The 461,373-nt window shown below is 42.4% G+C and carries 428 protein-coding genes, 20 tRNA genes, 6 rRNA genes, 3 pseudogenes and 1 riboswitch (2 of these 458 only partly in view); of the genes and pseudogenes, 309 read left to right on the forward strand and 148 right to left on the reverse strand.

What is annotated here, in order from left to right; all coding sequences use genetic code 11:
- Positions 1 to 327, forward strand: the 3' portion of a protein-coding gene (gene pgsA, locus ABJ384_RS01080) for a CDP-diacylglycerol--glycerol-3-phosphate 3-phosphatidyltransferase (protein ID WP_349928382.1). It extends 261 nt beyond the left edge of the window; the window shows 327 of its 588 coding nt (coding positions 262–588); its start codon lies beyond the left edge, outside the window; its stop codon occupies positions 325 to 327.
- Between the two features lie 544 nt (positions 328 to 871).
- On the opposite strand, the gene ABJ384_RS01085 is transcribed toward pgsA, so the two are convergent.
- Both ABJ384_RS01085 and argH read right to left on the reverse strand, forming a co-directional pair.
- Positions 872 to 1,144: an oxidative damage protection protein gene (locus tag ABJ384_RS01085; RefSeq protein ID WP_180042004.1), complete on the reverse strand. Its 273-nt coding sequence runs from the start codon at positions 1,142 to 1,144 to the stop codon at positions 872 to 874.
- An 11-nt stretch (positions 1,145 to 1,155) separates the two neighbouring features.
- Positions 1,156 to 2,586, reverse strand: a complete 1,431-nt coding sequence (gene argH / locus ABJ384_RS01090) for an argininosuccinate lyase (RefSeq protein WP_349928384.1) — start codon at positions 2,584 to 2,586, stop codon at positions 1,156 to 1,158.
- Between argH and ABJ384_RS01095 the strand changes: the two genes are divergently transcribed.
- The 30 genes from ABJ384_RS01095 to ABJ384_RS01240 all read left to right on the forward strand — a co-directional run bounded on the left by ABJ384_RS01095 (position 2,577) and on the right by ABJ384_RS01240 (position 32,705).
- The gene (locus tag ABJ384_RS01095; RefSeq protein ID WP_349928386.1) at positions 2,577 to 3,734 is read left to right on the forward strand and encodes a histidine kinase; all 1,158 of its coding nucleotides are present in this window, start codon (positions 2,577 to 2,579) and stop codon (positions 3,732 to 3,734) included. The genes argH and ABJ384_RS01095 overlap by 10 nt on opposite strands.
- A 53-nt stretch (positions 3,735 to 3,787) precedes the next feature.
- The gene (locus ABJ384_RS01100; RefSeq protein WP_349928388.1) at positions 3,788 to 4,528 is read left to right on the forward strand and encodes a LytTR family DNA-binding domain-containing protein; all 741 of its coding nucleotides are present in this window, start codon (positions 3,788 to 3,790) and stop codon (positions 4,526 to 4,528) included.
- A gap of 107 nt (positions 4,529 to 4,635) precedes the next feature.
- Entirely contained in the window at positions 4,636 to 5,553 is a 918-nt protein-coding gene (gene hemC, locus ABJ384_RS01105; RefSeq protein WP_349928389.1) for a hydroxymethylbilane synthase, read from the forward strand.
- Between the two features lies 1 nt (position 5,554).
- Entirely contained in the window at positions 5,555 to 6,334 is a 780-nt protein-coding gene (locus ABJ384_RS01110; protein WP_349928391.1) for a uroporphyrinogen-III synthase, read from the forward strand.
- Complete coding sequence (locus tag ABJ384_RS01115) at positions 6,331 to 7,173, forward strand: hypothetical protein (RefSeq protein ID WP_349928393.1); 843 nt, start codon at positions 6,331 to 6,333, stop codon at positions 7,171 to 7,173. The genes ABJ384_RS01110 and ABJ384_RS01115 overlap by 4 nt, the downstream gene beginning before the upstream one ends.
- 7 nt (positions 7,174 to 7,180) lie before the next feature.
- The gene (locus ABJ384_RS01120; protein ID WP_349928395.1) at positions 7,181 to 8,374 is read left to right on the forward strand and encodes a heme biosynthesis protein HemY; all 1,194 of its coding nucleotides are present in this window, start codon (positions 7,181 to 7,183) and stop codon (positions 8,372 to 8,374) included.
- Between the two features lie 11 nt (positions 8,375 to 8,385).
- Positions 8,386 to 8,820 (forward strand): thioesterase family protein, encoded by a 435-nt coding sequence (locus tag ABJ384_RS01125; protein ID WP_086196447.1) that lies wholly within the window; start codon positions 8,386 to 8,388, stop codon positions 8,818 to 8,820.
- Between the two features lie 140 nt (positions 8,821 to 8,960).
- Positions 8,961 to 9,287 carry an H-NS histone family protein gene (locus ABJ384_RS01130; protein ID WP_086196446.1) on the forward strand — a complete coding sequence of 109 codons (327 nt, stop codon included), beginning with the start codon at positions 8,961 to 8,963 and terminating at the stop codon, positions 9,285 to 9,287.
- A 184-nt stretch (positions 9,288 to 9,471) separates the two neighbouring features.
- Positions 9,472 to 10,215 (forward strand): type II secretion system protein N, encoded by a 744-nt coding sequence (gspN, locus tag ABJ384_RS01135; RefSeq protein ID WP_300044472.1) that lies wholly within the window; start codon positions 9,472 to 9,474, stop codon positions 10,213 to 10,215.
- Entirely contained in the window at positions 10,215 to 11,057 is an 843-nt protein-coding gene (locus tag ABJ384_RS01140; RefSeq protein ID WP_349928397.1) for a type II secretion system protein N, read from the forward strand. The genes gspN and ABJ384_RS01140 overlap by 1 nt, the downstream gene beginning before the upstream one ends.
- A gap of 43 nt (positions 11,058 to 11,100) precedes the next feature.
- Positions 11,101 to 13,365 carry a type II secretion system secretin GspD gene (gene gspD, locus ABJ384_RS01145; protein ID WP_349928399.1) on the forward strand — a complete coding sequence of 755 codons (2,265 nt, stop codon included), beginning with the start codon at positions 11,101 to 11,103 and terminating at the stop codon, positions 13,363 to 13,365.
- Between the two features lie 69 nt (positions 13,366 to 13,434).
- A complete protein-coding gene (locus ABJ384_RS01150; protein WP_349928401.1) occupies positions 13,435 to 14,118 on the forward strand; it encodes an FHA domain-containing protein in 684 nt (227 codons plus the stop codon).
- A gap of 85 nt (positions 14,119 to 14,203) precedes the next feature.
- Positions 14,204 to 14,875 carry a phosphoglycolate phosphatase gene (locus ABJ384_RS01155; RefSeq protein WP_349929690.1) on the forward strand — a complete coding sequence of 224 codons (672 nt, stop codon included), beginning with the start codon at positions 14,204 to 14,206 and terminating at the stop codon, positions 14,873 to 14,875.
- A gap of 116 nt (positions 14,876 to 14,991) precedes the next feature.
- On the forward strand, positions 14,992 to 16,485 hold the full coding sequence (gene trpE, locus ABJ384_RS01160; RefSeq protein WP_086196441.1) for an anthranilate synthase component I: 1,494 nt from the start codon (positions 14,992 to 14,994) through the stop codon (positions 16,483 to 16,485).
- Between the two features lie 98 nt (positions 16,486 to 16,583).
- Positions 16,584 to 16,659, forward strand: a tRNA-Thr gene (locus tag ABJ384_RS01165).
- Positions 16,660 to 16,714: 55 nt separating this feature from the next.
- Positions 16,715 to 16,798 (forward strand) — tRNA-Tyr (locus tag ABJ384_RS01170).
- A 38-nt stretch (positions 16,799 to 16,836) separates the two neighbouring features.
- Positions 16,837 to 16,912, forward strand: a tRNA-Gly gene (locus tag ABJ384_RS01175).
- Positions 16,913 to 16,927: 15 nt separating this feature from the next.
- A tRNA-Thr gene (locus tag ABJ384_RS01180) sits at positions 16,928 to 17,002 on the forward strand.
- Between the two features lie 147 nt (positions 17,003 to 17,149).
- Positions 17,150 to 18,340: an elongation factor Tu gene (tuf, locus tag ABJ384_RS01185; RefSeq protein ID WP_086196440.1), complete on the forward strand. Its 1,191-nt coding sequence runs from the start codon at positions 17,150 to 17,152 to the stop codon at positions 18,338 to 18,340.
- Between the two features lie 56 nt (positions 18,341 to 18,396).
- Positions 18,397 to 18,472, forward strand: a tRNA-Trp gene (locus ABJ384_RS01190).
- Between the two features lie 74 nt (positions 18,473 to 18,546).
- A complete protein-coding gene (gene secE / locus ABJ384_RS01195) occupies positions 18,547 to 18,987 on the forward strand; it encodes a preprotein translocase subunit SecE (protein ID WP_086197256.1) in 441 nt (146 codons plus the stop codon).
- Between the two features lie 7 nt (positions 18,988 to 18,994).
- Positions 18,995 to 19,528, forward strand: coding sequence for a transcription termination/antitermination protein NusG (nusG, locus tag ABJ384_RS01200; protein WP_086197255.1), 534 nt, complete (start codon positions 18,995 to 18,997; stop codon positions 19,526 to 19,528).
- Positions 19,529 to 19,646: 118 nt separating this feature from the next.
- The gene (gene rplK, locus ABJ384_RS01205) at positions 19,647 to 20,075 is read left to right on the forward strand and encodes a 50S ribosomal protein L11 (protein ID WP_086175350.1); all 429 of its coding nucleotides are present in this window, start codon (positions 19,647 to 19,649) and stop codon (positions 20,073 to 20,075) included.
- A gap of 3 nt (positions 20,076 to 20,078) precedes the next feature.
- On the forward strand, positions 20,079 to 20,774 hold the full coding sequence (gene rplA, locus ABJ384_RS01210; protein WP_349928405.1) for a 50S ribosomal protein L1: 696 nt from the start codon (positions 20,079 to 20,081) through the stop codon (positions 20,772 to 20,774).
- A gap of 308 nt (positions 20,775 to 21,082) precedes the next feature.
- Entirely contained in the window at positions 21,083 to 21,589 is a 507-nt protein-coding gene (gene rplJ, locus ABJ384_RS01215; protein WP_086197253.1) for a 50S ribosomal protein L10, read from the forward strand.
- 48 nt (positions 21,590 to 21,637) lie between these two features.
- Positions 21,638 to 22,006 (forward strand): 50S ribosomal protein L7/L12, encoded by a 369-nt coding sequence (gene rplL / locus ABJ384_RS01220; protein ID WP_086197252.1) that lies wholly within the window; start codon positions 21,638 to 21,640, stop codon positions 22,004 to 22,006.
- Between the two features lie 304 nt (positions 22,007 to 22,310).
- Positions 22,311 to 26,399 (forward strand): DNA-directed RNA polymerase subunit beta, encoded by a 4,089-nt coding sequence (rpoB, locus tag ABJ384_RS01225; RefSeq protein ID WP_086197250.1) that lies wholly within the window; start codon positions 22,311 to 22,313, stop codon positions 26,397 to 26,399.
- Between the two features lie 138 nt (positions 26,400 to 26,537).
- Positions 26,538 to 30,737 (forward strand): DNA-directed RNA polymerase subunit beta', encoded by a 4,200-nt coding sequence (rpoC, locus tag ABJ384_RS01230; protein ID WP_349928408.1) that lies wholly within the window; start codon positions 26,538 to 26,540, stop codon positions 30,735 to 30,737.
- Between the two features lie 91 nt (positions 30,738 to 30,828).
- A complete protein-coding gene (locus ABJ384_RS01235; RefSeq protein WP_349928410.1) occupies positions 30,829 to 31,284 on the forward strand; it encodes a tetratricopeptide repeat protein in 456 nt (151 codons plus the stop codon).
- Between the two features lie 32 nt (positions 31,285 to 31,316).
- Positions 31,317 to 32,705, forward strand: coding sequence for a hypothetical protein (locus tag ABJ384_RS01240; protein WP_349928412.1), 1,389 nt, complete (start codon positions 31,317 to 31,319; stop codon positions 32,703 to 32,705).
- 140 nt (positions 32,706 to 32,845) lie between these two features.
- Here the strand turns inward: ABJ384_RS01240 and ABJ384_RS01245 are convergent, their stop codons facing one another.
- Complete coding sequence (locus tag ABJ384_RS01245) at positions 32,846 to 33,697, reverse strand: alpha/beta hydrolase (protein WP_349928414.1); 852 nt, start codon at positions 33,695 to 33,697, stop codon at positions 32,846 to 32,848.
- Between the two features lie 268 nt (positions 33,698 to 33,965).
- On the opposite strand from ABJ384_RS01245, the gene ABJ384_RS01250 reads away from it, so the two are divergent.
- On the forward strand, positions 33,966 to 34,325 hold the full coding sequence (locus tag ABJ384_RS01250) for a DNA transfer protein p32 (RefSeq protein ID WP_086197247.1): 360 nt from the start codon (positions 33,966 to 33,968) through the stop codon (positions 34,323 to 34,325).
- Between the two features lie 50 nt (positions 34,326 to 34,375).
- Here the strand turns inward: ABJ384_RS01250 and ABJ384_RS01255 are convergent, their stop codons facing one another.
- On the reverse strand, positions 34,376 to 34,861 hold the full coding sequence (locus tag ABJ384_RS01255; RefSeq protein WP_349928416.1) for a DUF4442 domain-containing protein: 486 nt from the start codon (positions 34,859 to 34,861) through the stop codon (positions 34,376 to 34,378).
- A gap of 120 nt (positions 34,862 to 34,981) precedes the next feature.
- Between ABJ384_RS01255 and ABJ384_RS01260 the strand changes: the two genes are divergently transcribed.
- The 5 genes from ABJ384_RS01260 to htpG all read left to right on the forward strand — a co-directional run bounded on the left by ABJ384_RS01260 (position 34,982) and on the right by htpG (position 40,837).
- Positions 34,982 to 35,851 (forward strand): alpha/beta fold hydrolase, encoded by an 870-nt coding sequence (locus ABJ384_RS01260; RefSeq protein WP_349928418.1) that lies wholly within the window; start codon positions 34,982 to 34,984, stop codon positions 35,849 to 35,851.
- A 129-nt stretch (positions 35,852 to 35,980) separates the two neighbouring features.
- Positions 35,981 to 37,393 (forward strand): Na+/H+ antiporter family protein, encoded by a 1,413-nt coding sequence (locus ABJ384_RS01265; protein ID WP_349928420.1) that lies wholly within the window; start codon positions 35,981 to 35,983, stop codon positions 37,391 to 37,393.
- Positions 37,394 to 37,693: 300 nt separating this feature from the next.
- Positions 37,694 to 38,296 (forward strand): OmpW family outer membrane protein, encoded by a 603-nt coding sequence (locus ABJ384_RS01270; protein WP_349928422.1) that lies wholly within the window; start codon positions 37,694 to 37,696, stop codon positions 38,294 to 38,296.
- Positions 38,297 to 38,479: 183 nt separating this feature from the next.
- Positions 38,480 to 38,824, forward strand: a complete 345-nt coding sequence (locus tag ABJ384_RS01275) for a lysozyme inhibitor LprI family protein (RefSeq protein WP_349928424.1) — start codon at positions 38,480 to 38,482, stop codon at positions 38,822 to 38,824.
- Positions 38,825 to 38,917: 93 nt separating this feature from the next.
- Positions 38,918 to 40,837: a molecular chaperone HtpG gene (gene htpG, locus ABJ384_RS01280; RefSeq protein WP_349928426.1), complete on the forward strand. Its 1,920-nt coding sequence runs from the start codon at positions 38,918 to 38,920 to the stop codon at positions 40,835 to 40,837.
- Between the two features lie 97 nt (positions 40,838 to 40,934).
- Here htpG and ABJ384_RS01285 read toward each other — a convergent pair whose 3' ends face one another.
- The 5 genes from ABJ384_RS01285 to ABJ384_RS01305 all read right to left on the reverse strand — a co-directional run bounded on the left by ABJ384_RS01285 (position 40,935) and on the right by ABJ384_RS01305 (position 44,822).
- Entirely contained in the window at positions 40,935 to 42,053 is a 1,119-nt protein-coding gene (locus ABJ384_RS01285) for a hypothetical protein (RefSeq protein WP_349928428.1), read from the reverse strand.
- 85 nt (positions 42,054 to 42,138) lie between these two features.
- A complete protein-coding gene (locus tag ABJ384_RS01290; RefSeq protein WP_349928430.1) occupies positions 42,139 to 43,626 on the reverse strand; it encodes a hypothetical protein in 1,488 nt (495 codons plus the stop codon).
- Between the two features lie 15 nt (positions 43,627 to 43,641).
- The gene (locus ABJ384_RS01295) at positions 43,642 to 43,821 is read right to left on the reverse strand and encodes a hypothetical protein (protein WP_086197238.1); all 180 of its coding nucleotides are present in this window, start codon (positions 43,819 to 43,821) and stop codon (positions 43,642 to 43,644) included.
- Positions 43,822 to 44,178: 357 nt separating this feature from the next.
- Positions 44,179 to 44,364: a hypothetical protein gene (locus ABJ384_RS01300; protein WP_349928432.1), complete on the reverse strand. Its 186-nt coding sequence runs from the start codon at positions 44,362 to 44,364 to the stop codon at positions 44,179 to 44,181.
- Positions 44,365 to 44,606: 242 nt separating this feature from the next.
- Positions 44,607 to 44,822: a hypothetical protein gene (locus ABJ384_RS01305; RefSeq protein WP_180043476.1), complete on the reverse strand. Its 216-nt coding sequence runs from the start codon at positions 44,820 to 44,822 to the stop codon at positions 44,607 to 44,609.
- A gap of 241 nt (positions 44,823 to 45,063) precedes the next feature.
- On the opposite strand from ABJ384_RS01305, the gene ABJ384_RS01310 reads away from it, so the two are divergent.
- Complete coding sequence (locus tag ABJ384_RS01310; protein WP_086197235.1) at positions 45,064 to 45,264, forward strand: dodecin family protein; 201 nt, start codon at positions 45,064 to 45,066, stop codon at positions 45,262 to 45,264.
- 84 nt (positions 45,265 to 45,348) lie between these two features.
- On the opposite strand, the gene ABJ384_RS01315 is transcribed toward ABJ384_RS01310, so the two are convergent.
- Complete coding sequence (locus tag ABJ384_RS01315) at positions 45,349 to 46,050, reverse strand: DsbA family oxidoreductase (protein WP_180043474.1); 702 nt, start codon at positions 46,048 to 46,050, stop codon at positions 45,349 to 45,351.
- A 246-nt stretch (positions 46,051 to 46,296) separates the two neighbouring features.
- Between ABJ384_RS01315 and ABJ384_RS01320 the strand changes: the two genes are divergently transcribed.
- Complete coding sequence (locus ABJ384_RS01320; RefSeq protein WP_349928435.1) at positions 46,297 to 47,556, forward strand: outer membrane protein transport protein; 1,260 nt, start codon at positions 46,297 to 46,299, stop codon at positions 47,554 to 47,556.
- Between the two features lie 218 nt (positions 47,557 to 47,774).
- Entirely contained in the window at positions 47,775 to 48,524 is a 750-nt protein-coding gene (locus tag ABJ384_RS01325; RefSeq protein WP_349928437.1) for a hypothetical protein, read from the forward strand.
- 95 nt (positions 48,525 to 48,619) lie between these two features.
- Here the strand turns inward: ABJ384_RS01325 and ABJ384_RS01330 are convergent, their stop codons facing one another.
- The 3 genes from ABJ384_RS01330 to ompR form a co-directional block, all read right to left on the reverse strand.
- Positions 48,620 to 50,137 carry an acetyl-CoA hydrolase/transferase family protein gene (locus ABJ384_RS01330; RefSeq protein ID WP_349928438.1) on the reverse strand — a complete coding sequence of 506 codons (1,518 nt, stop codon included), beginning with the start codon at positions 50,135 to 50,137 and terminating at the stop codon, positions 48,620 to 48,622.
- Between the two features lie 205 nt (positions 50,138 to 50,342).
- Positions 50,343 to 51,803 carry an ATP-binding protein gene (locus ABJ384_RS01335; RefSeq protein ID WP_349928440.1) on the reverse strand — a complete coding sequence of 487 codons (1,461 nt, stop codon included), beginning with the start codon at positions 51,801 to 51,803 and terminating at the stop codon, positions 50,343 to 50,345.
- A gap of 259 nt (positions 51,804 to 52,062) precedes the next feature.
- Positions 52,063 to 52,827: a two-component system response regulator OmpR gene (gene ompR, locus ABJ384_RS01340; RefSeq protein WP_180082271.1), complete on the reverse strand. Its 765-nt coding sequence runs from the start codon at positions 52,825 to 52,827 to the stop codon at positions 52,063 to 52,065.
- 335 nt (positions 52,828 to 53,162) lie between these two features.
- On the opposite strand from ompR, the gene ABJ384_RS01345 reads away from it, so the two are divergent.
- Positions 53,163 to 55,526, forward strand: coding sequence for a Tex family protein (locus ABJ384_RS01345; RefSeq protein ID WP_349928442.1), 2,364 nt, complete (start codon positions 53,163 to 53,165; stop codon positions 55,524 to 55,526).
- A 63-nt stretch (positions 55,527 to 55,589) separates the two neighbouring features.
- On the forward strand, positions 55,590 to 56,426 hold the full coding sequence (locus ABJ384_RS01350) for an HNH endonuclease (RefSeq protein ID WP_349928444.1): 837 nt from the start codon (positions 55,590 to 55,592) through the stop codon (positions 56,424 to 56,426).
- 36 nt (positions 56,427 to 56,462) lie between these two features.
- Here ABJ384_RS01350 and ABJ384_RS01355 read toward each other — a convergent pair whose 3' ends face one another.
- The 3 genes from ABJ384_RS01355 to ABJ384_RS01365 all read right to left on the reverse strand — a co-directional run bounded on the left by ABJ384_RS01355 (position 56,463) and on the right by ABJ384_RS01365 (position 59,335).
- Positions 56,463 to 56,780: a hypothetical protein gene (locus tag ABJ384_RS01355; protein WP_349928446.1), complete on the reverse strand. Its 318-nt coding sequence runs from the start codon at positions 56,778 to 56,780 to the stop codon at positions 56,463 to 56,465.
- A gap of 79 nt (positions 56,781 to 56,859) precedes the next feature.
- Positions 56,860 to 57,747 (reverse strand): SDR family NAD(P)-dependent oxidoreductase, encoded by an 888-nt coding sequence (locus tag ABJ384_RS01360; RefSeq protein ID WP_349928448.1) that lies wholly within the window; start codon positions 57,745 to 57,747, stop codon positions 56,860 to 56,862.
- Between the two features lie 310 nt (positions 57,748 to 58,057).
- On the reverse strand, positions 58,058 to 59,335 hold the full coding sequence (locus tag ABJ384_RS01365; RefSeq protein WP_349928450.1) for an aminotransferase class I/II-fold pyridoxal phosphate-dependent enzyme: 1,278 nt from the start codon (positions 59,333 to 59,335) through the stop codon (positions 58,058 to 58,060).
- Between the two features lie 324 nt (positions 59,336 to 59,659).
- Between ABJ384_RS01365 and ettA the strand changes: the two genes are divergently transcribed.
- On the forward strand, positions 59,660 to 61,321 hold the full coding sequence (gene ettA / locus ABJ384_RS01370) for an energy-dependent translational throttle protein EttA (RefSeq protein ID WP_086197224.1): 1,662 nt from the start codon (positions 59,660 to 59,662) through the stop codon (positions 61,319 to 61,321).
- A gap of 47 nt (positions 61,322 to 61,368) precedes the next feature.
- On the opposite strand, the gene ABJ384_RS01375 is transcribed toward ettA, so the two are convergent.
- Positions 61,369 to 61,788 carry a sel1 repeat family protein gene (locus tag ABJ384_RS01375; protein ID WP_349928452.1) on the reverse strand — a complete coding sequence of 140 codons (420 nt, stop codon included), beginning with the start codon at positions 61,786 to 61,788 and terminating at the stop codon, positions 61,369 to 61,371.
- Between the two features lie 399 nt (positions 61,789 to 62,187).
- Here ABJ384_RS01375 and ABJ384_RS01380 point away from each other — a divergent pair, with 399 nt between their 5' ends.
- Positions 62,188 to 63,144, forward strand: a complete 957-nt coding sequence (locus ABJ384_RS01380; protein WP_349928454.1) for a cation diffusion facilitator family transporter — start codon at positions 62,188 to 62,190, stop codon at positions 63,142 to 63,144.
- 24 nt (positions 63,145 to 63,168) lie between these two features.
- Here the strand turns inward: ABJ384_RS01380 and ABJ384_RS01385 are convergent, their stop codons facing one another.
- From ABJ384_RS01385 to ABJ384_RS01405, 5 genes are all read right to left on the reverse strand, one after another.
- Entirely contained in the window at positions 63,169 to 63,510 is a 342-nt protein-coding gene (locus tag ABJ384_RS01385; RefSeq protein ID WP_086197221.1) for a hypothetical protein, read from the reverse strand.
- A gap of 166 nt (positions 63,511 to 63,676) precedes the next feature.
- Positions 63,677 to 63,752, reverse strand: a tRNA-Glu gene (locus tag ABJ384_RS01390).
- 30 nt (positions 63,753 to 63,782) lie between these two features.
- Positions 63,783 to 63,858, reverse strand: a tRNA-Ala gene (locus tag ABJ384_RS01395).
- 57 nt (positions 63,859 to 63,915) lie between these two features.
- Positions 63,916 to 65,424 (reverse strand): glutamate--tRNA ligase, encoded by a 1,509-nt coding sequence (gene gltX, locus ABJ384_RS01400; RefSeq protein ID WP_086197220.1) that lies wholly within the window; start codon positions 65,422 to 65,424, stop codon positions 63,916 to 63,918.
- Positions 65,425 to 65,553: 129 nt separating this feature from the next.
- The gene (locus tag ABJ384_RS01405; RefSeq protein WP_349928457.1) at positions 65,554 to 65,856 is read right to left on the reverse strand and encodes a hypothetical protein; all 303 of its coding nucleotides are present in this window, start codon (positions 65,854 to 65,856) and stop codon (positions 65,554 to 65,556) included.
- A 376-nt stretch (positions 65,857 to 66,232) separates the two neighbouring features.
- Between ABJ384_RS01405 and ABJ384_RS01410 the strand changes: the two genes are divergently transcribed.
- From ABJ384_RS01410 to ABJ384_RS01450, 9 genes are all read left to right on the forward strand, one after another.
- Entirely contained in the window at positions 66,233 to 67,234 is a 1,002-nt protein-coding gene (locus ABJ384_RS01410) for a sulfate ABC transporter substrate-binding protein (protein WP_349928458.1), read from the forward strand.
- Positions 67,235 to 67,473: 239 nt separating this feature from the next.
- Positions 67,474 to 68,493: a sulfate ABC transporter substrate-binding protein gene (locus ABJ384_RS01415; RefSeq protein WP_349928460.1), complete on the forward strand. Its 1,020-nt coding sequence runs from the start codon at positions 67,474 to 67,476 to the stop codon at positions 68,491 to 68,493.
- Between the two features lie 311 nt (positions 68,494 to 68,804).
- Positions 68,805 to 69,728: a 16S rRNA (cytosine(1402)-N(4))-methyltransferase RsmH gene (gene rsmH, locus ABJ384_RS01420; protein ID WP_349928462.1), complete on the forward strand. Its 924-nt coding sequence runs from the start codon at positions 68,805 to 68,807 to the stop codon at positions 69,726 to 69,728.
- Entirely contained in the window at positions 69,728 to 70,060 is a 333-nt protein-coding gene (gene ftsL, locus ABJ384_RS01425) for a cell division protein FtsL (RefSeq protein ID WP_086197216.1), read from the forward strand. The genes rsmH and ftsL overlap by 1 nt, the downstream gene beginning before the upstream one ends.
- Before the next feature lie 14 nt (positions 70,061 to 70,074).
- Positions 70,075 to 71,901, forward strand: a complete 1,827-nt coding sequence (ftsI, locus tag ABJ384_RS01430) for a penicillin-binding protein PBP3 (protein WP_349928464.1) — start codon at positions 70,075 to 70,077, stop codon at positions 71,899 to 71,901.
- 10 nt (positions 71,902 to 71,911) lie between these two features.
- Positions 71,912 to 73,408 carry a UDP-N-acetylmuramoyl-L-alanyl-D-glutamate--2,6-diaminopimelate ligase gene (locus ABJ384_RS01435; RefSeq protein ID WP_349928466.1) on the forward strand — a complete coding sequence of 499 codons (1,497 nt, stop codon included), beginning with the start codon at positions 71,912 to 71,914 and terminating at the stop codon, positions 73,406 to 73,408.
- 9 nt (positions 73,409 to 73,417) lie between these two features.
- Complete coding sequence (murF, locus tag ABJ384_RS01440) at positions 73,418 to 74,827, forward strand: UDP-N-acetylmuramoyl-tripeptide--D-alanyl-D-alanine ligase (RefSeq protein ID WP_349928467.1); 1,410 nt, start codon at positions 73,418 to 73,420, stop codon at positions 74,825 to 74,827.
- Complete coding sequence (gene mraY, locus ABJ384_RS01445; protein WP_349928469.1) at positions 74,828 to 75,946, forward strand: phospho-N-acetylmuramoyl-pentapeptide-transferase; 1,119 nt, start codon at positions 74,828 to 74,830, stop codon at positions 75,944 to 75,946.
- A gap of 81 nt (positions 75,947 to 76,027) precedes the next feature.
- Positions 76,028 to 76,831 carry a putative RNA methyltransferase gene (locus tag ABJ384_RS01450; RefSeq protein ID WP_349928471.1) on the forward strand — a complete coding sequence of 268 codons (804 nt, stop codon included), beginning with the start codon at positions 76,028 to 76,030 and terminating at the stop codon, positions 76,829 to 76,831.
- 53 nt (positions 76,832 to 76,884) lie between these two features.
- On the opposite strand, the gene ponA is transcribed toward ABJ384_RS01450, so the two are convergent.
- Positions 76,885 to 79,413, reverse strand: a complete 2,529-nt coding sequence (gene ponA / locus ABJ384_RS01455) for a penicillin-binding protein PBP1a (protein ID WP_349928473.1) — start codon at positions 79,411 to 79,413, stop codon at positions 76,885 to 76,887.
- 165 nt (positions 79,414 to 79,578) lie between these two features.
- On the opposite strand from ponA, the gene ABJ384_RS01460 reads away from it, so the two are divergent.
- The 17 genes from ABJ384_RS01460 (at position 79,579) to ABJ384_RS01540 (ending at position 100,230) form a co-directional block, all read left to right on the forward strand.
- Positions 79,579 to 80,640 (forward strand): pilus assembly protein PilM, encoded by a 1,062-nt coding sequence (locus tag ABJ384_RS01460; protein WP_349928475.1) that lies wholly within the window; start codon positions 79,579 to 79,581, stop codon positions 80,638 to 80,640.
- Positions 80,640 to 81,293 carry a PilN domain-containing protein gene (locus ABJ384_RS01465; protein WP_349928477.1) on the forward strand — a complete coding sequence of 218 codons (654 nt, stop codon included), beginning with the start codon at positions 80,640 to 80,642 and terminating at the stop codon, positions 81,291 to 81,293. Before ABJ384_RS01460 ends, ABJ384_RS01465 begins: the two co-directional genes overlap by 1 nt.
- A complete protein-coding gene (locus tag ABJ384_RS01470; protein ID WP_349928479.1) occupies positions 81,290 to 82,024 on the forward strand; it encodes a type 4a pilus biogenesis protein PilO in 735 nt (244 codons plus the stop codon). The genes ABJ384_RS01465 and ABJ384_RS01470 overlap by 4 nt, the downstream gene beginning before the upstream one ends.
- A 2-nt stretch (positions 82,025 to 82,026) precedes the next feature.
- Entirely contained in the window at positions 82,027 to 82,554 is a 528-nt protein-coding gene (locus tag ABJ384_RS01475; protein ID WP_180043050.1) for a pilus assembly protein PilP, read from the forward strand.
- 17 nt (positions 82,555 to 82,571) lie between these two features.
- Positions 82,572 to 84,743 carry a type IV pilus secretin PilQ family protein gene (locus tag ABJ384_RS01480; protein WP_349928481.1) on the forward strand — a complete coding sequence of 724 codons (2,172 nt, stop codon included), beginning with the start codon at positions 82,572 to 82,574 and terminating at the stop codon, positions 84,741 to 84,743.
- A gap of 36 nt (positions 84,744 to 84,779) precedes the next feature.
- The gene (gene aroK, locus ABJ384_RS01485; protein ID WP_349928483.1) at positions 84,780 to 85,328 is read left to right on the forward strand and encodes a shikimate kinase AroK; all 549 of its coding nucleotides are present in this window, start codon (positions 84,780 to 84,782) and stop codon (positions 85,326 to 85,328) included.
- Between the two features lie 17 nt (positions 85,329 to 85,345).
- Positions 85,346 to 86,431, forward strand: a complete 1,086-nt coding sequence (gene aroB, locus ABJ384_RS01490) for a 3-dehydroquinate synthase (protein WP_349928484.1) — start codon at positions 85,346 to 85,348, stop codon at positions 86,429 to 86,431.
- Positions 86,432 to 86,434: 3 nt separating this feature from the next.
- Positions 86,435 to 87,280 carry a hypothetical protein gene (locus tag ABJ384_RS01495; protein WP_349928485.1) on the forward strand — a complete coding sequence of 282 codons (846 nt, stop codon included), beginning with the start codon at positions 86,435 to 86,437 and terminating at the stop codon, positions 87,278 to 87,280.
- Between the two features lie 451 nt (positions 87,281 to 87,731).
- Positions 87,732 to 92,207 (forward strand): glutamate synthase large subunit, encoded by a 4,476-nt coding sequence (gene gltB, locus ABJ384_RS01500; protein WP_171521998.1) that lies wholly within the window; start codon positions 87,732 to 87,734, stop codon positions 92,205 to 92,207.
- A gap of 73 nt (positions 92,208 to 92,280) precedes the next feature.
- Positions 92,281 to 93,702 carry an FAD-dependent oxidoreductase gene (locus ABJ384_RS01505; protein ID WP_349928487.1) on the forward strand — a complete coding sequence of 474 codons (1,422 nt, stop codon included), beginning with the start codon at positions 92,281 to 92,283 and terminating at the stop codon, positions 93,700 to 93,702.
- 347 nt (positions 93,703 to 94,049) lie between these two features.
- The gene (locus ABJ384_RS01510; protein WP_349928489.1) at positions 94,050 to 94,472 is read left to right on the forward strand and encodes a hypothetical protein; all 423 of its coding nucleotides are present in this window, start codon (positions 94,050 to 94,052) and stop codon (positions 94,470 to 94,472) included.
- 395 nt (positions 94,473 to 94,867) lie between these two features.
- On the forward strand, positions 94,868 to 95,458 hold the full coding sequence (locus ABJ384_RS01515) for a LemA family protein (protein WP_349928491.1): 591 nt from the start codon (positions 94,868 to 94,870) through the stop codon (positions 95,456 to 95,458).
- A gap of 96 nt (positions 95,459 to 95,554) precedes the next feature.
- Positions 95,555 to 96,550 carry a TPM domain-containing protein gene (locus ABJ384_RS01520; protein WP_349929691.1) on the forward strand — a complete coding sequence of 332 codons (996 nt, stop codon included), beginning with the start codon at positions 95,555 to 95,557 and terminating at the stop codon, positions 96,548 to 96,550.
- A complete protein-coding gene (locus ABJ384_RS01525) occupies positions 96,544 to 97,104 on the forward strand; it encodes a TPM domain-containing protein (RefSeq protein WP_349928493.1) in 561 nt (186 codons plus the stop codon). Before ABJ384_RS01520 ends, ABJ384_RS01525 begins: the two co-directional genes overlap by 7 nt.
- Before the next feature lie 207 nt (positions 97,105 to 97,311).
- A complete protein-coding gene (locus ABJ384_RS01530) occupies positions 97,312 to 97,665 on the forward strand; it encodes a prepilin-type N-terminal cleavage/methylation domain-containing protein (protein ID WP_349928495.1) in 354 nt (117 codons plus the stop codon).
- Between the two features lie 57 nt (positions 97,666 to 97,722).
- Complete coding sequence (gene tfpZ, locus ABJ384_RS01535; RefSeq protein WP_349928497.1) at positions 97,723 to 98,442, forward strand: TfpX/TfpZ family type IV pilin accessory protein; 720 nt, start codon at positions 97,723 to 97,725, stop codon at positions 98,440 to 98,442.
- Positions 98,443 to 98,595: 153 nt separating this feature from the next.
- Positions 98,596 to 100,230, forward strand: a complete 1,635-nt coding sequence (locus ABJ384_RS01540) for a Wzy polymerase domain-containing protein (RefSeq protein WP_349928499.1) — start codon at positions 98,596 to 98,598, stop codon at positions 100,228 to 100,230.
- Positions 100,231 to 100,291: 61 nt separating this feature from the next.
- Here ABJ384_RS01540 and bfr (ABJ384_RS01545) read toward each other — a convergent pair whose 3' ends face one another.
- From bfr (ABJ384_RS01545) to gmk, 6 genes are all read right to left on the reverse strand, one after another.
- Positions 100,292 to 100,756, reverse strand: coding sequence for a bacterioferritin (gene bfr / locus ABJ384_RS01545; RefSeq protein ID WP_166168618.1), 465 nt, complete (start codon positions 100,754 to 100,756; stop codon positions 100,292 to 100,294).
- Positions 100,757 to 101,002: 246 nt separating this feature from the next.
- Positions 101,003 to 101,197, reverse strand: coding sequence for a bacterioferritin-associated ferredoxin (locus ABJ384_RS01550; protein WP_166168619.1), 195 nt, complete (start codon positions 101,195 to 101,197; stop codon positions 101,003 to 101,005).
- A gap of 166 nt (positions 101,198 to 101,363) precedes the next feature.
- Positions 101,364 to 101,747 (reverse strand): RidA family protein, encoded by a 384-nt coding sequence (locus ABJ384_RS01555; RefSeq protein ID WP_166168620.1) that lies wholly within the window; start codon positions 101,745 to 101,747, stop codon positions 101,364 to 101,366.
- A 69-nt stretch (positions 101,748 to 101,816) separates the two neighbouring features.
- A complete protein-coding gene (locus ABJ384_RS01560; protein ID WP_349928502.1) occupies positions 101,817 to 103,922 on the reverse strand; it encodes an HD domain-containing protein in 2,106 nt (701 codons plus the stop codon).
- A 218-nt stretch (positions 103,923 to 104,140) separates the two neighbouring features.
- Positions 104,141 to 104,422 carry a DNA-directed RNA polymerase subunit omega gene (gene rpoZ, locus ABJ384_RS01565; RefSeq protein WP_004896248.1) on the reverse strand — a complete coding sequence of 94 codons (282 nt, stop codon included), beginning with the start codon at positions 104,420 to 104,422 and terminating at the stop codon, positions 104,141 to 104,143.
- 76 nt (positions 104,423 to 104,498) lie between these two features.
- Positions 104,499 to 105,122 carry a guanylate kinase gene (gene gmk, locus ABJ384_RS01570; protein ID WP_349928505.1) on the reverse strand — a complete coding sequence of 208 codons (624 nt, stop codon included), beginning with the start codon at positions 105,120 to 105,122 and terminating at the stop codon, positions 104,499 to 104,501.
- 134 nt (positions 105,123 to 105,256) lie between these two features.
- Between gmk and ispH the strand changes: the two genes are divergently transcribed.
- The 12 genes from ispH (at position 105,257) to rplS (ending at position 116,206) form a co-directional block, all read left to right on the forward strand.
- Positions 105,257 to 106,207, forward strand: a complete 951-nt coding sequence (gene ispH / locus ABJ384_RS01575; protein ID WP_349928507.1) for a 4-hydroxy-3-methylbut-2-enyl diphosphate reductase — start codon at positions 105,257 to 105,259, stop codon at positions 106,205 to 106,207.
- 162 nt (positions 106,208 to 106,369) lie between these two features.
- A complete protein-coding gene (locus ABJ384_RS01580) occupies positions 106,370 to 106,852 on the forward strand; it encodes a prepilin-type N-terminal cleavage/methylation domain-containing protein (protein WP_349928509.1) in 483 nt (160 codons plus the stop codon).
- Entirely contained in the window at positions 106,852 to 107,358 is a 507-nt protein-coding gene (pilV, locus tag ABJ384_RS01585) for a type IV pilus modification protein PilV (protein WP_349928511.1), read from the forward strand. The genes ABJ384_RS01580 and pilV overlap by 1 nt, the downstream gene beginning before the upstream one ends.
- A complete protein-coding gene (locus ABJ384_RS01590; RefSeq protein ID WP_349928513.1) occupies positions 107,358 to 108,281 on the forward strand; it encodes a PilW family protein in 924 nt (307 codons plus the stop codon). Before pilV ends, ABJ384_RS01590 begins: the two co-directional genes overlap by 1 nt.
- A complete protein-coding gene (locus ABJ384_RS01595; RefSeq protein ID WP_349928514.1) occupies positions 108,278 to 109,084 on the forward strand; it encodes a hypothetical protein in 807 nt (268 codons plus the stop codon). The genes ABJ384_RS01590 and ABJ384_RS01595 overlap by 4 nt, the downstream gene beginning before the upstream one ends.
- Before the next feature lie 16 nt (positions 109,085 to 109,100).
- Positions 109,101 to 112,961 carry a PilC/PilY family type IV pilus protein gene (locus tag ABJ384_RS01600; protein ID WP_349928516.1) on the forward strand — a complete coding sequence of 1,287 codons (3,861 nt, stop codon included), beginning with the start codon at positions 109,101 to 109,103 and terminating at the stop codon, positions 112,959 to 112,961.
- Between the two features lie 16 nt (positions 112,962 to 112,977).
- Complete coding sequence (locus ABJ384_RS01605) at positions 112,978 to 113,457, forward strand: prepilin-type N-terminal cleavage/methylation domain-containing protein (protein ID WP_349928518.1); 480 nt, start codon at positions 112,978 to 112,980, stop codon at positions 113,455 to 113,457.
- A complete protein-coding gene (locus ABJ384_RS01610; protein ID WP_349928520.1) occupies positions 113,451 to 113,894 on the forward strand; it encodes a type IV pilin protein in 444 nt (147 codons plus the stop codon). Before ABJ384_RS01605 ends, ABJ384_RS01610 begins: the two co-directional genes overlap by 7 nt.
- 144 nt (positions 113,895 to 114,038) lie before the next feature.
- Positions 114,039 to 114,296 (forward strand): 30S ribosomal protein S16, encoded by a 258-nt coding sequence (gene rpsP / locus ABJ384_RS01615; RefSeq protein ID WP_086197177.1) that lies wholly within the window; start codon positions 114,039 to 114,041, stop codon positions 114,294 to 114,296.
- Positions 114,297 to 114,321: 25 nt separating this feature from the next.
- Positions 114,322 to 114,870 carry a ribosome maturation factor RimM gene (rimM, locus tag ABJ384_RS01620; protein WP_166168629.1) on the forward strand — a complete coding sequence of 183 codons (549 nt, stop codon included), beginning with the start codon at positions 114,322 to 114,324 and terminating at the stop codon, positions 114,868 to 114,870.
- 42 nt (positions 114,871 to 114,912) lie between these two features.
- Positions 114,913 to 115,662 carry a tRNA (guanosine(37)-N1)-methyltransferase TrmD gene (gene trmD, locus ABJ384_RS01625; RefSeq protein WP_349928523.1) on the forward strand — a complete coding sequence of 250 codons (750 nt, stop codon included), beginning with the start codon at positions 114,913 to 114,915 and terminating at the stop codon, positions 115,660 to 115,662.
- 169 nt (positions 115,663 to 115,831) lie between these two features.
- Entirely contained in the window at positions 115,832 to 116,206 is a 375-nt protein-coding gene (gene rplS / locus ABJ384_RS01630) for a 50S ribosomal protein L19 (RefSeq protein ID WP_086197174.1), read from the forward strand.
- 67 nt (positions 116,207 to 116,273) lie between these two features.
- Here rplS and ABJ384_RS01635 read toward each other — a convergent pair whose 3' ends face one another.
- The 3 genes from ABJ384_RS01635 to ABJ384_RS01645 form a co-directional block, all read right to left on the reverse strand.
- The gene (locus ABJ384_RS01635) at positions 116,274 to 117,239 is read right to left on the reverse strand and encodes a triacylglycerol lipase (RefSeq protein ID WP_349928525.1); all 966 of its coding nucleotides are present in this window, start codon (positions 117,237 to 117,239) and stop codon (positions 116,274 to 116,276) included.
- A gap of 172 nt (positions 117,240 to 117,411) precedes the next feature.
- Positions 117,412 to 118,395, reverse strand: coding sequence for a triacylglycerol lipase (locus tag ABJ384_RS01640; protein WP_349928527.1), 984 nt, complete (start codon positions 118,393 to 118,395; stop codon positions 117,412 to 117,414).
- A 90-nt stretch (positions 118,396 to 118,485) separates the two neighbouring features.
- Positions 118,486 to 119,517 (reverse strand): lipase secretion chaperone, encoded by a 1,032-nt coding sequence (locus tag ABJ384_RS01645; RefSeq protein WP_349928529.1) that lies wholly within the window; start codon positions 119,515 to 119,517, stop codon positions 118,486 to 118,488.
- Positions 119,518 to 119,666: 149 nt separating this feature from the next.
- On the opposite strand from ABJ384_RS01645, the gene truB reads away from it, so the two are divergent.
- The 3 genes from truB to ABJ384_RS01660 all read left to right on the forward strand — a co-directional run bounded on the left by truB (position 119,667) and on the right by ABJ384_RS01660 (position 121,942).
- A complete protein-coding gene (gene truB / locus ABJ384_RS01650) occupies positions 119,667 to 120,575 on the forward strand; it encodes a tRNA pseudouridine(55) synthase TruB (RefSeq protein ID WP_349928530.1) in 909 nt (302 codons plus the stop codon).
- A 16-nt stretch (positions 120,576 to 120,591) separates the two neighbouring features.
- Positions 120,592 to 121,359, forward strand: a complete 768-nt coding sequence (locus ABJ384_RS01655) for a TSUP family transporter (RefSeq protein WP_349928531.1) — start codon at positions 120,592 to 120,594, stop codon at positions 121,357 to 121,359.
- Between the two features lie 115 nt (positions 121,360 to 121,474).
- Entirely contained in the window at positions 121,475 to 121,942 is a 468-nt protein-coding gene (locus ABJ384_RS01660; protein ID WP_349928533.1) for a hemerythrin domain-containing protein, read from the forward strand.
- Between the two features lie 67 nt (positions 121,943 to 122,009).
- Here ABJ384_RS01660 and ABJ384_RS01665 read toward each other — a convergent pair whose 3' ends face one another.
- Positions 122,010 to 122,876 carry an EamA family transporter gene (locus tag ABJ384_RS01665; RefSeq protein WP_349928535.1) on the reverse strand — a complete coding sequence of 289 codons (867 nt, stop codon included), beginning with the start codon at positions 122,874 to 122,876 and terminating at the stop codon, positions 122,010 to 122,012.
- A gap of 375 nt (positions 122,877 to 123,251) precedes the next feature.
- Positions 123,252 to 124,484 (reverse strand): phosphoglycerate dehydrogenase, encoded by a 1,233-nt coding sequence (gene serA, locus ABJ384_RS01670; RefSeq protein ID WP_086195823.1) that lies wholly within the window; start codon positions 124,482 to 124,484, stop codon positions 123,252 to 123,254.
- Between the two features lie 354 nt (positions 124,485 to 124,838).
- Here serA and ABJ384_RS01675 point away from each other — a divergent pair, with 354 nt between their 5' ends.
- From ABJ384_RS01675 to ABJ384_RS01690, 4 genes are all read left to right on the forward strand, one after another.
- Positions 124,839 to 126,248, forward strand: a complete 1,410-nt coding sequence (locus tag ABJ384_RS01675) for an FAD-binding oxidoreductase (RefSeq protein WP_086195822.1) — start codon at positions 124,839 to 124,841, stop codon at positions 126,246 to 126,248.
- A gap of 112 nt (positions 126,249 to 126,360) precedes the next feature.
- Entirely contained in the window at positions 126,361 to 126,741 is a 381-nt protein-coding gene (locus ABJ384_RS01680; protein ID WP_200223257.1) for a hypothetical protein, read from the forward strand.
- 94 nt (positions 126,742 to 126,835) lie between these two features.
- Positions 126,836 to 128,164, forward strand: coding sequence for an AbiH family protein (locus tag ABJ384_RS01685; RefSeq protein ID WP_349928537.1), 1,329 nt, complete (start codon positions 126,836 to 126,838; stop codon positions 128,162 to 128,164).
- A 247-nt stretch (positions 128,165 to 128,411) separates the two neighbouring features.
- Positions 128,412 to 129,641: an MFS transporter gene (locus ABJ384_RS01690; protein ID WP_349928539.1), complete on the forward strand. Its 1,230-nt coding sequence runs from the start codon at positions 128,412 to 128,414 to the stop codon at positions 129,639 to 129,641.
- Between the two features lie 148 nt (positions 129,642 to 129,789).
- Here the strand turns inward: ABJ384_RS01690 and ABJ384_RS01695 are convergent, their stop codons facing one another.
- The 4 genes from ABJ384_RS01695 to ABJ384_RS01710 form a co-directional block, all read right to left on the reverse strand.
- On the reverse strand, positions 129,790 to 130,095 hold the full coding sequence (locus ABJ384_RS01695; RefSeq protein WP_180044655.1) for a DUF3817 domain-containing protein: 306 nt from the start codon (positions 130,093 to 130,095) through the stop codon (positions 129,790 to 129,792).
- A 297-nt stretch (positions 130,096 to 130,392) separates the two neighbouring features.
- Positions 130,393 to 130,953: a superoxide dismutase family protein gene (gene sodC, locus ABJ384_RS01700; protein WP_180042156.1), complete on the reverse strand. Its 561-nt coding sequence runs from the start codon at positions 130,951 to 130,953 to the stop codon at positions 130,393 to 130,395.
- A 103-nt stretch (positions 130,954 to 131,056) separates the two neighbouring features.
- Positions 131,057 to 132,184: an AI-2E family transporter gene (locus ABJ384_RS01705; RefSeq protein WP_349928541.1), complete on the reverse strand. Its 1,128-nt coding sequence runs from the start codon at positions 132,182 to 132,184 to the stop codon at positions 131,057 to 131,059.
- Between the two features lie 131 nt (positions 132,185 to 132,315).
- Entirely contained in the window at positions 132,316 to 132,960 is a 645-nt protein-coding gene (locus ABJ384_RS01710; protein ID WP_086195815.1) for a ParA family protein, read from the reverse strand.
- A 119-nt stretch (positions 132,961 to 133,079) separates the two neighbouring features.
- On the opposite strand from ABJ384_RS01710, the gene ABJ384_RS01715 reads away from it, so the two are divergent.
- Positions 133,080 to 133,547, forward strand: a complete 468-nt coding sequence (locus ABJ384_RS01715) for a Holliday junction resolvase-like protein (RefSeq protein ID WP_180042154.1) — start codon at positions 133,080 to 133,082, stop codon at positions 133,545 to 133,547.
- A gap of 37 nt (positions 133,548 to 133,584) precedes the next feature.
- On the opposite strand, the gene ABJ384_RS01720 is transcribed toward ABJ384_RS01715, so the two are convergent.
- Positions 133,585 to 134,205, reverse strand: coding sequence for a class I SAM-dependent methyltransferase (locus tag ABJ384_RS01720; protein WP_180042162.1), 621 nt, complete (start codon positions 134,203 to 134,205; stop codon positions 133,585 to 133,587).
- A 173-nt stretch (positions 134,206 to 134,378) separates the two neighbouring features.
- On the opposite strand from ABJ384_RS01720, the gene ABJ384_RS01725 reads away from it, so the two are divergent.
- Positions 134,379 to 134,939 carry a hypothetical protein gene (locus ABJ384_RS01725; RefSeq protein ID WP_180042152.1) on the forward strand — a complete coding sequence of 187 codons (561 nt, stop codon included), beginning with the start codon at positions 134,379 to 134,381 and terminating at the stop codon, positions 134,937 to 134,939.
- 38 nt (positions 134,940 to 134,977) lie between these two features.
- Entirely contained in the window at positions 134,978 to 135,385 is a 408-nt protein-coding gene (locus ABJ384_RS01730; protein ID WP_349928544.1) for a protease inhibitor I42 family protein, read from the forward strand.
- A gap of 143 nt (positions 135,386 to 135,528) precedes the next feature.
- Here ABJ384_RS01730 and ABJ384_RS01735 read toward each other — a convergent pair whose 3' ends face one another.
- Positions 135,529 to 135,861: a HopJ type III effector protein gene (locus ABJ384_RS01735; protein WP_349928546.1), complete on the reverse strand. Its 333-nt coding sequence runs from the start codon at positions 135,859 to 135,861 to the stop codon at positions 135,529 to 135,531.
- A gap of 153 nt (positions 135,862 to 136,014) precedes the next feature.
- Between ABJ384_RS01735 and crcB the strand changes: the two genes are divergently transcribed.
- Positions 136,015 to 136,395: a fluoride efflux transporter CrcB gene (crcB, locus tag ABJ384_RS01740; protein ID WP_166168661.1), complete on the forward strand. Its 381-nt coding sequence runs from the start codon at positions 136,015 to 136,017 to the stop codon at positions 136,393 to 136,395.
- Positions 136,396 to 136,503: 108 nt separating this feature from the next.
- Here crcB and ABJ384_RS01745 read toward each other — a convergent pair whose 3' ends face one another.
- The 4 genes from ABJ384_RS01745 to ABJ384_RS01760 all read right to left on the reverse strand — a co-directional run bounded on the left by ABJ384_RS01745 (position 136,504) and on the right by ABJ384_RS01760 (position 140,242).
- On the reverse strand, positions 136,504 to 136,758 hold the full coding sequence (locus ABJ384_RS01745; RefSeq protein WP_166168663.1) for a type B 50S ribosomal protein L31: 255 nt from the start codon (positions 136,756 to 136,758) through the stop codon (positions 136,504 to 136,506).
- A 107-nt stretch (positions 136,759 to 136,865) separates the two neighbouring features.
- The gene (locus ABJ384_RS01750; RefSeq protein WP_349928547.1) at positions 136,866 to 138,164 is read right to left on the reverse strand and encodes an AarF/ABC1/UbiB kinase family protein; all 1,299 of its coding nucleotides are present in this window, start codon (positions 138,162 to 138,164) and stop codon (positions 136,866 to 136,868) included.
- A gap of 224 nt (positions 138,165 to 138,388) precedes the next feature.
- Positions 138,389 to 139,744: an MATE family efflux transporter gene (locus ABJ384_RS01755; RefSeq protein ID WP_349928548.1), complete on the reverse strand. Its 1,356-nt coding sequence runs from the start codon at positions 139,742 to 139,744 to the stop codon at positions 138,389 to 138,391.
- A gap of 36 nt (positions 139,745 to 139,780) precedes the next feature.
- Positions 139,781 to 140,242, reverse strand: coding sequence for a DMT family transporter (locus ABJ384_RS01760; protein ID WP_300047560.1), 462 nt, complete (start codon positions 140,240 to 140,242; stop codon positions 139,781 to 139,783).
- Between the two features lie 127 nt (positions 140,243 to 140,369).
- Between ABJ384_RS01760 and hemW the strand changes: the two genes are divergently transcribed.
- Complete coding sequence (hemW, locus tag ABJ384_RS01765; RefSeq protein ID WP_349928549.1) at positions 140,370 to 141,524, forward strand: radical SAM family heme chaperone HemW; 1,155 nt, start codon at positions 140,370 to 140,372, stop codon at positions 141,522 to 141,524.
- A gap of 180 nt (positions 141,525 to 141,704) precedes the next feature.
- Here hemW and ABJ384_RS01770 read toward each other — a convergent pair whose 3' ends face one another.
- Together ABJ384_RS01770 and ABJ384_RS01775 are read right to left on the reverse strand one after the other, a co-directional pair.
- The gene (locus ABJ384_RS01770) at positions 141,705 to 141,914 is read right to left on the reverse strand and encodes a cold-shock protein (protein ID WP_086195804.1); all 210 of its coding nucleotides are present in this window, start codon (positions 141,912 to 141,914) and stop codon (positions 141,705 to 141,707) included.
- A 1,027-nt stretch (positions 141,915 to 142,941) separates the two neighbouring features.
- The gene (locus ABJ384_RS01775) at positions 142,942 to 144,765 is read right to left on the reverse strand and encodes an acyl-CoA dehydrogenase C-terminal domain-containing protein (RefSeq protein ID WP_349928550.1); all 1,824 of its coding nucleotides are present in this window, start codon (positions 144,763 to 144,765) and stop codon (positions 142,942 to 142,944) included.
- Positions 144,766 to 144,991: 226 nt separating this feature from the next.
- Here ABJ384_RS01775 and ABJ384_RS01780 point away from each other — a divergent pair, with 226 nt between their 5' ends.
- Positions 144,992 to 147,358: a hypothetical protein gene (locus tag ABJ384_RS01780; protein ID WP_349928552.1), complete on the forward strand. Its 2,367-nt coding sequence runs from the start codon at positions 144,992 to 144,994 to the stop codon at positions 147,356 to 147,358.
- 59 nt (positions 147,359 to 147,417) lie between these two features.
- Here the strand turns inward: ABJ384_RS01780 and aroE are convergent, their stop codons facing one another.
- The 3 genes from aroE to hemF all read right to left on the reverse strand — a co-directional run bounded on the left by aroE (position 147,418) and on the right by hemF (position 149,773).
- Positions 147,418 to 148,206 carry a shikimate dehydrogenase gene (aroE, locus tag ABJ384_RS01785; protein WP_300046095.1) on the reverse strand — a complete coding sequence of 263 codons (789 nt, stop codon included), beginning with the start codon at positions 148,204 to 148,206 and terminating at the stop codon, positions 147,418 to 147,420.
- Positions 148,207 to 148,339: 133 nt separating this feature from the next.
- Complete coding sequence (locus tag ABJ384_RS01790) at positions 148,340 to 148,546, reverse strand: hypothetical protein (RefSeq protein WP_300046093.1); 207 nt, start codon at positions 148,544 to 148,546, stop codon at positions 148,340 to 148,342.
- Positions 148,547 to 148,828: 282 nt separating this feature from the next.
- Positions 148,829 to 149,773 carry an oxygen-dependent coproporphyrinogen oxidase gene (gene hemF / locus ABJ384_RS01795; protein ID WP_349928554.1) on the reverse strand — a complete coding sequence of 315 codons (945 nt, stop codon included), beginning with the start codon at positions 149,771 to 149,773 and terminating at the stop codon, positions 148,829 to 148,831.
- Positions 149,774 to 150,048: 275 nt separating this feature from the next.
- On the opposite strand from hemF, the gene hemN reads away from it, so the two are divergent.
- Positions 150,049 to 151,413, forward strand: coding sequence for an oxygen-independent coproporphyrinogen III oxidase (gene hemN / locus ABJ384_RS01800; RefSeq protein WP_349928556.1), 1,365 nt, complete (start codon positions 150,049 to 150,051; stop codon positions 151,411 to 151,413).
- A gap of 101 nt (positions 151,414 to 151,514) precedes the next feature.
- Here the strand turns inward: hemN and ribA are convergent, their stop codons facing one another.
- Positions 151,515 to 152,117, reverse strand: coding sequence for a GTP cyclohydrolase II (gene ribA, locus ABJ384_RS01805; protein ID WP_349928558.1), 603 nt, complete (start codon positions 152,115 to 152,117; stop codon positions 151,515 to 151,517).
- Between the two features lie 310 nt (positions 152,118 to 152,427).
- On the opposite strand from ribA, the gene dxs reads away from it, so the two are divergent.
- The 8 genes from dxs to ABJ384_RS01845 all read left to right on the forward strand — a co-directional run bounded on the left by dxs (position 152,428) and on the right by ABJ384_RS01845 (position 161,292).
- Positions 152,428 to 154,335: a 1-deoxy-D-xylulose-5-phosphate synthase gene (dxs, locus tag ABJ384_RS01810; protein WP_349928560.1), complete on the forward strand. Its 1,908-nt coding sequence runs from the start codon at positions 152,428 to 152,430 to the stop codon at positions 154,333 to 154,335.
- A 117-nt stretch (positions 154,336 to 154,452) separates the two neighbouring features.
- On the forward strand, positions 154,453 to 155,283 hold the full coding sequence (locus tag ABJ384_RS01815) for an inositol monophosphatase family protein (RefSeq protein WP_166168685.1): 831 nt from the start codon (positions 154,453 to 154,455) through the stop codon (positions 155,281 to 155,283).
- A 540-nt stretch (positions 155,284 to 155,823) separates the two neighbouring features.
- Entirely contained in the window at positions 155,824 to 157,686 is a 1,863-nt protein-coding gene (locus ABJ384_RS01820) for a DEAD/DEAH box helicase (RefSeq protein WP_349928562.1), read from the forward strand.
- Positions 157,687 to 158,074: 388 nt separating this feature from the next.
- Positions 158,075 to 158,893 (forward strand): ABC transporter ATP-binding protein, encoded by an 819-nt coding sequence (locus ABJ384_RS01825; RefSeq protein ID WP_180174661.1) that lies wholly within the window; start codon positions 158,075 to 158,077, stop codon positions 158,891 to 158,893.
- On the forward strand, positions 158,890 to 159,669 hold the full coding sequence (gene mlaE, locus ABJ384_RS01830) for a lipid asymmetry maintenance ABC transporter permease subunit MlaE (RefSeq protein ID WP_166168689.1): 780 nt from the start codon (positions 158,890 to 158,892) through the stop codon (positions 159,667 to 159,669). The genes ABJ384_RS01825 and mlaE overlap by 4 nt, the downstream gene beginning before the upstream one ends.
- A complete protein-coding gene (locus tag ABJ384_RS01835) occupies positions 159,669 to 160,340 on the forward strand; it encodes an outer membrane lipid asymmetry maintenance protein MlaD (RefSeq protein ID WP_349928564.1) in 672 nt (223 codons plus the stop codon). The genes mlaE and ABJ384_RS01835 overlap by 1 nt, the downstream gene beginning before the upstream one ends.
- An 18-nt stretch (positions 160,341 to 160,358) precedes the next feature.
- Entirely contained in the window at positions 160,359 to 160,985 is a 627-nt protein-coding gene (locus ABJ384_RS01840; protein ID WP_180042128.1) for an ABC transporter substrate-binding protein, read from the forward strand.
- A gap of 16 nt (positions 160,986 to 161,001) precedes the next feature.
- The gene (locus ABJ384_RS01845; RefSeq protein WP_086195790.1) at positions 161,002 to 161,292 is read left to right on the forward strand and encodes an STAS domain-containing protein; all 291 of its coding nucleotides are present in this window, start codon (positions 161,002 to 161,004) and stop codon (positions 161,290 to 161,292) included.
- Positions 161,293 to 161,530: 238 nt separating this feature from the next.
- Here ABJ384_RS01845 and ABJ384_RS01850 read toward each other — a convergent pair whose 3' ends face one another.
- On the reverse strand, positions 161,531 to 162,544 hold the full coding sequence (locus ABJ384_RS01850; RefSeq protein WP_086195789.1) for a CorA family divalent cation transporter: 1,014 nt from the start codon (positions 162,542 to 162,544) through the stop codon (positions 161,531 to 161,533).
- A gap of 149 nt (positions 162,545 to 162,693) precedes the next feature.
- On the opposite strand from ABJ384_RS01850, the gene ABJ384_RS01855 reads away from it, so the two are divergent.
- Both ABJ384_RS01855 and ABJ384_RS01860 read left to right on the forward strand, forming a co-directional pair.
- Positions 162,694 to 163,293, forward strand: a complete 600-nt coding sequence (locus ABJ384_RS01855; RefSeq protein ID WP_166168693.1) for a TIGR00730 family Rossman fold protein — start codon at positions 162,694 to 162,696, stop codon at positions 163,291 to 163,293.
- Positions 163,290 to 163,697 (forward strand): NUDIX domain-containing protein, encoded by a 408-nt coding sequence (locus ABJ384_RS01860; RefSeq protein ID WP_349928567.1) that lies wholly within the window; start codon positions 163,290 to 163,292, stop codon positions 163,695 to 163,697. The genes ABJ384_RS01855 and ABJ384_RS01860 overlap by 4 nt, the downstream gene beginning before the upstream one ends.
- An 82-nt stretch (positions 163,698 to 163,779) precedes the next feature.
- On the opposite strand, the gene ABJ384_RS01865 is transcribed toward ABJ384_RS01860, so the two are convergent.
- Together ABJ384_RS01865 and recG are read right to left on the reverse strand one after the other, a co-directional pair.
- Positions 163,780 to 164,412 (reverse strand): phosphoribosyltransferase family protein, encoded by a 633-nt coding sequence (locus tag ABJ384_RS01865; protein WP_349928568.1) that lies wholly within the window; start codon positions 164,410 to 164,412, stop codon positions 163,780 to 163,782.
- A 134-nt stretch (positions 164,413 to 164,546) separates the two neighbouring features.
- Entirely contained in the window at positions 164,547 to 166,592 is a 2,046-nt protein-coding gene (recG, locus tag ABJ384_RS01870) for an ATP-dependent DNA helicase RecG (protein WP_349928570.1), read from the reverse strand.
- A gap of 35 nt (positions 166,593 to 166,627) precedes the next feature.
- On the opposite strand from recG, the gene ABJ384_RS01875 reads away from it, so the two are divergent.
- Positions 166,628 to 167,434 carry an NAD-dependent epimerase/dehydratase family protein gene (locus tag ABJ384_RS01875; protein ID WP_349928572.1) on the forward strand — a complete coding sequence of 269 codons (807 nt, stop codon included), beginning with the start codon at positions 166,628 to 166,630 and terminating at the stop codon, positions 167,432 to 167,434.
- A 171-nt stretch (positions 167,435 to 167,605) separates the two neighbouring features.
- On the opposite strand, the gene plsB is transcribed toward ABJ384_RS01875, so the two are convergent.
- The gene (gene plsB / locus ABJ384_RS01880; RefSeq protein WP_349928574.1) at positions 167,606 to 170,182 is read right to left on the reverse strand and encodes a glycerol-3-phosphate 1-O-acyltransferase PlsB; all 2,577 of its coding nucleotides are present in this window, start codon (positions 170,180 to 170,182) and stop codon (positions 167,606 to 167,608) included.
- Between the two features lie 292 nt (positions 170,183 to 170,474).
- Here plsB and ABJ384_RS01885 point away from each other — a divergent pair, with 292 nt between their 5' ends.
- Together ABJ384_RS01885 and ABJ384_RS01890 are read left to right on the forward strand one after the other, a co-directional pair.
- A complete protein-coding gene (locus ABJ384_RS01885) occupies positions 170,475 to 171,347 on the forward strand; it encodes an acyl-CoA thioesterase II (protein WP_349928576.1) in 873 nt (290 codons plus the stop codon).
- Between the two features lie 391 nt (positions 171,348 to 171,738).
- Entirely contained in the window at positions 171,739 to 172,974 is a 1,236-nt protein-coding gene (locus tag ABJ384_RS01890; protein ID WP_349928578.1) for a dicarboxylate/amino acid:cation symporter, read from the forward strand.
- Here ABJ384_RS01890 and ABJ384_RS01895 read toward each other — a convergent pair.
- From ABJ384_RS01895 to ABJ384_RS01915, 5 genes are all read right to left on the reverse strand, one after another.
- Positions 172,971 to 173,390, reverse strand: a complete 420-nt coding sequence (locus ABJ384_RS01895; RefSeq protein WP_349928580.1) for a VOC family protein — start codon at positions 173,388 to 173,390, stop codon at positions 172,971 to 172,973. The two genes, ABJ384_RS01890 and ABJ384_RS01895, sit on opposite strands and share 4 nt — an antisense overlap.
- 342 nt (positions 173,391 to 173,732) lie before the next feature.
- The gene (yihA, locus tag ABJ384_RS01900) at positions 173,733 to 174,596 is read right to left on the reverse strand and encodes a ribosome biogenesis GTP-binding protein YihA/YsxC (protein WP_349928582.1); all 864 of its coding nucleotides are present in this window, start codon (positions 174,594 to 174,596) and stop codon (positions 173,733 to 173,735) included.
- Between the two features lie 80 nt (positions 174,597 to 174,676).
- A complete protein-coding gene (locus tag ABJ384_RS01905; protein WP_300044402.1) occupies positions 174,677 to 175,120 on the reverse strand; it encodes an Rrf2 family transcriptional regulator in 444 nt (147 codons plus the stop codon).
- Positions 175,121 to 175,213: 93 nt separating this feature from the next.
- The gene (gene hmpA / locus ABJ384_RS01910) at positions 175,214 to 176,422 is read right to left on the reverse strand and encodes an NO-inducible flavohemoprotein (protein ID WP_349928584.1); all 1,209 of its coding nucleotides are present in this window, start codon (positions 176,420 to 176,422) and stop codon (positions 175,214 to 175,216) included.
- 685 nt (positions 176,423 to 177,107) lie between these two features.
- Positions 177,108 to 178,313: a PLP-dependent transferase gene (locus tag ABJ384_RS01915; RefSeq protein ID WP_349928585.1), complete on the reverse strand. Its 1,206-nt coding sequence runs from the start codon at positions 178,311 to 178,313 to the stop codon at positions 177,108 to 177,110.
- Positions 178,314 to 178,472: 159 nt separating this feature from the next.
- On the opposite strand from ABJ384_RS01915, the gene ABJ384_RS01920 reads away from it, so the two are divergent.
- The 30 genes and pseudogenes from ABJ384_RS01920 (at position 178,473) to ABJ384_RS02065 (ending at position 194,733) form a co-directional block, all read left to right on the forward strand.
- Positions 178,473 to 179,210 carry a type 1 glutamine amidotransferase gene (locus tag ABJ384_RS01920; protein ID WP_086195776.1) on the forward strand — a complete coding sequence of 246 codons (738 nt, stop codon included), beginning with the start codon at positions 178,473 to 178,475 and terminating at the stop codon, positions 179,208 to 179,210.
- 270 nt (positions 179,211 to 179,480) lie between these two features.
- Positions 179,481 to 179,792, forward strand: a complete 312-nt coding sequence (gene rpsJ, locus ABJ384_RS01925; RefSeq protein ID WP_000070912.1) for a 30S ribosomal protein S10 — start codon at positions 179,481 to 179,483, stop codon at positions 179,790 to 179,792.
- Between the two features lie 59 nt (positions 179,793 to 179,851).
- The gene (gene rplC / locus ABJ384_RS01930; protein ID WP_086195775.1) at positions 179,852 to 180,490 is read left to right on the forward strand and encodes a 50S ribosomal protein L3; all 639 of its coding nucleotides are present in this window, start codon (positions 179,852 to 179,854) and stop codon (positions 180,488 to 180,490) included.
- Positions 180,491 to 180,501: 11 nt separating this feature from the next.
- A complete protein-coding gene (gene rplD, locus ABJ384_RS01935; RefSeq protein WP_086195774.1) occupies positions 180,502 to 181,104 on the forward strand; it encodes a 50S ribosomal protein L4 in 603 nt (200 codons plus the stop codon).
- Positions 181,101 to 181,421 carry a 50S ribosomal protein L23 gene (rplW, locus tag ABJ384_RS01940; protein ID WP_086195773.1) on the forward strand — a complete coding sequence of 107 codons (321 nt, stop codon included), beginning with the start codon at positions 181,101 to 181,103 and terminating at the stop codon, positions 181,419 to 181,421. The genes rplD and rplW overlap by 4 nt, the downstream gene beginning before the upstream one ends.
- An 11-nt stretch (positions 181,422 to 181,432) precedes the next feature.
- A complete protein-coding gene (gene rplB, locus ABJ384_RS01945) occupies positions 181,433 to 182,257 on the forward strand; it encodes a 50S ribosomal protein L2 (RefSeq protein WP_086195772.1) in 825 nt (274 codons plus the stop codon).
- Between the two features lie 19 nt (positions 182,258 to 182,276).
- Positions 182,277 to 182,552 (forward strand): 30S ribosomal protein S19, encoded by a 276-nt coding sequence (gene rpsS / locus ABJ384_RS01950; protein ID WP_004869548.1) that lies wholly within the window; start codon positions 182,277 to 182,279, stop codon positions 182,550 to 182,552.
- Between the two features lie 9 nt (positions 182,553 to 182,561).
- Positions 182,562 to 182,891 carry a 50S ribosomal protein L22 gene (gene rplV / locus ABJ384_RS01955; protein WP_086195771.1) on the forward strand — a complete coding sequence of 110 codons (330 nt, stop codon included), beginning with the start codon at positions 182,562 to 182,564 and terminating at the stop codon, positions 182,889 to 182,891.
- Between the two features lies 1 nt (position 182,892).
- Positions 182,893 to 183,709 (forward strand): annotated as a pseudogene (gene rpsC / locus ABJ384_RS01960) (30S ribosomal protein S3).
- Complete coding sequence (gene rplP, locus ABJ384_RS01965) at positions 183,649 to 184,062, forward strand: 50S ribosomal protein L16 (RefSeq protein ID WP_067669331.1); 414 nt, start codon at positions 183,649 to 183,651, stop codon at positions 184,060 to 184,062. The pseudogene rpsC and the gene rplP overlap by 61 nt, the downstream one beginning before the upstream one ends.
- The gene (gene rpmC, locus ABJ384_RS01970) at positions 184,062 to 184,259 is read left to right on the forward strand and encodes a 50S ribosomal protein L29 (protein WP_004650482.1); all 198 of its coding nucleotides are present in this window, start codon (positions 184,062 to 184,064) and stop codon (positions 184,257 to 184,259) included. The genes rplP and rpmC overlap by 1 nt, the downstream gene beginning before the upstream one ends.
- Positions 184,256 to 184,513, forward strand: coding sequence for a 30S ribosomal protein S17 (gene rpsQ / locus ABJ384_RS01975; protein WP_086195769.1), 258 nt, complete (start codon positions 184,256 to 184,258; stop codon positions 184,511 to 184,513). Before rpmC ends, rpsQ begins: the two co-directional genes overlap by 4 nt.
- A 91-nt stretch (positions 184,514 to 184,604) precedes the next feature.
- Complete coding sequence (gene rplN / locus ABJ384_RS01980) at positions 184,605 to 184,973, forward strand: 50S ribosomal protein L14 (RefSeq protein ID WP_004657680.1); 369 nt, start codon at positions 184,605 to 184,607, stop codon at positions 184,971 to 184,973.
- A gap of 9 nt (positions 184,974 to 184,982) precedes the next feature.
- Positions 184,983 to 185,300, forward strand: a complete 318-nt coding sequence (rplX, locus tag ABJ384_RS01985) for a 50S ribosomal protein L24 (RefSeq protein ID WP_086195768.1) — start codon at positions 184,983 to 184,985, stop codon at positions 185,298 to 185,300.
- A 16-nt stretch (positions 185,301 to 185,316) separates the two neighbouring features.
- Positions 185,317 to 185,853, forward strand: a complete 537-nt coding sequence (gene rplE / locus ABJ384_RS01990; protein ID WP_086195767.1) for a 50S ribosomal protein L5 — start codon at positions 185,317 to 185,319, stop codon at positions 185,851 to 185,853.
- A 9-nt stretch (positions 185,854 to 185,862) separates the two neighbouring features.
- On the forward strand, positions 185,863 to 186,168 hold the full coding sequence (gene rpsN, locus ABJ384_RS01995) for a 30S ribosomal protein S14 (RefSeq protein WP_086174452.1): 306 nt from the start codon (positions 185,863 to 185,865) through the stop codon (positions 186,166 to 186,168).
- 12 nt (positions 186,169 to 186,180) lie between these two features.
- Positions 186,181 to 186,576, forward strand: coding sequence for a 30S ribosomal protein S8 (rpsH, locus tag ABJ384_RS02000; protein ID WP_086195766.1), 396 nt, complete (start codon positions 186,181 to 186,183; stop codon positions 186,574 to 186,576).
- 13 nt (positions 186,577 to 186,589) lie between these two features.
- On the forward strand, positions 186,590 to 187,123 hold the full coding sequence (gene rplF, locus ABJ384_RS02005; protein ID WP_092820774.1) for a 50S ribosomal protein L6: 534 nt from the start codon (positions 186,590 to 186,592) through the stop codon (positions 187,121 to 187,123).
- Positions 187,124 to 187,137: 14 nt separating this feature from the next.
- Positions 187,138 to 187,488, forward strand: coding sequence for a 50S ribosomal protein L18 (gene rplR / locus ABJ384_RS02010; protein ID WP_086195764.1), 351 nt, complete (start codon positions 187,138 to 187,140; stop codon positions 187,486 to 187,488).
- A gap of 2 nt (positions 187,489 to 187,490) precedes the next feature.
- Positions 187,491 to 187,988 (forward strand): 30S ribosomal protein S5, encoded by a 498-nt coding sequence (gene rpsE / locus ABJ384_RS02015; protein ID WP_086195763.1) that lies wholly within the window; start codon positions 187,491 to 187,493, stop codon positions 187,986 to 187,988.
- A 6-nt stretch (positions 187,989 to 187,994) separates the two neighbouring features.
- Positions 187,995 to 188,171, forward strand: coding sequence for a 50S ribosomal protein L30 (gene rpmD / locus ABJ384_RS02020; RefSeq protein WP_067762901.1), 177 nt, complete (start codon positions 187,995 to 187,997; stop codon positions 188,169 to 188,171).
- A gap of 3 nt (positions 188,172 to 188,174) precedes the next feature.
- Positions 188,175 to 188,615, forward strand: a complete 441-nt coding sequence (gene rplO, locus ABJ384_RS02025) for a 50S ribosomal protein L15 (protein WP_086195762.1) — start codon at positions 188,175 to 188,177, stop codon at positions 188,613 to 188,615.
- Between the two features lie 45 nt (positions 188,616 to 188,660).
- Entirely contained in the window at positions 188,661 to 189,980 is a 1,320-nt protein-coding gene (gene secY, locus ABJ384_RS02030; RefSeq protein WP_171263179.1) for a preprotein translocase subunit SecY, read from the forward strand.
- A gap of 19 nt (positions 189,981 to 189,999) precedes the next feature.
- Positions 190,000 to 190,116 (forward strand): 50S ribosomal protein L36, encoded by a 117-nt coding sequence (gene rpmJ / locus ABJ384_RS02035; RefSeq protein WP_000867907.1) that lies wholly within the window; start codon positions 190,000 to 190,002, stop codon positions 190,114 to 190,116.
- Between the two features lie 106 nt (positions 190,117 to 190,222).
- Positions 190,223 to 190,579 carry a 30S ribosomal protein S13 gene (gene rpsM, locus ABJ384_RS02040; RefSeq protein WP_086174447.1) on the forward strand — a complete coding sequence of 119 codons (357 nt, stop codon included), beginning with the start codon at positions 190,223 to 190,225 and terminating at the stop codon, positions 190,577 to 190,579.
- 19 nt (positions 190,580 to 190,598) lie between these two features.
- Positions 190,599 to 190,985 (forward strand): 30S ribosomal protein S11, encoded by a 387-nt coding sequence (rpsK, locus tag ABJ384_RS02045; RefSeq protein ID WP_001040166.1) that lies wholly within the window; start codon positions 190,599 to 190,601, stop codon positions 190,983 to 190,985.
- A gap of 12 nt (positions 190,986 to 190,997) precedes the next feature.
- Positions 190,998 to 191,624, forward strand: coding sequence for a 30S ribosomal protein S4 (gene rpsD / locus ABJ384_RS02050; protein WP_086195760.1), 627 nt, complete (start codon positions 190,998 to 191,000; stop codon positions 191,622 to 191,624).
- Positions 191,625 to 191,641: 17 nt separating this feature from the next.
- Positions 191,642 to 192,649 (forward strand): DNA-directed RNA polymerase subunit alpha, encoded by a 1,008-nt coding sequence (gene rpoA, locus ABJ384_RS02055; RefSeq protein ID WP_004869497.1) that lies wholly within the window; start codon positions 191,642 to 191,644, stop codon positions 192,647 to 192,649.
- Between the two features lie 18 nt (positions 192,650 to 192,667).
- Complete coding sequence (rplQ, locus tag ABJ384_RS02060; RefSeq protein ID WP_004281488.1) at positions 192,668 to 193,033, forward strand: 50S ribosomal protein L17; 366 nt, start codon at positions 192,668 to 192,670, stop codon at positions 193,031 to 193,033.
- 203 nt (positions 193,034 to 193,236) lie between these two features.
- Complete coding sequence (locus ABJ384_RS02065; RefSeq protein WP_349928595.1) at positions 193,237 to 194,733, forward strand: NAD(P)/FAD-dependent oxidoreductase; 1,497 nt, start codon at positions 193,237 to 193,239, stop codon at positions 194,731 to 194,733.
- A gap of 149 nt (positions 194,734 to 194,882) precedes the next feature.
- Here the strand turns inward: ABJ384_RS02065 and ABJ384_RS02070 are convergent, their stop codons facing one another.
- Positions 194,883 to 196,055: an acyl-CoA dehydrogenase family protein gene (locus tag ABJ384_RS02070; protein ID WP_349928597.1), complete on the reverse strand. Its 1,173-nt coding sequence runs from the start codon at positions 196,053 to 196,055 to the stop codon at positions 194,883 to 194,885.
- Positions 196,056 to 196,244: 189 nt separating this feature from the next.
- On the opposite strand from ABJ384_RS02070, the gene ABJ384_RS02075 reads away from it, so the two are divergent.
- The 5 genes from ABJ384_RS02075 to ABJ384_RS02095 all read left to right on the forward strand — a co-directional run bounded on the left by ABJ384_RS02075 (position 196,245) and on the right by ABJ384_RS02095 (position 201,496).
- Positions 196,245 to 196,502 carry a succinate dehydrogenase assembly factor 2 gene (locus ABJ384_RS02075; RefSeq protein WP_086195757.1) on the forward strand — a complete coding sequence of 86 codons (258 nt, stop codon included), beginning with the start codon at positions 196,245 to 196,247 and terminating at the stop codon, positions 196,500 to 196,502.
- The gene (locus ABJ384_RS02080; RefSeq protein WP_349928599.1) at positions 196,495 to 196,881 is read left to right on the forward strand and encodes a hypothetical protein; all 387 of its coding nucleotides are present in this window, start codon (positions 196,495 to 196,497) and stop codon (positions 196,879 to 196,881) included. Before ABJ384_RS02075 ends, ABJ384_RS02080 begins: the two co-directional genes overlap by 8 nt.
- 516 nt (positions 196,882 to 197,397) lie before the next feature.
- Positions 197,398 to 198,453, forward strand: coding sequence for a hypothetical protein (locus ABJ384_RS02085; RefSeq protein ID WP_349928601.1), 1,056 nt, complete (start codon positions 197,398 to 197,400; stop codon positions 198,451 to 198,453).
- A gap of 90 nt (positions 198,454 to 198,543) precedes the next feature.
- Entirely contained in the window at positions 198,544 to 199,113 is a 570-nt protein-coding gene (gene rrtA / locus ABJ384_RS02090; protein ID WP_349928603.1) for a rhombosortase, read from the forward strand.
- A gap of 184 nt (positions 199,114 to 199,297) precedes the next feature.
- Positions 199,298 to 201,496, forward strand: coding sequence for a TRAP transporter large permease subunit (locus tag ABJ384_RS02095; protein ID WP_349928605.1), 2,199 nt, complete (start codon positions 199,298 to 199,300; stop codon positions 201,494 to 201,496).
- 62 nt (positions 201,497 to 201,558) lie between these two features.
- Here the strand turns inward: ABJ384_RS02095 and ABJ384_RS02100 are convergent, their stop codons facing one another.
- The 5 genes from ABJ384_RS02100 to rnr all read right to left on the reverse strand — a co-directional run bounded on the left by ABJ384_RS02100 (position 201,559) and on the right by rnr (position 207,789).
- Entirely contained in the window at positions 201,559 to 202,431 is an 873-nt protein-coding gene (locus ABJ384_RS02100; RefSeq protein ID WP_349928606.1) for a DMT family transporter, read from the reverse strand.
- A gap of 56 nt (positions 202,432 to 202,487) precedes the next feature.
- Complete coding sequence (locus ABJ384_RS02105) at positions 202,488 to 202,916, reverse strand: hypothetical protein (protein ID WP_349928608.1); 429 nt, start codon at positions 202,914 to 202,916, stop codon at positions 202,488 to 202,490.
- Positions 202,917 to 202,929: 13 nt separating this feature from the next.
- Entirely contained in the window at positions 202,930 to 203,139 is a 210-nt protein-coding gene (locus tag ABJ384_RS02110; RefSeq protein WP_171263178.1) for a YheV family putative zinc ribbon protein, read from the reverse strand.
- A 41-nt stretch (positions 203,140 to 203,180) separates the two neighbouring features.
- Positions 203,181 to 205,220, reverse strand: a complete 2,040-nt coding sequence (locus ABJ384_RS02115) for a M3 family metallopeptidase (protein WP_349928610.1) — start codon at positions 205,218 to 205,220, stop codon at positions 203,181 to 203,183.
- Positions 205,221 to 205,368: 148 nt separating this feature from the next.
- The gene (gene rnr / locus ABJ384_RS02120; RefSeq protein ID WP_349929692.1) at positions 205,369 to 207,789 is read right to left on the reverse strand and encodes a ribonuclease R; all 2,421 of its coding nucleotides are present in this window, start codon (positions 207,787 to 207,789) and stop codon (positions 205,369 to 205,371) included.
- 264 nt (positions 207,790 to 208,053) lie between these two features.
- On the opposite strand from rnr, the gene ABJ384_RS02125 reads away from it, so the two are divergent.
- The 6 genes from ABJ384_RS02125 (at position 208,054) to ABJ384_RS02150 (ending at position 210,377) form a co-directional block, all read left to right on the forward strand.
- Positions 208,054 to 208,145: transfer RNA gene (locus tag ABJ384_RS02125), tRNA-Ser, on the forward strand.
- Between the two features lie 15 nt (positions 208,146 to 208,160).
- Positions 208,161 to 208,237 (forward strand) — tRNA-Arg (locus ABJ384_RS02130).
- Positions 208,238 to 208,294: 57 nt separating this feature from the next.
- A tRNA-Arg gene (locus ABJ384_RS02135) sits at positions 208,295 to 208,371 on the forward strand.
- Positions 208,372 to 208,731: 360 nt separating this feature from the next.
- Positions 208,732 to 208,808: transfer RNA gene (locus ABJ384_RS02140), tRNA-Arg, on the forward strand.
- Between the two features lie 394 nt (positions 208,809 to 209,202).
- Positions 209,203 to 209,700, forward strand: coding sequence for a YcxB family protein (locus ABJ384_RS02145; protein WP_180080449.1), 498 nt, complete (start codon positions 209,203 to 209,205; stop codon positions 209,698 to 209,700).
- A gap of 38 nt (positions 209,701 to 209,738) precedes the next feature.
- Complete coding sequence (locus ABJ384_RS02150) at positions 209,739 to 210,377, forward strand: fumarylacetoacetate hydrolase family protein (protein WP_349928612.1); 639 nt, start codon at positions 209,739 to 209,741, stop codon at positions 210,375 to 210,377.
- 470 nt (positions 210,378 to 210,847) lie between these two features.
- Here the strand turns inward: ABJ384_RS02150 and ABJ384_RS02155 are convergent, their stop codons facing one another.
- Positions 210,848 to 212,095, reverse strand: a complete 1,248-nt coding sequence (locus ABJ384_RS02155; RefSeq protein WP_349928614.1) for a YihY family inner membrane protein — start codon at positions 212,093 to 212,095, stop codon at positions 210,848 to 210,850.
- A 114-nt stretch (positions 212,096 to 212,209) separates the two neighbouring features.
- On the opposite strand from ABJ384_RS02155, the gene wrbA reads away from it, so the two are divergent.
- The gene (gene wrbA / locus ABJ384_RS02160) at positions 212,210 to 212,806 is read left to right on the forward strand and encodes an NAD(P)H:quinone oxidoreductase (protein ID WP_349928616.1); all 597 of its coding nucleotides are present in this window, start codon (positions 212,210 to 212,212) and stop codon (positions 212,804 to 212,806) included.
- Between the two features lie 110 nt (positions 212,807 to 212,916).
- Here wrbA and ABJ384_RS02165 read toward each other — a convergent pair whose 3' ends face one another.
- A complete protein-coding gene (locus tag ABJ384_RS02165; protein WP_086195743.1) occupies positions 212,917 to 213,276 on the reverse strand; it encodes a hypothetical protein in 360 nt (119 codons plus the stop codon).
- Positions 213,277 to 213,666: 390 nt separating this feature from the next.
- On the opposite strand from ABJ384_RS02165, the gene ABJ384_RS02170 reads away from it, so the two are divergent.
- From ABJ384_RS02170 to ABJ384_RS02185, 4 genes are all read left to right on the forward strand, one after another.
- Complete coding sequence (locus ABJ384_RS02170; protein ID WP_349928618.1) at positions 213,667 to 213,867, forward strand: hypothetical protein; 201 nt, start codon at positions 213,667 to 213,669, stop codon at positions 213,865 to 213,867.
- Between the two features lie 484 nt (positions 213,868 to 214,351).
- Entirely contained in the window at positions 214,352 to 214,732 is a 381-nt protein-coding gene (locus tag ABJ384_RS02175; RefSeq protein WP_086195913.1) for a hypothetical protein, read from the forward strand.
- Positions 214,726 to 215,901 (forward strand): CsgG/HfaB family protein, encoded by a 1,176-nt coding sequence (locus ABJ384_RS02180; RefSeq protein ID WP_349928620.1) that lies wholly within the window; start codon positions 214,726 to 214,728, stop codon positions 215,899 to 215,901. The genes ABJ384_RS02175 and ABJ384_RS02180 overlap by 7 nt, the downstream gene beginning before the upstream one ends.
- 86 nt (positions 215,902 to 215,987) lie before the next feature.
- Positions 215,988 to 216,599, forward strand: coding sequence for a hypothetical protein (locus ABJ384_RS02185; RefSeq protein WP_200223215.1), 612 nt, complete (start codon positions 215,988 to 215,990; stop codon positions 216,597 to 216,599).
- A 395-nt stretch (positions 216,600 to 216,994) separates the two neighbouring features.
- Here the strand turns inward: ABJ384_RS02185 and ABJ384_RS02190 are convergent, their stop codons facing one another.
- The 3 genes from ABJ384_RS02190 to ABJ384_RS02200 all read right to left on the reverse strand — a co-directional run bounded on the left by ABJ384_RS02190 (position 216,995) and on the right by ABJ384_RS02200 (position 219,219).
- The gene (locus ABJ384_RS02190) at positions 216,995 to 217,570 is read right to left on the reverse strand and encodes a xanthine phosphoribosyltransferase (RefSeq protein ID WP_086195739.1); all 576 of its coding nucleotides are present in this window, start codon (positions 217,568 to 217,570) and stop codon (positions 216,995 to 216,997) included.
- A 91-nt stretch (positions 217,571 to 217,661) separates the two neighbouring features.
- Positions 217,662 to 218,375, reverse strand: a complete 714-nt coding sequence (locus ABJ384_RS02195) for a DUF3108 domain-containing protein (protein WP_349928623.1) — start codon at positions 218,373 to 218,375, stop codon at positions 217,662 to 217,664.
- A 163-nt stretch (positions 218,376 to 218,538) separates the two neighbouring features.
- On the reverse strand, positions 218,539 to 219,219 hold the full coding sequence (locus ABJ384_RS02200) for a hypothetical protein (protein ID WP_349928625.1): 681 nt from the start codon (positions 219,217 to 219,219) through the stop codon (positions 218,539 to 218,541).
- A 239-nt stretch (positions 219,220 to 219,458) separates the two neighbouring features.
- Between ABJ384_RS02200 and ABJ384_RS02205 the strand changes: the two genes are divergently transcribed.
- Positions 219,459 to 220,337, forward strand: coding sequence for a TonB family protein (locus ABJ384_RS02205; protein ID WP_349928627.1), 879 nt, complete (start codon positions 219,459 to 219,461; stop codon positions 220,335 to 220,337).
- Between the two features lie 57 nt (positions 220,338 to 220,394).
- Here ABJ384_RS02205 and ABJ384_RS02210 read toward each other — a convergent pair whose 3' ends face one another.
- The 4 genes from ABJ384_RS02210 to miaB form a co-directional block, all read right to left on the reverse strand.
- Entirely contained in the window at positions 220,395 to 220,793 is a 399-nt protein-coding gene (locus ABJ384_RS02210) for a hypothetical protein (RefSeq protein WP_180082184.1), read from the reverse strand.
- A 114-nt stretch (positions 220,794 to 220,907) separates the two neighbouring features.
- Positions 220,908 to 221,390, reverse strand: a complete 483-nt coding sequence (gene ybeY / locus ABJ384_RS02215; RefSeq protein WP_180082183.1) for an rRNA maturation RNase YbeY — start codon at positions 221,388 to 221,390, stop codon at positions 220,908 to 220,910.
- A gap of 19 nt (positions 221,391 to 221,409) precedes the next feature.
- Complete coding sequence (locus ABJ384_RS02220; RefSeq protein ID WP_086195734.1) at positions 221,410 to 222,486, reverse strand: PhoH family protein; 1,077 nt, start codon at positions 222,484 to 222,486, stop codon at positions 221,410 to 221,412.
- A 39-nt stretch (positions 222,487 to 222,525) separates the two neighbouring features.
- Positions 222,526 to 223,980 carry a tRNA (N6-isopentenyl adenosine(37)-C2)-methylthiotransferase MiaB gene (gene miaB / locus ABJ384_RS02225; RefSeq protein WP_086195733.1) on the reverse strand — a complete coding sequence of 485 codons (1,455 nt, stop codon included), beginning with the start codon at positions 223,978 to 223,980 and terminating at the stop codon, positions 222,526 to 222,528.
- Between the two features lie 355 nt (positions 223,981 to 224,335).
- On the opposite strand from miaB, the gene ABJ384_RS02230 reads away from it, so the two are divergent.
- The 5 genes from ABJ384_RS02230 (at position 224,336) to ABJ384_RS02250 (ending at position 228,956) form a co-directional block, all read left to right on the forward strand.
- The gene (locus tag ABJ384_RS02230; protein ID WP_349928630.1) at positions 224,336 to 226,309 is read left to right on the forward strand and encodes a transglycosylase SLT domain-containing protein; all 1,974 of its coding nucleotides are present in this window, start codon (positions 224,336 to 224,338) and stop codon (positions 226,307 to 226,309) included.
- Between the two features lie 38 nt (positions 226,310 to 226,347).
- Positions 226,348 to 227,004 carry a ribonuclease I gene (locus ABJ384_RS02235; protein WP_349929693.1) on the forward strand — a complete coding sequence of 219 codons (657 nt, stop codon included), beginning with the start codon at positions 226,348 to 226,350 and terminating at the stop codon, positions 227,002 to 227,004.
- Positions 227,005 to 227,176: 172 nt separating this feature from the next.
- A complete protein-coding gene (locus ABJ384_RS02240) occupies positions 227,177 to 228,163 on the forward strand; it encodes a malate dehydrogenase (RefSeq protein WP_086195731.1) in 987 nt (328 codons plus the stop codon).
- 166 nt (positions 228,164 to 228,329) lie between these two features.
- On the forward strand, positions 228,330 to 228,590 hold the full coding sequence (locus ABJ384_RS02245) for a DUF2789 family protein (RefSeq protein WP_086195730.1): 261 nt from the start codon (positions 228,330 to 228,332) through the stop codon (positions 228,588 to 228,590).
- Positions 228,591 to 228,695: 105 nt separating this feature from the next.
- Positions 228,696 to 228,956 (forward strand): DUF2789 family protein, encoded by a 261-nt coding sequence (locus ABJ384_RS02250; protein ID WP_349928632.1) that lies wholly within the window; start codon positions 228,696 to 228,698, stop codon positions 228,954 to 228,956.
- Positions 228,957 to 229,068: 112 nt separating this feature from the next.
- Here ABJ384_RS02250 and ABJ384_RS02255 read toward each other — a convergent pair whose 3' ends face one another.
- Together ABJ384_RS02255 and ABJ384_RS02260 are read right to left on the reverse strand one after the other, a co-directional pair.
- On the reverse strand, positions 229,069 to 229,596 hold the full coding sequence (locus ABJ384_RS02255; RefSeq protein WP_349928634.1) for a hypothetical protein: 528 nt from the start codon (positions 229,594 to 229,596) through the stop codon (positions 229,069 to 229,071).
- Positions 229,597 to 229,670: 74 nt separating this feature from the next.
- Positions 229,671 to 230,273 carry a 2OG-Fe(II) oxygenase gene (locus ABJ384_RS02260; protein WP_349928636.1) on the reverse strand — a complete coding sequence of 201 codons (603 nt, stop codon included), beginning with the start codon at positions 230,271 to 230,273 and terminating at the stop codon, positions 229,671 to 229,673.
- A 116-nt stretch (positions 230,274 to 230,389) separates the two neighbouring features.
- Between ABJ384_RS02260 and rlmJ the strand changes: the two genes are divergently transcribed.
- From rlmJ to rrf (ABJ384_RS02300), 8 genes are all read left to right on the forward strand, one after another.
- A complete protein-coding gene (gene rlmJ / locus ABJ384_RS02265) occupies positions 230,390 to 231,247 on the forward strand; it encodes a 23S rRNA (adenine(2030)-N(6))-methyltransferase RlmJ (RefSeq protein WP_349928638.1) in 858 nt (285 codons plus the stop codon).
- 45 nt (positions 231,248 to 231,292) lie between these two features.
- Positions 231,293 to 232,120 (forward strand): CDP-diacylglycerol--serine O-phosphatidyltransferase, encoded by an 828-nt coding sequence (pssA, locus tag ABJ384_RS02270; RefSeq protein WP_349928639.1) that lies wholly within the window; start codon positions 231,293 to 231,295, stop codon positions 232,118 to 232,120.
- Between the two features lie 39 nt (positions 232,121 to 232,159).
- Positions 232,160 to 233,233 carry a DUF6670 family protein gene (locus ABJ384_RS02275; RefSeq protein ID WP_349928640.1) on the forward strand — a complete coding sequence of 358 codons (1,074 nt, stop codon included), beginning with the start codon at positions 232,160 to 232,162 and terminating at the stop codon, positions 233,231 to 233,233.
- 440 nt (positions 233,234 to 233,673) lie between these two features.
- Positions 233,674 to 235,211: ribosomal RNA gene (locus tag ABJ384_RS02280) — 16S ribosomal RNA — on the forward strand.
- Positions 235,212 to 235,272: 61 nt separating this feature from the next.
- Positions 235,273 to 235,349 (forward strand) — tRNA-Ile (locus ABJ384_RS02285).
- 48 nt (positions 235,350 to 235,397) lie between these two features.
- Positions 235,398 to 235,473: transfer RNA gene (locus ABJ384_RS02290), tRNA-Ala, on the forward strand.
- A 399-nt stretch (positions 235,474 to 235,872) separates the two neighbouring features.
- A 23S ribosomal RNA gene (locus tag ABJ384_RS02295) occupies positions 235,873 to 238,765 on the forward strand.
- A gap of 177 nt (positions 238,766 to 238,942) precedes the next feature.
- Positions 238,943 to 239,057: ribosomal RNA gene (gene rrf / locus ABJ384_RS02300) — 5S ribosomal RNA — on the forward strand.
- Together the 16S, 23S and 5S rRNA genes with 2 tRNA genes alongside form the textbook arrangement of a ribosomal RNA operon.
- 197 nt (positions 239,058 to 239,254) lie before the next feature.
- Here the strand turns inward: rrf (ABJ384_RS02300) and ABJ384_RS02305 are convergent.
- Positions 239,255 to 240,634 (reverse strand): dihydrolipoyl dehydrogenase, encoded by a 1,380-nt coding sequence (locus tag ABJ384_RS02305; protein WP_086195910.1) that lies wholly within the window; start codon positions 240,632 to 240,634, stop codon positions 239,255 to 239,257.
- A 151-nt stretch (positions 240,635 to 240,785) separates the two neighbouring features.
- Here ABJ384_RS02305 and ABJ384_RS02310 point away from each other — a divergent pair, with 151 nt between their 5' ends.
- The gene (locus ABJ384_RS02310; protein ID WP_086195909.1) at positions 240,786 to 242,993 is read left to right on the forward strand and encodes an Ig-like domain-containing protein; all 2,208 of its coding nucleotides are present in this window, start codon (positions 240,786 to 240,788) and stop codon (positions 242,991 to 242,993) included.
- 599 nt (positions 242,994 to 243,592) lie between these two features.
- Here ABJ384_RS02310 and ABJ384_RS02315 read toward each other — a convergent pair.
- On the reverse strand, positions 243,593 to 243,928 hold the full coding sequence (locus ABJ384_RS02315; RefSeq protein WP_086195908.1) for a TIGR01244 family sulfur transferase: 336 nt from the start codon (positions 243,926 to 243,928) through the stop codon (positions 243,593 to 243,595).
- Positions 243,929 to 244,052: 124 nt separating this feature from the next.
- Here ABJ384_RS02315 and ABJ384_RS02320 point away from each other — a divergent pair, with 124 nt between their 5' ends.
- From ABJ384_RS02320 to ABJ384_RS02330, 3 genes are read left to right on the forward strand one after another with little or no spacing between them, the layout of a single operon-like run.
- Positions 244,053 to 244,949, forward strand: a complete 897-nt coding sequence (locus ABJ384_RS02320; RefSeq protein ID WP_349928643.1) for an alpha/beta fold hydrolase — start codon at positions 244,053 to 244,055, stop codon at positions 244,947 to 244,949.
- Positions 244,950 to 245,387, forward strand: a complete 438-nt coding sequence (gene trxC / locus ABJ384_RS02325) for a thioredoxin TrxC (protein WP_086195906.1) — start codon at positions 244,950 to 244,952, stop codon at positions 245,385 to 245,387.
- Position 245,388: 1 nt separating this feature from the next.
- Positions 245,389 to 245,814: an acyl-CoA thioesterase gene (locus ABJ384_RS02330; protein ID WP_086195905.1), complete on the forward strand. Its 426-nt coding sequence runs from the start codon at positions 245,389 to 245,391 to the stop codon at positions 245,812 to 245,814.
- Positions 245,815 to 245,899: 85 nt separating this feature from the next.
- Here the strand turns inward: ABJ384_RS02330 and ABJ384_RS02335 are convergent, their stop codons facing one another.
- On the reverse strand, positions 245,900 to 246,400 hold the full coding sequence (locus ABJ384_RS02335) for a DUF4442 domain-containing protein (protein WP_349928645.1): 501 nt from the start codon (positions 246,398 to 246,400) through the stop codon (positions 245,900 to 245,902).
- A gap of 32 nt (positions 246,401 to 246,432) precedes the next feature.
- A complete protein-coding gene (locus ABJ384_RS02340) occupies positions 246,433 to 246,921 on the reverse strand; it encodes a YajQ family cyclic di-GMP-binding protein (RefSeq protein WP_349928647.1) in 489 nt (162 codons plus the stop codon).
- A gap of 92 nt (positions 246,922 to 247,013) precedes the next feature.
- On the opposite strand from ABJ384_RS02340, the gene ABJ384_RS02345 reads away from it, so the two are divergent.
- Positions 247,014 to 247,328 carry a rhodanese-like domain-containing protein gene (locus ABJ384_RS02345; RefSeq protein ID WP_349928648.1) on the forward strand — a complete coding sequence of 105 codons (315 nt, stop codon included), beginning with the start codon at positions 247,014 to 247,016 and terminating at the stop codon, positions 247,326 to 247,328.
- A gap of 150 nt (positions 247,329 to 247,478) precedes the next feature.
- Here ABJ384_RS02345 and mnmC read toward each other — a convergent pair whose 3' ends face one another.
- The 4 genes from mnmC to ABJ384_RS02365 are packed head-to-tail and all read right to left on the reverse strand — an operon-like array spanning position 247,479 to position 250,909.
- Positions 247,479 to 249,398: an FAD-dependent 5-carboxymethylaminomethyl-2-thiouridine(34) oxidoreductase MnmC gene (mnmC, locus tag ABJ384_RS02350; RefSeq protein WP_349928649.1), complete on the reverse strand. Its 1,920-nt coding sequence runs from the start codon at positions 249,396 to 249,398 to the stop codon at positions 247,479 to 247,481.
- Between the two features lie 56 nt (positions 249,399 to 249,454).
- Positions 249,455 to 249,961, reverse strand: coding sequence for a hypothetical protein (locus tag ABJ384_RS02355; RefSeq protein ID WP_086195900.1), 507 nt, complete (start codon positions 249,959 to 249,961; stop codon positions 249,455 to 249,457).
- A 4-nt stretch (positions 249,962 to 249,965) separates the two neighbouring features.
- Positions 249,966 to 250,268: a YciI family protein gene (locus ABJ384_RS02360; RefSeq protein ID WP_349928651.1), complete on the reverse strand. Its 303-nt coding sequence runs from the start codon at positions 250,266 to 250,268 to the stop codon at positions 249,966 to 249,968.
- A gap of 26 nt (positions 250,269 to 250,294) precedes the next feature.
- The gene (locus ABJ384_RS02365; protein ID WP_086195898.1) at positions 250,295 to 250,909 is read right to left on the reverse strand and encodes a septation protein IspZ; all 615 of its coding nucleotides are present in this window, start codon (positions 250,907 to 250,909) and stop codon (positions 250,295 to 250,297) included.
- Positions 250,910 to 250,954: 45 nt separating this feature from the next.
- On the opposite strand from ABJ384_RS02365, the gene ABJ384_RS02370 reads away from it, so the two are divergent.
- The gene (locus ABJ384_RS02370; protein WP_349928653.1) at positions 250,955 to 251,806 is read left to right on the forward strand and encodes a PHP domain-containing protein; all 852 of its coding nucleotides are present in this window, start codon (positions 250,955 to 250,957) and stop codon (positions 251,804 to 251,806) included.
- A gap of 95 nt (positions 251,807 to 251,901) precedes the next feature.
- On the opposite strand, the gene ABJ384_RS02375 is transcribed toward ABJ384_RS02370, so the two are convergent.
- On the reverse strand, positions 251,902 to 252,813 hold the full coding sequence (locus ABJ384_RS02375) for a bestrophin family protein (protein ID WP_349928655.1): 912 nt from the start codon (positions 252,811 to 252,813) through the stop codon (positions 251,902 to 251,904).
- 82 nt (positions 252,814 to 252,895) lie between these two features.
- A complete protein-coding gene (gene radC, locus ABJ384_RS02380; RefSeq protein ID WP_349928657.1) occupies positions 252,896 to 253,579 on the reverse strand; it encodes a DNA repair protein RadC in 684 nt (227 codons plus the stop codon).
- A gap of 112 nt (positions 253,580 to 253,691) precedes the next feature.
- Between radC and coaBC the strand changes: the two genes are divergently transcribed.
- The gene (gene coaBC, locus ABJ384_RS02385; RefSeq protein WP_349928659.1) at positions 253,692 to 254,957 is read left to right on the forward strand and encodes a bifunctional phosphopantothenoylcysteine decarboxylase/phosphopantothenate--cysteine ligase CoaBC; all 1,266 of its coding nucleotides are present in this window, start codon (positions 253,692 to 253,694) and stop codon (positions 254,955 to 254,957) included.
- Positions 254,958 to 255,112: 155 nt separating this feature from the next.
- Entirely contained in the window at positions 255,113 to 255,490 is a 378-nt protein-coding gene (locus tag ABJ384_RS02390; protein ID WP_349928661.1) for a cytochrome b562, read from the forward strand.
- A 184-nt stretch (positions 255,491 to 255,674) separates the two neighbouring features.
- On the opposite strand, the gene dusA is transcribed toward ABJ384_RS02390, so the two are convergent.
- Positions 255,675 to 256,688: a tRNA dihydrouridine(20/20a) synthase DusA gene (gene dusA, locus ABJ384_RS02395; protein WP_349929694.1), complete on the reverse strand. Its 1,014-nt coding sequence runs from the start codon at positions 256,686 to 256,688 to the stop codon at positions 255,675 to 255,677.
- Between the two features lie 151 nt (positions 256,689 to 256,839).
- Between dusA and ABJ384_RS02400 the strand changes: the two genes are divergently transcribed.
- Positions 256,840 to 257,988, forward strand: a complete 1,149-nt coding sequence (locus tag ABJ384_RS02400; RefSeq protein ID WP_349928663.1) for a tyrosine-type recombinase/integrase — start codon at positions 256,840 to 256,842, stop codon at positions 257,986 to 257,988.
- Here the strand turns inward: ABJ384_RS02400 and ABJ384_RS02405 are convergent.
- From ABJ384_RS02405 to ABJ384_RS02420, 4 genes are all read right to left on the reverse strand, one after another.
- A complete protein-coding gene (locus tag ABJ384_RS02405) occupies positions 257,972 to 258,244 on the reverse strand; it encodes a pyocin activator PrtN family protein (RefSeq protein ID WP_349928665.1) in 273 nt (90 codons plus the stop codon). The two genes, ABJ384_RS02400 and ABJ384_RS02405, sit on opposite strands and share 17 nt — an antisense overlap.
- A 16-nt stretch (positions 258,245 to 258,260) precedes the next feature.
- Positions 258,261 to 259,214, reverse strand: coding sequence for a hypothetical protein (locus ABJ384_RS02410; RefSeq protein WP_349928667.1), 954 nt, complete (start codon positions 259,212 to 259,214; stop codon positions 258,261 to 258,263).
- Complete coding sequence (locus ABJ384_RS02415; RefSeq protein ID WP_349928668.1) at positions 259,214 to 260,140, reverse strand: inovirus-type Gp2 protein; 927 nt, start codon at positions 260,138 to 260,140, stop codon at positions 259,214 to 259,216. Before ABJ384_RS02415 ends, ABJ384_RS02410 begins: the two co-directional genes overlap by 1 nt.
- A gap of 666 nt (positions 260,141 to 260,806) precedes the next feature.
- Entirely contained in the window at positions 260,807 to 261,958 is a 1,152-nt protein-coding gene (locus ABJ384_RS02420) for a hypothetical protein (protein ID WP_349928670.1), read from the reverse strand.
- 203 nt (positions 261,959 to 262,161) lie between these two features.
- On the opposite strand from ABJ384_RS02420, the gene ABJ384_RS02425 reads away from it, so the two are divergent.
- Entirely contained in the window at positions 262,162 to 263,262 is a 1,101-nt protein-coding gene (locus ABJ384_RS02425) for a PIN domain-containing protein (RefSeq protein ID WP_349928672.1), read from the forward strand.
- Between the two features lies 1 nt (position 263,263).
- Positions 263,264 to 264,223, forward strand: a complete 960-nt coding sequence (locus ABJ384_RS02430) for a bacteriophage abortive infection AbiH family protein (protein WP_349928674.1) — start codon at positions 263,264 to 263,266, stop codon at positions 264,221 to 264,223.
- Positions 264,224 to 264,357: 134 nt separating this feature from the next.
- On the opposite strand, the gene ABJ384_RS02435 is transcribed toward ABJ384_RS02430, so the two are convergent.
- On the reverse strand, positions 264,358 to 264,507 hold the full coding sequence (locus tag ABJ384_RS02435; RefSeq protein ID WP_349928676.1) for a hypothetical protein: 150 nt from the start codon (positions 264,505 to 264,507) through the stop codon (positions 264,358 to 264,360).
- A 695-nt stretch (positions 264,508 to 265,202) separates the two neighbouring features.
- On the opposite strand from ABJ384_RS02435, the gene ABJ384_RS02440 reads away from it, so the two are divergent.
- The 7 genes from ABJ384_RS02440 to ABJ384_RS02470 all read left to right on the forward strand — a co-directional run bounded on the left by ABJ384_RS02440 (position 265,203) and on the right by ABJ384_RS02470 (position 270,219).
- Positions 265,203 to 265,463, forward strand: coding sequence for a hypothetical protein (locus tag ABJ384_RS02440; protein ID WP_349928678.1), 261 nt, complete (start codon positions 265,203 to 265,205; stop codon positions 265,461 to 265,463).
- 18 nt (positions 265,464 to 265,481) lie between these two features.
- A complete protein-coding gene (locus ABJ384_RS02445) occupies positions 265,482 to 266,063 on the forward strand; it encodes a hypothetical protein (RefSeq protein ID WP_349928680.1) in 582 nt (193 codons plus the stop codon).
- A gap of 11 nt (positions 266,064 to 266,074) precedes the next feature.
- Positions 266,075 to 266,455 (forward strand): hypothetical protein, encoded by a 381-nt coding sequence (locus ABJ384_RS02450; RefSeq protein WP_005032681.1) that lies wholly within the window; start codon positions 266,075 to 266,077, stop codon positions 266,453 to 266,455.
- A gap of 119 nt (positions 266,456 to 266,574) precedes the next feature.
- Positions 266,575 to 266,877 (forward strand): hypothetical protein, encoded by a 303-nt coding sequence (locus tag ABJ384_RS02455; RefSeq protein ID WP_349928682.1) that lies wholly within the window; start codon positions 266,575 to 266,577, stop codon positions 266,875 to 266,877.
- Positions 266,878 to 266,968: 91 nt separating this feature from the next.
- The gene (locus tag ABJ384_RS02460) at positions 266,969 to 268,015 is read left to right on the forward strand and encodes a DUF932 domain-containing protein (protein ID WP_349928684.1); all 1,047 of its coding nucleotides are present in this window, start codon (positions 266,969 to 266,971) and stop codon (positions 268,013 to 268,015) included.
- Between the two features lie 142 nt (positions 268,016 to 268,157).
- Positions 268,158 to 269,201 (forward strand): lambda-exonuclease family protein, encoded by a 1,044-nt coding sequence (locus ABJ384_RS02465; protein ID WP_349928686.1) that lies wholly within the window; start codon positions 268,158 to 268,160, stop codon positions 269,199 to 269,201.
- A 121-nt stretch (positions 269,202 to 269,322) separates the two neighbouring features.
- A complete protein-coding gene (locus ABJ384_RS02470) occupies positions 269,323 to 270,219 on the forward strand; it encodes a hydrolase or metal-binding protein (protein ID WP_349928688.1) in 897 nt (298 codons plus the stop codon).
- A 39-nt stretch (positions 270,220 to 270,258) separates the two neighbouring features.
- Here the strand turns inward: ABJ384_RS02470 and ABJ384_RS02475 are convergent, their stop codons facing one another.
- Positions 270,259 to 273,333, reverse strand: coding sequence for an Eco57I restriction-modification methylase domain-containing protein (locus ABJ384_RS02475; protein ID WP_349928690.1), 3,075 nt, complete (start codon positions 273,331 to 273,333; stop codon positions 270,259 to 270,261).
- Between the two features lie 14 nt (positions 273,334 to 273,347).
- A complete protein-coding gene (locus ABJ384_RS02480) occupies positions 273,348 to 275,084 on the reverse strand; it encodes an N-6 DNA methylase (protein ID WP_349928692.1) in 1,737 nt (578 codons plus the stop codon).
- 690 nt (positions 275,085 to 275,774) lie between these two features.
- On the opposite strand from ABJ384_RS02480, the gene ABJ384_RS02485 reads away from it, so the two are divergent.
- Positions 275,775 to 276,419, forward strand: coding sequence for a hypothetical protein (locus tag ABJ384_RS02485; RefSeq protein WP_349928694.1), 645 nt, complete (start codon positions 275,775 to 275,777; stop codon positions 276,417 to 276,419).
- Positions 276,420 to 276,471: 52 nt separating this feature from the next.
- Here the strand turns inward: ABJ384_RS02485 and ABJ384_RS02490 are convergent, their stop codons facing one another.
- A complete protein-coding gene (locus tag ABJ384_RS02490; RefSeq protein WP_349928695.1) occupies positions 276,472 to 277,668 on the reverse strand; it encodes an MFS transporter in 1,197 nt (398 codons plus the stop codon).
- Positions 277,669 to 277,854: 186 nt separating this feature from the next.
- Positions 277,855 to 278,781, reverse strand: coding sequence for a DMT family transporter (locus ABJ384_RS02495; RefSeq protein ID WP_086195871.1), 927 nt, complete (start codon positions 278,779 to 278,781; stop codon positions 277,855 to 277,857).
- 973 nt (positions 278,782 to 279,754) lie between these two features.
- On the opposite strand from ABJ384_RS02495, the gene ABJ384_RS02500 reads away from it, so the two are divergent.
- From ABJ384_RS02500 to ABJ384_RS02520, 5 genes are all read left to right on the forward strand, one after another.
- Positions 279,755 to 280,882: a Re/Si-specific NAD(P)(+) transhydrogenase subunit alpha gene (locus ABJ384_RS02500; RefSeq protein WP_086195870.1), complete on the forward strand. Its 1,128-nt coding sequence runs from the start codon at positions 279,755 to 279,757 to the stop codon at positions 280,880 to 280,882.
- Between the two features lie 11 nt (positions 280,883 to 280,893).
- The gene (locus ABJ384_RS02505; protein WP_086195869.1) at positions 280,894 to 281,214 is read left to right on the forward strand and encodes a proton-translocating transhydrogenase family protein; all 321 of its coding nucleotides are present in this window, start codon (positions 280,894 to 280,896) and stop codon (positions 281,212 to 281,214) included.
- A 3-nt stretch (positions 281,215 to 281,217) separates the two neighbouring features.
- On the forward strand, positions 281,218 to 282,672 hold the full coding sequence (locus tag ABJ384_RS02510) for an NAD(P)(+) transhydrogenase (Re/Si-specific) subunit beta (protein ID WP_349928699.1): 1,455 nt from the start codon (positions 281,218 to 281,220) through the stop codon (positions 282,670 to 282,672).
- Between the two features lie 370 nt (positions 282,673 to 283,042).
- Positions 283,043 to 284,377: an ammonium transporter gene (locus tag ABJ384_RS02515; protein WP_180080734.1), complete on the forward strand. Its 1,335-nt coding sequence runs from the start codon at positions 283,043 to 283,045 to the stop codon at positions 284,375 to 284,377.
- A 19-nt stretch (positions 284,378 to 284,396) separates the two neighbouring features.
- Entirely contained in the window at positions 284,397 to 285,005 is a 609-nt protein-coding gene (locus ABJ384_RS02520) for a hypothetical protein (RefSeq protein WP_180042778.1), read from the forward strand.
- 106 nt (positions 285,006 to 285,111) lie between these two features.
- Here ABJ384_RS02520 and rsfS read toward each other — a convergent pair whose 3' ends face one another.
- The 5 genes from rsfS to ABJ384_RS02545 all read right to left on the reverse strand — a co-directional run bounded on the left by rsfS (position 285,112) and on the right by ABJ384_RS02545 (position 291,052).
- Positions 285,112 to 285,513: a ribosome silencing factor gene (gene rsfS, locus ABJ384_RS02525; protein WP_092820286.1), complete on the reverse strand. Its 402-nt coding sequence runs from the start codon at positions 285,511 to 285,513 to the stop codon at positions 285,112 to 285,114.
- Between the two features lie 77 nt (positions 285,514 to 285,590).
- Positions 285,591 to 286,385 (reverse strand): TIM barrel protein, encoded by a 795-nt coding sequence (locus tag ABJ384_RS02530; RefSeq protein ID WP_180042777.1) that lies wholly within the window; start codon positions 286,383 to 286,385, stop codon positions 285,591 to 285,593.
- Between the two features lie 36 nt (positions 286,386 to 286,421).
- Entirely contained in the window at positions 286,422 to 287,288 is an 867-nt protein-coding gene (locus ABJ384_RS02535; RefSeq protein WP_180080732.1) for an NAD(P)-dependent oxidoreductase, read from the reverse strand.
- A gap of 36 nt (positions 287,289 to 287,324) precedes the next feature.
- Entirely contained in the window at positions 287,325 to 288,113 is a 789-nt protein-coding gene (locus tag ABJ384_RS02540) for a crotonase/enoyl-CoA hydratase family protein (protein ID WP_180080730.1), read from the reverse strand.
- A 128-nt stretch (positions 288,114 to 288,241) separates the two neighbouring features.
- The gene (locus tag ABJ384_RS02545) at positions 288,242 to 291,052 is read right to left on the reverse strand and encodes an ATP-binding protein (RefSeq protein ID WP_349928703.1); all 2,811 of its coding nucleotides are present in this window, start codon (positions 291,050 to 291,052) and stop codon (positions 288,242 to 288,244) included.
- A gap of 153 nt (positions 291,053 to 291,205) precedes the next feature.
- On the opposite strand from ABJ384_RS02545, the gene cysM reads away from it, so the two are divergent.
- From cysM to ABJ384_RS02660, 23 genes are all read left to right on the forward strand, one after another.
- The gene (cysM, locus tag ABJ384_RS02550; RefSeq protein ID WP_086195860.1) at positions 291,206 to 292,126 is read left to right on the forward strand and encodes a cysteine synthase CysM; all 921 of its coding nucleotides are present in this window, start codon (positions 291,206 to 291,208) and stop codon (positions 292,124 to 292,126) included.
- Positions 292,127 to 292,145: 19 nt separating this feature from the next.
- Positions 292,146 to 292,967 (forward strand): 3'-5' exonuclease, encoded by an 822-nt coding sequence (locus ABJ384_RS02555; protein ID WP_180080726.1) that lies wholly within the window; start codon positions 292,146 to 292,148, stop codon positions 292,965 to 292,967.
- Between the two features lie 6 nt (positions 292,968 to 292,973).
- On the forward strand, positions 292,974 to 294,365 hold the full coding sequence (gene rlmD / locus ABJ384_RS02560) for a 23S rRNA (uracil(1939)-C(5))-methyltransferase RlmD (protein WP_349928705.1): 1,392 nt from the start codon (positions 292,974 to 292,976) through the stop codon (positions 294,363 to 294,365).
- A 29-nt stretch (positions 294,366 to 294,394) separates the two neighbouring features.
- The gene (locus ABJ384_RS02565) at positions 294,395 to 296,701 is read left to right on the forward strand and encodes a bifunctional (p)ppGpp synthetase/guanosine-3',5'-bis(diphosphate) 3'-pyrophosphohydrolase (RefSeq protein ID WP_086195857.1); all 2,307 of its coding nucleotides are present in this window, start codon (positions 294,395 to 294,397) and stop codon (positions 296,699 to 296,701) included.
- 233 nt (positions 296,702 to 296,934) lie between these two features.
- Positions 296,935 to 297,573 carry a beta-ketoacyl synthase chain length factor gene (locus ABJ384_RS02570; RefSeq protein WP_349928707.1) on the forward strand — a complete coding sequence of 213 codons (639 nt, stop codon included), beginning with the start codon at positions 296,935 to 296,937 and terminating at the stop codon, positions 297,571 to 297,573.
- Positions 297,567 to 298,367: a lysophospholipid acyltransferase family protein gene (locus ABJ384_RS02575; protein WP_086195855.1), complete on the forward strand. Its 801-nt coding sequence runs from the start codon at positions 297,567 to 297,569 to the stop codon at positions 298,365 to 298,367. The genes ABJ384_RS02570 and ABJ384_RS02575 overlap by 7 nt, the downstream gene beginning before the upstream one ends.
- Complete coding sequence (locus ABJ384_RS02580; RefSeq protein WP_086195854.1) at positions 298,364 to 298,624, forward strand: phosphopantetheine-binding protein; 261 nt, start codon at positions 298,364 to 298,366, stop codon at positions 298,622 to 298,624. The genes ABJ384_RS02575 and ABJ384_RS02580 overlap by 4 nt, the downstream gene beginning before the upstream one ends.
- 9 nt (positions 298,625 to 298,633) lie before the next feature.
- On the forward strand, positions 298,634 to 298,882 hold the full coding sequence (locus tag ABJ384_RS02585; RefSeq protein WP_166171369.1) for an acyl carrier protein: 249 nt from the start codon (positions 298,634 to 298,636) through the stop codon (positions 298,880 to 298,882).
- On the forward strand, positions 298,879 to 299,433 hold the full coding sequence (locus tag ABJ384_RS02590) for a septation protein IspZ (protein ID WP_180174428.1): 555 nt from the start codon (positions 298,879 to 298,881) through the stop codon (positions 299,431 to 299,433). The genes ABJ384_RS02585 and ABJ384_RS02590 overlap by 4 nt, the downstream gene beginning before the upstream one ends.
- A 12-nt stretch (positions 299,434 to 299,445) precedes the next feature.
- Positions 299,446 to 301,116, forward strand: coding sequence for an AMP-binding protein (locus tag ABJ384_RS02595; RefSeq protein WP_349928710.1), 1,671 nt, complete (start codon positions 299,446 to 299,448; stop codon positions 301,114 to 301,116).
- Positions 301,117 to 301,128: 12 nt separating this feature from the next.
- Positions 301,129 to 301,863 (forward strand): glycosyltransferase family 2 protein, encoded by a 735-nt coding sequence (locus tag ABJ384_RS02600; RefSeq protein WP_349928712.1) that lies wholly within the window; start codon positions 301,129 to 301,131, stop codon positions 301,861 to 301,863.
- Positions 301,864 to 301,918: 55 nt separating this feature from the next.
- The gene (locus ABJ384_RS02605) at positions 301,919 to 302,797 is read left to right on the forward strand and encodes an acyltransferase (RefSeq protein ID WP_349929695.1); all 879 of its coding nucleotides are present in this window, start codon (positions 301,919 to 301,921) and stop codon (positions 302,795 to 302,797) included.
- Positions 302,797 to 304,329, forward strand: coding sequence for an aromatic amino acid ammonia-lyase (locus tag ABJ384_RS02610; protein ID WP_349928714.1), 1,533 nt, complete (start codon positions 302,797 to 302,799; stop codon positions 304,327 to 304,329). Before ABJ384_RS02605 ends, ABJ384_RS02610 begins: the two co-directional genes overlap by 1 nt.
- Before the next feature lie 19 nt (positions 304,330 to 304,348).
- Entirely contained in the window at positions 304,349 to 304,768 is a 420-nt protein-coding gene (locus ABJ384_RS02615; RefSeq protein ID WP_086195848.1) for a thioesterase family protein, read from the forward strand.
- Positions 304,769 to 304,774: 6 nt separating this feature from the next.
- Entirely contained in the window at positions 304,775 to 305,422 is a 648-nt protein-coding gene (locus ABJ384_RS02620; RefSeq protein ID WP_086195847.1) for an outer membrane lipoprotein carrier protein LolA, read from the forward strand.
- Positions 305,397 to 307,721: a hypothetical protein gene (locus ABJ384_RS02625; RefSeq protein ID WP_200223167.1), complete on the forward strand. Its 2,325-nt coding sequence runs from the start codon at positions 305,397 to 305,399 to the stop codon at positions 307,719 to 307,721. Before ABJ384_RS02620 ends, ABJ384_RS02625 begins: the two co-directional genes overlap by 26 nt.
- A 19-nt stretch (positions 307,722 to 307,740) precedes the next feature.
- On the forward strand, positions 307,741 to 309,039 hold the full coding sequence (locus ABJ384_RS02630) for an NAD(P)/FAD-dependent oxidoreductase (RefSeq protein WP_349928715.1): 1,299 nt from the start codon (positions 307,741 to 307,743) through the stop codon (positions 309,037 to 309,039).
- 1 nt (position 309,040) lies between these two features.
- Positions 309,041 to 309,604: a DUF3261 domain-containing protein gene (locus tag ABJ384_RS02635; protein WP_086195844.1), complete on the forward strand. Its 564-nt coding sequence runs from the start codon at positions 309,041 to 309,043 to the stop codon at positions 309,602 to 309,604.
- 11 nt (positions 309,605 to 309,615) lie between these two features.
- Entirely contained in the window at positions 309,616 to 310,812 is a 1,197-nt protein-coding gene (locus ABJ384_RS02640; RefSeq protein ID WP_349928717.1) for a beta-ketoacyl-[acyl-carrier-protein] synthase family protein, read from the forward strand.
- Positions 310,809 to 311,246, forward strand: coding sequence for a 3-hydroxylacyl-ACP dehydratase (locus ABJ384_RS02645; RefSeq protein ID WP_180042757.1), 438 nt, complete (start codon positions 310,809 to 310,811; stop codon positions 311,244 to 311,246). Before ABJ384_RS02640 ends, ABJ384_RS02645 begins: the two co-directional genes overlap by 4 nt.
- Positions 311,243 to 311,968: a 3-ketoacyl-ACP reductase FabG2 gene (locus ABJ384_RS02650; RefSeq protein ID WP_180042756.1), complete on the forward strand. Its 726-nt coding sequence runs from the start codon at positions 311,243 to 311,245 to the stop codon at positions 311,966 to 311,968. The genes ABJ384_RS02645 and ABJ384_RS02650 overlap by 4 nt, the downstream gene beginning before the upstream one ends.
- On the forward strand, positions 311,968 to 313,188 hold the full coding sequence (locus ABJ384_RS02655) for a beta-ketoacyl-ACP synthase (protein WP_180042755.1): 1,221 nt from the start codon (positions 311,968 to 311,970) through the stop codon (positions 313,186 to 313,188). The genes ABJ384_RS02650 and ABJ384_RS02655 overlap by 1 nt, the downstream gene beginning before the upstream one ends.
- Before the next feature lie 22 nt (positions 313,189 to 313,210).
- Complete coding sequence (locus ABJ384_RS02660; protein WP_180042754.1) at positions 313,211 to 313,645, forward strand: excinuclease; 435 nt, start codon at positions 313,211 to 313,213, stop codon at positions 313,643 to 313,645.
- A 119-nt stretch (positions 313,646 to 313,764) separates the two neighbouring features.
- On the opposite strand, the gene secF is transcribed toward ABJ384_RS02660, so the two are convergent.
- From secF to queA, 7 genes are all read right to left on the reverse strand, one after another.
- Positions 313,765 to 314,733 (reverse strand): protein translocase subunit SecF, encoded by a 969-nt coding sequence (gene secF / locus ABJ384_RS02665; protein WP_180042753.1) that lies wholly within the window; start codon positions 314,731 to 314,733, stop codon positions 313,765 to 313,767.
- 10 nt (positions 314,734 to 314,743) lie between these two features.
- Complete coding sequence (gene secD, locus ABJ384_RS02670; protein WP_180042752.1) at positions 314,744 to 316,645, reverse strand: protein translocase subunit SecD; 1,902 nt, start codon at positions 316,643 to 316,645, stop codon at positions 314,744 to 314,746.
- A 51-nt stretch (positions 316,646 to 316,696) separates the two neighbouring features.
- Entirely contained in the window at positions 316,697 to 317,026 is a 330-nt protein-coding gene (yajC, locus tag ABJ384_RS02675) for a preprotein translocase subunit YajC (protein ID WP_086195837.1), read from the reverse strand.
- Positions 317,027 to 317,131: 105 nt separating this feature from the next.
- A complete protein-coding gene (tgt, locus tag ABJ384_RS02680) occupies positions 317,132 to 318,262 on the reverse strand; it encodes a tRNA guanosine(34) transglycosylase Tgt (protein WP_180042750.1) in 1,131 nt (376 codons plus the stop codon).
- A 248-nt stretch (positions 318,263 to 318,510) separates the two neighbouring features.
- Complete coding sequence (locus ABJ384_RS02685) at positions 318,511 to 319,077, reverse strand: LemA family protein (RefSeq protein WP_180042749.1); 567 nt, start codon at positions 319,075 to 319,077, stop codon at positions 318,511 to 318,513.
- Positions 319,078 to 319,106: 29 nt separating this feature from the next.
- Positions 319,107 to 320,135: a hypothetical protein gene (locus ABJ384_RS02690; protein WP_180042748.1), complete on the reverse strand. Its 1,029-nt coding sequence runs from the start codon at positions 320,133 to 320,135 to the stop codon at positions 319,107 to 319,109.
- Positions 320,136 to 320,161: 26 nt separating this feature from the next.
- Positions 320,162 to 321,199 (reverse strand): tRNA preQ1(34) S-adenosylmethionine ribosyltransferase-isomerase QueA, encoded by a 1,038-nt coding sequence (gene queA, locus ABJ384_RS02695; protein WP_180042747.1) that lies wholly within the window; start codon positions 321,197 to 321,199, stop codon positions 320,162 to 320,164.
- A gap of 194 nt (positions 321,200 to 321,393) precedes the next feature.
- On the opposite strand from queA, the gene ABJ384_RS02700 reads away from it, so the two are divergent.
- From ABJ384_RS02700 to ABJ384_RS02710, 3 genes are all read left to right on the forward strand, one after another.
- Positions 321,394 to 321,480: transfer RNA gene (locus ABJ384_RS02700), tRNA-Leu, on the forward strand.
- A 171-nt stretch (positions 321,481 to 321,651) separates the two neighbouring features.
- Entirely contained in the window at positions 321,652 to 321,852 is a 201-nt protein-coding gene (locus ABJ384_RS02705) for a hypothetical protein (protein ID WP_349928721.1), read from the forward strand.
- A 24-nt stretch (positions 321,853 to 321,876) separates the two neighbouring features.
- On the forward strand, positions 321,877 to 322,374 hold the full coding sequence (locus ABJ384_RS02710; RefSeq protein ID WP_349928723.1) for a hypothetical protein: 498 nt from the start codon (positions 321,877 to 321,879) through the stop codon (positions 322,372 to 322,374).
- A 107-nt stretch (positions 322,375 to 322,481) separates the two neighbouring features.
- On the opposite strand, the gene ABJ384_RS02715 is transcribed toward ABJ384_RS02710, so the two are convergent.
- On the reverse strand, positions 322,482 to 324,713 hold the full coding sequence (locus ABJ384_RS02715; RefSeq protein WP_349928725.1) for an NADP-dependent isocitrate dehydrogenase: 2,232 nt from the start codon (positions 324,711 to 324,713) through the stop codon (positions 322,482 to 322,484).
- Between the two features lie 1,164 nt (positions 324,714 to 325,877).
- Here ABJ384_RS02715 and ABJ384_RS02720 point away from each other — a divergent pair.
- The 5 genes from ABJ384_RS02720 to ABJ384_RS02740 all read left to right on the forward strand — a co-directional run bounded on the left by ABJ384_RS02720 (position 325,878) and on the right by ABJ384_RS02740 (position 332,722).
- Positions 325,878 to 327,152: a HAMP domain-containing sensor histidine kinase gene (locus tag ABJ384_RS02720; protein WP_349928727.1), complete on the forward strand. Its 1,275-nt coding sequence runs from the start codon at positions 325,878 to 325,880 to the stop codon at positions 327,150 to 327,152.
- Between the two features lie 74 nt (positions 327,153 to 327,226).
- Complete coding sequence (gene glnE, locus ABJ384_RS02725; protein ID WP_349928728.1) at positions 327,227 to 329,986, forward strand: bifunctional [glutamate--ammonia ligase]-adenylyl-L-tyrosine phosphorylase/[glutamate--ammonia-ligase] adenylyltransferase; 2,760 nt, start codon at positions 327,227 to 327,229, stop codon at positions 329,984 to 329,986.
- Positions 329,987 to 330,004: 18 nt separating this feature from the next.
- Positions 330,005 to 330,931, forward strand: coding sequence for a branched-chain amino acid transaminase (locus tag ABJ384_RS02730; RefSeq protein ID WP_166171246.1), 927 nt, complete (start codon positions 330,005 to 330,007; stop codon positions 330,929 to 330,931).
- A gap of 80 nt (positions 330,932 to 331,011) precedes the next feature.
- Positions 331,012 to 331,902, forward strand: a complete 891-nt coding sequence (locus ABJ384_RS02735) for an ELM1/GtrOC1 family putative glycosyltransferase (RefSeq protein WP_349928730.1) — start codon at positions 331,012 to 331,014, stop codon at positions 331,900 to 331,902.
- Between the two features lie 13 nt (positions 331,903 to 331,915).
- Positions 331,916 to 332,722 (forward strand): polysaccharide deacetylase family protein, encoded by an 807-nt coding sequence (locus ABJ384_RS02740; RefSeq protein ID WP_349928732.1) that lies wholly within the window; start codon positions 331,916 to 331,918, stop codon positions 332,720 to 332,722.
- Here the strand turns inward: ABJ384_RS02740 and ABJ384_RS02745 are convergent, their stop codons facing one another.
- Together ABJ384_RS02745 and ABJ384_RS02750 are read right to left on the reverse strand one after the other, a co-directional pair.
- Positions 332,723 to 333,655 (reverse strand): glycosyltransferase family 2 protein, encoded by a 933-nt coding sequence (locus ABJ384_RS02745; RefSeq protein WP_086197537.1) that lies wholly within the window; start codon positions 333,653 to 333,655, stop codon positions 332,723 to 332,725.
- A 1-nt stretch (position 333,656) separates the two neighbouring features.
- The gene (locus ABJ384_RS02750) at positions 333,657 to 334,628 is read right to left on the reverse strand and encodes an ELM1/GtrOC1 family putative glycosyltransferase (RefSeq protein ID WP_086197536.1); all 972 of its coding nucleotides are present in this window, start codon (positions 334,626 to 334,628) and stop codon (positions 333,657 to 333,659) included.
- A gap of 182 nt (positions 334,629 to 334,810) precedes the next feature.
- Here ABJ384_RS02750 and ABJ384_RS02755 point away from each other — a divergent pair, with 182 nt between their 5' ends.
- Genes ABJ384_RS02755 through ABJ384_RS02780 form a run of 6 tightly spaced genes read left to right on the forward strand, consistent with a single transcriptional unit; the run spans position 334,811 to position 340,436 of the window.
- Positions 334,811 to 335,875 (forward strand): glycosyltransferase family 4 protein, encoded by a 1,065-nt coding sequence (locus tag ABJ384_RS02755; RefSeq protein ID WP_086197535.1) that lies wholly within the window; start codon positions 334,811 to 334,813, stop codon positions 335,873 to 335,875.
- 35 nt (positions 335,876 to 335,910) lie between these two features.
- On the forward strand, positions 335,911 to 336,969 hold the full coding sequence (gene rfbB / locus ABJ384_RS02760; RefSeq protein WP_086197534.1) for a dTDP-glucose 4,6-dehydratase: 1,059 nt from the start codon (positions 335,911 to 335,913) through the stop codon (positions 336,967 to 336,969).
- Positions 336,969 to 337,847, forward strand: coding sequence for a glucose-1-phosphate thymidylyltransferase RfbA (rfbA, locus tag ABJ384_RS02765; protein WP_086197533.1), 879 nt, complete (start codon positions 336,969 to 336,971; stop codon positions 337,845 to 337,847). The genes rfbB and rfbA overlap by 1 nt, the downstream gene beginning before the upstream one ends.
- 4 nt (positions 337,848 to 337,851) lie before the next feature.
- Positions 337,852 to 338,949 carry a DegT/DnrJ/EryC1/StrS family aminotransferase gene (locus ABJ384_RS02770; protein ID WP_086197532.1) on the forward strand — a complete coding sequence of 366 codons (1,098 nt, stop codon included), beginning with the start codon at positions 337,852 to 337,854 and terminating at the stop codon, positions 338,947 to 338,949.
- 1 nt (position 338,950) lies between these two features.
- On the forward strand, positions 338,951 to 339,520 hold the full coding sequence (locus ABJ384_RS02775; RefSeq protein WP_086197531.1) for an acyltransferase: 570 nt from the start codon (positions 338,951 to 338,953) through the stop codon (positions 339,518 to 339,520).
- 1 nt (position 339,521) lies between these two features.
- Positions 339,522 to 340,436, forward strand: a complete 915-nt coding sequence (locus tag ABJ384_RS02780) for a glycosyltransferase (protein WP_086197541.1) — start codon at positions 339,522 to 339,524, stop codon at positions 340,434 to 340,436.
- A 209-nt stretch (positions 340,437 to 340,645) separates the two neighbouring features.
- On the opposite strand, the gene ABJ384_RS02785 is transcribed toward ABJ384_RS02780, so the two are convergent.
- The 6 genes from ABJ384_RS02785 to ABJ384_RS02810 form a co-directional block, all read right to left on the reverse strand.
- Positions 340,646 to 341,965 carry a glycosyltransferase gene (locus ABJ384_RS02785; protein ID WP_086197530.1) on the reverse strand — a complete coding sequence of 440 codons (1,320 nt, stop codon included), beginning with the start codon at positions 341,963 to 341,965 and terminating at the stop codon, positions 340,646 to 340,648.
- A gap of 286 nt (positions 341,966 to 342,251) precedes the next feature.
- Positions 342,252 to 343,358, reverse strand: a complete 1,107-nt coding sequence (locus ABJ384_RS02790; protein WP_086197529.1) for a glycosyltransferase — start codon at positions 343,356 to 343,358, stop codon at positions 342,252 to 342,254.
- 231 nt (positions 343,359 to 343,589) lie between these two features.
- On the reverse strand, positions 343,590 to 344,468 hold the full coding sequence (locus ABJ384_RS02795) for a lysophospholipid acyltransferase family protein (RefSeq protein ID WP_086197528.1): 879 nt from the start codon (positions 344,466 to 344,468) through the stop codon (positions 343,590 to 343,592).
- 183 nt (positions 344,469 to 344,651) lie between these two features.
- Positions 344,652 to 344,873, reverse strand: a complete 222-nt coding sequence (locus ABJ384_RS02800; protein WP_086197527.1) for a hypothetical protein — start codon at positions 344,871 to 344,873, stop codon at positions 344,652 to 344,654.
- Positions 344,874 to 344,991: 118 nt separating this feature from the next.
- Complete coding sequence (gene aspS, locus ABJ384_RS02805; protein ID WP_086197526.1) at positions 344,992 to 346,782, reverse strand: aspartate--tRNA ligase; 1,791 nt, start codon at positions 346,780 to 346,782, stop codon at positions 344,992 to 344,994.
- Between the two features lie 162 nt (positions 346,783 to 346,944).
- Positions 346,945 to 347,709: a DUF4184 family protein gene (locus tag ABJ384_RS02810; RefSeq protein ID WP_349928738.1), complete on the reverse strand. Its 765-nt coding sequence runs from the start codon at positions 347,707 to 347,709 to the stop codon at positions 346,945 to 346,947.
- 142 nt (positions 347,710 to 347,851) lie between these two features.
- Between ABJ384_RS02810 and znuD the strand changes: the two genes are divergently transcribed.
- Both znuD and ABJ384_RS02820 read left to right on the forward strand, forming a co-directional pair.
- Complete coding sequence (znuD, locus tag ABJ384_RS02815; protein WP_180042861.1) at positions 347,852 to 349,894, forward strand: zinc piracy TonB-dependent receptor ZnuD; 2,043 nt, start codon at positions 347,852 to 347,854, stop codon at positions 349,892 to 349,894.
- 107 nt (positions 349,895 to 350,001) lie between these two features.
- Positions 350,002 to 351,465, forward strand: a complete 1,464-nt coding sequence (locus ABJ384_RS02820) for a phospholipase D family protein (RefSeq protein WP_349928740.1) — start codon at positions 350,002 to 350,004, stop codon at positions 351,463 to 351,465.
- A 97-nt stretch (positions 351,466 to 351,562) separates the two neighbouring features.
- Here ABJ384_RS02820 and ABJ384_RS02825 read toward each other — a convergent pair whose 3' ends face one another.
- Positions 351,563 to 352,021, reverse strand: a complete 459-nt coding sequence (locus ABJ384_RS02825; protein ID WP_166171279.1) for a hypothetical protein — start codon at positions 352,019 to 352,021, stop codon at positions 351,563 to 351,565.
- A gap of 184 nt (positions 352,022 to 352,205) precedes the next feature.
- Between ABJ384_RS02825 and ABJ384_RS02830 the strand changes: the two genes are divergently transcribed.
- Positions 352,206 to 352,664: an RcnB family protein gene (locus ABJ384_RS02830; protein WP_086197522.1), complete on the forward strand. Its 459-nt coding sequence runs from the start codon at positions 352,206 to 352,208 to the stop codon at positions 352,662 to 352,664.
- A 63-nt stretch (positions 352,665 to 352,727) separates the two neighbouring features.
- Here the strand turns inward: ABJ384_RS02830 and ABJ384_RS02835 are convergent, their stop codons facing one another.
- Complete coding sequence (locus tag ABJ384_RS02835) at positions 352,728 to 353,225, reverse strand: phosphate-starvation-inducible PsiE family protein (protein ID WP_200223139.1); 498 nt, start codon at positions 353,223 to 353,225, stop codon at positions 352,728 to 352,730.
- Between the two features lie 179 nt (positions 353,226 to 353,404).
- Between ABJ384_RS02835 and ABJ384_RS02840 the strand changes: the two genes are divergently transcribed.
- Entirely contained in the window at positions 353,405 to 353,614 is a 210-nt protein-coding gene (locus tag ABJ384_RS02840; protein ID WP_180042865.1) for a hypothetical protein, read from the forward strand.
- Positions 353,615 to 353,683: 69 nt separating this feature from the next.
- Here ABJ384_RS02840 and ABJ384_RS02845 read toward each other — a convergent pair whose 3' ends face one another.
- From ABJ384_RS02845 to ABJ384_RS02855, 3 genes are all read right to left on the reverse strand, one after another.
- Positions 353,684 to 355,465, reverse strand: coding sequence for an acyl-CoA dehydrogenase C-terminal domain-containing protein (locus ABJ384_RS02845; protein ID WP_349928744.1), 1,782 nt, complete (start codon positions 355,463 to 355,465; stop codon positions 353,684 to 353,686).
- A gap of 168 nt (positions 355,466 to 355,633) precedes the next feature.
- Positions 355,634 to 357,436 (reverse strand): acyl-CoA dehydrogenase C-terminal domain-containing protein, encoded by a 1,803-nt coding sequence (locus ABJ384_RS02850; protein ID WP_300046350.1) that lies wholly within the window; start codon positions 357,434 to 357,436, stop codon positions 355,634 to 355,636.
- Between the two features lie 297 nt (positions 357,437 to 357,733).
- On the reverse strand, positions 357,734 to 358,357 hold the full coding sequence (locus ABJ384_RS02855; protein WP_300046352.1) for a hypothetical protein: 624 nt from the start codon (positions 358,355 to 358,357) through the stop codon (positions 357,734 to 357,736).
- A 133-nt stretch (positions 358,358 to 358,490) separates the two neighbouring features.
- On the opposite strand from ABJ384_RS02855, the gene baeS reads away from it, so the two are divergent.
- Positions 358,491 to 360,152, forward strand: coding sequence for a sensor histidine kinase efflux regulator BaeS (gene baeS, locus ABJ384_RS02860; RefSeq protein WP_300046354.1), 1,662 nt, complete (start codon positions 358,491 to 358,493; stop codon positions 360,150 to 360,152).
- Positions 360,153 to 360,165: 13 nt separating this feature from the next.
- Positions 360,166 to 360,852, forward strand: a complete 687-nt coding sequence (locus tag ABJ384_RS02865; RefSeq protein ID WP_086175456.1) for a response regulator — start codon at positions 360,166 to 360,168, stop codon at positions 360,850 to 360,852.
- 55 nt (positions 360,853 to 360,907) lie between these two features.
- Here ABJ384_RS02865 and ABJ384_RS02870 read toward each other — a convergent pair whose 3' ends face one another.
- From ABJ384_RS02870 to ABJ384_RS02895, 6 genes are all read right to left on the reverse strand, one after another.
- Complete coding sequence (locus ABJ384_RS02870) at positions 360,908 to 361,279, reverse strand: MmcQ/YjbR family DNA-binding protein (protein ID WP_180042870.1); 372 nt, start codon at positions 361,277 to 361,279, stop codon at positions 360,908 to 360,910.
- Between the two features lie 94 nt (positions 361,280 to 361,373).
- Entirely contained in the window at positions 361,374 to 362,819 is a 1,446-nt protein-coding gene (locus tag ABJ384_RS02875; protein WP_349928748.1) for a protein adenylyltransferase SelO family protein, read from the reverse strand.
- Between the two features lie 100 nt (positions 362,820 to 362,919).
- Complete coding sequence (locus ABJ384_RS02880; RefSeq protein ID WP_349928750.1) at positions 362,920 to 364,086, reverse strand: acyl-CoA desaturase; 1,167 nt, start codon at positions 364,084 to 364,086, stop codon at positions 362,920 to 362,922.
- Positions 364,087 to 364,367: 281 nt separating this feature from the next.
- On the reverse strand, positions 364,368 to 365,078 hold the full coding sequence (locus tag ABJ384_RS02885) for a glycerophosphodiester phosphodiesterase (RefSeq protein WP_086197512.1): 711 nt from the start codon (positions 365,076 to 365,078) through the stop codon (positions 364,368 to 364,370).
- A gap of 310 nt (positions 365,079 to 365,388) precedes the next feature.
- A complete protein-coding gene (locus ABJ384_RS02890; RefSeq protein WP_086197511.1) occupies positions 365,389 to 365,967 on the reverse strand; it encodes a cob(I)yrinic acid a,c-diamide adenosyltransferase in 579 nt (192 codons plus the stop codon).
- A 102-nt stretch (positions 365,968 to 366,069) separates the two neighbouring features.
- Complete coding sequence (locus tag ABJ384_RS02895) at positions 366,070 to 367,908, reverse strand: TonB-dependent receptor (protein ID WP_086197510.1); 1,839 nt, start codon at positions 367,906 to 367,908, stop codon at positions 366,070 to 366,072.
- A gap of 35 nt (positions 367,909 to 367,943) precedes the next feature.
- Positions 367,944 to 368,154, reverse strand: a riboswitch (cobalamin riboswitch).
- A 156-nt stretch (positions 368,155 to 368,310) separates the two neighbouring features.
- On the opposite strand from ABJ384_RS02895, the gene ABJ384_RS02900 reads away from it, so the two are divergent.
- From ABJ384_RS02900 to ABJ384_RS02915, 4 genes are all read left to right on the forward strand, one after another.
- A complete protein-coding gene (locus ABJ384_RS02900) occupies positions 368,311 to 368,952 on the forward strand; it encodes a phosphoribosylanthranilate isomerase (protein WP_086197509.1) in 642 nt (213 codons plus the stop codon).
- Positions 368,936 to 370,165 (forward strand): tryptophan synthase subunit beta, encoded by a 1,230-nt coding sequence (gene trpB / locus ABJ384_RS02905; RefSeq protein WP_166171307.1) that lies wholly within the window; start codon positions 368,936 to 368,938, stop codon positions 370,163 to 370,165. The genes ABJ384_RS02900 and trpB overlap by 17 nt, the downstream gene beginning before the upstream one ends.
- A gap of 400 nt (positions 370,166 to 370,565) precedes the next feature.
- The gene (locus tag ABJ384_RS02910) at positions 370,566 to 371,084 is read left to right on the forward strand and encodes a DUF1543 domain-containing protein (protein WP_166171309.1); all 519 of its coding nucleotides are present in this window, start codon (positions 370,566 to 370,568) and stop codon (positions 371,082 to 371,084) included.
- Between the two features lie 171 nt (positions 371,085 to 371,255).
- Positions 371,256 to 372,248, forward strand: coding sequence for a DUF2804 domain-containing protein (locus ABJ384_RS02915; RefSeq protein ID WP_166171311.1), 993 nt, complete (start codon positions 371,256 to 371,258; stop codon positions 372,246 to 372,248).
- A 74-nt stretch (positions 372,249 to 372,322) separates the two neighbouring features.
- Here ABJ384_RS02915 and ABJ384_RS02920 read toward each other — a convergent pair whose 3' ends face one another.
- Complete coding sequence (locus ABJ384_RS02920; RefSeq protein ID WP_349928753.1) at positions 372,323 to 373,201, reverse strand: metal-dependent hydrolase; 879 nt, start codon at positions 373,199 to 373,201, stop codon at positions 372,323 to 372,325.
- Between the two features lie 136 nt (positions 373,202 to 373,337).
- On the opposite strand from ABJ384_RS02920, the gene ABJ384_RS02925 reads away from it, so the two are divergent.
- From ABJ384_RS02925 to ABJ384_RS02945, 5 genes are all read left to right on the forward strand, one after another.
- Entirely contained in the window at positions 373,338 to 374,378 is a 1,041-nt protein-coding gene (locus ABJ384_RS02925) for an AraC family transcriptional regulator ligand-binding domain-containing protein (RefSeq protein ID WP_349928755.1), read from the forward strand.
- Positions 374,379 to 374,818: 440 nt separating this feature from the next.
- Positions 374,819 to 375,622: a tryptophan synthase subunit alpha gene (gene trpA, locus ABJ384_RS02930; protein ID WP_086197503.1), complete on the forward strand. Its 804-nt coding sequence runs from the start codon at positions 374,819 to 374,821 to the stop codon at positions 375,620 to 375,622.
- Positions 375,619 to 376,515 (forward strand): acetyl-CoA carboxylase, carboxyltransferase subunit beta, encoded by an 897-nt coding sequence (accD, locus tag ABJ384_RS02935; protein ID WP_349928757.1) that lies wholly within the window; start codon positions 375,619 to 375,621, stop codon positions 376,513 to 376,515. Before trpA ends, accD begins: the two co-directional genes overlap by 4 nt.
- Positions 376,512 to 377,795 carry a bifunctional tetrahydrofolate synthase/dihydrofolate synthase gene (folC, locus tag ABJ384_RS02940; protein ID WP_349928759.1) on the forward strand — a complete coding sequence of 428 codons (1,284 nt, stop codon included), beginning with the start codon at positions 376,512 to 376,514 and terminating at the stop codon, positions 377,793 to 377,795. Before accD ends, folC begins: the two co-directional genes overlap by 4 nt.
- A complete protein-coding gene (locus tag ABJ384_RS02945; protein ID WP_349928761.1) occupies positions 377,786 to 378,820 on the forward strand; it encodes an SPOR domain-containing protein in 1,035 nt (344 codons plus the stop codon). The genes folC and ABJ384_RS02945 overlap by 10 nt, the downstream gene beginning before the upstream one ends.
- A gap of 18 nt (positions 378,821 to 378,838) precedes the next feature.
- Here the strand turns inward: ABJ384_RS02945 and ABJ384_RS02950 are convergent, their stop codons facing one another.
- From ABJ384_RS02950 to ABJ384_RS02960, 3 genes are all read right to left on the reverse strand, one after another.
- Complete coding sequence (locus ABJ384_RS02950) at positions 378,839 to 379,420, reverse strand: dual specificity protein phosphatase family protein (protein WP_349928763.1); 582 nt, start codon at positions 379,418 to 379,420, stop codon at positions 378,839 to 378,841.
- On the reverse strand, positions 379,417 to 380,232 hold the full coding sequence (locus ABJ384_RS02955; RefSeq protein WP_349928765.1) for an MBL fold metallo-hydrolase: 816 nt from the start codon (positions 380,230 to 380,232) through the stop codon (positions 379,417 to 379,419). Before ABJ384_RS02955 ends, ABJ384_RS02950 begins: the two co-directional genes overlap by 4 nt.
- A gap of 428 nt (positions 380,233 to 380,660) precedes the next feature.
- Positions 380,661 to 381,296, reverse strand: coding sequence for a peroxiredoxin (locus ABJ384_RS02960; RefSeq protein ID WP_086197497.1), 636 nt, complete (start codon positions 381,294 to 381,296; stop codon positions 380,661 to 380,663).
- A 338-nt stretch (positions 381,297 to 381,634) separates the two neighbouring features.
- On the opposite strand from ABJ384_RS02960, the gene secA reads away from it, so the two are divergent.
- From secA to hisC, 20 genes are all read left to right on the forward strand, one after another.
- Positions 381,635 to 384,367: a preprotein translocase subunit SecA gene (gene secA / locus ABJ384_RS02965; RefSeq protein WP_349928768.1), complete on the forward strand. Its 2,733-nt coding sequence runs from the start codon at positions 381,635 to 381,637 to the stop codon at positions 384,365 to 384,367.
- Positions 384,368 to 384,549: 182 nt separating this feature from the next.
- Entirely contained in the window at positions 384,550 to 384,870 is a 321-nt protein-coding gene (locus ABJ384_RS02970; protein WP_349928769.1) for a hypothetical protein, read from the forward strand.
- Between the two features lie 157 nt (positions 384,871 to 385,027).
- A complete protein-coding gene (argJ, locus tag ABJ384_RS02975; RefSeq protein ID WP_349928771.1) occupies positions 385,028 to 386,248 on the forward strand; it encodes a bifunctional glutamate N-acetyltransferase/amino-acid acetyltransferase ArgJ in 1,221 nt (406 codons plus the stop codon).
- A 153-nt stretch (positions 386,249 to 386,401) separates the two neighbouring features.
- Positions 386,402 to 387,469 (forward strand): quinolinate synthase NadA, encoded by a 1,068-nt coding sequence (gene nadA, locus ABJ384_RS02980; protein WP_349928772.1) that lies wholly within the window; start codon positions 386,402 to 386,404, stop codon positions 387,467 to 387,469.
- A gap of 152 nt (positions 387,470 to 387,621) precedes the next feature.
- Positions 387,622 to 387,698 (forward strand) — tRNA-Pro (locus tag ABJ384_RS02985).
- Positions 387,699 to 387,742: 44 nt separating this feature from the next.
- Positions 387,743 to 387,819: transfer RNA gene (locus ABJ384_RS02990), tRNA-Arg, on the forward strand.
- 39 nt (positions 387,820 to 387,858) lie between these two features.
- Positions 387,859 to 387,934 (forward strand) — tRNA-His (locus ABJ384_RS02995).
- Between the two features lie 4 nt (positions 387,935 to 387,938).
- A tRNA-Pro gene (locus ABJ384_RS03000) sits at positions 387,939 to 388,015 on the forward strand.
- A 962-nt stretch (positions 388,016 to 388,977) separates the two neighbouring features.
- Positions 388,978 to 390,515 (forward strand): 16S ribosomal RNA (locus tag ABJ384_RS03005).
- A gap of 61 nt (positions 390,516 to 390,576) precedes the next feature.
- Positions 390,577 to 390,653 (forward strand) — tRNA-Ile (locus ABJ384_RS03010).
- A 48-nt stretch (positions 390,654 to 390,701) separates the two neighbouring features.
- A tRNA-Ala gene (locus ABJ384_RS03015) sits at positions 390,702 to 390,777 on the forward strand.
- A 399-nt stretch (positions 390,778 to 391,176) separates the two neighbouring features.
- A 23S ribosomal RNA gene (locus tag ABJ384_RS03020) occupies positions 391,177 to 394,069 on the forward strand.
- Between the two features lie 177 nt (positions 394,070 to 394,246).
- Positions 394,247 to 394,361: ribosomal RNA gene (gene rrf, locus ABJ384_RS03025) — 5S ribosomal RNA — on the forward strand.
- A 331-nt stretch (positions 394,362 to 394,692) separates the two neighbouring features.
- Complete coding sequence (locus tag ABJ384_RS03030) at positions 394,693 to 396,147, forward strand: RNA polymerase factor sigma-54 (protein WP_180042537.1); 1,455 nt, start codon at positions 394,693 to 394,695, stop codon at positions 396,145 to 396,147.
- Between the two features lie 172 nt (positions 396,148 to 396,319).
- Positions 396,320 to 396,652 (forward strand): ribosome-associated translation inhibitor RaiA, encoded by a 333-nt coding sequence (gene raiA / locus ABJ384_RS03035; RefSeq protein WP_086197707.1) that lies wholly within the window; start codon positions 396,320 to 396,322, stop codon positions 396,650 to 396,652.
- 137 nt (positions 396,653 to 396,789) lie between these two features.
- Positions 396,790 to 397,041: a BolA family iron metabolism protein IbaG gene (gene ibaG / locus ABJ384_RS03040; RefSeq protein ID WP_004650949.1), complete on the forward strand. Its 252-nt coding sequence runs from the start codon at positions 396,790 to 396,792 to the stop codon at positions 397,039 to 397,041.
- 6 nt (positions 397,042 to 397,047) lie between these two features.
- Positions 397,048 to 398,304, forward strand: a complete 1,257-nt coding sequence (gene murA, locus ABJ384_RS03045; protein ID WP_166171032.1) for a UDP-N-acetylglucosamine 1-carboxyvinyltransferase — start codon at positions 397,048 to 397,050, stop codon at positions 398,302 to 398,304.
- On the forward strand, positions 398,304 to 398,999 hold the full coding sequence (gene hisG / locus ABJ384_RS03050; RefSeq protein WP_086197705.1) for an ATP phosphoribosyltransferase: 696 nt from the start codon (positions 398,304 to 398,306) through the stop codon (positions 398,997 to 398,999). The genes murA and hisG overlap by 1 nt, the downstream gene beginning before the upstream one ends.
- A gap of 197 nt (positions 399,000 to 399,196) precedes the next feature.
- On the forward strand, positions 399,197 to 400,498 hold the full coding sequence (hisD, locus tag ABJ384_RS03055) for a histidinol dehydrogenase (protein WP_349928773.1): 1,302 nt from the start codon (positions 399,197 to 399,199) through the stop codon (positions 400,496 to 400,498).
- Between the two features lie 217 nt (positions 400,499 to 400,715).
- Positions 400,716 to 401,807 carry a histidinol-phosphate transaminase gene (hisC, locus tag ABJ384_RS03060; protein ID WP_349928774.1) on the forward strand — a complete coding sequence of 364 codons (1,092 nt, stop codon included), beginning with the start codon at positions 400,716 to 400,718 and terminating at the stop codon, positions 401,805 to 401,807.
- Between the two features lie 77 nt (positions 401,808 to 401,884).
- Here hisC and pabB read toward each other — a convergent pair whose 3' ends face one another.
- Positions 401,885 to 403,255 carry an aminodeoxychorismate synthase component I gene (pabB, locus tag ABJ384_RS03065; RefSeq protein WP_349928775.1) on the reverse strand — a complete coding sequence of 457 codons (1,371 nt, stop codon included), beginning with the start codon at positions 403,253 to 403,255 and terminating at the stop codon, positions 401,885 to 401,887.
- A gap of 257 nt (positions 403,256 to 403,512) precedes the next feature.
- Between pabB and ABJ384_RS03070 the strand changes: the two genes are divergently transcribed.
- The 6 genes from ABJ384_RS03070 (at position 403,513) to ABJ384_RS03095 (ending at position 411,660) form a co-directional block, all read left to right on the forward strand.
- Positions 403,513 to 404,481 carry a DUF6160 family protein gene (locus ABJ384_RS03070; protein ID WP_086197701.1) on the forward strand — a complete coding sequence of 323 codons (969 nt, stop codon included), beginning with the start codon at positions 403,513 to 403,515 and terminating at the stop codon, positions 404,479 to 404,481.
- Between the two features lie 197 nt (positions 404,482 to 404,678).
- Complete coding sequence (locus tag ABJ384_RS03075; RefSeq protein ID WP_086197700.1) at positions 404,679 to 405,518, forward strand: C39 family peptidase; 840 nt, start codon at positions 404,679 to 404,681, stop codon at positions 405,516 to 405,518.
- Positions 405,519 to 405,565: 47 nt separating this feature from the next.
- Positions 405,566 to 406,801, forward strand: a complete 1,236-nt coding sequence (locus ABJ384_RS03080; RefSeq protein ID WP_349928776.1) for a hypothetical protein — start codon at positions 405,566 to 405,568, stop codon at positions 406,799 to 406,801.
- A gap of 12 nt (positions 406,802 to 406,813) precedes the next feature.
- Positions 406,814 to 408,478, forward strand: a complete 1,665-nt coding sequence (locus ABJ384_RS03085; protein ID WP_180042531.1) for an outer membrane protein transport protein — start codon at positions 406,814 to 406,816, stop codon at positions 408,476 to 408,478.
- A 32-nt stretch (positions 408,479 to 408,510) separates the two neighbouring features.
- Positions 408,511 to 409,680 carry a putative pilus assembly protein FilE gene (gene filE, locus ABJ384_RS03090; RefSeq protein ID WP_349928777.1) on the forward strand — a complete coding sequence of 390 codons (1,170 nt, stop codon included), beginning with the start codon at positions 408,511 to 408,513 and terminating at the stop codon, positions 409,678 to 409,680.
- 21 nt (positions 409,681 to 409,701) lie between these two features.
- A complete protein-coding gene (locus tag ABJ384_RS03095) occupies positions 409,702 to 411,660 on the forward strand; it encodes a hypothetical protein (RefSeq protein WP_349928778.1) in 1,959 nt (652 codons plus the stop codon).
- 60 nt (positions 411,661 to 411,720) lie between these two features.
- Here the strand turns inward: ABJ384_RS03095 and ABJ384_RS03100 are convergent, their stop codons facing one another.
- Positions 411,721 to 412,269 carry an NUDIX hydrolase gene (locus ABJ384_RS03100; RefSeq protein WP_349929696.1) on the reverse strand — a complete coding sequence of 183 codons (549 nt, stop codon included), beginning with the start codon at positions 412,267 to 412,269 and terminating at the stop codon, positions 411,721 to 411,723.
- A 125-nt stretch (positions 412,270 to 412,394) separates the two neighbouring features.
- On the opposite strand from ABJ384_RS03100, the gene ABJ384_RS03105 reads away from it, so the two are divergent.
- The 14 genes from ABJ384_RS03105 (at position 412,395) to ABJ384_RS03170 (ending at position 425,007) form a co-directional block, all read left to right on the forward strand.
- Entirely contained in the window at positions 412,395 to 413,012 is a 618-nt protein-coding gene (locus tag ABJ384_RS03105) for a CoA pyrophosphatase (RefSeq protein WP_349928780.1), read from the forward strand.
- Positions 413,013 to 413,025: 13 nt separating this feature from the next.
- A complete protein-coding gene (locus tag ABJ384_RS03110; protein ID WP_349928781.1) occupies positions 413,026 to 413,556 on the forward strand; it encodes a gamma carbonic anhydrase family protein in 531 nt (176 codons plus the stop codon).
- Between the two features lie 131 nt (positions 413,557 to 413,687).
- Positions 413,688 to 414,356, forward strand: coding sequence for a tRNA (adenosine(37)-N6)-threonylcarbamoyltransferase complex dimerization subunit type 1 TsaB (gene tsaB / locus ABJ384_RS03115; RefSeq protein WP_349928782.1), 669 nt, complete (start codon positions 413,688 to 413,690; stop codon positions 414,354 to 414,356).
- A gap of 8 nt (positions 414,357 to 414,364) precedes the next feature.
- Complete coding sequence (locus ABJ384_RS03120; protein ID WP_086197691.1) at positions 414,365 to 415,186, forward strand: undecaprenyl-diphosphate phosphatase; 822 nt, start codon at positions 414,365 to 414,367, stop codon at positions 415,184 to 415,186.
- Positions 415,186 to 415,992 (forward strand): class I SAM-dependent methyltransferase, encoded by an 807-nt coding sequence (locus tag ABJ384_RS03125; protein ID WP_349928783.1) that lies wholly within the window; start codon positions 415,186 to 415,188, stop codon positions 415,990 to 415,992. Before ABJ384_RS03120 ends, ABJ384_RS03125 begins: the two co-directional genes overlap by 1 nt.
- Positions 415,993 to 416,115: 123 nt before the next feature.
- Positions 416,116 to 417,528, forward strand: a complete 1,413-nt coding sequence (locus ABJ384_RS03130; protein WP_349928784.1) for a C13 family peptidase — start codon at positions 416,116 to 416,118, stop codon at positions 417,526 to 417,528.
- Between the two features lie 11 nt (positions 417,529 to 417,539).
- Positions 417,540 to 418,376, forward strand: coding sequence for an S-formylglutathione hydrolase (fghA, locus tag ABJ384_RS03135; RefSeq protein WP_349928786.1), 837 nt, complete (start codon positions 417,540 to 417,542; stop codon positions 418,374 to 418,376).
- Positions 418,377 to 418,823: 447 nt separating this feature from the next.
- Complete coding sequence (gene rpe, locus ABJ384_RS03140) at positions 418,824 to 419,510, forward strand: ribulose-phosphate 3-epimerase (RefSeq protein WP_349928787.1); 687 nt, start codon at positions 418,824 to 418,826, stop codon at positions 419,508 to 419,510.
- A gap of 394 nt (positions 419,511 to 419,904) precedes the next feature.
- Complete coding sequence (locus ABJ384_RS03145) at positions 419,905 to 420,360, forward strand: hypothetical protein (RefSeq protein ID WP_349928788.1); 456 nt, start codon at positions 419,905 to 419,907, stop codon at positions 420,358 to 420,360.
- A gap of 44 nt (positions 420,361 to 420,404) precedes the next feature.
- Positions 420,405 to 422,312, forward strand: coding sequence for a copper resistance system multicopper oxidase (locus ABJ384_RS03150; protein ID WP_349928789.1), 1,908 nt, complete (start codon positions 420,405 to 420,407; stop codon positions 422,310 to 422,312).
- Positions 422,299 to 423,213 (forward strand): copper resistance protein B, encoded by a 915-nt coding sequence (locus ABJ384_RS03155; RefSeq protein WP_349928790.1) that lies wholly within the window; start codon positions 422,299 to 422,301, stop codon positions 423,211 to 423,213. The genes ABJ384_RS03150 and ABJ384_RS03155 overlap by 14 nt, the downstream gene beginning before the upstream one ends.
- Positions 423,214 to 423,448: 235 nt before the next feature.
- Entirely contained in the window at positions 423,449 to 423,766 is a 318-nt protein-coding gene (gene sugE / locus ABJ384_RS03160) for a quaternary ammonium compound efflux SMR transporter SugE (RefSeq protein WP_349928791.1), read from the forward strand.
- Between the two features lie 49 nt (positions 423,767 to 423,815).
- The gene (locus ABJ384_RS03165) at positions 423,816 to 424,301 is read left to right on the forward strand and encodes a methylated-DNA--[protein]-cysteine S-methyltransferase (protein WP_349928793.1); all 486 of its coding nucleotides are present in this window, start codon (positions 423,816 to 423,818) and stop codon (positions 424,299 to 424,301) included.
- 46 nt (positions 424,302 to 424,347) lie between these two features.
- Complete coding sequence (locus ABJ384_RS03170; protein WP_349928795.1) at positions 424,348 to 425,007, forward strand: nuclease-related domain-containing protein; 660 nt, start codon at positions 424,348 to 424,350, stop codon at positions 425,005 to 425,007.
- Positions 425,008 to 425,043: 36 nt separating this feature from the next.
- Here the strand turns inward: ABJ384_RS03170 and ABJ384_RS03175 are convergent, their stop codons facing one another.
- The 3 genes and pseudogenes from ABJ384_RS03175 to ABJ384_RS03185 all read right to left on the reverse strand — a co-directional run bounded on the left by ABJ384_RS03175 (position 425,044) and on the right by ABJ384_RS03185 (position 427,931).
- Positions 425,044 to 425,979 carry a tRNA-dihydrouridine synthase gene (locus tag ABJ384_RS03175; protein ID WP_349928797.1) on the reverse strand — a complete coding sequence of 312 codons (936 nt, stop codon included), beginning with the start codon at positions 425,977 to 425,979 and terminating at the stop codon, positions 425,044 to 425,046.
- Positions 425,980 to 426,276: 297 nt separating this feature from the next.
- Positions 426,277 to 427,424 (reverse strand): IS3 family transposase gene (locus tag ABJ384_RS03180; protein ID WP_349928799.1). Its coding sequence is split into 2 segments (ribosomal slippage): positions 426,277 to 427,178 and positions 427,178 to 427,424, totalling 1,149 coding nucleotides; the frame shifts between segments, so codons are not numbered across the junction.
- A 27-nt stretch (positions 427,425 to 427,451) separates the two neighbouring features.
- Positions 427,452 to 427,931, reverse strand: a pseudogene (locus ABJ384_RS03185) (HPP family protein).
- A gap of 93 nt (positions 427,932 to 428,024) precedes the next feature.
- Between ABJ384_RS03185 and ABJ384_RS03190 the strand changes: the two are divergent.
- Positions 428,025 to 428,564, forward strand: coding sequence for a TetR/AcrR family transcriptional regulator (locus ABJ384_RS03190; protein ID WP_166171062.1), 540 nt, complete (start codon positions 428,025 to 428,027; stop codon positions 428,562 to 428,564).
- Positions 428,565 to 428,732: 168 nt separating this feature from the next.
- Here the strand turns inward: ABJ384_RS03190 and ccsA are convergent, their stop codons facing one another.
- Positions 428,733 to 429,539 carry a cytochrome c biogenesis protein CcsA gene (gene ccsA, locus ABJ384_RS03195; RefSeq protein ID WP_349928800.1) on the reverse strand — a complete coding sequence of 269 codons (807 nt, stop codon included), beginning with the start codon at positions 429,537 to 429,539 and terminating at the stop codon, positions 428,733 to 428,735.
- A 138-nt stretch (positions 429,540 to 429,677) separates the two neighbouring features.
- On the opposite strand from ccsA, the gene ffh reads away from it, so the two are divergent.
- Both ffh and ABJ384_RS03205 read left to right on the forward strand, forming a co-directional pair.
- On the forward strand, positions 429,678 to 431,081 hold the full coding sequence (gene ffh / locus ABJ384_RS03200) for a signal recognition particle protein (protein ID WP_349928802.1): 1,404 nt from the start codon (positions 429,678 to 429,680) through the stop codon (positions 431,079 to 431,081).
- A gap of 121 nt (positions 431,082 to 431,202) precedes the next feature.
- Positions 431,203 to 431,340 (forward strand): hypothetical protein, encoded by a 138-nt coding sequence (locus ABJ384_RS03205; protein WP_349928804.1) that lies wholly within the window; start codon positions 431,203 to 431,205, stop codon positions 431,338 to 431,340.
- Positions 431,341 to 431,483: 143 nt separating this feature from the next.
- On the opposite strand, the gene ABJ384_RS03210 is transcribed toward ABJ384_RS03205, so the two are convergent.
- Together ABJ384_RS03210 and ABJ384_RS03215 are read right to left on the reverse strand one after the other, a co-directional pair.
- A complete protein-coding gene (locus tag ABJ384_RS03210) occupies positions 431,484 to 432,221 on the reverse strand; it encodes a type III pantothenate kinase (protein ID WP_349928806.1) in 738 nt (245 codons plus the stop codon).
- A gap of 9 nt (positions 432,222 to 432,230) precedes the next feature.
- On the reverse strand, positions 432,231 to 432,989 hold the full coding sequence (locus ABJ384_RS03215) for a biotin--[acetyl-CoA-carboxylase] ligase (protein ID WP_349928808.1): 759 nt from the start codon (positions 432,987 to 432,989) through the stop codon (positions 432,231 to 432,233).
- A 30-nt stretch (positions 432,990 to 433,019) separates the two neighbouring features.
- Here ABJ384_RS03215 and ABJ384_RS03220 point away from each other — a divergent pair, with 30 nt between their 5' ends.
- The 7 genes from ABJ384_RS03220 (at position 433,020) to bfr (ABJ384_RS03250) (ending at position 443,431) form a co-directional block, all read left to right on the forward strand.
- Complete coding sequence (locus tag ABJ384_RS03220) at positions 433,020 to 433,829, forward strand: sulfite exporter TauE/SafE family protein (RefSeq protein ID WP_349928809.1); 810 nt, start codon at positions 433,020 to 433,022, stop codon at positions 433,827 to 433,829.
- A 348-nt stretch (positions 433,830 to 434,177) separates the two neighbouring features.
- Positions 434,178 to 434,873 carry a GntR family transcriptional regulator gene (locus ABJ384_RS03225; protein WP_349928811.1) on the forward strand — a complete coding sequence of 232 codons (696 nt, stop codon included), beginning with the start codon at positions 434,178 to 434,180 and terminating at the stop codon, positions 434,871 to 434,873.
- 10 nt (positions 434,874 to 434,883) lie between these two features.
- Positions 434,884 to 438,336, forward strand: a complete 3,453-nt coding sequence (gene smc / locus ABJ384_RS03230; RefSeq protein WP_349929697.1) for a chromosome segregation protein SMC — start codon at positions 434,884 to 434,886, stop codon at positions 438,334 to 438,336.
- 1 nt (position 438,337) lies between these two features.
- The gene (locus tag ABJ384_RS03235) at positions 438,338 to 439,288 is read left to right on the forward strand and encodes a cell division protein ZipA C-terminal FtsZ-binding domain-containing protein (protein WP_349928813.1); all 951 of its coding nucleotides are present in this window, start codon (positions 438,338 to 438,340) and stop codon (positions 439,286 to 439,288) included.
- Positions 439,289 to 439,379: 91 nt separating this feature from the next.
- Positions 439,380 to 441,419 (forward strand): NAD-dependent DNA ligase LigA, encoded by a 2,040-nt coding sequence (gene ligA, locus ABJ384_RS03240; RefSeq protein ID WP_349928815.1) that lies wholly within the window; start codon positions 439,380 to 439,382, stop codon positions 441,417 to 441,419.
- Positions 441,420 to 441,588: 169 nt separating this feature from the next.
- On the forward strand, positions 441,589 to 442,563 hold the full coding sequence (rlmF, locus tag ABJ384_RS03245) for a 23S rRNA (adenine(1618)-N(6))-methyltransferase RlmF (RefSeq protein WP_180081999.1): 975 nt from the start codon (positions 441,589 to 441,591) through the stop codon (positions 442,561 to 442,563).
- 403 nt (positions 442,564 to 442,966) lie between these two features.
- Complete coding sequence (bfr, locus tag ABJ384_RS03250; RefSeq protein ID WP_180082000.1) at positions 442,967 to 443,431, forward strand: bacterioferritin; 465 nt, start codon at positions 442,967 to 442,969, stop codon at positions 443,429 to 443,431.
- 83 nt (positions 443,432 to 443,514) lie between these two features.
- Here the strand turns inward: bfr (ABJ384_RS03250) and ABJ384_RS03255 are convergent, their stop codons facing one another.
- Positions 443,515 to 444,084: a peroxiredoxin gene (locus ABJ384_RS03255; RefSeq protein WP_180082002.1), complete on the reverse strand. Its 570-nt coding sequence runs from the start codon at positions 444,082 to 444,084 to the stop codon at positions 443,515 to 443,517.
- 326 nt (positions 444,085 to 444,410) lie between these two features.
- Here ABJ384_RS03255 and ABJ384_RS03260 point away from each other — a divergent pair, with 326 nt between their 5' ends.
- From ABJ384_RS03260 to bioD, 5 genes are all read left to right on the forward strand, one after another.
- Positions 444,411 to 445,142, forward strand: coding sequence for a hydrolase (locus ABJ384_RS03260; protein ID WP_180082003.1), 732 nt, complete (start codon positions 444,411 to 444,413; stop codon positions 445,140 to 445,142).
- 84 nt (positions 445,143 to 445,226) lie between these two features.
- Positions 445,227 to 446,522: an adenosylmethionine--8-amino-7-oxononanoate transaminase gene (gene bioA, locus ABJ384_RS03265; RefSeq protein WP_180082005.1), complete on the forward strand. Its 1,296-nt coding sequence runs from the start codon at positions 445,227 to 445,229 to the stop codon at positions 446,520 to 446,522.
- Positions 446,519 to 447,706: an 8-amino-7-oxononanoate synthase gene (locus ABJ384_RS03270; RefSeq protein WP_180082007.1), complete on the forward strand. Its 1,188-nt coding sequence runs from the start codon at positions 446,519 to 446,521 to the stop codon at positions 447,704 to 447,706. Before bioA ends, ABJ384_RS03270 begins: the two co-directional genes overlap by 4 nt.
- Before the next feature lie 9 nt (positions 447,707 to 447,715).
- Entirely contained in the window at positions 447,716 to 448,486 is a 771-nt protein-coding gene (gene bioC / locus ABJ384_RS03275) for a malonyl-ACP O-methyltransferase BioC (protein WP_180082009.1), read from the forward strand.
- Entirely contained in the window at positions 448,483 to 449,127 is a 645-nt protein-coding gene (gene bioD, locus ABJ384_RS03280; protein ID WP_180082011.1) for a dethiobiotin synthase, read from the forward strand. The genes bioC and bioD overlap by 4 nt, the downstream gene beginning before the upstream one ends.
- 399 nt (positions 449,128 to 449,526) lie before the next feature.
- On the opposite strand, the pseudogene rluB reads toward bioD, so the two are convergent.
- From rluB to ABJ384_RS03295, 3 genes and pseudogenes are all read right to left on the reverse strand, one after another.
- Positions 449,527 to 450,381 (reverse strand): annotated as a pseudogene (gene rluB / locus ABJ384_RS03285) (23S rRNA pseudouridine(2605) synthase RluB); the annotation flags it as partial.
- Between the two features lie 41 nt (positions 450,382 to 450,422).
- On the reverse strand, positions 450,423 to 451,010 hold the full coding sequence (gene scpB / locus ABJ384_RS03290; RefSeq protein ID WP_086196075.1) for an SMC-Scp complex subunit ScpB: 588 nt from the start codon (positions 451,008 to 451,010) through the stop codon (positions 450,423 to 450,425).
- A complete protein-coding gene (locus tag ABJ384_RS03295) occupies positions 451,010 to 451,804 on the reverse strand; it encodes a segregation/condensation protein A (RefSeq protein ID WP_349928820.1) in 795 nt (264 codons plus the stop codon). The genes scpB and ABJ384_RS03295 overlap by 1 nt, the downstream gene beginning before the upstream one ends.
- A 378-nt stretch (positions 451,805 to 452,182) precedes the next feature.
- Between ABJ384_RS03295 and ABJ384_RS03300 the strand changes: the two genes are divergently transcribed.
- Positions 452,183 to 452,899 carry a GNAT family protein gene (locus tag ABJ384_RS03300; protein ID WP_349928821.1) on the forward strand — a complete coding sequence of 239 codons (717 nt, stop codon included), beginning with the start codon at positions 452,183 to 452,185 and terminating at the stop codon, positions 452,897 to 452,899.
- 11 nt (positions 452,900 to 452,910) lie between these two features.
- On the opposite strand, the gene ABJ384_RS03305 is transcribed toward ABJ384_RS03300, so the two are convergent.
- The 3 genes from ABJ384_RS03305 to ABJ384_RS03315 form a co-directional block, all read right to left on the reverse strand.
- Positions 452,911 to 453,198, reverse strand: a complete 288-nt coding sequence (locus tag ABJ384_RS03305) for a hypothetical protein (protein WP_349928823.1) — start codon at positions 453,196 to 453,198, stop codon at positions 452,911 to 452,913.
- Between the two features lie 56 nt (positions 453,199 to 453,254).
- On the reverse strand, positions 453,255 to 453,872 hold the full coding sequence (locus ABJ384_RS03310) for an L-threonylcarbamoyladenylate synthase (protein ID WP_086196072.1): 618 nt from the start codon (positions 453,870 to 453,872) through the stop codon (positions 453,255 to 453,257).
- A gap of 84 nt (positions 453,873 to 453,956) precedes the next feature.
- Complete coding sequence (locus ABJ384_RS03315) at positions 453,957 to 454,619, reverse strand: elongation factor P hydroxylase (RefSeq protein ID WP_349928825.1); 663 nt, start codon at positions 454,617 to 454,619, stop codon at positions 453,957 to 453,959.
- A 97-nt stretch (positions 454,620 to 454,716) separates the two neighbouring features.
- On the opposite strand from ABJ384_RS03315, the gene ABJ384_RS03320 reads away from it, so the two are divergent.
- The 6 genes from ABJ384_RS03320 to lysM all read left to right on the forward strand — a co-directional run bounded on the left by ABJ384_RS03320 (position 454,717) and on the right by lysM (position 458,446).
- A complete protein-coding gene (locus tag ABJ384_RS03320; RefSeq protein ID WP_086196070.1) occupies positions 454,717 to 455,274 on the forward strand; it encodes a DUF177 domain-containing protein in 558 nt (185 codons plus the stop codon).
- A gap of 77 nt (positions 455,275 to 455,351) precedes the next feature.
- A complete protein-coding gene (gene rpmF / locus ABJ384_RS03325) occupies positions 455,352 to 455,534 on the forward strand; it encodes a 50S ribosomal protein L32 (protein ID WP_004279227.1) in 183 nt (60 codons plus the stop codon).
- A gap of 205 nt (positions 455,535 to 455,739) precedes the next feature.
- Positions 455,740 to 456,726 carry an ACP S-malonyltransferase gene (fabD, locus tag ABJ384_RS03330; protein ID WP_349928827.1) on the forward strand — a complete coding sequence of 329 codons (987 nt, stop codon included), beginning with the start codon at positions 455,740 to 455,742 and terminating at the stop codon, positions 456,724 to 456,726.
- Positions 456,723 to 457,457: a 3-oxoacyl-ACP reductase FabG gene (gene fabG, locus ABJ384_RS03335; RefSeq protein ID WP_166171102.1), complete on the forward strand. Its 735-nt coding sequence runs from the start codon at positions 456,723 to 456,725 to the stop codon at positions 457,455 to 457,457. The genes fabD and fabG overlap by 4 nt, the downstream gene beginning before the upstream one ends.
- 83 nt (positions 457,458 to 457,540) lie before the next feature.
- A complete protein-coding gene (gene acpP / locus ABJ384_RS03340; RefSeq protein ID WP_004651013.1) occupies positions 457,541 to 457,777 on the forward strand; it encodes an acyl carrier protein in 237 nt (78 codons plus the stop codon).
- A 186-nt stretch (positions 457,778 to 457,963) separates the two neighbouring features.
- Complete coding sequence (gene lysM, locus ABJ384_RS03345; protein ID WP_349928829.1) at positions 457,964 to 458,446, forward strand: peptidoglycan-binding protein LysM; 483 nt, start codon at positions 457,964 to 457,966, stop codon at positions 458,444 to 458,446.
- A gap of 242 nt (positions 458,447 to 458,688) precedes the next feature.
- Here lysM and ABJ384_RS03350 read toward each other — a convergent pair whose 3' ends face one another.
- Positions 458,689 to 459,084: a hypothetical protein gene (locus ABJ384_RS03350; RefSeq protein ID WP_349928830.1), complete on the reverse strand. Its 396-nt coding sequence runs from the start codon at positions 459,082 to 459,084 to the stop codon at positions 458,689 to 458,691.
- Positions 459,085 to 459,513: 429 nt separating this feature from the next.
- Between ABJ384_RS03350 and rutD the strand changes: the two genes are divergently transcribed.
- Positions 459,514 to 460,326 (forward strand): pyrimidine utilization protein D, encoded by an 813-nt coding sequence (gene rutD, locus ABJ384_RS03355; RefSeq protein WP_349928832.1) that lies wholly within the window; start codon positions 459,514 to 459,516, stop codon positions 460,324 to 460,326.
- Between the two features lie 368 nt (positions 460,327 to 460,694).
- A protein-coding gene (gene rutA, locus ABJ384_RS03360; protein ID WP_349928833.1) for a pyrimidine utilization protein A crosses the window boundary here: on the forward strand, positions 460,695 to 461,373 show its 5' portion. Its footprint extends 437 nt past the window's final position; only the first 679 of its 1,116 coding nucleotides appear in the window; its start codon is at positions 460,695 to 460,697; its stop codon lies beyond the right edge, outside the window.

Genomic DNA, 461,373 nt, shown 5'->3' on the forward strand with positions numbered 1-461,373 from the left:
ATGGTTGCGGCTGCATTGATTGTTCTGGTGCAATGGCAACCCACCATTTCTATGGCTTTTGCTGCCATTGTCATTATTTCACGTGAAATTACGGTTTCTGCCTTACGCGAGTGGATGGCAGAGCTAGGGGCACGTACCAGCGTGGCTGTCTCGACTGTAGGTAAATATAAAACCGCTTTCCAGATGATTGCGATTTCAGTATTTTTACTGAATTGGCAACCATTTGAAATGCTGGCTTATGCATTGCTTTACACTGCTGTAGTGCTGACGTTATGGTCGATGTTTATTTATTTAAAGGCTGCATGGCCCTATTTAAAACAGCCCTAGGTTCAGCTTTAAAAATAAAAAACGTCCTAAAGGGGCGTTTTTTTATTTCTATAAGCCTTTCGGGGAAAGATAAGGATTAAAAATAGCAAATAAAAAAAATCCTAGATTTTGGGGGAAACCTAGGATTGAAATCGGGGATATTTATAGTTGTTATAAGATGTTTAACCATCTACTTGAGACCAAGTATAGGGGAGGACAACTGCCAAATCATGTAGGTTATTGTATTGTAATGTATCGTTTTATTGAGAAATGTAGTTTTGAATTACAGTTATTTCTAAATGTTTAAAAGGTTTATGGAATAAGTAGAATTTTTAAAATTACCAAATAAATAGAAAATGAATGCCTAATTTGGATTTTTCAGAAAAAATAAAAAGGCCCTATAAGAAATGTTTTTGACAATCAAAACTACGCGCTTCGCTTGTCTTGCGTAAAATTCAGATCAGCTTAAAAAAGAAATCCCCAATAAAAGGGGATTCTTTTTAGATTAAAGCCTGCGCGAGCAAAGCTCTTGCCTTGCGGCGTGGCGGAGCAGTGCTCCGCTTAATCACGCCTCAGGCTTTAGGCCCTCAGCTTTTTCCAGTGACTCATCATTGTTAAAGAATTTCTCACGCTGTTCTTCAAGAAATTTTTTCGCGTCCGGTTCAAACACGTTTAGGCGTTTTTCATTAATGAGCGTAGTTTGATGCTTGAGCCATTCTTGCCAGGCTTGTTTGGACACGGTATCAAACAGTTCCTGACCCTTTACCCCCGGGAAGGGGGCAAAGTCTAAACCTTCCATTTCTGTTTGATACTTACGGCAAAAAACTTGTCGAGACATATCCGTTTTCCTTAAGCGTAGAGTTTTTCTAAACGAGCGTAGGCACGTGCAATTGCAGCTTCAACCTGTGCAGGTGCAGTACCACCAATGTGGTTACGCGCATTGACAGAGGCTTCAAGAGTCAAGGCTTTTTTAAACACGTCAGCTTGAATCAGGCCAGAGAACTGTTGCAGCTGTTCAAGTGTCAATTCAGACAGGTCTTTACCTTCCTGAACGCCAAGTGCAACTGCCTTACCGACAATTTCATGCGCATCACGGAACGCCACGCCATTTTTCACCAGGTAATCTGCAAGGTCAGTTGCAGTCGAGAAACCACGTAATGCAGCTTCACGCATGATTTCAACATTTGGAACCAATGCAGGAATCATGTCAGCAAATGCCATCAATGAACCACGAACCGTATCGATTGCGTCAAATAATGGTTCTTTGTCTTCCTGGTTGTCCTTGTTATACGCCAATGGTTGACCTTTCATCAATGTCAACAGGCTCATCAAGTCACCGTATACGCGACCAGTCTTACCACGAATCAACTCAGGCACATCCGGGTTTTTCTTTTGCGGCATGATTGAAGAACCGGTACAGAAACGGTCAGGAATATTGACAAATTTGAACTGTGCAGAGGTCCACAGGATCATTTCTTCAGACATACGCGACAGGTGCATCATAATTAAAGATGCAGCAGCATTGAATTCAATACCGAAGTCACGGTCAGAAACAGCATCCAACGAATTTTCACACACGGCTTCAAAGCCTAAAAGCTGTGCGGTGTATTCACGCTCGATCGGATAGGTGGTACCTGCAAGTGCAGCAGAACCAAGTGGCAAGCGATTCACACGTTTACGGCAGTCAATTAAACGCTCGGAGTCACGTACCAGCATTTCGAACCAGGCCATCAAGTGGTGACCAAAAGTCACAGGCTGAGCGGTTTGCAGATGGGTAAAGCCCGGCATAATGGTATTGGTATTTTTCGCCGCCAGACCCAAAATGCCTTTTTGTAATTTTTGCAATAACTCTAAAATTGCATCAATTTCATCACGTACATATAAACGGATGTCTGTTGCCACCTGATCGTTACGGCTACGACCGGTATGCAATTTTTTACCGGTGATGCCAATACGACTGGTCAAGCGCGACTCGATATTCATGTGCACATCTTCTAGGTCAATGCGCCATTCGAATTCACCTGCTTCAATTTCAGCTTTAATGGTATTTAGGCCGTTAATGATGTCATCGCGTTCCTGTTCGGTTAAAACGCCTACTTTGGCAAGCATGGTTGCATGCGCAATAGAACCTGCAATATCTTGTTTATAAAAGCGTTGGTCAAATTGAACAGATGCTGTAAATTCAGCAACAAATGCGTCAGTAGCTTCAGAGAAACGACCGCCCCACATACCCGAAGTTTGGGCTTGTGACGGATTTGAGGAATTAGAAGATGTGGTCATATCGGCTCAATAAAATAAAAAGCAGTAATTTGAACAAGAGTATAGCAAATTCAGAATCACTTGCCGAAAAACAAAGCGATCCAGCTTCGACCTATACAGATGATCGGAAAAACAATGACGCCTATTTTTTTACGAAAATAGGGCATTGGCAACATCTAATTGAATTATTTATTGCCAGCAATATTTTGGCGGTTATCTTGGCCCTGGCAGAAGCACAATCCTGGACGGCATTAAGCCTGGGTCGCGTATTACAATATATGTTCTTTATTGACTGGGTGTTACTGGCTTTTGTTGCCTTGATTGAGCGCCTGCAGAGCAAAATTCAGCACTTCAGTTTTGGGCAGACCCTGGTTGCGGGCTTTGTTTTGCTGCAGATTATTGTGTTATTGACCACGGTGGTGCTGAACGGTGTTATTTTCTTTGGACAAAATTTTCAATTCCAGCATTTGACGCTACAGGTTTTGTTCGATGGAACGGGATTACATCTCAGTTATGGGGTACTGATTGGAAGCTTTTGTTTTCGCTATTTGTATATGCGAGAACAATGGGCGCGTCAGCAAAACAGTGAATTGAATGCACGTATTCAGGCCATGCAAGCGCGGATTCATCCGCATTTTTTATTTAATAGCTTAAATACGGTGATCAGTCTGATTACCATTGATCCGGATAAAGCGGAACAAATGTTACTGAATTTATCACAGCTATTTCGGGCCAGTTTTAAAGAACTTAAACTGGTCCGCTTAAAAGATGAAATTGAACTGTGCCAGCGTTATCTGGCCATTGAACAGATTCGCTTGGGGGGTCGCTTACAGGTAGAGTGGAAATATGACGATGAAGTTCTATTTTCTCAGATACAAATTCCTTTATTAACTTTACAACCTTTAGTGGAAAATAGTATTTTTCATGGAGTTGAAAAAATTCTAACAAAGAGTACGATAAGCATATTGATCGAAATATTGCAAAATCAAGTCAATATAGTCATTACTAACCCTTATACACAGGATAAAATAAATTTACGACAGGGGCATGGTATTGCAGTTGAAAATGTTAAGCAGCGGCTTGAGGCTTATTATGGGCACTCTGCAACTTTTCAGACATACGCGGGGAAGGGAATATTTACCACAGTTGTGCAATATCGATATAAATAAAAAAATCATGGTTAACCTATAAAAAAAATGATGTTGACTGTGAAGGAGGAGAAATGGACATCCTGATTTGCGATGATGAACCTCTCGCAGTAGAGCGTTTGTCACGTCTAGTTACGCAACTGGGACATCAGGTGGTTGCCACTGCAAGTTATGGGCAGCAAGCAATTGAAATGACTCAATTCTATGAGCCAGATGTAGTACTGTTAGATATTCAAATGCCTGAAATGGACGGCTTGAGCTGTGCTGAATATTTGCGCCAGCTTGATCCTATGCCCGCTATTGTTTTTTGTACGGCTTATGATGAACATGCTTTGGAGGCATTTAAGTCGCATGCAGAAGGCTATTTGCTAAAACCGGTGATGCAGCAGGACTTGCAACAGGTATTAGATCATTTAACAAAACTGACTCAAGCACAAATGAGCAACTTAAAACAAAAAGAAGATATGGACGAACTCAATATAAAACGCCATCAGATTGTGGCGAAAACCTATCGTGGTGTGGAATTGATCCCTGTAGAAAATATTTATTATTTTTTGGCAGATCAAAAATATGTCACGGTACGGCATAAAAATGGCAGTGTACTGATCGATGAAACTTTGAAAGATTTGGAAAACGAATTTGGCGACCAGTTTATTCGAATTCATCGCAATGCTTTGGTTTCAGTACATTTCCTGGATGGTCTTGAAGTGATCAGTTCGGGACAGTATCAAGTGCGTTGCCGTGAACTGGAAGAACGCCTGGCGGTCAGCCGACGTCATCTGCCCAATTTAAGAGAACGCATCCAAAAGATCTAAATCTGTTTTCATAAATTTAGGTGACAAGGAGAATGCAAATTTACTTGCATTTTCCAGTCAGCGCGTTAAGTTTACACTAACGCACTTATTGACTGTTTCTTGTATTTATGAAGATTTTGAAGATTGCAACTCGACAAAGCCCGCTTGCTTTATGGCAGGCGGAACATATTCGTGCCCGTTTGGAAGCATTACATGCGGATCTTAAAGTTGAGTTAGTGACCTTCGTCACCCAAGGTGACAAAATTCTGGATACGCCTTTAGCCAAGATTGGCGGAAAAGGACTCTTTGTTAAAGAATTGGAAGCAGCCCTGCTGGATGGTCGGGCAGACCTGGCGGTGCATTCAATGAAAGATGTGCCGATGGCCTTGCCTGAAGGACTGAGCCTTGCAGTGATCTGTGAGCGTGAAGATCCGTTGGATGCCTTTGTGTCTAATACTTATGCAAGTTTTGATGACTTGCCACAAGGCACCAAAGTGGGTACATCGAGCCTGCGTCGTAAAAGCCAGATTTTAAAAGCCCGTCCCGATTTGGAAATTATCGATTTACGGGGCAATGTGGGGACGCGTTTATCCAAACTGGATGCGGGTCTTTACGATGCCATTATTCTGGCAAGTGCGGGTTTAAAGCGTTTGGGGCTGGCTGAACGTATTCGTCATACGCTGCCAGCGGAAGTGAGCTTGCCGGCAGTTGGACAGGGGGCGCTTGGTCTGGAATGTCGTGCGGCAGATCAGGCTGTGCTGGAGCTTATTTTACCGCTGTTACATCGCGAAACTGATGTGTGTGTACGTGCAGAACGCGCATTTAATGCCTATTTGGAAGGGGGGTGTCAGGTCCCGATTGCAGGGCATGCGACTTTAATTGAAGCTCAATTACACATTGAAGGTCGTGTCGGTAGTGTAGATGGTGCGACTTTATTAAAAGCTAAACTGAGCGGAACACCTGAACAGGCTGTAGAGCTGGGTGAAATGCTAGCGCAAAAATTAGTTGAACAAGGCGCTGGCGATTTATTGAAAGCCCTATATTAATATGCTGTTTATCAATACACGTCCGCAGGACCGTGCAGAAAGTTTGAGTCATGCCTTACGTATGGCTCAAATTGAGGTGTTGGATTTACCTTTATTGCAATTGCTGCCTCGACCTTGGTCAGCTGACTTGTCTGAACTTTATCAGCAATTGTCTGCTGCTCAGGTGATTGTGGTGGTGAGTCCCACGGCCGTGCAAATCGGCATGGATTATTTAAAACAATCATGCATAACGCTGGATCAGCTTAAACATATTCAGTGGATTGCGGTCGGGGATCGCACTGCTCAGGCTCTGGCGCAATATGGTATTTCTGCCGAAGTCCCCAAAGTTGAAACATCGGAAGGAATGTTACAGCTTCCTGTTTTACAAACCCTCGATTTAGGTCAGTGTCTGGCTTTTTGGCGTGGTGAAGGGGGACGGATGTTTATGATGGATCAGTTAAAACAGCAAGGCATGCGAATTCTAAATTTTGTTTTATATGAGCGCCGTTGTCCTGTATTTACTCAGCAAGATTTAGCTAATGTATTATCTTTATTAGAAAAACGAAAACAGTATGCTATGGTGGTCAGTAGCGAAGCGGGTTGGTTAAACTGGATTCAGCTCATGCAACATCAGAAGCACCTTATTGCAAGAGGGCATTATCTGGTTTTAGGGGAGCGCCTGTATCAAGTTGTTTCGAATTATAAAAAAAATCAGGCAACATGTTTTAATATCACGCGACTACCTGATTTAAAAACAGATTCAATTCTGCAGAAGCTTGTTGTTGTGCAAGGGAACACATGAAGAAAATACTCATTTTATTATTTATTTTAAGTCTACTCTGGATTGCTAAATTAAGTTATGACTTATTTAATCTTACTGCACAACAAACAGAATTAAATACCAGTCTGCATCGAATTGAACAGAATAATGCAAATTTAAATGATCAATTGGTCGCTTTACAGCGCAAAGTCATGCTGACAGGAGAGTCTGCACCGGCAAGTTCACAGGCTGCAGAGAATTTAAAAACCATTCAGGCGGCAAGTATTGATCCTGTTGTGGTGATTAAACAGCAACTAGAATTAATTGAATTTATGCTGCAACAACAACAGTTTACCGCAGCTCTGGATAAATTAACCCGTTTGGATCAAAATCTTGAGCAATATGCCCTCGCGGCACCATTGAAGCAAAGTCTGCATCAGGTTATTGCCAAAGATCATCAGCTTATTCAGCATTTTGTCAGTGAGCGGATGGCTCAGCAAATCAAAGTGGATGCGCTCATTCAGAAACTTGATGCTGCGCTGGCCCAAGAGTTACATGCACCCCAATTAAACGCGAGCCAGGCATCGGGTAAATCTTTCTGGCAACGCTGGCTGGTGATCGAACCTGCGAAACAACCTGCTACGGCGCTTATGCAGCGTCCGTTAATTTTAAAAGAAGCGCAGCTCCGACTGCTCATTGCGCAACAAGCCTTAAAACAGGGACAATATTTAGAGTATCAAAAATCCCTGACCGAAATTATTCAGCTATTAAATCAAATCCCCGATGAGAAGTCGCGACAGCTGATTCAGAATATCCAGAAGATCAAAGGATTTACAGTTTTGCCTACGCCTAGTTTAAATACACGTGCATTATTAGGATGATAAATTCATGAAGCAGATTTTACTGGCCTATGCTTTTATCAGCCTCCTTATTATCGCAGGTTTAAGTGTTTTAAGTTATGGGTATGGCGCAGGTTATGTTTATTTATACTGGCGTGAATGGCAAATTCAAACCAATATCTGGATCATGTTTATTATTCTGGCCAGTTTAAGCCTGTTGATCCAATTATTGTGGTTGCTCATTAAACGTTATTTAACCCGGGAACAACGAAAGCTGGAAACAGTTTTTAATTTTAAAAACTTGCACCCTTATGAACAGTTGGCAGTAATTTGGTTATTAGAGGCAGCACAAGATCAACATCAATTTATTCAAAACGTATTTTCTCAATCGGGTTTATTAAAGGGGATTATTGGTTCACGTTTGTATTGGATGCAGCAGCAATATACCCAAGCGCTTGCCATCTTAAACCAAAGTAATGTCATGGCATTTGAATTGGCCGAAATACAGCGTATAGAAATTTATCTGTCGCAAAATGATGGTGAGCAAGCATTAACCCATCTTGAATTCTTAAATCAACATGAGCTTTCACCCTGGTTAAAAGATGTAAAAAGTGCATATGATTTAAGATTAACCAGTTTATGGGGAAAGTTTGCCATTCAGTTTCCCTGGATGTATTTACGCTCGACTAAATATGGACATCTGGGCACAGAAAAAAAACAGGAATGGTTACAGCAATTATTGGTTAATTTTGATCAGGCCAATATCGAAAGTTTGCAAAATTTGCAACAGCGCTATTTAGACTTGCAGGACCAGATTTATAGCCGTGATTATGAGATTAAAGTGTTATGGTTAAAGCTGTTATCACGTATGCCGGAAATGAGCCAGCAGCATGAAGCCTTGGTCTTACATTTACTGGATCAACAGTTTAATCAAGACGTTTTTTATTTATGGTTCCAGCAGCAATTATTAAAGCAAAGTCCAGATTATTTAATGGTTGAGCAACGAATTGACTATTGGGAAAGTAAATATCCTTCTTTACCTGTATTTGCCTTTGCAAAATGGCATGTATATACCGCTACTGCAAGAGCGGCTGAAGCTGACCAATTGCTGGAGTTATACCCAGATAATGTGATGATGAATTATTTAAGAATTAAATCTACTTTAAAAGGTCAGGATGATTTGATTAAGCAGTTAAATTTAATTTTTGAAAATAATGCAAATTTTGTTGAAATAAAAATATAAAGGCAAGGAATATGCTCACTCTGTCCGATTATCCGGTGATTTATGATCAGTCTGTTGCTTGGGGCGATATGGACGCTTTTGGGCATGTAAATAACGTGATGTATTATCGTTATATCGAAAGTGCCCGCATTTTTTATATGGATGTCTTGAATATTTTTGCACAGGACGTTTATACAGTGGTTGCTTCTAACCAATGCAAATATATTAGTCCGCTATTTTATCCAGACCAGCTTAAAATTGGTGTGCGTGTTGAGGAAATTCGTAATAGTGCCTTTCGTATGAGCTATTTATTATGGAGCGAGTCGCAACAAAAAACTGTTGCCGTGGCAGAAGCAGTGATTGTCTGTGTAAATAAGCACAACATGCTTAAAACGGAAATACCGGAAATTATTCGCCATAAAATTACAGAAATTGAGTTAAGCGTAAAACATTTAATTTTAAATTAAGGTTTTTCGAATATAGTGGGCCATAAAATCTGTTTAGCTAATTTTTATTTATTTAAAAAATTCTATTGAATGTTTTAAATAATAAAAATATTATGAGCTAGTTTTAATTAAAAAAATATAAAGCCTTTTTTGGAGTTAATATGATGCCTGACATTAGTAATTTATCTGTTGAAGAGTTAAAGCGTTTACAAGTTGAAGCTGAAGCATTAATTGCTTCTAAAAATGATCAGGCAGTTGAAGATGCCTATCAGCAAATTTTAGACATTGCTGATAACGTTGGTTTAAGCATTGAACAAATTTTAGAGTTTGGTGCAACCAAGCGTAAGAAAAGTACACGCAAATCTGTAGAACCACGTTATCGCAGCAAAAAGAATTCAGCAGATACTTGGACTGGTCGCGGTAAACAACCGCGCTGGTTGGTTGCAGAACTTGAAAGTGGTGCAAAATTAGAAGATTTTCTCATTTGATGGAAATATTCATCAGATAGTCATCTAATCGAATTAAATTAAAAAAACCAGGCTTTTAAGCGTGGTTTTTTTATATCTATTTTTTATCACTTGGAATTGGCGTTGAGAAAAAAGTGTGCATAATGGGGTAGAAATATAATATTCGTGTTAAGGGAAGAATAATTGACATGTGGGTCGTGGTGGGATGATTAAAAAACCCAAATATATCACCTGGTGGATTTTCTCCATCAGTGTCTTTTTAATGTTCATATTACTCCAAATTCCAGCGGCTTGGCTGATTTCAAAATTTTATAAAAACAACCAGATTTTACAAAATGTCAGCGGTAATATTTGGCAGGGGCAAGCAGATTGGCAGAAGGGCAATTTAACCGGGTCGTTGAGTTGGAAAACACGTCCTCTGGATATTTTTTTGCTGCGTTTGGGGGCAAACATAGAGTTACATAGTGGGAATACCCAGCTCGATGCCGTTGTTGGCTATGGTTTTGGCAAAAAAATAATGGTCCATGACTTGAATGGCCAGGTTGCGCCGGAAACGCTGAAACATCTGGTGGAATGGCAGTGGCCGGTCAATGCCATCCAATTGCAAGATATCAATTTTAATTTTAAAAAAGAACAGGGTTTTGCCGGGGCTGAAGGTCAGTTGCAATGGGCGGGCGGCGAGCTGGTTTATAATTATGCCCAGCGTCAGGATCAAATGAATATTCCTTCCTTGAAAGGAAAATTGTCGGATGAAAATAATAAGCTGTTTTTTGATATCCGGGATCAGCGTGATCAGAAGTTGATGGCATTGGAACTGGATCAAAACGTGATGCTCGATCTGCGGTTGACTCAACGTCTGCTGCTGAATATCTCTTCCTATAATGGTAAAGCTGGTTTGGATACCTATGTGGTAAGTTCGCGCCAACCTTTGTTTAAAGGTGGCCTCTAATGAATCAGTGGCTAGAAAAAATTCAACAATTCAACTGGAAGCAGACAGACCGCATTGCTCCCTTATTTTTAGTCCTGCTGATTTTATATTTATGCTGGAAGTTGGCAAACATTTTTTGGCTGCTGGTGGCGCCGCCTCAGGTCATGCAGCTGGACCGTGTGGAGCTGGGTTCACAGCAGCCACAGGTACCCAATATTTCTTCATTTGCCCTGTTTCAGGAAGCAGGTAGAACAACTGCGGCAGAAGACACGGCCAATTTGATTTTGCAAGGTGTGGTGGTCAGTCATCCCAATCAGTTTTCCTCCGCAGTCATTAAAGTCAATGATCAGGCCGATCGCTATCAGGTTGGTGAAAATATTGCCCCGACCTCTTATCAGTTGGCTGAAGTGTACTGGGATCGGGTAGTGTTGCGTCAAAGTAATGGGACTACGCGAGAACTACAATTCAAAGGTATGGAAAATGGTCTGGATCAGAGCATTATTCCGCCTGTGGCAACAAACAGCTTACCGATGAATAATCAGACCACACCGCCTATGCCCAGTCAGGAACAAAATGCTTTAGGGCAGGCGGTACAGAAGATACAGGAAGACCGTGATCAGTATTTAAAAGATATGGGGGTCAATGCGGCAGGTGGGGGTTATGAAGTTACGGCAAGAACGCCAGCGGCATTGCGCAGTAAGCTGGGACTGCAACCGGGCGACCGGATCATGTCTTTAAATGGACAGGCTGTGGGGCAGGGGCAAAGTGATGCCCAGCTGCTGGAACAGGCTCGACGTGAAGGTCAGGTCAAAATAGAAATAAAGCGTGGTGATCAAGTGATGACCATACAACAAAATTTTTAAGTGATGCATCGTCACCTTACAGGATTAGGAAGCACGAAACTTTATGGCTTTATTTAATCATCATCGTCCAGTGTGGGCTTTATTCGCGGCTGCACCCCTGATTGCTATGGTGAGTACCTCTACTCAAGCGCAAACATGGAAAATCAACTTACGAGATGCTGATTTAACTGCATTTATTAATGAAGTAGCTGATATTACCGGGAAGAATTTTGCTGTTGATCCGCGTGTGCGCGGCAATGTCACGGTCATTTCCAATAAGCCTTTAAATAAAGCCGAAGTCTACGATCTGTTTCTGGGCGTATTGAACGTGAATGGTGTGGTCGCCATTCCTTCAGGCAATACCATCAAACTGGTTCCAGATAGCAATGTCAAAAGTTCCGGGGTTCCTTTTGACAGCAAGCACCGTGCGACTGGTGATCAAATTGTCACACGGGTGATCTGGCTGGAAAATACCAACCCGAATGACCTGATTCCTGCCATCCGTCCATTGATGCCGCAATTTGCCCATTTATCGGCAGTGGCTGGAACCAATGCACTGATTGTGTCAGACCGTGCCAGTAACATTTATCAGCTGGAAACCATTATCCGTAATCTGGATGGTACCGGACAAAATGACATTGAAGCGGTGAGCCTGCAATCCAGTCAGGCTGAAGAAATGATTGGTTTGCTGGAATCTATGAGCTCTACCGGCGCAGCCAGAGATTTAAAAGGTTCCCGTATCCGTATCATTGCAGATACCCGCACCAACCGCATTGTATTGAAAGGTGACACAGCAACACGCAAACGCATCCGCCAGATGATTGAAATGCTGGATGTGCCAGCAGCAGATCGTTTGGGTGGTTTAAAAGTGTTTCGCTTAAAATATGCCAGTGCCAAAAATCTGGCGGAAATCTTACAGGGCTTGGTGTCTGGTCAGTCGTTATCCGGTTCATCCAATTCAAATAGTTCATCAAACAATAATGTGATGAACAATTCAAACAATAACAATTCGGGCAGTAGTTCATCTGGTAGCAGTTCTTCCAGTATTTCGACCCCAAGTATTAATCTGGGTGCAGGATCAAACACTAGCAATCAGAATAGCATCACCAGTTTTAATGCTAATGGCGTCAGTATTATTGCTGATGACAGCCAAAATTCATTGGTGGTGAAAGCTGATCCACAACTGATGCGTGAAATTGAATCCGCCATTCAGCAGCTGGATATCCGTCGTCAACAGGTCCTGATTGAAGCCGCCATTATTGAAGTGGAAGGCAATGATGCCGATCAGCTGGGTGTGCAGTGGGCTTTGGGTGATCTGACCAACGGCGTCGGCTTAATCAACTTTAGCAATGTCGGTGCAAGTATTGCCGAGCTTGCCGCCGGGTATGTGACCGGTGGTGCGGCAGGTGCTGCGGCCAATTTGGGAATCGGTACCTCGCTGTTACTTGGCGATTACAGGGAAAGCGATAACGGTTCACGCAAACTTTATGGCGCATTGATTCAGGCGCTAAAAAGCAAAACCAAGTCCAATCTGCTCTCGACACCTTCCATTGTCACCATGGATAATGAAGAGGCCTATATTGTAGTGGGACAGAACGTACCGTTTGTGACCGGTTCTGCAACCACGACTTCAGCAGGGTTAAATCCTTATACCACGGTAGAACGCAAGGATGTCGGTGTTACGTTAAAGGTGGTGCCGCATATTGGGGAAGGTGGTTCGGTGCGTCTTGAAGTCGAGCAGGAAGTTTCTGCGGTACAGGACAAAGGTCAAGCCCAGGATCTGGTGACCAGTAAGCGTGCCATTAAAACCTCGATTCTGGCAGAACATGGACAGACTATTGTTTTGGGTGGCTTAATTTCCGACAACTCGATTCATAGCCGTCAGTCGGTACCGGGTTTGGGTGCAATACCAGGTTTGGGGCGTCTCTTCCGTGCCGATGCCAAATCCAATGAGAAGCGCAATTTGCTGGTCTTTATCCATCCCACGATTGTTGGAGATAAGAATGATGTGCGCCGTTTGTCGCAGCAGCGTTATAGCCAGTTGTACAGCTTGCAGTTGGCCATGGAACAGGATGGTACTTTTGCCAAATTACCTGAAAATGTAGAAGATATTTATCAGCAGCGCATTCCGGTTACCTCATCGGCACCGAAAGCCTCTCCTTATCAAACATTGCCATCAGCAACCCAAAATCAGCCCAATACAGCCACGTTTAGCACACCGGTTGCGATAGAACCGGTAGTGCAGAAACAAAGTATTGCTATGCCGATGACCGAGGTTAAAAAAACCAAAAATACCGTGACCACAACCACGATTCGTTCTGGTTCTTGACAGCATGGCTAAAGAATTGAATATTTGCCGTGATATGATGATTCAAAATCACAAAGAGAAGTGCATTTCATGACTTGGAAAATACAAGCAATTACCGGTGAATTAACGGGACAGGAAATCAGCATCGACCGTGATATGTTGGTCGGGCGCCATCAGAGTGCAGATATCGTATTGCAGGCCGGGGAAATTTCCCGTAAACATGCGGCTTTCTTGCTCAAAGACCAAGCCTTATGGCTGCAAGATTTAAACTCATCCAATGGCACCTTTGTCAATGATCTACGTATTGAACATGAAACCTTGTTAAAAGAAGGGGATATCGTTCAGTTCGCAAGCCTGAAATTTTCAGTTCTAGAACCTGCTCAAGCAATAGATGTGCCGCTTGAGATTGAACAGACCGTCGCTGCATTAAATCAGGAAGGGCCAGCAGTTAAACAACCTGCAGAGACGGAAATGCCAAAGACTACAGCACAGCAAATGAATGATCAGGGTATGCCTGAACTGACCGAGCGTGATGCCAGCGTTCAGCTGAGTCGTGATGGTATGCCGCAAGGGGTTGCCATCCCGAAACCTGCACCTATTCCTGAAGGTGTGGACTTGAGTGCAATTCCCGAGAAGCAAACACCCATCGCGGTTGAAACACCGGTATCACGTGTAGAGCAAGTCAAGGAAGAGCAGAAAAATGCATCGGTGGGCCTAATCTCCATTGTTGTATTGATTATCCTTGCAATCATTGCCTGGTTATTCTTTAAATAAGCCTGCACGCGACATACAATAAAGGCATGCAATCGCATGCCTTTATTGTATCTGTGCGGTCGAAATCAATCATAAGAGGGAAATGATGTCTGTAGCAAAACTTGCAAGCCGTAAACTGATTTTATTTGACTTGGATGGCACCCTGGTTGACTCGGCATCAGATTTATACCGGGCCATGAATATGAGTCTCAATGTCTTGCAATTGCCGACTGTGACTGAGCAACAGGTGCGTACCTGGATCGGTAAGGGTACCTCTGTTTTTTGCCATAGCACTTTGCAATATCTCACTGGAAAGGTCGATCCTGCACAGCATCAGCAATTGTTGGAGACTTTTTTAAGTATTTATAATGCAGATCCCTGTGTGGATACCCAGCCTTTTAAAGGGGTAGTTGAATTTCTTGACTGGGGTTTAAGCTGCAATAAGCAAATGATTTGTGTCACCAATAAACCCGAACAGCCGGCACGTGCGATTGTTGAAGCCTTGGGGCTGAATCATTATTTTGTCGATGTGATTGGCGGGGACCGTTTTGAAGAGCGTAAACCTCATCCACGGCAGTTGCTGTTTTGTTTTGATGAATATAATGTCACTGCGGCAGAAACCTTAATGATTGGTGACTCTAGTAATGATGTCGAAGCAGCAAGACGTGCAGGAGTTGATTGTATTGTGGTGAGCTATGGCTATAATCATGGTGAAGATATTCATGATTGCCAGCCGCAACAAGTGGTTGATGATTTAATAGAATTACTTGCGCAATAAGTGAAAATTAAGGATAGCGGAATGAGAAATTGTATGGTTTTTCGATGGCGAAACTAAGTCAGATTACAGGAAAACAAACTTAAACCAGCCATATCGAAAACATATAGAGAATACTCATGACAACTCAAGCTCAATTCGAACAGTTAAAATCTGAGGGTTATAACCTGATTCCGGTTTATCGTCAGCGTTTGGCCGATACCGAAACCCCATTATCCGTATTTGCACGTCTGAAAGACCACAGTCAGGCCTATCTGTTTGAATCGGTCGAGGGGGGAGAGAACTGGGCGCGTTATTCCATTATCGGTTTGGGTGAGTCCACTGTTTTTTCATGCAACCGTGGTGTATTAACCGTTCAGCAGGTGGATGGTTCTGTTGATACTCAGCCATGTAGCGACCCATTTCAGTATATCCGTGATTTTCAGGCGCAGTTCCATGTGCCGACGCAAAAAGATTTGCCTGATTTACCGAGCTTCACCGGGGGGCTGGTGGGCTATTTTGGCTATGATTCGGTACGCTATATTGAGCCGCGCCTAAAAAATGTGCCTGAAGCCGATCCGGTCGGTTTGCCAGATATCTGGATGATGCTGTCTAAAACCGTCATTGTGTTTGATAACTTAAAAGACACCTTGTTCCTGATTGTACATGCAGATGCAAATGATCCCGAGGCCTATGCCAAAGCCCTAGCTCAATTGGATGAACTGGAAAATACGCTGGCAACCCCGATCAGCCTGCAAGCCAAAAAACATACCGCTCCCCATTTTGAGTCTTTAACCGGGCATGACAAGTTTATTGAGTCGATTGCCAAGGTGAAGGAATATATTAAAGCGGGCGATGTTATGCAGGTGGTGCCGGGGCATCGTATGGTCTCGGACTTCGATGGCGAGCCTTTACAGGTCTATCGTGCCTTGCGTCATTTGAATCCATCGCCGTATCTGTTTCTGGTTCAAGGGCGGACTTTAGACAATCAAAAGCCGTTTCATATCGTAGGATCTTCACCTGAGATTTTATCGCGTCTGGAAAATGGCATTGCGACTGTGCGTCCTTTGGCCGGGACGCGTCCGCGTGGTAAAACCAAAGAAGAAGATTTGGCGCTTGAGCAAGATCTGCTTTCTGATGAAAAAGAGATTGCTGAACATTTGATGTTGATTGATCTGGGGCGTAACGATGTCGGGCGTGTGTCAAAAATCGGTAAAGTGCAGGTCACGGATAAAATGGTGATCGAACGTTATTCGCATGTCATGCATATTGTCTCGAATGTGCAGGGTGAAGTTCGTGATGATGTCGATGCGCTGGATGTGTTTAAAGCCACTTTCCCGGCAGGTACGCTTTCAGGTGCACCCAAAATCCGTGCCATGGAAATTATTGACGAAGTCGAGCCGGTCAAACGCGGAATTTTTGGCGGTGCTGTGGGTTATTTAGGCTGGCATGGTGAAATGGACATGTCGATTGCCATTCGAACCTGTGTAATTCGTGAAAATAAGGTCTATGTTCAGGCTGGCGCAGGTCTGGTTTATGACTCAAATCCTGAATCTGAATGGAATGAAACCCAAATAAAAGCTCGCGCAGTGATCAAAGCGGTTGAATTATCGTCAAACGGATTGATTTTATGAGTTTTTGACGGTTTTTTTGAAAAAAACACTTGCACGGATTCTAAGTTTTGCTAAACTGCACACCGTTCCGATACGAAACGTACGAAACACTAAGAAACGCCGGCATAGCTCAGTTGGTAGAGCAACTGACTTGTAATCAGTAGGTCCACAGTTCGAATCCGTGTGCCGGCACCATCTTGGAAAGTTTGAGTAGTGGGGTAAAAGAACAACACTGAAGTAAGTGTAAAATGGTGAGATTCCCGAGCGGTCAAAGGGAACAGACTGTAACTCTGTCGCGTAAGCTTCGAAGGTTCGAATCCTTCTCTCACCACCAATTTTAAGACTTCGATAAGTGGTTTATACCAACATCGTGCGGGAGTAGCTCAGTTGGTAGAGCGGTAGCCTTCCAAGCTACATGTCGCGAGTTCGACCCTCGTCTCCCGCTCCATTGAAGTTTTTATTTGCTCTTATAGCTCAGTGGTAGAGCACTCCCTTGGTAAGGGAGAGGTCTCGAGTTCAAATCTCGATAAGAGCTCCAGATACAGTTTGGCAACCTTGTTGCAAAGATTTTAAAAAGCAGGCTTATTAGTCTGCTTTTCAAGTATTGGGTGTTTGATTTTTTAAACGACATGTCGGAGCTGGGTTTTACTCAGGATTGTGTTCGACGTAAACGAGGAAGATGAACATGGCTAAGGCTAAGTTTGAACGTAACAAGCCACACGTAAACGTGGGCACAATTGGTCACGTCGACCATGGTAAAACTACTTTAACTGCTGCGATTGCAACTATTTGTGCAAAAACTTACGGCGGTGAAGCGAAAGATTACGCAGCAATTGACTCTGCACCAGAAGAAAAAGCACGTGGTATTACCATTAATACTTCACACGTAGAATACGATTCTCCATCTCGTCACTACGCTCACGTAGACTGCCCAGGACACGCCGATTATGTTAAAAACATGATCACTGGTGCTGCTCAGATGGACGGTGCGATCCTTGTATGTGCTGCGACTGATGGTCCTATGCCACAAACTCGTGAACACATCCTTTTGTCTCGCCAAGTAGGTGTACCTTACATCCTTGTGTTCCTGAACAAATGTGACCTTGTAGACGACGAAGAGTTGCTTGAACTGGTTGAAATGGAAGTTCGTGAACTTCTTTCTACTTATGACTTCCCTGGTGATGACACTCCTGTTATCCGTGGTTCAGCTTTGGCTGCACTTAACGGTGACGCTGGTCAATACGGCGAATCTTCAGTTCTTGCTCTTGTTGAAGCGCTTGACACTTATATCCCAGAACCAGAACGTGCAATCGACAAAGCATTCTTGATGCCAATCGAAGACGTATTCTCTATTTCTGGTCGTGGTACAGTAGTAACTGGCCGTGTTGAATCAGGTATCGTGAAAGTAGGCGAAGAAGTTGAAATCGTAGGTATCAAAGATACAGTTAAGACAACTGTAACTGGCGTAGAAATGTTCCGTAAATTGCTTGATGAAGGTCGTGCAGGCGAGAACTGTGGTGTTCTTCTACGTGGTACTAAACGTGAAGACGTTCAACGTGGTCAAGTACTTGCTAAACCAGGTACAATCAAGCCGCACACTAAATTCGATGCAGAAGTATACGTACTTTCTAAAGAAGAAGGTGGTCGTCACACTCCATTCCTTAACGGTTACCGTCCACAGTTCTACTTCCGTACAACTGACGTAACTGGCGCGATTTCTTTGAAAGAAGGCGTTGAAATGGTTATGCCTGGTGACAACGTAGAAATGTCAGTAGAATTGATCCACCCAATCGCAATGGACCCAGGTCTACGTTTTGCGATCCGTGAAGGTGGTCGTACAGTTGGTGCTGGTGTTGTTGCTAAAGTAACTGCATAATAGCAACCATAAGTTGAAATTACAGATCGGGGACTTTAGTTCCCGATTTGTACTGTAGGTCAGTAGTTCAATTGGTAGAGCGTCGGTCTCCAAAACCGAATGTTGGGGGTTCGAGTCCCTCCTGGCCTGCCATTTTTTTAAAAAAAAAGCTTGATGCTGGTTAAATTGTCATATAATAAGTCGCGAAGCCTACGACGAGTACAAAAATGTCGAATGATAAATCGCGTGACGCATTAAGCGAAGCGCCAATTCCACAAAGAAATAATTCTGCTGAAGTTGTTAATTCTGGTTCCCCTTTAGATATTGTTCTATGGGTTATCGCATTGATTTTGTTAATCGGTGCAGCCATAGGGGGGCAGTATTTGCCAGCGTATTGGGCACCAGCCAATAGTGTTTGGGTGCGCGTTGGAATAATTTTGGCTTGTATCGTAGTGGCTTTAGGTTTATTATACGCCACCCATCAAGGCAAAGGCTTTGTTCGTTTGTTGAAAGACGCTCGAATTGAGCTGCGTCGTGTGACTTGGCCGACTAAGCAGGAAACGGTATCCACATCTTGGCATGTTCTTGCTGTTGTTGTAATCGCTGCCATTGTTTTATGGTGTTTTGATTACATCTTGGGCTGGTTAATGAAGTTTTTTATCGGGTAAAAGAGCTATGAAACGTTGGTACATTATTCATGCCTATTCAGGTTATGAAAAACAAGTGATGCGTTCACTTAATGATCGAATCCAGCGTAGCGCTGTAGCCGATAGCTTTGGTGAAGTCCTGGTTCCTACCGAAGAAGTGGTAGAGATGAAGGATGGCAAGAAGCGTAAATCAGAGCGTAAATTCTTTCCTGGCTACGTGTTAGTCGAAATGGAAATGAATGATGATACCTGGCACATCGTTAAAGAATGTCCAAAAGTATTGGGTTTCATTGGTGGTACAGCAGAGAAACCTGCACCAATTACGCAAAAAGAAGCTGATGCGATTCTTGCACGTGTACGCAATACTGGTGAAGCACCTCGTCCTAAGACGATGTTTGAGCCAGGCGAAGAATTACTCGTTATTGATGGTCCATTTACCGACTTTAAAGGTGTGGTGGAAGAAGTTCTTTACGAGAAGTCACGTTTAACGTTGACAATCAATGTATTCAATCGTCCAACTCAGGTTGAGCTCGAGTTTCGTCAAGTCGAAAAAGCGAACTAATTTAAATTGGATGGAAAACGCCCGATTTGTTATGGATCGGGCATTGTTGTTGTAACAGTATTGTTACATAAATAGCGTTGGGGAGCCTAGCGGCGTTTGTACCCAGAGGTAATTTGAAATGGCTAAGAAGATTGACGGCTATATCAAGCTGCAAGTTCCAGCTGGTAAAGCGAATCCATCTCCACCGATTGGTCCTGCACTAGGTCAACGTGGTGTTAACATCATGGCATTCTGTAAAGAATTCAATGCTGCTACACAAAAAGTTGAACAAGGTCTTCCAATTCCTGTAGTGATTACTGTGTACAACGACAAGTCGTTCACATTCATCATGAAAACTCCACCTGCTGCGATTCTTCTTAAGAAAGCTGCTGGTATTGCTAAGGGTTCAGCTGTACCTAACAAAACTAAAGTTGGTAAGTTGACTCGTGCTCAATTAGAAGAAATTGCGACTACTAAAGAACCAGATTTAACTGGTGCTGACTTAGACGCACGTGTACGTACCATTGCTGGTTCTGCGCGTTCTATGGGCTTGGAAGTGGAGCTTTAAGACATGGCTAAATTAACTAAACGTCAAAAAGCGATCGTAGCTGCTGTAGAAGCACACAAAGTTTACACGCTAGAAGAAGCTGTTGCAGTTTTAGAGAGCCTTCCAGCTCCTAAATTTAAAGAATCTTTGGATATTGCAGTAAACCTAGGTGTTGATCCTCGTAAATCTGACCAAGTGGTTCGTGGTGCGACTACGCTTCCTGCGGGTACTGGTAAAACTGTACGTGTAGCTGTATTTGCTCAAGGTGCTGCTGCTGAAGCTGCTAAAGCTGAAGGCGCAGACGTTGTTGGTTTTGATGATCTTGCTGAAAGCATCCAAGCGGGTAACCTTGACTTTGACGTAGTAATTGCTGCTCCAGATGCAATGCGCGTTGTAGGTAAACTTGGTACGATCCTTGGTCCACGTGGCTTAATGCCAAACCCTAAAGTGGGTACTGTAACTCCTGACGTTGCTACTGCAGTTAAAAATGCAAAAGCTGGTCAAGCACGTTACCGTGTAGACAAAGCGGGTATCATCCACGCTGCGATCGGTCAAGTAGGCTTTGAAGCTGCTGCTGTTCGTCAAAACGTTGAAGCTTTAGTTGCTGACTTGAAGCGTTTAAAGCCAGCTACCTCTAAAGGCGTATACATTCAAAAGATCACTTTAAGCTCAACTATGGGTCCTGGTCTTACTATTGATGTAGCAAACGTATCTAACTAAGTTTGACTTAGAAAAGAATTTTAAAGCCCTGAGTAAGTTTTAAAGCGCTGCTTTAAAACTTACGCAAGAAAAACTGGTTTCGGTTCTCTTGTGTAGCTTAGGCAAACTTTGAATTGATAAATGTAAATTTGTCAGCGTCAAAGACCTCGGGCGAGGGGAGTTCTTTGGAACTTACTTCTTAAAAGTCCAGTCCGAGTAGACGCGGTGGTGTGATTTGTTCATCCTCCGCGTGTAAGTCCAGTGATGGCCTTACGAATTGGGAGTGTACTTCTTTGTAAGTGCATAAATCACCGTTAGGAGGTTTTACAATGGCTCTTCTTATCGAAGGCAAAAAACAGATCGTAGCTGAAGTAGCTGAAGTTGCTTCTACTGCATTTGCTGCTGTTGTTGCTGACTACCAAGGTTTAACTGTTGAGCAATTAACTGCTCTTCGTGTTGAAGCTCGTAAACTAGGTGTTGCTACACGTGTTGTGCGTAATACTTTAGCTAAACGTGCTCTTCAAGATACTCAATTCAATATCTTGAATGACAACCTTGTTGGCCCAACAATCTTAGCTTTCTCAACTTCTGAAGACGACATGGGCGCAGCTGCTCGCTTGTTTGAAGAATTTGCTAAAACTAACAAAGCATTTGAACTTAAAGCTGCTGCATTTGACGGCAAGGTTTATCAAGGTGCTGAAGTTAGCGTTATCGCAAACCTTCCAAACCAAGAAAAAGCGCTTACTATGCTTGCAAACGTTCTTCAAGCTCCTATTTCGAAATTGGGTCGCCTTATTACTGCGCTCAAAGAGAAAAACGAGTCAGAAGCTGCATAAGCTTAAATTTACTTTCACACCATTCAATCCCCATTTGGAGTTATTCTCATGGCTTTAACTAACGAAGAAATCTTAAACGCAGTTGCTGAAAAAACTGTTCTTGAACTTGTTGAACTTATCTCTGCTTTTGAAGAAAAATTCAACGTATCTGCTGCTGCTGTAGCTGTTGCTGCTGGTCCTGCTGCTGGTGCTGCTGTTGAAGAACAAACTGAATTCAACGTTGAGTTGACTTCTTTCGGTGCTAACAAAGTAGCTGTAATTAAAGCAGTTCGTGAAATCACTGGTCTTGGCTTGAAAGAAGCTAAAGACATGGTTGAAGGCGCTCCTTCAGTTCTTAAAGAAGGCGTTTCTAAAGAAGAAGCTGAAGAACTTAAGAAAAAACTTGAAGAAACTGGTGCTACAGTTACTGTTAAGTAATTTCGATCGGGGTCTAATTTTAAATTGACCCCAAAAATTGGCTGATGGCTCTTGGGTCATCAGCCTTTTTGCGTTACAATTATCGGCTCGATTTTTGTTTGATTGGTGTAAAAAAGCATCAATTACTATAATAATCAATAATATCAAACGTTTACCAATATTTTTTATATTTGAAAATATTGCTAAGCGTTTTAATACCACTAAAAATTGCAGCATTTGTAAAAAGTGGTGGCCATATCGGCCTGTGTAATTCCTTCTAGGTCCGTTCTGCAGGCGGGCTTAGTTTACTTTCCGAGGACTCCAGATGGCATACTCATATACCGAAAAGAAACGGATCCGTAAGAATTTTGGTAAATTGCCTAGCGTCATGGATGCTCCGTACTTGCTCGCGATTCAGGTCGACTCGTACCGAACATTCTTACAAGATGGCAAAACACCAAAAAACCGCGAAGATATCGGTCTCCAAGCCGCATTTCGTTCAGTTTTTCCTATTGAAAGTTATTCTGGCAATGCTGCTTTAGAATTTGTTGAGTATAGTCTTGGTAAGCCTGAGTTTGACGTGCGTGAATGTATTTTACGCGGTTCAACTTATGCAGCACCAATGCGTGTAAAAATTCGTTTGATCTTAAAAGATCGCGAAACCAAATCAATTAAAGACGTACGTGAACAAGAAGTGTACATGGGTGAAATGCCACTCATGACAGAAAACGGTACTTTTGTCATCAATGGTACTGAGCGTGTAATCGTATCTCAATTACACCGTTCACCAGGCGTGTTCTTTGACCACGATAAAGGCAAAACACATTCTAGCGGTAAAGTTCTTTATTCTGCACGTATCATTCCTTACCGTGGTTCATGGCTGGATTTCGAATTCGATGCTAAAGACCTTGTATATGTTCGTATTGACCGTCGTCGTAAATTGCTTGCGACTGTGGTTCTTCGTGCTTTGGGTTATAGCAACGAACAAATCCTGGATATGTTCTACGAAAAAGTACCTGTGTATCTTGACATGGGTAGCTACCAGATTGACCTGGTTCCAGAGCGTTTGCGTGGCGAAATGGCGCAATTTGACATTGCAGACAATGACGGTAAAGTGATTGTAGAGCAAGGTAAGCGTATCAATGCGCGTCACGTACGTCAGATGGAAGCTGCTGGTTTAGAAAAACTTTCTGTTCCTGATGAATACTTGTACGAACGTATTGTTGCTGAAGATGTTGCTTTACGTGACGGTGAGGTGATTGCAGCCAATACGGTATTGAGCCATGAGATCATGGTGAAATTGGCTGAAGGTGGCGTAAAACAATTTAACGTATTGTTCACGAATGACATCGATCGCGGTTCATTCATTGCTGACTCTTTACGTGCTGATACAACTACTGGTCGTGAAGAAGCACTGGTAGAAATCTACAAAGTGATGCGTCCAGGCGAGCCACCAACAAAAGAAGCTGCTGAGAACCTGTTCAATAACCTATTCTTCTCTTCTGAACGTTATGACTTGTCTCCAGTCGGTCGTATGAAGTTCAACCGTCGTTTGGGTCGTCCTTACGAAGTCGGTACTGACCAGAAGTCTCGTGAAGTTGAAGGTATTCTTTCAAACGAAGACATCACTGATGTATTAAAAACATTGGTTGAAATCCGTAACGGTAAAGGTGAAGTCGACGATATTGACCATTTAGGTAACCGTCGTGTTCGTTCTGTTGGTGAAATGACAGAAAACCAGTTCCGTGTTGGTCTTGTTCGTGTTGAACGTGCTGTTAAAGAACGTTTAAGCCAAGCTGAAACTGACAACTTGTCTCCGCAAGATTTAATCAATGCGAAACCAGTTGCTGCTGCAATCAAAGAATTCTTTGGTTCAAGCCAGTTGTCTCAGTTCATGGACCAAAACAACCCGTTGTCTGAAATTACACACAAACGTCGTGTATCAGCGCTTGGGCCTGGTGGTTTGACACGTGAACGTGCGGGCTTCGAAGTACGTGACGTACATCAAACTCACTATGGTCGTGTGTGTCCAATTGAGACGCCTGAGGGTCCAAACATTGGTTTGATCAACTCACTTTCTGTTTATGCGAAATGTAATAACTTTGGTTTCCTGGAAACTCCATACCGTAAAGTTGTAGATGGTCGTGTAACAGATGACGTTGAATATCTTTCTGCAATTGAAGAAGTAGGTACTGTCATTGCACAGGCCGATTCTGCAATTGATAAAGAAGGTAACCTGACTGAAGAATTCGTTTCTGTACGTCACCAAGGTGATTTCGTACGTATGCCTCCTGAAAAAGTGACGCATATGGATGTATCTGCTCAACAGGTTGTATCTGTTGCTGCATCACTTATTCCATTCCTTGAACACGATGATGCCAACCGTGCATTGATGGGTTCAAACATGCAACGTCAGGCAGTACCTACGTTGATCGCCGACAAGCCGCTTGTTGGTACTGGTATGGAAGCAAACGTAGCGCACGACTCAGGTGTATGTGTTCTTGCGAAACGTGGTGGTCGTATCGAATTTGTTGACGCGTCTCGTGTGGTAATTCGTGTCAACGAAGAAGAGATGATCGCAGGTGAGGCAGGTGTAGATATTTACAACCTGATCAAATATACACGTTCGAACCAGAACACTTGTATCAACCAGAAAGTTCTTGTAAAACTTGGTGATAAAGTCGGTCGTGGTGACGTTCTTGCGGATGGTCCATCTACGGATGGCGGTGAATTGGCGCTTGGTCAAAACATGCGCGTAGCGTTCATGACCTGGAACGGTTACAACTACGAAGACTCGATCTTGTTATCTGAGCGTGTTCTTCAAGAAGACCGTTTAACGTCGATTCATATTCAAGAATTGTCATGTGTTGCACGTGATACCAAGTTAGGTGCAGAAGAAATTACTGCTGATATTCCTAACGTTGGCGAAGCTGCACTGTCTAAACTGGACGAGTCAGGTATTGTTTACATCGGTGCTGAAGTAACAGCGGGTGACATCCTGGTTGGTAAAGTAACACCGAAAGGTGAAACTCAGTTAACGCCTGAAGAAAAATTGCTTCGTGCAATCTTCGGTGAAAAAGCAGCTGACGTTAAAGACTCTTCTTTACGTGTGTCTTCAGGTGTGAAAGGTACAGTGATTGACGTTCAAGTGTTTACACGTGATGGTCTTGAAAAAGACGAACGTGCTCAAGCCATTGAAAAAGCTCAATTGGATGCTTACCGTAAAGACTTGAAAGAAGAATTCAAAATCTTCGAAGAAGCAGCACGTGAACGTATTGTTCGCCTGTTAAAAGGTCAAGAATCGAATGGTGGTGGTACCACTAAACGCGGTGACAAGCTTACTGAAGAATTGTTGTCTGGTTTAGAGCTGGTTGACTTACTGGATATCCAGCCAAGTGATGAAGCAATTGCTGAGCGTTTAACTCAAATCCAAGTGTTCTTGAAAGAGAAGAGCCAAGAGATTGACGAGAAATTTGCAGAGAAAAAACGCAAACTTTCTACGGGTGATGAACTGACTACTGGCGTATTGAAAGTGGTTAAGGTTTACCTTGCAGTTAAACGTCGCATCCAGCCGGGTGATAAGATGGCCGGTCGTCACGGTAACAAGGGTGTTGTATCTAACATCTTGCCTGTAGAAGACATGCCGCACGATGCCAACGGTGTTCCTGTGGATGTGGTACTTAACCCGCTGGGTGTACCATCACGTATGAACGTGGGGCAGATTCTGGAAACTCACTTGGGTATGGCAGCGAAAGGTCTTGGCGATCAAATCGACAAGATGCTGAAAGAGCAACGCACTGTACTTGAGCTTCGTGACTTCTTGGACAAGATTTACAATAAAGTTGGCGGTCAGCAAGAAGATCTTGACAGCCTGACTGATGATGAAATCTTGGCATTATCTGGTAATTTGCGTGCTGGTGTTCCTTTAGCAACTCCTGTATTCGATGGTGCTGAAGAATCGCAAATCAAAGAATTGCTTGAACTTGGTGGCATTTCACGTACGGGTCAAACGGTATTGTATGATGGCCGTACCGGTGAACGTTTTGACCGTCCAGTAACTGTAGGTTACATGTACATGCTGAAACTGAACCACTTGGTTGATGACAAGATGCATGCGCGTTCTACAGGTTCTTACTCGTTAGTAACGCAACAACCATTGGGTGGTAAAGCCCAGTTCGGTGGTCAGCGTTTCGGTGAGATGGAAGTCTGGGCACTGGAAGCATACGGTGCAGCTTACACGCTCCAAGAAATGCTTACTGTGAAATCGGATGACGTTGAAGGTCGTACTCGTATCTATAAGAACATTGTAGATGGTAACCATTACATGGACCCAGGTATGCCTGAATCGTTCAACGTATTGACCAAAGAGATCCGTTCTTTAGGTATCAACATTGAACTGAAAAATGGTGACTAATTAGTTCCATTGAATCTCCCTTGCGAAGCAGTGCTTCTCACCTCTTAAGAAAGAGGGCAAGGGGGATGATTCAGTTAAAAAACAATATTTGTGACCCAGTTGTGAAGTGAAAATCTCCACAACACACGGAGAAAAAAATTGAAAGACTTGCTCGATATCATGCGCAAAAAGACGGATTCTGATGGTCATGCTCCAGTAGAGTTTGATCGCATCCGTATTGGTCTTGCGTCACCAGAAATGATTAAGTCATGGTCTCATGGTGAAGTTAAAAAGCCAGAGACAATCAACTACCGTACCTTCAAGCCTGAACGTGACGGTTTGTTCTGTGCCAAAATCTTTGGTCCAGTAAAAGATTACGAATGCTTGTGTGGTAAATACAAGCGTATGAAATACAAAGGCGTCATTTGTGAAAAATGTGGCGTTGAAGTAACAACTGCGAAAGTTCGTCGTGAGCGTATGGGTCACATCGAATTAGCTTCTCCAGTTGCGCACATCTGGTTCTTGAAATCATTACCGTCTCGTATCGGTCTTCTTCTAGACATGACTTTACGTGACATCGAACGCGTATTGTATTTCGAATCTTACGTGGTTACTGATCCAGGTATGACTCCAATGGAGAAATACCAACTTCTGAACGATGAAGAATACTTCACGGCGTTAGAAGAGCACGGTGATGAATTCACTGCGAAAATGGGTGCAGAAGCTGTTCAGGACCTGTTGAAAGACATCGATCTTGAAGCTGAAATTTCACGTCTTCGCGAAGAAATTCCTAACACAACTTCAGAAACCAAGCTGAAAAAAGCGTCTAAACGCTTGAAGTTGATGGAAGCGTTCAAAGAGTCAAACAACAAGCCAGAATGGATGGTATTAACTGTATTGCCAGTTCTTCCACCAGACCTTCGTCCGTTGGTTCCGCTTGAAGGTGGTCGTTTCGCGACTTCTGATTTGAACGATCTTTACCGTCGTGTGATTAACCGTAACAACCGTTTGAAACGTCTTCTTGACCTTGCTGCTCCAGACATTATCGTACGTAACGAAAAACGTATGCTGCAAGAGTCTGTAGATGCATTGTTGGATAACGGTCGTCGTGGTCGTGCAATTACCGGTTCGAACAAACGTCCGCTTAAATCTTTGGCTGATATGATCAAAGGTAAGCAAGGTCGTTTCCGTCAAAACTTACTTGGTAAGCGTGTCGATTACTCTGGTCGTTCGGTTATTACTGTAGGTCCGACTTTACGTTTGCACCAGTGTGGTCTTCCGAAGAAAATGGCACTTGAATTATTCAAGCCATTCATTTTCGCAAAACTGCAAGCTTCTGGCCAAGCAACAACCATTAAAGCTGCGAAGAAAATGGTTGAGCGCGAAACTCCAGAAGTTTGGGACGTTCTTGCTCACGTGATCCGTCAACATCCAGTGATGTTGAACCGTGCGCCTACACTTCACCGTTTGGGTCTGCAAGCATTTGAACCAACCCTGATTGAAGGTAAAGCAATCCGTCTACACCCACTCGTATGTGCTGCTTTCAACGCCGACTTCGACGGTGACCAAATGGCGGTACACGTACCATTAACACTTGAAGCTCAGTTAGAAGCTCGTGCGTTAATGATGTCGACCAACAACATCTTGTCTCCTGCGAACGGTGAACCAATCATCGTACCTTCTCAGGACGTGGTCTTGGGCTTGTATTACATCACGCGTGATGCGATCAATGCCAAAGGTGAAGGCATGGTGTTCGCGGATACTGACGAAGTAAACCGTGCACTTGCAACAGGTCAAGTAGATTTACACGCTCGCGTTAAAGCACGTGTACACCAGACTGTGATTGACGAAGATGGAAACCGTGAACAGCAAACTATTATTGTTGACACGACTCCAGGCCGCTGTCTGCTTTGGGAAGTTGTTCCTGAAGGTATGGACTTCCAGCAAATCAACGTTGAGATGACTAAAAAGAACATCTCCAAGTTAATTAACTCTTGCTACCGTAAATTGGGTCTGAAAGATACCGTTATCTTTGCTGACCAATTGATGTACCTGGGCTTCCGTCAAGCGACTCGTTCTGGTGTATCTGTTGGTATGGAAGACATGCTCATTCCACCAGCGAAATACTCGATCATCGAAAAAGCAGAAGTTGAAGTTCGTGAAATTGAACAACAATTCGAACAAGGTTTCGTAACTGCCGGTGAACGTTATAACAAGGTAGTCGATATCTGGGCGCGTACCAATGACCAGGTAGCGAAAGCGATGATGGACAACTTGTCTTTCACCACTGTTAAGAACAAACAGGGCGAAGACGAGAAACAGAAATCATTCAACTCGATCTACATGATGTCTGACTCGGGTGCCCGTGGTTCCGCAGCTCAGATTCGTCAGTTGGCGGGTATGCGTGGTTTGATGGCGAAACCAGATGGTTCGATCATTGAAACGCCAATTAAAGCAAACTTCCGTGAAGGTTTGACAGTACTTCAGTACTTCATTTCAACACACGGTGCGCGTAAAGGTTTGGCCGATACAGCACTTAAAACAGCAAACTCTGGTTACTTGACTCGTCGTTTAGTAGACGTAGCACAAGACTTGGTAATTACCGAGCCTGATTGCGGTACTTTAGGCGGTCTTGTGATGACTCCGTTCATTCAGGGTGGTGACGTAATCGAGAATTTAGGTACTCGAGTACTGGGCCGTGTTGTTGCTGAAGACGTGAAGAAAGTCGGTTCTGACGAAGTGATTCTTCCACGTAATACGTTGATTGACGAAAAAATCGCAGCCTTCCTTGAAGAAGCCGGTGTCGATGAAGTTAAAGTACGTTCAGTAGTTTCTTGTGAATCTACCTTCGGTGTATGTGCGAAATGTTATGGTCGTGACTTGGCACGCGGTCACTTGGTGAATCCAGGTGAATCTGTAGGTGTAATGGCTGCTCAATCAATTGGTGAGCCAGGTACACAGTTAACCATGCGTACGTTCCACGTCGGTGGTGCTGCGAGCCGAACTTCTGCTGCCAACAGCGTACAAGTTCGTAACAAAGGTACAGTACGTTTCCACAACGTGAAGACAGTACAACATGCCAAAGGTCACCTGGTATCAACTTCACGTTCAGGTGAGATCGGTATTGCGGATGATTTAGGTCGTGAACGCGAACGCTATAAACTTCCTTACGGTGCATCTATCTTGTTGAAAGATGGTGAAGCTGTAGAAGCAGGCGGTATCGTAGCGACTTGGGATCCACATACACATCCATTGGTTACAGAAGTTGCCGGTAAAGTACGTTTCAGCCAAATTGCTGATGGCGTAACTGTGACATCGAAAACTGATGATGCAACAGGTATGACTACAATCGAAATCTTGCCAGTGACTTCACGTCCTGCGTCAGGTAAAGATTTGCGTCCAGCGGTTGTATTGGATACCACTGATGGTGGCGAACAGTTCTACTTCTTGCCACAAAATACCATTCTTTCTGTCCGTGATGGCGAAACGATTGGTGTCGGTGACGTTATTGGTCGTGTACCACAAGAAACTTCACGTACCCGTGATATTACCGGTGGTCTTCCACGCGTAGCTGACTTGTTCGAAGCACGTAAACCGAAAGAGCATGCAATTCTTGCTGAAATTTCTGGTGTTGTAAGCTTCGGTAAAGAGACTAAAGGCAAGAACCGTCTGGTGATTACTCCGGATGATGGCTCTGAGATTTACGAAGAGCTTATTCCGAAGTGGCGTACGATTAACGTGTTCGAAGGCGAGCATGTGAACCGTGGTGAAACCATTTCTGATGGTCCGCAAAATCCACACGACATCTTGCGCTTGAAAGGCGAAGTGGCATTGACCAACTACATCGTGAACGAAGTTCAGGACGTATACCGTCTGCAAGGTGTAAAAATCAACGATAAACACATCGAAGTGATCGTGCGTCAAATGTTGCGTAAAGTCGACATTACTGACGGTGGCGATACAAGCTTCATCAAAGGCGAACAAGTGGATTACATCCGTGTTATGAGTGAGAACCAAGCTGTTCTTGCACAGAACAAGTTCCCGGCGAAGTTTGAACGTCAATTGATGGGTATTACCAAAGCATCGCTTTCTACTGACTCGTTCATCTCTGCTGCATCGTTCCAGGAAACAACACGCGTGTTAACTGAAGCGGCTGTAACAGGTAAAGAAGATGACCTACGTGGCTTGAAAGAAAACGTTGTTGTGGGTCGCTTGATTCCAGCGGGTACTGGTCTTGCGTACCACTTGGAACGTCGTCGTCAAGAAGCAGAAGCTGCAGAACATGCGCTGGTTAATGACTTCTCTGATGTAGACCAAGCATTAAGCCAAGCATTCAGCGATGAGTTTAACGGTCTATAATTAGTCCTTTAAACTAGTCAAAAAAAAGCCACCTTCGGGTGGCTTTTTTATATACTTCAAAAGAGGAAGAAACTAGATATTTGAGGGAATTATGGATTTGCTTACGGCGATTAATATTTTTAATGATGCAATTGAACTTTGTAAGAATAAAGAATATATCGAAGCAAAAAATCTTTTGTTAAAAATATCAAATAATTCTGATGAGTTAATTGAAATCTATGCTAAGGCACAAAAACAATTAGGATTAGCATATTCTCAATTATCGGAAACTAATTTAGAAATTGAGGCTTATCAAAGAGTTCCTTTTAATTGTATTGCTGAGTATTCAGAAGCCCAATTTTTGTCAGGTATTACTTATTCTTCAATGAATGAAAATGAACTGGCACTAGAATATCTAAAAAAAGTACCAAAGTCTGTAGAATCTTTTTATATGAGATCTCAATATCATATGGGGATAATATATCGCTCTCAAAACAAATATGATTTAGCAATTGATACTCTTCAAAATATTTCAAAAATATTTATGCTAAATCTCAATATTTATTAGCATTGATATATCGAAAACAAAATAAAACAGATTTGGCAATTTATACTTTAAATAAAGTTTCTTGTGAGATTAAAGAGGAATATGCAAAGGCTCAGTATTTTTTAGGGTTAATATATAATATTAAAAAAGAACGAGATCTAGCAAAAGCTGCATATAAAAATGTTTCGAGTGATATTTTAGAAGAATATAGTAAAGCTCAATTTATGTTAGGTGTAATGGAGCAATCAATTCTAGAGAAATACAACTATTGGGTAAATATACCTAAACAGAGTGAACAATATAGAATAGAAAGTTATCAAATTAATATTGCCAAAAGTATTGTTGAACTATTAGATGATCAATTCAAAAATGAGTTGTATAAAATTTTTGATAAAATCAGTGAAATTTTAAAAAAATTATTTGTAAATAATATTTATGAAGAAAGAATTGCTCACTATACAAATTTGAAAGTATCTAAATTATTACTCTCTAGAAAAGCAAACAACGAAAAATTTGAACCTCTATCTCGATTACGATTAAATACGATCAATTTGATGAATGATCCTGAAGAAGGACAACTTATTAACAGATTACTAGGCCTTGATTCAAAAATTACCACTCAAGATTCTGCATTTATTGCTTGTTTTACATTACATCATGATTCTTTGAACCAATTTCGGTTATATGCAAAAGAAGAACAGCAAGAAGCTTCAGGTTTAAGCCTGGTACTAGATAAAGACTTTTTTGCGAAGGAACATAATGCCGCGAGAATCTATAAAAAAGATATTCTTTTAAATCAAGATCCAGCTAAAGATGGAGAGAATACACTTGCAGCTATGCCTTTATATCGTTGTATTTACTTCGACCCTAGTTCAGGATTAATTAAAGTTGCTCAGCGTGAAAAATGGAGCTTTTGGCGTGAGTTTAAGCTAGAAGGTAAATGTCGATGGTATGAAGAAAATAAGTTAGCGGAAAATAATTGGAAAGAATATATTCATGGTAAAGATCATCAAGATGGAATAAAGGAAATTGAAGACAGTGTAAAAAAAGGTTTGGAGGAACTTTCGAAGTTAGTTGCAGCGATGAATTTTGATGAAATGAACTCAAAAGAACATGAGCTTTTAGCAGAAATTGTCTTACCTTTACGGTATTTGATGAAACATATGGCATTTAAAGAAGAACAAGAATGTCGAATTGTCTATGTAACTAAAATGGAAAATCCTTTAGTTAAATATGACAAAGAAATTAAACGTATCTATATTGACTATGAGCCTTCGGTGATGGAGCATTTAGAAAAAATTTATCTTGCTCCAAAAGCAAAAGACGAAAAAACTTTTATGGAATATTTGTGCGCGCATGGTCAAAACGTGCGTCAGCATAAAGTCACTAAAGAAAGTAATGGACGTGTACAGGTTAAAATTTCTCAAAATCCATTTCGCTAATATAGTGCCACCTTCGGGTGGCTTTTTTTATGAATTCCATTTGAGGGCATATTCCTGAATTTGAGAAAAATAGGATTTTAAATAGTGCTCACATAATTTACAGGCTAAATGAGCTCTCTTCAGCTTGTCCTAATGGTCAATTAATGGCTTTGTATAAACTGATTTACTGTTTGAGTATAGGAATTATTTTGCCCCAGTGACTGGTTGATTTCTCTGTGTGAAAGCGGGACAGGCAATAACTGGGCTTGAGTCCCTGATTTTTGTGCTTGTTGAATAAATTGCCGTGCCTGGGTACAGGGCTGGTCTGCCCGAATTGTGGAACAAACGGCGAGAAATGCTGGGAGCGTTTGGTGTAATTGATGGATAGGGGAAAGCGCTTTCCAGTTTGATGGTTGATTTCCAAAGGCTTGATCATAAAACCGTGCATGTCGGGTTTGCATAATAGTTTCGACATTATAGGCAGCACTGTCTAAAGCCACTGTAGCACGCCAGGGCTGGGGCTGCGATGTCAGCCAGAGGGGGCGTGTAGTGAGTAGGCTGACTAAGTGTGCACCTGCTGAATGTCCCATCAGAACCAAACGTTTAGGATCAGCATGCCAATTTTCAGCCTGTTTCTGGATATAAATAAGTGCTTCTGCAATATCTTGGGTTTGTTGTTGTACGCTGACCTCAGGAACCAATCGATAATTGAGGGAAATAAATACCCAGTTTTGTTTGGTCCAATATGCCACTTTGTTTTTGACTACAGCCGCATTGTTTTTATCTCCAGTGGTCCAGGCTCCTCCATGTACCATCACAATTAACGGTGTCAGCGTTTTATCTGGGAAAGCTTTGGTGGGGGAATAGATATCCATGACCTGTTGAGCATGAGGCCCATAAGCAATATTTTTCAGGACTTTGGTTTTATGCATTAAGCTTGTATCAGAAGAATCCGGATAGGCCGGTGAATTGCAACAGAACAATGTAAATATCAAGCAAAGGCGTTTTTTCATTCTCGTGATCCTTCCCATTTAAATAATATTAAATAAAGCCGCTGTGTTATTTAAAATTTTTCTTATAAAGTGATGTATCGATGGGAATACTTTAACTGATTTCTGATTTCGAACAATTGATCCTTCACATGTCGAATCGATTTTTTGGTATTTTAATTAAAATTAAATTACAACATTCAACATTAAAACTTGGAAAAGTAACATTACGCGGATATTAACTTCACACTCATGACGTATGCTGTAACAAATAGCCAAAAGGACATATCTCATGAAAAAGTTAATGAGCGTGATGGCAATGGCAACCCTGTCGACTTTTATGCTGGCAGGGTGTGATTCTATGTCTCCAAGAGAGCAACGTATTGGCGCAGCTGCACTTGGTGGTGCGGTTGGTGGTGGTGTGGGTAATCAGGTTGGTGGCGGTATCGGTGCAGCTGTCGGTGGTGGTGCGGGTGCAGCAGTAGGCAGTAAAACCCAGGGTGGTTCTAACCGTAATGCGACCTATAGTGGTGTCGGTGGTGCTATTGGTTCTGCGGTGGGTAAAAGTATCTTTGGGGGTAATGCCGGAGCTGCCATTGGTGGTGCCATTGGTGGTGGAGCAGGTGCAGCCATTGAAGAGAAAAAACGTTAATGAAGTTTGAAAATCTGATAAAAAGCGCTTGTTCATCAGGCGCTTTTTTGTCAATTATGGTTGGCCTGTGATTTTTTTCGGCGGATATAGATGGTTTTTTCTACCTCGGCAATCCGTACGCCCAATTCATCAAAAATATTTATATGATAGTTTCGGTATACCGGGGCGTGATTTTCAGCAAGTCGCTTAATCTGGTCAATTTCTGTTGGATCGAGACGAATATCGGCATACACCGTACCACGACCGGGTGAGAGAAATTGTATGGATGCAGATTTATCCCACACAATGTATTTTGAACCCAGATGATGCATCAAAATCAGCATATAAAAAGGATCGACCATTGCATATAAACTGCCGCCAAAATGTACACCGACGACATTTTGATTTTTACGGGTTAGTGGCATTTTGATGCGAATATGATAATTCGCCAGATCAACTTTATCGATTTCAATCCCTGCGCCGCGGTAAGGTGCATAGCGATTTAACAAAAATTTAGAAATGGCAGGAATTGTCTGTAGTTTTTTGAAAAGGCTCATTTGGGTCAATTATTTTTTTTCGGCTTCAGAACATACTAAAACACAATGATCAGGCTGGCATTGATCGGATTGCCCAGATTCTGCAATAAATAGACAATAAAAGAATAGGATAAAAATTATATGCAAGCTCAAACACAATGGGTGGCTACCTCAGATCAGCAGCGTCTCTATGTCAAAACCTGGGGCAATGAGGCAAACCCTGCTTTAGTCCTGGTTCATGGCTATCCGGATAATCAGGAAGTTTGGGAGCTGGTCATTCAGCAGCTGATTCAAGATTTTTATGTGTTGAGCTATGACGTACGCGGTGCAGGGAAATCCTCCATTCCGAAACGGATTCGTGACTATCGGCTGGAACAGTTATCTTTAGATCTGGAAAGTGTGGTCAATACCGTATTGGAAGACAGCCCTTTTCATTTGGCAGCACATGACTGGGGTTCAATCCAGTCTTGGGAATCGGTAACCGAGCCGAAGTTTCGGGGGCGAATTTTATCTTATAGTACTATTTCCGGGCCCTGTCTGGATCATACTGCTTTCTGGATGCGTCAGCAATTTAAACAAAATAAGCCCAGGTTTTTTAAACAGCTGACTAAATCCTGGTATATCGCGGTGTTTCAATTGCCCTTGTTGGCGCCAGTCATCTGGACTTTATTTACGCCTGAAAAATGGGACAAAGTTTTGCAACAGTTAGAGCAGCAAAAAGATTTACCTTTAAACAGCCATATTGCTGCAGATGGAAAACATGGTATTGGACTGTATCGTGCCAACTTCATCCCACGTTTAACCCAACCACGTCAGCGTTTTGCTGTTTGTCCGGTGCAGGCGATTGTGCTGAAAAGAGACAATTTTGTCAGTCCGAAACTGATTGATGAAATGCCGAAATGGGCAGAAAATTTTCAGCGTGTAGAGATAGATGCTAACCATTGGGCAATATTGAGCCAAGCAGAGCTAGTGGCAGAATATATCAAAACATTTGCGCTAAAAAATAATTGAACAATTCTTTTGGATATAAATTTTAATTAAAATCAATTTTTTATCGTTTTTTGACTGAGCCGATTTATTTACAGTTTCAAAAGGGTGCATCTGTTAAAATAACGGCTTTTTATCTTCCTTAAAATTTTCATGAATGCAGTAGTAATTGCGATTGCCGTGATGTTTATACTCTCACTGGCACGAGTTTCTGTTGTCTTGACTTTGGTCATTTCAGCGATTATTGGTGGCTTGGTTGCAGGTCTAAGTTTGTCGGATACTGTAACTGCATTTAATGCGGGTCTGGGTGATGGGGCAGAAGTTGCCCTGGCTTATGCGGTATTGGGTGCTTTTGCTTTGGCCTTGTCAAAATCAGGCTTGCCTGATCTTTTGGCACATAAATTAATTGGTTTGCTGGGTGCGGAAGCCACGCATCAAAAAACCAGAAAAGTAAAATATTTACTGTTAAGCATTTTACTGGTTGCAGCCATTTTTTCTCAAAACCTGATCCCTGTGCATATCGCCTTTATTCCGGTCTTGGTTCCTCCTTTACTTAAGGTGATGAATCACATGAATTTAGACCGTCGTGCAGCAGCATGTGTACTGACCATGGGTTTGGTCGGAACCTACATTTTCCTGCCAGTCGGTTTTGGTTCCATTTTCCTTGAACAAATTTTGATGGGCAACATCAATAAAATTGGTGCAGCCTATGGCTTGCATGTAGATCGCTGGATGATGCCGATGGGGATGGCTATTCCGGTCATTGGCATGCTGATAGGCACGTTGACTGCTGTATTTTTCAGCTATCGCAAACCACGTCATTATATTGATCGTGCGGTTGCTCGTGTGACCACCATTGATCTGGACAAGCCAATTCGTGCGGGCGAAGTGAGTCTGCAAGCGGATGCCGAAGAACTCAAACACGAAGCAGAACAAGCGCCAGTCATCGCGAAAAAAACCATCTTTATGGCACTACTCGCGATTTCCTTGACTTTGGTTGCCCAGCTGTATTCAGGTTCCATGATTTTGGGTGGGCTGGTCGGTTTTGCGGTACTGTCTGCTGCGGGTATCTTCAAATGGCAAGAGGCCGATGATGTCTTTGTTCAAGGCATGCGCATGATGGCATTGGTCGGCTTCATTATGATTTCTGCGGCTGGTTTTGCTTCGGTGATGACGCATACTGGTGACATCAACAGCCTAGTGAATGGAATGGTACATCTGATTGGTGACAACAAAGCCTTGGCTGCATTTCTGATGTTGTTTATTGGTTTGTTCGTAACCATAGGGATTGGTTCATCATTCTCCAGTGTGCCGGTATTGGCAGTGATTTATGTACCGCTGTGCGTACAATTTGGCTTTTCTCCATTGGCCACTGTGGCCTTGATTGGTACCGCAGCAGCATTGGGTGATGCCGGCTCTCCAGCTTCAGACTCAACTTTAGGTCCAACTGCAGGTCTGGGGGTAGATGGTCAGCATGATCATATTTGGGATACGGTCGTTCCAACATTTATCCATTTTAATATTCCATTATTGGTATTTGGCTGGATTGCTGCAATGGTACTTTAATGAATTTTTAATTCATTTTATTGCTTATTTCAAAACATGTATTTAAAATAAATGTTATTAAATCATTAATATAATAAAACCAAGTAATATACTTGGAATATAATCATTAATCTGATTAACATGGTTGGTATTAAAAACCAACTATGTTGATCTGATTAAAATAAATAATTAATATTTTCAATAGTTTAAAAATAAATAAATTTAAAATAATTAATGGCTATTGCATATTAATAATAGGCATGTTTATTATTAATTAATGTTTAAATTTTGTAGTAATTATCCTTCTAGAGGTGATTTAAAATGTTAAAACAAGTTGCTCTTATCGCGTTAATGGGGATGTCTGCTTCTGCAATGGCAGGTCAATGGCAGGTTAAAGTCGGCGCGAGCTCTTTAGCTCCAACAGAAGACCAAAATGTATTAGCAAACGGTGCATTTACAAATGTAGAAGCTTCCCAAGAATACGGTTTTACTCCATCGGTAGAATATTTCTTTAATGATAATTTTTCTGCTGAATTATTGTTGGCAACTCCTTTTGAACACGATGTAACATCAAACGGTACAAAAATTGCTTCATTTAAGCATTTACCACCAACAATTACAGCAAAATATAATTTCAAAAACTCAACTGGTTTCACTCCTTATGTAGGTGTTGGTGCAACTGTGGTTATTCCTTGGGATGAGGAAATTGTGATTGAAGGGGCAAAATTAAATGCTGATGTCGGCTATGGTGTAGCAGGTCAAGTAGGTCTCAACTTCCAACCAGCTGATGCTAAAAACTGGGGTGTTTTTGCTGATGTACGTTATGCGGATGTGAAATCTGAGCTTGAATTAAATGGCACTGCTATTGGTGACCTTGAAGTTAATCCTTGGGTTTACACAATCGGTTATAGCTACAAATTCTAAAATAAAAATAGATATAAAATAAAAACAATAAATCAGCGCCAAAATCCCCATCCCTGATGGGGATTTTTTATTTCATGATTCAGTCACAATAAAGTACAGAAATTGAGCACTTTTATCCTGTTTAATCATTAAAAATGCGTTTAAGTTGAGAGTCTACAATAAGCTAAAAAAGCAGGAAAAATCATGAAATTATTCATTGTATGCAAAGTGGTCTTTTTTAGTCTTTTAAGTGGATCGGTGTATGCTGCAAGTTTTAATTGTGACAAAGCCCAGACTCCAACTGAATATGCCATATGCGAGCATCGAAGCATTAATGATGCGGATGTCAAAATGGCCACCACCTACAATATTATTAAACGTTTGGTGCCGATGGGAACACGCGGGGTAATTCAGGATGAGCAGGTCAAATGGTTACAGTTGCGCGACCAATGTGGCAATTCAAGCCGCTGTTTAAGCGAAGTGTATAAAATGCGCCAGCAAAAGCTGAATCTGTATATGGAGCGTGTGTATCAACAAGGGCCTTTTTAAGAAAAATTTATTTGACCCTATTGAAAAATCTTTAACTTACTCCATTCATTAAGCATCCAATAAAAACCATGTAATGAATTTAAGGAGTGATTTATGAGCGAACAAAGCGCACAAAAACATAGTTTCCAGGCGGAAGTAGCGCAGCTATTGCATTTGGTGACGCATTCTCTCTATTCAAACCCTGAAATTTTTCTGCGAGAACTGATCTCGAACGCTTCAGATGCCTGTGACAAGTTGCGTTTTGAAGGGATTAACCATCCTGAATATTATGAAAATGACCCTGACTTGCATGTACGTGTCAGTCTGGATAAAGAAAATAAAACCCTCACTATTTCCGACAACGGTATTGGTCTGACTCAACAAGAAGCGATTGATAATCTGGGCACCATTGCCAAATCAGGCACCAAGGACTTCATGTCTAAATTGTCAGGAGATCAAAAAGCCGATGCGCAGTTGATTGGCCAGTTTGGTGTCGGTTTCTATTCAGGCTTTATTGTGGCTGAAAAGATTACCGTGGAATCGCGCCATGCCGCTGCTGATGTCGCTGACGGTGTACGCTGGATTAGCACTGGCACAGGTGATTTCGAAGTTGAGCAAATCAATAAGGCTTCACGTGGAACAGACATTATTTTGCATTTGCGTGACAATGCACTGGAGTATTTAGAATCTTATAAAGTTAAGCAAATCATCAATAAATATTCTGACCATATTAGCCTGCCAATTGAAATGCAAAAAGAAATCTGGCAGCAAGAAGAAGCGGCTGAGGGTGAAGAAGCTAAGCCGGGTCAGATGGTAAAAACAGATGAATGGGAAGCCATTAACTCTGCCAGTGCACTTTGGACCCGCAATAAAAACGAGATCACTGAAGAGCAATATACCGAATTCTACAAGAATCTCAGTCATGACTTTGATGCACCTTTGGCCTGGACCCATAACCGTGTAGAAGGCAGCACTGAATATACACAATTGCTTTACATTCCAAGCAAGGCTGCCAGCAATCTCTTTACCCGCGAAGCCAAAGCTGGCATTAAGTTGTATGTCAAACGCGTATTTATTATGGATGAAGCAGATAACCTGATTCCAAACTACTTGCGTTTTGTACAGGGGGTGGTAGACAGTGCCGACTTGCCGTTAAACGTGAGCCGTGAATTGCTGCAAGAAAGCCGTGACGTGAAAACCATTCGCGAAGGGAATGCCCGCCGTGTGTTGACCATGCTGGATACTTTGGCAAAGTCTGAAGATGAAAAAGGCCAGGAAAAATTCAAAACGTTCTATGCTGAATTTGGTTCGGTAATTAAAGAAGGTTTGGGCGAAGACTTTGGTAATCGTGAGCGTATCCTAAAATTATTACGTTTCCCGACCTCGACCAATGATGAAATTTCAACTTCATTGGCAGATTACAAAGCACGCATGAAAGAAGGGCAGAAAGCCATTTATTACGTGACTGCAGAAAGCCTCAGTGCTGCGAAGAATTCGCCACAGCTGGAGCTGTTCAAGAAAAAAGGCATTGAAGTGCTGTTAATGGCGGATCGTGTAGATGAATGGGCGATGGAGTTCATTCATGAATTCGACGGAACGCCAATGCAAAACGTGTCCAAGGGTGCAGTAGACTTGGGCGACTTGCAGGACGCTGAAGAGAAGAAAGCCCTGGAAGCAGCAGCTGAGCAGTTTAAGCCAGTCGTGGACAAGCTCTCCGATTCTCTCAAAGCCAAAGCCCAACAAGTGCGTGTGACGACCCGTTTGGTCGATTCACCTGCATGTTTGGTAACAGGCGAGGGTGAGCTGTCTCCACAATTGATTCGCATGCTGAAACAGGCTGGTCAGGCAGTGCCAGAAAGTAAACCAATTCTGGAAATTAATCCTGAACATCCGCTGGTGAAAAAGCTGGAAGAATCGAACCAGTTTGATGACCTGGCCAATGTGATTTTTGACCAGGCAGTGATTGCTGAAGGCGGTTTACCTGATGACCCTGCAGCCTATGTAAAACGTATTAATAGTTTATTGCTGAAATAAGTCCTTTTCGCGTTAAGCAAAAAACCTCCCTCGGGAGGTTTTTTTTATTGCAGAAAAATAGGCGTATGGATAGCTCAACTTGTTATATTGCCCAACATTAGAACAATGCTTCCATACGCACTAATACCCCGAGAAAATGGCTACGATCTTCACGATGGTCATTGAGATAGTTTAAATCGCCTTGTAGGAAAAACCATTCACGCACAAAAGGTTGCCGCCATGAAATATAGGGTCCCCAACTGTTCAGGCGGAGGTCGTTATTGTTATAAAAACCGCCGGTATATAAGCCATAAGCAAAACGGTTATTCTGGAAAAATTGATGTTGTCTGAATAAATAATTATCCCAAGTGACATCGTCATCTTGCTTGTCGGCATAGGTCAGGCTGAGCTGATTGGATAAAAATGGCTGATTCGGCCGTGCATGGGTAAGTTCCAGATTGGTTCGCAAGTAGTTTTCACTATCTATGCCATAGCGGTAAATCTGTTCGGCATGAAATCTGAAATCATTTTCCAGTTGCCAGTCTCTGGACGCTTTAAGTCGTACATAAATATCATTCCCTGAACGAATCCCCAAATCCAGATCGGTTTCAAAAGGTAGCCGTTTGGAAAAATCTGACCAACGCAGGGCCAAGGAACTGTTACTTTCTTGCGTTCGTTCACGGTCTAAAGCTTTACTACTGGTGCTACCTGGATTTTCATCGGTAATGGCAACATTATTGTTCAGTTCGTTATCTAAAGAGTCATCACCGAATACCAAACTGATCTTACGTTCCAAGGTTGGAAGTTTAATTTTTCCGCGCAGACGTGGGCTAACTTCATAACCATCATGTTTATTCCAACTGTTATCGATAATCAGGCGTAGGGTTGCTGAAGCTGGATCATTTGGATCGGGTTGCCCAAACCATTTATCTATTTTATGGGAGCTACGGTCTGTCCAGTTGCGGATTTCATGTTGTTTACGGTCTAGCCAGCTTTGTTTTTCAGTGGCCTGGATCGGAGGGACAATCACTGCATCCGACTGTTGCGGTAAAACTGTCGGCATCGCATCAATCAGGCTTGGAATCTGACTGAGCAAATTAAAATCTGTTTCTGTTGCGTTAAGCTTTTGTTGATCAACCCCAGTTTCAGCTGAGCTTGACCAGCTGACAGTAGACATGAGTCCAGAGATCAACACACATAAGAGGGGGCTTAATAGAGATAATTTTTTTTTCCGCATATCCTTGCTCTTATATTGTCTGATGATGACTAGTCTGGTAAAAAATCACACTAAAAAGCAAGCTCTTGCTACAAAAAATAAAAACTTAATTTGAAATATGCTTTTGAATCTCTTTATATAATTCCCGGCAATTAATCGGGGAGCTGAATTGAGCAGTAATCATCTGAATCATTTGCCAGCTAATGCCATGATGGCGTTCCAATAAAAAATAAGGATAGGCCGATTCATTCTGTGACAGGGCTAAACGTTTGTGCCCATGAATAAGCCGTATTTTTTGTCGTTCTTTGAGTAAAAGTAGCGGTGTTTTAATATCGGCGGCACTTTCATCCAGCTGAATAATTTTTTGGGTTTGAATCAGTTGTGCAGGAATAAATGGCATATAGTTTTCATCATGCCAGATGCAAATGGCTTTATGCGTATAGACATCAAACAGGGATTCAATAGAGTTAAAATGATCGGCCAGGTCTATCCAGGGAATTGTCTTGATTGCAGCCAGGGCATATTGCTCAGCATTATTCAATAATGGCATTAACTGCATGGCCTGCGTCTGGTTTTCTGCACCCAGTAATGCCAAATATCGAACAAAACAACCTTGCTGATTGATCTGCTCTGCCAGATAAATTGGGTAATGCTGCCATTTTTCCAGGTCTGCACTATGTAACAGTAAATCTAGATACGGGGCAATTTCTGGCAGGCTGGGAATGTCTAAACGATATAGCTGCTGTAATGAGGCTTCTTCGCCAGGTAGCGAATGAATACGGGCGACATATTGATTGAGTTCCAGGGTTTCTGCAACATCTTTGATCATAGATGACGGAGCCACCGTATTCTCTATATCAGTGTGGGCGAGCATAGAAGCCGCCATCGGTAGATCAGGTTCTACAGCTGAAGACGGTTGCTGAATCTCGGCAGGCTGCTGGCTTTGCTGCGCAGATGTTTCAGTGGCTATCGGCTCTTGATCTGAATACAGCTCAGTTATGGATAAATCCATTAAATTGGATTGTTCATGTTCAGCAATGGTTTGAAGCTCATCAGCAGCTACAGTTAGATTGGTCTCAGTCTCAGTTAAAACACTCGTTAGCTTTGGTACAATCAAATTTTGAATCTGTTTGAGTTCGTAGTCTGTTTTTAGGCAACCATAGTTCTGTTGTTGTTGCAACATCCAGTGATAGGCATCCTCCAGATTTTCCCATTCGCTGATCAGGGCTGTACGATTTGCTGCCGGAATTAACCAGATTTGCCAACCGAGTTGAGGATCATGCAAAATAGCCCAGCCAAAATCTGGATGTTGATAAAGGGCTTGCTCTAGCGCTTTACCTTGCTGAAATACGCCACGAAAAGAGAGCTGAAACAGGGTTTGAGCGGCGAAATCTGTAGCTGCTTTTTCGGGCTGGCTATGGGATTTAAATTGTAAAATCTGTTTTTTAAAAATCGGTTCATCACATAAAGCAAAAATGTCTTTTATCCGGGCTTTTGAGCGGGCAATTTTAAAGAAAGATAAGGAACGTTGTTCCAAGCCATCGATGAGTTGATTTAATTCTTGAATCAGCTTGGCTTTTTCTAAGACATTCATGTGCTGATCTCACCTCTAGAGATGCTTTTGCGCTTTTTCTAGATAACTTGCCAATACGATATTAATCGCGAGTTCAAGTAACTTATATTCTGCAGACGTGGGCTGGGAGTAATGCTCAGCAAGCATGATCAACTGATCGGTGTTGATCGTTTGCGGAGGAATCTTGCCTTGAATCAGTGCTTGAAGTTCTTGCATATACACACTTCTTCTTGAGTGAATTATTTATTTAATTGTTTTGATTATATGTATTTAGTAAAAAAAAGCATGAAAAAAAATGTCAGTTTTTGAGTATTTATAGACATAATTTGCAAAAAATGTAAATTTTAAATAAAAAATAAGCAATTTTTTGGCAGGAGAGAGTAGAAATCTGCTGATCAGGCTTTAGCTGTCCTGTTATTTTGCAAAGAAAGGGATAAAAAGAAAGTGATGAAATGACAGATTAAAACGATGTTCTGATCGAACATAAGCTGGCGAACAAAATGCCAATTTATGCTGATAAAAAAAAACCAGACCACATTTGTTTTGTCTGGTTTTTTTTTATGGATTTTTAGATTAGGCAGCTGTTTTAGATGCAGTCACACTCTGTGTCTCAGCTTTAGCAACAGGTGCTTTTTGTTCAGCATTCACGGTTTCTGTTGCTTTGTTGACAGGAAAATCTGGGGTATAAACAATTTGAGCAGAAAGGTTAGCAGAGTAAGCCACAATAGCAACAGCGATAAGAGATTTAATCAGGTTCATCATCATTTTCCTTTAGTGAAAGGATGTCTGGTTCATTCAAAAATGAAGCAGGCAAGGAGAGAAATAAAAATAAATTTCATGTGAATGATATCAAGAAGTGATTGAATCAAGTAAGGAGGTGAGAGCGAAAAAAGATGAACGGTGAGTTTAAAATATTATATAAATCATATATTTAGAGTTTTTGCTCTAAGACAGACTGTCTATTAACAATCTGTCTTAACTGCTTTGAAAATATAAAAAAATTATTTTGCATGGCATTTATTTTGGTATTTTTTTTCGTAAACTTTTCCTGCCACACCTCCAATAATGGCACCACTAAACGTACCGAAAACGGGTAATACACTACCAGCCACTGCACCAATCAGTACACCTTTGAGCGTGGGTGAAAAAGGAGATTTTGCAGATGTGCTTTGTTCAGGACTGGTATCAATCATCGGATCTTGTATTTCAGTGTTCATATTTACCTCTATAAATTTCATGATTAGGAACTCAGATATTCCGCATATTAGCCTAGCGAATTGCGCTTTTAATTGTGTCCAAACCTTGTATAGATAAGTTGTCTTTTGTAAGAGGTTCAAAGCAAATAAGGGTATTGTGACCCGGCTGTAAGTTTTTGCGCTGTAATGTTAAAACTCACTTTTTTATTTAGAAAATGTCCTATGATCTGGACTCAAAATAATAAAACCTGAGGTAAAAACAATGGCTATCGCAAAAGTGGTTGAAGTGAATTCAAGCAGTAATAAAAGTTTTGAAGATGCTATTCAAAGTGGCATAGATAAAGTGACCGAAACAGTGAAAAATGTGCAGGGTGCATGGATAAATGAACAAAAAGTGGTGATTAAGGATAATAAAATTACAGAATATCGGGTGAATTTAAAAATTAGCTTCTTGGTTGACTGAATTGAATAGATCAATGAATCTTAAAATAAAAAATCCCCAAGGACTGGGGATTTTTTATTGACTTGCTGTAGTTAAGACTTCAGCTTATTTTTCCGGAACATCACACTGATCTTCTTTACAGATTGCGCTATCTTCAGCAACTATGTTGTCTTGTTGAGGTGCTTCAAGGGCTTTTTTCATCACCTGTAAAAATACTTCACGTGGCTGTGCACCCGCGAGTGCGATCCGTTGATCAAAGACAAAGAAGGGTACCCCGGTCACTTTGAGCTGATCACGTGCTACTTCTTCATCAAATTTGACAAAATCTGCAAATTCGTCTGAATTGAGCACATCATCTACTTCAACCGGATTTAAGCCAATACGGGCTGCAACATCTTCCAGGGTTTCACGTTCACCAATGGCTAAACCTTGGGTCATATAACTATAGAAAAAGGCTTCTTTAGCTTCGGAACCCAAGCCTTTGCTTTGTGCCAAATGAATAATACGGTGAGCATTGAAGGTGTTGCCTGAATTGGCATTTTCCCAATTGAACTGAATGCCTTCTTCTGCAGCCATTGCGGCAATATTGCGCTGCATTTCTTCAACTTCAGTCAGAGTACGGCCGTATTTTTGCGCCAGACGTTCAGAGTTGGATACTTCCTGGCGAACAGGTGCTTCCGGGTCAAGTTCATAACTATGCCAATGAACTTCAAGTTCTAAACCTGCCTGTTCAGCAGCAGCTTCCAGACGTTTTTTACCAATATAACAAAATGGGCAAACTACATCTGACCAGATATCTACGCGCATGAGAGTTCTCTTATCTTTTCTTGCTTCTATTGATGGGGATAGAGATTAAAATTTAAAGCATCTAAAAATGAAAAATCATGAATTTATCAAATAGTATAAAAAATATAGGTTTAAGGACAGATTGAAACTTAAAGAAGCGGGGTTCTTATGAAAAAATCGAATAAGCAATTCCATTTTAATTAGATTACAAGCATTACTATAAACAATATTATTAAAAAATATATTATTATTTAATCAATTGTTAGTATGAATATTCACACTTCTCCCCGTTTTTTAGCTGCTTTATTACCACTGATCAGTACTCCTGTATTTGCAACAACTGGATATTTTATGCATGGTTATGGCATTAAGGCTCAAGGGAATGCTGGAGCCTCGATTGCACATTTTCAAGATGCACTGACCATTGCAAATAACCCGGCAGGGTTGAGTTGGGTGGGCTCAAGAATCGATATTGGCGCTACACTTTTTGCTCCTGATCGCTCAGCAGAAATAGTGGGGAATGCTGTACCTGGTGCCAATGGTCATTATGATGGCAATGGTCGAAAGTATTTTGTGCTTCCTGAATTTGCCTATAACCATCAAGTGAATAATCAAGTTAATTTGGGGATCGCTATTTATGGCAATGGCGGTATGAATACCGGCTATAAGCAAAATCCATTTGCTGCCTTTGGAAATCAAGGCAGTGCGGGTGTGGATTTGTCACAGGTGTTTATTTCTCCTGCTGTCTCTTGGCAATATGCGAAAAATCAATCGATTGGGGTTGCGACCAATATCTTGTATCAACGTTTTGAAGCCAAAGGTATTAGCGGTTTTGCGGGTCTTTCTGTCGATGGCGATAAGCTCAGTAATAAGGGTAAAGACTCCGCTACTGGCGTTGGCGTACGTGTCGGTTGGGCTGGGAAGTTCTTTGATGAGCGTTTAACTCTAGGTGCAAATTATAGTTCTAAAATTGATGCAGACTGTTTTGATCAATACAGTGGCTTATTTGCACAACAAGGTGATTTTGATGTACCTGAAAGTTACGGTATTGGTGCAGCCTATCAGCTAACAGCAAAGTTGAACGTGGCTGCAGATGTGGAACGTATTAACTATTCAGATGTCGGTTCGGTTGGACATGCGATTAATCCGCTATTCCAGGGGCATGCCTTTGGGTCGGATCAAGGTCCGGGCTTTGGCTGGAATGACATTAATGTGTATAAAGTTGCAGCAAGCTATCAGGCTCATCCAAAATTAACTTTACGTGCCGGGTATAGTCATAACGACCAGCCCATTTCGGCGGATCAAACCTTCTTGAATATCTTGGCACCCGGGGTCGTGCAAGATCATTTGAGCGTAGGTGCAACTTGGAATGTAGATGCTCATCAAGAGCTCAGCATTGCATATACCCATGCTTTAGAAAAAGAAGTAAAGGGCAGTGAGTCCATTCCTGCAAACTTTGGTGGTGGTGAAGCGAATTTGACAATGAGTCAGAACATTTTAGGCTTGGCTTATGGTTATAAGTTCTAACCTGAGGCTTTCAAAAGTTGCGATAAAAGCCCTTTTTATCGGGCTTTTTTAGCTATGCGGTTTAATCTTCAATGAGCCATTTTCTTAAACAAGACATATGGACTTGATTTTAACTCATTTGCTGTCCTGCATACTTTGTGTACTTGTTGTTTGATAAATGAATGATTTAAGGCTGAATCAAGTTATGATGTGAAAAAGGCGGTATAGAGGAGTCTGGTATGCCCAGAATTTTTCTCATCTTGGCATTGGCAACATGCAGCGTATTTGGCTGGATGTTGTATCAATATTCGGTTCAGCAAAAGGAACTCAGCCAACTGCACAGCTACCAAACGGTATTGTATGAAAAAGCTGAACTCATTTATCAGCAGGCCCAAGACTGGTCTAAGCCGATCCAGATCAATGTTTCAGATAATCGTCTGCAGGGCGATTATAAAGTGATGGCGGATTTTGTGTTGAGTGAAATGATTCAAAATGCCGAAGCAAGAAATCAGTATTTGCGCGAGCTGAAAGCGATTCACTGGGATCAGTTTTTAAATATCGACCGTTTAGACCAAGACCGCGAGCAGAAATATGCAGAAACCGAGCAGATGTTGCAGCAAGCACATCTGCTCGCGAAGCGCTATCAGCAACAAACCCTACAGCGTGAACAAAATACCTTAGCCCGGGCTAAACAATTATCGATTAAATCACATCTCAGGCATCAGCTCACCGATAGCTTGCGTGAAAGCCTGGATAGCGATCAGACCCATGCGCTATTTGCTCTGGAGCTACAGGTTCTAGATAAGGCGGATGCCTTATTCCAGATTCTTAAAAATAATCAATGGGAGAAAAAGAACAAGACCTTTATGTTTTATCAGGATCAGCCCCTCAAGCAGTTTAATGATCTGTATAAGCAGATTCTGCAGTTAAATGCAGAAATAGAAAAAATTAAAAAGCAAAACCGTCAGGCGGTTGAGCAGCGTTTATAGATTTTGAGTTTCGATTGGGGGATGTCAGCTAAAGCAGCAGTTTAAAATAAAAAAGCGTACCGAAGTACGCTTTTTTATACTATTGAGTGAGGCGATTAAGCACTTTTCTCTTCAGCCTGAGCAGCAAGCATATGGCCGGTTTCTTCGAAGTTTGAATGCCAAGACAGCGCTTCACGAAGAATGTGTGGAGTTTGACCACCTTTAGCACATGCACGATCAAAGTAATCGTTTAGAGCATCACGGTACATCGGGTGAGCACAGTTGTCGATAATCACACGCGCACGTTCACGAGGTGCTAAACCACGTAAGTCAGCAAGACCCTGTTCAGTTACCAGAATGTCTACGTCGTGTTCAGCATGGTCAACGTGAGAAGCAAATGGCACCACAGAAGAAATGTCACCGCCTTTAGCGATAGACTTAGTCACGAAAATTGCCAAGTGGGCATTACGTGCGAAGTCACCAGAACCACCGATACCGTTCATCATTTTGGTCCCGCATACGTGAGTTGAGTTTACGTTACCGTAAATGTCGAACTCTAATGCAGTGTTGATACCGATAATACCGAGACGACGAACCAGTTCAGGGTGGTTCGAAATTTCTTGTGGACGAAGCACAAGTTTGTCTTTGTATTGTTCAAGGTTATTAAATACTTTTTCGCCATATTTAGCAGAAAGCGTAATTGAAGAACCTGAAGCAAATTTCATTTTGCCAGCATCAATCAATTCGAAGGTACAGTCTTGAAGTACTTCTGAGTACATGATCAAGTCTTCGAAGTTCGAATCTTTCAAACCGGTCAATACTGCGTTGGCAATCGAACCGATACCTGCCTGTAATGGACCAAGATTAGAAGGAAGACGGCCTTCAGCCACTTCTTTTTCAAAGAATGCGATCAAGTGGTTCGCAATGCCTTGAGTTTCATCATCCGGTGCAGTCACGGTAGATGGAGAATCGTGGTATTCGCTGTTGAATACGATACCGACAATTTTTGCAGGATCGATATTGATGGCTGTTGTACCAATACGCTCATCCACTTTAGTCAACGGAATAGGTTGACGTGTTGGACGGTAAGTAGGGATGTAGATGTCGTGTAAACCTTCAAAAGCAGGGCTTAAGTTGGTGTTGATTTCTACAATCACTTTTTCAGCGAAAATAGCAAAGCTAGCAGAGTTACCCACAGATGTGGTTGGAATGATGCCGCCATCTTCAGTAATGGCAACAGCTTCAATCACTGCCACATCTGGCTTTTTAAGTTGCTGGTTACGCATTTGTTCAACAGTTTCAGACAAATGCTGATCGATGAACATCACTTCGCCTTTGTTAATGGCTTTACGTAACGTATTATCCACCTGGAACGGTAAACGGCGAGCAAGTACACCAGCTTCAGTTAACTGTTTATCTAAATCGTTACCAAGACTTGCGCCTGTAATTAAAGTAATTTTCAAAGGATTTGTTTGAGCCTGTTTTACCAGTGCCAGGGGAACAGCTTTTGCTTCACCTGCACGAGTAAATCCACTCATACCTACAGTCATACCATCTTGGATAAAAGTAGCAGCTTGTTCTGCGCTCATGACTTTGTCATGAAGTGACGCTAAACGAATACGATCTAAAGACATGGTCTACGCTCAATTCTTGTTCAAAACTAGACGGATTGTACCGTCCAAAAAACAAATTGTGCATGCCTGTTAGGCTAAGGTCTAATTTTTTGAAAAAATGTGGGTATAACGAATTTTTATGGTTTTTAATGCCTTGATTTTAATAGTGTAAAAACCAGGGGGTTAATCATTAAACAAAACTGTTTGTTGATTAATTGATCAAAGCTTAAAAGTGTCCCGTAATCGTTTGTTTAATTTTTTCTAAAGTGCCTTGCGGGATATTTTCCTCAACTTCATCATGCAGTAGAGGTAAAGAAATCAGTGCTTCCAAACCGCCTTGCGCGCGATTTTGAATGGTAAGCTGCCCTTGATGAAGATCAACAATACGTTTTACGATGGCCAAACCTAAACCACTGCCCTGAATGGTCCGGGCTTCATTGCCGCGCACGAAAGGTTGCATCAAATCTTCAATTTGGTCTTCAGGAATACCTTCGCCATGGTCGGCGACACGAATCAGCAGGTGATTGTTTTCCACTTTTGCAGATAACTCGATCGGTTCGGCGCCATAGCGTTTGGAGTTGTTAATCAGATTACCAATCAGGCGCTTTAAAGACTGGCTACGTGCTTGAATAATTGGAACTTCCTCAGCTTCAAAACGCACGTCCAGCGGCTTGAACTGAATGACCAGTTCCTGTAACAGCATATTAATATCGGTGTCCTGAAGTTCTTCATCAGAGCCATCACGCATGTAGGAGATGAACTGGTTCAGGATGGCATCCATATCTTCGACATCATAAATGAAGCCTTCTTTCAAAAAGTCATCATCGGGCATCATTTCTGCACTTAAGCGGATACGGGTTAGCGGAGTACGCAAGTCGTGCGAAATCCCCGCCAGCATAATACGGCGGTCACGTTCAGTCTGCTCCAGCGTATAAATCATATGATTGAAGGCCTGATTGACTTCACGAATCTCTTGTGGCCCATGATTGGTTTCCAGATAGGGTGCTGAGCCGGTTTTGCTATAGTTGTTCGCTGCATCCTGCAAACGGCGAAGCGGGCGGTTCAACTGGCGAACTAGAGTCAAAATGATGGCAGCAGCAATCAGTGGAATACCAACTAACCAGCCATAGATCAGTTCGGGACTATAGTTGGCATAGGTTTTTAAAGGTTCACGGACCCAATTTCCGTTCATTTCTGGAGTCTGAATCCAGATACTGGGACTGGGTTTAAACTGGAAATAAACCGTTACATTTTCAACTTTCAGTTCTTTTGCCAGCTTTTTTTCTATTTGATTGGTAAAAAACTCGGCAATCACCTTGTCTCTTACACGGGGATATTCTGCAGGATTGGTAATATATTCAATACCGACCCGATTTTTGAGCCATAAATCGGCATCCACTTCGGCATTATTATGAAAAATACGTAAGTCAGGATTGTTTAGAATTTCCAGCTCGACCCCTAAATAGCGGGCATGCTGCTGAATTTCAGGAAGGTAAAGCGTACGCCAAAAGAACCACAACGACATAAATAAACTGAAAAACACAACGAATAACACCAGCACTGTGGTACGCATTGCAGCAGAACGCGGCTTAATCTTATCCAGAAAGCGTTCCCAGCGGGTTCGCTTCTTTTCTGAATAAGCTTCGTAATCCGTAAATTTTTGCGGGTCGATGGGTTCGAGTTTCACGCCAGCTTCCTGTGGGCATTTTTATTTTTGAAAATCGGCAGTGATGTTCTTGGCTGAGTCTTACTGCTTTGACATTCAATTGAAGGATTTGCTTAAGTTACTTTTTTAAAAATGAGTAACACTGTTACGCAAGAAAACTTTTGCCATTCGCTGAACTCTCCATCATTCATCTATAAATTCTGTTGAAGTATGGCTCAAACAGCAGCGAATGGCTTTTCCGGACAAGTATTTGAGTTTGTCTTATCCGATAAAAATTGGCTTATTCAGCACCATCTGGAACAAACACATAGCCTACGCCCCAAACCGTTTGAATATAACGCGCACGGGCAGGGTTTTCTTCCACCAGACGACGTAAACGTGATACCTGAACATCAATCGAACGTTCCATCGCACCCCATTCACGGCCACGTGCCAAATTCATCAACTTGTCACGGGTTAAGGGTTCACGTGGATGTTGTACCAGTGCTTTCAGTACTGCAAATTCGCCCGTGGTCAGCGTTACCACCTGGCCTTCACGGGTCAGGGTGCGGGTGGACAAATCCAGTGACCAAGGGCCGAAGCTCACGACTTCCATTTGCTGGCTTGGTGCACCCGGGACTTCACGAACCTGGCGGCGCAATACAGCACGGATACGTGCGAGCAGCTCATTCGGGTTAAACGGTTTAGGCAGGTAATCATCAGCACCTGCTTCCAGGCCGGCAATACGGTCAGAATCACTGCCACGGGCAGTCAGCATGATAATAGGCGTATCGATATTGGATTGGCGTAAACGGCGACAAATACTTAAACCATCTTCAACAGGAAGCATAAAATCGAGCACGATCAGGGAGAAAAGTTCGCGCTGCAATAAACGATCCATTTGCGTTGCATCGTGAGCAGTTTTGACCACGAAGCCTTTATCTTCTAGAAAACGTTGTAACAACGTACGTAAACGCACATCATCATCCACAACGAGAATGCGCTCGACGCGATCAGGGTCATTTTGTACTGGATCTGTTTTTTCAGCAGGTACCACTAAACTCATGATGTGCTCCTTTATCTTTATTGTCATCGTAAACAAAAGTTCGGATGATCTTGAGTATACGATTCATTTGTATCTGTTTACTATGCTCTAAAGCAACAAATATTGCAGATAAAATCAAGACATAGATACCAAATATATACATCTAAATTATCGCTTATCCTGCTGAATATGTAGAGTTAAAATCTACTTATCACCTAATTTTGTCGCAAATTCTAAAAAAACTGTGAATTGGCAATACTGACCACTGATAAATTTAATCAAAACAGTTGTGGATTTTATGGTCTTGGTCTTTATAATCATGCCATTTAGTACTTATCCTTGTGGGATCAAACACGATGACTGACTTAGTTCAGCAGTTGGCAAAAGAAATTGCCGTACGTCCAAATCAAGTAGAAGCTGCCATCAAGCTGATTGATGAAGGTGCAAGCGTTCCATTTATCGCACGTTACCGTAAAGAAGTAACCCAAGGCTTGGACGATATCCAGTTACGCCAACTCGACACCCGTTTATCGTATTTACGTGATTTATTTGAACGCCGTGAAAAAGTAATTGAATCTCTGAAAGAACAAAATAAATTGTCAGACGATTTGTTGGCACGTGTAAATGCTGCTGAAACCAAGAATGCTTTAGAAGAACTTTATGCACCGTACCGTCCAAAACGTACCAGCAAATCATTTAAAGCCAAAGAAGCGGGCCTCGGGCCAATTGCTGAAAAAATCTTTAGCGAGCAAGTTGATCCTGCAGAAGCACTCGCTGGCTTTAGCCATGAAGATTATCCGGATGTGGAAACCCAGCTTGATGCGATCCAGCACATTCTGATTGATGACTGGGCGCAAAATATTGCCTTAACCACTGAATTAAAAGCCAGCTTTGCCAAAACTGCTGTATTAAAAAGTCTAGTTGCAAGTGAAGAGAAAAAAGAAGTCGGTAAAAAATTCCGAGATTACTTCGATTTTTCTGAAAACTTAAACAAAGTACCTTCACATCGTTTATTGGCAATGCTGCGTGGCCGTCAAGAAAATGTCCTGGGCTTAAAAGTGGATGGTGAAGATGATGCCCCACTTGCTCGTATTGAAACTGAATATAACCTGGACACCGTGCAACCGCAAACACGTCAAGATTACTTGAAGCAAACTGCAAAACTGTTCTGGTTAGGCAAAGTCCGTCCACAAATCGAACATTCATTATTGACTGAAAAACGCTTGGCTGCTGAAGCAGAGGCGATGGAAGTCTTTGCTGAAAACCTGCGTCATTTATTACTTTCTGCGCCTGCGGGTGCACGTTGCACCTTAGGTGTAGACCCTGGTATCCGTACTGGCGTGAAACTGGCTGTAGTGAACCAGTCAGGCGATGTGGTTGCGCATAGCACCATTTATCCGTTTGCGCCTAAAGAAGATAAAGCAGGTTCAATTGCAGAGCTTGCCCGTCTATGCCGTGAATTCAATGTTGACCTGATTGCCATTGGTAACGGTACTGCCAGCCGTGAAACTGAAGCTGTTGTGGCTGAAATGATGGCTCAAAATGCTGATTTGAAATTGACGCGCGTTTCCGTCAGTGAAGCAGGGGCATCGGTTTATTCGGCATCGGAACTGGCTTCACAAGAACTTCCTGAATTAGACGTTTCGATTCGTGGCGCTGTATCGATTGCACGCCGTTTACAAGATCCATTGGCTGAACTGGTGAAGATTGATCCGAAATCGATTGGTGTGGGCCAGTACCAGCACGACGTGAATCAGGCCGGTTTGGCAAAAACGCTGGAAGCTGTGGTTGAAGACTGTGTGAACTCGGTCGGTGTAGATGTGAATACAGCATCTTCAGCAATCTTGGGTTATATCGCAGGTTTAAACAAATCGATTGCCCAACAAATTGTTGACTTCCGTAAGGAAAATGGCCGTTTTGATAACCGTCAGGCACTCAAAAATGTACCACGTTTAGGCGAGCGTACCTTTGAACAGGCGGCAGGTTTCTTGCGTATTCAAGATGGCTCTGAACCACTGGATGCATCTGCCGTTCACCCTGAGTCTTATGGCTTGGTAGAAAAAATTGTTGCAGCAAAAGCCACTACGGTAAAAGACATTATTGGTAATTCTGAAATCATTCGCCAGGTGAATGCCGAAGAATTTGCTGATGAGCAGTTTGGTTTGCCAACCATTCAGGATGTATTGGCTGAACTGGAAAAGCCGGGCCGTGACCCACGTCCGGAATTCCGTACAGCCAAGTTCCGTGATGACATTACTGAAGTGTCACAATTGACTGAAGGCATGCAGCTGGAAGGTGTGATCACCAATGTTACCAACTTCGGTGCCTTTGTAGATGTAGGTGTACATCAAGACGGTTTAGTGCATATTTCTGAACTGGCGAATGAGTTTGTATCCGATCCGCACAAAGTGGTGAAACCGGGTCAGATCGTGCAAGTACGTGTGCTCACTGTCGATGCTGAACGTAACCGTGTGAACTTGTCTATGCGTCCTGAAGGTTCTGAGGCTCCGGCTAAAGCACCACGTCAGCCACGCCGTGACAATGCTCAGAATGAACAACGTGCTGAGCGTAAGCCTCAAGGCAAACGTCCACAGCATGCACGTCCGCAAGGTGACCGCCCACAAGGTCATAAAAAGCCTCAAGCGGCTAAACCACAAGAAAATAAAATTGGCGGTTTAGGTGCGTTGTTATTGCAAGCAGGGATTAAAGGTTCGAAGTAATCTTTGATTTTCTAAGCTATATTAAAGCCTCCTGATTGGAGGCTTTATTTTTTGGATTTATATATGAATAGATGGCTTTTTCCTGTTAATGCTAAGGATACTTATGATATTCATGGAGCATATAAGAATTTAGATGTTATTTATTGGGGAAAGAAGGATTCAAAAGTCAAAATAGGAGATATTGTTTATTTATATATTTCAGCTCCTGAGAAACAAATTCAATATAAATATCAATTATTGAATATCGTATTAAATAGGGAATTAACACAGGAACAAAAAAAATATTGGAAAAACTTAGCTGAGTTAGAAAGGTACAGTGGAGATTATCTAATTTTAAAACCAATAAGTTTTATTAAAAATGAAAGTTTATTTCTTGATGCAATCAGAAGGAATCGTCTGATTAATGATGATGAGATTTTCCAAGGTCGTAGAAATGATAAAATAGAAGGGAAAACACAAGAACAAATACAAAAAGCTAACCAGCTGTTTGATTATATTGATCGTTTTTTTTTAGATGATGCAGAGTTAAAAGATAATATCTTTCCTGAAGAAGCAAATGTCGAGAAAGAAACTTTTCCTGAAGGTGGAAAAAAGCAAATTACAGTAAATGTATACGAAAGAGATTCGATTGCTCGTAAGAAGTGTATTGAGATACATGGCGAAAACTGTTTTGTATGTAATATGAACTTTGGACAAACTTATGGTGCTTTTGCTGAAGGTTTTATTCATGTGCATCATTTGAAGCCACTACATCAGATTCAACAAAATTATAAAGTTGATCCCCAAAATGACCTTATACCAGTTTGCCCTAACTGTCATGCTATGTTACACAGAAAAATAGATGGGGTTGAAATGACAGTTAATAGACTAAAATTATTTTATGAATATCGTAATAAATAAAAAAACCTCCCAATTGAGAGGTTTTTTATTTAATCTTTATGAATTAATGATTGGCACAATCCAGCTACAGATAATCAGAATAATACCCAAATGACCGAACTTACGCGTGATTTTTTCTATCGTTGAAACCCGAACAGCAGGCTGCTGAGAAGCGTTTTTCATTTTTAATGATGCCAGAGACTTATTGAAATGTAGGAATACGCCTAAATCGATACAAATTAAAATAGTACCGATATCGCTGACGATATCCATCAATTGATAATCTTGTAGGTATATAGAAGTACCGACTTGATAGCAAAGAAAAAGAGCAAAGGCAAAACAGCCATATTGGAAAATAAGAGCAGCAGTCCGCATAAAAATCTAAAAGCAAAAATGATGGGTGTTTATAACATAAAAAAGCCAGTCTATTGACTGGCTTTCGTATTGCACAATTTTACCAATGTTCACCCGGGAACAAACGTGCATACGCTTTTTGAACCCAATTCAGCTTCTGTGGTTGACCTACCGAAGCAGAAGAGCTTGGGAACAGGTTATAGCCAATTGACATCAATTTGTTATTGATATCTGGTGCAATAGAGTAGGTGATTGAAGCCAAACGGCCTAAGTGAGTTGCTACTTTTTTCGGACGTTTCACGATCGCATAGGCAATTAAATCGGCTGCCTGTTCAGGAGACAGGGTGGGTACGTATTTATAGATTTTGGTTGGTGCAATCATCGGGGTACGAACCAAGGGCATATAAACTGAAGTAATGGCAATTTTATGCGAATGGACTTCGGCAGACAGACAGCGGCTAAATGCATCCAGTGCAGCTTTAGAAGCCACATAAGCGGAAAAACGTGTCGCATTGGCCAAGACACCTATCGAGCTGATATTGATGATATGGCCATCCCGGCGAATCATCATTTGTGGCAGAATATTCATTACTAAACGTACTGCACCAAAGTAATTCAGCTGCATGGTGCGTTCAAAATCATGGAATCGGTCGGTCGATTCATGAACTGCACGACGAATTGAGCGTCCTGCATTGTTGATCAGGATATCAATATGGTCTACAGAGGCTAAAATCTCTTTTGATACCTCATCAATAGATTCCATGTTATTTAAATCACATGGGAAAACAGAGGCTTTGCCACCCTTGGCTTCTATTTCTTGTTTGACTTGATCTAATGTTTCTTTGGTACGAGCCACCAACAGAACATGTGCACCGGCATCGGCGAGTTTATGTGCAGCGGTTAAACCAATACCACTAGATGCACCAGTAATTAAAACAACTTTGCCGTTGACTCGATTCTGAAAAATTTTCTCTAGTTTAGAATTCACAATATTTTCCTGGTTTCAATAGAATAAAAATTTAGATTATTTTTTTAGTTGATTCTAGCGCTCAAAATTTGGGGAATTTAAGCTATTCTCGAGCCGTTTATAATAGCGAATGTTGGGAAAAAATCTACAAATAAGTAATTGAATTTACAAATATAATTAGAGTAATTGCTCTATTATTGTTTTAACTGTTATTTAATTTTTACCATGAATTAAAACCAAAGCAAAGAGAAATAATCAAAAAATTATACTCAAATAAAAGTAGCCTTCTTTCGTTTAGAAAGAAGGCTAAATTGCATTCTAATCAAAAGCTTTAAACTTGCGCCAATGCCTGTTCCAAATCTGTAATTAAATCATCAATATGTTCAATACCGACAGATAAACGGACCATATCAATACTCACCCCTGCAGACTTCAGTTCTTCTTCATTGAGCTGACGATGGGTGGTAGTGGCAGGATGGCAGGCCAGGCTTTTCGCATCGCCAATATTGACCAGACGGGTAAAGAGTTGTAGGGCATCAATAAAGCGTGTTCCGCCTTCACGACCATCTTGCACACCAAAAGACAGAATTGCTGAAGGTTTACCTTTCACGTATTTTTGTGCCAGCGCATGCTGAGGATGATCTTTTAAACCAGCATAATTGACCCATTTGACTTTCGGATGCTGTTTTAAATATTCAGCCACTTTCTGCGCATTTTCAGTATGACGTTCCATACGAAGGTTCAGTGTTTCCAAACCTTGCAAGATCAGGAATACACTGAGGGGGCTAATTGCAGCCCCTGTATTGCGTAGAGGGACCACACGCGCACGGGCAATATAGGCAGCCGCACCTAAGGCTTCGACATAATTAACCCCGTGATAACTTGGGTCAGGTGTATTTAATACTTTGAAACGTTCAGGATATTTGCCCCAAGGGAATTTACCGCTATCAACAATGGCACCACCGATTGAATTGCCGTGACCACCAATATATTTGGTCAGTGAATGCACGACAATGTCGGCACCATATTCAAAAGGTTTAAGCAGGGCAGGCGTGGCAACGGTATTATCCACAATCACCGGTACACCATATTCATGGGCAATTTTAGAGATGGCTTCCAGATCGATGATATTGCCGAGTGGGTTGCCGATCGATTCTACAAACACCAGTTTGGTTTTCTCGTCAATTAAACCACGCAAGGCTTCAGGGTTTTGGTAATCAAAGAATCGAACTTCAATACCCTGTTTAGGCAAAGTATGGGCAAATAGGTTGTATGTACCGCCATATAGCGTTGAAACCGACGCAATATTGTCACCGGCTTCCGCAATGGTCTGAATGGCATAGGTAATCGCTGACATCCCTGAGGCCAGAGCCAAAGCGCCAATCCCGCCTTCCAGTGCAGCCAGACGTTGCTCTAAGACAGCGGTCGTCGGGTTCATAATCCGGGTATAGATATTACCCTGAACCTTTAAATCGAACAGATCAGCCCCATGTTGAGTATTGTCAAAGGCATAAGAAGTGGTTTGATAAATGGGTACGGCGACCGCTTTTGTGGTTGGTTCTGGGCTGTACCCTGCGTGAATCGCTAAAGTTTCATCTTTATAAGTCATGTTTACATCATCTAAGTGAGTTAATTGTTTCGGTGGGTTATGCCATCAGTCTATCACCTGTGGATATGAATAAAAGTGCGTATTCTAGAAAAGAATATCTAATTTTCTTATATCTATGGGTTTTATTCAGTCACAATTCAATAAAACTGAGTATCTGCGATTGTGTTTAAAAAACCAACACGCCATTAGTTGTAACATTCTATTGAAGATGAAGGCTATGCCTTATTTTTTTTGTACTTTCATCGTATAATGCCCGCCAAATATTTGTTCGCATACTGCTGTGGGTAGAGTGCGAATGTTGCTTTTTCTATAGAGGAGTCCTACGTGGCCCAATATATTTACACGATGAACCGTGTGTCGAAGATGGTTCCGCCTAAGCGCGAAATCTTAAAAGACATCTCTTTATCATTCTTTCCAGGCGCAAAAATTGGTGTGCTTGGTTTAAACGGTGCAGGTAAATCGACCTTGCTCCGTATTATGGCTGGCGTAGATAAAGATTTCTCAGGTGAAGCCCGTGCTCAACCGGGTATTAAAATCGGCTACCTTGAGCAAGAACCACCACTTGATCCTAACAAAGACGTTCGTGGTAACGTTGAAGATGGTTTACGTGAACCATTGGATGCTTTGGCTCGTCTGGATGAAGTATTTGCTGAATATGCAGCGGAAGATGCTGACTTCGACAAACTTGCAAAAGAGCAAGAAAAGTTAGAAGCCATCATTCACGCTTGGGATGCGCATAACCTGACCAACCAAATGGATCAAGCAGCTGCTGCATTAAACCTTCCAGCTTGGGATGCAGATGTCACCTTGCTTTCAGGTGGTGAACGTCGTCGTGTTGCACTGTGCCGTTTATTGCTTTCTAAGCCGGACATGTTACTTCTTGATGAACCGACCAACCATTTGGATGCAGAATCTGTATCTTGGTTAGAGCGTTTCTTGAAAGATTTCCCTGGCACAATTGTTGCGATTACGCATGACCGTTATTTCTTGGATAACGTTGCAGAGTGGATTCTGGAGCTTGACCGTGGACATGGTATTCCTTACCAAGGTAACTATTCTTCTTGGCTTGAGCAGAAAAATGCCCGTTTAGAGCAAGAGAACAAGCAGGAAGAATCTTTTGCCAAAGCATTGAAAAAAGAACTTGAATGGGTTCGTTCAAATGCTAAAGGTCAGCAAAAGAAAAACAAAGCGCGTATGGAGCGTTTTGAAGAACTTAACTCACGCGAATTCCAACAGCGTAATGAAACCTCTGAAATCTACATTCCACCTGGTCCACGTCTAGGTAACAAGGTGGTAGAAGTTGAAGGGATCAGCAAGTCATTCGGTGACAAGCTGTTGTATAAAGACTTGTCTTTCACAGTTCCACCAGCTGCGATTGTCGGTATTGTTGGCCCTAACGGTGCGGGTAAAACGACTCTATTCCGTATGATGACTGGTGAACAGCAACCCGATACCGGTACGGTAACCCTGGGCGAGTCAGTTAAAGTCGCTTACGTGGGTCAGATCCGTGATACTTTGGACGATAACAAAACCGTTTGGGAAGAAGTATCGGGTGGTCTGGATATCTTGAAGATTGGTGATTACGAAATCGCATCACGTGCGTATATCGGTCGCTTCAACTTCAAAGGTCAAGATCAGCAAAAACGTGTAGGCAGTTTATCAGGTGGTGAGCGTAACCGTTTACAACTGGCAAAAATCCTGCAAATGGGCGCAAACGTGATCCTGCTGGATGAGCCATCGAACGACTTGGATATCGAAACCTTACGTGCACTGGAAGATGCAATTCTGGTATTCCCGGGTACTGTGATGGTGGTATCGCATGACCGTTGGTTCCTCGACCGTATTGCAACGCACATCTTGTCATTTGAAAATGAAACACCAGAATTCTTCACCGGTAACTATACCGAGTTTGAAGAATATCGCCGTAAGCGCGATGGTGATGACCTGGCAACGCGTCGTCAAAAATATCGTAAAATCGGTGCTTAATTCGCGATTTTGATGTGAAAAAACCAGCCTTCGGGCTGGTTTTTTGATTAAAATGCAATTTGCGAATAACTATACATTAAAGTCTTTATTGCTTCCGGGTGACCTTGTTTGGCGGCTTTTTCGAGCCATTCCTGAGCATGGGTATAATTTTTATCTAGACCCAATTCACCATTCAAATAACACAGGCCCAGTTTATACTGAGAATCACGATGACCTTTTAATGCCGCACTTAAAAAGTTCCAGACAGCATTGCGTTTATCCTGAATGGCAGGATTGTTTTCTGATGTGGGTTGATAGGCATGCAGGCGTTCAAAGGTCTGATGATGTTCAAGCGCTAATTTTTCGTAATATTGCCCTTGTGCATATTCTACCTGCACTTCGGAAAGGGTGTTTTGTCTTCCTTGTCTTGTTGAGTCGAATAAAGGTAACCAAGCGTAAACGATCTGTTCTATTTTATGCAGGATCATATTTAGCTCCTTATCATCTGGATTAAATGATTTTTATCCAATATTCTTAATATATATAGGTTTTTAAGAAATTAAATCTCTTTTATTTGTAAGTTAATTTTTATTTGAAAACAATGATGTACTTTTTATTTTAATTTTTTGTTTTTAAAGGATTTTTTTATTAAATCTGGATTATAGAAAAGCCATTATTGAACTTCTTTTATCAGTGCCTTTGTTCTGCCGATGAGGGTAAAACCAAGAGAGACAGGACTTATGAAAGAAATCTCTTGTGTTGAGGTTTAATTTTATTGCTCATTGTATTAGGGTAAGAATGCCATACTATTACCTCATGGTCGTATGATTATTAAATTGAATCGCTATCACAAAAACCAGAAAAAATAGAGTAATAGAGGAGTAGGTATGGCTGAACAGCATAGGCATGATCATAGTCATGCAGTGGTGACGGAAGCGAATGCCAAAAAGCTGACCTTTGCCCTGGCGCTCACCAGCATTTTTCTTATTATTGAAGTCATTGCAGGTTTTATCACTCAAAGTCTGGCGCTGCTTTCTGATGCAGCACACATGTTTACCGATGCGGCCGCCCTGGCGATTGCCTTGGTGGCGATCAAAATTGGCAAAATGCCGGCAGATGATAAAAGAACTTTTGGCTATCAGCGTTTTGAAATCCTGGCAGCCCTGTTTAATGCCTCGATGCTGTTTGTTGTAGCGATGTACATTCTGTTTGAAGCTTATCAGCGTTTTAGCCATCCACCTGAAATTCAAAGTCTGGGCATGCTGGTGGTTGCGGTGATTGGCTTAATGATCAACCTGATTTCTATGCGGATTTTATTTTCCAGCGCCACAGAAAGCTTGAATGTTAAAGGGGCTTATCTGGAAGTTTTAAGTGATGCTGTGGGTTCGATCGGTGTGATTATGGGCGCAGCAATCATTTATTTCACTGGCTGGATGTGGGTAGATACCTTAATTGCGGTGTTGATTGGTCTCTGGGTATTGCCAAGAACCTGGATTTTACTCAAACAAAGTATCAACATTCTGCTGGAGGGAGTTCCGGAAGAAATTGATATTGAGCAGTTACGTAATGACCTTTTGGCGTTAAAGGATGTGGAAAATATCCATCAATTGAAGGTATGGGCCATTAGTTCCAGAAATGTCCATCTGACCGTACATCTTTATGCGCCTCAGGCAGATCGCACGCTGTTATATCAGCAAGCTTTGGAGATGTTGCAGCATCAGCATGGTATTCGGGAAATCACGCTACAGATTGAGGATTATGAATGCGGGCTGCATTCATCCTGTCATCGCCAGGATGATCACGAAGAACATTCACCTCATCAGGAAGATTCACACCAGCACTGAAACTGATGTGAAATCAAATCTATTTTAGATTTCCCATTCGTGATTACATTCACGGCATTTCCATTTCTTTTGCGATTGCATAAAGCCTTGCATGGAAATTTTAAAATCTGGCAGGTCGCGGTAAAACAGGAAACCGGCGATAACGCAGATGATAAAGGCCACTACGGTTGCAACTTGTAGGGTAGAGCCTGCACCATCGCCAAAAATCCACATCGCAATACTAATTAAAACCAGCAGTAATAAGATAAATACTGCGGGAATAAGAAAGACCAGGCTTTTAGGAACTACAGGTCGTACTGCAGGGCTACCGGCTTGAGCGACAGGCATAATTTTAGGGCTTTGGCATTTTGGGCAACGGTATTGCATTACAACTCCATCATTTTAATTTATCGCTTATTTTAATCGGAATGACACAGAAAGCAAAAACAGCGCAAATAAAAGTTGATAAAAGATTGAGACAATAAAAAACCCAAGTCGCAATGCTTGGGTTTTTTATCAGATCAGCATAACGATATTATGGCGATCTTGAATATGGCGTCCCTACGGGGATTCGAACCCCGGTTACCGCCGTGAAAGGGCGATGTCCTAGGCCTCTAGACGATAGGGACAATTGAGGCAACACAAAAGAAGGTGGAACTTGGTGGAGTCAAGGAGGATCGAACTCCTGACCTCTACAATGCCATTGTAGCGCTCTACCAACTGAGCTATGACCCCAGTTTGTGTGAGCGCAATATTAGGGGTATTGCGCTCACACGTCAACTATAAAATCAATTATGCTTCATCAACTGCATTATTTTTCGGCAATTTTAAGCTTTCATTGAGTTTTTCCCAGATTTTTGCTTCTTTTTTGCTCGGTCCGCCAACAATTTCCAGGGCATGACGTAAACGCGCGAAAGTTAAGTCAGGCCCAATCGTCACCATCGATTGCATGACTGGGGTTGAACTGGTTGAACCGGCAATGGCAATAAAGAAGGTGGGCATAAAGTCACGCAGCTTAATTTCCATCTGGTTGGCCAAGTCCATTAAGGTTTGACTCACCGTGTCGTTATTCCAGGTGAACAGGCTTTCCAGACGCCAAATGGCGAACTGCAAGCTTTGACGAACCTGTTCTTCAGACAATTTCTTGCTTTCAAACTGTTCTTTGCTGATGCTTGGGAACTGGTTGAAATAGAAACCAGCCCAGTTCACTGCTTCAGAAAGCAGGTTGATACGCGGCTGAATGGCAGCAGCAATGTCTTCCAGGGTATTGCGGTCAGATTTCCATGCTAATAAAGTATTTAACAGCTCGGCAGGCGAGAGCGCTTTAATCCATTGACCGTTGAGCCAGTTGAGTTTTTCCACATCAAAGATCGGACCGCCGAGGGATACACGTTTAATGTCGAAATGCTCAATCATTTCTGCCAAAGTGAACTTTTCACGTTCATCTGGCATTGACCAGCCCATACGACCTAAATAGTTCAACAAGGCTTCAGGTAACACACCAATGTCTTTGTAGTAATTGATAGAGGTCGGATTTTTACGCTTAGACAGTTTTGATTTGTCCGGGTTGCGAAGTAATGGCATATGACCCAGTACTGGCATTTCCCAGCCAAAGTATTGGTAGAGTAACTGATGTTTTGGTGCCGATGGTAACCATTCCTCACCACGGAAAACGTGAGTGATTTGCATCAGATGGTCATCAACCACATTGGCAAGATGGTAAGTCGGTAAACCATCGGTTTTCAGCAAAACTTGCATGTCGACTTGAGCCCAAGGAATTTCAACTTCCCCACGCAGTAAGTCATTGACTTTACAAATGCCTTCTTCAGGTACTTTCATACGAATCACGTGGGGCTCACCTGCGGCAAGGCGACGCTGCACTTCCTCTGCCGACAGCTTTAAACCACGACCATCATAACGTGGTGTTTCGCCACGCGCCTGCTGTTCAGCACGCATTTGATCCAGTTCTTCTGGTGTTGCGAAGCAGTAGAAAGCATGACCTTTTTCTACTAGTTCCAAGGCATATTGTTTATAGATGCCCATACGTTCGGATTGACGGTACGGTGCATGTGGACCGCCCACATCTGGCCCCTCTGACCAATTTAAGCCTAACCAGCGTAATGAATCTAAAATCATTTTTTCGGATTCAGGGGTTGAGCGCAGTTGGTCGGTATCTTCAATACGAAGAATAAATTCACCACCATGCTGTTTAGCAAAACATAAGTTAAACAAGGCAATATAAGCAGTGCCTACGTGTGGAAAGCCAGTAGGAGAAGGCGCAATACGAGTACGAACAGTCATAACCAATATTTTTCAGAATGTGAATGAAGGCTATTATAACGAAAAAGCCTAATCACTTAATGTTAAATTCAACATTGAAATGATTAGGCTAGATAGGAACTTCTAAAGGGGAATAAGTTCGCTGTTGAGTTAAGAGCTGCTTTGAGGGAACAGTGCTTGCACAAACCGGCTGAATTTCTGGTTTTGAGCAGCAAAGAAGCTTTGAGTTGGTGCCACTTTAATTTCGGTCAACATCTTTAAATCGTTATCGGCACGTAACGTATTTCCGCCTTGCTTTTGCTGTTGCAGGGCTTTTTCAATCAATGAAGACTTTTCAGAACCTAAAGTTACTTTGGCTTCGCTACTTTTGATTGCCGCTGCATGTCCCAGCTGAGCCATAAACCCTAAAGTTAAACTTAAGCTAAGCGCTTGTACAATTGCTGTATATCTCATTTCCACATCCCCCTTTTTTTCCGGTGCTGGAATTTTATATATTGTTTTAATCCGATGAGCGAGTACCATTTAACCATACAAAAAAATACAAAAGTAGAACTAGCTCACACTTTTTTACAAAATAATAAATACCTGTAAATATTGTATTCTTTGTATCAAACAAATATGGAGACAACATGAAGAATCAGGAAAAACAACAAGCTGTAGATTTATGCTGATATTTTTTAGTAATAAAAGTGCATTTTAAAGCATTTTATGGATATCTTTAAAACTGATTTTTAATCAATAAAACATTATAAGTTTATGATTGTTAAAAATATTTATGATTTATATAGTGTCCTCATTGTTAAATAAAAGTTAAATAAGAGTGTTACACATGAAAAAAATAATTGCCTCTACTCTTTTGGTATTGCTTGGGGGAATAGGGACACAGAGTTTTGCCGCGAAAGATTTCCTGAATGTGTCTTATGATCCGACCCGTGAGTTTTATCAGGAATATAATCAGGCCTTTGGTGCGTATTGGAAACAACGTACTGGACAGGACATTAATTTCAAGCAATCTCATGGCGGTTCAGGTAAACAGGCACGTTCCGTGATTGATGGTTTGCAGGCTGATGTCGTGACCCTGGCTCTAGCCAACGATATTGATGAAATTGTAAAGGCAGGCCTGATCCATAAAAACTGGCAAAAGCAGTTTCCGAACAATTCTGCACCGTATACCTCGACTGTGGTTTTTCTGGTTCGCAAGGGTAATCCCAAAAATATTAAAGACTGGAACGATTTAACCAAGCCGGGTGTGGAAATTATTACGCCAAATCCGAAAACCGGCGGTGCACCACGCTGGATTTACCTGTCTGCATGGGGCTATGCATTAAAACAGCCGGGTGGAAATAATGTTAAAGCACGGGAACTGGTGAAAAAACTGTATGGCAATGTCAAAGTACTGGATTCTGGCGCACGTGGCTCTTTAACCACTTTTGCAGAACGTGGTATTGGCGATGTGCTGCTGTCTTGGGAAAATGAGGCCCTGCTGGCGACTCAAGGCTTGGGCAAAGACAAGTATCAGATTGTTTATCCCTCCATTTCAATTCTGGCTGAGCCATCGGTGGCGATTGTCGATAAAAATGTCGATAAGGATGGCAACCGTAATTTGGCTAAAGGTTATCTCAACTATTTATATTCGCCAAAAGGGCAGGAGCTGGCAGCCCAGCATTTCTTTCGTCCGCGCAATTCCCAAGCGGCAGCGAAATATGCGGCACAATTTCCCAAAATCAAACTGTTTACCATTGGGGATGTGTTTGGCGGATGGGCCAAAGCACAGAAAACCCATTTTGTGAATGGGGCCATTTTTGATCAAATTTATAGTGAAAAGAATTAAGCTAGATTTTCGATAAAAAAGTCAAAACGGATAAATTATTATCCGTTTTTTTCATATCCAATCCATAAAAATCTATATATCTTGAATAAGTATAATGTTTTCGTCATTTTTCTATCTAAAACAGTAGATTAAGTAGAAAAACCTTTTATCTTAATCGGTTATGTCTAAGTTTGATGAATTGCGGATTATGACTTTATTTCATATAGTTAGCATTAATGAAGATAATTGATCTGTATGCCATGAAAACTCAATTTAAAGCCTTATTCAGTGCAGTATTGCTTGCTACCGGCATGGCTTTTACTGCAACTTCTGCTCAGGCGGCAGAACGTGAATTTCTAAATGTATCTTATGATGCAACGCGTGAATTTTATGAAGAATTTAACAAGTCTTTTGGTGCTTACTGGAAAGAACGTACCGGCCGTACTGTCAATTTTAAACAGTCGCATGGTGGTTCAGGTAAACAGGCACGTTCCGTTGTGGATGGACTAAAAGGCGATGTGGTGACTCTGGCTCTTGCCAATGATATTGAAGAAATCGTCAAGTCCGGCCAGATTCAACGGGGTTGGCAAAAAGAGTTTCCGCATAACTCTGCGCCTTATACTTCCACCATCGTGTTTATGGTGCGTAAAGGTAATCCAAAGCATATTAAAGACTGGTCTGACTTAACCAAACCAGGCGTACAGATTATTACTCCGAACCCGAAAACAGGCGGTTTACCGCGTTGGGTATACTTGTCGGCTTGGGGCTATGCGCTGAAACAACCGGGGGGTAATGAGGCCAAAGCCAAAGACTTCGTCGGTAAAATGTACCACAACGTTAAAGTGATGGACTCGGCTGCACGTGCTTCAATGACTACTTTCGCGGAACGTGGTATAGGCGATGTGTTATTGACCTGGGAAAATGAAGCCCTGGTGACGCAAAAAACTTTGGGCAAAAACAAATTTGAAATTGTTTATCCATCCATGTCTATCCTGACCGAGCCGTCGGTTGCTATTGTGGATAAAAATGTAGAGAAAGATGGCAATAAGTGGTTAGCCAAAGGTTATATCAATTACTTGTACTCACCATTGGGTCAGGAAATGGCCGCAAAATATTACTACCGTCCGCGTAATCCTGAGGTGTTGGCTAAATATTCTGCGCAATTCCCTAAACTAAAAACCTTTACCATTGATGAGGTATTTGGTGGTTGGGCTAAAGCACAACAGACCCATTTTGTGAATGGTGCGATTTTTGACCAGATTTATAATAGCAAACGTTAATTCTGCGTGATCTAAAAAGCCAATCCTTTGTGATTGGCTTTTTTATTTTGAATGAAGCATAAATTTAAAAAAGATGAGTAATAGTTCTCTATTTTTATTGGTTCAGCAAAGTTTGGCAGATTTTAACAAACAATAAAGAGAAGAATCGGGTTTTTAAAATAATATGCATTTACAACAAAATTTGCTTCAATATCCCCAAAAACGGTTTTCTCTATGAAAAGTAATATTTCCCTACAAAAAGTCGTTTGGAGCTTTGTTAAAACAAGGTAATAATGTGCAGTTACATTTTTCCTAGTATTGATTGAATCCTTATGTCGCATATTTCTGTATTACTTCACGAAACTGTTGATGCCTTGTTGGCAGATCGCAATACAGGAATTTATGTCGATGGCACTTTCGGTCGCGGCGGTCATACCCGTTTATTGCTGTCTAAGTTAGATGAAAATGCACGTGTTTATGCCTTTGATAAAGATCCGCAAGCTTTGCAAACAGCGGCACTCTTGGAACAGGAAGATTCACGTTTCAAGATTATTCATGCCAGCTTTGCCGATTTAAAGCAGGAGCTGGAAGCGCTGGGGATCGACCAGGTGGATGGGGTGATGGCAGATTTAGGCGTGTCATCGCCACAACTCGATCAGGCGGAACGTGGCTTTAGTTTTATGAAAGATGGTCCACTCGATATGCGTATGGATAATTCGCAAGGTCCAACGGCGGCCGAGTGGTTGGTGGATATTGAAGAAGAAGCCCTGGCAAATATCATTTTCCAGTATGGTGAAGAACGTTATAGTCGCCGTATTGCCAAAGCTATTAAAGCTGCCGGCTATATTGAAACCACGGCTCAACTGGCAGAGATCGTAAAGGTTGCCCACCCGAAATGGGAAAAAAATAAACATGCGGCAACTCGAACTTTTCAGGCCATCCGTATTGCCATTAATAAAGAATTAGATGATATTGAAGCATTCTTGCCACAGGCTGTGGAAGTTTTAAAACCAGAGGGACGTTTGGCGGTGATCAGTTTCCATTCACTGGAAGACCGTTTAATTAAACAATTTATTCAAAAAGAATCGACTTTAGCGGAAGATACCAGTTGGGTATTACCACAAAAGCGGGAAGATACCCGTCGTTTAAAGAAAATTTCCCGAGTCTGTGCCAGTGAAGAAGAGGTGAAGGCCAACCCTCGTTCTCGTAGTGCATGGCTTAGAGTTGCAGAGCGCTTAGCTTCAAAAGGCGAATAATGAAAACTGAAGTTGTTGAAAAGAAAACTGACAAAAAACCGATGAAAAAATTCATCAGTTATATCATTTTGCTGCTGTTGGTCTTTGTCAGTGCAATCATGGTGGTATTTCAAGTGTTTGAATATCGTCATGACTACCGCGAACTCAGTTCTTTTATGCGGGAAAGGGATGATCTGAATGCAGAGTGGGGGCGTTTGCTGATTGAGCAACAAACCTTTGGTGCGACGGCACAGATTGGCACGCGTGCGGTAACGCAATTGCGCATGTATTCGCCTCCTGCAGCACAGACGGTTGTAATTGCTTTACCAATGACTTCAGAAGATAAAAAATAGGGCTAGCTGTAATTATGGTTGACAAAAGAACAACACAGGCAACACGCAAAAAGCAGCAGCCGATTAGTGAGAAAAATGCCCTCAGTGTAGACATGTGGCGTTTTTATTTGATGTGGAGCGTGGTTTTACTCTGCTTTTTAGCTCTGGTGAGTCGTGCATTTTATGTGCAGGTGATCAATAAGGACTTTTTGCAAAACAAGGCCAATGCCAATATTTTAAGAACTGAAAAAATCAAGGCGATGCGTGGCGTCATCTATGACCGTCATGGTGTACCTCTGGCTATCAGTACGCCAGTGATGAAGGTGGTGATTGATCCGCGTGACTATTTTGAAACCAAAAAACAGTTTGACGAGATTACTGCCGAACTGGCTAAAGATCCCAATAACCGCAAACTGAAACGCCAGTTACCTGATAAAAATCTTAATCTGGATGAGCTTGCCGATGCAGTGGGCATCGACCGTGCCGAGCTGAAAAAGAAAATGAACGACAAACCTCGTTCACGTTATCTGGTACTGCAAAAAGAAATTCCACCCCAGCAGGCGGAACTGATCGCGAAACGTGAGTTCCAGGGGGTTTATACCGAGAAAAACTATAAACGTTACTATCCGCAGCCGCAGCCCAATGCCCAGATTATTGGTTTAACTAATAGTGAAGGCGTGGGGATTGAAGGCCTGGAGATGCAGCTAAATAAGGTTTTGTCTGGTCATGATGGCGAACAGCAGATTGTGCGTGATAAAAAAGGCAACCGTTTTAAAGATCCTGAAATTATCAAGGAAGTCGAAGCCGGAGAGAATATCACCTTAAGTATCGATTCACGGCTGCAATATATTATGTACCGAGAATTGACTGCTGCCGGTGTGGCCAATAATGCCCGCTCTGCAACCGCGATTGCGGTAGATGTCAAAACCGGTGAAATTCTGGCCATGACCAGCTGGCCTTCATATAATCCCAATGACAAAAAGAGTCTGGCCAATAAAGATGCCATGCGTAACCGCGGTGCAGTGGACTCGTTTGAGCCGGGTTCTACCATGAAACCGCTGACTGTGGCGATGGCGCTGGAAAGTGGCAAATATACCGCGAACTCTGTCGTCAATACTTCGCCGGGTAGTATGCGTATTGGTAACCATACCATCCGTGATACGCATAACTATGGCGCACTGACCCTGGGGGGCATTATCCAGAAATCATCCAATGTTGGGGTGGCAAAAATTGCCTTGTCACTGCCTTATGCAACCTTACCGACTTTCTATAAACGAGTAGGTTTGGGACAGCGTTCTGCGGTGAAATTCCCGGGTGAAAGTGCGGGTCTGATTTTGCCGCCAAGCAAATGGAATGTCTCTGAAGTAGGTACCATGGCCTACGGGTATGGTCTGAATGCGACCGTGCTGCAAATTGCCGATGCTTATGCCATGATTGCCAATAAAGGGGTCAAAGTCCCTTTAAGCTTATATAAATTAGAACAGCCACCGAAAGGCGAACAGATTATTGATGCAAAAATTGCCGATCAGGTGCTGTTGATGATGGAAGCTGTGACCTTGCCGGGTGGTACAGCACAACAGGCGAATATTCCAGGTTATCGTGTGGCGGGTAAGACTGGTACTGCGCATAAATTACGTGCAGACCGTAAAGGTTATTCAGATAGTGAGTACCGTGCGCTGTTTGCCGGTATGGCGCCGGTCAGTGATCCACGCTTGGCTATGGTGATTGTGGTGGAAAACCCGAAAGGACAATATTACGGCGGTTTGGTGGCAGCACCGGTATTTGCACGTGTGATGCAGGAATCCTTACGTTTGATGAACGTGCCTTTAGATAAACCTTTAGATACTCCCAAAATCCAGTAACAGGTGATAAATGTCGATTACATTTCAAGATATCTACCATACTGAGAAAACCGCTGGATGGATGAGCAAGCCATTCACTGGCTTTAGTTTAGATAGTCGTAAAGTTGACGCAGGGCAAATTTTTATTGCCCTGACTAGTTTTTCTCAGCCTGAAAAAACCTTGCAGTTTGCCCAATCGGCTTTGGCAAGGGGGGCTCTGGCTGTGGTCAGCGAAACAGATTTAGGTCTGGAAAATAGTATAGTGGTAGCGAATGTCCGTCATTTGATGGGACAGTGGCAAAAGCAATATTTACAAGTGACCCAAGCTGTAAATGCCGCGCGCATTGTTGCAGTGACAGGAACCAACGGTAAAACCACCATCTCACGTTTAATTGCGGAACTGCTGATGTTGCAAGGCAAGAAATGCGCCGTGATGGGAACCACCGGTAACGGTATTTTACCGAATCTGGAAGCCTCTACGCATACTACGCTGGATGCCTTGCAGCTGCAAAATGCCTTACATGAATATGCGCAGGCCGGTGCTGAATTTGCAGCGATTGAAGCCAGCTCGCATGGTCTGGAACAGGGGCGTTTAAATGGCTGCGATATCGAAATTGCGGCTTATAGCAACTTGAGTCGCGATCATCTGGATTATCACGGAACGCTTGAAGCTTATGCTGAAGCCAAGTCGCGATTATTCAAATTTTTGACTTTGAAAGTAGCCATTATCAACATTGATGATGAACATGCACAGCTCATGATTGATGCTGCCCAATCAAATCCGGCCCAACCGAAAATCCTTATTTACTCGACTACTCAGACAGCTGACTATCGGGTTGAAAATATTCAATATAGTTTAAACGGTGCCTGCTTTAAACTGATCACTGCGGATGGTGAATTTGAAGTCAATAGCCCATTGCTGGGTCATTTTAACGTAGAAAATCTGGTGGCGAGTCTGATTGCTGCACAGCAGGCTGGCTTTAAGCTGACCGATTTGATTGCAGTTGCAGCACAACTGAAAGGTGCGCCGGGTCGTATGCAGGTGATCCGTGATGGCGAGCGTCTGTTTGTAGTAGATTATGCCCATACGCCAGATGCCCTGGTTCAGGTACTGACCACCTTAAAACGCCATGTAGCGAAAAATTTATGGGCAGTATTTGGCTGTGGTGGCGACCGTGACCGTGGCAAGCGCCCGCTAATGACTCAAGCTGCCCTGGACCATGCCAATGTTGCGCTGATCACTTCAGATAATCCGCGCACCGAAGACCCAGAACAGATTTTTGCCGACATGAAAGCCGGAATTGATTTTTCAGAGCATCAAGTGCATGAAATTCATGACCGCCGTGAAGCGATTAAATTTGCAGTGAAACAGGCTCAGGCAGGTGATATTGTGGTCATTGCCGGAAAGGGGCATGAAAACTATCAGGAAATTGATGGCGTACGTCATTGGTTCGATGATGTGGTTGAAGTGCAGGCGGCCATTGATGCACAGCATCACTCACCAGATTCAGCTTATCCTGCGCAATAGGGAACCATCATGCATACATCAACTACCAGTACAGTACCTTTAGAACCGTGGACAGCCGTACAGCTTGCTGAAGCCACCCAGGGTTACTGGTTGAATGAGAAAGTGCCTCAAGGCGCAATCAAACGGATTTTGACCGATTCACGCTTTGCGGAAAAAGACGATGCTTTTCTTGCCTTGCAAGGCGAACGTTTTGATGCGCATGATTTTGTTGCCCAAGTGGCGGCTAAGGGCTGTGAAATCGCAATTGTTAGCCATCCGGTGGATGCTGATATCTGCCAGCTTGTGGTTGCCGATACCCGTCTGGCATTGGGATATCTAGGGGCTTATCGCCGTGCGCAAAATTCACAATTGAAAGTGATTGCCCTAACCGGCAGTAGTGGTAAAACCACCACCAAGGAAATGCTCGGCAGTATCTTGTCACGTCTGGCACCGACCTTAATTACCCGTGGCAACCTGAATAACGATTTGGGTGTACCGATGATGCTGCTCGAGCTACGTGCTGAACACCAGTATGCAGTGATGGAATTGGGCGCCAGCCATCAAGGTGAAATTGATTACACCTCAAATCTGGTGCAACCGCATGTGGCTGGAATTATCAATATTGGTACTGCACATCTAGGTGAGTTTGGCGGACGCGATGGCATCTGTCGGGCAAAATCGGAAATTTATCGTCATATTGATAAAGCAGGTAGCTCAATTGTTCCTGCGGCAGATGATTTTACCGATATGATTCGCCAAGCGGTGCAAACTGAGAAGGTATTGAGTTTCGGACAGCATGGTGATGTTTTTGCAACAGATATCGAGTTGCAAGCACAATCTTCCCGCTTTACGTTAAATACCCCGCAAGGTGTGCGTCAGATCAATCTGCCATTTGCCGGTGAACACAACGTGCAGAATGCTACTGCCGCCGCTGCTTTTGCCTTGGCGATTGGTGTTGCGCTGGATGATATTGTGACCGGTTTGGAGCAGGCGAAAGGTGCGAAAGGCCGTTTGAACTTTATTCATACCGCAAAACATCTGTTTATTGATGATACTTACAATGCCAACCCGACGTCCATGCGTGCTGCAGCCGAAGTGCTGGCGCAGCAGGAAGGCGTCAAAGTAATGGTGATTGGTGATATTGGCGAATTAGGTGCAAGTGCTGCACAGCAACACTATATGCTGGGGCGTGACCTGGTTTCTGTACCGGGGGTTCACTTCGTGGTCGCTGTGGGTGAATTTGCTCCGGCCACCCAGGAAGGGGCACGCAGTACCCAGTATGGCAAAAAACTGCAGGCCTTCTTGACCCAGGCGCAAGCCCTTCCTTTCTTACTTAGTTTAATTGAAACACATCAACCTCAATCCATGAGTTTCCTGTTTAAAGGTTCTCGCTATACCCACATGGAAACATTGATGGCTGATTTGATGGAGAAACTCTAAATGCTGTTATGGCTATTTGAACATTTGGCGGGCTTTGACAGCACGTTTCAGGTGGTTCGTTATTTAACTTTACGTGCTTTGCTCAGTGTCTTAACCGCATTGACCATTGGACTGGTTTTGGGTCCGGTGATGATCCGTAAGCTCCAGGCTTTAAAATACGGGCAGGCGGTAAGTTCTTTTGCTCCTGAAAATCATGCCAAAAAAATGGGAACCCCAACCATGGGTGGGATTCTGGTCCTGCTGTCGATTGGTATTTCAACCCTATTATGGGCAGATTTATCTAACCCTTATGTCTGGATTGTACTGGGCGTGATGGTGATTTTTGGTGCTGTCGGCTGGGCAGATGACTGGATCAAGGTACGTTATAAAGACAATGCCGGTCTGCCTGCACGAAAAAAATTCTTCTGGACTTCAGTGGCTTCTTTGGGTGCCGGTATTGCCCTGTATGTGATTGCGACCCAGCAGGCTAATCCTATGCATACCAGCAATATGCTGGATCTGTTGATTCCTTTCTTTAAAAATCTGACCATTCCATTATCCGCTATTCCTTTAGGGATTGGTTTCATTATCTTTACCTATCTGGTAATTAACGGTGCATCCAATGCGGTGAACCTGACTGATGGTCTGGATGGTCTGGCGATTATGCCGATTGTTCTTGTTGCTGCCGGTTTGGGAGTATTTGCCTATCTGGCCGGGGATGTCCGTTTTGCCAATTATCTGCATATCCCCTATGTAAAATATTCTTCTGAACTGGTGGTGATTTGTGCAGCTATGATTGGTGCCGGTTTGGCCTTTCTTTGGTATAACGCACATCCTGCACAAGTATTTATGGGTGATGTCGGAGCTTTATCCTTAGGTGCAATGCTGGGTACGATTGCAGTCATGGTTCGTCAGGAAATCGTATTTGCGATTATGGGCGGGGTATTTGTGGTCGAAGCCATTTCTGTATTCCTGCAAATTGGTTCACTGCGTATGCGAAATAAACGTGTCTTCCTGATGGCGCCGTTGCATCACCATTATGAGAAAAAAGGCTGGCGTGAAACCCAGGTGGTGATTCGTTTCTGGATTATTACGATTATGCTGGTAGTTTTAGGCTTAATGACCTTAAAATTGCGTTAAGCAAATATTCGAAAAAAGCTGGCATTTGCTCCCACATCTGCCGGCTTTTTTATCGCCTGATTTCAGGCATTGGAGAAAAATATGAATCTGCTGATGTGTCCTGTCTGTCATGAAGTATTGAAACTGACTGGAAAAACATGGCACTGTGTGAATAATCACAGTTATGACGTGGCCAAACAGGGCTATGTGAACCTGCATGTAGTGCAGCATAAGCACAGTAAGAATCCGGGTGATACACCTGAGTCGGTACAGGCCCGTCGTGCATTTTTAAGTGCCGGTTTCTATGCGCCTTTACAGCAGGCAGTGGTTGAAAAAATTCGCGCGTTACGCATTGAAAATCTGCTGGATATTGGTTGTGGTGAGGGTTATTACACCAGTGCCATGCAGGCGGAAGTACTGCAATGTGTCGGTGTGGATATTGCTAAAAATGCCGTTCAGGTGGCTGCAAAGCTCAATAAAAATGTGACCTGGGTGGTAGGTACGGGGGCGACCTTGCCAGTGCTGGATGCTTCAATTGATTTGTGCACTAGCTTGTTTAGCCCGATTCCGAAACAGGAAATATTACGGGTACTGAAACCGCATGCCTGTCTAATGGTGGTGACCCCGGCGAAAGAGCATCTCTATGCCATGCGTGAGGCACTTTTTGAAGAAGTGAATCCACATGAACCGCATAAATTTGTCACTCAGCTGCAAGATGCTTTTGAGCTGGTGGAGGAAAGTGTGGTCGATGCTCCCCTTACCTTGTCACAAGCGGATTTAAAGCATCTGATTGCGATGACGCCTTATGCCTATAAAGCCAAGCCAGAGCGACGTCAGGTGTTAGAGCAGAAAGATCAGTTTGAGTTAAAGGCCCAATTTCAGATTTATTTATTTAAAAAGAAATAAGCTCCATAAAAAAACTCCCTCAAATGAGGGAGTTTTTTTATCTGTCTAAAATTTTATTGAAATACATCAATCAGATTATCCAGCGCATCCGGTTTGCTGTTTTGTTTTTGCATATCTGGAGGATTTGCATTATTTGGAACCAGGATTTCTTCTCCGGGCAAGTCGTCAAAGTCGCTTTCCGGTGCCCGCACTGGGGCAGCAGGTGCCGGACGGTACAATGGACGAGCCAAAGGTGGAGAGGAGCGATCTGTCTGGACGGGTTCACCTATAGTAATCGTTTGGTTACGATTGGCTGGTGCTTTGGCATTTTTGTCAAAATGTACCCAGGCTGCTGGTGTACCTTTTAAGGCATTGCCCATAAAGTTGGTCCAGATTGGCAAGGCAGCAACACCACCGTATTCCCGACGGCCTAGTGTAGTTGGTTGGTCAAAACCAACCCATGCTACAGTCACCAGTTTGCCATTAAACCCTGCAAACCAGGCATCTTTGGCATCATTGGTGGTTCCTGTTTTACCGCCAATATCATCACGGCCAATTCTGAGTGCGGCACGTCCGGTACCATGCTGAATCACATCACGCAGAATATTGGCCATGTCATATGCCGAGCTTGATTTCAAGATACGCTGTGCCTGACGGTACTGGCTCTTCGTTTCATCCAGCTCAAGTTGGGCCAGCTGTTTTTCTTCTGGCAGCGTTTGATTGGTGACATTAATCACTTCATCATCAGGAGTCACGGCTTCTGCAGGTGCAGTTTCTTCATCATTTTGATTGATGCAGGAAATACACGCATATTCCGGATTGCTTTGATAAATCACTTTGCCATAGGCATCTTCAATACGGTCAATAAAATGTGGCTGAATGCGGTAACCGCCATTGGCGAAAGTGGCATAGCCTGTAGCCATTTGAATAGGAAGAACTTGTGGTGTACCTAAGGCAATCGTGTAATTTCGCGGAATCTGATTTTCATGCAAACCAAAATCCATCAGTAATTGTCGGGTACGCTCGATGCCCACCGTTTGCAGCAGGCGAACCGATACCGTATTTCGCGATAAATACAGGGCGCGACGTAATGGAATCATGCCAAGATAACGACCATCGGAATTTTTTGGTGACCATTTGCCAATAGTGATCGGACTGTCATTGACCATGCTATAGGGGGTCATACCACGTTCAAGTGCCAATGCATAAACAAACGGTTTAATGGTTGAACCTGGTTGACGCCAGCCTTGTAAGGCGCGGTTGAATTTGGACTGATAAAAATTGTATCCACCAACAATTGCTTCAATTGCGCCATTGTTCGGGTTTAATGCAATCAGCTGGCCTTGTGCTTTAGGAATCTGTACCAGTGCCCAAGAGGTTTTATTGTCATTTGGACGTAAGCGGATAATATCGTTTATTTTCACGATTTGTGCAGCTGTACGCGGAGCAGGACCAATGCTATTGGCATTTCGATAGGGAGCAGCCCAAGACATGCCTGACCAGGGCACAGTCACGGTAGAGCCATCTTGCATCAAAGCTTCAAAAGAGTTTTTCTCGACTTTAACCACCTTGGCCGGATAGGTATTGGCATAAGGGATGAAATCGTTCAGTGGTTTGTCATGTGCCTCGGCACCTCTCCAGCCGTGTCGGCGGTCATAGGCTTCGAGACCTTCCTGTACAGACTGTTCTGCGAAGGCCTGACGTTGGCTATTGATCGTGGTATAAACTTTATAGCCAGAATCAATTGCTTGTTCACCAAACTTTTCCACCAATTCTGAACGGACCATTTCACCGACATAGGGATATTTGTTATTGATGCCACGTTCTGGCATGTCGAGGTTAACCGGTTCAGCAATGGCTTGTTTATACTGAGTTTGATTAATATAACCCAACTGCAGCATACGACCCAGAATCCAGTTACGGCGTTCTAAGGCACGGGTAGGATTGACGACAGGATTGTATTTTGAGGGTGCTTTGGGAAGGCCGGCAATCATGGCCATTTGAGCAATACTGAGCTGATCCAGATTTTTGTTGTAGTAAATTTTTGCAGCTGCAGCAATCCCGTAGGCATTTTTACCCAAGAAGATTTTATTTACGTATAAGGTAAGAATTTCTTCTTTAGTCAGGTTCTGTTCAATCTTGCGTGCCAGAAAAATTTCAGTCAGTTTGCGTTTTAATGTACGTTCAGGGGTTAAATAATAGTTTTTTGCCACTTGCATGGTAATGGTGGAACCACCAGTTTGCACATTGGAGCCGGTGATGGTTTCACTCACCGCACGACCTAAACCTTTAAAACTGATGCCGCTATGTTCAAAGAACGATGAATCTTCTGCAGCAAGAAAAGCAGAGATAAAAGGTTTGGGAATCTGTTTGTATTCCACCGGGACAGATAACTTTCCGCCATACTCGGCAATCAGCTCATTATCTGCACTATATACTTGTAAAGGTTTTAATAATGGCGCCTTTTTTAAGGTGGTCATTTTAGGCAAGGATGGGGCAATATAGAGATACATACCATAAAATCCCATCGGAATTGAGACCAAAACTATAATTATGATCAAAAAAAATGGATGAACATGGCCCGAACAAGATAGCTTTTTCATAACAAGTAAGTTTTAATAAGAGCTAATGGCAAACTAATTGGCGGTCAGTATAGCCTTTACACATACAGATTGTTAGATGAGTTATTGTATCTGTATAAAATTATAGACCATCACTGATTAGTAAGTTACTTTTATTGGGGATAAAAAAATAATAGGAATTATATTGTGCTCAGGTTATATCGTAAGCCGAATAAGGGATTAATAGGAGTAGATATTAGTTCTACTTCTGTTAAATTGTTAGAACTTTCTGTTAAGAGCGGTAACAGGTATTGGGTAGAAAGCTATGCGCTGATTCCTTTGCCTGAAGGTAGTGTTGTTGAAAAAAATATTTTAAATCCCGAAGCAGTGGGTGATGCGCTAGAGCGAGCACTCAATCTTGCCAATACTCAATGTACAGCTGCAGCGCTCGCAGTCCCAACTTCACTGGTCATTACCAAAACCATTGAAATGGATGCGGATATGACGGATGACGAACGTGAAGTCCAGATTCGCATGGATGCCGAGCAATATATTCCCTTTCCTCTGGACGAAGCCAGTCTGGATTTTGAAGTATTACCGGATCGTTTAGCCAATCCGAATCGGGTGAATGTGCTTTTAGTTGCAACGCGTCTTGAAAATGTAGAAGCACGTGCTGAAGTGCTGGAACTGGCTAACCTGAAGCCAAAAATTGCCGATGTTGAAAGTTTTGCGCTAGAAAATGCCTATAAAGTATTTTCCGATACTTTACCAATAGGTGTGAATACGGTGGGTATTTTAGATATTGGTCATACCATGACGACCTTATCTGTCATGCAAAATAATAAAGTGATTTATACAAGAGAGCAGGTGTTTGGCGGTAAACAGCTGACTCAAGAAATTCAAAATCGTTATGGTCTGTCTTTTGAAGAAGCGGGTCGTGCCAAGAAAACCCGTTCATTGCCAGATGACTATGATGTTGAAGTCTTAGAGCCGTTCTTGGAAGCTGTAGTTCAGCAAGCAGCAAGATCACTGCAGTTCTTCTTCTCGTCTTCACAGTTCAATGAGATTGACCACATTTTATTGGCGGGGGGAAATGCGAATATTCCAGGACTCGCGAAATTACTACAACAAAAACTGGGTTATCGCGTCACGATTGCCAACCCATTTTTGCAAATGGGGTTTTCTCCACAAATCGATATTAAAAAAATAGAGAATGATGCTTCCTCGCTCATGGTGGCATGTGGTCTGGCATTGAGGAGTTTTGATTAATGGCAAGAATTAACTTGCTCCCTTGGCGTGATGAGCTGAGAGAGAAACGAAAAAAAGAATTTATAGCAATTTGTATTGGGGCGGCATTCATTGGCGCTTTGGCGGTTACATCCTCATGGTTTTACTATGACCATAAACTTGAAGACCAGGAACAGGCCAATCAGCTGATTACCAGCACCAATCAAAATCTTGATGTGCAATTAAAATCTCTGGAAGGTTTGGAAGCGCAGCGCAATGCTATTATTGAGCGTATGAAACTGATTCAAGGCTTGCAAGGGCAACGTCCGATTGCAGTACGTCTGATAGATGAACTGGTTCGTGTTGCGCCAGCTAATTTGTACATTACCAAATTTGTGCGTACAGGCGATAAATTCACCATTGAAGGCAGAGCTGAAAGTCCAAATACCGTGGCAGAATTTTTGCGTAATTTAGAAGCATCTGCCTGGTATCGCAACGCTTTCATGAATTCTTTTTTAGCGGTTGAAGAGCAAAAAGATAAAGCACCAAGTTCCGTGATTCCACGTATTGAAGAGGGTTATGGTTCATTTGTGGTGACTGCCGACCTGGATGAAATCGCTCAGCCTGCTGCACCGGAAGCACAACAACAAGCAGCATCCAATACAGCTAATTCAACCGTGGAGGCAGCCAAATGAGTCTCGATGAATTTGATGAATTAAATCCAAATGAAGCTGTAGTACGTAAAAAGAAAATGACGCTGGATAAGTTTCTTCAGCAGTTCAATACCTTAGATCCAAATAATTATGGTAGTTGGCCCTTATCTGTCAAAATCACCTGTTGGATTTTGATTGTTGTCATGATTGCTTTTCTCGGGTATTTTTTAACAATTAAAAGTAAATTGGATAATATTTCGAATGCTGCTGCTCAAGAGCAAAACCTGCTTAACGAGTTTCGTGAAAAAGATTCTAAACTTCGCAATTTGCAGTTATTGCAAGCACAGTTACAGGAAATGGAAGCGAATTTTAATCAGCAATTGGAACAATTGCCTAAAGAAACTGAAATTCCAGGACTGGTTGAAGATATCAATGTGACTGGTGTGAATTCTGGTTTGAAATTTAAAAATATCCGTTTAGAAAATGAAATAAAACAAGAGTTCTTTATTGAACAGCCAATTGCGATTGAGGCAACCGGTGATTATCATGCTTTTGGTTCTTTTGTAAGCGGGATTGCTGCACTGCCACGTATTGTGACTTTGCATGATTTTGAGATTACCGCCTCGGAAAATAAAGAGAAAAAATCTGATATTCCTCAAGTGAATTATAACGTTAAAGCAAAAACATACCGTTATATCGGTGCTGCGGATGCTCAAGCGACAGAAACGCAAGCTGCGAATGCAAATTCGACTGCTACGACTGGAGGGAAATAGTAATGAAAATGCAAAAAATCTCTCTAAGTTTGATGTTGGGCTTGTTGCTGGTCGGTTGTGATTCGCGTATTGATGCGGTGAATGAACAAATGGCCAATATTCGCAACCAACCGCCATTGCCGATTGAACCTGCACCGGTTTTTCCACCTGTACCGACATTTGATTATGCTGCACACCAGCTTAAAAGTCCTTTTCTACCGAGTTCACTGGCTGCTGAATTAAAAATTATGTCAGGAAAACGTGTCTATCCTAATTTATCACGTCAACTGCAACCTTTAGAAAGCTATGCAATTGAATCCTTGAATATGAAAGGAAGTATGCGTAGCCAGTCTGGACAGATCTTGGCATTGATTCAAACCCCGGATGGTGAAATTGAGCGGATACAGCGCGGCAGTTATATGGGCATGAATCATGGTCGTGTGGTCAATATCACGCCTACACAGATTGATCTCGTGGAAATTGTTCCAGATGGGCGAGAAGGATACGTGGAGCGTCCAAGAAGTCTAGTATTAATTGGACCGGCGCCTTAAGTTTAAAAGGAATAAAAATGAATAATAGGTTTAAAGATTTTATATTTGGGGATGGCAATACAATGAACCATTTGTTTCGTCAATTTTCTATGGGTGCCGTTGCGATCGCGATCATGCAGGTTGCAAATGCACAGGTGAGTATGACCAATATTGTACCGATGCAGATTGCAGGCCAAGGTACAGAAATTCGTGTCATGTTTAATGGTTTGCCGCCACAACCTCAGGCTTACCAGCTAGAGCAGCCTTCACGTTTAATTCTTGATTTTGATAAAGCCCAACAAAGTTTAAAACAAAATAGTATTCCCGTTGCAACGAAAGAGGCTACTTCAATCGATGTCAGTTCTGATGCCCAACGCTCACGTTTAACCGTGAATTTGGCTGAAGCGGGTGCCTTTACCACGCGTGTCGAAGGCAATACTTTTATTTTAAAAATTAATTCTACAGCTGCGAATACATTTGCCTCTCAGCAAGTGGTTGCTCAAAAAACTGCGCAAGGTATTTCTAATATTGGTTTCCAGCGCGGCAGTCAGGGTGAAGGTCAAATCGTTGTGGATTTATTGGGGAGTAATACTCCGGTAGATGTACAGCAACAGGGCAGTAAAGTCGTAGTGCGCACTTTGGGTAATAAAGTTCCTGCACACTTGGCGCGTCGTTTAAATGTCAATGATTTCGCAACTCCAGTATCTACGGTCGATGCTACCAATAATGGTGGCAATGGCGTGATTACCATTCAAACTTCTGGCAGTTATGAATATATGGCTTATCAGACGGATAACAAACTGACTATCAGCTTAAAACGTCCTGAAGATAAAAACCCATTAAAACCTAAGGCAGCCAATGCTTATACAGGTAAAAAGATTTCATTAGATTTCCAAGACATTGAAGTACGTCGTGTCCTTCAGTTGCTGGCTGACTTCACTGGTATCAATATGGTGACTGCCGATAGTGTACAAGGCAATATTACCCTGCGTTTAAAAGATGTACCATGGGATCAGGCCTTAGATATTATTTTAAAAACCAAAAATCTGGATAAGCGCCGTAACGGAAATGTCATCTGGATTGCGCCGGTATCGGAATTGATTAAGGCGGAAGAGGAACAGGCGAAGGCGATAGAGCAAAGTGTAAAATTGGCGCCAATACAGACCGAGTATATGCAACTTAGCTATGCAAAGGTTGCTGATATTGAAAAACTGATTACCCAAACTAAATCTTCAAATAATTCTAATTCTAATTCTAATTCTAATTCTGGCAATGGTAATGGTAATAACAATTCTAGTGAAAGTTTATTAAGCTCACGTGGAACTATATCCTCTGATGCACGTACCAATACACTGATTATTAATGATACTGCACAGAATATAGATAAAGTGCGGAAAATGGTGGACTTACTCGATATTCCTGTCAAGCAAGTGATGGTTGAAGCCCGTATTGTTCGTGCTTCCACAGAATTTAGTAAAGAAATGGGCGTGAAGTGGGGTATATTGTCACAAGGCATTAATCAAAATAATGACCTGTTGGTCGGCGGTAGTGATACAACTTTATGGGATTTAAAAACACCGGATGATGATGGTAAATATACGATTCAACGTCCAAACAATCTAAATGTAGATTTAGGAGTCACTACTGCAGGGGCAAGTCGTATAGCATTTGGTTTAATTAGCCTTTCAGATTTTATGCTGGATTTGGAACTTTCTGCATTGCAAGCTGATGGTTATGGTGAAGTGATTTCTACTCCTAAAGTGTTAACAGGTGATAAACAAAAAGCGAAAGTGGCTTCTGGACAACAAATCCCATATCAATCAACTGGAAAGGATGGTCAAGCAACAACAGAGTTTAAGGATGCTTTGTTAAGTTTGGAAGTTACTCCAAGTATTACGCCAGATGGCAAAATACATATGAATTTGGATATCAATAGTGATTCAGCAGGTCAAATCACCCCTGATGGTAATATTGCTATTAATAAAAATTTTATTAACACAAATGTATTAGTCAATAATGGAGAAACTGTAGTCCTAGGGGGAATTTTTGAACAGGAGTCCAGTAATAAGCAAGCCAAAGTACCATTCTTGGGTGATATTCCTTACGTAGGCCGTTTATTCCGTAAAGATGTGAAGTCGGATAACAAGCGAGAGCTATTGATTTTTGTTACACCACGAATTGTTAATGACAGTGTTTCAAGAAATCATTAATATATTTTAAATTTAGCAAAATAAATAGGTGACTCCTTGCCAAGCAATGAGTTTGAAACCCTGCCAAATGTCTATTTGGTAGGGCCAATGGGGGCTGGGAAAACAACTGTTGGTCGTCATTTAGCGGAACTGTTGGGACGAGAGTTTCTTGATAGTGATCAGGAAATTGAGCGTAAAACAGGTGCGACAATTCCTTGGATTTTTGAAAAAGAAGGTGAAAAGGGATTTCGTAACCGTGAAACAATGGTGATTGATGAACTTACTGCTCGTCCACACCTGGTTGTTGCAACCGGTGGCGGAGCAGTGACCCAGTCACCGAATCGCGAATTTTTAAAACAACGCGGAATTGTTGTTTACCTCTATACTCCTGTCGAAATCCAATTACAGCGCACTTATCGGGATAAGAACCGTCCTTTACTGCAAGTTGAAAATCCTGAACAAAAGTTACGTGATTTATTAGCAATTCGTGATCCTTTGTATCGTGAAATTGCAGATTATATTATTGAGACAAATCAGGGTGCTGCTCGAGATTTGGCGCAAAAAATCTTACAAATGATTGTTTCTGAAGAAACAAAACTAGTCTAATTAACGGTTTTAATTTCATGCAAGCTTTACATGTTGAACTCGGTGATCGCCGTTATCCTATCTTTATTGGCAGTGATTTGGATCCTCAATCATTGCTTGAGCCGTATATTCGCGGAAAACAGGTCATGCTGGTCACCAATACCACGGTCGCACCTTTGTATCTGGAACATTATGTGACTGCAATCGAGCATTTGGGAAAAACAGTCGCAACATGTATTTTGCCTGATGGTGAGCAATATAAAAATATTGAACACCTGAACCTGATTTTTGATGCCTTATTGGAAGCGGGTTTTAACCGTGATGCCACAGTGCTTGCTCTGGGCGGTGGAGTGATTGGGGATATGGCAGGCTTTGCATCTGCTTGTTTCCAGCGCGGCGTTTATTTTATTCAGGTGCCTACAACTCTGCTATCGCAAGTGGATTCCAGTGTAGGCGGGAAAACCGGGATTAATCATCCACTCGGTAAAAACATGATCGGGGCTTTTCAGCAACCTCAGGTCGTGCTTGCTGATATGTCGCAGCTGTCGACCTTACCCGACCGTGAATTATCTGCCGGTCTGGCAGAAGTAATTAAATATGCCTTGCTGGGAGACCGTGATTTCCTGGTCTGGCTTGAACAAAATATGGATGGTCTGGTCGCGCGAGATGCGCAATTGCTGGCTGAAGCTGTTTATCGTTCCTGTGCCCATAAAGCACGCATTGTGGCGAATGATGAAAAAGAACAGGGTGAACGTGCCTTATTGAATTTAGGTCATACTTTTGGTCATGCAATTGAATCCTACCTGGGTTATGGGGTCTGGCTGCATGGCGAAGCTGTGGCTACCGGTATGGTGATGGCGGCTGATTTGTCACAACGTATGGGCTGGATTTCACTGGAAGATCTGGAACGTACAAAAAAAATCATTCAACGTGCACATTTGCCAGTAAAATACCCAGCTATTCCACTGCAAGAATTTCTTGGCTATATGGCACATGATAAAAAAGTGCTGAATGGACAATTACGTCTGGTCCTGATGAAATCGCTCGGGCAGGCTGTGATCAGCAAAGAATTTGATGTGGAATTGATGAAACAGGCGATTTTAGCGAATCAAGAAAAGGCATAAATCATGGCAACCTTCCGGACACAATGGCAACGTATTCAAAACTATATCTGGCTGGTGTGTGGGATGGTGTGCCTGTTTGCAGCACTGATCTTTTGGGCGATTACCGACAGTGATGCTTTGGTTGAGGTAGAAAAGTCTGCGGAAACTGAATCTGAACTGCAAATTCAACCGGAAAAGGTTGCTGCGACCAGCCTGCTGGGTGCACTTCAGGAAGAGGTGCGCCCTTTGCAAATGACTACACGGGTGGTGACCACAGGAAGTTATGAGCCAGAATTTTGTGGTAGCAAATTTATTAATGATAATAAAAATGCAAGTACCATCGAATTGTTTCGCACAACTAAAGATGATGTGATTCGAAGCTTTCTGAAAAAACAGGCGAATCGCAACAACTTTTTTTATATTCGTTTGAGTGGTGAGAACCAGATTGAACAATATGTACTTCTTTATGGTATCTATCGAAATAAAGACGAAGCTCAACGTGTATTAGAACAATTACCGCTACAATTTCCCAAGACTGTTCAGCCCAAAGTACAGGATATTGAAAATTATGTTTCTTTAGTCAATGACATGGGCGCAGATGAAATGGGCAGCAATCATAAGTTGTATGCAGTCAATCTCAAATCAGTCCCTTTGCCAAAAGTGGATGAAAGTTTGCTGGTTTTGCCGAAGCCTAAGCCGGCTGCAGCTGAGACTGATCCTAAAAATGCAACCACGACCACCACAGTAACCCGGCGTGATGAACAGGGTAATGTTGTGGATATCCAGCAGTCACATTCAGGTGCGGATATTGCACCGAAACAAGGCGGAAACAAGATTTCGGAAAAAGAAATTAATGACCCATTTAATTAAAAATATAGTTCTAAAATAGAGCAATTTGAGTTATAAAATTATTTATATGCACAAATATAGTGCGAAATATGTTTCTTGAAAATTAATCTAAAGTTAATGAAATTTTAATATTTCTATATTTAAAACATTTAGCACTCTAATTTTTAAATTGGCATATTTTTTGCTTTATTGGTGCATGAATTGAGTTAATGTCCCTGTTTTGGCGCGAAAAGATTCAATGAGTGTGCGAAATTGTCAAATTTACCTGCTTTAAAAGAGTGCGTAAACGAAGCAAAACATTTTTTGCAATTCATCCATGTACAAAGATCAAAATCAGACTATCTTAGACAGGATGAAGAAGTTTTGCTCAACATTGATCTTGATGTGAGTGAATTGGACTAAATCGCAAAGAAGTTATTTGATTGTTAGATGCCCGTTTTGGGCCATGTTGAAAGAAGGGTACGCTATGCACATGCCATCGCCTAATACTGTAGCTCCCGCTCAAGGTTTATACCAACCGGATGAGTTTAAAGATAACTGTGGTTTCGGTTTAATCGCCCATATGCAGGGTGATGCAAGCCATGATCTCGTTAAAACCGCTATGCACAGCCTTAGCTGCATGACCCACCGTGGTGGTATTGCCGCAGATGGTAAGACAGGGGATGGCTGTGGCCTGCTTTTGGCAATGCCGAAAAAATTCTTCCGTGAAGAAGCCAAAAAACTCAGTGATATCACTTTAAGTGAAATTTTTGCTGTCGGTACGGTATTTTTAAATCTAGATCCGGCGATTGCTGCACATTCTAAACAAGTGCTGGCTAAAGAGATTGAATCTGAAGGCCTTACAGTTTTAGCCTGGCGTGTTATCCCAACCAATAATGATGCGCTTGGTGAAATTGCAATGCAGTCTTTACCTGCATTCGAACAGATTATTGTCAATTGCCCGATGGGTGTGACTGAAGTTGAGTTTAACCGTAAATTGTTCCTGGCACGCCGTCGTGCAGAACAGCAGTTAAGCAATGATCCATCATTCTACGTGACGACTTTGTGTTCTACAGTGATTAGCTATAAAGGCTTGATGATGCCTGAAGCGATTGCTGATTTTTACACTGATTTAGCAGATGAACGTCTGGAATCCCATATTGTAGTATTCCATCAACGCTTCTCGACCAACACATTACCGCGTTGGCCTTTGGCACAGCCGTTCCGTTATCTTGCGCATAATGGTGAAATCAACACCATTACCGCAAACCGTAACTGGGCTATGGCACGTACACCAAAATTCGAAAACCCGTTATTGCCAGGTTTAACCGATCTTAACCCGATTGTGAACCGTACCGGTTCAGACTCTTCAAGCCTGGATAACATGCTTGAGATTCTTGTCGGTGGTGGTATGGACTTGTTCCGTGCACTGCGTATGCTGGTTCCACCAGCTTGGCAAAATGTTGAAACTTTAGATGCTGACCTGCGTGCATTCTATGAATTCAACTCTAAGCATATGGAAGCTTGGGATGGTCCCGCTGGCTTGGTTATCCAGGATGGTCGTCATGCCATCTGTATGCTGGATCGTAATGGTTTACGTCCGGCACGTTGGGTCATTACTAAAAATGGTTACATTACCCTTGCATCAGAAATTGGTGTGTGGGGCTATGAACCTGAAGATGTGATTTCTAAAGGTCGTGTAGGACCGGGCCAGATTTTGGTGATTGATACCTTCACTGGCAAATTGCTGGATACCAAAGATGTCAGCAATCATTTGAAAAAAATGCGTCCTTACCGTGAATGGTTGCGTGAAAATTCTGTACGTGTACAAGGTAGCCCAGAACTTGAAGAATATTTATGTGATCAAGGCTTAAAAGGCGACGAGCTAAAAGCTTCACAAAAAATGTTCCTAGTGACTTTTGAAGAGCGTGACCAGTTGCTTCGTCCAATCGCAGAAAGCGGTCAGGAAGCTGTGGGTTCAATGGGTGATGATACGCCAATGGCGGTGTTATCTCGCCAGGTGCGCCATGTATCAGATTACTTCCGTCAGCAATTTGCGCAGGTGACCAACCCGCCAATCGATCCACTGCGTGAATCGATTGTGATGTCGCTGGAGACCTGTTTTGGTCGTGAACAAAATGTATTCGAGCAAAGCCCTGAGCATGCTGATCGTCTGATTGTCTCAAGTCCTGTGCTGTCAAATTCCAAAATGCATCAAATTCGTACCCTTGGGCGTCCAGGTTATGAAATTGCTGACATTGATTTGAACTATGCAGAAACTGAAGGTTTGGAAGCTGCCATCACACGTATTTGTGAAGAGGCTGCTCAAGCCATTCGTGATGGTAAAACTTTATTGGTGCTTTCAGACAAGAAAATCCGTCAAGGTTTCTTGCCAGCCAATGCGCTCATGGCAACAGGTGCGGTGCATCACCATCTGATCAATGTCGGCCTGCGTACCGATGCCAATATTATCGTTGAAACCGGTCTGGCGCGTGATCCGCATCAATTTGCAGTCATCTTGGGCTTTGGTGCAACTGCAATCTACCCTTACCTGGCTTATGACGTCATCAATGACCTGATTGCCAAAGGTGAATTGTTGGGTGACCCGATTCATGCACAGGCGAACTTCCGTAAAGGGATTGAGAAAGGTTTGTTGAAAGTCCTGTCTAAAATGGGTATTTCGACTGTTGCCTCTTACCGTGGTGGCCAGTTATTTGAGGCCGTTGGTCTATCTGAAGAAGTGGTCAATAAATGCTTCACAGGTGTACCAAGCCGTATTAAGGGTGCAACCTTTGCCGATCTTGAAAATGACCTGAAAAAATTGGCTGATACTGCGTGGAAATCGCGTAAGCCAATTGATCAGGGGGGTATGCTGAAATTCGTATTCGACAAGGAATATCATGCCTTTAACCCGGATGTGATCAATGCCCTGCATAAATCGGTTCGTTCAGGTGAATACGCTGATTTTAAAGAATATGCTGAATTGGTGAACAACCGTCCGGTTGCAACCATTCGTGACTTGTTGAAACTTAAAACTGATAATTCAATTCCACTGGATCAAGTGGAATCTGTAGAAGATATTCTGCCGCGTTTCGACTCTGCCGGGATGTCTTTAGGTGCCTTGTCTCCTGAAGCGCACGAAGCGATTGCGATTGCCATGAATACCATTGGTGGTCGTTCCAACTCTGGTGAGGGCGGTGAAGATCCAGCGCGTTATGGCACCATCCGTAACTCGAAAATTAAACAGATTGCTTCAGGCCGTTTTGGTGTGACGCCTGCTTATCTGACTTCTGCAGAAGTATTGCAAATTAAAGTGGCGCAAGGTGCAAAACCGGGTGAAGGCGGTCAGTTACCGGGTGGTAAAGTGAATGGCTTGATTGCACGTTTACGTTACTCTGTACCGGGTGTAACCCTGATTTCACCTCCACCGCACCATGACATCTACTCGATTGAAGATTTGTCACAGTTGATCTTTGACTTGAAACAGGTCAACCCGCAAGCGATGGTGTCTGTGAAACTGGTCTCTGAACCGGGTGTAGGAACCATTGCTGCTGGTGTTGCGAAAGCTTATGCCGATTTCATTACCATTTCCGGCTATGACGGCGGTACAGCGGCTTCTCCATTATCTTCAATTCACCATGCTGGTTCGCCATGGGAATTGGGTCTAAGCGAGGCACATCAAGCACTCCGTGTGAATGATCTACGTGGCAAAGTCCGTGTACAAACCGATGGTGGTTTGAAAACAGGTTTGGATGTGGTGAAAGCGGCAATTTTAGGTGCAGAAAGCTTCGGTTTTGGTTCAACACCAATGATCGCGCTTGGTTGTAAATACCTGCGTATTTGTCACTTGAACAACTGTGCGACCGGTGTGGCAACTCAGCAGGATCATTTACGTCAGGAACACTACATTGGTGAGCCTGAAATGTTGATCAACTTCTTCCACTTTATTGCGGAAGAAACCCGTGAATGGCTGGCAGCGCTAGGTGTTGCAAGCTTGAAAGACTTGATTGGCCGTACTGATTTGCTGGAAATGTTGCCGGGTGAAACTGAAAAACATGCTCATCTGGACTTAAGTGCATTGCTTGAATCCCATCCTGCAGCGGAAGGCAAGGCGCAATATTGCCAGGTTCAAGGCAATGCACCATTTGACAAAGGTGTTCTGGCTGAGAAGATGGTGGCAGAAATGTTGCCAGCGATTGAAGCAGGTGTCAGCGGTGAATATAGCTTCACGATTGGTAACTGTGACCGTTCAATCGGTGCGCGTATCTCTGGTGAAATTGCACGCCGCTATGGCAACCTCAGCATGGAAGCGCATCCTGTTAAAGTCAATCTGACCGGTACTGCGGGTCAGTCTTTAGGTGTATGGAATGCTGGTGGTTTACATATTAAACTTGAAGGTGATGCCAACGATTACGTGGGTAAAGGTATGGCGGGTGGTCGCGTGTCCATCTTCCCACCTAAAGGTTCACCGTTCCAGACTCAGGAAACAGCAATCATTGGTAACACCTGCTTATATGGCGCGACTGGTGGTAAACTGTTTGCTGCAGGTACAGCGGGTGAGCGTTTCGCAGTACGTAACTCAGGTGCCTTTGCTGTGATTGAAGGTGCTGGCGACCACTGCTGTGAATATATGACTGGCGGTATTGTGACTGTACTGGGTAAAGTGGGTCACAACTTCGGTGCAGGTATGACCGGTGGTTTTGCTTATGTACTTGATTTGGATAATGACTTCGTTGACCATTACAACCATGAGTTAATTGAGCTCAACCGTATTTCTACAGAGGTGATGGAAGAACATCAAGAATTCTTGCTTCGCATTCTGGATGAACATATTGCCGAGACAGGTAGTGCTTGGGCGTACAAGATCCGCAATGAGTTTGATTATTACAGCCGTAAATTCTGGCTTGTAAAACCAAAAGCTGCTAATTTGCAAACGCTTTTGAAAACAACCAAAGCTGATCCACAATAATTCCACTACTTGCAGATATATAGGCAGGTGTAGCAGCTAATAAAACCGGCTACACCTACCCACGGAGAGAGACATGGCAGAGCGCCTAAACAATGACTTTCAATTCCTGGATGTCCCACGCCAAGAGCCAGAGAAAAAAGATCTAACTGTCCGCAAAGCAGAGTTTGTGGAAATTTATAAACCGTTTACAGCGGAAATTGCGGCCAACCAGACGCATCGCTGTTTAGGTTGTGGTAACCCTTATTGTGAATGGAAATGTCCGGTACATAACTACATTCCAAACTGGTTAAAGTTAATTGCTGAAGGTCGTATTTTCCAGGCAGCTGAATTGTGCCATCAAACCAATACCCTGCCGGAAGTGTGTGGTCGTGTTTGTCCGCAAGACCGTTTGTGTGAAGGGGCTTGTACCTTGAACGACGGTTTTGGTGCAGTGACCATTGGTAATGCAGAAAAATACATTAACGATACCGCTTTTGCTCTGGGCTGGCGTCCAGACATGTCACACGTGAAGTGGACAGACAAAAAAGTTGCCATCATCGGTGCGGGTCCTGCTGGTCTAGGTTGTGCGGACATTCTGGTACGTAACGGTGTTAAACCGGTGGTATTCGATAAACGTCCTGAAATTGGCGGTTTGCTGACGTTCGGTATTCCAGAGTTCAAGATGGAAAAAGACGTGATGAAACGTCGCCGTGAAATTTTCACCGGCATGGGCGTTGAATTCCGTCTCAATACTGAAATTGGTACTGATGTTACGATTGATCAGCTGCTTGCAGACTATGATGCCGTGTTTATGGGTATGGGAACATACACGTATATGAAAGGCGGTTTTGCCGGTGAAGATCTGGATGGTGTTTATGATGCACTGGATTTCCTGATTGCCAACGTTAACCGTTGCCAGGGCTGGGAAAAAAATCCTGCTGAATACATCAGTGTAGAAGGCCAAAAAGTGATTGTACTTGGCGGTGGTGATACAGCGATGGATTGTAACCGTACTTCTATCCGTCAAGGTGCTGAATCAGTGATTTGTGCTTACCGCCGTGATGAAGAAAATATGCCAGGTTCTCGCCGTGAAGTGAAAAATGCACGCGAAGAAGGTGTGGAATTCCAGTTTAATCGTCAGCCAATCGAAATTGTTGGTGAAAACGGCAAAGTGACAGGCGTTAAGTTTGTAACTACACAATTGGGTGAGCCAGACAGCCGTGGTCGTCGTAGCCCTGAGCCTGTACCGGGTTCTGAGGAAATCTTGCCTGCTGACGCAGTTCTTTTAGCATTCGGTTTCCGTACCAGTCCTGCTGATTGGTTTAATGATGTGGAAATTAATCTGGATGGTTCAGGCCGTGTAGTTGCGCCAGAACAGCAAGAGTTTAAATTCCAGACTTCAAATCCGAAAATCTTTGCTGGCGGTGATATGGTGCGTGGTTCCGACCTGGTGGTGACTGCAATCTGGGAAGGTCGTCAGGCTGCTGAAGGTATCCTTGATTATCTGGATGTTTAATTAGAGATTAAACATGAATAAAAAAACCCGCTTCGGCGGGTTTTTTATTGCCATGACGCATTGCCTGAAATGATAAGATTCATTTATATAAATTAACATTCTTGCTTTAAGGAAAAGTACGTTTTTCAGAGCATGAGTTTTATTGAAGGAGAAAGATATTGCGTGAGTAGCTTCCCACGTCATCTTGCACTTTGTTTAAAGTAATGAGATTGAAGTGTTAAAAAGATAATCTGCTACAGCTTCTTGTTTTTTACTTTTGGTATAAAAAGCTATATATTAAGGCACTAATTTTCCTTAGAATTACTTCACAATTTTCTTAAAATTTCCTATAGTAATAAGGCTAAAAAATGAAAAATATTTTTATTCTTGTCAGCAGTTTAAGTTTAATGGCATGTTCTTCTTTGCCAGCTCCATCAGGTTCAAAAAACTTATCTCAACAGACCCCTTCTTATGCTTCAGCTAATACTGTAAAAGTGGCTTCGATTGATGGTAGCTATACTGGGGAGATTAGAGGAGACTATAAAAACTCGAAGTTTGCAAACTTGAAGATTGGCATGTCTAAACGCCAAGTCGAAGATATGGTTGGCATGCCATCAGATCAAAAAAACTACCAAACAGGTAAGGCTTGGATTCCAGTTGCAGGCCTGTTTTCTCAAGATCAGTATCGTTTAGAAACGTATTATAAGAATGCAGGCCGTTTAGTATATGCTAAGAATGGCACTAAACTTTACCGTATTGAAGTAGATAAAACGGAAGACGGTTATCAATAATTGTTAATTATTGCATTACGGGCATTCGTGTCTCATCAAAGGGATCTTCATTGATCAGCTTAGTGCCAAGAATGTTAAGAAATAATCCGGTGCCAGATTGGGTATCGGATTTTTTGCATCTCAGCCTGATATTTTTGGTTCTAGAGGATTGAGCAGCTCAGTTATGCTGTGAGGGGTGGAATAATGCAGATGATTCCGTCGCTTGTTTTTTTGTCTAATAGTATTCACCATAAATACTATCATGCCTATGAACATTATCTCCGATTTAATGAACGATGGTGTTTGATGTTCAACTGGACAAAAAATTCATTAAAAAACTACATAAGCTTTAGAAAATACCGATAGAATGAAAAAATATTTAAACAAATATAAATAAATAATAGAGGAATATTTCAATGAATCTTATGAAGAAAACGTTTGTTATTTTGGCGCTAAGCAGTACTTTGACCCTATCAGGCTGTGGTTATAATACTTTACAGGTGAAGGATGAAGCGGTTACGGCTTCCTGGGCAGAAGTGCAAAACCAGTATCAACGCCGTGCAGATTTGGTGCCCAATCTGGTCAATGTGGTAAAAGGGTATGCCAAGCATGAAGAGCAGGTATTGACTGAAGTCACTCAGGCACGTGCTAACGTGGCAGGTTTAAAAGTGGATAAGCAAGTGCTGGAAGATCCGGCCTTATTCCAGAAATATCAGCAAGCTCAGGCACAGATGACCAGTGCATTATCACGCTTAATTGCAGTTTCAGAAAATTATCCTGACTTAAAGGCGAACGAGCAGTTCCGTGATTTACAGGTGCAACTGGAGGGGACGGAAAATCGCATTGCAGTGGCACGTAACCGTTATATTGCCTCAGTTCAGGATTTTAATGCCTATTCACGCCAGTTCCCGCAAGTGATGACGGCGAAAGTCATCGGTATGAATCCGAAACCGAATTTCAGTGCCGAACAGGGTGCACAAACAGCGCCTAAGGTTTCATTTGATTAATTGGGTAGCTGCATAAAAAAGGATGCGCTGATGTCTGCTCCAGAAAATAAAAGTACTCTTGCACTAATTTTGCAGTTGTTGATTTTATGCTGCGCCATGCTATCCAGTTCATTTGCCTTAAGTGAGGTGGCAACAGCAACGGATCATGAAGATGCAGTGATTGCAGGAAAAGTGATTCAGGAGCAACAACAAGCCCATCAAGTTCAGCAAAAACCTTCATTACAGACACCCGTTCAGCAGCCGAAAATTGCTAATGATATGGCGGAAGATGAGGCTATCCGCGGACTGCCGACTTTAAATGAGCCGGTTGTGGATCAGGCTAATTTACTTAGTGCGGGTGAAAAACAGGAGATTAGTCAACGAATTCTCAAGCTGCATGAACAGGGCAAGGCTCAAATTGGTGTGGTGATTGTTCCAACGACAGGACAGGAAGATATTTTTGATTTCGCCATGCGGGTGGCTGAGAAGTGGCAACTTGGATCTGCAAAACAGGATAATGGTCTACTCATGGCGATTGCGGTGAATGACCGACGTATCCAGATTTTAACTGGCTATGGTCTGGAAGGTGTACTGCCTGATATTGTCGTAAGCCGAATCATTCGTAATCAAATCACACCTTATTTTAAACAGGCTCAATATGTACAAGGTATTGATGCTGGTTTGGCTGAAATAGAACGGATTTTAAATATGAATCCTGAAGTTGCCGCGAATGCAGCACAGGAGCTGAAAGAACGGCAAGAAAAGGCCTTGCATGAACAACAGGCGAAAGAAAAAACCTTGAGTACAGCCTTGTTTATTTTAATCGCAGGAATTATTGGTTCATTCATTGTAGGCAAACCTTTAAGTGCCTCTACAGCAGCCGTCGCAGGTACGGTGGCTGGATTGGTCAATGGGGCTGGCTTGGTTACCAGTTTATTGATTGGCGGCGGGATTTTCTTTTTACTCATTACTGCAATTGCACAAACCATTTTTCAGCTGGTACTCTCATCTGCTGGTCGTGGAGGGGGTAGAGGAGGAGGTGGCTTCGGTGGTGGTGGATTTAGTGGCGGCGGTGGCGGCTTTGGTGGAGGAGGAGCATCAGGATCATGGTAACAACAACAGATACGACAGAGATTGTCACACAAGCTAAAATAGAAGTAGTGAATCAGCCCAGTTTTAAGCGTTGGTTAAAGCATTTTTTATATATGCCGGCAACCAAAAGATACTTTTCCAAGCAGGATCAGGTGGCGATTTCTCAGGCAGTCGCCGAGGCCGAGCATGATCATGTCGGCGAAATCCAGGTGGTGATAGAAGGACATCTTCCTGTAAAGCAGGTGTATTTCCAAAATACCCGCATGCGTGCTCGCCAATTGTTTGCAGAACTTGGAGTTTGGGATACTGAATATAATAGTGGTGTACTGCTGTATATCAATTTATGTGAACGTAAAGTTGAAATTGTGATTGATCGGGGGATTCAGCAAGCAACCGAACAAGCTATTTGGGATGAAATTTGCCAAAATATCATTGCCCAGTTGGCTCAGAAGCAGTTTAGGTTGGCGGTAGTAACAGGTGTAATGAACATTGGGAAAGTACTGAACCGGTTTTATACACACTCTGTCCAAAAACAGAATAATGAGTTGGGGGATGAGCCGATTATTTTGCGTTAGAAAATAGGTGGATTAGTGACATAAATTGTCAGTTTTTTACTAAAAAAAACATTAAAACTACGTTGTAACAATTTTATTTTTTTAAAGTGCTGTTTTTTCTGTCAATTTTATTATAATCGTTCTTGGCACATTTAGTGCTATATATAAAATAAGCTACTTTAGCTTTACAAAGCTTATAAATAAACAAAAACATTTGTGGAGAATGTTATGAAATCTATGCAAAAGGGTTTTACTCTTATTGAATTAATGATCGTTGTGGCGATTATTGGTATTTTGGCTGCAATTGCGATTCCTGCTTACCAAGACTATACGCGTAAAGCGGGTGATAAAGCATGTTTAGGCGAAGCGAAAGGTGTAGCTAATTCAATGTTAATCTCTTTTTCTGAGCAGACAGCAATGGTTGCTCCAACATGGAAAGCATGTGATTCTACTACTTTAGCTGGTGCTTCACAGCCTGCTGTGGGTACTCCTGCAGCTGCACCTGACTTTAACATTACGGCTAAAAAGCCAGGTACTGGTGTAGTGACATGTGGTCCAACAAGTTCTTGTTCACTGCCATAATTTTTGATTTCAAAATACCCTGCATTGCAGGGTATTTTTATTTGTGGATATATGAAAATGTATACTAAAAATAAATTCTTCTTATGGCATCTTAGTGCTTCTATTTTAATTGGGTTATTGAGTGCATATATAGTATTTTTTATTTGGTATCCTGCACCTTTGGCTAAAGCAATCGGTGTGACTCATCTATTTGGGTTGTTACTGATTATTGATGTGATTTTGGGTCCTTTACTTGGCTGGATTGTCTATAAAGAGAGCAAGAAAACGCTGCGTTTTGACCTAAGCATTATTATATTGGTACAAATTATAGCCTATAGTTATGGAATGTACAGTGTTGCACAAGGAAGACCTCTTTGGATTGTTTATAGTCAATACCATTTTGATGTCGTTCAGAGCAAACAAATTGATGAATTGGATAGAGCTAAAGCAGCGCAACAATATCGGGAACGATCTTTATTAGGTGTTCAGTATGTTGCCTTAAAAGATGATGAATCGTATAAAAAAAATGATGTAGACTACCAGCGAAGAGGATGGACTAGCTATCCTGCGAATTATACTAAACTTTCTCTGGTTCAGTTGCGTATGGCAAAAATGGCATTTGATTTAAAATACTTGAATCAAACTAATGATCCTCAACAAGTTGCCAAAGTACTTAAGCAACATCCATCGGCAGATGGTTGGTTTCCTTTAAAAGCACCGATGAGTGATATGGTGGTGCTTGTGGATAAAACTAAGGGTGAGGTGGTTGAAATTGCTAATTTAAAACCATTGCGCTAATAGCAAAGACTTAGAGGGCTAATTTTAGTTTTTTTGTGAGGCATGTTGTCTCAAGTAACAATATTTGATTGGCATTTGTTACTTTCATTTTTTAACTACGCTCTCTTTTATTTTGTGTATCATATTTGAAATTTTACTCTAACTGATTTTTTAATGAAATTTATCTTGATGCTATTTGCATCTATCTTGGTTTCCCTCGCCTGGCTCTTGCCTATCCATTACCGCCCTTGGGTTACCTATACAGGTGAAATTTTTGCTTTTTTATCTCTTTTTACTCTAGCTGCAATCTATTTAAAAGACAAAATTAAATTGCCAGTCATCAGTTTACCGCTATTGATTCTCGCAGTCATTCCCCTAGTTCAGTATGGGGCTGGTGAGCTCTTTTTCTTTGACAAAGCCCTTATTTGTACATTGTTTGTGCTTGGATTCTGGCTGAGCATGGTGGTTGGCTATAACTTATCGAGTGAGAAAGCAGACCGGACTAGCATTTTTAACGGACTCAGCTATGTGTTTCTCATGGCTGGAACAGCGACGGGTGTGATTGCCATTTGTCAGTGGCTCACCCTGGATGCTTATATTCCCGGAATGGTGGATATGCAACGTGCTGTGCGTCCTTATGCCAATTTTGCCCAGCCAAATAATATGGCTACTTTTTTACTCATGTCTCTTTTGGCCTGTTTATATTTATATGAAACCAAAAAAGTTCAGACCAAATGGTTAGTTCCTACAGCATTCATTATGTTGATGAGTGTGGCATTAAGCCAATCCCGAACCTCTTGGGTGGCTTGTGTCTTTATTCTGGTTTATCTAGCTTATCAGCAATTTAAAGGCTATATCCATATTAAAAGGCATTACCTGGCGGCATGGTTGGCTGTATTTATAGCATTCGTCCTAGTATTGCCCGTCATTGGGAACTATTTAACGCAATTATTGGATATACAGGTTAAAGCTGTTGATGTCGCCAGACGTGCAACAGGAGATATGTCGCGTTTAGCCATTTGGCAGCAAATGCTGCATGCCATTGCTGACCGTCCATGGTTTGGCTATGGCTGGAACCAAACCAGTGTTGCGTATACTTTGGTTAGTGATCATTTTCAGGGGCCAGTATGGATTCGTAGCGCACATAACTTTATTCTCGATTTTATCTTGTGGAACGGTCTCATTATCGGACTTCCTTTTCTGGCCTACTTTGGTTATTGGGGTTATAAGCTAAATAAGCAGGTCAATTCAGTTGAATCCGTGATCGGGATTTTAATGGTAGGTGCAGTATTGATTCACTCCATGCTGGAATTTCCACAGTACTATGCGTATTTCCTGCTTCCGGTGGGTTTTATTATTGGGCTGGTTCAGTCGCAACAGGTTGATACCAAAATCCTGACTCTTTCACCCAATTATATGCGGGTTGCTTACGGGTTATTTTTCTTACTACTGATTCTAATCGTGCGAGATTATGCGGTTATGGTCCCTAAGCTCAATCAAACGCTACGCTATGAAAAAACACCGGAAAAAATTACCAATCAAGATCAAGTTTATTTGCTGGAAGAATTTAACCGGCGTATAGACTGGATTCGTATGAATCCCTATACCAAGGTGAGTGCACAACAGCTTGAGGAAATTAGGGAAATGGTGTTGAACTATCCGACCACCTATGATTTATACAAGTATGCCAAGATCCTGGCTTTTAATGGCTATGAACAGGAAGCCAAGCATCAGCTCTGGTTGTTAAAAAAATTACGTAAAGTCGATATAGATTACGCATCATTGGCCCAGCCTGTTGCCAAGAAGTAAAATTTAAAAAAGCGAATCTTATAAATAAAAACAGCCAGTCAATTGACTGGCTGTTTTTAAATTAAATCTGGCTTTGAATATAGTTTTCGATACCCACTTTCTCAACCAGATCAAGCTGGGTGGTGGTCCAATCTAGGTATTCTTCTTCTTTTTCCAGGATTTCCTGAACCAGATCGCGAGTTACATAATCCATTTCCTGTTCAGCCAGGCTGACCGCTTTTTGCAGGGCCTCAATATTTTCATTGACTTTACGTACATCGCAATTCAGTACTTCCACAGTATGCTGACCGATGTACAACTTGCCTAAATTTTGTAAGTTAGGCAGGCCTTCAAGAAATAAGATACGTTCAATAATTTTATCCGCATCTTTCATTTGCTGAATCGATTCTTTGTATTCTGCCGAACCCAGCTTTTCAATTCCCCAGTCATTAAACATGCGCGAGTGCAGGAAATACTGGTTAATGGCCGTCAACTGGTGATAAAGCACCTGATTTAACTGGTTAATGACATCACGATTGCCTTTCATTGTAAGTTCTCCATCAACAATTTCTGCCTTAGCTATATGTTAGGCAATCAAAAAATATTATTTCAATTATCTTAAACAACAAGCTACACAATGGCGAGTAATTTATTGAACAGCAAATGAAAATCGCAATCAAGAATGATAATGGGCGCTATATTATACGGCATGCATAAAAAAACCGCCGAGAGGCATAAGCGGGAGGGGAGAAAATGATCTTTTGATCATTCAGTTTGTTAGGGTAATCTGGTTTTAAGCCGCTACGGAGATACGAGCTGCAATTTCTGAAAGTTCTTCACTAATGATGGAACGTGCTTCAGGTGCACAACGACCACAACAGGTACCTAAATCAAGCAGGTCACGAATTTCACGATAGCTTTCCGCGCCATTTGCGACAGCATCTTTAATATCTTGATCGGTAATACCACGACATAAGCATACGTACATTTTAACTCGCCACACAAGAGTGAAATGGGATAAGTAATATTATTGATAATTATTATCGTTTGTCAATGAAATTCATTTGAAATATTATTTATTGTGATTGAGTTTTTAAATAAAAAAACACCACTTGATCGGTGGTGTTTTGTACAATTTTATAACTGATTGAAAATTATTTATTAATAATTACAATACCATCCATTTCCACCAAAGCCCCTTTGGGCAAGCTGGCTACACCTAATGCTGCACGGGCAGGGTAAGGTTGGGCAAAATATTCACCCATAATCTGGTTAACCAGTTGGAAATGGGAAAGATCGGTCAGGAAAATATTCAGTTTGGCGATATCTGCCAATGAGCCACCTGCTGCTTCACAGACTGCTTTTAAGTTATCAAATACACGGCGAATCTGCGCTTCAATGCCTTCAACCAGTTCCATACTATAAGGATCTAAACCAATTTGACCTGAAAGGTATAGGGTATTTTCAACTAAAATTGCTTGAGAATATGTACCAATGGCTGCAGGTGCATTTTCAGTATGGATTACTTGGCGGGACATCGATTTCTCCTTGTATCATCTCTATGCATCATAGCGTAAATTGTTCAATAATAGTTACTTATGTTTGAATTAACTGGCTTTAGATGCTTCGGCAATATTAATAGGTTGGGCTAAACGGCTAATGCGTGGAAAACCGAAGTGCATACGTAAATCACGAATAATCTGCGCAATTTGCTTACGGTTATGCACCACAATATGCACGTAGGTTTTATCTTCATGGCCATGAACCATTTCTACACCGGTTTTTTCTTTCCGACATTGATAAATCAGGTCAGAAATCTGTTCATCATTCATCAGCATGTCAATACTTAAATAAGCAGTGAAACTGATGTCATCGACATCTTCAGATGTCCAGTGCAAGGGCATAATATTTTCTGGATGCAGATGTTGTTCATGCAACAGGTTATGACAACGTGCACGATGCACAATTAAACCGCGACGTGAGAGATGTCCCTGAATGGGGTCACCAAGTACAGGGTTGCAACAATGGGCATATTTGACATCTACACCTTCAGTGCCTTGAATAAGACGGGTAGAAGACTGGTTATCTAGGCTTTGCCCTTGTGCAAACAAGTGGTTAGCCACTAATTGCGGTAACAGGTCACCCACGGCAATCTGTTCAAATAAGTGTTCCTTAGATTCGATATGTCGCCATTGCAATATATCGATCCAGTCTGCTTCGGTTAAATCTTTGATGGAGCGATTAAACAGTTTTAGTGCACGGTTCAGTGCCTGCTGACCGACCAGTTGTTGTTCTTCAATATCTTGATCACGCAAAATATTTTGGATGGCACGACGCGCTTTCTGGGTGTTAATGAAGCTGAGCCAGTCTGGATTTGGTGTCGCCAGAACATCAGTAATAATCTCGATGACTTGCCCACTCACCAGTGGTGTTGAAAGAGGCCGGGTTTCCCCATTAATTTTTGCCCCGACAGCATGGTTACCTAAAAACAGGCTGGCTGAATAGGCAAAATCGACGGCTGTAGCCCCTTGTGGAAGTTCGTGCAAATGGCCATGTGGGGTATACACCCAGATTTTTTCCTGATGTAAATAATCCAGCAGATCGCTAAAAGTGGTTTTGGCACATTCGCCATCCACCAATACATTCAGGTTCTGCATGGAAGCTTGAATGGCTGAGCGGCAGGCTTGCGGTGCATTTTCACCCAATACAACGCCGAAACGGGCAGCCTTACGCATCAGCTCGGTCTGAATAGTCAGAGAGAGCGTGGTTTTCTCGCCTTTTAAACGCATCATTAAAGACTGGTTGCCACCCGGCAATGGACGGCGGATATGATCTTCATAGTGCAGAATCTGGAAATTTTCACGCAGGATTTCTGCCAGGCGGTCACAGTCGGCAATGCTTTGCAGAATAATTTCAAAAGCATGGCTGTGGGTGAGCTCTTGCAGATCAATATCGTTTTTGACGAAGTGACGCAGCAATTCAATATTGTTATTTTTCTTTTTAATACGGCCACTAATTTGGTGTTGTTGCAGCAGTTCAGTCAGGTTTTTTTCCCAGATGCTCTGATATTCGCAGCGTTTAGGCTTGGTTTGTAATAAGGCATCCTGAACATTGTTAAACATATCTAGGTCAAGATTTTGATAGCACAAATGTTCCAGATTGTCGGCCATCTCATTCATGCCGACAATACGTGCCATAGGTACAAAAATATCAAAGGTTTCCTGAGCAATACGTGCCCGTTTATCGGGGCGCAACGAACCTAAAGTGGTCATGTTGTGATAACGGTCAGCCAGTTTGATAATAATGACACGCGGGTCTTGCAGGGTGGCTTGCAGAATTTTACGAAAGGATGCGGCTTTATTATATTCCTTATCGCTGGAATGACTGAGTTTGGTCACGCCATCAACCAGCTCGGCCACCGTGCGGCCAAATTTTTCAGTAATATCTTCTTTGTTGAAATCGGTATCTTCAATCACGTCATGCAGCAAGGCAGCCATCAGGGTTTCTGCATCCAGACGCATATGCGAAAGAATGCTGCTGACTGCAATCGGATGCAGGATATAAGGTTCGCCACTTTTACGGGTGATGCCGTCATGGGCAATATCGGCATAATCGCAGGCCACAAGCACGCGCTCGACATCACTTGCACTTAAGTAAGCATCGATAATAATTTTGAGCTGTTGTTTGGCTTGGCTGACCTGTGGGCCTGGCATATAACACCTTTACTACTTCAGTTTTTACAATTTAAATCGCTAGAGCTCTAATGAAAAGCATATTGCATGACTTGTCAATTTTTTCGTCTAAAAAAGCAAAAAGATAAATCCTAAATCACCTATCTTTAATCTTATGTTATAACGGTTATTCAGCCAATATTAAAGTTGTGCAATAAAAAAAAGCCTAGTTAAAACTAGGCTTTTTACGATATTTTTTCTTATTGGAAAGAAAAGCCATCTAAATTCAAATTGTTTGCAGACAGTGCAAGGTCAAGGCTAGAGGTTTGATAGTCTTGATCACGTTGTTTCAGGATATCTTTAGAAACATGACCTACTGCAATTTCACGTAAAGCAACCACAGTGGGTTTGTCGTTATCCCACTCTACTGTTGGTTCAATGCCTTGACGTGCCAATTGACGCGCGCGTTTGCTTGCCACTAGTACAAGCTCAAAGCGGTTGTCTACATGGTCTAAACAATCTTCAACGGTTACGCGTGCCATAAGAATTCTCGTTTGAATATTAAATTTGAACAGACTCGACAGTATAAAATGCTTTGCCTGCAGACTCAAGTTTTAATCACAGTTCAACAGGAGTAATTAATTTTTCAATCAATTCCTGATGACGGGTTGCCTGCTGTGAAATCACTAAACGATTGGCAATAATCACACATTCCAGATCATGCAGTGCCTTATTAAAGTCATCATTAATAATGACATAATCAAAGTTTGTATACTGCTGCATATCTTCAACTGCACAGCCCAAGCGACGCTCAATTACTTCAACGGAGTCAGTGCCACGGTTAGATAGACGCTGGCGCAAATCAAACTGGCTAGGCGGTAAAATAAAAATTTGTTTGGATTCAGGAAAAAGTTTGCGGACTTGATCTGCACCTTGCCAGTCAATTTCAAGTAAAACATCATGTCCTTTGGCAAGCTGCTGTTTTACAGTCGCTTGAGCCGTACCGTAATAGTTGCCAAACACTTCTGCATATTCAATAAAACCGCCTTGCTCAACCAAGGCAATAAAATCTTCTTTTGTTGAAAAATGATAATGGATACCGTCAAGCTCACCGGGACGTTGGCCACGCGTGGTGTGAGAGACAGAAACGTGCAGATTGGTCACACGGTCGAGAAGGGCTTTAACGAGGGATGTTTTGCCTGTTCCAGATGCAGCAGAAACGACAAACAAGAGACCCGACATGATATTTTTCCTGATATGATAAAATATCTTCTCTATTTTAGAGCAGACTAAGGTCAAACTAAATAGCTGATAGTAGTTTGTTTGCATTTATTTCAAATTATTCCGCTCAACTTCGGGTGAACATTGAGGATCTTATGGAAATTGTATTGGCCAATCCACGTGGTTTTTGTGCAGGTGTCGACCGAGCAATTGCGATCGTCAACCGGGCACTGGAATGCTTTAATCCGCCTATTTATGTGCGTCATGAAGTGGTGCATAACAAGTTTGTGGTGGACGATTTACGTCAGCGCGGTGCAATTTTTGTTGATGAACTGGATGAAGTTCCTGATGACAATATTGTGATCTTTAGTGCACATGGTGTGTCGAAAGCAGTACAAATTGAGGCGGAGCGTCGCGGGTTAAAAGTCTTTGATGCCACCTGTCCGCTGGTCACCAAGGTGCATATAGAAGTGACCAAATATGCGCGTGAAGGCACGGAAGCTATTTTAATTGGTCATGAAGGTCACCCGGAAGTGGAAGGCACCATGGGGCAATATGATAAAAAAAATGGTGGTGAAATCTATTTGGTTGAAGATGAAGATGATGTAGCGGCTTTAAAAATACATCATCCTGAAAAAGTGGCTTTTGTTACTCAGACCACATTGTCCATTGATGATACAGCCAAAGTGATTGATGCTTTACGTACAAAATTCCCTCATATTCAGGGACCGCGTAAGGATGATATCTGTTATGCCACGCAAAACCGTCAAGATGCAGTACGTGATTTGGCAACTCAATGTGATGTGGTTTTGGTCGTCGGATCTCCTAATTCATCAAATTCAAACCGTTTGCGTGAGTTGGCGGAGCGTATGGGGAAACATGCCTATTTGGTGGATAATGCCGATCAGCTTGATCAGGCCTGGTTTAATGAAAAGACTAAAATTGGGGTTACTGCAGGCGCATCGGCACCCGAAATTTTAATTAAGCAAGTAATTCAGCGTTTACAGGACTGGGGAGCGAAAGCACCAGAGGAATTGGCAGGGTGTGAAGAAAATATTACCTTTAGTTTGCCAAAAGAGTTACGTATTCCTGTAACCCAAGCCTAAAGTGATAAATATTTAACATTCTGAAATTTTTGAAAAATTGACAGATAATTGTATTTTGGCAATTATCTGTTTTTTTATGCCTTTTATCCTTTCGTGTGTTTAATTTGTAATTAAGTTCGATATTATTTTAAATAGGGTAAAGTTTTGTTGCCTGGGGGGAGTATGCAAAGAAAAGAACAGGGATTCACCTTGATTGAACTGATTGTAACGATCGCAGTATTGGCAATTGTAGCATCGATTGCAGCACCTTCTTTTATAAATACACTCGCTTCACAAAATTTAAATGGTGCAAGTAATGAAATTGCTTCTGCATTAGGAGAAGGGAGAAGTCGAGCTATGGTGATAAGTAATACTGTAGTAGTTTGTCCTGACAAAGATTCAGTGGGTGCTGAGGTAACAGAGACAATATGTGTAAATAAATTATTGTCTTCAGCTAACCCAAGCCAGTTTATTAATCAAAATAGGGTAATTCTAGTAAGTATTCCTAAAAAAGTTGAGATTAAATCAACGAACTACGGAGTGGTGTTTAATGCAAATGGTACTACTCCCTCCGTTACATCAATAGAAATATGTTCTGGAAATATAAGTAAAATTATCAGTGTGGCTTTGATTGGATCATTAAGTCAAACCAAAGGTACGTGTTAATGAAAAAGAACCAAAAAGGCATAGGTATGGTTGAGGTATTGGTATCCCTTATTTTATTGGCTATCGGGGTGCTTGGGTATACAGCTTTGCAATTACGTGCAATTGAGGCAGGCGATGAGGCATTAGTGAAATCGCAAGCAATTATGTTATTACGTGGTCTGACAGAAAGTATACGTGCAAATCCTCAAGGCCAAAGTAGTTATCCAATAGCAGTAAGAGGTTATACATCTCAGAATGCACCTAATGCGCCTAAAAGCTGTCTCAATACAACATGCACACCTACGCAGATGGCAACTTATGAAGCTTATTTGGTTGCACGAGCTGCAAATCAAATTGGTGTAATGATTACTATGGATGAGTGTCCAGGAGTTAATTCAATTAAAAGACAATGTGTATTTGCAGCTTGGGAAAATACATTGATATCTTCAAATAATTATTCAGCATGTATGAACTCTGATGGTGTATATGTAGCAAATGCTAGATGTGTAATGATGGAGGCATATTAATGAATAATAAGTTTCCGGCTACTGGTCTTCATCAATTAGGTTTTACCTTAGTTGAATTAATTATAGCACTCGCTTTAGGTTTATTAATTACGGCTGCTGCGACGCAACTTTTCTTGGGGGGAATTGTATCTGCTCGTATCCAGCAAGCTAATGCGGAGCTTCAAGATAGCGGTGTATTTGGACTAGATTATATGGCTCGAGATATCCGTTTAGCCAATTATGGCAATATTAATAATCCTGAATTGACTAATACTACCCAGTTGGGGGGGATTGTACTTTCTCAGGGAGCTTCTGGTTCTGTAAATGTACCTAAAGATATAGGAGATAGTTCTGTCACCCTTCAAGGATTAACATCGAATGTTTCTGAAAAAAGTGATCAGCTTACAATCCAGTTTTCTGCGCCAAATGACATGTTCAATTGTGAAGGAGAAGAAGTAAAAACTGGGGAATATGTGATTCAGCGTTATTTCTTGAGAAAAGATAATAATGGGGAAGAAAAAGATTTAGTACTTGCATGTGATGCCAACAAAAAAGGGGCAATGTCTGTTACAAATATCACTGATTTTGGGGGAACCCAACTAGGCCAAGTTATTATGCCAAGGGTCGATCATCTGAGATTCTACCTAGGCACTATGACTAAAAATGATTCTGATGTTATATCAACTACATATTATACTATAAATGAGTATATTACTGTCGCAAATGCGGCTCGTAATGCGGGTCAGCTTGTTCCAAGAATTACTTCTATAAAAGCAGCAGTCATCGTAAGGTCAGTAGATAACACAAATAACCAACTCGTTGATCCAACCAAACCTATTCAGTTTTTAGATAAATCGGTGACGCTTACTAATCAGACGAAACATTTAAGAAGAGTGTATATGACGACTATAGCAATACGTAATGGTATGGGGGATGCAATATGAATAAGTATCACACTCCCTCTTCTCAGCGTGGGGCAACACTGCTTGTAGTTATGATGATGTTAATTGTTTTAACTGTAGTGGGTGTGCTTGCAATTCGTGTTGCGATGACAAGTTTAAATATCTCGACAAATACTCAACTTGGGCAATTTCTGAGTCAAACTGCTGATACGCCAATTAATCAATTGTATACAGGTAATTTATCGAATTTGGTGGATTTGAGTGGTGTTGTTGGTTATGCGCTTCAGGATTCAAAATTAGAACCAGGGAATGAATATATCTTTTGCTATAAACCGCTTTCTAATGAAAAATTCGGAGCATCTTTGGGCGTGGCAGTTAAGCGTCCTCCAGCAAATAAAATAGATAAAGCTACTCTCCTTTCAGGAGGCTCGGATGCTTTTTGTGATTTAAGTTCTGATTTTGGTAGTAGTCGTGAAGCAGTAGTTACTCAGGTTGCAGTCAAAATTCCAAATGAAGCAGAAGAAGATTTAAAACCTGGAGCCTTGTTAAGTCGTGGGAATAATTTAAGCTCTGGAACCATCATGCCGAAGAATGTTGTTGAACAACAACGAATCCGTGTTACTACGACTTCTGTTGTTCCAAGCTTTGCTAAAAATTTAGATGCAGCTCAAGACTGTATTGGAACGGGTAGTGGCAATCCAGGTTATATCAGTGATGATACAAGTAGTGATACTAAGGGATTTGAAACGATTGCAACCTGCTTAGCAAAACTTGGAGTTCCAGTAAACTCTCAGATACAAGAGTTTAATTTGCAAACAATTTTTAGTCAAACTCAAGCCCCTTGATTAAGAGGATAAGATAATGAAAAAACATACACATACCTCATCACTTGTCTCAAGGCTTAAAAATATGAATTTACATCCACTTGCAATTGCTTGCATGTCTTTTATTGGGACTTATGCCTTAACAGCTTCTGTTGTACAAGCAAGCGATTTGCAGATTTATGCTACGCCTGAGGCAGGACAAAAGACTATTGTGATGATGTTGGATACCTCTGGTTCTATGGGGGATTCTGATAGTGGGCAAACAGGGAGTCGATTGTATAGACTTAAACAAGGGATGTATAAATTATTAGAAAGTAATGATGGTAATCTTGCTAATACAAAAGTCGGGTTAGGGCGTTTTTGGGGATCAAGTAGTCGAGATGGTGGTTACATTTTGGTAGAAGCAGCCAAAATGGGACCTGTTGGTTCTGCACATAGACAGAAGCTAAAAACGGCAATTGATGGATTAAAAGCAGAGGATTGGACGCCAACTGCTCAAGCATATGTTGAAGCTGCTGCATACCTTATGGGTACCAACAGTTTGATGCGAGCTACTATCAAAGTTGATGCTTATCAGACTTTGACAAGATCTGAAAAAATCCAAAATGGTGAATGTCCTAGTAATAGGCCATATTATAATTCTGCCGATAATATTTGCTATGAAAAATATAGTAGTTGGAAAGGTTATTCTGGTAAAACGGCAACCCCGCTTCAGTTGGAGAAATGGGGAGATATTACACGCAATTATAAGTGTGGCAGTTTAGCTATTACAAATTTTACAAACGAAACTCAAAGTTGTAATTCTAGTGGTTGGACAGAAGTAAGTTTAATTCCTGATGAATATATAACACGGGGTGGTACTGCAATTACGAATGGTACTTTATATACCTTTGAAGAAATTCAGGCTCAGCCGAATAACTATAGTGGTTTTACAAGAGCAACAAAAGGTGCGATTCGTGATGATCTAAATTATATTTCGCCTTTACCTGAAGTCTCTAAAAGACAAAGTTGTGATGGGCAGGGAGTGTATATTTTATCTGATGGTCAAGCAAACAGCTCTGGTGAAAGTATCGTAAAGCCGATGATGCAAGCAGCTTTAAATAATAAGAGTTTTAGTTGTCCTTCTTCGGGTGGATTAAGCAGCAGTGGAGATTCTGCTTGGCATTGTATGGGAGAGTTTGCTAAGTATTTATTTGATAAAACTAAAAACCCAACTGGTGTTTCGATTCAAACAGCATTTGTGGGTTTTGGTAATGATTTTAATGGATTGTCAAAATCACATGTACAGCAAGCATGTCAAATTAGTTCACGTACGCAGGATGATCGTCGTTCTGATGATGCTTGTTCACCAACTGCTAATACTGTTTATAAATTGCAAAAACCCGGTTTCGGTAATGGTGGCTATTTTGAAACACAGAGTGAATCCGGCGTAACTGAAAGTGTGATCCAATTTATTAAAAACCTTGGTGATACTAAAATTGAACCTTTACCGACAGGAGCAATTTCAGTTCCAGTCGATGCTCTCAACCCTAACGGTTTTCAGCCTTATGGATACTTACGAGCATTATCACCTAATCCGGGGCAGCCTGTACTTGTTTGGGCGGGAAACTTAAAGAAATATGGCATTTATAATGGTGCATTAGCTGATGCCACGAAAACAGTATTTAATGATTTAGGTAAATTTGATTTAACAACCAGTGACTTATGGAATAATACAGGGGTTGCAGATGGTGGGTTGGTTGATCAAGGCGGTGTGTATTGGAATTTACCGATGCCAACTCAAGCAGTTGCTGCTGTAGCAGGAAACGCTGGCGCAAATATACGTGCGGTACCTGCTATTATGGCAAATCCAAATAGCTTAAGAAATTTATTTACAGATGTAGAGGCTGTGTCGAATGATACTCTTACGCCTAAGACAAATGGGACTTTACTTGAAATACCTGAGAAAACCAGTGGGGCTAATACAAATGGTACTTATGTATTAGATAAATTTAAAAATCAGACTGTATTAAAAGATTTTCCTGTATTATTAAAATACAAGCTATTAAATTACTTAGGGTATAACTTAGATATATCGGCTACTCCTAACACGTTGCCTACCACTTTATCCGTACCTACTAAACCATTTGTGAGCCTTGGAGGAAGTATACATTCTTTCCCTGTACAGTTGACCTATTCCGGTGAATTGGATGCTAATGGTGATTTAACCTCGGTACGTAAACAGTCAGTTTTATATGGCAGTATGGAGGGCGGACTGCATATAATAGATGCTAAAACAGGTGTAGAACAAACAGTCTTTGTTCCAGCAGAAATTTTAAACAACCCAGAATCATCAAAAGCATTGAGGTTTGGTGAAGCAGGTTCTGGAACAGACATGATTAAGCATGGAGTAAGTGGTGCTTGGGTTGCAGATACAGCATATACAACTCAACGAGGCATAAGTTCTGATGCTTCAGCGGTTGTTGCCAAACAAATGCGAGTCTATGGTGGTATGCGTATGGGGGGTAAAAGCTACTATGGAATGGATGTATTAGATCCAACAAAACCTAAACTTTTATTTAGAATTGGCGCAGATCAAACAGCATTTTCAAGAATGGGGCAAACTTGGTCTAAACCTGTTATTGCCAATATTCGCTATAATAATAAAATTCGCCGTGTGCTCATTCTTGGCGGTGGTTATGATGCTTGTTATGAATATCCTAGATTTAAATTTGGGACAGCTAATCCAGCTGAATTTGGTGGAGGATGCAATAAATCTGTTGCAGAAGGAAATGCAGTTTATATTGTCGATGCAGAAACTGGTGAACGTATTTGGTGGACAAGTAATACTGGATCGAATAAAAATAATGATAATTTAAAACATAGTGTGGTTACTCGTGTCAGTACTTTAGACCGAGATGGTGATGGCCTTGTTGATCATATCTATTTTGGTGATTTGGGAGGGCAAGTATTCCGTATCGATTTAAACAATAAAAAAGATACACCTACAGCAAATTTTGGTCATAATGTCATTCGTTTGGCAAATTTGGCAACTACTGAGTCTGGAACAATTATTACCAATGGTGATGCCCCTCGTTTCTATCAGCCACCAACCCTTACGATTCATGATGAAGGTAATGAAACTTTTATTCTAGTGGCAATTGCTTCTGGTGATCGTAGTACACCACTAGATGTTGCTCCAAGCAAAGGTCGCGAAACAATTAAACCTTTTGATGCATTACAAAGTCGGCCAACCAACAAAGTATATGGCTTGATTGATCGAGACTTTGTTGAACGTGATTTGTATAAATCTACTTATACGGCATTTAAGTCAAATGATATTACGTTAAATCAACTACAAAAAAATCCACAAAATTTAGCTTCTTTTACAGCGGTAAAAAACACTTTCTTTGGAGGGAGTCCTAAACATGGATGGTATCGTTCATTGTCGAGTAATTATTTAGGTAATGAGGTTGCAAGTCGTACACCAGGTGGAATTAAAGCTTTTGAAGAAGAACCTATTGCGATTAAGGATAACTTATTTATACCTGTATATGATCCAGAAGGTACGGGTGTAGAAGATGCTGATCCATGTCAGCCACGTATTGTAGGTGAGTCTGATCGTCAACAATATTGTTTACCTTACGGTGCTTGTTATAAGGATGGTGATAAAGATAGCGAAGCTGAAAAACGTACAGGGATGGTTATGCTGAATGGTGTGAACCAAAATGTACTTGGTGCAGGTATACGTGGAATAACATTAGGTCCTATGGGTGGAGGTTCTGGTGGTGGAAAAACTGATCTAAATAGCTGTGGAACGTTAACGTTGATAGGTAATATCAAAGGGGCGGGAGAGTGGAAATGCTCGCGTATTCTTAACCCAATACGATGGTATGAAAAAAATGTCGCTCCTAAATAATCATGTGAGTAATACTATGGGTTATGCTAATGGTATTACTCTTATTAAAAATGGATTCACACTTATTGAGGTGATGGTTGTAGTAGTTATATTGTCTATTATTGCCGCGATAGCATTACCTTCTTATTCAGCCTACACTCGTAAGGCAGTTGCATCTCAAGCTGAGCAAGAAATCCAGAAGATAGCTGAACAACTGGAACGTCATAAATCGCGTAATTTTAGTTATAAAGGTTTTGACCCAGGTTATATTTATGGGCAAGCAAGTCCAATGACATCGGTATCAGTAAAAGACTATACACTAACCATACGTGATTTGGATTCACAAAAATTACTTACCTCAACGGATCAAGATATGCGAGGACGAGGTTGGGCGATTAAGGCTGAAACGACGGATAATCAAAATTATAACTTTCTAATGACTAGTACAGGTATTCGCTGTAAATCTAAGGCATCCATTTCAAGCTATCAAGCATGCTCAGGGAATGAAACATGGTAGTTCAATTTAAAAGAGGATTTACCCTCATCGAAATTTTAATAGTTGTTGTAATTATCGGAATCTTGGGCATGATTGCCTATCCATCTTATACTGATTACGTTATTAAGACTAAGCGTGTTGATGCGCAAAGTAAAATGATTGAAATCTCTCAGAAACTGATGCAATACAAAGCCACAAATGGTAGCTTTGCAGGTGCATCGTTAACCGATAATAAAATATATGGTAGTGCGATATTTCCTCAAACAGGTGATACAAGTTATACATTTACTTTGGATATACCGAATGCTAACTCATGGACTCTTATTGCAGAACCCGCAACCTCAAGCACACAGGATGGTAATGGATGGATTTGTTTAAATAATCAAGGGCAAAAATTCTGGGCCAAGGGTGCTACAGCGTGTGCACTGTCAGCCATCTCAAACTGGGATGGCAGCTAATCCAAATTCAAAATTATGGATAAAACAATTTTTGATCTTTCCCTTTAGGTGAATATAACGTAAAATATCGCCCTCTATGAAAGGGGTTTGAAGTGTTCCGGTGGTCGGTGCAGGGATAATCCGTAAAAACTATAAGGTTCTATCATGGTTGTTATTCGTCTTGCACGCGGTGGTGCTAAAAAACGTCCGTTCTATCAAATCATTGTGACTGATAGCCGTAATGCACGTGACGGTCGTTTCATCGAACGTATCGGTTTCTTCAACCCTACAGCTCAAGGTAAAGCAGAAAAACTTCGTTTAGATGCTGACCGTTTTGCTCATTGGGTAGCACAAGGTGCTCAACCTTCTGAACGTGTTGCTTCTTTAGCTGCTCAAGCTAAGAAAGCTGCAGTTGCTGCATAATTTTTTATAAATTAGGTAGTTGCCCATGACACCAACACAGAATGTTCCCGAAGATCGTATTCAGATTGGACAGTTACGTTCAGCATATGGATTAAATGGGTGGCTCTGGGTCTATTCCAATACAGAACCCATGAGCAATATCTTTGACTATCTGCCTTGGTACATTGAGACCAAAGCAGGTTGGCAAATTGTCGATGTAAAACGTTGGAAACCACATGGCAAAGGCCTGGTTGTTTCGCTAAAAGGTGTGAGTGATCGCACTGGCGCAGACGAACTGGTTGGCTCCAATGTCTGGATTTCAAAATCTCAGCTTCCACAAGCAGGTATGGATGAGTATTACTGGACAGATTTGAAAGGCTTAACAGTGTTAGGTTTGGATGACGCTGAACAGGAAGTCAATCTCGGTAAAATCCATGAAATGTTTGAGACGGGTGCCAATGATGTCATGGTGGTTCACGCAACACCAGACAGTATTGATGCTGAAGAGCGTATGATTCCGTGGCATAAAGATGTGGTACAGCGAGTTGATCTTGAAGCTGGTCGTATCTACGTGAATTGGGGCGTAGATTATTAATCCTTTAAGGATGAATGCAGCAGGAAAGTAGAGGAGTCTGCGATGTTTTTTGCAGTCATTACGCTTTTTCCTGAAATGTTTGAAGCGATTACAGCCTACGGTATTAGCGGGCGTGCGGCAAAACGTGAAATAGTACAAGTCACTTGTATTAATCCTCGCGATTATGCTGAGGGCAACTACAAAAGAGTGGATGAACGTCCATTTGGTGGTGGTCCAGGTATGGTGATGATGGCAGAACCTCTGTCAAAAGCAATCAGCCATGCCAAAGAGCTTGCAAGGCAAGCAGGATGTGTTCAGGTTCCCGTGGTGTATATGTCGCCACAAGGAAAAACCTTAAACGAACCTGCAGTACAGCAATTTGTCGAATATGACGGATTGATTGTGTTGTGTGGACGTTATGAAGGCGTTGATGAACGTTTGATCCAGCATTATGTTGATCAGGAATGGTCAATTGGAGATTACGTCTTGTCGGGCGGTGAACTGCCTGCGATGGTTTTATTAGACAGTATTATCCGGAGACTTCCGGGTGCTATGTCAGATGAACAATCTCACGTGCAAGACTCATTTGTGGATGGTCTTTTAGATTGCCCACAATATACTAAGCCAGACCATTTTGAAGGTTTGGATGTGCCTGAAGTACTTAAATCCGGGCATCATGCAAATATTGAAAAATGGCGGTTTTTGCAGCGCTATCAACGCACCTTGGAACGCCGGCCTGAGCTGGTTGAAAAGGTAGAGTTGACTAAGCAGCAAAAAAAATGGCTCAAAGATTCGCAAGAACAGAGTAAATAAGCTCAGTTTACGCAAACATACGACAAGCATGTCGCTTGAAGTATTTAATAGGCTCTTTATGCATTGAAGCGGTCAAGCATGAAGGGAAAGTCAATCGGGCCTATGCGCTTTAGCCTCTAGTCCCCGTGGATATCAGACCTCTTCTGACCCACATTATTGGAGATACCCCATGAGTGGTAAGCATCCTTTAGTACAAGCTGTTGAAAATGCTCAGCTTAAACAAGACATCCCAGCTTTTGCACCAGGTGACACAGTAGTTGTCCAAGTAAAAGTAAAAGAAGGCGACCGTGAACGTCTACAAGCGTTCGAAGGCGTTGTAATTGCTAAGAAAAACCGTGGCTTGAACTCTGCGTTCACAGTACGTAAAATTTCTAGCGGTGTTGGTGTTGAGCGTGTATTCCAAACTCACTCACCAATCGTTGCTGGTATTGAAGTGAAACGTCGTGGTGACGTTCGTCGTGCTAAACTTTACTACCTACGTGAATTGTCTGGTAAAGCTGCACGTATTCGTGAAAAATTACCAGCTCGTAAAACTAAAGCTTAATTTTAAGTTTTATACGAGTAAAAAAATGCGCCTGTTGGCGCATTTTTTATGTCTGAAATTTGAGTGGTTATAAGCCTTGCTGTTTTAAACGGTTGGCATGCTGGCGGTAAACATCTACCGGATCCGGTGCAAATAAAGATTTCAGACCAAATACTTGATTGACTTCATCTAAATGGTTCCAATTATAGTTATCGCGGATGGTTTTACCAAACTTGGCACTGCAACGTGACACCAGGCCATCATTTTCTTTACCGCTATCAATTAGCCAGCTAGTTACTTCTAAGGCTGAATCCGGATCAAGTACATTGGTCACAGTGCTGGTACCTGTAAAGGAGTAGTTGTATATGCCGTTGTCAAGAAGTTTACCTTCCCCACAGGGTGTGGTGGGCAGACCGATAGGGAACTTGGCATTAAATTGTGCAGCGCCTGCACGGGTTAAACTTGTTCCTCCTGCAAGTGAATCATGCGGAAAACTCTTCGGGTCAAGCCCTTGTGCCCAGGTAATTGCTTTGGAAACAAAATTGATGATACCTACCAGTGGACCTTCTATAGCTGTACCTTCAGCAGATAAAATTAGGTCTGCCACAGGCGAGCCTGTATTTGGAGCACCTACACCTGTCATGGAGGCAACTTTGTCTGGCATTGCGCCGCCCACATAGCGAATAGTTGGACCGCCATGTGAATGACCAATCAGATTGACTTTCTCTGCCCCGGTTAATGCCAGAATCTCTTCGACTTGTTGTACCAGTTGTTCGCCACGAATTTCAGACGAGTTAAATGGCGATACACGCGTGGCCCAGACATTGGCACCATTTCGTGCCAAGTCGGGCAAAATCTGATACCAGTAATCAAGACCAAACTGGTCTGTACCTACGGTAATGAAACCTGCCATACCGTGACTAAAAACAATCGGATATTTGGTTTTTGCATAAGTTGAGACCGCTTTAGCTGTCACTTGTGAGGTATTGGATGCCTGAACAGTACCCAATAGTGTGCTGGTGAGTAAACCAGCGAGTAATAGTCCGTATTTCATAAAAAATCCTCATTTTTTTTGTTTTATGTATCCCTGCATATGCTAAATCTGGGGTGTTAAATACCAGACTCAGCACATGATTTAAAAGTTGCAGCTCTGACCCAATCGTTAAGTGATGTCCTGAACGATATAAGAAAATACATAAGAGTATGATTTCTGATGCGTTTAGCTATTATAAACCTTGCAGTTTGAGACGGTTGGCATGTTGTCTGAACAGGGCAACCGGATCAGGAGCAAACAGTCCTTTCAGGCCAAACATCATATTCGCCAGGTCGGTATGGTTCAGATTGTAATTATCACGAATGACCTGACCAATATGCGAACTGCAACGGGCCACCATGCCATCATTGTCTTTGTTGCCATAAGACAGTGGACCGAGTTGCATCAGAATGCTATCAATGTCCAGAAGATTGGTGGTTTGAGCTGTACCGCCCCAAGAATAGTAGTAAATATTCTTATCGACTTTTGCACCGCTCTGGTTACAGTCTGAAGCCAAAGCAGCAGTGGGGAAACGTTTATTAAAGTTTGCAGATTCAACTTCAGTCAGAGACTTCATTGAAGCATCAAAGTTCACGGGAATGTCCGGATTGGCTTGAGCCCAGGTCAGTAGTGGCCCAATAATGTATTGGCCCAGAATATTGAATGCCGTTCGGCTGATGCTATTGTTTTGAATATCATCGGCGACCTTGGAGCCGCGATAGGTTCCGCCCACGCCGGTGACTGATGCCACATATCGTGGTTCTACCGCTGCGACATATTGTACGGTTGGGCCGCCATGACTGTGGCCAATCAGGTTCACTTTATCCTTTCCCGTAATCGCGAGTACTTCTTCGACTTGAGCAATTAGCTGTTCACCACGGAACTCGGTGGTATTGGCAGGGGAGAGCTGCGCGGCAAAAACAGTTGAACCATTGCGTGCCATATCAGGCAAAATCTGGTACCAATAATCAATATTGAAACTGTCATCGCCAATGCGTGACCAGCCTAACCAGCCATGGGTCATGACAATGGGATACCGGGTCTTTGCATAGTCAGATTTGACCGTTTCTTGAATTTGTAAAATTCCTTTTGCTGCCTGTGTTTCAGCTGCCAGCCCCAGTGTCAGGGTCATCATGATAGCAAGCATGGTCGTTTTTTTACTTTTTAAAGTTTTCATCAACTTTTTCCTTAAATATTTTTGTTTTTATTCATATCAGTACATCCAATAAGTTGATTAATCTCATCTTCTTATTGGCTTACAGTGCGATTAATCGCCATACGGTAATTTTCCTCCCTGATCATGGATGGTTTCAAAAGTCCCGACTCGAAGTTGTTGTTGTGGTTTATTAAAATGCTGGATGCGTAATTTTTGCACGGCTTTCTGCTTGGCTTCATCACTCATGCCGCTTTTCATGATGCTGTCCCGTTCATCCAGATACTGATTGACCTTGTCTTTCCAGTCATTGCGTTGTTCATCTAAAGCCTCTAAACGTTGAGTGGCTTCAGGACCGACCAGATTCATGCGCATCTGATGAATATCTTGTGCTGAACCGCCCCGGGCTTTAATGTCTGCCGTAAGTTTGCGCAGGTCTTCCAGTTTATTGAGCTGTTCGAGATTTGCTTTCCAGTCTTCAGGTAACTGGTTAAAAAGATCTTTTAGTTTTTGTGCTTTTTGTGCTTCGGTCAAGCTCTTGTCTGCCAGAACGGTCATGCGATTGAGGGTGTATTCATGATAGGTATCTTCAGTGCCAAATAGGCCTTCAATTTCGTAATCAGAGAACAGCTGTTTACGCAGATTTTTCATATTGGCGAAAATGCTTTGATAATATTGAGGATCTTCCTTGTCGATATTGGGGGGCTGCAAATCGCCCAGTTTTTCCCGGTAATTGATATAGCGATTCCACAAATCAATAATTTGCCCTAGAGCAGGCTCCTTATAGTTTTGCTGTATATAAGTTTTAAAATCATGTTGGATCTGTTTAAGATCTTTTTCGCCATACTGGGTAATGAAATATTCAAAACAGTTGCGGGTCTGCTCATTTACGATTAACCGATTGGCATTGTCCAGGCGTAACTGACAGTTCACTTCAGTGTCTTGCTGGCTACGACTGACGAAAGCCCGACTCTGATCTGTAGGGGCTGGCATAGACGATGTTAAGAGATGATTCTGCACCTCAGCCCTTTGAGCAGTTTCCGTTTGTTCTGCTGTGGATTGGGAAGGTGCGAGCCAAAATAACAGCACAGCCAAGCACACTATAATAACAAGCAAAATAATCCATAATTTATGATGTTTATGCATGTCCTATGCAACCTTCTTTATTGTGTTTTTTAAGGTTCTAAAATTGAATTCAATTTGCCATAAAGAAAGTGAATAAAACGTAGAAAAGTTGTAAAAAATGACAAGCGGTTGTTAACATAGCAGCCGTTTGAACTTGTTTGATTTTCACTATGAAAAAAACGTCACCTAAAATTCAACGCCGTCATATCAGCGGCGTATTTTTACTGAATAAGCCTTTGGGTATCAGTTCAAATGCGGCCTTGCAAAAAGTACGCTGGTTGTATCGGGCACAAAAGGCCGGACATACCGGAGCGCTTGATCCACTGGCTTCAGGTTTATTGCCCATCTGTTTGGGTGAGGCAACCAAATTTTCCCATTATTTACTCGATTCGACCAAGCGTTACCAGACCACCATTCATTTGGGACACAGTACTACCACTGGTGATGTCGAAGGTGAAGTGTTACTGGAACAGGCTGTACCTGTATTGTCTGAAGAGAAAATTACCCAAGTTCTGGAAAAATTTGTCGGCGATATTCGGCAAGTGCCGCCGATGTATTCCGCTTTAAAAAAGGAAGGCCGTCCGCTGTATGAGTTGGCGCGTAAAGGGATAGAAATTGAACGGGAATCACGTCCGATTCATATTTATGCCATCGAATTACTTTCTTTTACTGAAAATAGTATTAGCCTGGATGTGACCTGTTCTAAAGGTACTTACATTCGTGTATTGGGCGAAGATATTGCCCAGGCCTTGGGAACCTTTGGTCATCTGACTTATCTACACCGGATTAAAACCGGTCATTTTGACCTGATTCCTGAATACACTATCGAGTATCTGGAGAGCCTGACTGAGCAAGAGCGTGAGGCTTTGTTGTTGCCTGCCTATGCACCGGTCGATCATTTTCCTAAAGTTCAGGCGCCTGAAGGACGTGCTGAATATTTTAGCCGTGGCATGGAAAGCAATATTGAACATGCAGCTGAAGCTCAGGTGCTGGTGTTTGAAGGTGAAAAATGTTTAGGTCTGGCCGAAATTACCGACCGTAAACGTCTGGTTCCGAAACGTGTGTTAAATCTCGAATAATTGTTGAAATAAATGTATGGAAATTGAAATTATCTTAAGCCTTCTGTTTTTTGCATTTTTTGCCGGTGCGATTGATGCAGCAGTAGGAGGTGGCGGATTAATTCAAATTCCGGCCATTATGAATGCGATGCCGCAACTGTCGCCTGCGACGGTATTTGGTACCAACAAACTGTCATCGATCTGCGGTACCGCATCGGCAGCTTATTCATTTGTACGTAAAGTCAAATTGCGCTGGAAGCTGTTGGCGGTAATTGCCAGCTGTGCATTTGTCAGCTCTTTTGCCGGGGCGGCCTGTGTCAGCATGATTCCCAAAGAAGTGCTGCGTCCTTTTGTACTGGTGATGCTGATTGTGATTGCCATTTATACCTTTATGAAAAAGCAGTTTGGGCAAGTACATGTGCGGCAGGAACTGACACCGAAAATCTTACTGCTAGCTGCTGCGGGTAGCCTCGCGATTGGTTTTTATGACGGAATTTTTGGTCCGGGCACCGGCAGTTTCTTCATTTTCTTTTTTATTCGTTACCTGCAAGCGGACTTTCTGCATGCTTCGGCATTGTCCAAGGTCGCCAATTTAACCACTAACCTGGCGGCACTGAGCTTTTTTGCGCCGACCGGTCATGTCCTGTTTGGTTTGGGGCTGATGATGGCTGCCGCCAATGTAGTCGGTTCAATAGTGGGCGTGCGGGCTGCATTGAAATATGGCAGCGGCTTTATTCGGATTCTGTTTTTAATTTTGGTCAGTATCCTGATTATTCGTTTGGGATATCCGACCTTTTTTCCATAAATCATTCTCGACATTAAAATTTTTCATACAAATTCTCCTTATAAAAGTTCCTGAATATTTGTCCATTCCACTTTATGCTGGATTAAAGGCATGATAAAAACAGGAGAAAAATTACATGATGACCATTTTCGAAGCATTAAGGGAAAGTCATGAAATCCAGCGTGATCTTTCAGAAAGATTACTGCAAACTTCTGAGGATTCACCAGAACGCCATGAATTATTCCAACAACTAAAGAATGAATTATTTGCACATGAAACGGCTGAAGATCGTTATTTTTATATTCCACTCATGATGACAGATTCTGGACTGAATATTACCCGGCATGCCTTGGCCGAACATCATGAAATGGATGAGATGATTGAAGAGCTGAGCGAAATAGATTTCAGCAATCCCGGCTGGATTGCGTTAGCCAAAAAGCTTTCGGAAAAGGTGCATCATCATTTGAAAGAGGAAGAACACGGCTTTTTTCAACAGGCCGGAAAAATTCTGGAAGAGGAACAGAAAACAGCTTTAGCAGTGCAGTATAAGAATGAATATCGGCGTTATAAAGAAATGAAAAAAGATATGCTGGTAAAAAACTAAAATTTAAATTCAAAATCGCAGGATAAAAAAGATGGCGTTCGTGCCATCTTTTTTGGAATTAACTATTTCAAGACTCGACTTTCTGGCTGGCTCGGAATGTCACGCCAACCGATGCCAGCATGACACACAGCAGGGCAATCCACTGTAACCATCCTATTTTTTCTCCAAGCAAAAGCAGTCCCGTGAGTGCAGCCAGAGCAGGAGAAAGGCTGGATAAGGTGCCATAACTCAGTTTGCTTAAATGCTTCAACGCTTGTAGGTCGAGGGCATAGGGAATGGCAGTGGCCAGTACTGCGATTGCCAACGCTTTGCCCCAGTACTGGGTCTCAACCAATGCAGCTGCATTGTGGTAGAGTCCAATCGGTAATAGCGTCAATGCAGACAAACTGATAGCAATGGTTAAAGCGTGCATGCCAATATTCTGATGCACCACCTTTTGACCAAAATAAATATAAAATGCCCAGCATAGCCCGGCACCGAGTGCACAAGCTGCAGCGAAAATCGAAAAATTCGCACTCTGTGTCTGTACCCATGGCACCATCAAGGCAATGCCTAAAATGGCCATTCCCACCCAGATATAGTCACTGCGCTGCTTAATCGACAGCAGGGCCAGTCCTAAAGGGCCGATGAATTCCAGACCCACCGCAATGCCTTGAGGCAGTTTCCCCAGCGACATATAAAACAGAATATTCATGAATCCAAGTGCTGCGCTATAGCACAGTAAATCGCGCCATTTTAAAAAAGACAGCCGCGACAAAATTTTCCAGGAACGGAACATGACCCCAATAATGATCGCAGCAAAACACAGCCTTAAAATCGTCACGGTCAATGGGTCAAGCACCAAGAACAATTGTTTGGCAAATGATGCACTGATTTGATAAGAGATCATGGACAGAACCATGAACACTACGGCAAGAAGTTGAGAGTTTGGCATGAGACACGCAGTTGGATGGTCCGTCGAATAGACCATGTTTCAGGTGCGCACAGTATAGCGGTTCATGCTGAATTTTTAAGTTTTTACTGGAGGAAAATTTAAATTCATAACTTTGAATTTAAAATAATTGGTGGATGCAGGATTGCTTTATCGATTTGAATTTAAATGATCTATTTTTATTTAGTCTGCAATTTTGTTCTTTTCAGGTGGATCAGTGCAATCAGCAAGACTTGTACAGCAGGAGCGATTTTAAAACTGGGTATAAACTAAATTGGCTTGTTCAAACAGCATGAGATAGATAAAACGCCAGATTTTAAAAATTTTGAAAAATAAAAAACCACAGCATGAATGCTGTGGTTTTTTTTAAATTTTAAATTAGAACAATACGCGAACGCGGATTGTGCCTTCAACTTCGTGAAGTGTATCGAGTGCTTCTTTAGACGCAGTTGCATCAACGTCCATCACCAGATAACCGACATCACCTTTAGTCATCAATGACTGACCAGAGATGTTGATGCCGTGTTCAGCAAACAGGTTGTTGATTTTAGACAGCACGCCAGGAATGTTTTTGTGAATGTGCAGTAAACGGTGTTTACCTTCAGTCAATGGCAATGCAATTTCTGGGAAGTTCACAGCAGAAAGCGTCATACCTTTATCTGAGTAAGCAACAAATTTCTCTGCAACTTCAAGACCGATGTTGGCTTGCGCTTCCATGGTTGAACCACCCACGTGAGGTGTTAAAATCACGTTGTCCAGGCCACGAAGTGGAGAAACGAATTCTTCACCGTTGGCTTTAGGTTCTTTAGGGAATACGTCAACTGCAGCACCGGCAATGTGACCAGATTTGATTGCATCAGCAAGATCTTCAATGATCACACATGTACCACGTGCAGCATTGATGAAGATCGAACCTTCTTTCATTTGTGCAAACTGGTCTTTGCCAAAGAAGTTACGTGTAGATGGAACGTCCGGAACGTGTAGAGATACCACGTCTGCATTTGCAAGCAATTCGCCCATGCTACCGACTTGGCGTGCATTACCCATAGGAAGTTTAGTTACCACATCATAATAAATGACATTCATACCCATGCTTTCAGCAAGTACTGAAAGTTGAGAACCGATTGAACCGTAACCGACGATACCTAAAGTTTTACCACGAGTTTCAAACGAACCTACTGCAGATTTGTTCCAGCCACCACGGTGAGTAGAAGCAGATTTAGCAGGTACGCCACGAAGCAATAAAATTGCTTCAGCAAGTACCAGTTCAGCCACTGAACGGGTATTTGAATATGGTGCGTTAAATACTGGAATACCACGAACCATCGCAGCATCAAGATTTACCTGATTGGTACCGATACAAAAACAGCCAACAGCAATCAGCTTGTTGGCTGCTTCAAATACTTCTTCAGTCAGTTGAGTACGTGAACGAATACCAATGAAGTGGGCATCTTTGATCGCTTCTTTCAACGCTTCACCCTCAAGCGCAGTTTTACGATAGTCGATGTTGGTGTATCCAGCAGCATTTAAAGTGTCGATTGCGTTTTGATGAACGCCTTCTAACAACAAGAAACGAATTTTATCTTTAGGCAGTGAAAGATGTTGGCTCATTACGGCTCCGCTACAAAGGCCAAATTTAGTCGCGATATGATAACATACGAGAAGGGTCTATATACATTTCCTTTATGACCGAGACTATAGGTATTTTTGCCATACATATGTCAGGAACTACAGATTTTGGTCTAACTAAAACTGTAATTTTTAAGCCTAGATTGTCAAAATGCTTATTTTCACCGGGTTTTAGTAAAAAATGTCTTATAATGTCGAGTAGTGAAATCGATCACAGTTATACTGTTGATTTTATGCTCACACCCAGTCTAAGACATTATTTTTTGTAAATCTCTTTGCAAAGAATGCTCTATAGACCATCCACCACTTGTATATTTCTTGCTAGGTCTGCAAACGATGAATGCTCCAGTCGCTTTAACACCTGAGTTATTAACCCAATTGACAGCCATTGTGGGTGAAAACCGCATTAAAACTGATGCTGCTAGTCTCGATGCCTGGGGCAAAGACTACACCAAGCATTTCGATCCAAACCCATCAGTCATTGTTTTTCCATCAAGTACGGAACAGGTGCAGGCGATTGTTAAATTTGCCAATGAACACAATATTGCCATCACACCATCTGGCGGCCGTACCGGTTTATCTGCTGGTGCAGTAGCAGCCAATGGTGAAATTGTGGTCAGCATGGACAAGATGAACCAGATTCTGGAATTCTTCCCTGCAGACCGTATGGTGCGTGTACAAGCGGGTGTGGTGACTGAACAGTTACAAAACTATGCTGAAGAACAGGGCATGTATTATCCGGTGGATTTCGCGTCTTCAGGTTCATCACAAATTGGCGGTAACATCGGTACCAATGCCGGCGGCATTAAAGTGATTAAATACGGCATGACCCGTAACTGGGTGCTGGGTCTGACCGTTGTGACCGGTAAGGGCGACATCCTGCGTCTGAACAAGGGCATGATCAAGAACGCGACCGGTTATGCATTACAACATTTGTTCATTGGTGGTGAAGGCACTTTAGGTCTGGTGACTGAAGCTGAAATCAAGCTGGAACGTCAACCGCAAGACCTGCAAGTGATGGTACTGGGTGTACCTGACTTTGAAGCAGTGATGCCTGTACTTCACGCATTCCAGGCGAAAATTGATTTAACTGCATTTGAGTTCTTTGGTGAACTTGCGATGCAAAAAGTGCTGGATCATGGTCATGTACAACGTCCGTTTGAAACGGAATGTCCATTCTATGTACTGCTTGAATTTGAAGCGCCATTTGAGCCAATTATGGACAAGGCGATGGAAATTTTTGAGCATTGCATGGAACAGGGTTGGGTGCTCGATGGAGTAATGAGCCAAAGCCTGGAACAGGTACACAGCTTATGGCGTTTACGTGAAGATATCTCTGAATCAATCGCACCGTTTACACCATACAAAAATGACATTTCCGTATTAATTACGCATGTTCCGGCATTTATTAAAGAAATTGATGCCATTGTTGCGGATAATTATCCTGACTTTGAAATTTGCTGGTTCGGTCATATTGGTGACGGTAACTTGCACTTGAATATCTTGAAACCAGAGAACCTGTCTAAAGATGAATTCTTTGCCAAATGTCAGGTGGTGAATAAATACGTATTCGAAACTGTGAAAAAATATGACGGTTCAATTTCTGCGGAACATGGTGTTGGTATGACCAAAAAACCTTACCTCAATTACACTCGTTCTGAAGAAGAAATTGGCTACATGAAAGCCTTGAAACAGGTATTTGATCCAAACGGTATTATGAACCCGGGTAAATTATTTGATCTTTAATATTTAACCTGTAAGTTCTGAGCGTCGATGACTACATAACTGTTATCGAGTATGAAAAAAAGGCATGGCATCATAGATGCTATGTCTTTTTTTTTATGGGGGATATTTCCCAATGTTACGTTTACTCTCTACCTGTATCATTTGTTTGGGCTTAATCACGACGGGTTGTGCAACGACCAAGAAATTGGCCTCTAAAGTGAATATTGGTTCGTCTGATACCCCAATGGCTCAGGTATTAAAAGAGCGTCCGGAACTACATAAAAATCTGACTACTGTCGATGTGCGACAATATTTTAACCGCGCCGAGTCACCTACAGCAGCACAGGTGAAAGTGACTGAAACTGGATTAATGGATGATTCTGTCCGTTCAATCCGTACCACTTATAGCTTTAAAAATATAAATGGCAATTGGAAAAAAACGGGAACACAGACCGAGTATCAATGCCAACGCAGTAAAAATAGCAAAGCATTTCAAACGGCAAAATGTCCTTGATGAGTTTTTAATTCAGGATTGCTATTTCGGCCATTATGTCGCATAAAAAGCGTATCGATTGATGCGCTTTTTATGCGTTTGGGGAATAAGAGCAATGAATATTTTGATTGTCGGTAATGGTTTTGATTTGTCTCACTATTTGCCGACGAAGTATGATCATTTTATGGTAGCGATGGATGCGATTGAGAATTGGGATGAATGGAGTGATGAGATTAATTTTGATGATATTTTTGGAACACTCTATGAAAAAGAAGGTTACTTTTTCGGATATACCAAATCAATTTATAAAACAGAAAAAATAAAATTTTCTTCAGCAAAAATTGAAAACTTGAAACAGAAATTAGAATCAAATGTTTGGTACAAATACTTTTCTGAGCATTATAACAAGCTTGATACATGGATAGATTTTGAACAAAAAATAAACGAAGCTTTGAACCAAATCCTTCGATTAATAGAAATATATAATAAATCACGTGAACGAGTTAGTTTGTTGGAGAATTTAATATGTGAATATAAATCTGATGAATTTGAAATTATTAATTTACCAAATGATTTGCTAAGGAAGCTGTCATATTTAGGCATTTTAGAAACGCATGATAATTTTTCTTGTGCTTTTTGGGGGGGAATAGAACCTCAAGAAAAGTGGAAATTTAGTAAGGATTATATTATTAGTGATGATTCAGATTATGATGAGGGTATGAATATTCTTGATTTAAGAGTTAATGAAATATTCAAAACGCTATCTGATCAGTTAGAAGACTTTAGCGAATTATTTTCATTCTATTTGAATAATATAGTTTGTAATCTAAAACCTAAAAAGAAATTTAAAAAAATTGGAATTGGAGTTAATACAGAAATATATTCATTCAATTACACAAATATTTTGAAAAGTTATTATTTTTTAGACAATAAAATTTCTTTTCTACATGGTAGTTTAGAAAAAAGTAATATTATCTTAGGAGTCGCAGATATTTCAGATAAACTTAGAGAATATAAGCCTTACCAATTTGTAAAATATGCCCAAAAAATTCTTAAAGAAACTGATTATAAGTTTTTAGAAGAATCAAAATTAATTCAAGAAATTTATGACGAGGCCAAGTATTCAAGTGGATATGAAGAATACTATGTTGACCCTCAAGATGTGAAAATTGCCATTTGGGGGCACTCGTTAGATCAGTCTGATAGTAATTATATAAAAGAACTTTTTAGTCTTAATAATGAAAAAATTAATGCATTTATAACCATATATGTACATAACAAAAATGCAAAAAAAGACATGCTTTATAATTTATTTAATATTTTAGGACAGTCAGAAGTAGAAAAATGGATGAAAAAAGGTTGGCTTAAATTTGAACCAAATCCTGATATAGCTAAATTAAATAATATAGAACCTGTTGAGCTACCCAAATTAGCCGAAGCCTAATTTTGTACCCAACTTTCTATCTGCTAAACTACACCTACTCAACCAAGTAGGTGTACTTGTTTGAGATCAATTATTCTTACGAATTTTTTTATTTAAACACCTTGTGAATACGGTGTTTTAAGTCACTTATAAACAAGTGCATTTCCCAAACTTTAATTTAAACACTCAGTGCTTGGCATTGGGCTGACGCTTCTCTCCCTGAAAATAGTGCATAGCCCTACAAGCCTAAAATATATGTAGAAAAACAATGCAAAAAGTTAAAACCGCCACCTTAAACCGTGCCACGCTGATGTTTCCATTGGCATTGGTGCTGTTTGAATTTTCCGTTTATATTGGCAACGACCTGGTCCAGCCCGCCATGCTCGCTATTACCAAAGACTTTGGCGTCAGCAGTTCATGGGCACCATCTTCCATGTCATTTTATCTGCTCGGTGGGGCATGTGTGGCATGGTTGCTCGGCCCATTGTCCGACCGTTTGGGACGCAAAAAAGTGCTGCTCGCAGGTGTACTGTTCTTTGCACTGTGCTGCTTGCTAATTTTACTGACGAAAAATATTGAAAGCTTTTTAGCACTGCGCTTTTTACAGGGGATTGGTCTCACGGTTATTTCCGCTGTTGGTTATGCCGCCATTCAGGAAACTTTTGCAGAACGCGATGCCATTAAGGTCATGGCACTGATGGCAAATATTTCCTTGCTAGCACCGTTATTGGGTCCTGTGATCGGCGCATTCCTGATTGATCATGTCTCCTGGCATTGGGGTTTTATTGGTATCGCATTTTTAGCCTTTTTAAGCTGGTTTGGACTGAAAGCCAAAATGCCGGATACAAAGCTGAGCATTCCAAAACAGCCATTCAGCTACATTCTGGATGACTTTAAACAGGTCTATAAAAACAGACGTTTTCTGGCCATGACTTTGGCCTTGCCAATGGTCAGTATGCCGTTGATGCTGTGGATTGCGCTGTCACCGGTCATGCTGGTGGAAGAATTGGGTTTTAGCAGCATGCAATACGGTTTGGCACAGTTCCCGGTTTTGGGTGGATTGATTGTCGGGAATATCGTGCTGATTAAAATTATCGACAAACTGGCTTTGGGGAAATCGGTACTGATGGGCTTGCCCATTATGCTGCTCGGAACCGTGGTTTTACTGGCTGGTGTGATCTGGCAGGATTATCTGGTCTGGTGCTTAATTGCAGGCATGACCTTGATCAGTTTTGGTGAAGGCATCAGCTTTTCGGTGCTGTACCGCTTTGCATTGATGTCATCGGAAGTGTCCAAAGGCACAGTCGCGGCAGCGGTATCGATGCTGCTGATGTTCAGCTTCTTTATCATTATTGAACTGGTTCGGATGATGTATGAACACTACCATTATTTGGCCTATAGCGTGGCCTGTTTTATTTTGATTGCGCTGTGGTTTAGTTTCCCTCGAGCGATGCTCAAAGACATTTTAAAAGAACGTGTGGAGCAGGGGGTATTTTGATATTCAGGCCTCTCCCTTGCGCAGCAGCGCTGCTCATCTCCTGAAAGGAGGGGAAAATACTGATTTCAAATCAGTATTTTCTTCCAGTAGGAAATGAGGGTGTATCCTTATTATTTCCTGAAAAAGAAAATAGCCTTTTAATCAGGAACTATAGCTTGGGTTCAGCAATCGGCTGCTCAACAGCCTTCAACTTACGATCGAAAACAAAAGTGCCAAACGGTAAAATGGATGCGATTAAACCCAGAATAAACATCTGAATCGACCATTTCTGTTTTTCGCACACGATAAACAAAACAATTAAAAACAGGATGAACAGTACGCCGTGCCCCATACCGACATATTTCACCAAGATTGGATTATCGAACATATATTTCATTGGCATGGCGATGAAAAGAAGTAACAGAAAGGAAATACCTTCTAAAAGACCGACAACACGTAAAGTTTGAATATTCATGGTCATGTTTAAATCTATGAGAATGAACCCTGAGTGTACCGAATATTGCCGTAAGGGTGAATAAAAGCTCGGTATATTTTAAAAAATTATCAAACACTTATAATCAGGTGTTGAAATCGGTCTTTCAGGCAATTCAGGGTTTTTCTAAAGTTGAATTGTTGTAGATATAGCCTACTTTTTCCGTACTGCTGTCAATTTATCAACCCCAATATGACTCAGTATGATTTCTGATTGTCAGGTCATCATAAAAAAGCAGACACTCTGCCTGCTTTTTTATTTTATGGTTTTATGGACAACTTATTGAATCACACCACAGGCAATCCGGTCTCCACCACCGCCCAAAGGTTTAGGCTCATCGGCATAGTTATCGCCACCGGCATGGACCATAATTGCTAGGCCTTGAACATCAGCCAGTTTTAAACGTGGGGCCACCAGTTTTTGCTGAGATTTTCCTGAAGCCTCCACTGTAATTAGGGGTAAATCGCCTAGATGGCCAGTGAGTGGCGTACCGTGATGTGGCGCCTGGTTTGGATTGAAATGACCGCCTGCTGCAAGGGCTGCGCCCATTTTGCCATCTTTTTCTGCCGGGCCACAGAAGCCTTTTTCATGAATATGGAACCCGTGAGGGCCGGGTGGCAGATCACTTAAATCGGTATTAATGACTAGACCTGCCGGGCTATCGCGTAATTCTACAGTCCCGATTTTATTACCTACACCTTGAGCAGTGACGGCATTGACCGTGACACGTTGCGCTTTATGTTCTTGTATGGGCATGGTACCGGCACAACCGGCTAAAAATATGGTACCCAATGTTGTTATTGCGCCTTGTTTAAATAGTGTTTTCATGACTTGAAGCATCCTGACTTTTTTATAATTGGCGTCATTGAAACAAAGTCGTGGATGCAAGACCAGGTGATTTAAGTAGTGCAATGTATAAGTTTCTTAACTTCTGCCTACCAGCTTAATCAGGGTGATGGGTTTCATCATCAATATCATGAGCGAGCGTGGCTTTAGGCATCATTAAACCTTCGGTTTCATTGGTTTCATGCAGCCATTCCCTCCAGATTGCCAGTAATACCGCCAGAATGACCGGGCCGACAAATAATCCCACCATACCAAAGCTGGCCAGACCACCCAGCACACCAAACATGATCAGCAGGAAGGGAATTTGAGTGGCACCGGAAATCACCAGAGGACGGATCACGTTATCTGCGGTACTGACAATACACACGCCCCATACCATAACCCCAATCGCCTCTATGGTATGTCCTTGAGAAAATAACCACAGTGAAACAGAGGTATAGGCAACTGGAGGTCCAAAAGGAATCAGTGCCAGCAGGAAGGTAATAATGGTCAGTACCATCGGGTTAGGTACATCGGCCACAAAATAGCTGATGCCAGCCAGTATAGACTGGGCAATGGCAGTCAATCCAACGCCATAGACCACGGCACGGGTAGTATCGGAAATGGTGGCAATATAATGATGGATACGCGGACCAATCACCATTTCCAGGGCTTTGCTCACCTGATGTAAAATGGTGTGACCATCACGGTAAAAGAAAAATAACGACATCACGGCAAAGCAGAGCTTGATCAGATTTTTGCTGACTTCGTTCAGTACCGCTTTCCCGTAATTTAAATGACCCTGAATCCAGATCGAGACGGACTGGATAATGCTGTTCGGGTCCTGATTAATCTCTCTTAATGTTCGAGAAATTTCTTTGCCAATAAAAGGTAACTGCCGGATAAAGTCAGGAACATTCAGGTGACCGGAAAATACCTGTTTCTGTAATTCGTAATACAGATTTCGCCCTTCATGCTGTAACATGAAAATGGCAAAAATAATCGGTAAACCCAGAACCAGAACCACAGAAAGAATCATCACTGTGGCACTTAGGGTAGGGCGCTGTCCACACATGCGTAATACCGACTGATACAGCGGCCAGGTGACATAGGCAATAATTGCCGCCCAAACCACAGGTACAATAAAATATTTGAGCACATGAAAACTCAAATACATCAGGACAAAAAATAGTCCAAATAATAAAACCTTTTGTAATGTGGGCGCGTAACGTTGCACTGAATTCACTGACTACTTCCTAAGTTCGGAGTTCATCTTAACCGAAAAAAAAGCTCCCGAGAACGAGAGCTGGGTAAGTTGTGATGAATATTTATTGCACATTTCTAGGCAAAAGTTTGCGCTGTGTCTATTTAATGCGATTAAAACCAGGCGCTGGGATCATCAACAATTGCATTTAACAGCGGTTGCCATTGATCTTGCATAGCCCGATAGTTTTTTTGTGTTTTATCAAAAATACTCAGTCCCTGCATGGCAAGCTGGGCATAGGCAGCACGCTCGGAAATCCAGGCTACCGGCTGTTGTTCAATTTTCTGGAAAAAATCCTGAATATCTTTGGAACTGGCAGTGTTTGCTTTCATCCGGTTAGCCAACAGTAAAATCTGTACCTTCCCTTTGCGGATGCGTTTAATATCCTGTAAATGTTTCAGAAAACGGCGCGTACTATCAATATCAAAGAAAGACGGTTGCAATGGGGTGATAATGGCGTGTGCTTCACTGATTAATTGTTCGGCATGCTCGCCAGATAAGGCCCCAGGTGCATCAATAATCAGATATTCGATATTTTTAGGTACATCGCCAATTGATTTTTCCTGACGCCAGTCCAGACTTTGAATAGGAGCCGCCTCTGGCGGTCGTTGTTTTAACCATTGCAAGGCTGATTTTTGATTATCGGCATCGGCAAGTGCGACTTTATACCCCTTTTGTGCCAAAGCGGCAGCCAGATTAATTGCAGTAACGGTTTTACCGCATCCACCTTTTTGATTGGCAATTAAGATAGTTTTCATAACCCTGATGATTTTATTCTGCTCAGTCCTAGCATATCATTGTTTGATGCAGTGAATATGACTCGGGACAAAAGTCTTAAGGTATAAGTAGCGGTAATTTTTGCAATTAAGGAATAATAATGTCCATTTGGATGGCAATGCTAATTGGGGCGTGTATAGGTGTGGTGCTCACCACCATGATTTTAAGCAATACCCGGAATGGACGCATTAAAGCAGAATATGAACAGTACATTGCGGAACTGGAGCTGGAGCATCAGCAGGCTTTGGCGCATGCGCAAAAACGCAGTGTCAATACCAGCCGTGCGGTGCTCAAAGGCAAGATGGCAGAGCAGCTGGCACCGATTATGCCCCAGTTTCAGTATTTACCCAGTGATGCCAAATTTCTGGGCGATCCCATCGATTATGTGGTTTTCGATGGTTATACCGACCTGCGTGATGGCGAAGGAAGTCCCGATGATATCGAGGTGGTGCTGATAGACATTAAAAGTGGCGGTGCGCGCCTGACCAAGGGGCAACAGGCGATTGCCCAGGCCATACGGGAAGGGCGGGTACGTTTTGAAACAGTCCGTATCGATTTTGATGATTAAAACGGCGATGCTTATAAAACGCCGTTAAATTCAGGACTTACTGTTTTTGCACACGGGCAAACAGCATGCGCTGTGCAAGGCTTGGAATACCGGCTGCATCCAGATAATATTTTTCTTTAAAGCTGAAATGTGCATCAAGCAAGGCCTGTTCAATATTGCGGTTGAGATGACAGCCATCGGCAAGGCGTTTTTGAACGGGTGTCAGCAGGTCTTGCAGATGTTGCAGTGTCGGGCGGTCAGATAGTACATGTTCGACCAGATGCAAGGTTCCGCCAGGCTTGAGCACGCGATGCAATTCAGCCAAAGCCTGATCCAGATGTTCAATACTGCACAGTGTCCAGGTACTGACAATATTATCGATACTATTGTCGGCAAAAGGCAGCTTTTCTGCACCGGCCTGAACATGCTGCACATGAATGGCACTTTCGTGCACACGTTTAATCGCCAGCTGATAAATATCGGCATTGGGTTCAAGGGCGTAGAGTGTATCGATATTTTGATAAAAAGGCAGATTAACCCCAGTCCCAAAGCCAATTTCTAGCACCTCGCCTGTAATGGGGAGTAGCAGTTCACGACGCTGATCCATCAGGCTGGCCGTTTGCATTACTTGATTGAGCAAATGCGGAAAAATGTGTTGCTGGTAAAATTTATAAATCATTGTCACTTAATTTTTCTTACTTTATATCATCTTAGTTTAACCAATCTTCAGCTCAGAAAATAAGACAAAAAAGTGACTGAATATATCTCTATTGTTACCAAGTCCATATATTTCTTTAAGTTTACTCATTTAAAATTAAGTTAGAAATCAAGAAATATGTTAGGGGCATAAAAATGGTCAGGCCAATATTATTCAGTACTTTACTTGCTGCCAGCATGTTGCAAATGAGTGCCAGTGCTTCTGTCGATTATAATATTGCGAAGGGCTTGGCTCCTCTGGCAAAAGACCAGTCAATCAAAAAACTACAATCGTTTAAAGGCGATTTTCGTATTCTAGGTTCGAAAATTTATACCAGTGATGAACAGGCCAAGTTTTCACCGATTGATTATGCCGTGAGCTGGGGGTTGTTTGCCGAGCCTGAAATTGCACGTCATATATCGGTCAATCAATATGACCGCTTTTTAAACTGGAAGATTGATCGCCTGCCGGTGCCTGCCGAACAAGCCATGCAAATGGTCTCGAATATGCACATCATTCCTGCCAACCCTCAAATTGCCAAACAGATTAAACATGTGAAACGCGGTGATTTGGTGCGGCTAAAAGGCGAGCTGGTGGAAATTAAAGACAGAAATTTGGTCTGGACGTCATCCTTGACCCCGACAGATACTGGAGATGGTGCCTGTGAGTTATTCCGTGTCAGTTCAATTGAATGGATTGAACGGGTGAAAGGCTAACCGTTTTTTTATAACAAGATGATGAAAAGACTAAATTTATGAAATCTTTAGCACTCAGTTTTGCTGCAATTCTAGGATTCGGCATGGTGGGGTGTAGCAGTATGAGTCCAACGGTAGATGGAAAAACCCATAGTTACTCATTAGACACTCAATGCCCGGCTTTGCTGGAAATGAACGTGGGACAGATCCTGAAACTTATCCTGCCCGAGAATCCGACTACAGGATATGTCTGGCAAGTGGCCGAGCCGCAGAGCATTTTAAAAGTGGAAGAAATTTATCGGCAAGATCAAGTGAAAAGCCAGCAACCGATGCTGGGTGTAGGTGGACAAAAACTGTTTATATTTACTGCACTGCAACCGGGTGAAGCATGGATTCACGTGAAACATAGCCGTGCGTGGGAACAAAATCCGGTAGATGAGTGGCGTTGCCGGGTCAGAATTTCCTGATTTAAGTTTTTTTAGATTCTTGGGGAAAGGGGGGATTTATTGATTTTCTAAATCCCTCCCGACCTCCCTTTTTGAAAGGGAGGAGTAAAAAGCCCGCTTTAATAAAGCGGGCTTTTTTATATTCTAAGATGTATATAAGTAACTTATTTCGCTGTTAATGCCTGACGGTCAAACTGAATACCATCCCAGCCATTTTGCATAAACTGGCGAATGTTCTGGTGGTCTGTGGCTTCAGGAGTCGCTAACACGGCAGCATAATGTTCAGCAAACAGGCTTAGGGTTTGTGCCTGATCTAAACCATTAAGTTGGGCAAAAGAAAATACTTTGGCACTGCCTTGGTTTTCCGTTGCAGCATTGGCCTGTTTGCCATTTTGAAAAGCTGTAGGGCTATGCTGATAACGTGCATCAATATATGCAATCACGTCTGCAAATTTGATTTCACCTGCCTGAAGCTGTGCCAATAAATCCTGAGCCATAATTTCCTCAATTCATAGAAAAAAGTTTAAAAACCGCGTGACTATAACAATTTTCACGGCATCATTTCATTACTATTTCAACGCATTTGTACGCTATAGTGAACAAAAGATTTATATCATCTTGATCTTTAACTCAATCACATTGGAACAGATATGAATTGGCTACTGGTAGCTTTAGGGGGAGCAGTCGGCGCAAGTTTGCGTTATGGTGCAGGGGTATTTTTATTTAAACCGAGCAGCGGATTTCCGTGGACGACATGGTGGATCAATATCTTTGGCTGTCTGCTTGCCGGTATTTTCTTTGCTTATAGCCAGAAATTTCCTGTTTTGCAAAATGAAGCACGTCTGTTTTTGATGGTTGGTATTTTAGGCGGCTTTACCACTTTTTCCAGTTTTGGTCTGGAAACCTTTCAACTGCTGAAGCATGGACAAATTGCACTGGCTTTAGGCTATGCCATTTCCAGTGTGATTACAGGAATTATTGTGTTGGCGCTCGGTTTTTACCTGTTTCAGGGTTTATTGCAGAGTCGATAACAGCTCAAAATTTTTGTCATATCAGAAAAAAAGAAGCCCAAGCTGGAGGATATGGCTTGGGCTTTTCAAGTCTTAAGATTAACCTTGAAATCTTAAAACAGTATGAATTTAATGTGAGCGTTTGAAACGTGCGAAACGTTTATTAAAGCTTGCTACACGGCCTTCATTGCTAGTTTGACGTTGTTCACCGGTATAAAACGGATGCGAGGCACTGGAAATATCCAGAGTCACATAAGGATAAGTCTGGCCTTCATATTCACGTGTCTGGGTTGGTTTTAACGTGCTGCCAATAACAAAATAGACATCTGCATTGGTATCGTGGAACAGTACCTGTTGATAGTCGGGGTGGATATCTGGACGCATACATTTCTCCATCGTATATTTTAAATTTAAAGAAATGTTATAACATAACAATTATCAAGTCAAATAAAACCCGGGCACTATGGGTGAACCGGGTGGGTGCGGCTTGATCAGACTCGAGGCGGCACCAGCTCCTCAAATAAATCATTCAGGTTATCATTCACTTTTAAATGAATTAAATTCCAGTAATGTCCGGAAACCGTGCGGTTAACCATTAAGGTATCCGGTGAAGGCTTAAACACATCCCAATATTTTAATGACGGTTTCAGCAGTTCGACGCCATCATGATGGGCAGAGTTTTCGGCAAAATCGTAATGGGTGATCAGCGGACGCATCAACACTTCCAGCCACTGGCGATATAGATCTTCAGGAAACTTGCCTTGCGTGGTGATGGAATGCAGGTCATCCAGCTTCTGTTCCATTTCGGCAATATTGCCTTCACGGGCGGCATTAATCAGGGTCTTGAAATTCGAGACAATTTCAGTAGACAGGGTTTTGACACCGCCATAGTCGTAAATAATCACCGTCCCATCTTCACGAAAGGCAAAGTTGCCCGGATGCGGGTCACAGTGGAAACGTTTTAGATAGAAAATTTCCTGACCAATGGCACGGAGCAGGCGGCGACCCAGTTCATTACGGGTGTCTTGAGACCAGGTACTGGCCGTTTCGATGCTTTCGCCCTGTTCCAGGCTTAAAGTCAGAATATGACGCGAAGAATAGTCACTATAGACTTGAGGAATAATAATTTTATTGTCTAATGTTTGATGAAATGCACGTGCGACTTCTAAGTTTTGCGCCTCAATCTCATAGTTCAGCTCATTATCCAGACTGTCCTGAATTTCCTTAAACAGCTGATCTTGCAACTTGCGGTCAATTTTCAGTACACCCATTAAGCGCAAGGCCAGACGCACCTGTTTCAGGTCACTTTCACAGGCCTCATCCACACCCGGATATTGCACTTTCACCACCACCTGCTGACCGTTCGGCAAGATGGCTTTATGCACCTGCCCGATAGAGGCAGCCGCAAAAGGCTGTTCATCAAAACTTTTAAAGATTTTCAGGAGCGGTTTACTCAGTTCTTTTTCGACTTGTGCTTTAATTTCAGCAAAAGGCATGGCTGGAGCCTGACGCTGTAACTTGCTAATGGCACGCGCTACTTCTGGTGGGAAGATGTCTTTGTATTGTGAAGCAATTTGCCCCACTTTCATCACCGCACCTTTCATTTCACCCAAGGTGTCCGCAATCTGAAGGCCGATATCCTGAAAAAGTTTAGTGCGCGAAGCATTTTTTTGTTCTTCATCGGCATTAAAATTTTTAATCGAGTTTGACACGGTTTTAGTTGCAATACTCGCCGTCATACTGGCAAGTTTCATAAAGCGACGACCGGGGGTCCTAGCCGTTTTTGCCATGCGATATTCCTCAGCATCATCATAGATGGTTTTTAATGATCATAGGCGTTAAACAGGATATTGCCTACTTGAAATTGTTAAAAGCTGCACTTTTACAGTGAGATTATCAAAAAATAGACAATTTTTGAGTGGCTAAATAACTGAAATATGGTGGATTATTTTTATATTTATGCTGTACTGATCTCATCCCTTTTCCCATAAAAAGGGATGAATCTATTTAATTTTTAAGGCATTTTCAGGCGATGGTTGATTTTGTATAAACGGGTTAATAACAAGATACAGGCCACACTTAAACCGACAATCAAACCCACCCAGACACCAGCAGCCTGCATTTGGGTAAAGCGTGCCAGATAAACCCCAACCGGGAAGGCAATGACCCAATAGGCAATCATGGTGATCCACATCGGACCTTTGGTGTCCTGCATGCCTCGCAGGCAACCTGCGGCACTGACTTGCCAGGCATCCATCAGCTGATAGGCCATGGCAAACAGCAGCAGATATAGCGCGACCTGAGTGACCTCGTAATCTGAGGTGTAAATTGACACAATTTCTGGCCGGAAAAACCAGATCAGCGCCATGGTAGCGAAGGCAAAAACAGTGCCGGTGGCTAGACCCAGATATTGTACCTTATGCATCGCCAGCCAGTTTTTTTCCCCATAATAGGTACCTACACGAATGGTCAGTGCAATGGCCAGCGACATAGGAATCATAAATAATTGCGAGGTCACGGACATGGCAATCTGGTGGGCGGCCACCAGGGTTTCGCCCAAAGGACTGAGCACAATGGCTGCGGTACTGAACAGGCTCACTTCAAAAAAGATGGCCAGGCCAATCGGGAAACCGAGTCTTAAAATACGCTTGATCCAGTCCGGATTGATTTTTTCAAATGCGGCAAAGGGCTGTGTTTTTTTGTAGGCCGAAGCTTTTAAGACATAGGTTGCAAGTGCAATAAACATCAGCCATTGCAAAATCGCCGTGGCAAAACCACAACCGGCTGAACCTAACTCCGGAATTGGTCCCCAGCCATACATAAAAATAAAGTTAAGCGGAACCAGAATAATTAATGCAATCAGGCTAATCGCTGTCACGGGACGTGGATGCCCCAGCGCTTCCGAATAGCCACGCAGCGCTGCATACATGGTCACAGCGGGCATACCTAGACCAATAGCATGCAGGAACAAACTGGCTTTGGGCAGCAAGACTTCTGGTACGCCTAAAACAGGCAATAAAAATGGCATGATCTGTAAAATCAGTGCAGCGATGATGCCCAGAATCAGAGCGATCCATAGCGATTGCCGTGCAATACTGGCAATTTTTTCCGGCGTACGTGCGCCGTTGGCTTCTGCAACCAAAGGCGTGGTGGCAATCATGATGCCGCTAAACAGCAGCATGACTGGAATCCACAAACCTACCCCGACAGCAATTGCGGCCAGATCAACCGGAGACAGATGTCCGGCCATAATGGTATCAATCAGTCCCAAACCGGCCTGGGAAAATTGAGTGACCAGAATCGGAATCATCAAATGAAAGAGCTGTTTTAATTCATAACGGGTCGTTGTAACCGACGAGACATTCGACACAAAAATTACTCATCATGTGCTTAGAATAATGAGGGGTTAGCGTTGTAAAGTGAGAAGCACACCAATAAAAATCACTACGCCACCTAACAGGCGTTGCCAGTTCACCGGTGTTTTTTCTGTGCCCAGTAAACCAAAATGATCCAGAATCATTGAAGTGACCAGTTGACCAAAAATAATCAAACCGGACAGAGTGAGAAAACCAAGTTTGGGCGCAGCATAAATACTGAGGCTAATGGCATATACCCCAAGAAATCCACCCAACCATAAATACCATGGCAGTTGCACAAACGTGGCAAAACCCGGTTTTTCTACCGGCTGAAAAAACACCAATATGGCCAGCAGTATTGTACCAACCAGAAAAGATAAAAGGGCAGCTTGTAAAGGTGAATTTAAATATTCTCTCAACTGGCTATTAATAGCCGTTTGAAAAGTAAGCGCGATACCAATCCCCAGGGTCAGCGGGATGAATAACAACAACTGAGCAGATATTTTCATCATTCTAACAATTTAATTCTTCAGTAGTTTTCCCTAGTGTACCGATATTCATTGTGAGATTTCAGCAGCGTCTTGATAGAGTCATGTTAAAATACAAATCTTCCTGTCCTACATATTTTGAGCTTGTTCCTTGGCTGAATTAAATCCTGCACTGGTTCCTTTATCTTTATACATTCATATGCCGTGGTGTGTGCGTAAGTGTCCGTATTGTGACTTTAACTCGCATGCCGTACCGGATGGAAAACTGTCTTTAGCTTTGGAACAGCAATATTTACAGGCTTTGGTCGAAGACTTTAAAACCCAGGTCGATTTTGCCCAGGGGCGTCAGATTCATAGCGTGTTTATTGGTGGAGGTACGCCGTCACTGATTTCTGCAAAGGGTTATCAATGGCTATTTAGCCAGTTAAAAAGCTTAATTCCTTTTGAAGATGGCTGTGAAATTACCCTGGAAGCCAATCCGGGAACGGTGGAGCATGACCCCTTTGTGGGATATTTAGAGGCTGGAATAAACCGTCTTTCTATTGGTGTGCAGAGTTTTAATAGCGATCAGCTGCAAAAATTAGGGCGTATTCACAGTAATGATGATGCGATTAATGCCATTCAGCATGCCCGTGAAGCAGGCTTTGAACGCGTTAATGTCGACTTGATGCATGGCTTGCCAGAACAAACGCTAGAACAGGCTTTGTATGATTTAAAACTGGCGGTGGAAAATGGTGCCACGCATGTGTCGTGGTATCAATTGACCATTGAACCGAATACCGTATTTTTCCGTACCCAGCCGGTTTTACCCGTTGAGGATGTGCTGGAAGATATTCAGCAACAGGGTGAAGCCTACCTAAAGGCCAATGGTTTTGTGAACTATGAAGTTTCAGCCTGGCGTAAGGAAAAACCCTCTGCGCATAATTTAAATTACTGGCAGTTTGGCGATTATCTGGCCATTGGGGCAGGGGCACACGCTAAAGTGACGCGACACGATGGTGTGTACCGTTTCCAGAAAACCCGTTTGCCGAAGGACTATTTGGCTAAAGTGCCGGCTGAACATCTACAGTTTAAACGTATTGAAGATGAAGACATGCCGTTTGAATTTATGATGAATGCGCTACGGTTAAATCAGGGCGTGGCTGCCAAACTGTATGCTGAACGTACAGGTTTGAATTTAGCAAGTTTGGATGAACTTTTAAATTCATTACGTTCACGTCAGTTGATGGTTGAAGATGAAAACCGTTTGTCTTGTACCGAGCAGGGGCATGTGTTTTTAAATTCGGTGCTGGAAGCATTTCTGTGACTTGCAATTAATCCTTCGGTTGATGTTCGAATGCAATACAGAAGCTGGAGATATGGGCGATTGAATTTCCATTCAACTGCATAGAAGGGAGAGTGAGGTTTTTAGTTTTCTATGTAGCTTTGTCTGAACGTTAAAAACAAAAAAAGCACTATCAAAGTGCTTTTTTATCGATGTTACTTATTATAAAGCAACAATATTTACAGCATTCGGGCCTTTTTGACCTTGCGCAATACTGAATGATACATGCTGACCTTCAAACAATGTTTTAAAGCCAGAATTTGCAATTTCACTGAAATGAGCAAATACATCTGGACCAGATTCTTGTTGAATGAAACCGAAACCTTTAGTTTCGTTAAACCATTTTACTGTACCGTTAACTGTATTAGACATAATATAACCTATCGAATTTTAATAATTTTTAGCCATCTTAAATGACTGATATTAACTTTGAAAATAATAATGAATTGAGCTTAAGATCTGAAAAAAGCGAAGGATTATGACTAAAACTGCGATACTTAAAGAAGATTTACTAAACAAGATTTTTTCTAGTTGAGTTAATCATACATGAAATAAATAAATATTCAAGTTTTTTATATATATTATAATTTTTTTTTATAAAAATAATCGTTAAACAAACCAGATATTAAATAAATTAAATTTATTCAATTACTTATTTTTAAAACCAAGATGCTTGTTTTTCTATTGATTGCTGGTTCTAGCTCAGCATTGTTTCCTGTTCCGCAGTAAGTCATGCCAATAGGCAAGTGAAAAGAAACGTTTGCTACATATTGTGCAACCATGTCCACATCTCAAAAGCGATTTAAACTGGGGCGACTTTCTGTAGGTGAAGGGTAATTAACTGAATGGGGGGCAGAAAAGATATATTCGCCTTCGTTGAACTGCGGGCATACGGCTACTTGCCTGCAGATGAAACAATATTTAAATCGAAGAGCCGAGGAGAATATTCAGGGCGTAAATAAACAGCGGCATCAAGTTTCCACTCAATAGTGAAAATGCTCGGCTTTGTAAGCTCTGACGTACATTGATTTAGGGATTTTGCGGATTGGAACAGCCGTTCTTTTTTCTTAAGATCAAGTCATACAGGAACAGGATATTCCGGAACAGAAAACAACAATAATACGTTCAAACACCAGGACTGTGAGGCAAGACAGGAGTCATGCTTAATCAACCCATAAGAAAAACCCCGGCATCCTGCCGGGGTTTTTCTTTGCCATTGCGTCATGCTCATTAGCTGTACTGATGAGCACTATCCCATTTTTGGGACTGGCTACCGCAATATGGATACAATCAGTAAATCCTCCGCAAGGGTATTATTTGATATAAGTGCTTTTATGGAATATGGCTTGAAAAAAAAGAGCACCGAAGTGCTCTTTTATTTTGACTTAAACTTTACAGTTTAGTAGTCAAAGCTAAAGTGTTCAGGTGCCAGTGAAGTCATGGTCTTGGATGGATTGACCATCGCTTCGGCATGACCCTGAGTACGTGGCAGCAGGCGTTCAAAGTAGAAATCAGCTGTTTTGATTTTTGCTTTGTAGAATTCAGGCACTTCCTGACCTTCACCCGAAGCCAGTTTTGCCGAAGCCACTGCAGCTTGCTGTGCCCAGAAGTAAGCCATCATCACATAACCTGAGAACATCAAGAAATCAACCGATGCAGATGACACGATGTCGCGGTCTTTACGTGCCGCCAGCATAATACGAACGGTGAGAGCATTCCATTGTGCGCAAAGCTTGGTCAAGTCCCAGGCAAAACGGCGCATGTATTTGTTACGCGCATGCTGACCACAGAATTTCAGGATTTCAGCCGTGTAATCGCGAATCACTTTACCTCTAGAGGTTAACAGGACTTTACGGCCAATCAGGTCAAGTGCCTGTACACCGGTGGTCCCTTCGTACAGGGTAGAGATACGTGAGTCACGAACAATCTGTTCCATGCCCCATTCTTTGATGTAGCCATGACCGCCGTAGACTTGCATACCGTGGTTGGCAGCTTCAAAACCCAATTCAGTCAAAAAACCTTTCAGGATAGGGGTGTAGAAACCCAGGTGATCATCATGTGCTTCATATGCTGCAGTATCACCCTGTATTAAGGCATCAGCCATTTTGTCGGCAATTTGTGCGGCGTAATAAATCATTGCACGACCGCCTTCAGCAATCGCTTTTTGAGTGAGTAGCATACGACGAACGTCAGCATGGTGAATGATCGCATCAGCCACTTTTTCAGGGTCTTTCTTACCTGAAAGGGCACGCATGGACATACGCTCCTTGGCATAAGGAAGTGCGCCCTGGAATGACAGTTCAGCATGGGCAATGCCCTGGATCGCGGTACCGATACGCGCAGTGTTCATGAAAGTGAACATGGCATGCAAGCCTTTGTGTGGCTCGCCAATCAGGTAACCCGTTGCATTGTCAAAGTTTAAAACGGCGGTTGCAGAAGCGCGAATCCCCATTTTGTGTTCGATTGAACCACAGCTGACAGGGTTGCGCTCACCCACTGTACCATCTGCATTGACCAGGAATTTTGGCACAATGAATAGCGAAATACCTTTGGTCCCGGCAGGCGCATCTGGAAGGCGGGCAAGCACGATATGAACGATGTTTTCTGTTAAATCGTGTTCACCGGCAGAGATAAAGATTTTCGTGCCCGAAATGGCATAGGTACCATCTGCCTTGGGTTCCGCCTTGGTTTTGACCTGGCCTAAGTCCGTACCACATTGTGGTTCGGTAAGACACATCGTACCTGACCATTCTCCTGTCACCAGGTTAGGCATATAGGTGTTTTTTTGTGCTTCAGTACCAAACTGAAGAATGGTGTTCATACAGCCGACGCTTAAACCTGGATACATCTGGAAGGCCCAGTTTGCAGTACCCATCATTTCTGATTTGATCAGGTTTAAAGATTGCGGCAGATTTTGACCGCCAAATTCTTCAGGGAAAGACAAACCTTGCCAGCCGCCTTGCACGAACTGGTCATAGGCTTCTTTAAAGCCTTTTGGGGTTTTGACTTCACCATTTTCAAAGTGACAGCCTTCTTCATCACCCGATTGGTTGAGTGGAGAAAGTACGTTTTCACAGAAATCTGCCGCACTTTCAAGAATCATGTCTACAGTGTCAGCATCCGCTGCTTCACCATTTGAAAGCGTTTTGTAGTGTGCCGGGTAATCAAGCACTTCGTTCATTAAAAAACGAATATCATGCAAAGGGGCTTTATATGCTGGCATAGTCTTAATCCTAATTTAGAAATAGTTCTGGATTATCTGTATCGATACCTTGATTATTCACATTTATCATCAAAAAACATTGATAAGGATAGCGATTAAAAATGTCAGAAATGCGAATTATAAAATATGCTCGACCCAATAGTATCAACATCCTATTATGTTATATTGGGTTGTAATTCTGTAGCTTAGAACAGAATAAAGTATAATGAATATAAGGCGTTTACATGTGAAGGCACAACTAAAATATTTAACTTTTTGTCTTTGTAGTCTCAGTTTCTCAGGCTGTTCACAGCATGTCATAAAGACCAATCCGAATCAGGTGGCAACTGTAGAGCAAAGAGCGATTCATGGTCTAAATGCGATGTTTGAAACATCCAGTTATGATTTTCGGGGCAAGCTCAGTGTACAGTCTAGTCCGGACATAGGACGTCAAAAAGCACAGCAGCAAGTCAATCCGGCGATAGCATTTGAACCGGCATTGAAAAAACGTTTAGATCAATATTTAAAAGCGCGGAATATCCGTTTAAACAGCACTGAAAAACAAAACCTGTATGCCGCTATGGCGAAACAGCAGCAAGGGCATGCGGACAGTTTTGCTTCAGAGGACAAGCTGAGTTCATTCAATATTTTTGCATTGAATTTACTCAATAATACGCAATTTGAATATGATGGTTCTGTGCATTATCGAGAAAAGACCGCTGCTTTAAACTTGGCAGCCCGTTATGAAAAGCCGACCTTGCTGGTGCAAATGAAAGTACCGATGGTGGTCGATTTTAAAGAATATAAATTTTATACCAATTATTTTTCTTTGATGCCGTATTTGGTGAATAAAGACAGTCAAAACAGCTTTGCCTATATTGATTTCTCGAAATATAAAGCTGATTTTGAACGGGTAAATGTAGCGAAGTTGGCTGATTATTTAAAAGCGGTAAATGCCTTGCCATATATTTTGGCTGATGCTAGACAAATCAAAAGCCTGCCACTGAGCGTTGCAGAGAAGAACGGTCAGTTGACTGAAAAAATACGTTTTAGCAGCACCTTGGAAGAACTGATGTTGCAAATGGCCTTGTTTGAACAGGTGAATGAGCCGTATTTAAAGCGCTCCGTGCTGGGCTATACCACAGCTACTAAAGTGAGCGATGCCGGGAGTGAAAAGCAGGCGGGAGAGGCTGTAACCCAGGCTGTGGAAGATACTGCTTCACCTGTGCAAGCAGGTAAAGCTGATGCTGTGGCTCAAGATGACACAGCCTACAGTGCAACACTTGCCTTGCGTGAACTGGTCAGCGATAAACTTTATGGTTCAGCCGATTCACTGGTAGACGAAGAGGATGTAGCGCTAGAAACAGAAACGGATGATGAAAGCCCGACAGAACAAGACACTGCTGATGAAACTATTACTCTTACAGTAGACGACTGCCAGCGTATAATTGCTACGCCAAAAACAGCCCAAGTCGGTGATTTAACATACTGCATTTTTGCTTATGAATTAGATGCTTTTAAGCGTGTTGAACCGGTACAGATCACGGCTTCGGTTGAAGCAAAGGACCGTTCGGTACACGAAAAATTAGCCTTGGTCTTTGCACCGTATGTTTCTGAACAGTTTATAGATGCAGCGCATTTTGCTGAGCTGTGGGCAACGCACCAGCCTGAAATTCGTCAGGTTCTAGCGGCAAGTTCGCCAGCTAAAAAGACCCCGATACAAATAGATGTCGGTTTAGATGCTCAGGGACGTGCGGCACAGGTCGATTATGCTGTGCAATTCCTTACTGAAAAGTACGGTAAAATTGATGTACAGGCCGATATGCGTGTATTTAATTATGGGCAAGCCAGCAAAATTGACCGTGCTGCATTGCGCGATGCCAAGTCGATTCAAGAGGTGAGCAAAGGTTCAATTTTAGAAAAATGGGTGAAAGATGTAGGGCGAACTCTGGAGCAGCCAGCTGCTGTGATCGAAGGAACTAAAGCCGAAGCACCCGCCTTAAGCTATGAGGATGAGTTGAATCTGTTGGCCGATAAAACCTATCAGCAAGCCCAGTCGTTCAGTCAAACCTACCAAACCTTATTTTTGCTCGATATGGCTGCAGAGCAAAGTGAGTGGGTGAAAAACCTTAGTCCGCAAACCTTGCAAGAAATGGCAGAGGTGTATGCCTACTGGTTTAGCGATGAACAGTATTATGATCCTAAAGGCAAAGAACTTGAGCGCATTAAGGCCTTACAGAAAAAGCATCATCTTGAGGATGACAGCCAATTCAACCGGGCTATAGGCAGCCATGTTAATACCTTGACTGAGCGTGCTGTAGGCGAAGGTAAGGTCGCTGCAGCTTGGCACCAAGCCGCGAAGCAGTATAAGCAGCCACAGCATATTTTTGCCCAGCAATACCTGAAAGCATACCGGGAGGAATATCCGGACAATGCCGCCGACTCGCGTGTGCTCAAAGAAACTGCGCAGATTTTGGGGCAAAGCTATATCGACAGCAAGCATGGAAAATTAAGTCAGAAAACGATTCAAGACCTGACCTTTCAACATGCTGAAGTTATTAATTATGAAATATATATGGAAGTGTATGAAAATATGCAGAAATATGTAAAATAAACAGGAAGATGGTTCAAAAGAACCTCAGATCATCCTGAGGTTCTTTTGATGAATGTTAGTTAAAGAAAGTCTTTTAATTCAGGTTTAATGCCGTTCCAGATATAAAAAGCTTCAATCGCCTGTCCAACCAGCATGCCATAACCTTCTGAGGTCGGAACACCGCGGGCTTTGGCTTGATCTAAAAAGCTAGATGGCTTGCCATAGGCCATTTCATAGGCATGCTCAAATTGTAAAGCTTCAGGTAAAACCAAGGCATCGCCGGTTAAACTTGCCGAAGTTGCATTAATGACAATGTCAAAATGACCAGCCAGATCATTTAAAGAAATGGCTTCAAGGGTGGCTTGCGGCACAGCGGGTTTTAAGTCGGTAACCAGTTGTTCTGCACGGGCTAAAGTCCGGTTAGCGATGACGATTTTTTTCGCACCCGCCTGTACCAAGGGGTAGATGACACCACGGGTTGCACCGCCCGCACCAATAATTAACAGCTCGCTATTGTCGAGTTTCCAATCTAGGGCCTTGATGGCATCGACCAGACCTTGACCATCGGTATTGTCGCCATACAGCTTGCCATCCTGCATCCATAGGGTATTGACTGCCTTGGCAATTTTGGCACGTTCAGTTAATACGGCACAGGCTGCAAAAGCTTGCTCTTTGAAGGGCACGGTCACGTTCATACCCATACCACCCTGAGCAAAAAACTCCTGGATATTGGCTACAAAGCCATCCAGTGGCGCAAGGCGTTTGCTATAGCTCAGGTCAATGCCAGTTTTTTTGGCAAAAGCATGATGCAGTTCTGGAGAACGTGATTGTTCGATTGGATTGCCAATCACGGCAAATTGTTTGCTCATTTCACAAGGTCCGTGTGCGGAAATGGCATTCAATATACGTGATTTTTCCCGCGGGCTAAAGCCACTACGGAAAGGAAAAATGACAAAGAAGAAAGAAGAGGGGAAATCGTTAAAGCGATAAAGTTAAATCCTGTTAAGGATTACAAATTTCGCGAATGGTATCTTCCAGCCACATGGCTGCAGTAAAAAATAGGGCAAAACCTGCAAATACGCTAAAGCTAATCGACACGCTGTCTGCAAGGGTGCTATGTGAAAGCAAGGTAATGGTGATAGAACACACGATCAGGGTTAAAATACACCAAAATAAAATCACCTTATTATTTAACATTGTGTTGAGCATCGTTTCTCCTTCAAGCATACTTTTTTGTATTTATCCATGCTGATTAAATCAGTATAGGTCATGAATATCATGATCCAGTCTAAACGATTTTTGTGACACACTCGTGTCTAGTGCTGTAAGGAAATATGTCAGTTTTTCTTGCATTAATAGCCTAGTTAATTGTCTTAATTAAATTAAAATATTGATTTTAATTATTTAAATACTTGAATATTGATTTGATTTCAAAAGTTATTTCAGTGAAAAATCCCTTTTTCTGTAGGAAAAAAGGGATAAAAACTTTTTTTATTTTTTAAGTTCAGTCAACCAGTCATGCGGTTTGAGATAATAGTCGGTTAAGCATTTTTCAGGTGAATTTTCCTCCCATTCGGGACGATACGACCAGGCTGCTAATGGGGGCATACTGACCAAAATCGATTCAATTCGACCGCCGGTTTGTAGACCAAATAAAGTGCCACGGTCATAGACCAGGTTATATTCGACATAACGGCCACGACGATAAAGCTGGAAATCGCGCTGTGCTTCGCTATACGGTTTATCCTGATTGCGTTGAAAGATGGGAACAATCGCTTCCAGGTAACCATTGCCGACAGCCTGCATATACTGAAAGCAGGTTTCAAAGTCCCACTGATTTAAATCATCAAAAAATAAGCCGCCAATACCACGCTGTTCGTCGCGATGTTTTAAATAGAAATAATCATCACACCATTTTTTGTGTTCTGCATACACCGTATCACCAAATGGCGCGCAAAGATCATGGGCCTTTTGATGCCAAGTCAAAACATCTTCATCATTCGGATAAAATGGTGTTAAGTCGAAACCGCCACCAAACCACCACACTGGATCCTGACCTTCTTTTTCGGCCACGAACAGGCGCACGTTGGCATGTGAAGTCGGCACATTGGGATTCTTCGGATGAATCACCAAAGACACACCCATAGCCTGGGCTTTAGCACCGGCAATTTGTGGATGGCGTTCTGTGGCAGAAGCGGGGAGTTTAGCAATGTTGATGTGCGAGAACATGACCCCGCCTTTTTCAATGACGCTGCCGTTTTGCAAAACACGTGAACGGCCGCCACCGCCTTCAGGGCGCTGCCAGTCATCAATTTCAAACCGGGCTGTGCCGCCTCCTTGTTGTTCTTGTTGTTCAAGTGGCGAGCAAATACGGCTTTGCAGATCAAGCAGGAATTCGCGAACGCGTTGAATATCGGCAGATGTAGGATGCTGCATCAAAGCCCTCATAGCGGAAAAGAAAACTGAGACACATCAAAGCATAAATTGTATAAAAGAGTAAGGATTTTTATACAGCATGTTTTTTTATTGAAATATGGAGACATTCATTTTGTTCGGACTTTGATTGGAGGTGGGCGCTGAAAAATATCCCGACTAGATCACTAGGTTGAATTCTATAAGCAAGCCCAGCAAAATGAGTTGAATATGTGATGCAAAATATGGGTTCGGTTATAAGTATAACCGGCTGTTGCAGTAGAGAGTGGATAGCAACGATGACGCGTTCTTTAATTCAAAAATATAATGTGCCGGGACCCCGTTATACCAGTTATCCAACGGTGCCGTATTGGGAAGCCGAGCCATTTTCGCTTGATCTGTGGAAACAGAGCTTAAAACGTTCCTTTGATGAATCCAACCAGAGTGAAGGCATTAGTCTGTATATCCATCTGCCATTTTGTGAAAGCCTATGTACTTTCTGCGGTTGCCATAAAAAAGTGACCAAAAAGCATGAGATGGAACAGCCTTATATTCAGGCTGTGCTGAAAGAATGGGACTTGTATTGCCAGTTGCTGGTAACAAAGCCGAAAATTAAAGAAATTCATTTGGGCGGCGGCACACCGACCTTCTTTTCGGTTGAGCATTTACAACAGTTAATTCAGGGCATCTTGGCAAAGGCAGAGGTGGCTGCCGAGCATGAATTCAGTTTTGAAGGGCATCCTAACAATACCACCCGTGAACATTTGCAAGCCTTATATGATCTGGGCTTTCGTCGGGTCAGTTACGGAGTTCAGGACTACAATGAAACGGTGCAAAAAGCCATCCACCGGATGCAGCCTTTTGAACATGTACAGCGTGTAACGGAGTGGGCACGTGAAATTGGTTATACGTCCATTTCACATGATCTGGTTTTTGGTCTGCCTTTTCAGAGTTTGCAAGATGTGCTGAATACCATTGATCAAACCAATCGGTTAAGGCCGGACCGTTTGGCGTTTTATAGCTATGCCCATGTTCCATGGATTAAGGGCAATGGCCAGCGTGGTTTTAAAGATGCTGATGTACCGAAAGATGAAATAAAACGCCAGTGCTATGAAGAAGGAAAGAATAAGTTACTGGCGCAAGGTTATCATGAAATTGGTATGGATCATTTTGCTCTAGAAAAAGACAGTATGTGCCAGTCCTTTAAACAGGGTACTTTACATCGTAATTTTATGGGCTATACCGCATCCAAAACCCAAGTGATGATTGGCCTGGGTATTTCTTCGATTAGCGACAGCTGGTACAGCTTTGCACAAAATGAAAAAAAACTGGAAGACTACTATGCACGTCTAGAGCAAAATGAAATTCCGGTGATCAAAGGCCATGTGCTGAGTACAGAAGATTTGATGATCCGTAAACATATCTTGAACTTGATGTGTACTTTTACTACATCTTGGGCATCGAAAGAGATGCAATTTCCTGAATTGCCCGAGGTTTTGCGGCAACTTGCAGAAATGCAGCAGGATCAGTTGTTACAGATTGATGAGCAGGGCATTACCGTGACTGAACAAGGTAAGCCTTTTGTTCGTAATATCTGTATGGCTTTTGATTTACGCCTAAAACGCCGTATACCAGAGAATCGAATTTTTTCGATGACGATTTAAATCCCTACAAACTTCCCTTTTAAAAAAGACAACTCCCTCCTTTAGCAAAGGAGGGTTGGGGTTGATTTGTATAAAGTCGGAGTGGATTTGTAAAAAGGATATTAAAAATCGCCTTTCTTATACATATGCGCCATGCGTTCATGCTTGGTTTTTAGATATTCTGCATTGAAAGGATTTAAACCGACAGTTAGCGGCACACGGTCCACCACATCAATGCCCAGTTCTTGTAGTGCCTGAATCTTTGAAGGGTTATTGGTAATCAGTTTAACCTGCTTGACCTTTAAATGGTCGAGCATGATGGTACACATGTCATAGTGTCGTGCATCCGCGGGCAAATTCAGCATCAAGTTGGCATCAACCGTATCGTGTCCCTGATCTTGCAGGGCATAGGCACGAATCTTGTTGGTTAGTCCAATACCGCGACCTTCCTGACGTAAATACAGAATCACGCCTTGACCGACTTCATTAATCAGTTTCTGGGTGGCTTGCAGTTGCGGGCCGCAATCGCATTTCAGTGAAGCAAAGGCATCACCGGTTAAACACTCAGAATGTATTCTCACCAATACCGGCCCGACAGGCGGCATATCCAGACCTTTAGACAGTGCTACATGTTCTTCACCCGTTTTAGGATCTTGAAATACCGTGATTTTAAATTCACCAAAAGCGGTTGGTAATCTTGAAGTCGCGACAAATTCTATGGGCACTGCTTAACTCGTTAAATAGTTTATTAATTAGCTAAAGTATAGCTGAATGATTGGACATTAGTTGAATTGTAAAGATGAATTTATGCAGAAGATTTTCTTTTTTGTATAAAGCGAACGATAATGGTTGATAAATAGTAAGATTATTCAGGATAATCTCGCTCATGAACAAACACCCAGTGTAGAGATTTGCCTCTAAACTGCATCGCTAGAAATGTGGCTGATTTAAAGGTGATACAATTCGATCATTATGCTCGAATAAACCCATTGACCTAGCTTAGGATTTGCCAGGCTTTAGAAGGCTTCGCCATTTATGTTGTATACAGAAATACCGACTCACCGACCTGTAACTCCGTTGCTGAATGCGATTGATCATCCGCAACAATTACGATTGCTCGAGCGCAGCCAATTAGAACAAGTGGCAGATGAGTTACGTCAGTACATTTTGTATGCAGCAGGACAAAGCGGTGGACACTTTGGTGCTAATCTGGGGGTGATCGAACTCACTGTGGCTTTGCACTATTGTTTTAATACGCCGCATGACCGTCTGATCTGGGATGTGGGTCATCAGGCCTATCCGCATAAAGCTTTGACTGGTCGCCGTGAACAGTTGACTACCATTCGTGCCAAAGACGGTTTGGCTGCCTTCCCGGCGCGTGAAGAATCGATATTCGATACTTTTGGCGTGGGACATTCTTCAACAGCCATTTCTGCGGGATTGGGCATGGCACTGGCACGCCGTTATCAGAATGATCCGTGTGAAGTGGTGTCGATTATTGGCGATGGTGCCATGACGGCCGGTATGGCCTTCGAAGCCATGAATGATGCCGTTGCACATAATGCAGATTTAATCGTGGTATTGAATGATAATGACATGTCTATTTCATGCAGTACCGGTGGATTTGCCAAACATTTGGCTGCCATTTGGGAACGTGGCGAGTCGGTGAATGTTACTGATGAGGGTGATGCGTATATACAGCCGCATCCGGAATGGACTTACAATTCCCGTTTGCACTGTGCTGCCACTGAAGCTGCAGATAATCTGTTTAAAGCCATTGGTTTTGACTATTTTGGCCCATTTGACGGTCATGATGTCAATCAATTGGTACAGGTATTTAATGCCCTAAAAAAACGTAAAGGTCCGCGTTTAATTCATGTCTATACCAAAAAAGGTAAGGGTTTTGCACCAGCAGAAGCCGATCAGATTAAATACCATGCCATCAGTAAATTAAATACTGTATCTTCAAGCAATGCAGCACCGAAATATTCCGATGTGTTTGGACAATGGCTCTGTGATGAAGCTGCCCAAGATCAGCGTTTGTTGGCGATTACGCCAGCTATGTGTGAAGGTTCGGGCATGGTACAGTTTGCCAAACAGTTCCCGGAACGCTTTTTTGATGTGGCGATTGCCGAACAGCATGCCGTGACCTTGGCGGCAGGGATGGCCTGTGAGGGCTTAAAACCGGTCGTAGCGATTTATTCGACTTTCCTGCAACGCGGTTATGACCAGCTGATTCATGATGTGGCCTTGCAAAATCTGGATGTCACTTTTGGCATCGACCGTGCCGGGCTGGTGGGTGAAGATGGTCCAACCCATGCCGGTGCTTATGACTATGCCTTTATGCGTACCGTACCCAATATGGTGATTATGGCGCCTAAAGATGAAAATGAATGTCGTCAAATGCTGCATACTGCTTATTTATACAATGGTCCAGCGGCGGTACGTTACCCGCGTGGCAATGGTGTAGGGGTTGAAATTCAGCAACAAATGACGGCTTTGGAGATTGGTAAAGCAGAAATTGTGACCAGTTTTAATGAATCTCAAGAAGAGCAGATCAGCATTCTGGCATTCGGTAGCCGTGTCAGTGTGGCGGTAGAAGCAGCACAAACACTCGCTGCTAGCCATGAGGTGGGAGTGCGTGTGGTGAATATGCGCTTCGTTAAACCGCTGGATGAGCAGATTATTGAACAGTTGGCTGCGACAACCAGTCTATTTGTCACTGTTGAAGAACATGCGGTAATGGCAGGCGCAGGTAGTGCGGTAAACGAGTATTTGGCGCAGGCGCAAATTGTTAAACCAATCTTGAATTTGGGGCTGGCAGACATCTTCATGCATCAGGCTTCACATGCACAGATGCTGCAACAAGCCGGGCTGGATGCCAAAGGAATTGAAAAATCAGTTGAATTGGCCTGGTCAAAGCTTATGCAGTCGGTGTCCTGATCAATCTTAAAAAATTTTAGAAACATTTTTTCCCTAAAAGCCCTCGTATTTGTTAAAATGTGAGGGCTTTTATGCATTATTCTTTATCAATATCTTCAAATTTGTAGTGGGTGTTCAATGGAACCTATGGTGGTGATGGCTGCGCGTGCGGCTCAATTAGTTGGTCAAGAGCTTTTAAAAGCGCATCAAAATCGTCATAAACTCGATCTACAAGTCGAAGAAAAAGGAATTGATGGTCCGGTAACGCGTGTAGACCGTTATTTGGAACAATTGACTATCGATACGCTACGTAAAAGCTATAAAAACCACAGCTTCCTTGGTGAAGAGTTTGGTCTGCAAGAAGGTAAAGGTCACGACGCCGAATGGTGCTGGGTGATCGACCCGCTTGATGGAACTTTAAACTTCATTAACGGTTTCCCGCATTTCTGTATTTCTATTGCTGTTCAGCACAAAGGTGTGACTCAACACGGCGTGATTTATGACCCTGTGAAAGACGAGTTATTCTCTGCCAGCCGTGGTCGCGGTGCCATGTTGAATCAACGCCGTATTCGCGTAAATGTCAAAGACAGCCTGCAAAATACTTTCCTTGCCGTAGGTCATGCTTACCGTGCTAAACGTAACGGTGAAGTGATCTCTTATGCAAAAAACCATTTTGAGTCATTATTAAACGTAACTGAAGCGGGTGCACAATACCGTCGTGCAGGTTCTGCTGCATTAGATTTGGCTTATGTTGCTGCAGGCCGTTTGGATGGTTATTTTGAACTGGGTCTGAAACCTTGGGATATCGCTGCAGGCGAGCTCATCGTGAAAGAAGCGGGTGGTACTGTAGTGGATGCACGTGGTGGTGCCGATTCTATGGAAAATGGTCAAGTACTTGCTTGCTCTATGAAAATGCTTAAGCCTTTAATGCAAGCTGTTGTTCCGGCTTGGGGTGACGCAGCCAAGTAAGATTGATTGAATCGAGTGACATGACAAAAAAGCTCTCCTTGTGAGGGCTTTTTTTATTTCTGGATTAAATTCCTGATTCAATGAAAATGTCGGATAGCGTCTATTTGCCCGCATTTTTATCCAGATAAAACGTTACAATATTATCTGTTTAAAAATTAAACAAAATTGAGTTGTAAAATAGACTGTTACTGAAAAAAACAGTATGTATGCATCATTTAATCGAAAAAAATGATTACTTTTTTAAATGGTTCTGTTATTATGCCGCCACGCACTTAAATTTCCGTTCTTTACCTGAACATTATCTTCTAATCATTGTATGCGCGTGCTGTCCATAGAGAGGACATATCCTTCGCGCCCCAATCGCTTAAGCGATTCCTTCAGGTTTGCGGCCGTAATCATGCGTGCGTTATATCCACATCGTCGTTATTCGGATCGCTGCTGAATCCTTATTTTTTCAGCTCTAATTGCTGTGCCGCTTTTTGCCGATGTCCATATTGTAATTTATTAAATGGAGCACCCATTTCAGGGTGAATACTCTCTATGAGCAAAACTTTTGCTGATTTTTCCCTCGATGAGTCATTAACACAGGCTCTTGAAGGTTTAGGCTTTACTACGCCAACTCCTGTACAAGAACAAGCGATTCCTGCTGCGCTTGAAGGTAAAGACCTTTTAGTATCAAGCCAAACCGGTTCTGGTAAAACAGCTGCATTCTTGCTTCCAACTTTGAATGCACTTGCAAATCAAGATACTTTCGTACCGTTTAAAGAACGTATGAAAGCAATTACTCAACCATCTATTTTGGTAATTTCTCCGACTCGTGAGCTTGCACAGCAAGTATGTCAGGATGCGATTGCCTTGGTTCGCCATATGAAAGGCGTACGTGTAGCTGCAATCATGGGTGGTATGCCTTTTGGTAAACAAATCCAGCAGTTAAAAGGTGCACAAGTGGTTGTAGCGACTCCAGGTCGTTTACTTGACTTGGTTAACCGTCGTCAAATTAAACTCGACAAAGTTGATTCATTAATTGTTGATGAAGCTGACCGTATGCTGGATCTTGGGTTCTCTGAAGATCTAGAAGCCATTGGTGATTTGGCTGCAAACCGTAAGCAAACACTTATGTTCTCTGCGACATTTGCTCCACGTATCATTACACTTGCAGAACGCATGATGAATGATCCGATGCGTATTTCGATTGAAACTGGTCACTCTACAAATACTGATATTACTCAGACTTTGCATTGGACTGACGGTTTCGAACATAAGAAAAAACTTCTTACTCACTGGTTGAACGAAGAAGACGTTGATCAAGCAGTCGTATTTGCTTCTACTCAAGAAGACACAGATATGTTGGCTGAAGAACTTGCTGAAGCAGGTCTATCAGTTGTAGCACTTCATGGTGCTATGCCACAAACTGTTCGTAACCGTCGTTTACGTAGCATCCGTGAAGGTCGTGCTAAGATTCTAGTTGCAACTGACGTTGCTGCACGTGGTCTTGACGTACCAACCATTTCTCACGTAATTAACTTCGGTCTTCCAATGAAGAACGAAGACTATGTACACCGTATTGGTCGTACTGGCCGTGCTGGTCGTACTGGTAAAGCAATTACACTTGCAACTTACCGTGAACGCGGCAAGATCCGTGCTTTAGAAGACTTCCTGGAAGCACGTTTAAACGTTTCTGAAATTGAAGGTCTTGAGCCATCTCCACCTCCTGCACGCGGTAGTCGTGATGGCGGCGGTCGTGGTCGTGGCGGTCGTGATGGCGGTGGTCGTGGTCGTGGCGGTTTTGGCGGTCGTGATGGCGGTGGTCGTGCACGTTTTGAAGGCGAAAGTAACTTCAAACGTCGTGAAGGCGGTGATGATCGTCCACGTCGCAGCTACGATGACAAACCACGTGGCGAACGTCCAGCATTCGGTGGAGAAGAGCGTCCACGTCGTGAATTCAATAGCGACCGTCCACGTCGTGAAGGTGGTTTTGGTGATCGTCCACAACGCAGCTTTGGCGGTGAAGATCGTCCACGTCGCGAATATAATGGCGATCGTCCACAACGTAGCTTTGGCGGTGAAGATCGTCCACGTCGTGAAGGTGGTTTTGGCGACCGTCCACAACGTTCTTTTGATGACCGTCCGAAGCGTGATTTCGGTGATCGTCCAGCTCCACGTCGTGAAGGTGGTTTTGGCGACCGTCCTCGTTCTAACGATGACAACCGTGGTAACCGCGTAGACTATAAACCAGCAGGTGATCGTCCACGTCGCGAATTCAATGGTGACCGTCCACAACGCAGTTTCGGTGATCGTCCACAACGTTCGTTTGGTGATGATCGTCCTAAGCGTTCTTTCGGTGAAGATCGTCCTAAACGCAGTTTTGGTGAAGATCGCCCACGTCGCAAATTTAACGACTAATAACGTTAGATTTGGGTAGTAAAAAACCGGTGGAAACACCGGTTTTTTTATGGGATTAATCTTTGATCTTGTTGGATAGAAATGTATACTGGATCATAGTTTGTCTTGATTCTGTTAAATATGAATAATGAATCTAATTATTATGTTTGGAATTTTAATCAAGAGGTGATTATGCCTTATATTGGTTTAATTTTATTACTCATCAATATTGCATACTATATCTATAATAGCATTCTGTAACACAGTATCCTGTTTGTTAAAATAATTGCACCACAATTAAATAATTAAAAAATTATGGTAAATCGGTTGCTTTTTACCTAAAGGTAACATTTTAAACCCGAATCCTTTATAGTATGCATGCTGAAAAAATGCAGGAAAACCCTCAGCTATGAATAATCAAATACCTCAGCAAGCTCAATCTTGGATTGAAGTCCATGATTTGAGTTTTAAACGAGGGAAACGTGTCATTTTCGATAATGTCAGTTTAAAAATTCGGCGTGGCCAGATTACCGCGATTATGGGGCCTTCAGGTACGGGAAAAACCACTTTGCTGCGTCTGATTGGTGGTCAGTTGACGCCTGAGCACGGTGAAATTCTCTTGGACGGCAAAAGTATTGCAGATATGTCACGTCAGGAATTATTTGCTGCACGTGCACGTATGGGTATGCTATTCCAAAGCGGTGCACTGTTTACCGATATGAGCGTCTATGAAAACGTGGCTTTTCCGTTACGTGCACATACGCAACTTTCGGAACATCTGATTGCCGAGCTGGTGGCACTCAAACTGGAAGCGGTAGGCTTACGCGGTACTGAAAAGCTGATGCCTTCAGAGCTGTCAGGCGGTATGAACCGTCGTGTGGCCCTGGCTCGCGCCATTGCACTGGATCCGGAACTGATCATGTACGATGAACCTTTTGCCGGCCAAGATCCGATTGTAAAAGGGGTGCTTGCACGTTTAATTCGTACCTTGCGTGAAGCACTGGATTTAACCACGATTATTGTGTCGCACGATGTGGGAGAAACCCTATCTATTGCCGATTACATCTATATTATCGCGGAAGGGGTTATTCAGGGTGAAGGCACGCCGGCTGAATTAATGCAGCATGAATCGGCATTTGTCCGTCAGTTCTTAACCGGTGCTGCTGAAGGTCCTGTCGATTATCAGTTTAGCCATACGGCTTATTTAAGTGATGAGGTGCGTTCATGAATGCTATTGCCTCATTAGGTAGACGCGTTATTGAACGCGTTCAGGGGATAGGGGTGGCAACCCAGATGTTGCTGCAAATCCTGTTTTCCATGCCGACCTGGCTCGGGGTCAAACTGTTTATTTACCAAATGTACCGTATTGGTGTGATGTCTTTATTGATTATTGCCGTATCGGGTTTATTTATTGGTTTGGTACTGGGCTTACAAGGCTATTCCATTTTGGTCAATATCGGCTCAGAAGCCATGCTCGGCACCATGGTGTCTTTAACCTTATTAAGAGAGCTGGCTCCTGTAGTAGCGGCATTGCTGTTTGCAGGGCGTGCTGGCTCGGCTTTAACGGCTGAAATTGGCCTGATGAAAGCCACAGAGCAGCTGGCCAGTATGGAAATGATTGGGGTCGATCCGCTAAAGCGTATTGTTTCCCCGCGTTTATGGGCTGGTATTGTCAGTCTGCCGATGTTATCGATTATTTTTGGTGCCATCGGCATCATGGGCGGTAAAATGGTCGGCGTCGATTTTTTAGGGGTAGATGAAGGTTCTTTCTGGAGTGGCATGCAAAATAGCGTGCAGTTCTATAAAGATATTTTTAATGGCACCATTATTAAAAGCCTAGTTTTTGCATTGCTTTGTACCTGGATTGCAGTCTATCAGGGTTACGCCTGTGTGCCAACTTCAGAAGGGATTGCAACATCGACTACGCGAACAGTAGTGTATTCCTCATTGTGTGTTTTGGGTTCTGATTTTGTGTTGACTGCGGTCATGTTTGGAGGTGTTTAATGAAATCACGTGCAAGTGAGCTGGCCGTAGGTATTTTTGTCATTCTTACTGGTATTGCGTTATTTTTCCTGGCCATGAAAGTCAGTGGTCTGATGGGAACCAACCTGCGTGACAGCTATAACATGACTGCGAGTTTTGACAATGTGAACGGTCTGAAACCGCGTGCCAAAGTGACCATGAGTGGTGTCACCATTGGTCGTGTTACAGATATTACTCTTGATCCGGTATCGCGTTTGGCAACGGTGTATTTCGAGCTGGATGGTAAGTTAACGTCTTTCAACAAAGAACAGCTGAAAAAAGTTCAAGCCAATGCTTTGGAAGAATTGCGCTATAGCACAGAATATAGCGAAGCGGATCCTGCGAAACAAAAAGAAATGGAAAAGCAACTTGTTGATAACATGAACTCCATCACCAGTATTGATGAAGATGCTTACATTATGGTTGCAACAAATGGTTTATTGGGCGAAAAATATTTGAAAGTGGTACCAGGTGGTGGCCTAAACTATATCAAACGTGGTGAAAGCATTGCCAATACCCAAGGCACCATGGATCTTGAAGATCTGATCAGCAAGTTCATTACTGGCGGTGCGGGCAAGTCATCAGCGAAAGTGGCGGAAGAAAAAACATCAACTGAATCAACAGAAGATGCGCAAACTTCATTTGTTGAATAATTTGGAGAGGAGAATTTAGTGAATACCTTACTTAAACATACACTTGGCATAAGTGTTTTATCAACAATGATGGCGAGTACTGCTTTTGCACAACCAGCTGAAACTCCACCAGCTTTTGTAAAAAAAGTGGCGGATGGTCTGATTAGCCGTTTAAAAGCGGATCAGGCAAAATTGCAAAACAATCCTGCTGCAGTGAAAGCGATTGTGCGTCAAAACCTTGATCCTTATATTGATTCACAAGCCTTTACCCGTCTGGTGATGGGAACTTATGCGACCAATCAGTATAGTACGGCTGCTCAGCGTGCCAAGTTTGAACACAATTTTCGTGAAACTTTAATCGAAAATTACGGTACAGCGTTTGCTAAATATACCAACCAGACTTATAGCCTGCGTCCATATAAAGAAACCAATAGCAAAAATCCTGTGGTCACGATTGATTTTAACAACAAAGGTGAAAAAACTCCGGTATCTTTCCAGTTGGTGGATAAAGGCAATCAATGGAAAGTGCGTAATATCAATGTGGCTGGTATTGATTTAGGTTTACAGTTCCGTAATCAGTTTGCTGCAACGGTAAAACGTAATGGTGGCAATATCGATAAAGCGATTGCGAACTTCCAACCAGATGCATCTGTAAATAAAAAATAACCGGGAAGGGTGTTCAGTGATTCAATTCATTCATCAGGAATTGCAGGTTTCCGGCAAAATAGATTATGCCAATGCAGAGGACTATTACCAGCAAGGTTTGAAACTGATTCAATCGCAGCATCAGTTTCCGGTGGTGGTCAATCTGGCAGAGCTGGAACAGGGCAGTACGCTGGCACTGGCCGTACTGGTGCGCTGGTTGCGTCAGACCCCGAAAGCTCAGGGTCTGCAATTTAAAGCAGTCCCTGAGAAAATGATGAAAATCATTCAGGCCTGTCATTTGCAAGATGATCTGCAGCTGATTGGCTAAACCAGTAAAAAAGCACCGGAAGGTGCTTTTTTATTGAGCTGAGCTTGTAAGAGATGAATATTGAGCAGTCCTCTCTCCCTCAGGGAGAGAGTTAGAGAGAGGGGATAAAATTAGAATTCTAGATTTCTTCCTGTGGCTAGATTGGCGAGTAAAGCAGCTTAGATAAGTAATGAAATTGATGGGATTTAAAATACCTCCCTCTAACTCCCTCCTGGAAGGAGGGAGGATAAATGATGCCTCAAATCCATTTTTTCCAGCGGAAATAGGCCAGCGGTCCAATAAAGAAAGCCGCTAAAATAATACTGACCATAATAAAGCTGGTGGTTCCTCGTGCAAAGGGCAGTACATCGGTATTCATGCCATAAACACTGGCAACCAGCATCGGTGGCGCAAGCATACTTGGCAAGATCGAGAAGCGACGGATGGTATCGTTCTGTTCGGTATTAATGAATCCCGAGGTGGTATCCAGCAAGAACCGAACCTTCTGGAACAGGAAGGCATCATGTTCGACCAGAGATCGAACATCTTCGCTCAGTTCCCGAATATCGGCATCATAAATATGACTGCCCAACGCACGTGGACGGGACAGGAAAGTCAGGACACGGCGCAAATCGATTAAACACAGTTGTGCTTTTCCAAGTATGTCTTCCAATTGTGCCAGACGGGTAATCATGTCATCCAGATCGAGAATCTGTTCACGATGGCGGTTGTTGAGCACTTCGGTAGAGTACTTTTCCAGATCCTTGTGGATATCTTCCAGGATATCCGCAAGTTCATCCAGTTTGGCTTCCAGCAAGCCAAGCAAGACCCAGGTCGGGTCTTTATAGTCAATCTCATAGTCATTGCGGCGGGCACGGGCACGGAAAGCACGAAAGGCCACCAGTTTTTCACCACGCAGGGTAAACAGGTGTTGTTTATGCAAAATAAAGGCTACCGTTTGCACGGTTGCCAAAATGCTCGAGTTGTCATCGGTTTCGCCATCGACCTGAAAATTTTTATTTTTCGTCAAAAAGTAGGTGCTGATATGTAAAATACCATCATCATCACGGTAAAATCGTGCCGATGAAGAAATATCCTCCAAGGATTTTAGCGTCGGTAAATTTTGCTCATAAGCATCTAAGACCCATTGTTGTTCTTCTTGTGATGGGGCAATGAGATCGATCCACACTAAATCCGGGTGGAGATCAAAACCACCATTGATGGTGGCATCTTCCAAACTACCGCGCTCTGTGGCGTAAAAGGCTTCAAGCATGCTGTCTTTTCCCTGCGCAGTATAGGTGAATTGATGGGTGTATTTTAGACAAGGAATTGAATAAAAACACTGATTCAATCGCTTTTTTATTAAAAAATCTCCTGAAAATTTACTTTATTAATATGACATCTGCAAAACAGGCTGAAACAATGACGAAATCGATCGCAATTTTTTGTGGCTCAGCTTTAGGTACCGATTCGATTTTTTTAGATACCGCACAAAAAGTGGGACAAACCCTTGCCCGGCAAGGTAAAACGCTGGTCTATGGCGGTGGCCGTTCTGGCTTGATGGGTATGGTAGCCGATAGTGCTTTACAGGCAGGTGGCAAAGTCATTGGGGTAATCCCAAGGGTGTTGGTGGATCATGAGCTGGCTCATCCGCATTTAACCGAATTGCATGTGGTGGCCAATATGCATGAACGTAAAACCAGGATGTCGGAACTTTCTGATGCCTTTATTGCCTTGCCGGGTGGTGCAGGTACGCTGGAAGAGATTTTTGAGCAATGGACCTGGTCACAGCTCGGTATTCATTTAAAGCCCTGTGCATTTTTAAATGTGGCCGGATTTTACGATGATTTGCTGAAATTTATTCAGTTGACCACAGTAAAAGGTTTTACCCAGCCACGTTTTTCAGACAGTATGATTGCTTCGGACTCCATTGAAGAGATTTTGCAACAATTTGATGCTTTTAGAGCGCCACAACCGAAATGGGGTATGGCTGATCAAGAAATTTTGGTGAAACATGCATGAATATCATTACTGTGGCGGCGGCCATTATTTTAAATGATCAACAGCAACTGTTAGTGGTGCGTAAACGTAACACGTCCTGCTTTATGCAGGTGGGTGGCAAGCTTGAACCCCATGAGCCACCCGAAATCACAATGCTGCGCGAAATTCAGGAAGAAATAGGCTGTCGGGCCTCGATTGAGCAATTCATCGGTCGTTTTGAAACGGCAACTGCCAACGAGCCGGATCATCAGCTGGTGAGTTATCTGTATTATGTGACTTTAGATCATGCCCCGAAAATTGCCGCAGAAATTGCCGAAATGAAGTGGGTCGATCTGGATGATCAAACTACCCCATTAGCACCTTTAACCCGTGAAATTGTCATGCCGTGGGTGAAGCGGTTTTTAACAGAAAGCATGATGTTCTGACTGGTAAAAGGATTTTTCCCTCAAGGATGAGCCGACACTTCTCAAGGAGATAAGGGGGAAATCAGTATGTCCTTTCCAAAGATTAAATCTCTGCACTGGCAATACAGGCTGCATAAACTTTTTGACAGCCTAATGCTTCAAGTTTCTGTTTTAAAGCATGTAGCGAACTGCCGGTCGTGACCACATCATCCAGCATCAGCACTTTGCGGTAACGCACACGGGTCTTTGTGGCAATCACAAACTGCTGGTCAATCTGATCCAGCCGTTCGATCCGGCTCAAGCCTTTTTGCGAATGTTGGGCCAGTCGTGCAACCGGTTGCCAGACTGGAATATTCAGCTGTTTTGCCAGGAGTTTCGCAAGCACCAAAGACTGGTTATAACCCCGTTCTGCCAAACGCTGATGGGAAATGGGCATCGGGACAATAGCTTGGATTTTGGGAAGTTTGAGACCGATAAGTGAGCCAGCAAGCAGATTTTGAAAGTGCAGCTGTTGTTCATATTTGAATTTTTGAATGATGCGATCCATCGGATAGGCATAATGAAAAGCCGCCTGAATCTCTATTTCCTGACGTTGGATGGTCTGTTTCAACCAGGGCAATTGTTGCCAGCAATCTGTACAGACTGAATGATGACGTTGCTGGTCTATGCCACAAAGTATACAGGGGAAAAGGCTCTGCATGGTTTTGTGCAGTAAGGGGTGAATCAATTGCAGCATGTTTTATTCTTCTTTTAATTCGTTGTAATTTTGCACAGTTTATTGGTGGTTTCAAAATCGGCAGCATCCATGCTACTTATACGATAATAAATAACCGACTCAGCCTGTTATTTTATAGGTGTCTTACATTATTTTTATACATAGGCATAGCGAGGGGCTTCAGGTAACCAGCGTTTTAACAGGGCTTCTGCATTGTCTGGATAGTCTTTTAGGATTTGCTGCGCGACATAATGTGCCTGATTGAGCAAATGATCATCACGTTCTAACTTGGCGACCCGAAAGCCCATGTCACCGGTTTGCTTGGTGCCGAGCAATTCCCCCGGCCCGCGAATTTCCAGATCTTTTTCGGCAATGATAAAACCGTCATTGGTTTCACGCATAATCCGCAGCCGTTCCTGTCCATTTTGCGAAAGCGGATTTTTATATAGCAAGGCACAGAAACTGGCAGTCGCACCACGACCGACCCGACCGCGTAGCTGGTGCAGCTGTGAAAGTCCCAGACGCTCGGCATTTTCAATCACCATAATAGAAGCATTGGGCACATCCACGCCAACCTCAATCACCGTAGTGGCAATCAAGAGTTGCAGCTGATTGTCTTTAAACTGCTGCATTACGGACTGTTTTTCATCGGCTTTCATTTTTCCATGCACTAGACCGATGTTGAGCTGAGGAAAGCGTTCTTTAATTTCCTGAAAAGTCGCTTCAGCAGCCTGTGCATCCAGCGTTTCCGACTGTTCTACCAACGTGCAGACCCAATAGGCCTGTTTGCCTTCAGCACAGTTTGTAGCAATACGCTGTAGCACTTCTTCACGGCGGTCCAAAGGAATGGTGACGGTCTGAATTGGGGTACGGCCTGGCGGAAGTTCGTCAATCACCGAGGTGTCCAGATCACCATACGCGGACATGGCGAGCGTGCGCGGAATTGGGGTGGCGGTCATCACCAGTTGATGTGGGGTCATGTTATTGACGCCTTTATTGCGTAGTGCCAGCCGTTGATCGACCCCAAAGCGATGCTGCTCATCAATAATCACCAGACCGAGTTTGCTGAACTCGACATTTTCCTGAAACAGGGCATGAGTACCTACCACCAGATTGGCCGTGCCTTGTTTAATGATTTGCTCAGCTGCTGCACGAGCTTTACCTTTCTGTTTGCCTGAAAGCCAGGATACATTCAGACCTAAAGGCTCAAACCATTTTTTAAAATTCAGATAATGCTGTTCCGCCAGGATTTCCGTCGGTGCCATCAATGCCACTTGCCAGCCTTCTTCCAGTGCATGACAGGCAGCAACGCCAGCCACCAGTGTTTTACCAGCACCGACATCGCCCTGAACCAGACGCAGCATCGGCTTGTTCTGTTTTAAGTCCTGCACAATTTCTTTGGAGACCCGTTTCTGTGCACCGGTCATTTCAAAAGGCAAGCCAGCCAATAACTGCTTGGCAAAATTTTTACTTGGGCTAAAAGAGGGGGCGGCAATCTGCTGGATATAGGCACGCCGTGAGAGCAGACTGATCTGATGGGCCACCAGCTCTTCAAAAATCAGCCGCTGCTGGGCCGGATGAGAACCTTGCGCCAGCTGTAGCATATTGGCATTCAGTGGCGGTTCATGAATATATTGCAGTGCCTGTTTTAGCGCATAACCATTGGTGAATTTTTCTGGCAATAATTCAGGCAGCTCATCACTATGCTGTTTTAGTGCCTGTTTAACATATTCACGCAGCTTGGGCTGAGTTAAGCCTTCTGTTGCTGGATAAATGGCAGTAAGCTGGGTTTTCGGTAGGGGGGTATGTTCGGTAATCAGTTGAATTTCAGGATGATACAGTTCCAGACCACGTGCACCGACACGAACTTCACCAAAAATGCGCAAGCGGTTGCCGACTTTAGCTCGATCGGTCAGGGCTTTATAGACATGGTAAAAACGCAAGGTGACTTTGCCAAAATCATCCTGGAGCTGTATGGCCATGGATTTACGCTTACCTGGTGGAAAATCAACCCCTTTCACAATACCTTCCAGCAAATAGCTACGCCCCACGGATAATTGGTTCATGGGGATGATCGTGCTACGATCTTCATAATCACGCGGTAGATGAAACAGCAAATCATCTGTCGTAAAAATATTCAGTTTTTCCAGTAGTGCAGCAGAGGCAGTTCCTACCCCTTGCAATTGATGGACTGCAGCCATGTCCCCTCAACTTGAGTTAAATCATCAGGTGCTTAATGCATATATTATTTATAGGTTATGGTCAAACCTCTACCCGGGTTGCCAAACAATTATTTCAGCAAGGGCACCAAATTACCACAATCAGCCAAAGTCCGAAAACTGATGTTTATGCAAATCATCTAATTCAGGATGTGCATCAGCTTGATTTGACTCATCTTGAACCTGTGGATTGGGTCTATGTTTTATTGTCGCCGTCACAAAGTTCTGTGGAAGGCTATCAACAGACTTATGTCGATTCAGTGGCTCCGATTGTTCAAGCCTTAAAGTCCCATCCAGTGCAAAAAATTGTGGTGGTGTCATCAACCCGGGTCTATGGTGAAAATGCGGGCGAGCGTATTGATGATGAATCTGTTATTCAGCCTGTAGATGAGCAGGGGCGATTACTCTGGAAAATGGAGCAACTCTATCAACAGGCATTCGCTGAACGCTGTGTGGTGATCCGTCCTACAGGAATTTATGGCACGTCCGTGGCGAGGATGATCAAGCTGGCTGCAACGACTCAAAACTATCCTCAAATTCACTGGTCTAACCGGATTCATATTGATGATCTGGCGAGATTCCTGGCGCAACTGATTCACGTGGAACATCCAGAACTGTCCTATATTGTCACCAATAATCAGCCTGTACCTTTACATGAAGTGATTCATTGGTTTCAGCGGCAACTCAATTTGCCTGAACTGGTTGTGCAAAGTCAGAAGGAAACAGGGAAACGGATTTATGCTACACGGATGAGGAAAAGTGGATTTCAGCTAGAGCATGAGGATTGTTTTAGTGATTATGCAGAATTATTAAAGACGGAGTGAATGTCACCTTGGTATTTGAAGTCCCTCCTCCCTATGGGAGGAGGTTAGGAGGAGGGTTCTTTAATTAACCTCTCCCTAGCCCTCACTTGCGCTTTATAATAGCTCAAGTAGAGTATTTAACAGACCTCTCCCTAGCCCTCTCCTAAAAGGAGAGGGAACGGAGAAGGAAGATTATTTCTTCTTGCGTTTTAAACGGCGTTTCGCTTGCTGCGCCGCAACGGCATCCAAAGCTTCTTTTAGCTCTTCATCGCTGAAGGCAGTGATGTGCTGAAGCATCTGCAAGGTCACATCATCCAGTACCAGATTGGCGTACTGAGCCACGTTCTGGAAGTTCTCGTCAAACACAATGGCGTTATCTTCATTGTTACGGATATAGCCCTGCTGAGTCAGCACTTTAATAAAACTCTGGAACAGCGATTTATCAAAGAACTCCGGTGAGTTGAATTCATACAGTACTGACAGACGTTGACCAACCAGATGACTGAGCTCTTCTACCTGACGGGTCGAAATATTGCCTGAACCACGCTGGGTGATTAAAGCCAGGGTCATGTAGTAACGTTCCAGACTTTGCATCACAGGCGCAGCAAGCACTACCAGCTGGTTGTGATCTTCCGAATTTGGTGCAGGGGAAAGCAGGTTGCCCTCGCTATCTTCAGAAATCAGTTTCGCCTGAATCAGCGCTTCTGCATAAGCACAGATCTGATCTTTCAGCTCTTCATCTTTCCATTTCAGGAACAGTTCCGCTTTCAGGAATGGATAAAGGGTGCGGATGACATTGATCAAATCGCCATGGCGGATCGAACCGTTATGTTCTACCAGTGCAGCAATCAGTGACGGCAACACGAAGGCATGCAGAATATTATTACGGAAGTAAGTCAGTAATACAGCCTGATTATCTTCAATGGCAATGATATCGCCCAAGACGTGCTTCACGCGTTTAATCAGTTTCAGTTTTAAACCGTAGGCAATAATTTCCTTGCCTGAAAGCGGTGTCACCTGAGTACGTGCATCATAAGGCAATGCAGTCAATAACTTACGGTAGGCATCCAGTTGCTTGATGCAGATTTCTTCATCCAGCGTGTGTTTAGGCGTAGCCAATAGAATCAGCGAAAGCAGCGATACCGGATTGATCACCACGGCGCGGTTAATATTTTCCAGAATCGCATGCGCAGCACTGTTTACTGTATCAGAGACTTCTTGCGGAATCGGATCATCATTCTTGGCAATTTTAATATTTTCCGCACCATGCTGTTTCAGCATGTCATCGAGGAATACCGGCTCACCAAAGTTCACATGCACCTGGCCAAAGATACGTTCGATTTTGCGCAGGGTTTTTACAATCCCCATGATTGATTCGGATTCTTTATCTTTACCGTTCATTTCACCGACATAAGTAGCACCTTCCATCAGGCGTTCGTAGCCAATATACGTCGGTACAAACACGATCGGTTTAGAACGGCCACGCAAATGCCCGTGAACCGTCATGGCCAGCATGCCGGTTTTGGCTGGCAGTAAACGTCCTGTGCGCGAACGGCCGCCTTCAATAAAGTATTCCAGGGGCGTGTTACGGGACAGAATATTGAAAAGATATTCTTTAAAGACAGTGGTATATAGACCATTACCGCGGAAAGTACGGCGAATAAAGAAAGCACCGCCACCACGCAATAATTGTCCGACAAAAGGCATGTTTAAATTATCACCGGCGGCAATGTACGGCACCATCATGCCGCGTTTATAAATCACATAAGACAGTAATAAATAGTCAATATGACTGCGGTGACAAGGGGTATAAATAATCTCGTAGTCTTTGGCCAGTTCCCGCACGGTACTGAAATTATGCACCTCTACGCCATCATAGAGCTGGGTCCATAAACGGGTCAGCGCCATATCGGCAAAACGCACGGCTGAATGCGAATAGTCCGATACAATCTCGTTTAAATAGCCAATTGCACGACGTTCAGCTTCAATCATGCTGATTTTGCCACGGATGCTTTCACGGCGGATGGCATCCTGCACATCAGTAGATTTGATCAGGGAATGCATCACATTGCGGCGATCTGAAAGATCCGGGCCGAGCACGACTTCACGCTGACCATCTAAATAGTTGTTTAGTTTGTTAAGAATATACGTTGCAGGTGACAGGTTTGGATGGGTCTGTTTGGCAAATTCGATCAGCTGGCGTAAAGACTGCCCTTGATGGAATTCCAGATAGGATTGGCGACCATGCAGGCCAATATTCACCAGCTGTTTAACGGTACCTGGTGTTGCCCAGGTGTCGGTAAAGAGCAGTTTCAGCCAGGAATCTTCTTTGTCTGGTGAACGTCCCCACAATACGGTAACCGGAATCAGTTCAATATCAACCTGAGGATGATGTTCCAAAATGTCGATCAGGCGCAATAAGCGTGGCGGAAAGGCATGCAGTGGGGGATTGAGTAAATTGTTTTCATCATGATGCTGCAAGAACAATACTGATGCTTTTTCCTTATGATCACCCACCACCAGCGGGTCCAATGCCGGTGACAGTTTCAGACGGCGAGTTTCGCCATCGACAATCAACGCATTGCTACGCGAATAATTTTGTAATACATAGCACACCACTTTTTGTTGAACGGGTTGCTCTGTCCGGGAATTTACTTCTGTAGTTGTCGGTTCAGTAGGAACCTCACCAAGAACATGTGGGGTTACCACCAGGTCAAGCAGCTTACTGGAAAGCTGACGATAGATTTGACCAAAGCCACTCTTGGACATACATACTCCTACTTAAATGACCGAAACCACAGATTTTCTGAGGGGAAATAGTTTTGTAGTATTGTAATTGAAAACAATATGTCATTTTCTGACAAAATGCATATTGAGTGTTAAATTTTATCGTTAAAAATCGTATTTTTAGCGAATATTCAGCACAAATCGCGTGACAGACCAGTCAGTTGAACTGTAGGGCTTTAGTCGGGATTTATGGCAGAATAGCAATTATAGCTTAGCTGATTGATTGAAATTTTTCGCCTAGATTTTAGGTATCCCACATTAAAACAGGTTGCTTATGAATGCCTTAACCCAAGAGCTGGTTGAATTACTAAGTCTTGAAAAAATTGAAGAAAATATTTACCGGGGGCAAAGCCGTAATCTGGTCGGTAAGCGGGTCTTTGGTGGGCAGGTGTTGGGGCAGGCCTTACGCGCGGCATCCTATACCGCAGATCGTCCGGCACATTCATTACATGCCTATTTTTTATATGGCGGAGATGTCAACGCACCGATTATTTATGAAGTGGACCGATTGCGTGATGGCAAGAGTTTTGTCAGTCGTCAGGTGCGTGCCATTCAGCATGGGCGGACGATTTTTACCGCCATGATTTCATTTGCCAGCCCGGAAGAAGGCTTGAATTATCAAATCTCCGAGCCGGAATATCCTGCGGTTGAAGACCTGAAAAGTGAAGCAGAGCTCAAAGCACAGCTGGTCGAATTTGTGCCGGAAAATGTGCGTGCCAGTTTTATGCGTGACCGTCATGTGGACATTCGTCCGGTCAATCCACAAAATCCATTCCAGCCACAGCCTGAAGCCCCATCATACGCTCACTATATCCGCACCCATGGTCAGATTGCCCAGAAGGTTGATGAAATTTCATTGCATCAGGCTATTGCGGCTTTCTACTCGGACTTTACCTTAATGACTACGGCTTTGCGTCCACATGGTTTAAGTTATATTTCCCCAAGTCTGCAATGTGCCAGCATTGACCATGCCATGTACTTCCATAAGCCATTCCGTGTTGATGAATGGATGCTCTATGATATGGAGGCCACCATTAGTGCCAGTTCGCGCGGACTGAATTTTGGCCGTATGTGGCAAAATGGCGAGCTGGTGTGCAGCACCACTCAGGAAGGTTTGATCCGCTTGCGTGAAATTGAAACCCAATAAGGCTCAAAATGTCATAAAAAAACCGGAGCTGCTGCCCGGTTTTTTTATGCTTGTCTTGGTCATTGTGATTTAGTGGCAGCGAGGAATATCCTCGGAGATGTCTTTATGGCAGCCATGGTTTGGATGGGCAAATGCCGAGGGGATATGCAGAAGTAGCACGGTCATAAGCATGATTTTTTTCATATCGATTCTCTTTTAATTATTGGCTAAATGCGTATTTATTCATAAGCAGATTTTATGCCATCAGTTTAACGAAGTATTGATGATTCAGACCAAGTGAGCCGCTGGCTTTTATTCATTTATGCTGAGCTTGTGACAAAAAATTCCTCGATTCTAAAAATAGGCCATGGCATAGTGCCTGACAGGACTTAATGATAAAAAGCATGTCGTGATGAGCTTAAATACACAAATATTGATTGCTGCGATTTTAGGGGTGGCATTCGGGTTTCTGTTAAACTTGTTTCCAAATACCCAGTTTTTCGATATCAGTCTCTATGGTTTGGGTCTGGCCAGCAGTATTTTTATTGGTTTATTAAAAATGCTGCTGATTCCGCTGATTTTTAGTTCGATTGTGGTCGGCGTTTCGAATTTGCAGGCTGGTGGACAGTTGGGCCTAGTCTGGAAAATCACTCTACTGTGCTGTGTCACCACCACCACCTTGGCGCTCATTTTAGGCTTAAGCTGTGCCCATTTGTTTAATGTGGGCAAGGGCGTAGATATTGTGATGTTTCAGGATGCCATGAACAGCCATCAAACGCCTGATACCTTAACGCCATCGTCCTTCTTCACCAATTTTATTCAAAATACCCTGATTAATCCCTTTAAAGCCTTTGCTGAAGGTAATGTGCTGGCGGTAGTGGTATTTGCCCTGTTTATCGGAGTTGCACTGGTCAAAGGCGGAGATAATTTCCGCAGTGTACGCAAGTTAAGCCTGCAATTTTTTGACATCATGATGCTGATGATTAGCTGGGTGATGAAGCTGGCACCGCTCGGTATTTTTGCCTTACTGGCAAAACTGATTTCAACCGAAGATATTTCTGTATTAAGCCGTCTGGCCGAGTTCGCTGCCGTGGTGACCGGAACGACCATTTTCCATGGTGCAGTAGTATTGCCTTTGTTGCTCTGGATTTTTGGCAAGATGAGTCCGATCACTTTCTTTAAAGGGACACGGGCTGCGCTGATTACCGCATTTGCCACCAGTTCCAGTTCGGCTACCATGCCACTGTCGATGAAATGCGCGCAGGAAAACTTAAAGGTACGTCCACAAACCGCAGGCTTTGTCATTCCTTTGGGCACTCAGCTGAACATGGATGGCACGGCGCTGTATGAAGCTGCGGCAGCACTTTTTATTGCCAACCTGATGGGGCTGGACTTAAGTTTGGGCCAGCAACTGGTGGTCTGTGCAACCGCCATGATTGCCTCGCTGGGTGCACCCGGTATTCCAAGTGCCGGTATGGTGACCATGATTATGGTGCTGCAATCAGTCGGTTTACCGGCAGAAGCCATTGCCATCTTACTGCCGATCGACCGTTTGCTGGATACCGTGCGTACCGTGGTCAATGTTCAGGGCGACATGATGATCAGTGTAGTGGTCGATCGTTATAGCCGTGAAGCGCAAGTTGATTAGTCTAGCTCCAAGCTGGGATTAAATACAATTTCCCAGACATGACCATCGGGATCTTGGAAATAACCCGCATAGCCGCCGTAAAAGGTAGCTTGTGCGGGTCTAATGATTCTGGCACCGGCATGTGCTGCTTGAGCCATGACCTGATCGACTTCCAGTGGGCTATAGACATTTTGCCCCAAGGTCATTTGAGTGGCGCACATCGGCGTCAGTTCCAGTCTGGTATCCTGTTGAATGCTGCTTTGCGGCCATAAAGCGAGTTTCAGGCCTGACTGTAGTTCAATAAAGGCCACCGGACCATATTCAAATTCCTGACCCGTGATTCCTTCACAGTGTAGGCCCAAACCTTCACGATAAAACTGTAATGATTTTTCCAGATCGCGTACCCCAAGAGTAATGACTGAAATCCGTGCTTGCATAGGGTTGTCCTTATTGTTGTTTTCCTGGACTTTTATCTTAGAACAAATCAAAAGCAGGACATAAAGCCCGACTGTGTGGAAATTGTATACAGAAATTTTAGTGTTATATGGATGATAAAAAGGACTAGGTCACTTTGGGCAGATAAATAGGATTGCTCATGAATCAGCTGAGTTTGATGTTCCTTAAACGGGAGAGAAGTTTCATCATACTGTCCTTATTATTTTACTGTGCAGTACTGTACTTGAGCTTAAGGTCAGTGTGAAAAAAATGTCCCGCATTGTGATGAGCAATACAGGACACTGGAATATTAATGGATGAGGATTTTTGTCAGACAGACCCGATCAATCCGCTTGTCGGCTCTGATCGGTAGCATCTTCGGCAATTTCAGTCTCGCATTCTTCCTCTACCAGTTCTAAAGATTCGAGTGGTTCATCCAGATCATCAAGACTGGCTGCAGGGATGCTGTCCAGATCAAATTGGCTTGATTGCTCAAGGGTGAAGTTCAAACGGCCACCCATCACACTGGCCAGCTCTTCGAGGCCTTGCTTGTTGAGAGATGAAAACAATTGAATGGAGAAATCCAGCTTCATTTTTTTCAATGCCGCTTTCACTTCCTGCAAGGCTTTGGATGCCGGTCCACGATTCAGTTTGTCTGATTTGGTCAGCAAGACATGCACGAACAATTTACGTGAGTAGGCCCATTCCAGCATCATCACGTCAAAATGTTGCAGCGGATGACGGATATCCATCAGCAGCACCAGACCTTGCAAACTCTGACGATGAATCAGGTAGTTTTCCAGTTCTTTTTGCCAGACAATTTTCATTGCTTCAGGTACAGCTGCATAACCATAACCCGGCAAATCGACCAGACGCTGCTCTGGATTGCCAAGGCTGAAGAAGTTAATCATTTGGGTACGGCCCGGCTTTTTAGAGGCACGTGCCAGCTGTTTTTGGTTGGTTAAGGCATTAATGGCGCTAGATTTTCCAGCATTAGAACGTCCAGCAAAAGCGACTTCATAACCAGTATCTTCAACGCAAAGGCTCAGCTTTGGCGCACTCATCAAAAATTCGGCTTTACGCAACCAGTTCAATGCGCGAACAGAGTACTCAGTAATGGCAGGATCAACTTTTTTCTCATAGCTGATCTTTTGCTTGGGCGCATGGGCTGTCTTACTGTTTTTCGATTTTCCTCTGCTGTGATGCATAACTCAACTTCAATAAATGATCTACAAGCGAACATTATAAAGGAAGTCGTTCGGGCAAGCGAACTTTGCAAGCGCAGGAATTAGAGATTGATCATCTGGATTGGAGATTGAGTGGTGTATTTGGCTGCCGGAGAGTTATTTAAAACCTGAGCCAGGGTGTATTGATCTAGGCTTAGATAAAACTGTTCTACTGCCTGATCGAGAAAGCCTTTTAGTCCGCACTGAGAACGCAGTACGCAGGGTGGGGTATTGCATTCGACAATCTGGTTTTCACCTTGCAGGATGCGTACGACTTGACCCAGGTGCAATTCAAGAGCCTCAGGGTTGAGTCCAATACCGCCGCCTTTGCCTCGCGTGGTAATCAGCCAGTTCTGTTTGCCCATAAAATGCACAATTTTCACTAAATGGTTTTTAGACACATGCAAGTCTTGGGCAATTTCTGCAATGGTATAAGGCATATCCCGTGGCTGGGCAATATACATTAAGATACGCAAAGCATAGTCGGTGAATTTATTTAATTGCATGATCGTGCTGATATTTTTCAAAAAATGAATAGATAAGGGCTAGTCTAGCATAACTAGACCAGCCCCCTATTTATTTTATGCTGACCCAGCAGGCTAGTGTTTTACACCACCTGTGCCAAAGGCTTCACTGTGAATGTTTTCAGCAGGGATGCCGCGAGCAACCAGCGCCTTTTGCTGTTCAGCCATAAATGGCATTGGACCACACAGATAGTAGTCGGCATTGATAGGTAACAATGCGCTATCCAGGGTGCTTAAGTCCAGGCGACCGGCAACATCATAATCTTCACCTAATTTATCGCCTGAATGTGGAAATTCATAAGCGGTAAATGTGCTAAGACGTGGATATTTTGCTTTCAACTCCTGAATATGTTGATGCATTGCATGCACTTGTTTGCTACGGCAGGCATGGATAAAGGTCACAGGCTGTGGCATATCCAGAGTCACCAGCTGATTCAGCATGGCAATCATTGGAGTCAGGCCTACACCGCCACTGATGAACACATTACGTTTATTTGGATCAATCAGGTAAAAGTTACCTGTTGGTGCAGAAACTTCAATTTCTGAACCTTCTGGCAAGCTATGTAGGGTGTTCGACACCCAGCCTGGAACCATGTCGCCTTTTTGATCTTCACGTTTTACCGAGATACGTAAATAATCCGCTTGTGGGCAAGTGGAAATCGTATATTGACGAGGCTGTTTCAAGCCCAGTTCCTCGACGAAAACACGCACTGAAATATATTGGCCGGCTTCGTATTTCGGCAATGCGCCACCATCGACAGGTTGAAGATAGAAAGAGGTGATTTCATCGCTTTCAACTACTTTCTTGGCAATCTTGAAGTTACGCCAGCCTAACCAGCTACCTTTGGTTTGTTGATGTTGATCATAAATAGCTTTTTCAGTGCTGATGAACAGGTCTGCCAGTTGACCATAAGCTGCTGCCCAAGCGCCAATTAGAGGATCGTCCATTGAAATGCTTAGAACTTCACTGATGGAATGAAGCAGGTTTTCACCAACAATATTATAGTCAGGGGCTTGAATGTTCAGGCTAACGTGTTTGTGTGCGATTAACTCAACCACAGGCAAAAGCACAGAAGGATCTTCAATGTTTTCAGCATAAGCCAACACGGCGCCTGCAAGAGCTTGTGCCTGTGCACCACTGCGCTGGTGCCCCATATTAAATGTTTCTTTTAGATCTGGATTATTGCCCAACATACGGTTATAAAAATAACCAGTTAATGCTACGCCATTTTCACGGAGTACAGGAACAGTGGCTTTTACTAGGTCAATTTGCTGCGGAGTCATGTTTGATCTCTCATGGCTGTTATTTATAAGATGTATTCAAAATACATGTTATAAAATCTTTTTACAACACCTATTTTTGGTTAAACCATAAAAAAAATATGGAATATAAGAATATCCGATGGTTTGATTGTTTTTGATTTGTAAACCAGATTATTTTCTGCCATTAGTGAATCTTCTAAATAGCGGACTGTTTTGCCTGGTCGAGCCTTCTAAGCTGCTTGTAGCACGGGCGGCAAAAGTACTGGCAGTATCTTGAATCAGCTTTTTATGCTGTTGTGTGGGCAGAACTTCTGCTTCGCTGGGTTACTGTTTTCTAAAGCGGTTTTTCTTTTTTGTTTGATGTACTTGCTGCTACTTGGTTTTGTAACTTTTCAATAGACATTCAAAATCCAGACTTTGTTTATCAATGCCGGTAATTATGCTATGGCTGATCAGTAGGTTAGGTTTTTCCGGCTGCATTGAATTAATTGGATTAAAGGGAGAGTAGGCGGGTATTCGGCCGCAGCCAAAAAATACCAGCCTCCCCATAGGTAAATTTTTCTGTTAAAACACGAGGATCATCTTTTTACCAGTTCCGACTACCCCGGCAATCAAACCGTGGTGTCAGGAAAATTGTGAATGTAAAACAATTTTTGGGTGTGTACTGGTAGCATTTTCCTGACACTGATAATAGATAGGTCCTTTTTTATTCTCTAATTTTTTGCTGGTTTAACTGCTGTAATGCCTGTTTGATATCCTGGATTAAATCTTGAGGATGTTCAAGTCCGATACAAAAACGGACTAAAAGTCCTTCTTTTAAGTGGGGATGTTCCAGTACACGCATATCTTTTAAATTATACAGCATGACCAGACTGACTGGTCCGCCCCAGCTAAAGCCCAGTTTAAACAGTTCCAGTGCATCGCAGAAGCGACGGATATCTTCCAGAGTATATTCAGGTTTAAAAATCACACTGACCAGACCGGCACTGTATTCTTCCCTGCAAATTTCTTTCCAGTATTGATGTCCGGCTGATTCAGCATCGGCAGGATGTAGCACCTGTACAAATTCAGCCTGCTGTTTGAGCCAATGCAGGAGTGTTAAGCAGCTTTCATACTGGTGTTGATAGCGCACCTGCATTGAAGCCAGACTACGTTGTACCTGTGCCACATCATCGCCCGACACACTAATTCCCTGAATGGCATGCATCCGGAATAATTGATGATGCAGTTTCTGGTCACGGGTCACTACTGAACCCATCAAGATATCACCGCCGCCACTTGGATATTTGGTCAATGCATGTACGGTCACATCTACACTTAAATGCTCATCGCCAAAATCGAAGGCATTAAAAGCCAGCCCTGCACCCCAGGTATTATCCAGTGCTGTCAGTATGTTATGCGCTTTGGCTTTTTTCACCAGATTGATCAGGTCGGGAAATTCCAGGGTCACGGAACCTGCTGCTTCTAACCAGATGAGTTTGGCTTTATCGGTAGGCTGGAAAGTCTCTGCATCAATCGGATTATATACTTTAACGCTAATACCATAACGCGTTTGCAGGTTATGCAGGTGTTCCATGTTTGGGCCATAAATGTTGTCTGCCACCCAGACTTCATCCCCCTGGGTAAGAAAACATGAATTCACTAAATTAATAGCTGATAAGCCACTTGGTGCCAGCAGGCAATATTTTCCGCCTTCGATCTGGGCAATGTTGTCGCCTAAAGTAAAGGTTGTCGGTGTGCCGTGGGTGCCATAACTATAATCATAATCATCGCTCCAGTGGCGATTAAACAGTGCATCGGTGTTGTCAAAAATAATCGTCGATGCACGAAACACGGGAGGTTGAACGGTAGAAATATATTGTGGGGCTTTTCGTGGTGCGTGAATGAGTGCTGTTTGTGAGTTTTTTTTCAAGGTGATGCTCTAAGTCGTACCAAAATTAGTCTTAGCTTAAGAGAAACACGCGGATTAGGCTATATAAATGCCGAAATGTATAGAAACCTTAATTCACGCCTAAAGTTGGCTTCATTCTTGCTAAAACTATGGCAGAGCTAAAACAATAGGCGGAGGCGCATGAAGTCGCATTTAAGAGTACATTATTTTCAGCATATTGCTGGTGAAGGGTTCGGCAGTTGTTATCAATTCTTAAAACAGCATCACGCTAAAATTACCGCAACGGAATTTTTTGCCTTACCTGTAGATCGACCACTTGATATCGAGGCTTTGCCGCAAGTGGAAGATGTAGATTTGCTCATCATTATGGGTGGAACAATGAGTGTTAATGATGAAGCAAATTATCCCTGGTTAAAAGTAGAAAAGCGCTGGATTAGACGTTATTTATCTATGGGTAAACCGGCCATTGGTTTGTGTCTGGGCGGGCAATTGATTGCCAATGCTTTGGGGGCGGCGGTCAGACGCAATGAACAGCAGGAGTTAGGTTTGACAGAGGTACGTAAGGTGAAACATGTGTCTGAAGAGTGTTTTGAGTTGCCAGAACAGTTTAAGGTCATGCAATGGCACAGTGAAACCTTTGAAATCCCGAAAGGTGCTATTCATCTGGCGGAAAATGATGCCTGCCGCAATCAAATGTATCAAATTGGAAAAAATGTCTTGGGATTTCAATTTCATCCTGAAATAACCCCGGAGGTACTGCAACTGTTTTTAGAAAATGATGAAGAGTTAGAGAGCTTTTCCGGTCAATATGTGCAAACGGAACGTCAATTAAAAAGTATGTCTAAAAGTGACTTTATTAAAGGAAATCAAATACTAAACCAAGCGATAGAGTACGTTTTACAAAAAACAGCATGCTGAGTTATTTTTAAACAAAACACTAAAAGGATAAGCAGAAAAAAAGAGGAAAAAGTTAAAAAGGGATTTGCTTAAGCGTTAAACAATCGCTATAATGGGCGACCCTTTGATGAAAGGGGGTTGGCTACGAATAAAGTAGTTAACATCGTGACAGTCGTGGCATCGATCATGACCTTAGTGATAATTCACTGCTCTTGACACTTGCCCGCATAAAGTGGGGTGAGATGCGTCAAGAGTGATTCTTTATATATATTTGGCTTGGAGTTAACTGGTATGTCTAACCAGAGAATTCGTATCCGTCTTAAGTCTTTTGATCACCGTTTAATTGATCAATCAGCTCAAGAGATCGTAGAAACAGCAAAACGTACTGGCGCACAAGTGTGTGGTCCAATCCCGATGCCTACTCGCATCGAACGTTTCAACGTTTTAACATCACCACACGTTAACAAAGATGCGCGTGACCAATACGAGATCCGCACTTACAAACGTTTGATCGACATCGTTCAACCTACAGATAAAACTGTTGATGCATTGATGAAGTTAGATCTTGCAGCTGGTGTTGATGTTCAGATCGCTTTGGGTTAAGGCTTTCGGTTAATTAACGCTCTAAGTTAATTAGGCCGCTTTTTTAGAGGTTTATGCACATGGCTATTGGTTTAGTCGGTCGCAAGTGCGGTATGACTCGTATCTTTACAGATGCTGGTGTTTCTGTACCTGTAACAGTGATTGAGGTTGATCCTAACCGCATCACTCAAATCAAAACGCTTGAAACTGATGGTTATCAAGCGATTCAAATCACTACTGGTGAACGTCGCGAATCTCGCGTAACTAACGCTCAGAAAGGTCACTTCGCTAAAGCGGGTGTCGCTGCTGGTCGTCTGGTTCAAGAATTCCGCGTATCAGAAGCTGAGCTTGAAGGTCGTGAAGTTGGCGCTACTATCGGTGTAGATCTGTTTACAGTAGGTCAAATTGTTGACGTAACTGGTCAGTCTAAAGGTAAAGGCTTCCAAGGTGGTGTTAAGCGTTGGAACTTCCGTACTCAAGACGCTACTCACGGTAACTCTGTTTCTCACCGTGTTCTAGGTTCTACAGGTCAAAACCAGACTCCTGGTCGCGTGTTCAAAGGCAAAAAAATGGCTGGCCATTTAGGTGCTGAACGCGTAACTACACAGGGTCTTGAAATCGTTGCTATCGACGCTGAACGTTCAGTTCTGGTTGTTAAAGGCGCGGTTCCTGGTGCTACTGGTGGCGACGTAACTGTTCGTCCTACGATCAAGGCCTGAGGGGAAATAACGTGAATTTAAATACTGTTTCCGGCTCTGCTGTTGAATTATCTGAAGTTGCTTTCGGTCGTGAATTTAACGAAGCTCTTGTACACCAAGTTGTTACAGCTTACTTAGCTGGTGGTCGTCAAGGTTCGAAAGCTCAGAAATCACGTGCTGACGTATCTGGCGGTGGTAAAAAACCATTCCGTCAAAAAGGTACTGGCCGTGCGCGTGCTGGTTCTATTCGTAGCCCGATCTGGGTAGGTGGTGGTAAAACTTTTGCTGCTCGTCCACAAGATTGGTCTCAAAAAGTTAACCGTAAAATGTACCGCGGTGCTATGCAATGCATCCTGGCTGAACTTGTTCGTCAAGATCGCTTGGTTTTAGTTGAAGAGTTTGCTGTTGCTGCTCCAAAAACTAAAGAGTTGCTTGCAAAACTTAACGACTTGAATGCTACTCGTGCATTAATCGTTACTGATGCTGTTGATGAGAACTTGTATCTTGCTGCACGTAACATTCCACACGTTGATGTGGTTGATGCTGCTGCAATTGATCCTGTTAGCTTGATCGCGTTCGACAAAGTTGTTATGTCTGTAGCTGCTGCTAAGAAAATTGAGGTAGAACTCGGATGAACAACGAACGTATCTATCAAGTCCTGCAAGGACCTGTATTCTCAGAAAAAGCACAAGTTTTAGGTGAAACTGCTGGTGTTCAAGTTTTTAAAGTTGCATTAAATGCAAACAAACTTGAAATCAAAAAAGCAGTGGAACAACTCTTTGGTGTTCAAGTTGTTAAAGTTAACACAACGATCACTAAAGGTAAGACTAAACGCTTTGGTAAAACATTAGGACGTCGTTCTGATGTTAAAAAAGCATACGTCACCCTGAAAGCTGGCCAAGATGTTGAAATGGCTGACTTGGGCGATACCGCTGAAAGCGCAGCGGAATAAGGACGAGAATTATGCCTATTCAAAAATGTAAGCCAACGTCACCAGGACGTCGCTTTGTAGAGAAAGTCGTTCACGACCATCTTCACAAAGGCGCGCCTTATGCTCCGTTGGTTGAAGCTAAAAAACGTACTGGTGGTCGTAATAACAACGGTCACATTACAACTCGTCACGTTGGTGGTGGTCATAAACAACACTACCGTATCGTTGACTTCAAACGTAACAAAGACGGCATTCCAGCTGTAGTTGAACGTATTGAATACGATCCTAACCGTACAGCTCATATTGCTTTATTGAAATATGCTGACGGTGAACGTCGTTACATCATTGCGCCTAAAGGTTTGCGTGCTGGTGATAAAGTACAATCTGGTAACGATGCTCCAATTCGTCCAGGTAACTGCTTGCCACTTCGCAACATGCCTATCGGTTCTACTCTTCACAACATCGAACTTAAAATCGGTAAAGGCGCGCAATTAGCTCGTTCAGCTGGTACTTCTGTTCAGTTGTTGGGTCGTGACGGTTCTTACGCTATCGTTCGTTTACGTTCTGGTGAAATGCGTAAAATTCACGTTGAATGCCGTGCTGTTTTGGGTGAAGTTTCTAACTCAGAAAGCAACCTTCGTTCACTAGGTAAAGCTGGTGCATCACGCTGGCGTGGTGTTCGTCCTACCGTTCGTGGTATGGCGATGAACCCAGTTGACCATCCACACGGTGGTGGTGAAGGGCGTAACAAAGGTATTCAACCTGTAAGCCCATGGGGTCAAAAAGCTAAAGGGTACAAGACACGTACCAACAAGCGTACGACTAAGATGATTATTCGCGACCGTCGCGTTAAGTAACAAGTAAAGGAATCTGACAATGCCTCGTTCTCTGAAAAAAGGCCCATTCGTCGATGCGCACTTGTTCGCTAAGGTTGAAGCGGCTGTAGCGAGTAACTCTCGCAAGCCGATCAAAACTTGGTCGCGTCGTTCGATGATTCTCCCAGATTTTGTTGGTCTAACAATTTCTGTTCATAATGGTCGTAACCATGTTCCAGTGATTGTATCTGAACACATGGTTGGTCATAAACTCGGTGAATTCGCGCCAACTCGTACCTATCGTGGTCACGGTGTTGACAAGAAATCTAAACGTTAAGGTGCGATGATGGAAGTTACTGCTAAATTACGCGGTGCCGCTATCTCGGCACAAAAAGCACGTTTGGTTGCAGATCTGATCCGTGGCAAATCTGTTGCTCACGCTTTAAATATCTTGAACTTCAGCAACAAAAAAGCTGCAGTTTTAGTTAAAAAAGCGTTGGAATCTGCGATTGCAAACGCTGAACATAATAACAGTTTAGATGTAGACGACCTTACAGTATCTACGATTTACGTTGATGAAGGCATCAGCCTTAAACGTATTATGCCACGTGCTAAAGGCCGTGCAGATCGTATTACTAAGCGTACTTGTCACATCACCGTTAAGGTAGGGGTTTGATATGGGTCAGAAGGTTCATCCAATCGGTATCCGCCTAGGTGTTGTGAAACGTCATAACGCTAACTGGTATGCGAATCCGAAACAATACGCTGAATACTTGCTTAAAGATTTGCAAGTTCGTGAGTTTTTAATTAAAAAACTTAAGAATGCAATGATCAGCAATATTCTTATCGAACGTCCTACAGGCGCTGCTAAAATTACTATTAGCACTGCTCGTCCTGGTATCGTGATCGGTAAAAAAGGCGAAGACATTGAAAAATTACAACGCGAATTAACATCTATTATGGGTGTTCCTGCGCAAGTAAGCATCAACGAAATCGATCGCCCAGACTTAGACGCTCGTTTAGTTGCTGAAGCGATCGCTTCTCAATTAGAGAAACGTGTAATGTTCCGTCGTGCTATGAAGCGTGCGGTTCAAAACACGATGCGTGCTGGTGCTAAAGGTATCAAAGTTGAAGTTTCTGGTCGTTTAGGTGGTGCTGAGATTGCTCGTACTGAGTGGTATCGTGAAGGTCGTGTACCTTTGCATACGCTTCGTGCAGACATCGATTACGCTACTATGCGTGCTGAAACGACTTACGGTACGATTGGTGTTAAAGTTTGGATTTTCCGTGGTGAGATTTTAGGTGGCATGAAACAAGTCATGAACCCTGCTCCTGCTGAAGAACGTCCAGCTAAACGCGGTCGCGGTCGTGGTGAAGGTCAAGAGCGTCGTGGTCGTCGCAATGATCGTTCTGCTGAAAAAGGAGAATAATCCATGTTGCAACCTAAACGTACTAAATTCCGCAAAGTGCAAAAAGGCCGTAACACTGGTCTAGCACACCGTGGTAGCACAGTATCTTTCGGTACTATCGCACTTAAATCTATTGAACGTGGTCAAATGACTGCGCGTCAAATTGAAGCTGCGCGTCGTACAATTAGCCGTCGTATTAAACGTGGTGGTAAGATCTTTATCCGTGTTTTCCCGGACAAGCCAATTACTGAAAAACCATTAGAAGTTCGTATGGGTAAAGGTAAAGGTTCTGTGGAATACTGGGTTTGCCAAATCAAACCAGGTAAAGTCTTGTACGAAATTGATGGTGTTAACGAAGAATTGGCTCGTGAAGCATTTACGCTTGCAGCTGCTAAACTTCCGTTTAAAACCACTATCGTGACTCGGACGGTAATGTAATGAAAACTAAAGATCTACGTGAAAAATCGGTAGAAGAGTTGACAGCTTTGCTTGATGAGCAACAGCTTAACCAATTCCGTCTTCGTATGGCTAAGGCAACTGGTCAATTGGGTAAATCGCATGAAGTTGCGCTTACTCGTAAGACTATTGCTCGTATCAAGACACTCCTTACCGAAAAACAGGGGAACGGACAATGAGTGAACAAACAGTTCGCACGTTAACCGGTAAAGTTGTAAGCGACAAAATGGACAAGTCTATTGTTGTGCTTATTGAACGCCGCGTTCAACACCCGTTGTATGGCAAATCAATCCGCCGTTCAACTAAATTACACGCTCATGATGAGAACAATGTTGCTAAAACTGGCGACGTAGTGACCATTAAAGAAAGCCGCCCAATTTCTAAAACTAAGTCTTGGACTTTAGTTGAAGTGATTGAAGCAGCTGCTGAGTAATTAGACGTTCTTGTTGCATCATCGGTTAATTTCGAGTACTCTTTGAGCCTTTCGAAATGTGACCGGTGATGCTCGGTTTTGGAGTAGGGCAATGATTCAAACCGAAAGTATGCTCGACGTAGCAGACAACAGTGGTGCTCGCCGCGTACAATGTATTAAAGTACTTGGTGGTTCACATCGTCGTTATGCTTCTGTTGGCGACATTATTAAAGTTACTGTAAAAGAAGCTATTCCACGCGCACGTGTTAAAAAAGGTGACGTGATGAATGCTGTAGTTGTACGTACAAAATTTGGTATCCGTCGTCCAGACGGTTCAGTGATTCGTTTCGACGATAACGCTGCTGTAATTTTGAACAACAACAAAGCGCCGATTGCAACTCGTATTTTCGGACCAGTGACTCGTGAACTTCGTACTGAACAGTTCATGAAAATCATTTCATTGGCTCCTGAAGTTCTATAAGAGGCACTCATGGCTAAGATTAAAAAAGGCGATCAAGTAATTGTGATCGCAGGTAAAGAAAAAGGCAAACAGGGTACTGTGTTGTCAGTTTCTAATGACCGCGTTAAGGTTGAAGGCCTTAACTTGGTGAAGAAGCATCAAAAGCCTAACCGAGCTACTGGCGCTGAAGGCGGCATCGTAACTCAAGAAGCTGAGCTTCATATCTCAAACGTGGCAATTTTTAATGCTACAACCCAAAAGGCTGACCGTGTTGGTTACCAAACGATTGAAGGCGTGAAAACTCGCGTTTATAAATCTAACGGTGAATCAGTGGCGGTAGCGAAGTAATAGGTTGAAATAGGCAATGGCCAGACTTAAAACACGTTACAACGACGTACTTAAAGCTCAGTTACAAGAGCAATTGGGCGTTAAAAATGTGATGGAGATTCCTCGCATCACTAAAATCACCATTAATATGGGTGTTGGTGCAGCATCAGCTGACAAGAAATTGTTAGATGGCGCTCTTTCTGATATGCAAGCGATTGCTGGTCAAAAACCAGTTCTTACTCTAGCTCGCAAATCAATCGCTGGTTTCAAAATCCGTGATGGTTGGCCGATTGGTTGTAAAGTTACTTTACGCGGCGAACAAATGTACGAATTCTTAGACCGTTTGATCTCTATCGCGATTCCTCGTATTCGTGACTTCCGCGGTTTTTCTGCGAAATCATTTGATGGTCGTGGTAACTATTCGATGGGTTTGAAGGAACAAATCATGTTCCCTGAAATCGATTTCGATAAGATTGATCGTATTCGTGGTATGGACATTACCATTACTACGACTGCTCGCACCGATGACGAAGGCCGTGCGCTTATGCGTGCATTCGGCTTCCCGTTCAAATAAGAGGTCGATATGGCTAAGAAAGGTATGATTAATCGCGAATTGAAACGCGAAAAAACAGTTGCTAAATTTGCTGCAAAACGTGCTGAATTAAAAGCTACGATTGCAAATGTAAATGCGAGCGACGAAGAACGTTTCGATGCGATGATGAAGTTACAGGCATTACCACGTAATGCGTCTCCAGTACGTCTACGTAACCGTTGTGGTTTAACTGGTCGTCCTCATGGTTACTTCCGTAAGTTCGGTTTAAGCCGTAACAAATTACGCGATACAGTAATGCAAGGTGATGTACCGGGCGTTGTTAAGGCAAGCTGGTAAGGAGCACTATAAATGAGTATGCAAGATACCGTTGCCGACATGTTAACCCGTGTTCGTAACGCACAAATGGCAAAGAAACAAACTGTTTCTATGCCAAATTCTAAGTTGAAGGTTGCAATTGCAAACGTACTTCAACAAGAAGGTTATATTTCAAACGTAGAAGTTGCAGATGCTGAAGGCAAACCAACTTTAACACTTACGTTAAAATATTTTGAAGGCAAACCAGTTATCGAAACTGTGAAACGTGTAAGCCGTCCAGGTCTACGCCAGTATCGCGGTAAAGATGCACTTCCTAGCGTTAAGCAAGGTTTAGGTATTGCAATTGTTTCTACAAGCAAAGGCATCATGACTGATCGCGCTGCACGTGCTGCGGGCATCGGTGGTGAAGTTATTGCTTTTGTTTCTTAATAGGTGATTCCTCATGTCTCGTGTGGCTAAAGCCCCAGTAACTGTACCTAACGGTGTAACAGTTACTCAGAACGGCCGGCAGGTCGAAGTGAAAGGCAGCAAAGGTACATTGTCTTTCAACCTGCATGCGCTGGTCGAGCTAAAACAGGAAGAAGGTCAACTTCAAATTGCTCCTAAAGCTGAGTCGAAAGACGCTTGGATGCAAGCTGGTACTGCTCGCGCTGTGCTTAACAACCTTGTAAAAGGTGTTAGCGAAGGTTTCGAACGTAAGTTACAACTTATCGGTGTTGGTTATAAAGCTGCGGTTAAAGGTAACGTTGTTAACCTTAACCTTGGTTTCTCTCACCCGATCGATTATACGCTTCCTGAAGGTGTAACTGCTGAAACTCCTACTGCAACTGAAATCATTCTTAAATCAGCTGATAAAGCTGCTTTAGGTCAGGTTGCTGCAGATATCCGTGGTTACCGTCCACCAGAGCCTTATAAAGGTAAAGGTGTTCGTTATTCTGACGAAGTTGTACTTCGTAAAGAAGCTAAGAAGAAATAAGGCGCGAGGTTCTTATGAACGAAAAGAAACAATCCCGTTTGCGTCGTGCGAAAAGCACACGCTTGCACATTCGTGCATTGGGTGCGACTCGCTTGTGTGTAAACCGCACACCGCGTCACATCTATGCTCAAGTTATCTCAGCAGATGGTGGCAAAGTTTTAGCTCAAGCTTCAACTTTAGATGCTACTTTACGTGCTGGTACAACTGGTAACGTTGATGCGGCTCAAAAAGTGGGTGCTTTAATTGCAGAACGTGCGAAAGCAGCTGGCGTAACTAAAGTTGCATTTGACCGTTCTGGTTTCAAATATCATGGTCGTATCAAAGCCTTGGCTGATGCTGCTCGTGAAAACGGCTTGGAGTTCTAATCATGGCTAAAGTTGAACAAAACGAAGGTCTTGTTGAAAAGCTGGTTGCCGTTGATCGTGTAGCCAAAGTTGTTAAGGGTGGTCGTATCTTCTCTTTCACAGCATTAACTGTTGTGGGTGATGGTAATGGTCGCGTAGGTTTTGGTCGTGGTAAAGCACGTGAAGTTCCAGCTGCTATTTCTAAAGCACTTGAAGCTGCACGTCGTAACATGATTACTGTTGAGCTTGTTAACGGTACTGTACAACACCCTATTAATGCTCGTCATGGTGCAAGCCGCGTTTACATGCAACCTGCTTCTGAAGGTACTGGTGTAATTGCTGGTGGTGCTATGCGTGCAGTTCTAGAAGCTGTTGGCGTACATAACGTATTGACAAAATGCTATGGTTCTACAAACGCTGCTAACGTAGTGAACGCAACTTTTAAAGGTTTGCGTGACATGACTTCTCCTGAGAAAGTCGCTGCGAAACGTGGTCTTTCAGTAGAACAAATTCAAGGGTAATCAATCATGAAAACGATTAAAGTTACCCAGACTAAATCTTCTGCGCACCGCTTGAAAAATCACAAGCTTAGCCTTAAAGGTTTAGGTCTGCGTCGTATTGGTCATACTGTAGAAGTGCAAGATACGCCTTCTAACCGCGGTATGATCAACCAAGTCTACTATATGGTTAGTGTAGAGGAATAAGCCATGACTCTGCGTTTAAATACTATTGCACCTGCAGAAGGTGCTAAACGTGAAAACCTTCGTTTAGGCCGTGGTATCGGTTCTGGCGTTGGTAAGACTGGTGGCCGTGGTGTCAAAGGTCAAAAATCACGTAAGAGCGGTGGCGTACGTCCAGGTTTCGAAGGTGGTCAAACTGCGTTATATCGTCGTTTACCTAAATTCGGCTTCACTAGCCAACTTGCTTTAAAAACTGCTGAAGTACGTTTATCAGAGCTTGCTAAAGTTGAAGGTGATATCATTTCACTTGAAACTTTAAAAGCTGCCAATGTTGTACGTAAAGATATGACTCGTGCTCGTATCGTACTTTCTGGTGATATTACTCGTGCATTCACTGTACAAGGTGTTGCTTTGACTAAAGGCGCTAAAGCTGCTGTTGAAGCTGCTGGCGGTAAAGTCGAGGAGTAATCGCTAGTGTCTATGTCTCCTAGTTCTTCAGGTCATGTCAACATGATGAAAGGCCAGCCATTTCATGTGAAATATCGTGAAATTATTCGTCGATTAATGTTTTTGATTGGCGCATTACTGGTCTTTCGACTAGGAGCACATATTCCGCTGCCGGGTATTGATAATGTCGCTTTAGAACGTTTTTTCAAAGCTAATGAAGGTACTTTCTTAGGTTTGTTTAATATGTTCTCTGGCGGAGCATTAGAGCGAATGTCAATTCTTGCGTTGGGAATCATGCCATATATCTCTGCATCGATTATCGTGCAGTTGATGTCAACAGTCGTTCCTTCGCTGGAAGCGTTAAAGAAAGAAGGCGAGCAGGGTAAGCGTAAGATTAATCAATATACGCGTTACGGCACGTTATTACTTGCATTGGTACAAGGTGTTGGTATGTGTGCTGGTCTGATTAGCCAAGGAATTACCTTGACCTCAGGACTGGCTTTTTACATTCCTGCTGTAACTTCATTGGTTGCAGGCACTATGTTCTTAATGTGGTTGGGAGAGCAAATTACCGAACGTGGTGTCGGTAATGGGATTTCCATGATCATTTTTGCAGGTATCGTTGCTGGTTTGCCAAATATTGTAATTCAAGCATTCACTTCGGTGGATAATGGTCAATCGAGCTTAATTGGTCTGGCTGTATTTGCATTACTTTCAGTTGCGGTTCTTGCTGCGATTGTATTTATTGAAAAGGCACAACGTCGTATACCGGTTAACTATGCTCAAAAGCAACAAGGGCGTCGCGTATTTACTGCACAGCAGACACATTTGCCATTGAAATTGAATATGGCGGGGGTTATCCCAGCAATTTTTGCGAGTTCATTATTGCTGTTCCCTGCAAGTTTAGGTCAATGGTTGGGTAGTTCTGATCCAAATGCAGGAATCGTAAAGCGTAGCCTACAAGATTTGGCATTGGTATTATCGCCTGGACAACCTTTGTATTTGGTGCTCTTCGGTGCGTTAATTATCTTTTTCTGTTATTTCTATACTGCACTTGTGTTCAGTCCTAAAGAAGTATCAGAGAACTTGAAACGCAGCGGAGCTTATGTACCTGGTATTCGCCCAGGTGAGCAAACTGCTCGTTACTTAGATCATATTCTTAATCGTTTGACATTCATTGGTGCAATTTATATTACGGTCATCTGTTTGATGCCAATGATTCTGCAAAGTTCTTTTGGTATTCCATTCCATTTGGGTGGTACATCTTTGCTGATCGTAGTGGTTGTTGTGATGGACTTTATGGCTCAGCTACAAGCCCATCTTACTTCGCACCAGTATGACAATCAAACGTTAATGAGAAAAACGACTGCTCATCCTAAAGGATAAGCGCACTTGAGGTTTCATCATGAAAGTACAAGCTTCTGTTAAAAAAATTTGTGGTAGCTGTAAAGTTATCCGTCGTAATGGGGTTATCCGCGTGATTTGTAGCGCTGAACCTCGTCATAAGCAGCGTCAAGGTTAATCTGATCAAGACCTGTTGATTTCAGTAGGCTAATTAGGTTATTATCCGCCCCTCAAGATATTTGTGGGGCGGTTGATTATCTCTACTGCCTTTTTGGAGAAAGTGAATGGCTCGTATTGCCGGTGTAAACATTCCGGATAACAAGCATGCTGTTATCTCCCTCACGTATATTTTTGGTATCGGTCGCCACACTGCTAAGAACATCTTAGCTGCTGCTGGTATTGCACCAACTACTAAGATCCGTGAATTGGATGATGCTCAGCTTGATGCGATTCGTGCAGAAATTACCAAGGTTCCAACCGAAGGTGATTTACGTCGCGAAATTTCCATGAACATTAAACGTTTAATGGATTTAGGCTGCTACCGCGGTCTTCGTCATCGTCGCAGCTTGCCTGTCCGTGGACAACGCACCAAAACTAACGCACGTACCCGTAAAGGTCCGCGCAAACCTATTAAGAAATAAGATTTCTGGAAGCTAAAAGATGGCTAAAGATACTCGCACACGCAAGAAGGTCACTCGTACCGTCTCTGAAGGTGTTGCACACATTCACGCTTCTTTTAATAACACCATTGTGACTATTACCGATCGTCAAGGTAATGCACTGGCTTGGGCCACTTCAGGTGGACAAGGCTTCCGTGGATCACGTAAATCAACTCCGTTTGCTGCTCAGGTAGCTGCTGAAGTTGCTGGTAAAGCAGCTTTGGATTACGGTTTGAAAAACTTGGATGTCCTTGTAAAAGGTCCTGGTCCTGGTCGTGAGTCTGCGGTTCGTGCTTTAGGTGCAGTGGGTTATAAAATTAACAGCATTACCGATGTGACGCCAATCCCGCACAACGGTTGTCGTCCACCTAAAAAACGTCGTGTGTAAGGAGAATCATTCATGGCTCGTTATATTGGTCCAAAATGCAAACTCTCTCGCCGCGAAGGGACAGACCTGCAATTAAAATCTGGCGTTAAACCATTTGACGTTAAGACAAAAAAACATGCTAAAGCACCTGGCCAACATGGCGGGGCTCGTGGCAGCAAACAATCTGAGTACTCACTACAATTACGTGAAAAACAAAAAGTACGTCGTATGTACGGTGTGTTAGAACGTCAATTTAGTAACTACTATAAAGAAGCTGCTCGTGTTAAAGGCGCAACAGGTGAAAACTTGTTGAAACTGCTTGAAAGCCGCCTTGATAACGTAGTTTATCGCATGGGTTTTGGTTCTACACGTGCAGAAGCTCGTCAGCTTGTATCTCACCGTAGCATTACTTTGAATGGTCGTCGTGTTAACATCGCGTCTATCCAAGTTAAAGCTGGCGATGTAATCGCAGTTCACGAAGGTGCTAAACAACAATTGCGTATTAAAGGCGCAATTGAATTGGCTGCTCAACGTGGTATTCCTTCTTGGATGGAAGTTGACCATTCAAAACTAGAAGGTACGTTTAAAGCTGCACCGGATCGTTCTGATTTACCTGCTGAAATCAACGAAAGCTTGATTGTAGAATTGTATTCTAAATAATCCTTGAGGTAGCAATAATGACGCGTACTGCAAATGAGTTTCTAACTCCGCAAGCGATCAAGGTCGAAGCGGCTAGCGGGACCTCGGCAAAAGTGATTCTGGAACCATTAGAGCGTGGCTTTGGTCATACTCTTGGTAATGCTTTACGTCGTATCCTTCTTTCTTCTTTACCTGGCGCTGCTGTGGTTGAAGTTGAAATAGAAGGGGTTGAGCACGAGTACAGTACCTTGGAAGGCTTGCAGCAGGACATCGTCGAGCTCTTGCTGAACCTAAAAGGATTGTCGATTAAGCTGTTCGATCAAAACGAAGCATATTTGACATTAGAAAAACAAGGTCCAGGCGATGTAACAGCCGCTGATCTTCGTTTACCTCATAATGTTGAAGTGGTAAACCCTGAGCATTTGATCGGCACTTTAAGTGCTTCAGGCAATTTAAAAATGCGCCTGAAAGTTTCTCAAGGTCGTGGTTATGAAACTTCTGATTCACGTTTCCCAGAAGGCGAGACTCGCCCTGTGGGTCGCTTACAGTTAGATGCTTCTTATAGCCCAATCAAACGTGTGTCTTACACAGTAGAAAATGCTCGTGTAGAACAACGTACTGACCTTGATAAACTGATCATTGATCTTGAAACAAACGGTACAGTTGATCCTGAAGAAGCAATCCGTAAAGCGGCAACAATCTTGCAACAACAAATTGCAATTTTTGTTGATCTTCAGAAAGATCAAGCTCCTGTTGCTCAAGAGCCTCGCGAAGAAGTGGATCCAATCTTGCTTCGTCCAGTAGATGATCTAGAGCTTACTGTTCGTTCTGCTAACTGTTTGAAAGCAGAAAATATTTACTACATCGGTGATTTGGTTCAACGTACTGAAGTGGAGTTGTTAAAAACTCCTAACCTCGGTAAAAAATCGTTAACTGAAATCAAAGATGTTCTGGCTTCTAAAGGCTTACAACTCGGCATGCGTTTAGAGAACTGGCCACCAGCTAGTCTCCGTATGGACGACCGTTTTGCCTATCGTAGCCGTTAATTAAGTAGGACTATCACCATGCGTCATCGTAATAGTGGTGTGAAATTAGGCCGTACAAGCAGTCATCGTAAAGCGATGTTCCAAAACATGGCTAACTCTTTGTTCGAGCACGAGTTGATTAAAACAACTGTGCCTAAAGCTAAAGAGTTACGTCGTGTAGCTGAGCCTTTAATCACTTTAGCTAAAAACGATACTGTTGCAAACCGTCGTTTGGCGTTTGCTCGTACTCGTTCAGCAGCAACTGTTGGTAAATTATTTACCGTTCTTGGCCCTCGTTACAAAGAACGTAACGGCGGTTATCTACGTGTTCTTAAAGCGGGCTTCCGTGCAGGTGATGCTGCACCGATGGCTTACGTTGAGCTAGTAGATCGCGAAGTTAACTAATTTCGCAAGAAGAGCTTAAGTTGTTCTAAAAAAGACCGGTGTTTCACCGGTCTTTTTTATGCCTGATGATTTTTAATTCTCTGATAATTTAAACTTTTGTCCTGAACTGACATATTTTTTATGACTTTCATCTAAACTTGACATTGAGTATTGTCAATTTTATGGTTTAATAAAATAAAGCTTAAACAGGTTATAAAAAGAACATGGAAAAACATATTGATGTGTTGATTGTCGGTGCCGGTATTTCGGGTATTGGTCTGGCTGTTCATCTTTCGAAAAATTGCCCACAACACCAGTTTGAAATTATTGAGCGTCGTGAAAGTTTTGGCGGAACTTGGGATTTATTCAAATATCCGGGAATCCGCTCCGATTCAGATATGTCGACCTTTGGTTTTAATTTTAAGCCGTGGCAAAAAGACAGCGTCTTGGCGGATGGTCCATCCATCAAAAATTATTTATCTGAAGTGATTGACGAGTATCAGCTTAAAAATAAAATCCATTTTCAGCATCGGGTTTTGGCGGCGAATTATGATTCGACCACTAAAAAGTGGGTGGTTGAAATTGAAAATGCAGCTCAAAAAAAGCAAATCTGGGTGGCCAATTTTGTTTTAGGTTGTACTGGTTATTATAATTACGATCAGGGATTCCAACCTGAATTTCCAAATCAGTCTGCATTTAAAGGCGAGTTTATTCATCCGCAACATTGGCCTGAGCAGCTAGATTATTCTGGTAAAAAGGTCGTAATTATTGGTAGTGGAGCCACAGCGATTACCTTGGTGCCAGCCATGGCGAAAGGTGGTGCAGGGCATGTCACCATGTTGCAACGCTCTCCGACCTATATTGCCTCTGTGCCGTCAATTGATCTGCTCTATGACAAAATGCGTAAAGTATTACCGGAAGATCTGGCCTATAAATTAACGCGTGCACGTAATATTGGTATGCAACGCGGTATTTATGCTCTGGCACAGAAACAGCCGAAACTGCTGAAAACACTGTTGCTGAAGTCAGTGCAGTTTCAGCTTAAAGGTAAGGTGGATATGAAACACTTTACCCCGAACTATGAACCTTGGGATCAGCGTTTATGTGTAGTACCGGATGGTGATCTGTTTAAAATTCTGCGTGAAGGCCGTGCTTCAGTTGAAACGGATCAAATTGAAAAATTTACTGAAACGGGTATCCAGTTAAAGTCAGGTAAACATTTGGATGCGGATATTGTCGTTTCTGCAACTGGTTTGAATATTCAAATTTTAGGCGGTATTCAGGCCACGCTTGATGGCAAGCCGATGAATACCTCTCAACATATGCTGTATCAGGGCATCATGGTCAGTGATGTGCCAAATATGGCCATGATTATTGGCTATATCAATGCTTCCTGGACACTGAAAGTGGATATTGCAGCAGATTATATTTGCCGTCTGATCAACTATATGGATAAAAATGGCTATGATGAAGTGCGTCCTGAAGGCGATGTGACCGAGTTAATGCAAGATACCGTGATGGGCAGTCTGAGTTCAGGTTATATTGCCCGTGCTGCTGATGTCATGCCGAAACAGGGCAAGCATGCACCTTGGAGTGTTTCCAATAATTATCTGGCTGACCGTAAACAATTAAAGCATGCACGCTTTGATGATGGTGTGCTTAAATTTCATAAACGTGAGCAACAAGATAAGAAAAGTGCGACACCGCGTTTAGTCTCATAATTGAATTTCATTATTTTTTGAAGAGAGAGCAGTAATGCTCCCTCTTTTATACCTATTGAATTATGAGTTCAAGTTGTCAGCTTTTATTCTGCTGCAAGCTGCTACAGATAGAGCACCAAGCATTGAACCGGCATAGAAATAAATGTTGATTATAGCGAACGTGAAATCAGTTCTTTCATGATTTCATTGGTACCAGCATAAATGCGATTGGCACGGTTATCGATATAGGCACGTGCAATCGGGTATTCCATCATGTAGCCATAACCGCCATGCAGCTGTAGGCATTCATCCACGACTTTAGAAAACATTTCGGAAATTTTGTATTTCGCTGCTGCCGCTGCATCAATACCCAATTTTTCTTCAAGCTGTAATTCCATACAACGGTCTAAATAAGCACGACAGAAATCAATTTCAGTGCGTAATTCTGCCAGTTTAAAGCGGGTATTTTGAAAAGCACTGATCGGCTTGCCGAAAGCTTGTCGCTGTTTGGTGTATTGCACGGTATGCGCGAATGCTGCTTCGGCTCCCGCCTGACAAATGATGGCGACCAACATGCGCTCCCATGCCAGTTCTTTCATCAGCATTATAAATCCCATACCTTCCATACCGAGTAAATTTTCTTTGGGCACGCGGACATTATCAAAGAACAATTCACAGGTATCTTGTCCTTTCATGCCGATTTTATTTAAAGGTTTGCCTTTACTGAAACCGGCGCGATCTGCCTCAACCATGATTAAGGACAGGTTGGCTGAACCTTTATCACTGCTGCCCGTTTTGCAGACCACAATCACCATGTCACACAGGTAGCCATTGGTGATAAAAATTTTGGAACCATTGATGACATAATCACTGCCATCTAAAATAGCAGAGGTACGTACTGCTTGCAGGTCAGATCCAGTTCCGGGTTCGGTCATGGCAATTGCAGTCACTGTTTCACCCGAAGCCATTTTGGGGAGCCAATTTGACTTCTGCTTTTCATTGCCAAAATTGCAGATGTAATTGGCCACAATATCCGAATGTAGCGAAAAGCCTGTGGATGAATCCATGGCATAAGCCTGTTCTTCAATCAGGATCATACTGTAAAGACGGTCTACACCCGAACCTCCGTATTGTTCCGGCATGGTGGCACAAAGTAAGCCCAGTGCACCGGCCTTGTTCCACAAATCCCGGTCGACATGCTGTTGCTGTTCATATCTGGCAGTATTGGGAACCACTTCCTTTTCATAAAATTTGCGTACCGTTTCACGGAAAGCTGCATGTTCGGCATTAAACAAATGACGGGGCAGCATATTGGCTAAAGGTCGAATCGCAGCTGATTGCATTATTATTGTGTCCATCTAGAAATATGTTGTTTGATAAAAATTAAAAGATTGACGCATAAGCGACAATGAGATGAATGCTCAAATGTACAGATAAAATGATGAATTTGGTCAATTCGGGCAAATGGCTCGAAATAGAGGGGATGGATAGGGTAAACTAGCAAAAAATTTCACACTGTTGGGGAGCTAGCTATGAGCGAAGAAATCAGCTTGGAAGAACGCAAAGTCATTTATCGTGCTCGTCGCGGTTTAAAAGAGATTGATGTTTATTTTGACCCTTATGTAAAAAATTATTATCTACAGGCAGATGCAGCAGAGAAAGAAACTTTTGCTGAGTTGGTCGCGCAAGAGGACCCAGATCTGCTAGATTGGTTTATGGAAGTGTCTGAACCGCCACGTCCAGAAATGAGAGCATTGATTGCCAAGTTGAAACATTACGTCCATGGCTAACCGTTGTTTTCAGCTGAAACGCAGCCGTCTGGCCTGCATATTTCAGCTGAGCATTTTTACTCTGTTGATTGTACTTTTGCAGCAACTCTTGCCCGTATGGCTATGGTTGCTGTGTATTGTGCTAGGTGTAATGATCTATGCCTATGGCTTGAAAGTCCCTCAACCGATCTGTTTGGAATATTTGCATGCACGTGAATGGTCACTGTCGCATTTAAAATCGCAACAGGTTAAACGTGTGTCGGTTAGTCATTTGATTGATCATCAGCTTTATATTGTGGTGTATTTCCAGCATTTTCAGGAGAAGCCACTCTTGATTTGGGTTGATCAATTGCCTTTTAAGCAATGGAAAGCACTGAAAAAACTGGCTAAATTAAGCTAATTGTTAGACAGTTGTATAAAATTTATTTTAATTAAATTATTTATAATCAAATATATAGTTATATTTTTTGTTCTTTGTAAGACAGTTTGATGAGAAAAATCACAAATGTTGCAATTGTCAGACAATTTTTCCAGTGAATTATTTCAGCTAAATGTAAATTAAAACCACCAACAGTAACTGAGGAAATCATTATGGTGATTCCAACTTGGATGTTTCTGGTGATAGCAATTGTTTTGGCGATTGTTATTGGACGACTAGGAACAGTGCTGAAGGATTGATTTGCACAACATGAAAGCCGTTAGGCTTTGACCCCTTGATAAGTAGCATGTGCCGAACCGTCGCAATGCTACTTTTTTTTGCCCAAATTTTTTAACTTGATGGAATACAGTCAATTTTCCGTACGTCATTTCGTGGCACAGTAGCAAACCAAATTAGAATGAATACTCTTTTATTCAAATTTTGCATCTGCTATGTTTAGGTGCTATGGACATAAACACAATTATAGAGGACAGGAAAATGTCGCAAGTCCAAAAAATATGCCAGGGTATGGCAGCCATCATCGTTACAAGTTCTTTATTATCAGGTTGTTCTCAAGTGGTTAAATCAGGGGCAAACATTGCCCTGGGTTTTAGTGAGAAACATATTGTACCGCCTATCTTGGCCATGGATGATGCTGATATGGCATGCAATTCAGGCAATGCCTTAACGCCTGCTATTATGTCCACCAAAGATATGGGGGCAGACCCAACCCGTATTGCGGTTCTTTTATATGCTTCATCAGGAATTTGTGCTGAAAATCAGGCCTTGGAAGCAGAATTGCATTATTTACGCGCTTCTAAAGCGGGGCAAGTTTCAGAAGCACAAGATGCCCGTATCCAGCAAAAACGCTGGGCTGCCATTGCTGCACAGCGTCAGTATGCAGGCTACCAGCTATTAGAAAAGCGTTGGGCGACAAAATATAACAAGGCCCTAGGTGATGGGTGCCCAAGAATGAAAAGTGACCTCGATCAAACGGTATATTTAATGGGAATGATCAGTGGCTTACAAGCCATGACCAATGACATTAACTCAGGCGGTGCCATCAATGTACCGAAAGATATTGCTGCCGTTGTAGAACGCGGCATGGTGTGCCTGGATAATGCCAAATTCTGGGGTGCGCCAGAAGCTGCACGTGCAGTCATTTGGACCTTGCTACCGGGTGCGGGAGATGGTAAGCCCGACCCTTATCAGACTTTAAAACAGTCGGTGCAACTGGGTGAACAAAAAGGTGTACGCTTGTCACATGCCCTGTATGCGGTCGCAGCTCAAGCCAGTGGCGATGATGCCAAGATTCGTGATGCACTGAAAGCATTTGCCACAGCCCGCTCTGAAGAAAAACCGGTTAATCCACAGTTCAGGCTGGTAGACAGTATGGCGCAAAATATGGTGCAGGGGATTTCAGACCGTTACTGGACTGAACATACCGGCATCCGCTCCAGTGATGATGGGATGCAACGTTTCTGGGATGATCAGGATAATTCTGCAGAACTGGATGATTTATTTACTGAAAATGAGACTGCCGCATCCTCTTAAGTTGAATGGGATGAAAGAGAATATAAGACAAGATGGGTTGGAATGATGTTTTATTTTTAATCCGTTATTTCTAAACTGGGGGGCATGCCAATGAAAAACCCGTTTCTAATGCAAAAGATTATTTTTATTGCATTTGTAATGTCTTTTTCGGCATGCCTTCAAGTTTTTGCAGATTTATTTATCTATTGGCAAGCTGATTTATTTAAAGAATTCTGGCGTTTATGGACTGCCCATTGGGTACATGTGGGATGGATTCATTATCTGCTCAATATGCTAGTTTTTGCCTGTTTACCTTTCATCTTTCCACGCGTCAAAATCTGGCATTTCGTTGCTTTACTTTTACTACTTCCGCCATTTATCAGTCTGTGTTTTTATTATTTTTTTCCGGATATAGAAGCTTATGCCGGCTTGTCTGGAGTCTTGCATGGCGCTTATGTCACTGTTGCCTGTGTGCATCTGTTGTATAGAAAAGAGCGCAATTTTGCTGCCTTGGTGTTGTGCCTGATTCTGGGAAAACTGCTTTGGGAAAATACGGTGGGCAGTGTCGGTACAGCGGAACTGATTGGAAGTCCGGTATTGGTCGAAGCACATTTATTAGGAGTGGTTGGAGGAGTAGTCATCGCCTTGGCCTATGTTTTATGGGAATATTTTGTTGAATAGTGGCAAGATTGACATTTAAAACAGAAAAGAAAATACATATTGTCATTTTCATTGATATCCAGTTAATGCAAATTTGTTGATAAGAATAAATAGATTGAATAGAGAAAGGATGTTTTCTATTCAGAAAAGGAAAGTGGCATTGCTAAAGTTGTGGCAATGATTAAAAGAAAAAATAGGAATGCACATGCAAAATGCTGAAAACAGCAGATCAGGATTAGGTCTGTTACGTTATATATGGACAGAGTGGATCTCGACTTTTGTCATTCTATTACTACTTTTACTCACACTCATCATCGGTACTGGTGAGATGATTCATGGTCAGCTATTACGTGTGGGTGAACGTTTGTATGGCAATGAAGACATTGGCATGCAATATTCTTTTTTACGTGCAGAACCTGCCAAGCCAAGCTGTGACTTACATCCGGATATTGATGCGCAAGTACAAAAACAAATGAAAGCCAATGCCAATGATGAGTTCGCCGATATTTTCGGGACTACATCGGAAGCAGATGTACGGGCTTCGGTTCTGGCAGGGCAGCAACAGTGCCAGGAAAAGTATCAGTTCTATGACAAAGCCATTCAATATATGGATGATCATCCAACGATAAGAACTTACCGTACCCTAGAAACCTCATTCTTTGGTATTTTTAAATTTGGTACTGAAAATCGTGTCATTATTTTATTGCTGATGGTTGTGGTTGCCGCAATCACTGCTTCAGTCAAGTTTCATCATATTGGCTTACGTGCTCCAACCACCAAGCTGGATTATCGTGTTTATGCCCTGTTTATGGCATTGGGTAATGGTCTGCTGACAGCATCGGTACTCAGCCAATACCATTCCATTATCAACTCAGGTGTGACTTCGACTTATGAAACACTGACGGTTTACTGGCTGTGGATTTTCCTATTTATTAGCTTAACTCTGATCAGTCTGTTACAACTGTTTAAACCACCTATGGCTAAACAGGAAGCTAAGGGCAATCTGGGGCTGGCTTTACTGAGTGTACCTTTATATGCCTACATGGCATTGGTGACCGGGCTTGTGTTTACCTTTGTCATGGATTATCCAATGGGGCAAGGGATTTACCTCGGAATTCTGGTGGAATTCTCTGGCATTTTCTTAAACCTGGCACTGTTTATCTGGGCGGGTATGTTATTGACCCAAACCCGGGTGATGGATTTATTCCTCGGTATTTTACGTCCCTGGAATTTGGCCCCTGAAACCCTGACCTGGCTGATTTTGATTGCGGCGGCGATTCCAACCGCCTATACCGGTGCTTCGGGAATTTTCGTGGTGGCAGCAGGTGCGATCATCTATAAGGAAGTGTGGAACTCGGGTTCTCGCCGTCAATATGCCCTGGCTGTTTCCGCCATGTCAGGCTCGCTGGGGGTAGTGATTCGTCCCTGCTTGCTGGTGATTCTGATTTCCATGCTTGACAGCCGACATGTAACTTCAGATGAGCTGTTTGATCACGGCATTTATGTATTCTGGTTGACAGCTTTGATTTTCCTGGGGGTATCCCTTTATCTTGCGGAAACACGTTTCCGTGTGAACTTGCCTAAAGTGGCGGTACCGGGCATGCTGAAAGCCATTGTGCCGGTAATTCCTTATATCGTGATTACTGTTGTTGTCATTTTAATGTATACGATGGGTCTGGATACTCAAATGGATGAATTCACTGCTCCGGTGATTCTGCCGATAATCCTGATTGCTTACATTATGTTTGATAAATGGTGGGGTGACCGTTTTGTGACACCACCAGACCGTCATGCAGCTTTAACCCTGGAACATGAAAAACAGTCGACCTTTATGCGCGAACATACACCGCATGGGGGAGAAAAATCACACGGCTTTACCCATTCCATGTGGTTTGCTTCAGCAGAAACCGTTGGACATATTGGTGCACTGATTATCCTGATGGCTTTGTCTGCAAGTGTAGGCGGTCTAATTGAACGTAGTGAAGTAGTTGAATTGTTACCCACGCATCTGGGCAATATCTATATTTCACTGGCCTTTATTGCCCTGCTGCTGGCAATTGTCGGGATGACGACAGATCCCTTTGGTGCGGTCATTCTTGTGGCTGCCACCATTGCACCCGTGGCCTATGAAAATGGTATTCATCCAATCCATTTCTGGATGATTGTACTGGTTGCATTTGAGTTGGGGTATGTCTCTCCGCCCGTGGCGCTGAACCATCTGCTGACCCGAATGTCTGTAGGTGATGATGAGGTCCGTGCTGCCGATGCGGAAGCAAAGGTGAAATACACCAAGTTCTATTATCGTTATGAACGCTGGTTGCTACCGATTATGGTACTGTTCCCATCCTTGCTGATTGTGACTTATGCGCCGTATATTTTTAAACTGTTCGGTTGGTATCATTAATTGATCATGCTAAAAAAGCACCTTTGGGTGCTTTTTTATTACAGAAAGAAATGGCTGAATGATTAGACTGAACGTTTTTGCACCACGGGGCTGCACAGGATAATCGCACCCAGAATCAGTCCGAAACCCATTAAACTATAATGATCCGGTGTTTCATGCCAAAAGATAAAGCCCCAGATCCCGGCAAAAATAATGGCAATATAATTCACCGGGCCAATTTGTCCGGCAGGTGCGAGTTTATAGGCATTGGACATGAAAATCTGGCTGATATTGGCCAGCAGTCCCGCACCAATCAGAAAACCCAGTTCAGTCCAGGTATAATGACGCCATAACCAGAACATCGGAATCATGGAAATGAGGGTGCCGATAAAGCAGAAATAAAACACGATTTTTTCTGGCGATTCGGTACTGGTAAGTGCACGAACCGTCACAAATGCCATGGCAGCCAGGAAGCTCGCCCCCAGGCCAATGACCGACATCTGGTTAAACATGCCGGCATCGGGTTTGGCCACAAAAATGACACCGACCAGACCAATGGCTGCTGCAAGCAGCATAGATTGGGTGATTTTTTCTTTCAGAAATAGCCAGGCAATCAGTGGAATAAAAATCGGGGAAGAATAGGTAAACACCATGGCATTCGACAGCTTTAAATGGGCAATCGCATAAAAGAAGCCATACATGGCGACCAGCCCGATCACGGCACGCCAGCTATGCATCCAGATTTTTTCGGTTTTAAAAAAGCCAATTCCTTTACGGTGAATAAACGGCAGAAAAATAAACAAGCCGACAAAGTTGCGAAAAAATACAATAGTGGGATTATCTACCGTGTGTGAGGCATAGCGAATACAGACTCCCATCAGAGAAAATAAAAAGGCAGAGCAGGTCAGTAAGGCAAGTGCTGTAAACAGGTTCCGATTGCTGGTCGGTAGGGACATGAAAGAAATCAGCTAAAACATGTGCTGATATTTTAGCTGAATATTCAACTATAAAATTATTGTTTTTGAGCCAATTGAGCTTCGAGTAATTTAATCTGTTCTTCTTTCAGTGCAATCAGCTCATCTGTGTCGGCGTGTTGGGCTTTTAGCATGGCTTTCTGTTCATTTAACTGGCTTTGAATATCATCCAGTTTGGCCACTTCTTCTTTGGCGAGTGATTCATTTTCTGGAACAGCTTCTTTCAGAATTTTTTCATCCACCAGCTGAATGGTTTTCTGCTCGGCTTTAGCAAGCGGTTCAGCTGGTTTTTCAGCTTTAGCCGCAGGTTTTGCAGGAGCCGTTAAACTGGCTCCTTCATGTTCAGGCAATGTTTCGTTTGAAGTTGCAAAAAACCATTGATAGGCCAAAAAAAGCGCAATGATTGCAACTAATCCCCCCATAATGCCCAATAAAAGTTTTGGGCTATTTCTTTGATCTAATGTCATATTGAACCTGTTTTTATTTAGGCTGACGTGGTTTGAACTGAATGACACCAATCTCATCCGGCAGTTCCGGCATTTGTGGTTCTTCGACATGTGTTGGCCGGTTTTCGCTATAGCCACAGTCAATACATTCAATCCATTCATCGTCGCCAGAAGTTAGCATGACAACCCGATCCAGTGCTTCACATTTTGGACATTTAGCACCTGCAATGAAACGACGTTTGATAGTCATCATCCTAACCTTCTGAACAATCTTAGACAGTTAGTTTAAGCGTTTTTAGAGGGCTTCGTCCAACCTTGATGACGTAATAACGCATCTATTTTTGGCTCGCGTCCGCGGAAATTGATAAACGCGTCAAGTGCTGTATCTTTTCCGCCAACTGCTAGAATAAATTGACGAAATTCTTTTCCGGTCTGCACATTAAAGATTCCTTCTTTTTCGAAACGGTCGAAGGCATCACTGGCCAAAACTTCGGCCCACTTATAAGAGTAATAACCCGCAGCATAGCCTCCGGCAAAAATATGGCTAAAGCTATGCTGGAAACGGTTATAACTGGCTGTCGGTGCGACCGCATATTTTTGGCGAATTTCGTCCAGTGTCGCTTGTACCTGTTCGGCATTTAAAGCAGAACTGTGTTTGTGAATCGACAGGTCAAACAAGGCAAATTCGATTTGACGCAAGGTTTGCATACCAGACTGGAAGAAACGGGCATCCAGCAAGGATTTAAGCAAATCTTCTGGCAAATGCTGCCGGGTTTCGATGTGTTCACTGAGCAGATCGAGGCTGTCAGTATCCCAGGTCCAGAACTCCATAAACTGGCTTGGTAGCTCGACTGCATCCCAATCTACGCCGTGTGTACCTGCCACGGCAATATGGTCGACTTCGGTCAATAGATGATGCAGGCCATGACCAAATTCGTGAAACAGGGTGTTGACTTCATCATGGGTGAGCAGCGCAGGTTGATCGCCGACTGCAGGGGTGAAGTTGCAGACCATGTAGCAAATCGGTTTTTGCAGGCCTTGTCGGGTTTGCATGCGCGAGCGGAAGCCGCTCATCCAGGCACCACCGCGTTTGCCACTACGTGCATACAGATCGAAATAAAAACCGCCGACTACCTTGCCTTGATCTTCCAGTTCAAAATAGCGCGCATCTGGATGCCAGACTGGTGCTTCACGTTCCACAATGTTGATGCCGTAAAGACGATTTACAATACTGAACAGGCCTTGCAAAATCTTGGGTGCAGGGAAATACGGTTTCAGTGATTCCTGCGATAAATTGAACTGTTGCTGTTTCAGTTTTTCCGAATAATAACCTGTATCCCATGGCTGTAATTCGAGAATGCCATCCTGAATGGCGATGGTTTTTAATTCGGCAATTTCTTTACTTGCAGGGGTTCGTGCATGCTCAGCCAGATCAACCAGGAACTTATCTACAGTTTCGACATCCGGCGCCATTTTGCTGGCCAGCGATAACTCGGCATAGTTGTTGAAACCTAATAACTGTGCCATTTCATGACGCAGACTCAAGATTTCTTCCATCACCTGGGTATTGTCAAATTCAGGATGCTCATATAGGTCCGAAGCACGCGTGGTATAGGCTTTGTATAACTCTTCACGTAAGCCACGGTCATCGGCATAGGTCATGATGGCCAGATAAGCCGGAATGTCCAATGTCGCCACGGGCTGATCCAGTTCGCGTTGCTGACCATATTGTTTGAGCAGATCGATGCTGCTTTGCGGTAAACCTTTGAGTTGTTCTTCAGTTAGAGGCTTGAAGTAGATTTGTGTGGCATCTAATACATGGTTGGAAAAGTCAGATGATAGCTGGGACAAACGGGCAGAAATTTCTGCATAACGTTTTTTCGCTTCACCTTCTAAAGCCACGCCTGACAGTTTGAAATCACGTAGCGCCAGTTTAATGGCACTTTGATGGGCTGCAGGAAGTGTATTAAATACAGGTGCATCATGCACATGTTGATAGCTTTGATACAGCACGGTATGTTGACCCAGCTGGGTGTAGTATTCACTTAATGCCGGAAGTAAAGACTGGTACAGTTCACGTGTTTCCGTATTATTCATCACGGCATTGAGATGTGAAAGCACACCCCAAGCTTCGCTCATGTTGTTTTCCAGCGTATCGACCTGTTCCAAGACATTGAGCTGTGCCTGAGCATCTTCCGGAACCGCGGTTAAATCTTTTAAAAAACTTTGTCCTTGTTGAATGGCTTGTTCAATCTGTTGTTTTAAATCAGCCAGTTGAATCTGGTCAAATTGTGGAACGGGCAAGGTCGCCTTTTCTAAAGTCATTTCTAATACGCCATATCATTTATAAAGTTAATAGTAGATGTAAGGCTTAGAGAAGGTTAAATCAAGGGCTATTATTTTTCAGTCGGTAAATACTTTCTAGATTAGACTCAATAAAAAGCCCTACCGAAGTAGGGCTTTTATCAGAAAATTAGTCTAGCTTAGCTTTCGCATTCGACTTTTTCTTTTTCGGTTTGGATTTTTTCTTCAGCTTGTCTTTGGCTTTTGCATCCGATTTGGCTGAAGATTTTTTATCTGACTTTTTAGCTGGTGCAGCAGATTTGGTTTTAGGCTTTTTCTTGCGAATCGGTTGTTCACCATCTTCACTGACCACGGCTTTCGCACGCGGGCTAAATACTTCTTCTGTTGTTGTCTTGGCCACACGTGGCGCGCGGCTACGAATAGCACGGCCGGCATGGGTTATTTGTTGCAACAGTTCAAAGTCAATTTTGCGATCGTCCAGATTTACCGCAGCCACCTTAATTTTGACTTCATCGCCCAGACTAAAGGTTTGACCACGTGCCTGACCGATTAAGCTTTGGCTTGGCTGGTCATAGACAAAATAGTCATCGCCCAGTTGGCTGACGTGGATCATACCATCAACATAGAGGTCTTTTAATGTTACAAACAGGCCAAATTCAGCCACTGCACTGATCACACCGACAAATTCTTCAGCTAAATGCTGCTTCATATAATGACATTTCAACCAGGTAGTGACGGAACGGGAAGCTTCATCGGCACGGCGCTCGGTTTGAGAGAAATGTTCTCCGGCATCATCCAGAGCGGCACCGGAAAGCAGGAAAGGCTTTTGTTTTAAATGGGCTTTGATGGCACGGTGCAATAACAAGTCCGGGTAACGGCGGATCGGAGAGGTGAAATGGGTATAGGCCTCATACGCCAAACCAAAATGCCCGGCATTATTTGCACCGTAATAGGCTTGCATCATCGAGCGTAACAGCACCGCATGAATGCTTGGAGCATCAATACGGTCTTTGGTGGCTTCAATCACCGCCTGATAATCTTTTTGCGTTGGTTGTTCCGGGAAAGGCAGGCCGAGCAATTTCACATATTCACGCACTTTCTGGATGCGTGAAAATTCAGGTGGCTCATGTACACGGTATAACATCGGAATGTCATTTTCCAGGGCATATTCTGCGGCTGCGACGTTTGCCAATAACATACATTCTTCAATTAGCTTATGCGCTTCGTTACGTGTACGTGGCAGAATTTCATTAATGCCACCTAACTCATCAAAGGTCATGTAGGTTTCGACTGTTTCGAATTCCATGGCATGACGCTCTGCACGTAAACCTTTCAGGATCTGATACAGCTGGAACAAGGTATTCAGCGATTTGCGTACATCACGATCTTCAGGAACTGCTTTGCTGTCGCCATCAAAATACTGTGCCACCTGAGTATAGGTGAGACGCGCTTTGGAATGCATGACTGATGGATAGAATTCAAAACCAGTGACGCGACCGGCACGTGACAGTTTTAGATCACAGACCATACAGAGACGGTCGACATGCGGATTCAGCGAGCACAAGCCATTGGAAAGTGCTTCCGGCAACATCGGCAGCACAAAGTGCGGGAAATAGACTGAAGTGCCACGTTCTTTGGCTTCATCATCCAGTGGTTTATCGTTGCGCACATAATGGCTGACATCGGCAATGGCAACCACCACGCGGTAACCGCCACCTGGACGTTTTTCGGCATACACGGCATCGTCAAAGTCGCGGGCATCTTCACCATCAATCGTCACCAGTGCCAAATCACGTAAATCGATCCGGCCTTCACGATCCTGGGCGGAAGGTTCTTTAAAGTGTTCTGCATCGCGAAGCACTTCTTCCGGGAATTCATAAGGCAAGCCAAATTCTAGAATGGTTTGCGGAATAATGATTTCGGTATCGGCTTTGTCTGCCATGGATTGCACGATATGACCGGTCGCAAGTTCTTCACGTGTTGGATAGTCATCAATCGCTACACGAACCGAATCACCTACTTTGACCTGGGCATGTTCAATCAGTTCTTTTTCCAGGGTAATCGGTTGATGGGCATTCGGATTGGCCGGCTGAATAAAGTATTCGCCATCGTGAACAGCCACTTTACCAATAATCTGTTTTACCCGATGTTGCACCACTTCGGTAATAAAGCCCCAAGGCTTACCTTTGCGGTCGACCGAGGTTTGACGAACCTTGACGCGGTCGCCATTAAAGACCAGACGCAGCTCGCGTTCAGGCAGTAAAAGATCTTCATGATCGGCAATCGAGGCACTGCCCAGACCTTTGGAATTGATATACACGGTGGCTTCATGCGTCGGCTGGCTGGCGGCAAGCTGGAACTTATAGCCATCTTTCATCAACTGGCCATCCCGAACCATGGCGATCAGGCGGTGACTGAGTGCATCAATACTTTTTTGATCTGCAATTTCAAAATGTTCTACTAAATCAGCATGAGATTGTGGTGCTTGTAATTTTTCAATCGTTTCAGAAATCAGAATACGGCTAGGAATAGGATTTTCATAGCGTTCAGCTTCAGCTTTAGCTTCAGGATCGACCCAATTTTTCATAATGTCTTTGGCTTCATGTCAGAAGATAGGATTAGCATAAGTCATGCTGCAACAGACTGCACGTAAATGATTGCAATAATGTGTTTTTCAGTTCAAATTTTGGGGTAAGGCTGAATATTTCACGGTCACCAGCCATAAAACAGACAGAAAAGGGCAGAGCAAAGTCGTAAATTGTTTAAAAAATAGATGATTGATTAAAAATATCAGAATTTTTTGAAATCTGACTTGAAGAAATGAAGTTTAATTTGTATTATGGCGGCTCGTTACGGTGAGGTGGCCGAGTGGCTGAAGGTACTCCCCTGCTAAGGGAGCGTGGGTCTTAAAGCCCACCGAGGGTTCGAATCCCTCTCTCACCGCCACGAATAACTTGAAATGCGCTCATAGCTCAGCTGGATAGAGCACTTGGCTACGAACTAAGGGGTCGGGAGTTCGAATCTCTCTGAGCGCACCAATCAAGTTAAATGTGGTAATTTTTATAGTAACGAATGCTGCAAAGCAACTCAGGTACGCGCTCATAGCTCAGCTGGATAGAGCACTTGGCTACGAACTAAGGGGTCGGGAGTTCGAATCTCTCTGAGCGCACCAACTTGAACTCATCGACAGATGTAAAACTGGAAGAAACCGCACATGTTGCGGTTTTTTTGTGTCTGAAATTTGGTGTAACTTAATCTTGTCAATTTTTCCATGAGTTGGGAAGTTTTTGAAAAGCATCTCATCTTCAATATTTACTTCAGATATCTGAAGTAAACCTGAAATAAAAATGTGCGGATGAAATTTATTATCTTTATCTCAAATCAATCTGTGTAATCATCAAAAAACAAATTTTGTTTAAAAAATAGATGAAAAATCCAATTTTGCCCAATAACTGTTCATTTGATTGCAGATTTGTGAAAAAGCACTTAACAGAATGTTAAAAACGCGTATAATGCACCACATCAAGACGTCGCGCTCATAGCTCAGCTGGATAGAGCACTTGGCTACGAACTAAGGGGTCGGGAGTTCGAATCTCTCTGAGCGCACCAACTTGATCACATCGACAGATGTGAAGTTGAAAGAAACCGCTTAATTGCGGTTTTTTTGCACCTAGAATAAATTAAATGTATTAAAAAATTATTTCATCTGTTGTTTAATCTTTAATACCACTAACTATGGTATTGCCATCTATTGATCTAACATGTCGTGATAAGACACATTTCGCGTTGCTCTCCACTAACAGCATCAAACAGATTTCCTAGACTGTTAAGATAATGGGAACGCAGCTTAAAATCGAATAGAAGATTGATCACTCCCAATCTGGCTAAAACTTTATATTCTGCATTGCTGCCTGATGTAATTTAGGTTGGTAAAAACAATAAGGAAATGACGGAATCTGGTGTAATATCTAGCACAATTGTTCGAATAATTTGATGATGAATTATGTCAGAGACCAAGCCTGCTGTATCGGTACGTTATTCCTTAAGTCTGGAAGAATCGCAAGACGGTTTTGCTCTTGCGACTTTTGGTAAAAAGCAGATTACCCGTTTTATTACCCCATTGGTTAGTATCGGGATTATTATTTGGGGATTTTATCTCGGCTTTAATGGCGTCGGTCGCTATTATGTTGCGCTCGGTGCTTTCTTTTTAATTTTGCAGCTGATTATGCGTTACTGGTTTTTACCGATGATGTTTAAGCGTCAATTTGTAAAATACCAGTTTGGTAAAAGTGAGCAAGGCATCGAGTTGTTTCAGGATCATGCCGAAATTTATGCCAATGGTCGTAAACAGATTTTTAACTATAGTGAAGTGCAAAACTTTGCTGTGGGCAAGCTGACCTATATGATTGAATTGAAAAATCGTACTGTGGTGATTGTACCGAAACGTGCCTTCGAGCAACCGGCCGATCAAACCGTATTTGAAAACACATTTAAAAAGTAAGCTTGAAATAAAGTAAAAGTGCAATAAAAGGGAAGATCATGAGTACACGTCCATCTAAAATTGTCTGTGTCGGTCGTAGCTATGCAGATCATGCCAAAGAATTAGGCAATGCCATTCCTGATCGTCCAGTTTTATTTATCAAGCCGCCAAGCAGTTTGATAACTTTAGAGCAGGGTATTTCATGGAACCCGGCTTGGGGAAATTGTCACTATGAATGTGAACTCAGCCTGCGGATTGACCGTACTTTGAAAGCAGAAACTGATCCTGCCAAAGCCTTGCAAGCTGTCGGTGCAGTGACTTTAGGTCTGGATTTAACGCTACGTGATTTACAGGATGACTTGAAAAAGAAAGGTCAGCCTTGGGAACGTGCCAAAGCCTTTGATGGTTCATGTGTCTTGGCAGATTGGGTGGACGTGGCTGAAGTCAAGGACTGGAAAGATGTCCATTATACTTTTCAGGTGAATGATGAGCTGCGTCAAAAAGGCGATACGTCTTTGCTGATTTTTGATATTGCAACCTTGCTGGCTGATATCAGTCAGGTGTTTACTTTAGAGCCGGGTGATGTAGTGATGACGGGTACGCCTGCAGGTGTGGCTGCATTACAATCAGGCGATCAACTGAAAATGACATTGCAAGGTCAAAGCCAGGATTTTGTCTGGAAAACCTTTGTTCAATAAGTGAAAAAGCTGAGTAAAAAGGCTGTTTGATACCACTAATGTCCCATAGTTGAATCTCAGTGTTAGATTTGTGAGTGTGGCAAGGATGCCACACATTCCCCATCACGACAGGATGTCGTGTATGGGGAATAAAGACTTTTGCCTACTTTTGGTCTGTCAAAAGTAGGGTTTAGCCTACACAAAGTCACTTCAACTTTTAAAGTAAAGATAAGGCTGTGAAAAATTAAATATAATTACATATCAAATACTTAAATTTAAAATATTATCATATTGATTTCATACTGAAATAAAATTCAAATTATGGGACAGCAGTGTGTTTGATACAGCCTTTTTTTAGTTCTAGATTTTTACATAACGGTCAGTTTGCATGGTTGGATCAGATATTTTTGTTTGCTAATACCTTCGCGTAGTCATTAAAAAAGCCTTCATATGTGAAGGTTTTTTTATGGCATCGTCAATGTCAGTTAATGCTATTTCTTTTCAAAAATAGCCGACAGCGGAATGGAAAGTTTTGCAGCCAGATAATCATCAGATTCAACCAGAGCTGGACCAAGTCTTTGTATCCATTCATCATCCGGACGAATATTGGCGACATCTTTGCTACGTGGAAGCGGGTAGGGCAACTGTTTATAAAAATTCCAAAAATCGACCTGAGCCAGATTGCGTGCGAGAATGTATTCATCATTGTCGGTACGTTTTACCAGATTTTGTTTTTCCAGCATCACTACGTACGTCGGCCAGCGTCCGATTTCATCACGGCCCAAGACTTCCAGTGCTTCTTCATCAGAAACGCTTTCGCCACTTTGCTGTTTTTTATAAAACAGCTCCATCAAATCCAGCAGCATAATCACGGGATGGCGTTTGGGTTCTTTGCCTGAATTAAACGCAGTGAGGGCATAACTGATTTCGACCCCCAGCAAAACAATGTTCCAGGACAGGAAAATCCATAACAGGAAAATCGGAATGGCAGCAAAAGCGCCATAGACAATTTCATAACTGGTGAAATTTGACATGATGATGCCAAACAAATTTTTCAGCAATTCAAAGACGACGGTACTAAATGTACCGGCAATCAAGGCAGCTTTAATCGGAACACTGCGATTGGGAATGGTCCAGTTTAAAATGAAGAAGCCCAAAATGGTCAGGATAAAGGAAATGCCCCACAAGATAAATTCGCCGTCGACCTCATAACCGGCAAAATTATTACTCAGTACATTTAATGAGGCTACAGTGGATGAAATCGCAAAAGCACTGCCTAGCAGAATAGGGCCGAGTGAAATAATGGTCCAGTAACGCATAAAGCCGATAATTCCGCCTCGCGTTTCTTTTACTCGCCAAATCCGGTTAAATACGGTCTCGATACTGGAAAGCATCATGACTGTAGTCACGAACAGAAATAAAATACCAATCACTGTCAGGTTGCTGGATTTATCGGTAAAGGCAGTAAAGGCCTTATCAAAGGCGATAGTGGTTCGAGGTAAAAAATGACTGTAAATCAGTTGTTGTAATTGCTGCCTTGCAGGTTCCAGGGCTTTAATCGAAGAAATGATCACCAGAAAAACCGTCAGCATGGGGACCACTGCAAACAGCGTGGTATAGGTCAGAGATGCAGCTTGATCTCTACAGCGATCGGCTTCAAAACGTCTTACGACAAATAAAACAAACTGAAACCAGGTCTCATTATAAAAAGGAAGTTTTTTTAAATACTTTTCTAGCATCGTGATGAAGTCTCAATTTTTTTAGTCATCTTTATGAATTTTCAATATCAAGCTTAACCAAAAAATGGGAAAAATACCGTATAGTTTTCTCTTTTAGCTTCGTTTATAAAAATTATGCAGTCTTATGTCCTTGTTTTATATTACAGCAAATATGGTTCAACCAAAGAAATGGCGCATTTAATTGCCAATGGTATTGAATCTACAGGTATAGCAGTAAAAATTCGTACGGTGCCCAATCTATCCACTGTGGTGAAACAGGCTGAACCGAGTATTCCGGAGGAAGGGGATATTTATTGTACCCTGGATGATTTGGCCAATTGTTCAGGTCTGGCTTTGGGTTCACCGACACGCTTTGGCAATATGGCCTCCGAGATGAAGTATTTCTGGGATCAGACCACCAGTCTTTGGCTGAATGGGGCTTTACATCAAAAACCGGCCTGTGTCTTTACTTCATCGGGTTCGATGCATGGCGGGCAAGAAAGTACATTACTGACTATGCTTCCACCTCTATTTCATCATGGCATGATGATTATGGGTCTGCCGAATGCCAACCCGGCATTATCCAATACCAAGTCGGGTGGCACGCCCTATGGTGCCAGTCATGTGAGCGGTCCGCGCCATGATCTGGGTTTAAGCCAGGACGAAAAAGTCTTGTGTGAAGAGCAGGGGAAACGCTTGGGCGAAGTGGTTAAAAAATTGCAGGAAAACTGATTTTTTTATTGAGAAGCTGAGTTCCATGCACTCTATTTGTAAGGTATGTATCTATAAAAAACCCTTCTAAAAATGAAGGGTCTTTTTATTGCAATTTAAAGTTTAAGTGCTTATTCAGGTTGTTTAAATCTATGATTGCATTGCAAACATTTATAATCCAGAAACACATTCTTATCGATAATGACACCGGCTTTTTTACCGAAAATATTCCCTAATACGCCACCGGTCACACCTACGGCAATGGCACCTACAAATGTTCCTACTGTGCCACCGAAAATCACGCCTAATGGTCCGGCAACTGCCCCAATCGCCGCACCGGTCGATGCCCCCGTTGCAGCACCACCTACCGTTCCTGCTGTTGCCCCGGCGGAGGTCATTAAAATTCCACCAATGGTCTTTAAATTCTTTTCATGATCGCGTTTTTCAACTTCGGTCGATCCACATTTAGGACATTGCATAAGTTTTTCCATCAACAATTTATATTGACCGATCTTGAACTATAGGAAATAGAGAAGGTTTCAAGGTCAGCTGGTATTTATGACATGTTGCTACAGTATGTCGCTTCTGCAACTGGATGTCAGGAGCATTTCATACCAACTTGATTCTAGTTGAAATAAAGTCGAAACAGTTTATCTGAGTTGTAAACACATTCATTCTTTATCGAATCTGGTGATGGCTGATTTTTTAATAATCATCAGTCATACAGCCATGAAAATGACTGTATTTTGCATACACTGCAACTTAAAACAGGCTAGGCTGAGGCTGCACGGCTCCTCTCTTCAAGTCCAATTCCATGTGTCTTTGGCTTAAATTCTGCAATTTTGCGACGGAGATGGAGAATAATGTCTATCAGGTGGGCTATGGCCAAAAGTTGTCTTTATCTCGGGGCATTTATCAATGCAGTAAAAGGAAGAACAACTATGAAGAAGACTGTTAAAACAATCTTCTTATCCGTCGCCTTCCTGACCGGTGTCGGTATGGCAAATGCTCAAAACACTGAAGTGGTCGTAGATATAGGGCTGCAAATAGCCTTATCGCTAAAGTTAGAGTGTTTTTTTTGAACGGATACTCATACTTTTAAAAAATTAACTTTACTGCTGAAATTACTTTATAAATACGCTTAACTGTGATTGGTTAATTGTATTTTCATAAATAATAGATGTTCATCACATTTGAATGAGCATTCTAATAAAGTCAAATTTTACAACTCCCTAAAGCTGAACTGTTTTGACAAGGTGAATATTCGCTTATGAAATCAGGATGATTTTTTATATAAAAAAAATATTAATTTTATTAAATTTTTGATGTAAATTTTAATTTTAAAGATTTATTACATAATGATTTCTTACAATTCAAAAATAAACAATAATTAACAAATTAATAATCATAACAACAAGATAGTTTGTTATCTTAAACTTAAGATATGTAAAACCTGATAAATTTTGCCTTTTGTTTTATTTATGTGATTTAATATTTTTAATATAAATTAAACCTTAATAAATAGAAAATAAATAAACATCCTGGAACGAAGGACGGGTAATGATTATGAAAATATCAGTGATCAATGTGAGTTTATTTTGTTGCTGTATTTTGGGCAATGCTTATGCCACATCGGATGAATGGAGCCAGCGCTGGAAATCGTCAAGTACTCGTTCCAGTGAAAATCTGGTGCAGGCCAATCTGATCGAGCTCAAGGATTCCGATTATTATTCTGGCTTGGGAAAGACCACTATAAATAGCACCTCGACCAGCTCTATCGGTACGGTGAATTCAGCTACGAGCAATGTGAATATCAATGGTTCAAATAACGGCGTGGACATTTCGAATGATACTTCGAATGAAGGCACCTTAAATTCCACGACCACTCAAAATAATCAGCAATGCCCCAACTTAAGCACCCAACCGGGGGGGGACTCACTATGCTGAATTTTCCGTTAAATAGAAGAAAAATATCTTCTGTGACTGTGTTGATCCTTTTAAGCCAGCTGATGAGCGGGTGCACGGGTATGGCGGTCTCAAACAAGAAACCGGTCAGCCTGGTACAGGGACCTCCAATTACCGATATTTTCACCCCTTTTGATATGGCTTTATCCTGCCTGAAAGGGCAACTGCGCAGTGATGTCAGCTTTTCCGTTGGAGCGATTCTGGACCAGACCGGTAAAGATGTAGTGACCAATGGCGGCAGTGGCAAAATGGTGACCCAAGGTGCGGGAGATATGGTGCAGTCCGCCCTGTTTCAGGCTGGGGTCAGTTTATTGAACCGGCGTGATCCGAGGATTATCGAAAGCGAAGCCAAGTGGGGCATTCGCGACCCACGGCAAATCCAGGCATCCGATTATTATGTCACTGGCAGCATCAACAGTCTGGATTTTATTCCAGGGGGCGGTGTGGATATGCAGATTGGTGGAGTCGGGCCGAATTATAGTCAAACCCGCATTATGGTCGGGCTGGATTTATCCCTGACTGATACCCGCAGCAGTAAGGTGGTAGCTAATGTTTCGCTGCAAAAACAGATTGCTGCGCAGGATTATGGTCTGAGTGCAGGCAGGTTTGCCGGGCATACTTTATTGAATATTCAGTTGGGCAAAGGGGAGCGCGAGGCAACTAACTTTGCCTTACGCCAAATGCTGAATCTGGCTACTTTTGAGTTGCTTAGTCAGGTGATTCCGCCTGCAACCTTTGAAAGTTGCCGCGCGCAAATACCACCTGAATTTGGCCAATTGAGTTTAACCCGAAGTTCGGTTGCGCTGTATAAGTATAAGCAGAGTCAGCAGCAAAGTACCGCAAACGTACCGAGTACTGTTATGGAATCATCCTCACATAAAACCAGTTCACCGAATGAGAAAAATAAATCGACGAACTCACCCAACAAGGATACACAGCCACCCAAGAAAAAAGAGTCTGAGTTGATTGAAAATCCTGAAGGTGAGTCTGAACCGAGAAAACAGGATTTGATTAAATATATCAGTATGAAAAAGCCTTCATCTTTTTTAAAAAAAATGAATGAAGAAAAAGACAATGAAAAGACTCAGATGCTGTGGGATGTTAATCCGGAAGTGGTCGAAAACTACTGGTCAAGCACGCAGCGTGATTAAAAATATATAAAAATGGGCTCGCTCCCATTATAAAAAAGAAGTGCTTAGCGAGAAGTACTTCAAAATTAGAAAAAAGGAAAATAACCATGAATAAGACTATCAAAACAATCGCCTTATCTGTTGCCTTCTTGTCCGGTGCAGGCATGGCTAATGCTCAAGAGGTCACTGTAGATACTGGGTTAAATGGTGCCTTAAATCTTTTATCTCAACATACCCAGCCAAATGGTACTGCGCTTAACCTTGCCATTAATACCGCTACTGTTGATGCAACGGTCAATGTAGATGGGCGGTATAACTCACTGAATAATGTGGGAGACAAAATTGCAGTAGAAACTTCAGCAATTGGTGCGGTAAACACCGGTAGTATCAATTTGCAGCAAGGCAATTTGAGCGCAGTGAATACGGGTACATTAGAGACAACTTTGGATGCTGAAAGAAGTGCGGCGCGTAATTTGGAAGAATGGCGTACTGAACGCTCATCAGAGTTTGAAAGTTCCATTAGTACATCGTTAAATACGGATACTTACGACCAATTCTCTGAAACTCTGAGTAATTACACTGCAGCGAATTTAGCTTTTAATTCAGCAGCTATTGATGCATCTGTAAATGTAGATGGAAAAGTGAATCATATTGATGGTATCAAAACTTCAGCTATTGGTGCTGTGAACACCGGTAGCATTACTGTGACCGTAAAGTAAATCCACCGCTCAATATGATCCAGGGTCTAACTATTTGCGGATAGTTAGACTTTTTTATTTTAGAGTAAAAAATGTTCAGTGAATATTGCTTTATAGTTAAATTAATCTTTAACCAGTCCTATTTGGTGTGAAAGTTCGGTTGTTATGAGATGTAAAACCACGCTATTGACTAGAGTTGATTCGAATTATTGGACAAAAAAGTGCAAAGAATTTATTTTTTCTTGTATCTCATTTTGAAGCAGGGGCCAGCAAGCTGAATTCACCTAGAGCAGGTGAGTAAGCACCGATTTTGTTAACATTATTCTGGATAGCTGTTTCACATAAAATATGCATTCTAAAAACAAACACCTATAAAAAAGAACGCCTGAGCGTTCTTTTTAAATTCAGTTGAAATTCTAGTCACGGACAAATTCAACAGTACCATTTTCTAAAGATTTAACACGTGCCAAAGATTCAACACGGTAACCTTTATCAAGTAACAATTGGCGCCCTGGCTGGAAAGATTTTTCAATTACAATGCCAATACCCACAACTTCTGCATTTGCCTGATGAATTAAATCGGCAAGACCTAAAGCAGCCTGACCATTTGCCAGGAAGTCATCAATCACTAAAGCTTTATCGCTAGAGTTGATATGCTTGTTGGAAATGGCAATGGTACTTTCAATTTGTTTAGTGAACGAGAACACTTTGGAACGGTATAAATCATCTTTTAAGGTTAAAGACTGATATTTACGTGCAAAGATCACAGGCACACCAAGTTCTAAACCGGCCATGACTGCTGGAGCAATACCAGAAGCTTCAATGGTGATAATTTTCGTGATCCCTGCATCTTTAAACCGGGCAGCAAATTCTTTGCCAATTTGCTGCATTAATACAGGGTCGATTTGATGATTTAAGAAAGCATCAACTTTCAGAACTTGATCAGATAGAACGATACCTTCACTTAAGATTTTCTGTTCTAGTGCGTGCACGGGAGAATTCCTCTAAGGGCAGATGCTTTTTCAAGCAAAAGCGTATTTTAAAAAGGCTCTCAAAAAATGCAAGCGAAATTGCTCAAATCGATTAACTGGTTGGGCCTTTATACCCTGTTAACAATAAACCATAGGAAGTTTTGCCATCTTGATGGGTTACTTTCACGGGTGTGTAGTCCAGTTTGGGTGCTAACCAAAAAATGGTATCGCGATTTGGCTTGCTGTGCTTGAGCACTACTTTAATGGTGTCGAAAGTGCCATAAGACGTTTTTACCTTTTCCATACCCTGTTTGACAAAACGACGTGATTCCACTTCTTTGGCATCGACAATCGCATAACTTGATCTCAGCCCGGATGATTTTAAGTCTTCACGCAGTTGTAATTCAGCATTCAGTTCATCCAGCGTACCGGCTTTCCAGGCAAATGAACGTGCTGTGTCATCCTTCTTGGTGTTAATGGTTTTAGCTGTGGGATTAAACTTGATACTCATTGTATTATTGTGAATGAGTACTTTACTGCTACGGCTGAAAGTATGGGAAATAATTTGGCCATTATTAAAGCCAAAATAACTGGTTTCTGTTGCAGAAGCCAAGCCAGCAGCTTTTGCAGCAAAAACATAAGTCCAGTTATTTCCCGACTTGCTTAATGTACGGGTAGCAGAACCCAGATTTTTGCCATTATAGCTAAATTGATAGCTTGCCTGGAATGGACTCATGGCGAAGGTTTGGCTTGAGAAACCAGCAAACAACAGAGTAGTGCTTAATCCAGATGTCAACGCAATTGTTTTCAATACAGGGTGAGCCATCAGTAAATTGTTCCTCTGAATTTGGAATAAAATGTAAAACTTGTCTTTAAACGGTATTATGCGCTTTGATTATGAAGATAAAATCTGAAATTTTGTTCGATCTGTATCTTTATGTAGTTTTTCCCTAAAAAATATAGATTTTAATCAGTAATCATCATCTAATTTATTTTTGCTTAACCGGACTGACTTTGCTGTCCTGGTATTCTTCCGCAATCTCCCAGACCTCCATCGAATCTTCGGACATTTTTCTGAATAATGCAGTCAGGTTGACATTGCCTATGACCACCAGTTCAGCTTCACGCAAAACCGCATGGTTGACATGCACTTTTGCTAAGGTATCAATGATAGAACGCTTTTTGCCTAACCATCGGTTTAAATCCAGATGCAATAAGTCATCTTTTACTTTAATGACATTCAACTTTTCAAGAATCATGCCCAAAGGGTCTTGATTGAGTACTTTTTGATAGAAAAATAAAGCAAATTTTACAGCAAGCTTTTGGAAGATATTTTTGAATTTGGCTTCAATCACTTGGGTGTCACTAATCTGTTCAAACACAATCAGTTGGGTGTCTTTATTCAGTTCCATCTGTACCAGTTTCAAATCGACTGAAAGGGTAATGTATAAACCCTTCACATCAAGCGTTGCATATAAGCGTAGCCAGTCTTCATGCAAGTCGGCATGCAGATCTTTCAGCATGGCAACATTGTCAGTAACAAAACGCTGAAAAGTTGCATTTAAAAAAACTTGAGAAAGGGGGAATTCACGCTCATCTTCAATAAACCCTTCAGCCTTTTCATACACCTGGCGTATACGTTTAGAGATATTGGATAGTAGCGTTTGCATATAAGGCATCCCAGCGAGTTAATCTTCTTAAACTTCGATAGATTCTGTCGAAAGTATTAAAAATACAGATATTCCACCTTGCAGTTTAACAAAATTAATTGCACCATTTTCATGATTTTAATTGTCTACAGCGTGCTTATTGACTGAGTTCTCGTTTCTTCATTCAAAACTAGACGCTGTGTTTATTTTATACTGCTTTTATGCAGTTTGGGGACCAGACATTTTGTCGGTTTAATGTGATGCTTAAGAAAATCAGTTTCGCACCTTTAATGCATGCATGGTGGAAAGATCCAATTTTCACAAGTGCAGTGATTGTAGCTGTTGCTTTGCATTTGATTATTTTGACTTTGCAGTTTGCCATGCCGCAAGAAAGTGATGCGGCAGTCAAAGAGATCGCCGTCACATTACGTCCGAGTGAGGACAAGGTGGAACATGCGGATTTTTTGGCACAGGCAGATCAGCAAGGTTCTGGAACTTTTCGTGAAGCACACCGTATGTCGAGCGATATGCCGGCAGCGATGACTGAGCAAACGACCGGTGAACAGCAACAGGAAACTCTGGAGCGTTTACAACAGAAACGCGAACTCAGCTTTGAAGAAAAAGTGCTGATGACCACCTTAAGCTGGAAGAAAGAAGCAGAACAGAACCAGCGCAAAAAAGCCACGCAGGAGCTGAATAGCCAGTTTCAGGCCAAGGCCGCGATGGTGGCAAGTCTGGAAGCACAATATTTGCAACGTCAGCAAAATTTTAGTCGTCAGCAAAAAATTAAAACCGTAGATGGTATACAGGCCAAGCAGGATATTTCTGCCGCTTATTTGGAAAAATTCCGTGAGAAAGTAGAATTTTACGGTAACCGCTATTATCCCGATGCAGCCAAAGTGCAACGCCTCGCAGGAGAGGTCCGTTTAATGGTCATCTTAAATAAAAGTGGCGGAATTCGTGCCATTCGTCTGATTGAAAGTTCAGGTCATGGTTTACTGGATGAAGCGGCCAAGACTTCAGTACGTAAAGCTGCTCCATTCGGTGGTTTTGATAAAGGGATGAAAGATATTTCCGAGCTTCGCATTGTGCGTACCTGGCGGTTTGACCCGGCTGAAGCTGAGTTTGAGGTGCATTGATTGAATGGCATTGATCTGCTTTTAAAAGTTTGACAAGTATTTATTTTGATTATGTTTTTAAGGTGATGCTAATACATAGTGTCCCTTTTGACGCCCATCCGGCCATGTCACGTTTAAGTCCTGTTCTGAAAGATCGAGGCGGGTCGGGAAGATTTGTAAATATTGGTGGTATTGGGGAGCCGCTTTCAAGCCAATACATGTCCCATTTTTCCACCAGGTTCCTTCTGCATATTGGTCTAAAGCACCGACTGCCAGATACCATTTAAACTTGCCGTCTGGTTGCAGTAAAAGCTCAGAGCCGACTTCCATCACGCCTTCCAGATAATAATGGCCTACCCAGGCATTATCTGCTGGCTGGAACCTTACTTCCTTACATACAGATTCAACATTGGCATACAGTTGGGATGCAGGAAATAACGCTGAAATCAGGCAAAGTCGGAAAAGAATTCTGTTCATCATTTTTTCCAGCATTTATTGAGGAGTATTTTAAGATTTTATGCTTATTTGGCATTTATTAAACCCGACTAATCGAAATTAATCGGGTTTAATAAATGGGAAGGCTGCTAGAACTTACTGTTGCTCAGTATAGGGATTTTTAAAACCTAACTTCGCCAGAATCTCAATTTCCAATGCTTCCATTTCTTCTGCATCTTCATCCGAGGTTTCATGGTCATAGCCCATCAAGTGTAAGGTGCCGTGCACCAGCATATGAGTAAAATGCTCAATCGGGGTTTTATTCTGATCAATGGCCTCTTGTAAAACCACAGGAATACAAATCACTAGGTCACCAATGGGTAGGGCATCCAGCATTGCCAGCACTTCTTCTGGCACATCGCTCGGGAAAGACAGCACATTGGTCGGCTTGTCTTTTTGACGATACTCCAGATTCAGCTTCTGGCTTTCGTCATTGTCTACACAGGCAATCCCGATTTCGCAGTCCTGATCGACATTGATAAAACGAAGTGTAGTTTCAATGACCTTTTTAATATAAGCGCGTTTTAGTACCAGTTCAGGTGACTGGTAGTCTTGTTGCAATGATAGGTTAAGTTTCAAAATGAATCCTTAAAGTATCTTAGTCCTGAGCATCGGCAGCAGCATCATTTTCAGCAATCAATGCTTCCTGACGCGCTTTACGTTCTGCCCGTGCTTCAGCACTAAGACGGTGTTGTTCACTGTCCCATCCTTCATAGGCTTCGACAATTTTCTGTACCAGTCGGTGACGAACTACGTCACGGGAATGGAAACGGGTGATATGAATTTCGGTTACAGGTTCCAGTACACGTAAAGCATGGGCTAAACCAGATTGCTGACCGCGAGGTAAATCGACCTGAGTGATGTCGCCGGTAATGACCGCACGTGAACCAAAGCCTAAACGAGTCAGGAACATTTTCATCTGTTCTGGCGTCGTGTTTTGCGCTTCATCCAAAATCACGAAAGAATGGTTGAGGGTACGGCCACGCATATAGGCGAGGGGCGCAACTTCAATCACCTGACGTTCAATCAGTTTGGCGACTTTTTCAAAACCCAGCATTTCATACAGGGCATCGTAAAGCGGGCGCAAATACGGATCGATTTTCTGGCTTAAATCCCCCGGTAAGAAACCGAGTTTTTCCCCTGCTTCAACCGCAGGACGAACCAGCAGGATACGCTGGATTTCATTACGTTCCAGCATATCTACCGCAGCAGCCACGGCAAGATAGGTTTTACCGGTACCGGCAGGACCAATCCCGAATGAGATGTCGCTTTGCAAAATACGCTGTACATAACGCTTTTGATTGGCACCGCGTGGATTAATCCGGCCTTTGCGGGTTTGCAACCACACGGCATCGAGACCGGTATGTTCATTGTCAGAAAAGTCTTCCTGCAATTCACGATCCGTCTGACTGCCCTGAATCATCAGATGCAAAGTATCCGCGCTGACTTGCTGGCTGGTTTCAGTTTCTTCATGTAGACGCATCAAGAGGCTTTCGGCTCTCTCTACTGCATCAATCTCACCATCGATGTAAAAAGCATCACCTCGATGGGAAATTTTGACCTCTAAACGCTGTTCGATTTGTTTCAAATGACCGTTATAAGCACCCAGCATGCCTTTTAAACGTTCCATTGAAATACCAGGAAAAGTTACTGTACGTCGGATCGCTGCAGTCAAGAGAATTCCTTATAAAATGATCTTACTGATCACCTTACATTACGCCACGTCAGGCTCAAGATTCAAGAGCTCACCGTAAACAAAATTTAAAGTTTTAATTTCGGTAATTTCAATCTCTGCAAAACGCCCAACCCAGGCCGGATCACCAATGAAAGAGACCAGACGGGTATTGTCCGCCGTACCAATCAACAGGTTCGGATCTTTGTCAGAAACTTTTTCAATCAGCACACGCTGGATGGTGCCGAGCATGGCATCAGTTTTATCAATGCTTGAGCGTTTAATCCATTGCTGAACTTTGGCCAGACGTTCTTTTTTCACATCTTCAGGGGTGTTGTCTTCAAGTTCTGAAGCGGGTGTACCTGGACGTTTTGAATAAATGAAGCTGTAAGAGTGGTCGAAATCTAAATCCTGGATGAATTGATAAGTTTCTTCAAAGTTCTCATCGGTTTCACCCGGGAAACCAATAATAAAGTCTGAAGATAAATGCATATCCGGACGGACGGTACGTAGCTTTTTAATTTTTTCGATATAGACATCGATGGTGTGGTTACGCTTCATCGCTTTCAGCACATCGTTGGAGCCGCTTTGTACCGGCAAGTGCAGGTGCGAAACCATTTGTGGTAAGTCACGGTAGCACTGAATCAGGTCATCATTAAATTCAAGCGGATGTGAAGTGGTATAACGTAAACGGCCAATGCCCGGAATTTCGGCAACGAGACGCAGCAAGTCGGCAAAGGTGCAGATATTGCCTTCAAAAGTTTCGCCGCGGTAACCATTCACGTTCTGACCTAATAGGCTGATTTCACGAACCCCTTTTTCCGCCAGACCGGCAATTTCTGCAAGTACGTCATCTAAAGGACGCGATACTTCTTCGCCGCGGGTATAAGGGACGACGCAGAAAGAACAGTATTTGGAACAGCCTTCCATAATCGAAACAAACGCTTTATAGCCTTCAACACGCGGTTCAGGTAAAAAGTCGAATTTTTCGATATCCGGGAAAGAAATATCCACCAGCTTGATTTTTTCTTTCTTCGGTTTTTCAATTTGTTCACTATGCTGATCCAGCATTTGCGGTAAACGGTGCAAGGTTTGCGGACCAAAAACCATGTCGACATAAGGTGCACGTTTCTGAATATTGTCACCTTCCTGAGAAGCGACACAACCGCCGACCCCAATCACCAGATCAGGGTTTTTTTCTTTCAGCTTGCGCCAGCGACCCAGTTCGGAAAAGACTTTTTCCTGAGCCTTTTCACGAATGGAACAGGTATTCATCAGCAGAATATCGGCATCATTTGGGTCAGTGGTGAGTACATAACCGTGTGAGTCGCCCAACAGGTCTGCCATACGATGACTGTCATACTCATTCATCTGACACCCTTGCGTTTCGATATACAGTTTTTTCACTGAACCGTCGGCTAGGGTGTGCTGTGGCTGGGTAACAGTGTTTTCTGAAGCAGCTTGGGCACTATTTGGTATGAAGGTTTGAACCGTCATGTAGGCTCCTAAAGGATAAATCGGTGAAATCGCAATTCAAGACTGACTGTATCAAGCTCACTCAGCGAGCGATATTTCTTTTTCCGTTCAATGCCTAATGGTATTGAAGGGAAAAAAAAGAGGCTGACTGCCATCTTGAAAAAATGCAATTTGAATACAAGAAAGGCGCATATTTTAGCAGGAATCGAAGCCAAACTTATAGCTCTAAATAAAGCTGCAAAAATATTGATTTGTGAAGTAAAAATGATTGAAAATTAATATTGTCTAATCATAAGGTTACATAACAGAACAGTAGAGTAGTGTAATAATAATTAAACTATTCAAAAATGATTAGGTGCGACCAAGGCAATATTAAATGACAGAAGGCGGGCATATGTTTAATCGGGTAATCAATAAAAATTATTATAAAGTGCTTGCTTTTGCTTTGGCATCTAGCGGTTTTATTTCGATTTCTTATGCGGCTGATGAACAGTTTAATGATGCTTTGCGTGCTGCCAATTCTGCAAATTTAGATTTATTACAACAATATCAGGCATCGATGCAGAACGATGTGCTGGGTTATTATCCGGAATACTGGTTATTGAACGCGAATTTATCTGCACAACCTTCCAGTAATATTGTTAATTTTGCTCAGCGTTATCCGCAATCGGCCATGGCGGAAAAACTGGCTGCCGATTATGTCGAAGAAAAAGTCAAGCAGGCAGATTTTGCGACTGCGCAGCCTATTTTGCAGTATGTGACCAATCCGGATCAGGCGGAAAACTGTGCGGTTGCGCAGGTTCGTGCCAAATCGGGTGATCCCCTGGTTTTTGCTGAATATAAAGATGTCTGGCTTGCTACCAACTCACAACCTGAATCCTGTACCGGTTTGGGACGTATGATGCTGTCGAGTCCCCTAATGACCGAGCAGGACAGACAGCAACGTTTGTGGGGACAGCTTCGCGCAGGCCAGTCGGGCTTGGCCTTGGCAACGGCACAAACGCTGGGGCTGAGCCTATCACTTGCACAGCTCAATCAAATTCAGGCCAATCCTTTAAATTATTTATGGTCTGCGCCTAAAGCCACCAGTGCAGATCAGGCTTATTTGATTTATGCCCTGGGACGTCTGGCTGATAGCGACTTAAATACCGCAATGGCTTCCGTTAAAAATGCAGCAGAGGGGACACCGCTACAAGTACAAAAATCGCTCTATCGTACTGTGGGCTATATTGGGGGAACCACGGTGATGAAAAACAATTTTAACCGTGAAGTACTGAATTATCTGGATGCCAGTTACGGTTTGCCCTTTAGTGCAGAAGAAGCGGAAATTTATGCCCGTCAAGCCATTCGTTTTAGTGCATGGGAAAGCCTGATTCGGGCCATTGATGCGATGGGCGTAACCCAAAAGCAGGAAGACCGCTGGCAGTACTGGTTGGCACGGGCTTCAGAGCAACGTGGCGATGCTCACTCTAAACGTGTAGCGCAAGAGATTTTTAAAAAACTGGCACAGGGGGATGATTACCATAATCTGCTGGCCAGAGATAAGTTAGGGCAAAGTTACAATAATATTCCCAATAATGTTCAACCTTCCAATAGTGATGTGCAGCGTTTAAGCCAAAATATTCATTTCAACCGTGCTTTTGCTTTACGCCGTGTCAACGCACCGGATAGTTATGTGAATCGTGAATGGAACTGGGCAGTGCGTCAGGCCTATTTAAAACATGATGATGGCTTACTGCTGGCAGCTGCAAAACGTGCGACGGATATAGGCTGGTACGACCGTGCCATTTACGCGGCTGACCGTACTGAATCCAAGCACAATTATTCCTATCGTTATGCCATGCCACATCAAAGTTATGTGGTCAGCCATAGTCGAAATGCCGGAATCGATCCTGCATGGGCCTATGGTTTGATGCGTCAGGAAAGTCGTTTTGTTTCACAGGCACGTTCACATGTGGGTGCAGGAGGGTTAATGCAAATTATGCCGGATACGGCGAAACTGGTGGCCCGGCAAATGGGCGAAACTTATAATCCGGCAGCTTTAACCGACATGAATACCAATATTCGTTATGGCACTTTTTATTTGTCGATGATTCAGAGCCAACTCAGCAATAATCCTGTGCTGGCAACGGCTGGCTATAATGCTGGTCCAAACCGTGCACGTCGTTGGCAACCGGATGCCCAGCAGATAGCCGCTGATCAATATACTGAAACCATTCCCTTAACCGAAACACGTGATTATGTAAAATATGTCATGACCAACGCCACCCATTATGGAGTGTTGCTTGGACAAGGAGCGCAGTCGATTGAAAAACGGATGAATATAATTCCATTAAGAAATAATCCTTAATTTTTAGTTTTAGTTTTATTGATAGGTCTGACTTGTTGATGATATTTTCTGGGCGAACTTCAGTTTTACTAAGATGGGCACTGTTCGCGGTGAGCAGTGCTGGACTAGGGCTGTTTGCACCTCAAACTTTTGCAGCCCCTTTGCAGGGTTATGTCATGGTGGTACAAATGACCCCTGCGGTATGCATGTTTGATGCCCAAAAATCAAAACAGCGAAAATGTCTGGAAGGCTATTCGCTGAATATTTCCGGTTTGTATCCGGAAACTTCGGAAACCGAGTGCAGGACCACATCCTCTGCGGCTTTATCTCCCTTACAGGCGAAAGTCGTGGCACGAGTCATGCCCGATGAAAATGCCCGCATGCAACTTTGGCGTGGAATTGGCGGATGTGTACAGATGAACTCAAGTCAATATTTCCGTACCATCATTAATTATGCTGAACGTCTCAAAATTCCGAAGGAATTAACCAGTCCTGAAACGCGAGCCATGCATCAGACCAATCTTCGGCTGCAGTTTCTGCGTTTGAATCCAAGTTTACCTGCCAATGCCATTAGATTTAGCTGTTCGACTTTCCAGGGAAATGCCATTCTGACCGAAGTGAAACTTTGCTACAAAAATAATGGACAGTACAAGCGCTGTTCCGCAGAAGTGGAAAATACCTGTCCAAATTTATTTACCATAAAAGGTTCTTACTAAGCTTTTTTATATATTTTATTTATATTTCCTATCATACTTTTGTTGAAATCCATTCTCTTTTAAATGCATCTGTCAAAGTATTGGAGTACAATCTTTGCCGTTTATGATTATTAAGATTAAATAGAACAGCTATTTAATTATTATGACGATCCTCTCAATTGGAGATAATTACATGAAGCAACCTGTTCGCGTTGCCGTTACTGGCGCTGCTGGTCAAATTGGTTACAGCCTATTATTCCGTATCGCTAGCGGTGAGATGTTGGGTAAAGACCAACCAGTTATTCTTCAATTATTAGAAGTTCCTTTTGAGAAAGCTCAAGCTGCGCTTAAAGGCGTAATGATGGAACTTGACGACTGTGCTTTCCCATTATTGGCTGGCATGATCGGTACTGATGATCCTAAAGTTGCATTCAAAGATGCTGACTACGCGCTTCTAGTTGGTTCACGTCCACGTGGTCCAGGTATGGAACGTGCTGACCTTCTTAAAGTGAACGGTGAAATCTTCATCGGTCAAGGTCAAGCATTAAACGAAGTTGCTAGCCGTGACGTTAAAGTACTTGTTGTAGGTAACCCTGCGAACACCAATGCTTACATCGCAATGAAATCTGCTCCAGATCTTCCAGCGAAAAACTTCACAGCAATGTTGCGTCTTGACCACAACCGTGCGTTGACTCAACTTGCTCAAAAAGCTGGCGTTGCAGTTTCTGACATCAAAACTATGACTGTTTGGGGTAACCACTCTCCAACAATGTATGCTGACTACCGTTTTGCAACTGTAAACGGCGAAAGCTTAAAAGACAAAATCAACGATGCTGCTTGGAACAAAGACGTATTCCTTCCAACTGTTGGTAAACGTGGTGCTGCAATCATCGAAGCGCGTGGTTTGTCTTCTGCTGCTTCTGCTGCAAACGCTGCAATTGACCATATGCGCGATTGGGCTCTTGGCACAAACGGCGAATGGGTAACTATGGGTATTCCTTCTGACGGTTCTTACGGTATCCCTGAAGGCGTAATGTTCGGTTTCCCTGTAACGACTGAAAACGGCGAATACAAAATCGTTCAAGGTCTTGAAATCGACGAATTCAGCCGTGAACGTATCAACTTCACTCTTAACGAGTTAGAAGAAGAACGTGCAGCAATTGCTGACATGGTTAAATAATTTAATCTTTTAGATTAAATTGAAAAGCACTCCACTAGGGGTGCTTTTTTTATATCTGAAATTTGCTCTTGAACAAAAAATAACACGCTGTGATGCAGTGACAACTGAATGTGTAAGGGTTTGCGTCTAATTTAAAAGCTAACAATAAAGGTTTAAGGAGAATGAGATGTTTGATCAACAACCTACATTGGAGCTTTTATTTGAGCAGTTGGGACTAGACGCGAGCCAAGAGGCGATAGACCGGTTTATAGAAAGCCATCAATTGACCATGGATATCCCTTTGCATCACGCTCCATTCTGGACACAGGCACAGCATGATTTTCTGATCAGCCATTGGAAAAAAGATGATGAATGGGCCATGGTGGTGGATATCTTAAATGAACAATTGCATACCGAAGACCGGCTTTCAACCTCAACCCATCAGTGAACACAAATTGAAACAACAAACCTAGTTTTATGACTAGGTTTTTTTATGAATATTTTATAAGTTAATTAAATAATAAATGACAGTTTGGTTGATAAGGAGTGTGCCATGCTTATGAATAATAACCCATCCTTTAAAATGTTATTTGAACAACTTGGGCTGGCTTCTAGCCCTGCAGCTATTGAGCTTTTTATACGGACTCATCAATTACCTGCACATCAAAACTTGCATGATGCTCCCTTCTGGAATAAATCCCAGCGTGAGTTTTTAATTCGCTATTTAGTGGAAGATGCAGATGAGTGGGTCATGTTGATTGATGAACTGAACCAGCAATTACATATGAATGCCACCAAACTGCAATCTGCCTGATCTTTGTAGACAGGTGATGTTTAAAACCTGCTGAGAAGAAGGAACTTTTAAGCAGGACAGATCATAAAAAAACGCCTCATTGCAGGCGTTTTTTTTATCGTTAAATCTGCAATTAATGCACTTTACTTTTGACTAAATGCACAAACCAGTCATGCTCACGGAATGGGTGAAAGGCTGGATGCTCTTGTACCAGAATCAAGTCAAAATCGGCAGTTTTACTGTATTTGGTGAGCCAATGTCGCGCTAAGGCGGTTTCACTCTTGGCCGCAGAAGCATAGGCCAGGAAAAAATAAACTTCCCCATACTGGTCGTGAGTGATGGGCTTTAAGATCTGCTGGGTAATCAAGGCAAATCTTTGTTCCTTGGTAATTTCAAAATACAACATATAGGCTTTGGCTAAATGCATAGATAAGTTCATATATAAACTTAACGGCATTTCTTCAAATTCAATACGGCCCTGTTCAAGCAGAACCACAGCTTCTTGCAGAAAATGAATCTGTTCCTGACGTACGATGCTGAGTGTAACCAGTTGCATACGTAACTCAGCACGTTCTAAGGCAAGTTTTGGCGTATTCCCTTGTAAATACAACTGATCAGTTTCGCCAATACGTTGAATAATCTGTTTGGTGTTTTCCCGCATCGGTTACATCCTCATCTGTCAATGATTGCTATATGAGGATGTTTTTCCAGATTTAAAGCATCCTCTGCTGTGAATTACCAAATGGAATTGCCGCTGCGTAACCATGCGGTAATGGACAAGCGTTGATGCTTGGCTTTGAGTACTTCGTGCAATAAATCACTTTGGAATAGGGCAATACGGTTCGGTTTTGGCGGGATAATGTGCCACTGATCATTTTTATCCTGCAAACGCAATTCGCCTCCCCAGTCTGCTTGCCAGTCTTCATGCAGATAATACACAGCAGAAATCACACGGCCATTTTTACCTTGGGGGTTGTCACGGTGCAGTGCATAAAATTCACCGGCGTTATAACAGGCAAAATGGGCTTCGACTTCCCGAATGCCCAGGAAAAAGGCTCGGTTCAGTTCTTCTCCCAGATTTTGCAAGGTTTTGATGTGCTGTTGGGCTTTTTCTAATTCTTCATTAATCCATAAAATATGATCACTACGAATTTTACTGATTACCCCGTTTTGAATGGCTGCATCTCTAAACTGATTTAAATGAGAAGTACATTCTTCTACTAAATCGTGAATATATTCTTCAGGATAAACATCATCAATAATGCTAAAGCCCTGCTGATCTAGATCTTCAATCATTTGATCAACATTGCATGACTTTGGAAGGTGAATTGCATCCATACAGCTATACTCACAATAGGATAGAAAAATGCTGTTGTATTCTAGAGCAAGATATCCTGCGGAACGAAACATTTTTTCATGCTAAAATAGCGGTTGATATCAGGAATTAAAGAAACATGAATTACCGTCACCATTTCCATGCAGGCAATTTTGCCGATGTCATGAAGCATGTGTTATTGCTGCAACTTTTAACACGTTTAAATGCCAAAGATAAACCTTATCGCTATATCGATACGCATGGTGGGGCAGGTAAATACGATTTATCGACGTCTGCAGCGCAAAAATCAGGCGAGTTTTTAAATGGTATTCACCGTTTAATCAAACTGGATGATTCAATCATCCGCAATGCGCCTGAAGGCGTAAAGCAATATCTTAAAATTGTTCAGGATATGCGTGAAGTTTCAGGTAAGGGTGCCTATCCGGGTTCACCGTGGTTTGCTCTGGAAGGCATGCGCGAAATAGATAAAGCGACTATTTTCGAAATGCAGCCTGAAGTATTCCAGCAGCTGCGTTTTAATATTCGTGACCGCCGTGCCGGCCTGCATGAACGTGATGCCTATGAAGGCTTGCTTGGGGTGATTCCACCTAAAGAAAAGCGTGGTCTGGTGATGATCGATCCGCCTTACGAATTGGAACGTAAAGATTTTCCACAATTGGTCGAATTGTTGGTTGCTGCGTATAAAAAATGGCCTACGGGTATTTTTGCTGTATGGTATCCAATTAAAGATCGCGCCATGATTGAACGTTTTGAAAAGAAAATGATCAAAACCGGTATTCGCCGTCAATTGGTATGTGAAGTTTGTGTATGGCCAGATGACACTCCAGTTGGCTTGAATGGTTGTGGTTTACTGGTGATTAATCCGCCTTGGAAATTTTCTGAAGATGCGGATGAGGCATTACAATGGCTGTTCCCACATTTACGCATGAGTGAAAATGGTGGGCACGCCGCGGTTCGCTGGTTGGTTGGTGAATAAGAGATACGTTGAAAAAGATACGGTTACATTTAGGATCGACAAATAATGACAAGTATAAACAAACCTGAAAGTGAATCTTCTCCACGTGATGAGCATGGTTTTGATGGCATCACCTTTGAAGTGGAAGAAGAAGAGCATACCCACGAGGGACAAAAGGTGAAACGTCGTGGCATCTATCTGTGGCCGAATCTGATTACAACAGCCGCTTTGCTATCGGGCTTTTATTCCATTATTGCCAGTATGAATGGAGATTTTACTCAAGCCATTTATGCTATTTTTCTGGCGGCATTATTTGATGGATTGGACGGTCGGGTAGCGCGCGCGATTGGTGCTCAAAGCCCGTTTGGCGAACAGTTCGACTCCTTGTCTGACTTGCTGGCTTTCGGCGTGGCACCAGCCATTTTAATGTATAGCTGGAGTCTGCATGATTTGGGGCGCATTGGACTGGCGGCCTGTTTCGTGTATACCGCTTGTGCAGCTTTCCGTCTGGCACGCTTCAATGTGCAAATTGGTGTGGTAGATAAACGCTATTTTATTGGTGTGGCAAGTCCGTTGGCTGCGGTGATCATTATTACCCTAGTCTGGGTCGCACAAGATTTCCCGCAAATTTTTGATCTGCGCGAATTGGGTATTCAGATCTTTAATGCGATTGCGATCATTGCTGTGGGATTACTGATGATTTCCAATATTAAATACTATTCATTTAAAACATTTGATCGCAAACGAGTGCCATTTTTTGTGTTACCGATTGCAGTGTTTATCTTTGCTGCAATTACTTATAATATCCCTGTAGGGATTCTGGTGATTTCCATTATCTATGCATTGTCGGGTTTTGTGACTACTTTCCTGGCAAGAAAAAATACCGCCATATAAAAATGAGAACGCTATACTGAAAATAAAAAGGAGCACGATATGCAGTTGTTTCAAGATTTATTTGATCGCTCCAAACAACTCAATCAGGCTCCATTTCAGTTGCGCTTGGCCTATCATGCGCAAAAAGGTCGCTATAAAATCATTCATCAAGGTTTGATGATTCCTGGTCTACCCGCACCCTTACATTACCTCAACTTCATTAGTCTGATCGGCCAGCCGAATGCGGCAATGCTGCGCAATGAAAGTGCCATTCAAACCACAGCTTTAGATACTGCCACTACCATTGCCAGTATTAGTCCGCATATGGTGGGGCAATTAAATTCTTACTCGGTGGGTGAAGATTGTCGTTTTAGCAACGGACATTTTCAGTTTTTAGACAGGGAAATCATTAGCGGAAATTTTCCCCATTTCTATATACAGCGTAAAGATAAAGAACTAAGTTTTGATTTATCAATTTGCACCAGCAATATTGTTTCTTATTTTACCCAGTTGCGTATGGGGTTGGCAGATCACTGGTCTTTACTGTGTCAATGTGAAGGGCAGGTGACTTATAAGGAACAAAAAATTGAGATTCAGCAGATGGGCTGTTTTGAATATGCTCGTTCCATTAATTTCCCCTATTTGCCTTTGGCATTTTTTACTTACCAAGTCATTAATCTGGAAAATCAGCGTCAACTGCTTTTGGCTCAAATCCGAGATTCATTCAACGGTATTTTACAGTCACGTTTATATCTACGAGATGGGAAAACAGGTGTCTCGCAAATGTTTGACCAGAACGTCCGCTTTAAAGTACATCGTGTTTATCCCAAAGTAAAAACACCAAATGGGCAAAGCATGTATTTGCCGCGTGAGTTTGAATGGGCTTATGAAGATAAAGATGGCACCTGCATTTCCGTACAGGCACAAAGCCGTGGAGATTTTAAATTTGGCTTGGCAGCAGGTTATGTGGGTAGTTTTAAATATCAAATCAGAATTAATCATCATGAAGAAACAGGTGAAAGTGGCTATTGTGAATATATCGATTGCCGCTCACTAAGCTGGCAAGAAAAAAATAAACAGGAAAAAATGCGTGATGAACTAGCCAATCCTATCCCGTTTGCGTGCAAAAAATAATAAAAAGCTTCTATTTTGTATAATAAGTAAACAGTCGTGATATTTTTGTTGAGTTATTTAAAAAAAGGAGTTGCAAGCGCATTAAAATGCTGTAGAATGCACATCCATCGGCGGTGATGAAGATTAAAACTTCTGATAAAACAGCAACTTAGTTAAAATTGATTGAGTTAGGTTTTGGAAAGAAAGTTTAAAATAATTTGAATTACTGATTGACACTGAGAATATCTAGTGTAATATAGCCGACCTAGCTTGCTGGTGACGAACCAGTAAGAAGATCATTAAGAGATTATGAAGAACAACTTGTGTGGATTTTTACTGGTTGATTGATCGAAATTATTTTCATTGATTGAATGGTAGAAATTACTCGAAGTTTATTTGAGAAATATTTGTCAGAAAATTGATGAGCCAAGATTGGTAGCCTTTAAGCTACTACTGATTTTAAACTGAAGAGTTTGATCATGGCTCAGATTGAACGCTGGCGGCAGGCTTAACACATGCAAGTCGAGCGGGGAAGTATAGCTTGCTATACAACCTAGCGGCGGACGGGTGAGTAATGCTTAGGAATCTGCCTATTAGTGGGGGACAACATTTCGAAAGGAATGCTAATACCGCATACGCCCTACGGGGGAAAGCAGGGGATCTTCGGACCTTGCGCTAATAGATGAGCCTAAGTCGGATTAGCTAGTTGGTGGGGTAAAGGCCTACCAAGGCGACGATCTGTAGCGGGTCTGAGAGGATGATCCGCCACACTGGGACTGAGACACGGCCCAGACTCCTACGGGAGGCAGCAGTGGGGAATATTGGACAATGGGGGGAACCCTGATCCAGCCATGCCGCGTGTGTGAAGAAGGCCTTTTGGTTGTAAAGCACTTTAAGCGAGGAGGAGGCTACTCTAGTTAATACCTAGGGATAGTGGACGTTACTCGCAGAATAAGCACCGGCTAACTCTGTGCCAGCAGCCGCGGTAATACAGAGGGTGCGAGCGTTAATCGGATTTACTGGGCGTAAAGCGTGCGTAGGCGGCTTTTTAAGTCGGATGTGAAATCCCTGAGCTTAACTTAGGAATTGCATTCGATACTGGGAAGCTAGAGTATGGGAGAGGATGGTAGAATTCCAGGTGTAGCGGTGAAATGCGTAGAGATCTGGAGGAATACCGATGGCGAAGGCAGCCATCTGGCCTAATACTGACGCTGAGGTACGAAAGCATGGGGAGCAAACAGGATTAGATACCCTGGTAGTCCATGCCGTAAACGATGTCTACTAGCCGTTGGGGCCTTTGAGGCTTTAGTGGCGCAGCTAACGCGATAAGTAGACCGCCTGGGGAGTACGGTCGCAAGACTAAAACTCAAATGAATTGACGGGGGCCCGCACAAGCGGTGGAGCATGTGGTTTAATTCGATGCAACGCGAAGAACCTTACCTGGTCTTGACATAGTAAGAACTTTCCAGAGATGGATTGGTGCCTTCGGGAACTTACATACAGGTGCTGCATGGCTGTCGTCAGCTCGTGTCGTGAGATGTTGGGTTAAGTCCCGCAACGAGCGCAACCCTTTTCCTTATTTGCCAGCGGGTTAAGCCGGGAACTTTAAGGATACTGCCAGTGACAAACTGGAGGAAGGCGGGGACGACGTCAAGTCATCATGGCCCTTACGACCAGGGCTACACACGTGCTACAATGGTCGGTACAAAGGGTTGCTACCTAGCGATAGGATGCTAATCTCAAAAAGCCGATCGTAGTCCGGATTGGAGTCTGCAACTCGACTCCATGAAGTCGGAATCGCTAGTAATCGCGGATCAGAATGCCGCGGTGAATACGTTCCCGGGCCTTGTACACACCGCCCGTCACACCATGGGAGTTTGTTGCACCAGAAGTAGGTAGTCTAACCGTAAGGAGGACGCTTACCACGGTGTGGCCGATGACTGGGGTGAAGTCGTAACAAGGTAGCCGTAGGGGAACCTGCGGCTGGATCACCTCCTTAACGAAAGATTGACGATCGGTAAGAATCCACAACAAGTTGTTCTTCATGACGATGTATCTGAGGGTCTGTAGCTCAGTTGGTTAGAGCACACGCTTGATAAGCGTGGGGTCACAAGTTCAAGTCTTGTCAGACCCACCACTACTGACGAAGTACGGAAAATCAGAAACATTGACTTATTGATAAGCTGGGGACTTAGCTTAGTTGGTAGAGCGCCTGCTTTGCACGCAGGAGGTCAGGAGTTCGACTCTCCTAGTCTCCACCATGTATCTTCGGATGCATAATAAGCAAACGGTTAGATAGCTTATAGAGCTTAGTAAGAAAGCGGCGTATAATGCGCGGCATTGTTATTAACCTCTGTGATTTATCACAGTTTCTCGATCTGACGAAGACGAGAAAAATCATTAACAGAATATATTTGAGTTGAAATAAATTGTTCATACTCGTTTTGAAATCGACATTAGCAGTCATTTATGACTGATTGATGAAGATTAAGAAATGAGTTACTAGCGATTAAACTGAATCAAGCGTTTTGGTATATGAATCTAATTGAAGCTGTACAGTGTTTAAGTGCACAAACGCCAACTGTAAGAGAGTGATGAGAGATCATCATAATCTGTTGCTCATCCTACTTGTAGGGATGAACGACTGTTTGGGGTTGTATAGTCAAGTAATTAAGTGCATGTGGTGGATGCCTTGGCAGTCAGAGGCGATGAAAGACGTAATAGCCTGCGATAAGCTCCGGGGAGGCGGCAAATATCCTGTGATCCGGAGATTTCTGAATGGGGAAACCCACTTACCATAAGGTAGGTATCGTAACATGAATACATAGTGTTACGAGGCGAACGAGGGGAAGTGAAACATCTCAGTACCCTTAGGAAAAGAAATCAATTGAGATTCCCTCAGTAGCGGCGAGCGAACGGGGAAAAGCCCATTAAGTCATATAAGCTTTAGTGGAATGCTCTGGGAAGTGCAACCATAGTAGGTGATAGTCCTGTACACGAAAGGGCTTATATGATGATGTCGAGTAGGGCGAGGCACGTGAAACCTTGTCTGAATATGGGGGGACCATCCTCCAAGGCTAAATACTCCTGACTGACCGATAGTGAACCAGTACCGTGAGGGAAAGGCGAAAAGAACCCCTGTGAGGGGAGTGAAATAGATCCTGAAACCGCATGCATACAAGCAGTGGGAGCCGACTTGTTCGGTGACTGCGTACCTTTTGTATAATGGGTCAGCGACTTATATTCAGTAGCGAGGTTAACCGAATAGGGGAGCCGTAGAGAAATCGAGTCTTAATAGGGCGTTTAGTTGCTGGGTATAGACCCGAAACCGGGTGATCTATCCATGAGCAGGTTGAAGGTTAGGTAACACTGACTGGAGGACCGAACCCACTGTCGTTGAAAAGCCAGGGGATGACTTGTGGATAGGGGTGAAAGGCTAATCAAACTCGGTGATAGCTGGTTCTCCCCGAAAGCTATTTAGGTAGCGCCTCGGACGAATACCATTGGGGGTAGAGCACTGTTTCGGCTAGGGGGTCATCCCGACTTACCAAACCGATGCAAACTCCGAATACCAATGAGTACTATCCGGGAGACAGACTGCGGGTGCTAACGTCCGTAGTCAAGAGGAAAACAATCCAGACCGCCAGCTAAGGCCCCAAAATCATAGTTAAGTGGGAAACGATGTGGGAAGGCATAGACAGCTAGGAAGTTGGCTTAGAAGCAGCCACCCTTTAAAGAAAGCGTAATAGCTCACTAGTCGAGTCGGCCTGCGCGGAAGATGTAACGGGGCTAAAACTATGTGCCGAAGCTGCGGATGTATACTTTGTATACGTGGTAGGGGAGCGTTCTGTAAGCCGATGAAGGTGGATTGAGAAGTCTGCTGGAGGTATCAGAAGTGCGAATGCTGACGTGAGTAACGACAAAGCGGGTGAAAAACCCGCTCGCTGAAAGACCAAGGGTTCCAGTCCAACGTTAATCGGGGCTGGGTGAGTCGACCCCTAAGGCGAGGCCGAAAGGCGTAGTCGATGGGAAATTGGTTAATATTCCAATACTTCAGTGTAATGCGATGAGAGGACGGAGAAGGTTAAGTCAGCCTGGCGTTGGTTGTCCAGGTGGAAGGAAGTAGGCATGCATCTTAGGCAAATCCGGGGTGCTCTATGCTGAGATCTGATAGCAAGCTGTACTTGTACAGTGAAGTGGCTGATACCATACTTCCAGGAAAAGTCTCTAAGCTTCAGTTACACTGGAATCGTACCCGAAACCGACACAGGTGGTCAGGTCGAGTAGACCAAAGCGCTTGAGAGAACTCTGCTGAAGGAACTAGGCAAAATGGTACCGTAACTTCGGGAGAAGGTACGCTGCTTTTGGTGATGGAACTTGCTTCCTGAGCTGAGAGCAGCCACAGAAACCAGGCCCCTGCAACTGTTTATTAAAAACATAGCACTCTGCAAACACGAAAGTGGACGTATAGGGTGTGATGCCTGCCCGGTGCTGGAAGGTTAATTGATGGGGTTAGCGTAAGCGAAGCTCTTGATCGAAGCCCCAGTAAACGGCGGCCGTAACTATAACGGTCCTAAGGTAGCGAAATTCCTTGTCGGGTAAGTTCCGACCTGCACGAATGGCATAATGATGGGGGCGCTGTCTCCAGCAGAGGCTCAGTGAAATCGAAATCGCCGTGAAGATGCGGTGTACCCGCGGCTAGACGGAAAGACCCCGTGAACCTTTACTGCAGCTTGACATTGAACTTTGATCTTACTTGTGTAGGATAGGTGGGAGGCTTTGAAGCTGGGACGCTAGTCCTAGTGGAGCCAATCTTGAAATACCACCCTGGTAATATTGAGGTTCTAACTCTGTCCCGTTATCCGGGACGAGGACCATGTCTGGTGGGTAGTTTGACTGGGGCGGTCTCCTCCTAAAGAGTAACGGAGGAGTACGAAGGTGCGCTCAGCGTGGTCGGAAATCACGCGTAGAGTATAAAGGCAAAAGCGCGCTTAACTGCGAGACCCACAAGTCGAGCAGGTACGAAAGTAGGTCTTAGTGATCCGGTGGTTCTGTATGGAAGGGCCATCGCTCAACGGATAAAAGGTACTCTGGGGATAACAGGCTGATACCGCCCAAGAGTTCATATCGACGGCGGTGTTTGGCACCTCGATGTCGGCTCATCTCATCCTGGGGCTGAAGCAGGTCCCAAGGGTATGGCTGTTCGCCATTTAAAGAGGTACGCGAGCTGGGTTTAGAACGTCGTGAGACAGTTCGGTCCCTATCTACCGTGGGCGTTGGAAATTTGAGAGGATCTGCTCCTAGTACGAGAGGACCAGAGTGGACGAACCTCTGGTGTACCGGTTGTGACGCCAGTCGCATCGCCGGGTAGCTATGTTCGGAAGGGATAACCGCTGAAAGCATCTAAGCGGGAAGCCTACCTCAAGATAAGATTTCCCCGAGACTTTATGTCTCCTAAAGAGCCGTTGAAGACTACGACGTTGATAGGTTGGATGTGGAAGCATAGTGATATGTGAAGCTGACCAATACTAATTGCTCGTGAGGCTTGACTATACAACACCCAAACAGTTGTTGTATAAAGCATCAATTAATTCGATATTCAGCAAAACAGCTTGATTTAGTGAACGCTAAAGAACAAAATACGACAGCTCAGATATACCTGTTAATGAATTCTATTTGACCAAGCATTGGCATCTAAATAAGACCAAACGCAAAGTCATAAACAGTTGTGCTGGCGACCATAGCAAGAGTGAACCACCTGATCCCTTCCCGAACTCAGAAGTGAAACCTCTTAGCGCTGATGGTAGTGTGGGATTACCCATGTGAGAGTAAGTCATCGCCAGCTCATTATTCAAAAGCCCCTGCCAAGTGCAGGGGCTTTTTTTTTTTGCCTGGATTATTAAAATCCTCAAATCATTAGGGGCGTTTTTAGGTAATCTTAATGCTGCAAAAAGCCTAAAGCTTTTTGCAGTGAATTGTAAGCAGGATCGATTGATAGTCTTATCAAAAAATTATTAAAGGTATTTACTGAATATTAAACTTTTATAATCGCTTTAATTGTCTTCGAGCATGTTTTAAAGCGCTTCTTAGTCCTTCTTCTAAAGTTGGATGATAGAACGGCTTATCTAAAATTTCATCCACAGTTAAATTTTCAGAAATCATCCATGCCAGTAAATGAGCTATATGTTCTGCAGCTTCTACAAATAATTCTGCCCCTAATATCTTGCGTGAAGATTGATGAATATACACTTCGAGCGCACCACTGTTTTTAGCGAGTGCTAAAGCACGGCCTTGTTTTTCATAAGAAACCATACCTGTAACAAATTCAATTTTTGCATCGCTGAGTTGTTTGAAACTTTGTCCTACGGTTGCCATTTCTGGGGCGCTAAATACGATTGCTAAAGGTGTAAGTGTCTTTAAGTTTCTAATTTCAGGATAGTTTAAACAGTTATGTACAGCTTGACGTCCCTCATGTGCTGCTTCATGTTGAATAGGGGTGTTGCTATGTGCATCACCGATAATGAAAATGGGGTGATCTCCAAGCTGTTTGGTTTTATCATTAACAGGAAGTTTTCTAAGATCGGTATATGAGTGATCGATATTATTTAATAGTAGCGTATCTAAATAACTTTTTCGGCCTGTTGCAACCAGAAGATATTCCACATCAACTTGTTGAGATTGATTATTTTCATTGAAGTTAATTGTAACTCCTTGAGTATTAAGCTGAACTGTAGTCGGTAATATTTCGAATTTAATATTTAAATTTTTACTGATTTCATCTTGTACTAATTTCTGCAAAGCTGGGCTGCTTAGGGAGCCAACTTTACGGCTACGTGCAAAAACAGTGGTCTTGACCCCTAATCTTTGCATGGCTTGTGCAAGTTCGATAGCGATGACTCCACTACCTATTACGGCCAAAGACTGCGGTAATTTTTCTAATTCAAAAATCTGGTCTGAAGTGATGAGCCGGTCACCGAGCTGTTCTTTCCATTGAGGATCAAAGGTTGGGGTAGAGCCTACTGCAACTATAAAACTTTTAGCCTGATATTTCTGACCATTCACAGTAATTGTATTGTGATTAATGAACTGTGCCTGTCCTGATATTTTATGTTTTGCTGTCCAGCTATTTACATCTTTGAGTATCGCATTTGTAAAATGATCTCTAAGCATTCGAACATGTTGCATGATTTGAGATGTATCAATTTTTGAGGTAATAGATAGACCTACTTTCTCCGCAGTTTGGATATCATGCATACGGTTAGCAGCAGAAATAAGAACTTTACTTGGCATACAGCCGACACGGGCACAGGTTGTATCCCATGCTCCTTTGTTAATAATAAGAAGGTTTTGGGTGTGTTTTACAGCTTCTTTATAAGCAGCAATACCTGCAGTACCTGCACCGATAATAATGATGTCATACATTGTGATATTGCCCTCATTTTTTATATTTTCTAGGTTACCATACTAAAACATTTCCAATGCTTTTGTTTACATAAAGCACTAACTATGATTACATATCACGCAATATTAATTAAGAACAAGCTCTAAAGTTTTGAGGGTTCCGGGGATATTCATGAGTAAAAATATTAGTTTAAAATTATCTACAGTTGCTTTGGCTGTTTTACTTGCAAGTTGTGGTGGCGGTGGTAGTGAAGGTTATTTTAATAAGCAAGGTTCTACGTCAGGTAATGCTTCGAACCCTAGCACAGGCGAAGAAGTAAAATCTGTTAATATTAGTACTATTCAATTAATTGATTTAAATGGAAATATTACTCAAATCATTACCTCGGAAGGTGTAACAGCGAAAGTAAAAGTTACTGATCAATCAGGTCGTGGCATCAGTGGTGCATTAGTAACTTTTACAGCTACAGGTGGTGTCACTTTTGGCACTTCTAATAGTGCTGTTTTAACCAATTCTGATGGTGAAGCTACCATTTCTGTTACCCCGGAAAATAATAATACAAATGGTGCTTATAAAATTTCCGCTAATGCAGATTATGATGGTAAGACTGTCGCGGCAAAAGAAATAGCATTTTCATTGCAATCACTTAATATTACATTAGAAAATTTAAGTGCTGCAAATACAATGCTTGAATCTGGTGGTTCTACTAATATTACGTTAAAAACAAAGAACCAGAGTGGTGCTAATCAAAATAATGTTGCTGTAAACTTCTCTGCCAGTTGTGGTACATTTGAGCCAGCTACTGTTATATCGTCTAATCAAGGTGATGTCATTACTTCCTATAAAGCAATAGACAAAAATGGTGAACTTTGTGAGGGGCAGGATATAATTGTAGCAGCCAGTAATGGGGCAGCACCTGTATCTGTTCCTGTAAATATTGCTGCTATTAAGGCGGATTCTTTAGTATATACAACAACTTCTGCTATTGACTTGGGAATCAAAAACAGTGGATCCGCTGCTTCAGGACAAATTGAATTTACACTTTATGCGAATGGCACGCCTGCAAAGAATAAAGAAGTTCGCATCGAGTTGACTGATGCTCCACCAGATTTAAACTTTATTTCTTTAGGTAACCGTGATCCAAGAATCGTAAAAAGTGATTCTAATGGTAAAGTTGTTGTTAATTTATATCCTGGTAGTTTACCAGGGCCTGTTGAGATTAAAGCAACTCTTGTCTCAGCTCCAAATGTATCTGCTTTATCTAAGAATGTGAAAATTTCTACAGGCCGTGTGACTCAAAATGGTGTGAGCCTTTCTGTTTCTAAACAATCATTAAGAACAGATATTGATGGTGATACAGCAGTTATCACAGCACGTTTGCGCGATCGTGTCGGGAATGCTGTACCTGCAGGTACTGTAATTAGTTTTGTTTCTGAAGGTGGTAAGGTTGATCCAAATTGTGCAACAGATGTACAGGGTGTTTGTACCGTTACTTTAACGACTCAGAGTCCTCGACCATTGGATAACCGTGTGACGGTTTTAGCCTTTGTAGAGGGTGACAAGGCCTATGATGATAATGATGGGAATAACTCATTCTCAACTACAGATACATTGAAAAATAATATTGGCAATTTCTTCCGTGATGATAATGAGGATAATCTTTATAATACAGGTGAATTTATTTATCAAAAAGCAGTAGGTGCATTGCAATGTGCAATTTCTAGCTTTGCGCAGCCAAATATACAAGACACTTGCGACAGTGGTTTAAGTGCAGTCCTACGTCAACAATTAGTATTCTCCTTTGCACATGACACCCCAACATTCGTTTGGAATACAGGATTTGATAGCAACGGAAAAATTACAAATGGTGCGGGTAGTTTTTCTTTCCAAGTCTTTGGAAATAGTCAAAAAACTGTACCAATGCCTTCAGGTACTACTATTTCTGTAGCAGTAAAAGATAACACTGATTTTCAGCCAAAAGCAAAGCTTCAAGTCGATACTGCAGATTCAACTAAACAAATTTTAAAAGTTTCTGGAGCAGAACCGAATAGCACCTTAATTGTAACGATTAATAATATTGATTATACTGTAGCAATTGATTCAAATGGTACTGGAAGTAAAGGTGATATTGCATCAACTGTTACAGGAACTCCTGAAATAACTTATAAAAATTTATCTTGTGAAGCTGAAATTCGAGGCGGTAATATAACTGTTCCGAATACAATGAACTTATTTACTCCCGCCTCATTCCAAAATATTGAAAATGGGGTTGTTAACTATACAGTGCAACTTAGAGGATGTACTCAAGGTGATGATGTTAAAATTATTTCCAATGTCCCTGCTGGTAAAACTGTTACATCATGGCTTGATATCAAATAAGGTATGTAAAAAAAACAGATGATTTTTCACACTTTATATAAAATTTTAGAATAAAAACAGCGCTTCGGCGCTGTTTTTATTTAAAGTATATTAAATAGATGTGCCTATGCTTACCCCAACCGTAGGTCGAACATTCATCGAGCTACATCCTACAATTAAACATGAAATAAGAAATAGAAAAATTATTTTATTCATTAAACACAATCCTAATTTTTGTTTCATTAAATAATAGGGAAGAGCAGAGCTACTTCGACCTGTCACTAATATAAGTTTTATAAATTCATCATCATATTTTACAAATTTAACGATGTCTGTTTTAAAAATTTTACTATCGGTAATGTGGGGAAATAAAATTTATATAAGCAATTGTTCAGCAATATGTCTGAGTGGATTGAATTAAGCCAAATAGCCTCGTCACTAATTAGAACGAGGTAAGTGATGGTAGACTTAAAATTTTAAAATAATTTAAATTTATCGGTTGTCATTTGACCTTTAATACGGACAGAAAAGCTTAAATTATAGATTGAATCAATAATTTATATGAATAACTGAATATTAAAGGTCAAAATGAAACTAAAAAAGCGCGCCTTACAACGTGCTTAATCATCCAATAAATCCATTTGTTTGGCCAGCTGGTATAAGTTATTTGAGCGATTGCCGGTACGGCAGAACATTAATACTGGTTTTGGCAGCTCATTAAAGTGATTGGCAAATGTACGCACATCAACTTCAGTAATCTGACCCGCAACTACGGGTTGGAACACGTAGTCTAAACCTGCATTGCGTGCAGCTTCTTCAATTTGCGCGCTAGTAGGTTGTTCTGGACCACCTTCCATATCTGGACGATTGTTGATAATTGATTTAAACCCTTTTTCAACAATTTGCGTTACCTGTTCTGGGCTAATTTGACCCGCAAAGCCGACATTTTCGCTCATTTTGTCACTCCATAATGTGCTCAATAGATATATGCTTTATGATAGCATTAAGCTGAAACCAGAGCTTAATCTGTTGAAATTTTTATAAGCGATTACAATCATAAAATAACGCACCGGAGCGCGTATGCATTCCTATACGGTTGAACCACTCTATGTAAATAGTGGGCACGAGGTCATTGCTGCGGATTTTTATCGTCCCAAAACCGAACATAAACCTGCTGTCATCATTATGGCACATGGTTTGGCTGCTTTACGTCAATTTAAACTGGTGCAATATGCCAAGCGTTTTGCCGAAGCTGGTTATGCCGTAGTACTGTTTGATTATCGTTATTGGGGCGGAAGCACCGGCCGTCCACGTGAGCTGGTCTCGATTCAATCCCAGTTAGAAGATTGGCGCACTATGATTGCCCATGTGATAGAGCGAAAATCGATTGATTCCAGGCGCATTGTACTTTGGGGAACGTCTTTAAGCGGTGGTTATGTTCTAGATTTGGCGGCACAATTAAAAAATGTTCAGGCGATAATGGTGCAAGTGCCATTTGTCGATGGCACAGAAAGTGCCAAGCTTTATCCTTTACAACAATTGCCGACAGCCCTGAAAATATCCAGCCAGGACTATATGGGGGCGAAAGTGGGTATGTCTCCGAAAACGTTGCCCGTTGTGAGTAAAAAGGGTTTATGCTTTATGCCTACAGCAGATAGTTATGAGGGATATCTATCTATTGTTCATCCGGATTATTATTGGAGTGGCGAGATTCCTGCGCGAGTTTTTTTTAACCTAATCCGTTATCGTCCTATTCAGTATGTGCGTAAAATCAGTGTACCCGTTTTATTTATTGCCTCTAAACAGGATAGCCTGATTCCAATTGAATCTAGCCGTGAAACAGCGACCAATATCGCACCTTATGTACAATACCATGAATGGGATATGCAACACTTTGATATCTATCATGGTCAATGGTTTGAAAAAGCCATATCAACTCAATTAGAATTTTTACACCAACATATTGGAGTGAGCTAAATGATTATTGTATGTCCTGCATGTGGTGCCAGAAACCGAGTACCAGAAGATAAACTGGAAGCACATCCAAACTGTGGTCAGTGTCAACATGCGCTTATTCCTCTGGCTCCAATAGAGTTGAATGAGCACAATTTTAGCAACTTTATTACCCATAGTGAACTGCCTGTGCTGATTGACTTGTGGGCGGAATGGTGCGGTCCTTGCAAGATGATGGCACCTCATTTTGAACAAGTGGCAAAACAAAATCCGCGAGTGATTTTTGCTAAAATCAATACCGAAGAATCACCTCGACTCAGTGGTGCATTTAATGTGCGTAGTATTCCTACATTGGTTTTGATGAATAAAACTAATGAAATTGGTAGAATAAGCGGCGCGCTACGATCTACAGAGCTACAACAGTGGCTGGATCAACATTTAAATGCCAATACTGGGAGTTAACGTGTCAGATACTCATGTAAAACCGGAAGGAACGCTTTCCCTTCAAACAATTGCAATGCCGGCAGATACCAACTGGAGTGGTGATGTCTTTGGTGGGTGGATCGTTTCACAAATGGACTTGGCAGGTGCAATTCATGCAGAGCGTTTTAGTAAAGGACGCTGTGCAACCATTTCAATTAATCAGATGACTTTTTTGGTTCCAGTCAAAGTCGGTGATGTGATTAGTTGTTATACCAAAATTTTAAAAGTGGGTAACACCTCAATTCAAATGCAAATTGAAGTATGGGACAGTCATGACAGTTCCCGTGAACCTACTCGTGTAACCGAAGGCGTATTTACTTTTGTCGCTGTGGATGTAAAAGGGGCCAAGCGTCAGATTCCGGATGAGGTCAAACAAAAATATTTAGCTTCCCAGCAAGATAAATAATTCCAACCGTAAAAAAACCCAATCAAGATTGGGTTTTTTTATTGCCTAAATTTGGTCGTTTTAACTGAAGCTTCTGAGATGCAAGCTATTTTTTTAATTGGGATTTGGCAATCCATGCCCACAGCATTTCACATTGAATCGGTTCTTCACCAGATTCATCCGTTACCTGAACGCTCACCAGCGTTTCGCCTTTTTCAGTGCTTTGCATCAGTTTTTGCTGATCATCAGTGAGAGTGGCAGTGGCAATCATTGCACCTTGGGCTGGACGGTTAAAATCAACTTTTAAGCTTTTGATTAATACAATGCAGGAGTCCGGAACATTCATGCCGGTGACAAAACCTGTGGCAGTTTCCGCAATCAGTGCCATGGCACAGGCATGAACCTGACCAATATGGTTTTGCATGGCACGGTGGTTTTCAATCTTGACCACCACTTTGCTGTGGCTGACTTCAAGGTAGTGGATTTGTGCACTACCTACCATCGGCACGACCCGACCAAACACTTTGCTCCACAGTCTATTGCGGATAGCTTTAGGTAATTTAGCAGTAGCTTTTACCAGTTTCGATAAGCGATTGGTCGGTGTCATGGAAGTCCTCGACGTGTTATGGCAGCAATGCCTTAGTCTTTAAAGTTGTTAAACTGCAAAGGCACACCAAATTGTTGTTCTTTTAAAAATACCATCACTTGTTGCAAAGTATCGCGTTTTTTATCCGTTACACGAATTTTGTCACCTTGAATGGATGATTGCACTTTGATGCCACTTTCTTTAATGGCTTTATTAATTTTTTTTGCGGTATCAGAGTCAAGACCATCTTTCAGCTTGATTACCTGAATCACGTTTTTGCCAGAAGCGGTCATTTTTTGCGGATCAAGCGCCTGAATATCCACTTTACGTTTGAAGAAATGATTTTCCAGCATGCTGTAGACTTGTTCACATTGGAAATCGCTTTCAGTCGAAATCTTGATTTCCTTGTTTTTTTCATTCAGTTCAATAGAAACGTCTTGTCCGCGGAAGTCAAAACGGGTTGCAATCTCTTTTTGCGTGTTTTGAACAGCATGATTTACTTCAAAAATTTCTAATTCAGATACAATATCGAAAGAAGGCATGGTTTAGACCTTTACAAAGGGAAAGAATATCTGAGATGCTAGGGATGTTTTCTTCATTTGCCAAGTGTTGTTTTACATCAAAGGAGTGCGCAATGATCCGTAAACAAGAAATTACAACATTTGAGTTCCCAGAAAATGCAATTATCTGGGATGTTCGTGATACAAAAGCCTTTGCTGAAGGTCATGTGAAAGGTGCTGTTAATCAGCCCATTGATGGCTTAAGTGCAGACAGCTTAACTCAGGTGGAGTCGGATCAGCCTATTTACATTTTATGCGGTGGTGGCAGTAAAGCGCCACGTGCGGCTGAAAAGTTGGAAAGCTTGGATAGCTCACGTGAATATGTGGTGTTAATGGGTGGTACGCGTGCAGCACGCGATGCTGGCTTAGCACTGGAGCAGGGTGCATAAATTTGCAGCTGCAAAAAAAGAAGCGCCGAAAGGCGCTTTTTTATTGGCAAGGATTTGATTAAAGAATTTCTGTTCTCTAATTTTCACTTGCGCTTCATGTCGAAAACAGTGTGTTAAAATCTACTTAGCAGAGACAAACTTCTACCTTTTTCAAAGGGAGGTCGGGAGAGATCTAATTTCAGGCTTAAAATAAGGCTTCTTTGCTTTTAATTTCTTCTGAAAACGTGTCGCGTTCAATTTTTTGACCAAGTTCGCAGGCACAGGGCAGGCTTCCCCTAAGATTTGCGCTGCTAACATTTCACTGCACAGTGGCGCAAATAAAAAACCTTTCGAACCTAGGCCGGCAAAGCTATAAATTTCCTCATTCGCTTTCATTTTGCCGAGTAGAGGAAAATAGTCCTGACTCTGCGCACGTACTGAAGCACGACCTTGCCAAGTATGCACATCGTTTAATGATTGTGCATAAGTTGGAAAGACACTGTGGATAAGATCGTAGTTATGCACATGATCTTCCAACAGAATTTCAGCATCATCACGGTTTGGATAGAAGGATGCACCGAGGATTAAATGCTCATCATCGAGCTGCATACAGTAACCGCCGTAGCTGTATGCTGTGTCTTGGCTAAGAGGATGATTTTTATTGTTTACCCAACTGACTTGTCCACGAATCGGTTTAAGCATTGGAAAATTTTCAAAGAATTGTGCTGTTTCACGTGCAGTACACACAATTACATGATCAAACTCACCTAATAAATTTTCTTTGGCAAAGAGTTTAACTTTGTCATGTTGTTGGATGCTCGTGATTTTGGCTTGCTGATAATCAATTTGAGCATGTGCTAAAATTTCATCACGCAGTTGATGCGGTGAAACAGCACCTGCTTCGAGTAAGTTTAAGCTCGGAAAATCAGTTTCAATCTCTTGTTGATCGGCTGCTTGTGTCGCAACAATCCCTTTTGGATATTGTTCTGCCAGTCCCAGTAACTCATCGGCATTTTTCAATGCTAACTGGCTGACCTGCATCGGACGGAATGCTTTAAACTTTACATAATGATTTAATGCATGCTGCCAGGCTAAAGTCATTAAATGATCTGAACTTTGTTCAATCGGGCATAGTTTCGGATTGAGCAGGGCCAAAGGATTGCCAGACCCACCGGAAAGAGGTGCTGTCTGGTCATAGATTGTCACTTGATGGCCACGCTGAGCAAATGCCCAGGCACAGCTTAAACCTGCGATTCCTGCGCCAATAATCGCAATCTGGCGCTGTTTAAAAATCGCAGCGCTTAGTTCAGTTTGTTTTTCAGTGGAATTTAAATCATTGCAAGATTCAACCTGATCTTCAGGCGCATTCCAGATGGCTTTAAGCATTTCCCGTTTATGTCCAAAACCGCGCGGACGGGAAATGGAAATACCGTGATTTTTTAAGCCACGTTTCAGTACACCAGCCACACTGAATGAAGCAAAAGTGCTGCCGAAATCTGATAAACGCACAATGTTGTTGAGAACATTTTCTTCCCACATATCCGGATTGCAGGAAGGAGCGAAGCCATCTAAAAACCATGCATTGACTGCTACTGTTTTTTCCATCACGGGAAAAACGTCATGCGCATCGCCCAGCCATAAATCCAGACTAAAACGTTCATCTGGAAAGGATAAACGATGACAGCCTGCTATCGGCATTGGGTACTGTAAAAGCAGTTGATCAGCTAAAGGTTTCAGTTCAGGCCATGCATTTAAGGCACGAATCAGATCATCTTTGGATAATGGAAACTTTTCTACAGAAATGGCATGCAGATGGCTATGATTGTCCGGACGAAGCTGTTGCCAAAGCTGCCATAAGGCCAGAATATTTAAGCCGGTACCGAAACCGGTTTCACCAACACAGAAATATTCAAAATCGTTCAGCTTTGCCAGGCGGGTCGATAAATCGTTGCCGTTTAAAAACACATGCCGTGTTTCAAGCAGGCCATTATCTTTAGAGAAGTAGACATCGCCAAACTGTTTGGAAACGGGAACCTCAATGCCATCGACGTGTTGCCAATCCAGATCGGCAGTTTGAATAGGATGAGACAAACCTAAATAACCTTTAAATCAAGCTGTAAAACTAAATGAAGCAGTAAACATCGTCATTACCACTGACGACGACGTTTGGTATAGACATAACTGGCAATCAGGAAGCCCAGCAACACGCCAACGGCAATCGTCGCTGCGCCGTATAAAAACATCTGGGCACTACGTTCGCTTTGCAACACCTGCACCTGAACGCCCAAACTGTCGTTTTTCAATTGCAGTTCCTGGTTTTGTGACAAGGCATCTAAATTGGCTTTTTCCAGTTGCTGTAAGCGGGTGGCCTGATCTTTAACCAGTGCCTTCACTTTGGCATCTTGCACTGCTTTATTCTTGGCAATTTGTTCTGCAGTCAGAGGTTTGGCCTCCAAAGGTAAACCATTGGCATCCAGCTTGGTAGCAGGAACAGTACCCGGCTTATTTGCAGCTAAAGTTTGTGGTGGAGGTGTTGCAGTCGTTGCTTGAGTAGCAGGGGCTACAGCAGGTGTCGGAGCAGGAGCAGATTCCACCGCCCAAGCTGTTGAACAGATTAAAGAGAAACCCAATAAGCTTGAAACTACAACACGCATGATTTTATCCTTGAGGGAAAGCTTTATTAAAAGGTTTCACATCAATATGAGCATAGACGCCTTCTTTTAAGAAAGGTTCATCTTGTAGCCATGCATCCAGGGATTCTCGGTTTTCAAAGTCAACAATAATCGTGCTGCCATAAAAACCTGCCTGTGGATTGCCGTGATCTTTAGGCATGGCACCTGCCACAATTAAACGACCCTCATCATTTAATTTTTGCAGACGTTCCAAATGCTTTGGACGTGTAGCTAGACGTTTTTCGACTGTACCCTCGTTATCGGTACAGGTTACGACGAATAAAGGCATATTCTTTCTCGATCAGTTGACCTGAATTATGCTTCAGGCGACTTAAAATATTTGCGCAAGACAATAAACTGAACAATGATAAAGGAAAACATCACAATCATGTCACCAAATGCGGTAAATTCGCCCCAATATTTTCCGCCAGCAAATAAAAATGCGAAGAAAACATGCAAGAACGACATGAATGCGAACATGCCAGCCCAGGCAAAGTTTAAGTTTTTCCAGCCTTGGGCGGTTAAATTAAAGATGGGACCAAATAAACGCTGAATCAAAGGTTTCTTATCTTTGGTAAAATAAGGTGAAAGCAGGAAGGCACCCGCAAAAACGATATTTAAAAGCGCTGCTTTCAAACGGATATAGAAATCATCACTCAGCATTAAGGTGATACCACCAAAAATGACCGTCATAAACAGCACAATCCATTGCTGTTTATCCAGGCGGAATTTCTGGCTGACAAATAAGATGCCATACACCACCAGCATTGAGATGATCAGACCTGCGGTAGCCACCAAAATGTTATTATTATCAATACCTCCCGCTGAGCCGATCAAATGTAATAGCGGATGTTCGGTATCCTTGGGATCAACAGTTTTATATAAATAAAAGAAAATAATGAGTGGCACAAAGTCTAAAAGTGCTTTCATGTTAGAGTATCTAAATCTGATCAAATAAATGACATAGTATAAGTGATGCAAGGCGTAGATTTACATACACATAGTAATATTTCTGATGGAACTTTGTCTCCAGAACAACTTGTGCATGCAGCCGTAGAAAAAGGTATTCATACCCTTGCGCTGACGGACCACGATAGCATGGATGGCTTAAAATTAGCTGAAAAAATTGCACAGGATTTACCGCTGAATATTATTTCCGGGGTAGAAATTTCCAGCCAATGGTCACGTCCGGCAACGAAAAAAAACTATGCTGTACATGTGGTTGCGTTGAATATGCAAAACCCAGAACCGTTACTTGCCTTGCTGGAACAGCAAAAACAGATTCGGGCGATTCGAGCCAAACAGATCTGCGATTTACTCATTCCGCTGATTGGTGAAGACATTTATGCCGATGTGATTGCCAAAGTGGAGGGCGTTGCAGACCGGATTACCCGAACGCATATTGCCAAAACCCTGGTCGAAAAAGGTTATGTGAGTCGTCCACAACAGGCCTTTGATAAATATATTAAAGAAGGCAAAAAAGCCTATGTAAAATTTGATGGCTTGGGCTTAGAAGAAACTATCCAGGTGATTCATGAGAGTCAGGGTTTCGCCGTGCTGGCGCATCCGACAAAATATGATTTATCAGCAACTAATATCCGTTATCTGATTGAAATTTTTTCAAAGTTTGGTGGGGATGCCGTGGAGCTTCCACCTGCCATTGAGCCGGCTTCAACCCGGCAGATGGTCGATCGGATGATTGAACAGTTTGGGCTTAAGGTCTCTGTGGGCAGTGATTTTCATGGTGATAATATGCCGTGGATCAAGCTGGGAAATATTCCACGTGTTAAGGAAGGACAGGTAGGGGTTTGGGAGAGTTTTGTTTAGTTATGTCCTCATTCCCTTGCAGAACAATATTCCTCATCCCAAAGGGAAAAGGAGTTCCCTCTTCTATAAAGAGAGGGCTAGGGAGAGGTCATAAATTAAAGCAGATTATTATCTTGTGCCTGAATAGGTGGCGGGGTTGGCTTACCTAAGGTGCTCAATAATTCAATTTCGATGGTGCGGACCAATGAATCTAAGGGCAGATCATTGCTTTGAGTACCAAACGGTTCTTCGATTTCTGAACTTAAAGCATCCAGACCTAGAAAAGTATAAGCCAAAATACCGACCATTAAAGGCGTCGCCAAACCCAAGGTTGAACCCAGGCTAAACGGTAGCATAAAACAGAAAAAATACACGGTACGATTCAGCAGCACCGAATAGGCAAAAGGCAAAGGGGTGGTGGCAATACGGTCACAACCGGTTTGAACCCGACTCAGTTCAGCCACATGCTGGTTCATTTGAGTATAAATAATGTCGGAAATTTCACCTTCTTTCAGTGCCTGCATCAGCTCCCATTGAATCAAACTCAAGGTGTATTGTGGGGCATTGGCCTGCTGGTAAAGCTGGGTTACGGCCTGTTGGCTCATGCCGCTGGTTTCTACTAGTGCCTTAGGATTAGCTGTCTGGTGACGCAAACGGTCACGCAGTACATTGGCAAACACAATCACGTGCTGAATAATGCGTTCACGACGTCCTTGGCTGAGCATCCGACAATCACGGTCAAAATGCCGGGCATTGGCAATCAGCATGCCCCAGAGTTTACGAGCCTCCCACCAGCGGTCATAACAGGCGGTGTTTTTAAAGCCGAGAAAAATCGATAGCACCACCCCAATTAAGGTAAAGCCTACCAGTGGAAGTTCCGGAAAATGAAAGTAACCAATATAGGACAGACCGCCAATCACTGAGGAGATCAGCATGACCACACCTAAAGGCGGCAAAACCTTGGGCAGGATGGTTCCGCGCCAAGAAAAGAGCAGCTTGAATACACTAGGTTGATCACGAACAATCATGTTATTAGTATCATCAAAATTTTTTGTTGATCTTCAGTGTTAGCAGGTCTTTTGTCAATATTTTCCAGCATAATTGTTGCGTTTAAATCAGCCCCAGTTCAGCCAATGAGCAGGTTCCTTCTGGTGACACGATACAATGGTCAATCAGCTTGATTTCCAATAATTGACAGGCCGTTAGAATACGCCGGGTAAGCTCAATGTCGGCACGGGAAGGCTGAGCTATTCCCAAAGGATGATTGTGTGCAATCACGATGCTACTGGCATGTTGATGGATCGCATAGCGCAGCAATTGATTTGTAGAAATTTCACACGAATTAAGCGAACCGTAGAACATTTTTTTAAAGCTAATTTTTCTTAAATGTGCATCAAGGCAAAGTACCGCAAAAACTTCCTGTATTTCACCCAGTAATTCGAATTTCAAAAAATCCAGGAGTATTTTTGAATTGCTTAATTCTATTTTTTCCTGCTGTAAATGGGCGGAAATATAGCGTCGTCCCAATTCCTTCACTGCAATCAGTTGGGCATATTTGCTTATCCCGATACCATGAAACTGGCTTAAATCCTGAAGCTCGGCATCCAAAATAGAGTTCAGCCCACCAAAATGCTGCAATAACAGGCGGGATAGTTCCACGGCAGAATGTTGCTTGGAACCGGAGCGTAAAAAGATGGCCAGCAGTTCCGCATCTGACAGACTGGCAGCACCTTGTTGAATCAGCCTTTCACGTGGACGTTCCTGTTCAGGCCAGTGTTTAATCGATAAATTCATTATTTTTAGACTTTTTTGTTATTAGTAATGATTATTAACCAAGTTGCCGACTTGGGGATGTCTTTATTTAATGCTATTGTGAGCGCCACTGCAACAGAAAGGTAGCCTGTTCGTGAGCTTCGATTTGAGTGTGATTCCAAATAAAAACATTGTTTTAGCGGTAACTGGTGGTATTGCGGCATATAAAAGTGCCATTTTGGTCCGTCGTTTAAAAGATGCGGGCTTTAATGTCCGTGTGGTGATGACGCAGGGGGCACAAGCTTTTATTACCCCGCTAACATTCCAGGCCTTGTCTGGAAATCCAGTACATACTGAATTACTCAATCCCGAAGCCGAAGCCGGCATGGGCCATATCGAATTGGCGCGTTGGGCTGACTTATTGCTGGTTGCCCCGGCAACTTGTGACACGTTGGCAAAGTTTGCAACAGGTTTGGCTGATGATTTACTCAGTACTTTATATCTGGCAACCAAAGTACCGGTTTGGGTAGCCCCGGCAATGAACCAGCAAATGTGGGCGGCCAAAGCCACGCAGCGTAATTTAAATATCCTGGTGGAAGATGGCGTGCATGTAATTATGCCGGATGCCGGATCACAGGCCTGTGGCGATGTCGGTTTAGGACGTATGCCTGCACCGGAAGATTTAGCGCGACAAGTCACCGAGTACTTCCACAAGGCGCAGCGTGCGATTGCAGAAAAGTTTGGCATGCTGGCCGGTAAACATGTAGTGATCACAGCAGGACCTACACGTGAAGCGATTGATCCAGTCCGTTATATTTCTAACCATAGTACCGGAAAGATGGGCTTTGCCCTGGCTGCGGCCTGTTATGCAGCCGGTGCCAAAGTCACTTTGATTGCCGGTCCGGTCAGTCTGGATACACCGAATGGTGTGCGCCGTATCAATGTGCAGTCTGCAATGCAGATGCTGGAACATAGTATGGATCAGCTGGATAAAGGTTGTGACATCTTTATTGCCACGGCGGCGGTGGCGGATTACCGCGTGGCAGAAGTTGCCGAGCACAAAATCAAGAAAGCCGGTGATGAGCTGAATGTGGCTTTAATTAAAAATCCGGATATCGTGGCAACCATTGCCCAGCAGAAAAAACGTCCATTTATGGTGGGATTTGCTGCCGAAACCCGCAATGTCGAAGAATATGCAGCCGGAAAACTGGTGGCTAAAAAACTGGATATGATTGCCTGTAATGATGTTTCACGTCCTGACATCGGTTTTGCCTCTGATGAAAATGCCATGATTGTGTTCTTTGCCGAGCAGTATCAAATGCAGCAGCGAGATCTGGAAAAAGCATCGAAACAGGAAATCGCCCAGCAGCTGGTGGAAGCGATTCATGATGCATTGCATCATGAAATGCAGCCTGTTTAAAAAAAGCGAGACCATTGAATAAAATGCAACCTTTCCGTTGCATTTTTTATGGCATCTACACTATGTTTAATGCTTAAAGTGCAAATGTTCAGAATAATTTAACTGTAACAATAAGCTTCTTATTTTTTGAAACGGATCTTTACAAGGACATCAACATGATCAAAAAAACTGTAGCCACAGTGATGCTTTCTGCTGCTTTGTCGTTCAGTAGCCTGAGTTTTGCCGGTGCGCTTGAACAAAATATGATGACGCTTGGAAAAAACTTTAAAATGTTTAACAAGGCTGATAATCAGAAGGATGCACTAAAAGCACTGGATAATATGAAGGCTGCTGCTTTAGATGCAAAAAAAGTGAAGTTAAAAGCTCATGATGTAAAAGCACCAAGCTCAGATACTTTATACAGTCAATTGCTGGTGGAGATTGAAAAAACCAGATTATTGGTTCAAAGTGGTAAATTGGATCAAGCCAAAGTAGAAGGCAAAAAAATTGCTCTGGTGAAAGATCAGGGACATGCGGTTTATAATCATCACTAATTTAATGTACATTTACCGTTTAAGGTTTGGAAGGGTGAAGTTAGATTAAGCACATCGTTTTATCTCGTGATTGTCAGATGAACTGTGTAAATCTTGCTTCAGCAAGCCTTATGCATAATTTAAATAAAAAATGCCAGCCCATTCAGCAATAGGCTGGCATTACTTTTTATGAGGATAGTTGCAATCAACTTGATGCTAGATGTGCCTGATTTTCTCTGACATACTCTTCAGTACGTTGCATGGCTTCCTGAATATTAATCAAGGCTGTTTCTACATCTTTTAGGGTTTTGGCATTGCCGCCACTTAAAGCCTGACGCCATTTACGTGCACCCGGCAAGTTCTGGAACAACCCGAGAATATGACGGGTGATAATCGAAAGTGGAGCACCTTCCTGCATGCGTTTAGCAATATACGGCATCATTTGCGCCATAATATCAAAACGGTCAGGCGCTTCCAGGTTCCATAATTGTCCCAGTTCAGCCAATAAATATGGATTGTGATAAGCCTCACGACCAATCATCACCCCATCGACATGTTTTAAATGCGCTTGGGTTTCGGCCAAGGTTTTGACCCCACCATTAATCTCAATCAGCAGGTTTGGACGGTCTTGTTTTAAACGGTGCACATCTTCATAACGTAAAGGTGGAACATCACGGTTTTCTTTCGGCGATAAGCCCTTAAGCAAGGCAATCCGGGCATGTACGATGAAATTGTCACAACCGGTTTTAGCTACGGTATCGACAAAATGCAGCATTTCTTCATAAGACTGCATGTCGTCAATACCAATACGGTGTTTGACAGTGACAGGAATATCCACGGCATTGCGCATTTCAGCAATACATTCAGCAACCAGGTCAGGTTCTGCCATTAAACATGCGCCAATTTTATTGTTTTGTACGCGGTCGCTCGGGCAGCCGACATTTAGGTTGACCTCATCATAACCCCAGTCTTGCGCCATTTTAGTACAGGTTGCCAAGTCTTTTGGATTTGAACCGCCAAGCTGTAGCACAATCGGGTGTTCTTCGTGGTTGTAGTCCAAATGACGTTCTGCACCACCAAATAGAATTGCACCAGTCGTCACCATTTCGGTGTACAGAATGATATTCGGATTAAACAGGCGGGCAAAAAAACGATAGTCACGTGTGGTCCAATCCATCATCGGTGCAACACTGATTCGCGGAGATTGAGTGTTTTCAATGTTTTTGTTAATAGTCATTAAAAATCATACCTTTAATCTGTGTTTCGCAACCTGAGCGAATCTGTTTGAACCTATATTTAGGTGGGTTAATCGGTTTGCATTTACACCAAATTTTACACCATAATCAAAAAAACAGGTTGTGGTGTAAATTATGGGGTCAATTACAGCGAGGAAAGGTGCAGATGGTAAAGTTAACTATCGTGCTGCGATTCGAATCAATCGAAAGGGCTTTCCTACTTTCTCTGAAAGTAAAACATTTCACTCAAAGAAGTTGGCTGAAAACTGGGTTAAGAAACGAGAAGTCGAAATTCAAGAAAATCCTGATATTTTGCTTGGCAAAGAAAAGCTGATTGATCTGACCTTATCAGATGCCATAGATAAATATTTGGATGAAGTCGGGAGCGAGTACGGAAGGACGAAACGCTATTCTCTGCTCTTAATTAAGAAGCTACCAATTGCGCGCAATATTATCACAAAAATAAAATCAGTACATTTGGCCGAGCATGTTGCTTTAAGGAAGGGAGGAGTCCCTCATCTGGAACTTGAGCCAATCGCGACTAGTACTCAGCAACATGAGCTTTTACATATCCGTGGTGTGCTTTCTCATGCTGCTGTTATGTGGGAAATGAATATTGATTTAAATGGTTTTGATAAGGCTACGGCTCAGTTAAGAAAAACACGTCAAATATCCTCTAGTCAAAAAAGAGACCGACTTCCTTCAACGGATGAGTTGATTGCATTGACGAAGTATTTTACAGAGCGATGGAAGCTAAACCGTTACGGCTCTAAGTATCCAATGCATTTGATTATGTGGTTTGCTATTTTTTCATGCAGACGAGAAGCTGAATTAACTCGTTTATATCTTCGGGATTACGATTCACATCACTCAACATGGAAAGTGCATGATCTAAAGAATCCAAATGGCTCTAAGGGAAATCATAAATCATTTGATGTTCTTGATCCTTCTAAGGAAATGGTTAAGAGATTAAAGCAGTCAGAAGTTCGTGAACGGATGTTGAAGCTTGGGCATGATGAAAACTTACTGCTGCCATTGAATCCTAAAAGCTTAGGTAAAGAGTTTAGAGAAGCTTGTAAAATGTTGGGTATTGATGATCTACGCTTTCATGATTTGAGACACGAAGGTTGTACACGTTTAGCAGAACAGAGTTTTACTATTCCTGAGATTCAGAAGATAAGCTTGCATGACTCTTGGAGCAGTTTACAGCGTTATGTGTCAGTGAAGGCGAGAAGGGATGTTATGCAGTTAGAGGAGGTACTACGCCTCATCGACGAAACGTAGCATAATCTTTAGAAGCTTCTGAATACTTACTGTCTAAAATATCTGCCAGATCTTTAATGTGCACCAAAAAAGGTGCACGTTTACTTTGATCTATTTTAAACACTGAGAAAGGGAATTCTTGATTATTCGCCTTTCTCAGTGCTTCAGCTTTACTAAGATGAGGGTAATAGTCGGAAACTATTGTCATCAGTTCAACGGTCATAGAGCGATATTTCATAAAGAGGTAGTCAGCAGTGGTAAGCTGAAACATTCCCATTATTAAATTTTCAACCCTATTTGACAAATTTTGAGTACAAAATCTCAAGAGAAGTTTGTAATCCATCTACTCTATACAATGCATCTGTACCTATAAGATAGCTTTTTAGACATCTGATCCGTTCTCTGTAATTTGGGATTTTCTTACTAAAACGGTTGTTAGCAAGAAACCCATTTAGGCATCCAGAATCATAGTTAAAGTAATAGCAACTATTCGACTCAACAGTATTTTTAATACTCTGAAAGAAGCTTGGGTCTGTAAAACCTGATGGTTCATCAATGTAGTCTTTCTGCAAGATCACGATATAGCGCAGATTCATACGTTTATTTAAACAAGGTTCTTTCTTTAACAAAATGGCTAAACATTTATCAGGCTCGATCTGATTCAACTGTGCTTTTAGTTCATCCCCATTAGCTTCCTTAAAGCTATTAAAATGTATTGTATTATGTTGATCTGCATCATAATTAATACTGAACCCTTGAATTTCAAAACCAGCAGAGTTTCTTTCAATGCTTTGAAATAATGTATCCACTTTTTTCTTTGAAGATTCAAAAGGCTTAGACCATTCTTTAAGGCTATCTTCAAAGTCGATAGTTTGTGTAAGATATTGGAAATGCATAGATAAATTAAATGCATCAAATGGATTAATCACAGGAGTTTGATTTTGCTGAATTATGCCGTGCTCATAAGCTAGCTTCCCTAAGTTTAGATTAAATGGATTCAAGCTAATATTTGACATATTGCCATTAAACCAAGGTGTATTATTTAACCAAGGGATAGTTTGCGTTGCTTGCATCAGAGCTACATTTGTGCCTTTAGCTGCCTTTTCAAAACTTTTAATAGATGCATTTCCAATAATTGATGCTGCTTGATAAATATCAGATGGACTTGGATGTGGTAGAGCTAATCGCGCACCAGTGCTACAAAAATATGCAGTATGAGCTACTGAAAGATTTTTCTTAGTCAGCATTAGAATACCCCTTTATCACTGCTATTCAGCAAAGTTGCGTTAACTGTTTTAACTACTTTTCTTGGACGACCAGCATTAGAGCCTCGTTGAGGTTGTTGGCTGGTCTGAATTGTTTTAACGTTTTTCAGTTTGTTAAACATGAAGTACTGTTCCTTTTTACAGAAATATTGAACACAGTCATCTAACGCTTTACGTTTTGCGATATCTGTGTAGCCAATCATTCCTATGCATAGAGTTTTGTATTTGTGTTTTGCCATATGGCAGTTATAGGTACAGCCTTGATCGTTCGTAAGCTTCTTCCAGTACTTGGTAATTTCATGTGCAAAATACCCATCATTTTGATGTAAATTGCCATCCATAAAAAACAGAGCATGGACGTGAAAGCCCTTTTTCAACCCATGTTCAAACTTCAAAATATAACCCTTGATTTGGTTCAATATTTTGTTATGCCTTCTATTTTTCAGTAACCGTGCAATCCGTTCTTTTAATAATTGCAGGGCATCTTCAGAATGAAAGGAATGTTGTAGTTCATTTGGGCAATAAGGGGTTAAGTTCTCTAAAGGTGGCTTAAAGGCAAAATCAACACGTATAACCAAAAGTTTGCTGAATTTGGCAAAGCATTGGTTTATCGCTTTACGACAAGACTTTAAGTTTTTTTTAGCCTTTTTCTCACGTTTTCGGATAACATTTTTTACTATAGTGCTACCCATTTGCTCACGAATCAGTTGAACGAATTGATTTAATAAATCTGCTCTTGGCTGTATATGTGCAAGAGGCTGGGAGTTTGGTTGTTCAAATAACCCAATCAGATCTAATTCGGTATTCAAAAGTTCTTTTGCTTTGAAGAAACATAATATTTCTTCACAGACTATAAAGTCTTTCAGGTAATTAAGATCAATGCCTGTAATATCATCAAAGACAGGCACAAATGGTCTTATCCACTGAGCGTAGTAAAAGAAGCCCTTAAATACGTTGAAATCATCGCGTTCAACTTTGGCTGCAAATTCGCTTTGCGTTTAAACATTCCCTGACGAATGACACTATATTGAGCATACATTTCAATCGATGGTCCCGATATAAAATGGCTTGTTCAATCTCTGATGAAGGCATAAGTTCAAATGTATCATCACTAATGAGAGGATAAACAATCACAGGTGTCTGGGGTTTGTAAGATTTAAGAGGCATGAGTATACCCCTTACCTTTATAGCGGTTAAATTTATACTGATTAATAGTCAGTAGTGTTTTGTATAACACTATTGGAATAGGTATATACAAACTACCTAGATGGTAAGTGGAAAACCTATTGGGATAATATATACTTAATAGTAATATTATCCTTAATTCAGAGGCTCGGTCTGACCGAGGTTTTATACTTTGACCTTGTGATGAATCCGAAGGTTTTTTAAATATTACGGTGTACATACTTACTGTCCTAAATGTTGGATTAGTTATGGGAAAAAGCCCATTAAATTAAATGGCTACCTTGAAGCAGAAAGGGCGCCATCTAATGACAATAAATTTACACTTGATTGAAAAATTAATTATGAGCCGTCCAAGTGATTTTAAAAAAATGATTAAATATTAAAATCAGTCACTTATTGATTAAGTGCTCTTGAAGCTCAAGATTTTTGTTGATGAGTTTAAGTATTCTGGCTGGTAAGTTCTCTAGCTTGATGTGTTGATTGTGATTATTTTTGGCACGGTCATTTTCCATGAAAACTTCTATGTCCCTTGCAATTTCATCTGCTATTTTCTCAGCAGCAGTATTCTTGTTTTTAAATTTCTTACTGAATTTGTCTTGCTTGAGAAGTTCCAAAATTTTGTGATCAATAGCTTCAAAATTGTATTTCTTTTTTAAATTTCCCTCAGTATTTAATGCTGAACCATTTAATTTTTTTAGTAACTTTGTATTGTTTAATAAAGTATGCCCTTCACATATAACGGGTAAGTTCTCTATTTTTTTATTTGAGTTCGGAGATCTTTGGTATTGTTTAAAAAGACCAATAGAGATGCACTGATTTATGGCTTCTTCTAAGTTTTCTACTACTTCCTTATATAATTCATCACGGTATTTTTGAGCATCTTGGATAGAGTAGGGATAATCTGGATTCTTTTCAAAAAAATTAGGCTCTCTAATATTTTTGTCAACAATATCAAGTTGATCATACAATTTTATAGCGACTAAGAGCTCTGCAATAGGCTTATAGTATTTCTGTTGATTATCGTTTTCATATGTGTCGATAATCTTTTGAATCTGTAGAAATCCTTCATCTAAAGTTAAGGAATCGCTAGGTTTTGACTTTAAGATTGATTCGATGATTGTGGCTAAAATAATTACTATAGCTGTGAAAAGGTTAATAATTTTATCTTTAGTTTTAATTTCACCAGTTCTCATTAATTTAACATCAAAAAAACTGCATTCTTGAATAGATTTATTTAAGAACTCTGGGAGAGTTTTTCCTAAAACTGAATAATAGGAATATTGGAAGCCAGTTATATTAGTTGTTTCAGCCCACGTTTGTACACATTTTATTTTTTCGTATTTCTTGTAGTCTATTGAAAGCGCTTGGCTTAACGTTTTGGCATTAGGAACTATTTCTTCATGTGAATTTATATAACCAATTAATTCTCGTAAGAACTTTTTTTGACTGTTGATGTCTTTTTTAGATGGTTCTAAATGATTTGAAGTTTTGTATTCGCCCATTATTGATTCAGCTTTCTTTTTCTTGGGAGTAAGTGGCATAATTGGGCTTCTAAGGTTGTACATAGTTGGTTATTTTATTTTATAAATCACTGTTTTAAAAAGATAGACCTAGTAATTTGATTAGCGAATATCCTTTAAGAAATTATTAAAAACAAGTTGAAGTAAATACAATAATAATCAGCGTATTATCAATTGGTATTTTTAAGATAGTAATCGTAATTTAGACTTTTACAGGAGGGGGTATGGAGTTAGAAACTAGGTTGGTTTTCATTGATACATCTGCATATGAGAATAAGAATTATCAGTTCGGTCAACATATTCTAGGGCGCCTTCAAGAGCTTATTGAACAGGAAAAAATTCACCTTTTAGTCACTGATGTCACGAAAAGTGAAATTGAATCACATTTAAAGAAGAAGTCAGTCGAGGCGGCCTCAAAAATTAAGCATATAACGAAAGATGCTATGTTTCTTAGGAATACATCTGAACTAGATTGTTATGGCATATTTACTAAAGTGAGCAGTGATGAAATTTATGATCTAGTGCATAAAAAGTTTTTAGAGTTTTTGGCGGGGCGATGTGTAGAAATCATAAGTGTAAGTTCTGTTGACCCAAATGTGGTATTCAATGCTTATTTTCATAACCTTCCACCATTCGATAAAGAATCTAAAAAACATGAATTCCCTGATGCATTTGCATTAGAAGCAGTAAGACAGATTAGCTTGGGAAGAGGGCATGCAGTTTATATTGTTAGCTCTGATGGTGACATGAAGTCATTCTGCGCTAATGAGAACAGCTTCATACATCTAGAATCTGTAGATGATTTGATTGATTTGATAGTTCGCAGTGATAAAGCATACGAAGAACCAACCAAGTTTGCTGATGAAGTATTTGAGCTCTTGCAAGAAAAAATAAAAGCCCTTGCTTTACAAGCTTTAGTGGATGGTGAGTTTAATTATGAAAATACTGAGCCTTTTGATGATGTTATAAGATCTATTGATATTGATTCAGTAACTATTAAGAAGAAAACATTGCAAAATGTTGACGCGGAGTGGGCTGAATATTCAGTTGAATTTGATGTGACTGTTATAGCAAATTACCAATTCTCTGATTATGATCGCTCGCCTTGGGATCCTGAAGATAAACAATATTTATTTGTACTTAACAATGAATCCATAATTAAGCATAAAGAAACCTATACAGCCCATTTAATGCTTACCTATGACGATGGATTAAAGGCAAAAGCTGATATTGGCGAGCTTAACTTCGAAGAATCTTATTTTGAGCTAACTGATAATGATGCAGAAATTCTTTATTTCAAAGAACTAGATGTTAATGGGGAGTAAAATGAAATTATATGTAATAGGTAATGGATTTGATGTTCATCATGGGCTTGATACAAAATATACATCGTTTGGTTTGTATCTCAAAAAAAATTACAGTGATGTGTACAATCTTTTGTTAGAGCACTTTGGTTTTACTGATTTAGATCCTGATTTTCCTGCCTCTATGTTAGATCCATTATGGTCAGAGTTTGAGAGCAACATGTCTGGTTTGAGTACAGAGTCTGTTTTGGAAGCAAATATGGATGCAATGCCCAATTATGCATCAGATGATTTTAGAGATAGAGATCGGTATACGCTTGAAATTGAGATGGAGCGAATTTTGGGGTATTTAACAACAGATCTCTATAAGGCTTTTAAAGAATTTATACTAGCTGTTGAATTTCCTGAATTTAATCTGAGAAATGCCGTAAATTTAGATAGAAATGCCATGTATCTCACTTTTAATTATACGGATACTCTTACTTATTACTATGGGATTCCAGATAACAATATTTTGTTCATACATGGAAAGGCTGAAAATGATGGTCAAGAACTTATTCTTGGTCATGGTGTTGATCCTGATAATTTCAAAGAAAAACCTGTCGAACCACCTAAAGAGTTAAATGATGAAGAGTATGAACAATGGGCGGAATATCAGTCTACTCAATATGACTATTCTTTTGAACGTGGTAAACATGCAATCAATCGCTATTTTTCAGCAACATTTAAAGGTACAGAAGAAATCATTGAGAATAATAAGGAATTCTTTTCAAGTATCCATAATGTTAATGAAATCTACATTCTTGGTCACTCACTTGCTGATGTTGATTTGCCATATTTCCGTAAATTAAAACAATCAGTCAAGCCTGATATTAAATGGGTTGCAACATTTTATGCTCCTCAAGACGAACAACGCCACATGGATATTTTAAAAATGCTTAATATATCCAATGTATCAGTAATTCGAATGAATGAGATCTAATAATCCTGAGGGTTTTTTATTCAAAAGTGGAATACAAAAAAGATTTTCATTATAGGCTTTTGTTTTAGGTAGCTATTTTATATTAGAATCTAACACCTTACTACATGAGTAAAGTGCTAGAATTTTAATGATTTTTATTGGTTCATAGAGCTATGAAGATCTTCCCAAATTTGAGTGGCTTCTTCTATAGAAATATTTCTAGATTCCGCAATTTTCCGAATCTCATTTTCGCGAGCTTCTTGATAATCTTCTTCTTGCTGTTCAAGATTTAGATCCTGTCTCATGTTTAATCCCCCTTAATTAAAAAATTTCAGTTGGATTAATATGCAGAAAAAGGGTTAAGGTTTCAATACTACAAATTATGCAATATAGCATTAAATTTTTTCGTATTAGCTCATTGCTTGACGCTCTACATCGTGCAGATTATCCTTAGCCTGCTGACCTACATCGTCAGCGGGTTTTAGCAGACCCATTAACAAAGACAATATGTGAAATCTTATTTTGCATGTTGTGGACCCGTTCGTCCCCCTTTCTTTGCGGTAGGGCGGAGGGGGGACGCGCTTGCGCGTGCTGGTTTCTTTGTTACCAGTCTGCTAACCCTCCTTCGTTCTGCCACCATCATATTAGCAGTGATTTGGCAGGATTCTTTTAAAACAAAGGAGTACGCCATGCGCTTACATCAATACCGTCTTTTACATTTCTCTTTTTTCATGTTTGTGCCGTTGGGTGATTAGACCTGATGCTGTGCAGTCAATGCATAGTTGTGTCGATAACTTTCTAAGAATAAAACTTTTTCAAGTACATATTACCAATATGAAGATAAATCTCTCATGCTGTTTTGATGGTCATAGATCCGTGTGTTTTATCGTCTATAACACTTCAAAAAAACATAGATATTCATTCCAACATTCATGACATGGGGAGCACTGCGTCTGATTAAGACCAAGACGAGTGATGCCTATAAAAAGAGAAAATGATTATGTTTAAAACCTTCTTAAAAAATGCCCTTATTTCATCACTGCTTACAGGCGCATCATTGGCGAAGGCAGGCTGGTTTGCGCAAGCCAGTGAAGCCTACTTTGTTAAAGCCCGTAATTTGGGTGGCGGGGTCTATCAGTGCATGTATAAAACCAATCCTAGCAACCGTGGTTGGCGTAATTTCACGGTGAACTTTCAGGGTGGTTGTCCGCGCTTCGTTCACTTTAATGCTCAGAATGGTCAAGTCACTGTACCCAACTAAAGACGTGGAGCATTTGAGATGAACCAAAAAACCATATTGGGCTTGGCGGCAATCTTAGCCCTGACCTTGATCAGCATCGCAGGCTTCTATTTCTTTAGCCCCAAACATGCAACTGAAAAAACTGTTCAAGCCAGCACTTCTGAGGCTAGCTCTACACAGCCTTTGGAATCCGCCAGTTCAGAACCAGCCTCAACCGAGATTGCAGCGGCAGAAGTGGATGGAATCGATGTCAAAGAATTGACCACCGGAAGCAAGAGTCTGAGTCCATCAGCTCATGAACCTGAATTGCTGAGTTTTGAATTTGATAAAAACCTAAAGTCTGTCGATACCTTGCTCTCGATGCTGCCTTACGACGAATTACCTCAGTTTGAGCAGGACAACATAGACAAGTATCAACGCTATGTCTTCGCTAAAGCCGCAAAAGATACAGGCAAATCAGTGAAAGACTTCAGCTTGCAGGAACATGGTGCACTGGAATCGGAGCAGGCGGGTAATCGTTACTACGTTTATAAATTTGATAATGGCACAGACTGTGAAATCCATCTGGTCAGTATTGATTTAAACACGGGCAATTATGGCGTGAGCTATAACTACTGCTGAGGATGAAATGTATGAAGCAATTTTTTAAACCCATCCTACTCGCAGTGACTGCAACCACAGGAATGTTGCTGGGTGGCTGTAATTCTGGCCTTGATCCAAATACATTTACGGTAGAACTCGATGTCAAAGATACCAGTAACTGGTATGCGCAAAATCAGTCCGCTACAGTGTTGACGATCCGTTCTAACAGTGCAGATCCGATTGATGTCACCAATGTGCTGATCAACAACGGTGAATGCAGTTATGAAGGCTATCGCAGATCGTTGGAATATCCACAGCATTTTAAAATGGGTCTGCGTTTAAGACTAAAATTAACAGGCTGTGGCTATGATAACGTAGTGCGTGTTGATGTTGAAACGGAGAAGGGTACTGCAAGCTATAGCTTTCAATAACGACCTTCGACTCTCAACGATAAAGCAAAAACTAAATCAAACCGTGTCCTCAATGGGTACGGTTTTTTTATGCCCTCAATTTAGCTCTTCGCACTGAATTCATTTAACAAGGAATATCAATGTCCTTTATTCAATGTCCCTACTGTCAGTCTACCCATGTCAGACAGACCGATTCAGGCAATGCCCACGCCAACTATTTCGAACAATTAGAACGTTGCATCTCACCAACACAGATGGCGATGTTTGGCATGCAGGTCGCTCGCAAGTCAGGCTTTTCACCACTCTTCGGTGCAGCCGTCGGGGTGGTGGTCGGAGGCGTACTGGTGGTCGTTAGCCAGTACTACTTTGAAAAGTATTACAGCAATGCCGAGCAGTATGTCTGCTTGGATTGCCAACAACAGTTTGCATGGATGAAGCAATAGTTACCTCCCTATCTACATTTACATGCACGCATTCTTCATTCTTTAAAACTTTATACGACATCTTTACATTTTTATTTTAGGAATATTCGCAATGGCACATCAAATTGAAAACATGGCTTATGTCGGTCAAACCCCTTGGCATGGTTTGGGCAATCAGCTCACACCGAACCAACCGATCGAAGTCTGGGCCAAGCAAGCAGGCATGGATTGGCAGATCGAAAGCTCGAATGTGAGTTATATGGCGGAAAACCATAAAGGACAAAGCTTGATCCTCCCGCATGATGAACAGCGGGTTTTATACCGTTCTGACACACATGCGCCTTTATCGGTGGTCAGTCAGCGTTATCAGGAAGTTCAGCCTCGAGAGATTCTAGAATTTTATCGAGACTTGACGGAGCAATCAGGCTTTGAACTGGAAACTGCAGGTGTACTCAAAGGTGGTAAGAAATTCTGGGCTTTAGCCAAAACTGGACAGACTTCTGCTTTAAAAGGCAAAGATGTCAGCAATGGTTACATTCTCTTGGCTACGGCGTGTGACGGTACACTGGCAACTACAGCACAATTCACCAGTATTCGCGTAGTGTGTAACAACACTTTAGCTATTGCCTTAAAAGGTCAGAACGCAAGTGCAGGCGTAGTCAAAGTGCCACACAGTACCAAGTTTGATGCGCAGAAGATCAAACAGCAATTGGGGATTTCAGTGCGGGCATGGAACGAACACATGTATGAAATGAAACAGCTCAGTCAGCGTAAAGTTACACAGACTGAAGCTGCGGCTTATTTTGATGCGGTGTTTAATAACACCAACCTCAGTCCAACAGAACAGGATGACAGTATTATTCAGTTTTATCGCAATGTGGCAGCGCAAGGAAGCCAATCCACTAAAGCTGAAAATAAGACTGAACCGAATGGACGCGCCATGTCTAAAGTCATGACCATGTTTAATGGGCATGGCCGTGGGGCAGAACTCAGTTCAGCCAAAGATACCGCTTATGGCTTATTGTGTTCCATTACGGAGTTTTGCGATCATGAACGTCGAGCTATGAGTCAGGATCATCGCTTAGATTCAGCATGGTTCGGTGCAGGAGCGGGCTTAAAACAACGTGGGATTGAACAAGCATTACGCTTGATTGTTTAAGTTTAGATTCAGATTCGGAATTTAAGATAATCACATCAGATCAACATGATCCTGTAAATCTCCTTGAACTCAAATACCTCTTTGCCACATCTCCAGATGTGGCTTTTTTATGCCTAAAATTTAATAATCAAAGGACATCTATATGAACTCAGTATTGATTCAACCTCATCCTACTCGAACAAATATCCATACGCATCGCCCTAAACTCACCCATCCAAAACGTGTTGTGGAGACTAAAAACCTAAGTCAGGCGGAATGGCTGGAAGTCCGTCGTCAAGGCATTGGTAGTAGTGACTGTGCAGCTGCCTGCGGCCTTAATCCCTATATGTCGATGCTTGAACTATGGATGATCAAGACTGGACGTATTCAACAAAGTATTGAGGATGAAAGTGAAGGCCATGCACCCTTGTACTGGGGCAAACGACTTGAACCTTTGGTTGCTGAATACTACAGCATGCATACCAATTACAAAGTGCGTCGGGTCAATGCCGTATTACAACATCCTGATCCAGATAAGCATTTCATGTTGGCCAACTTGGATTATTCGGTGGTTGGGGATGCTGATGTGCAGATCTTAGAATGCAAAACCGCAGGGGAATATGGGGCCAAACTGTGGCGAGATGGTGTGCCTTTATACGTGTTGTGTCAGGTGCAGCATCAATTGGCCGTGACAGGCCAGCAAGCTGCCCATATCTGTGTCTTAATTTGTGGACATGAAACACGCATTTTTAAAGTGACGCGTTCAGATTCAGTGATTCAACACATCATCAATGCGGAGCGTTACTTCTGGGAATGTGTAGAAAAGAATACCCCGCCTGAAGCCGATGCCAGTGAATCAGCAGCCAAAGCCTTGCAGCTACTCTATCCTGAACATGTACCACTCTCTACCACAGACTTATCTGAAGATGAGCAGGCCAATCAACAGTTTGAACAACTCATTCAGACCCGTAACCAAATTGAAAAGCATCAGGAGCAGTTCGATCTACTCAAACATCAGTTGCAAGCCAAGATGCAAGAGGCTGAACGTGCCACCTTTAAAATAGGTTCAGTGACATGGAAGAAATCGAAAGACTCGATCTGTTTAGACAGTAAAGCTTTACTCAAATCACATCCTGAATATCTCAATCAATTTCCTCAAGCCAAGTCAGGGACACGGCGTTTTCAGATTTATGCCAATGGTGGATAAGTCAAATTTTATCCACATTAGCATCAAACCAGCAATTCAATCACACAAGCACATATCCGCCCATGCCCAGAGTATGGGCTTTTTTATGCTTATACAATTTATAGAAAAAGAGGAAATCTACATGATTAAAGGTTTAGCAATTACACCGCCAATACTCGGACGGATCAGCATTGGCAAAATGGTCGATAAAAATGGTAAACGTGTCCCTGAAAAGGATGACCAATTTACCTTGACCTCCCAAATCCAAAATAAAGAGGGCTGGGTTAAACATCCACTCGATGAGCAACTTCGAGCTAAAGCACCCAATCAAAAACTACGGACTATTCCAGTTCGTATGATCTTTAATGATCCTGAACTCAACCTTCGAGCGGAGTACAGTTTATTTGACCGACAAACGGGAAGGCCTGTATGTGTAGGCAATGGTGAAACATGTCAACGTCTGACCAATCAAGGAGTGGAACATCATCCATGTCCATCTCCAGGTTTATGTTCATTAGCACAAGGTGGACTGTGTAAGCCTTATGGGCGTCTTTATGTGAATCTAGATGAGTCTGATGAACTAGGAACATTCATCTTTAGAACCACAGGTTTTAATAGTATCCGTACCTTGGCAGCTCGGCTGAGTTACTACCACACAGCATCCAATGGTTTGTTGTCATGTTTACCATTACAACTCACGCTTAGGGGTAAGTCCACCACGCAAAGCTATCGAACTCCTGTGTATTACGTGGATTTAACTTTACAGGATGGCGTTCATTTACAAGAGGCGATTCAAACTGCTCAGGAAATTGATCAGCAGAGTAAAGTGATGGGTTTCAATCAGGAAGCTTTAGATCAAATAGCAAGGCAAGGATTTGCCAATGTTCATTTTGAAATAAATTTTGAGGAAGGGGTGGATATTATTGAAGAATTTTATTTTGACAAGAAAAGGGATGAATTAGATCAACAAATTTCTAGTGAGATTTCTCTACAGGGTTTTGAGAAAAAGCTAAAAGATTCAGTTCAATCAATTAATTAAATAAAGGAGATTAATAACCTCCTTTATTTTTTAATTATATTAATTTTTAAGATAATTTTTTAGTATATCAATCTCATCATTATTAAGTTCAAAAGCCTCAGTAAATATTTTTTCTACTTGAAAAATATTATTTTGGACTATTCTTTTAATAAGATTTTGTTTATGTGGAAGACTTGTTTCTATTAGCAGTTTTTGATTTTTTAAAATTTCTAGAACCAAGTGGTCAATTTGTTTTTTTAAATCATTTGATAAATTAGGAACAGGCAATTTTTCCATATACTGTTTACTATGTGAATAATAGCCACCAGCAACTGTGCTTGCTTGACTCTTAATTAAAGCTTCTATTAATGGGTGGTGTAGTAAAGCGAGTAAAAAATAGTTTGAAATATCTGCTGAACAAGACCTTAGATTATAATAAGGACCATTTCCACCACCCGTCATCGTTATATCCTGTTCATCATAGGTATATTTGGCTTTTTTTGAGAGAACGGAAAAAGTAATTTTAGGTTTGCTTAGTTTTGTTAAACTTTGTGATCTACCAAATTGATAAAATTGCTGTTCTGATTTTTTCCCACCACTGATTTGACGTCTTTCTAATTCTAATTTTCTAGAAGTTAGATATTTGTAGCAGAGAGGGAAATTAGAAATCATCTCTTTTGGCTGAATTAGCTGAGCCTTTAGCTTTTCCCCTTCTTTTATAAAACTATATGGAAATATTAACCACTTATTTGAAGGAGTATGAGTGTATGGGCTGAGCATAACATCATGCATAAATGGCTTTAAAATAGATTTTTCAATATGCCATTTTTGATCATTCCATTCCATAACAAAAGTATTTGGAGTTTCATCAATAGCTTCAAATATAAAAATAGGATCAGCACTAGTTTGTAACCCTACAAATATGTCAGTTACATCTATTAGTTTTCGATACTGTTTACTTTCAATGGAGCTAAAAATTTGTTGAACGTCTGAATCTGGGAATGACCAAGCTGAGCCAGATAGATTTGAATGATTAAGAGAGAGTGTATCTTTAATATCATTATACTTCCAATCATCTAAGCTATTAACTTTATGTACTTTAATGGAGCTACTTCCTGCTTTATTTAAATAGACCAAGCAAGTATAGTTCTGAGCTTGTTTTCCAAAAATTTGAGAAATACCAAAGTCCACAATTTCTTCTAACATATTATTTTTTAGAAATAGACTTCTTAGTGACTCTCCAACTTTTGTTGATATAAACTTATTTGGGATAATAAAACCTAGTCTACCTTTAGAAGTAGTTAAGTTAATTGATCTTTCTATAAAAAGATAATATTTATCAAAGTTGTTTTTTTTAGAGGTTGTATATGGTGATTTATTACTTTGATAGAAATTAACTTCTTCAGGAGAATATAATTTCATTTTTTGAATTTTTATATAAGGTGGGTTTCCTATAATAACATCAAATCCTGGATCTACATTATTGAATTCTTTATAAAATCCTAAATTGAAGTCAAAAGGGTTAATTTTTTCTATAGTTTCTAAACTATAGTTTGGATTATATTCAAATAGCTCAGAGTTGCTCACTAAGCTATTCCCAGAAAGAATATAGTCATCTAATTCAGGTAGGGCAGGTGTGGCTGATTCTTTTACAAAAGACTTTAAATTTTCTGCTGTTTCATCTTCTATTAATTTTAATAAAAGACTAAATTTTGCTACTTCAATAGCATTATGGTCTATATCCGCACCTCTAATATGTGCAATTAATATACGTCTTTTTTCGATATAGTTTAATTTCCAGGATTTATTATAGCTTTCATAAATTTTATTATCCTTAATGGATTCATCGAGGTTGAAAATATAATAATTTAAATAGTAATTAAGTAAATAATCAAAAACAGATAATAAAAATACACCTGATCCACAGCATATATCTGCAATAGATATCTGCTCAATTTGATTAGGTGATTTATCTTGAAATAATGGATTGAGAGTATCTTCAACTATTTTATCTACTATGTAACGTGGAGTTGGTATAACACCGCCACTTTCACGTATTTCTGGTTTATAAACAATATCCACAATTTTATCATCATTGATAATAATTGATTCACCAAGGAATTGTTCATAAATTTCCCCTAGAACTTCTGTCTCAACAACAGCAAAAGTATAAGGGCTAAGAGGATAATATAATTCATTAATTATCTGATTGAGTACGTCATCAGAAATCTTAATATTCAAATTTTTATCATCGATAAGACGGAAAAGTCCAGAATCATAAAATTCATCAGCTCTTCTTAATTCATTCATGAATGAATTAAAACTATACTTTCCTGAAATATTTTTTAAATTTTGATATTTTTCTATCTCTCTATCTTCACAGATTCTTAGGAAAATTATTCGTAATAAAAAAAGTTGAACTGCGTAGGTTAACTCATCAGAAGATAATGCATTATTGTTTAAATATATATCTAAAGCTAATTTTTTTCTCCATTCTCTGACTTGATTTAAAAAGAGATTATCAAATGATTCTGCCCCTTTTTTAGGTAGACTTGTTGAGGTGAATTTATCGAATTCGCCTGAATATATGGAATCTCTTGATAAAAAGAGCCAGAGCTGATCAAAATACTTTTCAAACTCATCATATTTAATTAAATATAATCTTGCTATATGTGGATGATCTTCTGAATCTGGTTTAAATTGACAGTCATAAATTGCAATATTATAAAAGTTTGTAAGGATAACGATCGGTAAGCTACCTGAAAAACCATATCGTTTTGCCTGGAATGCTGCGTCTTTATTAGTTCCTAAATTTACATGTGGCTTTTTGGCTTCAATAAAAAGTTTTCTTTGTTTGGCAGCACGTAATTCATAGTCTGGTTTTTTTGAGAATTTTTCATCTGCGACCTCTATAGCGGATTCTTCTATTACTTCTCGCTGATTTTGGGCAACACCTTTTTTGTTGTGTATATCCCACCCAAAAATTTCAAGAAGAGGAGCTATAAAATCCGTACGGACTTGAGTCTCATTATAATTTTTTTTTAGATAATCAGATTCATTTTGTTTAAAAAGTTGCACGAGCTCTTTTAATCGGGCTCGTGCAATTTCTTTATCTTGAGATGCTTTAATATTCATAAACCTACTATTACTTATGCTTTAGACCGTTTTCTGGTATTTCTCCTGTCTCTCATTCTAATCCAAATTTCTTTCAACATGTTACAGTCATCTTTTGATAAACCTAGAGATTTTTCTAATATCAGACGCGAATTCTCTTCAAGTACAGTATTTAACTTACCTGCCCGAACTAATTTATCCACTTCTTGAATAGGTAATGCCTCAGCTAGATTTTTTGGAATCAGGATGCGTTCTGCTTCTTTAGGCTCTAGTTCAAGAACTCCACCACCATAACTTCTACCTTCGATTTCTGCAGAAGCTGCTGTCAACCATGAATATGTATTTTCAATAATTAACTTTGGATCAGCCCCCTTACTTTTAAATCTATGAATTGTATCTGTAGCGGTAGCTTGGGTTTCATTTAATACTATTCTTGGGAAATCATAGATTTGTCTGAAGAAGAACCCATCTGGAATCCAGATCGAAGGTACTTGATACCATGGAGTACGGATTGAGCACTTGTATCCTTTATGGTGTAACTTCTCTTCACCAAAATTAATGTATTTAAGTAATTCTTCGGAAATTACATTAGCCCGTTCTTTATTGATATCGAGTAAAAAAACGCGATGTCCCTTTGAAGCTAACTCTTCTAAATCCTTTATATTAACGATCGATCCTTTAAGTTGAGTGGATCTGGAAACTAAAGGAGTTACATATGCTGAAATTCCAAGCTCGAATACCTGTTCTTCAGAAAGTACAAAAAATTCATTTTTTCCAGTAACGACACCTACGTTAACTTGAGCGTGTTCTCCAAGGTGGGTACAGATTTTCGCATCCCTTAAATTTCTCATTAGAGAAATTTGTTTATTGCTTAGAAAGTATTTCAACCATTTTTCATTTTCATGCTTTACCGTTTTAGGTTCACGTCTTTTTAAGAAAATATCTGGTTTTGTAGAGATAATCTCGTTTACCGAATGAGCATCAATTAAAGATACTTGGCAATCATCATTTTTAGTATTTTTAGGCAATGCACCATCAGCTAGTAACAAGATAACTTCTTGTTCTGCATTTTCAAAGAATAGTTCATTACAAGCAATAATTTCAATTTCTTTAAAGCGTTCAGTTAAAAATGATCTTAATTGTGTTGCATATGTAACTTGGAGGATTTCGGCTGGAAGTACCAAGGCTAAACGACCACCTGGTTTTAATAAAGCAGTAGCAGCGACAACAAACGGTACCCATATATTTGTCAATTTATTAGGAGCTAATCCTTGAGATTGCATTATTTCCATTGCGAGAGAACGGTGTGGTTCTGGAAAAGTTTGATATCTAATAAATGGCGGGTTACCCACCACTACATCGATATCTTTATCATTGTTATTTTTCCACCATTCAAAAAAATCCGAATTTTTGACAATTGATGAATCTGTAGTGTCGAGTTTCTTTTCTACACGATTAGAAGATTTGAGGGCTTCTGTAGTGTTAAATTCCACACCTGTAAGTTGTTGAATAATATTTTTTTTATCTGCTTTAAGCTCGAATAAACGATCAATAGCAGCTTCTAAAAAAGCCCCATCTCCACAACTAGGCTCAAGAATTAATTGGTCTTTACGTGTAATTGCCCAACTACTTAGCCAAGATGCTAGTTCAGGAGTTGTGTAATAACCACCACGTAGTTTGTCTGCATCTATGTTTGCAAATCGTCCTTTAAATTCTACTGTATTTTCAGACACATCATTACTAGGAAACAGTTCGAAATTCAAAGTATTCATTCAAGGCTCATAAATGCTAAAGAACAAATCTATCATAGATAGAATTTGCTATAAACTAAAGGTGTGTTTGGAGGTCATGATAGCAATAAGAGATTTAGAAGCAAGAAATAATCTTCTTATTATTTAAAAGGTTGTAAATAATTTTTTACTCGACTCTTGATCTGGTTAACTTATTCATTTTAATGTAATAATTATAGTTTTGAGATTGATTTATACATGGATATGTATCTATCAAGCATAGGTATTTGAGTTTTAAAGTGCTCTGAAATTTTGTCGTATGATTCACTAAAAGAAAAATGGTGACTGGATATTTTATTGGTTAAAAAGATTGGATAACTTTAAATCCTCTATATCTTGAGACTTTATAAATTACACCAATTTTACACCAATAAAATTACACTTAATATTAAATTATTGATTTATATTAATTAAATTAAATTTATTGTCCAATCCATCATCGGTGCAACCGAAATGCGAGGCTGTAAAGATTGCAGAGCAGTCATGGCATAAACCTGAAATAATGAAAAACCGAAGCGCGGATTATACGAGGTTTGATGAAAAATCGACAGTCGCTTGCAGCGATCATTGCCTTTATTAAAGTCTTAAAATCAACTGTGCAGTCAGCTTAGAATTTGTATGTAATTTAACTTTTTAGTATGTTGGAGATATGACCACAACAGGGAAAATAACATGTTGGTTCTAGAAGAAATATATAGGAGTAAAAAAAATGAACATTCTACGCCTTTTAATTTACGTATCCAGTGCAGTTTAAGCTGGTTTAAAAAAGCCCTGATACTTCATGATGATCTTGATCTACAGTTTATTACGGTATGGGTGGCATTTAATGCATTGTATACACAGGAGCAAGCTGCCGATCAGGAGCAGTACACCTTAAGACATTTCCTCAGCTCGATGTGCCATAAAGATGTTGATCAAAAAATATTTCACATCCTTTGGGAAAAAAAACATTCAAGCATTCGATTACTCCTGAGTAATCCATATCTGTATCAGAGTTTTTGGGACTGGCGTAATCAGAAAATCAGTGAGGCAACATGGCGCTCAACTTTTGCCACAGAACAACAACAGCTCCAGCACATCTTGCAAAACCATGATTCAGTCAGCCTGTTGGTATCCCTGTTTAGTCGCTTGACGACTTTATATCAACAGTTAAGTCGAGGCGGAGCGACCTACAATAGTGCTATTAACCGGACACAATTAGCCAATGCTTGGAGTATTTTATCTGTATTGGTGCCGAGCTTTATCCAAATTTTATTGGAAAATGTCGAAAATATAGAGTTCAATCAACCGTTTTATCCCGTGGTGCAAGTATCCTGAGGTGAATGATTTGAAATAGACAGCAAGATCAAAAACTGTTTCATTTGCAATTTTATTTTGAAAGAGGCACGCTGCGAGCGTGATAACGCATGTCAAGAAATGCAAAAAAAGCAGCGCAGAGTACCAGACTCACTCCTGCAATACAGGTCATCTTCCAGCCGCCATGATGCCATGCATAGACTCCGAGTGCAGAACCACAGGCTCCACCAATAAAGTAAGAAGTCATATAAATAGAATTAATCCGCGATTTGGCATCTGGACGTAGACGGAAAATAATATTTTGATTACTGGTGTGCACAATGGTGAGCCCCAGACTGATTACGCCGTAGCCAATCATATAACTCAGCAAAGACTGCCCACCGAAATAAAGAAAAAACCAGCTCACAATCAGCGTTAACAGGCCGATCCAGGTCAGTGACAGGGTATGGCCCTGATCGGCAATTTTGCCAATTTTCGTCGTAGACAATGCACCAAACACTCCCGCCAGCGTTACAACACCCACCAATACATCGGAAAGATGAAACGGGGATGAGGTCAGTAAAATGGCAATCGTCGAAAACAGGGTACTCATGGCCGCAAATACAAAACCCCCAATCAATGAACGAAATCCTAAACGCGGTTCCTGTTTCAGTAAAATCGCCATGGATTTAAAAATTTGCGTATAGCTCATTTTTAATATGGTGATGTGGGGCAGTTTGGCTTTGAGTAGAAAGGCTAACATCAGCATCAATATGGCACTGAGCATATAGATCAGTTTCCAGTTGAACAGGTTGGACATTAAACCCGCAAGACTGGTGGATAGCAGTAGTCCGACCAGAAGTCCACTCATCAGGAAGCCGACCACTTCACCAGTTTTTTCAGGTTTGACGGCCATGGTGGCTAGGGGAATCAGGACCTGTGCTGCGACCGAAAATAGCCCTGTAATTATGGTTCCCAGCCAAAGCATGGGTAAGTTGACGGCAAAAGCACATAGAAATAAACCGATGGCAGTCATGACCATCAGTAAAGGAATAAATTTGGTTTTATTGACAATGTCACCCATTGGAACAATAAACAACAGGCCCAGTGCATATGATACCTGGGCAAATGTCACGGTTAAGGCGACTTGTGATTCAGGAACATGAAAATATTGCTGGATGGAATGGATTAAAGGCTGGCAATAATAGTTGGCTCCCGCACACAGACCACAGGCTATGGCCATGAGCCAGAGTAAAGATTTATCCTGGCTGATGTCGAGAGAAGTTTTCATAACCATCCTTGTTTTGTTTCAGGTAGGCAAAGTTTGCCGGTATTGTATGTACATGTAGAGTATAGCAGCCCTATCAGTCTGGACTTACCAATATAGGGGAAAAGCAATCTCTATTCGGTGTTCTGTGACTATTTTAAAAGCCGTATTTTTTAGCTTGCGGCAGACTTTGATTAGACCAGACAAAAATTAATGTGAGAATTTCTTTTTAGCCAGAGTAATCATCATGACGCCAATGATATTGAGCATACAGCCTAGCCATTGAATGGCATTTAAATGTTCACCTAAAAAAATAGTGGCCAAGATAATGGTCAGAATCGGGCCAATTGAAGCAATCATGGCAGACTGTGCAGCACCTAAGCGGACAATACTCTGTGCCATCAGTACCGTCGGTAAAACTGTGACCAGCAGGCCTAAGGCAATACCGTACCCAATTACACTGACAGGTAGCTGGGTGAATAAATGCAAAGGCTGCGGCGTGGCAATCATGTAATGGGTTAGGGTGCCGATACAGGCAATACTCAGTGCCAAACCGGTAAAATTCCATGAACCAAAACGTTGAATCAGTCGTGGAGTAAGCAATAAGTACCCGGCAAAACATACCGCACTGGCAAAGACCAGACTGCTTCCAAGCCAGAAATGACCTTCATGTGCGACGTTGCTTTGTTCCTGCAACATCACAATGACCGTACCGCCGTAACTTAAGGCGATGGCCAGCATACTTTTTAGGCTAAGTTTCTGCTTATAAATGGCACTGGAAGCCAGAACCGTCAGGGTGGGATAGAGAAATAAAATAATCCGTTCCAGTGAGGCACTGATATACATCAGACCAACAAAATCCAGCCAGCTTGAAAAGTAGTAACCCATGAGCCCTGCAACAATCAACAAACCCCAGTCTTTCGCTGCCAGTTCTTTATTATGATGACGGTTAAACCAGCACAGCAGCAAAAAAAACGGTAAGGCACTTGCCATACGCAAAGCCATCAGTACCGTGCCATCGACCAAAGGCGACAAGGCATAGGTTTGCTTGATAAAAATGGCTTTGGTACTAAACAGGAAAGCAGCACCAATCGCAAATAATGAACCTAATTGTGTTTGGCTTAGAGTCGGTTTCATTTTACCTGCTTGATTAGGGCTTCTGATCCGAAGAAGATCGAGACAAAGTTGAATTATAAAGTTTTTAAGCCTCGAGGTTAAATGCAAAAAGATGCGAATTATAATTCCAATTAGGAATGATTGATGCTTAGAGCCATTTTCTAGAGGTTACTGACAACTGGCTTGGCTTCTCTGGAAAGTGAGTTTTGTTTTTGTCTGAATTTTATTCAAGCACGTTTGTTTAGAAGCGTTATATCGCTATGCCTACTCTTTTAAAAGTAATAAAAACAAGAAGATGAGTATCAAAAATAAATTTTTGCACTAAATTTGTGCATAAAATGTTGAATTGAGACAAATACAGTGTAAAACATCATCAAGCGAAATGGCTGTAAAATTTTTTTTAATTAATTTTTTGAATTACCTTAGACTTAGGGCGAATAAGCATTAAATAACAAAAAAACATAAAAATAAGCAAAATCAGCATTTTTTCTGATATGCAGCTCCAGACTTGATTTAGGCAAAACCAGATAGGCAATCGCTTATTTTTTAAGGGAACAAGTCCATTCAAGATGTCATTCTGGCCAATAAAGGGGGAGAAAATTATTTAAATTTACTCAGTCGATAACTAAATCAAGCAACTTTCTAGGTATTTATTTAAATTCTGATTAAAGGAAGAATGTCAGAAAGATCAATTTTGTGGGACAAGCCGGCTGGAAATGGTGAACGGAAAGGTCAAGATAAGGATTTATAGCTTTTTCAGGCTGGCATTTAAAGTCATGAAGACGAGCTAAAATTAAAGTAAGACCGACGAATCCTATATGAAACTATTATTTTTATGAATCATCAGTTCAAAATATGGGTATTTATTAAATAAATATTGGGTAGTAATTTAAAAAAGTTCAATTAGAATCCAAAAATTCAACAAAAACGCATCCTGGGGGAAACATTGCTCACCGCGATGTTTACTGAAGAAAAATTAGCTTGAGGAACGCTCATGCAGATTGGAATCCCAACCGAAACTGTGGTCGGTGAAAATCGTGTGGCTGCAACGCCAGAAACAGTAAAGAAGTTGATCAGTGCTGGTCATACTGTAGTCATTGAACGTAGAGCAGGGGTAAAAGCTGCTTATATTGACAGTGCCTATGAACAGGTCGGCGCCAAAATTACCGATGATGCCTATACCGGCAGTCAGATTATTTTGAAAGTTCGTGCCCCTCAAGGTGATGAAATTCAAAAACTTGCAGCAAACACCGCAGTGATTGCAATGTTTGACCCGTATCGCAACACTGAACTTGATCAGTTTGCAGCAAAGCAGGTTTCTGCATTTGCACTGGAACTTTTACCACGTACGTTGTCCCGTGCACAAAACATGGACGTGCTGTCTTCTCAAGCCAACTTGGCCGGTTATAAATCGGTACTTTTGGCGGCAGCAGAATATCAACGCATGTTCCCAATGCTCATGACGGCTGCGGGTACGGTAAAACCGGCCCGTGTGGTCATCATGGGGGTTGGGGTTGCCGGCCTGCAAGCCATTGCGACTGCTAAACGTTTAGGTGCTGTGGTTGAAGCCACCGATTTACGTCCAACTGCACGTGATCAGGTCGAATCACTTGGCGGTAAATGGCTAGACGTACCAATGTCGGATGAAGAAAAGCAAAAAGCTGCGGACGCTGCTAAAAATGGTTATGGCTGGATGCCAGGTGAGCAATATATCAAAGACCAGGCGGCCATTGTCGATAAAGCTGTTTCTAATGCCGATATCGTGATTACCACTGCACTGTTACCCGGCCGTGATGCACCGCGTTTAATTCGTGCTGAAACGGTGGCCAAAATGAAACCGGGTTCAATCATTCTGGATATGGCGGTTGAATCAGGCGGTAACGTGGAAGGTTCCAAGTGCGGTGAAAATGTCGTGACGGATAATGGCGTGACCATTTTGGGTATTCCGAATATCCCATCTACAGTTGCGACCGAAGCCTCAGCACTGTATGCACGTAATGTCTTTAATTTCCTCGATACCCTTTTTGATGCAGAGAAAAAATTTGCCATCAATCCGGAAGAAGAAATTCAAAAAGCCCTGCTAGTAACTCATGGCGGTCAAGTGCTGCTGAAGCGTGGTTAAGGAGAGTCATCATGGTTGAAACGATTACAATTTTCGTCCTTGCCATTTTCGTAGGTTACTACGTGGTTTGGGGCGTGACACCTGCATTACATACGCCATTGATGGCGGTAACCAACGCCTTGTCATCGATTATTGTGGTGGGTGCGATGTTGCAGACGGTTGGCATTCCGGGTTTGGTTGAAGCCAATGTGCAATTCCAGAGCATCAACGTGGTCAGTATTTTGGGTGCAGTGGCAGTATTTCTGGCAAGTATCAACATTTTTGGTGGCTTCGCCGTAACTGCACGTATGCTTGAAATGTTCAAGCCAAAGCAAAAGAAAAAAGAGGGCTAAAACATGGAATTCATTCGAGACTATGCGGATTGGTTCTACCTGGTGGGTGCCGTTCTTTTTATCTTAACTTTACGTGGTTTGTCTGGTCCTAAAACAGCAATTGCCGGTAACCGTTACGGTATGATTGCAATGGTCATTGCCGTGATCACCACCTTCTTTGTTGCTGATCATCCTGTGGTCTGGATGATTGGCGGCGCAATGGTGTTAGGTGCGATCGTAGGTATTGCCCGTGCACGTACCGTTCCGATGACGCAAATGCCGGAAACCGTTGCATTGATGCACTCATTAGTGGGTTTGGCTGCAGTGCTGATTGCGATTGCTGCGATTCTGCATAACAACCAGTTAACGGCACTATTTGCACAAAATGAAGCGGCATTAACAGCTGCGGGTGTTGAACATGCCCACATGAGCAAAGTTCATCTTTTTGAATTATTTGTGGGTTGTTTCGTTGGTGCGATTACCTTTACCGCTTCAGTATTTGCTTACGGTAAGTTGGCTGCGAAAAAATGGGCGAAAACCATTTCGGGTGGCTGGGTTAAACCGCTACAGGCGATTATTTTCCTGGCGATGCTTGGTTGTGGTTTTGTGTTCTTCTCAACTGGCAATATGCAGGCTTTCTGGGCGATGACAGCTCTGGCACTTGCCTTCGGTTGGGTATGGATTGCACCGGTCGGTGGCGGCGATATGCCAGTGGTGGTATCGCTGTTGAACTCATTCTCTGGCTGGGCTGCGGCAGGTATTGGTTTCACTTTAGAAAACAATATGTTGATTGTTGCGGGTTCACTGGTGGGTTCTTCAGGTGCAATTCTGTCTTACATCATGTGTAAAGCCATGAACCGTTCAATCATCAACGTCTTGTTTGGTGGTGCGATGGGCGGTGCAGCAGTTGCATCAGCAGATAAAGGTGAGCAAGTTCAACGTAACCACCGTTCTGGTTCAGCAGATGACGCAGGCTTCCTGATGTCAAATGCGGATAGCGTGGTGATTGTACCGGGTTATGGTATGGCGCAAGGTCGTGCACAGAATGCGGTAAAAGAATTGTGTGAGATTTTGAAAGAGCAGGGCGTAAAAGTACGTTTTGCGATTCACCCGGTAGCAGGTCGTATGCCAGGTCACATGAACGTATTACTTGCTGAAGCAGACGTGGCGTATGAAGACATTCTGGAAATGGATGAAATCAACTCGGACTTCCCGGCAACTGATGTTGTGTTAGTCATTGGTGCAAACGATGTCGTTAACCCGGCAGCGAAAGATGATCCAAGTTCACCAATTTACGGCATGCCGATTCTGGAAGCGCATAAAGCACGTACTATTATGGTGATCAAGCGTTCTATGGCAACCGGTTATGCGGGTCTGGACAACGACTTGTTCTATAATGAAAAAACCATGATGATTTTCGGCGATGCCAAGAAAGTCGTAGAAGACATGACTAAAGCTATTAACGGCGGCGGTCACTAAATCCACGCTTCAAAAGTCCCTCTTTCATAAAGAGGGATTTAGGGAGATTAAAACCACCTTCTGGTGGTTTTTTAATTCTAGAATATATGACTTTTCAACAATTAAATTGAAGAATAGTGCAGAGCACACTTTTATCAGGCTATGGTTTCTTGTTTTATTTGGTGCTGCCTGATCAAGCGATATTGCAAAAATGCTTTATAAAATGGCAATTAACTGTTTATTTCTAAATAGGTATTGCCGATGAGGGATATTTTTAGAAATTAAGTTGTGTTAAAACTGGCATTTGCCTGTCTTTTTAAATAAAAAGATAAATTTCGATAATCTGGCATTTCTTTTGCATTTTTGTGATTCAGTTTTAGGGGGACTGTTCATGAAAATAATAAAGTATCTAGCATTGCTGTTATGTGTATGTTCACTACCTGCATTTGCAAGTGAAGCTGCGACAAACACAGCGAATATTCAGGAAATACGTTTATCGCTCGACAGTGTCTGGGTGGTGATGGGCGGTATATTGGTGTTCTTTATGCAGGCCGGGTTTGCACTGGTGGAAAGTGGCTCTGTACGTAGTAAAAATACCGTCAATGTACTCATGAAAAATTATATGGATGCTTGTCTGGGGGGATTGGTCTTCTGGTTAGTCGGTTTTGGTTTAATGTTTGGGGTCAACGCTTCAGGTTGGATGGGCACCAGTCATTTTGCGCCCAATGACTTGGATGACTGGCATTGGAATCTGTTGTTCTTTCAAATGATGTTTGCCGCTACTGCAACCACAATTGCCAGTGGTGCCATGGCAGAGCGTATTCACTTTGTTGCTTATATTGTAGGGGCTGCTGTGGTCAGTGGCCTTATTTATCCTGTCTTTGGAAGTTGGGCGTGGGGCAGTATTTTTGAGGGTTCAGGCTGGTTAAAAGCAATGGGTTTTATTGACTTTGCCGGTTCAACCGTGGTGCATTCAATCGGTGGTTGGGTCGCTCTGGCCGGTATTATTGTATTAGGTCCGCGCTTGGGACGTTTCGGGCGTAATGGACAAACTCACCATCTGGCAGGGCATAACCTGCCTTTGGTGGCTTTGGGTGGTTTTATTCTCTGGCTGGCATGGTTTGGTTTTAATGCTGCATCAACCGTGAATGCCAGTGTCAGTATCGGTCGTATTGCTTTAAATACCCATCTGGCGGCCTGTGCTGCTGCAGTGGCTTATATGCTGTATGCCTTAATTCGTGGTAAGGCAATTCTAATGCAGACCACAATTAATGCTTCATTGGGCGGTTTAGTGGGGATTACGGCGGGTTGTGCCACCATGTCGCCTTTATTTGCCGTGATTACTGGACTCATTGCCGGGCTCATTGTCAGCGTCATGCCAAGCGTCATGGAAAAATTAAAACTGGATGATGTGGTGGATGCAGTTACTGTTCATGGTTTTTGTGGGGCGTGGGGAACCGTGGCTGCAGGCCTGTTTTTTGAGGCCGATATGTTTAACTCACAAATTGTGTCTATTCAGATTTTAGGTGTGCTGGCAGCATTTGCCTGGGGATTCGGAATCGCGCTGATTACTTTTAAGCTGCTGGAGAAAATATTGGGTGGTTTACGTGTCAGCACGCAACATGAACAACGTGGTTTGGATTATACCGAACATGCCGAGCTGTCTTATCCTGAATTTCAGCGTGATGTGACTTTTGAAACAGATGATATTACCAAACGCCACTAAACCAAGAAGGGGGGTAGCTATGCCAAATGAATTACTCACTGTGATGCAAAAGAAACAGGCGATTGAACGCGGTTTAAGTCATTATTTGCAAGGAACTGTACTGGAACGGGTATTGAGTTACTGGGAACAGGAGTATGGCGACAAACCTTCATTTGTACTCAATCGTTTTATGAATGACATTTGCAATACTGATGAATTGCGTGTTCATCGCAAAGAAATGTTGAAACAGGTGTTATGTGAGATGTCGGCGGTTGAAAAACAGGTACTACTGGATACCCAGCCGAAAGTGCAAACGGAGGTGCCAATTTCAGCCGATTTTGCCGATGCTTTTTTTGATTTGATTAATGGTGTGCTACAGACAGTAGCCAGAGCTGATCTGAATGATTTTAATGCGGAAGTTAAAAATCACGTCCAAGCCCTGGGCATTGCGATTGAGAAATCTGCAAATCTGAATGATGCTGCTTTTGCAGAATGTTTACCGCTCACCAGTTATGCTCAGGTGATTACTGCATCATATGAATGCTATTGCGAATTTTATGGCCCAAGTAAAGCCGATCAGGTCTATGCACGGGTGAAAATGGACATCAAGAGCAAATATCCGTCCGTGGATTTACATCATTTATTATAATTGGCAGCAATCTTGATTGAATGCATGTTCAGTCTTAAGTTCAGGCTGGGCATCCTAAAAACAGCAGCACTAAAAAAGCGACCTGAAGGTCGCTTTTTTAGTTTATTTAGGCTACTGATTCTGGAGTTGCGCGCCATAAGCTTTCCAGATCGTAAAATTTACGTGCTGTTGGAAGCATGACGTGAACTACAACAAACCCAAGATCGATCAGGATCCATTCGGCATCACGTTCACCTTCAACGCCGAGAGGGCGGAAACCCGCTTTACGTGCTTCTTCAGCAACATTGTCTGCAAGGGCTTTAATGTGACGGGTTGATGTACCGCTGGCAATGACCATGGCATCTGCCACATTGCTGATTGAGCTGACATCAAGTTCTAGAATATCTTTTGCTTTTACATCTAATAGGGCTTCATGTACAACTTTCAAGCAAGCTTGTACATCTTTAGCATGAGCATTCATTGCGTGTTCGAGAGAATTAGAAGCGCTGGGCGATGGTTCTAAATTCATAAAAGGTTTAATTTCCGGACAATATCTCACTGTGTAATATAGCGGTTTTGGGGCTGAATTTCAAATCTGTTCATAATTTAACTTTGTGGATGTTTTGCAAAATATTTATCTTTCCAGGCAAAAGAATGGCTGGAATGCGCTTGTGGCTTGTATTCTGCTGCAGTGAAACCTGTATAGGTACTTTGGTTTAACCACTGAAAAATTTCTGCATAGGGAATTTGTGCAGTATCAGGCTGATGACGTCCCGGACAGTCTGCAAACTGAATGTGTCCAATATCCTGAATATTTTCCTTTAAGCCCTGTAGTACATCTTCACCCATCATCGCCATGTGATAGCAGTCATATTGCATTTTCAGCGCAGGGTGTTGTACTGCTTCCAGCATTTCCTGGGCCTGGGCAATATTCTGCACCAGAAAGCGTGGCATGTCGGTGCCATTAATCATTTCAAACACTGGCTGGATGTTGTGTACAGCAAACATTGAACAGGCCAGTTTCAGATTTTTGGCCAGTGTATTTAAGCAGGGCAATAAGTCTGAATCGAGCGGCTGCTTGCCAGCCAAGATATTCACACTGGGTACATTGAGCGCAGTGGCGTATTGAATTGCCTGTTCCAGGGCACGATAAAACTCAATTTCTTGACCCGGTACGCCAGTCAGACCATTTCCGCCTTGCATCAGGTCACCTGCAGGGACATTAATCAGACACAGGCTCAGATCATGCAGGGTCAGTTGGGTCTGAATCTGTTCGATGCTGAGTTCATAGGGAAACTGGATTTCTACATGCTGAAAACCATGAGCCTGCGCCAGAGCAAAGCGCTCAATCAGAGGCACTTCAGTAAAAATCATGGATAAATTGACCGCCAGCTTAATCATGCCTTTACTCCTTGCTCGTTAAAGGAAATGGCCTGCTCAATGTTCAACCAGTTGAATGACAGTTGCCAGATCTGCTTCAGCATAGCCTTTATCTTGATGGGTTTTCAATTGCGAAAGCGCCTGTTTTGCCACAGGAATATCTAAATTGAACTGCTTGGCCAGCTGCACGGCATTATTTAAGTCTTTGGACAGGGTTTGCACTTTCCATTGCACCGGCTCAAAAGTATGCGTCGCCATACGCGGAGCTAAAATCTGGAAAGGTTTCGAGTCAGCAAAACCACCGGCAAGAGCAGGAGCAAGCAAGGTGGTATCTACACCGGCTTGTCCAGCTAAGGCCACTGCTTCGGCAATCAAGGTGCTGTTGGCGGCCACAATAAGTTGGTTGCAAATTTTGGTCGCTTGTCCGGTACCTGTTTCGCCCATACGCGTCACGCGTTGTGAAAGCACATTATAAATCAGCGATAAATTTTGAATGGTGTTGATATCGCCACCGGCGAAAATCACTAAGGTGCCCTGTTCGGCACCTGCCGTGCCACCCGAAACAGGCGAGTCAATCCATTGCACTTGTTGGTTTTGTGCCTGCTGTGCCAGCGCTTTGGTTTTATCCACAGATAAACTGGAAAAATCCACAATCACTTGACCAGCAGTGAGTTGATTCTGGATTTGATCAAATACTGCCTGTACGGCAGCATCATCGGCCAGACAGGTCAGAATCACCGGATATTGCCCAATCTCTTGCAAGTCTAGGCCAGTAGCACCCATATCAATCAGCACGTCACAGGCGGATGCCGTTCTGTTCCATACAGCCACTTCAAAACCGGCTTGAATCAGCCGGGTCGCCATGCGGCTGCCCATCAGACCCATGCCTAAGAATGCAATTTTTGTATTACGGTCAAAACCCATGTGTTTTTCTCTGGACAATGCTGTTATTTCACTATTTTACTTATATTGGCGCGGTAAAAACTGAACTTCCGGGTTCTTGTCTTTTTTACGCGCCAATTTACTGTTTTTGCCTAACAGTAATTTTAATTGCCAGATTTTCTCCAGACGTAACGATTTCTTCGGTTCATGTTCCATGGCATCCAGTACATGTTTGGCAGCAGCAAGTGCATCGGGTGAACGTTGCAACATTTCCTCTGCAATCGCTTGGGCTTTGCTGATGGGTGATTCATCCAGATGCGTCACCAGACCAATCCCTTTGGCATAATTGGCATCAAAAATACGTCCTGTTAAGGTCAGTTCTTTGGCCAGATCAAGACCGATAATGCCTTTAAGGGAACGGGTGAGTCCCATGTCCGGCACCAATCCCCAGCGACTTTCCATAATCGACATTTTGGTGTCCGGATGGGCAATACGAATATCCGCAGCCAAAGCCAGTTGCATACCGGCACCCAGACAATAGCCTTCAATCGCAGCAATAACAGGAACAGGCAGTTCCTGCCAGATCAGAAATGCTTTCTGAAACAGGCTTTGTCCCGGTTTTAGCAGTTCCCAAGCGGCGTAAGCGGTATTTTTCGGCGCGTTTAAATCGGCCAGATCAATGCCGGCACTAAATACATGTGCTTCACCGGTTAAAATGACACAGCGGATGGAGCGGTCTTTTTTAATTTGTTTGGCAGCATTGACCAGTTCGCGTAATAAAGCAAAGCTCATGGCATTACGCTTTTCTGGACGGTTTAAGCAAACGGTTGCGATGCCATTATTTTTTTCTATGCGAAGTAACGCCATTGTAGAGACCTGTATTTTTCTATTGTTTTGAGCATAACATGGGTATTTCTCTGATACATGCCGCGATACATGACAGCACAGTCACATCTAAAGATAGACGTGACTTTCAACATTCAGATAACTCCTGATCAGATCCCTGGTCTGTTTAAAATTTGCTGGGAGGCCTGTTCAACCTGCTGAATGACCGACTGTAATTCATCAAAGCATTTCAGGGTTTCCTGAATAAAGGCTTCATCCGCCTTGCGGCGTTCTTTACGTAAAGCAGAAACAAACTGTTCGAATCCACCGGTGACTTCCTGAAGGCGAGGAACACCCACATAACGGGTTGCCCCATATAAGCGGTGCAGCACATGTTCCAGTTGCGGGAAATCTTCCATTTCAATCAACTGTTGCATTTCATCCAGTTCTGTCGGGAAACTGTCGATGAGCATTTTCAGTAAATCGATGGCCAGATCTTCTTTATTGGCTGCCAGTTGCAGGCTTTGTTGCCAATCCAGAATATTGGGATCCAGCGCTTCAATCAGAATAGACTTCTCTATACTTTTAGCCTTTTTAAAGCTTTCCGAAGTCCAGTGGGTCAGAATCTGAATAATCTGTTCCATCTGAATCGGTTTGGTCACGTAATCATCCATACCGACCTGCAACAGTTTTTGTTTTTCATCAGCAAGGGCATGTGCGGTCAGGGCAATAATCGGCAGACGTTTATGATTTTCCAAGGTCGACTCTAGCGAGCGAATGGCACGGGTGGTATCAATCCCGGACATCACCGGCATTTGGATATCCATAAACACCACATCAAATGCAGGTAATTCCTGTTCAATGCGCTGCTGAATAATTTCAATGGCTTCCTGGCCGCTTAAGGCTTTGGTGGTGGTGACATTTAATTCTGCAAGTAGTGCTTCCAGAACAATCAGGTTCGGTAAATGGTCATCCACAGCCAGGACATGCAGACCTTGTCCATTAAATTCTTCATGTACATCCTGTTCGAAAACAGGCTGATTGCTGAGCAGTTGAATCAAGGCACTACGACTGAGTGGTTGATATAGTGGACGGGCCCTGTATTCATTCAGCATGCTTGGATCGAGTGCCATCTGATAGCCATACACGGCAATATTGCCATGGTAGCGTTGACGGATTTCTTTCAGCAGGGCTTCGCCATCGCCGCTATGGTCGACAATCAGCCAGGTATTTTCATCGTTATTTGAGAATTTATTCAGCTGGCTGAACAGGTCCAGAATCGAGCCGGTTTCGACATGATGCACCCCATAATTTTCCAGATAATGGCGCAGAATGTTGGCTGTTGCAGGATGGGCCAAATAGGAAACCACCTGCATCTGTTCAAAGTGCGGATGCACAATTTCAATCTCTTCATCCACCACAAACATGGCGGTAAACCAGAAGGTTGAGCCTTTTTCAGTCGGCGCGCGTTCCTGGTTGTCTTCAAAGCCAATTTGCCCCTGCATCAAATGTACCAGCTGTTTGGAAATGGCCAGACCAAGTCCTGTGCCGCCAAATTGACGGGTCACTGAAGCATCGCCTTGCGAGAAGGATTCAAACAGTTTTTTCCGGTCCGTACCGCTCAGACCAATGCCGCTGTCCTGCACGCTAAAGTGTAATAAACATTGCCCGATATCATCATGTTCCATGCGGGCACGGACAATAATTTCGCCATCGGGAGTGAACTTGATGGCATTGGAGATCAGGTTGGTCAGAATCTGCTTGAAGCGTAAGGCATCGCCAATCACTTGCGTAGGCACATTATCGGCATAATAAAAGGCCATATCGATATGCTTCTGTGCTGCCAATGGCGAGAGCATATCCATCACGTCAAAAATGGCTTCTTCCAGATCAAAGGGGGCTGTTTCCAGTTCCAGTTTGCCGGCATCAATCTTGGAGAAATCCAGTACATCATTAATCAGTGCCAGCAGATGGGCAGATGATTTACGAATGGTTTGCAGATACAGGTTCTGCTCGTTGCTCAGGTTGCCTTGGCGTAGCAATAAATGAATAAAACCATCAATACTGTTCAAGGGAGTACGCAGTTCATGACTGATATTGGCCAGAAATACCGACTTGGACTGGTTGGCTGAAATGGCCTGGTCACGCGCCTGACGGTAAGTAATGTTTTGCACTTCCAGGGTATCCAGGGTGCGACGCAAATCATCTTCAGTCTGTTCGGTATGTTCTTTGAGTTCCAGAAAGCTGAAGTGCAGCCGCTTGACCACATTGGCAATATCACGCTGCAACAAGCGCAATTCACCGGTACTGTTAATCACCATGTGCTGATCAAGGGTGTCGGCATTCAGGCGCTGTAACTGCATCCGGATTTCGTACATCGGCGCAATCCAGCGCCGTGAATAGAAATTCAGGCACAGTAACAGTAGCAATAAAGTCAGCAGGCCGGTGGCAATCAGTACAATCATGACCCGGTAATGGGCAATTTCCAGGGGCTGGTTATCCAGCTCAATCACCAGTGTGGCCGGGTTATCGGTATGTTCATTAATTTTTAAGGCATAGATATGATTGTGATTATGCAGGATAGGCCCGACAAAATCGGCTTTAGCGTCAATCTTGGGCCAAGCTTCCTGATCCTGAAAACCAATACTTAAACGGTTTCTGCCTTGGGGATCGATAATTGCGGCACGAATGAGATGTTTTTCATCCAGCATCACTTGCAGGGTATTACGAGCCTGATCATATTGCCAGGGATAGCGGTTGAGTAGATCGAATGCAGCTTCGGCGGTCAGCTGATAGCGGGTCACAATCGCAATGGCCATCTGACGTTGCTGCGCCCGTGAGGCATTGGATGTTTCGGATAAAACCAGCAATGCCCCCACACATGCCAAAACCATAATGGGGACAAAAATCATGGCGATGAGTTGTCCATAAGCATGATTTAAGTGTAGACGCTTAAATAACTTTTTATTGATATTTGACATGGTTAAAGCAGTTGATTCCCTATGTTTTGCATATTAGCACGCTTTATTTAAAACTGGCTGTGCTTTAATCACTTTCAATAAAAAGCCTGCTAAATGGGTGCAGGAGGAAGCATTTTTTCATACAATAGGCGCACCTCGATATAGGTGCAAATAATGAGTAATACTACCCCTGATTTCCAAGCTGACGAATTTTTACTGGACCACTATGTAGGAAAAACTCCTCTGGTGCGTTTACAACGTTTGGCAAGTCATACTCAAGCAACAGTATTGGCTAAACTTGAAGGAAACAATCCTGCAGGTTCGGTAAAAGATCGCCCAGCGTATAATATGATTATGCAAGCTGAAAAACGTGGTCAAATCAAGCCAGGCGATACATTGATTGAAGCGACCAGTGGAAATACGGGAATTGCCTTGGCCATGGTGGCTGCCATGCGTGGCTATAAAATGAAACTCATTATGCCTGCAGGTTCAAGTCAGGAACGCAAAGATGCGATGCGTGCTTATGGCGCCGAGCTGATCGAGTCTGAGAATATGGAACAGGCGCGTGATATGGCACTGCAAATGCAAAAAGAGGGGAAAGGACTGGTGTTGAACCAGTTTGGCAACCCGGACAATGTGGATGCCCATTACCGGACGACTGGTCCGGAAATTTGGCAACAAACCGGCGGTAAAATTACCCATTTCGTCAGTTCCATGGGAACCACAGGTACGATTATGGGGATTTCAAAATACTTAAAAGAACAGAATCCGGATATTCAGATTGTCGGTTTGCAACCTTCGGAAGGTTCCAATATTGCCGGTATCCGTCGCTGGCCACAAGAATATCTGCCTACCATTTTTGATCCGAAACGTGTTGACCGCATTATCGATATTCCGCAAATTGAAGCGGAAAAAACTGCACGTCAACTGGCGCGCAAAGAAGGCATCAGTGCCGGAACATCATCAGGCGGTGCCGTGTGGGCTTCCATTAAACTGGCGGAAGAAAATCCGGGCGCTGTAATTGTCTGCATCGTTTGTGACCGTGGTGACCGCTACCTGTCTACAGGTTTATTCTCTGTAGTCGACCCTGAATAATTAAAAACTGTGAGATGAAATGCGCTTACCTGTCTTGATTTTTGATATCGAAACCCTGACCGATTTAAAGTCAGGTGCGCATTTATATCATCTGGATTTGCCCGAAGCGGATCTTGAGCAGGCGTTAATGAAATTGCGCCGGCAGGAATCAGGTACGGATTTCCAGCGTTTGCCGCTGCATGAAATTGTCTGTATTTCCGGACTGTGGATTGATGAAAATGGGGCGATGAAACTGTTTTCATTTAGCCGTGAGCAATACGGCGAAGCAGAGATTTTAAAAAAATTCCTGTCCATTTTTGACAAGCGCCATCCGACCCTGGTGAGCTGGAATGGTTCACAATTTGATTTGCCGGTGATCCTGTTCCGTGCCATGTATCACGGTCTGTCGGCACCGAGTTTGTTTGATCAGGGCGAAATTGACCAGCAAAAGCGTTATAATAATTACCAGAACCGTTACCATCAGCGCCATGTCGATTTGATGGATGTCATGGCCATGTTCAATGGCCGTCATTTCCAGAAACTGGATGATGTGGCCCACTTACTTGGTTTCCCGGGCAAGCGCGGTGATGGTGCTTACCATGTTCCAGAATATGTCCGTGAGCAGCAGTGGTTAAAATTGACCAGCTACTGTGAAGGTGATGTGCTGAATACCTGGCTGATCTACTTGCGCTGGTTATTGCTCAAGGGGCAGTTACTTAGTGACGATCACCGTTATTGGGTTCAAAGCACTATCCAGTATTTACAGCATCAACCGCAACATGCAGATTTTCTTCAGGTATGGCGTGAAACTTCACAACATACCGAATTTACCGCCACAGATTTTATCTCTCCCACACCCTAGGTATTCATGAAACATAGAACCAAGCCACGTCCAGCTCAGCATCCGATTTACACGTTTCAGGTTGAGTCTCTTTCACATGAAGGACGGGGAATCGCGCACTATGGATCGCATCCCGATCATCCGAGTGACAAGTGCGGTAAAAAAGTTTTTATTGCCTATGCCTTGCCGGGGGAGACGGTTAGAGCGCAAATTACCCATGTGGTGAAACGTTTAGAAGAAGCCGATTGTGTGGAGGTTCTGAGTGAGCCTTCGCATTTGCGTGTTCAGCCGCAATGCCCGCATTTTGGTGTCTGTGGTGGTTGTAATATGCAGCACATCCAAGAAGATGAGCAGATCCGGCTCAAACAGGAAGTCTTGAAGTCACATCTGGAACATTTTGCCGGCATCCAACCCGAGCAATGGCTCACGCCGTTACGCTCTCAACGTGAAGACTACCGTCGTAAAGCACGTATCGGCGTACGTTATATTCCGGCTAAAGATCAGCTGGTGGTGGGTTTTCGTGAACGTCAGAGCAATAAACTGACGCCGATTGAGCATTGTATGGTGTTAGATCGTGAGTTCGGTTCTATTCAGGTTTTGAGAGAGTTACTCGAAAGTCTAAAGGGCAAAGCAGCGATTGGTCATGTAGAATTGGCCATGGGTGATGAGGATATTGCACTGCTGGTTCGCCATACTGAAAAATTGTCATCCGATGATGTCAACCGATTAAAACAGTTTGCGTTAAACAGACAGTGGCAACTGTATTTACAGCCTGCTGGTGGCGACAGTTTGCATCGTGTCGATGATCCGACAGCTGACATGCGTTTGCATTATGCTTTAGATGAATTTGAGGTGAAATTTGGCTTTAATCCGCTTGATTTTACTCAGGTCAACTCCACCATTAATCCTCAGATGGTGAAGCTGGCATGTGATTTGCTTCAATTGCAGCAAGGTGAACGCGTACTTGACCTGTTTTGTGGTTTAGGAAACTTTTCCTTACCCTTAGCTCGTTGTGTCGGTGAAACTGGAAAAGTGGTTGCTGTGGAGGGAAGTGAAGAAATGGTTCGACGCGGTGCAGAAAATGCCAAGAAAAATGGTATGCATCACGTAAAATTTTATTCACAAGATTTAACAAAAGATTTTTCGCATCATTCTTGGGCAAATCAGGGATTTGATGCATTATTGATTGATCCTCCACGCTCAGGGGCGGAGGAAATAATGTATTATGTGCCCAAATTTGGTGCGAAAAGAATCGTTTATGTATCATGTAATCCTGCCACATTGGCGCGAGACGCGGGTGTGCTGGTGAAACATGGTTATCGATTAAGAAAGGCTGGGGTAATGGATATGTTTACCCATACGGGACATGTTGAATCTATTGCCTTATTCGAAAAATACAACGAAATAAACGATTTATAATATGAAGTGTAAAAAAGTAGGAGTAGGGTATGGTCACAGTACGTGAGCAGCTTCCTGGACGTCTCAATGAGTTGTCGGAGGAAGCGACTGTAGAACATGCCGAACAAGCTCGACAAGATTTGGCTGAATGGTTAAATCGGGTTCGTGGCATATTAGATGATACGGCGCTAAAACAACTCGAAGATGTAGCGCATTTAACTTTGCAGAAAGAACTGCAAAGTACGGTCAACCATCGTTCCAATACCTTTTATACCGGCATTGAAATGGCCGATATTCTGGCGCATCTGCATGTTGATGAAGCGACCTTGTCTGCTGCAATGCTGTATCGTAGCGTTCGTGAAGGCGTGATGACGCTGGAAGAAGTACAGCAACATTTTGGTGAGCAAGTCTATAGTCTGGTGCAAGGGACACTCGCGATGGGTAAGCTGTCCGAGCTGATTGAAAAGAACAAGCGTCTGGAAGATCATTTTAATAACAACCAGCGCGAACATTTAAGCGGCATTTATAAAATGCTGATTGCCGTGACCGAAGATGTTCGTGTGGTGCTGATCAAGCTGGCCGAACGTACCTATGCCTTGCGTGAACTGACTCAAGCTTCTCGGGAACGTCAGGAGCGGGTTGCGCGTGAAATTCTGACTATTTACTCACCTTTGGCACACCGTCTGGGAATTGCCCAGCTTAAATGGGAGCTGGAAGATCTTGCTTTCCGTTATCTGGCCCCGGAGCGCTATAAAGAAATTGCCTCATTGCTGAATGAGAAGCGCCTGGAGCGTGAGCAGTACATCCAGTTTGTGATTGATAAACTGAAAACTGAACTGGCCAGCCATGGCATTGAAGCCGAGATTAGCGGTCGGGTGAAGCACATTTATTCGATTTATCGAAAAATGAAAAGCAAGAACTTAAGCTTTGACCAGCTCTATGATATTCGTGCAGTGCGGGTTTTGGTTAAAACCGTACCCGAGTGTTATCATTCCTTGGGTATTGTGCATCAAATCTGGCGTCATATTCCGCATCAGTTTGATGATTACATTACCAACCCGAAGGCCAATGGCTACCGTTCATTGCATACTGCCGTGATTGCAGAGAACAAGTCGCTTGAAGTGCAAATCCGAACCAAGGATATGCATGAAGAAGCCGAGCTTGGGGTATGTTCGCACTTCAACTATAAAGAAGGTGCTAAAAATACCGATCATTCCTTCAATCATCGTTTACATTCTTTACGTGCTGTACTGGAACATTATCAGGAACGTAATGATGCCAGCGCGCATAAAGTAGAAGATGAACCAGAGAATTTTGAACAGATTCAAGATTTTGAAGGCTTTGAAAAAATTTATGTGTTTAGCCGTGATGGGGATATCAAAGAGTTACCACGTGGTTCGACTGTTTTAGATTTTGCCTATCACGTGCATACCGAAGTGGGTAACAAATGTTATGCAGCACGCGTTAACCAGCGCTATGTGCCGCTGACCTATACTCTGAAAACCGGTGAGCAGGTTGAAATCTTAACCAAGAAAGATCGCGAGCCGAACCGGGACTGGTTGGTAAATTCACTGGGCTACATTAAAACTGCCCGGGCACGGGATAAGTTACGTCACTGGTTTAGACAGCAAGACCGCAGTAAAAATCTGGAAGTAGGCCGTGAAATTCTCAATAAAGAGCTTTCACGTCTGGCGATTCACCCGAAAAGTATTGATTTAAGTGACTATTGCAATCATTTCAACGTCAAGTTGGGTGAAGACATTCTGATTGGATTGGTGAATGGTGATATCAGCCTGCATTCCTTGATCAATCAGGTCAATCGTCATATGCATATCGGTCAGGATGAGCCTGAACTGGTGCTCAAACCGACCTTGAATCCGCGTGCCAGTCATACCTTGTCGGCACACGGCATTTTAATTGATGGTTTGGACAATGTGGAACTGCATATTGCCCAATGTTGTCAGCCGGTGCATGGCGAATCGATTGGCGGTTATATTACCCTGAATCGTGGCGTCAGTATTCACAAGGTGGCCTGTCCGGATTATGTACGCATGATTTCTCAGGAACCTGAACGTGCTGTCGAAGCCGATTGGGAAATGCAGCCGACCCGTGGCCAAAGTGTACAGATTGTGGTGGAAGCCTATGACCGTCGCGGTCTGCTCAAAGACCTGACTCAAGTGATTTTCTCGGATCAGATTAATATTCGTCAGGTAAATACCATTTCTGAAGCGGACGGTATTGCCAACATGAAACTGTTGATTGAGGTTAAAGGTTTGGCCCAGTTATCACGTCTTTTGGCGCGTTTGGAACAACAGCCGGGCATTATCAGTGCGCGCCGTTTGGTGCAAGGCAATTAATTTAACATTGCACTGATGCAATAAAAACCAGCAACAGGTGTTGCTGGTTTTTTTATGTTTGATCAATTTTTTAAGGGTTTTTAAATAAAATAAACAATGAAATCAAAAATATAAATTTAAATAATTGATATTGTACAAGATACATTTTGTGTAATTTTTATTACAAATGCTATAATCCCGCCAATTAAAATAGCCTCGAGCTAAAATATTTTTGGGTATGGAAAATTAGGGCAATGCTTCAAATCAATGTGTCACAACTGTGCATAAGTCGTGCCGATGAAACCGTTGCAGCCTTAGAACAAATTCCAGCCATGCAGCGCAGACGTTTGTCAGGGATTGCCAAACTCGCTTTAAGCAGTGCCATTCAATCGCTGAATGCTGAACGGGCAGATTATATCGTTTGGGCTTCGCAATATGGCGATGAACATAAAACTTTAAACATTCTGGCCGATGTGCTGCAAGATCAGACGCCATCACCCACCCAGTTTTCCACGTCGGTGCATAATGCGATTGCCGGGTTGTATTCGATTTTGTGTCAGGATGAGACCCCGTCGACCAGTCTGGCGGCTTCGTGGAGTGAAGCGCTGATTGAAGCCTATGCCTGGTTAAAAACCACAATGCAACCCAATCCACGCGTTCTGGTGGTGTATTATGACGAGGCATTACCGGCACTTTATCAGGAAGCTGAGCCTTTTACAGCCTTTGCCATGTCGGCAATTGTTGGTCTTGACGCACCTAACCTGCAACTGGATATGCAAGCGCTAGGCAATCATTGCCATAAATATAAAGACGCACTCAATTTTCATGATTTCTGGCAGCAATCTGCACAGAATCAAGTTCCCCTGCATACTCAGGCGTGGCAAACATGTTAAAACCAGATCAACTTAAACAAAAAGCCAACTACCTGTGGCGTGTGGGCGCAACCGGGTTTAGTTTTGCCAGTTTTGGTATTGGCGGTGTGGCCATTGGCGGACTGGTTGCCCCTTTGGTAAATTTATCGACCCGCAATCCAGACTTGCGTCAGCAGCGTGCACAAAAGGTGATTAAGCATAGTTTCAAGGGCTTTACCGAAATGATGGTCAAGCTGGGAATTATGACCTATGACATCGAAGGTCTGGAAAAATTACAGCACAGTCAGCAGGAACTGGTGATTGCCAATCATCCGACACTGGTGGATGTGGTGGTGCTGATCGGGCTGATGGAACAGGCCAACTGTGTGGTCAAGCAAGCACTATGGTCGAATCCCTTTACCAAAGGTCCAGTACAGAGTGCCGGTTATATTTTAAATGCCGGTTCTGAGCAATTTATTCATGACTGTGTGGAAAAGCTCCGGCAGGATCAGGCGGCATCGCTGCTGATTTTTCCGGAAGGAACACGGACCGCCAAAGGGGAATTGCTGAATGAGTTTCAGCGTGGGGCGGCCAATATTGCCATTCGCGCCAATGTGCCGATTCGTCCGGTGCTGATTAGCTGTACCCCTTCAACCTTAACCAAGAATGAAAAGTGGTATCACATTCCTTCACAGCCCTTTCATATTCAGGTGAAGGTACTGGATGCCATTCAAGTCGATGATCTTTTGGACGATGCCAGCGTAAATCCCAAAAATGTGCGTCAGCTCAATCATCAATTACACCAATTTTTTAACCAAGAGTTATCTAAAAAATGAGCAATCTTGCTGATGAGTTAAAGCAAATGATTATTGATGTTCTAGCCCTTGAGGACATCAGCATAGAAGATATTGACACCGATGCCCCTTTATTTGGCGATGGTTTGGGTCTGGATTCTATTGATGCCCTGGAACTTGGCCTGGCTTTGAAAAAGCGTTACAACATTCATTTGAATGCTGAATCGGCAGAAACCAAACAACATTTTAAATCAATTCAAAGTCTGGTTGCTTTGGTTGAAGCACAGCAACAGGTATAAGAGGTAGTCATGCTAACTCAGGAACAAGTACTGGAAAAACTTAGAGAATGGATGGAAGATCTGTTTGAAATTAGCCCTGAAGATGTGCAGCTGGATGCAAATTTAGCCACCGATCTGGATGTCGACAGTATTGATGCGATTGATCTGGTGGTCAAAATCAAGGAACTGACCGGCAAGCAGGTCAATCCTGAAGACTTTAAAAATGTCCGTACGGTGCAGGATGTGGTAACCGTAATTCAGAACATGTCTGCTGCATGAAATGGCTCTTGAAAGGGATAGTGGCAATTGGCTTGCTTCTTTATCCCTTTTTAGTGGGTTATAGCCTGGCCCATGGACAATATGTCTGGGTCAGCAGCCTGCTGATTGTTTTGGGACTCTTGCGCCTGTTCAGTAAGGGCAATGCCTTGCTGTGGCCTTTAACCGGCTTTGCCATTTTGTGTGGTAGCTTGAGCCTGATTTTAAAAGATCATGCTTGGCTGAAACTGTATCCGGTGTTGATGAGTGTCGGGGCATGTATGATTTTTGCCTCGACCTTAATCCGTCCACCGTCCATGATTGAGCGTTTTGCCCGGTTGGCTGAACCAGATTTACCCGAAGCAGGTGTGATCTGGACCCGTAAAGTCACCATGGTGTGGTGCGGTTTTTTTGTATTGAATGCCTTGATTGCCTTGGCGACAGTCTTGTTTGCTTCCATGCAGACTTGGGTGCTATATAACGGCTTTATTTCCTATGTGTTGATGGGGCTACTATTACTGGGCGAATTTATCTTGCGTAAGCGGCAACAGCGCTTAAATCAAATTCAGGAATAAAAATAGAATATTATGTTGTGTCATTTTCAAAGTCATCTTCATTCACAGAAAGCACTGTGCATTCAGCCTGATTTAAGCCCAATCCGCTTTCAGGATTTTTGGCAGGATGTGATACAACAAAGCCAGGCCATTGAGTCACTTGTACAGGACAGCTGGGCACTTTGGGAACCTGACAGTTACCAGTTTTTAGTACTGCTGTTTGCGGCACTGCTGGCCAAAAAACAGGTATTACTACCTCCGCACCGTGTCAGTGACTTAGAAAAAGAACTGGCTGAACAGAACATTTATTTTTTACAGCGTCAGCCTGTAGCAGCTTCCCACAACCAGCCGATTCAACTCAATCTGGATGATGCCTTTTTAAATCAGGCGCAAATCTATTTTTATACTTCTGGTTCTACCGGGCAGCCGAAGAAAATTCCGCGCAGCTTGCGTCAGTTGCTGAATGAAGTGCAGGGACTGGATGCCAGTTTTCAGTTGCCTGAACAGGCGATTGCCATTGCCACAGTGAGCCATCAGCATATTTATGGTCTACTGTTTAAGTTGCTCTGGCCACTGGCAAGCGGTCGCTGTTTTTATCAGGCACAGTTGGCCTTTCCGGAAGATGTGGCCGACATCCAGAAAAAACTAAGCACTTTCAAGATTGATAATTATGTGATTTCCAGTCCGGCCCTGTTAAAGCGCTGGACCCGTGATGTCTTGTTGCAAGATTGCTTGACCGTTTATTCATCCGGTGGAAAACTGGAATCTGGAGTGCGTCCTTATTTAAACAGACCGATTACCGAAGTGTTTGGCAGTTCGGAAACAGGGGGGATCGCGCATCGCCAGCAAGATGATGCCTTATGGATGCCTTTTGCCAATGTGGATATTCAGGCCAGTGAGCAGCAGGAACTACAAGTTAGAACCAATCATGCCTTTAGTGCAGACTGGATTTTCACTGGCGATCAGGTCGAGGTCATTGAGCCGGGCAATTTGAAAAGTCCATTTCATGTGTTGGGTCGTTTGGACCGGATTGTCAAACTGGAAGAAAAACGTTTAAGTCTGGATGCCATCGAGCAGAAAATTATCGAGCTGGATGACATCGTACAGTGTCATGTCCTGATTCTTGAACGGGAACATCGTCAGATTTTAGCCTGTGTTGCGGTATTGTCAGAGCAGGCCAGACAGCAACTGCAAAATGGCAGCAAAGCGCAGTATATTGCGGCCTTAAAAGCACAGTTAAAATCCAAGCTGGAAGGCATTGCCATTCCCAGACAGTGGCGTTTTTTGACCCAATTACCGCAAAATGCCCAATCCAAGCTGAATAAACACTACATGAAATCCTTATTTCAACTGATGTTGTTGCCTATAGTACTGGAACAGCACCATGAGTCAGAGCAGGCGCTCTATCGTTTGGAGTTTTCACCTGAGCTGGAATGTTTTAAAGGACATTTCCCCGGCAAACCTATTTTCCCGGGAGTAGGACAAATCGGTTTCATCCAGCATTTTGCCCGTCAGAGCTGGGCAGAGCTGGAATGGTGTAACGGTTTTGAGCAATTAAAATTTCAGGACCTGATTCAACCGTATATGGTGTTGCAACTGAAATTGACCAGAAAATTGCACAAAGTCAGTTTTGAGCTTTGCCATGCAGAGCAGACTTTGGCTTCTGGTCGATTGCTGTTTCATATACCTACCGAACCGGTTTAAAAAGGACGATTTATGCAGCATTGTTTTGTTATTCCGGTATATAACCATCCTCATTATATTGAAGCTTTGGTCGCCCATCTGGACCAGTTTCAAATGCCGATCATTCTGGTCAATGATGGTAGTGATGCCGCATGTACCCAGCTTTTACATGATCTTGCGCTGAAACATCCCCGGGTGGATCTGGTTGAACACACGCATAATCAGGGCAAAGGACAGGCTGTCATTACCGGATTGCGCCATGCGTATGCTTTAGGTTTCAGTCATGCCTTGCAGCTCGATGCTGATGGTCAGCATGACTGGCAGGATGTGGAAAAATTCCTGCAAATTTCCCAGCAACACCCGGAAGCGATGGTTATCGGTCAGCCGGTTTTTGATGCATCAGTGCCGAAAAAACGCCTTTATGGCCGTTATGCCACGCATATTTGGGTCTGGATTAACAGCCTGTCCTTGGAGATCAAGGACAGCATGTGCGGTTTCCGGGTCTATCCCTTAGCACCTACCATTCAGGTGCTGGATTCGGCAAAGTTTCAGCCGCGTATGGGCTTTGATAGCGAGATTCTGGTGCGCTTAAAGTGGGCCAATGTATCTTTTATCAATGTACCGACCAAAGTCATTTATCCGGAAGATGGCATTTCCCATTTCAACGCCTGGCGTGACAACTGGGGAATGAGTCAGACCCATGCCAAATTGCTGGGTGGGATGCTCATTCGTTTGCCGCAATTATTGCGACAAAAAATGCAAGGTTGATACTGTGGCTGATCTGAACCCGACCCAATGGAATGACATCAAAGAACGTGGCGGTATGTTACCGTTGACTTTGATGTTGGCTTTCTATCGCGTAGGCGGGCGATGGCTGTGTCGCATATTGCTGTATTTTATTATTTTGTGGTACTGGCTGTTTGCGATCGCAGCACGTCAGGCTTCAATGCAATATTTGACCCGATTGCACCATTTTGCAGGTAAAAACTCTCCATTTCCGCATACGCCGAGTCTGACACATAGCTATCAGCATTTTATGCAGTTTGGCGAATGTATTCTGGATAAAATTGAAGGCTGGCTGGGCAATATTCCCGAGCAGCAATTACAGTTGCATGGTCATGAGCATTTTCGTGCCCGCTATCAAAAGGGGGCTGTCATTGTGGTGTCGCATTTTGGCAATATCGAGTTGCTGCGGGCGATCAAGTCGGAATATCCACAAAAAATTAATGTGCTGGTCTATCAAAAACATGCCACCAAATTTAACCAGTTCCTGAAAAAACTCAATCATCATGCCGATGTCAATTTGATCTCGGTGGATGAACTCGGTATTGAAACTGCCCTGATTTTGCAGGAAAAACTCGATCAGGGTGAATGGGTGATTGTGGCAGCAGACCGCGTACCGGTGCAGTCAGACCGGGTTCAAGCCGTTTCATTTTTAGCTGAACAGGCGAACTGGCCGCAAGGGGCCTGGATTTTGGCCAGTTTGCTGAAAGTGCCAGTGCTGGCCGTGTTCTGTTATCGGGTCGGTACTCATTTTGAAGTACATATCCATTCGATTGCTGAACAACTGAATTTTCCGCGTAACAACCGTCTGCAAGCCATGCAAACGACCATCCGTGAATATGTATCACTCCTTGAGCAGCACTGTATTCGTGCGCCGTATCAATGGTTTAATTTTTATAATTTTTGGAACAAAGATTAATGCAAGTTTTAGTTATTGGGGAAAGTCCACTTTCAATTGAAGATGTGGTGGCAGTCGCACGTCAGGAAAAACGCGTGGCTTTACCGGACTCAAATGAATGGCGCAATTTGATTCAGCGCGGTGCTGATTTTCTGGATCAACTGTTGCAGGATGAAGGCGTGATTTATGGCGTGACCACCGGTTATGGCGATTCCTGTCTGGTGGAAATTCCTGCGCATCAGGTCAATGAACTGCCTTTGCATTTATCGCGTTTCCATGGCTGTGGTCTGGGACAAAATCTGGATTTAATCACCGCACGTGCGGTGGTGGTGACACGCCTGTGCTCGCTGGCACGTGGCTATTCCGGGGTTTCGCATGCGCTGCTGGAACGTCTGGTCTGGATGTTAAATGAAAACGTGATTCCAGTGATTCCCTCTGAAGGTTCGGTGGGGGCCAGTGGCGATTTAACCCCATTATCCTATATTGCCGGCGCATTGGTCGGTGAGCGCGATGTGTATGATCAGGGACAGATTGTTCCGGTCAGTCAGGTTTATGCAGAAAAAGGCCTAGAACCCCTAGTGATGCGTCCCAAAGAAGGCTTGGCACTGATGAACGGTACGGCGGTGATGACCGCGATTGCCTGCCTGAACTATAAAAAAGCTGAACAGATCAGCTTGGCCAGTACCTGTATTACCGCGCTGAATGTCTTGGCTTTGGAAGGTAATCCGAGCCATTTTGATGAAGTGCTGTTTGCGCAAAAACCGCATCCGGGCCAGCAAAATATTGCCGCACAGCTGCGTGACTGGCTGAACAGTGAAGTACAGACTGAACATCAAAGTTCACGTCTGCAGGACCGTTATTCGCTACGCTGCGCACCGCATATTATTGGCGTATTTGAAGATTCTAAAGTATGGCTGCGCCAGTTTATTGAAAATGAACTGAATTCCAGTAATGACAATCCGCTGATTGATCCGGTGAACTTGCGTGTGTTGCACGGCGGGCATTTCTATGGCGGTCACATTGCCCAGGCCATGGACAGCCTGAAAATCATGATTGCCAATATTGCCGACCTCATGGACCGTCAGCTGGCGCAACTGGTGGACTATAAAATGAATAATGGTTTGCCGCGTAATTTAACTGGGGCAACCGACGAGCGCCTACCATTGAATCATGGCTTTAAGGCGGTGCAGATTGGCGTGTCGGCATGGACGGCAGAAGCCTTGAAACAGACCCTTTCTGCTTCGATTTTCTCGCGCTCGACCGAATGTCATAACCAGGACAAGGTCAGTATGGGTACCATTGCCGCACGTGACGCCAGCCGTGTGATCGTACTGACCGAACAGGTGATTGCGGCCCTGTGCTGTGCCAGTGTACAAGCCATTCATTTAAAAACTCTGGATGGAAAATTGTCTGAAGTTCTCGCCACATTTAAGGCCTGGGTGTTACAAACCTTTGATTACGTGGTGGAAGACCGGCCATTGCAGCACGAGTTGCAGCAACTGGTGGATCGACTGGAAAATCTGCAATTATTGAACAGTGGACTTGTTCGCTAAACGTGATGGGAAACAGACGATGCATGCCGATGTGATTATAGAAGTGCCCTTTCATGATGTGGATACCATGGACGTGGTTTGGCATGGGCATTATTTAAAGTATTTTGAAATTGCCCGCTGCAAGTTGCTGGACCAGTTTCAGTATAACTATAAGCAGATGCGCGCTTCTGGCTATGCATGGCCGGTGATTGAAAGTCATGTGCGTTATGCGCATGGCATCCTATTTGAGCAGAAAATTCGGGTACGTGCCATTTTAAAAGAATGGGAAAACCGCCTGAAAATTGAATACCAGATTTTTGATGCCGAAAGTGGAAAAAGGCTCACCAAAGGCTATACCACGCAAGTGGCGGTAGATATTGCCAGTCGGGAAATGTGTTTCCAGTCGCCGCAAGTTTTATTGCAGCGTTTAAATGCCTGGTCTGAATTTAAGCCGGAGTAAAGCAAGATGACATCTTTCAATCTACCACGTGCAGCAGGATTATTCCTGGCTGGACTGCTGTCGCTGATCACGTTGCTGTCACAAGCAGTACATGCGCAAAATCCGCAGCTCAGACAGATCTTTGCTCAACTTTCCGAAACACCAACGGTGCGGGCCAATTTTGAACAGCAAAAAAAACTGGCGAGTATGAACAAAACTTTCATCTCCAAAGGCACGGTGTTATTTTCCAAATCGCATGGCGTAATCTGGAAAATCCAGAATCCGGTCAAGGCTGACCTGATTGTGACCCCACGTAAACTGGTGCAAAAAACCCAGCGGACCTATAGCCAGATTGAAATTGATAAATCTCCTTATGGTTCGGTCGCGACTATGTTCTTGCAGCTGATGTCGGGGAATGAAGCGGCTTTAGCCAAAAACTTTAGTATTGTTTCGGCCAGTTATAGTCCGGCACAGTGGACTGTGGCCTTAACCCCGAAAAGCAGTTTATTTAAAAAACTGTTTGTCCGGGTCGATGCGCAAGGGCAGCGTTATGTGGACCGTATTGTGATTCGCGAGAAAGCCAATAACAGCACCAGCATTCGCTTTAGCCAGCAAACCACCCAACCCCAAACCTTAACGGCTGAGGAAAATGCACTTTTCCAACTGGCAAAATAAATTTACCGCACTGTGGCTGCTTGTACTCTGCGTGATTGCCATTGCGCTGGGTAGTGCATGGCTGAAAAAAGACATTCATATTCAAACCAATATCTTTGCTTTATTGCCGGAAGCCCACCATGACCCGCGGCTGGAACGGGCGCAGCAATATGTCAGTCAGCAGCTGAATGACAAAGTCTTTGTGGTGCTGAATGCCCAGGATGATGCCACCCTGACCAAAGCCACAGCGACTTTTAAACAAAAGGTGGCACAAAGTGATTTATGGCAGCCCTTACATGCACAGCTGGACAGTGACAAGTTTGCCCAGGTGTTGTATCAGCATCGTGCCGGTTTGCTGTCATCCACAGATCAAAAGCTGCTGGAGCAACAGGATTATGCCGCGCTGAGCGAACAGGGCCTGTTGCAGATCATGAGTCCGGGTATGCCGGTCACAGCAGAGCTGTTACAACAAGATCCGCTCTTATTATTTCCACGTTATGCTGTCAGCTTATCCGGTTTACAGGTGAACCCGGATATTGCGCTGGAAGATGGCTTTGCCACCATTCGCGATGAGCAGGGCATTTCCCGCCTTATCGTTTTGCAGCTCAAAAATAGCCCTTACAATATTGATTATCAGGAAAAAACTGCCGCATGGATTGCACAGTTAAATTTAAAATTGAAACAGATGCGAGTTGAGCCGCACTGGACCGGAACGTTATTGTTTGCCCAGTTCGGTACCACCTCGGCGGAAAAAGAGATTTCCACCATTGGGGTCGGTTCGACCATCGGGATTTTCTTCCTGGTGCTGTTTGGTTTCCGCTCGGTTCGTCCCATGCTCACGGAAATGATTGCTGTAGGCACCGGCTGTCTGGTGGCCTTTGCCATCACCCATGCAGTGTTTGGGGAAATTCACCTGATGACCTTAGTGTTTGGTGCTAGTCTGGTCGGAGTCTGTGTCGACTTTTCCTTTTACTTTATGGCGATGCAATCACAGCATCGGCATATTAACGGTTTTGCCGTACTGAAACCGCTGTTGCCCAGTCTGTTTATGGGTCTGATGACGACATTGGTGGCTTATATTTTCCTCAGCTTTACCCCATTTCCAGGCTTTAGGCAGATTGCTGTTTTCTCAATGGTGGGGCTGGCTGCGGCATGGATCACCAGCATTTTATTGTTGCCAAGACTGCCGGCATTAAATGCTGAACCGGCGATTCGCCGCTTGAGTTTTATTGGCCAAGCCCGAACCTTTATTCAGGCCAGAAAGGGGCTGCGTTATGGCTTGATCGCCGTCATTACCGTGGTCACCGGCAGTAGCCTGATGTTGCTGCAAAGCAATGATGATATCCGTAACCTGCAAAGTATGGATCAACAGCTGAAACAGGAAGACCAGTATGTGCGTGAACGCTTTATGCAGCAGCAAAGCAGCGAATACTTTGTGGTGCATGGTGATACGCTGCAGCAGCTGGAACAGAATGAACAGCAATTGCTGCAAAAATTGCAACTGTTACAGGCGCAAAACAAGCTGGAAGGTTTTCAGGCTCTCGGTCAATGGTTGCCCTCCAAAGCACAGCAGCAACACAATATTCAATTGTTGCAAGCCATTCCGACTAGTGCCTTGCAGGACTATGCCGCAGCATTGCAGCTGAATCCGGCAGAGGTCTTGGCCTGGCAAAAACAGTTGGCCCGGCAGCCTTTACTCAGTCCAGCTGAAATGAGTCAGCATCCTTTGGCCTTTTTACAAATGAGCCCAACCGAGCGTCTGGTGCTGCTGCAAAATGTACATGATGTGGCTGCCCTGCAACAGCTGAATAGTCCACAGGTACAGTTATTGCGTCCGGTAAACCAGTTGTCTGAACTGTTCCAGCAACACCGTATTCAGGCACAGTGGTTGCTGCTTTCTGCCTTAGTCTGCCTGATGATTGGTTTGGGGATACTGTATGGGCTTAAGTCGGTTTTGCCTTTGGTGTTACCGGTCAGTCTGGCTTTAATGACCACCTTCGCCATTCAGGCCTGGCTCGGAGTGGAAATCAATCTGTTCAGCATTATGGGCACTTTCCTGATTATCGGGATTGGGGTGGACTATGCCATTTTTTACCGACATGGACATGATCATCCACAAGTAGTTGGCATGGCCTTATTCCTATGTATGATGTCGACCTTATTAGGTTTCGGGTTATTATCCTTTAGCCAGACTTATGCCATTCACTGCTTTGGTTTGACGGTTTTATTTGGGGTTATTTTTTCATTTATCTATGCAACATTGTTTACATCATCCGATGCCAAACATGTTGTGCTTCAACAGTATCAGCCAAAGAGCTGAAAAAATAAGGTACAGTGCAATGAGCACCATGCAACACACAGATGTATTGATTATTGGCGCAGGGCCATCGGGGAGTTCGGCAGCAGCATTACTGCGCCAGAAAGGCTATCAGGTCACGATCATCGAAAAACAGCATTTTCCACGCTTTTCCATTGGCGAATCATTACTGCCGCAATCGATGGTGTTTCTAGAGGAAGCCGGATTGCTGGATACGGTGCGTGAGCATGTCGAACAGTTTGCCTTCCAGTTTAAAAATGGCGCGGCTTTTTTAAAGGGGCAGCAGCGCAGTTTTTATGATTTCCGCGAGAAATTTAGCGATGGTCCCGGCACCACATGGCAAGTGCGCCGTGCCAATTTTGACCATTTACTGGCACAGCAGGCAGAAAAATACGGTGCCGACATCCGTTTCGGCCATGAAGTGATTGATGTCAATGTTCAGCCCGAACATCCGATTTTAACGGTCAAAGATGAACAGCAAAATGTGTATCAGATTCAGGGCAAATTTTTGCTCGATGCTAGCGGTTTTGGCCGGATTTTACCGAAATTCCTCGATCTGGAAAGCCCATCCGATTTTCCGGTACGTCGTGCCGTGTTTACTCATATTGAAGATGGCATTCTGGATGACCCGGAATTTGACCGGGAAAGAATCCTGATTACGGTACATGCCAAAGACCCACGTGCCTGGTACTGGCTGATTCCATTTGCTGATGGCCGTTCCTCTTTCGGGGTCGTAGCCGAGCAGGATTTCTTTGAACGCTATGGCTTTGATGGCAGTGCCGATTATGATCTGAATGCCTTGTTGCCGCGGATTCTGGCAGATGAAGAAAGCCTGTCGCATGTGCTGCGCAATGTCAAATTTGACATGCCGGTGCGTACCCTGGTGGGCTACTCTGCCGATGTCAAACATCTGGCCAAGCGTAACTATGCTTTATTGGGTAATGCCGGTGAATTCCTCGACCCGGTATTTTCTTCCGGTGTGACCATTGCCCTGAAATCTGCCAGTCTGGCCATTCCACTGGTTGATCAGCAGCTGCAAGGACAGCCGGTCGACTGGACGGAGCAATATGAAAAACCGCTACGTGCCGGTATTCAGGTGTTCCGTGCCTATGTGGAATCATGGTACAGCGGTGAATTTCAGGATGTGGTGTTCTCGAAAAATCAGGATGACAAAATCCGCCGCATGGTCTCTTCCTTACTGGCCGGCTATGCCTGGGACAGCAACAATCCAATTTATAAAAATGCCAAAAAGCGTTTAAGCACGCTGGCAGAATATTGCCGTGATCCGCAGTTACAACACGTCGAGATGAACGGTGCCTAGAATGAAACTGAAATGGACGGGGATTTTGCTCGGTGCAGTCCTGCTATGCGGTGGCTGCCAGTCCATGCTGCCTCAAGCACCAGGTCTGACAACGGCTGCCTGGACTGCACAAAACTACCAGCGTCAGGATCAGTTAGAAATTCAATGGAAAGAACACAGTTTCAGCTTTTTACTGTATCAGCAACAACAAGGTCAAAAGCTGGAAATGCTGGCTTTGACCCTGACAGGGCAGCAGTTATTCAAGCTCAGTTTTGATGGCCGCAAGGTTGATGTCGAACAGCGCATTGCACCAATGAAGCTGTTGCCATTTGAATTTGTGGTGCGCGACATTCTCTATGCCACCTATCCGGATTTTGCCCGCTTGCAGCAGAATGTCCGCATTGAAACTTCGGCTCAGACCTGGAAAGTATGGATCAATCAGCAGCATGTGCTGAATATTCAACAGCAGGACGGGGCCATTGAGCTGAACAATCTGCAGGTACCGTACCAGATGGTCATCAGTCCTATCAGCGAAGGCCTGACCAGCACAGAGGGGGAAAACTCAGATGTGCAAAGCACTGAATAAGGGGGATGAGCATGGGCGATAAAATCACACAATATCCTGCAGTCGGCATTCAGTTGAGTGCCGGTCTATCTGCACTCGGAAATACCGCTGAACAGATCAGACAGGCGCTGACCACGCAGCAAAATACCTTGAGCCTTCGTTCAGGATTTATTCCGGAAAAACAGGTCTGGGTAGGCGCCTATCAGCAGCCTTTAATCGAAACTGTTCCCGCATTTTTGCAGGATGTTGATTCGCGTAATCTACGTTTTGCCTTAACGGCGTTAAGCTCGATTGAAAGCGAAATCCGAGATTATACTGCGCAGTTTGATCGCAAACGTCTGGCAATTATTCTGGGCACATCGACCTCCGGCATTGCTGACAATGAAATATTGCTGAAACAGTATTTTAACCATCACAGCAAAATTGAAATTAATCACTATAAACAGGAAATGGGTAGTCTGGCCAAAGGTCTACAGATGCATCTTGGCTGGGAAGGTCCGGCATACACCATTTCCACGGCCTGTTCTTCCAGTGCCAAAGCCATGGCGGCAGGACAGCGATTGATTAATGCCAGTCTGGCAGATGCGGTGCTGGTCGGTGGTGTTGATACCTTGTGCCGGTTGACTCTGAATGGTTTTTATAGTCTGGAAAGCCTGTCCAATGATCTGTGTCAGCCCTGTGGTGCACAGCGTGACGGCATCAATATTGGCGAAGCGGCGGGACTGTTTTTATTGTCCAAAGAAAGCGCCCCTGTGATGCTGATGTCCGCCGGTGAGTCGATGGATGCCTGGCATATTTCTGCACCGCATCCGGAAGGCAAAGGGGCTGCCGAAGCCATGCAAAAGGCGCTGGATATGGCCGGCATTAGCGCCAGTGAGATTGGCTATTTAAATATGCACGGAACGGCAACGCCGCAAAATGATGCCATGGAAATTAAAGCGGTACAGACGGTATTCCAGCAATATGAAGTACCGATCAGCAGCAGCAAACATAAAACCGGGCATTGTCTGGGAGCCGCTGGAGCTATTGAAGCCGTAATTTGCCAGCAGGTGTTAGCCGATCAGTCCTGGTTGCCGCTGCATCATTCAGGCAGTATCGATCCGGAACTGGATGAAGCCAACTATGTGCTGAATGCGCAGTTGCAACAACCGATAGAATATGTCATGAGTAATTCTTTTGCCTTTGGCGGCAGCAATATCAGCCTAATTTTTGGAACAAAATTGAAATGATGGATGCAATACAGTTTATCCCGCATGAACAGCCGATGGTGTTTATCGATCATCTGATTGAAGCCAGTGACAATTTTGCCATTGCCGAACTGGTGATTCGTCCCGAATTGATGTTTTGTGAAGCGGAAGGCTTGCCGACCTGGAGCAGTATTGAACTGATGGCACAGACCATTAGTGCTTATGCCGGGCATAAAGGAAAAATGTCAGGTTTGCCGCCTAAAATTGGTTTTTTATTGGGCACGCGTAAAATGCAGTTGCCTGTGCCTTATTTTGCTTTAGGTGAAACCGTCAGGATTAAAGCGGAACAAGGTTATTTACATGAGGGGCTGGGGCAGTTTCAATGTGAAATTGAATACCGGGAACATCGCTTTAGTGCCATGTTGAGTGTATTTGAGCCGCCAGAAATGAAAGAAGAACTTAAGGATACAGTGTGAGTAGACGAATTTTAGTAACAGGCTCAAGCCGTGGAATTGGTAAAGCCATTGCCTTGCAACTGGCACAGGCAGGATTTGATGTCACCGTCCATGCGCGCTCCAGACAACAAGAAGCCGAACAGGTGGTCGAAGAAATCCATGCTTTAGGCCAAGCCAGCCATGCACTGTTATTTGATGTAAATGAACGTGAAAAAGTGCTGCAATTGCTGGAACAGGATGTTGCCGAGCATGGCGCATTTTATGGTGTGGTATTGAACGCAGGCTTAACCCGTGACGCGGCATTTCCGGCCTTAACCGACAGCGATTGGGATGAGGTGGTTTCGACCTCACTGGACGGTTTTTACAATGTACTGAAGCCTCTGGTGATGCCGATGATTCGTTTGAAACAGGGCGGTCGCATTGTGACTTTATCTTCGGTTTCAGGTTTGATGGGTAATCGGGGACAGGTCAATTACAGTGCCGCCAAAGCCGGCCTGATTGGCGCGACCAAGGCTTTGGCACTGGAACTGGCGAAACGCAAGATTACCGTGAACTGTGTGGCACCGGGTTTAATTGAAACCGAAATGGTCACTGAAGAAGTGAAAGAACATGCCCTGAAAATGATTCCCTTACAACGTATGGGGCAGGTTGATGAAGTCGCCAAAGTAGTGAAATTTTTATGCAGTGATGATGCCAGTTATATCACCCGACAGGTGATTTCGGTCAATGGGGGCTTGATTTGATGAAACGTGTTGTAGTGACGGGCATGGCTGGAATCACCTCTTTAGGTGAAACCGCAGATCAGGTATTTGCACAATTTGAACAGGGCAAAAGCGGTATTCGCTATATGCCGGACTGGGAGGTGTATACCGACTTGCGCAGCAAACTGGGTGGTCCGGTCGAATCCTATACCATTCCCAAGCATTTTAACCGTAAAGTGACCCGCGGCATGGGTCGGGTGGCCCTGATGTCAACGGTCTGTGCTGAAAAAGCCTTGGAAGATGCCGGTCTGTTAAATGACCCGGTTTTAAGTAGTGGTCAAACTGGTGTGGCCTTCGGTTCATCTGCTGGCAGTGTCGATGCAATTGGCGAGTTTGGCAGCATGTTGATTGATAACAACATGAACAAACTCAATGCCACCACGTATATCCGCATGATGTCGCATACCAGTGCCGTCAACATGACCGTTTATTTTGGCTTGAAAGGTTTAACCTTACCGACATCCAGTGCCTGTACCTCAGGTTCCATGGCGATTGGTCAGGCCTATGAAGCCATTAAATATGGCAAGCAGACTGTAATGCTGGCAGGTGGTGCCGAGGAACTCAGTGCCGCAGGTTCCGCGGTATTTGATGTGTTGATGGCCACCAGTAGTCAAAATGAGCATCCGGAAAAAACCCCGCGTCCATTTGATAGCAAACGTGATGGTCTGGTGGTCGGTGAAGGCGCAGGCTGTTTAATTCTGGAAGAATATCAACATGCCCAAGCACGCGGCGCCAAAATTTATGCAGAAATCATCGGTTACGGCAGCAATACCGATGGTCAGCATGTCACCCGTCCAGATGCTGAAATGATGGGACGCTGTATCCAGTTGGCTCTGTCAGATGCGCAAATTGCAGCAGACCAGGTGGACTATGTCAATGCGCATGGAACCTCCACCGATCAGGGCGATATTGCTGAAACCCAGGCCACGGCTCGCGTACTGGGCAAAAAACCGATCAGCTCTTTAAAAAGCTATTTTGGCCATACTTTGGGGGCTTGTGGAGCAATTGAAGCCTGGCTCAGTATCGAGATGATGCAGCGTAGCCAGTTTATACCGACATTAAATCTGGATGAAATTGATGCGGCCTGTGGCGATCTGGATTACATCATCAAACAGTCAAGAAATATGCATGCCGACATAGTTATGAGTAACAATTTTGCTTTTGGAGGAATTAATACCTCCCTGATTTTTAAACGTGTCTAACAACAATTAGAGGGTATACATCATGTTGATGAAGAAATTAACACTTACAGCTGCATTGTGTTTGGGTGGAATCGTTTCAGCTCAAGCTGCAGATCAAATGCATGACTTCAACTTCCAGGAAGCGGTGAGTCGCGCAGTTGCTGACGGTACACTGGACGGTTCGGTTAAGTTTTACTTGGCGGGTACACGTGCGGGTGGAAAAGTCATTCAAAAAGGTTTAGTGAGCAATAAAAAAACCAATGGTTTTGCCAAGTCTGCTGAAAGTTCATGCGATCATGTTTTACGTTCCGCTTTAATCCAGTTCCAGAACACTGCCAAGGCAAAGGGTGCCAATGCTGTCACCAATATTGTGAGCTACTATAAAGCAAACGAAACCCGCAGTACCACCACTTATCAATGTGCCAAAGGAACTGCGGTTGCCGGTGTAGCCTTAAAAGGTGATCTTGCAAAACTATAAGCTTGTGCATTCATACTGATAAAATTTCAGATCTCGTACAGCATTTTATATTTTTGACCTGCATAAAGAAGCCCATCACATGATGGGCTTTTTTATCGAATTTAAAGAAAGCACAGAAATTACTTTGGAATTTCCTGTTCCTCATCAAATTCAGGTTTCACCTGTACAATAAAGTCCTGACGGTTCAGGCCACGCCATAAGGCAAATGCAGTACCAATATAAATTGAAGAATAGGTACCGACAAATACACCAATAAACATCGCAATCGAGAACCAGTGCAGACCTTCACCGCCCAGGAACATCATCGCGACAACGACCAGCAATAAAGTCATGGAGGTGTGGATGGTCCGACGTAAGGTTTCAGTCAACGCGATATTGACGATTTCAACTGGCGAGGCACCGCGAATCTTGCGAAAATTTTCACGGATACGGTCGGATACCACAATGTTATCGTTTAACGAGAAACCTAACAGCGCAAGAATAGCTGCCAGTACGGTTAAATCAAACGGCCATTGCATCATGGCAAAAATACCAATGGTGACAATGATGTCATGGAATAACGAAAGCACCGCACCTACCGCCAGCTTGAATTCAAAACGAATGGTCACGTAAACCAGCATGAGCAGTAATGCCAAGGCTACAGCACCTGCCGAACGAATATACAGCTCGTTACCGACCTGTCCACCGACAGAATCCACTTTGTGGACCTCAGCAGGGTTATTCGGTAATTGTGCTGCTTTGGTGATGGCGTTATTCAGATCTTCTACTTCAATGTTCTGAACAGGCATACGAACCAGAAGGTCTTTGTTACTGCCGAGGGTTTGTACCACAGCATCCTTAAAGCCCGCCTGGTTCAAAGCCTGAATAACTTCGACCTGATTGGCCGGTTGTTTATAGTTCAGCTCAGCAGATACACCGCCAGTAAAGTCCAGACCGAGGTTTAGACCTTTGGTGACAATAAAGAAAATACTGGCCAAAGTTAAAAGAATAGAGATGATTGCCGCAGGTTTGGCAATCTTCATAAAGTCAATGATGCGCTCATCATCCGGGCGACCGTATTTCTTTTTCGGTTGAGTCATATCAGTCATCTTCGATCTCCTAAATGCTCAACTTTTTCAAGTTACGTTTTTTGCCATAAATAAGCTGTACGATGGCACGTGTCACCGTAATGGCTGTAAACATCGAGCAGACAATACCGATCATTAATGTCACCGCGAAGCCCTTGATCGGACCTGTACCAATGGCAAACAGAATGAACGCAACCAGGAAGGTGGTTAAGTTCGAGTCAAAAATGGTGTTATAGGCCCGATCATAACCGGCGACAATCGCCTGTTTGGGCGAGGCCCCCCATTTCATTTCTTCCCGTATTCGCTCACAGATTAGTACGTTGGCATCGACCGCCATACCAATGGTAATTACGATACCGGCAATACCCGGAAGGGTGAGGGAAGCGCCAATCCATGACATCACAGTCAGGATCATAGCCAGGTTAAATACCAGTGCAAAGTTGGCAATTACACCGAACAGACGGAAGAACACCACCATCCAGATCGCCACAAGAAGGAAGCCGATTTGAGTCGATAACACACCTTTGTCAATATTTTCCTGACCCAGGCTCGGACCAACCACACGTTCTTCAACGAAATACATCGGCGCAGCCAGTGCACCGGCACGAAGCATCAAGGCAAGTTCAGCCGCTTCCTGTGGTGAATCCAGACCGGTAATACGGAACTGGGAACCCAATACCGCCTGAATGGTTGCAGCATTAATGATGACTGACTCAGCATAAGGGGTACGGACTTCAGTTTGCGCACCCGTCACAGGATCTGGAACATAGCTGATCTTCTGCTTGTTCTCGATGAACAATACCGCCATGCGTTTACCAACCGCATTACGGGTGGCATCTGCCATCAGCTTACCGCCAGCACTATCCAAAGTAATGTTTACTTCAGCACCGCCAGTATCCTGGCTAAAGCCGCTAGAGGCATTCTGAACACGTTCACCGGTCAGAATGCGGTTACGGTTCAATAATAATTCACGACCACTATCCAACGATTCATAAGCAAAAGCTTCAGTACCCGGAGGTAGGGCCTGAGCTGTAGACTTGCCGGTATACGGATCGATGTACTGGTCATTCAAATCGGAAACCAGACGGAATTCCAGGTTGGCTGTACGGCCCAAGACGCGTTTCGCTTCAGCAGTGTCCTGAACACCCGGAAGTTCAACCACAATACGGTTGCTGCCTTGAGTTTGAACCAATGCTTCCGCTACACCTAACTCATTAATACGGTTACGTAAAGTGGTTAAGTTCTGGTTAACGGCATAAGACTGAATTTCCTGCTTGCGCACGTCGGTATAGTTCAGACGTAAAGTTGAACCGGACTCAGAGGCAATTGCTTGTTGGTTGAATTCATTGCCATTACGACGCAAGAAATCCATCACGGCTTCACGGTCACCGTTATTGGCAAACTGAACGGTAATGGTATTGTTATTCAGTGACAGGCTGTTGAATTTTAGCTTGTTGTCACGCAATTGACGACGCAGATCAGTCGCCGATGTTTCCATACGCTGACTGATAGCCTTGTCCATATCCACTTCAAGCAGGAAGTGCACACCACCACGTAAATCCAGACCCAGTTTCATTGGCTTGGCACCAATTTTTTGAAGCCATTCAGGTGTGGTTGGGGCAAGGTTCAAGGCAACAACATAATTATCACCCAATCCGCGACGCAATACTTCTTTGGCTTTTAACTGTGCTTCAGAGGAGTCGAGACGTAAAAGGGCAGCATTATTGCTAAAGCTGTTGTCATGGCTTGAAATTTTTTCACTTTGTAATAATTGCTCTGCTTTTTGTACGATGCTCTGGTCAATTTGGGTGCCGGCTTTGGCACCGGAAATTTGAACAGCAGGTTCATCGGGGTACAAACTAGGCAGCGCGTATAATGTGCTGATCATCAAAACCACAAGGATCAGCAGATATTTCCATGCTGGGTAACGCATCTGTTTTCTTCTTAAAATGAAAAAGTCGTGCTAGGGCACGACTAATTTTGATTAGAGATTATTTAATGTGCCTTCAGGAAGAACTGAAATCACACTTGCGCGCTGAATTTTTACTTCTACGCCACGGCTGAGTTCAACCACTGCAAAATCGCCTTCAATTTTAGTGATTTTGCCCATCAGGCCACCTGCAAAAACTACTTCGCTACCTACACCCAGGCTTTCAACCAAGGTACGGTGTTCTTTCGCGCGTTTCGCTTGAGGACGCCAGATCAGGAAATAGAAAATTGCGACAAATACCGCAATCATCAAAAGGTTGGTTACCAAACTTGGTTGTTGTGCAGCTTCACCTGCTGCGTGAGCAGTAGAAATAAAAAGGCTCATTTCAATTTCCTAAACTAAAAAATGTATATCAACAATATGATGATAAATAAGATAACTTGTTCAGCAATTTACCTTGTCTTTTTCTTCAGCGCAAATACTGAAAGATTAATCTTCAGGACAAGGAGGGACTTCTAGACCACGACGCGCATAAAAATCCTGTACATATTCATCAAAAGTACCATTATCTAACGCATCACGGATGTCTTGTGTAAACCTTTGGTAATAACGCAGGTTATGAATAGTACCCAGCATGGAACCAAGCATTTCACCGCATTTTTCCAGATGGAACAGATAAGCACGGGTGAAGTTTTGGCAGGTATAGCAGTCACAGTCTGGATCGAGTGGACTTTGGTCATGACGATATTTGGCATTACGAATCCGCACCAGACCGTCTGTCACAAAATAATGACCATTACGTGCATTACGGGTTGGCATGACACAGTCAAACATATCCACACCACGGCGGATGCCTTCCACGATATCTTCAGGCTTGCCGACACCCATCAGGTAACGTGGCTTGTCTTCCGGCATTTTCGGTGGCAGATGATCCAGAATCTTGATCATTTCCTCTTTCGGTTCACCGACAGAAAGACCGCCAATGGCAAAGCCATCAAAGTCGATTTCTTTTAAGCCTGCCAGCGATTCATCACGCAGGTCTTCATACATACCGCCCTGAATAATACCGAACAGGGCATTTTTATTTTTTAATACATCATGGTGATGGGTTTTACAGCGTTTTGCCCAGCGCAGTGAAAGCTGCAAAGATTTCTGTGCTTCTTCACGTGTAGCCGGATAAGGTGTACATTCGTCAAAAATCATCACGATGTCTGAATTCAATGTATGTTGAATATCCATTGAAATTTCAGGTGATAAAAAGACTTTTGAACCATCAATTGGCGAACGGAAGGTTACACCTTCTTCTTTAATCTTACGCATCGCACCCAGGCTGAAAACCTGGAAGCCGCCTGAATCGGTTAAAATCGGTTTGTTCCATTTCATGAACTCGTGCAAACCGCCATGTTCACGAATCACATCCAGGCCGGGACGCAAATAGAGATGGAAGGTGTTACCTAAAATAATCTGGGCTTTAATATCTTCTACATCACGTGGGAGCATGCCTTTGACTGTACCGTAGGTACCGACAGGCATGAACACCGGTGTTTCCACCACGCCGTGTTCCAGCGTTAAACGACCACGACGGGCACGGCCCGACTGACCTAATTTTTCAAACTTCATAAAATATCCTGGACGAGAGCAAAGCACTGCTTTGGTTGCAGTGCAAGAGCGAAAAAACAGTTCGCCGCCAAAAGTCCGCTATTTTCCTTGATTACGCACATAAACGCCAGTGTTGTCGAATTTTAACGCGATTCTTTTTTGCTGAAGAAAATAAGCTAAAAGAGTTGCTCTGCTTGCCTTGCGGATGGGCATACAGAAAAGATACTTTTCTGCATGCCGATGTTTTCATTTATTCTAATATCAATGACTTAAAAATTCGGTCGATAGTCAAAACTCTGTGTAGCTGCCAGATCGCGGAAGGGGCGAATGGCTTTTTTACCGAGTGACAGGGTATTGACGATGTTATTGGGAAAAATCTGAATATTGTTATTAAACAGTTCAACATTGCGGTTAAAAATGGTAATGGCTGCCCCGACATTTTCATTCTGTTCTTCAATTTCATTCATCATTTTTAGATAAATTTCATTGGCTTTCAGCTCGGGATAGTTTTCTACCACGACATTCAGACTCTGCATCAATTCCTTGTTCAGGCTTTCAACGCGTTGCAACTGGGCAACATCAGCATTGTTTAAATTGAGATTTAAAATATTCTGCCGCAGTTCGGTTACTTTTTCCAAAGTACCTTGTTCAAAATTGGAATATTGTTCAACCAAAGGTTGCAAGCCATCCAGAACTTTAATCTTCTGACGCTCATAAGTTGCCACATCTGACCAGGAACGAATAGAAGCATTGTGATGACGCACAATATTATTGCGAATCATGATACAGGCTACAATCACGGCAATAGTCAACAATAAAAAAATCAATAACCCCATTTATTTGTCCCCAAACATTTACAAGATTGTTATTTTAAAAACTGCGTTAAATCACGCTGTAAACTTTCCAGATACGGTAGTTTAAAAGTACGCAAGTGTCCACGTAATGCAGAAATATCGTGAATATTTTTTGCCCGGCTTGAAATATGAAATAAATCGGCCGTTCCTAAAAAACATAAGATATGGCTGTCGGGATGGAAAATTAAATCGCCTTGACGCTGAGCAAAAAATTCATCCAGTCTCAGCACAAATGCCGGCGTAAGCAGTTTCGCCATCTGCATTTCATCGCTGCCAAAAATATTCAGTTTCTGATTGACTTGAATATCACTGGTATGCCACGGAAAACTGTAAGGATAATAAAACTCCTTGTTGGCCGTAGTGACTGCCACACCGTGTACTTCCACATCAAAAACAAATACACCCCATAAATCTTTGTGTACTTCACTCACCTGTACTTCATTGCCGTCTTTATTACGAATCCGGATTTCATTGACATAATGATATTGAAATACCATCACCTGATGCTGTTTGCCTTCATCATCGGTCCATTGGGTGCTGGCGTAATAAGGAAAGTCATTGGAAATGCTGCCCTGATTAAAGACCGGAAATAAACGCTTTAAATGGGCAATAAATAAAACCGGTTGCAGGGGAACAGAAAAATGTTGCGGTTGTTGCTGGAAGGCAAGATTGTATTTTTTAGCAATACTTTGCTGTTCCAGATATTCGATGACTTCATCAATGGGCTTGCTTTCTTCATAACTAATATAAGCCCAGAAAATCATAAAAAAACCGCTGATCAGACTGATCTGAATCCAGATATTACCGGGATGGATAAAAATCAGCAGGATAAAAAACAGTCCTGCTGCTGCCAGAAGTAGCGGGAGGACATTTTCAAACTTGAGCACGATCGGGGCATTCCAGGGATGCAGGGCATCTAAAATATCCTGATGCGTCTGAGCCTGGCGGGCAATCTCCCAAAGCCGCGCAATATTATTAAAAACCCGTTCATTTTTTTTACGTCGAATATGAATCGAATATTTAACAGCATCGAGCGGCATGGCGTACTTCTTATTATCAACAATAATTAAGGTATGATTTTATCAACCAGCATGGCATCGCCATAACTGAAGAAACGGTATTTGGCTTCTACCGCATGATGATAGGCAGCTAAAATATTATCACGATTCGACAATGCCGAAACCAGCATCAATAACGTTGATTCAGGAAGATGGAAGTTGGTAATCAGACGATCAACCACTTTAAACTGGTAACCCGGGTAAATGAAGATTTGGGTATCACCCGTCCAGCCTTTTAACTCACCGCCATTGGCCTGTGCAGCGCTTTCAGTGGCACGGGTTGCAGTTGTACCGACAGCAATGACTTTATTGCCACGCGCTTTGGTGGCTTTGATCAGTGCCATAGATTCATCAGACACATCACACCATTCACTGTGCATGATATGGTTTTCAATATCGTTAGTGCGTACCGGAAGGAAGGTTCCTGCACCGACATGCAAGGTCACAAAGGTTTTCTGGATGCCTTTTTCTTCCAGTTTTTTCAACAAAGCTTCGTCAAAATGCAGGCTGGCAGTCGGGGCAGCCACACTAGCCAGTTTAGTTGGGTCATTAAAAACGGTCTGATAACGCTCAGTATCGATTGATTCTGCTTCACGGTTGAAATAAGGAGGAATCGGCAAAGCACCATATAGATCTAGAACATTTAAGATGGGCTGAGAAAACTCGACAATGAACAGGTTTTCATGGCGACCTTTTACCGTCACTTTTACTTCATCTGGACCAATGAACAGTTCTGCGCCTTCTTTGGGTGAATTGCTGGCTTTAATATGGCAATGCGCAATGAACTTGTCCAGCATGCGTTCCACTAAAACTTCAACCGCACCCCCAGTGGCACGTTTACCTTTCAGACGTGCTTTCATGACCTTGGTGTCATTTAAAACCAGCAAATCACCTTCATTCAGTAAATCGAGAATATCTGTAAATTGATGGTCATGATATTGACCTTGAGCATCAAGATGCAAAAGGCGTGAAGCACTACGGGTTTCAAGTGGATAACGGGCAATCAGCTCGTCAGGGAGATCAAAGTTAAAGTCAGAAAGTTGCATCTTCAATGTATTGAAATAAGAAAAACATCCGCATTATAGGCTGGAAAAGCACAAAACAGATGCTATCTGATGTTTTTTAAAACAAAGTTTTTGATTTTGATTTAAAATTGAGCGATCGGTTAAGCTATATAATTGACAATTCCAAGTTTGAGAGTAATATAGCCACCACAAGCTGATCAGCTTGCAGCACCTTTCCCGAGGTGGTGAAATTGGTAGACGCGGCGGACTCAAAATCCGCTGTCAGAGATGACGTGTCGGTTCGAGTCCGACCCTCGGGACCAAGATTTTGAAGAACCCCAAGCATATTAAGTCTTGGGGTTTTTTATTGCCTGATAAAAATAAATTGATTTGATGTATCGTGGATATGCATTATATATTTTGAACTTTATATAAAAAATTTGAAAAATTGTTGTTTGATTTAACAAAGTATTAATGAATAGAAAAGGGGAAATATGTCGGCAAATTTAAATGCAGAATTAAATCTAAATCAGTTTGCATTAAAAATACTAGAAAGTGCTTATGGATTAGAATTTACATGCGTAATTATTTTTCTAATTGTTGTGGTTGCGAGTATTTACTTTATCGCTAAATCAGGGGTAATTACTGGTTTGAGGGAATTTAGTGAACATAGGCGAAGAAAAAGGAATGAGTAAATTAATGAACAGGAAAAACTCTTAGTGGGTGACACTTTGTTAGAGTTTTCTGATGAGTTGCAATATCATTTAAAGGTTTCTAAATTAGCGAATTACTTAAATATAAAAAATAAAGATATAGATTTACTTAAGTACATTTTATCCTGTCGGGATAAAGACAAGGCAGTAAGGCTATACAAACTTGGGAAAGATTATTTAGAAAAAGATAAGGAAAGTAATAATTATAAGTTAAAGACAAAATACACGCTAAAAAGAATAAAGTGGTATGGATATTTGGGAACTATTTTATATTTTTTGATTAATATTTTTGGTTCAACGCCATATCTTGTTGTTACGTATCTTAGATTTGCTTATAAAGAGGAAGGTTCTACTGTATCTAATGATCTGAATTATCTTATGTTCTTTTTTTTCATGATCTTTTTCATGATCTCAATGTTCGTCCTATGGCATTACTTAAGACCAGAGGCTGCTAAGAATTTCTTGGAAATGGAAAAAATTAATAAATATTCTACAGGGATATAAAAGATCATTTCATTCATGTATTTGTTTTGCTAATGATATCGAAATAAAAAACCGGCGCCTAGACGCCGGTTTTTTACATCACTAACTTTCGTCAGTTTTGGAAAAGCTTAGATTGAAGCAAGAGCAGCATTAAATGTAGCACTTGGACGCATTACTGCATTTACTTTCTCTTGATCAAGAGCGAAGTAACCACCGATGTCTACAGCCTTACCTTGTACTTCTGCAAGTTCAGCAACGATCTTGTCTTCGTTTTCAGCAAGTGCTTTCGCAAGAGGAGCAAACTTCGCTTTAAGTTCAGCATCTTCGTCTTGTGTAGCAAGCTCTTCAGCCCAGAATTTAGCCAGGTAGAAGTGGCTGCCACGGTTATCTAGTTCACCTGTACGGCGTGAAGGAGACTTGTCGTTGTCCAGCAAGATACCAGTTGCTTTATCTAAAGTTTTAGCAAGAAGTTTCGCACGAGCATTGTTTTCTTTAATGCCCATTTCCTCTAATGACACTGCAAGTGCCAAGAACTCACCTAAAGAATCCCAACGCAAGTGGTTTTCTTCTACAAGTTGTTGTACGTGTTTAGGTGCAGAACCACCAGCCCCAGTTTCGTACATGCCACCACCGGCCATTAACGGTACGATAGACAACATTTTTGCAGAAGTACCCAGTTCCATGATTGGGAACAAGTCTGTGAGGTAGTCACGAAGAATGTTACCTGTTACAGAAATGGTATCCAGACCGCGAGCAACACGTTCAAGTGTGTAACGCATTGCACGAACTTGAGACATGATGTGAATGTCTAAACCAGTTGTGTCGTGATCTTTCAAGTATTTTTGTACTTTCTTGATCAGTTCATTTTCATGTGGACGGTACGGGTCAAGCCAGAAGATTGCAGGCATGCCAGAGTTACGTGCACGAGTTACTGCAAGTTTCACCCAGTCACGGATCGGTGCGTCTTTCACCTGACACATACGCCAGATATCGCCTTCTTCCACATTTTGTGACATCAACACTTCACCTGTTTCAAGGTCAGTGATGTTCGCAATACCTGCTTCAGGAATTTCGAATGTCTTGTCGTGTGAACCGTATTCTTCAGCTTTTTGTGCCATCAAACCAACGTTTGGCACAGTACCCATGGTACGTGGGTCGAAGTTACCATTCCATTTACAGAAATTGATCATTTCCTGGTAAATACGTGCGAATGTAGATTCAGGCATGACTGCTTTAGCATCATACTGTTTACCATCAGCACCCCACATTTTACCACCGGCACGGATCATTGCAGGCATAGAAGCATCTACGATGATGTCGTTAGGAGAATGGAAGTTGGTGATGCCTTTAGCTGAATCAACCATCGCTAGTGCTGGGCGGTGTTCTTGACACGCGTGCAGGTCACGGATGATTTCGTCACGCTGTGACTCTGGTAGGGTTTCAATCTTTTCGTAAAGATTAGCCATACCGTTGTTTACGTTAATGCCTAATTCGTCGAACAGTTTACCGTGTTTTTCAAATGCATCTTTGTAGTAAATTTTCACACAGTGACCGAATACAATCGGGTGTGAAACTTTCATCATGGTTGCTTTAACGTGTAAAGAGAACAAAATGCCTGCTTCACGGCAATCTTCAAGTTCTTTTTCATAGAAATCGCAAAGCGCTTTCTTGCTCATGAACATTGAGTCAATGATTTCACCATCAAGCAAAGCAAGTTTCGGCTTGAGAACAATGCTTTCACCAGACTTGGTGATGAGTTCCATTTTTACATTGCGTGCACGGTCAAGTGTCATTGATTTTTCACCGTGGTAGAAGTCGCCTTCATCCATGTGTGAAACGTGAGTTTGTGACCATTGTTTCCACTCGCTCATTGAGTGAGGGTGTTTTTTCGCATAATTTTTTACAGCAGTCGGCGCGCGACGGTCAGAGTTACCTTCACGCAGAACCGGGTTTACAGCAGAACCGAGGCATTTGCTGTAACGTGTTTTAATTGCTTTTTCTTCCTCAGTCACCGGGTTTTCCGGATAGTCAGGAAGAGCGTAGCCTTTCGATTGAAGTTCCTTGATACAAGCTATCAACTGGCCAACTGACGCACTAATATTTGGGAGTTTAATGATATTAGTGTCTGGGTCTTGTGTGAGATTGCCAAGCTCTGCCAGGGTATTCGGTACTTTCTGCTCATCGCTGAGGAAGTCCGTAAATTCTGCAAGCACACGTACGGCTACAGAGATGTCTTTTTTAACAATCTCTACACCAGCTGGCTTGGTAAAGGTTTCAATGATCGGCAGCAGGGAGTAGGTCGCCAATAGTGGCGCCTCGTCGGTCAATGTGTAAATGATTTTTGACTTTCCACCAGCCATATATAGCCCCTTGCTTTAGATTGAGTTTGTCAGTACCGAGCTTTTGGCTCAGTTCTGCGAACCGGTTTGCTTAAATAAAACATTAAAAGTATTGGCGCTTATTTGCACCTCAGCCGAACAGCAATATCTTGCATATTGGTCTTTGGCTGAAAATTTGTATACATCAGTGTTGTTCACCAATCCCCCTATTCTACGTGAAATTTAGTTATTTTTCGAATTGGGGTGAGGCTTCCGGTCTCTCATGTGGCAATTCCCCGTATTTGGTCATATAAGTAGAGAATCTTGCTTAATAAGTTATATAATTTATTATTATCAATAACTTATTTGTATGAATACCTCCTGCATAAAAAAAACCGGCGGGCGATTTTTTGCCGATTTATAAACTAATTACTTAGGACATGTTGGGTATCATGGAAATAAATTATCTAGCAGGGAAGAAGAGGTAAATTTTTCTTAGATTGATTGGACAATTATTTGGGGGAGATAAGCATTTATTATTGTTATTCATGACTGCGCTGAAAAGTGTGCTGGCAACAATCATGATCATTATTGTCATCGAAAATGGGTTACAGATCTGATGTAAAAGAAGAAGTTAAATAAATGAATAGCTGTTCTGAGCAGTAGTATTTGAATAGGACAGTCTTAGAGGGACAGGAAATGCGTTGAGAGGGAGACTCAAAAAAACAGCAAGGCTAAAAAGATGATTTTTTAATTGATGTGCAAGCAATATGGCAATTTACTGTATATGATTTCTGTAACATAGAGTATGCCTGAACAATTGAATGATGAGCTGATCAATTGTGCTGTGTTTAAACAAATGGATGATGAGCTAAACACTTAATCATCGGACTGTCCCGATGAAAACTGGAAACCATGCTATTGTAGTCAAATGTTGACTAAGGATAGCTTTAGATTTTCGCTTCGAGTCCGACCCTCGGGATATATTCAAACAATATAAGTGATTAATAATAGATTGGTTTTTTATTGTTTGAATAGAATTGTGATCTGCTTTTGATGCCAAGGTGAAAACTAGAGTAAACATTGGGTATAAATTGTCACTGTTTGTCTTTATTCATTGTCTTCGATATGAAACTTTGTTAATAAGATGAAACATGATAATTATTTCTTTAAAACAACAAATAATAGTGATTGGATGAATCAAATATGAAAATGCAGTTGCTTGAAATAGGCTCGGAAACTGAGCAGCTTAGTGCATGTAAAATCTCACTATTGTTAGGCGTTTTTACAGCAACGAATCAGCTTGAGCGTTTTTTAAGGTTTTCCCGCAACATGCTTGGTGCTGAACAGGCGGTACAGGCTTTTCATCATGAGCCTTATATCTGGTATTCCTCCAATCATGGTTTTAAGGCTTTTTGCTCGCCTGATGAAACCGGTTTAAGTTCTTATTTTGAAGAGCATCCTTTTATTGATCATCAGCATAGTCAATATCCGAATCTGGTGCAGCATGTGAGTCAATTCGGCGTAGAGGCTAAGCGTTATCTGGCTTTTGATTTGCGTTTAAGTAACGGTACTTCAATTGGTCAGGCGCTTTTTTTTGATCAGCAGAAAAAACCGTTTCATCCTGAAAGTATTACAAATGTCAGTGACTTGACCAACAGTCTGATTCATATGATTGAACTGAAGGCAGATCATGCTGAACTGAAGGAAATGTACGAGCAGCAAGAGGCGCTCAATTTCAGTAAAACCAAGTTTTTCCAGATTATTGCCCATGACTTGAGAGCTCCATTTCATGGTTTGCTCGGTTTTTCAGAAGTGCTGGCGCAAGAGCGTGAAACACTGGATGAATCCAGCATACAGAATATTGCTGAATATTTGTATGATACGGCACAATCGACTTATAACCTGCTGGAAAGCCTGCTGAACTGGGCAATGGCTGAAGGCGGACGTTTCATTTATCATCCCATTAATTTTGAATTAAAACAGTCAAGCAAGATTGTTTGTGACGTATTACATAGTTTGGCGGTAAAGAAAAATATTCAGTTAATTGACCAGATTGAAGAAGGCATCAAGGTTTATGCCGATATCAACATGATTACTTCAGTGATACAGAACTTGGTTTCCAATGCTTTGAAATTCACCCCGACTGATGGTACGGGGCGCGTCATCATTCAGGCAAATGAGTCCGAAGCAGGGGTGCATATTTCTGTACGGGATACCGGTCTGGGGATGAGTCGGGCACAAATGGATCAGCTGTTCCAGCAGTCGGTTACGGTCAGTATTAAAGGGACTGCAGGAGAAAAAGGTACTGGTCTGGGCCTGGTCTTGTGTAAGCGTTTTATTGATTTGAACCATGGGCAAATTTTTGTAGATTCTACAGAAGGTGAAGGCACGACATTTAATGTGATTTTACCGGCAGCTACCAGTGCCCATCAGGCTTTAGCCCAGGAACAGCCTAAAATTGAAAAAGTAAAAGTATAGAAAATCAATTTTTCTTTTCCACTATTTCTTTTCAGCTGCTATAACTAGAAAAAAATCAGGCTGAAGGTTTTAAGATGAATGCGGAACAATTGCACAACACATTGCGTGCGAGCCAATATGCAGAACAGGTGTTGGGAAAACACAGCGCTCTACTAGAACAAGATTATGCAATTGATCAATTTCTCCTTCCTTTAACCACCATTCAAATCCAGAATATTGTTCATGACACGCTAAAGCAGATTACAGATGAAAGCACCTGGATGCATGCTATTCGTGTGCTTCGTGCGCGCTTGATGTTCCGCTGGATTTGGCAGGATGCCAACCGGTTGACGGATGTGATAACCCTGACCCGTGAGCTTTCCGATTTTGCCGATACTGCTATTTGCGCGGCTAAAGATTTTGCCCGTGCTCCATTGGTGGCCAAGCACGGTGAGCCTATCGGCTACGGTGGTGAGGTGCAGGATTTAATCGTGGTCGCCATGGGCAAGCTCGGGGCACAAGAGCTTAACCTTTCAAGTGATATTGATCTTATTTTCGGTTTTGATGAACAGGGCGAAACCAATGGTCGCAAATGTATTGATGTACAGCAGTTTTGTATTTTGTGGGGGCAAAAGCTGATTTATCTGCTTGATCATATTACCGCAGACGGATTTGTATTCCGTGTTGATATGCGCCTGCGTCCTTGGGGCGATGGTTCAGCTTTGGCGATTAGCCATGTTGCCCTGGAAAAATATTTAAGCCAGCATGGCCGTGAATGGGAGCGCTATGCATGGATTAAGGCACGTATTGTGACTGGTGGTAAAGAAGGTGCAGAACTGCTGGAGATGACCCGTCCATTCGTATTTCGTAAATATGTTGATTACACCGCCTTTGAAGCCATGCGTGAAATGAAGGCGATGATTGAACGCGAAGTACAACGCCGTAATATCGAAGATGATATCAAGCTTGGAGCAGGGGGGATTCGTGAAGTCGAATTCATCGTTCAAGTCTTTCAATTGATTTATGGTGGCTCAAAACTTGAATTACAGGATCGCCAGTGTCTGGTCAGCCTGCATCATTTGGGTGAAGTGGGGCTTCTTGAACAAAATGCCGTACTTGAACTGGAAGATGCCTATCTGTTTTTGCGCCGGATTGAACATGCCATTCAGGCACTCAATGACCAGCAGACCCAATCCTTGCCCAATGAACCTGATTTAAGAAATCGCATGATTGAAACGCTGGGTTTTGATAGTTGGGAGCAATTTTTAGAAGTGCTGAATCAAAAACGTGCCAAGGTCATCTATCAGTTTGAGCATTTGATTAAAGAAAAAGAACCTGATCCGTTAATTGAAAGCTTTACTCAATTAGAGAAACAGCTAAATGAAGTGCTGGATGAAGATGCCAAAAATCTGGTGCATGAATTCTGGAATGGGCATGCGCTGAAAAAATTGCCAGCCAAAGCCGTACAGCGTTTAAAGACGTTTTGGCCACACCTGATTGAAGCGATTTTGCAGTCTGATAAACCGCAAGTGGCACTGTTACGTTTGATGCCTTTGGTCGAATCGGTCCTGCGCCGTACCGTGTATCTGGTAATGTTGATTGAAAGTAAGGGTGCGCTGCAGCGTCTGGTGAAAATGGCCACGGTGAGTCCATGGATTTGTGAGGAACTGACCCATTATCCGGTACTGCTAGACGAATTTTTATCGATGGATTTTGAATTGCCGAAACGCAAGGATCTGGAAGATTCATTGCGCCAGCAACTGTTGCGCATTGAGATTGATCAGGTTGAAGATCAGATGCGCGTGCTGCGTTTATTCAAGAAATCCAATGTATTGGCTGTGGCAGCCAGTGATGTTCTGGCAGAAAGCCCATTGATGAAAGTCTCCGATGCATTAACCGATATCGCAGAAGTATCCGTTAATGCGACATTAAATCTGGCTTATCAAATTACTGCTAAAAAGCATGGCTATCCTTTAGATGCAGAGGGGCAGCGCTGTTCACTCGATCATATGGCATTCGCGGTCGCAGGCTATGGCAAACTAGGTGGCATTGAACTGGGTTATGGCTCGGATTTGGATCTGGTATTTATTCATTATATGAGTGAACAGGGTGATACCGATGGTATTAAACCGATTAGCGGTTTTGAGTTTGCCATACGCGTGGCACAGAAATTCATGTCGCTGATGACCACACAAACTTTGGATGGGCGCGTTTATGAAATTGATACCCGCTTACGTCCATCGGGTGAGGCTGGCTTACTTGTGACCAGCCTCAAAGCCTTTGAACAATATCAATTAAAAAGTGCTTGGGTATGGGAGCATCAGGCGCTGGTTCGTGCCCGATCCATTGCCGGTGAAGCTTCACTGCGAGAAAAGTTTGAAGATTTACGCTGCCGCATTTTGACCCAGCCACGGGATGAGGCGAATGTTCGAGCAGAAGTGTTAAAAATGCGTCAAAAAATGAAAGACCATTTAGGCTCTTCCAAAGAGCAGCAAAAAGATGGGATTTTTCACTTAAAACAGGATGCAGGTGGTATCGTTGATATCGAATTTATGGCACAGTATGCGGTATTAGCATGGAGTGGGTCGAATCCTGATCTCGCCCATTACTCCGACAACGTACGAATCCTTGAGGATGCCGCAAAAACGGATCGCTTATCCAGCGCCGACGCGACAGCATTGATTCAAGCTTATCTCCGTGAACGAGCCGAGAGCCACCGTTTAGCCCTTGCAAATCAATCCATGCAAGTTGCAGCTGACGACTGGTACGATACCCGAGAGGTCGTTTGCAAGTTATGGCAAAGATTAATTGATCCAACTGCAGCTTTTGCGTTGGATAGAAATGACTGTGTATAAAAATTTGGAGTGTGTGCCATGAATTTGGCTGATCGTGATGGTTTTATCTGGCAAGATGGACAAATGGTTGACTGGCGTGAGGCGAAAATCCACGTCCTAACTCATACATTACACTACAGTATGGGTGTCTTTGAGGGTGTCCGTGCTTATGAAACACCAAATGGTACCGCGATTTTCCGTCTCCAAGATCATACCAAGCGTTTGCTTAACTCTGCAAAAATCTATCAAATGAAGGTTCCATTTGATCATGCAGCACTTGAGCAGGCTCAAATTGATGTAGTACGCGAAAATAAATTAGCTTCATGCTATTTGCGTCCAATTATCTTTATCGGTTCGGAAAAACTCGGTATTGCTGCAACGGATAATACTATTCATGCCACTGTGGCAGCATGGGGCTGGGGTGCTTACCTGGGTGAAGAAGCGATGGCGAAAGGTATTCGCGTAAAAACTTCATCATTTACCCATCACCATCCAAACGTGACCATGTGTAAGGCAAAGGCTTCAGGTAACTATACCTTGTCTATTCTTGCCCATCAGGAAGTAGCACATTCGGGTTATGACGAAGCAATGTTGATGGACCCGCAAGGTTATGTATGCCAAGGTTCTGGCGAAAACGTATTCTTGGTAAAAGATGGTGCATTGCATACACCGGATATCGCTGGCGGTGCTTTAGACGGTATTACCCGTCAAACTATCATTACCATTGCTAAAGACTTGGGCATTGAAGTATTTGAACGTCGCATCACACGTGATGAATTCTATATCGGTGATGAAGCCTTCTTCACTGGTACTGCAGCTGAAGTGACTCCAATCCGTGAATATGATGATCGTATCATTGGCGAAGGCTGTCGTGGTCCAATTACGACAAAAATTCAGAAAGCATTCTTTGATGCAGTTCAGGGTAAAGATCCTAAATATGCACACTGGTTAACTTACGTAAAATAAGTTGATCGGTTAAGATGAGGAGGCGGAACGAAAGTTTCGCCTTTTTTATTGCTTAATGGTGTAAAAGGAAACAATACAACATGCATATTGTCTACGTCAGTGATGCTAAAGCGGGACACCGTTCGCAAGCCGTCGGTTTGTATAAGGCCATGCAGCGTATAAGCAATAGCGAAGTAACTTTTCAGGAAATCGCCATTCAGCAATTGCCAATTTTCACGCTTTTAAAAGGCATGTTGAGTCATCAATTGCCCCTGCTTGAAAAAAAGCCAGATTATATCTTTGGCGTAGGCAGCCATACCCAGTCACGGGTTCTGCTACTGGGTAAAGTATATCCTCAGGCGAAAACGGTTATTTTAATGAAACCGAATTTTCCTTTCAGCTGGTTTGATTATGCCATTATTCCTGAACATGATGGTGTACCTGAATCCAGGCATGTTATTACCACTCAAGGGGCTTTAAACCCGATTGTTAATGAGCAGCGCCATCAAGCCAGTCAGATCTTGATAGCTTTAGGTGGTTCTTCCAAACGTCATCAATGGAATGAAGCAAAAGTTTTGTCAGCAATTCAGCAGATCGTAGAAAATCATCCTGACGGTAAAATTATTCTGACTACCTCACGTCGTACACCATCCGAATTTCTGGCTCATTTAATTAAGCAACCTTATAATCAGTATTTGCAAATTTTTCCGGTAGAACAAACCCCGCAAGGCTGGATCTTTGAGGAAATGCAAAAGGCAGAAGCAGTTTGGGTCACGGAAGATAGTGTTTCCATGATTTTTGAGGCCTTAACCGCCGGTTGTAAGGTGGGAGTGATTGGGATTGATCGATTAAAAGAAGATCGGATTACCCAATCGATTGATCACATTATTCAATCTCATTTGGTTTCTGAGAGTACTTCAATTCAAGCGTTACCTGAACCTCATGCTTTTAAAGAAGCAGAGCGTGTGGCAACATATCTTTTAGCAAAATAATCAGGTTGCTCTTGTGATTTATATTTTTATTCTCCTGTTGGTCTTAGTCATGGCGTTTAGTTATAAATATGCATGGTGGAAACCAGCGGTAGACTGGAAACGACCTCGTGTGCTGATGTATCACATGGTCAGGGACCATATTGATGGTGCCAAGTTTAATAAATTACGGGTAAAACCGGCGGAATTTGAAAAGCAGGTAGCATGGATGAAAGCAGAAGGCTTTCATTTTGTCACCATGCAAGAATTACAACAAAATTGGGGTAGACACCCTGAAAAAACCGTGGCCATTACCTTTGATGATGGTTATCTGGATAATCTGGAAAATGCTTACCCAATATTAGAAAAGTATCAGGCTAAAGCGACCATTTATGTAGTAGTGGACCGACATGATCGAGATTGGTCAACCTATAAAAAAGCGCATCATAATAGTGGTGAACTGGCGCGTGAGCCAAAACTGAATGATGAGCAAGTAAAGTTTTTAGCAAATTCAGGTTTGGTGGAAATTGGTTCGCATACGCTGACTCATGCCAATATGGCGAAACTAAGCGATGAAGAATGCTTGGCTGAATTAACTCAATCCAAGCAGGTATTGGAAAGCTTAATCCAGCAGGAAGTGACGAGCTTTGCTTATCCCTTTGGAATTTATTCTACACGTGATGTGGCGCTGGTCCGAAAGGCAGGCTATCACAATGCAGTGACCACAAAAGAAGGTATAGATTTAGAGCAGCCCGATTTTATGCAGTTACAGCGTATTAAAATCAGCGGTAAAGATTCGCTGTTTGCAGTGAAATTGCGAATGAAATTAGGCAAAAGAGCGTAATTACGCTCTTTTGTTAATCTTACGCACATGATCTAATTGATTAAAATATGTAGTAAGCTTTTGGTGATGTTTATTCCAGGTTTGAATAGGATTAATCCGCGCAGCTAAATAAATCAGAAAATCAGAAAAGTTTCTCTTTGGTGTGTGACGAATACTTTTCCAGTATGTTGAAAGTGCTTTTTTGGTTAATAACTTTTTATCTTGTTCATTTATTTCAGGATAATCTTGAATAAAGTCATCAATTGTAAAGAACATATCGTGGTGTTGTTGCTCTAAGTGGCGCGATAAACGATTTTCTCCACGAACCGATTTGGTTTCCGTTTCATCTAAAAGAACAAAAACACTATGTAAATTGCTAGAAATAATTTTTTGAGAATATTTGGCTAAATTTAGGGCGAGCGATTCATCTTGAATAAATATATTTTCATTACAGCCTTTAGACTTTAAAAATAATTCACGTGTACACATGACACACATTTGCATAATATTATTTTCGAGTACATAGTTTAGAGGAGTCGTGCTAGATTCCCACGTTCCAATAGTATGTTTTTGAATTTCATTTAAATCGTGAATTTTTACTTTTTCTGCATAGCATAAATCTGCCTGCTGTTTTTGCATCTCATGTAAAAACATATTTAAGCGATTTGGAGCCAGGATATCGTCAGAGTCCATGAAAAAGAGATAATCACCAGTCGCAGCAAATGCACCTTGATTTAGGCGAACCGCAGGACCTTTATTGTCCGTATTCTGGATAATTTTGACTTTGGGATAATTGGCTAATAAGTATTGATAATTAGTCGGCCATTCTGGGTCTGTAGAACAGTCATCTACCACGATAATTTCATGTAAATTTTCATCTTCGGGTTGCAATGAATCGATCGTTCTATTGAGTAATAAACCCTTATTGTAGTGAGTGAGGACGACTGAAATCATTTTAATATCCTAAATTACGTTTAAAAGCCTGAACAATCGGTCTAGTTAAATCCAAGGCTTGGGTATTTTTACAATCTGGATGTTGAAAGTCCGCTGCTAAATTTTGTCGTTGCATGAGTTTATGTTGAAGATATTTCTGATTTAAAGGTTCTAAAATAGACTTGGAATTATAAATTGAGCAGATGAAGCGACCACTTTGAATAGTTTCAGCCAGCATAGATGTACTATCTTCTGTGACAAAAATATAAGTGGCCTGTTTAATAAGCTGAACTAAAGATAAAGCATTTTTTGTTTGAACTAAATGCAATTGAATATTTTCAGGGATTTTGGTCTTTTGAAAATAGCGATCTAAATTCGGTGTGCGGCGTGAATTGGTGATGAGCCCCTTCAGCTGATTTTGAGTACAAAATGCAATAAATTTATCGATGATTTTTTTAAAATCGTCATATGTAAAAGGATGCTCATCTGTCGGACCACCTAAAATCAGCAAGGCAGTGGTTTGATCAAGTTTATCCTGTTGCAGATTAATAAAGTCTTTTTTAACTGGTGGAGTGGCAAGCACAACTTGGTCTGATGCAGTATTTTGTTCTAGTGCTGTAATTGTACAGTTCACTAGTTGTCCATTTACTTTGCGTAAATCACCTGCGTAAAACAATGGAACTTTTAATCTGCGACTGACAAAAATGCCATAGAGCAAATTTGGCATGCCTGAACAAATAATACAGTCAATATTTTGCTTTGAGTGAAATTTTTTGAAAAAAATGGTTGAGCAAAAATCAAATAAAGGAGGATACCAACTGAGCTTTTTCAAAAGGCTTATTTGCCATTTTTTTATGCTTGGAGTTTCGACTTTATCTAAGGTTGTTGTATAAGCTGTTTCTAGGCAGTCATATACGCCAATACTAGGGTTTAAATGCCCAGCCCGTTGGTCGTGAATAAGGAGAACTGCGAGACTAGGTTTGCTTTTCATCATATTTGAACGTTTGCTCTATCTACTTTGTATGGTAACAAAATTCTATAATCTTGTCAGAGACTTGAAGTAAAGCGAATATGCAAGGAATTATTTTTAAAGAGACGATGGTTTCTCCAGACTGAAAATATTAGAATGTTGACCCAATAAACAATTGGTAAAATTTACTTTATAGGCTCTTGTTCTTGAAAAAATTAAAAATTATTCATACTGTATATGGCGATGCTTCGGGTGGTCGTTGGCAAGCGATGCTCAATACTTTTGATGCCTTAGCCAGTAAAGGGCATGAGGGTGTCTTGGTATATGGTGAGGAAAATAAGAATTTAAAATCTGAAAATTATCCAAAATTTTGTCTGAACAGTTCAGGGTTTTATGATTTGCTAGCGGCAGTAAAGCTGGCTTTGTGGTTGCGTACTTATCGTCCAGATGTTGTGATTGCCCACAGTGGACGTGCAGTTTATTTGTTTAAAAATGCAATATTTTTTGCACGAATCAAATGCCCTGTGATTGCAATGAATCACAGTCATAATGTGAAAAGAACGCTGAGAGCAGATGGATTTATTCATATTACCCCTTATGTGGGGCAATGTGTTGCAGTAGCGGCAAAAAAGAAAAGTATAGATTTAACTAAAAAACCACAGGCTATTATTTCAAATTTAATTCACTTACCTGAGAGTCAGCCCTCTTTTTCTGAAACACTTGGTGAACCAGTTGTCTTAGGCATTATGACGCGTTTGGTTGAATATAAAGGTACACATTTAGCAATTTCTGCGGTACAGCAACTCAAGCAACAAGGATATAAAGTGAAGCTTCTGATTGCCGGGGAAGGTGAGCAGAAAGCTACTTTAATTCAGCAGGTTAAAGATTTGAATTTAGAAAATGAAGTTGAGTTTTTAGGCTGGATTGGTGGTGAAGATAAAAGAAAATTTTACAATGATATCGATATTGCACTCGTGCCTACCATGAATGATACCCAACCTTTAGCCATATTAGATGCTTTTGCCTGGGGGAAACCCGTGGTTGCGAGTGATCATATTAGTGTTCAGCAGATTATTCGACAAGGTGAAAATGGGTTGATGGCAAAGTGTGGAGATATAACAGACTTGGTTGATAATCTTAATTTTTTCATTGAACATCCTGAGCAAATTTGTAAAATTGCACGATCAGGATACCAAGATGCTGAAAATGAATATCAATTCTGCAGAGTTGCGGATAAATTGAATAATTTTCTTTATTCCGTACTTAATTAATAATGTCTTTCTAATCTGGGTGTATTGAGTTTGTTATGAAAATATTAGTTACAGGTGGTGCAGGGTTTATAGGTTCAGCTGTAATTCGACATCTGATAAAACATACAGATCATGAAGTTTTAAACATAGATAAATTGACTTATGCTGGTAACCTAGAATCATTAAAAGAAATTGATCAAAGTCCAAAATATCAGTTTAAACAAATGGATATTTGCGATACTGAGCAAATCACGAAAGCAATTGAAGCATTTCAACCGGATGCAATTATGCATCTGGCAGCTGAATCACATGTGGACCGTTCAATTGATGGTCCGGCAGCTTTTATTCAAACCAATATTGTTGGTACTTATACTTTACTTGAGGCTGCCCGAAAGTACTGGATGAGTCTTGACTCAGATACTAAACAGCACTTTCGTTTCCATCATATTTCAACTGATGAAGTTTATGGTGACTTAGAAGGGACAACCGATCTATTTACTGAAACAACTTCATACGCCCCAAGTTCTCCATATTCAGCATCTAAAGCCAGTTCAGATCATTTGGTTCGTGCATGGTATAGAACTTATGGCTTACCTGTACTTGTGACCAATTGTTCCAATAATTATGGTCCTTACCACTTTCCAGAAAAGCTGATTCCATTAGTCATTTTAAATGCGCTAGATGCAAAGCCATTACCTGTATACGGTAATGGTCAGCAAATTCGGGACTGGTTATTTGTAGAAGATCATGCTCGTGCTTTGTATAAAGTGGTGACTGAGGGAGTAGTGGGTGAAACCTATAATATTGGTGGGCATAACGAAAAGCAGAACATTGAAGTGGTGAAAACCATTTGCAAAATCTTGGATGAATTGAAACCACAAAGTAGTGGTCAATCGTATGAATCATTGATTACTTTTGTTAAAGATCGTCCTGGGCATGACTTACGTTACGCCATTGATGCAGCGAAAATCAAGAATGAGTTAGGTTGGTCGCCAACTGAAACTTTTGAAACCGGTATCCGTAAAACTGTTGAATGGTATTTAAATAATTTGGAATGGTGTCGTCGTGTGCAAGATGGCAGTTACCAACGTGAACGATTAGGTGTAACTTTATAATGTCAAATACAACAAAGGGTATTATTTTAGCAGGCGGTTCGGGTACACGTTTATACCCTATTACTAAAGGTGTATCTAAACAGCTACTCCCAATTTATGATAAGCCGATGGTGTATTATCCACTTTCGGTACTCATGCTTGCGGGTATTCGTGAAGTATTAATCATTAGTACTCCTGACGATATTGATGGATTTAAACGATTATTAGGTGATGGTTCTCAGTTTGGTATTCATATTGAATATGCAGTCCAACCTAGTCCAGACGGTTTAGCACAAGCATTTATAATTGGTGAAAGCTTTATTGGGGATAGTAATGTTTGCTTAGTGCTTGGCGACAATATTTTTTACGGTCAAGGTTTTACCCCAATGTTGCGTCAGGCTGTGTCACGTCAAAAAGGTGCGACTGTATTTGGCTATCAAGTGAAAGATCCAGAACGTTTTGGGGTAGTTGAGTTTGATGAGCAAAAACGTGCGGTATCTTTAGAAGAAAAACCGAAAGATCCAAAATCACATTTTGCTGTAACAGGTCTATATTTTTACGATAATGATGTGATTCAAATTGCTAAACAGGTGAAGCCTTCTGAGAGAGGTGAACTGGAAATTACAACTGTAAACCAGATGTATTTAGAGCGTGGTGATTTAAATGTAGAACTGCTTGGGCGTGGTTTTGCATGGCTGGATACAGGGACGCATTCAAGTTTATTGGAAGCGGCTCAATTTGTTGAAACCATTGAAAAGCGTCAAGGCTACAAAGTGGCTTGCCTAGAAGAAATTGCTTTGAATAATGGTTGGCTGCGTAAAGAACAAGTTTTAGAAATTGGTCAAAGCATGAGTAAAAATGACTATGGGCAATATTTGATTTCTTTAGTGGAAAACTAAAAAAATGACTCAGCCAATTTATGTAACGCAACCTGTTTTACCTGAGCTTGAGGAATTTATTCCTTATTTAGAGCAGATTTGGAATAATAAAATTTTAACCAACTGCGGGCCATTGCATCAGCAGTTGGAAAAAGAACTTTGTGAATATCTTGGTGTTGATTATATTTCATTATTTAATAATGGAACGATTGCATTAGTCACAGCACTACAGGCTCTTGGACTTGAACAAGGTGAAGTGATTACGACACCATATACTTTTGTTGCTACGGCTCATTCGATAGTTTGGAATAAACTTACGCCAGTCTTTGTCGATATTGATCCGCAAACATCTAATATCGACCCGATAAAAGTTGAAATGGCAATTACAGATAAAACAGTCGCGATTTTACCTGTACATTGTTATGGTATTCCTTGTGATGTGGAAGCACTACAAAATATTGCTACCAAGCATAATTTAAAATTAATTTACGATGCAGCACATGCCTTTGGTGTAATACATCAGGGTAAAAGCTTATTAAAATATGGTGATTTAAGTGTAATGAGCTTTCATGCTACAAAAGTATTTAATACTTTTGAGGGGGGGGCGATCGTTTGCCATAGTGCTGAAATGAAACAGCGTATAGATCGTTTAAAAAATTTCGGGATTGTGAATGAAAGTACAATAGATGATATTTCTTTGAATGGAAAATTGAGCGAAGTACATGCTGCACTTGGTTTATTGCAATTAAAGAATATAGATAGCACATTAGCAGCGCGTCAAAAGATAGACCATATTTATCGTAGTTCATTCATAGATATAAAAGGTATACGTTGTATAGAACGTACAGATTTAGAAAAAGATAATTACTCTTATTTCCCCATAGTTATTTCTGAATCATATCCACTCAGTCGTGATGCGTTATTTGAAAAATTGAAGTGCCATAATATTTTTGCAAGAAAATATTTTTATCCGATAATGACTGATTTGACTGTTTATAAGGAATATCAATCAGACACTCCTGAAGCGAAATGCTTATCAGAGCAAGTGCTTTGCTTACCGCTATATCCAAATCTTTGCATGGAGTCAGTGCAAAAAATTATTGATTTAATTAAGGATAATTAAGATGGCTTTTTTAACAGAAGAACAGATTAAAGCCATGGGTTTTCGACACGTAGGTAAAAATTGCCTACTTTCAGACAAAGCCTCTTATTATAATTGTAAAAATATTAGTATTGGTAACAATACTCGTATCGATGATTTTTGTGTGTTATCAGCAGGTGAGAGTGGGATAATAATAGGCAGTTATATTCATATTGCAGTGTATAGTTCGCTTATAGGTGCAGGGAAAATAGTGTTAAATGATTTTTGCAATATTTCATCAAGAGTGGCTATTTACAGCAGTAATGATGATTATAGTGGTGAATTTATGACGAATCCTATGGTGCCTAGTCAATATACCAATGTGATGAGTTCAGATGTAATAATTGGAAAGCATGTAATTGTTGGATCTGGAAGTGTGATTTTGCCTGGTGTGACTTTAGGAACAGGTGTCGCTGTTGGTGCATTAAGTTTAGTAAATAAAAGCTGCTCAGATTTTGGTATTTATATCGGCACGCCAGCAAAAAAAAATAAGGAACGAAAACGAACTTTACTGAAATTAGAAATAGAACTAAAAAATGATGGATCTATTTAATATGAATATATTAGTTTCAGTATGTATTGTTACCTATAATCAAGAAAAATTTATACAGCAAACTTTACAAAGTATTTTGAATCAAAATACGAGTTTTCAGTATGAGGTTGTTATTGGAGATGATTGCTCCACTGATTCAACTAAAAAAATAATAGAAGTCTTTTTTAAAAAGTATCCTGATATTATAGTTCCAGTTTTTCATCAAAAAAATATAGGACCTATCGAAAATATTAAGGCAGTATATAAAAAGGCTAAGGGTAAATACATTTATCATCTTGATGGGGATGACTTGGCTCTTCCGAATAAATTGCAACGGCAATTTGATGTAATGGAATCCAATTCAGATTGCGCCATCTGTACTCATGATATGCTATATATTGATGCTGAAGGAAATAAAGTGCGAGAATGGACCCATCAAAAAGGTAAATTCGATTTAGATTATTTATATCTAAATTTACCTTTCTTTGCACATTCATCAAAAATGTTTCGAAATGATTTTATGTTTGATTATTTTGATGCCTTACATCCTAAAGCATTAGATATTGAAATACATATTGAGCAGGTTAGAAAAGGATTAATTTATCATTTAGATGAGGAATTAGGTGCATATCGAGTAGATGTTGGGATTAGCACGCTTGGAAAGAAAATTAACCCAATTTTGCCGATTGGTATAATGAGAGTATATGATAAGAAATTGGCGGAAGAAAATGATTTAGATCAACTTGAAAAATTAAGAAAAACTTATGCCAAGTATACACTTCAATATGCTCGTCAATTTTATAAAACTAGCAGTGATTATGATATTTATTGCTTATTGGTAAAAAAATCTTTATCTGTAAAATTTTATACATTAAGGCAGATATTTTTTTATATAATTAGTTTATTACCTAAAAGTGTTATATGGAAATCTGATTAAATTTATTTATGTTATTAAGTAATTCTCTTTCATAAATCAAAAAAGTGATCTTCTTGTTTGTTGCTATTCAGTGTTGATTAAGTGTTTTACTAATATTAAAACTAAGAATTGTAAGATATGAAATTTTTCACATCTTACAATAATGTAGAATCTTATTTATACAGGGTTTTTTAATTGTATTTCTACTTTAGAGTTTCTCTAACTTTACATTAAATTTTCTTATATTTTTTACGAAATATATTTAATATTGAAGATAATTTCCATTGAAAGTTCAATTTGAATACTTTCCAACTTATATTTTTTAAGGGCTTAAGATTATATGTTAATTCATGTAGTAAGTTAATTCTAGGTTTCATTTGTGCTTCTAAACTATATAGCTCCCTAACACGATGCATTCCATTCTCGCCAATTTTTTTTAGATCATAAGGTCGAGTATAATATTTATTAATTTTATCAATAATATTCTTAATATTATATTGAATTAGAACAATATCTTCTCCATCCGTAAAATATCCTTCTGCAGAGTTGAATTCATCAACGGCAAAGATCGCACTACCTCGCAATGCTGCTTCGATACAGCTTGCTGTAGGAAAGCCATCAAATGAACCTGGAAAAATTTTACCACTAATATTAGGAGATATAATTATGTCAATAGTTTGGAAAAGATTATCGAAATTTTCTGGATCCAATGAGCCGTGAAATTTAATATGATCACCCAATGAATCTACATTGATGACTTTGGAATCAAATGATCCTACAACATGGAAGTAAATATCTTGATGATACTGATGCAATATAGTGGCTACCTTTATAAAGACATCATATCCTTTGTCTTGACCATGGCTGGTATATTTATGCGCCATAAAACAAATATCTAGGCTAGGTTTTCCAAAGCCCCACCGGTGTTTTTTAGGAAGTGCATTTATTTTTGAAATTTCTGGCATTACGACACCAAAGACCATCTGAATTTTTTCAGGAGAACACATTCTTTTATTTATAATATAATTGTATGTTACCAGTTGGGTTACGATTACTTTCTTGAAGCAAGGGGAGCTAAAAACTCGTTTAAGTTTACGATCACATATTGGGTCATTTAGAAGGAATCCTCCTCCAGGATAAAGAGTAAAAACAAATGGGACTTTAGCAGCTTCGATTTGCGTTAATATTGAGAAAATATTATTTAAAAAGGTTAGGTAAACTAAACTTCTTGTTTTAAAATGAATTTTTCCAGTTTTTAGTGTTACTTTGTGGCTAAGATCTGGAAATTTTTCCTTATAATTATTTATAACATCAGCTGCTGATTTCTTATCAAGAGCTTCAATATTTTTTCCAGAAGTGATGATGAAAGAGTTCTTAAATTCATGTAAGTATGTTGTGAATTCAACATATCTAAAACCACTTTTCAATGAAGGAAAGGTATCATCAATAATCAATAATTCAAACTTATCTTGTTTTATCAAGTTTGTTTTGTAATTAATATTATTGGGTAATGTTTTGATTTGATTTTCATAAGAAATTTTATTAACCATAAGAGAGATTTCTTTTTACAATTAAGTAGTAAATGATATCTATTTGTTGATGAATTGTCATATGTTTTAGTTGGAATTTAAATTATATTGATTGAGTTTTGTTTGATGTTGTGAATTTTGATAATATAAATTATATATGATGGGGGGTGGAATTTAATATTATTCATGATTAATTCTTATAAATCCTAAATAATCTAATTTTTTTATATAAGACCTTGTATTAAATCAAATATCCTTATCATAAGGGGTGAAAGCTTTATTTAAATTTCTTTGAATTTAAATTAGTTTAAGAATCTAAATTACATAAATTTAAAATTTTTTCTTGCATATTGTCCATACACACTTTATCTATACATTCTTGGTTATATTTATAAGGATTTTGCACACATTTTTCTAATGCAAAACTAAGAGCTTTAATATTTTGTTTAGGAACTAATCCAAATTTTGCAGTATCAATAGTAAATAAATCTGCAATACCAGCTGAAGAGTTATAACTGATGATGGGAACGCCAAGGGAAATTGCTTCGGCTAATGTTACAGGGCTACCTTCGTACAGAGAACACATAACAAGGCATTTGCTCTGTAGCATGAGTTGATGAGGGTTATCAATCCAACCTAAGAAATCAATTCTGTCAGAAATGTTAAGTTCTTTTGTAAGAGTTTCAAGTTTTTCTCTCTCTGTTCCATCTCCCACAATTGCCATTTTACCAGTGAGATTACTTATAGAAAATGCTTTAATTGCATGATCTACTTGTTTAATTGGAACCAAACGTCCTACAAAAATCACATCCCATTTTTTTTCAGTATATGGAGATTGAGCAATAAGGTCATCTGATACTTGTACCCCATTTGCAATGGTGACTGTTGATTTTGGTTGAGCATAGGTTTGGGCTTTAGATTCTAGGTCACGGTTTACTGTAATCAGATTTCTATTTTTAAATAATTTAGCAAATTTGCGTTTATTCTTGAAAAAACGAATATGTTCTTTAATTTGCTTTAATGGATTATTGAACTTTCTAAATTCTAAAAGATCTCCATGAATCCAATGCCAAACATTTTTTTTCTGGGTTAAGTAATTACCTAAATAATAACCATTATGAAAACCTAGGATAATAAGATCAAAAGTTTTTTCATTAATTAGTAAAGAAATGGTTTCTTGCTCTTTTTTTGAAAGTTCTTTAAATTTCCAGAGTTTTCCAAATGCAAATTTTGGATTGATATTTAAATCAATATATTCAATAGATGAATCAACGGCTAAGGTATTTTTACTTGAATTCAAAACAGCAAGAGTTACTAAATTATCATTTTTTGCTAATGTGTAAGCCAGATCAAGTGTTATCTTTTCGGCTCCACCTTTTCCTAGATCATCTACAATAAATAAAATTTTTTTCATTTCATGCTTTCTATATTTATTAATCCTATTCTAGATTAATCTTTAACTCTCTATAAATTAACCGATAAAAATCACGGGTACACCTAAAATGCTATTTTAGTAAAAATAGACTGTTTCGCTATTAGTGTTTAAACCAATCATTGGTAAGTATATAGCGTATAAATAGCGTTTGTTCAACTAAAAAACACTATCAGCATGATTCTATGGTTACAGGTGGTGAAGATAGCATCGCTATTTATCTAGTGCCTGAGATGTATAAAGATTTTTATTCCCTTCAACATTTCTAAACCGCTTATAAGACCAGACATATTGCTCAGGTGCAACATTAATCATACTTTCAAGGTTTTGATTTAGGCTATCAACTGAAGTTTGTAAATTTTTCGACAAAATCTGATCGGATAGTGGTGAGCAATACACATTAAAACCTGATGTTTCATTACGAATACAACTGAGGCCCACTATATTGCATTGGGTCTTACTGGCCAGTTTTGACACCAGCGTAGTAGATAAGGTCTTTTGCCCAAAAAATTCTGAATAAATACCTCCCGATGCTTTAGGAAGATGATCCGGTAAAATGACCGTTAATCCTCCTTTCTTCAGATGTTTAAAGATGGCACGCACGCCATTTTCATCGGTGGGGACAAGCGTGGCATTCAATCGCTGGCGCGCTTCTAGCATAAAGCGATCCACCGCTTTATGCTTATTGGGCTTGTACATGATCATCGGGGCGGCATGTAAATTCAGCCATGCATTTAAAAGCTCCCAACAGCCCAAATGTGCAACCACAACTATAACGCCTTTTTTATTGGCTAAGGCTTCTGTAAGATGCTGTTCTCCGTAAATATTTTTGATCTGATTTAAGCTGTATTCAGGTGGCATACCCCAACATTTGATTGATTCTATATAGGTCATGCATTGACTTTTTAAGCTTTTCTTGAGGAGAGCCTGGTAGGCTGTTTCATCCAGTTCTGGATAAGCCAGCTTTAAATTGATGCCAGTAATTCGTTTGAGTGAGGAATTGAAGGAGTACAGCAGAATTGCAATGCAGGATGCCAGAAGCTGTAAAAAAGACAACGGAAATCGGGAAATGACTTTGAGGAAAAAATACATAATGGCGTAACTCTTTGAAAACTAAACTGGTTATAAGAAGAAAATTTTGCAAAGAGTTTTATTACAGCAAGGATGCTGCTGCCCGATGTCTAAATTACAGATCAGGAGTTAAATATTTTCAGCACAAAATAAAATGAGATAAAACCACTGAGGAATGTCACCAGTCAGTGGCTAAGAAGGGAGTTATTCGGCTTTGTCGGCATTGCCTTTTAAAACCATATAAATCAAACCGACAAAAATAAGTAAGGCCCCACCTAGGCTGCTTACACAAAAATAAAGAATACGTTGATTAGTATCCATGTTAAATAAGTCATTGGCCAAGATATAACGCATAAATAGCCACTGTACAATAGAAAACACAATGAGCATAATGCCACGATTACGAACAGCGGGACGCATAGCCATAGCTTGTTTAACTCAATAATAAAAAAACAGCATTATTATGCCACTACCCGGAATCAATCTCAATTCAATAAAAAACCCTGCATCAAGCAGGGTTTTTGATCACTGAATCAGGCAAGAATTAAGCTTCTTGTTGAGCTTCAGCTTTTGGTTTTTCACGTAAGCGAATACCCAAATCACGTAATTGATTACCTTCAACTGGTGCCGGTGCTTGAGTCAACGGACATTCAGCAGTTTTGGTTTTCGGGAATGCAATCACGTCACGGATTGAAGATGAACCTGTCATCAGCATGACAAGACGGTCCAGACCGAATGCCAAACCACCGTGAGGAGGTGCACCGAATTTAAGTGCATTCAGCAAGAAGCTGAATTTCTCTTCAGCTTCTTCTTCTGAAATGCCAAGCGCTTCAAAGATCGCTTTTTGCATCTCGAGCGTATAGATACGAAGTGAACCGCCACCGATTTCAGTACCGTTCAATACCATATCATAAGCCACAGACAATGCTTGACCTGGGTTGTTCTTCACTTCTTCAACACTTGATTTTGGTAGTGTGAACGGGTGGTGAACAGAAGTCCATTTGCCATCGTCAGTTTCTTCGAACATCGGGAAGTCAACCACCCAAAGCGGAGCCCACTCACAAGTCGCCATGTTCATGTCATGGCCGATCTTGATACGTAAAGCGCCCATTGCATCATTTACAACTTTGGCTTTATCTGCACCGAAGAATACGATGTCGCCATTTTCAGCGCCAACACGTTTCAACAAATCAAGTACGATTGGCTCGATGAATTTAACGATTGGAGATTGAAGGCCTTCGATGCCTTTTTCAAGTTCGTTGACTTTAATGTAAGCCAAACCTTTCGCACCGTAGATACCCACGAATTTAGTGTATTCATCGATCTGGCTACGTGGAAGAGAACCAGCACCCGGTACGCGAAGCGCAACGATACGGCCTTTAGGATCTTTGGCAGGACCTGCGAATACTTTGAACTCAACGTCTTGCATCATGTCTGCAACATCAACAAGTTTCAAAGGAATACGTAAGTCTGGTTTGTCAGATGCATAGTCACGCATTGCATCTGCATAAGTCATGCGCTGGAATTTGTCGAATTTCACGCCAAGAAGTTCATCGAACATCTTAACAGTTAAACGTTCCATTAAATCCATGATGTCATCGTCACTCATGAACGATGTTTCAACGTCGATTTGGGTGAATTCAGGCTGACGGTCAGCACGTAAGTCTTCATCACGGAAACATTTAGCAATTTGATAGTAACGATCAATACCGCCTACCATCAACAACTGTTTGAACAGCTGTGGGGATTGTGGAAGTGCGTAGAAGCTACCGTTAGAAACACGACTTGGTACTAAATAGTCACGAGCACCTTCTGGAGTAGCACGGGTCAAGATCGGAGTTTCAACGTCTAAGAAACCATTTTCTTCGAAATAGTTACGAATCAGGTTGGTCAATTTAGAACGGAAACGTAGGCGATCTAACATTTCTGGACGGCGAATATCCAGGAAACGATATTTCAAACGGATTTCTTCAGAAATGTTGGTATTTTCATCATTCAGTGGGAATGGAGGCGTTTCAGAAGTAGCAAGAACTTCGATGTCTTTTGCTAAAACTTCGATTTGACCACTCACCATGTTGGCATTTTCTGTGCCTTCATAACGGCGACGTACACGACCTGTGATTTTTAATACGAATTCAGAACGTGCCTTGTCCGCAGTTGAGAATGCTTCTGGTGTATCTGGATCGATAACCACTTGAACAAGACCGTCACGGTCACGCATGTCAAGGAAGATAACACCACCGTGGTCACGGCGACGGTGTACCCAACCGCATAATGTTACGGTTTGGTCAATTTGGGCTTCAGTTAATGAGCCACAGTAATGAGTTCGCATCATAGCGTAAAAAATCCAACTATATGGGTTAAGGTCAGCGTATACGTAAACAGCGTACCGCTTTTTTCGAATGTTGAATTATGCCTCTTTGGGCATATAGTCACAAGAACTTGAGACAAAAACAGCAACAATTTAAAGTGAATAAGCGGAAAGTGGGCTATTTGATTAGCCCATACGCCGATTCTGGTCCAGAAATAAAAACAGTAAACAGCCCAGGCTAAATACCATCAAAAAGCCCTGACTGAATTCATTGATGGAACGGCCGGTAAAATAATACAGCTCAGATTGCCACACCTCATCAGGAATATAGTGCATATAGTCCCAGACCGAGAACAAGGCAGTGAGAATCGACAGTCCGAATAAGCCCCAAGCAAAAACTTTGATTTTGTGGCTAAGGGCCAGGGATTGCCGATGGCACCGATAGTAATGCAGGCTCATCCATAAAATAAATGGCAGGGCTGCGAAGGAGCTCCCAAGCTGTAAAATGCGGTGCAGGGGATAGCTTTGTCCTAAAATCTGAAACTGCTGACTGAGAAGGTCATGCAAGGCAAAGGTACGAAAATCCACATGGGTCAGACCATCCCAAATCAGATGGGTTGCTGTACCCAGCATGACGGCCAGACAGACTCCTGTAAAAAACTTAAATGCTGCAAAGAGGCTGGTGATATTCAGTTCATGCCGGATACCGAGAAAGCGGTAGATCACCGGCCGGTAAATCAGATACCAGATGGCACAAAAAGCCAGCCCGATCCACAAGTCTGGATGAATCAGGGAGGACCATAAATGAGTGGTATTGGAATGATCCTGGCTAAACAGACGATAAAGGTCTGGCACCATGCAGCCAATCGCCAGTGCGGCAACCGGAAGCCGGTTTCCGGTCAGATAGGAAATGGGTGGGGCAAGGACAGCATGAGATAGGGTAAAGGGCATAAATAAAATAATGTTTTAATGCGATAAAAAGTATTAAAAAACATTCTAATAAAATATGTAGCTGTTTATCGTAAAGGATTGCAAAAAAAATGCAATGTTATATTATAACGTTATTTAGAAATTGCAGCCTTGAGTCCGTTCCATGCTTGTTCATAAGAATTTAATCACACTCTCTATTTTTGCCGTCATTGCACCTGCTGTTTTTGCTGATGAGGATACTCAGACTCAACAACTTGCCACCCTCAAATTGCAGGCACACCCCCTGGTACAGTCGGCTGCAGATTTTGCAGTGGCTGATCAGGTCATTGATCATAAAAAGCTTGCCGAAGGCAGTACGACTATTGGTGATGCTTTGGCAGGTGAGCTTGGGGTATCTTCCAATCAGTATGGTTCAGGTTCCAGCCGTCCGGTGATCCGCGGGCAAGATGGTGCGCGTGTTAAAGTCCTGCAACATGCTTCTGAAACTGCGGATGTTTCAACCTTGTCCCCTGACCACGCGGTGACGGTTGATCCGATTCTGGCAAAACAGGTTGAGATTATTCGGGGACCATCGACTTTACTGTATAGCGCAGGAACAGTGGGTGGACTGGTCAATGTCACAGATAATAAAATTCCAACGCAAATGCCTGACAAGGGTTATGAAGGTCAGCTGGGCTTACGTTACAACACGGGTAGTGATGAAAAACTCGCTAGTGCGGGTGTCACGGTTGCTTTAGCCGATCAGGTTGCGTTACGGGTTGAAGGTTCAAAACGTAAAGCCAATGACTATATTGCACCGGATTATTTTCATGATCATGAAGGCGAATTAGAAAAAGAACGCCGTGTCGGGAATACCTTTGCTGAAGGTGAAACGGTCAATGTTGGATTGTCCTGGATTCATGACCGAGGCTTTAGCGGCATTTCATACAGTAACCGTCAGGACCAGTATGGCTTGCCGGGGCATAGTCATGAATATGAAGATTGTCAGGTGTCCGGTAATGCCTTAATTGGCTGTGGCCAGCAACCCGGGCATACGCATGAAGAGCATGCAGCGGGACCATGGGTCGATTTGAAAACCGAACGTTATGATTTCCGTACCGAACTCAATGATCCTTTTGCCGGGTTTCAAAAGCTTCGTGCCCATGCCAGCTATACCGATTACAAGCATGATGAAATTGAAGAGAATGCTGCGCAAACCACCTTTAAAAGCAAAGGCTATGATGCACGTTTAGAATTGGTCCACAATCCGATTGCAAACTGGGAAGGGATGATCGGTGCTCAATATAATCAGCAAAAGCTGGATATTAGCGGTGAAGAAGCTTTGCTGGATCCGACCAAAACCCGAAAGTGGAGTCTGTTTGCCTTAGAACATAAACAGTTTGATGATGTACATGTGGAACTCGGTGCACGTTTGGATCAGCAAAAACTTGACATCGATTCTGATAAAAAAGACTTTGATGATTATGGTTTTTCCTACTCAGGCGCGCTGAACTGGGAATTTGTACCTAACTATAAATTATCGCTGGTCGGTTCTCATCAAGAACGTCTGCCTTTGGCGCAAGAGCTGTATGCCAATGGTAAACATTTCGCGACCAACACTTATGAACGCGGCAATGAAAATCTGGCTGCAGAAAAATCCAATAATCTGGAGCTTGGTCTGCATTATGAAAACGGTCCGCTGGATTATCATGTGCATGTCTATCACAACTGGTTTGATCACTATATTTATGCCCAAACCCTGGATAATTTTAAAGATTTCCGCCTGGTTGAATATACCCAAGACAAAGCCAAGTTCTATGGAGCTGAAGCAGCGGCCTCTTATGCCCTAAACGATACCTACAAAGTGGGTGTGTTTGGTGATTATGTGCGTGGCAAAATCGAGAGTGAAAATGCACCTCGCGTTCCGGCAGGTCGTTTAGGTACCAAAGTGGATGCAAGCTTTGACGATCACTGGTCGGGTCTGGCTGAGTATTACCATGTGTTTAATCAGGACAAAATTGCCAGCTATGAGGATGAAACTCAGGGCTATAACATGGTTAATCTGGGCTTGAGTTATGCCAATACTCTTGCTGATAAAAATACTTATCGTGTCTACTTTAAAGCCAATAACCTGCTGGATGATCAAGTTTATTCACATGCTTCATTCCTGTCGAATATTCCGCAAGTGGGACGTAACTTTACTGTTGGTCTGGAATTCGGTTTCTAGGCAAAAGTCATCCTGAAATCTGCTGATTCAAGCAGGTGAAACAGAAATCCTCTTGATAAATCAAGCAATAAAACCTAGTCTGATGATATTGGACTAGGTTTTTTGTTATGCGTATTTTTCAACGAATTCATCAGAAATTGAATTGGTCAGGCCGTCGTTATGCCGGCGTGATCATCGGTTTGCTGGCATTGGGATATCTCTCATCGGCCATTTATCATACCTATAAACCCTTGCCTGAAGGCCTGAATTTTACCGGTAAGTTACGTCATGCCGAGGTGAAGTTTATTGCAGATCAAACCTATCTGGATGCAAGTGGAAAACAGCAGCAAGACCATCATATTTTTAATGAAATGTTAAAATTGATTGATGAAGCGCAAACCACCATTGTACTGGACATGTTCTTGTTCAATAGTGAAGTCGGCGAGTCAACACTATCTCATCAGGCATTGGCGCAACAACTTACGGATGCCTTGATTTTAAAACGCGGTGTGCAGCCCAATATTGAAATTAAGGTGATTACCGACCCGATTAATTCAGTCTATGGTGGTCTTGCACCCGAGCATTATCGTCAGTTACGTAGTGCAGGTATTGACGTGATTGAAACGGATTTAAGACCGCTGCGTGCATCCAATCCAGTATGGTCTGGCTTCTGGTATCTCTGTTGTCAGGATGCAGGCAATAATCCTGAAAGAGGCTGGCTCGCCAATCCGTTTGGTCAGGAAAAAATTACCCTGCGCAGTTATTTTAATCTGTTTAATTTTAAGGCCAATCACCGTAAAACTCTGGTGGTGGATACGGCTCAGGGCTGGAAAGCTTTGGTGACTTCAGCCAATCCGCATGATGGCAGTTCACGTCATTCTAATGTGGCTTTGCTGGTAATGGGCAATACAGCCATTGATGTATTAAAGACTGAACAGGCTGTAGGCCGGATGTCCAAAGGTGATATTCCGATGGTCATTATTGGCGAGTTTGAAGGGGATCGGTCTTTACCTCAAGTTCAGGTGCTGACTGAAAAAGCGATTTACGATGCAACACTCAAACTGATTGAAACTGCCAAGCCTAAAGAGCAGATTGATTTGGCCATGTTCTATTTGTCTGAACGGCATATTGTCAAAGCCCTGATTGCTGCACATGAGCGTGGGGTAAAAGTCCGTGTGCTTCTTGATCCGAATAAGGATGCGTTTGGGCGTAAAAAAAATGGTATTCCTAACCGGCAGGTGGCTTCTGAACTGAATGATGCGGGTGTGCCGGTACGCTGGTGCAATACCCAAGGTGAACAATGTCATAGCAAGATGATCATTAAATCAAATGCACAGCAGTCTGACCTGATTTTAGGTTCAGCCAATTTCACTGCGCGCAACATCAAAAACTATAATCTGGAAACCAATTTGCGGGTAGTCGGTTCATCGCAGGCAGCAGTGTTTACCGATGCCCAAGCTTATTTTGATATGGCTTGGGCAAATTTGAATGGCAAAAACATGAGTGTCGATTACAGCCAATATGCAGATGAATCGACATTGAAATATGGAATTTACCGTTTTATGGAGTGGAGCGGATTGTCTACGTTTTAATTTTGATTTATGAATAGAAATCCCTCCTAACCTCCCTTTAAGAAAGGGAGGAAAGTCCCTCTTTGAAAAAGAGGGATTTAGGGAGATTTCATTTTTTTTAATTTTTTGGCTCAGGATTAGGCGGAACCATCTGATCCAGATCTTTGTCAGAGAGTTTATCCAGCTCTTTTAAATCCGTTTTAATTTTCCACTGGCTTTCATCTTCAACCGGCTGCGGTAAACGTGCTTCTAACCAGTCACAGACCACATCAGGTGAAAAATCGGGATGATTGCACTGAATGACCCAAGCCAAAAACTCTTTGGCTTCACCATTCATATAAGGTGGCGGAGAAACCGGCAAAAACTGTGTCGGTAAACGTTCATTCTTGGAAATGTAATTTAATACATGACCCAGTTCCTGTACGGTTTGCCATGCCAGAGGATGTTCCACATTGATTTGAAATTTAAACCACCAGGCATGTTGACCATCTGAACCATAGGCATTAATTAAAGATTCTTGAATACTTGGAACCTTGCAAAAGAATTGATGTAGGCGGTCAAAACTTAAATCAGACACTCTGTTTGATCCCATAATAAAAAACTGCATTTTAGCATATTCATCATTTGAGCCGGGATGTGTCTCAAGAGAAAACTCGAGAAATATTTCATTTACAAAACTTTGCATTTGCTGTTTTTTTATTCATTTTTTATCCTAAACTAGGAATTACAATAAGCTTTATAATGTATGGTGGGAGGCTCTTATGAAATTAACAGCTCTTTGTGCTTTGATTGGTATGATGCTCTTGGGGGCTTCTGCAACAACGCAAGCAGAAAATCGCTGGTCAAATTATCGTGGGGTAGATACTACTCGCTACCAGCCTCGTCCTTATTATCCGCAAAATAGTTATCCTCAAAATCACTATCCACATCAGCAGCAACATTATCCACAGCACTACCTGAATTATCCGCAGCGTCCACCGCATCATCAGAATTATCCGACCATTCAGAATGGCATCAGCATTCAATATCAGGCACCCACGACCATTACACACAATTCTCAAAGCTATAGCTGGGTGAATGGTGATCCGAGAACCGCCCGAATTGAAAGTTCAAACACGACCTTTATCTCCGACTGGCAACGTTTGGGTTTGCCTGCACCACCGACTGGCAGCCATTGGATATTTGAAAATGGTCGTTATGTGTTGGTGCCGAATCGTTAAAGATTCATTTTTAATGATTCAATCTCCCCAAACCCCTCTTTAAAAAGAGGGGCTTTTAACATATTAAGCTAATTCATCATCTTGCGGTTGTGGAGTTTTATCTGCAGGGAGTGGCTTTTCTGAATGTTTATCACGAATCACAGACGGGTAGGTCCAGGAAGAGAAACGCACCACCAAAATCGAAAATGCCAAGATCAGGATTGAACCGGTAATAATCACCAGATCCATATCGGCTTTATGGTCATGCTGGATATCTGAAATAAGTAAACGAGTCAGAGCCGTAATGGCAATATAAATTAAAAAACGTACCGGCATGTGATTGGTTTTGAAGTAAATACCCACCATGGCGCCCAGTTCAAGATAAATAAACAGCAGCAGAATATCATCGATGGTCGCAAACTGTTTAATGGTTAAAATTTCAAATACCGTATGTCCGGCAGACCAGATCACCATACAGCCAATAATAAACAGGGCAATATAGTGAAAACTTTCTACGGCAATATTTCCGAAACGGTCAAGGAGGGTCTCAATCCTTTCAACTTTGTTATCAGGTTTTGGCATCTTTTCCTCCTGTCTCTTGAATGATTGTTTGTATGAAATTGATTATTAAATAGTATGCAAGTTTCATGCACATTAAAGAATAAAAAATGAAAGAGGATAAAAAATTAAGTGATTGTATTTTTTTTATACGAAATTCATGTAATGTATGAAGGGTTATTTCATTGATCAGGGAAAAGAAAATGTTAGCAACAATTCAAACAAAAATTGATAATTTACAAAATGGAAAAAAACTTATTTTGGGTTCAGGGATTAAAATGGATGAAATGCACAAGCTGGTTACGTTATGCGAACATCTACAAGCCGAGGGCGTAATTAAAATTGTGAAAATTAATCAAGAGGCACAGAGTAATAAAAAAGTTTCAGATTCCATTATTGTTGAAAAAATCTAATTGATATCTTGAGTCATAAAAAACGCCTGCATTTGCAGGCGTTTTTTTATTGCTTATCTTTGTGCAGGATTAAGCCTGGTTAGTAAAGTAGTCTTCAGAGAAGTTCATTACCACTTCAGCACCGGCTTTTACTTTAGTAATGCGCATTGCAAGTTCAGGCAGAATACGTTGTACAAAATAAAGCGCCAGCGACAATTTATTTTGATAGAACTCGCCGTCTTTGGCTTTTGCTGCATTGGCAATTTTTGCAAACATGTAAGAGAAGCTAAGCAGACCCACCGCATGCAGATAATCCACAGCTGCTGCATTCGAGAAGTCGATATTTTCTTTGCTAGCTTGCAGAATATATTGCGTTACCGATTCAACTTCTGCTGCTGCATCTAAAGTGGCATCTTTAATGAAGTTCAGATCCGCATCCAGGCCATTGGCAAAATCACGAATTTCCTGGATGTATTCTGCAATGAATGCACCGCCACATTTAATGGTCTTACGGCCAATCAAATCCTGGGACTGAACACCGTTGGTCCCTTCGTAAATCTGCGAGATACGCAAGTCACGGATACATTGTTCCATACCCCATTCACGAATGAAGCCATGACCACCGAAAACCATTTGTGCATCTAAAGTTGCGTTAAATGCAGTATCGGTCAGGTAAGCTTTTGCGATTGGGGTTAATAGCGCAACACGGTCATTGGCTTTTTTTACCGCTTCGGCATCGGTCGAGAACTTGGTAATGTCGAGCTGTTGACCGACATACACCGCAAAGGCACGAGAGGCTTCGTTGTTAGCACGCGCATTCAGTAACATACGACGCACGTCGCCATGAACCAAAATGCTGTCAGCAGGTTTGTTTGGAGATTTCACGCCAGACGCACTACGACCTTGAAGACGGTCAGTCGCATACTGCGCAGCATTCTGGTAAGCAAACTCAGAAGCCCCCAGACCTTGAATACCCATAGACAGACGTTCGTAGTTCATCATCACGAACATGGCAGCCAGGCCTTCATTTTCTTTACCGACCAGATAACCTTTGGCGCCGTCAAAGTTCATCACGCAAGTCGCAGAGGCTTTAATGCCCATCTTGTGTTCGATTGAACCTGGACCTGCATGGTTACGCTCACCCAAAGAACCATCTTCATTCACCAGGAATTTCGGTACGATGAAGAGTGAAATACCACGTGAACCGGCCGGTGCATCTGGCGTTTTCGCAAGAACCAGGTGAATGATGTTTTCAGCCAGGTCATGGTCACCACCGGTAATGAAAATTTTAGTACCGGTAATGTTATAAGTACCGTCTTCATTACGTTCTGCCTTGGTTTTAATAATGCCCAAGTCTGTACCGGCATGTGGCTCGGTCAAACACATGGTCCCTGACCATTCGCCAGAGTAGATTTTAGGTAGATAAGTTTCTTTTTGCTCTTGGGAAGCATAGCTGTTTAATGCCATACCTGCACCGACAGACAGAAGCGGGTAGAGCATGAAAGACGGATTGGTTGCAAACAGCATTTCATCAGAAAGTACGGTCAGCATTTTTGGCATTTCCTGACCGCCCCATTCAGCGTCAGCACCCAGGCCAATCCAGCCGCCTTCTGCATATTGTTTGAAGGCTTCTTTAAAGCCAGCAGGTGTAGTCACATTACCGTTGCTATATGTTGCACCTTCTTCATCACCAGTACGGTTCAAAGGCAAAGTCACATTTTGCGCAAACTTGGCCATTTCTTCAAGAATGGCTTCTGCTGTTGCTGCATCAACATGAGCAAGATTTTCATTGTTTTGCCAGAATTGTTCTGCATTAAAAACATCATTAAGGATGAATTTCATATCCGCAAGAGGCGCATTATAGATTGGCATAGTGAGTCACCTGTTTATTGTTTGATTCAGTTCGGTTTTATCAGTCTAATGCATGAAAATTCATGTTGTTAGACGACTAAAGATTAATTTTTTGCATGGGTTATAAAGAAAAAGGACTGCCAAAAACATGACCGTCCTTTTTCTCACATCAGTTTAAGCATCATGCACTTAGAATGCGAAGTGTTCAGCATCTAAAGCAAGTAATGGCTCAACACCACCCGCGATCACGTCAACGTGTGAGCGAACGCGTGGAAGAATTTTCTTGAAGTAGAAACGGGCAGTGGTCACTTTCGCGTTGTAGAAATCTACATCAGTTGTACCTGCAGCCAATGTTTCTTGAGCTACCAGTGCCATACGAGCCCATAGGTAAGCTAAAGTTACGTAACCAGCGAAGTACAGGTAATCTACCGCAGCAGCGCCCACTTCATCAGGGTTTTGCATGGCACGCATACCAATCTGCATAGTCAAGTCACTCCACTCTTTATTCAGAGCAGCAAGCGGTTCAACAAATTCTTTCATTGCAGCATTGTCTTTGTGGGCTTCGCAGAATTTATGAATGACCTTGGTGAAGTCTTTCAACATTGCACCTTGAGTACCCAACACTTTACGGCCTAACAAATCAAGTGCCTGAATTTCAGTGGTACCTTCGTACAGGCAAGCGATACGTGTATCACGAACAATCTGTTCCATGCCATGTTCAGAGATGAAACCGTGACCACCGAATACCTGAACGCCGTGTTTCGCAGATTCAGAACCCGTTTCAGTCAAGAATGCTTTTGCGATCGGAGTTAGTAGCGACAACATGTTGTCCGCAGCTTTACGTTCTTCTTCAGTTGCACCTTGCTCTACAGTGTCTGCATAGAAAGACAATAAGTAAACCAATGCACGGCCAGCTTCCGCAAAAGATTTTTGCGTAAGCAGCATGTTACGTACGGCAGGATGCACAATAATTGGATCCGCTTCTTTTTCTGGCGCTTTAACACCTGAAAGTGAGCGCATTGCCAAACGGTCTTTCGCATAAGCCAATGCACCCTGGAAAGCACCTTCAGATGCTGCAAGCCCCTGTACCGCAGTACCAATACGGGCAGTGTTCATGAACGTGAACATACAGTTTAAGCCGCGGTTTTCAGGACCAATCAGGAAGCCTTTTGCGTTATCAAAATTGAGAACACAGGTTGCGTTACCGTGAATCCCCATTTTGTGCTCGATTGAACCGCAACGAACGCTATTGCGCTCGCCTAACGAACCGTCTGCATTCAGGGTGAATTTAGGCACGATAAATAAAGAGATGCCTTTAGTACCTTTCGGTGCACCTGGAAGACGCGCCAACACGATATGAATAATGTTTTCTGCCATGTCGTGTTCACCAGCAGAGATAAAGATTTTCTCGCCAGAAATTGCATAGCTGCCATCTGCATTCGGTTCAGCTTTGGTACGGATAATCCCCAAGTCTGAACCAGCATGAGATTCTGTCAAGCACATGGTACCAGTCCACTCACCTGAAACCAGCTTAGGCAAGTAAGTATCTTTTTGTTCTTGCGAGCCGTGATGTTCCAGGGTACGGACAGCACCGTGTGAAAGGCCAGGGTACATGCCCCATGCCCAGTTTGCAGTGCCCACCATTTCAGAAATCACGTTGCCTAAAGAAACAGGCAAGGCTTGACCACCGTATTGCTCTTCAGCAGATAATGACGGGAAGCCCAACTCGATATATTTTTGATAGGCTTCTTTAAAGCCTGTAGGTGTGGTTACTACACCATCATTCCAAGTACAACCTTCGCGGTCACCGCTTTGGTTGATTGGAGACAATTCATTTTCACAGAAGTCAGCCGCAGCTTCTAGATATTGATCAACCAATTCACGGCTTACGGTGTCAGAAAATGCAGGCAGGTTTGCATAATGTTGTTCAGCATTTAACAATTCATGTAGAACAAATTGCATATCACGTAAGGGCGCTTTGTATTGTGGCATATCGGTTTCCTCAATACTGGTTTAACCAGCTTATAATCCTAATAAACATTGGAACGTGCCTTCTATGACACGTATTTGTATGGCTCAATCGTGCAACATCTTCTTACTTGGTACAAGCGGTTCCATGCCTTTTCTTAGTGACTGTAAAGTCAAAGATTTTTGCTTTGAAAGTGCTAAGTATGTTGAGTGTAAATGCTTTTATGTTTTATTCGATGTAATAAATAGTCAAAAACGTAAAAGTTTATGAACAATAAAAAAGGCGCAGAGTTGCGCCTTTTTGACTTCGGATGGATTTTTTTACGATGCTGGTTTCGCCGTTACAGGCGCGGCAGGTGCTTTAGGCTGGAAGCGAACTTCGCATGTGCCATTCATACTCTGGGTGCCCACTTTGACTTGTACCGCAGTACCATTGGCTTTGCCTTGACAGGCTTTGAACATGGCTTGCTGATGCGCTTGATGTTCTGCCAGGCGCTGATCAAATTGTTTGGTCAGTTCTGCGCGTTTTGCATCAGTCAGGGGTTCATGGTATTGCATCATAGGCATACCTTTCATTTCCCCCTGCATGGTACGATGTTCAAGCCACATTTTCTTCATCTCTGCACGATCAGGAGTGAAGAGCATCACGCAAGTCCCATTAATGGTTTTTTCACCCGCCTTGATTTGTACCGCCGAACCAACGGCTTTACTCTCACAGGCTGTTTTCATGCTTCTCATTATTTGCTGGCGTTCGGCTCGGGCTTGCTGGAACTGCTCACGCTGTTCGGGTGTCATGTTGCGCTCATGCTTTTGATGATGATCTCGCATCATGCGCGGGTGGTCGCCATCTTTATCCTGAACCGTGTTGGTCGATTGGCAGGCTGTTAAAGCGCCCATACTGATTAGGCTTGCGCTCACTAAAGCTATTTTTGTCATGGAATTCATTGTTGTTATCTCCAATGAAAAATGAAATTTGATGAGTTAAAGATTAAACAATAATGATGAAGAAACAATGGAGAGTTTTTTTTTACCGGGTTGGTTACAATAATCCATTGGGAAAAAGATTGAGACCTCACTTTTGAAGATTCGCCGTGTTCCGATTGCCTTACGCCTGTTCCTGACTGTGTTGCTCACCACCCTAGTGATTACGACGGTGAGTCTGGGGGTATTGCATTGGACCATGCAAAAGAACTTTGCCCGCTATGTGGCCGATGTCGAAATGCAGAAACTGGATCATGTAATCAGTAATCTGGCAGGCGTCTATGCAGTTTATCATGACTGGGGTAATGCCATTCAGGCGCAAATTCTGCAAATAGAAGGCACTGCTGCACCGGATGACTATGACCGTCTGTCTCGTTGGTGGTTACGCCGTCAATATGATATTGCTTTGCAGCAGCGTTATTTTCAGGAAAATACCCTGATCAGCGTTTCTCCGGGTTTAAATAAAACCGGGCAGAGCAAACCGATTTTAGATGCAGAAGAATTGCGCCTCATCAAGTTAAATTTACCTTCCGAATATCAGCCTTTTGAAGGACTTAAATTTCCACTCAGTGCCAATCAAAATATCTTCCGCTCTGACCGGAAAACTGAAGATAAACCCGCCGATACAACATCCAGTCAAGCTAAGAAAAAACAGTTTATCTCTTTGCCGGACCGTTTGGGCTTAAGTTCTCGCTTGTCGTTGTATGATGCCAAAAAACAGTTTGTGGTGGGTGAGCCATCCGATATTCCAGTGTCATATCGTCCGATTATGGTGAATAACCAGGTGGTTGGTTATTTAGGCTTGAAGCCGGTGCTGGATCAGGATGATGCTTCAAGTATTAACTTTTTTAGTAATCAAAAACGTTATTTATTATTGGTGTACGGTTTAACTTTCCTGACCAGCCTGATCGCAGCCTTATTGTTGGCTACTTATTTTAAAACGCCCATTCAGCGTTTGCTGCAAGGGACCCGTGAACTGACCAAAGGCAATTTTCAGCATCAGGTGACGGTTAACCGCAATGATGAACTGGGTGATTTATCGACAGAATTGAACCATCTTGCCGTCATTCTAGATCAACATGAAACCTCACGCCGTCAGTGGGTGGCGGATACTTCACATGAATTAAAAACACCATTGGCAGTACTGCAAGCGCAAATTGAAGCGATGCAGGACGGTATCCGCAAACCGACGCCGGAACATTTTGAATCGATGCTGCGTCAGGTCACCAGTCTGAAAAAACTCACTCAAGATCTGGCCGATTTGGCTCAGGCTGAAGCACAGCAGCTGAAATGCTATATGGCGGAAGTCAATCCGTGGACTGTGGTGTTACAGGAAGTTGAAAACTTCAAGCCTAAATTTGCCCAAGCCGATCTATCTGTTTCGGTGCAGGGTGAAGGTGTGAATTTACAATTAGATATAGATCGTTTTAAACAAATTATGGTCAACTTGCTGGGTAACAGTATTCGTTATACTGAAGCAGGTGGTGAGGTTCGTGTGCATACCGAGCAATCAGCCACCCATTGGAGTGTGATCGTGGATGACAGTCCACTTGGCTTGAGTGACGAACAGTTGATACGTTTAGGCGAGCGTTTCTATCGTGTGGATGATTCCCGCACCCGCAGTACCGGTGGTACAGGTTTAGGACTGGCATTATCTGGTAAAATTGCGCAGGCAATGGGCGGACAGTTGAGTTTTGATCATTCTCCATTAGGTGGTTTGCGTTGCAAACTGACTTTCCCAAAACAATTGAACAAATAAAGGAATAACATTCATGAAACATGTCATGCTGGTAGAAGATGAAGTTGAACTTGCACAACTGGTGCGGGACTATCTGGAAGCTGCGGGTTTTGAAGTCAGCATGTTTCATGATGGGCAAGAAGCCTATGACAGCTTTTTGCAACGTAAGCCCAGTTTGATGATTTTGGACCTGATGGTGCCACGTATGGATGGCCTGACCATTTGCCGTAAAGTGCGTGAACAATCCGATTTGCCGATTATTATGGTGACTGCCCGCACTGAAGAAATTGACCGTGTACTGGGTTTGAACATGGGCGCAGACGATTATATCTGCAAGCCTTTTAGCCCGAAAGAACTGGTTGCACGGGTACAAGCGGTATTGCGTCGTCTGGATCGTCAAGTTGAGCCTGAACAAAACAGCCTGTTCCGGATGGACAAAGCCCAGCAACGCATCTGGTATCAGCAAAAAACCTTGAACCTGACCCCAACGGAATTCCGTTTATTGGAGTTGTTTCTGGAACATGTCGGTCAAGTCTATTCACGTGCGCAATTGCTCGACCATATCAATCCGGACAGTTTTGATGTGGCAGACCGAGTGATTGATAGTCATATTAAAAACCTGCGTCGTAAAATTTCTGATGCTGCCGAAACAGGCAACCGTCATGAATGGATTCAGGCGGTATATGGTGTGGGCTATCGTTTTGAATATCCTGAAGACTGATTTAATTTTTTAATTAAATCTAAACGAGGCGAGTCATGAGAATGGCTCGCTTTTTTTATATTGCTGACTTTAATAGGGCGATACGTTTTTGCTGTATTTTATTCAGTTTGCTGACCACCAAATCATAAGAATCCCTTATCAAATCCTGAACCAAAGTTGCATTCAGATGTTCATCCTCATAAACAGTTATCCAGTGCTGTTTATTCATATGCCATCCGGCACGAATATAAGGATAAATATCCCGTAGCATGGCACCATCATCCGGGATAACTTTTAAGTTAATCGCTGCTTGGCCTTCTAAATGAAAATTCAGCATAAAGACTTTATCCATGACTTTAAATACGTCACAGCCATCACCAAAAGGCTGGGTACAAGTCACTTCAGGAAATTGAAGTGCAGTTTGGTATGCAAGACGATGTAAGGACATAGTTAAGTTCTGGCTTTAATCTTTTTATTGTCAAATAGACTCTGTGGATAATGCTGAAATTATCCACAGTTCTCAAGTTGGTTGTGGATTAACTTTAGGAAGAACAGCTCACCATCACTTCAGGCACATCACTCGGTAAAGGAGCTAAATCTTCAGGCTGTTCTAAATCAGGCTGTTTAATATAAGGTTGGCTTAGCAATTTAAACAGACGCTCGACTTCGGAAAAATCATCCCGTTCTGCCAGTTCAATGGCTTTCTGAGCCATGTGATTGCGTAAAATATATTGCGGATTGGCTTTGGCCATTTCGGCATCCAGTTCATCAGTATCCTGATTCGCCCGAATGTTTTCATATTGAGCCAGGAAACTTTCAAACTGGCGGCGGTCTAGGCAGTCATCTTTAATGCTTTCATATTGCTTATTCTGTAAACGAATAAAGCTTTGGGTGTAGTCGAGCTGTTCACTTTGCAGAATGCGTAAGAAAGCCATGCCACAATCAAAACTGTCTTTGTGGAAACTTGGCAGTCCCATTTTTTGACACAATCCAAGGGTGTAATGCTCGAGGAAAGTGGTTTCAAAATGTTCTAAACATTTAGCCAAATCTTCTTTGAACTGTTCTTTTTCAGCAGGATCTTTTTTTAGTCGAATCAGGTTGTTCAGCCACATCCATAAGTTCCAGTGACCAATACTTGGTTGCTGCTGGTAGGTATAACGACCTTGGTAATCTGAGTGGTTATTGATCCAGTTCGGGCGGAAACGTTCCATAAATCCATAAGGACCGAAGTCAAGCGTTGAACCGGTAATATTCAGGTTGTCGGTATTCATCACCCCATGAGCAAAACCGACCAGCTGCCACTTGGCGATCATCACCGCAGTACGCTGGATGACTTGGGTGGCAAAAGCCAAAATTGGCTGTTCAGCTTGCAGACATTCAGGATAGTGCCATTCCATACATTTCTGTATGAATTCTTCTAGAAGGTCGGGCTGATATTGGTTGATCCATTCAAAATGTCCAAAGCGAATATGACAGTCTGAAGTCCGCAGCATCATCGCGCCCGGTTCCAGCTTTTCCCGTTGTATGCCTTGGGTGGAAGAGGTGAACCCCACGGCATTACTCGATGCAATGCCCAAAGCATTCAGCGCATGACCGGCCAGGTATTCGCGAATCACTGAACGTAATACCGCACGACCATCACCCATACGAGAGTAGGGGGTAGAGCCGGCACCTTTTAAATGTAGGTCAATGGTTTGTTGGCTTTTATCTAAAATTTGTGCAATCAGTAAACCACGACCATCACCCAATTGTCCTGCCCATTGCCCGAACTGATGTCCGGCATAGACCATGGCCAAGGGGGGAAATTCAGCAAAGGTTTTTTGTCCACTACAGATTTCCACCCATTGAGCTTTATCCTGTTCTGACCACTGTAATTCATCAGCCAGTGCTGCATTGAAATGACCAGCTTTGGCGCCTTTTAAGGGAACAGGCATTTGATGATGATAAAGCTTGGGATTGAGCGAAGGGTAACGCGGATTAAATTGCATGGGACAATCTAAAAATTGGGGGAGATGTGATCACTATAGCAAATTTAAACCACAAAAATGAATAAAGCCCCATTGTTGGGGCTTTATATTGAAGCAGCTTTTATTCTGAAACAGGATTCTTTTTAATACTACGCATTAAAATTTTCAAGCTGTCGCGATGATGAACAAGGCGCTGTTCAACCAATTGGAAATCAACTTTAAGTTTGTTATCCATTTGATGAATTTTTTCAGCAACAGAGGCTTTCTTGACTTGAATCTCTTGCTCTTTCAGTGTTGCCCAGTCATTTAAAGTTTGGGTAAAAGCTTCGTATTCCTGAGCAATACGAAGTTTAGCCGTTGCCATATCTTCATTGACATTATGGCCATATACTGCCAAATCCTGTTCAGCATATTTAAAGCGCATTGCCAATTCTGCTTTTTTAATATTAAAGCTTGGAATACGTCGTAAGTTTTTAGCCAAACCGACTTTTGAACAGGACCAGATCAACCATTTTGTCGGGTCATACTGCCACCATTTCACGCCGTTACGGTAATCGTACTGGAAAATGTGGTGGTAGTTGTGATAACCCTCACCCCAAGTGGCAATGGCTAAAATGAAATTGTCACGCGCAGTGTTTTCGTCGGTATAAGGACGTTTGCCCCACATGTGACACAGTGAGTTAATGAAGAAAGTTACATGATGGCTCAAGATCAGACGGAGTAAACCACCCAATAACACGATGCCCCACATGTCACCCACAGCCCAGCCTACAGTGGTCAGAATGACTACGTGTACGGCAATCACCAGCGGAATGTAATATTTGTCTTGGAACATCACCACTTTGTCGTTTAACAAATCAGGTGCATTTTTATAGTTTGCTTCTGCTGCCGGATAGTTACGAAGCATCCATCCCATATGCGCATACCAAAAGCCATTATTAATTGAATATGGGTCTTTCTCGACATCATCAACATGACGATGATGAGTACGGTGACCTGAAGCCCAGAACAAAATACTGTTCTGAACAGCAAAAGTACCCATAATCATTAAAATAATTTTTAATGGAAGAGTTGCTTCATAAGCACGGTGTGCCCATAAGCGGTGATAACCCGCGGTAATCCCTAAACTGCTAAAACCAAGCAGTACAAATAAGCTGATCCACGCGCCTAAGCTAAAATCATGATGATAAGCATATAAAGGGATAGCGATTACAGCCACAATTGGTAAAAAAACCAATGCAAACACTGCAATCCAGTTAATTGGGGCTTTGGGTAAGGGAGCATTCATCTCCAACAGCACTCCTAGAACCGTATAAGGGTAAGGTATAAATGAATTCTTAATTCAATACAAATTATAGGGATTAAGACTTCTTCAATATTAGCATGAGCGAACAAATCTTCACTAGCATTATTCTACAGGTGTATTGTACTAAACAGTAACAGAATACGGGGAAGGGTTGATTGATTTTATCGAAGGTCAAAGCTGCTTCCGTGAACAGCAGCGATGTGAGTCATTTTTGATTCAATAAATAGCGGATTGAGTCACAAAAGTGGGGACAGAAACTTTTATTAAAGTTGTTCGAGCATCATTTTGGGAAAGTCGGTAATTAATCCATCTATTCCCAAGCTTTGTAGATGCTTGGCACGCTCAACCTCATTGACTGTCCAGACACTAATGCCTAAATGTGCCTGTTGTGTGGCCTGAATCATCTCATCGCTTGCCAGCTGGTTCATCCAGCCAATTTGACAGCAACCGAGTTCTAAAGCCTGCTCAATAGCCAAGTATTGAATGTCATTTTCAACTAGTAAGCCGCGTTTAAAAATGGAGTATTGCCGTTTTAAAGCCTGATGAATTTTTAAATCGAAACTGGTGATCACGGCAGTTTGTTCAAAACCATGTAACTGTTGTTGTAATTCTAAAACCAGTTTTTCAGCATCGAACATGGTTGCCACTTCTTTGACTTCAACTTCAATATGTTCAAAGTCATGAATAATGCTCAGGGTTTGACGGAGTGTCGGGGTAAGCTGTTTTTCCCAGTCTATCCAGATATGTGCCTGATTATAAGCTTCAAGCTGGTGACTGTTTAAATCATAGAGTGCCTGATTGGTACCTGTGGTTCTTAGGAAATTGTCATCGTGCATGATGATGAGTTCACCGTCTTTGAGCTGACGGACATCAAATTCGACTGCCCGAATGCCTAGGTCATGGATATACTGAAATCCGCCCAAGGTATTTTCAGGGGCTTCTCCGCGTGCACCACGATGTCCGATGATTCGCATGTGTATCTCTAAGACAATTTATGAAAGTTATTTTACTTCAAATTTTAAATATGGATTTATTAATTTCTTTAAGGAATATTGTCACTACAGCGTCTTTTCATTTGAATTATATCTTGAAAATTAACCTTCGGTTCGACCTACTTTTGTTTCGGCAAAAGTAGGCAAAACCATTATCATCTGCAAAACTCGTCAAAAACCGTAATTTTTTTAAGTTTTTCGCAAAAACATTAGACTTTAAATATAGTCCTGCCTCGAACAGTTGCAGATGACGTGGCCGAGTATCAAATAGCAGATTTAAATTTTAATTTTTTCAAATCGTCTCATTAATATTTTTTTGCCAAAGCACTTCAGATCCGCCTTCAGCACGTTGCAAGGTACGCGATGCAACAAATAACCAGTCGGACAGGCGATTAAGCAACTGTAGCGAGTTGGCCTGAATATTCTGGTCACGGCTATGTACCGACATTACACTGCGCTCGGCACGACGGCAGACGGCACGGGCCTGATGGGCATAACTGCAAGCTAAAGTTCCGGCAGGTAATATAAAGTCTTTCAGCATTGGCAATGCTTCGTTCATACGGTCAATGTCATTTTCCAAAAACTCGATGGAAACCGCTTGAACCAGGTTAAAGTTTGGAATGCAGACTTCACCGCCGAGGTCGAATAACCAGTGCTGAATCAGGCTTAAGGATTTATCCCAGTTGGCTTTTTCTGCAATAGTACTGTGGGCAATCTGTGAGCGAAGTACGCCAATACAGGCATTCAGCTCATCCACATCGCCTAGTGCCGTAATGCGCAAGTCATCTTTGGCGACACGCGAACCATCACCGAGTCCAGTTGTGCCTGAGTCGCCGGTACGGGTATAGATTTTACTTAAACGGTGGCCCATATCTGTTCCTTGAGTTTTTGATGAATACAATAAAAAAGGATAATGTCGGTCATAACATTATCCATAAACTGCGCTGTTTTAAAATTTTTTGCTGTTAAGAGCTTAGTAACGGAAGGTTACACCCGCAGAAGCGAGGCGACCGCCGTTGACATAGTAATAACCTTGGTCTTGGTATGCAGTCTTATATTCAACATCCCCAATATTTTGAATATTGGTAAATAGTTTCACATTTGGGTTTACATTCCAGAAAGCATTTACATCAACCGTCGCATAGCCCGGGTTCTTGTAGTTTTTATCCCAATCTTTAGATTTGGATTTAGCGACCAAAGATGCACTAATACCATATACTTCGTTTTGTAAGCCAGTTGTTAAGGTAAAACCTTGACGAGGGCGACGATTTAAATCTTGATGAGTTGCTTCATTTTGAGGTTTAACGTAGCTATAGGTTGCTTTGGCAAATAAATCATCTTGCTGCCAGCCTAAATAAGCCTCACCACCTTGATAAGTAGCCTTTTGAATATTTGTCAGTTTGCCATTGCTGCCTGAGGCGATCAAATCTTTAACTTCTGTGTAGTAAGCAGATAAACCTGTTTGCAAACCATAAGCCAGATTTTGGTCAAAACCAATTTCATAAGATGTACTTTCTTCAGGGTTCAGATCTGGGTTGCCATTCCATGAATTATAAAGTTCATTCAAGGTTGGCGATTTAAATGCTGTACCTACATTTACATATGCGCTGGTTGATGGCAGCAATTGGTAGCGAGCAGCAATTTGACCTACAGTATGAGTCCCATATTTTTCATTGTCTTCTACACGGACACCAATCTGGGTGTTGAGTTTAGTCCCGTTAAATTGATGCTGAATATAATATCCAGTTGAGTCCACATCTTCATTATAAGGTGTGCCATAAGACAGAATATCGCCATCCAGATTGCGATGAGTCACACCTGTAAGTAAAGTCTGCTGAGGCATGAGGTTCCATTTACCATAGAGTTCTGCTTCTTGAGTTTTACCATGTACAAAGTCGGTTGAATCTTTTTGGTCGACTTCATCCGTAAATTGAGATAAACGTGCATTCAGTTCAAATTGATCAGTCAGGTTTATACGACCACGAAGATTGATAATTTCATTTTCAAAGTCTTGTTTCAGCAATGCACCATTAAATGAATAAGCATCATATAGGCTGGTGCCTTTATTGGTACTGTAGTCAATTGATGTTGCAAATTTTTCTTTTTCCACACCAAATTTAGTACTAAAGCCTTTTTGATCAAAAGAAGCGGTTTCATGGCTGTTGGTTTTTTGGTTGGTTACTTTTGTTGCATCAGATTCTAATCGTTGGCCGCGAATTTGAGCATAAAAACCGTCTTCATATAAATCAGCACCGATGACAGATTTATAGGTTTTATGTTCTCCTATTTCACCTGTAACGAATGCACCTGTTTTTTCAGGTTTTTTTGAAATCAATTGAACCACACCGCCAATAGCATCTGTACCATATAGAACAGAAGCAGGGCCTTTTAGAATTTCGATTTGTTTGATATCTGTGGTATCAATAAAAGCAAGGCTTGCTGTACCCGAAGATGCATTATTTAATCGTATGCCATCACGTAAAATCAAAGTATGGTCTGATTCAGTACCACGTAAATAAATATCGGCAAGTTGCCCCATACCGCCACTTTGAACCATGTTGATGGTAGCATCATGTTTGAGCAAATCAGGAAAAGAGGCAATTGGTGATTGTTCAACAATTTGGGGTTCAATAATTGAAATACGCGCAGGCACATCTTTAATCTTTTCTTCAGAGCGTGTTGCGGTAACGACTAAAGTGTCTAAAGAAGCATTCACAGTCGTTGTATTGTCTTGTGCAGAGACAGATGCAGAGAAACCCATCGCAATAGCGATTGCGCCCACTAAAGCTGTAGGCTGAAATTGAATAGACATAATGTGCTCCATACATTCACTCCCCGTGAATGATTGAGTTAAAGAACACAACAAGCAGGTATCCGGACTTAAATGTGCAGGGCAGGCACCATGCTGCCAATCCACCTTCCCACATTTTCATGCAGTGGCGTAAACCAGAGGTTTAAATTGATTGACGTTTCATTTTTTACCGTTGCGGGGGCAGTGTTGGATTTTCACCAACTTCCCTAAAGCTTTAAGGCTTTGACTTGTTGCAAGATGGGCGCAGTATAAAGATAGTATGGCTGATAAACAACGTCAGACAAGAATTATTCGGATGAACTTTACGCAAGCTAAAGAAATTGCATTACAATGATTCGCCCTTATGTTTATAGCATGACTATAAATTGGCAAAGTTAAGGTTAAAAAATTAGAGCGAATTGTATGCGAACCCGTGCCAAAATTTGCGGAATCACACGAATAGAAGATATACATTCAGTTGTGAATGCAGGAGCAGATGCGATTGGTTTTGTATTTTTTCCACCTAGTCCACGTAGTGTGACCAAAGAGCAAGTGAAAGAACTGATCCAGCATGTACCTGCCTATGTGCAAACAGTGGGTTTATTTGTCAATGCATCTGCGGATGACATTCAACACGTTTTAAAAGATGTGCCTCTGGATATGCTGCAATTTCATGGTGATGAAAGTCCTGAACAGTGTCAGCATATTTCCAAACAGGTCGGCCGCCGCTGGTACAAAGCCATCCAGGTGAAACCAGGTTTAGATATTCAAGCCGAAATTCAAAGTTATCAGGATGCAGGGGCAAGTGCTGTGCTGTTAGATGCCTGGCATCCAGATTTAAAAGGGGGCACCGGGCATAGCTTTGACTGGACCACTTTCCCAAAATTAAATATTCCGCTCATCTTGGCAGGGGGCTTAAACCCTGACAATATCGAGCAGGCAATTCTCACCACACAAGCCTATGCTGTGGATGTGAGCGGCGGTGTCGAGTCCGCAAAAGGTATAAAAGACCAACAACTCATCGAACGCTTTATGCAAGGAGTCCTACGTGGATCAGCAAAATAATGTGATTGACTATACCCAATTCCCTGATGCAAAAGGGCATTTCGGTATCCATGGCGGACGTTTTGTGTCAGAAACTCTGATGGCAGCTCTAGAAGACCTAGAAAAGCTGTATCTCCGTATGAAAAATGACGAACAGTTTCTGGCAGAATTCGACCGTGATCTGGCTTACTATGTAGGTCGTCCTAGTCCTTTATATTATGCTGAGCGATGGTCAAAAGAGTTGGGTGGTGCGCAAATTTACTTAAAACGTGAAGACTTGAACCATACCGGCTCACATAAAATCAACAACACCATTGGTCAGGCACTGCTGGCAAAACTTTCCGGTAAAAAACGTATTATTGCGGAGACCGGTGCAGGTCAGCACGGCGTGGCAACAGCGACGATTGCAGCGCGTTTAGGCCTGGAATGTGTCGTGTATATGGGTGCCGAAGACGTAAAACGTCAGGCTATGAACGTGTACCGTATGCGTTTGCTTGGTGCTAAAGTGGTGCCAGTAGAAAGCGGCTCTAAAACCCTGAAAGATGCATTAAATGAAGCGATGCGTGACTGGGTAACGAATGTAGACAGTACCTACTATATTATCGGTACAGTGGCGGGTCCTCATCCGTATCCGATGCTGGTACGTGACTTCCAGTCTGTGATTGGTCGTGAAGCACGTCGCCAGATTCTGGAACAGGCGGGCCGTTTGCCAGATGCATTGGTGGCTTGTGTGGGCGGTGGCTCGAATGCGATCGGTTTATTCTATCCATTCCTGAACGATCAGGACGTGAAAATGTATGGTGTGGAAGCAGCAGGTTTGGGGATTGAAACCGGTAAGCACTCTGCTCCGCTAAACGCAGGTCATGTCGGTGTGTTGCATGGTAACCGCACTTATCTGATGTCTGATGAGCAAGGCCAGATCATTGAAACCCATTCAATTTCTGCCGGTCTGGATTATCCGGGCGTTGGTCCTGAACACAGTTTCTTGAAAGATATGCACCGTGTTGAATATGTGCCGATTAATGATCAGGAAGCGCTTCAAGGTTTCCGTGATTTAACCCAGATTGAAGGGATTATTCCTGCGCTGGAAAGTTCACATGCGATGGCGTATGTGACTAAACTTGCGCCAACCATGTCTAAAGATCAAATTATTATTGCGACTGTTTCAGGTCGTGGCGATAAGGACTTGATGACTGTGGCACGTATTGATGGCGTAGAAATGGTTGAGATGTAATTTGCCTTGAAGCCCTCCTTTTTTAAAGGTGAGGACTTCAGAATATATTCTGAATCCGCAAGGGTGGATTTTATAAAGAATAAAATCGTGCTGAAGCAATTCAGCACGATTTTTTTATACATACAGAAAAACTTTTCCTTTTTAGAAGGGTATCGAAGATGCAAGAACATATATTCTTTACTTTTGACGGGGCAAAAGTAACAAAACCCCTTTGTTTGGCAGAGAATACATCCTTGTATTCCTGCCAAACGGGCGACATCCATGTCGCCAGCGCGTATCATATTGAGATGTAATAATTATTCTCCTAACTAAATTTTGTCATGTAAAGTTCCCCCTCCTTTGAAAAAGGATGAGAAACACTGTTTCGCAAGGGAGGAGGATTAAAATTAAGGAGAGAATCATGCCCAGCCTATTTATCGTCATGCTCGGTGGTCGTCATGCACGTGCCAATACAGAAGTCCATGATGTGGTTTTAGCAGTTGGTGAAACTTTGCAAGAAGTCTATCCACAACTGAAAAATGCATGGTTTGGGGAACAAAAAGGGTTGCATATTGATGCCTGGGCGCAAATCAATGGGATTGAATTTGACGGAAAACACTATCAAATCCAATTTAGCGATGCAGCACCGAATTCATCTTCAGAACATCTGTTTTTAATTAATCTGGGTGGCTACGATGCCCAGGAGTTTGGAGAACTGCATCGTTATGTTCTGGTTGTGGCACAAAATGCCATGTTGGCAAAACAACGGGGGAAGGCTTATTTTGCCAAGCATTGGCAGAAGCAACATACTGACCGAATATTAGATGTAGATGATTGTATTGTGATTGATCATATTCATGGCCGTTATGTAGAGCTGGTCGAAGGCCAGTTTTCAGCGAACCTCTGGGAAAATACCTATTTAATGCTGGATGAGGGTTGATTTATATCTAATTGATTAATAAATTATATTTATCAAATATTAGACCAGGTGAAATATTATAAATTTTTGTATTTTTCGATGAAATATGCTTTTTGACACTTTCAAGTTCCGCTTATATAGGCATAATAACGCTAAGGAATTGTTATCTCTTGGCTAGATGGAATTTGATAAATGGATTTGATTCAATCAAATGGACAACCGCATTATGGACGTTTTAGCGCCCTCCCCAAAACCATCGATTTGAATCAATACCAGTACAAGACACCTTATGGCGATGTCTTAACTGGTTGGCGCAAGCGATTAAAATATAAAAAGTTTAAATTTTGTTGTATTCAGCATGGCCATTATACGATTGGTCTGGCCATTGCCGATATTGCATGGGCTGGGCATGCCTTTTTCTATATTTATAATCATCAAAACCATGAGGTTTTAGAGTGGAATGCGATTAACCTGTTATCACGCAATACCGTGGTAGATGAACAGCCGCTTTATAACCAGAGTTTTTTTTCCAAGTCGCCTTTTCAAATTGATATCCAGCATGCCAATGGCGTGCGTTATATCCACGTCACCAAATATGGTGAAATCAGGCTTAGTGCGCGAATTTTCTGTGCTGGTACAAACCCGCTTAGTATGTGTAGCCCGACGGGAATTAATGGCTGGACTTATACGCAAAAACTGACGACTTTGGCCTGTGAAGGTTTTTTTATCAATAAACAGCGTGAAACCATACAGTTTAATGAAAGAACTTTTGCATCACTAGATGATACCTGTGGTTTTCTACGGCCGGAAACGGCCTGGTTCTGGTTATCCTGCAATTTTTGGGATGCGCAAAATAACCGGATCGGTTTGAATCTGGCTTCCGGGGTCAATGAAAGTTTTGGCAATGAAAACTGCTTATGGGTGAATGGCGTGTTGTATCCTGTCAGTGATGTTTTATTCCAGCATCAGGATGAGGGGCACTGGACAATTCGCTCACTGGATGAAAAATTAAATCTGGATGTCAAAACGGGCTGGCGACGTTATGAAAATCTGAATTTAAGACTGGTGGGCAGTCAGTTCAGCCAATGGCAAGCTAAAATTAGCGGGACCATTCAGCAAGATGATCAGGAAATTGTCTTGATCAATGAATATGGTTTGCTCGAACAGCATTATGCCAAGTGGTAACACACTGACTAAAAAACCAAGTGGAGGTGAGTCTGGACTTGGTTGGTCTCAATTTAATTCAATTCATATAAGGCCTAGTCTTTAGCTGCCTGCCAAAATGCTTCTCCAGCCTGGATCGGATCACCGGTCTGTTGCAGGGTTTTGACCCAGACATCATATTGGGCAATCACCGGATGCTGGCTGGGATGAAAATCCTTTTTAAACCAGTCGCGATATTGTTTGCTCATTTTGCTGAGCGTGCCCTTTCTTCCAAAGAACCACGGTAATCCGCGAATATTCATTTGCAGACGTTGTAATGAGCTAAACCCGTCATGCTTTAACATGACATTGGCACGGTAAAGGGTAAAGCCGAACATTAATGCCGTGGTCCAGGCCAGAACAAATTTACGGGTACTTTCAGGCACATTGCCGACCTGCTTCATGACATCAAAAGCGACATCCCGGTGTTCCATTTCTTCAATCGCATGCCAGGCAAACAGTGCCCGTACATAAGGATGGGCATCTCTTAACGTCTCTTTATGGCTGTAAAAGGTTTCTGCCATTAAAGCCGTCAAGTGTTCAGCAGCAGCCGTCATGGCAATATTGTATTGCGGAGAACGTTTTTCCAGCTCGAATTTAAAAATTTTATTCAAACGCTGAATAAACTGATCGACAGGCATGCCTTGTTCTTTCATGACCTGATTCATTTTGTCATGCGCAATGCCGTGCTGTGCTTCCTGACCGATAAATTCTGCTACACGCTGCTTTAACTCCGGATCGGTAATCTGGTCGCGGAACAGACGGACTGACTGAATGAAGTAACGTTCGCCATCGGGAAAAGTCAGGCTGAGTGCATCAAACATCCGGGTAATAAATGGATCGCCTCCGAACCAGAAACGCGGCACCTCATTCAGCTTGAAATCCAGATTACGACGTACGACGGGAATAATCTGTGCTTGGACAATGGCATTCATGTCGTTTTACTTCAATTGCCTTAGACCATTGCAGTATGTCGGGATTTTTCTCTTTTGTTTTGACAGTTGTTGCCATTTTTTATACATTTTACGCCAAAATGAAAATATAAAATGTCAAAAATAATCAGGATGCCCCGTGCAAGAATTGCAAATACCCAATGGCTATTTTCAGCTGCTACAAATGTATTTACAGCAGCAGGGGGTGGACCTCTTTAGCCTGACCTGTTTGCAACCGCATCAAGCACAACTGCGTTATGTTCTATCTTTGCCTATCGATTCACAATCAGCCTATTCATTTTTTGCAGAAGTCATGCAGCTGACTCAAAAACAGATGGATTGTCCGCAATTGCTGTTTGAAATGGCCTGCCTGATCCGTCCTGAACATTTTGGTGTACTGGGCTATATGGCGACTCGAAGTAACAGTGTGGCAGAGGCATTGCAATATGTGATCCGCTTTAGCCGTCTGGTCATTGACGGGGCAGATGTTAGCCCGATACAGATGCATCAACGGGACAAAAAGATCTGTTTAAGCTGGCCTTTTCATGATTTAAAATATGCCTTGCTCAATGAGATGACTATGGCCTGTATGGTGCATTTGGCCCGGCAGATTTTTCCGGCTCAAAAATTCCAGCTATTGCAGATCAATTTTGCCCATAGTCCACAAATGGCAGATGATCATTATCAACGGTTTTTTGCTTGCAAAGTGGAATTTAAACAGTCGGATTATTCTTTTGAGATCAATGTGGAAAACTTAGAGCTGAAGTCCGAGCTGGCTGATCCCTCTTTAATGCAGCTTCTACTCAGGCAGGCAGAAGATGCCATTGCTGCCAAACCCCATTATGAAAATCTATTGCTGCATATTCAGCAAAAACTGGCTGAATATTTGCGGGTTAAGGAACAGTCCCCGAAAATAGAATGGCTGGCGGATGAATTGCATGTATCTGTACGGACCTTGCAGCGTCAACTGTATAAACAAAATACTTCCTTTAAAAAACTGCTTGAAACCGAGCGCATGAAACGCTGTGAACAGTTACTGTTGCAAAGCATGAATTTTACGGAAATGGCCATGTGTCTGGACTATTCAGATCAGTCAGCTTTGGCGCGTGCTTATAAAGCCTATAGTGGTCAAACCTTATTACAGCGAAAACAGCAACTGAAAGCACAATCTGAACGATAAAAAGGGCGTATTCAAGGTACTTTGAAATGCAGCGCAACTAAGCAGACATGCAGTTCACCTTTGCATTCGGCAATCTTATATTATAAAAAATAAAAAGTCTGTGTCCTAGAGTGCAGGTTTTTGCTATTGCCTCAAACTTTAAATTTAAAAGACAACATATTTATTTTTATCAATTTTTTATCAATAAGAATAAGTTTATCTTCATCAGGGATATTTGTTTACATAGCAAAATTAGGCATCTTTGATCATTGAGAAAAAGTCGTAAATATCAGTAAATGGTGCTCTCGGATTGTTCTGAAAAAATGAGATGCTGAGTCGAAAGTAGCGTGAAATGCTCAGGCTCTATTCAATGAGTAAAAAATAGCGTTACAATGCGTTGTCTTGTATTTCTACAAAGCCAACTCCTCAGTTCTTTAATAATTCAAGGAAAGTACAACCCTATGTCACGTTTAGCCACTCGTTTCGGACAGCTTAAATCTCAGCAGCGTAAAGCGCTCGTTTCCTATGTGATGGCTGGCGACCCTCATCCACAAGTAACCGTTCCATTGTTACATCAAATGGTTGAGGCTGGGGTAGATGTGATTGAGCTTGGTCTACCATTTTCAGACCCTATGGCGGATGGTCCCGTGATTGCCCTTGCAGCAGAACGCGCACTGGCAGGCGGAACCAATACGCTGGACGCTTTGAACATGGTGAAAGAGTTCCGTCAAAAAGATGCAGAAACACCGGTAGTTTTGATGGGGTATCTCAACCCTGTAGAAGTGATCGGTTATGAAAAGTTTGTGTCAATGGCCAATGAATGCGGTGTCGATGGTGTACTTCTGGTAGATTTACCTCCTGAAGAAGCCAAAGATTTTGATGATGTATTGAAGAAATTCAATATGGATCAAATTTTCTTGCTGGCGCCTACATCGACCGATGAGCGTATCCAGCATGTAGCGAACCAAGCCAGTGGTTTTATCTACTATGTATCCTTGAAAGGGGTAACTGGTGCTGCAACTTTAGATATTGCTGAAGCAGCAGCCCGTATCCAGAAAATTAAAGCTGTGACTGACGTTCCTGTGGGTGTCGGTTTTGGGATCAGCGATGCTGCCTCGGCAAAAGCCATGGGTGTAGCGGCTGATGCTGTGATTGTTGGTAGTGCATTTGTAAAACAGTTTGCGAACTTAGCGCCAGAACAAGCCGTTGTTGAAACGGTCAATAAAGTCAAGGAGCTTCGAGCTGCGCTCGATGAGTTAGTATGAATCAAGAAGTGAAACCAGGCAAAATTCTTAGCCCAGCGCAGCCGTGGACGGAACGTCATGTTCCGGGTATTCACACGCCCGATGAGCAAACCGCACTCAAGGCAACCTTTACTGAACCAACAATTGAGTGCCCTGAATGTCACGCACTGGTTACACGTACTGCGATGACATTTAACACCTATGTTTGTCCACAATGCGATGAACATTTGCGCATGAAAGCACGCGACCGTCTGAACTGGTTCTTTGATCAGGTACAAAATGAATTGGGTCAGGAATTTATTGCTAAAGATCCACTGCATTTTGTCGATAGCAAAGCCTATCCGGACCGTATGTCTGAAGCACAAAAGAAAACCGGCGAAACTGAAGCATTGGTGGTGATGCAGGGTTTACTTAAAGATATTCCTTTAATCGCATGTGCATTTGAATTCGACTTTATGGGCGGTTCAATGGGTACAGTGGTGGGTGACCGTTTTGTGCAAGCAGCTGAAAAAGCGATTGCAGATAAACAACCTTTGATTTGCTTTGCTGCATCAGGTGGTGCACGCATGCAGGAAGGCATGTTATCTCTTATGCAAATGGCGCGTACCTCTGCTGCAATCCAACGCATGAAAGATGCCGGCCTACCGTATTTGGTGGTATTAACTCATCCAGTTTATGGTGGGGTAACTGCATCTTTGGCAATGTTAGGTGATGTACATATTGCTGAACCTAAAGCCATGATTGGTTTTGCCGGTAAACGTGTAATTGAGCAAACCGTACGTGAAAAACTTGAAGAACCGTTCCAGCGCGCCGAATATTTGCTTGATCATGGTGTAATCGATCAAATTGTTCATCGTCACGCATTACGTGATACTGTATATCGTATTGTAGCGAAACTGATGAATTTGTCTTGAACACAGCACCACTTGCAACAGACTCTTTAAACACATGGCTCGATTATTGGAGCCATGTTCACGTTACGGGTATTGATTTAGGTCTGGAACGGGTTATTCCTGTGGCTGAAAAGCTCGGTGTAACGCGTCCACAGGCCAAAGTGCTGACTGTAGCGGGAACCAACGGGAAAGGTTCAACCACCACCACTTTGGCTGCCATTTTAAATGCGCAAGGCTATAAAGTGGGGTTATACCAGTCACCGCATATTTACCGTTTTAATGAACGGGTAAAACTGGCTGGCATTGAGGTGGATGATCAAACCCTGGTGGATGCCTTTGTGCAAGTGGATCAGGCCCGTCGTGACTGTGATCTCTCTCTTTCCTTCTTTGAAGCCACCACACTCGCGGCTTTTGTAATTTTTAAAGCCAAGCAATGTGATGTCTGGGTGCTTGAAGTCGGACTGGGTGGTCGTCTGGATGTGGTCAATGTGATTGATCCGGATGTCGCTGTGATTACCAACATTGGCCTGGATCACACTGACTGGCTCGGCGATAGCATTGAAAAAATTGCGTTCGAGAAAGCTGGAATTATTCGTCCGAATATTCCGGTGATTTTTGGTGGTTCGCAAGAGCTTCCTCAAGCTATACAAAATAAAGCCGATGAATGTCAGGCGCAACTGTTTGCAGCCAATCGTGATTATTTCTATCAATATACGGATGATGGTCAAGCCTGGATGTTTGCCTCATCGGGCAGTACTTTAAAACTTCCCCTTGGTGCTCTAGCACTGGAAAATATTTCCACAGCTGTGGCCGCGATTTTGGTCAGTGGTTTAAATGTGACTCAGGATGCCATTGCACACGGCATTCAGAATGCAAAATTACCAGGTCGCTTTGAAATACGCCATATTCAAGATAAAACCGTTATTTTTGATGCTGGACATAATCCCCATGGCGTAGAATTTTTGTTAAATCAGTTGCGAAAATTTTTGGAATACAATAAACAGTACACAGAAGTGATCAGCGTTTTTTCCATGTTGGCGGACAAAGACATCAAATCTGTCGTAGATTTGTTGAAAGGTACTGTTTTAACATGGAAAATTGCCCCGTTAACCGTTCCGCGAGCAGCCACAATCGGGCAGCTTGAGGAAGCATTACAGGGTGAAACAGTACAACACTTCAATAGTGTTCAATTGGCTTTTAAATCAGCGCTAAATGAAACAAAAAATAATCAGTTGATCTTGGTATGTGGTTCATTTCATACCTTAGAAGCGGTATGGGAGTATTTGGAAGAATGTCAATGAATAGCAAACAACGCTGGATGGGAGGCGTTGTTTTATTAGGTGGTGGTGTTTTATTGGCAGCATTGCTTCTAAAGGGTAAAGAAGAAATATATCAGAACCAACTCAGAACTCCGGATTTAGCCGCTCAAGTTGAGCAAAAAAAGCCGGCAGCAGAAGGGGAAATGGTTCAGCTGCAGCCTTTAACAGTTGATGTGGAAACAGAAAAACGTTTACTAGAAGAACAACGCCGGGCACGTGAAAAGGCGGTTGCGGAACAGGAAGCACGTGCAGCCGAGTTCCTAGCGATGCAGCAACAGGCTGAGGCAGATGCGGCACGTAAAGCAGCTGAAGAATATGCCGCTTTAAATGCTCTGCGTAGTGGAGCACAGCAGAGTTCGGATAATATTCCGCCTGAACTGGTAGAAGATGAAAAAGCTAAACAAAAGCGTCTGACTGATGAAAAGTTGCTCGCTGAAAAAAAGTTACAGCAGCAGACAGTTCAACAACAACGAACTGATGCTGATAAAAAAATAACCGAAGAAAAACGTAAGGCCCAAGCTGAAGCCGCAAAGCAGTTAGCCGCAAAGCAAGCAGCCGAGAAAAAAGCAGCCGAGGATAAGGCAAAGCATGATGCGGAGCTAAAACGTAAAGCAGAAACTGAAAAACAGCTGGCTGCAAAGAAAGCACTAGAATCCAAGAAAAAAGAACAGGCTGAGCAAGAACTGGAAGCCAAGAAAAAAGCTGAAGCCAAGAAAAAAGCAGAAGCTGAAAAAGCGCGTGATTTGTTAGAAAATGGCGATAAACAGTGGATGGTTCAAGTGGCTTTGGCTGCCAATGAAGCCAACGCAGATGCACTGGCCTCCAGGTTGCGTGCCAAAGGTTATAAGGTCACCAAGAGCCCAACATCGAAAGGGGTTCGCATTATGGTTGGGCCAGCTAAAGATCGTGATGTTGCCGATGCTACCCGTAAAAAAATTACTGCCGATGAAAGTCTGGGAATGAAGTCGGCATGGGTGATTGACTGGGTTCCGCTCGATAAGCGCTAAACCTGGCTTGAAGCTGAACTAAGGTGGATTCAACAGTTGCTGTTGAATCCATTTTACGTTTTCAGGATTGAATATTTTGTCAATATGAATCCAGACGGGGTGAAAACCGTAGCCACCATGTTTCATTTCATTGAGTGCATCTGCAATCGGCCAGTTTTCAAAAATAATCCGGTACATGGCAATACTTGCACCGGTACGGTCTGAACCGTGATAACAATGAATAAGTATCTTGTGATTTAAGGCCTTGGCTTGCTGAATCTGCCGCATGACCTGTAATAAATCTTCACGGTTCATTGCCCAGGTGTGGATGGGGACATGAACCAAGTTAAAATCTGTAGATGGCAGGATAGTCAGATCTTTATTTCTTGATCTTAGATTAATCACCACATCAATATCATGGGTCTTTAATTGCGGAATCAGCTCAATTGTGGGTTGCTCACTACGAAACACATGCTCGCTAATTTGATAAAAATTATCTGTTTGATTAATTAATGTTCCCCAGTGCGTAGGGCGTTGTTCAGGTGGAAGTGCGGGTGTGGTCATGCATCCCATCAAGCTTGAGCTACCCAGTAAAATGGCAACAACTGTTCTTTTGATCATGCTAGATAACGCGCCAATTCAATCGGATCATGCGCACAGAAAATCTCGATATTTTTTTCATTTTGTGCCAGTTGCTGGATGTTGTGCAAGTTATCTATACGCATCTGGTTATTTTCAGCAAAAAAATGCTCCAGTTTATCCAGTGTTTTCAGCCCGTTTTTAGGGTTGAGTTGCAAGTGAGAGTAATAGGCATCGCCACAGAAAAACAGCCAGCCATCCTGCTGTTTAATGGCAACTCCACAATGCCCCTGGCTATGGCCCAAAAGTGGAATCATTAAAATTTCATCCTGAAATAAGCGAAATCCCTGTACTTGATGCAGGTTAAACCAGGTTTCACCTTGATTGGGTTCGATGAAGTTCCAGTATCGGTGTTGCTTGAATTGCTGGGTTTTATAACGGGCTTTATTTTTTAGGGAAAAAAAGCTTTGAGTAGTATTATATTCGCTGGAAAGCACATGCACGGTAGCATGCGGAAAATCGGAAATACCGCCAGCATGATCAAAATCAAGATGGGAGATCAGTATATGCTTCACATCTTGAGGGCTAAACCCGAGCTTTTGAATCTGCGCAATTGCTGTGAGCTCTAAATTATTTTCAATACGACCTAGCCGTGGAACCAGATTGCCTAAACGGGCTTTGCTATGCAAATAGTCTTGAATGCCCAAACCGGTATCCACCAGCACTAAGCCTTGATCGGTTTCAAGCAGCAGGCAATGACAAACCACTTTGGCATGTAAGCCCTTTTGTCCGAAGAGTGGACCACAAACCGGGCACATGGTGCCACAGTGCAAATGATGAATGTTATAGATCACAATATTTATTCTTAAGATGATTAGGCGTATTTATAAACGGGCTGTGAAATAAACACCAACCTGATTTTGTAATTTAATTTTTGAGCAGAATAAAAAAGCCCGTCATCAGACAGGCTTGAACAAGATCAGGATATGGCTCGTCATTTTAGTCCTGATTTTTAGAATAGCTGTTCATATTGTGTTTAGAGCGAACATTATTTGTTTATTTTAAATTACGCGCTTCGCGTGTCTTGCGAAAAACTAAAGCAGTGCTTTTTATATTTTGCGCTCACAGCGCAGCTGTGAGCCTTGCGCAAGGGCAGAGTAGTGTCCAGTTCGGAAACTACGCGCTTCGCTTGTCTTGCACAAAAATAAAAGCAGTGCTTTAGTTTTAACTCGAAGCATAGCTTCTCGTCTTGCGTTCGGGCAAGGCAGTGCCTTGCTGATCCTCACTCAGGCTGTGGCGTAAGGCGTAAGTATGGTGTTACAGCTTTATAGCCTTTAGGGAAACGTTGTTTGATTTCGTCTTCATCTTTAAGAGAAGGCACAATCACCACGTCTTCACCTTGCTGCCAGTTGGCCGGTGTTGCCACTTTATGATTATCGGTCAGTTGCAGCGAATCAACCACACGTAAAATTTCATTGAAGTTACGGCCAGTTGAAGCTGGGTAAGTGATGATCAGACGTACTTTTTTGTTTGGATCAATAATCACTAAAGAACGAACCGTCAGGGTTTCACTGGCATTCGGGTGAATAAAGTCATAAAGAGTAGATACTTTACGGTCTTGATCGGCAATGATCGGGAAATTAACCGTGGTATTTTGGGTTTCGTTAATATCGTTAATCCAGCCTTTATGTGATTCAACATCATCGACAGACAAGGCAATCGCTTTAACGCCGCGTTTTGCAAATTCATCTTTCAGCTTTGCGGTATAGCCCAGTTCAGTGGTACATACCGGTGTGTAGTCTGCAGGATGGGAAAATAAAATCCCCCAGCTATCACCCAAAAAGTCGTAAAAATTAATGGTGCCTTCGCTTGAGTCTTGCACAAAATTCGGTGCGGTATCACCTAAACGTAATGTCATTTTTATAGCCTCATCTGCTTTGTTATCTATGTTGATGCGATCTAATATGACGCATTTTTTTTGCAATGAAAATAGTGTTTTTGTATTTCTTTATGAATATATGGAATATAGAGGCCGCGATTGATTGTTAAAATCTGGATGAATGATGAATTTTATGACTATATTGCCTGTATAAAATTTGTTACATTGTTTGGCCTTAGCTGTCGTGTGCTAGAACGAGTGATCAGAATTTTTTAATTGGTTTTGTGCAAACCCCTTGTACTTCAAATTTCTAGCACCATAATAACGACTGAGAAAAAATTTATTCATTCGACAAGCAAGATTTAGAGAGTCTATTCATGTTGGCAAGTCTGATCGGAGGAATCTTCGGTACCAAAAATGAGCGCGAACTCAAACGCATGCGTAAAATCGTAGACAAGATTAATGCGCTCGAGCCGACGATATCTGCACTAAGCGATGCAGACTTATCTGCAAAAACTGAAGAATTCAAACAACGATATAATAAGGGCGAAAGCCTGGATAAATTATTGCCTGAAGCATTTGCTGTTTGTCGTGAAGCGGCAAAGCGGATCATGGGAATGCGCCACTACGATGTTCAGCTGATTGGTGGTATTACACTTCACGAAGGTAAAATTGCAGAAATGCGTACCGGTGAAGGTAAAACCCTGATGGGAACCTTGGCCTGTTATCTGAATGCGATTAGCGGTGAAGGCGTTCATGTCATTACCGTAAATGATTATTTGGCGCAGCGTGATGCCGAGTTAAACCGTCCCTTATTCGAATTCTTGGGTCTGAGCATTGGCATCATTTATTCCATGCAAGATCCAACAGAGAAAGCTGAAGCCTATCGTGCCGATATTACTTACGGTACCAATAACGAATTCGGTTTTGACTATCTTCGTGACAACATGGTGTTCTCTCTGGCCGAGAAGAAACAACGTGGCTTAACCTATGCCATTATCGATGAGGTCGATTCGATCCTGATCGATGAAGCGCGTACACCGTTGATTATCTCGGGTCAAAGTGATGACTCGTCTCAGCTTTATGCTGCAATCAACAGCATCCCGCCAAAACTTCATGCGCAAAAAGAAGAAAAAGTGCCGGATGGCGGTCATTTCTGGATTGATGAAAAACAGCGTCAGGTTGAAATGACTGAAGTGGGTTATGAAGCTGTAGAAGACCAGTTGATTCAGATGGGGTTGCTCGCTGAAGGTGAAAGCTTGTATTCACCCTCTAACCTGAACCTGGTTCATCATGTTGCTGCAGCAATTCGTGCCCATTTCCTTTATCAGCGTAACGTGCATTACATCATTCATGATGGTGAAGTCATCATTGTGGATGAAAATACCGGTCGTACCATGCCGGGTCGTCGTTGGTCAGAAGGTTTGCATCAAGCGGTTGAAGCGAAGGAAGGTCTGGAAATCCAGCCTGAAAACCAGACTTTGGCAACCACCACTTTCCAGAACTATTTCCGCCTTTATAAGAAGCTTTCTGGTATGACCGGTACAGCCGATACCGAAGCTGCGGAGATGAAAGAAATTTATGGTCTGGATGTAGTGCTTATTCCAACCCATCGACCAATGATCCGTAAAGATGAAAACGATCTCATTTATTTAAACCGTAATGGTAAATACAATGCCATTATTCAAGAAATTCAGCGGGTGCATGAAGATGGTGTTGCACCAATCCTGATTGGTACAGCAACCATTGAAGCTTCTGAAATTCTTTCTGAAAAATTGAAAGAAGCGGGTATTGCACATGAGGTGTTGAACGCGAAGCAGCATGAACGGGAAGCAGACATTATTGCCCAGGCGGGTTCACCGCGTGCTGTGACCATTGCAACCAACATGGCCGGTCGTGGTACCGACATCTTGCTGGGCGGTAACTGGAAAGCCAAACTTGCTAAAATTGAAAATCCAACCCCTGAAGATGAAGCACGCTTAAAAGCCGAATGGGAACAAAGCCATGAAATGGTATTGGCCTCTGGCGGCTTGCATATCATTGGTTCAGAACGTCATGAATCACGTCGTATCGATAACCAGTTGCGTGGTCGTGCCGGTCGTCAGGGTGACCCGGGTGTTTCACGTTTCTACCTGTCGCTTGAAGATGACCTGATGCGTATCTTCGCTGGTGATCGTGTGGTTGCGATGATGCGTGCGATGGGCTTGCAGGAAGATGAAGCCATCGAACATAAGATGGTGTCGCGTTCGATTGAAAATGCACAACGTAAGGTAGAAGCACGTAACTTCGACATTCGTAAGAACCTGTTGAAATACGATGACGTGAATAACGAACAGCGTAAAATCATCTATTCACAACGTGATGAAGTGCTTGCTGAAAGTACGCTACAAGATTACATTGAGGAAATGCATCATGAAGTCGTGAAGGGCGTGATTGCTAACTACATTCCACCCGAATCGATTCATGACCAATGGGATATCGATGGTCTGGAACGTGCATTGCGTGAAGAGCTCGGTATTGATTTACCGGTCAATCAATGGCTGGAAGAAGACCGTCGTTTAGATGAAGAGGCGTTGGTAGAACGTATTTCTGACGAAATTGTTACACGCTATCGCACTCGCCGTGAACAAATGGGGGATGAATCAGCAGCCATGCTGGAACGTCACTTTATGTTGAGTGCTTTGGATCGCCACTGGAAAGATCATCTTGCAGCTATGGATTACTTGCGTCAGGGTATTCACTTGCGTGGTTATGCACAAAAGAACCCTGAACAGGAATACAAGAAAGAAGCCTTTAACCTGTTTGTAAACATGCTGGCTGTCATTAAATCCGATGTAATTACAGATCTTTCACGTGTACATGTTCCTACAGCTGAAGAACTGGCTGAAATGGAAGCACAGCAACAGGCTCAAGCAGAAGCAATGAAGTTGAATCTGACTCATGCAGAATTTGATAATTTGTTAGCCGCCGATTTAACCGGTACTGAAACTGTAGAAGTTGAGTCAGGCTTTAGTCCTGCTGAGCAGACATTTGCACCGCCTGCAAGCCGTAATTCGCCTTGTCCATGCGGTTCAGGTTTAAAATACAAGCAATGTCACGGTAAAATTTAATTTTTATCTTAAGCATTCAGCCACTTTATATATTTATTTCCCTCCGGATTTGAATCGATAAAGTGGTTTTTTTATTGCAACAAAATAAGAGTTTATTTTTGCAAGATGTGAATATGTTTGCAGAGCACTAAATTAAGTGGTATTTAGTGCATATTGATGAATATTGAGTAGCGGAAAAGATAATGAAAAAAGTATTACAATCATTGATGATTTTAGCTTTAGTTATTCCAGGTTTGGCTTTTGCAAATGAGTCATCAAAAAATACAGCGACAAATGCTGTGAAAGATGAAAACACTACGGTTATGAGTCCACGTACCGGAATTCGCTATACTTTTGCGAATCCGCAGCAACGTCCAGTAGTGCTAAAAACTACAGCAATCACTCCTGCAAATGCAGCGAATGCAAACCGCATTGTGGCATCAAACCCGGCTTTATCTGCGGCAAGTCAGGAAAAAGCCAAGCAGGCACTGTTGTCAGAATCGGCTCAGTTAGCTTCCAACTAAATCTAATATATTGCTAAAACCAGTCTGCGGACTGGTTTTTTTGTGCCTGAAAATGTCAAACTGATAAAAAATAAATCAAACAAAGTGTTCTGCTCGATTTTTTACTGAATTTCTACTAAGCTGTCTTTTTATCACGAACTTATTTGGAAGTTTAAAAATGGCGGTGGGTGACTTAACAATGCCACAGATGCATGTGGTTAAAGGTGTAAAAATTGGTTCAGCTGCAGCATATGTACGCTATCAGAACCGACGTGACCTCGTTATTTTTGAATTTGCTGAAGGTTCAAATGTGGCCGGTGTATTTACTCAAAATGCATTCTGCGCAGCACCGGTACATGTGTGTAAAGCCCATTTGCAAGTAGGTAATCCACGTTATCTGGTCATAAATACCGGGAATGCCAATGCTGGGACTGGTAAAATTGGTATGGCGAATGCTCAGGCGACTTGTGCCAAACTGGCTGAACTTGCCGGCGTAGCTGCTAGCGAAATTTTACCTTTTTCAACCGGTGTGATTGGCGAGCAGTTGCCGATTGAACGCTTGATGAATGGCTTGCAGCCTGCTTTAGACTCTTTAAAGGAAGATGCTTGGTTAGATGCGGCAACAGGTATCATGACCACGGACACACTGCCTAAAGGGGCATCAGAACAGTTTGAAATGGATGGCGTGACTTATACCATGACCGGTATTTCTAAGGGTGCCGGCATGATTCGTCCAAATATGGCGACCATGCTCAGCTATGTTGCGACCGATGCACCCATCAGCCGTGAACTGGTACAGCAGCTATTAAAAACCACGGTGAATGTTTCATTTAACCGTATTACCGTAGATGGTGACACTTCAACCAACGACTCCTGTATTTTTGTGGCGACAGGTCAAGCAGGCGGTACTGAAATCACCTCAACTGATGATGCTCGTTATGCAGTAGTTCTGGATGTTTTGACCCGTGTGATGAAACGCTTGGCTCAACTGATTGTGCGTGATGGAGAAGGGGCGACCAAATTCATTACTGTTGCAGTTGAAGGTGGAGCAGATACCCAGGAATGTTGCGATGTGGCGTATAGTATTGCCCATTCTCCACTGGTAAAAACTGCAATTTTCGCCTCAGATCCGAACTGGGGACGTATTCTGGCCGCGATTGGTTATGCAGGGGTTAAAAACTTAGATGTTGAAAAAATCCAAGTTTGGTTAGATGATGTACAAATCTGTAAAGATGGTGGTGCGGCAGCGGACTATACGGAAGAAGCTGGTGCACGCGTGATGTCTCAGGCTGAATTGACCATTCGGGTCGATTTGGGACGAGGTCAGGCAAAAGATACTGTTTATACCTGTGATCTGTCTTATGACTATGTCAAGATTAACGCGGATTACCGTTCGTAAAATTCAAATTGAGTGACAAAGCCTCCGTTGTGAGGCTTTTTTAGCATTCAATCAATCGGCAAAGGGCTGGTGAATGAGCAAATTGCCCCCATATCATCAGTGACTTGAGTACGCTTGTGTTAGGGCAAGCATGAAGATAGAGAAGACGTTGTTATGAATGATGCGACCAATTTAATTGCCAATGACGCAAAATCGATTGTGCAGGCGCATTTAGATCGTTTAGGCGAACCTAAAGATATTCATTTAAGTGATGAGGTCAAACAGGAGAAGTTTGCACAAATTCTGGCAGAACTCAAAAAACGCGATGCAGTTCTTGTTGCTCACTACTATTGTGATCCTGAAGTGCAAGAGATTGCTGAATTGTCTGGCGGTTGTGTTTCTGATTCCCTTGAAATGGCACGTTTTGGTCGTGACCATCCTGCCAAAACCTTGGTGGTCGCTGGGGTGAAATTCATGGGGGAAACAGCAAAAATTCTTTCTCCTGAAAAAACCGTACTTATGCCAACCCTGGAAGCGACCTGTTCGCTGGATTTGGGCTGTCCAGTCGACGAATTTACTGCGTTTTGCAATGCACATCCGGATCACACTGTCGTGGTCTATGCCAATACATCTGCTGCTGTTAAAGCACGCGCAGACTGGGTAGTAACCTCAAGTTGTGCTGTGGAAATTATTGAACATCTGGATAGCTTGGGTGAAAAGATTATTTGGGCACCGGACCAGCATCTAGGACGCTATATCCAGAAGAAAACTGGTGCAGACATGTTGCTTTGGGATGGTGCCTGTATTGTGCATGAAGAATTTCGTGCACGTGGTATTGCCAATATGAAAGCATTGTATCCGGATGCAGCTGTTTTGGTCCATCCGGAATCACCAGAGTCAGTGGTGGATATTGCCGATGCTGTGGGAAGTACCTCGCAACTGATTAAAGCAGCACAAACCCTTCCGAATGAACGTTTAATCGTTGCAACCGACCGCGGTATTTTCTATAAAATGCAACAAGCCGTTCCAAACAAGATATTAATCGAAGCGCCGACAGCAGGTGAGGGAGCAACTTGTCGTTCATGTGCACATTGCCCGTGGATGGCCATGAATGAACTCGATGGAATTTTAGAGGTTTTACAAAAGGGTGATCAAGAAATACACGTTGATCCTGTACTTGCAGAACGCGCTAAATTGCCACTTGATCGAATGTTAAGCTTTAGTGCGAGTCTAAAACGTTAATTTTGATCAAAAAATACCTAAAATGCTTGATAAATAAGCGGTTGAAGTGATTTTTTGAGTTTTTTTGAATATAGGTGTTGACGTCTCTTGGCGTCACGCCTAAAATGCACCCCGTACCGCACGATGTGCGATACACTAAAAGCTGAGATGAACGGAGTATGGCGCAGCTTGGTAGCGCATCTGGTTTGGGACCAGAGGGTCGTAGGTTCGAATCCTACTGCTCCGACCAATTCTTCAAGGCAAGCATCGCATGATAGTAATATCATCGGTCATGCGCCTGTAGCTCAGTTGGATAGAGCATCCGCCTTCTAAGCGGATGGTCACAGGTTCGAATCCTGTCAGGCGCGCCATTTGGTAGTCTGGTATTGTAGAACCAAAATGTTGTAACGGTGGATGTAGCTCAGTTGGTAGAGCCCCGGATTGTGATTCCGGTTGTCGTGGGTTCGAATCCCATCATTCACCCCAATTTCGGAGTATGGCGCAGCTTGGTAGCGCATCTGGTTTGGGACCAGAGGGTCGTAGGTTCGAATCCTACTGCTCCGACCATTTTAAGTCTAAACTTAAAAATAAATGATCCGCTTAAATGCGGTTTTTTTATGCCTGAAATTTGATAATAACATTCAACATTCAACATTCAACATTCAACATTCAACATTCAACATTCAATATGGCTTGAGCAATATTGAATCTTTGTGGTCTACAGCTTAAAAGTAATGTGATTGCTCTTACTCGGTGTATAGCACCAATTGAGGTGGCGATCTTATTTGAAATCTAGATTGAATTGCATTCAACAAAATAGAAATCTCAAAATTAAAATACTTTCTTATGTGGAGTTGATGGATAAGTAATTCTATTTTTAAATTAGGTCATACTTTTTTGCTTTGATTATTCTTTTGTCTAAATAAGCTGTATTTAAGTGCTGGCTATAATTTAAGAATTAAATGAGTTCATAGGAATATAAAAAAAGAAGGATGAAATAATTCATTAAATGTTATGGATGCAAAAATTATGGGCTTTGCTTTTTTGGGTGTTAAGCAGAAAAGCGTTGTTAATTTAAACTTAAAAATAAAAAATCACTCCATTTTGTATAATAAGTAAACAGTCGTGATATTTTTGTTGAGTTATTTAAAAAAAGGAGTTGCAAGCGCATTAAAATGCTGTAGAATGCACATCCATCGGCGGTGATGAAGATTAAAACTTCTGATAAAACAGCAACTTAGTTAAAATTGATTGAGTTAGGTTTTGGAAAGAAAGTTTAAAATAATTTGAATTACTGATTGACACTGAGAATATCTAGTGTAATATAGCCGACCTAGCTTGCTGGTGACGAACCAGTAAGAAGATCATTAAGAGATTATGAAGAACAACTTGTGTGGATTTTTACTGGTTGATTGATCGAAATTATTTTCATTGATTGAATGGTAGAAATTACTCGAAGTTTATTTGAGAAATATTTGTCAGAAAATTGATGAGCCAAGATTGGTAGCCTTTAAGCTACTACTGATTTTAAACTGAAGAGTTTGATCATGGCTCAGATTGAACGCTGGCGGCAGGCTTAACACATGCAAGTCGAGCGGGGAAGTATAGCTTGCTATACAACCTAGCGGCGGACGGGTGAGTAATGCTTAGGAATCTGCCTATTAGTGGGGGACAACATTTCGAAAGGAATGCTAATACCGCATACGCCCTACGGGGGAAAGCAGGGGATCTTCGGACCTTGCGCTAATAGATGAGCCTAAGTCGGATTAGCTAGTTGGTGGGGTAAAGGCCTACCAAGGCGACGATCTGTAGCGGGTCTGAGAGGATGATCCGCCACACTGGGACTGAGACACGGCCCAGACTCCTACGGGAGGCAGCAGTGGGGAATATTGGACAATGGGGGGAACCCTGATCCAGCCATGCCGCGTGTGTGAAGAAGGCCTTTTGGTTGTAAAGCACTTTAAGCGAGGAGGAGGCTACTCTAGTTAATACCTAGGGATAGTGGACGTTACTCGCAGAATAAGCACCGGCTAACTCTGTGCCAGCAGCCGCGGTAATACAGAGGGTGCGAGCGTTAATCGGATTTACTGGGCGTAAAGCGTGCGTAGGCGGCTTTTTAAGTCGGATGTGAAATCCCTGAGCTTAACTTAGGAATTGCATTCGATACTGGGAAGCTAGAGTATGGGAGAGGATGGTAGAATTCCAGGTGTAGCGGTGAAATGCGTAGAGATCTGGAGGAATACCGATGGCGAAGGCAGCCATCTGGCCTAATACTGACGCTGAGGTACGAAAGCATGGGGAGCAAACAGGATTAGATACCCTGGTAGTCCATGCCGTAAACGATGTCTACTAGCCGTTGGGGCCTTTGAGGCTTTAGTGGCGCAGCTAACGCGATAAGTAGACCGCCTGGGGAGTACGGTCGCAAGACTAAAACTCAAATGAATTGACGGGGGCCCGCACAAGCGGTGGAGCATGTGGTTTAATTCGATGCAACGCGAAGAACCTTACCTGGTCTTGACATAGTAAGAACTTTCCAGAGATGGATTGGTGCCTTCGGGAACTTACATACAGGTGCTGCATGGCTGTCGTCAGCTCGTGTCGTGAGATGTTGGGTTAAGTCCCGCAACGAGCGCAACCCTTTTCCTTATTTGCCAGCGGGTTAAGCCGGGAACTTTAAGGATACTGCCAGTGACAAACTGGAGGAAGGCGGGGACGACGTCAAGTCATCATGGCCCTTACGACCAGGGCTACACACGTGCTACAATGGTCGGTACAAAGGGTTGCTACCTAGCGATAGGATGCTAATCTCAAAAAGCCGATCGTAGTCCGGATTGGAGTCTGCAACTCGACTCCATGAAGTCGGAATCGCTAGTAATCGCGGATCAGAATGCCGCGGTGAATACGTTCCCGGGCCTTGTACACACCGCCCGTCACACCATGGGAGTTTGTTGCACCAGAAGTAGGTAGTCTAACCGTAAGGAGGACGCTTACCACGGTGTGGCCGATGACTGGGGTGAAGTCGTAACAAGGTAGCCGTAGGGGAACCTGCGGCTGGATCACCTCCTTAACGAAAGATTGACGATCGGTAAGAATCCACAACAAGTTGTTCTTCATGACGATGTATCTGAGGGTCTGTAGCTCAGTTGGTTAGAGCACACGCTTGATAAGCGTGGGGTCACAAGTTCAAGTCTTGTCAGACCCACCACTACTGACGAAGTACGGAAAATCAGAAACATTGACTTATTGATAAGCTGGGGACTTAGCTTAGTTGGTAGAGCGCCTGCTTTGCACGCAGGAGGTCAGGAGTTCGACTCTCCTAGTCTCCACCATGTATCTTCGGATGCATAATAAGCAAACGGTTAGATAGCTTATAGAGCTTAGTAAGAAAGCGGCGTATAATGCGCGGCATTGTTATTAACCTCTGTGATTTATCACAGTTTCTCGATCTGACGAAGACGAGAAAAATCATTAACAGAATATATTTGAGTTGAAATAAATTGTTCATACTCGTTTTGAAATCGACATTAGCAGTCATTTATGACTGATTGATGAAGATTAAGAAATGAGTTACTAGCGATTAAACTGAATCAAGCGTTTTGGTATATGAATCTAATTGAAGCTGTACAGTGTTTAAGTGCACAAACGCCAACTGTAAGAGAGTGATGAGAGATCATCATAATCTGTTGCTCATCCTACTTGTAGGGATGAACGACTGTTTGGGGTTGTATAGTCAAGTAATTAAGTGCATGTGGTGGATGCCTTGGCAGTCAGAGGCGATGAAAGACGTAATAGCCTGCGATAAGCTCCGGGGAGGCGGCAAATATCCTGTGATCCGGAGATTTCTGAATGGGGAAACCCACTTACCATAAGGTAGGTATCGTAACATGAATACATAGTGTTACGAGGCGAACGAGGGGAAGTGAAACATCTCAGTACCCTTAGGAAAAGAAATCAATTGAGATTCCCTCAGTAGCGGCGAGCGAACGGGGAAAAGCCCATTAAGTCATATAAGCTTTAGTGGAATGCTCTGGGAAGTGCAACCATAGTAGGTGATAGTCCTGTACACGAAAGGGCTTATATGATGATGTCGAGTAGGGCGAGGCACGTGAAACCTTGTCTGAATATGGGGGGACCATCCTCCAAGGCTAAATACTCCTGACTGACCGATAGTGAACCAGTACCGTGAGGGAAAGGCGAAAAGAACCCCTGTGAGGGGAGTGAAATAGATCCTGAAACCGCATGCATACAAGCAGTGGGAGCCGACTTGTTCGGTGACTGCGTACCTTTTGTATAATGGGTCAGCGACTTATATTCAGTAGCGAGGTTAACCGAATAGGGGAGCCGTAGAGAAATCGAGTCTTAATAGGGCGTTTAGTTGCTGGGTATAGACCCGAAACCGGGTGATCTATCCATGAGCAGGTTGAAGGTTAGGTAACACTGACTGGAGGACCGAACCCACTGTCGTTGAAAAGCCAGGGGATGACTTGTGGATAGGGGTGAAAGGCTAATCAAACTCGGTGATAGCTGGTTCTCCCCGAAAGCTATTTAGGTAGCGCCTCGGACGAATACCATTGGGGGTAGAGCACTGTTTCGGCTAGGGGGTCATCCCGACTTACCAAACCGATGCAAACTCCGAATACCAATGAGTACTATCCGGGAGACAGACTGCGGGTGCTAACGTCCGTAGTCAAGAGGAAAACAATCCAGACCGCCAGCTAAGGCCCCAAAATCATAGTTAAGTGGGAAACGATGTGGGAAGGCATAGACAGCTAGGAGGTTGGCTTAGAAGCAGCCACCCTTTAAAGAAAGCGTAATAGCTCACTAGTCGAGTCGGCCTGCGCGGAAGATGTAACGGGGCTAAAACTATGTGCCGAAGCTGCGGATGTATACTTTGTATACGTGGTAGGGGAGCGTTCTGTAAGCCGATGAAGGTGGATTGAGAAGTCTGCTGGAGGTATCAGAAGTGCGAATGCTGACGTGAGTAACGACAAAGCGGGTGAAAAACCCGCTCGCTGAAAGACCAAGGGTTCCAGTCCAACGTTAATCGGGGCTGGGTGAGTCGACCCCTAAGGCGAGGCCGAAAGGCGTAGTCGATGGGAAATTGGTTAATATTCCAATACTTCAGTGTAATGCGATGAGAGGACGGAGAAGGTTAAGTCAGCCTGGCGTTGGTTGTCCAGGTGGAAGGAAGTAGGCATGCATCTTAGGCAAATCCGGGGTGCTCTATGCTGAGATCTGATAGCAAGCTGTACTTGTACAGTGAAGTGGCTGATACCATACTTCCAGGAAAAGTCTCTAAGCTTCAGTTACACTGGAATCGTACCCGAAACCGACACAGGTGGTCAGGTCGAGTAGACCAAAGCGCTTGAGAGAACTCTGCTGAAGGAACTAGGCAAAATGGTACCGTAACTTCGGGAGAAGGTACGCTGCTTTTGGTGATGGAACTTGCTTCCTGAGCTGAGAGCAGCCACAGAAACCAGGCCCCTGCAACTGTTTATTAAAAACATAGCACTCTGCAAACACGAAAGTGGACGTATAGGGTGTGATGCCTGCCCGGTGCTGGAAGGTTAATTGATGGGGTTAGCGTAAGCGAAGCTCTTGATCGAAGCCCCAGTAAACGGCGGCCGTAACTATAACGGTCCTAAGGTAGCGAAATTCCTTGTCGGGTAAGTTCCGACCTGCACGAATGGCATAATGATGGGGGCGCTGTCTCCAGCAGAGGCTCAGTGAAATCGAAATCGCCGTGAAGATGCGGTGTACCCGCGGCTAGACGGAAAGACCCCGTGAACCTTTACTGCAGCTTGACATTGAACTTTGATCTTACTTGTGTAGGATAGGTGGGAGGCTTTGAAGCTGGGACGCTAGTCCTAGTGGAGCCAATCTTGAAATACCACCCTGGTAATATTGAGGTTCTAACTCTGTCCCGTTATCCGGGACGAGGACCATGTCTGGTGGGTAGTTTGACTGGGGCGGTCTCCTCCTAAAGAGTAACGGAGGAGTACGAAGGTGCGCTCAGCGTGGTCGGAAATCACGCGTAGAGTATAAAGGCAAAAGCGCGCTTAACTGCGAGACCCACAAGTCGAGCAGGTACGAAAGTAGGTCTTAGTGATCCGGTGGTTCTGTATGGAAGGGCCATCGCTCAACGGATAAAAGGTACTCTGGGGATAACAGGCTGATACCGCCCAAGAGTTCATATCGACGGCGGTGTTTGGCACCTCGATGTCGGCTCATCTCATCCTGGGGCTGAAGCAGGTCCCAAGGGTATGGCTGTTCGCCATTTAAAGAGGTACGCGAGCTGGGTTTAGAACGTCGTGAGACAGTTCGGTCCCTATCTACCGTGGGCGTTGGAAATTTGAGAGGATCTGCTCCTAGTACGAGAGGACCAGAGTGGACGAACCTCTGGTGTACCGGTTGTGACGCCAGTCGCATCGCCGGGTAGCTATGTTCGGAAGGGATAACCGCTGAAAGCATCTAAGCGGGAAGCCTACCTCAAGATAAGATTTCCCCGAGACTTTATGTCTCCTAAAGAGCCGTTGAAGACTACGACGTTGATAGGTTGGATGTGGAAGCATAGTGATATGTGAAGCTGACCAATACTAATTGCTCGTGAGGCTTGACTATACAACACCCAAACAGTTGTTGTATAAAGCATCAATTAATTCGATATTCAGCAAAACAGCTTGATTTAGTGAACGCTAAAGAACAAAATACGACAGCTCAGATATACCTGTTAATGAATTCTATTTGACCAAGCATTGGCATCTAAATAAGACCAAACGCAAAGTCATAAACAGTTGTGCTGGCGACCATAGCAAGAGTGAACCACCTGATCCCTTCCCGAACTCAGAAGTGAAACCTCTTAGCGCTGATGGTAGTGTGGGATTACCCATGTGAGAGTAAGTCATCGCCAGCTCATTATTCAAAAGCCCCTGCCAAGTGCAGGGGCTTTTTTTTTTGCCTGGATTATTAAAACCTTAAAATTATTATTTGATGATGAATGAAATTAGATTCTTTAACGGAATTGATTTTTCTGCTATTTAGATAATTAGATTTCCTCCTTTGAGTAAGTTATTAATTTATAAAAATATTTATTAATATTTCGTGAGTATTTTATCGAAAATATAATTAAAAAATTTTAAATTTGTATATTTTTTATGTGTATCTATGATATAAAAATTAAAACGGCACAAAAATTGCTTGCAAGATGTGTTTTCATAAATAGCAGTTAAAAAGAGTAGGGTAATATGAAGTTATCGGTTGGATTAAAAGTTGCAAACTCCTTGTCACTGACACCGCAGTTACAACAAGCCATTCGTTTGCTTCAACTTTCTAGTCTTGAACTAGAGCAAGAAATTCAGATTCAACTTGATAGTAATCCCTTACTAGAGAAGGTTGAAGAGCAATCTTCGATTGAAAGTTTATCCACCTTACAAGATCAGGAACGCGATAATAAAGATTTAACCAATGAGTTGAATGCCAACCATCTTCCTGATGATTTACCTGTCGATACTGATTGGGATGATGTCTATACCCATCAACCGACGAGTCTTGGTTCCCCTGAATATGAAGAGCGTGAAGATAACCGTCAGGGACATCTTGGTCTAAAAGAACACATACTTGAACAAATCAATTTGTTGCATTTTTCTGCTGTAGATCGCCTGATAGCACATTGTATTGTTGATTCTTTAGATGAAAAAGGTTTTTTAGATGCTGAAATTGCTGAAATCACGGCATCTGTGCAGCATTTATTGGAAACTATGGATTATGAGGATGAAGTGGAAGATGATGAAGTCCTTGTTGTCTTAAAACATATTCAGCATCTGGATCCTCCAGGTGTAGCATCACGTAATCTGGCAGAATGTTTATTGGTACAATTGGAAAGTTTACCTGTACATCAAGCTTATCGTCATGAAGCGATAACTTTACTAAATCATTATGAATTATTGATTTCGAATGAATTGCCAAAATTGATCAAACAAACGGGTTTGAATCCTGAACAATTGAAATGTGCAGTTGATCTGTTAAAGACCTTAAAAGCTTATCCGGGAATGGAGTTTGAAGAAAAAGACTCTGATTATCAAATTCCCGATGTAGTGGTCATGAAAAAGAATGATCATTGGCAAGTGCAGTTAAATCAGGATGTTATGCCTAAATTAAGGGTCAATTCTTTTTATGCCAGTATGATTAAACGTGCAGATCAAAGTAACGATAATCAATATTTACGCAATCAAATGCTGGATGCCAAAAATTTTATTAAAAGTGTCGATGAGCGTCATAAAACCTTATTAAAAGTGGCCACCTGTATCGTGGAACATCAAAAAAGATTTTTGGAAATAGGTGCTGAAGGGATGAAACCTTTAGTACTGCGCGATATTGCGGAAGAGGTGGAATTGCATGAATCTACAGTTTCTCGGGTGACGACCAATAAATTCATGCTGACCCCGCGCGGCTTGTTTGAACTGAAATATTTTTTTTCCAGTCATGTGGCAACGACTTCAGGTGGGGAGGCATCTTCAATTGCGATTCGGGCAAAAATTAAAAAGTTAATTTCCGAAGAAAATCCACGCAAGCCTTTATCTGACAATATTATTGCCAATTTGTTAAAACAAGATGGCATTGATGTGGCACGTCGAACTGTCGCTAAATATCGAGAGTCGTTACATATTCCTTCATCTTCTGAACGAAAAGTCTTGATCTAATTTTTAAAATCTGATTATTCTAAGGATTCATTATGACAACATAATGAATCTTTTTTCTTTTAAAGGTGTGGTTGAAATGATTTAAAGTGTAAATTGCAGAATTCTAGGTTCTGTCAGCAGATCATTTCGGCTACGACTTTAACTAATCCTAAAGAAGGTGAGGGATAGAATTATGCAAATAACAATTCGTGGTCATCACTTAACTATCACCCCTGCAATTGAAGATAATATTCGTTTAAAATTTGCTGAAATGACCAAACATTTAGATCAGGTCAATAGTATGCAGGTGAAATTGAGCAAAGATCATCAAGTAGATAAACGATCAAGAAAAGGAAGTTTGAATCATATTGCAGAAGCAATTATTCGTGTACCGGGGGCAGAATTGTTTGCACAGGCAACAGCTGATGATATGTATACATCAATAAAAAAATTAACAGAAAAACTTAAAAGACAGTTGCATAAGCATAGAAAAATGCAGGTTGCATCCCCATCTTTAATGGCATAGTTTTGTTGCTGAACAAAAAGAGGTTTTTTATGACCTCTTTTTTTATATATTAAATGTTATAGCTTAATGATTTATTTTTCATATTTATAGTAAAATGGCAGGTTTTTACACCGTTGGTCCTATAAGAGGTCTTTGTGATGAATAGTGAACAGCTCACTGAAATTTTAAAAGCTGCTTTTCCAGAGGCTGAAGTTGCAGTTAGTGGGCAAGGCGGGAAATTTGATCTTCGCATTGTAGATGAACAATTTGAAGGCAAACGTCCGGTGGCACGCCAACAGACAGTTTATGCTCCGTTAAATTCATATATTGCCAGCGGTGAAGTACATGCAGTAACTATTCGTGCAATGACCAAAGAAGAATGGCGTAAAGCAAGCTTATTCGGAGCTTAGAACTAGATGGATAAATTTTTAATTCAGGGCGGTGTTAAGCTCGAAGGTGAAGTGCGTATTTCTGGTGCAAAAAATGCAGCACTTCCATTACTTGCTGCAATGATTCTCCCTGAAACTCCCACCACATTAACCAATGTTCCAAATCTTAAGGATGTGAACACGTTGGTAAAACTGATTGCTGGTTTGGGTGTTCAAATTTCTTATGAAGGCGATACCGTTAAAGCGGATACGTCTACATTAGATAATCAGTTTGCCCCATATGAACTGGTCAAAACCATGCGTGCATCAATTTTGGTGCTTGGTCCGTTACTGGCGCGCTATGGTAGTGCAAAAGTATCTCTTCCTGGTGGATGTGCCATTGGTTCACGCCCAGTCGATCAACACCTTAAAGCATTAGAAGCTTTGGGTGCTGAAATTGAAGTTGAAGCCGGTTATGTTAATGCCAAAGTCGATGGTCGTCTTAAAGGTGGCGAAGTGGTCTTTGATATGGTGACTGTTGGCGGTACTGAAAATATTCTGATGGCAGCAGTATTAGCCGATGGCGTCACGACTATCCGTAATGCAGCTCGTGAACCTGAAATTACTGATCTGGCAAAAATGCTGATTAAAATGGGTGCGAAAATTGAAGGTTTGGATACCGAGACTTTAGTGGTTACCGGTGTTGAGCATTTACATGGCTGTGAATATGCTGTAGTTGCCGACCGTATTGAAACAGGTTCATATTTGGCTGCCGCGGCAATTACTGGTGGTAAAGTAAAAACGACTCATACCGATCCGGCATTACTTGAAGCCGTTTTGGATAAGTTTGAAGAAATGGGTGCGGAAGTGACCCGTGGTGATGACTGGATTGAACTCGATATGATGGGTAAACGTCCAAAAGCTGTTAGTTTCCAGACCCTGCCACATCCAGAATTCCCAACTGATATGCAAGCTCAGCTTATGGCTGTCAACGCGATTGGTCGTGGCTTTGCTACGATTTCCGAAACGATTTTTGAAAACCGTTTTATGCATGTACCTGAATTGGCACGTATGGGCGCAAATATTCAGGTTGAAGGTAACGATGCAGTGGTTACAGGGGTGGAAAAACTTTCAGCTGCTCCTGTAATGGCGACAGATTTACGTGCTTCTTTCTCTTTGGTTTTGGCTGCGTTGGCTGCTGAAGGTGAAACCCTGATTGACCGTATTTATCATATTGACCGCGGTTATGAAGATGTTGAAGCGAAGTTACAAGGTTTAGGTGCCCAAATTAAGCGAGTAAGTTAATGAGCGATATGAGAAACGATGATCCAAACTTTGATGTTATGGGCAATTTTGATCATGGTTTAACTTTAGCATTAAGTAAGGGACGTATTTTAAAAGAAACTTTACCTCTGCTAGAAACAGCAGGAATTAATTTACTGGAAGATCCGGATAAATCCCGTAAATTGATTTTCCCAACTACCCATAAACAGGTCCGTATTTTAATTTTACGCGCTTCTGATGTACCGACCTATGTGGAAAATGGTGCAGCGGATTTGGGTGTTGCAGGTAAAGATGTGCTGATGGAACATGGCGCACAAAATGTATATGAACCATTGGACTTAAAAATTGCCAACTGCAAACTCATGACAGCGGGTAAAGTCGGTATGGTTCGTCCGAAAGGCCGTTTAAAAATTGCCACTAAATATGTAAATCTTACCCGTCAATACTATGCCAGCCTGGGCGAGCAAGTCGATGTGATTAAGCTTTACGGTTCGATGGAACTTGCGCCACTGGTTGGTTTGGGTGATTACATTGTTGACGTGGTCGATACGGGTAATACCCTACGTGCCAATGGTTTAGAGCCTTTGGAAGAAATCTGCAAAGTATCTTCACGTTTAATTGTAAATAAAGCCAGCTTCAAACGTAAACAAGCACTGCTTAATCCGATTCTGGCACAGCTTGAAAAAGCAGTGGAAGAACGCGAAAGCAAAAAATAAGCAGCGCTGCATGCTCATTTGAAAAACCGTCATCCTGTGGCGGTTTTTTTATGCCCATTTTTATCATAATGGCTTAAGCCCCGGATTTATTCGATGATTCACAAAGTAATTTCCTATAAAACTATGTGAATAGATGCGTGATAGATACCCACAAAGTCTGGGAAACAAGGTAAACTAAAGTTTTCCTATTAAACCTTGTGGGTAAATTGATGCGACGTTTATCGACTCAAGATCAAAGCTTTAAACAGGCCTTTGCGGACTTGTTGGCTTTTGAGACAGTTAGTGATCCTGAACTTTTAAAAACCGTAGACCAAATCATTGCTGACGTACGTCTGCATGGGGATGCTCATGTTCTTAAACTCACTCAACAGTTCGATCGACATCCAGCGCATCAGTTTTCTGATCTAGAACTCACTCAAGAACAACTTAAAACGGCTTTTGAAGGTTTAACTACAGAAGTTCGTGAAGCATTAGAATTGGCTGCAAACCGTATTCGTGAATTCCACCAAGCACAAAAGCAGGATGGTTGGACCTATGTCGATGCTTTGGGAAATACCTTAGGGCAAAAAATTACCCCGCTGGATCGTGTCGGTATTTATGTACCGGGTGGCTTGGCATCGTATCCGTCTTCTGTATTGATGAATGCCGTGCCTGCGCATGTTGCAGGCGTGCCTGAAATTATTATGGTGGTTCCGGCACCAAATGGTGAACTCAATACCCTAGTATTGGCAGCGGCATATCTGGCTGGTGTGCACCGTGTATTTACCATTGGGGGTGCGCAAGCAGTTGCAGCATTAGCGTATGGTACGGAAACCATTCCCTCTGTCGATAAAATTACTGGTCCAGGTAACCGTTTCGTAGCAGCAGCTAAACGTGCGGTATTTGGTCAAGTCGGTATTGACATGATTGCAGGACCATCCGAAATTTTGGTATATGCAGAAGGTCAGAATAACGCGAAATGGCTGGCAATGGATTTATTGTCACAAGCTGAGCATGATACAGTTGCACAAGCGATTTTTATCACCCCAGATGAGCAGCTTTTAAACGACGTTGAACAGGCGATTGAAGAACATTTGGCGGCTTTGCCAAAAGCTGAAATTGCTCGTACTTCAATTGCTAACCGTGGGGCATTGGTTTTGGTGAAAGATCGTCAGGAAGCGATTGACCTCATCAATCAGGTCGCGCCAGAACATTTAGAGCTTTGCCTGGATGAAGCTGAGAAAATGTCGGAAAATATTCGCCATGCCGGTGCCATCTTCATGGGACGTTATACGCCTGAAGCGATTGGTGATTACTGTGCCGGTCCTAACCACGTATTACCAACATCAGGCACAGCGCGTTTTTCATCACCACTCGGGGTGTATGATTTCCAGAAGCGTTCCAGCCTGATCATGTGTTCGCAAGAAGGCGTGAAAACTTTAGCGAAAACAGCCGATATCTTGGCGCAACAGGAAAACCTGGATGCACATGCACGTTCAGCACGTTATCGTTATCAGTAATGAATCATAGGCTAGATAGAAAAAATCTGGTTTTCTAAAATTATAAACCTCTCCCTAACCCTCTCCTGAAAGGAGAGGGGAACTCATATGATGAGAATGACTTTGACGTTTGATTCTATCTTCATGAGGTGTAGATTCCGCTCCCTGAGTGAGCTTTAAATATTGCTTTAAAGCAAAGCGCAAGAGAGGTTAGGAGAGGGAAATAAGAGAAAATAAAATGTCGACCATCACCACAAAACAAATGCGTTTTTGGAGTCCTGAAGTACGTGAACTCGAACCTTACGTACCAGGTGAACAACCCAAAATCCAAAACTTATTAAAACTCAATACCAATGAAAATCCCTATCCGCCATCACCAAAAGTGGTCGAAGCGGTTCAAGCGGTATTGGCCAATTCAGCAGATGTGCTGCGTTTATATCCAGACCCAGATGCATCTGCTTTAAAACAGGCGATTGCCAAACAGCAACATGTCTCGGTAGATCATGTATTTGTTGGCAATGGTTCTGATGAAGTATTGGCACATATCTTCAAAGCATTTTTTGTCCAAGAGTTGCCAGTGCTTTATCCGGACATTACCTATAGTTTTTATCCGGTTTACAGTCAGTTCTTTGGGGTAAAAACCAAAGTTTTGCCATTGAATGATGATTTTGAAATTGTGGTGGATGATTATAAACAAGCCAATGGCGGGATTATTATTACCAATCCGAATGCGCCGACCAGTATCGCACTGGGTTTGTCAGCCATTGAAGATGTGCTTCAGGCCAATCCAGATTCAGTGGTCGTCATTGATGAAGCTTATGTGGATTTCGGTGCTGAATCGGCGGTAAAACTGGTTGAGAAATACGATAACTTGGTGGTTTGCCAAACTACATCTAAGTCTCGTTCACTGGCGGGATTACGTGTCGGTTTTGCCATTGCACAGCCACATTTAATCGCTGCCCTTGAAGCGGTGAAGAACAGTTTTAATTCTTATCCGATCGATCGTTTTGCGATTGCAGCAGCTGTAGCATCTTTTGAAGATCAAGAATACTTCGAAGCGCAAAATGAGAAAGTGATTGCAAGCCGTGAAAAGTTGGTTGCCCAATTGGCTGAGCTTGGCTTTAAAGTTTTGCCATCGAGTGCAAACTTTATTTTTGCGTCATTAGCGAGTAGAGATGCAGCTGAGCTTGCTGCTGAATTGCGCGAACGTGGCATTATCGTACGTTATTTTAATAAGCCCCGTATCAACCAGTTCCTGCGTATTACTATTGGTACAGACGAGCAAAACCAGCGTTTAGTCGATACCTTGAGAAATGATATTTTAGCTTAATTAAACCCCTCCCTTGTGGAGCAGTGTTCCTCACCTTTTATAAAGGGAAGAGGGATTTGAAGTCAAAAAAGCGATTCTCAGGAATCGCTTTTTTGTTGATTTGGCTTATACCAGGTATTGAGCAAATCCAGCATGGCAGAAACTTTATCAAAACATTCCTGATATTCGGCATCGCAATCAGATGCAATGGTGATACCACCACCGGCCCAAACAGAAACATCCTCCTGATATTTTTGAATCGAGCGAATCAGAATATTCCATGAACCTGTACCATCAAAATTGAAATAACCCATCGAACCACAGTAGGCACCACGTGGAGCACCTTCAAGTTCCTCTATAATTTGCATGGCACGAATTTTGGGAGCGCCTGTTATTGAACCGCCCGGAAGAGCTGACATCAGAACGTGAAAAGGATTGATATCTTGCCTTAATCTAGCAGTCACTTCACTCACCATATGATGAACTTGATTAAATGACTCAATTTCAAAAAGTTTTGGTGTTTTAACAGAGCCTGTTTCAGCGTATACGCTCAAATCATTACGCAGTAAATCCACAATCATTACATTTTCGGCTTGGTCTTTTTTAGAGTGAATTAAGCTTTGCTTGGATTGCTCATCTTGTGCAACATCTAAATATCTGGGCATAGTGCCTTTAATCGGTTTTGTGGTGATTTTCCGATTTGCTTCAAACTCGATAAACAGTTCGGGAGAGCAGCTTAATAATTCAAAATCATTGATTTTGAGATAACCTGAATAAGGTGCATCAGTCAATTGCCAAAACGCTTCTGCTGTATCTAACAACAAACCTTGTGCTTTGGTTGTAAATTCTTGAGTTAAATTAATTTGATAACAGTCACCTGCCTGAATGTAATCTTGAATCTGATTAAAGGCATTCACATACTGTTTTTTAGTCCACCGTGCGGTACAAGGTCGAGTGAGGGTGAAATTTTGATTTTCTTTACTTGGCTTGTTTTTGTTTTGCAAGGCATTTTGAAGTACCTGAAAGATCGCTTCAGCCTCATGTTCATGACTAAAAAAGGTCCAGCCTTGATCGGTCAGTTTAATATAGCTGCAATAAATGCCTAAAAATAAAGAGGGCTGGTTCTTGGATTGAATCTTGACGTGTTGTTGGGCAGCTTCATCATAACTGATAAAACCGATTAAACCCCCATTGAAATCGGAGGTATGATTTTGCAAATCCTGCTTAAAAAATTGATTGAAATCAATTGGTTTATTTTTTTGTTGATATTGGTTTAACGATGTTCTGGTAAATTTCTGAATTTTGTTATTTTGCATCAGCATATATTCAGAAGCCAAAATTGCAATGACAGGTTGCTTTACATTTTTTAAGTAAACCACATGGTTAAGATGCGATAAGCATAAAAGAATTTTAGTAGGATTAAGCTGTTGCTTGGTCAGCAATTTTTGAAAAAAAACAGGCTCATTCATACGACGTGACTTAATAAATTCGATACATAGATGGTCTATTCTATAACATTGTTGATGCATAAAAACTGTAAATACCGTTTATCGGTAACATGCAGATTGCGACCAACAGCAGTTGAACAAAAAATGACACAGAGATAACTTAGCTAGGGCAAACCAGCTGCTCAAGGAAAGCCTCACTATTGTCAAAAAATAAAAAACAATCAGTGAAATCGAGTAGTTAACAATCAAAAAAAATAATACTCTTGGGAGAGTACGAAATGAAAAAATTTACTAAACTTGCTTTAGTTTCTTCATTAGCAATCAGCGCAAATGCGATGGCAATGCAAGCAATGGATGATACTTCATTGGGTGCTACTACTGGTCAAGATGGTTTAAGCATTGGGATCGGTATTTCAAAAATCGAAATCGAAAAATTATTCATTCACGATAACGATGGTTTAGCTGCAGCTGGAACAGCAGGTCAACCTGGTTTTGGTGGTACTGGTGCAGCTGGTGCAATTTATATTAAAGGAAACGGGACTGGTGCTACTGCAACTAATGGTATTGTAATTGGTGCAAACTACGATAATAGCGGTGCTTATTTACTTGCTAGCCGTAACTTGGCAGACTTAACAATTGACTCAGATGCAGGTGGCGGCAATCCATTCATCAACATCGCTGCACAAGTATCAGGCCTAGATATTAACATCGGCGAGATTGGTGTAGTTGGATCGGCTGCTGCTCCAGCTGCTGGTGCAGCAAATATCCGCCGTGGTGGTACCGGCACTGAAAACGCGATTCTATCAGGTCTTTCTGTAAAAACTGGTCAAATGGCTGCAAACATCCAATTAGGTGCTGCACCGCAAGGCGCAATGATTAAGTTGAATACAACTATGGTTGGTGGTTTAGAGATCACAAATTTGGGTATCTTGGATAACTCAACCAAAACTGCAACGCGTGCAGCCGGTGAAATTTTTGTTGAGAGCATCAAGGTTGCAGATGCAAACTCTACAAATTTAACACTTAATCAATCTATCAGTGTGTTTGGTGAAGAAGGTGCTAATAAAGGTTATGTACGTATTGTGAGCACAAGTGGCGCGCACGATAATTACGTTAAAGCCATTCATTTGGGTAGCAAGACTGCTGCTTCTATCGGTGATGTAGAAGTTCAAGGTATGCAAACTTACTTCAGCCCAGCACAAGGTCAATATGTACCAGGCGCGATCATTACAATTCGCGGTCACTAAGTTTCCGTGTCAAAAAGCGCGTGTTTACACGCGCTTTTTTTTACAAAAATAATGTTAAATTTTTCAAATAAACTAAAAAAAAGCTGTTTTTTTTTATAAAAAAGGTTATCTTCCTTTTTACATGGATGTAGAGTAATAACTCTAGAAAAATAATGAGCAAAGGCACGTCATGCCGATAACTAGAAAAGTCAGAAGATATGTTAGAGATCGCGTTAGGCTCGGCATTGATGTATTACGCTGCCAAAGAAGCCTTTGAAATTAAAAAAAAGCCAGCGGAAGCTGTGTATTACACTGAAACCTTAGACTCTCGCCAAGATTCATTCACTCGAATGCATAGAGAAGCAGTCCTCATTAAACCTGCTGTAGAAGATCAATTTAGGGGTATTGTACGTCAAGCTTATGACTATAGCTGTGGATCAGCAGCATTAACGACCTTGTTAAATGGTTATGTTGATGTTGGTGTAACCATGACAGAACAACAAGTTATGAATGGTTTGCTTAAATTTGGTGAGACCGAGAAAATCGTTGAGCGACGTAGTTTTTCCTTACTTGATATGAAACGCTTTGTCGGAGCAATCGGTTTCGAAAGCGGGGGATATAAAGGCGAATTTTCCGATTTAGTGAAACAGGGACAACCAGCCATTGTGCCAATTTCTTATGCAGGATTTAAACATTTTGTGGTGTTTAAAGCATACAAGAATGGCCGTGTTTATGTAGCTGATCCTGCAGTGGGTAATATTAGTTTCGATGAAACACGTTTCAAGGATATCTGGGAAAACAACACCCTATTTTTAATTAATGTCGCACCTGAAAAGAGAAAAAGTTTATTAGCACTTCAGGATACAGACTTACGACATGTCGAAGATGCAACCGTTAATCGCTATGCTTTCGTTAACATGCAATATCCGCAGTTCTATATGGATAAAATTGCCGATAAGGCATCAACGATTCGTTTAGACAAGAATTTAAATGAAGACTCGGAAAAATTTGGGGAATCGACATATAATTTTTTACGTCTTTATTACAAAAGTAAATAAAGTATAAAAGTAAGTAGATTAAAAAAATAAAAATGGTGGGATGGAATATGAATCGTAAATGGATGAACAAAACTTTATTGGCTTTGAGTGTTCAAATGGCAATAGGGGTGGTATATGCAGCTGAAGAACCGGCACTCGGAGAATACGAGGTTGTAGATCAGCAGGAAACAAAAGTTCAATCTACAGCATCACAGTCTGCAAATGTACAACCTGAAGTAACCGCAAATGTTCAAGTGGAAGAGTCAGCACTCGGTGAATATGAAATGGTTGATGAACAGGTTGAAGAGCCAGCAGCAACCACATCTGCCGATAGTGTTCCAGTGGCACAGCCACAACCTGTTAATGCAAATGAGCAAGCTTCTTCTGCTTTACAGCAGCAAGAAGGGGATGCAAGTAAAGAAGCTAACTTACAAGAAGTCTTTACCTCAAATGAAAGACAATATTCTTTAATTAAAAAAGGTGAGATTTCATCTTATTACGATATTGATTATACCTATTATCGTGATACACAGATTGATGCTGAAATGGCGAGTGGACAACTGTATCAACTCCGTGTTCAAGAAAATGCGACCCATTCTGTTACCAATACATTTACTGCGCAGTATGGCATTCTAGATAATTTAACCTTTACGGCTTCAGTACCTTTAGTCGCTAAAACAGATTTATTAAAAGATACTTCTACAGCAGGTCTAGGTGATATTTCTTTTGGTACGCGTTGGGAGCCTTTCCCTCTCAAAGCTGGCAGACTACCCCTGATCTTATTCGGTAATATTTCTACTAAAACTGGTGATAGTCCTTATGAAATTAATGCGACTAATGATCTAGCAACCGGTAAAGGTTATTACTCTGCAGGGATTGGTGCAAGTACGCGTAAATATATCGATCCAGTGGTATTGTTTGCTTCCGTATCTGCCAATTATGGCTTTAAAGAAACGGGTTTAAATCAACGTCGTGGTTTACGAGTACTGGATGAGTTTCAACCTGGGATCAGTGGAGGTTTTGCTTTAGGTTTTGCCTATTCATTTAACTATGATGTGTCTATGACGATGTCATATCAGCAAAGTTTTAATACCGGTTCAGAATTTACTTATACTTCTGGTGAGAGTTATTCACCAGCTGACCAGACCAGCTCCACTTTAGCAATTTCATTGGGTGTTCGTGTTTCACCTGAAACTATTGTCAATGGGACTGTGGGTATAGGCCTGACAGAAGATGCGCCAGATGTATCTTTAGGTTTGTCATTCCCACTGGATATTTTAGGTTTCGGTAAGAAACTACGCTAAGAGGGTAGTCGTATGTATAAGATTCGACTTCGCCCGTTAGCTGCAGCAATTATCGTCTCGGGCTGTTCAAGTGCAACTTTCGCTCAATTAGGTACCAACTTATCTGTTGATGTCAGATCATTGAGTATGGGAAATGCGGTTACTGCAGATCCTCCTGGTATTAGTGCAATTCATTTTAACCCTGCAGCTTTGACCAAAATTGAAGGTCTGCAAACCGATGTGCAGGGGATTCTTGCTAATTTTGATATCCAACGGGAATTTTCTGTTCCTGCTGGTTATAACGTATTTGGCTATTCAGATGACCCGATGGTGTGTAATGACGGGCCAGAGATTTCTTCCGATTTATGTACAGACTTTAAAGGCACAGTGAATGGGGATGTTGAATACGTCAGTCTATACGTCCCAGTATTAAAAAAAATGGTGGATCTTGGTGAAGGTCTACCCATGGCTGCACCTACAGCAGGCATTGCTTACAATCCACCAGGTTCAAAAACAACTTTTGCAACTGCAATGTATGCACCTTTGGTTGCCGGTTTTGGTGCGGAAAATGGCAATCCTGCGAATTACATGGGGCAACAGGTTGCTCTAGAAAGGATTACCTATTTATCTCCATCTATTGCCTATCAAGTGAATGATGAGTTATCCGTGGGTGCTTCTATAGGCATGTCATATCAAGCCATTGGTTTAAAAACGGATTTGCGTTTTCCCAATGAATTAATTGGTATGTTACGAATGATTGATGAAGTCGTTTGTACACCTTTTAAAGAAAACTCGGACATTATTACTGACATTCTGTTGTTAGGTATATGTAATGCCCAAGAAGGTATGAACCCATTTGGCAGGTTCGGGCAAATGCAGCTTGCTCTGGAACAATCACTTAGCCCAAGTTATAACCTGGGCGTATTGTGGGAACCGACTGAGGATTTTAGCTTTGGTATGGTATATCAAAGTGCGGCAAAAATGCGTTTGAAAGGTAAATATCACATTGATAACGCAAAGGCACCACGTGAGCTGATCAATGGTTTAATGTCATCTCCTACAGGTCAAATTCTTGCGGCAATTTTGGGGTTTCCTAATAATATTCCTGCAAGTGAGTCAGGTCTGGTTTCAATGGATTTTGAATATCCAGCCCATTTTCAAGCAGGAATAAAATATAAGCTTTTACCTGATTTACAAGTCAATTTTGATGTGGGCTGGACAGACTATAAAGCGTGGGACAAGTTTAAATTTGAATTTGACCGACAAATTTCAGCATTAAAAATTGCCAAATTACTTTCTGAAAATATTGGTGATTCTTCTCTGGCACTTCCACTGCAATTTACTTCACCTTGGAATTATGGGATAGGTCTGGAATATTCTGCAACAGATCGTCTGAAATTACGTGCCGGATATGAACCGCGTACTAGTGCAATTCCTGATAATAAGCGAAATACAATGGTGCCGATTAACAATGCACAATTGTTTGGCTTGGGGGTCGGTTATCGTTTCGATGCAGATACCGATCTGGATTTATCGATTGGTTTCTTACGCAGTAAAGATAACATTCCAGCAAATACCAGTAGTTTAGCAAACCAAACGGGTGTGAATAATATTCTACTAAATCCATATGCAGGTTTAAATGTTAAAACGAATACCAAAGTCACAATTTTAGGCTTGAACTATAGAACACGATGGTAGAGAAATTGAAAATAATGAAAGGGAATTTATGGGTGAAATCGATACTTACGCTATGTGTGGTGCAGGTATCTTTTTCTCATGCGGGAGAGTTTTACACCATTATTGGGCCAGATGGTAGGCCTATGGTCGTGCAACAAGAATCTGCGCCCAAAAATAAAGAAACTGAAGGAAGTAAATCTTCCTCAGTAGAGAGGAGAGTTCAAGAAACTCACTCGGTCACTCATTCCGCCAATAATCAGCCAGACATCAAGGTTATTACAACTCAAACTACACCATTATCGCAATTACCGGTGAAAAATAAAGTAGCAATCCAAAGCCCTACAAAAAAAGCTTCTACCCAAGTAGATACAGCTAAAATACCGCAATCGACCTATCTAGAACCTGAAACTGAGAAAAAGCAAAAAGTTTTAGCACAGCCTCAACCCCTGCCTAAAAAGGTGGAAGAAATTGTACCTCTCGCTACCAGTACGCCTAAAGAACTGAAAGAAGCTAAAGATGCAGAAAACTATGTCACGGTTGATGGTACGCAATATATAAAAAATGAATACCTGGAAGACAAGGAATTTAATCTGGAAGGGAAAAAACGTTTTTATGCTATGCCGGAAGGCATCATTGATACCAAGCATGGAGCGACACGCTTACAAATGGTCGAGCGTGAAAAAGGGGTGAGTAAATCTCTGCTGCAATCATTTTTTAAAAAGAATCAAAAACAGGATAGTGGTCCTATTACCTTGTCATCGACTTATTACCGGGTTTCCCAGGCTGATGCTGTGAATAGTTTAGGTCAACAATGTATTCAGGACAAAAAAATTAAAAATGCGAAAACAGTCAGTCTGGATAAGGAAGTCAATGTCTGGCCACGTGCACCATTAAAAGAGCATTTTGATTTTGAAATTGTGAAGATTTCCAATGCAATTCAGAATGTGCAGATTAACTCTTATGCTTCGCGGCAACAGAATCCGACCTTTTATTGGCCATTTGTGGTTTTTCTAGATACCAATGGATGTGTACTTGAGGGAGCAGGAGGCTTTAAAAATCATGAAACTGCCGAGTCATTTACTAGCCATGAAAAAATTGAAGGAATCATTCATATTCCTTCTCAAAGCCGATATATGTTGTTGACTCCTTTAGCCAGTGCGATAGATCTAGAAAACAAAGCACTCACCAATCAGGGTCAATTAAAATTAATAGCAATTCGCTAAGGATATAAGAAGAGAACTCGGATGAAAAATAAATATTTACTCCCTTTTGCCCTCACCACATTGATGGCAGCTTTAACGGGGTGTGGTGGTGAAAGTGCCAATGTTATTCCTGAAGTTTATGAAGGTAGTACAACGAATGGAACGTGTACGATAGGTGCTAGTGGATGTCTTGGATTTGCCTTGGATTATCCATTAAATGGATTAAATTTTACTTGTAGTAGTGATACTAAAAATAGCTTTGTAACCACTTTAGATTTGAAAGATGGGGCAGCAACCGGGGCATGTAAAGTCGGTGACAAAATTACTTTCTTCCTGAAGGGGGAAAAAGATAAGCAAATTAATTTGGGAACGCTAGACCTAAATAAAATTGCCAAGGTAAGTACTTCACAATTGCCTCGTTTGACTATTTTGGACATTGCCTCCGGAATTTCCGGTACACCAGCTAAGTCTCTGGATACTAGTGATAGCACCGTGAAGGTCGCTATGCGGTTGGCAAAAATATTACAGGCACTTGCGCTACAAAATGGGGGGATTGCTGATCCAGCCGATATTCAAGCCTTATATATTACGGATCAAATGCGTGTAGATTTGGAGAGAATCAGTCAGTCAATTCCTCAAGAAACCTTTGCAAATACCACAGATTCCGATTTTGAATTATTGATCCAACCTTGGATTAATATTTCAAATATAACCAATGAGCAGGCATTTTCTACTGTCAGTATGTTGATGAATATTGCGAATGCCGGGGTATATCAACCGGAATTTTCATTATTTTCAACCTCTGGAGTGATTAGTAGTTTAAGTGGTTCAGATGGTTTAGTTGGTTGTAATAAAGATACGTGTAATCCTCAGGACAGCTCAACGCAGCATCTGTTAGGACATTTCATGTTGATTACCGATCGTGACGGTTATACTTTTGGTAGTGGCATACAATGGCGTGGTCCAGGCATTAGCGATACTTCGACGATAGGTGGATTAAATACCAAATTGCTGACCACCACCCGACCGATTCGAATGACTGCAAATGCACAAGAGCATTGGATTAATCCGGTAACCAAGAAAATTGATCAAAATTTTGATTTTCAGGTCGATCAAGTCACTACACCTTTAAGTATTTATCAGGGCACTTTATATAATGATTATATGATTGCTGGCAAAGAAGCATTCTATAAGTTGCTTACTAGGAAAACAGAGGTCACTGCAGCTGATAAGCTAGATTTTGGTCTATGGAGGCAGACCATTGGTAGCGAAAATTTTAATGGTACACTCGATTTATATAAAACCTTTCCTATCACTTATCTAGATAAAAGGGTTTTTAAATCCATTAATAATGTGAAATCTGGCGAAGCTTATATATTCCCGATGTACGCAAATTTGACCTTTAAATTTACCGATACCAGCGTGAAAGACGTTGTATTGGGAATAGTGATCGATGAAAAAGGCAACATTCGAACCAATATGAAACCTGGTTATACTGAAGATGATATGAGTACTGCTTTGGATCAGGAGTTGGCTTCAGGAAAAAGCGCTTGTGATACCACAGGCTTTAATTCATCCACTTATATAGACCAGTATGGAGTTCAACAATACCGGATTGGTACAGTTTCTCGTGCTTTCACTAATGATAAGAATATTTCCTTGCGTATGGTATTGGCAAATACAAACTTGAAAAAAATTGACGGTGCTTTAGTGGGAATGAATACCAATATCAAGACTTCAACATCTGGAGATAGTATTGTGGTGGGTGGTGCTTTACTTAATGTAGCTAACTTATTAAATCTTACTTCGGGTGCGGCTGATATTACATTTAAAGACTCTGCTGTTGGTACGGTAAAATGGGCAAACTCATTATCAAGTTTCCAGAAAGTTTATAATACCAATAATACATCGCACACTTCTCAAGATGCAGATCTTGCGAAGTTAAGTGGAGGCAGTTTAACTTTTGCTTTGGCTCCGTGTTATACAGTCAAAAAGAAGTAAGCAAAAAATAAAGCCCATCATATGATGGGCTTTTTATTAAATTGCAAATTTATCGCATCTTTAACCGGTATGATCTAAGCGGGTACCTAAAGTTTCTAAATGCATGCTGAATGAAGCAGTTTTACGGTCTTCAAAATAATGTCTTAAGGTCCGTTCTACGCTGGGAAAAGCCAGTTCAGACCAAGGAATTTCATGTTCATCAAATAAACGCGACTCAATGGTTTCTTCACCAGCACCGAATATGCCATTGACGAGATTGGCCTTGAACAGAACGTAAATTTGTCCAATTCGGGGAATATTGTACATACAGTACAGCTGTTCAATTTCGACTTCAGCTTCAGCCTCTTCGCGGGTTTCTCTGGCAGCGCCCTGTTCCATGGTTTCAAACAGTTCCATATAACCTGCGGGCAGGGTCCATAGCCCATAACGCGGTTCAATGGCACGGCGGCACAGCAAAACCTTATTTTCCCAAAGCACTAGTGCCCCGCAAATGACTTTGGGATTGACGTAATGAATATTGCCACAATTTGTACAAACACGGCGTAATTGATGGTCGCCGAGTGGAATTTTTTCCGTTGTTTTATGTCCGCAAATTACACAGAAATTCATATTCATCGTCAATGATAAAGGTGTTGATCAGCATAACTGAAAAATGCAACTTTGGCATCATTTCTATCCTTTGGAATAAAAATTCAGCTATGATGAAATAAAGCATGAGGCAGGAGCAGTAGCACATGGATGACTACTCATTAATACAATTATTACAGCACAGATTACGCTTTTCTACACGTATCAAGCCTGCTCATGCTGCTGTATTAATTGCCATTACTGATGAGTCTGATCCCAAAGTTTTGCTCACGCGCCGTTCTTTATATTTATCCAATCATGCCGGGGAAGTTTCTTTTCCGGGGGGGAAAAGAGATCCGCAAGATACCAGTAATATTGTGGTGGCTTTGCGCGAAGCTTATGAAGAGACCGCACTGAATCCATTTGATGTGCAACTGATTGGCGATTTGCCCATGCAAAAAGCCCGCAACGGGATGCTGGTCAAACCCGTGGTCGGGCTGATTCCGCCTGAAGTGGAACTTATTCCTCAACCATCTGAAATTGATCGAATCTTTTTTGCATCACTGAATAGCTTAATGAATGCACCGCCCATTCCCTATGAAGTGCGTTATGCTCATCAGTCTTTGTATTTTCCCAGCATGCGCGTGGAAAATGAGGTGGTTTGGGGATTGACGGCACGAATGTTGGTTTCACTGTTTCAGTATGGTTTGGATTATCAAAAGGAATGGCCATTTTTATTAAATTCGCCCACTTTTCATAGCAATAAGATTAAATACGGTAAATAAGGAATTTCACCTCATGATTTATAAATTTAAAGGATATACACCTCAAGCAACGCATCAACCTTGGGATGGCTGGGTGGCAGATAATGCGACCGTTATCGGCCAGGTAGAAATGGGCAAGCAGGTCAGTGTCTGGTTTGGCGCGGTGATTCGGGGCGATAACAGTAAAATCAAGTTGGGGGATTTTACCAATGTTCAGGAAAATGCCGTTTTACATACCGATGCAGGTATTGAAATGCATATTGGAAGCTATGTCACGATTGGCCATCAGGCCATGTTGCATGGCTGCACCGTCGGAGATAACACGCTGATCGGCATTAATAGCGTGATTTTAAATCATGCCGTGATTGGTAAAAATTGTATTATTGGTGCTAATGCCTTAATTCCAGAAGGTAAGGTGATTCCGGACAATTCTGTGGTCATGGGTTCACCAGGAAAAATCGTCAAAACTTTGGATGAGGCGGCTGAAGCCAAATTAAAAATGAGTGCCATGCACTATGCCGAGCATTTCAAAAATTTTCAGCATTTAGAGTCGGTTGAACTGTGATTTGAAACGAGATATTCAGCCAAGCGAGAGCTTGGCTTTTTTGTATCCTGCAGATGGAAAATCTCGCCTCGCACGCATGAGTGGAGTATGATATCCGACGTTTTTTATATTTAAATAAATTAAGGTTGTGCATGAAGTTGCTGGCATTGGAAACTGCCAATGAGCAGTGTTCCGTTTCTATTGTAGATGACACTCAAGAATTATTTTTTCAATTAGATGCGCGAGCAAAAGCACAAACGCAAACGATTCTCCCAATGATCGAACAGGCTTTTACCCAGCTTGGCTTGTCTGCTGCTGACTTAACTGCAATTGCATTTAGCCGTGGTCCCGGTTCTTTTAGTGGGGTACGTATTAATGCTGCCGTGACTCAGGCCCTGGCATGGGCCAATGATCTACCTGTTGTTCCTGTTTCAACCTTGCAAGCTCTGGCACAGGCAGCATACCGTGTGGCAGGTTTAACCGCAGTGACTGCAGTACTGGATGCGCGTATGAATGAAGTCTATATTGCGAGTTTTCAGCTGGATCAGCAGGGTATTATGCAGGCTGTGGATACAGAGCAACTGTTGAATTATAGTGCTGCCAGTCAGGCCGTCAGATTTGAACTTATCGGTTCAGGTTCAGCTTTAATTCAGCCTGAAGCTATAGAATTTAAAGAGATTGTTGCCACAGCACAAGATATTGCACAAATTGCACGTATTGCTGCATTACAGCAGCATTGGGTTGCAGCTGAAGAAGCACTACCAGTGTATTTACGTGATAATGCGTGGAAAAAAATTCCAGAACAAATTAAAGCAACTTAAGGTTAGATATGGATCTTTTATTATTATTTAAAGCGGCCATCATGGGCTTGGTAGAGGGGATTACTGAATTTCTACCGATTTCAAGTACCGGGCATTTAATCTTAGCAGGTCAGCTTTTAGATTTCTGGACCATTGAAAAAAGAGATATGTTTGCGGTTGCAGTACAGATTGGTGCAATTGCAGCGGTGATTTACGAGTACTGGGGCAAACTTTGGGGCGCTTTAATCGGTGGCTTAAAAGGTCAAGAACAGGGCCGCCGTTTAAGTATTAACTTAATTATTGCTTCAATTCCAATCATCATTATCGGCTTAACGTTTGGCGATATCATCAAAGCGTACCTGTTTAATGCAATTACTGTCGCGATTGCCTTAATTGTGGGTGGTTTTATTATTTTATGGGCTGAACGCCGTCCGCATAGCATTGAAACTCAAGAAGTGGATGACTTGACCTATAAGCAAGCGACTTTAATTGGTTTGATTCAATGTTTAGCCTTATTCCCAGGGACTTCACGTTCAGGTTCAACCATTATCGGGTCTTTATTTTTAGGTGTATCACGTAAAGCAGCAGCAGAATTTTCCTTCTTTCTGGGTATTCCTGTATTAATGGGTGCTGGTTTACTCGATATGTATAAAATGAGGGCTGATTTGCATAGCAATGATATGGCTGTTCTAGCAGTGGGTATTATTGTGGCATTTATTTCTGCACTTATCGTGATTCGTGCATTAATTCGCTATGTATCGAAACATGATTTCACTGCATTTGCATACTACCGCATAGGTTTCGGTCTGTTTATTTTGGCAACTTGGTGGACAGGCTGGGTTTCTTGGTAATGCATTTGTTTACAGAAGCTCAGTTGCAAGCACAAGCACAGCAGTATTCTGCTGTGCTTTCTTCACGTGGTGTCAGTGTAAATGTTGAGATCATTGAAAAGCTGAATGCCCGATTTTTACGTTTAAATCCGGAACTGGCTTTATGTGTAGATGAATCGGGACTGTGGTTGTGTGCCAATGGCATGAAGATGCAGCCCGACTGGAAAGCTGAAGTGCCGCGTTTAAAACGTTCATCGTTAAAATCTGAAATGATTGCACGTGCCTGTAATCTGGGTGAAAAGCCTACATTAATTGACGCGACTGCCGGTTTAGGTCATGACAGTTTGTTAATGGCCCATTTGGGTGCTGATGTCACCCTGGTTGAACGGCATCCGGTCTTGTTTACCTTACTGGAAGACAGCAAAAAACATGCGCAAAATGATGCTTTTCTCAGTTCAGTAGTGTCACGAATTCATCTGGTTTTCTCTGATTCTGCCGACTATTTAGTGCAGCAGGCTGAACAGAAGCGAGTGGTGGATGTGGTTTATCTTGATCCGATGTTTCCCCAGCGTGACCAGAATCAACAAGCCATTAAAAAACAGGCACAAGTGAAAAAACAGATGCAATTATTACATCTGTTATTGCCTGAACATGGGGAAATGGATCTGGGTGATAATTTGTTAACTCTGGCACAAAAGGTGGCAAAACGTGTGGTGGTGAAGCGGCCGCGTCTGGCTGTCTATTTGGCTAACCTGGAACCGGATCATCAATGGCAGGGAGATGCCTGTCGTTTTGATGCCTACTTTCAGCATCATTTTCCCGAGTAGTTTGGTAATTGTTTCAATAATGTGCATTAATTTGTTATATAGTCCCAAAGCAGGATTGATAAAAATTCCATCAAGCATAAACTTAGAGTGTAAACCTGCGAGCTAAAGCCCCCCGAAAATCTTATGATCGACTTTAAACCCTCCATCAATTTTTGGCATGATTTTAAGAGCAACCAAACTGCCGGGATGTGGCTTTTTCTGGGTTCACGCCGATCTTTGCAAATTGTACGTCCCTCGATTCTGCAACTGATTTTTTGGGGAATTTTAGGCGGCAGTGCCAACAGTTTATTCAGTTGGCTCAGTGCGGAGGAGATGGGTGAGTTTAACCCGCAAGGCCTGATCAGTTATGCTTTATGGCCTTTTATTGCACTCATCGTCGGTATTTTTCTTTCTCAGCGGATCAATAATCCACGTTTGATGCTGGTACCTGCCTTGTTGTGGCTGGTACTGGATACCCATATCGCCTTATTGCAAAGTCTGATCCAGTATCTGGGCCTTATTGATGTATTGCCTTATATATTGTATGACTATTTGCCGATTATCTTTATGGTGCTGTTCGTCTGGCAGAGCCTGGCAGTGGTATGGGTCTTTTCCCGTGAACTGAAATGGCCATGGTGGGAGCGAGCACTGATTGTGGCTGCGACACTGTTCACCCTTGTGGTGTGGCAAATGTCGGTGAAAAGCCAGCCGATCTGGAAAGTTGAAGAAAGCCCGCCGACATTTGCCGAAGATGCTTTTTATGCCCAAAACCGGATCTTGAACAAGTCGCTGGAATCGATCCAGTATGGGGAGTTTGCCCAGTCGCACTGGTACTTTTTAGGCGTTGCCGGGGCAGGTTATCAGGATGTGTTTAAGTCGGAAGTTGAACGGATTAAAGAACAGTTTGATACCCGTTTTGGGACTTTTGGCCGCTCCATGGCCCTGATTAATAATCCTGAAACCCGCACTCAAATGCCGATTGCCTCACGCACCAGTATGGAAATGGCTTTACGCCGTATCGGGCAGCAAATGAATAAAGAAAGTGATGTATTATTTTTATACATGACTTCACATGGTTTGCCGAATCAGTTTGAAATGGAAAATGACCCGATTGATTTAAATGATGTCGATCCTAAATGGCTTAAAGATACTCTGGATAAATCCGGCATCCGTTGGCGAGTAATCGTAATTTCTGCCTGTTATTCGGGGAGTTTTGTTCCCGCTTTGCAGGATGATAATACCTTGATTATTACCGCATCTGCGGCTGATCGGGCATCGTTTGGCTGTTCGAGTGAAGCCGATTATACTTATTTTGGACGAGCTTTCTTTGATCAGGCCATGCGCGAGCAGATGTCTATAGAAAGTGCTTTTGAGCAGACAAAAAAAACAGTGGCACAATGGGAAACAGCACAAGGATTTGAAGCCTCTGAACCGCAATGGTCGATTGGCAAGAATATGGAATTTATGTTGCCGCAACTCGAGCAACGCTTATTTCCAGCTACAACTCAGACAGATATGAAAATAGAAACCCCACAATTAAGTGTGGCAGCACAATAAGGAAAATAACGATGGAATTAACGCAAGTTAATCGATGCTTTGATGGGGAACAGCGAATTTATGCTTTTAATTCCAAGAGCTTAAAAGGGCAGGTGAAATTTGGAATTTTCTTGCCCCATCAGGCCTTAACAGGTCAGCCCTGTCCAGCCCTGTTTTATCTGGCGGGTCTGACCTGTACTGAAGAAACCTTCGCCATTAAAGCGCATGCACAACGTTTAGCAGCACAACTGGGTTTAATCCTGATTAGTCCGGATACCTCACCCCGAGGCGAGCAGGTGGCAGCAGGAGATTCCTGGGACATCGGTCAGGGTGCCGGATTTTATATCAATGCTACTCAAGCTCCTTGGGCTGAGCATTATCAAATGGAAAGCTTCATTGCCGATGAGCTTTATGGTGTGGTGATACAAAACTTTCCATTGCAAGTGGATGCGATAGGCATCTTCGGGCATTCCATGGGCGGACATGGTGCACTGACACTGGCATTTAAATACCCGGAAAAATTTAAATCGGTATCCGCTTTTGCCCCGATTTGCGCACCGAGCCAATGTCCGTGGGGTGAGAAAGCCTTTTCCAATTATTTAGGTGCTGACCAGACAGAATGGAAAAAGCATGATGCAACGGCTCTGGTTCAGTCTAAAGGTGCCTTGTTTCAGGAGATTCTGATTGATCAGGGGGCTAAGGACCAGTTCTATAGCCAGCTGAATCCGGCCTTATTCAAACAGGCCTGTGCCGAAGTAGGTCAGTCCCTGACCTTGCGTGAACATGCCGGTTATGATCATGGTTATTACTTTATTCAGACCTTTATGGATGACCATCTGCAGTTTCATGCGGTACAACTTGATGTATAATATCTGATTGGACATCAGATTTATTCAAAAAACAGGGAGCTATAACAGCCACTACTGTCCCATAATTTAAATTTTATTTCAGCACCGAATCAATATGATGACATTTTATATTAAAGCAAATCATATTTAATTTTTTTCACAGCCTTGTCCTTTCTTTAAAAGTTTAAGTAACTTTGTGTAGACTGAACCCTACTTTTGACAGACCAAAAGTAGGCAAAAGTCTTTATTCCCCATACACAGACATCCTGTCGTGATGGGGAATGTGTGGCATCTTTGCCACACTCACAAATCTAACACCTGCAATTCAACTATGGGACAGCAGTGCTATAAAAGCTCCTTATTTTTTGCTGTCATCAATGCGTGAATAAACAGGATTGAATCACAGCACTAAGATGCAATTTGTTATAATGTGAAAAATCAATTCAAATGCATAGCCAGGTTCTCTCCATGTCCAAGCCATATTTAATTGCACCTTCCATTTTATCTGCTGACTTTGCCCGTTTAGGTGAAGAGGTTGAAAATGTGCTTGCTGCAGGTGCAGATGTCGTACATTTTGATGTCATGGATAACCATTACGTACCTAACCTGACTTTTGGGGCAGGTGTGTGCAAAGCATTAAAAAAATATGGTATTCAGGCGCCAATTGATGTGCATCTGATGGTGTCGCCGGTAGACCGTATGATTGGTGATTTCCTTGAAGCCGGTGCTGATATTATTACCTTCCACCCGGAAGCTTCGGATCATATTGACCGTTCATTACAGTTAATCAAATCGGGCGGTGCCAAAGCTGGTCTGGTGTTTAATCCAGCTACGCCATTGCATTATCTGGACTATGTGCTGGACAAAGTCGATCAGGTTTTGTTAATGAGCGTCAACCCGGGCTTTGGCGGTCAGAAATTTATTCCCATGACTTTGGATAAACTACGTCAAGCACGCAAAATTATTGATGCCTCGGGTCGTGACATCCGTTTGGAAGTGGATGGTGGGGTGACACCAGCCAATATTCGCGAAATTGCAGAAGCCGGTGCAGATATGTTTGTTGCCGGTTCTGCTATTTTTGGCAAGCCGGATTATCAAGCTGTCATTGATGAAATGCGTTCAGAACTGGCAAAAGTAGGCTCAGTTAATCTCTAATAATCTACAATTAATGATTGCTAAGTTGTGGATAACCTTATGGATAACCGTATGGATATCTGTGTAGATAACTGTATGGATAACTTGATTAGTTTATAAACAATTGTAGATCAATAGTTTAATAATTAGACGTTAAATGTATAAAAAGGACTCAAATGAGTCCTTTTTTAGCTTGTTAAGCTATTAAAAAATATGATGCTTTATTCATCGGTGCTTAAAAATAAAACTGTTTAAAAAATAACTTTATTGTTTAAGTTGGCATTATTTAACCGGACTTGACACTGTTTAGCATAAATTTAAAAATTGTGTATAACTTGTATCGTGCATATGATGTTAGACTGAAATCAAAATAACATGATTTATCTTTTATTGTGGATTGGCTAAGGACAATACTGTGCTCACTTCATTACGCAAACAGGCTTGGTTTGTGTTCCTGATGGTTTTTGCCATCGGGTGGAGCAATGCCGTCTTGGCATTTGAACAGCCGATGCATCAGCAAATGATGAGTGAATTGGCGATTCAGCATGAAGATAAAATGCCTATGGCGGCCATGTCAGGTTGTCATGATTCAGCCAATACTCAACCGCATATACAGCAGCATCCTGTCGAACAGGTAAACGTGTCCCATGATCTGGATTGTCATCAGGGCATGAGCGATCAACAGCAACATTTCAGTTGTAATGATTGCCTACAGTTGCATTGTCAAAGTCTGGGCACCTGGCTGGATGCGCAAAGTCCGAGTTTTGCCAATTTAAATCCTGTTCCCGAACATCCACAGCTGAATTTTGCTTATTCCGCCCAGCATTTAAGCGGTTTCTGGCAGCAGATTTTACGTCCCCCTAAAGCTTGACCGTGATTTAAAAAACTTTTTATTTTTAAATTATAGGTTTAGTCATGTCTATACAATTAAGTCAAAGCCTCGTGATTGGGGTGTGTTTAGTGTCATCATCGTGGACGTTTGCTGCGGTCAAAGAATATCACCTGAATATTGATGAACAGAGTGTGAATATCACTGGAAAGTCCTTAAAACGGATTACCGTAAATGGTCAATTTCCAGCACCCCTTCTGGAATTTGAAGAAGGCGATGATGCCGTTATTCATGTGCATAACAATCTGAAAAACAAGGATAGCTCTATTCACTGGCATGGTTTATTGCTGCCGGGACTGATGGATGGGGTGCCGGGTTTTAACCAGTTTCAAGGGATTAAACCACAGGCGGATTTTGTCTATCGTTTCAAGGTGCGGCAAAATGGCACCTACTGGTATCACGCGCATTCCAAAGGACAGGAACAGGACGGTTTATATGGCGCTCTGGTGATTTATCCGAAAGGGAAAAAGTCGCTAGCAGCGCATGAACAGGCTGATCGTGATTATGTGGTGATGCTGTCCGATTTTCATCAGTCCAGCAGTGACCAGATTCAGAAGAACCTGAAAAAGTCGGCTGAATACTATCAAAATCGGCGTGAAACTGTGGTTGACGTGTTGAAACAAGTTAAGCGTGATGGACTCAAAAGTACCTGGCAAGATCGTTCCATGTGGAATCAGATGCGCATGCTGAAAACCGATTTGTCTGATGTCACCGGTTATACCTTCCTGATCAATGGCAAAACGCCGCAACAGAACTGGACGGGCATGTTTAAACCGAATGAAAAAGTCCGTTTACGTTTTATCAATGCTTCAGCCATGTCTTTTTATGATGTGCGTATTCCTGACTTGAAGATGACGGTGGTTAGTGCCGATGGCCAGCCTGTGCAACCGGTACCTGTCGATGAATTTCGCATCGGAACCGCTGAGACTTATGATGTGATGGTTGAACCCAAGGCCAATCATTATCAGATTGAAGCCGAATCGATTGACCGGAGCGGGTTTGCGATTGGTTCATTGCACAATGAGCAGGCAGTAATAAAGCAGGGTATTACTGTGCCGAAACCACGTCCACGTGCCTTACTGACCATGGAAGATATGGGGCATGGTTCTGCATCAAGTGATCATGCCAACCATGCTGAGATGGATGATCATCAGAGTAGTACAAATCAAAGCCGTGCCAGCGCAATGAAGCATCAAATGATGGATCATTCATCCATGCAACATGATATGGCTGCAATGGATCATCAGACCATGGATCATATGCAGATGAATCATGCTGCCATGCACGACCATTCGCAACATGTGACTCAGCAGCCATCACAGCCTGAGTCTGATCAGCAGCATGAGCAAAGCCATACAACGCATCGTATAGAACAACCCGCTTCAGATAATAAGGCAGCCGTGGTTTACGGCTGGGCCAATGCATCTACACCTGCAGGGCATAAGGCACTGCAATATAGCGATTTGAAATCATTAAATCCGCAGCTTGATACCCGTCCGGCAGAGAGAGAGCTGGAAGTGCGTTTGGGTGGCAACATGGAGCGTTATATCTGGACCATCAATGGCAAGAAATTTACCGAAGTTGAACCGTTACAGGTGGAATATGGCGAACGTATCCGGCTGAAATTTATCAATGACAGTATGATGGCGCATCCGATGCATCTGCATGGCATGTTTATGCAGCTGGAAAATGGGCAAAGTAGTGCCAATATGCCTAATAAACATACCCTGATTGTACCACCGGGTAAGACCGTCACTGCACTGCTCACTGCGGATGAACTGGGGGAGTGGGCGATTCATTGCCATCTGCTGTATCACATGTCATCCGGCATGATGAGCAAACTGGTGGTAGCCAATGTCGATGGAAATAAAACAGCAGCTTCATCTGCGACTTCAGCTCAAGTTCAGCAAGGAGACTCACATGCGCATCATTAATCACTTAGTAATGAGCACATTGAGTGCCTCATGCTTATTGTTATCTGGACAAAGTTTTGCGCATGAAAGTCATCATGCTATGTCTATGGCGGAAACGCAGACTCTGCAACAGGAGGAAATTCCAGCCGATCATTCACAGCATCATGCCGTGGGGACAGCAACTCAAACATCTGTTGAAGCCAAAGCAGCACCATCTGTACAGGATAAAAATGCGAACCTAAAAGATGCTGCATCTGCCGAACATATCAAAGAGCATGGCGGGCAGATTTATCAGCAAACCACGGTTGAAAGCCGCTGGTTGCGCAATAACGATGGAGACGGAATTTTAAAGTCGGAACTTGAAACCCGTATCGGGACAGATGAAAACAAGATTTTTATCAAAGTCCATGCCGATCAGGCTGAATCACAGCAAGCCGAGTACGATGCCAAAGTGTTATACAGCCGCAATGTTGCCGATTTTTGGGATGTGCAGGCCGGTCTACGTTATCGCAATGACCAGAATCGGGAAGTCGATCAGGATCAGGTCGATGCCGTGATCGGTGTGCATGGGTTGGCACCGTATTTCTTTGAGACCAATGCCTATTTATATGTCGGTCAGGACAATCAGACATCTTTGAGTCTGGAAACCGAACGCGATGTGCTGCTGACGCAAAAATTGATTGTTAAACCTTATCTGGACTTGAATGTGGTGTTGAGTGATGACTCCAGCTATGCGCAAAAGACTGGTTTAAGTACGGCACAATTGGGGCTGGAAACCCGTTATGAAATCAATAAAAAGCTCATGCCTTTTATTGATGTGGCCTATGGATACAAACAGGGGCATGAACAGACGGATTGGCAAGCGGAATCAGCATCTAATCAGGAATGGTTGTATGGTGCCGGAATACGTTTTAAATTTTAATTACTTCCGTTGATTCAAAAAACGACTGGTTTAGGCCAGTCGTATTTTTATTCGCACTTTTAAGGTGAGTAATTGGTCGAAAAATGTAAAACAAGCACCTGTTTAGCTCAATTATTTATATAATTATCTAATAAGTTATAGGAGGAACGACCTCCCTTGGTGCAATCAGATTGATTGTTGCACTGAGAAAATTCGTCAGGACGACCTGACTCTAATCAAATGGAGCATTGTCGTCATGGCTTGGGTAGTTTTAATTTTAGCGGGTCTTTTTGAAATTGTCTGGGCCTATGCCATGAAACTTTCAGAAGGTTTCATTCGTCTCACACCGAGTGTTATTACCCTCGTTTTTATGGTATTAAGTTTTGCTTTACTGGCCTATGCTATGCGCACTTTGCCACTGGGTACAGCCTATACCATCTGGACCGGAATTGGTGCAGTGGGTTCTTTTCTGGTCGGGGTGTTTATTTTGGGTGAGCCTGCATCGGCAATGCGCATGTTGGCGGCAGTGCTGATTATTTCTGGATTAGTGTTGATGAAACTGTCATCATCATAACGGCTCTTCCTCACTATATCGCTTATTTATTGCACTACAGGAGAAGACAATGAAACTTTCATTTATGCAAATGGCTTCTCCTGTCGGTATCTTAAAACTGGTCGCCAATGACACTGCTTTGGTGGCAGTAGTTTGGGAAAATGAAAATCCTAAACGGTTACGTTTAGCCGAACTGATTGAACAGGTTAATCATCCTATTTTATTGGCAACTCAAAAACAGTTAACTGAATATTTTGCTGGAACAAGACAGCAGTTTGATTTGCCTCTAGATTTTGAAGGCACTGAATTTCAGAAGAAAGTCTGGCAAGCTTTGTTAACCATTCCATTTGGCGAAACCCGTAGTTATCGTGACATTGCCGAGCAAATTGGGAATGTTAAAGCTGTACGTGCTGTGGGTGCAGCCAATGGTAAAAACCCCATTTCCATTATTGCGCCGTGTCATCGTGTGGTCGGAGCAAATGGTAAACTGGTCGGTTTTGCTGGTGGACTGGACAACAAAGAAATTTTATTGAAACTTGAATCTTCACTAATTTAATAAGTTTATGTTATTGTTATTAAAAATATAATATGAACTTCATTGAATGAACATTTCTCAAATTTTTATACCACTTTTTTCACAGCTGTGGTGGATCATTTTATTATTTGCTGGCGCTGTTCTTTTTAAGATATTTAAACCTTTTTTGAAAGGAAAAGTTGGGGAATTAGCGGTAGCTGTACACGTCAAACTTTATTTGAAAGATCCACAATATATTTTATTAAATGATTGTACTTTGCCAGATGAACAGGCAGGAACGACGCAAATTGACCATATTCTGCTCAGTCCCTTTGGGATTTTCGTGATTGAAACCAAAAATTATAAAGGCTGGATTTTTGGTGGTGAACGTCAAAAAATGTGGACACAGAAGATTTATAAGAAAAGCTATAAATTTCAAAATCCATTGCATCAGAATTATAAGCACATGAAAGTACTGCAAAATGTATTGTCTGATATTGTTGAGCCAGAGTACCTGCATTCAGTGATTGTGTTTATGCCGGAAAGTGAATTTAAAACAGAAATGCCTGCCAATGTATTTCGTGGTGCTGCATGGGTGGATTATGTCAAATGTTTTCAGGAGGAAGTGATACCCGCAATGAAACTGAAACGGATTCAATTGCGGATTGAAAAAGAAGTTTTAGAGAAGTCCTGGAAAACCAATCGCCTACATGTGGAAAATTTAAAACAGCGTAAAGAAAGTACCTAAATAAAAAAGCCTTTGAATATTCAAAGGCTTTTGACTTTAATGCTTGGAAACATTTAAATTTTCAATGATTTCAGCCAAGCCTTTAATCCGTTTGACCTCGTTCCACAATTCTTTAGCTTCGGGATAATGCTTCGACATCATGCCGAGCCACTGTTTATAACGCCCCACCATATTCACTTCTTTTTTATAGGGGCCATTCAGAAAACGAATTTGCAAAGCCAATAATTCATTCCAAGTGATCAAGGCTTCGTCGGTATTTTGACGGATACATTGGGTGATATCCGGGGTGGTTACAGCAGCTCGGCCAATCATCAAATCTTCACAGCCAGATTCAAGTTGGCATTGTTTGGCATCTGCATTGGTCCAAATTTCACCATTGGCAATGACATTGATGTTTAAGGCTTCACGAATCGGTTGCAACTGATCCCAAAATGCAGGAGGGGTATAGCCTTCCGCCTTGGTACGGGCATGTACTGTGACCCAGGCAGCACCAGCATCCTCAATGGCATGAGCATTTTCCAGGGTAAATTTTCTGTCCATATATCCTAAGCGCATTTTGGCAGAAACCGGAATATGTTTAGGTACGGCATCACGTACAGCCTTTACAAGCAGATGTACCACTTCGGGTTCATCCAGCAGCACTGAACCGCCACGGTGACGATTAACCGTTTTTGCAGGGCAACCGAAATTCATATCAATTGCAGGAGCCCCGAGTTCCACGGCACGAAAGGCATTGGCTGCCAGCATTTCAGGATTATTTCCCAAAAATTGTACATGCACAGGTGTACCCGCAGCGGTTTTACCTTCATTGAGGAGTTCCGGGCAGTAATTATGATAGACATGATCGGGAAGCACTGAATCGGTGACACGAATGAACTCGGTTACACACCAGTCAAAGCTGCCCACAGACGTGAGTACATCACGCATAATGGGGTCTGTTAAGCCTTCCATGGGTGCAAGGATGAGTTTCACAGTGAGGTTTGCCCGTTAAATTTGAAAAACGGTGTTATACGTTTTTTTATCTAGGTTGTCTAGGTAAAAGGCTTTGAAATATTGTAGTGTGAGATAGGTCTTAACCCTTATATTTCGTATCGTTATTCCTAAGTAGAAATGTCCTGTTTTAAACTGCAAGAGTCAAAAACAGGATTTAAATCTCTTTGTTAGACATAGTGATCAGCATCTCAAATGCATATTCAATCCATGATGTTGATGTATATCATAGACTAGACATTTTAATTAGTAAGAATACACTGAATAGCCACCAAAATTCTAGACACACATAACCATCTTTTGATGGGCCTTTTCATAATCTAATGGAGAACGCTGACCATTGGAACCATGTCTGCGTTTTGAATTGTAGAACATCTCAATATATTCAAAAATATCCGATCTGGCTTCAGTTCTTGATGCATAGATTTTCTTCTTAATTCGTTCCCGCTTTAATAGCTGAAAGAAGCTTTCTGCAACAGCATTGTCATGGCAATTCCCTCTACGACTCATACTACTTTCAAGATTATGATGCTTGAGAAATGTCTGCCATTCATGGCTGGTGTATTGGCTGCTTTGGTCAGAATGGATTAGGACTTTGTTCTTTGGGTTTCTTCGCCATAAAGCCATCAATAATGCATCTAAAACCAGGTCTGTCGTGATTCTGGATTTCATCGACCAGCCAACAACAAGACGTGAAAACAGGTCAATCACAACTGCGAGATATAGCCACCCTTCATGAGTACGGATATAGGTAATATCTGTCACCCATATTTGGTTGGGATAAGTTGGATTAAATTGGCGGTCTAAAGTGTTTGCGGCAACGATAGCTGGATTACCAGCGTGAGCTCTAGGTTTACGATAGCCACGCTGTGATTTGAGACCATTCGCCTTCATGAGCCGATGTACTCGATTAATCCCGCAACTTTCACCAACATCTTTTAAATCACAGTGAATCTTGCGATAGCCGTAGATACCACCAGATTCCAGCCAGAACTGTTTAATCAATCCTGAAAGCTGTTGCCGTTTCCTCGCAGTTTTACTGGTGGGTTGCTTTAACCATGCGTAATAACCACTGTGATGAACATCCAGAGCTGAACATAAACGACGGACAGGCCATATGTGCTGATTGTCCTGAATAAAGGCGTACCTCATTTGGACTGGCTTGCGAAGTACACCGCGGCCTTTTTTAATATGTCTCTTTCTTCAGTGACCCTTTGCAGCTCTTTTTTTAACTTTGCCAATTCTGCACTTGGATCAGTAGATTCTGTTGTCTTGGGTTGCTGTGGATCATAACGTTTAATCCAGGCATATAAACTATGTGTGGTGGTTCCTAAACGTGCAGCAACTTCGGTCACACTATGACCTTTCTCAGTGACTTGTTTTACTGCTTCAATTTTGAATTCTTCAGGATATCGTTTACTGCTCATAAGCACCTCGTTAATTAGCCATTTTATCTAACTAAAAGGTGTCTACAAAATCGGTGGCTATTCAGCTATAGATCCTAATAACACAGGAAAAACCAAGAAACTCCATTCATAGTGGATAGAATTTGCTGTTAAAAGTATCACTAATGGATTAGCTCCCGCTGGGGGATGTACACATTTAAAAACTTGCATTAAGGCAATTGCACAGCCTACAGATAAAGCTATAGTCAAAATAGAATCAGGGAAAAATTTAAGGAAAAATAGGCCGATAAAGGCTGAAATGAAATGACCAAATATAACATTTCTAGGTTGTGCTAATGGTGACTGTGAAACAGCATATAGAATTACACAAGTAGCACCAAAAGGAGCCATGATGTACAGATTACCTGTTAATTTAGTAAGTAAAAGTAGAAGAAAGATGCTGATCGTTCCTCCAAATAAACTTCTAAGAACTTCATGCCTTTTGGGAAATGCAGCTAATTTTTCCTTTCCTTCAAAAATCGAAAACATGTCTATATCCCTCTTTCAAAATATTGTTTTCAAACCATAATACAGATAAAATAAAAAATAGTACAGATCTGTACTATTTTTGGGGTGAGACAAATGTCAAAATCAGCATTAAAAATTTTAGATACAGCAGAAAGACTATTTAATCAAAATAGCTTTGTTGGCGTTGGGGTAGATCTAATTCGAGATGAATCTGGTTGTTCTAAAACCACTATGTACACTTACTACAAAAATAAGAATCAGTTGGTTCAGTCGGTTCTTAGAGCTCGTGATGAAAAATTTAAAGAGAGCTTATTCAAATACATTGGAACAGCAGAAGGTATTTGTGCAATTAATAAAATTTTTGATTGGCATATGGAATGGTTTCAACAAGAATCTTTCAAAGGGTGCTTATTCGTGAGAGCTGTAGCTGAGTCTGGTCAAAATGAAAAAGATATAATTTCCGTTTCTAAAAAGCATAAGCAGTGGATAAAAGATTTAGTATCGAAAAATTGCTTATTAGCGGATCATCAAGATTTATCTGAGCTAATTTATACTTTAATAGAAGGGTTAATGAGTAGATTTTTAGTAGATGGATTTGATTCTAATATTGCTAGTACTCTGAAGAAAAATATTAATAATTTATTTGAGCGATGATTAAGATTTTCTAAAATTAACATATACAAGTTATACGAAACTATCAATTTATTATTTTTAATCAATGATATATCGTATGAAAAAAAAGGTCCAAACCATAAGGGTTGGGCCTTTTTAATGATTTATCATGTTCCACATTTTTAATTAGACACACTGAATAAAAGGGTCTTACTTACCCAAAATCATTTCCAGTACAAACTTGGAACCAATAAAACCCACTGCTAACAAGAAGAAACCAATCAAGGTAAAGCGAATGGCTTTTTGACCGCGCCAGCCAAATTTATAATGACCAATCAACAGGAAGCCATAAACAAACCAGGAAATAATACTAAACGCCGTTTTATGCGCCAAATGCTGGGCAAAGAAATTTTCAATGGTAAAGAAACCAAAACCAAGCGCTAAAGTCAGCAAGATAAAACCGGTAATGATTAAATCAAACAGCAAGGATTCCATGGCCTGGAATGAAGGTAATAAATTGACCCATAGTCTTTTGGTTTTATTTTTTAATTCACGGTTCTGAAACCACAAAATTACAGCTTGAATGGTGGCCATCAACAGAACAGCATAGGCGGATAAAGACAAAATAATATGAATGTCTAGGCCCAGAGAATGTTGTTCAATCACCTGATTGGTCTTGCTTAAGGTAAAACCTAAAATGAGACCGATTGCAGCAACAGGAATACCCAGTAAATTCAGTGCCAAAATGGGGCGAAAGGTACTAAACAGCAGGCTGAGCAGCAGCATCAGACCGGAGGTAAATGACATCAGCACAAAAACATCATAATTGATGCCTAAAGGGGTCAGCATATCGCTATACAGCACAGCCCCGTGCAACATTACCCCTAAACCCAGTACCAGCCCAATAAGCCAATGGTTTGGATCACGTTTTGACATTAAGTGGATAAACAGATACCAGAAAGATGAGGTATAAGCGATTAATGCTAAGATCGTGTAAACCAAGGGCAGGCTAATCATGTCAAACCTTTTTCAGGATGATGAATATTCATTTATATAAATTCGATGCGAACTACAGTATCCTATAGCATTCTATGCATAAATTTTCTATTTTAAGAAACAATTTTTTGCTCACGGCTATTTTAAGCGGAATTTGCAATGTTTGATACCTTAACAGAACGACTCACGCAGAGTTTAAGAAATGTTACTGGCTCAGGGCAGCTAACCGAAGACAATATTAAAGATACGTTACGTGAAGTGCGTATGGCACTTCTTGAAGCCGATGTGGCGTTACCTGTAACTCGTGAGTTCATCGCGAAAGTTAAGGAAGAGGCATTGGGCCAAGAAGTGATGACTCAGTTATCACCGGGCCAGGCGTTCGTCAAAATTGTACATGACGAACTGACCAAAATGATGGGTGAGGCCAATGAAAGCCTTGACCTCGCAGCCAAACCCCCTGTGGTTGTACTGCTTGCAGGTTTGCAAGGTGCGGGTAAAACCACCACTGCGGCAAAACTTGCACGTTTCCTGCAAGAGCGTCAAAAGAAAAAAGTGGCGATGGTTTCTGCCGACGTTTATCGTCCAGCGGCAATCAAACAGCTGCAAACTGTAGCGGGTGAAGTGGGCGCGATTTTCTTTGAATCGAATGCCAATGAAAAACCAATTGATATTGCCAACCGTGCAATTGAACAAGCGAAAATCCAATTCGCTGATGTGTTAATTGTCGATACTGCTGGTCGTCTACACGTCGATGACGAAATGATGGACGAAATTAAAGAGCTTCACGCTGCCATCAAGCCGACTGAAACCCTGTTTGTGGTCGATGCCATGACTGGTCAGGATGCGGCAAATACAGCGAAAGCCTTTAATGATGCGCTTCCATTAACTGGTGTGATCTTAACCAAAACTGATGGTGATGCACGCGGTGGTGCGGCGCTTTCAGTACGTGCGATTACCGGCAAGCCAATTAAATTCCTGGGTATGGGCGAAAAGCTCGATGCACTTGAGCCATTCCATCCTGAGCGTATCGCTCAGCGTATCTTGGGTATGGGTGATGTGCTTTCTTTGGTCGAAGAAGTTGAACGCAAGATCGACAAAGAAAAAGCCGAAAAAATGGCGAAAAAATTGCAAAAAGGCGGCAGCTTCAACTTTGAAGATATGCTGATGCAATTTGAGCAAATGAACAAAATGGGCGGCATGATGGGCTTCCTGGATAAACTTCCAGGCATGAGCAATTCAGGTATTCAGGATGCGATTGCACAGGCGAACCCTGAAAAGCAAGTGAAAAAGATGGAAGCGATTATCCAGTCGATGACCATTAAAGAGCGTCGTAACCCGGACCTGATGAACCCAAGCCGTAAAAAACGTATTGCAGCAGGTTGCGGTATGGATGTTGCTGAAGTGAATAAACTCATCAAGCAACACGCGCAAATGGCGAAAATGATGAAGAAATTTGCTAATCCGTCAGGTATGGCAAAAATGATGCGCTCATTGGGCAATATGCAGAAACAGTTTGGTGGTGGCGGTATGGGCCCACTATTTGGCAATAAAGATCACAAATAAGCTTAAGCTTTGACGATCAATCCAAAGAAGGCGCGTAATGCGCCTTTTTTATTGCCTTTTTTCTTTCCTAAAATACTTTAAAAAAATCCAGCATGCAGGACATCAGGCAAGACGGCTGATCTTGCCAGATCCGAACGCACCTAATTTTCAGCGCTGGCAAACAGCAATACACCTGCAAATACCTCGTTTAGATCCGGAAAGTATTATTGTTGCGCATAACCAGGTCTGGGACGTTCTAAAACCTTTGCTGCTGCATTAATCTGGTGGGAATCTATTGCAATCTTTATGCAAGTAATGAGGTAAATTGCCGGATGCACACATTCAGCCATTCATTTTTATAAAAGGCTGTACCGAGCTGCCTGAAGTCTGGCAGCTTATTCAGCCTTATCTTATTTCTGAAAATCAGGCCTCAGCCAAGGAATAAATATAGTTTTGCAGACCTTTGAGCAACAGATCAGGCTCGATCACAGGCTGATAAGCTGTCAAATATTTAGCAAATAGCGGTGCATCACCACCGGTTAAAATCAGTTGGCTTGGGTATTTTTCCAGAACCTTTTCAATGGTGCTGACCAGACTGAGCAGAATGCCATGGTGAACGGCATCGATGGTATTGCGACCTGGGCTAAGCTCATCAAATATGGCATCGGGAATTTTAATGCCTTTGGTATTTTGAATCAGGGAATCACGCTGTAAATACAGATTGGGAAGGATATAACCGCCCAAGTGTTGCAAGCCATCGGTTAGATCAATGGTCAGTGCAGTTCCACAGCTGATCACACAATATTTTCGCTCCGGATTGTTCACTACAGCCAGCATTTGCAGCCAGCGGTCAATCCCGAACTTGCTGGTATCTTCATAGGCACAGCGTAAGCCGGCATATTCGGCATGTACTTTGGCAAAAGTTACCGGAATATTTAAAAACTTGAGAATTTTCTGGATGCGTTCATTGTTCTTTTTGTCCTGAACAGAAGACACCCCGACTTGTTGCAGATCCAGACTTTTAAAATGCTGGATTAAACCGAGGAGCAGTTCGGCAGGGGATTGCAGATGCAGTTCTGCGCCATGTTCAATTACCTGATGATTTTCAGTAATCCAGTATTTGAGTCGGGTATTGCCGATATCCAGCCATAAATTCTTCATTGCATTTCTCTAAAGAGAGGTACTCAGGCGGCGTAAACGCCCTTGATAAAACTGTTTTAAACCGTCAGGCGTTTCAATATTGACCGAACCATCATCCTGAATGCCTTGGAAGATACCTGAACATACTCCCGAATGGTCTTCAAATTCAACAGCCTGGTTTATAAAAGCCGCATAATGATTAAAGCGTGCCGCCAGGTTATAGCAGTCATGATCAAACCATGCACTGGCTTGCTGAATCGCCATATACAGTTCAGCAACCAGCTGAATACGGTAAATATCCTGTAATCCTAATTCACGTAGTGAGGTGGCATGCTGGTCAATCTGTGCTTTGAGAACAGGTTCAAGATTAATCCCGACACCGACAATGACCTGATGCGGGGAAATCGGTTCAACCAGAATGCCACCCCATTTACCTTGTCGACTATATAGGTCATTCGGCCATTTCACTTGCAAATCTAAATTTTGCAAACTCGGCATTTGTAAAATATTCAAAGCGATTTCAAGCGCAAGCCGGCCATCAATGGCTGTTCGCGTATTCAGCAATGTGCTTAAATAGATGTTGCCTTTAGGCGATACCCACTGTCGTTGACGCTGTCCACGACCTTGAGTCTGTTTAGAACTGCAAACCAGAACACTGTGCACGCCTTTCAGTGCAATTTCACGTACATCGTCATTGGTCGACGTGGTGACGGGTTTGAGTAGCAAAACTTCAGGAAGCTGATGGGCATCATCGAGGATTTTTTGCAGCTGTCGGGTCTCTAAATCCATTTAAATCTAAGTAACCGTGGAATGTGAATAATGGAGTTAATCATATATTTATTGATTGGTGCAATGGCGGGCTTTGCTGCCGGGCTGTTTGGTGTTGGTGGCGGCCTGATTATTGTTCCCATTCTTTATATTGTATTTACCCAGTTACATTATGATCCATCGGTGATTATGCATCTGGCTGTGGGTACATCTTTAGCGACCATTATTGTCACTTCCATCAGCTCGGTCACAGCGCACCATAAAAGAGGCGCAGTGATGTGGGATGTATTTCGTAATTTAGCACCGGGACTGGCTTTAGGGGCGTTTTTAGGAGCCGGTATTGCGGACTATATGTCGGGTCAGGGCTTGCAATTATTAATCGGCTTTTTTGCCCTTTGGGTGGCTTACTCCATGTTTAATGGTGCAAGCAAAGCGGTGGACCCGAATCATCATTTACCTTCCAGAGCCATGCAGATTCTGGCTGGTGGCGGAATCGGAATCGCCTCTGCCATATTCGGTATTGGTGGTGGTAGTTTGACCGTACCGTATTTAAGCCGTCATGGCGTAGTGATCCAGAAAGCGGTGGCTACCTCAGCTGCAGGCGGCTTACCGATTGCCATTGCTGGTGCGTTAGGCTTTATGTGGTTTGGTTCCAATACCGAAACTGAAATACCGCATAGCATTGGCTATGTGCATATCTATGCTTTTATTGGTATTAGTGTCATGAGTTTTATGACGGCTAAATTAGGTGCAAAAGTGGCGCATAAACTATCGCCAGCCATGCTGAAAAGATGTTTTGCTTGCCTGTTGGCAACTGTCGGTTCGTATTTTATTTATCAAGGTCTTTCAACCTTTTTTTAATTTAAGAACCATATAAAAAGAGATGAAAAGGTGTGCTATGGTTTTTGCATACGCACCTTGAGATCACTTATCCTGCGGTTTTTCTAGGGATGTGCTGAACTAAGAATAAGTTTTATTTTATAATTTAAATGAATCACTTAGGTTGAAGTGAGTCTAGAGTAGGATATTTGGCAGAAATAGACAGTTTTATCCGATCTACTGATCACAAACTGATATTGGCTTTATCGACTTGAAAATTGTCTGACAATGTCATATTTTTTGTAGTTAAAATCAAGTAAAAAAGCACGTAACAATCAGGGTTTATCCAATTTTTTTGATTGCATCTTATAAAAACAAGATAGGAACAGTATGCAAGAACAAGAAAAGGACAGTTTGTCCGAGCAGATTGCCAGGCATATTAGTGAGCAAATCATTCGCGGTGAACTGGTAGAGGGGGAACGCATTCAAGAATTACGCATTTCCTCTGAACTGGATGTCAGTCGTGGTTCGGTGCGTGAAGCCTTACTGCTGCTGGAGCGTACCCAATTAATCGAAATTTATCCTCGCCGTGGGGCGATTGTCTCGGAAATGTCTGCCCAGCAGGTACGTGCCCTGTTTGAAATGTGTGCATTGCTGTGTGGGCAAATCGTGCAACGCATGGCCGAAACCTGGCGTCCGCATGAAGCTGAAAGTATTCAGGCATTATTGCAACAATTGCAGGAAGAAACCCGTCACGGTCATACTGAAAAATTTTATGATTTAATCTTTCAGGGCTTGTCTCGCCAGCATGAAATGGTCGGCAATCCTTATTTAATGAAAGTCTACCAGGAACTGTTACCGTCACTGCGCCGCAGCTATTTTTTAACCTTAAATATCTCGCATCGCGAACTGCAGGAATCATTTGAATTGTTTAAGCTGGTGACTGATGCAGTTTTGATCCGAAAATCACAACAAGCTACTTTATTTATGGATAATTTTTGTCGACACTTGCGTAACCTTGTGTTGGAATCTCTCACACGGATGAAACAAATCGAACTTGCATGGGCAAGACGTTCACGACGTTGATCAGGACATTATGCGTTTAAGCAGCTTAAAACTTTCCGGCTTTAAATCTTTTGCCGACAGTACAACTTTACATTTCAAGGCCAATCGTACCGCTGTGGTGGGACCCAACGGGTGTGGTAAATCCAATGTGATTGATGCCATCCGCTGGGTAATGGGAGAGTCCAGTGCGCGCCAGCTGCGTGGCGGCAGCATGCAGGATGTGATTTTTACCGGAACTGCGAAACGTAAACCGGTCGGGGGCGCTAGTGTCGAACTGCGTTTTGACAATACCTATGGCAAGCTCGGTGGCGCTTATAATGCCTATAACGAATTGGCTGTACGTCGTCAGGTCAACCGTGATGGCAAGTCCGAATATTTTTTAAATGGCACCAAATGCCGTCGTCGTGATATCACCGATATTTTCTTGGGAACTGGTTTGGGTCCGCGCTCTTACGCGATCATTGAACAGGGCATGATTAACCGTCTGGTCGATGCCAAACCGGAAGAAATGCGGGTGTTTATTGAAGAAGCTGCCGGTGTTTCCCGTTATCAGGCACGTCGCCGTGAAACCCTATTGCATCTGGATCACACCACGCAAAATTTATCCCGCCTTGAAGATATTGCCGCGGAACTGAAATCCCAGCTGAAAACCCTGAAACGTCAATCCGAAACCGCCATTCAATATAAAGAACTGGAAACCCGGATTCGCACCATCAAAGTGGAAGTGCTGTCATTTCAATGTGAGCAAAGCAGCCGCTTACAGCAAGAATATACTGTGCAGATGAATGAGCTGGGCGAAACCTTCAAGCTGGTGCGTTCCGAATTGACTACTTTGGAACATGATTTGACTGCAACCAGTGAATTATTTCAGCGCCTGATTCAGCAGTCCACGCCACTGCAAAATGAATGGCAACAGGCCGAGAAAAAACTGGCTGAACTGAAAATGACGCTGGAACAGAAGCAATCCTTGTTCCAGCAGAATACGATAACCTTAAGTCAGCTGGAACAGCAAAAACTACAGACCAAAGAACGGCTGCAACTGATTGAATTACAAATTGAAACTTTGCAAGCCCAGCATGAACAGCAGACTGAACAATTACAGCAGCAAGAAAGCCAGGGACAAGACCAGAGTCAAAGTCTGGGGGATTTGAAAGCACAACAGCAACAGGTACAACAGCAATTTGAACTGGTCAAAGCTCAGGTTGAAAAACAGCAGCAGCAAAAACTGCAGATGCTGGTGCAAAGTGAGCAGTTGGCCAAAAATATTGCCCGGATTGAACAGCAAAAACAGACCTTGCAACAACAAGCCGCACAAATTCAAAATCAGCACCAGCTGGAGGATATTGAACAGCTGGAAAGTGAAAAAGTTCAACTGTCTCAGCAGATTGAACAGCTGGAACAAGCCATTCAAACGCAGAAACAAACATTAGAGTCAGTGCAAGCACAATATGCGCAGCAGAAAAATGATGTTTCAAGTTTGAAGTCTGCGATTCAGGTGTTGCAGTCGGAACAGAAAAATCTCCATCAGTTGCTGATCAAGAACAGTCCGAAAGTCCAGAGCGATGCCGTGCAGTTGATGCAGGTGTTGAAGCTCAAAGATCAGGCCAAAGACCATGCCCATCTGATTGAAAAATTCCTGGCGAAATGGCTCTCTGCACAAGTATTAGATGCGAATACTGATTTCACGAAAAGTATTGCCCGTCAGCTGAAAGTTCAGGTGGCAAAAGGGCAGATTCAGCTGGCCAGTTTGCCATGTCTGGCCGAATGGATTGAATCACCGCAGCATTCCATCTGGCAGCAGGTGGCCGTTGCAGACAATCTTCATCAGGCTTTGGCTTTACAGTCTCAATTGGGTATTGGTCAGTCTATCTTGACGCTGGATGGTTATCAGGTGGCTCAAGATTGGGTGATCGGTCTGTTTTATGATGAAGCCAGTCAGGCAGGACAAGGGGCACTGAGTCACCGTATCCGTTTGGAAGAAATTGAAACAGCATTGGCACAGCAGTTACCTCAGCTTGAAACGGCGGAACAGCTGTTGCCGGAACTGGTAAAACAGATTCAAATGTTGCAAAAAAACATTCAAGATCAGCAAGACCAGTTAAAGCTACAGCAAAAAGCATTGCAGCAGCTGGATGTCAACATTGCCAAAGTACAAAGTACGGCTCAGGCTTTTTCGCTTCAGAAACAGCAATTGGCCAGTCAACTGCAACAGCTGGATGAGCAGCTGGAAGAGGATGCCATGCAGAAAGATGATCTGGAAATTGATCTGCATGCCTTAAACCTGAAATTGGAACAGGCTTTACCGAATTATAAAACCCTACAATTCCAGGTTGAGGAACTGACCGAGCAGCTGGAAAATACCCAGCACACCTGGCAGCAAGCACAACAGGAGCTGGAATTGCTGCGTCGTCAGGCCACGCAAACCCGGCAGCAAATTGAATTGCTGGAAAAAGATGCTTCTTTCTCCAAAGCACAATATCAACAGATTATTGCGCAAATGGAGCAGGCGAAAAAGTTTGTTGATCCGGTGCAGCTGGAATTGCCGGCACTGCAATCTCAATTCAGCGAGCAGGCACACATTACCGAGAAGTTGCAGAAAACCTGGAATGAATGGCAAGTTGAACTGAATAACATTCAAGAAAAACAGCAACAGTTGACTGAACAGCGTCATCAGCACCAGCAGCAAGATGAAAAGCTGCGTACTCAATTGGAAGAAAAGCGACTGGCCTGGCAAGTGGCCAAATCGGACTTCCAGCATTATTCTGAACAGTTAAAAGAGATGAATAGTGAAATGCTCACGGGGCTGAGTATTGATATTGCCAGCCATCAACAAACCCTGGAAAAAGCGCAGCAGCAGTTTGAAAAACTGGGTGCGGTCAATCTGGCGGCTTCTGATGAATATGAGGAAGTCTCCAGTCGCTTTGAAGAACTGAGTCATCAGATTGAAGACCTGAAAAAAACAGTCGATCAGTTACAGGGTGCCATGAAAAGTATTGATCAGGAAACCCGCAAATTGTTTATGACCACCTTTGATCAGGTGAATCATGAACTGCAAGACCTGTTCCCTAAAGTATTTAATGGCGGGGAAGCCAGTTTAAGCCTTGAAGATGACTGGCAATCGGGTGTAAAACTAATGGCGCGTCCACCAGGTAAACGGAACAGTTCTCTGGCCTTACTCTCCGGTGGTGAAAAAGCATTAACAGCATTGGCATTGGTGTTTGCCATCTTCCGTTTAAATCCGGCACCGTTCTGTGTGTTGGATGAGGTCGATGCACCTTTGGACGATGCCAATGTGGGACGGTTTTGTAATCTGGTAAAAGAACTTTCTGAACAGGTGCAATTCATTTACATTACCCATAATAAAGTTGCAATGACGATGGCAACCGATTTGTTAGGTGTTACCATGCCAGAACCGGGCACCTCAAAATTAGTCACTGTCGATTTGGAACAGGCAAAAGAATACGGTTTAGTTGCGGAGTCATAGTATGGAAGTCACTACGATTGTTGGCATAGTTATCGCCATCATCATTATGCTATTCGGTTTAAGATTATTGTTTAAAAAACCTGGGGATGCAGCACCGTCACTAGATTCGGAACTTCATGTCAATCCTGACAGCCAGCAACCGGTCATTCCTCGTCATGTGCGTGATCAACTACAAAGTGCAAAAGAAGCCGAACGTGTTGAACCCACTTTAACTGAAACGGCGGCTGAACAGCTTCAGGCAGCTCAGCAGGCAGAAGCGCAAGCAGAAAAGGTTGAAACCGCTCAGGTTGAACAGGCAGCAGCACCCGCTCATGCGGAGTTGAAAGCAGATGCTACAGCTGTAGAAGAAGTAAAATCTGAAGCCAGCTCAGAGCAGGCTCAACAGGGTGAAGATAAAAAAGCAGATGAATTTAACCTGAACAGCAGCATTGAAAAAGCCGAAATTTCAGACTTTGAAGATGAAAGCAGCATTCTGGATGAGCATTTGCATGAACAGCAACGCGTGGATGAAGCCAGTGCCTTATCGACCGCAGCCGAATTTATTGCCTTGAATATTTATCCGGAACGTCGGGTGCTTTCCGGGGAAAAAACCTTAAAAGTCTTGCTTAAATACGGCCTGCGTTTTGGTGAAATGGCCTGTTTCCATCGTTATACTGAAGACGGCAGCAAGTTACTGTTTTCTGTGTTGCAGATTACTGACGAAGGTGCAGCCGGTTTTGATCTGGAAACATTGTCGACTGAACAGGTGAAAGGTTTGGCTTTCTTCCTGGCATTGCCACACAGTGATGTACAGAATGCCTTTGATACTATGGACAGCATTTCGCGTTTGATTGCCCGTGAAATTGACGGCACCGTGTATGACCAGAACAATCAGGAATTTACGCCGCAATTACGTGAACAATGGCGTCATTTCGCGATTGATTACCGTGCAGGTCAAAGCACAGAAGTTTAGTTTGAAACTGATGGACTCGATTTCTATAATAGCGGGTAGATCAAATAGTTATTAAGGGCGGAAATAGACCGCCCTTTTTTATGGTGTAGATATGACCGAAGATTCAACTATCAAAGCGCAAATGCGTCAATTGATTCAAATTTTAGCCAAGCATAACCATGCCTATTATGTGATGGATCAACCCAGCATTGAAGATAGTGAATATGATCAGCTCTTTCATCAGCTCAAGGCTTTAGAAGAAAAATATCCCGAATATGTACAGGCGGATACTCCGACCAATAAAGTGGGTGGCAAAGCGCTTACTAAATTTGCCAGCGTGACCCATGCCGTACCGATGCTGTCATTGGGTAATGTCTTTAACCAGGAAGAATTGTTCGCTTTTGCCCGCCGTATCGAAGAGCGTTTACCAAACCAGAAGATTCAATACGATGTCGAACTGAAATTCGATGGCCTGGCCATTTCCCTGTGGTATGAAAATGGTGTGCTGGTTCGTGGCGTCACTCGTGGCGATGGTGAAACCGGTGAAGACATTACTCATAATGTTAAAACCATTCGTAACTTGCCGAAAGTTCTAAGCTCTACACAGGCTCAGGTGCCGACGCTGCTTGAAGTGCGTGGTGAAGTGCTGATTCCTAAAGCAGGTTTTGAAAAGCTGAATGCCGAAAATGAAGCCAAAGGCGAAAAGACCTTTGCCAACCCGCGTAATGCAGCGGCAGGCAGTCTGCGCCAGCTCGATCCAAATGTTGCAGCCTCACGTCCACTGGCCTTTTATGCTTATGGTATAGCACAGTGCGAACCTCATCATGGCCAGACCACTATGTATGCCAGTCTGGAATGGTTAACCCAGTTTGGTTTTACCATCGGGGAAAGTCATTTTATTTGTGACACGATTCAGGATGTACAAAAAGCCTATGAAAAAATCAATGCAGAACGTGCCGATTTAAGTGTTGAAATTGATGGTCTGGTCATCAAGGTCGATGACTTAAAACAGCAAAGACAGCTCGGGTTTTTGAGCCGTGAACCCCGTTGGGCAACTGCCTATAAATTCCCGGCGGTGGCGGCTTTAACCACGGTAGAAAATATTGACTGGCAAGTGGGGCGTACCGGAACTTTAACCCCGGTTGCACGTTTAAACCCTGTCGCGGTCGGTGGGGTCACAGTGTCCAATGTCACCCTGCATAATATTGGCGAAATCCACCGTTTAGATGTCCGAATTGGCGATACCGTCAGCGTATACCGTAGCGGTGACGTGATTCCGAAAGTGGAAAAAGTCTGGCCGGAATTCCGCCCGGATGAGGCAGTAGAGGTTCATTTACCGGAAAATTGTCCTGTTTGTGATTCGCCGGTGGTGATGCCTGAAGGCGAGGCATTGGCACGCTGCTCTGGCGGTTTGTACTGTGCAGCCCAGCGAATTGAAGCCATTCGCCACTTTGTTTCGCGTAAGGCTATGGATATTGAAGGTCTGGGCGATCGCTGGGTGGAATGTTTACTCCATCTCGACCTGCTCAAAAATGTGGCGGATATTTACTGTTTGCACGAACATCGTGAACAGCTTTTAAACATTGATAAAATGGGTGAAAAATCGGTACAAAACCTGTTTGATGCAATTGAAAACAGCAAGAAAACCACACTGGCTTCCTTCATTTATGCCTTGGGGATTCGTGGCGTGGGAGAAACCACTGCACGTATGCTGGCCAATACTTTCCAGACTTTTGAAGCACTGCAAAATGCCGATATTGAAGCCTTGAAAAAAACGCCGGATGTTGGGGGGATTACCGCTGAATGGATTATCGATTTCTTTCAGGCGCCGCATAATCTGGAAGTGGTCAAGCGTTTGCTCGAAGCGGGAATTCACTGGGATGCTCCAGTTGCCCCGACACGTCAGCCACTAAATGGCGAAAGCTGGGTGGTGACGGGTACGCTCAGCAGCATGGGCCGTGATGAAGCGACACAGTTACTCCAAGCCTTAGGCGCACGCGTCAGCGGCAGTGTATCCAGTAAAACCAAATGTGTCGTTGCTGGTGAGAAAGCCGGTTCCAAGCTGGATAAGGCAGAAAAACTCGGTGTCGCTGTGATCAACGAAGAACAGTTTATTGCTTTGATGAAAGAGCATGGTCAACTTCCTGCTTAATCGATCTTAAGCATGAATTAAAAAAGACATCCTCGGATGTCTTTTTTATGGCTTGATTGGGTTGGGATCGTCATGATGAGCTGAATTCACGTACAATATCGATCTATTGACAGGTATTGAGCCTGTCTTATCAGATGATTCTGTTCTCCCGTTGATTATTGGCATACACATGGCGCAAGCAAAGAAAACTTTTCCGCAACAAAAATCGCAATTACATGCACGAAATCTGCATCGCAGTCGTTACGATTTTCCTCAGTTAATGCAGACTTGTCCGGAACTTGCACCTTTTGTTAGCCCAAATAAATATAACGATCTTTCAGTCGATTTTTCTGATCCACTGGCTGTGAAAATGCTCAATAAAGCATTGCTGAAACATTTTTATGGCATTCAATATTGGGATATTCCTCAAGATTTTCTTTGTCCGCCTATTCCGGGTAGAGCTGACTATATCCACTATTTGGCTGACTTGTTGAGTGCCAATAATAAAGGTCAGATTCCAACAGGGCATGCCGTTCAAGTGTTGGATATTGGGGTGGGAGCAAACTGTATTTATCCGATCATTGGTCATCGTAGCTATGGTTGGAAATTTGTCGGCTCAGACATTCATTCTACATCCTTTAAAAGTGCTCAATTCATTGTGGAGGCGAATCCAAATTTGCGTAAAGGGATTCAGATTCGATTGCAGAAGAACTCAAGCAATATTTTCAAAGGTGTGATTAAACCCACAGATCATTTTGATTTGACGATGTGTAACCCGCCATTTCATGCCTCGCAAGATGAAGCAAATGCCACAGCAACTCAAAAATTAAGAAAACTTGGCAAGCCGGTTGATCGGACGAAGGTGGTGTTAAACTTTGGTGGTCAAAAAAATGAACTCTGGTGTGACGGTGGTGAAGAACGCTTTGTCTGCCAAATGGTACAAGAGAGCATACAGTTTGCTGAGCAATGTCTTTGGTTTAGCACACTGGTTTCCAAGAAAACAACATTGCCTGTGCTTTTAAATGCGTTGCGTAAGAGCGGAGCAGTGGATGTGAAAACCATTAAAATGACGCAGGGGCAAAAAGAAAGTCGTTTTGTCGCTTGGACTTTTTTAGATTTAAAGCAACAACAAGCATGGAGAAATGCACGTTGGACTTCAGCTTAAGCCTATTTTCGCTGAGGATGAGTGAGCTTGTCGGTGCATGACTAAGATTTGGCCTGCTTATACCAATGAACAAGCTCAATTTTGCTTATATATAATAACCTGATGCCGATGCACTCAGCGTTTCTGATTTGATACGCATATAGTTCAATGAATATATGCCACAATGATTTTGAATCTAGTTACAAAAAACCAATACATTATAAAAGTACTTTGATCTTGTTCATCTAAGCTGAGTACTGAGTGCAAGACATTGTTTTATAAATGGGAATTTATTCAACTAAAACTGTAAATGTAAGTGCTTCTCATTTTAATTGTTTAAAAATCATATATTTACGGAAATTTTATTTTGCAAATCCAGATGATTTTCTCCATAATAAGCCCATAAAGGTAGGGAGTTATAAAAATGCGTGGTAATCCAGAAGTCGTAGATTATTTAAATATGTTGATCGGTGGCGAACTGGCTGCTCGCGACCAATACCTGATCCACTCTCGTATGTATGAAGATTGGGGACTGACCAAAATCTTTGAACGGATCGACCATGAAATGCAGGAAGAAGCTGCTCATGCCGATGCGCTTATTCGCCGTGTATTGTTTTTAGAAGGTACACCGAATATGAACCGCGATGACATCGAAACTGGTGAAGATGTGGTGAGCTGTTTAAAAGCAGATTTAAAACTCGAATATCATGTACGTGAAAAATTGGCACAAGGCGTGAAATTGTGTGAAGAGAAAGGTGATTATGTGAGCCGTGATATGCTTCGTCAGCAAATGTCGGATACGGAAGAAGATCATACATACTGGTTGGAAAAACAGATTCGTCTGATTGAATTGATTGGTTTGCAAAACTATATTCAATCGCAAATGTAAGTTTAAATGTTGAAATATAAAGCCTGACCTGAGTCGGGCTTTTTTATTTGTTTAAATTTATGATTGAGATGGGCAATGACGTGCTATTGAGAAAATTTCCGTATATCCGCCAGGACCTGAGCCGCATGAGTTTGCGTATTCACACTGCTATAGTGGTAAACAATGGTGCCTTGAGGATCAATCAGAAAGCTTTCCCGTTTGGCAATTTGGATAATGCCCAGATTACGCACAATACCCAATTGATTCGATAACTGGTGTTTGTGATCTGCCAAAAGAGGAAAGGTTAAACCTAATTTTTCTGAAAATTTTTGATGGGATTTGACATCATCCAGACTCACCCCCAAAACCACGGCATTGCTTTTTAAAAATTGTGGATAGAGCGCTTTAAATTGATTGGCTTCCTCGGTACAGCCAGGAGAGTTGTCTTTAGGATAGAAATATAACACCACCCATTTGCCTTTGTACTGGTTCAAGGAATGCCATTGACCATTTTGATCCTGCAATTTAAATGCAGGTGCCGCTTTTCCGACCCATTGTTTCTCAGTGTTTTTCTGAGAAGCGAAGATCGAATTTTCGGCATAGGCAGGAACCGTGAAAGCGTTGAATGCTGATATGGATATCAAGCTGATTTGCAGCAGTTTTGAAGTTTTCATGACGTATACTTTTATAATTAATGTTTGCATTAATCTTAGCAGATTTGCTGATGAGACGTTGCAGTGTAGGTTTGTAATGATTTCAAATTTTATTATGAACGAAATTCTTTAAAAATTACCTGTGTTTGCATATTTACCTTTGATGGATCAAAAGTAACAAAACCCCGCTGTCGGTCAAAGGTAAGATTCATATCATCCTTCAGCAACAACGACTCCCTTGTCGCCATTCACGATAGTGGATTATGAATGAATTTTGAAATGCTGCTGCGAGAATTGAGACAGAGGTTTTATACTGTTCAAATGATTTAGTTTTTTTAGAGCTTACCTTGAATCAACGTATTTTACTCATCACGGGCTGGGGCGGTGGAACCCAACTGCTTGATCCATTAAAACAGGCTTTGGCGGCGCAAGGATATGAGGTTGAACTTTGCAACATTTTTAATGCTTTAGATGAACAGGTTCTACAGCAGAAAGTGGAACTGGCGCATCAGTTTGATGTGATTGCCGGTTGGTCTTTGGGGGGGCAGTTGGCTACAGTATTGGTCGATCAGGTTCAAAAGCAGCATGGACAGGAAAAAGTATTGATTACTTTGGGTTCCAACCCCTGTTTCGTAGCAAACGATACATGGCCAATGGCAATGGATCAGCCGACCTTTCAGCAGTTCAAACAGTCATTTGAACAAGATGCAATTTCCACTTTAAAAAAGTTTGGCTATATGGTGTGTCAAGGCACAGTAACCACCAAAGCTGACTTCATCACTTTACAAAGTTTGATTCAGGCACAATCGATTGAAACTTTAAGACAAGGATTATTATGCCTTGAGTATTTAAATAATGTCGATATCTTGAGGGATTACCCAGGTCATCAATATCATGTGTTTGCAAAACAGGATTTTTTAGTTAGCTACAAAGTTCAAAGAAATTTTCATAAATTCAATGCAAAGTTTCTGGAAACAGAGCTGATCAGCGGGTCACATGGCTTTCCTTTATTTGAAGCTGAACTAATAACTGGCAAAATCTGCCAATTTTTAAAGAAAATAGAACAAACAAGCGGATAACTGGTTTATCTCGCAATTTATTTTTAGTTCATGCAGGTTTAAGATCATGAAAAATTGATTTTCAAGCGTCTGCAGGAGTAAGGGATGACCGAATTAAACGACCAGGACTTTGATCTTGCGCATATCTGGCATCCTTATACCTCCATGACCGATCCATTGCCGACCTTTAAGGTAAAACAGGCGCATGGTGCCATTATCGAGCTGGAAGATGGACGGCAACTGATTGATGGCATGTCTTCTTGGTGGTGTGCCATCCATGGCTATAACCATCCTGAACTGAATCAGGCCGTGACGGATCAATTACACAAGATGTCGCATATCATGTTTGGTGGTTTGACTCATGATCCTGCGATTGAACTTGGCAGACTGTTGTTAAAAATTACCCCGCCCAGTCTGGATAAAATTTTCTATGCTGACTCTGGATCTGTTGCGGTAGAAGTGGCATTAAAAATGGCGGTGCAGTTTTGGACTGCACAAGGTGAAAGTCAGAAAACCAATTTTGTCACCCCGCGTTCTGGCTATCATGGCGATACCTGGAATGCCATGTCAGTTTGTGATCCGGTCACAGGCATGCATCAGATTTTTGGTTCCAGTTTACCTAACCGTTTCTTTGTTGCAGCCCCACAGGTCGGCTTTGATGATGAATGGAATCAGGATGATATTGCAGAATTGGAACAGGTCTTAAAACAGCACCATGCCAGCATTGCTGCTTTAATTCTGGAACCGATTGTGCAGGGTGCGGGCGGGATGCGTTTTTATCATCCTGAATATTTGCGTCAAGCCAAATTGCTGTGTGAACAATATAAAGTGCTGCTGATTTTTGATGAAATTGCCACTGGTTTTGGTCGTACTGGCAAATTGTTTGCCTGGGAACATGCCGGCGTTGAGCCGGATATCATGTGCATCGGCAAAGGCTTGACTGGTGGTTATATGACACTTTCGGCTACCTTAACCAGCAAGCGTGTAGCTGAAACCATTAGCCGTGGTGAGGCAGGCGTATTTATGCATGGCCCGACCTTTATGGCCAATCCGCTGGCCTGTGCGGTGGCTGTGAAAAGTACCGAGGTTTTATTGGCTCAGGACTGGCAAGCCAATATTCAGCGCATCGAGCAACAGTTGCAACACCATCTGCAACCCCTATCAGCACTGGATTATGTGCAGGATGTGCGGGTGCTGGGCGCGATTGGTGTGGTGGAGCTGACATTTAATGTGGATATGAAAAGCCTGCAACAACAGTTTGTTAAGCGAGGCATCTGGATACGTCCATTTGGTAAACTGGTCTATGTGATGCCGCCGTATGTGATTACTGAACAACAATTGAATATATTGCTGGAACAATTAGTGAATGTGGTGGAGCAGATGCAAGAGGTATCCGCATGAAATTGTTAAATAACCAGCTGTTAAATGCCCCTTTGTTAAATGATTATGCAAGCAAACTGGATGAACTCAAACAGCAGGGCAATTTGCGGCAATTTACCTCTAATGTCCAGCAAGGCCGAATGATTGAAATCCAGTGTCATTCGATGCTTAACCTGTCTTCCAATGATTATTTGGGATTGGCAGCAGACTTAACTTTGCGTGAACAGTTTTTTGACGAAACACCGAATGAACTTCGTGTCATGAGTTCATCTTCTTCAAGGCTTTTAACCGGAAATTTTCCTGAATATGAACAGCTGGAAGCCAGTTTAAGTCAGGCTTTTCATGGACGAGCTGCGCTGTTATTCAACAGTGGCTATCACATGAATATCGGGATTCTGCCAGCTTTAAGCGACAGTAAGACCCTGATTCTGGCCGACAAACTGGTGCATGCCAGCATGATTGACGGTATCCGTTTATCCTCTGCAAAATATGTGCGTTATCGGCACAATGACCTGAATCATCTGCAACAGCTTTTACAGCAATACCATACAGATGAGGCTTTTGAGCGCATTATTGTGGTCACGGAATCCATTTTCAGCATGGATGGCGACGAAACCGATCTGGCTGAACTGGTTCGTATCAAACAACAATTTGCTAAAGTGATGCTGTATGTTGATGAAGCACATGCCATTGGTGTGCGCGGCGAGCAAGGCTTGGGCTGTGCAGAACAGTATGCGGTGATTGATGAGATTGATCTGCTGGTTGGGACTTTCGGGAAAGCACTGGCATCGGTCGGTGGTTATCTGATTTGCCATCCGATCATTCGTGAATATCTGATTAATTCCATGCGTCCGCTGATTTTCAGTACCGCACAGCCACCCATGTGTATGGCGTGGACTGATTTTATTTTCCAGAAAGTTTTAGGCTTACAACAGCAACGTCAGCATCTGCAACAGATCAGTCAAAATCTGCAACAGTCGGTACAGGCCAAAGGTTTTGATTGTCCTTCGACTTCACATATTGTGCCGGTAATTATTGGCGAGTCACAAAAGACGGTGGAAAAAGCCCGGCAGCTACAACAGGCCGGATTTTATATCATGCCGGTGCGTCCACCTACAGTACCGAAACACAGTTCAAGATTGCGTATTTCACTGACTTCTCAAGTCAATCAGGCTGACCTTGAGCAGCTGGTGGCGTTGCTGTGAGTTGTTGCCGTGAATATTGATAAGTCTCAAGTTGCACAGCGTTTTGCCAAGGCAGGACAAAGCTATGCCGCACATGCCATCGTGCAAAAACAGATTTGCCAACAGCTGCTGCAATTGATGCAGCAATATTTGCCCAGTACCAGCTTGAACCGTGTTTTTGAAATCGGCTGTGGCTCAGGCAATTTAAGCCATTTGCTGATGCAAAATTTGGAAATAAAGCATGTGTTTTTAAATGACCTGTATCTTGAAGTTCAGCAGCATTTTCAAGCTAAGGAAAATTTGGAGTGGCTGATTGGCGATGTGGAACAACTAGATTTTCCGCAATCCCTTGACCTGATCGCTTCCAGTTCGGCTTTGCAATGGGTGGGTGATATCGATTCGGTCTTTAAAAAAAGTGCAGCGGCGCTTATCGAAAACGGCTATTTGTGTTTTTCCACTTTTGGTCAGCAGAATTTGCAAGAAATTAAGGCTCTGACTGGGCAAGGGCTGAATTATCTGACTCTTGATGAGATTCAGCACAAGCTGCTTAAACAGGGTTTTGAAATTCTGCATCTTTCCGAAAACATGGAAACCTTAACTTTTTCCCATCCTAAAGCGGTGCTGCAGCATTTAAAGGCCACCGGGGTAACTGCAACCGCCGCACAGCATCGTTGGACCAAACAGTCTTTACAGCAGTTTTATCAGGACTATCAGCAATTTTCGGAGCTGGATCAATCTGGTCAGCACCATTATCAGCTGAGCTATCATCCTATTTATTGCATTGCACGGAGTAAGCCATGACATCCCCCGTTTATTTTATCAGTGGCATCGATACTGGTATTGGCAAGACCTATACCACAGGCTATCTGGCGAAGTTATGGAATGAGCAGGGCAAGAAAACCATCACCCAGAAACTGGTGCAAACCGGCAATACAGATATTTCTGAAGATATTGAACAGCACCGTAAAATGATGCAGATGGGCTGGTTTCCGGAAGATGAAAGCAAACTCACCATGCCGGAAATTTTTACTTATCCGGCTTCACCGCATTTGGCGACTAAAATTGATGACCGTGAAATCGACTTCCAGAAAATTGCCGATGCGACCCGGCAATTAACTGAAAAATATGAAGTAGTGTTGCTGGAAGGTGCAGGCGGTTTAATGGTGCCCTTAACCACAGAACTGTTAACGATTGACTATATTGCTGAACAGAAATTCCCTGTCATTCTGGTTAGTTCTGGTCGTTTGGGTAGTATCAATCATACCTTGCTCAGTCTGGAAGTCTTGAAAAGTCGTGGTCTGGAACTTTATGCTTTGGCCTATAACCTGAATGACGAATCACAGGACCAGCTGATTTCCAGAGATACTTCGGATTATTTGAAAAGCTATCTGGCGATACATTTCCCGAATGCACAGTGGATTGATATTCCTGTTTTATCCTAACTCTTGCTTAAAAGAGAAGGATATAAAAAAAGCCACTCTATTGAGTGGCTTTTTAAAGGAAAGTTTTAAAAATTAAAACTTCTTAAAGCTTTTGTTGCCAAATGGTTTACGTGGTGCATTTTCATCACGACGTTCACGCTGGCCATATGTCGCTTGATTGCCAAAGTTTTCAGGGCGGTTTTCACGCTGTGCATAGCTGTTGCCTTGACGTGGTTCACGTTGAGCGTAAGTGTTTGGATTGCCATCTTGACGACGTTCACCGCGTTGGGCAAAACCGCTGCCATTATTGCCGTCACGACGTGCATAAAGATTGCCAGTATTGTCACGACGTTGTGCATGACCATTCTGGTTTTCACGACGATCACGCTGTGCATAGCCCATTGGGCTTTGGTTTTCACCTTCTTCGCTATCACGGCGTTGCTGACGCAAATAACCGCCACGACGTGCTGCCATTGGTTTTTCTTGCATACGTTCGGTACGGCGTTTTGCCATACCAAACAGGCCTGTACCTTGACGTGGCTTCAACTCTACAGATTTGGTCAGGTTGTCGATATCGGCTTTATCCAGCTCCATCCAGCGGCCGGTACGAAGCTCACGCGGTAAAATCACGGTACCATAACGGGTACGCAGCAGGCGGCTGACTTTTAGACCTTGTGATTCAAAAATACGACGCACTTCGCGGTTACGACCTTCTTTAACCACCACCTGATACCAACGGTTGATGCCGTCACCACCAATTTCAGAGAAGGATTCGAATTTCGCCGGACCATCATCTAAAACCACGCCTTGAAGCATGTTGTTTTTGATTTGTGGTGTCACTTCGCCCATCACACGAACCGCATATTCACGTTCAATTTCATTTGATGGATGCATTAAACGGTTGGCTAATTCACCATCATTTGTGAACAGTAAAAGACCGGTTGAGTTAATATCCAGACGGCCGACCATCACCCAGCGGTCATTGGCAATTGCAGGTAACTGTTCAAATACGGTAGGACGTTGTTCAGGATCATTGCGTGAGCAAATTTCACCTTCGGGTTTGTAGTAAATCAGAACGCGACGACGGATTTCGTCTTCAATCTGGAATTGGACTTTACGACCATCGATGCGAAGCTCATCACCTGGTTCAATGCGTTCACCCACTTGGGCAACGCGTCCATTGATACTGACACGACCAGCGGCAATGACTTCTTCCATATAACGGCGAGAACCCAAACCTACGCGTGCAAGCACCTTTTGTAATTTTTCACTCATGACAGCATAACCTTAGAAATTATCATCAACAGTTCACCTATCTACGACTTCGCTGCGTGAGCATCGAGCGCCATAAAAGCTTCCTTGGCATCCTGCAGGGGAGGCAATTGGCCTAAAGATGTCAGACCAAAAGCATTTAAAAATTGTGGCGTTGTAACTAACAACGCGGGTCTTCCCGGTAGTTCTCTGAAGCCGGATTCTTTAATCCAGTTCCAGTCAAACAATGATCTTAAGATCTGACTATTGTTTGAAACTCCACGAATCTGTTCAATATCTGCCCGGGTTACTGGTTGGTGATAAGCAATCACAGCAAGGGTTTCGAGCAGGGTGGGTGATAAACGAGTTGGTCGTTCCGGCCACACCTGGGTAATGATATTGCGATATTTAGCCCGAACCTGGAAACGGAACCCTTGTGCGGTTTCTACCAGTTCAATCGATCTACCATGTTGTAGCATGGCGAGCTGTTGTAACAACTGACGCAATTCCTGTTTATTATATTGATTTTGGAATGCTTCTTTCAAACGTGCAAGCGAAACAGCTGTTTCACTGGCAAAAATAATGGCTTCCAGTTGCATCAGCACTTCATGTTGATTCTCGGCAACAGATAGAGATGTTGCTTGATGATCCATTATGCAGCTACTCCTTGAATTGCAAGTGGTGCTTCAATACCGCTGGCAATAATAGCTACTTTTTGTTGCCGTGTGAGTTCTAAAATGGCCATAAATGTAACCACCATGCCCATGCGTCCCTGGCTGGGTTTAAGCAGGGCTTCAAAATGCAGCACTTCACCGGACTGTAAACGGCTTTCAATAAAGGCGATGCGCTCTTCAAGCAACACCGGTTCTTGCTGAATTTGATGGGTAACCGGTTCTGGGCGATTGAATACGCAAAACAGCGCATCACGTAACTGGCTGACATCATAGCCTTCATTGATTTGCACTACCTGACCTAGACTAATATTGGCCGGGAAGGTATCACGTTCCAGTACCGACATGTGTCCTAAACGTTCTGCCGCCTGTTTGACCCGTAAATAGGTTTCCAGCCGGTCGATCAGTTGCTGTTTGGGATCTTTTTCAATAATAACGCTGGAGCTTGGCTTTGGCAGTAGCAGTCGTGATTTAAGATCGGCCAATAAGGCAGCCATCACCATATAATCTGCCGTCAGCTCAATATTCAGCGACTTCATGGCATCCATATAAGATAGATACTGCGCGGCAATGGGAGCGATATCCAGTTGTAATAAGTCGAAACCGTTTTTTTGAATCAGGTAAATCAGGAAGTCGAGTGGACCTTCGAAATGCTCTAGTAGAATTTCAAATGCAGCAGGAGGAATATATAAATCCTCTGGAATCGTATCTTGCCACTCATCCATAACACGGATATGTGAGCTTGGCTCCATAGGATTATGGATAGGTTGATTCATTGCAGTTTTAGGCCACGCGAATTTTCAAAGGCATGCAGGATGATGCTTTTGCCTCGATCTCGCATCGAAAGAAAAAGCACGTAAATTAGTAAGCGCTAGTGTAATGGAAATTTGACTTCAAATAAATTAGTTAAGTCAACAAATACAAAAAAACCTGAAATTCAGTAAGGTTTTTAACTGGCTTGATGAGGTGAAATGCATAGGGGAGTATGGTTTTAATTTTTTTGACCGAACCGATTGGATTTTGGATTTGTATGAAAAAATGGGGCATAGCAGTAGGCCCCATATTGTGAATAGAGTAAAAGAAGATTCTGAATATAGAATAAAGCAAAATTTTTCGGCAATATGAATGCCAATAAAAAAGAGATTCCCTGTGTCATGAAAGATCATGAAAAAGTACAAGAAAATGAATATGGGCAGTTTATTGGAGTTCCCGTATCTCATCCTTTGCCGACCCATTTTTTAGCTGAAACCCTTTATGGTAAATATGCCACCCTGCATGTCTTATCTTCAGCAGCCATGAGTGAAGATCAGCTGAAGCAAGTTTGGCAATGTGTAAATGGCGAGGTTGATCGCAGCTGCTGGACTTATTTACCTTATTCGGGTTTTGAAAATGCAGCAGAATTGCAAACTGCACTTGAAAATAATTTTAATTTCAAAAATTCAATCCATTATCTGGTTGAAGCCAATCATGCAATTGTGGGATGGGTAGGCTTGCTGAACCAGCGTTCTGCCGATCATGTTATTGAAATCGGAAATGTTTATTTTTCACATCAACTGAAACAGTCTACGGCATCGACAGAAGTTATCTATTTATTATTAAAGGCGTGTTTTGAACAGGGCTTTCGCCGTGTGGAATGGAAGTGTGATGACTTAAATCTGCCCTCTAAACGCGCAGCCTTGCGCTTTGGCTTTCATTATGAAGGCACTTTTCGCCAAGACCGTATTACCAAAGGTCGTAACCGCAATACCGCCTGGTTTTCAATTCTGGATCAAGAGTGGCCTGAACTGGAAAAAGCCTATCTGGCCTGGTTAAAGGCAGATAATTTTGATCAGAATGGGCAACAAAAAATGCGCTTGCGTGATGTTCTTTAACTTTACTGTGCTTAATGATCTGTTGCGGTGGATGTCGATAACTTGAGCGCGAATTCGATGATCTGTTGCGCACTGTCTCGGATGCATAAATTTTGAGTTTGATCGAGGCTGGATAATTTGTGAATAACGGCAACTTCCAGGAAAAATGCATAGGTGTTGTCGATCATCGCAGAAGGGGTTTGCTCAGCATCTGCCTTCATAATTTTGACTTTAGACTCAAGTGTCCAGGGCATTTCCGCATAAATACGGCTATTTGCCTCAAAATCATGATAGTTGAGCAGCACATAAAACAGATCCATTCTAGCGCTACTCCTTGATCCTGATTATTCCCTTTAATATTTTATCTTAACCGTGCTTATTCAAACGCGCTGACATCACCCATACCGCGACGGATCACTTCAGGATTGTCACCGGATAAATCTACAACACTGGTGGTGCTTAAGGTGCCGAATCCGCTATCAATAAATACATCAATACGCTTTTCCAGCTGTTGCTCAATGTCATAAGGGTCATCTAAAGGTTCGTCCTGACCAGGAAGAATCAGGGTGCTGGTTAACAATGGCTCACCCAATTCCTTAAGCAACATTTGGCACACACGGTTGCTTGGTACGCGCAAACCAATGGTTTTCTTTTTTGGATGCATCAGTCGTTTAGGGACTTCACTGGTCGCCGGCAGAATAAAGGTGGTGATTGCCGGTGTATTGTTTTTTAGCAGACGATACATGGCATTGTCGACTTTGGCATAGGTCGCAATATCAGACAGATCACAACAAAGAATGGCATATTGATGCTTTGGACCGAGACCACGAATCTGGGCAATGCGTTCCATGGCATTTTTATTTCCGATCTGGCACCCAATGGCATAGGCAGCATCGGTCGGGTAAACAACCACATCACCGGCACGAATACGTTCTACCGCTTGGCTGATCAAACGTGGTTGAGGATTATCAGGATGTATTCTTAAATGCAGCATATTTATTCTCCCCTGACTTGCTATTAGTCATTATCTGTTGAATTTACAAAGTCTTGCAATCAGGCTTTGATGATTTTGTGTAAATTAATCCAGCATGTCACGTTGAAACTCGTCACTTTGTAATGTTTTGCCACCCCGGGTACAGGCACAGATACAGGCAATAAAATGTGCAGCATCACGCGGCAACTTGGCTTCACCGGAAAAATAACGTTGTACTTGAGCAAAGACATTATCTTTAAAGGTGCTGCCGTCACCGCCGTCACCGGTCAGGTTATCCAGAGATACACGGAATTTACGACCAAAAGCTTGTGCAAACATCCATTCAATCGCTTGAGGCTTGATTTCGACCTGCTCAAATAAAGCCTGCTGTTCTGCTGTGCGACCATCTGGGGCATACCAGTAACCCAGGTCGGGGAGCAAGCGTCTTTGCTCACCCGCAATGGTCCAGTGACTGATTTCATGCAAGGCACTATTAAAGAAACCATGGGCAAATTGAATGCGGGCAGGCGCATCTTCGGTTGCCGGAAAATATTCAGGTTCAAAATCGCCTTTGATCAAACACACATTTAAGTGGGAAAACCAGTGATTAAAGTGTAGTATAAGCCAATCAACTTGTTGAACTTCAGTTTGTAAACTGGCCCAGGGTGAGCGTTGCACAGGGTCGATAGAAACAGCAGAACTTGAGGTTGAATAAGTGGTTAACTGTAATGAAGTGGTGACTTCAGGTTGCGGCTGCAACTGATGCATGACTTGTATTACCCAATTGATCTGTCTAAATAAGTACAAAATTGTATCTTAATCTTTGACAGAGTACCGATGAATTTGTAGAATTGCCGCCTTAATTATGTCAGCAAATACCTTTCCGGCACAGATTGAGCCGTTTAAATGGGCTGAACAGGGCTTTACATGGTCAGGTACACTGCCATTGTCTCGCTTTGTTCGTATTTCCCGTGAAGCTGTTGGATCAATTGATGATCAATTGATTAACATAGACTGTAAGCTATCAATGGATGCGTATCATCGTATCGTATGGTTAGATGGTCATGTTGAAACGAAAGTACCAATGGAATGTCAGCGTTGTCTGAATCCCGTTGAAATTTCTCTCGTTTCAGACTTTCATTTAGCGCTTGTGGATGATGAATCACTGATAGAGCGCTTGGATGAGGATGCTGATTTCATCGTCTTAGGTGAGAGTGAAGCAACGACAAAAGGCAGCTATGATGCGCCTGCGACGGCTGATTTACTTTCTCTGATAGAAGATGAATTGTTATTGTTGTTGCCTTTGTCTCCTAAGCATGACGTTTGTGAGCATAAGCATCAACCTGCCATTGATGACATTGTCGAAGAAAAACGGGATAACCCGTTTGGTGTTTTGGCAAGTTTGAAGGGTAAACTTAACTAATTTTTGTGTTATACTGTTAAGTATAAGACAACTGAATTTGTTCTGATCCATTTTTTCGATCTTTGTAAGGAGCCATCATGGCCGTTCAGCAAAACCGTAAAAGTCGCTCTCGCCGTGACATGCGCCGTTCACATGACGCTTTAACCGAGAATGCATTAACTGTAGACCAAGCTACTGGCGAGACTCACCGTCGTCACCACGTATCTAAAGATGGTATCTACCGTGGTCGCCAATTATTCGCTAAAGCATCTGCTGAATAATTGATGATGTATTAAGCGTCAAGCTTAGTAGAAAAAATGGGAGCGTTAAGCTCCCTTTTTTTATGGCGTCTTTTTGTTGTATTTGGCAATTACCAAAACAAAAATTAAGTGTTAAATTCCGTTCCGTAAATAAGCTTACATAAGTGTATGTTGGTTATTTAACCGATTGTTGAATAACAATATCACTTCATTACAGGATTTTTTTATGTCTGCTAAACAACTCGAGCAAGTTGCTCAAGCAACGAAAACAGCATTTGTATTTCCGGGTCAAGGCTCACAAAAAGTCGGTATGCTCGCAGAATTGGCTGAACAGTTTAGTAGCGTGACAGAAACTTTTGCAGAAGCATCGGCAGCTGTGGGTTTTGACCTCTGGCACATTGCACAAAGCGGCGAAGGTTTAAATCAGACTGAATTTACCCAGCCGGTACTGCTCACCGCAAGTATTGCACTTTGGCGTGTGTGGCTAGAGTTGGGTGGAGTGGCGCCAAAATATCTTGCAGGACACTCACTGGGTGAATACAGCGCATTGGTTGCTGCCGGAGCGATGTCACTGGGTGATGCGGTTAAGCTGGTGAATTTGCGCGGCAAATTAATGCAAGATGCAGTACCACAGGGTCAAGGTGCAATGGCGGCTATTCTGGGTCTGGATGATGCCAAAGTGATTGAATTATGCGAACAGGTCAATATTCAGGGGCGTGGTTCAGTAGAAGCTGCCAACTATAATGCTCAGGGCCAAGTGGTGATTGCAGGTGATAAGACCATGGTCGAAGCGGTCATGGAGTTGGCAAAAGAAAATGGCGGTAAAGCCATTGCCTTACCTGTTTCTGTTCCATCGCACTGTTCGCTGATGAAACCGGCGGCTGACAAATTTGCACAAGCTTTGGAACATACTGCCATTGAGCTGCCTAGCCTTCCTGTAATACAAAATGTCAACGCGGAAATCGCGACAGATGTAGCAGGATTACGTCAGGCATTGACTGCACAATTGTATCAATCTGTGCAATGGACCAAGACCATGCAGTTCCTTCAAGATCAAGGAGTGCAGTATGTGGTTGAATGTGGTCCGGGTAATGTATTGGCTAACCTTGCGAAGCGTTTACCAAATATCGAAAAAGCATTCCCACTCGATAGTAACAGTCGTATGGAAGATGCGCTAAACGCCATTTTAGTGGCTGAAGGAAAAATTGCATGACACAGGAACGCAAAGTCGCATTAGTGACAGGCGCGAGCAGAGGGATTGGTGCAGCCATCGCTCAGCAATTGATTCAAGACGGTTATTTTGTAGTGGGAACCGCCACTTCAGAAGCGGGCGCAGAAAAATTATCTGCAAGTTTTGCTGAAAATGGTGCTGGTGCAGTACTGGATGTACGTGATGCGGCAGCCATTGATGCACTAGTTACAGATATTGAACAAAAATATGGTCCAGTTCTTGTATTAGTGAATAATGCCGGTATTACCAAAGATAATTTGTTACTGCGTATGTCTGAAGATGATTGGGACGATATTCTCAATATTCATTTGAAGGCCGTATACCGTCTGTCTAAGCGTGTCTTAAAGGGCATGACTAAAGCACGTTTTGGCCGCATTATTAATATCAGTTCTGTTGTAGCACACTTTGCAAACCCGGGGCAGGCCAACTATTCTGCTGCCAAAGCAGGCATCGAAGCGTTTGGTCGAAGTCTTGCAAAAGAAATGGGCAGCCGCCAAATTACCGTGAATGCTGTGGCACCTGGCTTTATTGCAACAGAAATGACGGATCAATTAAGCGAAGACATTCGTAAAAAAATGAGTGATCAAGTGGCATTAAACCGTTTAGGTGATCCACAAGATATCGCAAATGCCGTGAGTTTTTTAGCAAGCGATAAAGCAAGCTATATCACTGGTACTGTTTTACATGTAAATGGCGGTTTATACATGAGCTAAGCTCAAGTATAAACTTTGCAAAAATTATATATTCAATTAAACTAACGGCATTAAAAACGCCACAAGCAATGAGGAGAATTCCTGTGAGCGATATCGAACTACGTATCAAACAAGCGGTTGCAGAACAACTTGGTCTTAAAGCTGAAGAAATCAAAAACGAAGCGTCTTTCATGGATGACTTAGGTGCTGACTCTTTGGACTTAGTTGAGCTTGTTATGTCTTTCGAAAATGATTTTGACATCACTATCCCTGATGAAGATTCTAACGAAATCACAACTGTTCAATCAGCTATTGACTATGTTTCTAAGAAACTAGGTTAATTGTTGTTTCAGCTTTGCTGAATATAAAAAAGCCACCTTTAGGTGGCTTTTTTATTTACTCATCAAAATGATAATTACATATCTTTACGGTTGCTGGACCAAAGACAACCTTTCTGTGAATAAATTTTATGTATAAAAAAAGGGCGCTATTTCAAATCGCATAAATAATAATGATGGAGAAATACGATGGGTCTTTTTGATTTTGTAAAAGGTATTGGTAAAAAAAATACGGCACCAGCAGAACCTCAGTCAGCTCCGGCAGCTTCAACTCCTCCAGCAGAACCTTCTGCACAAGAAATCGCAAACAAGCTTCTGGGGCATATTAAAGCTTTAGGCTTGCCAGTGACTGGTTTATCGGTGAGTTATAACAGCAGCAGCGATCTGGCGACCATTAAAGGGCAGGTACAAAATCAGGCCGACCGCGAAAAAATTGTCCTGGCTGTAGGGAATGTCGATCATGTGGCTAAAGTAGATGACCAAATGACAGTGCTAACACCTGCTCCGGAAAGTAAATTCTATACAGTTAAATCGGGTGATACCTTGTCCAAAATTTCAAAAGAATATTATGGTGACGCCAATCAATACAACAAAATATTTGAGGCTAACAGTCCCTTGTTAAAAGATGCTGATGATATTTTTCCCGGGCAGGTACTGCGTATCCCGACTTAAGCAGAACCTGATAAAAGAGCGCCGAGAGCGCTTTTTTATCGAAGCTTGTGCTGTAATTTCTGTCTGGCAAGTTGTGCTCTACCTAAAAAAAATTTAGGTTCTAAATCATAGTGTTGCGCCAAAATCTGAATCAGTTTTTTTCGGTTGTCTTTATCGAACATATTAAGATCAATATGTGTCATTTTATATTGCTTGCGAAATTCAGGTTTTAAAATAAAGCCGAGACTACTCACTTTCCACTGTTATTCTTGGCTGAATGCTTTTGCTGTGATGGGCTTATATATACGATACCTTGAGCTGTGAGAGGAGTAAAGCTGGGTCTTTAAAAGCCTGTTGCGCTGTACCAGATTCCTTAACTTTATTCCAAAACTTTGTATGGATATGCTTTGGCGGGTGACGACCAATTTCATATTGATTGCAATCAATGTCAGCATGATGAAGAGTGCCATCATCAACCAACCCGGCATGGATTGATGCAATAAGTATTGAATCAGGCTACTGAAATCTTGAATCATATTGAAGTTGCTGAGGGAGTGCTGCGCTAAAACAATAAATATGGCAGGCATAAAGATTAACCCAATTAAATAACGGGGCAGATAACGGCATTGAAATAGAGGATATTCAGTAGGTATGTCCATTCATCATCACCTTTCAAGCAAAGTAGAGATAGGGCCATGATGGCTATTTTTTTTCGCAATGACTGCTGTATGAGGGGAAACAGGTATTGCATGAGTGCTATAAATTTTCCTCCACTTAAGTTGCGTTTAAATTTTTAATCCTTGTTTTAGCAAGTTATTTTCTGGTATCTATTTTTGTGTTTATCTATTTTAAGTGTTTGAGTTTACTTGGGTTTATCTATTTTTGTTGTAGATTTGAGTATGAAAGTAAATCCTGTTATTCAATTTTTAAAGCCAAATTATTCTTTTATTTATTTTGCATAAAATTTTACTTTTTCTATGAGCCCTGCAAGCCAAGGTTTCCAAGAATCATACAGGCTGAATTGATATAATTTTTCAGGCATAAAACTTGCTGTTTATTTTTTAAATTATTTGAATGAATAGTAAAAAATGAACTATCAAATTCATCCATGCACAGAAAATTCGGCCGCCGATTTTTTAATTTTTTCTTCCGGTTTGGGTGGGCATGGCAGTTTCTGGCGCCCTCAAATTGATGCATTCACCCGATATTTTCATGTTTTGACGTATGATCAGGAGGGCTGTCATACGGATTCAGCAATTTTGCCTGATGATTACAACATTATCGATCTGGCCCAGCAGTTACTGCAAATTATCAGGCAAGAAAAAATTCGGCATTTTCATTTTGTGGGACATGCAATTGGCAGTTTTATTGGTGCAGAGCTGGCGTTATTGCTCAATTCATCTGAGCTGAGAGTGCTCAGCCTGACTTGTATCAATTGCTGGGATGAACTCGATCCACATACGCAAAAATGCTTTGAAGCACGGATTCATTTATTAAAGTCAGCGGGTTCTGATGCTTATGTCAGGGCGCAGGGACTGTTTTTATATCCACCAGGCTGGATTTCAAAACATCATCAGCATTTAAAGACTTTGGAGGATATTCAACTCGCGGATTTTCCGCCGCCGCAAAATGTACTCAAGCGAATTCGGGCAGCACAGCAATTTAAAATTAATGAGCAGCATATACAGGCCTTGCAACACAGTCAGTTGCATTTGATTGCCAATCAGGATGACTTTTTGGTTCCTGTACACAAATCGAGTGATTTAAAGCAGCGGCTTGGACATGGATGTTTAAGTATTCTTGCAACCGGAGCCCATGCTTCCACGCAAACAGAACCTGAATTACTGAACAAAACCATGCTTGAATTTTTGCATAAACACTCTTTGCAAGTAACGTCTTGAGTAAATGAAACTGGCTTGTTAATAAAATTAGCAACGGATTTCTCGATAATTTCTTATCCTCCTAGCTCGCCGTGATTGTTTAAAATCACGGTTTTTTTTATCCATTTTATTAAAGACAGCTTGAATATAAGGTAAATTGAATTTGACGGTTTTTTCAAACCGTGCATTTTTTTGGAGCCATGGTGGCTAATAAAGGTGCATTTGTTTAACTGTTTATTTTACTATTTGTTAAAATAAAATAATTACAAATATATGATAATTAATAATTAAATTTATTTGGCATAGCATTTTCTAAATACTTGTTATAAAAATCAGGTTGATTGCCTGAAGTGTATTTATAACCAAATGGTAAAAAATAGGTATCGAAAATGAAAATAGGCGTCTTTTGTCCAATCGGGAATAATGGCTGGTTGCTCTCGGAAAATGCACCACAATATAAACCGAGTTTTGAAATGAATAAGCAGATTGTACAGCGTGCAGAGCATTATGGATTCGACTTTGCACTTTCCATGATCAAGCTGCGCGGCTTTGGCGGGAAAACTGAATTTTGGGATCATAACCTCGAAACATTTACCTTAATGGCAGGCCTTGCTGCGGTGACCAGCAAAATTAAAATTTATGCTACTGCGGCAACTTTGGTGATGCCGCCTGCGATTGTAGCCCGTATGGCATCGACCATTGACTCCATTTCCAATGGACGTTTCGGTCTGAATGTGGTGACTGGCTGGCAAGCACCAGAATATAAACAGATGGGTATGTGGCCGGGCGATGAATACTTCGCAAAACGTTATGACTATTTATCTGAATATGTGGAAATTTTACGTGAACTTTGGGCAACCGGAAAATCGGACTTTAAGGGTGAGCATTTCCAAATGGAGGATTGCCGGGTCAGTCCGTTACCGCAAGCAGATATGAAAATCATTTGTGCAGGGCAATCTGATACTGGACTGGAATTCTCGGCCAAATATGCAGACTATAACTTTGTTTTTGGTAAAGGTTTAAATACACCAACAGCTTATGCAGATATCAATGATCGCTTAAAGGCAC

The organism is Acinetobacter sp. A1-4-2 (assembly GCF_040233925.1).
Taxonomy (GTDB): domain Bacteria; phylum Pseudomonadota; class Gammaproteobacteria; order Pseudomonadales; family Moraxellaceae; genus Acinetobacter.

Bases quoted from the DNA above. Each gene is read 5' to 3' on its own strand.
- ABJ384_RS01735 (WP_349928546.1), bottom strand. From the start codon at position 135,861: ATGGCTCAGGATTTATTGGCACAGCTTCAGGCAGGTGAAATCAAATTT.
- ABJ384_RS02730 (WP_166171246.1), top strand. From the start codon at position 330,005: ATGAATTTGGCTGATCGTGATGGTTTTATCTGGCAAGATGGACAAATG.
- ABJ384_RS02840 (WP_180042865.1), top strand. From the start codon at position 353,405: ATGTTAGCAACAATTCAAACAAAAATTGATAATTTACAAAATGGAAAA.
- ABJ384_RS02585 (WP_166171369.1), top strand. From the start codon at position 298,634: ATGCTAACTCAGGAACAAGTACTGGAAAAACTTAGAGAATGGATGGAA.
- ABJ384_RS01325 (WP_349928437.1), top strand. From the start codon at position 47,775: ATGCCCAGAATTTTTCTCATCTTGGCATTGGCAACATGCAGCGTATTT.
- ABJ384_RS01815 (WP_166168685.1), top strand. From the start codon at position 154,453: ATGGAACCTATGGTGGTGATGGCTGCGCGTGCGGCTCAATTAGTTGGT.
- ABJ384_RS02510 (WP_349928699.1), top strand. From the start codon at position 281,218: ATGGAATTCATTCGAGACTATGCGGATTGGTTCTACCTGGTGGGTGCC.
- lysM (WP_349928829.1), top strand. From the start codon at position 457,964: ATGGGTCTTTTTGATTTTGTAAAAGGTATTGGTAAAAAAAATACGGCA.
- ABJ384_RS01530 (WP_349928495.1), top strand. From the start codon at position 97,312: ATGAAATCTATGCAAAAGGGTTTTACTCTTATTGAATTAATGATCGTT.
- ispH (WP_349928507.1), top strand. From the start codon at position 105,257: ATGGAAATTGTATTGGCCAATCCACGTGGTTTTTGTGCAGGTGTCGAC.
- ABJ384_RS02200 (WP_349928625.1), bottom strand. From the start codon at position 219,219: ATGCAAACGCTACTATCCAATATCTCTAAACGTATACGCCAGGTGTAT.
- ABJ384_RS02720 (WP_349928727.1), top strand. From the start codon at position 325,878: ATGAAAATGCAGTTGCTTGAAATAGGCTCGGAAACTGAGCAGCTTAGT.
- tfpZ (WP_349928497.1), top strand. From the start codon at position 97,723: ATGTATACTAAAAATAAATTCTTCTTATGGCATCTTAGTGCTTCTATT.
- argH (WP_349928384.1), bottom strand. From the start codon at position 2,586: ATGACCACATCTTCTAATTCCTCAAATCCGTCACAAGCCCAAACTTCG.
- ABJ384_RS01920 (WP_086195776.1), top strand. From the start codon at position 178,473: ATGAAGTCGCATTTAAGAGTACATTATTTTCAGCATATTGCTGGTGAA.
- ABJ384_RS01885 (WP_349928576.1), top strand. From the start codon at position 170,475: ATGAATGCCTTAACCCAAGAGCTGGTTGAATTACTAAGTCTTGAAAAA.
- ABJ384_RS01655 (WP_349928531.1), top strand. From the start codon at position 120,592: ATGGAAATTGAAATTATCTTAAGCCTTCTGTTTTTTGCATTTTTTGCC.
- ABJ384_RS02795 (WP_086197528.1), bottom strand. From the start codon at position 344,468: ATGTATTTTTTCCTCAAAGTCATTTCCCGATTTCCGTTGTCTTTTTTA.
- ABJ384_RS03155 (WP_349928790.1), top strand. From the start codon at position 422,299: ATGCGCATCATTAATCACTTAGTAATGAGCACATTGAGTGCCTCATGC.
- rpsN (WP_086174452.1), top strand. From the start codon at position 185,863: ATGGCTAAGAAAGGTATGATTAATCGCGAATTGAAACGCGAAAAAACA.
- rpoA (WP_004869497.1), top strand. From the start codon at position 191,642: ATGACGCGTACTGCAAATGAGTTTCTAACTCCGCAAGCGATCAAGGTC.
- ABJ384_RS01710 (WP_086195815.1), bottom strand. From the start codon at position 132,960: ATGAAAACTATCTTAATTGCCAATCAAAAAGGTGGATGCGGTAAAACC.
- ABJ384_RS01820 (WP_349928562.1), top strand. From the start codon at position 155,824: ATGAGCAAAACTTTTGCTGATTTTTCCCTCGATGAGTCATTAACACAG.
- ABJ384_RS01680 (WP_200223257.1), top strand. From the start codon at position 126,361: ATGTTACGTTTACTCTCTACCTGTATCATTTGTTTGGGCTTAATCACG.
- ABJ384_RS02875 (WP_349928748.1), bottom strand. From the start codon at position 362,819: ATGCAATTTAATCCGCGTTACCCTTCGCTCAATCCCAAGCTTTATCAT.
- ABJ384_RS02640 (WP_349928717.1), top strand. From the start codon at position 309,616: ATGGGCGATAAAATCACACAATATCCTGCAGTCGGCATTCAGTTGAGT.
- ABJ384_RS01300 (WP_349928432.1), bottom strand. From the start codon at position 44,364: ATGAACCTGATTAAATCTCTTATCGCTGTTGCTATTGTGGCTTACTCT.
- accD (WP_349928757.1), top strand. From the start codon at position 375,619: ATGAATCAAGAAGTGAAACCAGGCAAAATTCTTAGCCCAGCGCAGCCG.
- ABJ384_RS03210 (WP_349928806.1), bottom strand. From the start codon at position 432,221: ATGAAGAATTTATGGCTGGATATCGGCAATACCCGACTCAAATACTGG.
- ABJ384_RS03085 (WP_180042531.1), top strand. From the start codon at position 406,814: ATGTATAAGATTCGACTTCGCCCGTTAGCTGCAGCAATTATCGTCTCG.
- ABJ384_RS01085 (WP_180042004.1), bottom strand. From the start codon at position 1,144: ATGTCTCGACAAGTTTTTTGCCGTAAGTATCAAACAGAAATGGAAGGT.
- ABJ384_RS01590 (WP_349928513.1), top strand. From the start codon at position 107,358: ATGAATAATAAGTTTCCGGCTACTGGTCTTCATCAATTAGGTTTTACC.
- ABJ384_RS02165 (WP_086195743.1), bottom strand. From the start codon at position 213,276: ATGGAAAAACTTATGCAATGTCCTAAATGTGGATCGACCGAAGTTGAA.
- rpsD (WP_086195760.1), top strand. From the start codon at position 190,998: ATGGCTCGTTATATTGGTCCAAAATGCAAACTCTCTCGCCGCGAAGGG.
- aspS (WP_086197526.1), bottom strand. From the start codon at position 346,782: ATGATGCGAACTCATTACTGTGGCTCATTAACTGAAGCCCAAATTGAC.
- ABJ384_RS03165 (WP_349928793.1), top strand. From the start codon at position 423,816: ATGAAACTTTCATTTATGCAAATGGCTTCTCCTGTCGGTATCTTAAAA.
- ABJ384_RS03075 (WP_086197700.1), top strand. From the start codon at position 404,679: ATGTTAGAGATCGCGTTAGGCTCGGCATTGATGTATTACGCTGCCAAA.
- ABJ384_RS01825 (WP_180174661.1), top strand. From the start codon at position 158,075: ATGAATAATCAAATACCTCAGCAAGCTCAATCTTGGATTGAAGTCCAT.
- ABJ384_RS02410 (WP_349928667.1), bottom strand. From the start codon at position 259,214: ATGCTGACTAAGAAAAATCTTTCAGTAGCTCATACTGCATATTTTTGT.
- ABJ384_RS03110 (WP_349928781.1), top strand. From the start codon at position 413,026: ATGATTTATAAATTTAAAGGATATACACCTCAAGCAACGCATCAACCT.
- ABJ384_RS03190 (WP_166171062.1), top strand. From the start codon at position 428,025: ATGTCAAAATCAGCATTAAAAATTTTAGATACAGCAGAAAGACTATTT.
- ABJ384_RS01385 (WP_086197221.1), bottom strand. From the start codon at position 63,510: ATGCAATACCGTTGCCCAAAATGCCAAAGCCCTAAAATTATGCCTGTC.
- ABJ384_RS02315 (WP_086195908.1), bottom strand. From the start codon at position 243,928: ATGAGCGAAAATGTCGGCTTTGCGGGTCAAATTAGCCCAGAACAGGTA.
- ABJ384_RS01495 (WP_349928485.1), top strand. From the start codon at position 86,435: ATGGCAACCTTCCGGACACAATGGCAACGTATTCAAAACTATATCTGG.
- ABJ384_RS01725 (WP_180042152.1), top strand. From the start codon at position 134,379: ATGGTCAGGCCAATATTATTCAGTACTTTACTTGCTGCCAGCATGTTG.
- ABJ384_RS02655 (WP_180042755.1), top strand. From the start codon at position 311,968: ATGAAACGTGTTGTAGTGACGGGCATGGCTGGAATCACCTCTTTAGGT.
- ABJ384_RS01560 (WP_349928502.1), bottom strand. From the start codon at position 103,922: ATGCCAGGCCCACAGGTCAGCCAAGCCAAACAACAGCTCAAAATTATT.
- secA (WP_349928768.1), top strand. From the start codon at position 381,635: ATGTTGGCAAGTCTGATCGGAGGAATCTTCGGTACCAAAAATGAGCGC.
- dxs (WP_349928560.1), top strand. From the start codon at position 152,428: ATGTTGTATACAGAAATACCGACTCACCGACCTGTAACTCCGTTGCTG.
- ABJ384_RS01895 (WP_349928580.1), bottom strand. From the start codon at position 173,390: ATGCAAGCACGGATTTCAGTCATTACTCTTGGGGTACGCGATCTGGAA.
- sugE (WP_349928791.1), top strand. From the start codon at position 423,449: ATGGCTTGGGTAGTTTTAATTTTAGCGGGTCTTTTTGAAATTGTCTGG.
- ABJ384_RS03030 (WP_180042537.1), top strand. From the start codon at position 394,693: ATGAAGTTATCGGTTGGATTAAAAGTTGCAAACTCCTTGTCACTGACA.
- ABJ384_RS02185 (WP_200223215.1), top strand. From the start codon at position 215,988: ATGAATAAGACTATCAAAACAATCGCCTTATCTGTTGCCTTCTTGTCC.
- ABJ384_RS03125 (WP_349928783.1), top strand. From the start codon at position 415,186: ATGCATTTGTTTACAGAAGCTCAGTTGCAAGCACAAGCACAGCAGTAT.
- ABJ384_RS01865 (WP_349928568.1), bottom strand. From the start codon at position 164,412: ATGCTGCAATTGATTCACCCCTTACTGCACAAAACCATGCAGAGCCTT.
- rplF (WP_092820774.1), top strand. From the start codon at position 186,590: ATGTCTCGTGTGGCTAAAGCCCCAGTAACTGTACCTAACGGTGTAACA.
- ABJ384_RS01745 (WP_166168663.1), bottom strand. From the start codon at position 136,758: ATGCGTCCAGATATCCACCCCGACTATCAACAGGTACTGTTCCACGAT.
- hmpA (WP_349928584.1), bottom strand. From the start codon at position 176,422: ATGACTCCGCAGCAAATTGACCTAGTAAAAGCCACTGTTCCTGTACTC.
- ABJ384_RS01645 (WP_349928529.1), bottom strand. From the start codon at position 119,517: ATGCATAAACATCATAAATTATGGATTATTTTGCTTGTTATTATAGTG.
- ABJ384_RS02080 (WP_349928599.1), top strand. From the start codon at position 196,495: ATGGCTAACCGTTGTTTTCAGCTGAAACGCAGCCGTCTGGCCTGCATA.
- mraY (WP_349928469.1), top strand. From the start codon at position 74,828: ATGCTGTTATGGCTATTTGAACATTTGGCGGGCTTTGACAGCACGTTT.
- ABJ384_RS02435 (WP_349928676.1), bottom strand. From the start codon at position 264,507: ATGAGACAGGATCTAAATCTTGAACAGCAAGAAGAAGATTATCAAGAA.
- ABJ384_RS02455 (WP_349928682.1), top strand. From the start codon at position 266,575: ATGTCCTTTATTCAATGTCCCTACTGTCAGTCTACCCATGTCAGACAG.
- hemN (WP_349928556.1), top strand. From the start codon at position 150,049: ATGACGCGTTCTTTAATTCAAAAATATAATGTGCCGGGACCCCGTTAT.
- ABJ384_RS01265 (WP_349928420.1), top strand. From the start codon at position 35,981: ATGAATGCAGTAGTAATTGCGATTGCCGTGATGTTTATACTCTCACTG.
- ABJ384_RS02170 (WP_349928618.1), top strand. From the start codon at position 213,667: ATGGCCAAAAGTTGTCTTTATCTCGGGGCATTTATCAATGCAGTAAAA.
- ABJ384_RS02115 (WP_349928610.1), bottom strand. From the start codon at position 205,220: ATGACTTTAGAAAAGGCGACCTTGCCCGTTCCACAATTTGACCAGATT.
- ABJ384_RS02575 (WP_086195855.1), top strand. From the start codon at position 297,567: ATGTTAAAACCAGATCAACTTAAACAAAAAGCCAACTACCTGTGGCGT.
- rplB (WP_086195772.1), top strand. From the start codon at position 181,433: ATGCCTATTCAAAAATGTAAGCCAACGTCACCAGGACGTCGCTTTGTA.
- ABJ384_RS02820 (WP_349928740.1), top strand. From the start codon at position 350,002: ATGCGTATTTTTCAACGAATTCATCAGAAATTGAATTGGTCAGGCCGT.
- ABJ384_RS01295 (WP_086197238.1), bottom strand. From the start codon at position 43,821: ATGCAAGAACTTCAAGCACTGATTCAAGGCAAGATTCCTCCGCAAACG.
- rpmJ (WP_000867907.1), top strand. From the start codon at position 190,000: ATGAAAGTACAAGCTTCTGTTAAAAAAATTTGTGGTAGCTGTAAAGTT.
- radC (WP_349928657.1), bottom strand. From the start codon at position 253,579: ATGAATTTATCGATTAAACACTGGCCTGAACAGGAACGTCCACGTGAA.
- ABJ384_RS01515 (WP_349928491.1), top strand. From the start codon at position 94,868: ATGAATCTTATGAAGAAAACGTTTGTTATTTTGGCGCTAAGCAGTACT.
- rpsP (WP_086197177.1), top strand. From the start codon at position 114,039: ATGGTTGTTATTCGTCTTGCACGCGGTGGTGCTAAAAAACGTCCGTTC.
- ABJ384_RS03150 (WP_349928789.1), top strand. From the start codon at position 420,405: ATGTCTATACAATTAAGTCAAAGCCTCGTGATTGGGGTGTGTTTAGTG.
- ABJ384_RS01140 (WP_349928397.1), top strand. From the start codon at position 10,215: ATGAATCAGTGGCTAGAAAAAATTCAACAATTCAACTGGAAGCAGACA.
- rplS (WP_086197174.1), top strand. From the start codon at position 115,832: ATGAGTGGTAAGCATCCTTTAGTACAAGCTGTTGAAAATGCTCAGCTT.
- rsfS (WP_092820286.1), bottom strand. From the start codon at position 285,513: ATGAATTTAGAACCATCGCCCAGCGCTTCTAATTCTCTCGAACACGCA.
- ABJ384_RS02400 (WP_349928663.1), top strand. From the start codon at position 256,840: ATGGGGTCAATTACAGCGAGGAAAGGTGCAGATGGTAAAGTTAACTAT.
- pabB (WP_349928775.1), bottom strand. From the start codon at position 403,255: ATGAATGAGCCTGTTTTTTTTCAAAAATTGCTGACCAAGCAACAGCTT.
- ABJ384_RS03100 (WP_349929696.1), bottom strand. From the start codon at position 412,269: ATGAATTTCTGTGTAATTTGCGGACATAAAACAACGGAAAAAATTCCA.
- ABJ384_RS02660 (WP_180042754.1), top strand. From the start codon at position 313,211: ATGTTGATGAAGAAATTAACACTTACAGCTGCATTGTGTTTGGGTGGA.
- ABJ384_RS02625 (WP_200223167.1), top strand. From the start codon at position 305,397: ATGCACTTTTCCAACTGGCAAAATAAATTTACCGCACTGTGGCTGCTT.
- znuD (WP_180042861.1), top strand. From the start codon at position 347,852: ATGCTTGTTCATAAGAATTTAATCACACTCTCTATTTTTGCCGTCATT.
- rlmJ (WP_349928638.1), top strand. From the start codon at position 230,390: ATGAATTACCGTCACCATTTCCATGCAGGCAATTTTGCCGATGTCATG.
- ABJ384_RS02850 (WP_300046350.1), bottom strand. From the start codon at position 357,436: ATGCCACAATACAAAGCGCCCTTACGTGATATGCAATTTGTTCTACAT.
- ABJ384_RS03220 (WP_349928809.1), top strand. From the start codon at position 433,020: ATGGAGTTAATCATATATTTATTGATTGGTGCAATGGCGGGCTTTGCT.
- ABJ384_RS01720 (WP_180042162.1), bottom strand. From the start codon at position 134,205: ATGATTTATAAATTTTACCAGCAACACATTTTTCCGCATTTGCTCAAT.
- ABJ384_RS02490 (WP_349928695.1), bottom strand. From the start codon at position 277,668: ATGAAAACTTCTCTCGACATCAGCCAGGATAAATCTTTACTCTGGCTC.
- ABJ384_RS02070 (WP_349928597.1), bottom strand. From the start codon at position 196,055: ATGCAATCAGCTGCGATTCGACCTTTAGCCAATATGCTGCCCCGTCAT.
- ABJ384_RS01550 (WP_166168619.1), bottom strand. From the start codon at position 101,197: ATGTACGTATGCTTATGTCGTGGTATTACCGATCAAGATATTAAAGAT.
- ABJ384_RS03215 (WP_349928808.1), bottom strand. From the start codon at position 432,989: ATGGATTTAGAGACCCGACAGCTGCAAAAAATCCTCGATGATGCCCAT.
- ABJ384_RS01695 (WP_180044655.1), bottom strand. From the start codon at position 130,095: ATGAATATTCAAACTTTACGTGTTGTCGGTCTTTTAGAAGGTATTTCC.
- yihA (WP_349928582.1), bottom strand. From the start codon at position 174,596: ATGCATCACAGCAGAGGAAAATCGAAAAACAGTAAGACAGCCCATGCG.
- ABJ384_RS02145 (WP_180080449.1), top strand. From the start codon at position 209,203: ATGTCAGAGACCAAGCCTGCTGTATCGGTACGTTATTCCTTAAGTCTG.
- rrtA (WP_349928603.1), top strand. From the start codon at position 198,544: ATGAAAAACCCGTTTCTAATGCAAAAGATTATTTTTATTGCATTTGTA.
- ABJ384_RS02475 (WP_349928690.1), bottom strand. From the start codon at position 273,333: ATGAATATTAAAGCATCTCAAGATAAAGAAATTGCACGAGCCCGATTA.
- ABJ384_RS02895 (WP_086197510.1), bottom strand. From the start codon at position 367,908: ATGTCTATTCAATTTCAGCCTACAGCTTTAGTGGGCGCAATCGCTATT.
- ABJ384_RS02370 (WP_349928653.1), top strand. From the start codon at position 250,955: ATGCAAGGCGTAGATTTACATACACATAGTAATATTTCTGATGGAACT.
- ABJ384_RS01355 (WP_349928446.1), bottom strand. From the start codon at position 56,780: ATGCGGACTGCTGCTCTTATTTTCCAATATGGCTGTTTTGCCTTTGCT.
- ABJ384_RS03095 (WP_349928778.1), top strand. From the start codon at position 409,702: ATGAAAAATAAATATTTACTCCCTTTTGCCCTCACCACATTGATGGCA.
- ABJ384_RS02800 (WP_086197527.1), bottom strand. From the start codon at position 344,873: ATGGCTATGCGTCCCGCTGTTCGTAATCGTGGCATTATGCTCATTGTG.
- ABJ384_RS01555 (WP_166168620.1), bottom strand. From the start codon at position 101,747: ATGTCCCGCCAAGTAATCCATACTGAAAATGCACCTGCAGCCATTGGT.
- rplR (WP_086195764.1), top strand. From the start codon at position 187,138: ATGAACGAAAAGAAACAATCCCGTTTGCGTCGTGCGAAAAGCACACGC.
- secE (WP_086197256.1), top strand. From the start codon at position 18,547: ATGTCGAATGATAAATCGCGTGACGCATTAAGCGAAGCGCCAATTCCA.
- tuf (WP_086196440.1), top strand. From the start codon at position 17,150: ATGGCTAAGGCTAAGTTTGAACGTAACAAGCCACACGTAAACGTGGGC.
- scpB (WP_086196075.1), bottom strand. From the start codon at position 451,010: ATGGATCATCAAGCAACATCTCTATCTGTTGCCGAGAATCAACATGAA.
- ABJ384_RS02335 (WP_349928645.1), bottom strand. From the start codon at position 246,400: ATGACACCGACCAATCGCTTATCGAAACTGGTAAAAGCTACTGCTAAA.
- ABJ384_RS01850 (WP_086195789.1), bottom strand. From the start codon at position 162,544: ATGCTTGAAGCCTTTTACGCCACAGAGCGCGGTAGTTTGGAAGATGCC.
- ABJ384_RS01415 (WP_349928460.1), top strand. From the start codon at position 67,474: ATGAAAACTCAATTTAAAGCCTTATTCAGTGCAGTATTGCTTGCTACC.
- ABJ384_RS03105 (WP_349928780.1), top strand. From the start codon at position 412,395: ATGGATGACTACTCATTAATACAATTATTACAGCACAGATTACGCTTT.
- ABJ384_RS01320 (WP_349928435.1), top strand. From the start codon at position 46,297: ATGAATATTCACACTTCTCCCCGTTTTTTAGCTGCTTTATTACCACTG.
- ABJ384_RS02605 (WP_349929695.1), top strand. From the start codon at position 301,919: ATGTTACCGTTGACTTTGATGTTGGCTTTCTATCGCGTAGGCGGGCGA.
- ABJ384_RS01350 (WP_349928444.1), top strand. From the start codon at position 55,590: ATGAATAGATGGCTTTTTCCTGTTAATGCTAAGGATACTTATGATATT.
- rpsE (WP_086195763.1), top strand. From the start codon at position 187,491: ATGGCTAAAGTTGAACAAAACGAAGGTCTTGTTGAAAAGCTGGTTGCC.
- ABJ384_RS03170 (WP_349928795.1), top strand. From the start codon at position 424,348: ATGAACATTTCTCAAATTTTTATACCACTTTTTTCACAGCTGTGGTGG.
- ABJ384_RS02570 (WP_349928707.1), top strand. From the start codon at position 296,935: ATGCTTCAAATCAATGTGTCACAACTGTGCATAAGTCGTGCCGATGAA.
- ABJ384_RS02095 (WP_349928605.1), top strand. From the start codon at position 199,298: ATGCAAAATGCTGAAAACAGCAGATCAGGATTAGGTCTGTTACGTTAT.
- hisG (WP_086197705.1), top strand. From the start codon at position 398,304: ATGAGCGATATGAGAAACGATGATCCAAACTTTGATGTTATGGGCAAT.
- ABJ384_RS02105 (WP_349928608.1), bottom strand. From the start codon at position 202,916: ATGACATTAGATCAAAGAAATAGCCCAAAACTTTTATTGGGCATTATG.
- ABJ384_RS02960 (WP_086197497.1), bottom strand. From the start codon at position 381,296: ATGACATTACGTTTAGGTGATACCGCACCGAATTTTGTGCAAGACTCA.
- ABJ384_RS02365 (WP_086195898.1), bottom strand. From the start codon at position 250,909: ATGAAAGCACTTTTAGACTTTGTGCCACTCATTATTTTCTTTTATTTA.
- rplK (WP_086175350.1), top strand. From the start codon at position 19,647: ATGGCTAAGAAGATTGACGGCTATATCAAGCTGCAAGTTCCAGCTGGT.
- ABJ384_RS02540 (WP_180080730.1), bottom strand. From the start codon at position 288,113: ATGGCGTTACTTCGCATAGAAAAAAATAATGGCATCGCAACCGTTTGC.
- wrbA (WP_349928616.1), top strand. From the start codon at position 212,210: ATGCAGTCTTATGTCCTTGTTTTATATTACAGCAAATATGGTTCAACC.
- nusG (WP_086197255.1), top strand. From the start codon at position 18,995: ATGAAACGTTGGTACATTATTCATGCCTATTCAGGTTATGAAAAACAA.
- gltX (WP_086197220.1), bottom strand. From the start codon at position 65,424: ATGACTGTTCGTACTCGTATTGCGCCTTCTCCTACTGGCTTTCCACAC.
- tgt (WP_180042750.1), bottom strand. From the start codon at position 318,262: ATGAAGTTTGAAAAATTAGGTCAGTCGGGCCGTGCCCGTCGTGGTCGT.
- rplC (WP_086195775.1), top strand. From the start codon at position 179,852: ATGGCTATTGGTTTAGTCGGTCGCAAGTGCGGTATGACTCGTATCTTT.
- ABJ384_RS01605 (WP_349928518.1), top strand. From the start codon at position 112,978: ATGGGTTATGCTAATGGTATTACTCTTATTAAAAATGGATTCACACTT.
- ABJ384_RS02915 (WP_166171311.1), top strand. From the start codon at position 371,256: ATGGATTTGATTCAATCAAATGGACAACCGCATTATGGACGTTTTAGC.
- rimM (WP_166168629.1), top strand. From the start codon at position 114,322: ATGACACCAACACAGAATGTTCCCGAAGATCGTATTCAGATTGGACAG.
- truB (WP_349928530.1), top strand. From the start codon at position 119,667: ATGAAAAAAACGTCACCTAAAATTCAACGCCGTCATATCAGCGGCGTA.
- ABJ384_RS02495 (WP_086195871.1), bottom strand. From the start codon at position 278,781: ATGAAACCGACTCTAAGCCAAACACAATTAGGTTCATTATTTGCGATT.
- rpe (WP_349928787.1), top strand. From the start codon at position 418,824: ATGTCCAAGCCATATTTAATTGCACCTTCCATTTTATCTGCTGACTTT.
- ABJ384_RS01110 (WP_349928391.1), top strand. From the start codon at position 5,555: ATGCTGTTTATCAATACACGTCCGCAGGACCGTGCAGAAAGTTTGAGT.
- ABJ384_RS02770 (WP_086197532.1), top strand. From the start codon at position 337,852: ATGACTCAGCCAATTTATGTAACGCAACCTGTTTTACCTGAGCTTGAG.
- ABJ384_RS01435 (WP_349928466.1), top strand. From the start codon at position 71,912: ATGTCGATTACATTTCAAGATATCTACCATACTGAGAAAACCGCTGGA.
- ABJ384_RS01465 (WP_349928477.1), top strand. From the start codon at position 80,640: ATGGCAAGAATTAACTTGCTCCCTTGGCGTGATGAGCTGAGAGAGAAA.
- ABJ384_RS02600 (WP_349928712.1), top strand. From the start codon at position 301,129: ATGCAGCATTGTTTTGTTATTCCGGTATATAACCATCCTCATTATATT.
- ABJ384_RS03070 (WP_086197701.1), top strand. From the start codon at position 403,513: ATGAAAAAATTTACTAAACTTGCTTTAGTTTCTTCATTAGCAATCAGC.
- ABJ384_RS01330 (WP_349928438.1), bottom strand. From the start codon at position 50,137: ATGTCTTTAGATCGTATTCGTTTAGCGTCACTTCATGACAAAGTCATG.
- queA (WP_180042747.1), bottom strand. From the start codon at position 321,199: ATGCAACTTTCTGACTTTAACTTTGATCTCCCTGACGAGCTGATTGCC.
- ABJ384_RS01675 (WP_086195822.1), top strand. From the start codon at position 124,839: ATGAATGCTCCAGTCGCTTTAACACCTGAGTTATTAACCCAATTGACA.
- ABJ384_RS02595 (WP_349928710.1), top strand. From the start codon at position 299,446: ATGTTGTGTCATTTTCAAAGTCATCTTCATTCACAGAAAGCACTGTGC.
- ABJ384_RS03130 (WP_349928784.1), top strand. From the start codon at position 416,116: ATGATCGACTTTAAACCCTCCATCAATTTTTGGCATGATTTTAAGAGC.
- rplO (WP_086195762.1), top strand. From the start codon at position 188,175: ATGACTCTGCGTTTAAATACTATTGCACCTGCAGAAGGTGCTAAACGT.
- ABJ384_RS02150 (WP_349928612.1), top strand. From the start codon at position 209,739: ATGAGTACACGTCCATCTAAAATTGTCTGTGTCGGTCGTAGCTATGCA.
- ABJ384_RS02870 (WP_180042870.1), bottom strand. From the start codon at position 361,279: ATGTCCTTACATCGTCTTGCATACCAAACTGCACTTCAATTTCCTGAA.
- ABJ384_RS02245 (WP_086195730.1), top strand. From the start codon at position 228,330: ATGTTTGATCAACAACCTACATTGGAGCTTTTATTTGAGCAGTTGGGA.
- tsaB (WP_349928782.1), top strand. From the start codon at position 413,688: ATGAAGTTGCTGGCATTGGAAACTGCCAATGAGCAGTGTTCCGTTTCT.
- ABJ384_RS01405 (WP_349928457.1), bottom strand. From the start codon at position 65,856: ATGAGATATACAGCAATTGTACAAGCGCTTAGCTTAAGTTTAACTTTA.
- ABJ384_RS01875 (WP_349928572.1), top strand. From the start codon at position 166,628: ATGCATATATTATTTATAGGTTATGGTCAAACCTCTACCCGGGTTGCC.
- rplN (WP_004657680.1), top strand. From the start codon at position 184,605: ATGATTCAAACCGAAAGTATGCTCGACGTAGCAGACAACAGTGGTGCT.
- ABJ384_RS01450 (WP_349928471.1), top strand. From the start codon at position 76,028: ATGAATCTGCTGATGTGTCCTGTCTGTCATGAAGTATTGAAACTGACT.
- yajC (WP_086195837.1), bottom strand. From the start codon at position 317,026: ATGAGCCTTTTTATTTCTACTGCTCACGCAGCAGGTGAAGCTGCACAA.
- ABJ384_RS02515 (WP_180080734.1), top strand. From the start codon at position 283,043: ATGAAAATAATAAAGTATCTAGCATTGCTGTTATGTGTATGTTCACTA.
- ABJ384_RS02440 (WP_349928678.1), top strand. From the start codon at position 265,203: ATGTTTAAAACCTTCTTAAAAAATGCCCTTATTTCATCACTGCTTACA.
- ABJ384_RS02390 (WP_349928661.1), top strand. From the start codon at position 255,113: ATGATCAAAAAAACTGTAGCCACAGTGATGCTTTCTGCTGCTTTGTCG.
- trpE (WP_086196441.1), top strand. From the start codon at position 14,992: ATGACAACTCAAGCTCAATTCGAACAGTTAAAATCTGAGGGTTATAAC.
- secY (WP_171263179.1), top strand. From the start codon at position 188,661: ATGAAAGGCCAGCCATTTCATGTGAAATATCGTGAAATTATTCGTCGA.
- ABJ384_RS01285 (WP_349928428.1), bottom strand. From the start codon at position 42,053: ATGCGGAAAAAAAAATTATCTCTATTAAGCCCCCTCTTATGTGTGTTG.
- ABJ384_RS02705 (WP_349928721.1), top strand. From the start codon at position 321,652: ATGTCGGCAAATTTAAATGCAGAATTAAATCTAAATCAGTTTGCATTA.
- bfr (WP_180082000.1), top strand. From the start codon at position 442,967: ATGCGTGGTAATCCAGAAGTCGTAGATTATTTAAATATGTTGATCGGT.
- pilV (WP_349928511.1), top strand. From the start codon at position 106,852: ATGAAAAAGAACCAAAAAGGCATAGGTATGGTTGAGGTATTGGTATCC.
- ABJ384_RS02205 (WP_349928627.1), top strand. From the start codon at position 219,459: ATGCTTAAGAAAATCAGTTTCGCACCTTTAATGCATGCATGGTGGAAA.
- ABJ384_RS01890 (WP_349928578.1), top strand. From the start codon at position 171,739: ATGAGCTTAAATACACAAATATTGATTGCTGCGATTTTAGGGGTGGCA.
- ABJ384_RS02505 (WP_086195869.1), top strand. From the start codon at position 280,894: ATGGTTGAAACGATTACAATTTTCGTCCTTGCCATTTTCGTAGGTTAC.
- ABJ384_RS02970 (WP_349928769.1), top strand. From the start codon at position 384,550: ATGAAAAAAGTATTACAATCATTGATGATTTTAGCTTTAGTTATTCCA.
- ABJ384_RS02355 (WP_086195900.1), bottom strand. From the start codon at position 249,961: ATGCGTGTTGTAGTTTCAAGCTTATTGGGTTTCTCTTTAATCTGTTCA.
- ABJ384_RS02320 (WP_349928643.1), top strand. From the start codon at position 244,053: ATGCATTCCTATACGGTTGAACCACTCTATGTAAATAGTGGGCACGAG.
- cysM (WP_086195860.1), top strand. From the start codon at position 291,206: ATGAGTAATACTACCCCTGATTTCCAAGCTGACGAATTTTTACTGGAC.
- hisC (WP_349928774.1), top strand. From the start codon at position 400,716: ATGTCGACCATCACCACAAAACAAATGCGTTTTTGGAGTCCTGAAGTA.
- ABJ384_RS03310 (WP_086196072.1), bottom strand. From the start codon at position 453,872: ATGCTGCATTTAAGAATACATCCTGATAATCCTCAACCACGTTTGATC.
- aroB (WP_349928484.1), top strand. From the start codon at position 85,346: ATGCAAGCTTTACATGTTGAACTCGGTGATCGCCGTTATCCTATCTTT.
- ABJ384_RS01715 (WP_180042154.1), top strand. From the start codon at position 133,080: ATGTCCATTTGGATGGCAATGCTAATTGGGGCGTGTATAGGTGTGGTG.
- ftsI (WP_349928464.1), top strand. From the start codon at position 70,075: ATGGTTGACAAAAGAACAACACAGGCAACACGCAAAAAGCAGCAGCCG.
- ABJ384_RS01255 (WP_349928416.1), bottom strand. From the start codon at position 34,861: ATGAGCCTTTTCAAAAAACTACAGACAATTCCTGCCATTTCTAAATTT.
- ABJ384_RS02920 (WP_349928753.1), bottom strand. From the start codon at position 373,201: ATGAATGCCATTGTCCAAGCACAGATTATTCCCGTCGTACGTCGTAAT.
- ABJ384_RS01595 (WP_349928514.1), top strand. From the start codon at position 108,278: ATGAATAAGTATCACACTCCCTCTTCTCAGCGTGGGGCAACACTGCTT.
- rpmF (WP_004279227.1), top strand. From the start codon at position 455,352: ATGGCCGTTCAGCAAAACCGTAAAAGTCGCTCTCGCCGTGACATGCGC.
- ABJ384_RS02845 (WP_349928744.1), bottom strand. From the start codon at position 355,465: ATGCCAATCTATAATGCGCCTCTTGCGGATATGAAATTCATCCTTAAT.
- mlaE (WP_166168689.1), top strand. From the start codon at position 158,890: ATGAATGCTATTGCCTCATTAGGTAGACGCGTTATTGAACGCGTTCAG.
- gltB (WP_171521998.1), top strand. From the start codon at position 87,732: ATGCCATCGCCTAATACTGTAGCTCCCGCTCAAGGTTTATACCAACCG.
- ABJ384_RS02430 (WP_349928674.1), top strand. From the start codon at position 263,264: ATGAAATTATATGTAATAGGTAATGGATTTGATGTTCATCATGGGCTT.
- ffh (WP_349928802.1), top strand. From the start codon at position 429,678: ATGTTTGATACCTTAACAGAACGACTCACGCAGAGTTTAAGAAATGTT.
- rutD (WP_349928832.1), top strand. From the start codon at position 459,514: ATGAACTATCAAATTCATCCATGCACAGAAAATTCGGCCGCCGATTTT.
- ABJ384_RS02780 (WP_086197541.1), top strand. From the start codon at position 339,522: ATGAATATATTAGTTTCAGTATGTATTGTTACCTATAATCAAGAAAAA.
- ABJ384_RS02545 (WP_349928703.1), bottom strand. From the start codon at position 291,052: ATGTCAAATATCAATAAAAAGTTATTTAAGCGTCTACACTTAAATCAT.
- ABJ384_RS01540 (WP_349928499.1), top strand. From the start codon at position 98,596: ATGAAATTTATCTTGATGCTATTTGCATCTATCTTGGTTTCCCTCGCC.
- htpG (WP_349928426.1), top strand. From the start codon at position 38,918: ATGAGCGAACAAAGCGCACAAAAACATAGTTTCCAGGCGGAAGTAGCG.
- ABJ384_RS01380 (WP_349928454.1), top strand. From the start codon at position 62,188: ATGGCTGAACAGCATAGGCATGATCATAGTCATGCAGTGGTGACGGAA.
- ABJ384_RS02580 (WP_086195854.1), top strand. From the start codon at position 298,364: ATGAGCAATCTTGCTGATGAGTTAAAGCAAATGATTATTGATGTTCTA.
- serA (WP_086195823.1), bottom strand. From the start codon at position 124,484: ATGAGCCAACATCTTTCACTGCCTAAAGATAAAATTCGTTTCTTGTTG.
- ABJ384_RS01905 (WP_300044402.1), bottom strand. From the start codon at position 175,120: ATGCAATTAAATAAATTCACCGACTATGCTTTGCGTATCTTAATGTAT.
- ABJ384_RS01660 (WP_349928533.1), top strand. From the start codon at position 121,475: ATGATGACCATTTTCGAAGCATTAAGGGAAAGTCATGAAATCCAGCGT.
- crcB (WP_166168661.1), top strand. From the start codon at position 136,015: ATGAATTGGCTACTGGTAGCTTTAGGGGGAGCAGTCGGCGCAAGTTTG.
- ABJ384_RS02630 (WP_349928715.1), top strand. From the start codon at position 307,741: ATGAGCACCATGCAACACACAGATGTATTGATTATTGGCGCAGGGCCA.
- miaB (WP_086195733.1), bottom strand. From the start codon at position 223,980: ATGACGGTTCAAACCTTCATACCAAATAGTGCCCAAGCTGCTTCAGAA.
- ABJ384_RS02065 (WP_349928595.1), top strand. From the start codon at position 193,237: ATGGAAAAACATATTGATGTGTTGATTGTCGGTGCCGGTATTTCGGGT.
- ABJ384_RS02590 (WP_180174428.1), top strand. From the start codon at position 298,879: ATGAAATGGCTCTTGAAAGGGATAGTGGCAATTGGCTTGCTTCTTTAT.
- ABJ384_RS02565 (WP_086195857.1), top strand. From the start codon at position 294,395: ATGGTCACAGTACGTGAGCAGCTTCCTGGACGTCTCAATGAGTTGTCG.
- ABJ384_RS02855 (WP_300046352.1), bottom strand. From the start codon at position 358,357: ATGAATTCCATGACAAAAATAGCTTTAGTGAGCGCAAGCCTAATCAGT.
- rpoZ (WP_004896248.1), bottom strand. From the start codon at position 104,422: ATGGCACGCGTAACCGTTGAAGATTGTTTAGACCATGTAGACAACCGC.
- ABJ384_RS03235 (WP_349928813.1), top strand. From the start codon at position 438,338: ATGGAAGTCACTACGATTGTTGGCATAGTTATCGCCATCATCATTATG.
- ABJ384_RS01580 (WP_349928509.1), top strand. From the start codon at position 106,370: ATGCAAAGAAAAGAACAGGGATTCACCTTGATTGAACTGATTGTAACG.
- pssA (WP_349928639.1), top strand. From the start codon at position 231,293: ATGACAAGTATAAACAAACCTGAAAGTGAATCTTCTCCACGTGATGAG.
- secD (WP_180042752.1), bottom strand. From the start codon at position 316,645: ATGCGTTACCCAGCATGGAAATATCTGCTGATCCTTGTGGTTTTGATG.
- ABJ384_RS02485 (WP_349928694.1), top strand. From the start codon at position 275,775: ATGTTGGTTCTAGAAGAAATATATAGGAGTAAAAAAAATGAACATTCT.
- ABJ384_RS02900 (WP_086197509.1), top strand. From the start codon at position 368,311: ATGCGAACCCGTGCCAAAATTTGCGGAATCACACGAATAGAAGATATA.
- ABJ384_RS01235 (WP_349928410.1), top strand. From the start codon at position 30,829: ATGGATTTGCTTACGGCGATTAATATTTTTAATGATGCAATTGAACTT.
- ibaG (WP_004650949.1), top strand. From the start codon at position 396,790: ATGAATAGTGAACAGCTCACTGAAATTTTAAAAGCTGCTTTTCCAGAG.
- ABJ384_RS01470 (WP_349928479.1), top strand. From the start codon at position 81,290: ATGAGTCTCGATGAATTTGATGAATTAAATCCAAATGAAGCTGTAGTA.
- ABJ384_RS02470 (WP_349928688.1), top strand. From the start codon at position 269,323: ATGATTAAAGGTTTAGCAATTACACCGCCAATACTCGGACGGATCAGC.
- ABJ384_RS02375 (WP_349928655.1), bottom strand. From the start codon at position 252,813: ATGATTGTTCGTGATCAACCTAGTGTATTCAAGCTGCTCTTTTCTTGG.
- rlmD (WP_349928705.1), top strand. From the start codon at position 292,974: ATGAAACATAGAACCAAGCCACGTCCAGCTCAGCATCCGATTTACACG.
- rplA (WP_349928405.1), top strand. From the start codon at position 20,079: ATGGCTAAATTAACTAAACGTCAAAAAGCGATCGTAGCTGCTGTAGAA.
- rfbA (WP_086197533.1), top strand. From the start codon at position 336,969: ATGTCAAATACAACAAAGGGTATTATTTTAGCAGGCGGTTCGGGTACA.
- ABJ384_RS03120 (WP_086197691.1), top strand. From the start codon at position 414,365: ATGGATCTTTTATTATTATTTAAAGCGGCCATCATGGGCTTGGTAGAG.
- bioD (WP_180082011.1), top strand. From the start codon at position 448,483: ATGACATCCCCCGTTTATTTTATCAGTGGCATCGATACTGGTATTGGC.
- ABJ384_RS03255 (WP_180082002.1), bottom strand. From the start codon at position 444,084: ATGAAAACTTCAAAACTGCTGCAAATCAGCTTGATATCCATATCAGCA.
- rplJ (WP_086197253.1), top strand. From the start codon at position 21,083: ATGGCTCTTCTTATCGAAGGCAAAAAACAGATCGTAGCTGAAGTAGCT.
- ABJ384_RS02635 (WP_086195844.1), top strand. From the start codon at position 309,041: ATGAAACTGAAATGGACGGGGATTTTGCTCGGTGCAGTCCTGCTATGC.
- ABJ384_RS02075 (WP_086195757.1), top strand. From the start codon at position 196,245: ATGAGCGAAGAAATCAGCTTGGAAGAACGCAAAGTCATTTATCGTGCT.
- ABJ384_RS02250 (WP_349928632.1), top strand. From the start codon at position 228,696: ATGCTTATGAATAATAACCCATCCTTTAAAATGTTATTTGAACAACTT.
- ftsL (WP_086197216.1), top strand. From the start codon at position 69,728: ATGAAAACTGAAGTTGTTGAAAAGAAAACTGACAAAAAACCGATGAAA.
- ABJ384_RS03080 (WP_349928776.1), top strand. From the start codon at position 405,566: ATGAATCGTAAATGGATGAACAAAACTTTATTGGCTTTGAGTGTTCAA.
- ABJ384_RS01315 (WP_180043474.1), bottom strand. From the start codon at position 46,050: ATGCGCGTAGATATCTGGTCAGATGTAGTTTGCCCATTTTGTTATATT.
- ABJ384_RS01520 (WP_349929691.1), top strand. From the start codon at position 95,555: ATGCTATCCAGTTCATTTGCCTTAAGTGAGGTGGCAACAGCAACGGAT.
- glnE (WP_349928728.1), top strand. From the start codon at position 327,227: ATGAATGCGGAACAATTGCACAACACATTGCGTGCGAGCCAATATGCA.
- ABJ384_RS02405 (WP_349928665.1), bottom strand. From the start codon at position 258,244: ATGGGAATGTTTCAGCTTACCACTGCTGACTACCTCTTTATGAAATAT.
- rlmF (WP_180081999.1), top strand. From the start codon at position 441,589: ATGGCGCAAGCAAAGAAAACTTTTCCGCAACAAAAATCGCAATTACAT.
- ABJ384_RS01095 (WP_349928386.1), top strand. From the start codon at position 2,577: ATGTGGTCATATCGGCTCAATAAAATAAAAAGCAGTAATTTGAACAAG.
- ABJ384_RS02445 (WP_349928680.1), top strand. From the start codon at position 265,482: ATGAACCAAAAAACCATATTGGGCTTGGCGGCAATCTTAGCCCTGACC.
- ABJ384_RS02775 (WP_086197531.1), top strand. From the start codon at position 338,951: ATGGCTTTTTTAACAGAAGAACAGATTAAAGCCATGGGTTTTCGACAC.
- rpmD (WP_067762901.1), top strand. From the start codon at position 187,995: ATGAAAACGATTAAAGTTACCCAGACTAAATCTTCTGCGCACCGCTTG.
- ABJ384_RS02305 (WP_086195910.1), bottom strand. From the start codon at position 240,634: ATGTATGACATCATTATTATCGGTGCAGGTACTGCAGGTATTGCTGCT.
- trpA (WP_086197503.1), top strand. From the start codon at position 374,819: ATGTCACGTTTAGCCACTCGTTTCGGACAGCTTAAATCTCAGCAGCGT.
- gmk (WP_349928505.1), bottom strand. From the start codon at position 105,122: ATGTCGGGTCTCTTGTTTGTCGTTTCTGCTGCATCTGGAACAGGCAAA.
- rplW (WP_086195773.1), top strand. From the start codon at position 181,101: ATGAACAACGAACGTATCTATCAAGTCCTGCAAGGACCTGTATTCTCA.
- ABJ384_RS01100 (WP_349928388.1), top strand. From the start codon at position 3,788: ATGGACATCCTGATTTGCGATGATGAACCTCTCGCAGTAGAGCGTTTG.
- rpsM (WP_086174447.1), top strand. From the start codon at position 190,223: ATGGCTCGTATTGCCGGTGTAAACATTCCGGATAACAAGCATGCTGTT.
- recG (WP_349928570.1), bottom strand. From the start codon at position 166,592: ATGGCTGCAGTCCATCAATTGCAAGGGGTAGGAACTGCCTCTGCTGCA.
- ABJ384_RS02950 (WP_349928763.1), bottom strand. From the start codon at position 379,420: ATGATCAAAAGAACAGTTGTTGCCATTTTACTGGGTAGCTCAAGCTTG.
- ABJ384_RS02535 (WP_180080732.1), bottom strand. From the start codon at position 287,288: ATGGGTTTTGACCGTAATACAAAAATTGCATTCTTAGGCATGGGTCTG.
- ABJ384_RS03350 (WP_349928830.1), bottom strand. From the start codon at position 459,084: ATGGACATACCTACTGAATATCCTCTATTTCAATGCCGTTATCTGCCC.
- ABJ384_RS03315 (WP_349928825.1), bottom strand. From the start codon at position 454,619: ATGCATCAGTTGCAGCCGCAACCTGAAGTCACCACTTCATTACAGTTA.
- ABJ384_RS02885 (WP_086197512.1), bottom strand. From the start codon at position 365,078: ATGCGAATCATCGGACATCGTGGTGCACGCGGAGAAGCCCCTGAAAAT.
- sodC (WP_180042156.1), bottom strand. From the start codon at position 130,953: ATGCTTCAAGTCATGAAAACACTATTTAAACAAGGCGCAATAACAACA.
- rpsK (WP_001040166.1), top strand. From the start codon at position 190,599: ATGGCTAAAGATACTCGCACACGCAAGAAGGTCACTCGTACCGTCTCT.
- ABJ384_RS01290 (WP_349928430.1), bottom strand. From the start codon at position 43,626: ATGAATGTCTTAGAAAAAGCCAAGCTGATTCAAGAATTAAATCAACTC.
- rplE (WP_086195767.1), top strand. From the start codon at position 185,317: ATGGCCAGACTTAAAACACGTTACAACGACGTACTTAAAGCTCAGTTA.
- ABJ384_RS01480 (WP_349928481.1), top strand. From the start codon at position 82,572: ATGAATAATAGGTTTAAAGATTTTATATTTGGGGATGGCAATACAATG.
- ABJ384_RS02620 (WP_086195847.1), top strand. From the start codon at position 304,775: ATGACATCTTTCAATCTACCACGTGCAGCAGGATTATTCCTGGCTGGA.
- ABJ384_RS01835 (WP_349928564.1), top strand. From the start codon at position 159,669: ATGAAATCACGTGCAAGTGAGCTGGCCGTAGGTATTTTTGTCATTCTT.
- ABJ384_RS01150 (WP_349928401.1), top strand. From the start codon at position 13,435: ATGACTTGGAAAATACAAGCAATTACCGGTGAATTAACGGGACAGGAA.
- ABJ384_RS01305 (WP_180043476.1), bottom strand. From the start codon at position 44,822: ATGAACACTGAAATACAAGATCCGATGATTGATACCAGTCCTGAACAA.
- ABJ384_RS01610 (WP_349928520.1), top strand. From the start codon at position 113,451: ATGGTAGTTCAATTTAAAAGAGGATTTACCCTCATCGAAATTTTAATA.
- ABJ384_RS02100 (WP_349928606.1), bottom strand. From the start codon at position 202,431: ATGTCCCTACCGACCAGCAATCGGAACCTGTTTACAGCACTTGCCTTA.
- ABJ384_RS01790 (WP_300046093.1), bottom strand. From the start codon at position 148,546: ATGCTCAACACAATGTTAAATAATAAGGTGATTTTATTTTGGTGTATT.
- ABJ384_RS02810 (WP_349928738.1), bottom strand. From the start codon at position 347,709: ATGCCCTTTACCCTATCTCATGCTGTCCTTGCCCCACCCATTTCCTAT.
- ABJ384_RS02715 (WP_349928725.1), bottom strand. From the start codon at position 324,713: ATGGCTGGTGGAAAGTCAAAAATCATTTACACATTGACCGACGAGGCG.
- rpsJ (WP_000070912.1), top strand. From the start codon at position 179,481: ATGTCTAACCAGAGAATTCGTATCCGTCTTAAGTCTTTTGATCACCGT.
- ABJ384_RS01310 (WP_086197235.1), top strand. From the start codon at position 45,064: ATGGCTATCGCAAAAGTGGTTGAAGTGAATTCAAGCAGTAATAAAAGT.
- smc (WP_349929697.1), top strand. From the start codon at position 434,884: ATGCGTTTAAGCAGCTTAAAACTTTCCGGCTTTAAATCTTTTGCCGAC.
- ABJ384_RS01685 (WP_349928537.1), top strand. From the start codon at position 126,836: ATGAATATTTTGATTGTCGGTAATGGTTTTGATTTGTCTCACTATTTG.
- ABJ384_RS02480 (WP_349928692.1), bottom strand. From the start codon at position 275,084: ATGAATACTTTGAATTTCGAACTGTTTCCTAGTAATGATGTGTCTGAA.
- ABJ384_RS03305 (WP_349928823.1), bottom strand. From the start codon at position 453,198: ATGGATCTGTTTTATGTGCTGCTCAACTATCATGATTTTGAGGCAAAT.
- ABJ384_RS02155 (WP_349928614.1), bottom strand. From the start codon at position 212,095: ATGCTAGAAAAGTATTTAAAAAAACTTCCTTTTTATAATGAGACCTGG.
- ABJ384_RS02255 (WP_349928634.1), bottom strand. From the start codon at position 229,596: ATGCGGGAAAACACCAAACAGATTATTCAACGTATTGGCGAAACTGAT.
- ABJ384_RS02235 (WP_349929693.1), top strand. From the start codon at position 226,348: ATGATATTTTCTGGGCGAACTTCAGTTTTACTAAGATGGGCACTGTTC.
- ABJ384_RS01475 (WP_180043050.1), top strand. From the start codon at position 82,027: ATGAAAATGCAAAAAATCTCTCTAAGTTTGATGTTGGGCTTGTTGCTG.
- ABJ384_RS02230 (WP_349928630.1), top strand. From the start codon at position 224,336: ATGACAGAAGGCGGGCATATGTTTAATCGGGTAATCAATAAAAATTAT.
- trmD (WP_349928523.1), top strand. From the start codon at position 114,913: ATGTTTTTTGCAGTCATTACGCTTTTTCCTGAAATGTTTGAAGCGATT.
- rpsS (WP_004869548.1), top strand. From the start codon at position 182,277: ATGCCTCGTTCTCTGAAAAAAGGCCCATTCGTCGATGCGCACTTGTTC.
- ABJ384_RS02360 (WP_349928651.1), bottom strand. From the start codon at position 250,268: ATGCCTTTATTCGTCGTAACCTGTACCGATAACGAGGGTACAGTCGAA.
- ccsA (WP_349928800.1), bottom strand. From the start codon at position 429,539: ATGATTAGCCTGCCCTTGGTTTACACGATCTTAGCATTAATCGCTTAT.
- ponA (WP_349928473.1), bottom strand. From the start codon at position 79,413: ATGAAAAAGCTATCTTGTTCGGGCCATGTTCATCCATTTTTTTTGATC.
- fabD (WP_349928827.1), top strand. From the start codon at position 455,740: ATGTCTGCTAAACAACTCGAGCAAGTTGCTCAAGCAACGAAAACAGCA.
- rplP (WP_067669331.1), top strand. From the start codon at position 183,649: ATGTTGCAACCTAAACGTACTAAATTCCGCAAAGTGCAAAAAGGCCGT.
- ABJ384_RS01775 (WP_349928550.1), bottom strand. From the start codon at position 144,765: ATGCCAGCATATAAAGCCCCTTTGCATGATATTCGTTTTTTAATGAAC.
- ABJ384_RS01525 (WP_349928493.1), top strand. From the start codon at position 96,544: ATGGTAACAACAACAGATACGACAGAGATTGTCACACAAGCTAAAATA.
- ABJ384_RS01130 (WP_086196446.1), top strand. From the start codon at position 8,961: ATGATGCCTGACATTAGTAATTTATCTGTTGAAGAGTTAAAGCGTTTA.
- ABJ384_RS02750 (WP_086197536.1), bottom strand. From the start codon at position 334,628: ATGATGAAAAGCAAACCTAGTCTCGCAGTTCTCCTTATTCACGACCAA.
- ABJ384_RS03270 (WP_180082007.1), top strand. From the start codon at position 446,519: ATGAAATTGTTAAATAACCAGCTGTTAAATGCCCCTTTGTTAAATGAT.
- ABJ384_RS01730 (WP_349928544.1), top strand. From the start codon at position 134,978: ATGAAATCTTTAGCACTCAGTTTTGCTGCAATTCTAGGATTCGGCATG.
- ABJ384_RS02945 (WP_349928761.1), top strand. From the start codon at position 377,786: ATGTCAATGAATAGCAAACAACGCTGGATGGGAGGCGTTGTTTTATTA.
- ABJ384_RS02645 (WP_180042757.1), top strand. From the start codon at position 310,809: ATGATGGATGCAATACAGTTTATCCCGCATGAACAGCCGATGGTGTTT.
- bioA (WP_180082005.1), top strand. From the start codon at position 445,227: ATGACCGAATTAAACGACCAGGACTTTGATCTTGCGCATATCTGGCAT.
- ABJ384_RS02340 (WP_349928647.1), bottom strand. From the start codon at position 246,921: ATGCCTTCTTTCGATATTGTATCTGAATTAGAAATTTTTGAAGTAAAT.
- ABJ384_RS01250 (WP_086197247.1), top strand. From the start codon at position 33,966: ATGAAAAAGTTAATGAGCGTGATGGCAATGGCAACCCTGTCGACTTTT.
- ABJ384_RS03320 (WP_086196070.1), top strand. From the start codon at position 454,717: ATGTCAGCAAATACCTTTCCGGCACAGATTGAGCCGTTTAAATGGGCT.
- hemF (WP_349928554.1), bottom strand. From the start codon at position 149,773: ATGCAGCATCCTACATCTGCCGATATTCAACGCGTTCGCGAATTCCTG.
- ABJ384_RS02450 (WP_005032681.1), top strand. From the start codon at position 266,075: ATGAAGCAATTTTTTAAACCCATCCTACTCGCAGTGACTGCAACCACA.
- ABJ384_RS03225 (WP_349928811.1), top strand. From the start codon at position 434,178: ATGCAAGAACAAGAAAAGGACAGTTTGTCCGAGCAGATTGCCAGGCAT.
- ABJ384_RS02555 (WP_180080726.1), top strand. From the start codon at position 292,146: ATGCGCTTACCTGTCTTGATTTTTGATATCGAAACCCTGACCGATTTA.
- ABJ384_RS02345 (WP_349928648.1), top strand. From the start codon at position 247,014: ATGATCCGTAAACAAGAAATTACAACATTTGAGTTCCCAGAAAATGCA.
- hemC (WP_349928389.1), top strand. From the start codon at position 4,636: ATGAAGATTTTGAAGATTGCAACTCGACAAAGCCCGCTTGCTTTATGG.
- murA (WP_166171032.1), top strand. From the start codon at position 397,048: ATGGATAAATTTTTAATTCAGGGCGGTGTTAAGCTCGAAGGTGAAGTG.
- ABJ384_RS02085 (WP_349928601.1), top strand. From the start codon at position 197,398: ATGTCGCAAGTCCAAAAAATATGCCAGGGTATGGCAGCCATCATCGTT.
- ABJ384_RS02830 (WP_086197522.1), top strand. From the start codon at position 352,206: ATGAAATTAACAGCTCTTTGTGCTTTGATTGGTATGATGCTCTTGGGG.
- ABJ384_RS02610 (WP_349928714.1), top strand. From the start codon at position 302,797: ATGCAAGTTTTAGTTATTGGGGAAAGTCCACTTTCAATTGAAGATGTG.
- ABJ384_RS01245 (WP_349928414.1), bottom strand. From the start codon at position 33,697: ATGAAAAAACGCCTTTGCTTGATATTTACATTGTTCTGTTGCAATTCA.
- rpoB (WP_086197250.1), top strand. From the start codon at position 22,311: ATGGCATACTCATATACCGAAAAGAAACGGATCCGTAAGAATTTTGGT.
- ABJ384_RS01155 (WP_349929690.1), top strand. From the start codon at position 14,204: ATGTCTGTAGCAAAACTTGCAAGCCGTAAACTGATTTTATTTGACTTG.
- ABJ384_RS01375 (WP_349928452.1), bottom strand. From the start codon at position 61,788: ATGATCCTGCATAAAATAGAACAGATCGTTTACGCTTGGTTACCTTTA.
- ABJ384_RS01270 (WP_349928422.1), top strand. From the start codon at position 37,694: ATGTTAAAACAAGTTGCTCTTATCGCGTTAATGGGGATGTCTGCTTCT.
- ABJ384_RS02690 (WP_180042748.1), bottom strand. From the start codon at position 320,135: ATGCCGCTCGATGCTGTTAAATATTCGATTCATATTCGACGTAAAAAA.
- trxC (WP_086195906.1), top strand. From the start codon at position 244,950: ATGATTATTGTATGTCCTGCATGTGGTGCCAGAAACCGAGTACCAGAA.
- ABJ384_RS01275 (WP_349928424.1), top strand. From the start codon at position 38,480: ATGAAATTATTCATTGTATGCAAAGTGGTCTTTTTTAGTCTTTTAAGT.
- ABJ384_RS01125 (WP_086196447.1), top strand. From the start codon at position 8,386: ATGCTCACTCTGTCCGATTATCCGGTGATTTATGATCAGTCTGTTGCT.
- ABJ384_RS02615 (WP_086195848.1), top strand. From the start codon at position 304,349: ATGCATGCCGATGTGATTATAGAAGTGCCCTTTCATGATGTGGATACC.
- ABJ384_RS02425 (WP_349928672.1), top strand. From the start codon at position 262,162: ATGGAGTTAGAAACTAGGTTGGTTTTCATTGATACATCTGCATATGAG.
- rplQ (WP_004281488.1), top strand. From the start codon at position 192,668: ATGCGTCATCGTAATAGTGGTGTGAAATTAGGCCGTACAAGCAGTCAT.
- rpsH (WP_086195766.1), top strand. From the start codon at position 186,181: ATGAGTATGCAAGATACCGTTGCCGACATGTTAACCCGTGTTCGTAAC.
- ABJ384_RS02310 (WP_086195909.1), top strand. From the start codon at position 240,786: ATGAGTAAAAATATTAGTTTAAAATTATCTACAGTTGCTTTGGCTGTT.
- ABJ384_RS01505 (WP_349928487.1), top strand. From the start codon at position 92,281: ATGGCAGAGCGCCTAAACAATGACTTTCAATTCCTGGATGTCCCACGC.
- bfr (WP_166168618.1), bottom strand. From the start codon at position 100,756: ATGAAAGGCAATCGTGATGTCATTAACCAGTTAAATCAGGTGCTTTAT.
- ABJ384_RS01260 (WP_349928418.1), top strand. From the start codon at position 34,982: ATGCAAGCTCAAACACAATGGGTGGCTACCTCAGATCAGCAGCGTCTC.
- ABJ384_RS02465 (WP_349928686.1), top strand. From the start codon at position 268,158: ATGAACTCAGTATTGATTCAACCTCATCCTACTCGAACAAATATCCAT.
- aroE (WP_300046095.1), bottom strand. From the start codon at position 148,206: ATGAGCAAACAATTTGCCGTGATTGGCAATCCAATCGAACAATCACGT.
- murF (WP_349928467.1), top strand. From the start codon at position 73,418: ATGCATACATCAACTACCAGTACAGTACCTTTAGAACCGTGGACAGCC.
- rplV (WP_086195771.1), top strand. From the start codon at position 182,562: ATGGAAGTTACTGCTAAATTACGCGGTGCCGCTATCTCGGCACAAAAA.
- ABJ384_RS02880 (WP_349928750.1), bottom strand. From the start codon at position 364,086: ATGAATGCTCCCTTACCCAAAGCCCCAATTAACTGGATTGCAGTGTTT.
- ABJ384_RS02520 (WP_180042778.1), top strand. From the start codon at position 284,397: ATGCCAAATGAATTACTCACTGTGATGCAAAAGAAACAGGCGATTGAA.
- ABJ384_RS02685 (WP_180042749.1), bottom strand. From the start codon at position 319,077: ATGGGGTTATTGATTTTTTTATTGTTGACTATTGCCGTGATTGTAGCC.
- ABJ384_RS01665 (WP_349928535.1), bottom strand. From the start codon at position 122,876: ATGCCAAACTCTCAACTTCTTGCCGTAGTGTTCATGGTTCTGTCCATG.
- rpsQ (WP_086195769.1), top strand. From the start codon at position 184,256: ATGAGTGAACAAACAGTTCGCACGTTAACCGGTAAAGTTGTAAGCGAC.
- ABJ384_RS01115 (WP_349928393.1), top strand. From the start codon at position 6,331: ATGAAGAAAATACTCATTTTATTATTTATTTTAAGTCTACTCTGGATT.
- rplX (WP_086195768.1), top strand. From the start codon at position 184,983: ATGGCTAAGATTAAAAAAGGCGATCAAGTAATTGTGATCGCAGGTAAA.
- gspN (WP_300044472.1), top strand. From the start codon at position 9,472: ATGATTAAAAAACCCAAATATATCACCTGGTGGATTTTCTCCATCAGT.
- ABJ384_RS01860 (WP_349928567.1), top strand. From the start codon at position 163,290: ATGAATATCATTACTGTGGCGGCGGCCATTATTTTAAATGATCAACAG.
- ABJ384_RS02275 (WP_349928640.1), top strand. From the start codon at position 232,160: ATGCAGTTGTTTCAAGATTTATTTGATCGCTCCAAACAACTCAATCAG.
- rplL (WP_086197252.1), top strand. From the start codon at position 21,638: ATGGCTTTAACTAACGAAGAAATCTTAAACGCAGTTGCTGAAAAAACT.
- ABJ384_RS02890 (WP_086197511.1), bottom strand. From the start codon at position 365,967: ATGGGCCACCGTTTAAGTAAAATCTATACCCGTACCGGCGACTCAGGC.
- ABJ384_RS01365 (WP_349928450.1), bottom strand. From the start codon at position 59,335: ATGACTTATAAAGATGAAACTTTAGCGATTCACGCAGGGTACAGCCCA.
- ABJ384_RS03300 (WP_349928821.1), top strand. From the start codon at position 452,183: ATGAAAGATCATGAAAAAGTACAAGAAAATGAATATGGGCAGTTTATT.
- ABJ384_RS02260 (WP_349928636.1), bottom strand. From the start codon at position 230,273: ATGGATGCAATTCACCTTCCAAAGTCATGCAATGTTGATCAAATGATT.
- ABJ384_RS02910 (WP_166171309.1), top strand. From the start codon at position 370,566: ATGCCCAGCCTATTTATCGTCATGCTCGGTGGTCGTCATGCACGTGCC.
- ABJ384_RS02175 (WP_086195913.1), top strand. From the start codon at position 214,352: ATGAAAATATCAGTGATCAATGTGAGTTTATTTTGTTGCTGTATTTTG.
- rpmC (WP_004650482.1), top strand. From the start codon at position 184,062: ATGAAAACTAAAGATCTACGTGAAAAATCGGTAGAAGAGTTGACAGCT.
- ABJ384_RS02530 (WP_180042777.1), bottom strand. From the start codon at position 286,385: ATGATTAAGCTGGCGGTCAATTTATCCATGATTTTTACTGAAGTGCCT.
- ABJ384_RS03295 (WP_349928820.1), bottom strand. From the start codon at position 451,804: ATGAATCAACCTATCCATAATCCTATGGAGCCAAGCTCACATATCCGT.
- fabG (WP_166171102.1), top strand. From the start codon at position 456,723: ATGACACAGGAACGCAAAGTCGCATTAGTGACAGGCGCGAGCAGAGGG.
- ABJ384_RS01750 (WP_349928547.1), bottom strand. From the start codon at position 138,164: ATGGCAAAAACGGCTAGGACCCCCGGTCGTCGCTTTATGAAACTTGCC.
- ompR (WP_180082271.1), bottom strand. From the start codon at position 52,827: ATGAGTTTAGTGGTACCTGCTGAAAAAACAGATCCAGTACAAAATGAC.
- ABJ384_RS01770 (WP_086195804.1), bottom strand. From the start codon at position 141,914: ATGTCTAATACAGTTAACGGTACAGTAAAATGGTTTAACGAAACTAAA.
- gspD (WP_349928399.1), top strand. From the start codon at position 11,101: ATGGCTTTATTTAATCATCATCGTCCAGTGTGGGCTTTATTCGCGGCT.
- secF (WP_180042753.1), bottom strand. From the start codon at position 314,733: ATGACTGATATGACTCAACCGAAAAAGAAATACGGTCGCCCGGATGAT.
- ligA (WP_349928815.1), top strand. From the start codon at position 439,380: ATGACCGAAGATTCAACTATCAAAGCGCAAATGCGTCAATTGATTCAA.
- ABJ384_RS02790 (WP_086197529.1), bottom strand. From the start codon at position 343,358: ATGAAAAAAATTTTATTTATTGTAGATGATCTAGGAAAAGGTGGAGCC.
- ABJ384_RS01635 (WP_349928525.1), bottom strand. From the start codon at position 117,239: ATGAAATACGGACTATTACTCGCTGGTTTACTCACCAGCACACTATTG.
- ABJ384_RS02210 (WP_180082184.1), bottom strand. From the start codon at position 220,793: ATGAACAGAATTCTTTTCCGACTTTGCCTGATTTCAGCGTTATTTCCT.
- fghA (WP_349928786.1), top strand. From the start codon at position 417,540: ATGGAATTAACGCAAGTTAATCGATGCTTTGATGGGGAACAGCGAATT.
- ABJ384_RS01345 (WP_349928442.1), top strand. From the start codon at position 53,163: ATGACTGACTTAGTTCAGCAGTTGGCAAAAGAAATTGCCGTACGTCCA.
- plsB (WP_349928574.1), bottom strand. From the start codon at position 170,182: ATGTCCAAGAGTGGCTTTGGTCAAATCTATCGTCAGCTTTCCAGTAAG.
- ABJ384_RS01760 (WP_300047560.1), bottom strand. From the start codon at position 140,242: ATGATGAAAATATCTGCTCAGTTGTTGTTATTCATCCCGCTGACCCTG.
- ABJ384_RS02195 (WP_349928623.1), bottom strand. From the start codon at position 218,375: ATGGCTCACCCTGTATTGAAAACAATTGCGTTGACATCTGGATTAAGC.
- argJ (WP_349928771.1), top strand. From the start codon at position 385,028: ATGGCGGTGGGTGACTTAACAATGCCACAGATGCATGTGGTTAAAGGT.
- ABJ384_RS01510 (WP_349928489.1), top strand. From the start codon at position 94,050: ATGAAAAATATTTTTATTCTTGTCAGCAGTTTAAGTTTAATGGCATGT.
- ABJ384_RS02735 (WP_349928730.1), top strand. From the start codon at position 331,012: ATGCATATTGTCTACGTCAGTGATGCTAAAGCGGGACACCGTTCGCAA.
- ABJ384_RS02785 (WP_086197530.1), bottom strand. From the start codon at position 341,965: ATGGTTAATAAAATTTCTTATGAAAATCAAATCAAAACATTACCCAAT.
- ABJ384_RS01690 (WP_349928539.1), top strand. From the start codon at position 128,412: ATGCAAAAAGTTAAAACCGCCACCTTAAACCGTGCCACGCTGATGTTT.
- ABJ384_RS01120 (WP_349928395.1), top strand. From the start codon at position 7,181: ATGAAGCAGATTTTACTGGCCTATGCTTTTATCAGCCTCCTTATTATC.
- ABJ384_RS02500 (WP_086195870.1), top strand. From the start codon at position 279,755: ATGCAGATTGGAATCCCAACCGAAACTGTGGTCGGTGAAAATCGTGTG.
- ABJ384_RS02835 (WP_200223139.1), bottom strand. From the start codon at position 353,225: ATGCCAAAACCTGATAACAAAGTTGAAAGGATTGAGACCCTCCTTGAC.
- ABJ384_RS01600 (WP_349928516.1), top strand. From the start codon at position 109,101: ATGAAAAAACATACACATACCTCATCACTTGTCTCAAGGCTTAAAAAT.
- ABJ384_RS02240 (WP_086195731.1), top strand. From the start codon at position 227,177: ATGAAGCAACCTGTTCGCGTTGCCGTTACTGGCGCTGCTGGTCAAATT.
- ABJ384_RS02460 (WP_349928684.1), top strand. From the start codon at position 266,969: ATGGCACATCAAATTGAAAACATGGCTTATGTCGGTCAAACCCCTTGG.
- raiA (WP_086197707.1), top strand. From the start codon at position 396,320: ATGCAAATAACAATTCGTGGTCATCACTTAACTATCACCCCTGCAATT.
- ABJ384_RS02865 (WP_086175456.1), top strand. From the start codon at position 360,166: ATGAAACATGTCATGCTGGTAGAAGATGAAGTTGAACTTGCACAACTG.
- ABJ384_RS02180 (WP_349928620.1), top strand. From the start codon at position 214,726: ATGCTGAATTTTCCGTTAAATAGAAGAAAAATATCTTCTGTGACTGTG.
- ABJ384_RS01410 (WP_349928458.1), top strand. From the start codon at position 66,233: ATGAAAAAAATAATTGCCTCTACTCTTTTGGTATTGCTTGGGGGAATA.
- ABJ384_RS02745 (WP_086197537.1), bottom strand. From the start codon at position 333,655: ATGATTTCAGTCGTCCTCACTCACTACAATAAGGGTTTATTACTCAAT.
- ABJ384_RS01855 (WP_166168693.1), top strand. From the start codon at position 162,694: ATGACGAAATCGATCGCAATTTTTTGTGGCTCAGCTTTAGGTACCGAT.
- ABJ384_RS01640 (WP_349928527.1), bottom strand. From the start codon at position 118,395: ATGAAAACTTTAAAAAGTAAAAAAACGACCATGCTTGCTATCATGATG.
- rsmH (WP_349928462.1), top strand. From the start codon at position 68,805: ATGTCGCATATTTCTGTATTACTTCACGAAACTGTTGATGCCTTGTTG.
- nadA (WP_349928772.1), top strand. From the start codon at position 386,402: ATGAATGATGCGACCAATTTAATTGCCAATGACGCAAAATCGATTGTG.
- ABJ384_RS02420 (WP_349928670.1), bottom strand. From the start codon at position 261,958: ATGCCACTTACTCCCAAGAAAAAGAAAGCTGAATCAATAATGGGCGAA.
- rfbB (WP_086197534.1), top strand. From the start codon at position 335,911: ATGAAAATATTAGTTACAGGTGGTGCAGGGTTTATAGGTTCAGCTGTA.